Genomic DNA, 451,630 nt, shown 5'->3' on the forward strand with positions numbered 1-451,630 from the left:
AGGCCTGGCTGCCCGCTGCCGGACCGAACAGGTGGAAGCCGCGCTGGCGCAGCAGCTCGGCGTTGGCCTGGGTCGCGGTGTCGCGCCACATGGCCTGGTTCATCGCCGGTGCCAGGGCGATTTGCGCGTCGGTGGCCAGCACCAGGGTGGTCAGCAGGTCGTTGGCCACGCCCTGGACCAGGCGCGCCATGAGGTCGGCGGTAGCCGGTGCGATCAGCACCAGATCGGCCCAGCGGGCCAGTTCGATGTGGCCCATCGCGGCTTCCGCCGCCGGGTCCAGCAGATCGGTATGCACCGGATGGCCGGACAACGCCTGGAGGGTCAGGGGCGTGATGAACTCGCGGCCGCCCTGGGTCATCACCACTCGGACTTCAGCGCCCTGGTCGCGCAGGCGGCGGACCAGTTCGGCGCTCTTGTAGGCGGCAATGCCGCCGCCCACGCCGAGGACGATGCGTTTCCGATAGAGCCGCTGCATAGGCTTGCCTTAATAAGGAAATGGATGACATGCGCTTCGGCAAACGCGCCTCCCCAGGTCGTCTGCCGCGCAAAAAGGATGGGCTAAGATAGCACAGCGTCCGCACGGGAACAGCGGGCGGGCTCGATGGGGAAAGCGAATGAGCATCCGCGATTGGCCCGAAGCCGAACGGCCTCGGGAGAAGCTTCTGGAGCAGGGCGCGGCGGCCCTTTCCGATGCCGAGCTGTTGGCGATCTTCCTGCGCACGGGAGTGACCGGTTGTAGTGCGGTCGAGCTGTCGCGGCGGCTGTTGAGCGAGTTCGGCGGGCTGCGTGCCCTGCTCGAGGCGGACCTCGCCTCGTTCTGCGGCCATCTCGGGCTCGGCGTGGCCAAGTATGCACAATTGCAGGCCGTGCTGGAGATGGGCCGGCGCCACCTGGCCGAGCGCCTGCGTCGCGATTCGATACTGGAGAGCCCGCAGGCGGTGCGCGACTATCTCAAGGCGCGCCTGCGCCACGAGCAGCACGAGGTGTTCGCCTGCCTGTTCCTCGACACGAGGCACCGGGTCCTGGCGTTCGAGGTGCTGTTCCAGGGCAGCATCGATGGCGCCAGCGTCTACCCGCGCCAGGTGGTCAAGCGCACCCTGGCGCACAACGCGGCGGCGCTGATCCTGACCCATAACCACCCCTCCGGCGACGCCCGTCCGAGTCTCGCCGACCGCCAGCTCACTGCGCGCCTCAAGGAAGCCTTGGCGCTCATCGACGTGCGGGTGCTCGACCACTTCATCATCGGCGACGGCGAGCCGCTGTCGCTGGCCGAATACGGTTGGCTGTGAGCGTTCGACGAAGGGCTCAGCCCAGGCGCCGCTCGATGCCCGCCAGCAGGCGCCGGCGGATCAGCCCGCTGACCGGGCGGATCGCCAACCAGTAGGGGGTGAAGCGCAGGCGGCTGGCGCGATCGGGGCAGAACACCCGGGTTTCCGTGTGCAGCAGGGTACCGCTGGCGCTGGGCGTGCAACGGAAACACAGCACGAGCTTGGCCACTCCGGGCTGGTCGTAGCAGCGGAAATGCTCGCCGTCCGCGATGCGTTCCAGGGCGAAGTCGGCGCGCCAGAAGCGGCCGACCAGGCCGTAGGCGATGGCCTGGTCGGCGCGGCGCTCCAGGCGGGTGAACTCATGCAGGCCGAAGCGTGGGCGGCCGGCCAGGTCGTTGCGCCGGCCCAGCAGGCCGGCCAGCCTTCCCGGCGCTTCGCGCAGGACGAGGAAGGCGCGCACCAGCGGGTCGTCGAAGCGCAGCAGGTCTTCCACCGCGTCGAGTACCGCTGCGGCCGGCGCGTCGATCAGCCGCTGGTGGTGTTCGCTGAACTGCCAATGCGGCAGGTAGAGACGGTCGAGATCCATCGCTGGGTTCTCCCGGGCGTGGCCTTCAGCGTTTCACGGCGACCCGAGAGAAATCCTGGCGACCGAACGGATTGACCTGGTAGCCCTGCACCTCCTGGCGGGTCAGGGCGAAGGCGGTCGGGTGGGCCAGGGGCAGCCAGAGCGCCTGTTCGTGGATCAGTTTCTGCGCCTGGTGGTACAGGCCGGTGCGTTGTTCCTGGCTGCTGGCGGCCTTGCCGTCGGCAATCAGCTTGTCCAGGCCGGGGTCGCAATAGCGCGCGAAGTTGAGCCCCGACTTGACGCTGGCGCAGCTGAATTGCGGAGTGAGGAAGTTGTCCGGATCGCCGTTGTCGCCTGCCCAACCCATGAACAGCAGGTCGTGTTCGCCGTTCTTGGCGCGACGGATCAACTCGCCCCATTCGATGACGCGGATGTTGGCCTTGATCCCGGCCTCCGCCAGGTCGGCCTGGAGCAGTTGGGCGCCGAGGCTCGGGTTGGGGTTGAGCAGGCTGCCGGACGGGCGGGTCCAGATGTTCAGCTCGGGAAGCTGCTTGCCGGCCAGCAGCTTGCGCGCCTGTTCGGGAGCGTGCGGGTAGGCGGGAATATCCCTGGCATAGCTCCAGGTGTTCGGCGGATAGATGCCGGTGGCGGCACTGGCGCTGCCTTCGAATACCGCCTGCAGGTAGCTGGTGCGGTCGAAGGCCAGGTTGATCGCCTGGCGCACCTTGGGATCGTCCAGCGGCGGATGCTGGGTATTGAGAGCGACGAAGGCGGTCATGAAGGCCGGCGTCTGCTCGACCTTCAGGCTGGCGTCCTTGCGCGCGCTCTCCACGTCCAGCGGCTTCGGCGACAGGGCGATCTGGCATTCGCCGCGGCGCAACTTCTGCAGGCGCACGTTGGCGTCCGGGGTGATGGCGAAGATCAGCGCGTCGACCGCCGGCTTGCCGGCGAAGTACTCGGGGTTGGCGGCGTAGCGCACCACCGCGTCCTTCTGGAAGCGCTTGAACACGAACGGGCCGCTGCCGATCGGCTCGGCGTTGAGCTTTTCCGGGGTTCCGGCCTTCATCAACTGGTCGGCGTATTCCGCCGAATAGATGGAGGCGAAGCCCATGCTCAGCATCGGCAGGAAGGTCGCGTCGGGGTGGTCGAGAACGAACAGCACCTGGTGGTCGCCGTTTTTCTCCACCCGCTTGATCAGCTCCGGCAGTTGCATCGACTGGGCGTGCGGGAAGCCGTTCTGCGCCACCTTGTGCCAGGGATTGGCCGGATCGAGCATGCGCTGGAAGCTGAACACCACGTCGTCGGCGTCGAGCGTACGGCTCGGCTTGAAGTAGGCGGTGCTGTGGAAGTGCACACCCTGGCGCAGGTCGAAGCGATAGCTCAGGCCGTCGTCGGACACCGACCAGCGCTCGGCCAGCGAGGGCACCACCGTCCCCTTGCCGGCGTCGAACTCGACCAGGCGATTCATCAGCACATCGGCCGAGGCGTTGGTGGTGGTCAGCGAGTTGTACTGGACCACGTCGAAGCCCTCGGGGCTGGCTTCGGTGCACACGCTCAAGGCGGCAGCGGCGGCGGGCTGGGCGAGCAGCAGGGGGGCGAGGAACAGGGAGAAAGCGGCGAGGCGCATGACGGGCTCCATTCGAACGGTTAACATGCCCATCCGCAGCGGTTGGGCGCAGTCATGCAAGGCCGTTGGCGACCTTGAATCGCTACCCTAGACCATGCGGCGGGCAGCGACAACGAGGCAAGGCGACGAACGGCCGCGGTGCGAAGCCCGCAGTGAGGCGGGCCGCGGCTGCGCCATGGTCTTCACCCTTGCGGCGCGGGGCGCCTTTCTGATATAAAGCTGCGCTCTTTTCTGGGGCCACGCTCTCCTTCGTCGGGATGCAGCGGGTAAGACCCCGGTGAAACTGAGTATCGAACTTGAGTTAAAGCAGCCAACCCATGCCGGGTTGGGCATGAGGTTATAGAGGGCTGAGGCATGTCTAGAGTCTGTCAAGTAACCGGTAAGGGTCCGGTTACCGGGAATAACATTTCCCACGCACACAACAAAACCCGCCGCCGTTTCCTGCCGAACCTGCAGCACCACCGTTTCTGGGTCGAGTCCGAGAAGCGCTTCGTACGTCTGCGCGTTTCCGCCAAGGGCATGCGTATCATCGACAAGCGTGGCATCGAGGCCGTCCTGGCTGACCTGCGTGCCCGCGGCGAAAAATTCTAAGGAGCTGAATCATGCGTGAATTGATTCGTCTGGTGTCCAGCGCCGGTACCGGCCACTTCTACACCACCGACAAGAACAAGCGTACCAAGCCTGAGAAGATCGAGATCAAGAAGTACGATCCGGTTGTTCGTCAGCACGTGATCTACAAGGAAGCCAAGATCAAGTAATTGATCCGGCACCTTGCGAAAAGCCCGCCCCTGGCGGGCTTTTTCATTTCCGGCGTACGAACCCCGGGCCGCGCACAAAAAAGCCCGCCAGGTGGCGGGCAAGGGTAACAAGCATTCTGGATGCAGCCGGGGCTCAGGCCTTGGCTTCGAAGATCACATACACCTTGCGACAGGCTTCGAGCACTTCCCAGGTGCCCTGGAAGCCGGCAGGGATCACGAAGCGGTCGCCGGCGCGCACGGTCTTGGCGTTGCCGTGCCGGTCGCGCAGCACCGAGACGCCCTGGATGATCTCGCAGTACTCGTGTTCGGTGTAGTTCACCGTCCACTGGCCCACGGCGCCTTCCCAGATACCGGCGTTGAACTGCCCGCAGGGGCTGCCATAGTGGTTGCGCACGCTCTGTTTCGGGTCGCCCTTGAGGATTTTCTCCGGCGCCGGGCTGTAGTGCTCCGGGGCGCTGTTGGCCTGGGCGAAGTCGACGATCTGTTCGATGTTCATGCTGACTCTCGGTTCTTGTGGTTCTGGCCAGTTGGGGGCAGGGCGGCGCCAGCCGCCCGCCTGGATCAGACGCTGGCGCGGATGGCCTGGGCCAAGCGCTCGACGATCTGGTCGATGTGGGGCTTGTCGATGATCAGCGGCGGCGACATGGCGATGATGTCGCCGGTCACCCGGACCATCAGGTCGTGCTCCCAGAAGCAGCGCTCGAAGACGTCGTAGCCGCGCTTGCCGGGGCCGTCCGCGTGCGGCGCCAGTTGCACGCCGCCAACCAGGCCGATGGCGCGGATGTCGACCACGTTGGGCAGGTCGCGCAGGCTGAACAGCGCGTCCTGCCAGTAGCCTTCCAGTTCGACGGCCCGCTGGAACAGGTCGTCGCGACGGTAGATGTCCAGGGTCGCCAGGGCGGCGGCGCAGGCTACCGGATGGCCGGAATAGGTATAGCCGTGGAAGAACTCGATGGCGCCCTGCGGGCCTTGCATGAAGGCAGCGTGGATCTTCTCGTCGACGAATACGGCGCCCATCGGGATGCTGCCGTTGGTCAGCCCCTTGGCGCAGGTCAGCAGGTCCGGGACGACGCCCCAGCGCTGCGCGGCGAAGGCTTCGCCGACGCGGCCGAAACCGGTGATCACTTCGTCGAAGATCAGCAGGATGCCATGCTTGCGGGTTATCTCGCGCAGCCGCTGAAGGTAGCCCTTGGGCGGCAGCACCACGCCGGCCGAGCCGGACATCGGCTCGACGATCACCGCGGCGATATTCTCGGCGCCGTGCAGGGTCACCAGGCGTTCCAGCTCCTCGGCCTTTTCCACGCCATGCTCGGGCAGGCCGACGGTGAAGGCGTTGCGGGCGACGTCCAGGGTGTGCGGCAGGTGGTCGATCCCCGGCAGCAGGTTGGCGGAGAAGGCCTTGCGGTTGTTGACCATACCGCCTACCGACAGGCCGCCGAAGCCGACCCCGTGGTAGCCCAGTTCGCGGCCGATCAGGCGGGTGCGGGTGCCCTGGCCGATGGCGCGCTGGTAGGCAAGGGCGATCTTCAGCGCGGTGTCCGCCGATTCCGAGCCGGAGTTGGTGAAGAATACTTTGTTCAGGCCCGGCGGGGCGATTTCCGCCAGCCGCGCGGCGAGTTCGAACGGCAGCGGGTGACCCATCTGGAACGGCGGGGCGTAGTCGAGGGTGGCGATCTGCCGGGCCACCGCTTCGCTGATCTCGCGCCGGCCGTGGCCGGCATTGCAGCACCAGAGGCCGGCGGTGCCGTCGAGGATGCGGCGCCCGCCCTGGGCGATATAGTGGATGCCTTCGGCGCTTTCCAGCAGGCGCGGCCGCGCCTTGAACTGGCGGTTGGCGGTGAAGGGCATCCAGAAGTTGTCGAGGCTGCTCGACTGCGGCTCGTTATTCATTGTCATAGGGCCACCCAGGTTGCACGCGAGGGATGAAGACGCTAGTCCGGGCGAGTCTATGTTTAAAATAATGAACGTGACAAGGGAGTTAGAGGGGTTCCTGTCAAATATATTGAAAACAGACGCTGCTCTGGTTTAGGGTGGCGGACACCACGGGCTGCGCGCCCGCCTTGCAGAATCTGACAGCGCGCCTGTCTCCCAGGCGCCCAGAACACCAATAAGAGGACACGTTGTCATGACCACCCTGACCCGCGCCGACTGGGAAGCCCGCGCCAAAGACCTGAAGATCGAAGGCCGTGCCTTCGTCAACGGCGAATACAGCAACGCCGCCTCCGGCGAGACCTTCGATTGCCTGAGCCCGGTGGATGGCCGCTTCCTGGCCAAGGTCGCCAGTTGCGACCTGGCCGATGCCGAGCAGGCGGTCAAGGTCGCCCGCAATGCCTTCGATTCCGGCGCCTGGTCGCGCCTGGCGCCGGCCAAGCGCAAGCAGACGATGATCCGCTTCGCCGATCTGCTGCTGGAGAACGCCGAGGAGCTGGCCCTGCTGGAAACCCTGGACATGGGCAAGCCGATCAGCGACTCGCTGCACATCGACGTCGCCAGCGCCGCCAACAGCCTGCGCTGGAGCGCCGAGGCGATCGACAAGATCTATGACGAAGTCGCCGCCACTCCCCATGCCGAGCTGGGCCTGGTGACCCGTGAGCCGGTCGGCGTGGTCGCCGCCATCGTGCCGTGGAACTTCCCGCTGCTGATGTCCTGCTGGAAACTCGGTCCGGCCCTGGCCACCGGCAACTCGGTGATCCTCAAGCCCTCCGAGAAGTCGCCGCTGACCGCCATCCGCATCGCCCAGCTGGCCGTCGAGGCCGGCATTCCGAAAGGCGTGTTCAACGTGCTGCCGGGCTATGGCCACACGGTAGGCAAGGCGCTGGCATTGCACATGGATGTCGACACCCTGGTGTTCACCGGTTCGACCAAGATCGCCAAGCAACTGATGGTCTATGCCGGCGAGTCGAACATGAAGCGCGTCTGGCTGGAGGCCGGCGGCAAGAGCCCGAACATCGTCTTCGCCGACGCCCCGGACCTGAAGGCCGCCGCCGAAGCCGCTGCCGGCGCCATCGCCTTCAACCAGGGCGAAGTCTGCACCGCCGGTTCGCGCCTGCTGGTGGAGCGCTCCATCAAGGACAAGTTCCTGCCCCTGGTGATCGAGGCCCTCAAGGGCTGGAAACCGGGCAACCCGCTGGATCCGGAAACCAACGTCGGCGCGCTGGTGGACACCCAGCAGATGAACACCGTGCTGTCCTACATCGAGGCCGGTCACAACGACGGCGCCAAGCTGGTCGCCGGCGGCAAGCGGACCCTGGAAGAAACCGGTGGCACCTACGTCGAGCCGACCATCTTCGACGGCGTGACCAATGCGATGAAGATCGCCCGCGAGGAAATCTTCGGCCCGGTGCTCTCGGTGATCGAGTTCGAGGATGCCGAGGAAGCCGTGCGCATCGCCAACGACACGCCCTATGGGCTGGCGGCGGCGGTCTGGACCAGCAACCTGTCCAAGGCGCACCTGACTGCCAAGGCCCTGCGCGCCGGCAGCGTCTGGGTCAACCAGTACGACGGCGGCGACATGACCGCTCCGTTCGGCGGCTTCAAGCAGTCGGGCAACGGTCGCGACAAGTCGCTGCACGCCTTCGACAAGTACACCGAGCTGAAGGCGACCTGGATCAAGCTCTGATCGCCTAGGTCGGCCCTTCCGGGCCGGCTCTCTCGAGCCACACCCGCGGCCGGGTTTCCTTCTGGAAGCCCGGCCGCTGTGCTTCGTGCGCCGGATATATCCGCTCGCCCCGGCAAGGCTTCCGGGGTGCCAACGGGAGAATCGCAATGCGTTGGGGAAGCTATTTCGCCGTCTGTTCCGCAGTCATCAGCATCGGCCTCGCCCTTGGCCTGACCATGCCGCTGGTCTCGTTGCGCCTGGAGAGCTGGGGCTACGGCAGTTTCGCCATCGGCGTGATGGCCAGCACGCCGGCAGTGGGCGTGCTGCTCGGCGCGATGATCGCCGGGCGCCTCGCCGCGCGCGTCGGCACGCCGCGGCTGATGCAGTTGTGCCTGCTCACCGGGGCAGCCTCCGTCGGCCTGCTGGCGCTGCTGCAGAGCTACCCGGTATGGCTGTTGCTGCGCCTGCTGATCGGCGTGCAGCTCACCGTGGTGTTCATCCTCGGGGAAAGCTGGATCAACCAGTTGGCGGTGGAGAAGTGGCGTGGCCGGCTGGTCGCGCTGTATGGCACCGGCTACGCCCTCAGCCAACTGTCCGGGCCGGTACTGCTGACCTTCATCGGTACCGCCGACGACCGTGGCTTCTGGTTCGGCGTCTGCCTGCTGATTGCTGGCTCGTTGCTGCTGCTGGGCCGCGGCGGTGCGCCCAGGGTCGATCCGCACAGTGCCTCCGGGCGCGGTTTGTGGGCCTTCTGCCGGGGCCTGCCGGCGATCGCCTGGGCGGTGGTGTTGTTCGCTGCCTTCGAGGCGATGATCCTCACCCTGCTGCCGGTATACGGGTTGCGCCAGGGCTTTCCGCAAGCGGTGGCGCTGGCCATGGTCAGTACCGTGGTGGTGGGCGATGCATTGTTGCAGCTGCCGATCGGCTGGCTCGCCGACCGGGTCTCGCGCAGCGGCCTGTTCGGCGGCTGCGGCCTGGTGCTGCTGCTGAGCAGCCTGGCGATTCCCCTGCTGCTGCAGACGTCGTTGATCTGGCCGCTGCTGGTGCTGTTCGGGGCCAGCGCCGGCGGGTTGTTCACCCTGGCGCTGATCCTGATCGGCGAGCGCTACCGAGACGATGCCCTGGTCCGGGCCAATGCCCATGTCGCGCAGCTATGGGGCATCGGCTGCCTGCTCGGCCCGCTGGCCACCGGCGCCGCCAGCCAGTGGATCAGCGGTCACGCCCTGCCGTTGATGATGGCGCTCGGCGCGGCGGGCTTCGTGGTGCTGGTGCGGCTGCGCGGGGCGATTCCGGCGGACGACGAGGCGACCGGCCTGGAAGCCTCCGAGTGACCCTCAGAGCATCTTTTCCAGTCCGATCATTCCCGCGACCCAGGCGTTCAGGCGTCGCCACAGGCTACCCGGCTCGTGGCGCAGGACCTGGGTCCGGCCGTCGCGTTCGTCGATCCAGACCAGCTTCGGCCGGCTACCGCTGCGGTCGATGCGCACCTGGTAGCTGACGCTCGGCGCCATGCCCTCCAGCGCCAGTTGGCGGACCTGCTCGGCCAGCAGCGGACTGTCGACGATGACCCCGACTTCGGTGTTCCACAGGATCGAGCGCGGATCGAAGTTGAACGAACCGATGAATACCTTGCGCCGGTCGAAGACCATCGCCTTGCTGTGCAGGCTGGCGCTGCTCGATCCGTGCAGGCGCCAGGGCGCGCCGCTCAGCGGCTGGTCGGGATTGGCGCGCAGCTCGTAGAGCTTAACGCCATGCTCAAGCAGCGCCATCCGATAGGGCGCGTAGCCGGCATGCACGGCGGGCACGTCGGTGGCTTCCAGGGAGTTGGTCAGCAGGCGCACGCGGACGCCGCTGTCGGCCTTGCCGGTGAGGTAGTTGAGACCGTCCTTGGCCGGAACGAAATACGCCGAGACCAGGATCAGTTCCTTCTGCACGCCCTTGAACAGGCCCGCCAGGTGCGGACTGAGCAATAGGTGCGGGTCGGGCTCGCCGCGGCTCAATACCTTCAGCGGCGCATCCCAGATCGCCTCGGCGCGGGCCCAGGTGAGATTCTCCAGCCAGTTGCCCAGGCGTGGCTGGTCGCCGCGGTCGAACAGGTGGCGGATGTAGCCGGACTCCTTCACCGACTCCTTGCGCAGGTAGCGCTGCAACTTGCGTCGGGCCGACTCCAGTTCGCCGGGATAGGGCGCGCGCCAGAGGAAATCCTCGATCGGCCGGCTGATGGCGCTGTTCCAGTACTGGTCGAAGCTGTGCGAGAGCTGGTTGGCGATGGGGCCGACGCCGAGCAGGTCGAGGTCGGTGAAGTTCATCTCCGGCTTGGCGTTGAAATACTCGTCGCCGAGGTTGCGTCCGCCGACGATGGCCGCCGTGCCGTCGGCCAGCCACAGCTTGTTGTGCATGCGCCGGTGCTGCTGGGACAGGTTGAACAGACGGCCGACGCCTCGCGTGATGCCGGTGGCGCGGCCCAGGTGCAACGGGTTGAACAGGCGCACCTGGATGTTCGGATGGGCGGAGAGCACACCGATCTCGTAGTCCCAGCCATCGCTGGTGGTGTCGTCGATGAGGATGCGTACCCGCACGCCACGGTCGGCTGCCTTGAGCAACTCGTAGGCGAGGGCGCGCGTGGTCAGTCCGTCGTGGACGATGTAGTACTGGATGTCGAGGCTGCGCTGGGCTGCGCGAATCAGCGCCGCGCGGGCGACGAAGGCATCCTCGCTGGCGCCCAGCAGGTGGAAGCCGGACTGGCCGGGGTGGTCGCGTCCCTGGATTTCGGCCTGCCTGGCCAGCCAGGTACCCTCGGCGGGCAGTGCCGACGACGGTTGCGGCGGAGGAGTGCTGGCGCAGCCGGAGAGGGCCAGGAGGGCCAGCAGGAGGAATCGGCGAAGCAAGGATATCTCCCGTGGAAACTCGAACGACCGGCTCATCCCGGTCGTGCGAATTCTAGGAGTTTTCCTCGGAAGAGCGATGCCCCGCCTGATTTTTTCAGAATCCACCGAGCCTCGGATGGGCTCAGCTACCGAGTTTTTCCTTCAGCCGGTACCAGGCCATGCCCAGCGCCAGCAGTGGCGAGCGCAGCAGCTTGCCGCCGGGGAAGGTGATGTGCGGCACCTTGGCGAACAGGTCGAAGCCGTCGCTCTGCTGGCCGCCGATGGCTTCGGCGAGCAACTGCCCGGCGAGGTGCGTGGCGTTCACCCCGTGTCCGGAATAGGCCTGGGCGAAGTACACGTTGGGCTGCCCCGGCAGGCGGCCGATCTGTGGCAGGCGATTGGCGCCGATGCCGATCATGCCGCCCCATTGGTAGTCGATGCGGACGTTCGCCAGTTGCGGGAATACCTCCAGCATCTTCGGCCGCATGTAGGCGGCGATGTCGCTGGGGTCGCGGCCGGAATAATGGCAGGCGCCACCGAACAGCAGGCGGTTGTCGGCGGAGAGCCGGTAGTAGTCGAGGGCCACGCGCTGGTCGCACACCGCCATGTTCTGCGGCAGCAGTTGGCGGGCCAGTTTCTCGTCCAGCGGTTCGGTGGCGATCACGTAGCTGCCGGCCGGCAGTACCTTGCCGCCGAGCAGCGGGTTGAGGTCGTTCATGTAGGCGTTGCAGCCCAGCACCAGGGTCTTCGCCCGCACTTTGCCGGTGGCGGTATGCACCTGGACTTCCGTGCCGTAGTCGATCCGCGTCACCGGCGAGCGCTCGAACAGGCGGACGCCCAGCGACTGGGCAGCGGCGGCTTCGCCGAGGACCAGGTTGAGCGGGTGCAGGTGGCCAGAGCCCATGTCCACCAGGCCGCCGACGTAGCGATCGGAGCCGACCACGCTGCGCATCTCCGCGGCCGGCACCAGGCGCATCTCGTGGCGATAGCCGAGGGCCTGGAGTTCCTCCATGTCCTCGCGGAAGCCCTGGTAGTCGCCGGGCTTGTTCGCCAGGTCGCAGTAGCCCCAGCGCAGATCGCAGTCGATGGCGTACTGCTCGACCCGGCGACGGACGATCTCCACCGCCTCCAGGCCCATCAGCTTGAGTGCCTTCACGCCGTCGGCGCCGATCACCGGGAGGAACTGCTCGACGTCATGGCCGACGCCGCGGATCAACTGGCCGCCATTGCGTCCACTGGCGCCCCAGCCGATCCGGTGCGCTTCCAGCAGGACCACGGAGAAGCCGCGCTGGGCCAGTTCCAACGCCGTGTTCACTCCCGAGAAGCCGCCGCCGACGACGCACACGTCGGCCTGTTCTTCGCCGGCCAGGGGAGGGCACTCGATGCGTCGGTTGAGCGTGGCGGCGTAGTAGGAGGGGGCGTGTTGGGCGGTATGCACCGGCTGGTGAACGCGGGCGTTCATGTGTGAAATCCTGATTATTATGTGTGGAAAATTTGACGGAGCATAAACGTCAGTCGAGGCGCTCGCCAAGGGCGAAAAAGGAAAAAACTGCGAGGTGTTGCGGGGATCGTGTACAGAAAAGACGGTGTTTCCCGTCTATGCCGGGAGTCCTGGCGGACTCCCGGAGCGCGTCATGGGTCAATCCGGAACCGGTAGGTCGAGCGACTCCTTGACCTCTTCCATGACGATATAGCTCTTCGACTCGCGTACGTGCGGCAGTTTCAGCAGGATGTCGCCGAGCAGCTTGCGGTAGGACGCCATTTCCGAGATGCGAGCCTTCACCAGGTAGTCGAAGTGGCCGGACACCAGGTGGCATTCCAGCACATGGGGCAGCTTGAGCACCGCCCGGCGAAACTCTTCGAAGGTATCGCCGGACTTGTAGTCCAGGCTGATCTCGACGAACACCAGCAGGCTGGCCTTCAGATGCTGCGGATTGAGCCGGGCGTGATAGCCCATGATCAGGCCTTCGCGCTCCAGGCGGCGCACGCGTTCGGTGCAGGGTGTGGTCGAGAGGCCGACGCGTTCGCCCAGCTCGGTGAAGGAAATGCGACCTTCCTCCTGCAGGATGCGGAGGATGTTGCGGTCGATCTTGTCCAGCTCGCGCTTGCTCTGATGCTGGGTACGCATGGATGGAGGCTCCCCGTCTGGCTCGGAAAATCCGGAAATTTTCCGCCAATATAACGTCGAAAGCAGGGAAAAACACTGGCCAGGGAAAACGCCTTGATCTTGCACGAGGGCCCCGCCACCCTTGGCCGGGTCGGCAACGGACAGAGGTAGGACATGCGTTTGCGCAGAAGGACGACGTTGCTGCTGGTATTTGCAGTGCTGTTGCTGCTGGCGTTCGGCTACGGCTGGCATGCCTGGCGCAGCCTGTTGCGCGAGCAGGGTGTCGAGCGCCTGGAGTGGCAAGGCCTGGGCCTGTCCGCCGAAGGCATCGGGCTGCGACGGCTGGCGCTGGAGCGGCGCGGCGCGGATGGCGCCAGCCTGCGACTGGACGTGGAACACGCGCTGCTGCGCTGGCCCGGGCTGTCGGGTTGGCGTCCGCGTCTACCCGGCCTGCGCGTGGAGCAAGTGGCGCTCGCCTGGCAACCGGCTGCCGCGAGTTCCGACGACGACTCCGCTGCGCTGGACTGGACGTCCCTGCGCGAGACCCTCGCCTGGCTGCCGGAACAGATCCACCTCGAACGCTTCCATCTCGACCTGCCTTGTCCCGCCGGCCGCTGCGAGCAGGACGGCGGACTGGACATCGGCCGCCCGTCGGGAGCGCTGTTTCCGCTGGCTGCGCAACTGCGCCTGCAACAGGAGGCGCAGCAGGCCCAGCTCGACGCCCAGCTCTTCGAGGAGCCTACCGGTTGGCGCCTGCGGACGCGCGCGCAACTCGACCGGCAGGCGCTACTGACGCTGGACAGCCAGCTCGCGCCGTCCGATGGCGACGGCCTCTGGCAGGGGCGCCTGGAGGCGCCCGGCCTGCCGGACACCCGTGGCCTGGTGGTCTGGCTCAATCGCTGGTTGCCGGAAGCCCAGCGCCTGCCCGACGCACCGCAAGCCCTGCGTCTGCAAGCGGACTGGACGATCCGCCTGGCGCCTGGCAGCGACTGGCTGGAGCCGCGCCGGGTGCTCGACGGCGGTGGCTCGGCGGCGCTGCTGGTGCAGGCTCCGCAAGCCTGGCCGCTGCCCGGTCTGGGTAATGTACAGGGCGAACTGCAAGTCCAACTGGATGGAGACGAGGGCGCCTGGTTGCCACGCCAGCTGCGCAGCGACTTGCGCCTGAGCCAGTTGCACGGCGAGTGGTTGCAGGCGCTGCCGGCCGAGTTGCGGCCGAGCGCGCTGGGCTTGCACAGCGAGCCGCTGGAGCGCGATGCCGATAGCGTCACCGCGTTGCGCCTGGCGTTCACCAGCGAGGGCGCGAGTACGCTGAAGCTGGAGACGCGGCTCGACCTGCTGGGCATCTCGCCGTGGGCCGCCAGGCTGGTGGAGGGTCGCTTGCAGGTGGACGCGCCGCGCCTGCAATACCTGGGCTGGAAAGCCGAGCGACTGGTCGCGGAGATTCCCCTGGAGGGCCGGCTGGACGGGCAGCGCGCCAACCTCTCCTTCGGCAGGGGCGCGCGGTTGCAGGCGGCGTCCCTGGCCGAGCCGTCGACGCTGCACCTTGGCCAGCCCCGCCTCGACCTCGCCGGGGCCGCTCTCGAACTGGCCTACCAGCCGCTGGCGCTGCATTTCGCCGGGCCGCTGCAGGCGCAGGTCGGACAACTCCGCCAGGCCAACCTCAAACCGTTGGCCTGGACCTTCGAGGGGCCGCTCGACACCACCCTCGAGCGCACCAGCCTGAAGGGACGGCTGAGCAACGGCGCGGGGTTGGCGGCGGACATCCAGCTGCAGCGCGACGCGAAGACGCCCCTGGCGCTCTCCGCCAGGCTGGCCGAGGTGTTCTTCCGTACCGGCAATCCGCTGGCCGCGACCCTCACCGACTGGCCGGGGCTGCTCGAACTGGGCAATGGGCGAGCGACCGCCGCGGCCGGCTGGAAGCTCGATGCGGCGGGCGCCTCGTCCCTCGACCTGGACCTGACCCTGAAAGGCCTCGACGGTATCTACGACCGCAGCGAGCTGAAGGGGCTGGGCGGCAGCCTGGCCTTGCGCCTGCGTGGCGGTCAGTTGAGCCTGGACAGCCCCGGCCTGAGCCTGGCCGAGGCCAATCCCGGCCTGCCGCTGGGGCCGGTGAGTTTCCGCGGGCGCTATGAGGCCCCGCTTTCCGCGCCGGGCAGCGGCCGTTTGAGCTGGCAGACGTTGCAGAGCGGCCTGTTCGGCGGGCAGGCCTCGGTCCCCGCGGGGAGCATCCGCCTGGGTCAGGCTGAGCAGAAGTTCGCCTTGCGTATCCAGGGCATACAACTCGGCGAGATTTTCCGGGTCTATCCGGCGGAGGGCCTGGCCGGCGAAGGCGCCCTGGACGGCGAGCTGCCGCTGATGCTGAACCGCTGGAAGCCCAGCGTCTCCGGCGGCCAGGTCAAGGCCCGCGAGCCCGGCTACCTGCGCTTCCGCTCGGCGAAGATCGAGGCGCTGGGGCGCAGCAACCCGGGGATGAAGCTGGTCGCCGATGCCCTCGACGATTTCCACTACGACGTCCTGCAAAGCAGCGTCGATTATCATGAGAACGGCAAGCTGTTGCTCGGCCTGCGCTTGCAGGGCAGCAACCCGGACCTGGAGAAGGGGCGCCCGGTCAACCTCAACGTCAATCTGGAGGAGGATATCCCGGCACTGCTGACCAGCCTGCAACTGAGCGACCGGGTCAGCGAAACCATTCGCCAACGTGTGCAGGAGCGCATGCAGAAACGCAAGGCTTCGGCGCCATGAGCCATACAGGAGAACCCCCGATGCGCCTCTGCGCTCTATTCGCTGTCCTGCTGCTGGGCAGCCTGACGATGGCCTGCACGCCCACCGTGCAGCTGGCGGCTCCCAGCGAGCCGATCAACATCAATCTCAACGTGAAAATCGAGCACGAGATCTACATCAAGGTCGACAAGGCTCTGGACGGCATCATCAACGAGAACAGCGGCCTGTTCTAAAGGAGCGGATCCATGACAACCCGTAGCAAACTCGGTATCGCCCTGCTGGCCCTCGGCATCAGCCTTTCCGCCATGGCGATGGACCTCGGCCAGGCCATGTCGGCCCTTGGCGGCGCCAAGGCCCAGGGCCTGGTCGGCGAGCAGGCGGACGGTTACCTTGGCGTGGTCAGCAACAGCGGCCAGGCGGCGGACATCGCCGCGCAGATCAATGCCGCGCGGCGCGCCGAATACCAGAAGGTGGCCAACAGCAGCGGCGCTTCGCTGGCCGACGTGGAGGCCATGGCCGGCAAGAAGGCGATGGAGAAAACCCCTGCCGGGCAGTACGTCCAGGTTGGCGGCAAGTGGGTGAAGAAATAGCGCGAAGGCTCTGCGAGCGCTCTGGGACGCTGCTCCGGTCGCAAGGGGCGGGCAGCGTCCGCGGGATTTTTCCTGTCGCGAGCGCTTCCCCCAGGGACTCCTGTCGTTTTCCATGGATTCTGCGACAGGCTTTCCCGAAAAAGCGGCTCCCGGCCTGAGTTCGATCATTTAAATATGCGGTATTTTTCCAGTTTTATGGTGGATGCGCCTCGGTAAAACCCCTCCTTGTCCGGTTTTTTACCTGAGTAGTTGCCTAAAATTGGTGATTATTTCTGCCTGCCTCTTCCTATACTGCGCGCATCTACACGCTCAAAATAACAAACGTCCGCGGTTCCTCCGCGACGTGGGAGGCGACAATGCGAGTTCTGGTCCTTGGCAGCGGTGTCATCGGTACCGCCAGTGCGTATTACCTGGCCCGAGCCGGGTTCGAGGTGGTGGTGGTCGACCGTCAGGACGGTCCCGCGCTGGAAACCAGCTTCGCCAACGCCGGCCAGGTGTCTCCCGGCTACGCTTCGCCCTGGGCAGCCCCGGGTATTCCTCTGAAGGCCATGAAGTGGCTGCTGGAAAAGCACGCGCCGCTGGCCATCAAGCTCACCTCCGATCCCAGCCAGTACGCCTGGATGCTGCAGATGCTGCGCAACTGCACCGCCGAGCGCTACGCGGTGAACAAGGAGCGCATGGTCCGCCTGTCCGAGTACAGCCGCGATTGCCTCGACGAACTGCGCGCCGAGACCGGCATCGCCTACGAGGGCCGCACCCTCGGCACCACCCAACTGTTCCGCACCCAGGCGCAGCTGGACGCCGCCGGCAAGGACATCGCCGTGCTCGAGCGCTCCGGCGTGCCCTACGAGGTTCTCGACCGCGACGGCATCGCCCGCGTCGAGCCGGCCCTGGCCAAGGTCGCCGACAAGCTGGTCGGCGCCCTGCGCCTGCCCAACGACCAGACTGGCGACTGCCAGCTGTTCACCACCCGCCTGGCGGAAATGGCCAAGGGCCTGGGCGTGGAGTTCCGCTTCGGCCAGAACATCGAACGCCTGGACTTCGCCGGCGACCGCATCAACGGCGTGCTGGTCAACGGCGAATTGCTCACCGCCGACCACTACGTGCTGGCCCTGGGCAGCTACTCGCCGCAACTGCTCAAGCCGCTGGGTATCAAGGCTCCGGTCTATCCGCTGAAGGGTTATTCGCTGACCGTGCCGATCACCAACCCGGAGATGGCGCCGACCTCGACCATCCTCGACGAGACCTACAAGGTGGCGATCACCCGCTTCGACCAGCGCATCCGCGTCGGCGGCATGGCGGAAATCGCCGGCTTCGACCTGTCGCTGAACCCGCGCCGCCGCGAGACCCTGGAAATGATCACCACCGACCTCTATCCCGAGGGCGGCGATATCAGCCAGGCGACCTTCTGGACCGGCCTGCGCCCGGCGACCCCGGATGGCACCCCGATCGTCGGCGCCACCCGCTACCGCAACCTGTTCCTCAATACCGGCCACGGCACCCTGGGTTGGACCATGGCCTGCGGGTCGGGTCGCTACCTGGCCGACCTGATGGCGAAGAAGCGCCCGCAGATCAGTACCGAAGGCCTGGATATTTCCCGCTACAGCAATTCCCCGGAGAACGCCAAGAATGCCCATCCAGCGCCAGCACACTAACGAGCGTATGAGCCAGATCGTCGTCCACAACGGCACCGTCTACCTGGCGGGCCAGGTGGGCGAGGACATGTCCGCGGGCGTCGAGCAGCAGACCCGCGAGACCCTGGCGGCCATCGAGCGTCTGCTGGAAGAGGCCGGCACCGACAAGACTCGGATCCTCTCGGTGACCATCTACCTGAAGGACATCGACGCCGACTTCGAAGGCATGAACCGCGTCTGGGACCAGTGGCTGCCGCGCGGCGTCGCGCCGGCGCGCGCCACCGTCGAAGCCAAGCTCTGCGAGCCGGAGATCCTGGTAGAGATGTCGGTGGTCGCTGCGCTGCCCTGAGTTTTGTCTGGCCCGGCCGGAGAGCCGGGCTTTTTTTCGCCTGATGAAAGGTGCGCGATGCCGCACCTCGCTGAAGAGAGACCCGTCGCCATGCGCCCCGCCCGTGCCCTGATCGACCTGCAAGCCCTTCGTCACAACTATCGGCTGGCCCGCGAGGCCACCGGCGCCCGTGCGCTCGCGGTGATCAAGGCGGACGCATACGGCCACGGCGCGGTGCGCTGTGCCGAAGCGCTGGCGGCCGAGGCCGATGGCTTCGCCGTGGCCTGCATCGAGGAGGGCCTGGAGCTGCGCGAGGCCGGTATCCGCCAGCCGATCCTGCTGCTGGAGGGCTTCTTCGAGGCGTCCGAGCTGGAGCTGATCGTCGCCCACGACTTCTGGTGCGTGGTGCATTGCGCCTGGCAATTGGAGGCGATCGAACGCGCCAGCCTGGCCCGCCCGCTGAACGTCTGGCTGAAGATGGATTCGGGCATGCACCGCGTCGGCTTCTTCCCCGAGGACTTCCGCGCCGCCCACGAGCGCCTGCGGGCCAGCGGCAAGGTGGCGAAGATCGTGATGATGAGTCACTTCTCCCGCGCCGACGAACTGGATTGCCCGCGCACCGAGGAACAGCTCGCCGCCTTCGCGGCCGCTAGCCAGGGCCTGGAAGGCGAGATCAGCCTGCGCAATTCGCCAGCCGTGCTCGGCTGGCCGAAGGTGCCCAGCGATTGGGTACGTCCGGGCATCCTGCTCTACGGAGCCACGCCGTTCGAGCGCGCACATCCGCTGGCCGACCGCTTGCGCCCGGTGATGACCCTGGAATCGAAGGTGATCAGCGTCCGCGACCTGCCGGCCGGCGAACCGGTCGGCTACGGCGCGCGCTACAGCACCGAGCGTAGCCAGCGCATCGGCGTGGTCGCCATGGGCTACGCCGATGGCTATCCGCGCCACGCCGCCGACGGCACCCTTGTGTTCATCGACGGCAAGCCGGGGCGCCTGGTTGGCCGGGTATCGATGGACATGCTCACCGTCGACCTTACCGACCATCCCCAGGCCGGGCTGGGCAGCCGGGTCGAACTATGGGGCCCGAACGTGCCGGTCGGCGCCCTGGCGGCGCAGTTCGGCAGCATTCCCTACCAGCTGCTGTGCAACCTGAAAAGGGTGCCGCGCGTCTATTCCGGGGCTTGAGAAAAACTTTCCGAATTCTTTGCGCAGGCATGTCGACCGATCTGTTGTAAATACTGAACAGTGTTGCCATGATACGGCCGACTTGGGGTCGCCAGCCGTGTGCGGCCTCGTTTTGCCTTGCCTGCCAGAAGAATAAGGAGGACTCCACCCTTGGACGTCGGTGCTCGTCTGCAAACCATCCGAAAGCTCAAAGGTCTTTCCCAGCGCGAACTCGCCAAACGGGCGGGTGTCACCAACAGCACTATCTCGATGATCGAGAAAAACAGCGTGAGCCCTTCCATCAGTTCGCTGAAGAAGGTGCTGGGCGGTATCCCCATGTCCCTGGTGGAGTTCTTCTCCCTGGACCTGGAGCAGGACAGCCATACCCAGGTTGTCTACAAGGCAGACGAACTGATCGACATTTCCAGCGGCGCGGTGTCCATGCGCCTGGTGGGCAAGGCGCACCCGAGCCGGGCGATCGCCTTCCTCGACGAAACCTACCCGCCGGGCTCCGACACCGGCGAGGAAATGCTCAACCACGAAGGCGAGGAGGCCGGCGTGCTGGTCGACGGGCGCCTGGAACTGACCGTCGGCAGCGAGACCTATGTGCTCGAGCGCGGCGACAGCTACTATTTCGAGAGCAACAAGCCGCACCGTTTTCGCAATCCCTACGATGTGCCGGCACGCTTGATCAGTGCCACCACGCCCGCAAATTTCTGACCTGAAGCACAAGACCCCGCCGGGCCCGAAGGGCGCCGGCCGACAAGGGGCATGCGGGGCTGCGACCTAATGCCGCAAGGCTTTGCGAGGGTGTGCAATTGTTTCTGCCGGGCTTTCTTTGCCGTTATACTTGCGCCCGCCCGCGCGGCCCGCAGTGATCGGTATCGTGCCCGGGTGTGATAAGCCACGATGAGGGTGTAAGGGTGAACCTGATTAAAAAAATGCTGGCGGCCCAAGCTGCCGTGTTGGCCCTGTGGGCTGTAAGCGCTCAGGCTACGACCACTGACGATGCGATCGCCAAGCGCCTCGAGCCGGTAGGCAAGGTCTGCGTACAAGGCAAGGAATGCGAAGGCGTCGGCGCCGTCGCGGCAGCCGCCGGTGGCGGCGGTGCGCGTTCCGGCGAAGACATCGTCGGCAAGACCTGCAACACCTGCCACGGCACCGGCCTGCTGGGCGCGCCGAAGGTTGGCGACAAGGCCGAGTGGGGCAAGCGCGCCAAGGAGCAGGGCGGCCTCGATGGCCTGCTGGCCAAGGCGATTTCCGGTATCAACGCCATGCCGCCGAAAGGCACCTGCGCCGATTGCTCGGACGACGAGCTGAAAGCCGCGATCAAGCATATGTCCGGTCTGTAACAACGCCGGAACCGTGTCGCGAAAAGCCGCCTCCTGGCGGCTTTTTCGTATCCGCGGTGCGGGTTTTTCCCGCTGGCGGATCGTCCCGCCGGCAAACAGGGTCCAAACTTCCGGCTACCCATTCGCCGGAGGGCATCGTCTTGAGCCGAATCTGTTCCATCGACGCCGCAGTCGATCACTTGCTGCAGACCATCGAGGGCCCGATTCGCATGGGCCTGCCCCTCGGGCTGGGCAAGCCCAACCGACTGGTCAATGCGTTGTACCAGCGCCTGCGGACCCTGCCGGAGCGCCAACTGACGCTGTATACCGCGCTTTCCCTGGGGCGTCCCGCCGCTGGCGGCGACCTGCAACGGCGTTTCCTCGAGCCTTTCGCCGAACGGGTCTTCGCTGACTACCCGGAGCTGGATTACCTGCACGCCCTGCGCCGCGACGAACTGCCGGCGAACATCCGCGTCGAGGAGTTCTACCTGCAGCCCGGCAGCCTGCTGGACAGCGCGCCGGCGCAGCAGCACTACATCAGTTGCAACTACAGCCACGTCGCCCGCGACATCAATGCCAAGGGCGTCAACGCGGTGGCCCAGCTGGTGGCGCGGCATCCCGAGCGGCCGGGCAAGCTGAGCCTGGCCTGCAACCCGGATATCACCCTGGACCTCCTGCCGATGCTGGAGAAGCGTCGCGCCGCTGGCGAGACCATCGTCGCCATCGGCGTGGTCCACGATGACCTGCCCTACCTGCCGGGCGACGCCGAGGTCGAGGAGTCGGTATTCGACCTGCTGATCGACGCGCCGGCGGAAAGCAGCCGGCTGTTCTCCACGCCGAACATGCCGGTCAACCTGCAGGACCACTGCATCGGCCTCCACGCCAGCGCGCTGGTGCGCGACGGCGGGACCCTGCAGATCGGCATCGGCTCGATGGGCGACGCGCTGACCGCCGCCTTGCTGCTGCGCCAGCGCGACAACGCCACCTACCGGGCGTTGATCGACGAGCTGGGGGTGCGTGCGCGCTGGGCCGAGACGGTCGAGCGCGACGGCGGTCTGGAGCCGTTCCGCCGGGGGCTCTACGGTTGCAGCGAGATGTTCGTGCCGGGTCTGCTGGCGCTGGCCGAGGCCGGCGTGCTGAGCCGCCGGGTCTACCCCGACGAAGCGCGGCAGCGTGCCGCCGAGCGCGGCGAGGCGCCGGAGGAGGGCGGGGTGTGGCTGCACGGCGGCTTTTTCCTCGGTCCGTTGGCGTTCTACCGGCGCCTGCGCGAGATGTCGCTGGAAGAGCGCGCCGGGATCGGCATGACCGGCATCGGCTTCGTCAACAACCTGTACCGCCAGGAAGAGCTGAAGCGTCTGCAGCGGCGCGACGCGCGCTTCATCAACAGCGCCTTCACCGTGACCCTGCTCGGCGCCGGGGTCGCCGACCAGCTGGAGGACGGCCGGGTGCTCAGTGGCGTCGGCGGGCAGTACAACTTCGTCGCCCAGGCTCACGAGCTGGAGGGCGCACGTTCGATCCTGATGCTGCGTAGCTGGCGCGAATCCGGCGGGGAAGTCAGTTCGAACATCGTCTGGCAGTACGCCCACACCACCATTCCCCGGCACTTGCGTGACATGGTGGTGACCGAGTACGGGATCGCCGACCTGCGCGGCAAGAATGACGCGGAAGTGATCGCCGCGCTGCTGGCCATCGCCGACTCGCGCTTCCAGCAGGCGCTGGCCGAGCAGGCCCAGTCGGCCGGCAAGCTGCCGAAGGATTTCGTCCTGCCCGAACGCTATCGCAACAATACCCCGGAGCGCCTGCAGGCCTTGCACCAGGCCCACGCAGCGGCGCTGCCGGAGTTTCCCCTGGGCAGCGATTTCGACGAGGTCGAGCAGGACCTGCTGCGGGCGCTGGGTTGGCTCAAGCGCAAGCTGAAGCTGAGCGAGATCCTCGAACTGGGCAAGGCGACCCTGGATGCGCCGGAGCCAGAAGCCTACCCGGCGCATCTGCGGCGCATGGACCTGGACGATCCGCAGGGGCTTCGCGAGGAACTCTACCAGCGCTTGCTGCTGGCCGGCCTGCGAGCCAGCCAGGAAGAGCGGGGCTGAGTGGCGCTCAGTCGAGGAACTCGACCTGACCGCCGGCCAGCGATTTCACCCGGGCCAGGGACTCGACCCGGTAGCCTTCGCTTTCCAGCAGGGCGCGGCCATCCTGGAAGGATTTCTCGATGACGATGCCGAGCCCGGCGATGCTCGCGCCGGCCTGGCCGATCAGGTCGATCAGCGCCTTGGCGGCATGGCCGTTGGCGAGGAAGTCGTCGATCACCAGCACGTGGTCGTGGGCGTTCAGGTGCTTGGCCGAGATGGCGATGGTGCTCTCGGTCTGCTTGGTGAAGGAGAACACCTTGGAGATGTACAGGTTGTCCTTCAGGGTCAGCGACTGGTACTTGCGGGCGAAGATCACCGGGACGCCCAGCTCCAGGCCGGCCATGACCGCCGGGGCGATGCCGGAAGCCTCGATGGTGACGATCTTGGTGATGCCCTGGTCGCGGAAGCGCGTGGCGAACGCGTGACCGACCTGCTGCATCAGCTGCGGGTCGATCTGGTGGTTGAGAAAGGCGTCGACCTTGAGTACGTGCTCGGAAAGGACGATGCCTTCCGAGCGGATTTTGTCTTTGAGAATGTCCACGGGTGGCTTCCTGCGAAGCGGCTGTCGCTGATGAAGCGCGGCATTGTACCGCCAGCCGGCGCCGCGCGCGACGTTCTCTCGGACGAGCGAACATGATCGAGCGGTCAGGAATCCGCGCCTGCCCGGCGCGACCCCGTGGCAGGCGGGCCGCGCCGCTGCCGGCTCATTTCAGCAGGTTGTTCACCAGTAGCGTCTCGACGTCCTTGAAGCGCCCGCTGAGCACGGCCTTGGCGGCGTAGAGCGCGGTGTCGGCGACCTGGCCGAACTCGATCTTCGGCGGCATCACCAGCTCCGCAGGGTTGGTATGCACGTCCAGCAGCGCCGGACCGGGCTGGGCGAGGAACTCCTGCACCGCCGCCTCGAGCTCCTCGGAGCGCGTCACCTTGCGTCCGTGGAAGCCGATCACTTCGGCGAGACGGGCGAAGTCCGGGTTGAGCAGGTCGGTGTAGTTGTCCAGCAGGCCCTCGACCTTCTGTTCCAGCTCGACGAAGTTCAGCGAGGCATTGTTCAGCACCACTACCTTGATCGGCAGTTTTTCCTGGATGGCCGTCAGCAGGTCGCCGAGCAGCATGGCCAGGCCGCCGTCGCCGGAGATCGAGATCACCTGGCGCTCGGGGTAGGCCTTCTTCAGTCCCAGCGCCTGGGGCATGGCGTTGGCCATGGTGCCGTGGACCAGGCTGGTGAGGGTGCGGCGCTTGCCGTTGCTGTGGATGTGACGCAACAGCCAGACCATCGCCGAGCCGCCGTCGGCGGTGAACAGGGCGTCCTCGCTGGCGTGCTGGTCGAGCAGGCTGACCAGGTGCTGCGGATGGATCAGCTCGCCCTTGCCGGCTTGCTCCTCTTTTTCCAGCGTCCGCAGCGAGCGCTCGCGGTGCTCCAGGCATTCGTCGAGGAAGCTGCGCTCCTCGCGGGCTTCGAGCAACGGCAAGAGCGCCTCGAGGGTGGGGATCACGTCGCCGACCACGCCGAGATCGATGGGGTGGCGGCGGCCCAGGTGGCTGCCATCGCGGTCGACCTGGATCAGGGTGGCCTTCTGCGGATAGAACTGCGCCCAGGCGAAGTCGGCGCCGAGCAGCAGGAGGGTGTCGCACTCGGTCATCATGTGGAAGCCGGACTCGATCCCGAGCATACCGGTCATGCCCATGTTGAAGGGGTTGTCGTACTCGACGAAGTCCTTGGCCCGCGACGTGTGCGCGATGGGCGCCTTGAGGCGGTCGGCGAGGGCCACCAGCAGGTCGTGGGCGCCCTGGCAGCCGGAGCCGGCGTAGATGCCGATCTTCTTGCCGTGGGCCAGCAGGCGGGCGACGTCCTGCAGTTCGGCGTCGCTGGGGCGCAGCACCGGTTGCGGGAAATGCACCGAGAACGGCAGGTCGTCCTTCACCGTGGCCTGGCTGATGTCGGCCGGCAGGATCACCACCGCCACGCCGCGCCGGTTGAGCGCCGCCTGGCAGGCCAGGGCCACCACCCGGCGCGCCTGTTCCGGGCTGTGCACCTGCTCGCAGAACACCGAGCAGCTGGCGTAGACCGCCTTGAAGTCGACCTCCTGGGGAAACTCCATGCCCAGTTGCGGGGTAACGATCTGGCTGGCGATCAGGACCATCGGCGCGCGGTTGCGCTGGGCCTCGTAGACGCCGTTGATGAAGTGCAGGCTGCCCGGTCCGCAGGAGCCGGCGCAGGCGGTCAGGCGTCCGCTGATGTAGGACTCGGCGCCCGCGGCGAAGGCCGCCGCTTCTTCGTGGCGCACGTGGACCCACTGGATCTGGCTGCGATGGATGGCGTCGGTGACATGGTTGAGGGTGTCGCCGACGATGCCATAGCAATGGCGGACGCCGGCGGCTTCCAGGGTTTCCACGACGATCTCGGCGACTTTCTTGCTCGACATGAAGCTGTCCTCGAATGGAATTCGTTAGCTAGCTAATTTTGGTCGCGCGTGGAGCGGCAAAAGTTCCTCGCCCGAGGCTAGGCATCGGGCAAGACACTTTTGTGAAAATCGAGACAGTCGAGGCGCGGCGGGCTCAGCGCTTGAGCATGGCGCGGATGTCGGCGAGGGCGGCGTTGCCCTTGGCCGCCTTGACCTCTTGCGGGGCGTCTTCCATGCCTTCCCATTCGAGGTCTTCGGGGGGCAGTTCGTCGAGGAAGCGGCTCGGCGAGCAGTCGATGATCTCGCCGTATTGCTTGCGCTTGGCGGCGAATGTCATCGCCAGGTTCTGCCGCGCGCGGGTGATGCCGACGTAGGCCAGGCGGCGCTCCTCTTCCACCGTGTCGGCCTCGATGCTGGAACGGTGGGGCAGGATCTCTTCCTCCATGCCCATGATGAACACGTAGGGGAACTCCAGCCCCTTCGACGCGTGCAGGGTCATCATCTGCACGCCTTCGGCGCCTTCCTCTTCTTCCTGCTGGCGCTCCAGCATGTCGCGCAGGACCAGCTTGGCGATGGCCTGCTCGATGGTCATGTCGCCTTCCTCGTCGCGCTCGAGGGTGTTCTTCAGTGCCTCGATGAGGAACCAGACGTTGCTCATGCGGAATTCGGCGACCTTGTCGCTGGAGGCGTTCTGCCGCAGCCAGTTCTCGTAGTCGATGTCCATCACCATGCTGCGCAGCACGGCGATCGGCTCGTTCTCCGCGCACTGTCGGCGGATACCGTCCATCCAGCGCTTGAAGCGTTGCAGGCGTTCGTGGAAACGGCTGTCGAGGTGCTCGGCCAGGCCCATCTCGTCGCAGGCGGCGTACATCGAGATCTTGCGCTGGGTGGCGTAGTTGCCGAGCTTCTCCAGGGTCGCCGAACCGATTTCCCGGCGCGGCACGTTGATCACCCTGAGGAAGGCGTTGTCGTCGTCGGGGTTCACCAGCAGGCGGAAGTAGGACATCAGGTCCTTCACTTCCTGGCGCCCGAAGAAGCTGGTGCCGCCAGAGAGCCGATAGGGAATCTGGTGGTGCTGGAGCTTCAGCTCCATCAGCTTGGCCTGGTGGTTGCCACGGTAGAGGATGGCGAACTCGCTGTACGGCCGCTCGGTGCGCAGGTGCAGGGTGAGGATCTCCATGGCGATGCGCTCGGCTTCGGCGTCCTCGTTGCGGCAGCGGATCACCCGGATCGGATCGCCGTGGCCCATCTCGCTCCACAACTGCTTCTCGAATACGTGCGGGTTGTTGGCGATGAGGACGTTCGCGCACTTGAGGATGCGGCTGGTGGAGCGGTAGTTCTGCTCCAGCATCACCACCTTCAGCGAAGGGAAGTCTTCCTTCAGCTGCATGAGGTTTTCCGGGCGCGCGCCGCGCCAGGCGTAGATCGACTGGTCGTCGTCGCCGACCACGGTGAACTGGGCGCGGTCCTTCACCAGCAGCTTGACCAGCAGGTACTGGCTGGCGTTGGTGTCCTGGTACTCGTCCACCAGCATGTAGCGCACCTTGTTCTGCCACTTCTGGAGGACGTCCGGATGTTCCTGGAACAGCTTCACCGGTTGCAGGATCAGGTCGTCGAAGTCCACCGCGTTGTAGGCGCGCAGGGTGCGCTGGTAATGCAGGTAGACGATCGCGGCGGTCTGCTCCTTGGGATTGCGGGCCTTTTCCAGCGCCTCCTCCGGAAGGATCAGGTCGTTCTTCCAGGCACCGATGTAGTTCTTGATCTCGTCGACGCCGTCGTCCCCGGAATACTCCTTCTGCATGATGTCGGTCAGCAGCGCCTTGATGTCCGACTCGTCGAAGATCGAGAAACCGGGCTTGTAGCCGAGCCGTTCGTGTTCCTTGCGGATGATGTTCAGGCCGAGGTTGTGGAAGGTCGAGACGGTCAGGCCCTTGCCCTCGCCGCCGCGCAGCAGGGTGCCGACGCGCTCCTTCATCTCCCGCGCGGCCTTGTTGGTGAAGGTCACGGCGACGATGTACTGGGCGCGGATACCGCACTGCTGGACGAGATAGGCGATCTTGCGGGTGATCACGCTGGTCTTGCCGGAGCCGGCGCCAGCCAGGACCAGCAGGGGACCGCCGACGTAGTTCACGGCTTCTTGCTGCCGGGGATTGAGTCGGGACATAGGAACAGGCCGGAAGAGAGGGTTGAAGCGGGGGCGTATTCTAACAGGCTGGCTGGCATCCGCGAGAATTAGCGTGCAAGCTGTGACCGATCCCGAGATCGTTCACGCCATTTTGCTGTAGATTCCCTACCGCATTAGGATGATGCCGTTCGTTCTTTACGAAGATTCTTAAAACTTTGGAGGTTGCTTGTCAGCGCCCGCAGAACCCTTGCGCCTGCTCCTTCTGGCGGATACGCCGGACTGGGCGCCACTGCTAGGTGAACGCCTGAGAGCGTTGGGGCCTGCCTTTTCGCTGAGCATCGTCACCACCTGGGAGGGCGCGGCCACCCTGTTCGCCGCCGAGCCCCGCGGGCTGCTCCTGGCCACGCCGGCCTGCCTGCCGCTGGGGACTCCCTGCCCCTGGCCGGTGATCCTGCTGTTGCAGCAGGAGCCGGCGCAGGCGCCGGTCGGGGTGGTCGACTGGCTGGCCGCCGAACAGCTTTCCGAGGACAGCCTGCGCCGCTGCCTGCGCTACGCGCGCGAGCGCCTGGGCTTGCAGGCGACCCTGCAACTGCTCGCCGAGCAGGATCCGCTGACCGGCATCGCCAACCGCCAGGGCTTCCAGACCCTGCTCGCGGCGCGCCTCAGCGAATTCGACGGGCGTGGCCTGGTGCTCGGCCACCTCGACCTGGACAACTTCCGTCACGTCAACGATTCCCTCGGCCACCAGGGCGGCGACCGCCTGATCCTGCAGGTGGTCAACCGCCTGCGCGGCTTCATGGAGAACGGTGACAGCCTGGCGCGCCTGGGCAGCGACGAGTTCGCCCTGCTGCTGGACACCCGTCGCGATCCGCAACGCGCCGAGCGGGTCGCCGAACGCATCGTCGAATGCCTCGGCGAGCCCTACTGGATCGATGGCGAGAGCCTGTTGCTGGGTTGCAGCCTGGGCCTCGCCCACGCCCGTGCCGACGAAGGCGCCGACCCGCTGATGTGGCATGCGCACATCGCCATGCAGCAGGCCAAGAGCCGCCAGGGTTGCACCTTCCATGTCTTCGACGAACGCATCAACCGTGGCGTGCGCAGCCTCGCCGACCTCGAAGCCGAACTGCGCCGGGCGCTGCGTCGCGACGAGCTGGAGCTGCACTACCAGCCGCGACTGTGCCTGGACAGCGGGCGCATCGTCGGCCTGGAGGCGCTGGTGCGCTGGCGCCACGGCGAGCGGGGCCTGCTCACGCCCAGCGAGTTCGTCCCGCTGGCCGAGGAAAGCGGGCTGATCGTGCCGCTCGGCTACTGGGTCATCGCCCGCGCCCTGCGCGACATGCAGTGGCTCAACGGGCGCGGCCTGGAGCCGTTGCACATGGCGGTGAACCTGTCGTTCCGCCAGTTCCAGGACAGCCAGTTGCTGCCGACCCTGCAACGGTTGATCGAAGAGCACGGCGTCGACGCGCGCTGGCTCGAGTTCGAACTGACCGAGACCGCCGTGATGCGGCGTAGCGACCAGGTGCTGCAGACCATGCAGGCGCTCGGCCAACTGGGCGTGCGCTTTTCGCTGGACGACTTCGGCACCGGTTTCTCGTCCTTCGTCCACCTCAATAGCCTGCCGATCACCCTGTTGAAGATCGACCGCAGCTTCGTCGGCGGCATGGACCAGCGGGCGGAAAACTTCCAACTGGTGCGGGCGATGATCAACCTGGCGCACAACCTCAACCTGGAAGTGGTTGCCGAAGGCGTGGAGACCCTGCGCCAGCAGGAGCAGTTGCGCGATTTCGGTTGCGACCAGGTGCAGGGCTACTGGATCAGTCCGCCGCTGCCGCTGGCGGAACTGGCGCGTTTCCTGGGCATCGGCGAGCGCTCGGCGCACCGCGGCCAGCCGCTCGGCAATTGAGCGCCGACGTCTCGCTGGCCGTGGCTTTCGGCAGCAACCGCGCGGTCTTCCACTCGAAGGCCAGGGTCAGGCCGATGGCTGCGCAGGCCAGGCCGCCGGCCAGCCCCCACCAGACGCCCGCGGCGCCCCAGCCGGCCGCGAACGCCAGCAGGCAGGCCAGCGGCACGCCGACCAGCCAGTAGCAGGCCAGGCCGACCAGGAAGGTGGTGCGGGCGTCCTTGAGACCGCGGATCGCGCCCATGGCGACGTTCTGGGTGCCGTCGAACAGCTCGAACCAGGCGGCGATCGCCAGCAGCGAGACGGCCATCGCGGCCACCTCCCGGTTGGCCGGGGCGTCGCGGTCGAGGAACAGGCCGATGATGGCCTCCGGCATCCACCAGAAGAGCCCGGCGAAGAGCAGCATGCACAGCGCGCCGAAGCCGATGCCGACACGCCCGGCGCGGCGTGCTTCGAGCAGGCGGCCGGCGCCGAAATGCTGGCCGATGCGGTAGGTGGTGGCGTACGACAACCCCACCGGCACCATGAACGCCACGTATACCGCCTGGATGGCGATCTGGTGCGCGGCCAGGGCGTGATCGCCGATGATGCCCATGCACAGGGTGGCGACCGTGAACATCCCCGACTCCACCGCGTAGGTGCCACCGATGGGCAGCCCCAGGCGCAGTATCTCCTCGACCATCGCCCGCTGCGGCCGTCCCAGTCCGCGCAGCAGCGAGTACTCGGCATAGGCCGGCTGCAGGCGGATATACAGGGCCAGCAGCAGCGGCATGCAGTTCATGACGAGGGCGGTGACCAGGCCGATACCGGCCAGGCCCAGGCGCGGCAGGCCGAACAGGCCTTCTATGAAGGAATAGTTGAGAGCCAGGTTGGCCAGCGCGCCGAGCACGCTGATCGCCATCACCGGGCCGGCGCGGTCGATGGCGCTGGTGAAGCCGCGCAGGACCATGAAGGCCATGTAGCCGGGCAGGGCGAATGTCAGGCTGTGGAGGAACTGCATGGCGCCGTCCACCGTCTGCGGCGCCTGGCCGAAGACCAGGAGCAGCGGCCGCAGGTTCCATAGCAGCAGGCCGGCGGCCAGGGCCAGCGCGGCGCCGACCCAGAGTCCGGAGCGAGCGGCCGCGGCGGCGCCAGCGGCGTCGTCGCAGCCGTGACGGATCGCCACCAGGTTGCCGACCGCTGCCACCACGCCGACACAGAACGTCGAGACGAAGGCGTAGCTGACCGCGCCCAGGCCGCCGGCGGCCAGCGCGTCGGGGCCGAGCTTGCCCATCATCACGGTGTCGGTGAAGACCATGGCGACATAGGCCAGCTGGGCGGCGATCAACGGGCCCGCCAGGCGCAGGATGGCTTTGAGTTCGACGAGGGATGGCGAGGACATGGATGAGTAAGGCTCAGGAGGAGATGGTTGCCGCGATGGCCTGTCGGCGTTGAGAATGCGGCTATTCTCGGTGCGACTGGCATGGCTCCACAAAAGGAAAAACAAGATGCCAGGCATGAGTAAAAGTCATGAAAGAGGTAATTCCCCAATGACCCGTCGCCTGCCCCCGCTGTATGCCCTGCGCGCCTTCGAGGCTGCCGCCCGGCACGCCTCTTTCACCCGCGCCGGCGAGGAACTGGCGATAACCCAGAGCGCGGTGAGCCGGCACATCCGTACCCTGGAAGAGCACTTCGGTTGTCGTCTGTTCGAGCGCCATGGCCGCCAGTTGCAGCTGACCGAGCCGGCACGCCTGCTGCTGCCCGGGCTGCGCGACGGCTTCGATGCGCTGGAACGGGCCTGCACCGCCCTGCGTGTGGACGACGCCACCCTGCGCCTGAAGGCGCCTTCCACCCTTACCCTGCGCTGGCTGCTACCGCGCCTGAGCCGCTTCCGCCACCTGAACCCGGATATCGAGGTGCAGCTCACCAGTGCCTGGATGGATGTGGACTCGGTGGACTTCCAGCGCGAGCCTTTCGACTGCGCGGTGTTGCTGGGCAGCGGCCAGTTCAGCCCGGAATGGGAAACGGCAGCGCTGTTCGCCGAATGGCTGGTGCCGGTCTGCGATCCCGACGAGGCCGTGGAGCCCTGGACCCTCCAACGCCTGCGTGACAGCGAGTTGCTGCACCCCACGCCGGATCGTCGCGACTGGCGACGCTGGCTGCAACGGACCGGGCTGGGGGAGGAGGTGTCGCTCAAGGGCGGCCAGGTGTTCGACACGCTGGAACTGGGCATCGTCGCCGCCGCGCGAGGCTATGGCGTGTCCATCGGCGACCTGGTGATGGTCGCCGAGGATGTCGCCCAGGGCCGCATCGGCCTGCCCTGGCCGGTGGCGGTGGCCAGCGGCGAAAGCTATCACCTGGTCTGGCCTCGCGCCCGCAGGGGACAGGAACGCTTCCAGCGATTGCGCGACTTCCTCCTCGCGGAGGTGGCGGCGATGCGTCTGCCCGTCGTCGAGCGGCTGGCGTGACGCCGCCGGACAACTCCTGGCGCTGACGCGACGTTACAGGTCGCTGCCGTCGCTGGGCCGGGCGCAGGGTTTGCGCTAGGGTCGTTGGTCGTTGCCTGTCGGGAGCGGCAGGGGACGGAGCTTCCTTCCAACCGCCCAAAGGAACCCGCCATGACCTTCGCCAAAGGAATACTCGCCGCGCTGGCGCTCGCCGCCGCAGTCGGCCAGGCCAGCGCCACCGAACTCGAGCACTGGCCGGCCCCCGCCGCCAGGCAACTGAATGCACTGATCGAGGCCAACGCGAACAAGGGCGCCTATGCCGTGTTCGACATGGACAACACCAGCTATCGCTACGACCTGGAAGAATCGCTGCTGCCCTATCTGGAAATGAAGGGCGTGCTGACCCGCGACAGGCTCGACCCTTCGCTGAAACTGATCCCGTTCAAGGACCAGGCCGGGCACAAGGAGAGCCTGTTCAGCTACTACTACCGGCTTTGCGAGATCGACGACATGGTCTGCTATCCCTGGGTCGCCCAGGTGTTCTCAGGCTTCACCCTCAGGGAACTGAAGGGCTATGTCGACGAACTGATGGCCTACGGCAAGCCGATCCCCGCCACCTATTACGACGGCGACAAGCTCGCCACGCTCGACGTCGAGCCGCCGCGCGTGTTCAGCGGCCAGCGCGAGCTTTACAACAAGCTGATGGAAAACGGCATCGAGGTCTACGTGATCAGCGCGGCCCATGAGGAACTGGTGCGGATGGTCGCGGCGGACCCCAGGTATGGCTACAACGCCAAGCCGGAGAACGTCATCGGCGTCACCACCCTGCTGAAGAACCGCAAGACCGGCGAGCTGACCACTGCGCGCAAGCAGATCGCCGAGGGCAAGTACGATCCCAAGGTCAACCTCGACCTGGAGGTGACCCCCTACCTGTGGACCCCGGCGACCTGGATGGCCGGCAAGCAGGCTGCGATCCTCACCTACATCGACCGCTGGAAGCGGCCGATCCTGGTCGCCGGCGATACCCCGGACAGCGACGGTTACATGCTGTTCAACGGCACCGCGGAAAACGGCGTGCACCTGTGGGTCAACCGCAAGGCCAAGTACATGGAGCAGATCAACGGCATGATCAAGCAGCATTCCGCCGCCCAGGCCAAGGCCGGCCTGCCGGTGACGGCGGACAGGAACTGGGTGATCGTCACTCCGGAGCAGATCCAGTAGGCGAAACGGCGAGGGGCCGGCATTGGCCGGCCCCCGCATCCCTCAGCGCACCACGTGCAGGAAGTGCATGTGCCGCTCGTACTGGTCGAGGATGTCGCCGATCACGCCGTCGCGGCTCCAGCCCATGATGTCGTAGTCCTGGCCGCCTTCCTGGAGATGGACCTCGGCGCGGAAATACTTGCGCGACTCGCTGCTGTCCTCGGTGTCGCGCATCACGAAGCTCGGCGTGGTGAAGGCGCGCGGACGCACCTCGTAGATGAAATCGACCTCGCCGCCGTGGCTGACTTCCAGCCGAACCCGGCCGTCCTCGCCGTCCTGCACCTGGACTTCGTAGCCCTGCTTGCGCAGTTCGGCGGCGACGTCCTCGCAGGCCGGTCGCGCCACATCGGTGATGAAGCGGTTGACGTGGCTGCGCCTTGGGAACATGGCGATGTTGCGCAGGCGGCGCTGCCAACCGTCGCCCTCGCTTGCGCCGCTGCGCGTGGTGGGGCGGGAGAAGGTCAGCGCCTGGTAGCGGATGCCGCGCTTGGTGGCATCCAGGTGCAGCGCCTTGAACAGGCCCCAGATCGACGCCAGGAGCACGATGGAGAATGGCAGCGCGCTGGCGATGGTCGCGGTTTGCAGCGCCTTGAGGCCATCGGCGAGGAGCAGGGCGATGGCCACCACGCCCATCAGCACCGACCAGAATATCCGCTGCCAGAGCGGCGAGTGGTCCTTGCCGCTGGAGGCCAGCATGTCCACCACCAGCGCGCCGGAGTCGGCCGAGGTGACGAAGAACACCACCACCATCAGCACCGCTACCAGCGAGATCACGCTGCCCAGCGGGAAGTGCTCGAGGAAGGCGAACAGCGCCACCGAACTGTCCTGGTTGACCACTTCGGCCAACTGGGTGAAGCCCTCCTGCAGGACCATGTGGATGGCGGTATCGCCGAACACCGTCATCCACAGCAGGGTGAAGCCGGCCGGGACGAACAGCACGCCGCAGACGAATTCGCGGATGGTGCGGCCGCGCGAGATACGGGCGATGAACAGGCCGACGAAGGGCGACCAGGACAGCCACCAGCCCCAGTACAGCAGGGTCCAGCCGCCGATCCAGTCGGTGGGCTCGTAGGCGTACAGGTTGAAGGTCTTGTTGACGATGTCGGACAGGTAGGCCCCGGTGTTCTGCACGTAGGTCTGCAGGAGAAACACGGTCGGCCCGAGGACCAGCACGAAGAGCAGCAGGATCACCGCCAGGCTCAGGTTCAGTTCGGACAGGATGCGGATGCCGCGGTCCAGTCCGCTGGCCACCGATAGCGTGGCGAGGCCGCAGGTGGCGGCGATCAGGGCGATCTGCACGGTCTGGTTCACCGGCCAGCCGAACAGGTGGTGCAGGCCGCTGTTGATCTGCAGCACGCCGTAGCCGAGCGAAGTCGCCACGCCGAACACGGTGCCGATGATCGCGAAGATATCCACCGCGTGGCCGATGGGGCCGTAGATACGTTCGCCGATCAGCGGATACAGCGCCGAGCGCAGGGTCAGCGGCAGGCCGTGGCGATAGCTGAAGAAGGCCAGGATCAGCGCGACGATGGCGTAGATCGCCCAGGCATGCAGGCCCCAGTGGAAGAAGGTCAGCTTCATCGCTTCCTTCGCCGCCTGCACGGTGTTCGGCTCGCCCACCGGCGGGGTGGTGAAGTGCATCACCGGTTCGGCAACGCCGAAGAACATCAGGCCGATGCCCATGCCGGCGGAGAACAGCATGGCGAACCAGGTGGTGTTGCGGTAGTCGGGACGACTGTGGTCGGGGCCGAGCTTGATGTCGCCGTAGCGGCTGACGGCGAGGAACACCACGCTGATCAGGATCAGCGCCACGGCCAGTACGTAGAACCAGCTGGCGTTGGTGATGATCCATTGCTGGACGTGGTTGAACAGCGATTGCGCTTCTTCCTGGAGGAGCACGGTGAACAGCACCAGGGCCAGGATCAGGGCGGCGGAGGTATAGAAGACCGGAGGATTCAGGGTGCTCCGGGGGGTAGTGGGTGTCTCCATGTAAGCTAGCTCTCCTTGTGATCGGATTGCCCGCCGAAGGCGGAAGACGAAACAGCCTAACACATCGTGATAGCTAATTTGATTCGGAAAGCCTTAATCGATAGCTTTGCTGAATTATTACGCTTCACGTGGAGGTCGTTGCCCGATACTGCAGGGCTTCCGCCAGGTGCCGGCGTTCGATGGCATCGATGCGCTCCAGGTCGGCCAGCGTCCGGGCCACCTTGAGTATGCGATGCAAGGCGCGCAAGGAAAGTTCCAGGCGCTCTCCGGCAGCCTCCAGCCAGCGGCGGTCCGCTTCGGCGAGTGCACAATTGCGGTGCATCGCCTGGAGGTCGAGATGGGCATTGGCGCAGCCCTGGCGGGCCAGTTGCCGTTGCCGTGCGGCGCCAACCCGTTCGCTGATCTCGGCGGTAGCGGTTTCGCCGTGTCCTGGCTGCAGGCTGGTGCTTTCGCGGAGCACGCTGACGTGCAGGTCGATGCGATCGAGCAGCGGTCCGGACAGCTTGCCCCGGTAGCGCTGGACCTGTTCCGGGGTGCAGCGGCAGCGGCCACTGGGATCGCCGAGGTAGCCACAGGGACAGGGATTCATCGCCGCCACCAGTTGGAAGCGCGCCGGGAAACGTACCCGGCCGTTGGCCCGGGCAATGACGATCTCGCCGCTTTCCAGCGGCTCGCGCAGGACCTCCAGGACCTTGCGCTCGAACTCCGGCAGTTCGTCGAGGAACAGCACGCCCTGGTGCGCCAGGGTGATCTCGCCCGGCTGCGGGCGGCTGCCGCCGCCGACCAGGGCCGGCGCGGAGGCGGAGTGGTGCGGCTGGCGGAACGGTCGCTGCGGCCAGTGCCTGAGGGGGACGTGGCTGGCCACCGAATGGATCGCCGCGACCTCCAGGGCTTCGTCCTCGTCGAGCGCCGGCAGCAGGCCGGGCAGGCGGCTGGCCAGGAGGGTCTTGCCGGTGCCCGGCGGGCCGCTGAGCAACAGGTTGTGCGCGCCGGCGGCGGCTACCAGCAGGGCGCGCTTGGCGGCGGCCTGGCCCTGGACCTCGGCCAGGTCTGGATAAGGGAAGGGCGCGCGGAGCAGGCCGCGGGCCTGGTAGGGCGGCAGCGGGGCCTGGCCGGAGAGGTGTCCGGCGATCTCCAGCAGGTGGTCCACGGCGAACACCGTCAGCCCGCTGGCCAGGCTGGCCTCTTCGGCATTTTCCTTCGGTACCACCAGAACGCGCCTTGCGTCGCGCGCCGCCAGCGCGGCCGGCAATACGCCTCGCACTGGCCGGATCGCCCCGGACAGGGCCAGTTCGCCGAGGCACTCCAGGCCGTCGAGGGCGGTGCCGGGCAACTGGCCGCTGGCGGCGAGGATGCCGAGTGCGATGGCCAGGTCGAAGCGACCGCCGTCCTTGGGTAGGTCGGCGGGGGCGAGGTTGAGGGTGATGCGCCGCGCGGGGAAGTCGAAACCGGCATTGAGCAGGGCGCTGCGCACGCGGTCCTTGCTCTCGCGCACCGCGGTTTCCGGCAGGCCGACCAGGGTCAGCGAAGGCAGGCCGTTGGCCAGGTGCGCCTCGACGCTGACGCAGGGGGCTTCGACGCCGACCTGGGCTCGGCTGTGGACAATCGCCAGGGACATGGATCGCTCCTTGATCTCACGCCGCTCGCAGGGGGGAGGATCAGTCGGCGGGCGGCGTCAGCTTGCTTTCGAGTTCCGCCACCTTGGCCTCCAGGGCTTCCAGCCGTGCGCGAGTGCGGGCGAGGACCAGCATCTGGCTGTCGAACTCCTCGCGGCTGACCAGGTCGAGCTTGCTGAAGGCGCTCTGCATCAGGGCGCGGAACTGCGACTCCAGCTCGGCCTTGGGCAACGGCGATTCGCCGGCGAACAGGCGGCTGGCTTGTTGGCTGAGGGCTTCGAAGACGGCTTTGGGCGGCAGCATGGCGAGGGTTCCGGTAACGAGTGGGCGGCAGTCTAGCACGATGTCGGCGGCGCTCGCGGGAGGGCCATTGCACACTTTTTGCGCAACTGTCGGAGCGCGTCTGCGCCTATTTGGTGCGCCGCCCGGAGCCCGGCGTTCCGCACTATCCCCGGGTTGGCGGCTAAGAGCTTGAAATCCGGCGGATTTGCCGGAGCTGGCAAGCTTTCTGCTTTGGCCGGGGTGAGGCGTGCACTGAAGCAGTACCGGTGCGGCAGATGAGGCGGTTGCGGGAGGCCGGCAGGTTGCGGCATCGAACGGCCGCAGCAGGGCCAGGTCGGGGCGGAGGGTCCCGATCATGCTTCCCAGAGGGACCGGCGCGTTACAAAGCCAGACACTGCGCTTAGACTGTCCTCGGGTTCGTTTTCCTGGGGCGAGTCCACCAAACACGGGAGAGAGTTTCATGAAGCTAGTCACTGCCATCATCAAGCCGTTCAAGTTGGACGACGTCCGCGAGTCGTTGTCCGAGATCGGTGTGCAGGGCATCACGGTGACCGAGGTCAAGGGTTTCGGCCGGCAAAAGGGCCACACCGAGCTGTATCGCGGCGCCGAGTACGTCGTCGACTTCCTGCCCAAGGTGAAGATCGACGTGGCGATCGCCGACGACCAGCTGGACCGCGTCATCGAGGCGATCACCAAGGCGGCCAATACCGGCAAGATCGGTGACGGCAAGATCTTCGTGGTGAACCTGGAACAGGCCATCCGCATCCGTACCGGCGAAACCGATACCGACGCGATCTAAGCCCAACCGAACCCCCAAAAGCCCCAGGAGAATACCAACATGACTCTGCGTAAGATCGCAGGGCTAGGAGCCCTATTGTCCCTCGCTTTGCCGGGCGTCGCCCTGGCCGCCGAGGAGCCCGTCCTGAACAGCGGCGACACCGCCTGGATGCTGATCTCCACTGCGCTCGTCCTGCTCATGACCATCCCCGGCCTGGCGCTGTTCTACGGCGGCATGGTGCGAGCGAAGAACGTGCTGTCGATCATGATGCAGTGCTTCGCCATCACCGGCCTGATCACCATTCTCTGGGTGGTCTATGGCTACAGCCTGGCGTTCGATACCACCGGGATGGAGAAGGGCGTCCTCAACTTCAATTCCTTCGTCGGCGGACTGGACAAGGCCTTCCTCAGCGGTCTCACCGCCGACGGGCTGACTTCCGCCACCGCGCTGTTCCCGGAAAGCGTGTTCATCACCTTCCAGATGACCTTCGCGATCATCACTCCGGCGCTGATCGTCGGCGCCTTCGCCGAGCGCATGAAGTTCTCGGCGATGCTGATCTTCATGGCGGTCTGGTTCACCGTGGTCTACGCGCCGATCGCGCACATGGTCTGGAGCGGTGACGGCGCCCTGATGTGGGACTGGGGCGTGCTGGACTTCGCCGGCGGCACCGTGGTGCACATCAACGCCGGTATCGCCGGCCTGGTCGCCTGCCTGGTGCTGGGCAAGCGCAAGGGCTACCCGACCACGCCGATGGCGCCGCACAACCTCGGCTACACCTTGGTCGGGGCGGCCATGCTGTGGATCGGCTGGTTCGGTTTCAACGCCGGTTCCGCCGCCGCCGCCAACGGCACCGCCGGGATGGCCATGCTGGTGACCCAGATCGCCACCGCCGCCGCGGCCCTGGCCTGGATGTTCGCCGAGTGGATCACCCACGGCAAGCCGAGCGCCCTGGGCATCGCGTCCGGCGTGGTCGCCGGTCTGGTGGCCATCACCCCGGCCGCCGGCACCGCCGGTCCGATGGGCGCGCTGGTGATCGGCCTGGCCTCCGGGGTGATCTGTTTCTTCGCCGCCACCAGTCTCAAGCGCGCGCTGAAATACGACGATTCCCTCGACGCCTTCGGCGTACATGCGGTCGGCGGTATCGTCGGCGCGCTGCTCACCGGGATCTTCGCGGCGCCGTCGCTGGGCGGCTTCGGCAGCGTGGAGGACATCGGCGCGCAGTTCTTCGTGCAGTTCAAGGGCGTGGCCTTCACCGTGGTCTACACCGCCGTGGTGACCTTCGTGATCCTCAAGGTGCTGGACCTGGTCATGGGCCTGCGGGTCACCGAGGAAGAGGAAGCGGTCGGCCTCGACCTGGCGCTGCACAACGAGCGCGGCTACAACCTGTAATACCTGCCGGCGCCCGGCTTTCCGCCGGGCGTCGGTTTGCCTCCCGCGCTCGCCTTCGCCGAACGCCATGCCCTTGTGCGTCGAAAGTCCTGGGCGCTCCCGCGACTGCCACCACCTTTCCGCAACCGGTCTTTCAGTGACTGCCAGCGGACTGCGCCACCATCAGCTTTCACAGGTCTGCCTCTTACGCTCTTTGCTTTTTCAAATGCCGCGCTAGAATGCGCGGCGCGACGGATCGGAGCCGATTTGGAACAGCAGCATGTGGCAGCAGACCCTGATCACCTTGCGCCCGCGTCCGCGGGGCTTTCACCTCGTCACCGAGGAGATACTCGACGCCTTGCCGGAGCTTCGGCGGTGCCGGGTCGGCCTGCTGCACCTGCTTTTGCAACATACGTCGGCTTCACTGACCCTGAATGAAAATGCCGATCCTGCCGTACGCCGGGATTTCGAGCGTTTTTTCGAGCGGCTGGCGCCACACGGCGAAGTCGGCTATGAACACAACGACGAAGGTCCGGACGACCTTCCGGCGCATTTCAAGGCCAGCCTGCTGGGCTGCCAACTGACCCTGCCGATACAGTCGGGAGGGTTGGCACTGGGCACCTGGCAGGGGATCTATCTCGGTGAACACCGGGACAGGGGCGGGGCACGGCGCGTGCTCGCCACCTGGCAGGGCGAGTCAGTATGAATTTTTTCCGGCGGCGCTCATCAAAACGCGCGGCTGGGCTATAACTAACCTGCTTTTGCAGCACCGAGAGGTTGACCATGAGCGAAGAAGAACTGGAACAGGACGAGCTGGACGGCGCTGACGAGGACGACGGCGAAGAGCTGGCCGCGGCCGACGACGGCGAAGCGGACAGCGGCGACGGCGACGAGGCCCCCGCCCCCGGGAAGAAGGCGAAAGCCGCCGTGGTGGAAGAGGAGCTGCCCTCGGTCGAAGCCAAGCAGAAAGAGCGTGACGCCCTCGCCAAGGCGATGGAGGAGTTCCTTTCCCGCGGTGGAAAGGTGCAGGAGATCGAACCCAACGTGGTGGCCGATCCGCCGAAGAAGCCGGACAGCAAGTACGGCAGCCGCCCCATCTGATTTCGCGCCATCCCAAGGCCCGCCTCCCGCAAGGGATGGCGGGCCTTGTGCTATGGCGCCGGTCACTTTGACAGGCCGCCGCATCCCGGTTGGCGAGCCGATCTTTCGCCTGTTCAGGCACGGCTGGCGACGGGCCAAGGCCTTTTCCTTTCCGGTGGCAGCGCTACCGTTCCACATCGTCAACCGAAGCTGCTTGCCATCCAGGCGCTCCAAGCGGCGTCCGGGGTTGCCGGAGAGCGAGCTGTAGAGCTTGCTTAAGAATTTTCCTAGCGATTCTTAGGCGGATTCGCGGAGCCGTGTAGGTCCTGTCTTATGGCTCCTTTCCAGGTGTTCTGAAAAGATTATCCACCCATCAAGTTCACTCCGGTTCCGGCGGATTTTCCCGGACATGCCGGACACATCGGTTGTCATCCCATGGAGTTCAAGACGTTCCGTCGAACCCTGCTGCTTGCGGCAGTCCTGTTCGTTCCCGCCGGCACCAGCATGGCTGCCAATCTGTACGCTTTCGGCGGCCGCGATATCGCCGTGCCCTCGATCCTTCCCGAGGGAAGTGTCATGTCGCGCTACACGTTCACTCCCATGCAACTGTGCGGCAAGCCCAGCTGCGATCTCATCGGCGTCTCTCTGTACAACAAGGGAAGTGTCTGGGACCCGATCGATGGTCCGGACCTGAATACCAACGTGCCGGGCCTCTCGGTGCGCCTGCTGCTGGATGGCATACCGGCGAGCAGCCGTTTCAAGGGCACTTTTTCGCAAATCGCGGAGATCCAGTTGTTCCGCAACTCGACGCCGCTCTCCGACGGCCAGTTCGCGAGCGGAGCCTTCAACTCGTACTTCCTCATTACCTACAAGGACGGGCTTATTGCGTCTGGCACCTCCTCCATCAGGTTGACCGGGAGCGTCACCACGATCAATGCGACCTGCCAGGTCGCCGACCAGACCGTGAAGCTGCAGTCGATCGCTGCCGCCCGGCTGAACGGCGTCGGCACCTACGCGGCCGTTACCCCGTTCAATCTCGTAGTGGCCGGCTGTCCTCGCGGGTACAACCGCGTCGGCTACAGCCTTCAAGCGGTGGGGGGCGCGGTGGCCGAAGGCTCGGGTGTGCTGCCGCGCCTGGCGGGCAGCACCGCGACCGGCGTATCGATCCGGGTCACCGACGAGGCCGGCGTGCCGCTACGGATGGGACTCTCGTTGCCGGTGACCGCGTATGACAAGAACACCGGCGGGGCGTACTGGATCCCGATGAAAGCGTCCTATGTGCAGACCGCCGAGAAAATCACGCCCGGCTCGGTCCTGGCCGCGATGGTGATCCTGCTCGACTACCAGTGAGGCAGGGGAGGGCAAGAGCGCGCCTCACCCGAACGCCTCGAAGAACGCCAGGGCCCGCGGGTCGCTGGCATAGGCGATGTTGATACGCAGCCAGTCGCTCTCCTCGCCTTCCGGGCTGAAGCCGCTGCCCGGCGACAGCAGCACGTCCAGGCGTGTCGCCACGGCCTGCAATTCGGCGAACGGGTAGTCGCCGATACGGGCCCAGACGAACATCCCGCCGACCGGTTCGGCGAACACCTCCCAGCCGTTGTCCCCAAGCACCCGCAGGGTCGCCGCCATCTGCCGGGTCAGGCGCTGGCGCAGGCGTTGCACCAGCTTGCGGTAACTGCCGTTGGCGAGCATGGTCGAGACCACGCATTCGGCGAAGCGCTGGCTGCCGATGCTGGTGTACATCTTCACATCCGCCAGGCGCCGGATCAGCTCGGGGCCGGCGATCAGGTAGCCGACCCGTAGCGAGCAACTGAGGGTCTTCGAAAAGCTCGCCAGGTAGATCACCCGGCGCAGCGAATCGAGGGTTGCCAGGCGGGTGCTGGGGCCGTTCTGGAAGTCGGCGTAGATGTCATCCTCGACGATGTGGAAATCATGCTGCTCGGCCAGTTGCAGCACGCGGTGGGCCACTGAGGGGCTGAGGCTGGTGCCGGTGGGGTTGTGGTACATGCTGTTGGTGAAAAGGAACTTCGGCTTGTGCGCGCGGAGGATCGTCTCCAGCGCGGCGGTGTCCGGGCCGTGGCGGGTGCGCGGCACGCCGAGCATCTTCACCCCGTGGAACTTCAGCAGGTTGAACAGGTTGTAGTAGCCGGGGTTCTCCACCACCACCACGTCGCCCGGCTTGAGCAGCGTGCGTACCAACAGGTCGAGGGCATGGCTGGCGCCGGTGGTGGTGAGGATCTGCTCCGGGTCGACATGGATATCGATCAGCCGCAGGCGTTTCTGGATGTGCTGGCGCAGCGCCGGCAGGCCCAGCGGAGTGCTGTAGTCGAACAGCCCGGCGAGTTCGCTGCGGGCGACCTGGCGGATCGCGTAGCTGAGTTCCTCGACTTCCCGCCAACTGTCCGGAATCCAGCCGCAGCCGAGCTTGAGTTTCGTCGAGCTGCCGCTGAACTGGCCCCATGCGTTTTCCGCGCCTTCGTGCCATTCGCTGTCGAGGTCGGTAGTGGCGGCGGGCGCCTCGGCGACGAAGAACCCCGAGCCGTGCCGCGATTCCAGCATCCCCAGGGCGACCAGGCGGTCGTAGGCCTCGATCACGCTGGACTGGCTGAGCTGGTTTTCCCTGGCCAACTGGCGTATCGACGGAATCCGCGTGCCGGCGCGGACGCGATTGCCGCGGATCCAGCCGCTGACCCCTGCGACGATCTGCTGCACCAGCGGCTCGCTGGCATTGCGGTCGATCCGGAGGTGCATGTCTGACTCACTGTTCGGTTTTTTCAGGCGAACAGTTAAGCACAAATCCGAACAGCTGTTACTTGTTCCGTAGCGCCGCCGCGCCGGATAGTCGACGCCTCTTCTCGCGGGCTAGCCAATGCCCACCGCTCTGCCGCGGCAGGCCCTTGAACGGAGAAACGCATGAGCAATACCCGTCGCCACGCCGCATGCCTGGCCTTCGGCCTGTGCCTGATCACCTTGGCGGTGAACCTCCAGGCGCCGCTGTACACCGCCTACGCGGAGCTTTCCGGCTACGGCGCGGCAGCTACCGCCAGCGCTTTCTCCGGCTATGTGCTCGGCGTACTGCCGGTGCTGCTGGTACTCGGCGGGTTGTCCGATCGGATCGGGCGCAAGCCGCCGATCGTCGTCGCGCTGCTGCTGTCGATGGTGGCCACCCTGGTGATGGCGCTCTGGCCGCGCCTGGAGGCGCTCGGCGTGGCGCGCCTGTTGCTCGGCGTCGGCACGGCCCTGGCATCGGCCACAGGGACGGCCTACATGAGCGAACTGATCGCGGGCGGGGATTCCCGCACCTCGGCCAACTGGGTGACCGCCAGCACCTCGCTCGGCTTCGGCCTCGGCGCGGCACTGACCAGTCTGTTCCTGCTGTTCCGGGAGAGCCTGGTGCCCGGCAGCTTCTGGGTCCAGTTGGGACTGGCCTGCGTGGCCCTGGCGGCGGTGGCGGGCCTGCCGGACGAGGCGCCGCGCGGGCGCGATACGCTGATGCTGCGGCTGCCGTTCTTTCCCGCCGGCAGCCTGCCGTACGGTCTCTCGATCCTGCTGGCATGGGCCACTGTGGGTCTGGTCATCGCGGTCCTGCCTTCGCTGCTGGCGGCCCACGGGCTGGCGCGCTGGTCGGGCTTCTCGACCTTCACCGTGATCAGCTGCGGCCTGCTGTTCCAGCCGCTGGCGCGGCGGATGGCGCCGGCCTCGGCGACCTGCCTGGGGCTGGTGATCCTGCCGCCGAGCTATGCCCTGCTGGCCTGGGGCGCGATCCACGGCTCATTGGCTGCGGTGCTGTTCGGTGCGCTGGGCGCGAGCAGTTCCTGCTACGGCTTCACCTACCTGGGCGGGCTGTCGGCGGTGAATGTCCTGGCCGGTGCGGAAAAGCCGCGGGCCAGCGCGGGCTACTTCCTGTTGGCCTACCTCGGCTTCAGCCTGCCGGTGATCTTCACCGGGTTGATCGCGGATCGCTTCGGTGCGTCGACGGCGTTGCTGCTTTTCGGCGTGTCGCTGACGTTGGCTGCCGTTGCGGTGGCGTTTTCCATCTTGCGCGGGGTCGGGCGCTTAAAGGCCAGCGCTTCGCGTGCCTAGGCGCTACCCGCGACCGGGGGCCCGGTCCGTCATTGCAGGCGGGCGAGCAGGGCCGGCAGCTCGGCGAGGCTGCGGATCTCCGCGCTCGGCTCTTCCTCCCCGGCCCAGGGCTTGCCGTTTGGGTTGAACCAGATGGCACGCATGCCGGCGCGGCGCGCTCCGGCGATGTCGTCGCTGGGGTGGTCGCCGATGTGTACCGCTGCCGAGGCCTCGACGCCGGCGCGCTTCAGGGCTTCGCGGAATGGCGTCGGGTCGGGCTTGCCGACGCCCAGTTCCTCGGCGCAGAGGGCGAACCGGAAGTAGTCGGCCAGGCCCAGGCGGCGCACGTCGGCGTTGCCGTTGGTGAGCACGCCGAGGGTGAAGCGGTCGGCGAGGATCTCCAGGGTCGGGTGGACCTCGGGAAACAGAGTGACCCGGTGGCGCGCTTCGAGGAATACCTGGAAACCGGCCTCAGCCAGGCTTTCCGCCTCCGCCTGTGGATAACCGGCGTCGAGCAGGGCATGGAACAGGATGCGCCGGCGCAGCTCGCTGAGACGGTGGCGCAGCATCGGCTCGCGATCCAGCAGGCGGGTGCGGATCGCCCACAGGTGCTCGATGGGTACCGGACCCAGGCGCGCCGCGTTGCTCGCCAGCCATTCGCGGAGCAGGGCCTCGGCGTTGTTCATCACCGGGGCGACGTCCCACAGGGTGTCGTCGAGGTCGAAGGTGATCAGTCGCAGGCTGCTCATGGGTCGTTGCCTCCATCGGCGTTGCCCTTGCGCTTGGCGCGGGGATGGGCGCGGTCGTAGACCGAGGCCAGGTGCTGGAAGTCCAGGTGGGTATAGATCTGGGTCGTGGCGATGTCGGCGTGGCCGAGCAGTTCCTGCACGGCGCGCAGGTCGCCGGACGACTCCAGCAGATGGCTGGCGAAGGAGTGCCGCAGCATGTGCGGGTGCAGGTGCTGGCCCAGCTCGCGGACGCCGGCCTGGCGCACCCGCAGCTGGATCGCCCGTGGCGTCAGGCGCTTGCCGCTGCGGCCGATGAACACCGCACCGTCTTCCGGAGCGGCCTGGGTGCGCAGCGGCAGCCAGGCTTCGAGCGCCTGGCGCGCGGCCTTGCCGACCGGCAGCTCGCGGACCTTGTTGCCCTTGCCGCGCACTCGCACCAGGCCTTCCTTGAGGTCCAGCCATTCGAGATCGAGGCCGACCAGTTCCGAGAGGCGCAGCCCGGAGGAATAGAACAGCTCCAGCAGGGCCTGGTCGCGGCGGGCGATGAAGTCATCCTCCACGGCACCGTCGAGCAATTGCAGGGCGCGGTCGGCGTCGAGGGTCCTGGGCAGCTTGCGCGGACTCTTCGGCGCGCTCAGGCCGTTGGCAGGGTCGTGCCGGCAGCGCCCTTCGCGTAGCAGGTACTGGTAGAGGCCGCGCGTCGCCGAGAGCAGCCGTGCCAGGCTGCGGCTGGACTGGCCCTGCTGGTGCAGGCGGGCGACGAAGGTGCGCAGGCTGCGGGTGTCGAGGGCGTTCCAGTCGGAGAGCCCGGCCTTTTCGGCGAGGGCGAGGATCTTCAGCAGGTCGCGGCGGTAGCCGTCGAGGGTGTGCGCGGAGACCTGGCGCTCGCTGCGCAGATGTTCGAGGAAGGCATCCAGGTCGGCGTGCATCTCGGACCGCCCGCCGCGCTCAGCGGACCGAGCGCAGCGGCGAGGAGAAACGCGGCAGCACGCGGGCCAGGACCTCGGCGACGTAGCCGAGGAACAGGGTGCCGAGGGAACTCTTGTAATGCTGCGGATCGGGACTGCCGATGGCGAGCACGCCGTGCAGGCCCTGGAAACTCAGGGAGACCACCGCTGCGGAGCCGATCTCGTCGCGGTCGCTCTCGCCGAAGAGAAACGCCAGTTCGTGCGGACGCAGCACGCCGCAGACGGTCTTGCCGCCGGAGAGCAGGCCGCCGATGGCCTGGTGCGCCTCCGCGCTGCTCACCGAGCGGCCCACCGAGACGCTACTGTCGCTGAACAGGATCAGGCTCACGTAGGGCACCTGGAACTCGTGGCGCAGGCTGTCCTCGACGGTACTGACCACGTCTTCCAGGCTGGTGGCGTCGAGCAGGTCGAGGACCAGGCGGCGGGTCTTGTCGAACAGGCGGTCGTTCTCGCGGGCCACGTCCATCAGTTGCGAGAGCCGGTGGCGCATCTCGATGTTGCGCTCGCGCAGCAGGCGTACCTGGCGCTCCACCAGCGACACTGCGTCGCCGGGCTGGTGTGGGATGCGCAACTCGGGGATCAGCTCGTCATGCTCGACGAAGAACTCCGGGTGCTGGCTCAGATAAGCGGCCACCTGCTCGGCGTCCAGCGCTGCTGTCGGTTCCTGGCTTTTCTCGGTCATAAGCGTCTCGGTTCTCGCGGGCGACGGCCCTTACAGGCGGACCTGGCCTTCATACACGCGGACGGCAGGCCCGGTCATCATAACGGGCTGGCCGGGACCTGCCCACTCGATGTGCAGGCGGCCGCCGGGGAGGTCGATCTGCACCGGCGATTGCAGCCAGCCCTGGCGAATCCCGGCAACCGCCGCGGCGCAGGCGCCGGTGCCGCAGGCTTGGGTCTCGCCGACGCCGCGCTCCCAGACGCGCAGGCGCGCATGGTGCGGATCGAGCACCTGGAGGAAGCCGATGTTGGCCTTCTTCGGGAAGCGCGGATGGACTTCCAGTTGCGGACCGAGGCTGTGTACCGGTGCGCTGTCGACGTTCTCGACGCGCAGCACGCCATGGGGATTGCCCATGGATACCGCGGCCAGTTCGACGCGCTGGCCATTCACCTCTATCTCATAGGACAAGGCTTCGCGCTCGGCCTGGAACGGTATCTCGGCCGGGGCCAGGCGCGGCGGACCCATGTCCACCGTGACCTGGCCGTCCGGGCGGATATTCAGCTCGATGATGCCGCCCTTGGTTTCTACGCGGATGCTCTTCTTCACCGTCAGGCGCTTGTCCTGAACGAAGCGGGCGAAGCAGCGAGCGCCGTTGCCGCACTGCTCGACCTCGGAGCCGTCGGCGTTGAAGATCCGGTAGCGGAAGTCGACGTCGGGGCTGCTCGGGGCTTCGACGATCAGCAACTGGTCGAAGCCGATTCCGGTGTTGCGGTCGCCCCAGAGCTTGACGTGCTTGGGCTGCACATGGGCGTGCTGGCTGACCAGGTCGAGGACCATGAAGTCGTTGCCCAGGCCATGCATCTTGGTGAAGCGCAAAAGCATGGTCTGGGCCTCACTGCGGCAGCAGGCTTTCGCCGGCGTAGAGCTCTTGGACGGTCTCGCGGCGACGGACCTCGTGGGTCTGCTCGCCATCCACCAGCACCTCGGCGGCGCGGCCGCGGGTGTTGTAGTTCGAGCTCATGACGAAGCCGTAGGCGCCGGCCGAGCGCACCGCCAGGAGGTCGCCTTCGGCGAGCGCCAGGTCGCGATCCTTGGCGAGGAAGTCACCGGTCTCGCAGATCGGCCCGACCAGGTCGTAGCGGCGCGGCGCGGCGTCGCGCGGGCGTACCGCCTGCACGTCCATCCAGGCCTGGTAGAGAGCCGGGCGGATCAGGTCGTTCATCGCCGCGTCGACGATGGCGAAATCCTTGTGCTCGGTGTGCTTGAGGTACTCGACACGGGTCAGCAGCACGCCGGCGTTGGCGACGATGGACCGGCCCGGCTCGAACACCAGGGTCAGGTCGCGGCCGTGCAGGCGCTCGCGGATGGCGCGGATGTAGTCGCCGGCCAGCGGCGGCTGTTCGTCGCGGTAGCGCACCCCGAGGCCACCACCGAGGTCCAGGTGGCGAATGCCGATGCCTTTGCCGGCCAGGCGGTCGACCAGCCCGAGCAGGCGCTCGAGGGCGTCGAGGAAGGGCTCCAGCTGGGTCAACTGCGAACCGATGTGGCAGTCGACGCCGATCACCTCCAGGTGATCAAGCTCGGCGGCGCGGGCGTAGACCGCCTCGGCCTCGTCGATGGCGATGCCGAACTTGTTCTCTTTCAGGCCGGTGGAGATATAGGGGTGGGTCTGGGCATCCACGTCCGGGTTGACCCGCAGCGACACCGGCGCTTTCACGCCGAGTTCCGCAGCTACCCGTTGCAGGCGCTCCAGCTCTTCGCCGGACTCGACGTTGAAGCAGTGCACACCGACTTCCAGGGCGCGGCGCATGTCGTCGCGGGTCTTGCCGACGCCGGAGAACACCACCTTGGCCGGATCGCCGCCGGCGGCCAGGACACGCTCCAGCTCACCGCGGGAAACGATGTCGAAACCGGCGCCGAGGCGCGCCAGCACATTCAGCACCCCGAGGTTGGAGTTGGCCTTGACCGCGAAGCAGACCAGATGCGGCATGCCGGCGAGGGCATCGGCATAGGCGCGGTACTGGGCCTCGATGTGTGCGCGGGAATAGACGTAGGTGGGCGTGCCGAAACGCTCGGCGATGCGGGAAAGCGCCACCCCTTCCGCGAACAGCTCACCGTCGCGGTAACTGAATGTGTCCATGGGCGCTCTCTCAGAAACCGTAGCGGTCTTTGCTGTGTTCTTTCTTGGCTTTTTCGTCGTCCGGCAGGTACAGCGGGCCTTTCTGGCCGCAGGCGGCGATGGAGCCGGCGAGGAGGGCGAGCGCGACGAAGGACAGGAACAGCCGCTTCATGACGGAATCCTTGTAGAAAACGTGAATTGTTCCGGAGTATACCGACCCCCCGGCGCCTTGCCTATGCGAGCCGGATCAGGTGTGCCGGGGCTTGCAGGGGAATGGCCTGAGGCAGAGGGGGCGCCGGCGTTTTCCGCGAGCGTCGCGGCAAAACAGCGCGGACTACGGCAATACCAGCGTAGAATTGTCGGAATAGGGCAAGACGAAGGTAGTCGCCCGCCTTTTTTCCCGTTAGCGAATGCCGAGGCAATGCATGAGTACGATGAATGAAGCGCGTTTCCACGACCTGGTCGATGCGCTCCAGCAGCAGGTGGAAGACGCCTTCGATGACAGCGACCTGGATCTCGACCTGGAGAACGCCGGCGGCGTGCTCACCGTACGCTTCGAGAACGGCTCGCAGCTGATCCTCAGCCGCCAGGCGCCGTTGCGCCAGCTGTGGGTGGCGGCGAAGTCGGGCGGCTTCCACTTCGATTACGACGAGGCCAGCGGTCTCTGGCGCCACGATGGCAGCCAGGAACCGCTGGGCGCGCTGCTCAACCGGGCGACCCTGGAGCAGGGGGGCGAGGATGTCGAGTTCCCCGGCCTCTGAGGCTTCGCCGCCGGCGGTGGCCTCGCCTTGCCGGCGCCTGTGCTGCCTCGACGATGCGGACGTTTGCGTCGGCTGCGGACGTTCCCTGGCGGAAATCCGCGAGTGGGGCAAGGCCGACGATTCCCGCCGCTTGCAGATCAGGTCACAGGCCGCTCGACGCCAGTCGCTGGCGGGCCGTCTCTCCTGATAGGGGGGGATGTTGCTAATTCCTGCGACTGTGTTAGTGTCCGGGAAAACCCCGCCTTCGGGCGGGGTTTTTGCTTTTTTGCGATTCCTGCTTTTCATCGATCAACCGAACCGGACCAAGGAGCACGCCTGCGATCATGAGCACGCCGCCGATCACCATCACTCGTCTGGACCTGCAGCGCCTGGAGCGCCTGCTGGATGGCCTGGACGAATTCGGACCCGCCGCCGAGGCGCTGGAGGCCGAACTGTCGCGCGCCCAGGTGGTGGGGCATGACGAGATTCCGCCGGGCGTCGTGACCATGAACTCCACCGTGCGCTGCCGCGAGGAAAGCAGCGGCAAGGAGTACACCCTGACCCTGGTCTATCCCGAAGACGTCGCCGGCGAAGGCAAGGTCTCGATCCTCGCGCCGGTGGGCACCGCGCTGCTGGGCCTGACCATCGGCCAGACCATCGACTGGCCGGCGCCGAGCGGCAAGACGCTGAAGCTGACCCTGCTGGAAATCGAATACCAGCCGGAAGCCGCCGGCGACTACGCGCGCTGATCGGTTTTCGCCCGTCGCCATTCGGCGACGGGCTTCGCGACCCTCAGTCGCCCCCACCGCCCCCGCATCCTCCACCCCCGCAACCGCTGCCGCCGTCTCCGCCGCTATCGCCGCCGCAGCCGTGGCGCGAATCCTGTCCGTCCGAACCGAAGGTACTGCCGCTATCGCTGGCGCAGCCGCTGCTGCAACCGATATGGCTGGCGCAATACACCGCTGCGCCGCCGTCTTGCCGCTGCGCGCAGTTCAGGGCGTAGCGGAAGCCGTCGGCGATCGCCAGTTCCGTGTCGAGGGCGAACAGCAGCGGTAGGCGCGTGGGATTCAGTGGGTCGATGCCCTCGCGGCGGCAGGCCAGCTTCCAGGCGCGCTGGATGCCCTCCTGGGCCTGTCGGGGGCTGCGCATCGCCTGGGCCGGCGTATGGTGGAGGAAGCGTCCGAGTCCCTTGCGGCAGACGTGCTGGTAGAGCCGGGTATGCAGGATCAGTTCGTGCCAGGCGACATCCACCACCTGGGACGGCATCGCGACCATCCGCTTGCCGGCTGCGCGGCATAGCAGCAGGTATTCGCGTAGGCCGCCGAGCACCCGTTGGACCTGTTCCTCGCTGAGCTGCGGATAGCGCTCGCGGACCGCCTGGGCGACCCGCGGCGGCAGGCGGAATTGCTGGATGAAGCGGTAGCGCCGGCGATCCAGGCCGCGGCGGTAGAGATAGCCGCCCACGAATGCGGCGCCAGCGAGCAGGGTAATACCGAGGAGTGCCATCCGTACGTCCTTGTCGAGCCCCGCGCGGTGCGGCGCTGGGTCATTGTTCCAGCAGCGCCTGGTTCAGCGCCGTTTCCAGGACGCTTTTATAACGCAGATAGTGCAGCGTTTGCGGCTGTTCGTCGGCGAACAGCCGCGACAGGTCGAGGTCGGTCAGGTAGCAGGGGTAGGGTTCGCTTTCCGCGCGATGCGCCAGGATATGCCGGGCGACCGCCTTGAACAGGCCGGCGCCGTACTCCAGTTCGGAAAACTCCTGGTGGTCGCAGTACAGGGTGACCTGCACGCGCTTGCGTTCGCCGCGCTCGAGTAGCGCCTGTAGCTCGTACAGCGCGGGCCCGGCCAGGGCCTCCGGCGCCTCGCGAGGCTCGACATGCACTCTGCCGTCGTTGGAGAGCAACTCGTAGTAGCGGATATCCAGCGCGGCCGGCACCTGTTCCGCCAGCGACAGGGCGTTGTGCCGGTACAGCAGCGATTGCAGGAAGCGCTGCAGCGGTGCGAGCAGGCTGCGTTCGTCACGCAATGCCTGGCGCTGGCGCCAGAGGGCGTTGCGTTCGTCGAGCAGGCTGATCTCGGCGCTGTCGAAGTCGCGCCGGTAGAACACCTGGATGCAGTCCGGCCGCCCCATGGACAGGATCGGCCCGAGGTCCTCGCCCTCCAGGGCGTGACGATCCAGCTTCAGGGCGCTGTAGCCATCTCGCTCGCGGCCCAGGTGCTGGAGCAGGCTCGGCAGGTCGGGCAGGCTCTCGTGGCTGACCGCTTCCGGCGACATTTCCAGCAGGTGGTACTGCTGGCGGATCTGCAGCAGGTAGCGGCTTGGCTGGCCGCCAAGCAGTTGCCCGTAGGTCTCGCGGAACAGCTCTTCGACCCGCACGGCGATGGCGGCGGCCCGGTTGCGACAGAAGCAGCGCACCATCAGTTCGGGCGGCTGCGGCGGGCTTCCGGGCTTTTCGCGGACGGCGTCGAGGAACTCGGCAAGGCACTCGGGCAGCGCCTGGGGGCCTGCGTAATGGCGCACCGTCAGTTCGTTCCAGCTGTTGAGGCTGAGCTGGTCGAGGGTCAGCACCAGGTTGTCGCGCACCCCGGCATAACCAAGCACGTCGGTACGCCCGGTAGCCATGTGCAGGTTCATCTGGCTGTGGTGGCGCAGTGGGTCGACACCGACGTTTACCAGCAGCAGGACGCTCTTGAGCCGACGCGGTTGCAGCAGGTCGGCGTCGTCCACGGTCGCCAGGGGGACAGGCAGAAACTGCCGCAGGCTGCCCAGGAGATTGTCCAGTTCGGCATCGCCGAGGTCGCTCTGGCCGGGATGCAGGGACAGCCGGGTGGCGCTGTCGATGACGCCGTTGCGATGGCACCAGGCGAGCAGCTCGACCAGCCTGAGGCTGCGTTTCAGAGGCGCGTAGTCAGGCCACTGGTGAGCGCCCAGGGCACCGGGGAAGATCGCCCACTGCGCCTGCTCGCGGTCGTCGTTGGCGGGCAGCTGGACCAGGGTCAGGACGTCTTCGCCGAGATCCGGGGCGATCCCCGGGTTGATGTTCTCCACCTTGCCTGCCTTGCGCTCGAAGGCGGCATACAGGCGGCGGCCGAGCAGGCCCAGGTCACGGCTGTCGATGCCGCTGTCAGCGCCTTGCTGGCGGGCGATCTGGAACAGCAGGCGGTAGCTGTAGGTCAGTTCGTTGACCACCGTGCGACGCTCTTCCATCACCTGGCGCATCTTCCACTGGCTGCGGCTGTCGAGCAGGGCCAAGCGGCGAGGCTCCCATTGCCATTCCGCGACGAGCCGCTCCATCGACAGGTGCTGCCAGCCCTTCTGCGCCTGGCGCTGGCGACCGCCGAGCTTGCGCCCGACCTTGAGGTACAGGCAGCGCCGCACGAGTTCCAGGCGTTCCGGCGCCTGCTGTTCCCGCAGGTAGCGTTCGAGATGGCGATAGACCAGGACGTAGGGGTCCAGTTCGTCGAGATCGAGCTGGCCGGCGAATACCTGCTCCTTGAAGCGCAGGGCGACGCAGCGGACCCGCGGGTGCTCGCTGGCGTAGGCTTCGGTGAGCAGCAGCTTGAGCAGCGACTTGTAGGGCGAATCGATGGCCTTGGACAACTGCCAGAGGCCGGCGCCGATGAACTCCCGGGCGGGGATGTGCGCCAGGTGGCCGAGGTCGAGCACCTCTTCGGCGCGGATGAAGCGTTTGCCGAGCAGGGTCCGGCAGTATTCGTCGTAGCGCCGTTCATGGGCCGGCGGCACCAGCCACCATAGAGGGGTGCGTCCGCCGAGCCAGATCGCGCTACGGTAGAACTCGTCGAGCAGCAGGAAGTGCTGGGTATTGCCGTCGCCGCCGGACTCTTTCCAGTCTTTGCGTTCGTCCTGGCCGAAACGGGCGACGTCGATCAGGAAACAGTGCACCTCGCTGCCCTGGCTGCGCGCCCAGTCCTCGATCAACGCGCACTTGCGGCGCAGCTCCTGGCGCGCGCCGGGCTCCAGTTCTGGGGCATGGCAGACCCAGAGGTCGAGATCGCTCTGTTCCTCCTGGGCCAGGCTCCCCAGGCTGCCCATCAGGAACAGGCCGTGGATCGGCTGCTGTGCGGGTTCTTGCCTGCGTGGCTTGTAGACAAACGAGCGGGCCAGGCGCTGGGCTTCGGCGAGTACTTCGTCGTCCGCCTCGAAACCGCTCAGGCCCGCTGGCGTGCTGGCCGACAGGTAGCCCGGCAGCAGCGGATGGTTGATGTGGAACAGCAGCGGTAGCAGGCGCAGGACCCGCTCCTGGCGGCTGGACAACGCCTGCCGGGCGCGTTGCAGGCGACCGGCATTGACCGCCAGGAAGCGTTGGCGCAACTGGCCGAGGACCTTGCGGTCGATGCCATCGTCGAGATCGAGGCTGAGTGCGGGGTGTCGGTTCATGGGCGTCCGGGCACAGGCAAGGCCAGGCGCCGTGCCTGGCTCCGGTCATGCCATTGTATCGCCCGGAAGCGCGGCGGCTTGAGCGCCGCACCGCGAACCGGGGCAACCGTCGCGGCCTGTCGGGAGCAGGTCGCGATGGCCGCTTCCGTCAACCCTTGAGGATGGTCAGCAGGCCCTGTGCCTGCTCCGCGGCGTCCAGCCCCAGACTGGTCAGGTAGCCGCCGTCGGGCTGGTCGATCAGCCCCTTGTCGTGCAGGCGTCGGGCGGCGGCGACGGCCTTGCCGTCGGCGGTGTGATGGACCTTGAGTCCTTCCTGGGTGTTGTTCAGGTTGAAGAGCGCCAGCAGTTCCAGTTCGTCGATCAGCTCGGGAGTGAAGGCCATGTCGGCTCCTTGCGGTGTTGAGCACCGGTGAGTGTAGTTGGACTAGGGCGTAGCGTCGGCGGCCTGGCTCCAGCCGTCGAGGATCTTCTGGTACTCGCCGCTGGCGAGGATGCGCTGCATGCCGAGGTCGAAGCGTTCGAGCAGATGCTCGGCCTGCGGGTGGCGGCGCGAGAACGACAGGTACAGCTCCGGGCGGTGGACCGTGGCCACCGGCTGGAACTGGCCTTCCAGTTCGGGATGTTCGCTGAACAACTGGCGAGCCGTATTGCGGTAGGCCAGGGCGTAGTCGACGCGGCCGCGCTGGAGCATGAGGAAACCGTAGTAGTCCTTGCGCACCGGGATGCGCACCAGGTCGTGGCGGCGATCGAAGCCGTCGCCGTATTCATAGCCGAGGGTCACCGCGACTTTCCGTCCGCTCAGCGCCTGCTCCGCATTCACCGGCCGCGCTTCGTCGCGTCGCGCCCAGAGCTGGATCTCCGCGCGGAACAACGGATGCCGGGGCAGACGGTAGTCGGCGAGGATGTGCGGGTTCGGCGAGGTATTGAAGCAGCCGGCGATCAAGCCTTTCAGGGCCAGCTTCATGCAGCGGGAGTAGGGGTAGGGATTGAGCTGGACCGGCGTGTCCGCAGCCCTGAAGGCGGCCCGCACGATGTCCGCGCTCATGCCCTGGATGCGGCCGTCCTTGTAGGCGGTATAGGGATACCAGTCGTCTTCGGCGCCGAGCACCAGGGGTTCTGTCGGGACGGCCGCTGCCGGGCCGGAAAGGGCCAGCAGCAGGCAGATGGGCAGGAAGTGGAACCAGGATCGCATCCGGTATCGCTCCGCGAAAGCAGGTGGCACGGAGAGTGGGCGCCACCTTTCTACCAGAGCGGCAGGCGTTTGGCGAAACAAAACCGCATGGATACGAGGGGCATTCGCCGGCACCAGTCGGCCCGGCTCCGCTCATTCGTCGTCCGGCAACGTCGGCAGGGCACGCAGCGCATGCTCGTAGCCGGCGCTGTCGAAAGCGCGGTCGGCGGCGAGCATGGCGTTGATCTCGTGGGCCAGCACGTAGGCCATCATGCCCAGCGCCTCGTCGCGCTCGTAGCCGACCAGGGTCAGCTTGTTGAACACGGCGCGCGCCGCCGGCGGATTCTCGCTTTCGATCTGGTTCTCGATGGCCTGGATCAGTTTTTCCTCGGCGAAGCCGTCTTCCTGGTTGTCGTCCTGTTCGCTCATCGGGCGTTCCTCGTTCTGGCGCAAAGTACCGCTTGTGCGGCGGCGGGAAGTTGTCCACCCTGCTTGGCCAACGGATGGCCGCGAAGGTAGCGATACCCGACATGATCACCTATTACATCCTTTCCGGCGACCGCCTGGAGCGACGCCAGCACGACGATGCCCAGCGGGGGTTGCCGCCGGGCACCCTGTGGATCGACCTGCATCACCCGACCCCCGAAGAGGAGCGCCTGCTCGAATCCCACCTGCAGGTGAACATCCCGACCCGCGAGGAGATGGCCGAGATCGAGGATTCGTCGCGCTTCTACGAGGACGGCAACGTCCTCTACATGACCACTTCGGTGGTCGGCGGGATCACCGAGCACCGGCCGAGCACAGAGGAAGTGACCTTCGTTCTCAGCGAGAAATGGCTGATTACCGTGCGCTACGCCGACCTGCGTTCGTTCCGCGAGTTCGAGAACCGTTGCATCCGCCAGCTCGACGCCAACCGCAGCAGCACCCAGTTGTTCGCCCTGATGATGGACAGCCTGGTGGACCGCATCGCCGACGTGTTGGAGGCCGTACAGGGGCAACTGAGCAGCATGTCGCGGGAGATCTTCGCCGAGTCCACCGCCCAGACCCGCAAGCCGAAGACCGACCTGCAGCAGATCATCAAGCACCTCGGGCGCAGCAGCTCGCTGCTGTCCAAGCTCAACGACAGCCTGCTCAGCATCAATCGGATGAACAGCTATTTCCGCCAGGGTTGCAACGGCTGGCTTTCCGAGCCGGCGAAGGTGCTGGCGAAGACCGTGGAGCGCGACGTGCGCTCGCTGGACGAGTACCTGGCGAAGATGTCCACCGAGATCAACTTCCTCCTCGACGCGACCCTTGGCCTGATCAACATCGAGCAGAACAGCATCATCAAGGTGTTCTCCATCGCCGCCGTACTGTTCCTGCCGCCGACCCTGGTGGGCACCGTCTACGGCATGAACTTCAAGGACATGCCCGAGCTGGACTGGTCCATCGGCTATCCGATGGCGCTGGGGATGATGGTGGTATCGGCGATCCTTCCGTACCTCTGGTTCAAGTTCAAGAACTGGCTCTGAGGCACTCGGCAGGTGTGCAACTTTTTGCTGGATAACTTCGGGAAAAGCTGTGGATACCACGCTGGGGCCAAGGCCTGACGGGGTCTTCGATGAAGTGAGCAAGTTCTTGCATAGCACTGTGCAACAACTTGCTCACTTTTTCGGGGTAAACCCAGGGGAAAGTGTTCGTGCGGGCCGGGAGATTCTTCAAGAATTTGATTTAAAAGGTAAATATTTTATTGGCACGAAGCTTGTTGGGTAGCTGCCGCACCAGGACATGTCGTCCCGGCTACCACTGACAAGGAATGCATCCATGGCAACCCCCGCCTATATGTCCATCACCGGCACCAAGCAGGGCCTGATCACCGCCGGCGCCTTCACCGAGGATTCGGTCGGCAACACCTACCAGGAAGGCCACGAGGACCAGGTGATGGTCCAGGGCTTCAACCACGAAGTGATCATCCCGCGCGACCCGCAGTCCGGCCAGCCGACCGGCCAGCGCGTGCACAAGCCGGTGGTCATCACCAAGGTCTTCGACAAGGCCTCGCCCCTGCTGCTGGCCGCCCTGACCTCCGGCGAGCGCCTGACCAAGGTGGAGATCCAGTGGTACCGCACCTCCGCCGCCGGCACCCAGGAGCACTACTACACCACCGTCCTGGAAGACGCGATCATCGTCGACATCAAGGACTACATGCACAACTGCCAGGACCCGGGCAACGCCCACTTCACCCACCTGGAAGACGTGCACTTCACCTACCGCAAGATCACCTGGACCCACGAAGTCTCCGGCACCTCCGGCTCCGACGACTGGCGCTCCCCGGTCGCCGGCTGAGCCGCGACCGCCGCACGCGGCCAGCCTCGCTGGCCGTCGTGCCCTCGATGACCCACAGCGCCGTGGCCAGGAAAGCCCGCGCCGGGTCGATGCCGCTTTGTTTGTTGTAGGCAGCTTCCGATCGAGCCTGCGCGCCCTTGTCTCGCCCGCGCCAGGCAGGACAATCGAATCGGTCGCCTGCGCCAGTGAGGGACAACGGATGTTCGCAGCAGCCAACCAGACCCATTTCAGCCTCGCCATCGACGGCCTCGCCCTCGACCTGCAGGTGCTCTCCTTCAGCGGCCGCGAAGCCATCAGCCAGCCGTTCGCCTTCGACCTGGAGCTGGTCGGCGAACGCCCCGTGCCGGACCTCGAAAGCCTGCTGCACAAACCCGCCTTCCTTACCCTCGGGCCCGCCGGCAACGGTATCCACGGCCTGGTGCGCAGCGCCGGACAGGGCGACTCGGGCAAGCGCCTGACCCGCTACCGCATCACCCTCGTCCCGCAACTGGCCTACCTCGCCCAATGCACCAACCAGCGCATCTTCCAGCACCTCACGGTGCCGCAGATCGTCGGCCGGGTGCTGGAGGAACACGGCATCCTCGCCGACGCCTACCGCTTCCAGCTCGGCACCCGCTACCCCGAGCGCGAATACTGCGTGCAGTACGACGAGAGCGACCTGCAGTTCGTCCAGCGCCTGTGCTGCGAGGAGGGCATCCACTTTCATTTCCAGCACAGCGCCACGGCGCACCTGCTGGTGTTCGGCGACGACCAGACGGTGTTCCCGCGGCTCGCGCCGGTGGCCTACCAGCAGGACTCCGGCCTGGTCGCCGACCGGCCGGCGGTCAAGCGCTTCGGCGTACGCCTGGAAACCCGCACCAGCCGCGTCACCCGCCGCGACTACGACTTCGAGAAACCGCGCCTGACGCTGGAAAGCGCCGCCCGCGGCGAAGCCCGGCCGGACCTCGAGGACTACGACTATCCCGGTCGCTTCGTCGACCGCGAGCGCGGAAAGCACCTGGCCAGGCGCGCCCTCGAACGGCAGCGCAGCGACTACCGCCTGGCCGAGGGCCGCAGCGACCAACCGTTGCTGCTCAGCGGCCACTTCCTGCCGCTGGCCGCCCATCCCCAGGCGGGCTGGAACGACCTCTGGCTGCTCACCGAGGTGATTCACGAGGGGCGGCAGCCTCAGGTGCTGGAGGAAAGCATCGTCTCCGATGCCTCGGCGAGCCCGGACGACTTCCGGCAGGGTTACCGCAACCGCTTCCAGGCCACGCCCTGGGAGGCGTTCTTCCGTCCCCCACCGACGCCGCCGAAGCCGCGCATCCTCGGCACGCAGAGCGCGGTGGTGACCGGTCCGAAGGGCGAGGAAATCCACTGCGACCGCTACGGTCGGGTGAAGGTGCAATTCCACTGGGATCGCGAGGGCCAGGCCGACGACAGCAGCAGTTGCTGGTTACGCGTTGCCTCCGGCTGGGCGGGAAGGAACTACGGCGCCATCGCCATCCCGCGGGTCGGCATGGAGGTGCTGGTGACCTTCCTCGAAGGCGACCCCGACCAGCCGCTGGTCACCGGCTGCCTGTTCCACAGGGAACATCCGGTGCCCTACGAACTGCCGGCGCACAAGACCCGCAGCGTCTTCAAGAGCCTCAGCAGCCCTGGCGGCGGTGGCTACAACGAGCTGCGCATCGAGGACCGCAAGGGCCAGGAGCAGATCTTCGTCCATGCCCAGCGCGACTGGGACGAAAACATCGAGCACGACCAGAAGATCCGCGTCGGTCACCAACGCCACGACACCGTGGAGGCGAACAGCTACAGCGAGTTCAAGGCCGAGGAACACCGCACCACCCACGCCGAGCGCAAGGTGGAGGTCCGCGCCAGCGACCACCTCACCGTAGCCAACGACCAGCACCTGAAGATCGCCAGCGGCCAGTTCGTCGAGGCCGGGCAGGAGATCCACCTGAGCAGCGGCCTGAAGGTGGTGCTGGAGGCCGGCGCCGAACTGACCCTCAAGGGCGGCGGCAGCTTCCTCAAGCTCGACGCCAGCGGCGTGACCCTCTCCGGGGCCAACGTCCGGGTCAACTCCGGCGGCAGCCCGGGCAGCGGCAGCGGCGCGGCGCCGCTGTTGCCGGGGCCGCCGCTCGACGCGGATGCGGCGACAGTGGGCCAGGTACTGGACAACCCGGCGCGTAGCCGTTCCGAGCGGAAGGGGCCGGAACAACTGGTCGTCGATGTCTGGGGAGACCCGGCGCAAGGAAGCCAGGTCGTACTGTTGCCACCGGAGAGCGAGGCATGAGCGGATTCCAGGACCAGAGTATCGACGAAGGCGTGCGCAAGCGCACCGCCTACCAGAACGATCGGCGTGCACGACTGGCATTGAACGTCGAGCGACAGGACGGCGGTATCCTGCAGATTCCGGTGGCCAGCGATATGCTCGGCCATGAGGAGCACGAGCGTATCCAGCAGAACACCTTCCTGGCCGTGATGCCGCTGGTCCGCCTGCCAACGCTGGGCAAGGCCGGTTATGGCGACCAGCTGCCCGCCGGCGCGCTACCGCGGGCGGGACGGATCTACCTGTTCCAGGACGGCAAGCTGTGGCGCGAACTGGAGTGTGATGGCAAGGGCAACCTGTTTGAAGTCGACCTCCTGCAGGGGCGCAGCCAGCGTGCGGACAAGCGTCCGGCCGTAGGCAAGACACAAGCGCTGATCCTGGTGCCGGTGCTGGTCAAGGGGCAGTTCGTGATCCCACGCTACACCATGGCCTATAGCGAAACTCCCTGGCCTTGGTCGTACATCGACTGGCTGGAGGAGGACCCGCAGCGGGTCAACCGGCGCTGCCAGCAGATGGCGTCCGCTTGGAACGCCTCGGTGGCCAACCAGCACTGGAAAGCCTCCATCCATCATCCCGCGCTGGTCATTGATCATCACGCCCAGGGTTTGCGACCTCGCGACTTCAATGTCGAGAGCGCGCTGGAAGACCCGGCGGAATTCACACCTGCGTTCGCCGCCTTTCGCGAAGAGTCGCTGGTGTGCCAGTTGCAGCGACGCCAGCAGGAATTGGCGCCCCTGCTGAAGCAGGCTCCGCCCTCTGCGCTACCTACTCTGGAGGCCGGAGAGGACGTACTGGAAACCCTCAAGCTGCGTGGCCATCCCAACCTCATCGGGCTGATGCTCGACGACTCGCTGTTCGCCTTGCGCCACGCTGCGGCGCAGGCGCGCCACTGCGCTGCCTACTTGCGCAGCCTCAATGCACTGCTGCCGCACCGTCCCAACGGACGCTATGCACAGGTGCTGAGCAACATGCTCGACGGCCCGCTCGCCAAGCTCAGGGGCGAGGTCGATCAGGCCGAACTGGACGAGGCGATCTTCGCCGAGGAGCGACAGTCTTGCCGAATCCACCTGACGCAGCAGGTCGAGCATCTGGTTGCCCTGCTGGAAGGCCCCTTGCACCCGGTGTTGCAGGACTGGACCCACCAGTGCGACGAAGCCCTGCTGGAGCCCTACAGCCTGATGAGCGAGGCACTGGCTGCGCTGAACCAGCTTCCCGACCGCTGCGACGCACTGTACAGCGGTACCGCCTACCGGGCGCTGGCGGCACATGTCGAGCGGGTGGTCAGCACGGTTCTGCAGGCAAGCCACCCGCTTGGCGCCATGCTCCTGGCCAAGGACGAAGGACAACTTCCCGAGCCGGTTCGGCGCCTGCAGGCGCTGCGCGATAGCCCGCGGACGCCGGACCCCGATGCAATGGGCCTCAGCACGCTGATGCTGGGAGCCAGTCTGCTGGGCGAGGTCGACCAGCCCAGCGCCGGCAAGAGCCTCGCCTACTTCCTCGGCGACCTGCTGGACGTGTTCGGCGCCAGCGTAGTCGAGCAACTCGGCCGGCTGTCCCAGGGCGCCACCCAGATCCAGCTCGACCGCTTGTTCGCACCGACCTTCAATACTCTGAGCGCCCTCTCGGTGAAGATGAAAGGTATCCGCCTGCTGCCCGACAGTCAGGTGCCGCTCGACATGGTTGTCGTCGGCGTGCGCGGAGCCGGCCTGCGCAACGGTCTGACCGAGGTCGAGCGCCAGGAGCTGAGGCGCAAGAGCTATCGGCGCGCCATCGTTCAGGACGGTGCCGGCAATCCCCTGGCCGGCACCAGTCCCCGCGACACCGGCATGAGTCGCGCCAACCTGCGCAACGTCATGGTGGTGGCGGTACCCAAGGATCACCCGGACCTGCTTGCCTACACGAAATTCCGTACGCAGTTAGGCACGTTGACCCAGGTGATGGAGAACACTCGCATCGTGCCGACGATGATGCTGGGGTTTGCGATTTATAACTTGAATGTGCAGGTGCAGGCATACAGTGGCTTTGTAGACAGTGGAGAAAAGCACAGAGGGACGATCGGGGCTGTCGGTGCAGTAATCGATTTAACAGCCGCTGGAGGAAGCCATGCAAAGCTGCTTTTCGGACCATCTACTGCAAAGTATCTAGAAACCCCACGTATATCGGTAGCCCAAATATCCCCTCGATGGGCCAGGAATCTAGAAGTTCAAACAGGCAGCCCTAAGTTAGGGTTGCTACGTGGGCTTGGTGGCGCAGCCACACTATTCGGTGCAGGCATCAGTGTATGGGATGGCTACCGAGCTTTGAGGCAGGGAGATAGCGATGCGGCTGCGGCCTACGGTGTGGCCGCAGTGGGTGGGGGCCTTTGGGGTGCCTACGTCCTAGGATGGATAGTAAACCCTTATGCTTTGCTGGCTGGTGCGGTTTTGGCGATCGGAGGCACTGTGGTCGCTAATCTACTGACTGACAGCGATGCGGAAACCATCGTCAAGAAAGGCCCCTTCGGCCGGCAATTCGCCGAGGCTGGCCTGCTCGATTCGCTGATGGGCCAGGACCAGCGCTTCGCCCATCTGAAAGACCCGCAAACGGCCTATCGCCAATTGCTGGGAGTCCTCGGCCATCCGCGGGTCTTTGTCCATCGCCTGGAAGACTGGCGCAAATTGGCGCCGGCGGCGCATCGATCTGTCTTGCAGGAAGCGGAACGGGGTCGCCAAGCGGTCAGCCGCACTGCGCTATCCTGCATCGACCCCAAGTTGCAGGCGCTGGAGGCAAACGATTGGGCCGTGGTGCTGAGTTCCCCGCTCCTGGCCATGTTCGAGAATGGCCAGAAGGCGTTCCGCCTGGTGGCCCAGGAGTTTCTCAGCAGCTTGCCGATCGATCCGGGCACCCTGTTCGGCGTCAAGCGCTACCATCGGGTCCCCGCGGGCCCCGCCAAGCTCGAAGCCTTGCCGTTGGATGCTGCCAGCGTGCTCTATGTGCTGCCGGCCAGCCTGCCGATTCCGCAGTTGTCTCCTCGGGCCCGCTATAGCATGCGCATGACCCAGGGTTTGAAGATCAGCGCACAGTTCGAACTCAATGCCGACCAGCCTGAGCAGCGGCTTGTCCTGCCTCAACCCAGCCCGAAGAGTTGGAGTGCATTCACATCCGCCAATCGGTACCTTCCCCCGGACGACTTGGGCCCCCATGCTGCGCCACCTTATTGGTTGATAGAGAACAGTGAGTTCAACGTATGACTGTACACATGGATGCCACGTACTCAGCCAGTGCTTATCGCAGTGAAGTCAACGACTCTTTACCGCCGCCAAGGTGGAAGGAGGAGTCTAACCGTAATGGTATTTTTGACACCCATCTTGCCTTTGGGAACTATGCCAATCTAGATCCGGAAATGGAGATTGTAGGGCAGCTTTCGATCGGGGCTGAGGATAAGTCAGAGGTTGGAGGTGCTGAGGCATATTGCAACTCTATGCGTTGGCAGTTCCAGAACTCTAGCAGAATTCCTTATATAATATTCACGCTTAGGATGCTGTGCTATTTTTTTGTATGGATTGCTTTGGGAATTGGCATAATGGGAGAAGCCACCGGAGAGTGGAGGAGGGACATACAGCAACTCTACACCTTGGTTTGCTCATTCTTTGTGGTGGCTGTTTCAGTAATATCCATGGTGGCCTTTCTTTCGAATAAAAAATATCTTCACGTTATTCAGATGTCGGGTTTTTTATTTTCAATCCCATTGGCTTTGTACCAGTATGGAACAATATTTGGAACCAATGGTTTGCAAATAGCAATTTGGATAGGCGTAGCTACTTATTTTATGGGTGCAGTCGGCTTCAGCGCCATCCTTTGGCTCTACAGCAAAGTCTTCAAGCAAGATGGCAGTGAATTCAATCGCCTGGACGGCATGCTCCGCTTCAAGCGTCGCTTCCGCCGCCTGTTCGTCGCTCCCTTCGACGAGTTCGATCCGGTGCTGCAATTGCTGCCCAGTGGCTACGGCAGCCACGACTATGCGCTCTGGTTGCATCACCGCTATACCGACAACAAGGTCTGTCTGGCCACCCGCGTCCACTCCCTCGGTCTCGACAAGGTCAATGCCCTGGCCTTCTGGGACTGCCTGCAACGCTACATGGACGTGACCCAGCCGTTGCCCGACCTGCCGGTCCTGGAGCCGAGCCGCCCCTTGGATCCGGTCACCGCCGAGCATGATCGGCATACCGGACGCGATCCCCATTACTGGCGCCAGCGCACCTACCAGGGCTGGCCAGCCAAGGAGCGCAAGGAGCTGGACCGACGCCTGCATGAGTATCCCTGGCAACAGCAGCCCTGCATCGTCAGGGCGCGCATCGATCCCGGGCTAAGCATCGAAGCCTATTACCGGCGCCAGGAAGCCAAGGGCATTTTTGCCACGCCGAGGGCCGATGATTTCAATGATGAGCACTGATGCTGAGTTATTCCGCCATTGCGACCGGTTAGCGAAGAAGGACTTTCACTAGAGTGGCTGTCGATCTACAAGGGCGTTCCTGTCCCGCCGTGTGATCAAGTCTCGGGTAGGACAGGGAGATCTGCCGGGCACTGGGCGCGACTTCAGCGCTGTGCCAGCAGTTTTCTGCCGCGGGCGACGGCGGCACGGACCTGGTTCGGCGCGGTGCCGCCGATATGGTCGCGGGCGTTGACCGAGCCTTCCAGGGTCAGCACGTCGAAGACGTCGGCGTCGATCTGCTCGCTGAAGCGGCGCAGTTCGTCGAGGCTCATCTCGGCGAGGTCCTTGCCGCTGTCTACGCCGTACTTCACTGCGTGGCCGACGATCTCGTGGCAGTCGCGGAACGGCAGGCCCTTGCGCACCAGGTAGTCCGCCAGGTCGGTGGCGGTGGAGAAACCGCGGCGTGCCGCCTCGCGCATGATCTCGCGCCGGGGCCGGATCGCCGGGACCATGTCGGCGAAGGCGCGCAGGCTGTCGTGCAGGGTGTCGGCGGCGTCGAACAGCGGTTCCTTGTCTTCCTGGTTGTCCTTGTTGTAGGCCAGCGGTTGGCCCTTCATCAGGGTCAGCAAGCCGGTGAGGGCGCCGAACACCCGGCCGGACTTGCCGCGTACCAGCTCCGGCACGTCGGGGTTCTTCTTCTGCGGCATGATCGAGGAGCCGGTGCAGAAGCGGTCGGGCAGGTCGATGAACTGGAACTGCGCGCTGGTCCACAGCACCAGCTCTTCCGAGAAGCGCGACAGGTGCATCATCGCCAGGCTGGCGGTGGCGCAGAATTCGATGGCGAAGTCGCGGTCGGAGACGCCGTCCAGGGAGTTACCGCCAACCGCGTCGAAGCCCAGCAACTGGCAGGTGATCTCGCGCTGGATCGGGTAGGTGGTGCCGGCCAGGGCCGCCGAGCCGAGCGGCATGCGGTTGACCCGCTTGCGGCAGTCGACCAGGCGCTCGTAGTCGCGGCTGAGCATCTCGAACCAGGCCAGCAGGTGGTGGCCGAAGGTCACCGGCTGGGCGGTCTGCAGGTGGGTGAAACCGGGCATGATGGTGTCGGCTTCCGCTTCGGCCAGGCCCAGCAGGCCCTCCTGCAGGCGGGTGATCTCGGCGAGGATGGTGTCGATCTCGTCGCGTAGCCAGAGGCGGATGTCGGTGGCCACCTGGTCGTTGCGCGAGCGGCCGGTGTGGAGCTTCTTGCCGGTGACGCCGATGCGGTCGGTCAGGCGCGCCTCGATGTTCATGTGCACGTCTTCCAGGTCGACGCGCCAGTCGAAGCTGCCGGCTTCGATTTCCGCCTGGATCTGTTGCAGGCCGTCGACGATCGCATCGCGCTCGGCGTCGCTCAGCACGCCGACCTTGGCCAGCATCGTGGCGTGGGCGATGGAACCCATGATGTCGTGGCGGTAGAGACGCTTGTCGAAGTCGACGGAGGCGGTGAAACGGGCGACGAAGGCGTCGACGGGCTCGCTGAAGCGGCCGCCCCAGGACTGGTTGGTCTTCTCTACGCTCATGGTATCTCTCGCTGCAACAAGAAACGGACAGGCCGCGCGGCCTGCGTGACGGGCAAAGTGCGACGATGATAGCAGGCCGGGAGGAAAAACCGGCGGCTCGTCGACGAAGCCGGAACGAGCGCTGTTTCGCGGTTTTTTGCGGCAGATGGCATTTCGGTGCTTTATTTCGCCCGTACGCCCGCGGCTGTCTTGCGGGCGCCCCGGGCCTTGCGGAAACTCTGTCGATGCCTATCCGATTCAAGCCCGGCCGCTCGACCCGGCCGGCCGTCCAAGACGACTTCTTCATTCCCGAGCTCTGCGAAGCCGAAGCCCTGTTCACCCTGGTGCTGCTGGCGGAGCTGCTGGTGCTGGTGCTGGTGCTGGCGGAACCGATGACGCCGAGCTTCAACTGGGTGCGCCTGGCCCTGGCGTCGCTGTTCGTGCAGTGGATCGTACTGCTCTCGGCGGCGCTGTTCTGCCGCCTGCGGCCATTGCTCGCGCGCCTGCCGGTGGCGCTGGCGGGGAGTGCCTGCTGCCTGTTGGTGGTGGCCCTCACCCTGGGCTGCACGGCGGTCGCCGAGCACTATCAGCTGGGCGGAGAACTGACGCGTGCCGGCGAGGTCAATCTGTATCTGCGGCACGCGCTGATCGCGCTGATCATGTCCGCCCTGGTGCTGCGCTACTTTTACCTGCAGAGCCAGTGGCGCCGGCAGCAGCAGGCCGAGTTGCAGGCGCGCCTGGAATCGCTGCAGGCGCGGATTCGCCCGCACTTCCTGTTCAACAGCCTGAACAGCATCGCCAGCCTGATCGAGCTGGACCCGCTGAAGGCCGAGCATGCGGTGCTGGACCTGTCCGACCTGTTCCGGGCCAGCCTGGCGAAGCCCGGCACTTTAGTTTCCTGGGAGGAGGAACTGGCGCTGGCAAGGCGCTATCTTTCCATTGAGCAGTATCGTCTTGGCGATCGCCTGCAACTGGACTGGCAGGTGCACGGGGTGCCGGCCAACCTGCCGATCCCCCAACTGACCTTGCAGCCGCTGCTGGAAAATGCGCTTATCTATGGCATCCAGCCGCGGGTCGAAGGTGGCCTGGTGCAGGTCGAGGCGGTTTATCGTGAAGGAGTGTTCCAGCTATGTGTGAGCAACCCCTACGACGAGGCGCTCGAGTCGCCCCCGTCGAAAGGCACGCGACAGGCGTTACACAATATCGATGCACGACTTGGGGCACTTTTCGGGCCTAAAGCGAGTCTCAGCGTCGAGCGCCGTGACGGACGGCACTACACCTGTCTACGCTATCCATGTGCGCGACTCATGCAGGAAGCCTGAGCTTATGAATGTCCTGATTGTCGATGACGAACCTCTGGCGCGAGAGCGCCTGGCCCGATTGGTAGGGCAACTGGACGGCTATCGCGTCCTCGAGCCCTCGGCCAGCAATGGCGAAGAAGCGCTGACGCTGATCGACAGCCTCAAGCCCGATATCGTCCTGCTGGATATCCGCATGCCCGGTCTGGACGGCCTCCAGGTCGCGGCCAGACTCTGCGAGCGGGAAGCGCCGCCGGCTGTGATCTTCTGCACGGCCCATGACGAATTCGCCCTGGAAGCCTTCCAGGTCAGCGCCGTGGGCTACCTGGTCAAGCCGGTGCGCAGCGAAGACCTGGCCGAGGCGTTGAAGAAAGCCTCGCGACCGAACCGCGTGCAACTGGCCGCGCTGACCAAGCCCCCGGCCTCCGGCGGCAGCGGTCCGCGCAGCCACATCAGTGCGCGGACCCGCAAGGGGATCGAGCTGATCCCGCTGGAAGAGGTGATCTTCTTCATTGCCGACCACAAGTACGTGACCTTGCGTCATGCGCAGGGCGAGGTGCTGCTGGACGAGCCGTTGAAGGCGCTGGAAGACGAGTTCGGCGAGCGCTTCGTGCGCATCCACCGCAACGCGCTGGTCGCCCGCGAACGGATCGAACGCCTGCAGCGTACGCCGCTGGGGCATTTCCAGCTCTACCTGAAAGGCCTCGACGGCGATGCGCTGACCGTCAGCCGGCGGCACGTGGCCGGGGTCAGGCGTCTGATGCATCAGCTCTGACGGCGGTCGGCGGTTCGCCAGCGACCCGGGTGCGGCTATCGGGCCCAGCGTCCGCGCACTCGGGTTCGAACTGTTATCATGGGCGCATCCCTGTGCACGGAATATCCCATGTCGTCCCGCGAAATCCGCATCGCCACTCGCCAGAGCGCCCTCGCCTTGTGGCAGGCCGAATACGTCAAGGCGCGCCTGGAACAGGCGCATCCCGGCTTGACCGTCACCCTGCTGCCGATGACCAGTCGCGGCGACAAGCTGCTCGACGCACCGCTGGCGAAGATCGGCGGCAAGGGCCTGTTCGTCAAGGAACTGGAAACCGCCCTGCTCGAAGGCGCCGCCGACATCGCGGTGCATTCGATGAAGGACGTGCCGATGGACTTTCCCGAGGGGCTCGGCCTCTACACCATCTGCGAGCGCGAAGACCCGCGTGACGCTTTCGTCTCGAACACCTACGCCAGCCTCGAGCAACTGCCAGCCGGGAGCGTGGTCGGCACCTCCAGCCTGCGCCGCCAGGCGCAGCTGCTGGCGCGCCGGCCGGACCTGCAGATCCGTTTCCTGCGGGGCAACGTCAATACCCGCCTGGCCAAGCTGGATGCCGGCGAATACGACGCGATCATCCTCGCCGCCGCCGGCCTGATCCGCCTCGGCTTCGAGTCGCGCATCCGCTCCTCGATCAGTGTCGACGACAGCCTGCCCGCCGGCGGACAAGGCGCCGTCGGCATCGAATGCCGTACGGCCGACAGCGACCTGCATGCCTTGCTGGAACCCTTGCACCATACCGACACGGCTCTGCGGGTCACTGCCGAGCGCGCGCTGAACAAGCGGCTCAACGGCGGTTGCCAGGTGCCGATCGCCTGCTACGCCATCCGCGAGGGCGACCAACTGTGGCTGCGCGGCCTGGTCGGCCAGCCTGATGGCACCCAGTTGCTGCGCGCCGAGGGGCGGGCGCCACTGGCGGAAGCCGAGGCGCTGGGCGTGCGGGTGGCCGAGGACCTGCTGGAGCAGGGCGCCGAAGCGATTCTCGAAGCCGTCTACGGCGAGGCCGGACATCCGTGAGCGGCTGGCGGCTCCTGCTGACGCGCCCCGACGAGGAGTGCGCGGCCCTGGCCGCCAGCCTCGGCGAGGCGGGCGTCCATAGCAGCAGCCTGCCGCTGTTGGCGATCGATCCGCTGGAAGAAACCCCGGAGCAGCGTACGCTGATGCTCGACCTGGACCGCTACTGCGCGGTGGTGGTGGTCAGCAAGCCGGCGGCGCGCCTGGGGCTGGAGCGGCTCGACCGCTACTGGCCGCAGCCGCCGCAGCAGACCTGGTGCAGCGTCGGCGCGGCGACCGCGGCGATCCTCGAGGCCTACGGCCTCGACGTAACCTACCCTGAACAGGGCGACGACAGCGAAGCGTTGCTGGCGCTGCCGGCGTTCCAGGATTCCCTGCGCGTGCACGATCCGAAAGTGCTGATCATGCGCGGCGAAGGTGGCCGAGAATTCCTCGCCGAGCGCCTGCGCGGCCAAGGCGTGCAGGTGGACTACCTGCCACTCTACCGGCGCCGGGCTCCGGACTATCCGGCCGGAGAGCTGCTGGCAAGGGTGCGGGCGGAACGCCTGAACGGCCTGGTGGTCAGCAGTGGACAGGGTTTGCAAAATCTGTATCAGTTGGCGGCAGCCGATTGGCCCGAGATAGGCCGGTTGCCGCTGTTCGTACCCAGCCCGCGGGTCGCCGAGATGGCGCGCGAACTGGGTGCGCAACGGGTGATTGATTGCCGGGGCGCGAGCGCGCCGGCCTTGCTGGCGGCCCTGACGAGCGCCGCCTAGAACTTTCTTGACCAAAGGATGGACCTGTGAGCGAAGCAGTCACTCCCCAAGACGACGCAAGAACTTCCACTTCCACCCCTTCTCCCGTTGCACCCGATGCATCCAGGCGTTCCGGTACCGCCACCGGCCTGGCGTTGCTCGCCCTGCTGGTTGGCGTGGCGGGACTCGGCGCGGGTGGCTGGAGCTTCTGGCAGGTCCAGCAGTTGCAGGGCACCGAGCGCGACCAACTGGCGCAGCTGGAAGATGCCCGTGGCAAGACCGAATCCCTGGCCCAGCGTAACCAGCAACTGGCTGCCCGCCTGGACGCTTTGCCTACCGCGGACGAACTGGAGGCCCGGCGACGCCTTGTGGTGGAGCTGCAGGGCGACCAGCAGCATCTCAGCGAGCAACTGAAGAAGGTCCTCGGCCAGAGCCGCCAGCAATGGCGACTGGCCGAGGCCGAACACCTGCTGCGCCTGGCCAGCCTGCGCCTGTCCGCCTTGCAGGACGTGGGCAGCGCCACCGAACTGGTGCAGGGCGCCGATGACATCCTGCGCGCGCAGAACGATCCCGGCGCCTATGCCGCCCGCGCCAAGCTGGCGGCCAGCCTCGAGGCCCTGCGTGCGTTGCCGGAGCCGGACCGTACCGGGCTGTTCGTGCAACTGGCGGCGTTGCGCGAGCAGGTCAACCAGTTGCAACCGCTCACGCCGACCTTCAAGGAAGGCGAAAGCGGTGCCAGCAATGTCGCCTGGGGCGACGGCAACAGCACCTGGGAGCTGTGGTGGGAGAAGATCTCGCGCTACATCCGCATCGACTTCAATGCCGGCCAGGACATTCGTCCGCTGCTGGCCGGCGAGCAATTGGCGCAGGTGCGTCTGACCATCGGCCTGGCCCTGGAGCAAGCCCAGTGGGCGGCGCTGAATGGCAAGCAGGAAGTCTACGAGCAGGCGCTGAAGCAGGCCCAGGACGTGCTGGACGGCTATTTCAACGTAGAGCTGGCCGACAGCCGCGCGTTGAAGTTGCGTATCGATGAGTTGGTGAAGCAGCCGGTCACCGTGCAGGTCCCTGACCTCGCACCGGCCCTGAGCGCCTTGCAGTCCTACGTGTCGCGCCGCGAGGCCGCCGGCAACCTGGTGCCCGAGGCGCAGGCGGCTCCGGCCACGGAGGGCCGTCCATGAGACGCATCTACCTCCTGGTCCTGGCGGTGGTGCTGGTCGCCACGCTGGTTGGGCTGGCGATCTCCGAGCAGGCCGGCTATGTGCTGATCGCCTACAAGAGCTTCCGTTACGAATCCAGCCTGTGGTCGTTCCTCGCCCTGCTGGCGGTGGTCTGGCTGCTGGTGGTGCTGGTGCGCCTGGTCCTGCGCCTGCTCGGCAGCTCGGGGCGGGTGGTCAACCCCTGGTCGCGCTACAACCGCCGGCGTCGCGTGCAGATGGCCGAGCACAGCGGCCTGCGCGATCTCGGCGAAGGCAACTGGCCGCAGGCGCTGCGTCATTTGCGGCGGGCTGCGGAGATGGGCGAGCGGCCGCTGATGCATTACCTCGGCGCGGCGCGGGCCGCCAACGAACTCGAGCGCTACGACGAGGCCGACGACCTGCTGAACCGGGCTCGCGAGCGCGAGCCGGATGCCCAATTGCTGGTCGGCCTGACCCGTGCGCAACTGCTGATCAATCGCGGCGACTACCCGCAGGCACGCAATACCCTCGAAGAGCTGCACGGGCTCCAGCCGCAGCACCGCACGGTATTGCGGCTGATGCAGCAGCTGTACGTCACCCAGCACGACTGGCAGGCCCTTTGCGTCCTGCTGCCGGAGCTGCGCAAGGAGCGTGTGCTGAAGGATTCCGAACTGCGCGACCTCGAACGCCGTGCCTGGGTGGCTTCCTTGCAGGAAGCCGGCGAGCGTGGACTGAACGAGGGCGAGACGGCGTTGCAGCCGCTGACCCAGCGCTGGCAGAACGTGCCTTCGGCGCTGCGTGCAGACCCGGCGATCGTCGCGGGCTATGCCGCCCAACTGCTTCGCCTGGGCGCCGAGGAAGAGGCCGAAGAAGTCCTCCGCCATGCGCTCAAGCAAGGCTTCGACGCGACCCTGGTGCAACTCTACGGGCAAGTGCGCGGGCGCGATCCGGGCAAGCAATTGCAGGCCGCGGAAGGTTGGCTCAAGGAACACCCGAACGATCCCGGCCTGCTGCTGACCCTGGGGCGCCTGTGCCTGATCAACAAGCTCTGGGGCAAGGCCCGGGAATACCTGGAGGCCAGCCTGAGCTTCCAGCGCAGTGCCGAGACCTGCGCCGAGCTGGGACGCCTGCTGGCGCAGCTCGGCGAGGTCGAGCGCAGCAACCAGTTGTTCCAGGAGGGCCTGGTCCTGCTCGATCGGCGTACTCCGGGGCTGCCCGTGGTGGTGGCGGGCATTTGAGCATGGGGAACGCCGGGTGGCGTTCCCCGTTCGGCTCCATCGGCAGGACTGTGGCGGCTTGTCGCGGGTGCCCGGCATGATTCGGGATGCCTTGCCGCAGAGCTGCCTTGCGGCTTGAAACTGCCGGAGGCTTTCCACTACCGTAGGCGGCCTTTCCCCTGTGTACCTGTGGATCCGCCATGCCCCTGGCCAGCCCCCGTCAGCTTTTCCTTCTCGCGTTCCTGGCCTGCGTCGCCATCATGGGCGGGGCGCTGTACCTGGAACATGTGGTTGGCCTGGAGGCCTGCCCGCTGTGCGTCGTGCAGCGGATCTTCTTCATCCTGATCGGCCTGACCTGCCTTGCTGGCGCGATCCAGGGGCCCGGCCTGCGTGGGCGGCGTATCTACTCCGTGCTGGTGTTCCTGCTCGCTCTCGGCGGCGGGGCCACGGCCGCCCGCCAGGTATGGTTGCAGACCGTTCCGCTGGACCAACTGCCGGCCTGCCTGCCCAGCCTCGACTACATGATGCAGGCGCTTCCCTTCCAGGAAGTGATCCGCCTGGTCCTGCATGGCACCGCGGATTGTGCCCAGGTGAGCTGGACGCTATTCACCCTGAGCATTCCGGAATGGAGCCTGCTGGCGTTCGTTGCCTATCTCGGCTTCTCCATCGTGCAGTTCCTCCGACGCGCCTGATGCGGGCTGTCTCGTGGTCTTTCGTCAGCTCTCGAGCGTCGGCCGTATCGATTTGGCGAAAACCAGAGCGGATGCGGGATACCGATCAAACATCCGTATGAATTTTTCTGTACGGGCGTCTTGATGGGGTCATCCGGGGGGCATAATCTGGCTTTCCGTAGCGCCGGAGTCCGCCCCTTGCACAGGCGTTCTCCCACAGAGCGCAGAGAGTGCGTCAGCAATGCGTCTCGGAGCGGACGATGATTCTCCGGGACGTCCGAAGAGGGAAGCGAGGACAACATGCTCGAAAGCTGCCGTAATGCCCAAGAGCGGTGGGGGGGCGTGCACCAACTGATCGATCGCTGGCTGCATGAGCGCCAGCAACTGGTGCAGGCCTTCGATGCCCTGAGCGGTATTCAGGCACCGGCGCCCAACGCCGAAGAACTCCAGCATTTCTGCCAATTGCTGCTGGACTACGTATCTGCCGGACACTTCGAGGTCTACGAGCAACTGACGGCGGAAGGCAAGGCCTTCGGCGATCAGCGCGGCCTGGAGCTGGCCAAGCAGATCTTCCCCCGGCTGGAAGCCATCACCGAATCCGCGCTGAACTTCAACGACCGCTGCGACAACGGCGATTGCCGTGAAGGAGCCTGCCTCATCGCGGAGCTGAAGGTCCTGCGGCAACAGTTGCACGAACGCTTCGAGCTGGAGGACTGCCTCATCGAAGTCCTGCACAACGCCCACAGCCAGAGCGGCGCAGAGGGTTCGGCAGTACCGGTCTGATTCACCGGCGAGTCGTTACGAAACGGCGCGTCTCCATGCGGGAGAGCGCCGTTTTTGCATTTCAGCGGAAGCCCAGCAGGTCGATCTCGAAGACCAGCGGAGCGTCGGGCGGGATCAGGTCGCCAGCGCCTTCGTGGCCATAGGCTTGCGCCGAAGGAATCACCACTCGCCAGCGCGCGCCGACAGGCATCGCTCGCAACGCTGTGCGCCATCCCTCTATCACACTGTCCAGGGCGAACCACTCGGCGCTTTCGCTCTGGTCGAACACTTGACCGTCGGCAAGCAGGCCGCGGTAACGGACGTGTACCTGGGTTGCCGCGCCGATGCCGTTACCTTGGCCACGACGTAATTCGCTGACGAGGACGCCGCCGGTCAATTCGCGGACGCCGAAGCGGGCTTTTTCGTTGGCCAGGAAGCGGGCCTCGGCGGGTGTGGTCCGCGGTGTTTCCGTCGTGGCGTTCTCGTGTTGCAGCAGAAGTTGTTCGATGCGTTCGGGGGGGATTTCAAGTGCCTCGCCGCGATAGGCCTGGCGCAGTCCGAGAAGTAGCTCGGATAGCTCTAGGCCGGGCATTTCCTGCTGTAGGCGCATACCCAGGCGGGCGCCTACGGCATAGGCCAGTTCGTCCTTGGGAGGCGCGGCGAAAAGCGGCAGCGGCAGTAGAAAAAGACCGATGAAAAGGCGGCGCGGCATGCGGTTTCTCCAAACGAATCGGCGGGCAATCCTGGCGCACGTCGCTTGTAGCACATCGAACCCGTTGGCGAGAGGGGGTGTGCGGGTCTAGTATGGGCGCAACCACGTCCGCCTGGAGGCACGTCATGTCGGCCAACAAGAAGCCCGTCACCACCCCCTTGCACCTGTTGCAGCAACTTTCCCACAGCCTTGTCGAGCACCTGGAAGGTGCGTGCAAACAAGCGCTGGTCGATTCGGAAAAGCTCCTGGCCAAACTTGAAAAGCAACGTGGCAAAGCCCAGGAAAAGCTGCACAAGGCTCGCACCAAGCTGCAGGATGCTGCCAAGGCCGGCAAGACCAAGGCACAGGCCAAGGCGCGCGAGACCATCAGCGACCTGGAAGAGGCGTTGGATACCCTGAAGGCCCGGCAGGCGGACACCCGTACCTACATCGTCGGCCTCAAGCGTGACGTACAGGAAAGCCTCAAGCTGGCGCAGGGTGTCGGCAAGGTGAAGGAAGCTGCTGGCAAGGCTCTGGAGAGCCGCAAGGCGAAACCCGCGACCAAACCTGCTGCGAAGGCGGCAGCCAAGCCTGCGGTGAAAACCGTAGCGGCGAAGCCTGCGGCCAAGCCGGCTGCGAAGCCTGCTGCGAAACCGGCGGCCAAGCCTGCGGCGAAAACCGCGGCAGCGAAGCCCGCAGCCAAGCCGACGGCGAAGCCTGCTGCGAAACCGGCGGCCAAGCCCGCGGCGAAAACCGCAGCCGCGAAGCCCGCAGCCAAGCCGGCGGCGAAGCCTGTGGCGAAACCGGCGGCCAAGCCTGCGGCGAAAACCGCAGCCGCGAAGCCCGCCGCCAAGCCGGCAGCGAAGCCTGTCGCGAAACCGACGGCCAAGCCCGCGGCGAAAACCGCAGCCGCGAAGCCCGCAGCCAAGCCAGCTGCGAAGCCTGCGGCGAAACCGGCGGCCAAGCCTGTGGCGAAATCCGCGGCCGCGAAGCCTGCAGCCAAGCCGGCTGCGAAGCCTGCGGCGAAACCGGCGGCCAAGCCTGCGGCGAAACCCGTAGCCGCGAAACCTGCCGCAACCAAGCCCGCCACCGCTCCTGCTGCGAAGCCTGCGGCGACTCCCAGCGCCCCGGCAGCCGCCTCCAGCGCTGCTTCGGCAACGCCTGCCGCGGGCAGCAACGGCGCCGCCCCGACCAGCGCCTCCTAAGGCGCTGTCTGCAAAGCCGCCGAGCCAAGCACCAGCAAAGCCCGGCGCTCTGCTTCCGTGCAGATGTCCCGGCTGCAGGCTTGCAGCCAGGCATCCGCACTGCGATTCGCTTCCTGGCCCTCCAGCCAGGCTGTGGCCAGGTCGGCCAGGCGTTGCAGGTGTTCCCGTTCCGCTCGTAGTTCCTGGGCCTTCATTTCCTCGCGGAGTTCGGCCAGGCAGGCGTCGTGGGTTGCCGCTTCGCGCCAGGCGCAACGCAATCTGCGCAGGGGTTCGATGACCGTTTCGCGCCAGGGACGCGCGGCGTTCTCCAGGATCTGGGCGCGTTCTTTCGAGCAGCTCACACCGCGCCTGCCAAGCCAGGCGGCGACCAGCAACAGGCAGACGTCCGCACCTTGCTCCTGAAGCGCGAGGCAAGCCGTTTCCACGCCCGGCCGGGCATAGACGTCCACCGCGAATTTCCAGACATTTCCAGTCATACAGCCTCACGCTCCGCAAGGGCGAAACTGATAAACTCCGCCGCCATGATCCGACTCCTCAATCTTACGCTACAGCGCGGGCCGCAGCGCCTCCTGGAAGCTGCTGAACTGACCCTGCACGCCGGCCAGAAAGCCGGTCTCATCGGGGCCAATGGCGCTGGCAAGTCCAGCTTGTTCGCGCTGTTGCGCGGCCAGCTCGGGCAGGATGCCGGCGACTGCCTGTTGCCCGCCGACTGGCGCATCGCGCACATGCGCCAGGAGGTCGATACCCTGGATCGCCTGGCGGTGGATTACGTGCTCGACGGCGACAGTCGCCTGCGCGAGATCCAGGCGGCGCTGGCCGTCGCCGAAGCGGCGCACGACGGTTCTGCCCTGGCGCGCCTGCATACCGAGCTGGACAACGCCGACGGTTATACCGCCGATGCACGGGCGCGCAAGCTGCTGGCCGGGCTCGGCTTCAGCAGCGAGCAGATGGAGCGCCGGGTCGGTGATTTCTCCGGTGGTTGGAGGATGCGCCTGAACCTGGCGCAGGCGCTGATGTGCCCGTCCGACCTGCTGTTGCTCGACGAACCGACCAACCACCTCGACCTGGACGCCATCCTCTGGCTGGAAGAGTGGCTCAAGGGTTATCCCGGCACTCTGGTGCTGATCTCCCACGACCGCGACTTCCTCGATGCGGTGGTGGACCACGTGGTGCATCTGGAAAACCGCAAGCTGACCCTCTACCGCGGCGGCTATTCCGCTTTCGAGCGGACCCGCGCCGAGCGGCTGGCTCAGCAACAGCAGGCCTACGAGAAACAGCAGGCGCAGCGTGCGCACATGGAAAGCTTCATCGCCCGCTTCAAGGCCAAGGCCACCAAGGCGCGCCAGGCGCAGAGCCGGATCAAGGCGCTGGAGCGTCTAGAGGAACTGGCGCCGGCACATGTCGATTCGCCGTTCAATTTCAGTTTCCGCGAGTCGGACAAGATCTCCCGGCCGTTGCTGGATCTCGGCGAAGGCCGTCTCGGCTATGGCGACAAGGCGGTGCTGGAGAAGGTCAAGCTGCAACTGGTGCCCGGTGCGCGGATCGGCCTGCTCGGTCCCAACGGCGCCGGCAAGTCGACGCTGATCAAGACCCTGGCCGGGGACCTGCCCGAGCTGGGCGGCCGCCTGCTGCGCGGCGAGAACCTGGCCATCGGGTACTTCGCCCAGCACCAGCTCGATTCGCTGGATCCACAGGCCAGCCCGTTGCTACATCTGCAGCGTATCGCCCCCGGCGAGCGCGAACAGACCCTCAAGGACTTCCTCGGCGGCTTCGACTTCCGCGGCGTTCGGGTGGACGAGCCGGTATTGAACTTCTCCGGTGGCGAGAAAGCGCGCCTGGCCCTGGCGCTGATCGCCTGGCAGAAGCCCAACCTGCTGCTGCTCGACGAGCCGACCAACCACCTCGACCTGGAAATGCGCCTGGCCTTGACCATGGCTCTACAGGAGTTTTCCGGGGCGGTCCTGGTGGTTTCCCACGACCGGCACCTGCTCAAAAGCACCACCGATGAATTCCTCCTGGTCGCCGATGGGCGCGTGGTGCCGTTCGATGGCGATCTCGACGATTACGCCCGTTGGCTGGTCGACTATCGCGCGCGCAAGGCGCCGCAGGCCGAGACCGCGCCGGGTGCGCCGACCGAACGCACCGACAAGCGCGCCCAGCGCCAGGCAGCGGCCGCGCTGCGCCAGCAGCTGGCGCCGCACAAGCGCGAGGCCGACAAGCTGGAGCGCGAACTCGGCGGCCTGCACGAAAAGCTAGCCGCTATCGAGGCGCGGCTGGGCGACAGCGCCCTGTACGACGTATCGCGAAAGGACGAATTGCGCGAGTTGCTGTCCGAACAATCGAGCCTGAAGGTTCGCGAAGGCGAGCTGGAGGAACGTTGGCTGGAGGCCCTGGAAACCCTCGAAGCCCTGCAGAAAGAACTAGAGGCCAGTGAGTGATGGAAGACTTGCAGGTGTTGACGCAGACCTGGAGCGGGCCGCTGGTGGTGGCGATGCAGATCCTGCTCATCCTGCTGGTCGCCTGGCTGCTACAGCGCCTGGTCCGACGCACGGTGACCCGTATCGGCGAGCGTTATCCGGTGCCGCCGGAGCTGCTCCTGCCGCTGCGTGGGGGCCTGCGCTGGCTGATCATGGTCAGCGCACTGATCATGGTGCTGGAGCGCCTGGGCGTGTCCGCCGAAGTGCTGTGGACCGCGCTGACCGGTTTCGCCGCGGTGGCGGCGGTAGCCTTCTTCGCCATCTGGAGCGTGCTCTCCAACCTGTTCTGTGCGTTGCTGATCTTCACCGTCGGGCCGTTCCGCATCGGCGACCGCGTGGAGCTGATCGATAGCGCCGACAAACCGGGCGTCACCGGACGCGTGGTTGCCATCAATCTCTTGTATACGACACTGGAAGAAACCCTCGAGGATGGCTCGCCGGGCCCGCTGCTGCAGATTCCCAACAGCCTGTTCTTCCAGAAAGCCGTGCGTCGCTGGCGTGGGCCAGGTTTTTCAACTCCAACAAAAAACGGGAAATAACCATCTATGGAATGGCTCGCCAGTCCTGAAATCTGGGTCGCGTTCCTGACCCTGACCGCCCTGGAAATCGTCCTCGGCATCGACAACATCATCTTCATCTCGATCCTGGTCGGGCGCCTGCCGCCGGCCCAGCAACCGAAGGCGCGCTTCTTCGGCCTGGCCCTGGCCATGGGCACGCGGATCCTGCTGTTGCTCTCGATCACCTGGGTCATGCGCCTGACCACCGACCTGTTCCACCTGTTCGGCCAGGGCATCTCCGGGCGTGACCTGATCCTCTTCTTCGGCGGCCTGTTCCTGCTGTTCAAGAGCACCATGGAGATCTACCACAGCCTGGAAGGCGCGGAAGAAGAGCAGAAGAGCGGCGGCAAGGTCCACGGCTTCATGGGCATCATCGTCCAGATCGCGATCATCGACATCATCTTCTCCCTGGACTCGGTGATCACCGCCGTCGGTCTGGTGCAGAACGTGCCGGTGATGGTCGCGGCGATCGTCATCTCGGTCGGCGTGATGATGCTGGCGGCAGGCACCATCAGCGACTTCATCGAGAAACACCCCTCGCTGAAGATGCTCGCCCTGTCGTTCCTCATCGTGGTCGGCACCGTGCTGGTGGCCGAGTCCTTCGAAGTGCACGTGCCGAAAGGCTACGTCTACTTCGCCATGGCCTTCTCCCTGGCGGTGGAGGCGCTGAACATCCGCTTGCGCGGAGCCCTGGCGCGCAAGCGCGGCGAAGAGCCGGTGAAGCTGCGCAAGGGTTCGCCGGACTGAGAGCGTTCGGGGCCAGGGCGAATAGCCGCATCGCGGTGGTCTGCCCAACATGGCTGAGCACGTATCCTCGGGAAAGCCCGGCATCTGCCGGGTTTTTTCTGTCCGCCAGGTTGCGCCCGCAAAGGTTGGGCGAGGCGCGTGGTCGGAAAACCTGTGCGGCTGCTCCGCCTTGGTGCACACTGGCTTTTTCGTTCCCGCCGCCAGCCGCGTTCGCTTTCCGAGGTGTGCAATGCTCGTCAGTACCTGGTTCGCCTTCTTCCTCGCCTGCTGGGCCATCAGCCTGTCGCCGGGCGCCGGAGCCATCGCCTCGATGTCCTGCGGGTTGCAGTACGGCTTTGCGCGAGGCTACTGGAACGCGCTGGGCCTGCAGATCGGCCTGGCCCTGCAGATCGCCATTGTCGCCGCCGGCGTCGGTGCGTTGCTGGCGACCTCGGCACTGGCTTTCAGCCTGATCAAGTGGTTCGGCGTGGCCTACCTGGTGTACCTGGCGGTGCGCCAGTGGCAGGCGCCGCCACAGGCCTTGAGCACCGATGGCGAACGGCCTCTGGGGCGACCGTTGACCCTGGTGCTGCGTGGTTTCCTGGTCAACGCCAGCAATCCCAAGGCGGTGATCTTCATGCTCGCGGTGCTGCCGCAGTTCATCGACCCGCACCAGCCGCTGCTGGCGCAATACCTGATCATGGGCGGCACCATGATCGTCGTCGACCTGATCGTCATGGCCGGCTACACCGGGCTGGCTGCGCGCGTGCTACGCGTACTGCGTTCGCCGCGCCAGCAGAAGCTGGTGAACCGTACCTTCGCCAGCCTGTTCGTCGGTGCCGCGGGGCTGCTGGCGACGGTACGCCGAGCGCCGCTCTGAGCCGCCCGACACGCTGATGGGCGTGATTGTTACAGAGTATTTCTTGCATGGGCGGGAAGGCGAAGGGACAATTTAATCTCTTCCATTCTCACTTCGTCTTCGCCATGCACCCTCCGAAAATCCTGCTGTGGCTGCTGCCGCTGGTCTGCGCGTTCAGCCTTGGAGCTCTTGCCGACACGGCCGTCGACCCCTCCCAAGCCTTGCATCTGTTGAGTTACCTGGCGGCCGACTATCCGCCGACCGTGGCTGACGGCAAGATCGTCGACCCCAGCGAATACCAGGAACAGGTGGAGTTCGTCGGCAACCTGCAGGCATTGGTCCTGACCCTGCCGATGCGCCCCGAGCGCGCCGAGCTGGAGAGGGGCGTCGCCAGCCTGCGCCAGGCCATCGAGCAGCGCTTGCCGGGAAGGGACGTGGCCCTCCAGGCGCGCAACCTCGAGGCACGGGTGGCGGATATCTACCAGGTGGTGCAGACCCCCGCGATCACCCCCGACCCGAGCCGCGCGGCGCCGATCTATGCCCAGCAGTGCGCGATCTGCCATGGCGATGCGGGCAAGGGCGACGGCCCCGCCGGCATCGGCCTGGAACCGCCGCCAGCGAACCTCACCGATCGCCAGCGCCTCGACCACCTGAGCCTCTACGACCTGCGTAACGTCATCGGCCTGGGCGTGGCCGGCACCGACATGCCGGCGTTCGCCGACCAGCTCGACGAACGCCAGCGCTGGGACCTGGCCAGCTATGTGGCCGGCCTGAGCGCCGGCAGTGCGCAGCCGGACAAGGCCCATGCCTACCCGCTGGCGACCCTGGCCACGCAGACTCCGGCCGAAGTCGCCGAGCACGACGGCGAGGCCGCTGCGGAGAGCTTCCGCGCCCTGCGTGCGCATCCGCCGCTGGAGCAGCGCGGTCCTGGGCAGTTGATCGACTATACCGCCGCCACCCTGGACAAGAGCTTCGCGGTCTATCGCGAAGGCGACCGCGACCAGGCCTACGACCTGTCGGTGGCGGCCTACCTGGAGGGCTTCGAGCTGGTGGAAAGCTCGCTGGACAACGTCGACGCCGATTTGCGCCGCTCCACCGAGAAGCAGCTGATGGCCTACCGCCAGGCGTTGCGCGATGGCCTCCCGGAAACCCAGGTGGCGCAACAGCTGGAGCTGGCCAAGGGCAAGCTGGCAGAGGCCGCCAAGCAGCTTGGCGGCGACTCGCTGAGTTTCTCCATCAGTTTCGTTTCCGCCTTGTTGATCCTGTTGCGCGAAGGGGTAGAGGCAATCCTGGTGCTTGCCGCCATCCTCGCCTTCCTGCGCAATACCGGGCAGGAAAGTGCCGTGCGTGGCGTGCACGTCGGCTGGGGGCTGGCCTTCGTCGCCGGTTTCGCCACCTGGGCGTTGGCCGCCTATGTGATCGATATCGGCGGTGCCCAGCGCGAGCTGATGGAGGGCTTCACCTCTCTGTTCGCCTGCGTGATGGTGCTCTGGCTCGGCGTCTGGATGCACGACCGCCGCCACGCGGCAGCCTGGCAGGACTACATCCGCAGCAGCCTGGTGGGCGGTGGCGGACGCTTCGGCTTCGCAGTGCTGGCGTTCTTCTCGGTCTACCGCGAGTTGTTCGAGGTCATCCTGTTCTACGAAACCCTCTGGTTGCAGGCCGGACCGGCCGGGCACAATGCCGTGATCGGCGGCGCGGCGACCGCCGTGGTCCTGCTGATCGGCCTGGCCTGGGTGATCCTGCGTGGTTCGGCGAAACTGCCGCTGGGGTTGTTCTTCAGCATCAACGCGGCGTTGCTCTGTGCGCTCTCGGTGGTGTTCGCCGGACATGGCGTCATCGCCTTGCAGGAAGCCGGGGTGATCGGCACCCGTCCGGTGCCGTTCTTCGACTTCGACTGGCTGGGGATCAAGGCCGACGCCTATTCGCTGTCGGCCCAGGCCATGGCGCTGGTGGCCATCGCGCTGCTCTACGGACGTAGCCGGATCGTCGAGCGCCGGCGTGCGGCGGCCAACGCGGCCGACTGAGCGGGTTCGCGCAACCACGACGGCCAGTGCGATACTGGCCGTCGTCATTTCTACGGAAGTCCGTTCATGCGTATCTGGATCGATGCCGACGCCTGCCCCAAGGCGGCCAAGGAACTGGTCTGCAAGTTCGCCCTCAAGCGCAAGCTGGAAGTCTGGATGGTCGCCGGCCAGCCGCAGGTCAAGCCGCCGTTCGCCTGCGTGCGTCTGGTGGTGGTGGAAAGCGGGATGGATGCGGCTGACGATTACCTGGTGGAGCAGGCCGAGCCGGGCGACCTGGCGATCTGCAGCGACGTACCGCTGGCCGATCGGCTGATCAAGAAACAGGTTGCCGCCCTCGATCCTCGCGGCCGCGAGTTCGACGCGCGGAACATGGGCGATAAGCTGGCCATGCGCAACCTGATGGCCGACCTGCGTGACCAGGGGCAGATGGGCGGCGGCCAGGCGCCCTACGGTGAGCGTGACCGCCAGGCGTTCGCCAACGCCCTGGACCGCCTGCTCACCCGCCTGCAGCGGGAAGCCGATCTACGCGCGAGTCAGCCGCACAGATAGGTACCGGTACCGACGGCGACCAGCGTGCCGTCGTCGCTATGCAGTTCCGAGCGCACCACTGCGACCTTGTTGCCCGAGCGAAGCGGCACCGCATGGGCGGTGAACGTCCGGCCGCGTCCCGGGCGCAGGTAGTCGACGCGCAAGTCGATGGTGCCGAGTTTCGACAGCCGCGCCATGCGCTCGTGGCCTGGCAGTTCGCGATGCCGTTCGAGGGCGCCGATCAGGGCCATCGCTCCGCCGGTGACGTCGAGCAGGCTGGAGATCACCCCGCCGTGGAGAATGCCCTGGACGAAGTTGCCGATCAGTTCGTCCTTCATCGGCAGGTCGAGGACTACCCGCTCGCGGCCGAGGCTCGCCACGCGGATCCCGAGCATGCGGTTGAAGGGGATGCGCTGGAAGAAATCCGCCACCAGTTGGTGGACGTCGTCAGGCAGGGCGGGGGAGGGCGTTTCGCTCATCGCGGCGTCTCGATTCGATGGTTTCGAGACGCACGCTGGCGTAGCGGCACGGATTTGAAAAGGGCGGCGGCGCGACCGCCCTCGTGCTTGGCCGATCAGGCCTTGTCCTGGTCCACCAGTTCGAGCACCCGGTCGACCAGCTTGTTGATCCCGGAAGCGGCTTCGGCGATCGACTGGGCGAGCATGTAGGCCGGGGTGGTCACCAGCTTGCGCGCGCTGTCTTCGACGATCTCGTCCACCGGCGCGTCGATGTGCTCGGCACCCATCTGCTTCAGCGCGTCGGCGGTGTCGGCGTCGTTGCCGATGGTGCATTGGACGCCGGCGCCGTAGATCTTCGCCGCCATCGCCGGAGCGATGCAGATCAGCCCGACTGGCTTGCCGGCTTCGGCGAAAGCCTTGGCCAGCGCCAGCACGTCCGGCTGCACCTGGCATTGCGCGCCGTTGATGGCAAAGTCGCTGAGGTTCTTCGCAGCGCCGAAGCCACCGGGCACGATCAGCGCGTCGTAGTCCTCGGCGCGGGCTTCGCGCAGGTCCTTGACTTCGCCGCGGGCGATACGCGCGGACTCGACCAGGACATTGCGGCTTTCCGGCATTTCCTCGCCGGTCAGGTGGTTGACCACATGGTGCTGGGCGATGTTCGGCGCGAAGCATTGTGCCTCGGCGCCACGCTGGCTGAGGCGGAGCAGGGTGATCACGCTTTCGTGGATTTCCGCGCCATCGTAGACGCCACAACCGGAGAGGATGACGGCAACTTTCTTGTGCATGAGGTTTACTCCTTGGGAACGCAGGATCCGGACCGGACGGGCCTGGCCGGGGTCGGTATCGCGCAAGCATAGCGAGCCGCCGCCCCCGGCGGCCAGCCGGAGCGGAGGGTACAAGGAGTTGGAGTGTACGAAGGGGCCGGCTGTTCAGTCGCGCCGGCGCGGGTTCACTCGGATTTGTCGGCGTTGCCGCCCGCGCCGTTGCCGCGCGGTGTCTTGAAACGCCGCCATAGCCAGAGCAGCAGGCCCAGCACGATCAGGCCGCCGAGGACCATGAGTTCGTATTTCTTGATGTTGCCGAGCATGCCTTCCAGTACGCTGCCGAAATAGTAGGCGGCGGAGCCCAGCGCGGCGGCCCAGACGATGGCGCCGATGCCGTTGAGAAGAAGATAGCGGGCCGGTGGATAGCCGGACAGGCCGATGGCCACCGGCATCACCGTACGCAGGCCATAGACGAAGCGGAAACTCAGCACCCACAGGTCGGGATGGCGGCGCACATGGTCCAGCGCCTTGTCGCCGAGCTTCTGCCAGCGCGGCTTGCGCGCCAGCAACCGGCGGCCGTGGCGGCGGCCGAGGAAGTACCAGAGTTGGTCACCGGCGTAGCTGCCGAGGAAGGCGGTGAGAATCACGGTATCCAGCTGCATGTAGCCGCGGAAGGCAAGGAACCCGGCCAGCACGAGAATGGTTTCGCCCTCGAAGAAAGTACCGAGAAAAAGGGCGAAATAGCCGAAGTCCTGCAGGAATTGTTGGAGCATCATCGGGGCAGCGAAGCGAAATGAACGCGCAGCCTAACTCGGTTGAGGGCGTGGGGAAAGCGCGATCGTCACGGCCCAGGTCATTGATTGTGCAATGAATGGCCTTTGCCGCTGGCTTTTTGCGATGATTGGCGGTGCGGCAGGATGCCGCGACCTTGAGTCACTGTCGTCGCTTGTTGCCAATCCGTCATAATCAGGGACTATAACTGTCACACTGTGCCCGTTATCTGGGCCCTGGAGTAAACCGTGAGCTTCACTCCCGCCAATCGCGCCTATCCCTACACCCGCCTGCGGCGCAATCGCCGCGATGACTTCTCCCGCCGCCTGGTCCGCGAGAATGTCCTCACCGTCGACGACCTGATCCTGCCGGTGTTCGTCCTCGATGGGGTCAACCAGCGTGAAAGCATTCCGTCGATGCCCGGCGTCGAGCGCCTGTCCATCGACCAGTTGCTGATCGAGGCGGAAGAGTGGGTGGCCCTGGGCATTCCGGCGCTGGCGCTGTTCCCTGTGACCCCGGTGGAGAAGAAGTCCCTGGACGCCGCCGAGGCATACAACCCGGAAGGCATCGCTCAGCGCGCCACCCGTGCCCTGCGCGAGCGCTTTCCGGAGCTGGGCATCATCACCGACGTGGCGCTCGACCCGTTCACCACCCATGGCCAGGACGGCATCCTGGATGACGATGGCTACGTCCTCAACGACGTCAGCATCGACGTGCTGGTACGGCAGGCGCTGTCCCACGCCGAGGCCGGCGCCCAGGTGGTAGCGCCCTCGGACATGATGGACGGTCGCATCGGTGCGATCCGCGAGGCCCTGGAGTCTGCCGGCCACACCAATGTGCGGATCATGGCCTACTCGGCCAAGTACGCCAGCGCCTACTACGGTCCGTTCCGCGATGCGGTCGGCTCGGCTTCGAACCTCGGCAAGGGCAACAAGGCCACCTACCAGATGGATCCGGCGAACAGCGACGAGGCACTTCACGAAGTGGCCGCCGACCTGGCCGAAGGCGCCGACATGGTGATGGTCAAGCCGGGCATGCCCTACCTCGACATCGTGCGTCGGGTGAAGGATGAATTCCGCGCCCCGACCTTTGTCTACCAGGTCAGCGGCGAGTATGCGATGCACATGGGCGCCATCCAGAACGGCTGGCTGGCCGAATCGGTGATCCTCGAATCCCTTACCGCCTTCAAACGTGCCGGCGCCGATGGCATTCTGACCTACTTCGCCAAGCAGGCCGCAGAACAATTAAGACGGGGGCGTTGACCCCCTCGGGAAGATGAATGAATACGCAGCAAGGACTTGATGAGATCGAACGTATCGCCGCCGACGAAACCGTAGTGGCGAACGTGGAAAGCGAAGCAGAAGTGAAGATGGCCGAAACGATCCCGGTGGAAACGCCACCTGCGGTGGTTCCCAGCGTGGATGACAGCAGCCTGTACATTCATCGCGAGCTCTCCCAGTTGCAGTTCAACATCCGCGTGCTCGAACAGGCGCTGGACGAGTCCTACCCGCTCCTGGAGCGGCTGAAGTTCCTCCTCATCTTCTCGAGCAACCTCGACGAATTCTTCGAGATCCGCATCGCCGGCCTGAAGAAGCAGATCACCTTCGCCCGCGAGCAGGCCGGCGCCGACGGCCTGCTGCCGCACCAGGCCCTGGCGCGGATCAGCGAGCTGGTCCACGAGCAGGTATCGCGGCAGTACCGGATCCTCAACGAGACCCTGTTGCCGGAGCTGGCCAAGCACCAGATCCGCTTCATCCGCCGGCGTCACTGGACGCTGAAGATCAAGACCTGGGTGCGGCGCTTCTTCCGCGACGAGATCGCGCCGATCATCACCCCGATCGGCCTCGACCCGACCCATCCGTTCCCGCTGCTGGTGAACAAGAGCCTCAACTTCATCGTCGAGCTGGAGGGGATGGATGCCTTCGGCCGCGACTCCGGCCTGGCGATCATCCCGGCGCCGCGCCTGCTGCCACGGATCATCAGGCTGCCGGAAGACGTTGGCGGCGAGGGTGACAACTACGTGTTCCTGTCGTCGATGATCCACGCCCACGCCGACGACCTGTTCCCCGGCATGAAGGTGAAGGGCTGCTACCAGTTCCGCCTGACCCGCAACGCCGACCTGTCGGTGGACACCGAGGATGTCGAGGACCTGGCCCGCGCGCTGCGCGGCGAGCTGTTCTCGCGTCGCTACGGGGATGCGGTACGCCTGGAGGTGGTGGATACCTGCCCGCAGAACCTGACCAACTACCTGCTCAAGCAGTTCGGCCTGTCCGAAAGCGAGTTGTACAAGGTCAGCGGCCCGGTCAACCTGACCCGCCTGTTCAGCGTCACCGGCCTGGAAAGCCATCCGGAGCTGCAGTACCCGCCCTTCACCCCGGCGATCCCGCGTCTTTTGCAGAAGAAGGAAAACCTCTTCAACGTCCTCAGCAAGCTCGACGTGTTGCTGATGCACCCGTTCGAATCCTTCACCCCGGTGATCGACCTGCTGCGCCAGGCCGCCAAGGATCCGAACGTGCTGGCGATCAAGCAGACCCTGTACCGCAGCGGCGCCAACTCTGAGATCGTCGACGCCCTGGTCGAGGCGGCACGCAACGGCAAGGAGGTCACCGCGGTGATCGAGCTGCGCGCCCGCTTCGACGAAGAGTCCAACCTGCAACTGGCCAGCCGCCTGCAACAGGCCGGCGCGGTGGTGATCTACGGCGTGGTCGGCTTCAAGACCCACGCCAAGATGATGCTGATCCTCCGTCGCGAGGACGGCGAACTGCGCCGCTACGCGCACCTGGGCACCGGCAACTACCATGCCGGCAACGCTCGCCTGTACACCGACTACAGCCTGCTGACCGCCGACGTGGCGCTCTGCGAGGACCTGCACAAGCTGTTCAACCAACTGATCGGGATGGGCAAGACGCTGCGCATGAAGAAGCTGTTGCATGCGCCGTTCACCCTGAAGAAGAACCTGCTGGAAATGATCAACCGCGAGGCGGCCCAGGCGGCGCTCGGCCAGCCTGCGCACATCATGGCCAAGGTCAACTCGCTGACCGATCCGAAGGTCATCCGCGCCCTGTACAAGGCCAGCCAGGCCGGGGTCAGGATCGACCTGGTGGTGCGTGGCATGTGCTGCCTGCGGCCGGGCATCCCGGGGGTCTCGCACAATATCCACGTGCGCTCGATCATCGGGCGCTTCCTCGAGCACAGCCGCATCTACTACTTCCTCAACGGCGGCGACGAGAAGCTCTATCTCTCCAGCGCCGACTGGATGGAGCGCAACCTCGACATGCGCGTCGAGACCTGCTTCCCGGTGGAAGGCAAGAAGCTGGTGCAGCGGGTCAAGAAGGAACTGGAAACGTACCTGACCGACAACACCCAGGCCTGGGTGTTGCAGGCCGACGGTAGCTACCAGCGGCTCAGTCCCACCGGTAACCAGAACCCCCGCAATACCCAGGCGACCCTGCTGGAGAAGCTGGCCGCGCCGGTGCTTACCGCACGTTGAGGCTGTAGCCGACCCGCTTGAGCCATTCGGCTTCCTGGGCGAAGTCGGCTTGGGTCAGCGGGTTGGCTTCCAGCCAGCCCTCGGGGAAGGTCACCGAAAGGCTCTTGGGCTCTGCCTTCAGACGCACCGAGGGCATTTCCTGGGTGCCGCGAATGTGGTGGAAGAGGATCGCGAAGCGCAGCACGATGCACAGGCGTACCAGCTTGTCGCCTTCCTCGGCGAACTCCGCCAGCTTGTCCGCCGGAATGTTGCGGCGGTGGCCGCGTACCAGTAGCGACAGCATCTGCTGGTCCTGGCGCGAGAAGCCAGCCAGGTCGGAGTGCTCGATCAGGTAGGCGCCGTGCTTGTGGTAGTGGTAATGAGCGATGTCCAGGCCGATCTCGTGGACCCGTGCGCCCCAGCTCAGCAGGTCGCGGTGCAGTTCGCCGTTCAGCTCCCAGGCGTCGCCGACTTCGGCAAGCACCTTGAGGGCCTTGGCCTCCACCCGCGAAGCCTGCTCCGGATCGACGTGGTAGCGCTGCATCAGCGAGCTGATGGTGCGTTCGCGCACGTCCTCGTGCTGGTGACGGCCGACCAGGTCGTAGAGAACGCCTTCGCGCAGGGCGCCCTCGGAGTGAACCATCTGTTCCAGTTCCAGCGCGTCGAAGATCGCTTCGAGAATGGCCAGTCCGGCCGGGAAGATGGTCCGGCGGTCCGGCTTGATCCCTTCCAGATCGAGCTTCTCCACGTCGCCGAGCTTGAGCACCTTGCGCTTCAGCCAGGCCAGTCCGTCCGGGCTGATCTCGCCGTTGCCGTGGCCGCCGGCCTTGATCGCCAGCGCCACTGCGCGGATGGTGCCGGAGGCGCCGACCGCCTGTTGCCAGCCGAGGCGCCGCAGGCTGTTCTCGATGCCCATCAGTTCCAGGCGTGCAGCAGTGTACGCCTGGGCGTAGCGGGCCGGGGTGATCTTGCCGTCGCGGAAGTAGCGTTGGGTGTAGCTGACGCAACCCATCTGCAGGCTTTCCCGCAGCTCGGACTCGAAACCCTGGCCGATGATGAACTCGGTGCTGCCGCCGCCGATGTCGCTGACCAGCCGGCGACCGCCGCTGTCGGGCATGCTGTTGGCGACGCCGAGGTAGATCAGGCGGGCTTCCTCGCGGCCGGAGATGACTTCCACGGGATGGCCGAGAACCTCTTCCGCACGACGGATGAAATCGCTGCGGTTGCGCGCCTCGCGCAAGGCGTTGGTCGCGACCACGCGTACGGAACCCTGGGGCATGCCGCTGATGAACTGGGCGAAGCGGCGCAGGCAGTCGAGGCCGCGCTGGGTGGCCTCTTCGCTGAGATTGCGCTCCTCGTCGAGGCCGGCGGCCAGTTGGACCTTCTCGCCCAGCCGTTCGAGGATGCGGACTTCGCCGTGGATATTGGCCTTGGCCAGACAGAGGTGGAAACTGTTGGAGCCTAGGTCCAGGGCGGCAATCAGCGGGAATGCCTCGGCAGGTTTTTGCGGCATGCTTTGCAAGTCCATTGGAAAACTGCGCCATCCTGCCACGATAGGGCGAGGGTCGCCAATGCGGCAGCCGATCAATCGGGAATCAGCCGACCAACGATAGAGACTCTCAATCGGCTGCGCCTTCCGGCGAGGGTCAAGGCGGGATATGATGGTCGGCACTTTCGCGTTTCAATTCGCGTCCGACTACGGAGAGATTTCATGAGCGAACATATCGTCAACGTTACTGATGCCAGCTTCGAGCAGGACGTGCTGAAGGCCGACGGCCCTGTGCTGGTGGACTACTGGGCCGAGTGGTGCGGTCCGTGCAAGATGATCGCGCCGGTGCTGGACGAAGTCGCCAGGGACTATCAGGGCAAGCTGAAGGTCTGCAAGCTGAACATCGACGAGAACCAGGATACCCCGCCGAAATACGGCGTGCGTGGCATCCCTACCCTGATGCTGTTCAAGGACGGCAATGTCGAGGCGACCAAGGTCGGCGCACTGTCCAAGTCGCAGCTGGCGGCCTTCCTCGACGCCAATATCTGAGCCGGGCCCAGGCCTCGCTGGAAAGCCCCGCGATTCGCGGGGCTTTTTTTGCGTTTCTATAGACGCCACGCGGCCACGGTGTTAAATTCGGGTTCGCGACGTTTTTTCCGTCGCCTTCTGCATGCCGTCCCGGACGCACTTCCTACTCGAACTTTCTAGCGCTCCTGTCGCCCCCTTGCGACACGGCTTTCCCAAGCTCGACGCTTTCTCCAATTCCTCTTTCTGCGTACCTATCTCTTTCCTATGAATCTGACCGAACTCAAGCAAAAGCCGATTGCCGAACTGCTGGAAATGTCCGATGCCATGGGCCTGGAAAACATGGCCCGTTCGCGCAAGCAGGACATCATCTTCGCCCTGCTGAAGAAGCACGCGAAAAGTGGTGAAGAGATCTCCGGCGATGGCGTGCTGGAGATTCTTCAGGACGGCTTCGGCTTCCTGCGCTCCGCCGACTCTTCCTACCTGGCCGGCCCCGACGACATCTATGTCTCGCCGAGCCAGATCCGGCGCTTCAACCTGCGCACGGGCGACACCATCATCGGCAAGATCCGGCCGCCGAAAGAGGGCGAGCGTTACTTCGCCCTGCTCAAGGTCGACTCGATCAACTTCGATCGTCCGGAGAATGCGAAGAACAAGATTCTCTTCGAGAACCTGACGCCGCTGTTCCCCAACGAGCGGATGAAGATGGAAGCCGGCAACGGCTCCACCGAAGACCTGACCGGCCGCGTCATCGATCTCTGCGCGCCGATCGGCAAGGGCCAGCGCGGCCTGATCGTGGCGCCGCCGAAGGCGGGCAAGACCATCATGCTGCAGAACATCGCCAGCAACATCACCCGCAACAACCCCGAATGCCACCTGATCGTCCTGCTGATCGACGAGCGCCCTGAGGAAGTGACCGAAATGCAGCGCACCGTGCGCGGCGAAGTGGTCGCCTCGACCTTTGACGAACCGCCGACCCGTCACGTACAGGTCGCCGAGATGGTGATCGAGAAGGCCAAGCGCCTGGTCGAGCACAAGAAGGACGTGGTCATCCTGCTCGACTCCATCACCCGTCTGGCGCGGGCCTACAACACCGTGATCCCCAGCTCCGGCAAGGTGCTCACCGGCGGTGTCGACGCCCATGCCCTGGAGAAGCCGAAGCGCTTCTTCGGCGCCGCGCGGAACATCGAAGAGGGCGGTTCTCTTACGATTCTCGCCACGGCGTTGGTGGAAACCGGCTCGAAGATGGACGAGGTGATCTACGAGGAATTCAAGGGTACCGGCAACATGGAACTCCCATTGGATCGCAAGATCGCCGAGAAGCGCGTGTTCCCGGCCATCAACATCAACCGTTCGGGTACCCGCCGCGAAGAGCTGCTGACCAGCGAGGACGAGCTCCAGCGCATGTGGATCCTGCGCAAGATCCTGCACCCGATGGACGAGATCTCCGCGATCGAATTCCTCATCGACAAGCTCAAGCAGACCAAGACCAACGATGAGTTCTTCGATTCGATGAAACGGAAGTAGTCTTCCAGGGAATTGAAGAAGGCGCTCCGGTTTGACCGGAGCGCCTTTTTTCATGCCTGGAGAAAAATAGATGTCGAGCCTGCCTTATCGAAGAGATATCGATGGATTGCGCGCACTGGCCATCTTGCCGGTGGTGTTCTATCACTTGGGCTTGGGCGGTTTCACCGGCGGGTATGTCGGCGTCGATGTCTTTCTGGTGATTTCCGGCTACCTGATCACTTCGATCATCCGGCGCGATCGGCAGGCCGGGCGTTTCAGCTTCGTCGATTTCTGGGCTCGCCGGGCGCGACGCATCCTCCCCGCTTTGTTCGTTATGATGGCCGTCAGCCTGGCGGCCGGCTGGTTCCTGATGGAGCCGCGGGACTACGAGCAACTGGGTCGTGCGGTGCGTTACCAGACGATGTTCGCCTCGAACATCCTGTTCTGGAAGCAGGATGGCTATTTCGACGCCGCGTCCGAATTCAAGCCGCTATTGCATACCTGGTCGTTGTCGGTGGAAGAGCAGTTCTATATTCTCTTCCCGCTACTGCTGGCCGCGATCTCCGGGCGCCTGCTGCGCTGGCGGCTCGCCATCCTCCTCGCGGTCCTGGCGCTATCGCTGGCGGCCAGCGTCTGGGCGGTGAGCCAGCGACCTGGCAGTGCATTCTTCCTCCTGCCGATGCGCGCCTGGGAACTCCTGGCGGGTGCCGCGCTGGCGTTGCTGCCGGGCGCTAGCCGCGGTCATTCGCAATGGTCCCTGCAACTGGCGGCCACCCTCGGCATAGCGGCGATTCTCCTGCCGGTGTTCTTCTACGACAGCGACACTCCTTTCCCCGGCCTCGCGGCGCTGCCGGCGGTGCTTGGCACCGCCCTGCTGATCTGGGCCAACGGCGCCGGCGACACCTGGGCTCGCCGCCTGCTGGGCTGGCAACCGCTGGTCTGGTTCGGTCTGATCTCCTATTCGCTGTACCTCTGGCACTGGCCGCTGTACGTCTTCGTCCAGTACCACGCACTGGAAACCCTGGGCCTGCCGGCACGCCTGGGGTTGCTGGCGGCGAGCATCGGCCTGGCGGCACTGTCGCTGTACTGCGTCGAGGCACCGTTCCGCGAGCGCAAGCTGTTCGCCGGGCGCCGGCAGATGCTTGGCGCGGCGCTGTGCAGCTTGCTGCTGCTGGGAGTCATCGGCCAGTTGGTGCGGCATTACGACGGCGTGCCGTCGCGTCTTTCCGAGGAAGCCTTGCGTTATGCCAAGGCGTCCAAATGGCGCGATGGGCAGACCGACTGCATGTTCGACAAGAAGGCGCTCAGTCAGGAAAGCATCTGCCGCTTCCCGGCGGAACTGGCTGCCGAACGACCGCTGCTGGTCAGTTGGGGCGACAGCCATTCCGCGGCGTTGAGCCCGCTGCTGCGCGAACTGGCTACCAGTCGCCGACTGCCGATCTGGCAGGCTTCGCTGGCGGGCTGTCCGCCGTTGCTGGGGATGCTGGAAAAGGACACTTGCCTGCGTTTCAACCAGCAGATGCTCGAGTTCGTCGAACAGCAGCGGCCGGGCGGGGTGATCCTCGCCGGGCGCTGGGACATGTATATATACGGCGACTCGCAGGACGGTACCCGCAACATTCTCCGCGAGCCGGACGACACGCCGGACAGCTCGATCGCCGAGGCGCTGCTGCGGCAACGCCTGAGCGGGATGATCGAAAGGCTGAACGCGGCCGACGTACATGTCTGGCTGGTCAAGGACGTACCGCTGCTGCCATTCAAGGCACCGGCGCGGCTGGTGCGGCTGAGTCTGAGCGGGGAGGATGTCGGGCGCGCACGTTTTCCCTTCGCTGAGCACGCTGCGCGCGTCGCCTACGTGAATGCGCTGTTCGATGCGTTGGCCGAAGGCAACCCGCGGGTGAGCGTGCTCGACCCCTCCAGCGTGCTCTGCGATGGCCTGGATTGTTTCGCCGAACGTGATGGCTGGTCACTGTACATGGATAACAACCACCTTTCGACCCAGGGGGCCCATGAACTCGGGCCTTTGTTCGAGCCGATGCTACAGAGCCTCGACGACTCGAGGATCGCCAGCCAGCAGTGACCGAATGCCGCGTTTGCCTGCTGCCGGATGGGCCGGGAGCAGGTAGGATGTGGGGTCTTGCAGTGAATGGTTAGGCCAATGACGTTCAAGGATCTCCGCGATTTCATCGCCCAGCTGGAGCAGCGCGGTGCGTTGAAGCGCATCCAGGTGCCGATTTCCCCCGTGCTCGAGATGACCGAGGTGTGCGACCGCACGTTGCGCGCCAAGGGCCCGGCATTGCTGTTCGAAAAGCCGACCGGCTTCGACATGCCGGTGCTCGGCAACCTGTTCGGTACGCCGGAGCGCGTGGCGCTGGGCATGGGCGCCGAGGACGTCGGCGCACTGCGCGAGATCGGCAAGCTGCTGGCGCAACTCAAGGAGCCCGAGCCGCCGAAGGGCCTCAAGGACGCCTGGGCCAAGCTGCCGATGTACAGGAAGGTCCTGTCCATGGCGCCGAAGGTGCTCAAGGACGCCCCCTGCCAGGAAGTGGTCGAGGAGGGCGAGGACGTCGACCTCGGCCGGCTGCCGGTCCAGACCTGCTGGCCGGGCGATGTCGGGCCGCTGATCACCTGGGGCCTGACCGTTACCCGCGGGCCGAACAAGGAACGGCAGAACCTGGGCATCTACCGCCAGCAGGTGATCGGCCGCAACAAGGTGATCATGCGCTGGCTCAGCCATCGCGGCGGCGCACTGGACTACCGCGAGTGGTGCCAGAAGCATCCGGGCCAGCCCTATCCGGTAGCCGTGGCGCTGGGCGCCGATCCGGCGACCATCCTCGGTGCGGTGACGCCGGTGCCGGACACCCTTTCCGAATACGCTTTCGCCGGCCTGTTGCGCGGGCATCGTACCGAGCTGGTCAAGTGTCGCGGGAGCGACTTGCAGGTGCCGGCCAGCGCCGAGATCGTCCTCGAAGGGGTGATCCACCCCGGCGAGATGGCCGACGAAGGCCCCTATGGCGATCACACCGGCTACTACAACGAGGTCGATCGCTTCCCGGTGTTCACCGTCGAGCGCGTCACCCGCCGGCAGAAACCGATCTACCACAGCACCTACACCGGGCGTCCGCCGGACGAGCCGGCGATCCTCGGGGTGGCGCTGAACGAAGTGTTCGTGCCGATCCTGCAGAAGCAGTTCCCGGAAATCGTCGATTTCTACCTGCCGCCGGAAGGTTGTTCCTACCGGATGGCGGTGGTGACCATGAAGAAGCAGTACCCAGGGCACGCCAAGCGCGTGATGCTCGGGGTCTGGTCGTTCCTGCGGCAGTTCATGTACACCAAGTTCGTCATCGTCACCGACGATGACATCAATGCGCGCGACTGGAACGATGTGATCTGGGCCATCACCACGCGGATGGACCCCAAGCGCGACACGGTGATGATCGACAACACGCCCATCGACTACCTCGACTTCGCCTCGCCGGTTTCCGGCCTCGGCTCGAAGATGGGGCTTGATGCCACCCACAAGTGGCCGGGCGAGACCAGCCGCGAATGGGGGCGCGCCATCGTCAAGGACGAAGCGGTGACACGGCGCATCGACGCGCTCTGGTCGAGCCTCGGGATCGACTGATGCGTATCGTCCTGCAACCGTCCGGCGCCTGCCTCGAGCTGCTGCCGGGGGAACGCATCCTCGATGGCGCCCGGCGGCTTGGCTACGACTGTCCGCAGAGCTGCCGCAACGGCAACTGCCATATCTGCGCGGCGCTGCTGGTGGAGGGGCGGGTACGCCAGAACGGCGAGGTACGCGATCATGGCGAACTCTTCACCTGCCTCGCTGAGCCGCTGGAAGACTGCGTGCTGCATTGGGACGGGGTGCTGGCGCCGGGTGAACTGCCTCTGCGCAAGCTGACCTGCCAGTTGAGCTTCTGCGAAGAGGTCGGCGGCGACGTCTACCGGGTCGGCCTGCGCGCGCCGGCCGGCAAGCCGCCACGCTATCACGCCGGGCAGTACCTGTTGCTGGAGCGTGACGGCGGCGACAGCGCGGCGTTTTCCCTGGCCTCCGCGCCGCATGCGGGACGCGACCTTGAGTTGCACATCCTGGCCAAGGAAGACAGTGCCGTCGCGCTGATCGCGCAATTGCAGCGCGAGCGCCTGGCACGGATCCAGCTGCCGTTCGGCGACGCGCATCTGGCGGAACTGCCCGACGGTCCGCTGGTGCTGATCGCTGCGGGAACCGGCATGTCGCAGATGCACAGCCTGATCGAGCACTGCCGCGCCGCCGGCTTCGCCCATCCTGTACATCTCTACTGGGGCGTTCGGCGTCCGGAGGATTTCTACCGACTGCCGCACTGGACGGAGTGGGAAGGCCTGCCGAACCTGTTCCTGCACCGGGTGGTCAGCGACCTCTGTGGCTGGGAGGGGCGCTGCGGCTTGCTGCACGAGGCGGTGCGCGAGGATTTCGCCGACCTGTCGAGCCTGCATGTGTATGCCAGCGGCTCGCCGGCGATGGTCTACGCGACCCTGGATGCCCTGGTCGAAGCAGGGATGGACGCGCACCAGATGCGCGCCGACGTGTTCGCCTACGCGCCGCGGGACTGAACGCGGCTCCGGCCTGGCGCCGGAGCCGCCGCGTCATCAGCCGGCTTGCTGCGGCGCGGCCTGGACCGCGGGTTTGCGCAGGGTCAGGCAGAGGAACAGGATGGCCAGCAGGCAGGCGCCGATCAGCAGCTTGAAGCCACCGTCCCAGCCGAAGTGATCCACCGTGTAGCCGACCAGGGCGTTGGCCGCCACCGAGCCGCCGAGGTAGCCGAACAGACCGGTGAAGCCGGCGGCGGTGCCGGCCGCTTTCTTCGGCGCCAGCTCCAGGGCCTGCAAGCCGATCAGCATCACCGGGCCGTAGATCAGGAAGCCGATCATGATCAGCGCGGCCATGTCGATCGCCGGGTTGCCGGCCGGGTTCAGCCAGTAGATCAGGGTGCCGACGGTCACCAGGATCATGAACACCACGCCGGTGGCGCCGCGATTGCCCTTGAACAGCTTGTCCGACAGCCAGCCGCAGAGCAGGGTGCCGGGAATCCCCGCCCATTCGTAGAAGAAGTACGCCCAGGACGACTTGTCGACGTTGAAGTGCTTGGCCTCCTTGAGGTAGGTCGGCGCCCAGTCGAGCACACCGTAGCGCAGCAGGTAGACGAACACGTTGGCCAGGGCGATGTACCAGAGCAGCTTGTTGCGCAGCACGTAGGTGACGAAGATCTCCTTGGTCGACAGCTCGCGCTCGTGGTGTTCGTCGTAGCCTTCGGGGTAGTCGTCCTTATGCTTCTCGATCGGCGGCAGGCCGCAGGATTGCGGGGTGTCGCGCATGGCGAAATAGGCGAACACGGCTACGCCCACGGCGACGATGGCCGGCACGTAGAAGGCCGAGCGCCAGTCGCCGAACAGCGCCAGGCCGAGCAGGAACAGCGGGCCGATCAGGCCGCCGCCGACATTGTGGGCGACGTTCCACACTGAGACCACGCTGCCGCGCTCCTTCTGCGACCACCAGTGGACCATGGTCCGTCCGCTCGGCGGCCAGCCCATGCCCTGGGCCCAGCCGTTGATGAAGAGCAGGACGAACATGATGGTGACGCTGGAGGTAGCCCAGTGCGCGAATCCGAAAATGAACATCACCGCCGCCGACACCAACAGGCCGAACGGCAGGAAGACCCGTGGGTTGGAACGGTCCGAGACCAGGCCCATGATGAATTTCGACAGGCCGTAGGCGATGGCGATGGCCGACATCGCGACGCCCAGTTGACCGCGGCTGTAGCCGTCCTCGATGAGGTAGGGCATGGCCAGGGAGAAGTTCTTGCGCAGCAGGTAGTAACCCGCGTAGCCGATGAAGATACCGGCGAAGATCTGCCAGCGCAGGCGCCGGTAGGTGCTGTCCACCTCGGCATCGGGCAGTGGCGCCTGGTGTGGCGCGGGACGAAAGATTCCGAACATCGCGAGCTCCGCTTGTTGTTGTGTCGCGCCTTTTTACGCGGTTGCGAACACTACATTTTTCGTAAATGAAAAAATAGCGGAAATGTTACAGGTTGAGTGCATTGGTCGGAAATAAGAAAGCCCCGGTCGGAAACCGGGGCCTTCATAGGGGAAAAACATCTGACAGCGTGGGCCTCGGCCGGTGTATCGCTCCGGCCCGCCATGCCTTTCTCCGCACGGGCGGGAGGCAATACTCGCCGCCTTCGTGGCTCAGCGAACCTCCACCACCACCTTGCCGACCGCCCTGCGCTGGCCGAGGGCGTCGATAGCGTCGCCGGCCCGTTCCAGCGGGAAGCGCTGCGACACCAGCGGCTTCAGTTTGCCTTCGGCGTGCCAGGCGAACAGCTGGCGGAAGTTGTCAGCGTTGTCCTGCGGCTGGCGTTGGGCGAACGATCCCCAGAACACGCCGACCAGCGAGGCGCCCTTGAGCAGGGTCAGGTTGGCCGGCAGCGAAGGGATGCTGCCGCTGGCGAAGCCGACCACCAGCATCCGTCCGTTCCAGGCGATGCTGCGGAAGGCCTCCTCGAACAGTTCGCCGCCCACCGGATCGTAGATCACATCGACGCCCTGGCCGCCGGTCAAGGCCTTGAGCTGCTCGCGCAGGCTACCTTCGCTGTAGTTGATCAGTTCGTCGGCGCCGGCGGCCTTGGCCACGGCGAGCTTGTCGGGGGTACTGGCGGCAGCGATCACCCGGGCGCCCATGGCCTTGCCGATCTCCACGGCAGCCAGCCCGACCCCGCCGGAAGCGCCGAGCACCAGCAGGGTCTCGCCGGGTTGCAGGTTGGCGCGCTGTTTCAGGGCGTGCATCGAGGTGCCGTAGGTCATGCCGAAGGCGGCGGCGCTGGCGAAGTCCATGCCTTCGGGAATCGGCATCACGTTATAGCCGGGCACCTTGACCTGCTCGGCGAAGCTGCCCCAGCCGGTCAGGGCCATGACCCGGTCGCCGGGCCTGACGTGGGCGACCTTTTCACCGACCGCGGCGACCACCCCGGCCGCCTCGCCGCCCGGGGAGAAGGGGAAGGGTGGCTTGAACTGGTACTTGCCCTCGATGATCAGGGTGTCTGGGAAGTTGACCCCGGCGGCGTGCACATCGAGGAGGATTTCGTTCTTCGCCGGGCTCGGGCTGGCGATTTCTTCCAGGACCAGGCTGCTGGCCGGGCCGAAGGCTTTGCAGAGGACGGCTTTCATCGGGGACGCTCCAGTTTGCGGTCCGGCCAGTGTAGGAGGGAGACGCCGGGGGTCAATCAGCATCGCCGCAACTGATGGTTGTCCATAAACCCCGGGCTTGGGCCCGGCCGAGAGTCTGGCTATGCTTGCCGGCATTCGTCGAGGAGATGCGCCCGTGAGAACCCCCATTGCCCTGTCGCTGGCCCTGTGCCTGAGTCTGTTCCCGTCGTTCGCCTCGGCCGAGGAGGCCGCGCCGGAAGGCGAGGGCGCGAACAAGCCGGTCTACGTCGACCTGACCCCGGCGCTGGTCGGCAACTACGGCAGCGGGCCGCGCCTGCAGTACTACAAGGCCGACATCGCCCTGCAGGTGGCCGACAAGGACGCGGCGACCAAGGTCGAGCATCACGAGCCCTTGATCCGCAACCAGTTGATCATGCTGTTCGCCCAGCAGACCGACCAGAGCCTGGGTACGGTCGAGGCCAAGGAAAGCCTGCGCCAGGAGGCGCTGAAGCAGGTCCAGCAGACCCTCGAGCAGGAAGAGGGCAAGCCGCTGGTGACCGACCTGCTGTTCAACAACCTCATCGTCCAGCCCTGAGGTCAACTATCCGTTCTGTCCCGCGCTCCCGGATGCGAGGCACCGGCGATTCTGCTTTCCTGTGAGATTCGGTCGGGCGCGTCTGACGTGCATCAACACCCGCGCGCCGCCCTGGAGGGACAATCGAGCCAGTGAAGTCCGCGGCGGCCGCGCTTTCCAGCGTGAGCGCCATCGCCGCGGCCTGGCCGGACGTGCGAGGAGAAGGGATGAAACAGGAAAGCAAACGGTGGCTGAGCCGTGCCTTGATCGTGGCGGCGCTGCTCGGCGTAGGCGTGCTGGTCTGGCAGGTATCGCGACCGACCGGCCTGGGCGAGGGATTCGCCAGCGGCAACGGACGCATCGAGGCCACCGAGGTGGACGTGGCGGCCAAGCTTCCCGGGCGGGTCGCCGAGATCAAGGTCGACGAGGGCGACTTCGTCAAGGCCGGCGAAATCGTCGCGCGGATGGATACCCAGGTGCTCGAGGCGCAGTTGGCCCAGGCCCAGGCCCAGGTGCGCCAGGCGGAGAACGCCAAGCTCACCGCGACCTCGCTGGTGGCCCAGCGCGAGAGCGAGAAGAGCACCGCCCAGGCCGTGGTGGCGCAGCGCCAGGCAGAGCTGACAGCGGCGCAGAAGCGCTTCACCCGTACCGAGGCGCTGGTCAAGCGCAATGCCCTGCCGCAACAGCAACTCGACGACGATCGGGCGACCCTGCAGAGCGCCCAGGCGGCGTTGTCCGCGGCACGCTCGCAAGTGATTTCGGCGCAGGCGGCGATCGAGGCCGGGCGTTCCCAGGTAATCGAGGCGCAGTCGGCCATCGAGGCGGCCAAGGCCAGCGTCGCCCGGCTCCAGGCGGATATCGACGACAGCCTGCTCAAGGCGCCGCGCAACGGCCGCGTGCAGTACCGCGTGGCACAGCCGGGGGAAGTGCTGCCGGCCGGTGGCAAGCTCCTCAACATGGTCGACCTGGCCGACGTCTACATGACTTTCTTCCTGCCATCCATGCAGGCCGGCAGGGTCGGACTGGGCCAGGAAGTGCGCTTGGTGATCGACGCGGTGCCGGACTACGTGATCCCGGCCAAGGTTTCCTATGTCGCCAGTGTCGCCCAGTTCACCCCGAAAACGGTGGAAACCGCCAACGAGCGGGAGAAGCTGATGTTCCGGGTCAAGGCGCGGCTCGATCCGGCGCTGCTGGAAAAATACATCACCTACGTCAAGACCGGCGTGCCCGGAATGGCCTACCTGCGACTGGACCCTGAGGTCGAGTGGCCGGCCAACCTGCAGATCAAGGTTCCGCAATGACCGCTGGCGGGAGCGGCGTGGCGAGCCTCCGGGGCGTTTCGCTGCGCTACGGCGAGACGCGTGCGGTTGACGACGTCAGCCTGGAGATCCCGGCCAACCGCATGGTCGGCCTGATCGGTCCGGACGGGGTCGGCAAGTCCAGCCTGCTGGCGCTGCTGGCCGGCGCACGGAAGATGCAGGATGGCGAGATCCGCGTACTCGATGGCGACATGCGCGACCGCCGCCACCGCCGGGCGGTCTGCCCGCGCATCGCCTACATGCCCCAGGGGCTGGGCAAGAACCTCTACCCGACGCTCTCGGTGTTCGAGAACGTCGACTTCTTCGGTCGGCTGTTCGGCCACGACAAGGCCGAGCGCGAGCGGCGCATCGCCGATCTGCTGCAAAGTACCGGATTGGCGCCGTTCGCCGAGCGTCCTGCGGGCAAGCTGTCCGGCGGCATGAAGCAGAAGCTCGGGCTGTGCTGCGCGCTGATCCACGATCCCGACCTGCTGATCCTCGACGAGCCGACCACCGGCGTCGACCCGCTGTCGCGCAACCAGTTCTGGGAGCTGATCGGCCGTATCCGCGCGGGCCGCGAAGGCATGAGCGTGCTGGTCGCCACCGCCTACATGGAGGAAGCCGAGCGCTTCGACTGGCTGGTGGCGATGGACGACGGAAAGGTCCTGGCCACCGGTACGCCGCAGGAGTTGCGCGAGCGTACCGGGACGCAGAGCCTCGAGTCGGCGTTCATCGCCCTGCTGCCGGAAAGCAAGCGCGCCGGCCACCATCGATTGGTGATCCCGCCGCGACCGCAGAGCGAAGGCGCGCCGCGGATCGCCATCGAGGCCGAGGGCCTGACCTGTCGTTTCGGCGACTTCGTCGCGGTCGATCACGTCAGCTTCCGTATCGAGCGTGGGGAAATCTTCGGCTTCCTCGGCTCCAACGGCTGCGGCAAGTCCACCACCATGAAGATGCTCACCGGCCTGCTGCCGGCCAGCGAAGGCACGTGCGCGCTGTTCGGCCAGGCGGTGGACGCCAGCGACATGGCGACCCGTCGCCGGGTCGGCTACATGTCCCAGGCCTTTTCCCTGTATGCCGAGCTGAGCGTGCGGCAGAACCTGGTGTTGCACGCCCGGCTGTTCCACCTGCCGGCGGATGGCATCCCGGCACGGGTCGGCGAAATGCTCCGGCGCTTCGACCTGGAGAAGGTGGCCGACGAGCTGCCCAACGACCTGCCGCTGGGCATTCGCCAGCGTCTGTCGTTGGCGGTGGCGGTGATCCACAAGCCGGAAATCCTGATCCTCGACGAGCCCACTTCGGGGGTCGACCCGGTGGCTCGCGACGGCTTCTGGGAGCTAATGGTCGAGCTGTCGCGCCGCGACGGGGTGACCATCTTCATTTCCACCCACTTCATGAACGAGGCCCAGCGCTGCGATCGCATCTCGCTGATGCATGCCGGCAAGGTACTGGCCAGCGATACTCCCGATGAGCTGGTGCGCCAGCGCGGCCTGCCGACCCTGGAGGCGACCTTCATCGCGTACCTGGAAGAAGCCGCCGGCGCCGCCGCGCCAGCGCAACCGGCCGAGGCGCCGGCCGTCGCGGAGCAGCCCGGCGATGGCCAGGAGCGCCAGGCGCAACGCGAACGCTTCAGCCCCCTGCGGCTGTTCAGCTATGCGCGCCGCGAAGCCATGGAGCTGCGCCGCGACCCGATCCGCCTGACCCTGGCCCTGCTCGGCACCGCGCTGCTGATGTTCATCATCGGCTATGGCATCAACATGGACGTCGAGGACCTCTCCTGGGCGGTCCTCGACCGTGACCAGACCACCACCAGCCAGGCCTACGCGCTGAACATCGCCGGCTCGCGCTATTTCGTCGAACATGCGCCGATCACCGACCCGGACGACCTCGACCGGCGCCTGCGCAGCGGCGAGCTGAGCCTGGCGGTGGAGATTCCGCCGAACTTCGGGCGCGATCTCAAGCGTGGCTCCGATCCGGCCATCGGCGTGTGGATCGACGGAGCGATGCCGACCCGTGCCAACACCGTGCTCGGCTACGTGCAGGGTCTGCACACCAGCTACCTGGCGGACCTCTCGCGGCAGGCGGGTGGGGCCGAGGCCAGCGCGGCGGCCAGCACCGAGGTGCGCTATCGCTACAACCCCGACGTGGAAAGCCTGAAGGCGATGGTGCCGGCGGTGATCCCGCTGCTGCTGATCATGATCCCGGCCATGCTCACCGCCCTCGGCGTGGTGCGCGAAAAGGAACTGGGTTCGATCACCAACCTCTATGTCACCCCGGTGACGCGCCTGGAGTTCCTGGTCGGCAAGCAGCTGCCCTACGTCGCCATGGGCATGATCAACTTCCTGCTGATGCTGGTCCTGGCCATCGTGGTATTTCGCGTGCCGCTCAAGGGCAGCTTCCTGGCGTTGACCATCGGCGCTTTCCTCTATGTGGTCACCAGCACTGGCCTCGGGCTGTTCCTCTCGACGTTCATGCGCAGCCAGATCGCCGCTGTATTCGGCGTGGCGATCGCCACCATGATCCCGGCGATCCAGTTCTCCGGGCTGATCCACCCGGTGTCCTCGCTGGAGGGTGCGGCGGCCTGGATCGGCAAGCTCTATCCGACCTCGCATTTCCTGGTGGTCAGCCGCGGCGCCTTTTCCAAATCGCTGGGCCTGTCCGATCTCTGGGCCTACTACCTGCCGCTTGCCGCTTCCATCGTGGTGCTGACCCTGCTCAGCGTGGCCTGCCTGAAGAAGCAGGAGGACTGAGCGATGCGCAGCCTGGCCAACATCTTCAACCTGGGCATCAAGGAGTTCCGCAGTCTCGGCCGCGACTACGCGATGCTGGCACTGATCGTCTGGGCCTTCACCCTGGGCGTCTACAGTTCCGCCACCGGTATTCCGGAAACCTTGCATCACGCGCCGATCGCGGTGGTCGACGAGGACCGCTCGCAGCTCTCGTCGCGTATCGTCAATGCCTTCCAGCCCCCATACTTCCGGCCGCCGGAAATGATCGGACATGCCGAGATGGATCGCGGCATGGACGTCGGCCTGTATACCTTCACCCTCGATATCCCGCCGGACTTCCAGCGCGACGTGCTCGCCGGGCGCAAGCCCTCGATCCAGGTCAACGTCGACGCGACCCAGACCGGGCAGGCCTTCTCTGGCGCGGGCTACATCCAGAACATCGTCGCCACCGAGGTGCGCGAATTCGTCAGCCGCTACCGCGCGGAGCCGAGCATGCCGGCGCAGATCGAGGTGCGCATGGAATTCAACCCGAACCTGACCCAGGCCTGGTTCGGTGGGGTGATGGAAGTGATCAACCAGATCACCATGCTGTCGATCATCCTCACCGGCGCCGCGCTGATCCGCGAGCGCGAGCACGGCACCGTCGAGCACCTGCTGGTGATGCCGCTGTCGGCCTTCGAGATCATGATGGCCAAGGTCTGGTCGATGGGGCTGGTGGTGCTGGTGGCGGCGGGGCTCTCGTTGCAGTGGGTGGTGCGTGGCTGGCTGGACGTGCCGATCAGCGGCTCGGTGGGACTGTTCCTGCTCGGCGCCGGATTGCATCTGTTCGCCACCACCTCCATGGGCATATTCCTCGGCACGGTGGCGCGTTCGATGCCGCAGCTCGGACTGTTGACCATCCTCGTGCTGCTGCCGCTGAACATCCTTTCGGGCGGCACCACGCCACGGGAAAGCATGCCGGAACTGGTGCAGAACATCATGCTGGCGGCGCCGACCACGCATTTCGTCAGCCTGGCCCAGGCGATCCTGTTCCGCGGCGCCGGTTTCGACATCGTCTGGCCGCAGTTCGCCGGTATCGTGGTGATCGGTTCGGCGTTCTTCTTCGGCGCGCTCTGGCGTTTCCGCCGGACCATCTCGCAGATGGCCTGAGCGATGGCTTCAGCGTTTCGCCAGCGGCAGGATCGCCTGCCATTCCTCGGCGCTGACCGGCATTACCGAGAGGCGGCTGCCCTTCTGCACCAGGGCGAGGTTGGCCAGGGCGTCCTGGGCCTTCAGCCGGGCCAGTGGAACGACCTCGGCGAAGGCTTCGACGAAGCTGACGTCGCGGGCGCTCCAGGGGTTCTTCCCGGCGCTGGCCTTGGGGTCGTGGTAGGGGCTGGCGGGATCCAGGGCCGTGGGATCGGGGTAGGCTTCGCCTTCGATGCGGGCGATGCCGGCGATGCCGGGCTGCGGGCAACTGGAGTGGTAGAAGAAGAACAGGTCGCCGGAGTTCATGCTGCGGATGAAGTTGCGCGCCTGATAGTTGCGCACGCCATCCCAGCGGGCGGTTCCGAGGCGTTGCAGGTCGCGGATCGAGAGTTCGTCCGGCTCGGATTTCATCAGCCAGTAGGCAGGCATGAACTTTGCTCCTCTTTCGTAGATATACGTAGGAAACGTCTGCGCGTGACCACCGGTCGCCGGTGTAATTGCGTATGACTTCAGCTTATCGGAAAATGCCGTTTTTCAGCGGGGCAGGGTGCTCAGGCGATAAGATAATCGCAAGGACCGGCCTCGAAAATTGCCTGGAAGGGGGAGGCAATCGATGAAGCGCAAGCCAGACTTGCTGTGGGTTTTGGTCATCATCTTCGGACTTGGGGTCGTCACCACCGGTTATACCCAGAGCCTCTGGGAACGACAGGCCAGCACGCCCGCCCAGGTGACGCAACAGCCGTAAGACTCGCCGGGTATCGCATGGAACGCGGTACCCAGGGTTCTCCCTCCTTCCTAGCGTTTCCCTGCCACGTACCAGCCCGCATCGGTCACCGTTCCCGCCAGGGGAATGTCCCAGCTGGCCAGCGCCAGTCGATCCACCTTCTGACATTCATGGGCCAGGCCGATCAGCGTCGGTTTGTGACCATTTTTGCGCCTCGCCAGGTAGGCCAGGCTGCGGTCGTAGAAGCCGCCGCCCATGCCCAGGCGCCCGCCCTGTTCGTCGAACCCCACCAGCGGCAGCAGTACCAGGTCCAGCGCCCAGGCCTTGCGCTGGCGGCCGGCGTCGGCCAGCGGTTCGCTGATGCGGAAGCGGTTGCGGGTCCAGCGTTCGCCGCTGCCGACCCGCTGGAATACCATGCGCGTCCGCGGCCAGGGCGCCAGCACCGGCAGGTAGGTGGCCTTGCCGCGCTTCTGCGCCGCACGCAGCAGCGGACGCGGGTCGATCTCACCGTCGTTGGGCAGGTACAGGGCGATATGGCGGGCACGGCGGAAAAGGGGATGCTGCGCCAGTTGTCGATAGAGGGCGCGGGCGGCGAGGCGTTGCTGCAGGGGGGAGAGCGCGCGGCGCGCCTGGCGGAGCTTGCGGCGCAGGGCCGGGCGGCTGAGGTCTTGCGATTCGATCATGTGGAAAGGTAGCTCCCCGGTCGTGCCGCTGTCGGGTTAGCCCTTGAACCCGAAAGTTCAAGGTGGCGGTTGCAGTAGACCTTAAGGCTTTCCGTCGTGCGGACATGCACACCGGTCCAACTGGCAACCTCCGTTGTTGCAGTTATCGGCTCAGGGACATCACCGACTGGCCAACACACCAGGGAGCGGAGGCCAGTATACCCGAATTGGCCGCGCCCGGGTCAGGCTTCGCCGGCATCGGCCGGATTCGCCAGGGCGCGGTCGACGCGATCGAGCAGTTCGCGCACGCGCTCGCGGGTCGAGCTGCTTTCCTGGTCCAGGCGCTCCTTGCGGTGCAGCAGGTCGTGGGTGATGTTGAGGGCGGCCATCACGGCAACCCGGTCGGCACCGATGACTTTGCCGCTGGAGCGGATCTCGCGCATCTTGCCGTCCAGGTAACGGGCGGCGCTTTCCAGGTTGGCGCGCTCGTCGTCCGGGCAATTGATGCAGTATTCCTTGTCGAGAATCTGCACGGTGAGGGTATTCGACTGGCTCATGTGTCCTGCTCCAAGGCTTTCAGACGCAAAATCATCGCTTCGACCTTGTGTCTCGCCATTTCGTTCTTTTCGATCAGATGAGCGCGCTCTTCGCGCCAGGACTTTTCGTTCGCCCGCAGCAGCCGGTTCTCCGCCTTGAGCTGTTCCAGCTTCTGGAGCAGCTGGTCGAACTTGGCCGTCAACAATTGCAGATCGGCGTCTTCCATGGGCTCTCGCTTGGGAATTGGGGTGATTGGACAACTATATAGGATCGTCCCCGGTCGGGGCCAATGCCCCGGCCGGGCCGGCGCGCCGGCAACCGGTCGCATGGTCTTGCCGGGGCGGGCGGTGCTAGGATAACCACCTTCATTTCACGTGTAGCGCCCCAATGGCGCCCAGCCGTCAGGGTCCCGAGATGTCCACTCAGAATTCCGCCTACAGCGCCTTTTCCTCCCTTCTCGCCGAGGCGGCCATGCCGGTCTCGCCGGCCGAACTGCACGGCCATCTGCTGGGTCGGGTCTGCGCCGGCGCCGGCTTCGACGAGGCCGCCTGGCAACACGCTGCCGCCGAACTGCTCGGCGGCGCGCCGGGCGAACGACTCAAGGCCGCGTTGTCCGGCCTGCTCGGCATGGTCCGGCAGGACTTTTCCGCCGGCGAGGTCGCCGTCGTCATGCTCCTGCCCGACGACGAAACCCCGCTCGCCCAGCGCACCGAGGCGCTCGGCCAATGGTGCCAGGGTTTCCTCGCCGGTTTCGGCCTCACCGCCCGCGAAGGCAGCCTGACCGGCGAAGCCGAGGAAGTGCTGCAGGACATGGCCGCCATCGCCCAGGTCCAGGGCCAGCTGGAAGACAGCGAGGACGGCGAGACGGACTATATGGAAGTCATGGAATACCTGCGGGTCGCTCCGCTGCTGCTGTTCGCCGAGTGCGGCAAGCCGCTGGAGCCCGCTCCCAAGCCTTCACTGCACTGAGGTTTCTGCATGATCCGTATCCCCAAGTCGGAGTACGCCCGTCGGCGCAAGGCGCTGATGGCGCAGATGGAACCCAACAGCATCGCCATCCTGCCGGCGGCGCCGATGTACATCCGCAATCGCGACGTCGAGCATGTCTACCGCCAGGACAGCGACTTCCAGTACCTCACCGGCTTCCCCGAGCCGGAGGCGGTGATGGCGCTGATTCCCGGCCGTGCCCACGGCGAATACGTGCTGTTCTGCCGCGAGCGGGATCCGGAGCGTGAACTGTGGGACGGCCTGCGCGCCGGCCAGGACGGTGCGATCGGCCAGTACGGCGCCGACGACGCCTTTCCCATCGGCGATATCGACGACATCCTGCCCGGCCTGATCGAAGGCCGCGACCGGGTCTACTACGCCCTTGGCGCCAATCCCGACTTCGACCGCCGGCTGATGGACTGGATCAACGTGATCCGCTCCAAGGCCCGCCAGGGCGCGCAGCCGCCGAACGAGTTCGTTGCCCTCGACCACCTGCTGCACGACCAGCGGCTGTACAAGAGCGCCAACGAAGTGAAGGTCATGCGCTACGCCGCCGAGGTCTCCGCCCGGGCGCACATCCGGGCGATGGAGGTGTGCCGGCCGGGGCTGTTCGAGTACCACCTGGAAGCCGAACTGGAATACGAGTTCCGCAAGGGCGGGGCGAAGATGCCGGCCTACGGCTCGATCGTCGCCGCCGGACGCAACGCCTGCATCCTGCACTACCGCGAGAACGATGCGGCGATCAAGGACGGCGACCTGATCCTGATCGATGCCGGCTGCGAGATCGACTGCTACGCCAGCGACATCACCCGTACCTTCCCCGCCAATGGCCGCTTCAGTCCCGAGCAGAAGGCGATCTACGAACTGGTGCTGGAAGCCAACATGGCGGCGTTCGACTACATCGCCCCCGGTCGCCACTGGAACGAGGCCCATGAGGCCACCGTACGGGTCATCACCGCCGGGCTGGTGCGCCTGGGCCTGCTGGAGGGCGACGTCGACGAGCTGATCGCCCACGAGGCCTACAAGGCTTTCTACATGCACCGCGCCGGCCACTGGCTGGGGATGGACGTGCACGACGTCGGCGAGTACCGCGTCGGCGGCGAATGGCGGGTGCTCGAACCGGGCATGGCGATGACCGTCGAGCCGGGCATCTACATCGCCCCGGACAATACCACGGTGGCGAAGAAGTGGCGCGGTATCGGCGTACGCATCGAGGACGACGTGGTGGTCACCCGCAATGGCTGCGAAGTGCTGACCAACGGCGTGCCGAAGACCGTCGCCGAGATCGAGGCGCTGATGGCCGCGGCCAAGAGCGAGGCAGCCTGAGGTGACGATGAGCAAGGTCAACCTGGCGATCATCGGCGGGGGCCTGGTCGGCGCCTCGCTGGCGCTGGCCCTGCAGGCCGGCGCTCGGGAGCGCGGCTGGTCGATCGTGCTGATCGAACCCTTCGCCCCCGGCAACGCCTACCAGCCCAGCTACGACGCCCGCTCTTCGGCGCTGTCCTACGGCAGCCGGCAGATCTACGAGCGACTCGGCCTGTGGCCGGCGATCGCCGAGCGCGCCGAGCCGATCCTGCATATCCATGTTTCCGACCGCGGCCGCTTCGGCGCCACCCGCCTGACCGCCATCGAGGAAGGCGTGCCGGCGCTGGGCTACGTGGTGGAGAACGCCTGGCTCGGCCAGTGCCTGTGGAAGGCGCTCGACCCCGAGGTGGTGCGCTGGCACTGCCCGGCCGAAGTGAAGACCCTGGAAGCCCGGGAGGGCGGTTACCGGCTTACCCTCGACGACGAGACGCAACTCGATTGCGAGCTGGCGATCCTCGCCGATGGCGGTCGTTCCGGGCTGCGCGAACAACTTGGCATCGCCGTGGAGCAGACGCCGTACCGGCAGACTGCGCTGATCGCCAACGTATCGCCCTCCGAGGCGCACCTCGGGCAGGCCTTCGAGCGCTTCACCCCCAGCGGTCCGATGGCCCTCCTGCCGTTGCCGGATAACCGTTGCGCGCTGATCTGGACCCGCCCAGGCAAGGACGCCGAACGCCTGCGTGGCCTCGATGACGCGGCCTTCCTCGGCGAGCTGCAGGCTGCCTTCGGCTACCGCCTCGGCGCCTTCCGCCAGGTCGGCGCACGGCACTGCTACCCCTTGCACCTGGTCGAGGCCCGCGAGCAGGTGCGTCCGCACCTGGTGGTGCTGGGCAACGCTGCGCACAGTCTGCACCCCATCGCCGGCCAGGGCTTCAACCTGTCGTTGCGCGACACCCTGGCGCTGGTCGACGCCCTGCTCCACGACGACGCGCCGCTGGGCGAGTTCGCCGTGCTGCAGCGCTACCTCGATGGGCAGCGCCTGGACCAGCAGATGACCGTCGGCTTCTCCGACCGGGTGACCCGGCTGTTCTCCAACGACCGCGCGCTGCTCGGCGCCGGGCGCAACCTCGGCCTGCTCGGGCTCGACCTGCTGCCGCCGGCCAAGCGCTGGTTCGCCCGCCAGGCCATGGGCCTCGGCGCGCGGCCGCTGTAGCGCCATGCCGGTCTGGTCGAGGGCGTGCAAGGCCCGCCTGCTGCGCTTCGCCATGAATCTCTACCCGCCCTTCCTGGGGGCGGGCATCCGTGTGCGGCACATCGCTGGCGATTTCCGCGAGGTTCGGGTGCGCATGGGCCTGAACCGGCTCAATCGCAACTATGTAGGCACCCAGTTCGGCGGCAGCCTCTACGCGATGACCGACCCGTTCTTCATGCTGATGCTGATGGAGAACCTGGGCCGCGACTACGTGGTCTGGGACAAGGCGGCCAACATCGAGTTCGTCAGCCCGGGCAAGGGCCCGGTGCATGCGCATTTCAGCATCGACCAGAAGCTGCTCGACGAGGTCCGCGAGCGGACCGCCGGCGGCGAGAAGTACCTGCCCCGGCTGCACGCCGAAGTGCGCGACGACGCCGGCACCCTGGTGGCGCGGGTTCAGAAAACCCTGTACGTGCGGCTCAAGCCGCGCCTGCGGAACGCGGCCTGAAGAGGGCCCACGAGTGGAGAACGAGGATATGCACGCGGATCTGGTCATCGTCGGCGCCGGCATGGTCGGTAGCGCCCTGGCCCTGGCCCTGGAGGGCAGCGGCCTGGAGGTGCTGCTGGTGGACGGCGGCTCGCTCGACGTGGCGCCGTTCAAGCCGGAGGCGCCCTACGAGCCGCGGGTCAGCGCGCTGTCCGAAGCCAGCCGGCGGATTCTCCAGCGCCTGCATGCCTGGGACGACATCGTCGCGCGCCGCGCCGAGCCCTATCGCGAGATGCAGGTGTGGGATGGCTCCGGCACCGGGCGGATCGGCTTCAGCGCCGCCAGCGTGCACGCCGAGGTACTCGGCCATATCGTCGAGAACCGGGTGGTGCAGGACGCCCTGCTGGAACGCCTGCACGATTCCACCACCGGCCTGCTGGCCAATGCGCGCCTGGAACAGATGCGCCACTCCGGCGACGACTGGCTGCTGACCCTGGCCGACGGTCGCCAGCTGCGTGCGCCGCTGGTGGTCGCCGCCGACGGCGCCAACTCGGCGGTACGCCGCCTGGCCGGCTGCGCCACCCGCGAATGGGATTACCTGCACCACGCCATCGTCACCAGCGTGCGCTGCGAGAACGCGCACCGCGCAACCGCCTGGCAGCGCTTCACCGACGACGGTCCGCTGGCCTTCCTGCCCCTGCCGGACCGCGGCGACGAGCACTGGTGCTCGATCGTCTGGTCGACCACCCCGGAACAGGCAGAACGCCTGATGGCGTTGGACGAGGATGGCTTCCGCGCCGCCCTCGGCGAAGCCTTCGAACAGCGCCTGGGCGCCATCCTGCATGCCGACCGGCGCCTGTGCATCCCGCTGCGCCAGCGGCACGCCAAGCGTTACGTCGAGCCGGGCCTGGCGCTGGTCGGCGACGCTGCGCACACCATCCACCCGCTGGCCGGACAGGGCGTGAACCTGGGCTTCCTCGATGCGGCGGTGCTGTCCGAGGTCCTGTTGCACGCCCTGGAGCGCGGCGAACGGCTTGCCGACGAACGCGTGCTGAGTCGCTTCGAGCGGCGGCGGATGCCGCACAACCTGGGCATGATGACGGCGATGGAAGGCTTCGAGCGCCTGTTCCAGGCCGACCGGTTGCCGCTGCGCTGGCTGCGCAACGCCGGCCTGCGCCTGGTCGACGGCCATCACGAGGCGAAGGCGCTGTTCGTCCGCCAGGCGCTTGGCCTCAGCGGCGACCTGCCGTCGCTGGCACGAGTCTGAGCGGGGCGGCCCCCCTGACGGGAGGGCCGCCAGTCCTCAGAACAGCGCCGCGCAGTCACGCATGACCTGCGCCTTGTTGCGCAGGTAGAGCCCGAACAGGTTGCGCGCGGCTTCTTCGTTCACCTCGATTTCCATCGCCTCGACGAAGGCGTTCACCGCCGCCGTGGCGTGGGCGAAGTGATTGCTCTCGGTGCCGCCGGTGTGCACCGTTACCCAGGCCACGGTGGCGCGGGCGCGTTCGGCGGGTACGCCCATGTCGCGGCTGAACCATTCCTTGTACAGCGGGTGGATGTACTCCACCTCGCCGTGGGTATAGACCTCGTGTACCAGCGTGGTCAGCAGTCCCTGCATCAGGTCGCGCTCACGCAGGCGCTGGCGGTCGGTCCAGTCCTTGAACGCCTGCGCCGAAGGCAGGCAGTTCTCGCGCAGCAGCCAGCGGTCGTCGCCGCAAAGGGTGGTGGCCATGGTGTAGAAAAGATCGGCATGCACGGTGTTGCCGAGGGCGCCGAGGTCTTCGTCGGTGATCCGTTGCAGGCTGCCGCAGGCTCGATAGAGCTGGTCTGCCGCTGCCGAACCCTGTTCCGAACGGGCCAGCAGGGTCAGGCGATTGGCCAGTCCGGAAACGCTGGCCGCCGAGTTGTTGGTCTTCGACCAGCTGGCGAAGAACTTGCGCAGCGGCTCGACCGCCTGGCGCCGGGCGGTGACCCGGGCGAAGGCGTCCTCGATGTCCAGCAACGACGCCGTCTCGTCCCAGAAGGCCCGGAACAGTGCGTGGCGCAGGGTTCCGGCGGGCATGTCGTTGAGGACCGGCTCGATGACGCCGAGCAGCTTGCTGTGGGGGGTGATGACATGGTTCATGGCTAACCTCCTGTCGGTTCTTGTTGTTCTTGCGATGGTTACGGTCTTCCTTGCGACGCGCGCAGGGCCGCGCGTTCGGCCTGTGGTGCGGACCAGCCGTAGCGGGTCAGAAGCAACGGCAGCAACTGGGCCAGGAGGATCAGGCCCAGGCAGCCCGGCCAGCCCCAGCGCTCCCAGAATGGCGCCGGCAGTACCGCGCCGAGGCTGCCGCCGGCGTAGTAGCAGGTCAGGTAGAGGCCGACGGCACCGGCCTTGTCGGTCCCGGCATTGCTGGCGGTGAAGGCGTTGACCGTGGACTGTGCGAGGAACACGCCGGTGGCGCTGAGGGCCAGGCCGACGAGAATCGTCGGCAGGCCCGGCGCCAGGGTCAGCAGCGAGCCGCACACGCCCAGCAGCGATGCGCCCAGCAGCAACTGGCGGTGCGGGCGGGTGCGGGCCAGGCGGCCGCTGGCGGGAATCACCAGCAGGGCGAGGAGGAACACCGCGTAGATCGAGCCGAGCTGAGCGGTGTCCAGGCTGTACGGCGGACGGCTGAGATGGATGCCGATATAGGTGAACATGGCGACCTGGGAAAAGAGGACACAGAACCCCACCGAGTAGGACGACAGCAGCGGAGCCCGGAACAGTTCACGGGATACTAAGGGGCGTTTCCCCGGTGCGGGCGCGTGCCTGCCAGAATTGGCAGGGAGCAGCGCACGGATGGCGACAGCGATGAGCAGGGTCAGTCCGGCGAGGATCCGGAAGGCGACGCGCCAATCCCACTCCTCGGTCAGCAGGCCGGTGAGGAAGCGTCCGGCGAAGCCGCCGAGGATGGTCCCGGCGACATAGAGGCTGGTCAGCTCGATGACCGCGCCGCCGCTCCAGCGCTCGCCGATGTAGGCCACGCTGCTGGCGAACAGCAGGGGAATCAGCATCCCTTCGGCGAAGCGCCAGAGCAGGAAGGCGGCGAAGCTGCCGGCATGGGCGGCCAGCAGCATGGGCACGCAGAGCAGGCTGGCGGCGAAGGCGATCACCCGGCTGCGCTCGCGGCCGCCGCTGAGTCGGCCGACGAAGGGCGCGGCGAGAGCCACCGCCAGGGTGGTGGCGGTGATGCTCCAGTTCGATTGATGGGCGCTGATGTGGAAGCTCGCCGCCAGTTCGTCGAAGATGCCCTGGGTGGTATAGAGATTGAGGAACGCAGCGCAACCGCAGAGAAACAGCGCGAGGCGGGGGAAACCCTGGGAAGAATTCATGGAACGCTCTGCCTGGACGAGAAACCCCCTGTTATAGGGGCGCTCCCGACGGGCTGGCCAATACCGATTCAGGACCGATCGATACCGAGGAACCGCATGCTCGACCTACGCCGCCTGCGCTGCTTCGCAGCCGTTGCCGAAACCCTGCATTTCGGCCGCGCCGCCCAGCGCCTGCACATGGCGCAGCCGCCCTTGACCCGGCAGATATCCGCGCTGGAGGAAGAGCTGGGCTTTCGCCTGTTCGACCGCTCCAGCCGGGCGGTGACCCTCACCGCCGAGGGCAGCCTGTTCCTGCCTTACGCACGCGCCCTGCTGGACCAACTGGAGCGCACCGCCGGCTTCGCCCGCAAGCTGGCGCAGGGGCTGGCCGGCCACCTGACCCTCGGCTACGCCAGCTCCATCGCCCTGTCGGACCTGTTCACCGAGGCGATCCGACTGTTCCGCGAGCGCCATCCGGAGGTGCAACTGGAGCTGCTCGAAGGCGCTTCGGCGGCGCAATGGGCGCAGATCGCCGAAGGCGGCATCGATGTGGGGCTGGGGCGCCTGCCGCCGCCGGAAGGCCAGGTCGGCATCGAGGTGCTGGCCCTGGGCGGCGAGCCGCTGGTGGTGGCCGTGCCCAACGGCGATCCGCTGGCGCGGCAAGAGCGGATCGACCTGTACGATCTGCGTGATCGGCCGCTGATCCTGTTTCCACTGGACTACGGCTCCGGCCTCAACGAACTGATCGAGCGCCTCTACCGGAAGGCCGGGCTGGCGCTGACGAGGGGACCGGCCGGACGCCAGATCACCTCGATCATCGCCCTGGTCGCGGCCGGCCAGGGCGTTGCCCTGGTGCCGCGTTGCAGCACCGCGCTGGCCCGGGCCGGAGTCGTCTATCGCCCGCTGGCCGAGCCCGAGGCGCTGGCCGATTTCCTCGTCTTCACCCGCCGCCATGGCCGCAGCGCCGCGGTGGAGGCGTTCCTCGCCATCCTCGGTGGCTTGGACGCAGGCGAAACACCCCGACACATTTAGTCGCGCGGGTTCGCAAGCGAGATTTCTTATCATTCGTGCCTACGTTCCGCTGACGAGGCTGTTCTTCATGCAGGCAAGCAAAGCTCTACTCGCCGCCCTGGCCCTGGGCATCACCGGCCTGGCCCAGGCCGCCGACGAAGTGGTGGTGTATTCCTCGCGCATCGACGAGCTGATCAAGCCGGTGTTCGATGCCTACACCAGCAAGACCGGCGTGAAGGTCAAGTTCATCACCGACAAGGAAGCGCCGCTGATGGCGCGGATCAAGGCCGAAGGCGCTAACACCCCGGCCGACCTGCTGCTCACCGTGGACGCCGGCAACCTCTGGCAGGCCGAGCAGATGGGCCTGCTGCAACCGTTCAAGTCGGCCACCATCGAACGGAACATTCCCTCGCAGTATCGTTCCAGCACCGATAGCTGGACCGGACTGTCGCTGCGCGCGCGGACCATCGTCTACTCCACCGAGCGGGTCAAGCCGGAAGAGCTGAGCACCTACGAAGCCCTGGCCGACAAGCAATGGGAAGGCCGCCTGTGCCTGCGCACGGCGAAGAAGGTCTACAACCAGTCGCTGACCGGGACCCTGATCGAGACCCACGGGGCGCAGAAGACCGAGGAAATCCTCCAGGGCTGGGTGAACAACCTGGCCACCGACGTATTCGCCGACGACAACGCGGTGATCCAGGCGGTGGACGCCGGCCAGTGCGACGTCGGCATCGTCAATACCTACTACTACGGGCGCCTGCACAAGCAGAACCCGAACCTGCGGGTCAAGCTGTTCTGGCCGAACCAGGCCGACCGCGGCGTCCACGTCAACCTGTCGGGCATCGGCCTGACTCGCCACGCGCCGCATCCCGAGGCAGCCAAGGCGCTGGTGGAATGGATGACCGGGCCCGACGCCCAGGCGCTGTTCGCCGGGATCAACCAGGAATTCCCGGCCAACCCGCAGGTCGCGCCGTCAGCCGAAGTCGCCAGCTGGGGCAGCTTCAAGGCCGACAGCATCCCGGTGGAAGTTGCCGGCAAGCGCCAGGCCGAGGCGATTCGCCTGATGGACCGCGCCGGCTGGAACTGACCGCCGGTTATACTCGACGCCCCGGCTCGTCCGAGCGGGGCGTCGTTCGTTCCGCACCGAGGATTTCGTGGCCCATCCCGCTCCCCGCCGCTGGTACCCCATCACCTTCACCGTTGCCGCGCTGGTGCTGCTGCCGCTCAGCGTGCTGCTGCTGAGCTGGCTGGAGATCGACCGGGAAATCTGGAGCCACCTGTGGGATACCCAGTTGCCGCGCCTGCTCGGCAACACCCTGACCCTGGTGCTCGGCGTCGGCATCGGCGTGACTCTGCTCGGGGTCAGCCTGGCCTGGCTCACCAGCCTCTGCGAATTCCCCGGGCGGCGCTGGCTGGACTGGGCGCTGATGTTGCCGTTCGCGATCCCGGCCTACGTCCTGGCGTTCGTCTTCGTCGGCCTGCTGGATTTCGCCGGACCGGTGCAGAGCCTGCTGCGCGAGTGGTTCGGCAGCGGCCTGCGGTTGCCGCGCGTACGCTCCACCGGCGGGGTGATCCTGGTCCTGGTGCTGGTGTTCTATCCCTATGTCTACCTGCTCGCGCGCAGCGCCTTCATCGCCCAGGGCAAGGGCCTGATGGAAGCCGCGCGGGTTCTCGGCCTGTCGCCCTGGCAGGCGTTCCTGCGGGTCGCCCTGCCGATGGCGCGGCCGGCGATCGGCGCCGGCCTGGCGCTGGCGGTGATGGAAACTCTGGCCGACTTCGGCGCGGTATCGGTGTTCAACTTCGACACCTTCACCACCGCCATCTACAAGACCTGGTACGGCTTCTACAGCCTCTCCAGCGCCGCCCAGCTGGCCAGCCTATTGTTGCTCGGGGTATGCCTGGTGCTGCTCGGCGAGCGCCACACGCGAGGCCGAGCCAAGGCCGCCAGCGAGCGTCCGCGCGGCGCGCCGCTGTACCGCCTGCGCGGCGCCAGGGCGCTGGCGGCGAGCGCCTGGTGCGGGCTGGTGTTCCTCTGCGCCTTCGTGATTCCCGTGGCGCAACTGGTTGTCTGGTTCTGGCGCCAGGGCCGTTTCGACCTCGACGAGCGCTACTGGGACCTGATCGGCCATACCCTGACGCTGGGCGGCATCGCCGCGCTGGCGACGGTCGCCGTGGCCCTGCTGCTGGCCTTCGCCGTGCGCCTGGCGCCGACCCGCGCTATCCGCGGCGCGGTGGGCCTGGGCAACCTCGGTTATGCGCTGCCGGGCTCGGTCCTGGCGGTTTCGATCATGCTGGCCTTCAGCTGGCTGGACAATCACTGGGTGATCCCGCTTTCCAGCGCCCTCGGCGGCGCCGGCAAGCCGCTGCTGCTGGGCAGTCTGTTCGCCCTGCTGCTGGCCTACCTGATCCGTTTCATGGCGGTGGCCTACGGGCCGCTGGAAAGCGGGCTGGCGCGGATCCGCCCGTCGCTGCCGGAAGCTTCGCGCAGCCTCGGCGTGGGCGGCCCGCTGCTGTTCCTGCGGGTCTACCTGCCGCTGTTGCTGCCGGCCTCGCTGAGCGCCGCGCTGCTGGTCTTCGTCGACGTGCTCAAGGAGATGCCGGCGACCCTGCTGATGCGTCCCTTCGGTTGGGACACCCTGGCCGTACGGATCTTCGAGATGACCAGCGAGGGCGAATGGGCGCGCGCCTCGCTGCCGGCCCTGACCCTGGTGCTGGTCGGCCTGCTACCGGTGGTCGGGTTGATTCGTCGTTCTGCCCATCATTCAGATCGCTGAGCCCAGTATCCATGCAGGTCGTAGGGTCTATGCACGGATCGCGGCACGCTTCCATGGTGTCCTGCTCCGGGGCTTGCGGCTACAATGCGCGCGATTTCGTGCCGGCGGTCCCTGCCGACGGCACCCGCTACGCCCGGAAGGAGAATACCCATGGGATTGCGCACCCCGCTTTACGAGCTGCACGTCGCGCTCGGCGCCAAGATGGTCGATTTCGGCGGTTGGGACATGCCGCTGCACTACGGTTCGCAGGTCGAGGAGCACCATCAGGTCCGGCGTGACTGCGGCGTCTTCGACGTGTCCCACATGACCGTGGTCGACGTCGCCGGCGAGCAGGCCACGGCCTATCTGCAGCATCTCCTGGCGAACGACGTGGCGCGTCTCGGCGAAACCGGCAAGGCGCTCTACAGCGCGATGCTCAACGAAGAGGGCGGGGTGGTCGACGACCTGATCGTCTACCTGACCGAGCACGGCTACCGGGTGGTGGTCAATGCTTCCACCCGCGACAAGGACATCGCCTGGATGCAGGCGCAGGCCGCCGGCTTCAAGGTCGACCTGCAGGAACGCGGCGACCTGGCGATGCTCGCCATCCAGGGCCCCAACGCCCGCGTGCACAGCTCCGAACTGGTATCCCCGGCACGCGCCGCGCTGATACGCGAACTCAAGCCGTTCCAGGGCCGTGCCGAGGGCGATTGGTTCATCGCTCGCACTGGCTACACCGGCGAGGACGGCCTGGAAATCATGCTGCCGGCCGCCGAGGCGCCGGGTTTCCTCAACGAGCTGGTTGGCGCCGGGATCTCCCCGGCGGGCCTGGGTGCGCGCGATACGCTGCGCCTGGAGGCCGGGCTCAATCTCTACGGGCAGGACATGGACGAAAGCGTTTCCCCGCTTGCCGCCAACATGGGCTGGACCGTAGCCTGGGAGCCGGTTGCGCGGGACTTCGTCGGCCGCCGCGCGCTGGAAGCGCAGAAGGCCGCCGGCGACCAGCCGAAGCTGGTCGGCCTGGTACTGGAGGAGCGCGGCGTGCTGCGCGCCCACCAGGTGGTGCGGGTAGCTGGCATTGGTGAGGGGGAGATCACCAGCGGCAGCTTTTCGCCTACCCTGAACAAGTCCATCGCGCTGGCCCGCGTGCCGGCCGCCACCGGCGACCGCGCCGAGGTGGAAATCCGCGGCAAGTGGTACCCGGTACGGGTGGTCCAGCCCAGTTTCGTGCGTCACGGCAAGCCCCTGATCTAACCTGGCAATGGCGACCGCCGTCGCCCCCGACTTCGAGGAAAACAAGATGAGCAATATTCCCGCCGAACTGCGTTACGCCCAGAGCCACGAATGGGCTCGCCTGGAAGCCGACGGCAGCGTTACCGTGGGCATTTCCGACCATGCCCAGGAAGCCCTTGGCGATGTGGTCTTCATCGAGCTGCCGGAGCTGGGCAAGACCCTCGCCGCCGGGCAGGAAGCGGGCGTGGTCGAGTCGGTGAAGGCCGCCTCCGACATCTATTCGCCGATCGGCGGCGAAGTCATCGCCATCAACGAAGCCCTGGCCGACACCCCGGAAGACGTCAACAACGACCCGTACGCGTCCTGGTTCTTCAAGCTCAAGCCGAGCAATCCGGCCGAGCTGGACAAGCTGCTCGATGCCGCTGGCTACCAGGCCGCCGTCGACGCGGAAGGCTGAGCCGCCGCGTAGTCGCGACAAAACCCGCTATCCTTGGACAAGGCCTCGATCATTCGAGGCTTTGTTCTTTTTGCAGCGGCGAAATGCGTTTTCGCCGTCGTTGCTTTCTCATTCGATATCCGTTCGGCGACGATCGCTGGCAGGGCGATGCCGCCCCCAACGAGACCGAAGCCATGTCGCAGACGCCGTCCCTCGCCCAGCTCCAGCCCGCCGATGCCTTCCTGCGCCGCCACCTCGGCCCCGATCCTGCGGAACAGCAGGCCATGCTGGACTTCCTCGGAGTTTCCACTCGCGCCGAACTGATCGTGCAGACGGTGCCGCCGGCGATCCGCCTCAACCGGCCGCTGGAACTGCCCGCCGCGCTCGACGAACAGGCCGCCCTGGCGCGCCTGCGCGGCTACGCCGGGCTCAACCAGCGCTGGACCAGCCTGATCGGCATGGGCTACTACGGCACCGTGACGCCGTCGGTGATCCTCCGCAACGTGCTGGAGAATCCCGGCTGGTACACCGCCTATACGCCCTACCAGCCGGAAATCGCCCAGGGCCGCCTGGAAGCGCTGCTGAATTTCCAGCAACTGACCATCGACCTCACCGGACTCGACCTGGCCAGCGCCTCGCTGCTCGACGAAGCCACCGCCGCCGCCGAGGCCATGGCCCTGGCCAGGCGGGTGGCAAAGGCCAGGAGCAACCGGTTCTTCGTCGATGCGCATTGCCATCCGCAGACCGTTTCGGTGTTGCGTACCCGCGCCGAGGCGTTCGGTTTCGAGCTGGTCGTCGACGAGCCGGACAATCTTGCCGCCCACGCGGTGTTCGGCGCCTTGCTGCAATACCCGGACAGTCGCGGCGAGATCCGCGACCTGCGCCCGCTTATCGAGGCGTTGCACGGCCAACAGGCGCTGGCTTGCGTCGCCAGCGACCTGCTCGCCCTGTTGTTGCTGACCCCGCCGGGGGAACTCGGTGCCGACGTGGTGCTCGGCAGCGCCCAGCGCTTTGGCGTACCGATGGGCTACGGCGGGCCGCACGCGGCGTTCTTCGCCACCCGCGAAGGGTACAAGCGGGCAATGCCGGGGCGGATCATCGGCGTTTCCCGCGACGCCCGCGGCAACCCGGCGTTGCGCATGGCCCTGCAAACCCGCGAGCAGCACATCCGTCGGGAAAAGGCCAACTCGAACATCTGCACCGCCCAGGTGCTGCTGGCCAACATTGCTTCGCTGTATGCCGTCTACCATGGGCCACAGGAGCTGAAACGCATCGCCCAACGCGTCCAGCGCCTGACCGCGCTGCTGGCGGCGGGCCTGAAAAGCAAGGGACTGCGGCGGCTCAACCGGCACTTCTTCGACACCCTGACCTACGAGGTCGGCGAGCGTCAGGCGGCGATCCTCGAACGGGCGCGGGCGGCACGGGTCAACCTGCGCGTGGTCGACGACCGGCGGCTGGCCCTGAGCCTCGACGAAACCTGTGACGCGGCGACCCTGGCGACCCTGTTCGAGATCTTCCTCGGCGCCGGCCACGGGCTGGATGTCGCGCACCTGGATGGCGGGGCGGTGGCCGACGGCATCCCGGCGGTCCTGCAACGCACTTCGGCCTACCTGCAGCATCCGGTGTTCAACGCCCACCACAGCGAGACCGAGATGCTTCGCTACCTGCGCCAGCTGGAAGGCAAGGACCTGGCGCTGAACCAGGCGATGATCCCGCTCGGCTCCTGCACCATGAAGCTCAACGCCAGCAGCGAAATGATCCCCATCACCTGGCCGGAATTCGCCGAACTGCATCCGTTCGTGCCGCGCGAGCAGGCCGAGGGCTATCGCCGGATGATCGACGAACTGGAAGCCTGGCTGCGGGCGATCACCGGCTTCGACGCCATCTGCATGCAGCCGAACTCGGGAGCACAGGGCGAATATGCCGGGTTGCTGGCGATCCGCCGCTACCACCAGAGCCGCGGCGATAGCCAGCGCGACATCTGCCTGATCCCCGCATCGGCGCATGGCACCAACCCGGCCTCGGCGATCATGGCCAGCATGCGGGTGGTGATCGTCGAGTGCGATCCCCGCGGCAACGTCGACCTCGACGACCTGCGCCTCAAGGCGGCCGAGGCGGGCGACCGGCTGTCCTGCCTGATGATCACCTATCCCTCGACCCACGGCGTCTACGAAGAGGGGATAGGCGAGATCTGCGAAGTGGTCCACCGCCACGGCGGCCAGGTCTACATGGACGGCGCCAACCTCAACGCCCAGGTCGGCCTGGCGCGACCGGCGGATATCGGCGCGGACGTCTCGCACATGAACCTGCACAAGACCTTCTGCATCCCCCATGGTGGTGGCGGGCCGGGCATGGGGCCGATCGGGGTCAAGCGGCACCTGGCGCCGTTCGTCGCCAACCATCCGGTGATCCGCGTCGAAGGGCCGAACCCGCTGAACGACGCGGTCAGCGCGGCGCCCTGGGGCAGCGCCAGCATCCTGCCGATCAGTTGGATGTACATCGCCATGATGGGCCCGCAGCTGGCCGACGCCAGCGAGGTGGCGATCCTCTCCGCCAACTACCTGGCGAACCGCCTGGACGGGGCGTTCCCGGTGCTCTACCGCGGGCGCAACGAGCGCGTCGCCCACGAATGCATCCTCGACCTGCGACCGCTCAAGGCGCAGACCGGGATAACCGAGGAAGACGTGGCCAAGCGCCTGATGGACTACGGCTTCCACGCCCCGACCATGTCCTTCCCGGTGCCGGGCACGCTGATGGTGGAGCCGACCGAGAGCGAGTCGAAGGCGGAGCTGGATCGCTTCGTCGAGGCGATGCTGAGCATCAGGGCCGAGATCGGCAAGGTGGAGAGCGGCGCCTGGCCGGCGGAGGACAACCCGCTGAAACGGGCGCCGCATACCCTGGCCGACGTCACCGGGATCTGGCAGAGACCCTACGAGATCGCCGAGGCAGTGACCCCGAGCGAACATGCGCGGGCGTTCAAGTACTGGCCGGCGGTTAACCGGGTGGACAACGTCTACGGCGACCGCAACCTGTTCTGCGCCTGCGTGCCGCTGGACGACTACCGCGAGTGACCTCGCCTCCGGGCGGAGGCGAGGTCGCCGGGGCCTACTGCTGGACGGCGGACTGCTCGCCGCCGGCGAGGATCGCGCTGGCCAGTTCCATGTCGCTGGCCTGCAGGTCCGGGTTGTCGTTGCGCAGCTTCTGCAGGGCGGCTTCCAGGTACGGCCCGCGGATCGCGCCGTCGCTGGCGATGTAGCTGCCGGCGTCGTCCTGCGCGGCGACGATCAGCTTGTGGTCGTGGCGGAAGGTCAGGTAGGTGGAGGCCGTGGTGGCACCCGAGGAAATGATGTTGCGCCAGAAGGTATCGGCCATGGCCGAGCCCAGCGGCAGGGCGGCGATGACCAGGGTGGCGGCGGCGAGTTTGACGGAACGCATGGGGGAACTCCTGATAGGGGGCTGCGTGTTACATCAGATCGCGTTTGCCGTCCCGGAGTTCCAGCGGGGATGACCGTCCGGTCGCTTTTTCCGCTGCCGTACAGCCCCCGCCGGCCGGGAGCTACAGCGATTCAGGGCGTGGCAGGCTCGACGTGCAGCAGGGCGCCGTCCTGGCCGGTGACCCGGACCAGGGCGCCGCGCGGCAGGTCGGGACCGCTGACCAGCCACGACGCGTCCTCGACGCGCAGCTCGCCGAGCCCGCCGACGATCGCCCGGTGCAAGGGAAAGGTGCGGCCGAACAGGTCGTCGCCGCGTCGCTGCAACCCTGGCGTTTCCTCGACGCTACCGGCCTTGCGGCGACGGCGTCGATGCAAGGCGGCGACCAGCCCGGAGAGCAGGACGAACAGCCCTACCTGCCAAGGCCAGGCCAGTCCCGGCAGGAGCGCGCCGAGCGCACCGACACAAGCGGCGGTGAGGCCGACCCGCAGCAGATAGCCGCCGGCACCGAAGATTTCCAGGAGCAGGAGGGCGGTACCGAAGGCCAGCCAGTCCCAGAAGTCCAGGCGTAGCAGCAGGATTTCCATCGGCCGGCCCTCAGCGCCGGCTCGGCGGCCGGCCGAGCCATATCGGGCCAGGGACGCCGCTCGCGGCTCGCCGCAGGTGCGGTGCGCCACGGCTGGGGAGCGTCGGCGCGGGGACGGCGGGGGGAACGCTCGTCATCGTCTACATCCTTGTCTGTGGGCCTGGCAGGCCCGTCCGGCGTTGTGCCGTGCAACCGTCGGAACTCCGCCGACGGGATGTGCCGCTACTTCTGTTCGCTCTGCGGGGTCACCCGCAGTACTTCCTCCAGCGTACTGATACCTGCGGCGACCTTCTGCGCGCCGGACAGGCGCAGGCTGCGGGTGCCTTCCTTGTACGCCTGGCGGCGCAAGGCGACCAGGTCGGTGTCGGCGGTGATCAGTTCTTTCAGGCTATCGCTGAGCAGCATGATTTCATAGACGCCGGCGCGCCCGCGATAGCCGGTGTCGCGGCACTCCAGGCAACCCACGGCCTGGTGCGCGCCGCTGGGCGGCGGGGCGCTCCAGGGGCGGGTCAGTTCGTGCCAGTCGCTGTCCGCCAGTTGCATCGGCGCCTTGCAGTGCGGGCAGAGCGTGCGCACCAGGCGCTGGGCCATGACCCCTAGCACCGTGGCGCGGATCAGGTAGTAGGGCACGCCCAGTTCGAGCAGGCGGGTGATCGCCGTGGGGGAGTCGTTGGTGTGCAGGGTGGAGAGCACCAGGTGCCCGGTGAGCGCCGCCTGGATCGCCATCTCGGCGGTCTCCAGGTCGCGGATCTCGCCGACCATGATGATGTCCGGGTCCTGCCGCAGCAGGGCGCGTACGCCGCTGGCGAAGGTCAGGTCGATGTTGTGCTGGACCTGCATCTGGTTGAACGAGGGCTCGATCATCTCGATCGGGTCCTCGATGGTGCAGACGTTCACCTCATCGGTGGCCAGTTGCTTGAGCGTGGTGTAGAGCGTGGTGGTCTTGCCCGAGCCGGTGGGGCCGGTGACCAGGATGATGCCGTTGGGCTGGCTGGTCATGCTCTGCCAGCGGCGCAGGTCGTCGGCGGAGAAGCCGAGCTGGTCGAAGCTCTTGAGCAGCACCTCGGGGTCGAAGATGCGCATCACCATCTTCTCGCCGAAGGCGGTGGGCAGGGTCGACAGGCGCAGCTCCACCTCGGCGCCGTCCGGGGTCTTGGTCTTGACCCGGCCGTCCTGCGGCTTGCGTTTCTCCGCCACGTTCATCCGTCCCAGCGACTTCAGGCGGCTGACCACCGCCATGGTCACCTGCGGCGGGAACTGGTAGACGTTGTGCAGCACGCCGTCGATACGGAAGCGCACGGTGCCCTGCTCGCGGCGCGGCTCGATGTGGATGTCGCTGGCGCGCTGCTGGAAGGCGTACTGGAACAGCCAGTCGACGATGGTGACGATGTGCGCGTCGTTGGCGTCCGGCTCCTGGTCGGCGGCGCCGAGGTTGAGCAACTGCTCGAAGTTGCCGACGCCGCTGATCTTCTGGTCCGGCGAGGTGGCGCCGCTGACCGAGCGGGCCAGGCGGAAGAACTCGACGGTGTAGCGCTGGATGTCCGCCGGGTTCGCCACCACCCGCTTGATCGGTCGCTTGAGCACATGCACCAGGTTGCTTTCCCAGCCCTGTACGAAGGGCTGGGCGCTGGCGATGGTGACTTCCTCCGGACTCAGCGCGACGGCGAGGATGCCATGGCGCTGGGCGAAGGCGTAGGACATCAGCGGAGTCACCGCGGCGACGTCGATCTTCAGCGGGTCGATGCGCAGGTAGGGCTGGCCGGCGTACTCGGCCAGCCACTGGGTGAGGGTCTCCAGGTCGAGCTTGCGTCCGGGGCGCTTGAGATCCTCGACCTGCTGCGCGGCGAGGAACTCCAGCGGATGCTGCTGGTTGCGCACTGCGCTGCGGCGGATCGCCAGGCACTGTTCGGCCTGCTCCTGCCCGACCCGGCCCTGGGCGACCAGCTCGCGGAGCAGGTCGCCGAGGTCCAGCAGGCGGTCCTGGGCGGCGGTGGCGAACACGGACATGCAGACTCCCTTCGGATGATGGCGGTAGCGGCGAAGCTTATTTCATCAGCGCCTTCCAGGGTTTGAGCGTCAGCACAGTATGGGCCTGCGTGGCGCGGGCAGCCAGGCGCTCGGCATCGACAGGTTGCCGCAGCAGCTCCAGCAACTTGGCCAGTTCGCCGTAGAGGCGGTCGGCTTCCGGCAGGTCGAGCACGCCGCGCGCCAGGCGCAACCAGGTAAGCATGCGCTGCAGGCGCGGCGCTTGGTCGGGGAGCAGCTCGGGATGCTGGTGGGCGCGCGCCAGCGGCGTGGCCTGGGCTTCTTCGGCAAGGCTGCGCAGCAGCCACTTGCCCAGCGCGGCAGAGCCCTGGCGGTTGCCGCGCTCGTTGCGCGACTCGGTCCAGGCCTTGGCCAGCAGCCAGCGCGAGGCATTCAGGGAGAACAGGCCCCAGCGGGTCTCGTCGAGTTCGCCGCGGAACAGTTGCGGCGCCTGCTGGCGTAGCGTCTCGTCGTCACGGCCGCGCTCGATGCGCGGCGCCCAGTCGGCGAGGAGAGCGTCCAGCGCTTCGCGCAGCTCGCGACTGCTGGCGCGTGGCACCGCCTGGCCGAGGCTGCCGAGCAGGGTACGCAGGTCCTGCAGGTGTTGCAGCCAGTCCTCCAGCAGGCGCCAGTGGCCGTTGAAGCGATACTGTTCGGCCAGTCGCTGGCTGCTGCCGAGCAGGTACCAGGCGATGGCGGCGAAGGCACCGTCCAGCGGGGTTTCCGCCAGCAGTTTCTGGGCCGGGGGATCGACCTCGTAGCTGTTCGGGTCGAACAGGCGGTAGCCGCGCTCGGCCTTGCTGATGTCGCAGGGCATCAGCGGCAGGTCGGCGGCCAGTTCCGCGGCCAGCTCGAGCAGCGCGGCGGCATCGCCCTGGCGCAGTTCCAGCTCCAGTTCGCAGATTTCCTCCTGGTTGTCGCCGGCGACCACCTTGCCCAGGTCGAGCGCCGCCTCCACGACTACCCTGGCCTTGCCGCGGCCCCAGGCGATCTCGGCGCGCTGGCGGACGAAGTCGGTGCTGAAGATCGGCTTGAGCTGCTTCTTGTCGAGATCCTTGAGGGCCGCCGGCCAGCACTTGTCGTCGAGTTTCTTCAGGTCGAGCTTGTTCTTTTCCAGGTACCAGTCCCACTCGTTGCGTTCGGACAACCCGGCCACGCTCTGCCCGCGGCTTTTCAGCGTCTGGATGTACTGCTCGCCGTCGCGGCGCATGCGCAGCGCGACCTTGGCCCGGGCCAGCTCGCGGCCGGGGGTGTCGTAGTACTGGTTGTACAGTTCGCGGCGCTCCCAGCCCGATTTGTTGCGCTTCTTCAGCAACGGGTGCTCCTGCAAGGCTTCCAGGGTGGCGCGGCTGACGCGGAGTTTGATTTCGGTTTCTTTCTGCATGGGGCGATGTCCGGCTCGGGACGCCAGGCGTCCGCGGGTGAAGGTGTTCCAGATCAAAGGCGCGCGGGGTGGGTGGCCTATACTTTTCGGCATTTCCACCAGGGAGGCGTTCCATGCCGACCAATCCGTTCATCAGCCTGTTCGGCCGTTCGCCGATCGGGCCGATGCAGCAGCACATCGCCAAGGCCCACGAATGCGCGGCCGGCCTGTTGCCGTTCTTCCGCGCGGTGATCGCCGAGGACTGGGCGCAGGTCGAACAGGTTCAGCAGGACATGGTGCGACTGGAGCAGGAAGCCGATCGGCTGAAGAAGAACGTCCGGATGCACCTGCCCAAGAGCCTGTTCCTTCCGGTGCCGCGCTCCGATCTGTTGGAGCTGCTCAGTGTACAGGACAAAGTCGCCAATCGCGCCAAGGACATCGTCGGGCTGATGCTGGGCCGGCGCATGCGCATCCCGTTGCCGCTACAGGGCCAGATGCTCGCCTATGTGCAGCGCTCGGTGGACGCCAGCGCCCAGGCGTTGCGGGTGGTCAACGAACTCAACGAACTGCTCGAGACCGGCTTCGGCGGGCGCGAGACCAGTCTGGTGGAGAGCATGGTGGAGGAACTCGAGGCGATCGAGAACGATACCGACCGCATCCAGGTCGAGGTACGCCGCGAGCTGTTCCGTCTGGAAAGCGAGCTGCCGCCGGTGGACGTGATGTTCCTCTACCAGATCATCGAATGGATCGGCGATGTCGCCGACCGCGCCCAGCGGGTCGGCAACCGCCTGGAGCAATTGCTGGCGCGGTGAGCGCCAGTCTTCTTTCCGACCCTGCCTGCACACGGATACCGCCCATGTCCCTGATCGCCGACCACGGCTTCGCCTTCCTCGTACTCGCCTGCCTGTTCGGTTTCTTCATGGCCTGGGGCGTCGGCGCCAACGACGTCGCCAACGCCATGGGCACTTCGGTGGGGTCGCGCGCTCTGACCATCCGCCAGGCGATCCTGGTGGCGATGGTCTTCGAGTTCTGCGGTGCCTACTTCGCCGGCGGCGAGGTCACCGAAACGATCAGGAGCGGCATCGTCGACCCGCAGTACATGACCCCCGACCTGCTGGTCTTCGGCATGCTCTCGGCCTTGCTGGCCGCCGGGGTCTGGCTGTTGCTGGCGACGATCAAGGGCTGGCCGGTGTCGACCACCCACTCCATCGTCGGCGCGATCATCGGCTTCGCCTCGGTCGGTGTCTCGGTGCACGCGGTGCACTGGGGCGCGATCGGCCCGATCGTCGCCAGTTGGGTGGTGACGCCGGTGCTGTCCGGGCTGCTCGCCTTCGCCCTGTTCAGGAGCGTGCAGTGGCTGGTACTGCATGCCGAGGACCCGTTCCGCAGCGCGCGCCGCTACGTGCCGCTGTACATGTTCCTGGCGGGCTTCATGGTCGCGCTGATGACCGTCGGCAAGGGCCTGAAGCATGTCGGCCTGGAGCTTTCCGGCATCCAGACGCTGGGCCTGGCGTTGCTCGCCGGTGGCCTGGTGATGGGCCTGGGCATCGTCCTGCTGTTGCGCATCCGACCCACTGGCGGAGCCGATCCGCGTGGCGGCTTCGCCAGCGTCGAGCGGGTCTTCGCGGTGCTGATGATCTTCACCGCCTGCTCCATGGCTTTCGCCCATGGTGCCAACGACGTGGCCAACGCCATCGGCCCGGTGGCGGCGGTCGTCGCGGTGGTCCAGGCCGGCGGCGACCTGGATCTGGTGAGCCGTTCGCCGGTGCCGTCCTGGGTACTGCTGCTGGGCGCGGTGGGCATCGTCATCGGCCTGGCTACCTATGGCTACCGGGTGATCGCCACCATCGGCCGGGAGATCACCGAGCTGACCCCCAGCCGCGGCTTCGCCGCCGAGCTGGCGACCGCCTCCACGGTGGTTGGCGCCTCGGCCATCGGCCTGCCGGTATCCACCACCCATACCCTGGTCGGCGCGGTGCTCGGCATCGGCATGGCGCGCGGCATCGGCGCGCTCAACCTGCGGGTGATCGGCTCGATCTTCCTGTCCTGGGTAGTGACCCTGCCGGCCGGCGCGGTGCTGGCGATCCTGTTCTTCCTGGTCCTGCGCGCGCTGTTCGGCGCCTGAGCGCGATCTTCGTCGGCTGGCGCAGGCGGAACCGGAACGGACGGTTTTATCCACTGCCGCGATAGGCCATGATGGGGCTCGATCCGTGTGGAGAGTCCCATGCCGTTGCCGTCTCTGAAAGACCAGTTCGGCGCGCTGATCGCCGCGTCTTCCGTCAGTTGCACCCAGCCCGAGCTGGACCAGACCAACCGCCCGGTGGTCGACCTGCTGGCCTCCTGGCTGGGCGATCTAGGCTTCCGCTGCGAGATCCGGGAAGTCTCGCCGGGCAAGTTCAACCTGCTGGCCAGCTACGGCAGCGGTCCCGGCGGGCTGGTGCTGGCCGGCCACACCGATACCGTGCCCTACGACGAAGCGCTGTGGAGCAGCGATCCGCTGCGCCTGGACGAGCGCGACGGCCGCTGGTACGGCCTCGGCAGTTGCGACATGAAGGGCTTCTTCCCGCTGGCCATCGAGGCCTTGCTGCCGCTGCTCGACCAGCCGTTCCGCCAGCCGCTGATGATCCTCGCCACCTGCGACGAGGAAAGCTCGATGGCCGGCGCCCGTGCCCTCGCCGAAAGCGGGCGACCGCTGGGTCGCGCCACGGTGATCGGCGAGCCGACCAACCTGCGGCCGATCCGCCTGCACAAGGGGGTGATGATGGAGCGCATCGAGATTCTCGGGCAGAGCGGCCATTCGTCCGATCCGAACCTCGGCCGTAGCGCCCTGGAGGCCATGCACGCGACCATCGGCGAGCTGATGGCGCTGCGCGGGGAATGGCAGCGGGCCTGGAACAACCCGCAGTTCAGCGTGCCCCAGCCGACCCTGAACTTCGGTTGCATCCACGGTGGCGACAATCCCAACCGCATCTGCGGCCAGTGTTCGCTGGAATTCGACCTGCGCCCGCTACCCGGCATGCAGCCTGAGCAGTTGCGCGAGGCGATCCGCCAGCGCCTGCGGCCGCTGGCCGAACGGCACCAGGTGAGCATCGACTACCAGCCGCTGTTCCCTGCCGTGCCGCCGTTCGAACAGGCGCAGGACAGCGAACTGGTACGCGTCGCCGAACGCCTGACCGGGCATCGCGCCGAGGCCGTGGCGTTCGGTACCGAGGCGCCGTACTTCCAGCGCCTGGGCAGCGAGACCCTGGTCCTCGGTGCCGGCGACATCGCCTGTGCCCACCAGCCCGACGAGCACCTCGAACTGGCGCGTATCGAACCGATGGTCGGCGTGCTGCGCCGGCTGATCCAGCATTACTGCCTGACGCCCGCCGCCGACTGAAGCGCGGCGTGGCCGGCGACCAGCTCGAAGCCGCCGTTGATGACGAACTGCACGCCCATCGCCACCAGCAGGAAGCCGACCACTCGCGAGATGGCGTCGATCCCGGATTCGCCGAGGAACTTCATGATGCGCCCGGAGCTTTGCAGGGCGATCCAGAAGATCAGCGCGGTGAGCAGGGTGACGGTGATCGCCGCGAGGTGGATGAACAGCGGAATGCTTCCGTAGGTGGATTGCAGCGTCGACGCCGAGCTGACCACCAGGGCGATGGTCCCCGGCCCCGCGGTACCCGGCAGGGCCAGCGGAACGAAGGACAGGTCGCGGAAGTGCGGGGTGATCTTTTCCTCGTCCGACAGCAGGTCGTGCTGGACTTCGGTCTCGTCCGGCGTGGTGGCGGGGAACAGCATGGTGAAGCCGATATAGGCGACGATCAGCCCGCCGGCGATGCGCAGGCCCGGAATGGAGATGCCGAACACCTGCATCACCAGGCTGCCGCCGTAGAAGCTGACCAGCATGATCAGCGCCACGTAGAGGCTGGCCTTGAATATCTGCCGGTTGCGCTCCGCCGGCGGCAGGCTGCCGCCGAGGCCGAGCAGTAGCGAGACGCTGGTCAGCGGGTTGGCCACCGGAAGCACGGCGAGCAGTCCGATCAGGACGTGATGGAAGTATTCGCTCATGGATTTTCCTCGTTCGCGTGGTTGCGCGCCGGACGGCACGGCGAACGAGGCAGCCTAGCGAAAAAGCGCTGTGCGAGTTAACCGGGGTTTTCGGATAGTTTTTTTCAAAAATAGTGGTAAAACGGTTCGTTCCGGCCCCAGGCCCCGTACCATGGTCGAATCCCGCGGCCGGGGGGCCGCCGAGGGTTTAAACTCGCGCGTGATCCATCCGTCTCGTTAACCAGAAAGTGAGGAGAAGCCTGTCGATGTTGCTGCGACGACGATAACGGCGCCCTTCGGGCCGTCCCGGCCGCTCACGCTTTGCTCTCGCTCACGAAACGACAGGCTTTCCCCACCATGCCCGACTACGTCAACTGGTTACGTCACGCTTCGCCCTATATCAACTCGCACCGGGACCGCACCTTCGTGGTCATGCTCCCCGGCGAAGGGGTGGAGCATCCCAATTTCGGCAATATCGTCCACGACCTGGTCCTTCTCCACAGCCTCGGCGCGCGCCTGGTGCTGGTGCACGGTTCGCGTCCGCAGATCGAGGCGCGCCTGGCCGCGCGCGGCCTGGCTCCGCGCTATCACCGCGACCTGCGAGTGACCGATGCACCGACCCTGGAGTGCGTCATCGACGCCGTGGGTAGCCTGCGCATCGCCATCGAGGCGCGGCTGTCGATGGACATGGCCGCCTCGCCGATGCAGGGCGCGCGCCTGCGGGTCGCTGGCGGCAACCTGGTCACCGCGCGGCCGATCGGCGTGGTCGAGGGTGTCGACTATCACCATACCGGCGAGGTCCGTCGCATCGACCGCAAGGGTATTGGCCGCCTTCTCGACGAGCGCAGCATCGTCCTGCTCTCGCCGCTGGGCTACTCGCCGACCGGGGAAATCTTCAACCTGGCCTGTGAAGACGTGGCCATGCGCGCCGCCATCGACCTGGAAGCGGAAAAGCTGATTCTCTACGGCGCCGAACAGGGCTTGCTGGACGCATCCGGCAAACTGGTCCGCGAACTGCGCCCGCAGCAGGTGCCCGCGCACCTGCAACGGCTGGGCAACAGCTACCAGGCCGAGCTGCTGGACGCCGCGGCGCAGGCCTGCCGGGCCGGGGTCAAGCGCAGCCATATCGTCAGCTACACCGAGGACGGCGCGCTGCTCAGCGAGCTATTCACCCGCACCGGCAACGGCACCCTGGTCGCCCAGGAGCAGTTCGAGCAGTTGCGCGAGGCGGGCATCGAGGACGTTGGCGGGCTGATCGAGCTGATCCGCCCGCTGGAAGAGCAGGGCATCCTGGTACGCCGTTCCCGCGAGGTGCTGGAACGCGAGATCGAACAGTTCAGCATCGTCGAGCGCGAAGGGCTGATCATCGCCTGCGCCGCGCTCTACCCGATCGCCGATTCCGAGGCGGGCGAGCTGGCCTGTCTGGCGGTCAACCCGGAGTACCGCCACGGCGGGCGTGGCGACGAACTGCTGGAGCGGATCGAGGAGCGCGCGCGCGGACTCGGCCTGAAGACCCTGTTCGTGCTCACCACGCGGACCGCGCACTGGTTCCGCGAGCGCGGCTTCCAGCCCAGCAGCGTCGAACGGCTACCGGCGGCGCGGGCCTCGCTGTACAACTTCCAGCGCAATTCGCAGGTATTCGAGAAGAGCCTGTGATCCGCCGGCGCGTCCCTGGGCGCAGGGGCGCGCCGGCTTGGCTCAGTTGCTGATCAGGCCGAGGATGCTCGCCTGGTAGGCGGCGACGAAGGTATCGAAGTCGCCATCCTGGTCGCGTTCCAGCTCCGTCTGTTCGGCCAGGGAGTCGCTGGCCATCTTCTCGAAGCGCGCCTGCTCTTCGGCGGCCAGCGGATGCTGGCGGAAATACTCCGCGTGTTCGCGGCTCTGGCGCAGGGAGAACGCTTCGAAGCTCTCGCCGCGCTCGCGCATGACCTTCAGCACCTGCGCCGAAGGCGTCAGTTCCGCATCGGCCACCTTCGCCCGCTGCGCTGCCAGCGCCGCCGCGTGGGCTTCGCCGCCGCGCGCGCGGTCGAGCAGCGCCGCGGTGTCGGCGATTCGTTCGAGCAGCTCGTTCGCCCAGACCTGCAATTCCACCGGCTGGCCGCGACGTTGCAATTGCAGGCCCGGCCGCCTGCCTTCCTTGACCACGGCGAGGAAGTTGTCGGTGGCGTCGCTGCACTCGCCGTTCAGCAGCGGGCTGTCGCTGAACGCGCAGAACAGCAGGAAGGCGTCGAGGAAGCGCGCCTCGTCCAGGTCGATGCCCAGCGGCAGGAACGGGTTGATGTCCAGGCAGCGCACTTCCACGTACTGCACGCCGCGAGCGGCCAGGGCCTGCACCGGACGCTCGCCGGTGTAGGTGACGCGCTTTGGCCGGATGCTCGAGTAGTACTCGTTCTCGATCTGCAGGATGTTGGTGTTCAGCTGCACCCATTCGCCATCCTGCTTGGTGCCGACCTTCTCGTAGGGCGGGTAGGGCGTGCTGACCGCCTGGCGCAGGCTGTCGATGTAGCTCTGCAGGTCGTTGTAGCAGGGCGTCAGGCCGGCCTGGGCGTTGTTCTGGTAGCCCAGGTCGCTCATCCGCAGGCTGGTGGCGTAGGGCAGGTAAAGCGTGTGTTCGTCGAGGCGCTCCAACTGGCTCGGGCGGCCACGCAGGAAGCCGGCGTCGAGGGCCGGCGAGGCGCCGAACAGGTACATCAGCAGCCAGCTGTAGCGGCGGAAATTGCGAATCAGGGCGATGTAGGCGGCGGACTGGTAGTCGCGTTCCGACAGCTCGCTGCCTTCGGCCTGGCGCAGCAGCGGCCAGAGCCTCTCCGGCAGGGAGAAGTTGTAGTGGATGCCGGCGATGCACTGCATGGTCTTGCCGTAGCGCAGCGCCAGGCCCTTGCGGTAGACGTACTTCAGGCGGCCGATCATCGAGCTGCCGTAGCGGGCGATCGGGATGCTCTCCTCGTCCGGCAGCTCGCAGGGCATCGATGGGCTCCACAGGTATTCGCCGTCCAGTTTCGAACTGGCGAAGCGGTGGATGCGCTCGAGATCGCCCAGAGTGTCGGCGACGTCGGTTTCCGTGGGCGTGATGAACTCCAGCAAGGCCTCGGAGTAGTCGGTAGTGATCTGCGGATGGGTCAGGGTCGAACCCAGGGCCCGGGGGTGGGGGGTGAGCGCCAGCTTGCCGTCGCTATCGACTCGCAGGCATTCGCGCTCGATGCCATGCAGGCACTCGGTCAGCAGGGGCAGGTTGGCTGCGGCGCCGAGCAGAGCCAGGCGGCGGGAGAGAAGATCGCTCAAGTCGGGATTCCTTGTGATCGCGTCCCAGATCGGTCGCCCCAATATGAGGGTGGACCGAGCGGTCTACAAGAGGGAGGACGTAAATGCGTTTTCGCTTCGTCCTGGGGCCGGTCGCCGCGACTTCGGCGGGAGCCGTCGAGGCGGGCGCCCGGCACGGATCGGGATCGCCGTTGCGCGCCATTCTGCCGCATGGCGGCCGCGCCGGTTTACAACTGGGCGAAGGTACCTTGTCCTTTCGCGACCAGTTTGTCGCCTTGCCGCACCTCGGCTTCCACCACCAGGCTGCGGCGCCCGGCATGGAGGACGCGGGCGACGCAGCGCACCTCGCCGTCGGCGACGGCGCGGATGTAGTTGATCTTGCATTCCAGGGTGACGCTCTGGCGGTCGAAACCATGGGAACTGGAGCAGGCCAGCCCCATGGTCACGTCCATCAGCGAGAACAGCGCGCCGCCGTGCATGACCCCGCCGCGGTTGCGCAGGTGCGCGGCCATCGGCAGGCGTACCTCGGCGACGCCGTCGCCGAGGCTGACCGGGTCCAGGCCGACCAGTTCGCTGTAGGCGCTGATCATCTGCTCGCGGGCGGGCATCTCGCTCATGGACGGCTCCGTCACTTCTTCTTCAGTTGCTTGGCGTTGGCGAACAGCGCGGCCATGGCGTTGTTCGCCGGCGGCGCGCTCTGTCCGCGCGGGGCGCCACGCTCCTGGCGCGGCTGGCCGCTGCCGGTGGGACGCCCGCCGCGCTGGCCTTCGACCTTCTCGCCGGGGGTGTCGCTCATGCGCATGGACAGGCCGACACGGTTGCGCGGGATGTCCACTTCCATGACCTTGACCTTGACGATGTCGCCGGCCTTGACCACTTCGTACGGATCCTTGACGAACTTCTCGGACAGCGCCGAGATGTGCACCAGGCCGTCCTGGTGGACGCCGATGTCGACGAACGCGCCGAAGTTGGTGACGTTGGTCACCACGCCCTCCAGGACCATGCCCGGCTTGAGGTCCTTGAGGCTCTCGACGCCTTCCTGGAATTCTGCGGTCTTGAACTCCGGACGCGGGTCGCGGCCGGGCTTGTCGAGTTCCTTGAGGATGTCGGTGACGGTCGGCAGGCCGAAGGTCTCGTCGGTGAACTTCTTCGGGTCGAGGCGCTTGAGGAACGCCGAGTCGCCGATCAGCGAGCGGATGTCGCGCTCGGTGTCGGCGGCGATGCGCTGCACCAGCGGATAGGTCTCCGGGTGCACCGCCGAGGCGTCCAGCGGGTTGTCGCCGTTCATCACGCGGAGGAAGCCGGCGGCTTGCTCGAAGGTCTTTTCGCCCAGGCGGCTGACTTTCTTCAGCTCGTCGCGGGTGCGGAACGCTCCGTTGGCGTCGCGGTGCGCGACGATGTTCTGCGCCAGCGTCGAGTTGAGGCCGGAGATGCGTGCCAGCAGGGCGGCGGAGGCGGTGTTGACGTCGACGCCGACGGCGTTCACGCAATCCTCGACCACCGCGTCCAGGCTACGCGCCAGCTTCAGCTGGGACACGTCGTGCTGGTACTGGCCGACGCCGATCGACTTGGGCTCGATCTTCACCAGCTCCGCCAGCGGGTCCTGCAGGCGACGGGCGATGGATACGGCGCCGCGCAGGGACACGTCCAGCTCGGGGAACTCCTTCGCCGCCAGTTCGGAGGCGGAATACACCGATGCGCCGGCTTCGCTGACCATGATCTTGGTCAGCTTCATGCCCGGATACTTCTTGATCAGTTCGCCGGCCAGCTTGTCGGTCTCGCGGCTGGCGGTGCCGTTGCCGATGGCGATCAGCTCGACCTGGTGCTTGGCGCACAGCGCGGCGAGCACGGCGAGGGTCTGGTCCCACTGGTTCTTCGGCGCATGTGGGTAGACGGTGGCGGTGTCCAGCAGCTTGCCGGTGGCGTCGACCACCGCGACCTTGACCCCGGTGCGCAGGCCCGGGTCGAGGCCGAGGGTGGCGCGCGGGCCGGCCGGGGCGGCCAGCAGCAGGTCGTGCAGGTTGCGCGCGAACACGCTGATCGCCTCGTCCTCGGCGCCGTCGCGGAGCTCGCCGAACAGGTCGGTTTCCAGGTGGGTATAGAGCTTGACCTTCCAGGTCCAGCGCACCACCTCGGCCAGCCACTTGTCGGCGGCGCGGCCCTGGTTGGACAGGCCGAAGCGCTCGGAGATCATGACCTCGCATGGGTGCAGGGTGCCCGGCGCTTCCTCGCCGACCTTCAGCGAGGCGCTGAGGACGCCTTCGTTGCGTCCGCGGAAGATCGCCAGGGCGCGGTGCGACGGAGCGCTTTTCAGCGGCTCATCGTGTTCGAAGTAGTCGCTGAACTTGGCGCCTTCCTGTTCCTTGCCGGGGACCACGCGGGCGGTCAGGGTCGCTTCGTTCTTCATGAACACGCGCAGCTTGTCGAGCAGCGTGGCGTCTTCGGCGAAGCGCTCCATGAGGATGTACTTGGCGCCTTCCAGCACCGCCTTGACGTCGGCGAAGCCTTTCTCGGCGTCGACGAAACGCGCGGCCTCGCTTTCCGGGACCAGGGTCGGGTCGTCGAACAGTGCGTCGGCCAGCGCGCCGAGGCCGGCTTCCAGGGCGATCTGGCCCTTGGTGCGGCGCTTCTGCTTATAAGGCAGGTAGAGGTCTTCGAGACGGGTCTTGGTGTCGGCGAGCTTGATGTCGCGGGCCAGTTCGGGGGTCAGCTTGCCCTGTTCCTCGATGCTGGCGAGGATCGCGCCGCGGCGTTCTTCCAGTTCGCGCAGGTAGCGCAGGCGCTCTTCCAGCATGCGCAACTGGGTATCGTCGAGGCTGCCGGTGACCTCTTTGCGGTAACGGGCGATGAAGGGAACGGTGGAGCCTTCGTCGAGCAGGGCGACGGCAGCGGCGACTTGCTGCGGTTGAACGCGGCCGGAGGGCAGTGCGGAGAGCTCTTCGGCGATACGGGTGTTGATGCTGTCCATTGATCCACCTGGTAAAACGAACGAAAACGGGCCGTGTAGACAACGCCCCGCCGCAAAAGCGCCGCATTATACCTGCCAAGTTTCGCCTTGGAGGGCGGCTGGTCGGGGAAAAATCTGCTAACAATGGACAGTCCGGCCCAGCCGCTACCTGGGCGATAATGCCCGCCTGACTCATTCTGGGAGTTTCTATGTCGAACCCTGCCGCCCTGGCCGAAGGTGAAAAGATCCTCGTCGTCGACGACGACGCCCGCCTGCGCCGCCTGCTCGAACGTTTCCTCGACGAGCAGGGCTACCGCGTCCGCGCGGTGGAGAACACCGAGCAGATGGATCGCCTTCTATCCCGCGAACTGTTCCAGCTGGTTGTGCTCGACCTGATGCTTCCCGGCGAGGACGGCCTCACTGCCTGCCGCCGCCTGCGCGAACAGAACAACCAGGTGCCGATCATCATGCTCACCGCCAAGGGCGACGAGGGCAGCCGCATCCAGGGCCTGGAACTGGGCGCCGACGACTACCTGGCCAAGCCGTTCAACCCGCGCGAACTGCTGGCGCGGATCAAGGCCGTGCTGCGCCGCCAGGCGCCGCTGGTGCCCGGCGCGCCTGCCGGTGCCGACGAGGTGGTGACCTTCGGCGACTACCAGCTGTTCCTCGCCACCCGCGAACTGAAGAAGGGCGACGAGGTACACATGCTGACCACCGGCGAGTTCGCCGTGCTCAAGGCCCTGGTGCAGCACGCCCGCGAACCGCTGACCCGGGACAAGCTGATGAACCTCGCCCGTGGCCGCGAGTGGGATGCCCTGGAGCGTTCCATCGACGTGCAGATCTCGCGCCTGCGCCGGCTGATCGAGCCGGATCCGTCCAAGCCGCGCTATATCCAGACGGTCTGGGGCGTCGGCTACGTGTTCGTGCCGGACGGCAACGCGCGCAAGGCCTGAGTCTCCGCGCGGCCGGTGCAGCGATGCACCGGCCGCGTCGTCTTACCCGCAACAGGCGTCGGCCCCGTCCGCCGGCGCGCAACCGGTCCGATCGATGAAAACGCCGCTCTGGTTCCCGCAAAGCTTCTTCGCCCGCACCCTCTGGCTGGTGCTGATCGTCGTGCTGTTCTCCAAGGCGCTGACCCTGGTCTACCTGCTGATGAACGAGGACGTGATCGTCGACCGCCAGTACAGCCACGGCGCGGCGCTGACCATCCGCGCGTTCTGGGCTGCCGACGAGGAGTCGCGCGCGGCCATCGCCAAGGCTTCCGGCCTGCGCTGGGTGCCGAGCAGCGCCGACCAGCCCGGCGAGCAGCACTGGCCGTACACGGAAATCTTCCAGCGGCAGATGCAGATGGAGCTGGGGCCGGACACCGAGACCCGCCTGCGTATCCACCAGCCGTCGCAGCTCTGGGTGCGCGCACCGAGCCTCGGCGAAGGCTGGCTGGCGGTGCCGCTGTATCCGCATCCCTTGCGTGGCCAACGGATCTGGAGCGTGCTCGGCTGGTTCCTCGGCATCGGCCTGCTCTCCACCGCCGCCGCCTGGATCTTCGTCCGCCAGCTCAGCCAGCCGCTCAAGCGCCTGGTGGTCGCCGCCCGCCAGTTCGGCCAGGGGCGCAGCGTGCGCCTGCCGCTGGGACCGGAGACGCCGAGTGAAATGGCCGAGGTGTATCGCGCCTTCAACCAGATGGCCGAGGACATCGAGCAGGGCGGGCGCGAACGCGAATTGATGTTGGCCGGTGTCTCCCACGACCTGCGCACCCCGCTGACGCGCCTGCGCCTGTCGCTGGAGTTGCTGCCGGAGAGCGAACGGGAGATGGTCGAGGACATGATCCGCGACATCGAGGACATGGACGCGATCCTCGACCAGTTCCTCGCCTTCATCCGCGACGGCCGCGACGAGCCGGTGGAGGAGGGCGACCTGACCGACCTGGTGCGCGAGGTCGTGGCGCCGTTCAACCAGACTCGCGAGCAGGTGCGCATGGCCTTGCAACCGGTACCGGCGATGCCGTTGCGGCGTGTGTCGATGAAGCGTCTGCTGGGCAACCTGATCGACAATGCCCTGAACCACGGCGGCGGTTCGGTGGAGGTGGCCAGCTACGTGGCCGGCGAAAGCGCGGCGCCCTACGTGGTGCTGAGCGTGCTCGATCGCGGCCAGGGCATCGATCCCGCGGAAGTGGACAGCATCTTCAATCCCTTCATCCGTGGCGACAAGGCGCGTGGCGGCAAGGGCACCGGCCTCGGCCTGGCGATCGTCAAGCGCATCGCCGCCCAGCACGGCGGCAGCGTCGAACTGCGCAACCGCGATGGCGGCGGCCTGGAAGCGCGGGTCTGCCTGCCGCTGGGGTTGCTGCTGCCGCGCGGCGCGGCCTGATACCCGACGGGTTTGTGCCGTTCCAGCGGCACTTCCCGCCCCCTCTCGCGCTTACGGAGAAGGGCGCGCCCCGTCCCTACCAGCGCAACCGGTTTCCCTCGAGCACCGCGGTCTTCCCGTAAGGCCAGGCTCGGTTCTGCGCACCATGCCCGCTGGGCAGGTGGTGGTAGAGCGGCACCTCGATGGCGGCGGCGTATTCGCCGAAGATCCGCTCCAGGCTGTGGGCGACTTCCTTGCGCGGGCAATCGGTGAACGAGCCCAGGCAGATCGCGCCGAGCTGGCGCGCGTCGATGCTTTCGAGCAATTGCCAGAGGCTGCGCTCCAGGCGGTAGTAGGGTTCGCCGACGTCCTCCAGGACCAGGATCGACCCCGCCGGGGCGTGCAGGCCGCCGAGTGTGCCGGCCATGCAGGCCAGGGCGGTGAGGTTGCCGCCGATCAGCGCGCCTTCGACGCGTTGCTTGTGTCCGCCGAGGTGCTGCACCGGGAGTTCATGGTCGATTCCGGCCAGCAAGCGGCTGACCGAGGCCAGAGAGGCTAGCCGCTCCTGCTGCTCGCGGGGGGCGCTCAGCGGCGACAGACCGAGTCCGGTGGCCACCGGGCCGTGGATCGCAGGCAGGCCGTGGCGGTGGAAAGCGCTGAGCAACACCGAGATGTCGGAGAAACCGATCAGTGGCCGCGGAGAGGCCGCCTGCAGGCGCCCCCAGTCCAGGCCCGGCAGCAACTGGCCGCAGCCGTAGCCGCCGCGCAGGCACCAGACCGCGGTGATGTCCGGCATGTCGAAGGCGTTGTGCAGGTCTTCCAGGCGCTGCTCGACCGTCCCGGCGAGGTAGCGGTAGCGGGCTTCGACGTGGCGGCCGAGATGGTAGTCCACGCCGTGCACTTCCAGTTGCCGCAGGGTCGCCTCCAGCACGTCGGTGGCGATGGCCGAGGCTGGCGCGATCAGCGCCACCCGGCCGTCGATGGGCTGCCAAGTCTGGTCGGAGGAGGGACGAGAGGTCATGCGGCGATTCCGTGAAGCGTCAGGAAAGGATTCGAGTGCCGGAATAGCCCAGGGTTCGGCGGGGTTTCCGGCATCGGTTGCGGCGATGCTTCATTCAAGCGTGGCATGGACCTTCTGTCGAGGCCGGGATCGCCAGCGTAATGCGGTGCGTCCGATGGGCCGGGACAACGCATGCGTTGTCTGGTCCGGCTCACCCCTTTCCCTTCGTCCTGGCCAGGTGGGGGCCGCCGTTCTTTTCCAGGTACTGGATGATGATCCCGGCGATGTCCTTGCCGGTGGTGGATTCGATACCTTCCAGGCCCGGCGAGGAGTTCACCTCCATTACCAGCGGACCATGGTTGGAGCGCAGGATGTCCACCCCGGCGACGTTCAGGCCCATCACGCGGGCGGCGCGGATGGCGGTCATGCGTTCTTCCGGGGTGATCTTGATCAGGCTGGCGCTGCCGCCTCGGTGCAGGTTGGAGCGGAACTCGCCGGGCGCTGCCTGGCGCTTCATCGAGGCGATCACCTTGTCGCCGACCACGAAGCAGCGGATGTCGGCGCCGCCGGCTTCCTTTATGTACTCCTGGACCATGATGTTGTGCTTGAGCCCCATGAAAGCCTCGAGCACCGATTCGGCGGCCTTCTCGGTTTCGCAGAGGACCACGCCGATGCCCTGGGTGCCCTCCAGCAGCTTGATCACCAGCGGTGCGCCTCCGACCATCTCGATCAGGTCCGGGACATCATCCGGGGAATGAGCGAAGCCGGTCACCGGCAGGCCGATGCCCTTGCGCGAGAGCAGTTGCAGCGAGCGCAGCTTGTCCCGCGAGCGAGCGATGGCGACCGACTCGTTGAGCGGGAACACGCCCATCATCTCGAACTGGCGCAATACCGCGCAGCCGTAGAAGGTCACCGAGGCGCCGATGCGCGGGATCACCGCGTCGAAGCCCTCCAGCGGTTGTCCCCGGTAGTGGATCTGCGGCTTGTGGCTGGCGATGTTCATGTAGGCGCGCAGCGTATCGATGACCACCATTTCATGGCCGCGCTCCCGCCCGGCCTCCACCAGGCGACGGGTCGAGTAGAGCCGGGGATTGCGCGACAGCACGGCGATTTTCATTCAGCACCTGTGGATGGGTTGGACCGGCTGGCGGGCAGCGGCGGCGAAGCTGTGGGTTGTCGTCGCGGCAGGCATCGGACCGGCCGTTTCGGGAATGGATGGAGGTTGGACAGGTGCTGCCGGCGAATGGCTCAAACCGGGCTCCCGTCGAGCAGGTCGATGCTCGTCGCCGCGGGCAGGGCGGCCGGCGACTCGGGACGATCCTGGACGTAGGCCAGGGCCGGGTTGACCACCAGTTGCCCGGCGATCAGCGCCTTGGAGCCGAGCAGCACGCGATAGCGCATGGACTTGCGGCAGGCCAGGGTGAACTCTACCGGCCACATGCGATCGCCCAGCGCCAGGGTGGTGCGGATCACGTAGCGGGTCTGGGCCTGGCCGTTGGAGCTGCGAATGCTCTTGCGCGCGACCATCGGCGCTTCGCAACGGTGCCGGCGCTGCACCAGCGTGCCGAGGTGGGCGGTGAAGCGCACCCACTTCTCGCCGTCGCGCTCGAAGGGAACGATGTCCGAGGCATGCAGGCTGGAGGTGCTGGCGCCGGTGTCGATCTTCGCGCGCAGCCCGACCATGCCCAGTTCGGGAAAGGCGATCCACTCGCGCAGACCGATGACGGAAAGCTGGTCGAATGTCTTCACGGGTAGGCATTCCAGGCGTTTTGCCGGCATTCTAGCAGGGCTATGGGCGGCCGCCAGGCGGCTGCCCGAGGATGCCGAAGACGAACCTAGCGGCTGTCGATGACAGTCGCGAGACAGCGGCGGAACGAATACGGGAAATGCCAGTGAGCGAGAAAGACGACGACAAGGTGCGCCTGGACAAGTGGCTCTGGGCGGCGCGCTTCTTCAAGACCCGGGCGCTGGCCAAGGCCGCGATAGAGGGCGGCAAGGTGCATTGCCGGGGCGAGCGGTGCAAGCCGAGCAAGGAACCCAGGGTAGGGGAGGAGTTGACCATTCGTACGGGCTTCGACGAGCGAACCGTGACCATTCGCGCGCTTTCCGTAGTCCGGCGTGGCGCGCCGGAGGCCCAGGCTCTCTACGAGGAAACCGCGGACAGCGTGGCAAGCCGCGAGCGCGCGGCGGCCATGCGCAAGGCCGGGGCGCTGGGCGTACAGACAGAGGGGCGGCCGAGCAAGAAGCAGCGGCGGCAGATCCACCAGTTGCGCGGCGGCCAGGACTGAGAAGCGCCGGTCTCCCGCAGGGGAGACCGGGATGGCCTCAGGCCGAGTCGCGGACCACGCCGAGGCGGCCGATCAGCGGCAATTTCGCCAGCAGGCGGAACAGCGGTTCGGTCACCTGCACCAGCCAGCCGCTGGCCTTCGCCGCCAGCGGTGTGTAGCAGCCCCAGGCGAGGGCCAGCAGGGCCATCTGCAGGCCGCCGATGTAGTCGTCCTGGCCCCAGTGCGCGCCGGCTACCAGGCGCGGCATCATGAACAGCACGGCCAGGGTCCAGATCAGCAGGAACTGCCCGGCGCGGCGAGCGAACAGCGACATGAACAGCGCCCAGACCAGCAGCACCGAGGCGTGGTCGCCGGGGAAGCTGCGCTTGGAGCGGTCCTTGATTTCCCACACGCGTTCCCAGTCCGGGAAGTGGTCGCTGAGGTGGATGGCCTTGTCCATCAGCATCGACAGGCTGGCGTGCTGCCAGTGCAGATGGTGGGCGATCTTCGCGTAGAGCACGCGGATCACCACCAGGATCAGCAGGGTCACGATGAAGCCGAAGGTCAGCCGCCGTACCTGGTTCGCCGGCAGCAGCCAGTCGCCGCGAATCAGCAGGCAGAGCAGGATCACCCCGACCACCGCGTCGAACGGTCGGGTACTGAGCAGGCCCCAGAGTTTCAGCCAGGTTTCGTTGAGGGCGAGGGAGCCGTTGAGCTTGTCGAAGAGCCAGAAGTCGAAGCCGTTCATCAGCTCGCGGGTGGGGCCCCAGAGCCACAGGATCAGCAGCAGGAGCGCCAGAAGATGACAGGTGGCGAACTTGCGCCATTGCCAGGCCGCTTGGAACGGAGAGGCATTATCCATAAAATCGTTTCCCCCTATCGGCGCCGGGTCGGCGTACGACTGTCACGAAGCGCGCTTTTATAGGCCTTTGTCACTCACTTGTCATTCCCTCATTCGTAGCGTTGTGTCCCGCATGTCCCATTCAGATCAGAGCCAGCGTTTCCTTTTCGACGATACCGACGTGCGCGGCGAGATGGTCGATCTCGAGCGCAGCTACAGCGAAGTGCTGGCCAAACATCCCTATCCGGAACCGGTCGCGCAGTTGCTCGGGGAGATGCTCGCGGCGGCCTCGCTGCTCTGCGGCACGCTCAAGTTCGACGGCCTGCTGGTATTGCAGGCGCGCTCCAGCGGCGCGGTTCCGCTGTTGATGGTGGAGTGTTCCAGCGACCGCCAGGTGCGTGGCCTGGCCCGCTATTCGGCGGAGTCCATCGGCGCCGACGCCGGCATGCAGGAACTGATGCCCGAAGGCGTGCTGACCCTCACCGTGGACCCGGTCAAGGGCCAGCGCTACCAGGGGATCGTCGCCCTGGAGGGGGTGAACCTGGCGGAATGCCTGTCCAACTACTTCGCCAGCTCGGAACAGCTGCCGACCCGTTTCTGGCTCAACGCCAACGGCCGCCGCGCCCGCGGCCTGCTGCTGCAGCAGCTTCCCGCCGACCGCCTGAAGGACCCCGAGGCCCGCGAGGCCAGTTGGCAGCACCTGGCCACCCTGGCCGACACGCTGACCGCCGAAGAGCTGCTGGCGCTGGACAACGAGACCGTCCTGCACCGCCTCTACCACGAGGAAACCGTGCGCCTGTTCGAGCCGCAACCGCTGGTCTTCCATTGCAGTTGCTCGCGGGAACGTTCGGCCAACGCCCTGGTCAGTCTCGGGCAGGCCGACTGCGAGCGGCTGCTCGAGGAGGAAGAAGGCTCGATCAGCATCGACTGCCAGTTCTGCAACCAGCGCTACCTGTTCGACGCCTCCGACGTCGCCCAGTTGTTCGCTGGCGCTGGCAGCCAGGGGCCTTCCGAGACCCGCCACTGACGATTTTTCATCCAGCGGGCTTTTCTGGCATAATCCCGCCACTTTTTTCCTGTAGTGAGTTTTTTGAAGCGCTACGAAGTTTGGAGGACTCGGCCTCTGGCCGACGGGGAACCACATGACGCAAGCCAACAACGCCGTGTACACCGATATCAGCGCCGCCCAACTGGTAGAAGAAGCCATTCGCCGCGGTGAGGGCGAACTGGCCGCCAACGGCTCGCTGGTCGTACGTACCGGCCATCGCACCGGCCGTTCGCCGGTCGACCGTTTCATCGTCGAAGAGCCGAGCACCAAGGACGCGATCGCCTGGGGCAACATCAACCGTCCGTTCCCGGCCGACAAGTTCGATGCGCTGTGGGCCCGCGTGGAAGCGTTCAACAACGCCCAGGACCATTTCGTTTCCCATGTTCATGTAGGTTCCGCCGAGGCTTACTACCTGCCGGTGAAGATGACCACCGCTACCGCCTGGCAGAATCTGTTCGGCCGTTGCCTGTTCATCGAGCCGGAGCAGTACAACCCGGCCGGCAAGGACGAGTGGCAGGTCCTCAATGTCGCCAACTTCGAATGCGTGCCCGAGCGCGACGGCACCAACTCCGACGGTTGCGTGATCCTCAATTTCGCCCAGAAGAAAGTGCTGATCGCAGGCATGCGCTATGCCGGCGAGATGAAGAAAGCCATGTTCTCCGTGCAGAACTTCCTGCTGCCCGAGCGCGACGTGCTGCCGATGCACTGCGCTGCCAACATCGGCGAAGCGGGCGATGTGACCCTGTTCTTCGGCCTGTCCGGCACCGGCAAGACCACCCTGTCCGCCGATGAAAGCCGTTACCTGATCGGTGACGACGAGCACGGCTGGGGCGAGGGCGTGGTGTTCAACGTCGAAGGCGGTTGCTATGCCAAGTGCATCGACCTGTCCGAGAAGAACGAGCCGGTCATCTGGAAAGCCATCAAGTTCGGCGCCGTGCTGGAGAACGTGGTTCTCGACGAAGAGCGCGTGCCCAACTACGCCGATGACAGCCTGACCCAGAACAGCCGCGCCGCCTACCCGCTGGAGCACGTCGAGAAGCGTTCGGAGAAGAACCTCGGCGGCGAGCCCAACGCGGTGATCTTCCTGACCTGCGACCTGACCGGCGTACTGCCGCCGGTATCGATCCTGAACAATGAGCAGGCGGCCTACCACTTCCTGTCCGGCTACACCGCGCTGGTCGGCTCCACCGAGATGGGTTCCGGCGGCGGTATCAAGTCGACCTTCTCCACCTGCTTCGGTGCTCCTTTCTTCCCGCGTCCGGCCGGCGTCTATGCCGAGCTGCTGATCAAGCGCATCAAGGCCTTCGGCTCCAAGGTCTACCTGGTCAACACTGGCTGGACCGGCGGTGGCTACGGCGTGGGCAAGCGCTTCAACATCCCGACCACCCGTGGCGTGATCGCGGCGATCCAGAGCGGCGCGCTGATCGGCGCGGAAACCGAGCACCTGGACATCATCAACCTGGACGTGCCGAAGGCCGTTCCGGGCGTCGAGACCAATCTGCTCAACCCGCGCAACACCTGGGCTGACAAGGCTGCCTACGACGAGGCGGCGAAGGGCCTGGCCAAGCAGTTCATCGAAAACTTCAAGAAATTCGAGGTTTCCGATGCGATCAAGGCCGCCGGCCCGCAGCTGTAAGCCACGTTTCGGCACCATGAAAAAACCGCCTTCGGGCGGTTTTTTCATGGGCGAACGTCAGGGGTAGGTGACGGTGATCAGGTAGTTGCCGGAGCGGCGATCGCTTCCGGCCAGCTCATAGCGCGCCGAGAAATCCCGTTCACCGATGACCGTATCGCTGGGTTGCAAGTGGCGCACCTCGCCGGTCTTCATCGAACGGATGCTGACATCCGCGGTGCGCGCCTGCATGGGACAGCCACTGAGGTGGAAACTGCCCTTGCTTTCGTCTTGGCGGGGAGCGCTCATCGAGCATGGTGGCTCGACAATGGCGCCGGTGAAGCGGATGACGCCGCTGATGCTGCCGGGGGCGGCGAACAGGTTGCTGGAAGTTCCTACAAGAAGACCGAACAAAGCCAGTTGGCCCATCCTGTTCATGAGCTTACTCCTACGTGAGTTCATCCTTATTTTTCTGCGTTCGTGCGTCCCGGGAGGGGCCCTCTCCCAGGCGCTGGCATTGGAGTGGAATATAGGACAATTCCTTAGGAAAATTCCTTCCTAGGAATAGTCCTAGTCCTAATTCTGTAAGTAGCTGCTGTGGGGCTGCGTCGGATTTATTGAAGTCTGGTTTATCTTCTCGCCAATGCCCTAGAGTGGGCGCCCCTTTGTTCCCTCGCAGTGGATTTCCCCCATGCATATCGAAGACGCCGTTCGTAGTCGCCGTGCCATCAAGGGCTACGACTCATCCTTCAGCCTGACTCGCGAAGAGAAGGACCATCTCCTGGACCTGGCGCTGCATGCGCCTTCCGCCTTCAACCTGCAACACGTGCGGCTGGTCGAGGTCAGCGATCCGCAATTGCGCGTGCAGTTGCGTGAAGTGGCCTGGGACCAGGCGCAGGTCACCGACGCGGCGATGCTGGTGGTGGTGTGCGCCCAGCTCGACAGTTGGGAGCGCAACGCGCAGCGGGTCTGGGACGGTGCTCCCGAGGCGGTACAGGCGTTCATGGCAGGCGCCATCGACACCTACTACCGCGGCAAGCCCCAGGTACAGCGCGACGAAGCCATGCGCAGCTGCGGCCTGCTGGCGCAGACCCTGATGCTGGTCGCCCGCGGCCAGGGCCTGGATTCGTGTCCGATGGATGGTTTCGACTTCGATGCCGTGGCCCGGCTGATCAACCTGCCGGACAACCATGTGATCGGCCTGATGGTCGCGGTCGGGAAAAAGGCCGTTGAACCCTGGCCGCGCAGCGGCAAGCTGCCGCGGGAAGAACTGGTCATTCGCGACCGCTTCTGACTGCCCGGATTCCCCTAGTCCGGTCCGGCGGCCCCGACCTGGCGGATCTGTTCGACCAGCCATTGCAGGGCGATGTCGCGTTCGCGCTGGGCCAGAAACACCAGTTCCAGGTGGAACGGGCCGAGGTCGAACGGCAGGTCGAACGATTGCAGGGGCAGCAATCGTTCGAAGTAGTGCGCCAGTTGTCGCGGCAGGACGCCGACCAGGTCGCTGTACGCGGCGATGTGCGCTGCCTGCAGGTAGTTCGGCGTGGTGTAGGCCACTTGCCGCTTGAGCCCCTGGCTGCCCAGCCACTGGTCGACCATCCCCTTGGTCTGCCCGCCGTGCACCCACAGGTGCTGCAGCTCCAGGAAGGTGGCCAGGTCGGGAGCCTGCGCCAGCAGCGGGTGCTGACGCCGGGCGACCAGTTGCAGGGTCTCGCTGGCCCAATGGCGGCGCTGGAAGCGCGCCGGGACGTTTTCGAAGCGGCCTAGCACCAGGTCCAGTTCGCCTTTGTCCAGCGCCTCGGCCGGCAAGGTCGGGGTCAGGTGCTGGATGGCGATGGAGATTCCCGGCGCCCGCTCACTCAGGCGGCGCATCAGGGCGGGCATGCAGATCAGTTCGACGTAGTCGGTCACCGCTACGGTGAAGCGCTGCCGGCTGCGCCCCGGATCGAAGCCCTCGCCGTCGCCCAGGCTCTGTTCGATCTGCCGCAGCGCCGCGCGGATCGGCGCTTCCAGCGCCAGCGCCCGGGGCGTCGGCTGCATCGCACGACCGGCGCGGACCAGCAGCGGGTCGTCGAGCAGCTCGCGCAGGCGGTTCAGCGCATTGCTCACTGCCGGCTGGCTCAGCGCCAGGCGCTCCGCCGCGCGCGAGACGTTGCGTTCGCGCAGCAGCGCGTCAAGGACGCGTAGCAGGTTGAGGTCGAAGGTTTGGATATTCACTGCCTGAATTCCAGCTATCACAAGACTAAATTTCAAAAATAGTACGACCTTCCCCTAAGGTAGTGGTCGCTTTTTGTGCGGTCGGACTGCCCCAGGTTTCGTCCACCGTTCCTCCTGCGCTCGCTACAACGAGGACAAGACCATGAGCCAGAACTTTTCCTTCCGCCAGGCCGCGGTGATCGGCGCCGGCACCATGGGTCGCGGTATCGTCATGTGCCTGGCCAACGCCGGTCTCGACGTGCAGTGGCTGGACAGCAACCCGCAGATGCTCAACCAGGCGCTCGGCGCCGTGGCCGACACCTACGCGCACAACGTGCGCCAGGGGCGCATCGGCGAAGAGGAAGCGGCCGCGCGCCGCGCCCGCATCACGCCGGTCCAGCACCTCGCCGCGATGCGCGAGGCGGACCTGGTGATCGAGGCGGTCTACGAGAACCTGGAACTCAAGCAATCGATCTTCCGCGAGCTGGACGCGGCGCTGAAGCCCTCCGCGGTGCTGGCCAGCAATACCTCCTACCTGGACATCGACGCCATCGCCGCGGTCACCGCGCGTCCGGGTCAGGTGCTCGGCCTGCACTTCTTCAGCCCGGCGCACATCATGCGGCTGCTGGAGATCGTGCGCGGCGCGCAGACCGCGCCGGCGGTGCTGGAGGCGGCCCTGGCGCTGGGCGAGCGGATGGGCAAGGTCAGCGTGGTGGCCGGCAACTGCCACGGCTTCATCGGCAACCGCATGCTCGAACCCTACGCCACCGAGGCCCGCCTGATGCTGCTGGAAGGCGCCCTGCCGTACCAGGTGGACCGGGCTCTCCAGGCGTTCGGTTTCGCCATGGGGCCGTTCCGCATGTACGACGTGGTCGGTATCGACCTTGAGTGGCGCGCCCGCGAGTTGGCCGGGGTCGGCCAGGACCAGCCGGCCGTGCAGGTGGACAACCGCCTTTGCGAGATGGGCCGCTTCGGCCAGAAGAGCGGTGCCGGCTACTACCGCTACGCGCCGGGCAGCCGCCAGGCGGAGCACGATACCGAGGTGGATGCCCTGGTGCTCCGGGTTGCCGAGACGCTGGGCTACCCGCGGCGCGATTTCGCCGACGAGGAAATCCTCGAGCGTTGCCTGCTGGCGCTGGTCAACGAGGGCGCGAAGATCCTCGACGAGGGTATCGCCGCCCGTAGCGCCGACATCGACACTGTCTACCTGAACGGCTACGGCTTCCCCGCCGCGGAGGGCGGTCCCATGGCCTGGGCCGATCGTCTCGGCGCGGCCGAGCTGCTGCAACGCCTGCGTTTCCTCGAACAGCGCCACGGCGCGCGCTGGAAGCCGGCGTCCCTGGTCGAGCGCCTGGCCGCCGAGGGCGGAGCCTTCGCCGACCTGCAGGAGGCGCGCTGAGATGGATTACCAGGCCCCCTTGCGCGACATGCGCTTCGTTCTCCATGAACTGTTCGATGTCGGCGCGCATTGCGAACTGCTGGGCAACGGCATCGATCGCGAACTGATCGACGGCGTGCTCGAGGAAGGCGCGCGCTACACCGGCCAGGTGGTGGCGCCGCTCAATCGCAACAGCGACGAGGAAGGCGCGAAGCTGAAGGATGGCGTGGTGACCACCCCCACCGGCTTTCGCGAAGCCTACCGGCAGTACAGCGAGAACGGCTGGGCGAGCATGACCGGACCCACCGAGTACGGCGGCCAGGGCTTCCCGCAGATGGTCTCCGCGTGCTTCCACGAGATGCTGATGGCCGCCAGCCTGTCCTTCCGCGTCTATTCGGGGCTGACCGAGGGCGCCGTGCTGGCCCTGTACAAGCATGGCGACGAGGCGTTGCGGCGCGACTACCTGGCCAAGCTGGTGAGCGGCGAATGGGCCGGCACCATGTGCCTGACCGAACCCCAGGCCGGCACCGACCTCGCCCTCCTGCGCACCCGCGCCGAGGCGCAGGCCGACGGCAGCTACGCGATCAGCGGCAGCAAGATCTTCATCAGCGGTGGCGAGCAGGACCTCACCGAGAACATCGTCCACCTGGTGCTGGCGCGCCTGGCGGACGCGCCGGCCGGGGTGAAGGGCATCAGTCTGTTCCTGGTGCCGAAGTTCGTCGCCAATCCCGATGGCTCCCTGGGCGAGCGCAACAGCCTGGGGTGCGGCGCCATCGAGCACAAGATGGGGATCAAGGGCGCTTCCACCTGCGTGATGAACTTCGACGGCGCCAGGGGCTGGCTGCTGGGCCAGGCGAACCAGGGCCTGGCCTGCATGTTCACGATGATGAACGACGCGCGCTTCCAGGTCGGCCTGCAGGGCCTGGGTATCGCCGAACGGGCCTTCCAGGGCGCCCTCGGCTACGCCCGCGAACGCCTGCAGTCGCGCGCCCTGGTCGGCCCGCAGGCACCGGACAAGGTCGCCGACCCGATCATCGTGCACCCCGACGTGCGGCGCATGCTGCTGACCCAGAAGACCCTGGTCGAAGGCTGCCGCATGCTGGCGTCCTGCTGCGCACGCCAGCTCGACCTGGAACACGGCCATCCGGATGCTGACGGCCGGCGCGCGGCGACGCGCCGTGCAGCGCTGCTGATCCCCATCGTCAAGGCCTTCCTTACCGATGTCGGCCAGGAAGTCGCCAGCCTCGGCGTACAGGTCTATGGCGGTCACGGTTTCATCCGCGAATGGGGCATGGAGCAATTGATGCGCGACAGTCGCATCACCCAGATATACGAAGGCACCAATGGCATCCAGGCGCTCGATCTGGTCCGCCGCAAGCTGCTCGGCGACCAGGGCGGCGAACTGCTGGCGCTGCAAGGCGAACTGGCGGTGGCCAGCGAGGCGCTGCAAGGGCGTGCTGCGCTGGCGCCACTGGCTGAGCCGGTGCTGCAACGCCTGGAGGAGTGGCGGCAGCTCACCGGCCAGGTACTCGAGGCCTGCGCCCGCGATCCCCAGGAGATCGGCGCCACTTCGGTGGACTTCCTCCAGTACAGCGCCTACGTATTGCTCGCGGCCCTCTGGTTGCAAGCCGCGGCGCGAGCCCAGGAAGCGCTGGACGGCGGCTCCGGCGAGGGCGATTTCTATCGGGCCAAGCTGCGCAGCGCCGATTTCTACCTGCGGCGCATCCTGCCGCGGGCGAGCATGCACCGCGAAGCCTTGCTCGGTGGCGCCGACTGCCTGATGGCCCTGCCCGAGGAGCATTTCTCGTTCTGACGGGCGTCTCGCCCAAGGAGACCGATATGCAAGCTTTCAGTTTCGCCACTACCGCGCAGATCCTCTGCGAGGCCGGCTCCGCCATCCGCCTGGCGGAACTCTGCCGCGAGCGAAGGGCGCGCCGCGTGTTGATCGTGACCGACCCGGGGATCACCCGGCTCGGCTTGCTGGATGCGATCCTGCCCGGCTTCCCGCGCCTGGGCCTGGCCGTCGAGGTGTACGACCAGGTGCTCGCCGATCCGCCCGAGGCGGTGGTCGAGGCCGCGCTCGGGCGGGCGCGGGGCATGGCTGCCGAGCTGGTGGTCGGTTTCGGCGGTGGCAGTTCCATGGACGTGGCCAAGCTGGTCGCGCTGCTCGCCCATCCAGAGGCAGGGCAGGGGCTCGGCGAGGTCTTCGGGGTCGGCAACGCACGCGGGCCGCGCCTGCCGCTGATCCAGGTGCCGACCACCGCCGGGACCGGCTCCGAGGTGACGCCGATCGCCATCGTCACCACCGGCGAGACCACCAAGATGGGCGTGGTCTCGCCCCACTTGCTGCCCGACCTGGCGCTGCTCGACGCCGACCTGACCCTCGGCTTGCCGCCGGCGGTCACCGCGGCGACCGGTATCGACGCGATGGTGCATGCGATCGAGAGCTATACCAGCAAACTGAAGAAGAACCCGCTGTCCGACCTGCTGGCGCGGGAGGCGTTGCGCCTGCTGGCGGCCAACCTGGAACGCGCGGTAGGCGACGGCGGCGACCGCGAGGCGCGCCAGGCCATGCTGCTGGGCGCCTGCCTGGCCGGGCAGGCCTTCGCCAATGCGCCGGTGGCGGCGGTGCATGCCCTGGCCTATCCGCTGGGAGGGCATTTCCACATTCCCCACGGCCTGAGCAATGCGCTGGTGCTACCGGAGGTGATCCGTTTCAACGCTCCCGCTGCCGCTGGACTCTATGCCGAGCTGGCGCCGCTGCTGCTGGGCGACCGCTTGCGTCCGGGCGATCGCGACGCGCTTACCGTGCAGCTGATCGACGAACTGGCCCAGCTCAGTCCGCGCAACGGCCTGCCGAGCCGCTTGCGCGACGCCGGGGTGGACGAGGCGATGCTGCCGCGCCTGGCCGCCGACGCGATGCTCCAGCAGCGTCTGCTGGTCAACAACCCGCGCGAGGTCGGCGAGGCGGATGCCCTGGCGATCTATCGCGCGGCATACTGAATCCCTTCTACGAGGACCGGGCATGGCGACCGCCCTGCGACCGCTGCGCGAGCAGTACCTTCATTTCCAGCCGATCACCACGCGCTGGCACGACAACGACATCTACGGACACGTGAACAACGTGACCTACTATGCGTTCTTCGACACGGCGGTGAATACCTACCTGATCGAGCGCGGCGGCCTGGATATCCAGGGCGGCGAAGTGATCGGCCTGGTGGTCAGTTCCAGCTGCGACTATTTCGCGCCGGTGGCCTTCCCCCAGCGGATCGAGATGGGCCTGCGGGTGGCGCGCCTGGGCAGCAGCTCGGTGCAGTACGAACTGGCCTTGTTCCTCGAAGGGCAGCGGGAGGCCTGCGCGGCCGGGCGTTTCGTGCATGTCTTCGTGGAGCGCCGAAGCAGCCGCCCGGTGGCCATTCCGCAGGAACTACGCGATGCGCTGGCCGCGCTTCAGAGCGCGGCCCAGTGACAGAGATCGCCCGCCGCCCGTGACAGGGCGATGGCGTGCAGCTCGTCCAGGCGATCGTCGCGTACCTGCCGTTGCAGCGCCTGGTTGAGCCTCGGCCGGCAGTCGTCGAGGCGCAGTTCGGCGAGCGCCGGGGCGTAGCCGCGCAGCAGCTCCAGGTTGAGCTGATTGAGGCGGCTGCGGATGCGCTCCAGGTCGACCGCCTGGCCAGCGTCCGGTAGCGGCCGGCTGAGCAGGCGGTACTGGACCAGCTTGTTCGCCTCGATCTGCGCGGCGAACAGCAGGCGCACCTGCTCGGCGCCGACCCCGTGGCTCCCGGCTTGTCCGGCGAGCATCTGCAACTGTTGTTCTTCCCGCGGGCTGTCCTGTACCGCCTTGCCCGACTGGGCCTTGCTCTGGGCTACCTGATCGGCTAGTTGCAAACGCTGGCTGCTCAGGCTCAACAGTTGCTGGAGAGCCGGTGACAGCGGCTGGGCCTGGAGCAACGGGCCTTGCAGGAGCAGGAGGGCAAGCAGGCCCCAACTGGCGAACGACGGGCGCATCTGGAAATCTCGGATGGAATTGATGTCCGGCACGCTAGCAAAGCGAGCCCGGTGCGACAATCCATGACATGGCGTGAGGCGAACAGGAAGCGCTGGATGGGACATTTCTGATTGAACGTTTGCAGTCTCGACGCTGGAGCAATGTTCTGTGACCATCCCTCCACACCATTTCATTCACCAAAGGGGCCGGTTTGCCCCTGCTATGACTGGCAAGGACGCGGAACATGGGTTTCCTGATACTCTCCCGCCGAGAAGGCGAAGGCATCACCCTGTCCCTCAAGGCCGACTACCCGGCGGAGGAACTGATTCGGCAATTGCGCGAAGGCGGCATCCGGATCCTGGTCACCGATATCATCGGCAACCAGGCCCGGGTCGGGATCGAGGCGCCGCGTGGCGTCCTGATCGTTCGCGACGAGTTGAAAACGGCACCGAAAGGCTGACGAACGGTAGAAAGTAAAAGCCCCGCGTTCGCGGGGCTTTTACACATCAGCTTCGGCAAGCATGCCGATCAACGATGCTTGTGCTTGCGGTGTTTCTTGCCGCGGTGACCGCTGTCGTTGTCCTTGCCCAGGTTGTTACCGACCGCGCCACCCGCTGCGCCGCCGAGGCCTGCACCTATGGTCGCGCCGGTGCTGCCGCCCAGCTTGTTGCCGATCACCGAACCGCCGGCCGCGCCTAGCCCGCCACCCAGGGCGGCTTCGGTCTTGCGCCCGTCCTTGGCGGTCATCGCGCCGCCGGCCGCGCCACCCAGGCCGGCGCCTATGGCGGCACCGGTGCTACCGCCGATGGCGCCGCCCACGACGTTGCCCAGGGCACCGCCTACGCCGCCGCCCACCGCGGTCTTGGTGGAGTCGCCGGCGAGCGCGGCTTGTGCGCTCAGCAGGCCGAACGCGATTACCAGGAGAGATTTACGCATCGTGCGTGCCTCATCGTTTCAATCGGGAGGGAAATACGGTCGTTCGCACAAAGGCCGGACCATCCGGCCCGGCCTTTGCGTCGTAGGGAGCGGCGGGTTCAGTCGTCGTAGTAGCGACGATGATGCTTGTGGCGCTTCCACTTCTTGTACTGGCCATAGTGATGGCCGTTGTCATGCCGGTAATAGCCATCGCGATAGCCGGCGCGGCGGTAGTAGCGACGGTCGCGGTAGTCGTCATCGTCGTCGTAGCGGCGGTTGCCGTCGCCATAATGGTTGCCCAGCGCGCCGCCGCCGGCGCCGCCGAGGGCCGCGCCGATCAGGCCACCGGTGCTGCCACCGATCTGCCGGCCGATGACGTTGCCGCCTGCGGCACCGAGGCCGCCGCCGATCGCCGCTTCGGTCTTGTTGCCGCGTCCGGCGCCGACTGCACCGCCCGCAGCGCCACCGATGCCACTACCGATCGCGGCGCCAGTGCTGCCGCCGACCGCATCGCCGACGACCGAACCCAACACCCCGCCCAAGGCGCCGCCGATGGCCGCGCGGGTGTCGTCGCCTGCGAAAGCGGTACTACCGACCAGACTCAGGGACAACAGGAGTATCGAGGAATACTTCATAGAGAGTTTCTCTCTGTGGGGATGACGGCTGCGATGCTGGGGTTGGCCCAAACCGCTGACAAGCGCCAGCCGACGATTGGTAGAGCAAATTCGAAATATTCCAAGTACTTGTTTTGTATGGGGAACTTTCTTAAGTAGAGGCGGTCGTAGACCGAATGTGAAGCGCGATTTCAGGGTCGAAATCGGTATTTTTGCTGGCGGGATGCTGGCCATTCTAACGCCGACGAGCGGCCTGCCTTCAAGGCCTTTCATCGACTTTTTCCTTAAGACGCCGCCTCCTGTTGCAGGAGGCGGCGTTTTTCATGGGCTTCAGATAATGCGCCCGTCGCCCGTGGCCTTTTCCAGGCGTACCGCGATGAACTTCGAAGTCGGCGTATGGCTGCCGACGCCGACGCTCTCCAGCGGCACCAGGGGATTGGTTTCCGGGTAGTAGGCGGCTGCCTGGCCGGCCGGGATGTCGAAGGCGAGCAGGGTGAAGCGGCGTACCCGGCGTTCGATGCCATCGCTCCACAGCGAGACCAGGTCGACCTTGTCGCCCGGCTGGTAGCCCAGGCGGCGGATATCCGCCTCGTTGGCGAATACCACTTCGCGCTGGCCCTTCACTCCGCGATAGCGATCGTCCAGGCCGTAGATGGTGGTGTTGTACTGGTCATGGGAGCGCAGGGTCTGCAGGATCAGGTCGGGTTCGAGGCCGCTGTCGCGCACCTGTGCCGGCAACAGGTCGCGGGGCAGCGGGTTGGCGACGAAGTTGGCCTTGCCGCTGGCGGTGTTCCAGCGTCGTTCGCCGGCGGAGTTGCCGAGGTAGAAGCCACCGGGATGGCGGACGCGGCGGTTGAAGTCGGCGAAACCGGGGATGGTGTCGGCGATCAGCTCGCGGATGCGCTCGTAGTTGGCGATCAGCGCGTCCCAGTCCACCGGATGGTTGCCCAGGGTTGCCTTGGCGATGCCGGCGATGATCGCCGGCTCCGAACGCATCTGCTGCGAGAGCGGCTCCAGTTGCCCGTAGGATGCGTGGATCATGCTGAACGAGTCTTCCACCGTGACCGCCTGCGGGCCTTCGGCCTGGCGGTCGATGTCGGTGCGCCCCAGGCAGGGCAGGATCAGTGCGTCGCGGCCGGTGGTCAGGTGGCTGCGGTTGAGCTTGGTGCTGATGTGCACGGTCAGGTCGCATGACGCCAGGGCGGCGTGGGTGCGCGGACTGTCCGGGGTGGCCTGGGCGAAATTGCCGCCCAGGCCGATGAAGACCTTCGACTTGCCGGCGAGCATCGCGGCGATCGCCTCGACGGCGTTGTGCCCGTTGTGGCGTGGCACTTCGAAGCCGAAGCGCCGTTCCAGTGCGTCGAGCAGCGCCGCCGGCGGCCGCTCGTTGATGCCCATGGTGCGGTCACCCTGAACGTTGCTGTGGCCGCGGACCGGGCAGAGACCGGCGCCCGGGCGGCCCAGGTTGCCGCGCAGGAGTTGCAGGTTGACGATTTCCTGGATGATCGCCACCGAATGGTGGTGCTGGGTGATGCCCATCGCCCAGCAGACGATGACCCTGTTCGCCCGCCGGTACATCCGCGCAGCCTGCTCGATTTCCGCCAGGCCCAGCCCGGACTGGCGCTCCAGGTGTTCCCAGGGGGTGGCATCCAGTTCGGCCAGGTAGGCCTCGAGGCCGTCGGTGTGCTCGGCGATGAAGGCGTGGTCGAATACCGGCTCGCTACCCTCGGCCTGGGCTTCGCGCTCCCAGGCGAGGAGGAACTTGGCGATCCCGCGGATCGCCGCCATGTCGCCGCCCAGTGCCGGACGGAAGAACGCGGTGTTCAGCGGCGAGGACCCGTTGGTCAGCATTTCCAGCGCGTTCTGCGGATGCTGGAAGCGCTCCAGGCCGCGCTCCTTGAGAGGGTTGAAGCAGACCACCTGGGCACCGCGCTTCACTGCCTCGCGCAGCGGCTCGAGCATGCGCGGGTGGTTGGTGCCGGGGTTCTGCCCAAGGATGAAGATCGCGTCGGCGTGTTCGAAGTCGTCGAAGGTCACGCTGCCCTTGCCGACCCCGACGCTGCGACCCAGTGCCACGCCGCTGGCTTCGTGGCACATGTTCGAGCAGTCGGGGAAGTTGTTTGTGCCGAACGCGCGGACGAACAACTGGTAGAGGTAGGCCGCCTCGTTGCTGGCCCGCCCGGAGGTATAGAACTCCGCCTGGTCGGGGCTATCCAGGCGTCGCAGGTGCTCGGCGACCAGGGCGAAGGCGGCGTCCCAGGTGATCGGCTGGTAGTGGTCGCTGAGCGGGTCGTAGCGCATCGGTCCGGTGAGGCGGCCCTGGTATTCCAGCCAGTAGTCGCTCTGTTCGCGCAGGGCGCTGACGCTGTAGCGGGCGAAGAACGCCGCGTCGACGCGGCGCTTGGTGGCTTCCCAGTTGACTGCCTTGGCACCGTTCTCGCAGAACTTCACCCGGCCGTCTTCCGGCGAGTCGCCCCAGGCGCAGCCGGGGCAGTCGAAACCGCCGTTCTGGTTGGTCTTGAGCAGGGCGCGGAGGTTCTTGAACGGCTGTTTGCTGTCCAGCCAGAAGTGCGCCACGCTGCGCAGCGCGCCCCAGCCGGCGGCGGCGCCGGCATAGGGCTTGTAGCGGGGTTGGAGAGGTTGCAGGCTCATGGCGGACTCACTCGGTTGCGGCCGGCGCCGGGCTGTAGACCCGCGGGGCGTTGTGATGGGGCTGGTGGATCAGGTTCAGTTGGTGGCGGCGCGCCCATTGCACGGTCAGGGCGGTGGGGGCGGAGAGGCTGACCAGGGTGCCGATCCCGGCACGTACGGCCTTGTGGATAAGCTCCAGGCTGCAGCGGCTGGTGACCACGGCGAAACCGCGCGCGGCGTCGAGGCCTTGGCGGTGCAGGGCGCCGATCAGCTTGTCGAGGGCGTTGTGGCGGCCGATGTCCTCGCGACACAGGCGCAGCTCGCCATGCCCGTCGAAATACAGCGCGGCATGCAGGGCGCCGCTATGGCGCGCCAGTCGCTGGGCCTGCTCGATACGCTGGCGCAGGGCGCCGAGATGGGCGGCGGGAGGCAGCGCCTGCGGCGACCGTTCCGGCAGTTGCGGCAGGGCCTGCTCCAGGGCTTCGACGCCGCACAGGCCGCAGCCGGAAGTGCCGGCCAGTTGCCGGCGTTGGCGCTTGAGGTTCCAGAACGCGCGGCTGCTGATTTCGACCTCGGCGTGGAGGGATTCGCCCTGGCCGCTGACGCGGATTTCATAGATGTCGTCGATGGACTCCACGAAGCCGCTGCTGAGGCTGAAACCGCGGACGAAATCCTCGATGTCCTCGGGCGAGGCCATCATCACCGCCTGGTTCAGTCCGTTGTAGCTGATCGCCACGGCACACTCGGCGGCAAGGGAGGCCTGGCCGACCTGCTGCGGCAGGTGCAGGTCGGCGTAGCGGTAATCGTCGGGAACGGCGGAAGGCGCCCAGGTATCCGCGGATACCGGGCATGCAGGCTGGCAAGGCATGGGCTGGGCCCTATCGTTCTAGGTGTGGCACCAGCCTAGGCCTGACGCGGGGCAGCGTCTAATCGGTTGTGCCGATGCGCTGATCGACATGATCTATCAAGACTGCGGCGCCAACCAGTTCCGGGCTTCCTCGAAACAGGCTTCGGCCAGCGCCGAGCGCGGCTGTCCGCTGCGGATGATCAGACCGAGCGCTGCCAGGGTATGGGCGTCCTCGATGGGGATCAGGCGCAACTCGCCGTCGACTTCGCTGCCCAGCGGCATGATCGCGCAGCACAAGCCGCGCTGCACCGCCTGCAGCAGTTGCTGTACCGAGTCGGTTTCCAGGCGCGCGATGGGGCTCAACCCGCGGCTGCGGAAGTTGTGGTCGATGGATTGGCGGAAGTGCATGCCCGCCGAGAGCAGGCCTAGCGGCAGGCCAGCCAGCGCTTCCCAGTTCAGCAGCGCGGCGTCGAGCGGGAAATGGCTGGGGTGATGGAGCAGGCCCATGCGGGTCTCCGCCAGTTCGATGCCCTCGAAATGGCTGCGGTCCAGACGGTCCAGATAAGAGACGCCGAGATCGAACTGGTTGCGCGCCAGGCCTTCGAGTACCTGTTCCGAACTCAGGGAATAGAGCTGGAAACGCAACTCCGGGTGGCGCCCGGCCATGTGCTGGACCAGGCGCATCGGGTCGAAGCTGGCCAGCGGCACCACGCCCAGGCGCAGGGTCCCGACCAGTTGCCCGCGGCAGGCGGCGGCTTCCGCGTACAGCCCTTCCTGGGCCGCCAGCAGGCTGCGTGCCCAGGCCAGTACGCGCTCGCCGGCCTCGGTGAAGCCTTCGAAGCGCTGGCTGCGTCGCACCAGTTCCAGGCCGAGTTCTTCCTCCAGGCTGCGCAGGCGCATGGACAGGGTCGGCTGGGTGACGTGGCAGCGCGCGGCGGCCTGGCCGAAGTGGCGGGTTTCGTCGAGGGCGCAGAGGAATTTCAGTTGCTTGATGTCCATCGGCGCTTCCGTGGCGGGGGTGTCGCCGAATCTTAACGCGAATGGGCGCAGTGTTATGGGGTGACGAAGGAGCCTGGGGATATTTCGCCGGTTTTTGCAGTCTAGACTTGGCTAGTCGCGGATCGGGATTGCGCCGGCCGCTTGCAACCGTAACCGTAAAGGGAGAACCAAAGATGGGTATTTTCGCGTTCGTGAAGGAAGCCGGTGAAAAGCTGTGGGATACGCTGACGGGGCATGAGGCACAGGCGGCCGAGTCGCTGAAGGAGCACGTCGCCAAGGTCGGCCTGGGCAACCCGAACATCCAGGTTTCGGTGGAAGGCGACAAGGTCATCGCCTCGGGCGAGGTGGCCAGCCAGGAGGAGAAAGAGAAGATCCTGCTGGCGCTGGGCAACGTCGCCGGCGTCTCCTCGGTGGAAGACAAGATCACCGTGGCCCAGGCCGCTCCGGAGGCGCGCTTCGTCACCGTGAAGAAAGGCGACACCCTGAGCGCCATCGCCAAGGCCGAATACGGCAATGCCAACGCCTACATGAAGATCTTCGAGGCCAACAAGCCGATGCTCAGCCATCCGGACAAGATCTACCCCGGCCAGGTCCTGCGCATTCCCGAGTGATCCCGGCGTTTCGCCAACCCCGCCCGCGTGGCGGGGTTTTCGTTTCCGCGGCTACGGCAGTCCTTCGAGCAGCCGCCGGTAGTCCTCCTGGGCGGCGAACTCCTCGGTGTCCCGGACCTGGCCACGGCTGTCTGGGTGGCGTACCGCCAACAGGTGGGCGACACCATAGGCGCGGGCGCTGCGCAGGATCGGCAGGCTGTCGTCGATGAACAGGCTGCGCTGCGGGTCGAAGCCGAAATCGGCTTGCAGGGCGCTCCAGAAGCGCGCGTCCTCCTTCGGGTAGCCGTAGTCGTGGGAGCTGATCAGTCGGTCGAAATAGGGCGCCAGTTCGATCCGTTCCAGCTTCAGCGACAGCGAGTCGCGGTGCGCGTTGGTGATCAGCGCCACGCGCTTGCCGGCCCGGCGCAGAGCGGCGAGGAAGGTATCGGCGTGCGGACGCAGCGAGATCAGGTGCGCCACCTCGTGCTTGAGTTCGCGGATCGACAGGTCCAGTTCCCGGCTCCAGAAATCCAGGCAGTACCAGTTGAGCTGGCCGGCGTGTTCGCGGAACAGCGGCTCGAGCACGGCGTCGGCTTCGGTGCGACTCAGGCCGTTGCGTTCGGCATAGCGCTGGGGCAGGTGTTCCAGCCAGAAGTGGTTGTCGAAGTGCAGGTCGAGCAGGGTGCCGTCCATGTCGAGCAGCACGGTGTCGATGGCGGACCAGGGCAGGGTGGGCATGGCGGCTCTTGTCGCGGTTCGTCGCGATCGATGCGGAAATCTGTCGCTTCCCATCAATCTCCGACAGGGATAATCGGAAAAGCCGGGGTATGATAACCCGCCGGCTTCGCCAAGGAGTTATCCACATGCGTCAGAAACCCACCGTACTCGCCAGCGAGATCGTCGCGAAGAGCCGACTGTTCGCTGTCGAGGAGTTGCAACTGCGCTTCAGCAATGGCGTCGAGCGCACCTACGAGCGTCTGGTCGGCAAGGGCCAGGGCTACGGTGCGGTGATGGTGGTGGCCATGCTCGATGCCGAGCACGCGGTGCTGGTGGAGGAATATTGCGCCGGGGTCGACGAATACCAGTTGTCGTTGCCCAAGGGCCTGGTCGAGCCGGGCGAGGACATCCTCGCGGCGGCCAACCGCGAACTCAAGGAGGAAGCGGGCTACGGTGCCCGGCAACTGGAGCACATCACCGAACTGTCGCTGTCGCCGGGCTACATGAGCCAGCGCATCCAGGTGGTGCTGGCGCGCGACCTCTACGAGGAGCGCCTGCCGGGCGACGAGCCGGAGCCGATGGGCGTCGATCGCATCAGCCTGCGCGAACTGTCGAGCCTGGCCCAGCACGCCCAGTTCAGCGAGGGCCGCGCCCTGGCCGCGCTGTACCTGGTGCGCGACCTGCTCACCCAGCGCGGCGAGTACCAGGCATGAGGCCGGTGCCCTGGGGCGAATTGGTGGCGCTGGTGGGGCGCGCCGGCGAGGCGATCCTGCCGCACTGGCGCGCCGACGTGGCGGTGCGCTCGAAGGCCGACGAATCGCCGGTTACCGCCGCCGACCTTGCCGCGCACCATATATTGGAGGCGGGGTTGCGGGCGCTGGCGCCAGACATTCCGGTGCTTTCCGAAGAGGATTGCGAGATACCGCTGAGCGAGCGCGGCCACTGGCGGCGCTGGTGGCTGGTGGACCCGCTGGACGGCACCAAGGAGTTCATCTCCGGTAGCGAGGAGTTCACCGTCAACGTGGCCCTGGTCGAGGATGGCCGGGTGCTGTTCGGCCTAGTCGGCGTGCCGGTGAGCGGCCGCTGCTACTACGGTGGCGCCGGTCTCGGTGCCTGGCGCGAGGAGGCCGATGGCCGCGCGCAACCGATCAGTGTGCGCCTGGAGCCCGAGGAGGCCTTCACCGTGGTGGCCAGCAAGCGCCACGGCAGCCCGGCCCAGGAGCGCCTGCTGGATGGCTTGAGCGAGCGCTTCGGCGACCTGCGGCGAGCCAGCATCGGCAGTTCGCTGAAGTTCTGCCTGCTGGCCGAGGGCGCTGCCGACTGCTATCCGCGCCTGACGCCAACCTCGCAATGGGACACGGCCGCCGCCCAGGGTGTGCTGGAAGGCGCCGGCGGCGAGGTGCTCGACCTGCATGGCGCGCCATTCACCTACGAGCCGCGCGAGGACTACCTCAACGGCTCCTTCCTGGCCCTGCCGCGCGCCGCCGAGTGGCGCAGCGAGCTGATCCAACTGGCGCGCGCGCTGCACTGAAACGAAAGAGCTGGTCGAACCCTAATGCTGTTTACTTAAGAAAAACGCCGCGCCCCAATTGGGGCGCGGCGTTTTTCTGATCTGTTTTCTGGTCTCTATGGGAGATTACGATGTTTTGCCCGCTCGGGCTGACAGAAAACATGCAAATAGCCCGCAGCAGATGACTGACAGCGGGATTCGGTAGTGGCTCATCAAATATTCACTTTGGTGAACGGCATGACCGTATGAGCGGGGCTTTTCGTTGAGCTGTCGGCCGGTGCCGATAGGGGTGGCGCCTGAGTAAGTTCATGTGTGATTTTTTCCGAAGCCTGGGGAGGATCATGGGCTCCATGAAAACTCCATCGTAATCGCACACGGGGAGAGCATATAGAGCGTAGAGTTCTCGCGTTTGCGGGAGGGCACTATGCCAACATATCCATCGATCTATCGTTTTCGTGTTTTAGCTGCGGCTGTGATGGCGAGCGTATCGATTTATCTATTCTCAGCTTCGCTGGGTATGGATGTTTTGAAAAGCTCTGAGGTGTTGGCAGATATCTATCCTGAGAATATGAATGACTATGCTTCAAGACTGACCGCTGAAGAGAAATTTCAAGACGAGTTGTTCCGGCAGCTTACCGATAAGATCTATCTGGAGCGGTATTCGATTTGTGCGCTTATTTTGGCGCTCGCTATATTCTTTCTGCCATCTCCGGTAGTCGTGAGGAGAAGTCGTGTGCTTTTGGTTTTTCTCTATTTGGCGACTCCAGTTTCCATTGTGCTTTCAGAAGTTTTAGCAACCTCTTTAAGTCTGGATAGAATGCTGTATCCAACGTGGAGGGACAATATAGTAGTTGCCTGGTTTGTCTCTTGCGCGGTCGCTTTTGCCGTCTGTTTTATGCTCCTGCCGTTGCTGATTATAGGTTGGCGTAGTACCTCTGGAGGACTGATATTTCGCAGTAAGACCACACAGGTGTTGAGTGGAATTCTTCTTGCGGTTTGGCTGGTAGGGTTTGCCTGCTCTTTTTTCAGTGGGGATTATGAGGCAATGCTTCCCCTATGGCTGGGGTTCGTATTTTTTTACTATGTGCTTTCCTCCAGCGATGAGAAAACACCTGTCAATAAATAGGTGTTTCGAGGGGCTATCAGAACGGATATCCAGTGCCTGATAACTCAATGGGAGCTTCACCGTGGAGCTTGATGTCAAAATTGGCCGATCGGTGCTTTTTCAGTTCCGCCAGGAACCTCGTCGCTGTTTGTTCATCCATGAGACGCTGGAAGTCCAGATCGGCATCGTACCCGTGAACTTCCAGCGGCTGTCGGTGAAACGCTGGAACTGGCCATCACCTGATCCAGCGCATCCAGATAGGCTCGCCGAGTGGCGCAGCGAGCTGATCCAACTGGCGCGCGCGCTGCACTGAAACGAAAAGGCCCGGTCTAGCCGGGCCTTTTCCGTTGTGGCGGCGCTCAGTCGAGCATGTCGCTGAAACGCGCGTCCTTCTTGTATACCAGCGGCTGGCTGAAGCCGGGCACCGTCACCTGTTCGGCGCTGACCTCGATGGCGTGTTCGTCGATCAGGTCCTGGCCGAAGTTGTAGATGATCTCCAGGTCGCCCTGCAGCGCGCGCTGGTCGTAGGCGCGGGCGGCGGCGCGGGTCTGCTCGCGCTTCTCGACGTAGGCGGCGAAGGCCGCTTGGCCATGGCGCTTGCGCAGCATCTTCTCGGCGATTCGCGGCGACAGCACCACGCCGCTGGCGTTGTTGCCGCCGAAGCCCTTGGAGTTGATGAAGCACACCTCCAGCGGCTTGTCCTGGCGCATGTCGCGATTGGAGATGCTCAGGCGCTGCTGGCGGACGTCGTCGGCGACCTTGTCGATGGTCTTGATCCCAGGGAGGATGCCGTACTTGAAGGTGCCCAGGGCGGAAATCAGTTGATCGGCGCTGGCGGTGGCCAGGGAGTGGCCGACGTAGGCCTTCACCGCGGTGACCGGCCAGCCGTCGATGCCGAAGGCGCTGGCCACGCGGTCGAGGATTTCCGATTCGGTGACCCGGTTGGCCGGCGTGCTGGAGCCGTGGGCGTGGACGAAGCTGGCGTGGCGCACGGTGTCCAGGCCGACGATCTGCACCGCGCTGGCCACCGCCTTGGCTACCGTCAGGTAGTTGCCCGGGCCGGGGGCGGAGATGGACTTCTTGAAACCGTCGGCGTTGATGAACACGTCGGTTACCGCGCCGTGGATATCCGCGCCCAGGCGCAGGGCCAGTTCGTCGTCCATCAGCACTACGTATTGGCTGGACTCGGCCAGGGTGAAGCCGCAGTTCTCGCCGAAAGGCCGGCTGGCGCGGCGGAAGTCCACGTCGTCGCGGCCTTCGATCAGGCGCAGGCCTTCTTCGGTGGCCAGTGCGCCCATGGCACTGTAGCCCTCGATGCACTCCGTCAGGATCGGCGCCTCGCTGTTGCCGACGATGACCACCCGGGCCTGGCCGCTGGTGATGACGTCGATACCCTTCTGCAGGTTGTAGAGGAAGGTGGCGCAGGCGCCTGTGATGCTGCCGGTCATGCCGACGCTGCCGAGCACGTAGGCATTGATGAAATCGGTGGGCATGCTGTTGAAGCCCAGCGGCAGTTGCTTGGCCGAGACCCGGTGGCCCTTCAGGCGGGATTGCATCAGGCCGCCGAAACCGTTGTCGTCGAGCTGGCTCATGATGCTGCCGGAGAATACCGCGATCTCGTCGGGCTGGACGTTGTCGACGATGGTCTTCCAGTCGATGCCGGTGGAGCGGATCGCGTCGGTCGCGGCGACCACCGACATCTGCAGGCCGCGCGGGTGGAAGCGCGAGTTGTACAGCTCGCCCGGTTCGAAACCGGTGGGCAACTGGCCGGCGGACTTCACCGTCAGCGCACGGTAGCTGTCCACCTTGAACTCGCAGCGCTCGTGGATGCTCACCAGCACCTCGCCGTCCTCCGCGGGAGCGATCGACCAGTTGGCCGGCAGCGGCTCGGGCAGTTGCTTGGGCGAGGCCTTGAAGGTCAGCGCCTGGCCTTCGGCAGGGGACAGCTCGAGGACCTTGTGCCAGTGGACTGCATCCGGGTCGAGGTACTGCGGTTCGATGCGTCGCACCAGGGTAGAGGCGAAGATGCGTTCGGCGTAGCGCCGCTCGATGTCCTCCGGGGACAGCGGCGTGCCGTCTTCGGCCAGGTAGCGGCCGCCTTCGGCCTTGACCAGTTTCATCATGACCGCCAGGCCGGCTAGGGTTTCCTGGCGCGCCTGCGGGTCCATCGATTCGATGACCATGCGGCGGAAGCCGTGGTGGAAGGAACTACGGCCTGCTGCGTTGTAGCCACCGAAACCAACAATGACCGGTAGTCGAGACATCACTCAGAAACTCCTTCGAATAGTCGTTCGCGTGCCGGGCTGCTGCCTGGTCCGGAGCGGGAAGCGCGTGGCGGCGATGGCGGCCTTTCCCGTCGGCGAGGCGAGCTTCACGGACCCGGGCACGAGCCAGTGGCCGTTGAAATGATCAGGGTGACTATGCTGACGTGAATCATGACTATCGAGTCACGTATTTTCCTACTGAATACCGCGTTGCGTGGGCTTTCCACAAGTGCTGGCGGTCTGCCGTGGGGGGATTGACGCCCATGGCCGGGCTGTTGGCAGAGGTGGGGCGTGGGCGAGTGTTGCGGGACTTGCTTGAAAGTCCGCGCGCAGAGGCGTGGCGCTATCCACCTTTCGCCCGATGCCGGCAGAGGAGAATGAAGAAGGGCCGCGAAGCGGCCCTGGGGGTGGTGTATCAGCGGTACTCGATGCCCGCCTTGCGCGTGCTGACCCGTGTTCCCGCCTTGCCCTCGGTGATTGCGACGATGTCCGCGAGCGAACCGATCACCGCGTCCTTGCCGGTGGCGCGGGCGAACTCGATGGCGGCCTGGACCTTCGGACCCATGGAGCCGGCGGCGAAGCCGAGGCGCTCCAGTTCGTCCGGGTGGGCCTGGGCGATGGCCTTCTGGGTCGGCTTGCCCCAGTCGACGTAGGCCGCGTCGACGTCGGTGGCGATGATCAGGATGTCGGCCACCAGCTCCTGGGCCAGCAGCGAGGAGCAGAGGTCCTTGTCGATCACCGCCTCGACGCCGCTGAGCTTCTTCCCGGCCTCGTCGTACATGGTCGGGATACCGCCGCCGCCAGCGCAGATGACGATGGTGCCTTTCTCCAGCAGCCACTTCACCGGGCGGATCTCGAAGATCCGCTTCGGCCGCGGGCTGGGCACCACGCGGCGGAACTTGTCGCCGTCCGGGGCGATGCTCCAGCCCTTCTCGGCGGCCAGGCGCTCGGCTTCTTCCCTGGAGTAGACCGGGCCGATCGGCTTGGTCGGGTTCTGGAACGCCGGATCCTTACCGTCCACCTCGACCTGGGTGAGGATGGTGGCGAACGGCACTTCGAACGGCAGCAGGTTGCCCATTTCCTGTTCGATCATGTAGCCGATCATGCCCTCGGTTTCCGCGCCGAGGACGTCCAGCGGGTAGGGCGAGACCTTGTCGTAGGCGGCACCCTGGAGGGCCAGCAGGCCGACCTGGGGGCCGTTGCCGTGGGCGATCACCAGCTCGTTGCCGGGCGCCACCTTGGCGATCTGTTCGGCGGCGATCCGCACGTTTTCCCGCTGGTTGTCCGCGGTCATGGGTTCGCCACGGCGTAGCAGGGCATTACCGCCCAATGCGACGACGATACGCATATCGGTTACCTCCGGAAGGCGGCTGCGCCCGGCCGCGTGGGCCGGGGCGCAGGAGCGCGGTCAGATGTCGGCGAGGGTCGAGACGAGGATCGCCTTGATGGTATGCATGCGGTTCTCGGCCTGCTCGAAGGCGATGTTGTAGGGCGACTCGAAGACGTCCTCGGTCACCTCGATGCCGTTGGCCAGGTTCGGATACTGCTCGGCGATCTGCTTGCCGACCTTGGTCTCGCTGTTGTGGAACGCCGGCAGGCAGTGCATGAACTTGGCCCGCGGGTTGCCGGTGGCCTTCATGATCTCCATGTTGACCTGGTAGGGCAGCAGTTCCTTGATCCGCTCGCCCCAGGCTTCCACCGGCTCGCCCATCGACACCCAGACGTCGGTGTGGACGAAGTCCACGCCCTTCACGGCTTCCTTCGGATCCTCGGTGAGGGTCAGCTTGGCGCCGCTTTCCTCGGCGAACTTCTTGCACTGGGCGACGAACTCGTCGTGCGGCCAGAGCGCCTTCGGTGCGGCGATGCGTACGTCCATGCCGAGCTTGGCGCCGATCAGCAGCAGGGAGTTGCCCATGTTGTTGCGCGCGTCGCCCAGGTAGGCGTAGCTGATGTCGTGCAGCGGCTTGTCGCTGTGCTCGCGCATGGTCAGCACGTCGGCGAGCATCTGGGTCGGGTGGTATTCGTCGGTCAGGCCGTTGAACACCGGAACGCCGGCGAACTTCGCGAGTTCCTCGACGATTTCCTGCTTGAAGCCGCGGTACTCGATGGCGTCGTACATCCGGCCGAGAACCCGCGCGGTGTCCTTCATGCTCTCCTTGTGGCCGATCTGCGAGGAGTTCGGGTCGATGTAGGTGACGTTGGCGCCCTGGTCGTAGGCGGCCACCTCGAAGGCGCAGCGGGTGCGAGTGGAGGTTTTCTCGAAGATCAGGGCAATGTTCTTGCGCTTCAGGTGCTGCTGCTCGGTGCCGGTGTACTTGGCGCGCTTGAGGTCGCGGGACAGGTCGAGCAGGTAACGCAGCTCGCGGGTGCTGTGGTGCATCAGGCTGAGCAGGTTACGGTTGTGCATGTTGAAAGCCATGATTGATCTCCTTGTGGGAAGTCGGTGGGCGGCGCCCCTCCTGGGGACGCCGCCGTTCAGCTCGAGAGCGGGTTGTCTGTCAGTAGTCGATCGGGTCGCGGACGATCGGGCAGGTCATGCAGTGGCCGCCGCCGCGACCGCGACCCAGTTCGCTGGCGCTGATGGTGATGACCTCGACGCCGGCCTTGCGCAGCAGGGTGTTGGTGTAGGTGTTGCGGTCGTAGCCGACCACCACGCCCGGCTCCAGGCAGACCACGTTGTTACCGTCGTCCCATTGCTCGCGCTCGGCGGCGAAGCTGTTGCCGCCGGTCTCGACCACGCGCAGTTTCTTCAGGCCGAGGGATTCGGCGACCACTTCGAGGAAGGTTTTCTCCTCGCGGCGGATGTTCATGCCGTAGGGGCTGCTCGGATCGGGGCGCAGGCTGAAGGGCACGATTTCCTTGACCACTTCCGGGAAGACCGTGACCAGGTCGCGGTCGCAGAAGCTGAACACGGTGTCCAGGTGCATCGCGGCGCGGGACTTCGGCAGGCCGGCGACGATCACCCGCTCGGCGGCGCCCTTGGCGAACAGCGACTGGGCGACCTGACCGATGGCCTGGCGCGAGGAGCGCTCGCCCATGCCGATCAGGACCACGCCGTTGCCGATCGGCATCACGTCGCCGCCTTCCAGGGTCGAGGAGCCGTGGTCCTTGTCCGGGTCGCCGTACCAGATCTCGAACTCGGCGTTGGCGAACTCGGGGTGGAACTTGTAGATGGCGGTGGTCAGCAGGGTTTCCTGTCGTCGCGCCGGCCAGTACATCGGGTTCAGGGTCACGCCGCCGTAGATCCAGCAAGTGGTGTCGCGGGTGAACTGGGTGTTCGGCAACGGCGGCAGCAGGAAGCTGGAATGGCCCAGGTACTCGCGGTACATCTTGAGGATGTTGGCGCCTTCGCTGGCGGGCAGGTCGTCAGCGGCGACGCCGCCGATCAGGTACTCGGCCAGCTTGCGCGGCTCCAGGCTCTCCAGCCAGGAGCGCAGCTCGCTGGTCAGGCCCAGGCCGACGCTGTCGGCGGTGATCTTGCGATCGAGGATCCACTTCAGCGCTTCCGGGTTCTGGATGGTCTCGGTCAGCAGATTGTGCATCTCGAGGACGTCGATGCCGCGCTCGCGCATCTTGGTGACGAAGTCGAAGTGGTCGCGCTTGGCCTGGTTCACCCAGATCACGTCGTCGAACAGCAACTCGTCGCAGTTGCTCGGGGTCAGGCGCTGGTGGGCGAGTCCGGGCGAGCAGACCATCACTTTGCGCAGTTTGCCGGCTTCGGAGTGGACGCCAAGTTTGGTTTTTTCCGTGCTCATTTCACGTCTCCAGTGGAGTAATCAGAGGGTGAGGAAACCGTCGTAGAGGCCGTAGGCAGCCACCAGGGCGCCAATGACGACTGCGGCGAAGATCAGTTTTTCGATTCCGGTGAAGATCGGCTGGCCGACCTCGTGCTTGGCCTTGGCGAAAAGGATCGCGCCGGGCGCATACAGCAGGGCGGACAGCAGCAGGTACTTCAGGCCCCCCGCGTAGAGCAGCCAGACCGCGTAGGCCACGGCGATGCCGGCGATGACCAGGTCCTTGCTGCGTTCGCGGGCATCGTTCTCGTAGGTCTCGCCCTTCAGGGTCAGCAGCAGGCCATAGGCGGCGGACCAGAAGTACGGGATCAGGATCATCGAGGTGGCCAGGAGCAGCATCTTGGTGTACGGGTCCATGCCGTCCGGGTCGCCCGAGGTGAAGAACACCACCACCAGGAACACCTGTACGCAGATGTTGGTCAGCCACAGGGCGTTGGCCGGCACCTGGTTGGCGTTCTCGCGGCGCAGGAACTCCGGCATGGTGTGGTCCTTGGCGGCGGCGAACATGATCTCGGCGCACAGCAGCACCCAGGAGAGCAGCGCGCCCAGCAGCGAGATCAGCAGGCCGACGCTGATCAGCACGGCGCCCCAGTGGCCGACCACATGCTCGAGTACCAGCGCCATCGACGGGTTCTGCAGCTTGGCCAGTTCCGGCTGGGTCATCACGCCCATGGACAGCACGTTGACCAGCACCAGCAGGAGCAGGACGGTGATGAAGCCGATCACGGTGGCCTTGCCGACGTCGGAACGTTTTTCCGCGCGGGAGGAGAAGATGCTCGCGCCCTCGATGCCGATGAACACCCAGACGGTGACCAGCATCATGTTGCGCACCTGGTTCATCACGCTGCCCAGGTCCGGGTTGCTCTTGCCCCAGATGTCGGCGGTGAAGATGTCCAGCTTGAAGGCGAACAGGCAGATCAGGATGAACAGGAACAGCGGCACGACCTTGGCCACGGTGGTGACGGTGTTGATGAACGCCGCCTCCTTGATCCCGCGCAGCACCAGGAAGTGCAGGGCCCAGAGCAGGACCGAGGCGCAGACGATCGCCGCGACGGTGTCGCCCTTGCCGAAGATCGGGAAGAAGTAGCCGAGGGTGCTGAACAACAGGACGAAGTAGCCGACGTTGCCCAGCCAGGCGCTGATCCAGTAGCCCCAGGCCGAGGAGAAACCCATGTAGTCGCCGAAGCCGGCCTTGGCGTAGGCGTACACGCCGCCGTCGAGTTCGGGCTTGCGGTTGGCGAGGGTCTGGAAGACGAAAGCGAGGGTGAGCATGCCGACGGCGGTGATCGCCCATCCGATCAGGACGGCGCCGACATCGGCGCTGGCTGCCATGTTTTGCGGGAGGGAGAAGATGCCCCCTCCGATCATCGAGCCGACAACCAGAGCCGTTAGCGCTCCTAGTCGGAGTTTTTGGCTGGATTCTTGGGACATTTTCGGAATCTCCCTATAGGAATTGAGAGTGAAGACATTAGGCGGCAGCGGCTATTGTTGAATGCTGATCCACGTCAATAGCTTCCTACTCAAAGTAATTAGATGACGCATTCCTGTAAGTCGCGAGTGCCAAAGATAGAAGAGGAATCTAAGACCTGCCCGGAATAGGGCGGTTTTTTCATGTGTTAGGGGAAGACTTGCCATCCGCTACGGGGAAAGCTTGAAATTGCTCGAGATCGGGCTATAAGCCGCGGATCAGGCCGGATCGTTGATGCCGATCAATGAATTTCGCGAGACGGTATTCTGACTTTCAGGTGGGTGGTCGCCGGCTTGTTGACGGTCCGTCGAAAAACCGCCGCGACTTTCCAGGGAAGTGTTGCAGTATTTCGAGAGGAGTATTTTTTATTTATAAGTAAAAATAATTTTCCGCTCTTATCAAAGAACGAAAAAGCACAAGGAAAGAAATGAAGAAGCCCGGCGTTCGCCGGGCTCTTCATTTGGGCTTCAGGGTGTGAAGACCGCTGGGGGGACGGGATCGCCGCCCACCCGCCGCGCGTGCTGGCGCACGTCGGCACAGGGGAAGGGGCCGCCATCCGGTTCGTGGCCGAAGGGCGCGGTTCGCTGGGCGAACCGAAAGCCGGTGCCAGGGGCACTGCGAGCGATTGAGCAAGCGGCGTGCCAGCCATCGACAGGTGGCCCGGCCCGTCAACTGCGGGGCACGGGCCTGCGGCATGAGCGGATTTTTGCCGAAGGCCCGAGCGCAGGGCGGGGTTTTCCGCCGTCGTTACCGTTCCGTCAGCTCATCCCCAGCCAGTTCGGCAATGCCAGGGATACCGCCGGGATGTAGGTCACGATGATCAGGAACACCAGCAGGATCATGAGCCACGGCAGCGCTGCGCGGATGGTCGCGCCCAGCGGCATGCCGGTGACCGCCGAGGTGACGAACAGGTTGAGCCCGACCGGCGGCGTGATCAGGCCGATCTCCATGTTCACCACCATGATGATGCCGAGGTGGATCGGATCGATGCCCAGCTCCATGGCGATGGGGAAGAAGATCGGCGCCAGGATCAGGATGATCGCCGAAGGCTCCATGAAGTTGCCGGCGATCAGCAGCACGATGTTCACCACCAGCAGGAACATCCATGGCGAAAGTCCCAGTTCCGTGACCCAACTGGCGATGCTCTGCGGTATCTGCTCGGTGGTCAGCACGTGGGCGAAGAGCATGGCGTTGGCGATGATGAACATCAGCATGATGGTCAGCTTGCCGGACTCCAGCAGCACCTTCGGGCATTCGCTCAGGCGCATGTCGCGGTAGACGAACAGTGCGACGAAGGCCGAGTACACCGCGGCGACGGCGGCGGCCTCGGTGGGGGTGAAGGCGCCGGAATAGATGCCGCCGAGGATGATCACCATCAGCAGCAGCCCCCACAGCGCCTTGCGCGCGCTGGCCAGCCATTCGCGCAGACTGACCCTTGGCATGGCGGGCAGCTTCTTGACCCGGGCGACGATGTAGATCACCACCATCAGGATCAGTCCCAGCAGCAGCCCCGGAACCACGCCGGCGATGAACAGCTTGCCCACCGAGGTCTCGGTGGCGGCGGCGTAGACCACCATCACGATCGATGGCGGGATGAGGATGCCGAGGGTGCCGGCGTTGCAGACGATCCCGGCGCCGAACGCCTGTGGATAACCCGAGCGGACCATGCCGGCGATGGCGATCGAACCCACTGCCGCCACCGTTGCCGGAGACGAGCCGGATAGCGCGGCGAAGAGCATGCAGGCGAGCACCGCGGCGATCGCCAGGCCGCCACGGATGTGTCCGACGCAGGCGTTGGCGAAGTCGATCAGGCGCCGCGCCACGCCACCGGTGGTCATGAACGCGCCGGAGAGCAGGAAGAACGGGATCGCCAGCAGGGTGTAGTGCTCGGAGGTCTCGAACAGCTTGATCGCCAGCGAGCGTACCGAGTCCGGGCTGAACAGGAGGATCGTCAGTGCGCCGGAGAGACCCAGGGAGACGGCGATCGGCACGCCGATGAACATCAGCAGGAAGAGCAGCAGGAAGAGGAACAGAATGGTCATGCCTTGGGCTCCTCGTGCTCGGTCAGCTTCAGCGCGTCGGCAGCCTCGTCGGCCAGTCCCAGTCCGGTCTGGCGGTTGCGCAGGATGCGCACGAGGATCTCGGCGAAACGGATGAACACCAGGGCGAAGCCGACCGGCACGATCAGGCCGATGTGCCATTGGCGGATGCCGAAGTGGTCGAGGTCCTCGGCGCCGATGCCGGCGATGAACAGGGTCTTCACCCAGTCATAGCTGGCCACGCAGAGCAGGCCGGCGTAGCCGAGGCAGGCCAGGCAGGCGATCACGCCGAGCACGCGCTGTACCGGTCGCGAGGCCAGCTTCACCAGCACGTCCACGCCGAGGTGCCCGGCGGTGCGTACGCCGTAGGCGATGCCGAGGAAGATCAGCCAGGCGAACAGGGCCTTGGTCAGGGCGTTGCTCCAGGTCATCTCCTGGGCCAGGGTGAGGACCCCATCGCCGATGGCGAGCAGCGTCTCGTTGCCGCCCTCCCAGAGATCGGCGAGATCGTAGAGCAGCGTATAGAGGTTATTGAGGACTACATAAACGAAGGTAACCAGCGTCATGGCGGCGAGGAGGAAGGCGATCAGGCCTTCCTCCAGGCGCGCCCAGACGCGCGCGAGCGCGTGCATGGGCTTTCCCTCTTCTTATTGGGCCTGGTTGGCGGCTTCGGCGGCCTTGATCAGGTCGGCGCCGATCTCGCCTTCGAACTTCTTCCACACCGGCTGCATGGCCTTGCGCCATTCGGCCCGCTGTTCGGGAGTGAGTTCGATGATCTCGCTGGTCTTGGCCTCGACGATGCGCTGCTTGTCGCCCTGGTTGAGCGCCTCGGCCTGCTTGTTCACCTCCACGGTGACCTCGTCCATGGTCTTGGCCAGCACGCCGCGCACGTCTTCCGGCAGGCCGTTCCAGAACTTGGTGTTGGTGATCACCATGTAGTCCAGCACGCCGTGGTCGGACTCGGTGATGTACTTCTGCACTTCGTGCATCTTCTGCGAGTAGATGTTCGACCAGGGGTTCTCGGTACCGTTGACCACGCCGGTCTGCAGGCCCTGATAGACCTCGGCGAAGCTCATCTTGCGCGGGTTGGCGCGCACCGCCTTGAACTGTTCCTCGAGCACCTTGGAGGCCTGCACGCGGAACTTCAGGCCGCGGGCGTCCTTCGGCTCGCGCAGGGGCTTGTTGGCGGACAACTGCTTCATCCCGTTGTGCCAGTAGCCGAGGCCAGTGATGCCCTTGTCCTGCATCGAGGTCAGCAGCTCCTTGCCCTGCGGGCTCTGCTGGAAGCGGTCGACCGCCTGGATGTTGTCGAACAGGAACGGCAGGTCGAAGATCTGCAATTTCTTGGTGTACTGCTCGAACTTGGCCAGCGACGGCGCGATGATCTGCACGTCGCCCAGCAGCAGGGCTTCCATCTCCTTGCCGTCGCCGAACAGCGACGAGTTCGGGTAGACCTCCACCTTGACCTTGCCCGGCAGGCGTTCCTCCACCAGTTTCTTGAACAGCAGCGCGCCCTGGCCCTTGGGCGTGTGCTCGGCGACGACGTGGGAGAACTTGATGACGATCGGGTCGGCTGCCTGGACGATTCCGGCGACGGTCAGGGAAAGTGCGCAGACGAGCGCCTTCGCGGTGTGCTTGAGCATGAGACTTCCTCTTTGTTCTTGTCTGTCTTTTATGAAGAGGACGGGTGTCCTCTCGGCGTGGCCGAACAAGGGAAGTCTAGGCAGCGCAGCGGCAGATGCTGCGTGAATCGGAAAAGCGCCTGGTCTTCTGCTTGTTGGAACGCTCGGGAAGCCGTGAGCAAGCCCTGTGCCAGTCGGGCAAGGGTACGCAGGGGAGATGCTGCGGGCGCGGATGGCGAACGGTTGGCGGTAATCCGCCATTCATTCGCCATCATCTGGCGGATTTTCGCCAGGTGTGTTGAACGGCAGGCCGTGCTTGCGCAGCTTGTCGTGCAGGGTCTTGCGCGGGATACCGAGGGCCTCGGCGACGCTGCGCAGCGAATTGTGCGGGCGTTCCAGTTCGGCAGCGATCAGCGAGCGCTCGAAGGCCTCGACCTTGGCGCTGAGGTTGTGCGGCTCGTCGGCGGCGTCGGGCAGGACTCCGTCGTCCAGGCTCAGGCCGAGACCCAGGGCGAAGCGCTCGGCGGCGTTCTGCAATTCGCGCACGTTGCCCGGCCAGTCGTAGGCCAGCAGCCGCGCCGACTGGCCGGCGTCCAGTTCGCGTGGCGTCAGGCCATGACGCATGGCGCCGGCTTCGGCGAAATGGCGGAACAGCAGCGGGATGTCTTCGCCGCGCTCGCGCAGCGGTGGAATGCGCAGGCTGGCGACGTTGAGGCGGTAATAGAGGTCGGCGCGGAAGCGGCCCTGGTCGGCGGCCTGGCGCAGGTCTTCCTTGGTTGCCGCGATGATGCGGATATCCAGCGGGATCAACTGGTTGGAGCCGAGCCGCTCGACTACCCGTTCCTGCAGCAGGCGCAACAGCTTGACCTGCACGTCCAGGCTCATGCTCTCGATCTCGTCGAGGAACAGGGTGCCGCCATTGGCGTACTCGAACTTGCCGATGCGGCGCTTCTGCGCGCCGGTGAAGGCGCCGGCCTCGTGACCGAACAGTTCGCTTTCCACCACCGATTCGGCGAGGGCGCCGGCGTTGATCGCGACGAACGGTCCGTCGCGTCTGCTCGACAGGTCATGCAGGGCCCGCGCGACCACCTCCTTGCCGGCGCCGGTTTCGCCAAGGACCAGCACGTCGGCCTGGATCGCCGCCAGCGAGCCGACCTGCTCGCGCAGGCGCTGCATGCCGGCCGAGCGTCCGATCAGGCGCCCATGCAGCTCGTGGCGTTCGGCCAGGGCCAGGCGCAGGGTGCGGTTCTCCAGGACCAGCCGGCGCACCTCCAGGGCGCGGCGCACGCTGTCGAGCAGGGCGTCGCTGGGGAAGGGCTTTTCCAGGAAGTCATAGGCGCCGCCGCGCATGGCCTGGACCGCCAGCGGCACGTCGCCGTGGCCGGTGATCAGGATCACCGGCAGGTCGGCGTCCTGTTCGTGCAATTGGCGGAGCAGTTCCATGCCATCGATGCCGGGCATGCGGATGTCGCTGACCACCACCCCGGGCCAGTCCTTGCACTGCGCGGTATCCAACTGGCGCGCGTCGTCCAGGGTCGCGACCTTGAGCCCGGCGAGGTCGAGCGTCTGGCGCAGGGCCTGGCGCAGGTGCGGATCGTCGTCGATCAGCAGGACCTGGGTCTGGGCATCGAATGGCGCGAAGGGACTCATGCGCGGGTTTCCTCCTGGGGCATGGCGGCGACGCCGGGAACTCCCGGCAGCAAGTGCAGGCGCACCACGGCGCCGCCTTCGAGATGGTTGCCCATTTCCAGGCGGCCGCCGAGGGCGCGCAATAGGTTATCGCAGATGGCCAGGCCGAGGCCGAGCCCTTTGGCGGTGGTCTTGGTGGTGAAGAAGGGTTCGTGGGCGTGGGCCAGGGCGTCCTCGGAAAACCCCGGGCCGTTGTCGCGCAGAGTCAGGGTCACGCCGTGCTGGTCCTGGCTGGCGATTACCCACAGGCGCCGCGGCGGAGCTTTCTCGGCGAGCGCGTCGAGGGCATTGGTGAGCAGGTTGCCGAGGATCTGCCGCAAGCGGGTCTCGCCGGCCTGGACCCACAGCGGGGCGTCCGGCACGTCGCGCAGCAGTTCGACGTTCATCGCCCGCCGCCGGCTGGCCACCATCGACAGGGCGTCCTCGATCGCCGGCTGCAACTGCACGTTCTCCGGCGCCCGGCGCGCACCGCGGGCATAGGCCTTGAGGTGGGCGATGATCGAGGCCATGCGGGTGGTGAGGTCGCTGATCTGCTCGAGATTGCCGCGGGCGTCCTCGGTGCGCTGGTGGTCGAGCAGCACCCGGGCGTTGTCGGCGTAGCTGCGGATCGCCGCCAGCGGCTGGTTGAGTTCGTGGCTGATGCTCGCCGACATGGTGCCGAGGGCCGTGAGCTTGCCGGCCTGGACCACTTCGTCCTGGGCGCGCATCAGCTCGCGCTGGGCCTGCTCGCGTTCGTGGACTTCCTGCTGCAACTGCGCGTTGGCGTTCTCCAGCTCGCGGGTGCGTTCCAGTACGCGCTCTTCCAACTGGCGCTTGGCCTCGGCCTCGAGAGCGATGCGGTCCAGGTAGTGACGGCGGCTGAGGGTCAGCAGGGTAAGCAGCAGGAGCAGGGCGAGCAGGGTCGCGCCGCCGATCAGCAGGACGCTGCGCACCGGCCGTTCGATGAGGGTGCGGGGGGCGTAGATGCTCACCGTCCAGCCGGTTTCCGGTAGCGTCCGGCTCTGGCTGAGCCAGGCGCTCTGCTGCAGGCGCAGGGGCTTCGGGTCCTGCACCGGGTAGGGGATGTTGGCGTGGATCTCGTCGCGCTCCGCCGCGCTCAGCGGCCGACTGGCATGGAAGCGCCAATCCTCGCGGGAGGAGAGGATCACCACGCCGTAGTTGTCTATCACCAGCAGTTGCTCCGGGGAATTGCCCCAGAGCCGTTCGATGTGTTCGAGATCGACCTTCACCACCAGCACGCCGATGATCCGCGAGCCTTCCTTCACCGCGCTGGCGAAGTAGTAGCCGCGCTTGATCGAGGTGGTGCCCAGGCCGAAGAAGCGCGCCAGGCGGCCCTGCATGGCCTCGCGATAATAGGGGCGGAAGGCGAAGTTGCGGTGGACGAAACTGTCCGCCTGGGCCCAGTTGGAGGCGACCTGGGTGGTGCCGTCCGGTTGCAGCAGGTAGATCACGTCGGCGCCGGTGCGTCGGCGGATGTCGGCCAGCGCCTCGTTGGCGATCTTCTGCAGCAGCGGGTCGCCAGGTTGTTGCAGGGCCTGGCGCAGCACCGGCAGGCCGCCGAGGATCTGCGGCAGTTCTTCGTAGCGGCGCAGCGTGCCGAGCAGGTTGGCGACGTAGAGGTCGAGCGTCTGGCGGTTCTGCTCGGCCAACTGCTCGCTGTAGTAGCGCTCGGCGAAATATTGCAGGGGCCAGAGCAGCGGCGCGAGAAGCAGGGCGAGGATGACCAGCGAGCGCCAGCGATGGAAATAGGCTTTCAAGACGAACGAACCTGCCGTGGCTGCGAGTATCCGGGGCATCCCGGACGGGATGCCCTAAATTATCACGCCTTGCGCCGAGTCCGGTCGCTCCCTGCCGTTCAGGGGAAGCAGTCGGCGTCGGCGAATGCCTTGCCCTGGCGGTCCTTCTCCGAAAGCAGGGGGGCATCCTGCAGCGGCCAGTCGATCTTCAGCTCGGGATCGTTCCAGACGATGCAGCGTTCGTGTTCCGGCGCCCAGAAGTCGGTGGTCTTGTAGAGGAACTCGGCGTATTCGCTGAGCACCACGAAGCCGTGCGCGAAGCCGGCCGGAATCCACATCTGGCGCTTGTTCTCCGCGCTCAGGCGTTCGCCTACCCACTGGCCGAAGGTCGGCGAGCCGCGACGCAGGTCGACGGCCACGTCGAATACCTCGCCGAGAGTGGCGCGCACCAGTTTTCCCTGGGCTTGCCGGATCTGGTAGTGCAGGCCGCGGAGGACGCCACGGGCGGAACGCGAATGGTTGTCCTGGACGAAGCTGACCGGATGACCGCAGGCTTCCTCGAAGGCGCGCTGGTTGTAGCTTTCGAAGAAGAATCCGCGATCGTCGCCGAACACCCGGGGTTCGAAGAGGATGACGTCGGGAATTGCCAGGCGGGTCGCTTTCATCAGTACACGGTTCCAGTCAGCAGGCGCTTGAGGTATTGGCCGTAGCCGTTCTTGGCCAGCGGCGCGGCGAGTTTTTCCAGTTGCGCGGCGTCGATCCACTTCTGCCGGTAGGCGATCTCTTCCGGGCAGGCCACCTTGAGACCCTGGCGGTTCTCCAGGGTGGCGATGAACTGGCCGGCCTCGAGCAGCGAATCGTGGGTGCCGGTATCCAGCCAGGCGTAGCCGCGGCCCATGATCTCCACGCTGAGCTGGCCGTGCTCCAGATAGGCGCGGTTGACGTCGGTGATCTCCAGCTCGCCGCGCGGCGAAGGCTTCAGGTCCCTGGCGATGTCCACCACCTGCTGGTCGTAGAAATACAGGCCGGTGACCGCGTAGTTCGACTTCGGCTCCAGTGGCTTCTCTTCCAGGCTGATGGCCTTGCCGCCCTGGTCGAACTCGACCACGCCGTAGCGCTCCGGGTCCAGCACGTGGTAGGCGAAGACGCTGGCGCCGGTCTGGCGCTGCGAAGCGCTGCCGAGCAACTCGTGGAAGTCGTGGCCGTAATAGAGGTTGTCGCCCAGGACCAGCGCGCTGAGGTCGTTGCCGATGAACGACTCGCCGATCAGGAAGGCCTGGGCCAGGCCGTCCGGCGACGGTTGCACGGCATATTGCAGGTCCAGGCCCCAGTTCGAACCGTCGCCCAGCAACTGCTGGAAGCGTGGGGTGTCCTGTGGGGTCGAGATGATCAGTATCTCGCGGATGCCCGCCAGCATCAGGGTACTGAGCGGGTAGTAGATCATCGGCTTGTCGTACACCGGCAGCAACTGCTTGGAGATGGCCAGCGTTGCCGGGTGCAGGCGGGTGCCCGAGCCTCCGGCGAGGATGATGCCCTTGCGTTTCATAGTGGTCCCTGCTCGCTCAGTTCCTGGATCATGCGTCCGGCATGGTAGCGCCAGTCGGGCAGTACCAGGCCGAAGACCTGTTGCAGCTTGTGGTTGTCGAGGCGCGAATTGGCCGGACGCTTCGCCGGCACCGGGTAGTCCTCGGTGGCGATCGGCAGGACCCGCTGCGGCGTCGCCTGCAACTCCCAGCCCCGCTCCAGCGCCTGTTCGATGACGAAGCGCGCATAGAGGTGCCAGGACGTCTCGCCGCTGGCGACCAGGTGGTAGGTGCCGCTGGCCCGTGCTGCCAGCTCGACATCCCAGCGCAGGCGCTGCAGGACCTGGGCGGTGACGTCGGCGATCAGCTCGGCGCTGGTGGGCGCGCCGAACTGGTCGGCCACGACCTTGAGTTCGTCGCGTTGCCCGGCCAGGCGCAGCATGGTCTTGGCGAAGTTTCCGCCGCGCGCGGCGTAGACCCAGCTGGTGCGGAAGATCAGGTGGCGGCAGCCGCTGGCGCGGATGGCCTGCTCGCCTTCCAGCTTGGTCTGCCCGTAGACGCTCAGCGGGCCGGTCGGCGCGTCCTCGGCGAAAGGCACGCTGCCCGCGCCGTCGAACACGTAGTCGGTGGAGTAATGCACCAGCCAGGCGCCGCAGGCCGCGGCCTCCTCGGCCAGTACCGCGACGGCGCGGGCATTGATCAGGCGGGCGTTGTCGGCATCGCTCTCGGCCTTGTCCACCGCGGTGTAGGCACCGGCGTTGACGATGAACTGCGGCCGCTCGGCGCGAACCAGTCGCGCCAGGCCTTCGGGGTCGGCGAGATCGGCGCGCCGGCGGTCACAGACCAGCAGTTCGCCCAGCGGCGCCAGGGCGCGCTGCAGCTCCCAGCCGACCTGGCCGTTGGCGCCGAGGAGAAGGATCCGGTTCATGCGTACTGCTTACCCACCCACTCGCGGTAGGCACCGCTGGTTACGTTGGCCACCCAGTCCTGGTTGTCCAGGTACCAGCGCACGGTCTTGCGGATGCCGGTCTCGAAGGTTTCCGCCGGCTTCCAGCCCAGCTCGCGCTCCAGGCGCGTGGCATCGATGGCGTAGCGGCGATCATGGCCCGGACGATCCTTGACGAAGGTGATCTGCTCGCGATAGCTGCGGCCGTCGGCGCGCGGCTGCTCCTGGTCGAGGATGGCGCAGAGGGTCTCGACCACGTCGAGGTTGGCCTTTTCGTTCCAGCCGCCGACATTGTAGGTCTCGCCCAGTTGCCCGGCTTCGAGGACCCGGCGGATGGCGCTGCAATGGTCCTTGACGTAGAGCCAGTCGCGGATCTGCTGGCCGTCGCCGTAGATCGGCAGCGGCTTGCCGGCCAGGGCGTTGTGGATCACCAGTGGGATGAGCTTTTCCGGGAAGTGGTAGGGGCCGTAGTTGTTCGAGCAGTTGGTGGTCAGCACCGGCAGCCCGTAGGTGTGGTGATAGGCCCGCACCAGGTGGTCGGAGGCCGCCTTGGACGCCGAGTAGGGACTGTTCGGCTCGTAGCGGTTGTTCTCGGTGAAGGCCGGATCGCTCGGTGCCAGCGAGCCATAGACTTCGTCGGTGGAGACGTGGAGGAAGCGGAATGCCGCCTTCGCTTCCGGCTCCAGCGCGCCCCAGTAGGCGCGCACTTCTTCCAGCAGGCGGAAGGTGCCGACGATGTTGGTCTGGATGAAGTCCTCGGGGCCGTGGATCGAGCGGTCCACATGGGATTCCGCGGCGAAGTTGAGGATCGCCCGCGGCTGGTGCTCGGCGAGCAGGCGGGCTACCAGTTGGCTATCGCCGATATCGCCGGCAACGAAGGTGTGCCGGGCGTCGCCGTCGAGGCTGGCGAGGTTCTGCCGGTTGCCGGCGTAGGTGAGCTTGTCGAGGCTGACCACCGGCTCGTCATGCAGGGCCAGCCAGTCGAGCACGAAATTGGCGCCGATGAAGCCGGCGCTGCCGGTCACGAGAATCGTCATGAGTCATACCTTGTTCAAGCAGTGGTTGTCCGTAGGGCTGCTTCGACACGTCCCGCCAAGGTGTACCAATCGATCGTGAAGACGACGATTAGTACGGGAAAAATGGCGATCCTGCCAACCCCAGATCTGGTAGGTGCATCTGACCCGGCATTCTATGCGAAGTGCCATCATCGGGCGGCAGGTAGGAGGATAAAACAAAAAAGCCCCGCGCGAGGCGGGGCTTTTCGGGGATTCGTGGTGCCGGCACCAGGAGTCGAACCCGGGACCTACTGATTACAAGTCAGTTGCTCTACCAGCTGAGCTATACCGGCGAAGAGGGCGACATTATAGCCAGCCGCCGCCAGGAGTAAACCACTGATTTTCCTGCCCGAATGCCGTTCGTCCTCAGTGCCCGGAGGCGGCCGCGCCGGGCTTGGCGCCGAACGGCGGGCGGGCCAGCCAGATGATCACCAGCAGGGCGAGGAACAGCCAGCCGAGCATGGTGAAGTAGTCGATGGTGGACATCATGTAGGCCTGGCTCTGCACCATCCGGTCGAGCAGCGCCGCGTTCGCCTGGGTGTTGCCGCCGAGCTGGGCGAGGGTTTCGTGGGTGGCCGGGTCGTAGAGGCTGATGTTTTCGCTGAGGTAGGCGTGGTGTTGGGTGGCGCGGCGGTTCCAGATCCAGGTGGTCAGCGAGGCGGCGAAGCTGCCGCCGAGGGTGCGCAGGAAGGTGGCCAGGCCGGAGCCGTCGGCGATCTGGTCGGGGGGCAGGTCGGAGAGCAGGATGCTCAGGATCGGCATGAAGAAGAACGCCACGCCGAGCCCCATGATCAACTGCACGATGGCGATGTGCTGGTAGTCGACCTCGGTGGTGAAGTTGGCGCGCATGAAGCAGGTGATGGCCATCGCCAGGAACGACAGGCCGGCGAGCATGCGCAGGTCGAAATGGTTGGCGTAGCGGCCGACCAGCGGCGAGAGGAACACCGGGAGGATGCCGATTGGCGCGGCGGCCAGCCCGGCCCAGGTGGCGGTGTAGCCCATCTGGGTCTGTAGCCATTGCGGGAGCAGCAGGTTGATGCCGAAGAACGCGGCATAGCCCAGCACCAGCGCCAGGGTGCCGGCGGCGAAGTTGCGGTGGGCGAACAGGCGCAGGTTGACGATCGGATGGCGGTCGGTGAATTCCCAGATGATGAAGAAGGCCAGGGCGATCGCCGCGATCAGCGCGCCGCCGACGATGAAGTTCGACTCGAACCAGTCCAGGTCGTTGCCCTTGTCGAGGACGATCTGCAGGGCCCCGACGCCGATCACCAGGGCGATCAGGCCGACGTAGTCCATCGGCGCCTTCTTGATCACCACCGGGCGTGCCTTCAGTTGCTGGTAGACGACGAAAGCGGCGAACAGGCCGACCGGCACGTTGATGAAGAAAATCCACGGCCAGCTGTAGTCGTCGGTGATCCAGCCGCCGAGGATCGGCCCGGCGATCGGCGCCACCACCGTGACCATCGCCAGCAGGGCCAGGGCCATGCCGCGCTTCGCCGGTGGGTAGATGGAGATCAGCAGGGTCTGGGTGATCGGATACAGCGGCCCGGCGACGAAGCCCTGCAAGGCGCGGAAGCCGACCAGAGAAGGCATCGACTGGGCGATGCCGCAGAGGAACGAGGCGAGTACGAACAGCAGCGCGGCGGCGATGAACAGGCGCACCTCGCCGACCCGCCGGGCCAGCCAGCCGGTCAGCGGCAGGGCGATGGCGTTGCTCACGGCGAACGAGGTGATCACCCAGGTGCCCTGTTCCGAACTCACCCCGAGGTTACCGGAGATGGTCGGCAGGGCGACGTTGGCGATGGTGGTGTCGAGCACCTGCATGAAAGTCGCCAGGGACAGGCCGATGGTCGCCATCACCAGGCTGGGCGGGGAGAAGCTGCTGCTTTCGCTCATGCTGGCGGGCTCAACGCTGGGCGGTCTTGCCGTGGTCTTCGGCGAGGTTGGCTTCGATCAGGCGTTCGATCAGCTTGTCGGCCGAGGCCAGTTGCTGCTGGTAGACATCGGTGGAGAACAGCGCTTCGCGCGGTGGCTGCTGGGCCAGGGCCGGGCCGCTCTGGTCGTGCAGGTCGACCTTGACGTCCATCGACAGGCCGATGCGCAGCGGATGCTTCTGCAATTCTTGCGGATCGATATGGATGCGCACCGGCACCCGCTGGACGATCTTGATCCAGTTGCCGGTGGCGTTCTGCGCCGGCAGCAGGGAGAACGCGCTGCCCGTGCCCACGCCGAGGCTGTCGACGGTGCCGCTGTAGCGCACGTCGCTGCCGTAGAGGTCGGAGCGGATCTCCACCGGCTGGCCGATACGCATGTGCTTGAGCTGGGTTTCCTTGAAGTTGGCGTCGATCCAGATCTGGTCCAGCGGGACCACGGCCATCAGCGCATTGCCCGGTTGCACGCGCTGGCCGACCTGTACGCTGCGCTTGGCGACGTAGCCGGTGACCGGCGCGACGATGGTCGAGCGGGCGTCGTCCAGGTAGGCCTGGCGCAGTTGCGCGGCGGCGGCCTTGACGTCCGGATGGGAGGTGATCTGGGTGTCGTCGACCAGCGCGCGATTGGTGTTCAACTGCTGTTCCGAGCTGGTCAGCGAGGCTTTCGCGCTGTCCAGGGCGTCGCGGGCGTGGGCCAGTTCCTCCTGGGAAATGGCGCCGTCGTCGGCGAGGTTCTTGCGCCGCTTGTAGTCGGCCTCGGCCTTGGCCAGCGCGACCTTGCGGGTGGCGACCTCGGCGCGATAGCCGTCGACGTTGCTGAACAGCCCGCGCACCTGGCGCACGGTGTGGGCCAGGTTGGCCTCGGCGCGCTGGAGGGCGATGTCGGCGTCGCTGGGATCGAACCTGACCAGTTCCTGGCCCTTGCGCACCAGGTCGCCGTCGTCGGCGCCGATGCTGACCACGGTGCCGACGATCTGCGGGGTGATCTGTACCACGTTGCCGTTGATGTAGGCGTCGTCGGTGTCCTCGTGCCAGCGGCCGTAGAAGAACTCCCAGGCCACGCTGGCCAGGGTGGCGAGAACGATCACGGCGAGCAGGATCAGCAACCAGCGCTTGCGCTTCGGGTTGCCGGCGGGGGTTTCGCTGTTGGCGGTAGTCATGGTGGGTGCCTCGTTCATTCTGCCGGCGCTTTCGCGGTAGCGAGCGCAGCGGAGCGGGAATCGGGTTGGAAACCGCCGCCCAGGGCCTGGACCAGCTGGACGGAAAGATCGATCTGCTGGCTCTCCAGGCTGGCCAGCTGGCGTTCGGCGACCAGCAGTTGCTGTTGCACGCTGAGGGCGTCGAGGTAGCTGCCGACGCCTTCGCCGTAGCGACGCATGGCCAGGTCGAAGTTGGACCTGGCGATATCGCGGGCCTGGCGCTGGTCGATCACCTGCTGCTCCAGGGAGCGCAACTTGCCGAGGTCGTCGCTGACCTCGCCGAGGGCCTGGACCAGCGTCTTGTTGTACTGGCCGACGGCCAGGTCGTAGTCGGCGTCGCGTTCGGCCAGGTTGGCGCGGCGGCGGCCACCGTCGAAGATCGGCAGGGAGATCGCCGGCGCCACCTGGAAGAAGCGGCTCGGCGCCTGCAACACGTCGCTGGTGTGCAGGGCGGCGAGGCCGGCCATCGCGCCGAGATTGAGGTTGGGATAGAACTCGGTCTTCGCCGAGTCGATGTTGCGGCGCGCCGCCTCGACCCGCCAGCGCGCGGCAACGATGTCGGCGCGGCGGCCGAGCAGTTCCGCCGGGAGCACCGAGGGCAGGCTCAGGCTGGCCGGGTTCAGCGGTTGCGGGCGCTGCAGTTCGAGACCGCGATCGGGCCCCTTGCCCAGCAGCACGGCGAGGGCGATGCGGGCGCTGGCGATGTCCTGCTCGGCGGCGCTGAGCTGCTGGCGGGCGGTGGCCAGCTGGGTCTGCGTCTGTTGCAGCTGGACCTTGCTGTCGAGCCCGGCGCTCATGCGCTTCTGGCTCAGCTCGGTCATGCGCTGCGAGCGCTTCAGTTCTTCCTCGGCGAGATCGCGCACGGTAAAGGCGTGGGCGAGGTCGCTGTAGGCGCGGGCGATGCTCGCCGAGAGGCCGATGCGCGCGGCCTGGCTGTCGATCCGGGCGGCATTGGCCTGGCCGAGGGCGGCTTCCCAGGCGGCGCGCTCGCCGCCCCAGAGGTCGAAGTCGTAGTTGAAGCCGAGCGACAGGTACTTGATCGCCGAATAGCGGCCGCCGAGCGGTGCCGGGGCCACGCTGGTCGGCGCGCGGATGCCGGAGTAGCTGGCCTTGGCGTCCAGCGTCGGCTGGCGCGCGGCATCTTGCGCCTGGGCCGTTGCCGCCGCCTGGCGCGCACGCGCCTCGGCGATCTGCAGGTCGGGGGTGCCTTGCAGGGCTTCGCCGATCAGTTGGTCGAGCTGCCGGTCGCCGAGCCCGGTCCACCAGTCCTGGCGCGGCCAGGCCGCTGGCGAAAGGGCTACGCCGTCCAGGCTCCTGCCCGCCTGGAGGGCGCCTGCCGGTTGCAGTTGGGCGTTCGGTTCCAGGCCTTCGGAAGTGACGCAGCCGGCGGCCAGCAGTATCGCCGAGGCCAGCGCCAATCGCTGCGGCCAGGGATGGAGAAGAGGGAACGGCATGGATCAGGACTCCTGCAGGCTGGCCCTAGGGCAGCCGGCGTGTAGCAGAACCTTGGTCAGCAGATGGGTCAGCGTCTGCAATTCTTCCGTGCTCAGGCAGGCGACCAGCTCGTTCATCGCCGCCGAGGCGATCAGCGGAAGCTGCTCCTGGACCTTCCGTCCCGCTTCGCTGAGATCCAGGCGCAGGCAACGGCGGTCTTCGGGACAGCGGCCGCGCAGCAGCAGCCCTTTTTTCTCCAGGCGCGCCAGCATGCGCGTCATCGAGCCGCTGTCCACCGACAGCTCGCGACACAGTTCGACCGGACTGTTGGCGCGGTTGAGACCGACGAAGATCAGCACCTTGAACTGGGCGGCGGTTATGTCCAGCGCGGCGAGGTGCTTCTCGAGGATGCGGTCCTTGGTCGCGGCACTGACGCCGATGAGCTGGCCAATGGAGCCCTTGAAGGGAAAGTCGGAAGCGCTGTAGTGACCCATGGGGGATCGCTGTCTAGGCAGGGAAAGTGTTTCAAAATAATACTGCCTAGGCAGCGATTAACAAGAGGTCAACCGTTGCAATAGAAGAACAATCCGTTCCTTCGAACGTCATACGATGCCGTTTTGCAACTATTGTCGGTGCTGAAGTCCACTTTCGGATTAACCGGAAAGCCAGGCTTATGCACAAGTGGGCAAGGGATAGGAAGGAAACGCTCTAAGAGTCGCTGTGGTTATTTCGGTTGTTATCAAGATATTGTTTTATATGGATTTTATTTTTTCTGTTCATTTTTTGAACAGCATTGGCTGCCCCTGGATACGGGCCCCTCGGCAGATGTTTCCCAGAACTTGTCACCAGACTTATCCACAGGTTGTGTGGGCAACCATCCGGAACACCCGTATCAGCTGCGCTCCGCAAGGATCAGCAGGTTTCGCGGAGACAGGGAGGTCGGACAGAACTCGCCCAGGCGGACGCTATAGCCCTGTTCGACCAGATACAGGCAGCGGTCCAGCAGCAGCCAGAGTTCCAGCGGGCGGCGGAACAGGGCGCGCACCAGTTCCAGGTTGCGAACCATCGCCAGGCGCTTCCAGCCGGCCGCTTCCAGCGCCTGCCAGTCGCGCGCGGCCGGTTCGGGAAGTCCCTTGAGGGCGGCGAGTTCGCGACAGTAGTCGGCGTATGGACGTTCCAGCCAGGCCACCGGAAGGGAAGGCACGCTGAGGTACTGGTCGATTCCGCGTAGCTCGCGCTGCAGCAGGTCGAAACCCAGGCGCCGGGCCATCGACTGGTCGCGCTGGCGACGGACCCGTTGGCTGGCGGTGACTGTCTCGCTCAGGGGCAGGCGCAGGTCGTCAAGCGATAGCGCGAGCAGCGATCGGCCTGCTGCTTGCGAGAGTGGCTGGTAGAAAGGCCCCGGAATGCGGTTGTAGCAGCATGGCGCCACCGCCAGTTGGCGACAGCCGGCCTGGCTGGCCAGGCGCAGCAGGCGCAGGTGTAGTTCGCCGCAAGCGTGCAGGGCCACTGGCGTATGCCCGGGAAGCAGGCGCTCGGCGCAGTCCGCGGCCAGCACATCCTGGCGGAGGTGGTGGGCGGAGAGCCCCAGGCGGTCGCTCAGGCGCTGTCCGTCGGCGACCAGCGCGGGATCGTGTTCGAGGCAGGTCAGCGGTTGCCCCGCATGGGCCAGCAGGCGGCCCAGATGGCCCTTGCCGGAGCACCAGTCGAGCCAGTGGACGACCGGCCGGGCGAACTGCAGGCGCCCGGCGAACAGGCCGATCTGCTGCCACTTGCGTCCCGGTACGTCGACGTTGAAGCGGTTCGGTGCCTGCGGGCGTTCCGCCAATGGCAGTTCGCCGACCGCGCCCAGCGCCGCGGCTTGGGCGGCGAGCTGCGGATAAGGCGCGGGCGCGGCCAGGCGGGTGGGCTGGTTGTGCTCCGCGTCGGCCTGTTCGAGGCTGCGCCCGCGCAGCCAGGACGCCAGCTCGGCGTGTTCGGCTTCCCACGCCATGGTCGGTTCGCTGAACGGGCGGGGTCGCCAGAGCCGCTGGTGTTCGAGGAGGAACGCGTCCAGCGCGAGGAAGCGCTGCGACAGGGCGTCGCCAGTGAGGAGCGGGAAGGTTTCGGACACGATGCGAGCGGCAGCGGGAAAACGGGGCGGCGATTATAGCCGCCCCGCAGGCATCGGAAAGCGCCCGCTCAGCGGCCCTGGGTGGCGTCGACCCGCAACCAGCGTTCGATCAGGCGGAAGATCCGCGTCAGCACGATGGTGATCACCAGGTACAGCGCGCCGGCCAGGCAGAAGAACAGCATCGATTCGTAGGTGCGGGCGATGATGGTCCGGGCCATGCCCATGATGTCGAACAGGGTCACGGTGTAGACCACCGCGCTGGCCTTGAGCATCAGGATCACTTCGTTGCTGTAGGCCGGCAGGCCGATGCGCACCGCGCGCGGCAGGATGATGTGCCAGAGCGCCTGGCGCCGCGACATGCCGAGGGCGCGGGCGGCCTCCACCTCGCCGACCGGCACCGAGTGGATCGCGCCGCGGAGGATCTCGGCGATATAGGCGGCGGTGTGCAGGGTCATGGTCAGCAGCGCGCACCAGTACGGATCGCGCAGGTAGGGCCAGAAGGCGCTCTTGCGCACTTCCTCGAACTGCGCCAGGCCGTAGTAGACGATGAACAGTTGCAGCAGCAGCGGCGTGCCGCGGAAGAAGAAGATGTAGGCGTACGGCACCGCGCGCACGTACCAGTGCCGCGAGGCGCGGGCGATGCCCAGCGGCAGGGCCAGGGCGAGCCCGGCGACCACCGCGATCGCCAGCAGCTCCAGGGTCAGCGCCGCGCCCTGGAGCATCTTCGGCATCCACTTGAGGATCAGCTCCCACTCGCTCATAGCTCGTTCCTCACGAAACCACGGCCGGCGCGACGTTCGAGGAAGTGCAGGGCGACCATGATGACGACCGTGAGGCTCAGGTAGATGGCGGCCGCGGTCATGTAGAAGGTGAAGGGTTCCTTGGTCGCGTTGGAGGCGACCTGCGCCTTGCGCATGATCTCGTCGAGGGTGATCAGCGACACCAGCGCGGTGTCCTTCAGCAGGATCAGGTACAAGTTGCCGAGGCCGGGCAGGGCGACCCGCCAGATCTGCGGCAGGACGATGCGCCAGAATATCCGACCGGGCGACAGGCCGAGCGCCTGGCCGGCCTCGCGATGGCCGCGCGGAATGGACAACAGCGCGCCGCGGAACACCTCGGTGGCGTAGGCGCCGAAGCACAGGCCGAGGGCCAGGGTGCCGGCGGCGAACGGCGAGAGCGCCAGGTCCGGCTTGCCGAAAAGGTCGCCGAGGGCGTTCAGGCCGCTCACCGTGCCGAAATAGATCATCAGTACCCAGAGCGTTTCCGGCACGCCACGGACGATGGTGGTGTAGGTGCCGCCGAGGAAACGCAGGGCCGCGTACTTCGAAGTCTTCGCGATGGCGCCGAGGAGGCCGAGCAACAGCCCCACGCAGACCGCCGCCAGCGACAGCTTGAGGGTCATCCAGGTACCGGCGAGCAGTTGCTCGCCGAACCCATGCAGGTCGAGAATCATGAGAAGTCAGGCCTGAAGGCGGCCACCGCCGGGACGCACCCGGTGGTGGCCTGGCTTGGCATCAATAGATGCTGAAGGGGAAGTACTTGTCGTTGATCTTCTTGTAGGTACCGTCGGCGACGATTTCCTTCAGCGCGGCGTTGAGCTTCTCGCGCAGCGGGTCGCCCTTGCGCACGGCGATACCGATCTTGTCGTTGTCGAACACCGGTTCGCCCTTGAACTCGAACTCCTTGCCGGCGTCGCTCTTCAGCCAGTCGTACTGCACGAACTTGTCGGCCAGCACGCCGTCCAGGCGCCCCGAGGAGAGGTCGAGGTAGGCGTTCTCCTGGGTGTCGTAGAGCTTGATGGTGACCACGTCGGCCATGTTGTCTTCCAGCCAGGTGCCGGCGATGGTGGCGCGCTGGGCGCCGATCACCTTGCCCTTCAGGGAGTCCTTGTCGGTCTTGAAGTCGACGCTCTTCGGCGCGACGAACTGCAGCTTGTTGGTGTAGTAGGGATCGGTGAAGTCGACTGCCTGCTTGCGCTCGTCGGTGATCGACATGGACGCGACGATGAAGTCGAACTTCTTGGCGTTCAACGCCGGGATGATGCCGTCCCAGTCGGAGGTCACCACCTCGCACTCGGTCTTCATCTTGGCGCACAGCGCCTTGCCGATGTCGAGGTCGAAGCCGACCGCCTGGCCGCTGGCATCGATGCCGTTGAAGGGCGGGTAGGCGCCTTCGGTGCCGATGCGCAGCTTGTCGGCGGCGCTGGCGTCGAGGGCGAAGGCCAGGGTTGCAGCGGCGGCCAGCAGGATCTTCTTATAGTTCTTCATGCGGTGTTGCTCCGTTAGCGGTGGCTGGACATGAACTGTTTGCAGCGCGCCGACTGGGGGTTTTCGAAAACCTGTTGCGGCGTTCCCTGCTCTTCTACCAGGCCCTGGTGGAGGAATACCACCTCGCTGGAAACCTGGCGGGCGAAGCTCATTTCGTGGGTGACCAGCAGCATGGTCCGGCCCTCTTCGGCGAGCGCACGGATCACGTTAAGCACTTCCTGTACCATTTCCGGGTCGAGCGCCGAGGTGGGCTCGTCGAACAGGATCACCTTGGGTTGCATGGCCAGGGTCCGGGCGATGGCCGCGCGTTGCTGCTGGCCGCCGGAAAGTTGCGCGGGATAGCTGTGGCGCTTGTCGGCGATGCCGACCTTGGCCAGTAGGCCCTCGGCGATCTCGATCGCTTCGGCCTTGCTTTTGCCCAGTACGCGACGTGGCGCCTCGATCACGTTGTCGAGGATGCTCATGTGCGGCCACAGGTTGAAATTCTGGAAGACGAAACCGAGTTCGCTGCGCAGCCGGTTGATCTGCTGGCTGTCGGCGGCGACCAGGTCGCCGTTCTTGCTCTTCTTCAGGCGCAGCTCTTCGCCGGAGACCAGGATCTGGCCCTGGTGCGGGTTCTCCAGCAGGTTGATGCAGCGCAGGAAGGTGGATTTGCCCGAGCCGGACGATCCGAGGATGGAGATCACGTCGCCGTCGCGGGCGGTGAGGGAGATGCCCTTGAGCACTTCGAGGTCGCCGTAGCGCTTGTGCAGGTTACGGATTTCCAGTGCGGGGGTGGCCTCGGCCATGGATTTTCCTCTTGTTATTCGGATTGGAAGGGCCTTCCTGGCGAAGGCAAGCTAGCACAGCGCTTCAACCGGAGCCAAGCAGGCGGCGTGCCTCTGGAGCGGGGTTGGCGGCATCTTGTCGCATCGCTGCAGTGCGCTGTCGCGTAGGAACAAAACTGTCGGCTTTCGAAGAAAACTCCTGGCGAACCCTGACCTGAAGCAGAGCCTGGAGGTCGGCGCGCGCCCCGTTCCCGAGCATGCGGGACCGCCTATGGAGCCGCCGGCGGCTGCTCCGCGCGCGGCTCCGCCAGCACCTTGGCGGCGGCCAGCGGCGGCGGTGGGGTGATGCCCATCGACACATAGATGCTGGTGAAGGTGTCCATGCCGATCTGTGCCGGTTTCACCCATTCCACCGGAACGTAGAGCAGGCCGCCGCCCACCGGGATCGGCGCGGTCGGCACCAGGATCGCGTAGTGCGCGCGGCCGTCCAGTTCCACCGCTTCGGGGTTGGGCATCAGCGCCAGCACGGCGGCGCCGTCGCCGCCGAAGAAACACCACACCGGACTCATCGCGGCGATGTCGGCGTCCTGCTTCTTGTCCAGCAGGCCGACGAAACGGTCGGCCAGGTTGTACAGGTTGCCGATCAGCGGGGTGCGCCGCAGGGTCAGGTCGAACAGGTTGGCCAGCGGCCGCTTCAGGCCTAGCTGTACGCCGAGGCCAAGCAGGTAGATGGCTACCAGCAGTAGCGCGGTACCGAGCAGGTAGGCCAGTGGCGAATCGCCGGCGAGCGGCTGGCCGATGGCGGCGAAGCCGCGACCGATCAGGCTGGATGGCCCGACGAAGCGGTTCAGCAAGCTGACCACCCAGGCCAGCAAGGCTAGGGTGAGTACCAGCGGCAGCATCACCAGCAGGCCGGCGAGCCAGGTGGTGAGCAGGGAGTTGAAGCTTTTCTTCAGCATCGATCGGGGGTCCGGACAAGGTCCGCCTAGTCTATCGGCACTGCCTGGCTCACGCTCGGCCGTTCGCCGGGATGGGCGAAAGATCCGCCGCGGCGATTCGTCATTCCTTGTAGGCTGTGCGAGTCGCGTTCATTCCAGCAGGCCTTCACGGAGGGCGTATGGCGGAGAGAAAGACCCTGTTGCTGACCGGGGCGAGCCGCGGTATCGGGCATGCCACGGTGAAGTACTTCAATGCCGCGGGTTGGCGGGTGTTCACCGCGTCGCGGCAGAGCTGGGCCAGCGAATGTCCCTGGGCGGACGGCGAGGAAAACCACATCCATCTGGACCTGGAGGACATTCCCGGCGTCGAGGCCAGCCTGGAACTGATCCGCGAGAAGCTCGGCGACGGTCGGCTCCACGCACTGGTGGACAATGCCGGCATCTCGCCCAAGGGCGAAGACGGCGCGCGCCTCGGTGTGCTGGAAACCGACTACGCCACCTGGCTGCGGGTGTTCAACGTCAACCTGTTCTCCACCGCGCTGCTGGCGCGCGGCCTGTTCGCCGAGCTGAAGGCGGCGCAGGGAACGGTGATAAACGTGACCTCCATCGCCGGCTCGAAGGTGCATCCGTTCGCCGGGGTGGCCTACGCCACTTCCAAGGCGGCGTTGTCCGCGCTGACCCGCGAGATGGCCCACGACTTCGGCCCGCATGGGGTGCGGGTGAACGCCATCGCGCCGGGGGAGATCGACACCTCGATCCTGTCGCCGGGCACCGAGGAGATCGTCGAGCGCAGCATCCCGCTGCACCGCCTCGGCCGGCCGGAGGAGATCGCTTCGCTGATCTACTTCCTCTGCACCAGCGGCGCATCCTACGTGAATGGCGCGGAAATCCACGTCAACGGCGGGCAGCACGTCTAGGCGAACGGCGGAAAGCAAAAAGGCCCACCCGGAGGTGAGCCTTTTCGTCGTATTCATGGTGCCCAGGGACGGAATCGAACCGCCGACACGGGGATTTTCAATCCCCTGCTCTACCAACTGAGCTACCTGGGCAACGGGGCGCAATTAAACGGGTTTAGCGCGGCAGTGTCAACACCGGCGAAGAAATTTTTTTTGTTTTTTAACGCCTTACGATCCCCTCGCGGTTTCCGCCGGACTGCCGGGCCTCAGTTCCAGGCCTGGCGTTCCTCGTCGCGCAGCTCCACCGGCAGGCTCCGGCCTTCCTCGGCGGAGCGTCGTGCCAACTCCAGCAGGGCCATCAGCGCGCAGGCCTGTTGCGCCGACACCGGGTTGCGCGACTGGCCGCGGATGGCGGCGGCCAGCGCCTGGTAGTAGCGGCTCTGGTCGCCCGCCGGGGTGACCAGCGACTGGCGCAGGCCCTGGCCATCGATGTGCTGCAGCAGGTCGGGATCGCGGCCCCAGCCGGCGGAACCGGGGTGCAGTCCCTGGAGCAGTTGCGCTTCCTGGATGTCGGCGCCGGCCTTTAGCAGGCTGCCGTGGTCGCCGTGCACATTGAAGCGTGGCGCCGGATTGGCGGCGAGCATGCTGGCGCGCAGCGCTACCTGGCAGTGCGGATAATCGAGCAGGACCTCGAACCAGTCGTCGGTCTGCGCACCCTCGCGCAGCCGGCGCAGGTGTCCGTGCACACGCTGCGGTACGCCGAACAGGCACAGTGCCTGGTCGAGCAGGTGCGGGCCGAGGTCGAACCACAGCCCGGAGCCGGGCAGGTCGTGTTCGCGCCAGCGGTCGCGGACCTGCGGACGGAAGCGCTCGATGGCCGACTCGAAGTAGCGCACCGGGCCGATGCTGCCGGCCTGCAGGGCGGCCTCCACGGCGAGGAAGTCGCTGTCGAAGCGCCGGTTCTGGAACACCGAGAGGACCTGCCCAGGCCGTTCACGGGCGAGGTCGGCGAGGCGCCGGGCTTCGGCCAGGGTGACGGTGAACGGCTTGTCCACCACCACGTGCTTGCCGGCGCGCAAGGCCCGTTCGGCGAGGCTGGCGTGGGTGGCATTGGGCGAGGCGATGACCACCAGGTCGATGTCGGCGGCCTCGATGGCCTCATCCGGATCGGCGCTGACCCGGGCTTCGGGCAGGTCGGCGTGCACCCGCCCAGGGTCGCGGGAGACCACGTGCTCCAGGCACAACGCCGGTACCGCGCGGATCAGCGGGGCGTGGAAGGTCTTGCCGGCGAAGCCGTAGCCGATCAGCGCGGTGCGGATCGGAGGCAGGCCAGAGAGGGATGGGGTCATGGCGGCCTCCGTCGGGCGGGGTGGGGGTCAGGCGGATGGCGGCACGTAGCCGTCGGCCTTGGCGTAGTCCTCGCCGGAGAGGAACTTGTCCATCTCCTGCTGGAGGAACTTGCGGTCCTCGGCGTTCATCATGTTCAGGCGACGCTCGTTGATCAGCATGGTCTGGTGCTTCTGCCACTCGTCCCAGGCCTTGCGCGACACGTTGTTGTAGATGTCCTCGCCCTTCGCGCCAGGATACGGCGGGCGGTCGAGGCCGGGCAGCTCTTCGTGGTACTTGCGGCACATCACGGTGCGGCTCATGGTCGTTCTCCTGCAGTTGCCGCCGGGCCCGCGGGCCCGGCATTCACGCGGTCGTGCCGCGTCCGAGTTCCTGTTCTGCGCGCTTGAGCAGCTTCTTCACCGGAGCGGCGAGGCCCAGGCGCGGCGGGGTGGCGAGGTTATACCAGAGCCAGTCGCCCTCGGCCACGGCGCGCGGAGCGCCTTCCACCGCCACCAGCCAGGGCTCGATGGCGAGCTGGAAATGACTGAAGGTATGGGTCAGGCCGCTCAGTTCGCGGCGCTCGCCGAGGGCCAGGGAATGGCGCGCGGCGAGCGGTTCGAGGCCGTCGAGGTCGTCCAGTTCGGGGAGGCTCCAGAGCCCGCCCCAGAGTCCGCTGGAAGGCCGCCGGTAGAGCAGTATGGCGCCGTCGCGGTTGGCCAGGATCGGCATCAGCGTGCGCTTCTGCGGCAACGCCTTGCGCGGCTTGGGCTGCGGATAATCGGCTTCGCGGCCGAGCAGGTGCGCGCGGCAGCCCGAGACCAGCGGGCAAAGCAGGCAACTGGGCTTGCTGCGCGTGCAGAGGGTGGCGCCGAGGTCCATCATCGCCTGGGTGTAGTGGTTGACCCGTGCGTGCGGGGTGAAGCGTTCGGCGGCTTCCCACAGCGCCCTGGCCACCTTCGGTTCGCCGGGATAGCCGTCCTGCGCCAGGTAGCGCGCCAGTACGCGCTTGACGTTGCCGTCGAGGATCGGTGCGCGCAGGCCCATCGACAGGCTGGCGATGGCTCCAGCGGTGGAGCGGCCGATGCCGGGCAGTTCGGCGAGTTGCTCGACGTCGCGGGGGAACTCCCCCGCATGCCGCTCGACCACGATCTGCGCGGTCTTGTGCAGGTTGCGCGCACGGCTGTAGTAGCCGAGCCCGGTCCACAGGTGCAGGACTTCGTCCTCGGCCGCCGCGGCCAGTGCCTCGACGTCGGGCAACGCTGCCATGAAACGGTCGAAGTAACCGAGCACGGTGCTGACCTGGGTCTGCTGCAGCATGATTTCCGAGACCCACACCCGGTAGGGGGTGATGCCCTGCTGCCAGGGCAGATCCTTGCGACCGTGACGGTCGTACCAGTCGAGGACCGCGCCGTTGAAGCCTTCAGGTGTCATTTGCGGTTGAACAGCCCTTTGAGTGCGTCTTTCAGCTCCGGACTGACCTTGTCGCCGAGCTTCTCTTCGAGTTTTTCGTTGAGGCGATTGCCGGCCAGTTTCGCGGCGACCTTGCCCAGGCCTTCCTTGTCCAGGCGGCAGGCCTTGGCGCCGAGTTCCAGCGGGCCGCGGCAGAGCAGCGGCCATTCGATGCCGGCGTAGCGCTGGTTGACCTGGCAGGCCGGGTCCGGCATGTCGCTCTTGTCGCCCTGGATCTCCACGCCGATGCGATAGTCCATGCCCAGCACGCGCAGGTCGATATCGCCGTGGCCGCTGACCGCCAGGCCGGGAATGGCCACTTTCAGGTCAGGGTTGCTGGCCACGCCGTTGGTGAAGTTCAGGCTGCCCTTGAGCTCGCGGAAAGGCGTGTCCTTGCCGCCGTGAGTACCGGCAAGGGCCTTGCGGTTGAGGGTAGCGATGCCCTGGCAGAGCTGTTGCTCCAGGTTGGCGTCGGGCAGCACGCCGTTGATCAGGCTGAAGCGTGCGTTGCCGTTGAGATGGTCGATCCAGGATTTCTCGCTGTTGCCGCTGGTGCGGATGTCGGCGTCGAGGTCGAGCAACCCCTTCACCGGCGGTTTCTTGCCCTGGGCTTCGAGCAGGCGCTCCACCGGCACGTTGGCGATGTGCTTGGTGGCGGTCAGCACGGCGCTGTCCTGGCGTACATCGAGGTTGGCCTTGGCGTTGAAGCGGCCGTTGTACAGCCCGCCGCGCATGTCGTCGAGGCTGATCACGCCGCCCTGGCCGCGCAGCTTCAGGCTGGCGTCGTCGATCGGCAGCTTCTCGACGGTCAGCCGGCCGAAGTTCAGCGCCACGTCCAGGTCGAGCTTGCGCAGGGTCGCGATGGGCAGCAGCGGCGCGTCGCTCCAGGCCTGCCTGGTCGGTTTTTCCGGTAGCGGCGTGTTGCCCTGGGCGGCACTGGCCACGGTGGCGTCGACTTCCGCCTTGCGCGTGGCGCTGGCGGCATCCTGGGCTTGCTTGGCCTTGGCCGGCAGGTAGCGGTCGAGGTCGAGCTTGTCGCCCTTGAGCTGGGCGCGCAGCGATTGCCTGGCGAAATCGGCGATGCCGAAGCGGCCGCTGAAGGCGGTGTCGTCCAGACCCAGCTTGAGGTCTTCGAGATTCAGGCTGTTGCGGCTGCCGGCCAGGCGGGTGTTCAGCTCGAACTTGCCGAGGGTGTTGGCATCGGCCATGGCCGGCAGGGTCACACCGATGCCGGCGAGGAACTCGCGCAGGTTCATCGGCGCGATCGACAGGCCGCCGCTGAACTTGGTGTCCTTGTCCAGCTCGCGGGCCTTCAGTTCGCCGAGGGCGCGCAACTGGTTGACGCTCAGCTTCAGGCCGTTCCACTCGGCGATCTGCGCCGACTGGTCGAGCAGCAACTGGCCCTGGGCGGAGAAGGTGGCGGTCTTGCCTTGCAGCGGCTCGCCCGAGGCTTCGCCGGAGAGCCTGGCGTCTTCCAGTTGGTAGCGCCTGAGCGCGGTGTCGAAGCGCAGGTTGCCGGTCAGCTCGGTCTTGACCCGTACCACCGGCTGGTTGGTGCCGAGGTAGGCGTTGAGCTTCAGCGGAATGCTGCTGCCTTCGCGAATGGCGCCGGTGCTCAGCTCGATGCCCTCGACGTTGTACTGCTTGCCGCTGGCTTCGTCGGTGTAGGTGACGCGGGCGTTGTTGACATTGAGGCTGTCGATGTCGAGCTTGATCGGGGTGCGCGGGCTGTCGTTCTGCGGCGCCTGCTCCGGTGCCTGCGCCTGGGCGCCCTTGCCGTCCGCTGCCGGCGGGGTCTCGGAAGGAGCGGCCGGGGCCTGGGGCTGGGCCGGCTTGCCGATGTTTTCCCAGTTGCCCTTGCCCTGCTTGTCGCGGACCAGGTCCAGGCTCAGGCCTTCGACGCGGATCGCGCTCATCTGCACGTCCTTGCGCAGCAGCGGCAGGACCCGCACCGACAGGCCGAGCATCTGCAAGTCGGCGAACGGCTTGGTCGGCGTGGCGGCGCTGGCGATGCTGGTGTCGTGCAGCTCCAGGCCCAGCCAGGGGAACAGGCTCCAGCCGATGTCGCCCTTCAGGTCCAGCTCCAGGTTGGCCTTGTCGCGGGCGATCTGGCGGATTTCGTCCTTGTAGTCATTGGGATCGAACAGGTGGGTCAGGGCGAAGCCCAGGGCCACGACGAGCAGTAAGAGTCCCAGGAAGAACAGCCCCAGGACCTTGCCGAATGCTTTCATGGACGAATCCTTTGTACTGGCAGCGGTGAATGTGCGGGCGAGTATAACAACGCCGTTTTGCCAGGCCGACCCTGCGCGCGGCGAAACCTCGTCTCAGAGTGCGCGAGCGACCCGTTCGGCGAGCGCCAGGCTGGCGGTGAGGCCGGGCGACTCGATGCCGAACAGGTTGACCAGGCCGGGCAGGCCGTGTTCGGCAGGGGTTTGGATGATGAAGTCGGCGGCGGGTTCCCCCGGCCCGCCGAGCTTGGGCCGGATGCCGGCGTAGCCGGCGGCCAGGCGCCGAGGATCGATGCCGGGGAAGTAGCGCGAGATGACCTGGGCGAAGGCGGGGCGGAGGGATTCGTCGACGCGGTAGTCGAGGTTGTCCACGTAATTCACGTCGGGACCGAAGCGCAACTGGCCGCCGAGGTCGAGGGTGGCGTGGATGCCGAGCCCGGCGGTGCGCGCCTCGGGCATCGGGTAGACCAGGTGGCGGAACGGCGAGCGGCCGCTGTAGGAGAAATAGCGCCCCTGGCACAGGTGCAGCGCCGGCACCAGGCGCGGATCGAGGCCTTCGGTGCGTTGCGCCAGCGCCTGGGCGAACAGGCCGCCGGCATTGACCACCCAGCCCGCGCGCAACCGGAACGCTTCGCCGACGCTCTGTCCTTCGGCGCGCCAGCCGCCGGCGTGGCGCTCCAGGCGGTCGACCCGGGTGTCCAGCGCCAGTTGTGCGCCGTGGCGTTCGGCGACGGCCTGCAGCGATTGCAGGTAGGCGTGGCTGTCGATGATTCCCGTGCTCGGCGAGAGCAGGGCGGCGACCCCGCGGACCTGGGGCTCCAGCGCGCGCAGCGTGGTGCCGTCCAGCGGCATCAGGTCGTCGACCCCGCAGGCGCGTGCGTTGGCCGCCAGGGCCTGGAGCCTCTCGCGCTCGTTTTCCTCCACCGCCACCAGCAGCTTGCCGATGCGCCGGTGGCCGACGCCGTGGCGGGCGCACCAGGCGTACAGGCGTTCGCGGCCTTCCAGGCAGAGATCGGCCTTGAGCGAGCCGGGCGGGTAGTAGAGGCCGGCGTGGATCACTTCGGAATTGCGACTGGAGGTGTGGCTACCGACCAGCCGTTCGCGCTCCGCCACCAGTACGCCGTGGCCGGCTTCGGCCAGGCGCGCGGCGCAGGCCAGGCCGAGGGCGCCGGCGCCGACTACCAGTACGTCGACGTCGTTCATGCGTCGCTGGCTGCGCGCTGCAGCACGGCGACGATCGCTGCCCGCGCCTGCGGGCTGTTCTTCCAGCAACTGGAGCCGGTCAGGGCCGCGCCCTGGGCGAGGATACTCGCGGCGTCGCAGTCGCGCAGCCGGACGAAGCTGTCCAGGCCCATCTGCTCCAGGCGTTGCAGCACGGTCGGGCCGACCCCCTTGAGGGCAAGCAGGGCGGCGCGTTCGGCGGAGGAAAAGGACATGGCGAAGCTCCGTGGCGGGGACCGCCACCGAGCATATCAGAGGCTGTCCAGCGGCAGCCCGTGGCGTGCCGCGAGGGCACGGGCCTCCAGGTGCCCGTCCGGGGCGACCAGGCGCAGCGGCTTGCCGGCTTCGGCAGCCAGGCGCCGGGCCTCGTCGAGGAGGCGTCGGCCGACCCCGCGGCCGCGGGTGATGCCGCGCACGCAAAGGTGCGACAGCTGCCAGGCGTCGTCGCCGCGCCGCAGCAGGGCGGCACCCAGCAGGCGGTCGTTGAAGCGCCCGGCGATCAGCTCGCCGGCGGCCAGCCCGGCCGCGACCAGCGCCGCGCCGTCGGCATGCGGGGCGAACAGCCAGTCCGGCGCGTCGGCGTAGATCTTCGCCAGGTCCAGGCGATCCTGGGCGCTGGGTTGGGCGAGGGTTTCGACGATCACGGGCATGCGGCTCTCCGCGGCGGGAAGAAAGGAGCGCAGTGTAAGGCCTGGCCCGCCGCCCGTGGGGCGATTCGCGCCGACGGTCGCGGCTGGCAGCGCCAGCCCGGGCCTGCCTATAATGCTGGCCCTCTTATAATTACGTGCAGTGTTAGCTGTGGAGCTGGTGATGGCCGAACGCAAGGCATCCGTCGCGCGCGACACCCTGGAGACCCAGATCAAGGTCTCCATCGACCTGGATGGGACCGGCAAGGCCCGGTTCGATACCGGGGTTCCCTTCCTTGACCACATGATGGACCAGATCGCCCGCCACGGCCTGATCGACCTGGACATCGAGTGCAAGGGCGACCTGCATATCGACGATCACCACACCGTCGAGGACATCGGCATCACCCTCGGCCAGGCCTTCGCCAAGGCCATCGGCGACAAGAAGGGCATCCGCCGCTACGGCCACGCCTACGTGCCCCTCGACGAGGCGCTGTCGCGGGTGGTCATCGACTTCTCCGGGCGGCCCGGCCTGCAGATGCACGTTCCCTTTACCCGTGCCAGCGTCGGCGGCTTCGACGTCGACCTGTTCATGGAATTCTTCCAGGGCTTCGTCAACCACGCCCAGGTGACCCTGCACATCGACAACCTGCGCGGGCACAACACCCACCACCAGATCGAGACCGTGTTCAAGGCCTTCGGCCGCGCGCTGCGCATGGCCATCGAGCTGGACGAGCGGATGGCCGGGCAGATGCCGTCGACCAAAGGGTGCCTGTGATGCAGACGGTAGCCGTGATCGACTACGGCATGGGCAACCTGCACTCGGTGGCCAAGGCCCTTGAGCACGTCGGTGCCGGCCGGGTGCTGGTTAGCAGCGACGCGGCGGTGATCCGCGAGGCCGACCGGGTGGTGTTCCCCGGGGTTGGCGCGATCCGCGACTGCATGGCCGAGATCCGCCGCCTGGGCTTCGACGCCCTGGTCCGCGAGGTCAGCCAGGACCGCCCGTTCCTCGGCATCTGCGTCGGCATGCAGGCATTGCTGGAGCGCAGCGAGGAGAACGACGGGGTCGACTGCATCGGTCTGTTCCCCGGCCAGGTGCGCTTCTTCGGCAAGGACCTGCACGAAGCCGGCGAGCACCTGAAGGTGCCGCACATGGGCTGGAACCAGGTGAGCCAGGCGGTGGAGCACCCGTTGTGGCACGAGATTCCCGACCAGGCGCGCTTCTACTTCGTGCACAGCTATTACATCGAGGCCGGTAACCCGCGCCAGGTGGTGGGGCACGGGCACTACGGCGTCGATTTCGCCGCCGCGCTGGCCGAAGGCTCGCGTTTCGCCGTGCAGTTCCACCCGGAAAAGAGCCATACCCACGGCCTGCAACTGCTGCAGAACTTCGTGGCCTGGGACGGGCGCTGGTAGGTCATGGCCAGGGCGAAGAGCAATACGCCGATCCTCCAGCTGGACGCCGCGCAGACTCAGGACGCGGTACTGGCGATCAAGCGCTTCATGGAGGACCGCTTCGAACTGGAGCTGGGTTCCTTCGAAGCCGAGGAACTGCTCGATTTCTTCGCCCGCGAGTTCGCCCCGTACTTCTACAACAAGGCCATCCTCGACGTGCAGTCGTACCTGAAGGAACGGTTCGAAAGCATCGAGAGCGATGTCTGGGCGCTGGAAAAGAGTTGAGTTTCCGCGCGCCTGTCCACCGAATACAGACTTGAACAGGGTTCACCGATGCTGATCATTCCCGCGATCGACTTGAAAGACGGCGCCTGCGTGCGTCTGCGCCAGGGCCTGATGGAAGACGCCACGGTCTTCTCCGACGATCCGGTGGCGATGGCCGCCAAATGGGTCGATGGCGGTTGCCGCCGCCTGCACCTGGTGGACCTGAACGGCGCTTTCGAAGGCAAGCCGGTCAACGGCGAGGTGGTCACCGCCATCGCCCGTCGCTACCCGGACCTGCCGATCCAGATCGGCGGCGGCATCCGCTCGCTGGAAACCATCGAGCATTACGTTCGCGCCGGCGTCAGCTACGTCATCATCGGCACCAAGGCGGTCAAGCAGCCTGAGTTCGTCGGCGAGGCCTGCCGCGCCTTCCCGGGCAAGGTCATCGTCGGCCTGGATGCCAAGGACGGTTTCGTCGCCACCGACGGCTGGGCCGAGGTCAGCGAAGTCCAGGTGATCGACCTGGCTCGTCGCTTCGAGGCCGACGGGGTGTCCGCCATCGTCTACACGGATATTTCCAAGGACGGCATGATGCAGGGCTGCAACGTCGAGGCTACCGCCGCGCTGGCCAATGCCACGCGGATCCCGGTGATCGCCTCCGGCGGCATCCACAATCTCGGCGACATCCAGAAGCTGCTGGACGCCCGCACCCCGGGGATCATCGGCGCCATCACCGGCCGGGCGATCTACGAAGGCACCCTGGACGTGGCCGAAGCCCAGGCGCTGTGCGACAACTTCAAGGCCTGAGGCGAACCGCATGGCACTGGCAAAACGCATCATCCCCTGCCTCGACGTGGACAACGGCCGAGTGGTCAAGGGCGTCAAGTTCGAGAACATCCGCGACGCCGGCGACCCGGTCGAGATCGCTCGCCGCTACGACGAGCAGGGTGCCGACGAGATCACCTTCCTCGATATCACCGCCAGCGTCGACGGGCGCGACACCACCCTGCATACCGTCGAGCGCATGGCTAGCCAGGTGTTCATTCCGCTGACCGTGGGCGGCGGCGTACGCAGCGTGCAGGACATCCGCAACCTGTTGAATGCCGGCGCGGACAAGGTCTCGATCAACACCGCCGCGGTGTTCAACCCCGAGTTCGTCGGTGAGGCCGCCGACCGCTTCGGCTCGCAGTGCATCGTGGTCGCCATCGACGCGAAGAAGGTTTCCGCCCCGGGCGAGGCGCCGCGCTGGGAAATCTTCACCCATGGCGGGCGCAAGCCCACCGGGCTGGATGCCGTGCTCTGGGCGAAGAAGATGGAAGACCTGGGCGCTGGCGAGATTCTCCTGACCAGCATGGACCAGGACGGCGTGAAGAGCGGTTACGACCTGGGCGTGACCCGCGCCATCAGCGAGGCGGTGAACGTGCCGGTGATCGCTTCCGGCGGCGTCGGCAACCTGGAGCACCTGGCCGCCGGCATCCTCGAGGGCAAGGCCGACGCGGTGCTCGCGGCGAGCATCTTCCACTTCGGCGAGTACACCGTGCCGGAAGCCAAGGCCTACCTGGCCAGCCGCGGTATCGTGGTGCGCTGAGGCGCGTTGCGCCGCAGCGCACAGGGCCGGTGATCGGCTAGCCATTCCTGAGCGCGAGTCGACACTCGCGCGGCTTTCTTTCAGGTACAGTCACGCCCCCCGCATCAGGTGCCGCTAGAGCGCCGATGCCCTGCCATAACGACAAACATTGCGACCGACAGGGAGTCCTCCATGTCCATCTTCCGTCTGGCTCTCGGCTGCGTCGGCAGCCTGGCCCTGCTATGCGCTAGCGCCCTGGCGCGCGCCGAAACCCTGGTCCTGCTGACCGAGAACCTGGTGCCGTTCAACATGGCGGTGAACGGCGGCAACTACGCCAAGGACGATGGCATCAGCGGCATCAGCACCGATACCGTGCGCGCCGCCTGCGAGCGCGCGCAGATCGAGTGCCAGCTGATCCTGCGCTTCCCCTGGGACCGGGTCTACCAGCAGGCGCTGAGCGAGCCCGGCTATGGCGTGTTTTCCACCGCCCGTACGCCGGAGCGCGAGGACAAGTTCAAGTGGGTCGGCCCGCTGGCGGTCAACGACTGGGTACTGATGGCCCGCGGCGACAGCAGCATCCACCTGAACAGCCTGGAAGACGCCGCGCGCTACCGGATCGGCGGCTACAAGAACGACGCCATCAGTCAGCACCTGGTCGACCGCGGCCTGCAGGTGCAACTGGCGCTGCGCGACAACGAGAACGTCGACAAGCTGGCCAGTGGGCAGATCGATCTCTGGGTCACCGCCGATCCGAGCGGGCGCTACGTCGCCCAGCGCGAGGGCCTCAAGGAGGTGAAGGTGGTCCAGCGTTTCCATACCGCCGAGCTGTTCCTGGCGCTGAACAAGGACACCCCGGACGAGCTGGTGCAGAAGTTGCAAGCGGCGGTCGACGCGCTGCGCAGCGAAGGCTTGTTGAAGCAGATCCGCGAGCGCTACTGACGCCTCGCCGGCGATGCTGGCAAAAGGCTGGCCTGGCGGCGCGGCGCTGGTTATTCTGCCTCGCTCCAGGCCCCTGACAGGATGACAACAATGCAAAGAAGCCTGCTCTTCGCGCTGCTCGCAACCCTGCTGCTGGTCGGCGGCGCGCGCGCCGAAACCGATCCCGACTACAGCATGGTCCTGCTCACGGAGAACTTCCCGCCGTACAACATGGCGATCAACGGCAAGAACTTCGCCCAGGAAGACAACATCGACGGCATCGCCGTGGATATCGTCCGCGAGATGTTCAAGCGCGCCGGCATCAAGTACAGCCTGACCCTGCGTTTCCCCTGGGACCGCATCTACAAGCTGGCGCTGGAGAAGCCCGGCTACGGGGTGTTCGTCACCGCCCGCCTGGCCGAGCGCGAGGACAAGTTCAAGTGGGTCGGTCCGATCGGCCCGGACGACTGGGTGCTGCTGGCCAAGGGCGACAGCCCGATCACCCTGGGCAGCCTGGACGAGGCGAAGAAATACCGGATCGGCGCCTACAAGGGCGATGCCATCGCCGAGTTCCTCGGCAAGAACGGTTTCGAGGCCGACCTGGCGCTACGCGACCAGGAAAACGCGCAGAAGCTGGTCAAGGGCCAGATCGACCTCTGGGCCAGCGGCGATCCCGCCGGGCGCTACCTGGCCAAGCAGGAAGGCGTGACCGGCCTGAAGACGGTGCTGCGCTTCAACAGCGACCAGCTGTACCTGGCGCTCAACCGCGAGACTCCCGACGAAGTGGTGCAGAAGCTCCAGGCAGCCCTGGACGGCATGCGCAAGGAAGGCTTCGTCGAGGACATCCTCAACAGCTATCTCTGATTCGCTCCGTCCGGCCAACAGGGGGCCGGGCGGGGAAACGCCTTTGCCGGCCCCGCCGGCAATGCCATGGAAGGCCGACGAGCCAGGTATTTCGTCCTGACGCAGGGATGCCGCTAGCCAATAACGATAACCAAGCGAGCGGTGTGACCATGCTGAAAGTCCTGATCCAGACCCTGATCCTGGGGGTGTTGCTGGGGGCCTCCGCGGCCCGTGCCGAATTGCCCGCCGACTACAAGGTGGTGCTGCTGACCGAGAACTTCCCGCCCTTCAACATGGCGGTGGACGACAAGAACTTCGCCCGCGACGATGGCATCGACGGCATCAGTGCCGACATCGTCCGGGAGATGTTCAGGCGCGCCGGCATCGGCTATTCCCTGAGCCTGCGCTTCCCCTGGGACCGCCTGTACCGGTTGACCCTGGACAAGCCCGGCTACGGGCTGTTCTCCATGACCTACACCCCCGAGCGGGTGCCGCAGTTCAAATGGGTCGGCCCGCTGGCCGACACCAGTTGGGTGTTGCTGGCGCCGGCCGGCAGCAAGATCGCCGTGAAGAATCTCAAGGACGCCGCCCGCTACAAGCTCGGCGCCTACAAGAACGACGCGGTCAGCCAGCACCTGGAGGCCCAGGGCATCCCGGTGATCAACGCCCTGCGCGACCAGGAAAACGTGAAGAAGCTTACCGGCGGGCAGATCGACCTGTGGGCCACCACCGATCCGGTCGGCCGCTACCTGGCCAAGCAGGAAGGCGTGTCCGGCCTGCAGACGGTGCTGCGTTTCAACGAGGCCAAGCTCTACCTGGCGTTGAACAAGGACACTCCGGACGAGGTGGTGGAGCGCCTGCAAAAGGCCCTGGAGCAGATGCGCCAGGAAGGCTTCGTCGACGAAGCCGTCGCCAACTACCTCTGACTGGCGGGCGCCCCTCCGCCGGCGCGGCGAGGGGGCTCAGTTCAGGTCGTAGGCCTGGACGCCGAGGTCGCGGCTGTCGTACCAGTTGCCGCGGGCCCAGAACACCCGGTCGTGCGCCTCGTCGAAGCCGAGCACGCCGAGGTAGCCGGCGATGTCCAGGCGGCGCCAGGATGAACCCCAGTCGTCCGAGTAGTACACCGCGTTGGCAGAGACGCTCGCCGGCTCCTCGTCGGGATACAGCCACAGCGGCACTTCGTAGTGGCTCATGGTGTTGGCCAGCAGCACATTCCTGCCCATGTAGAACTCGCGCAGCCCGGAACTGGACGGCAGGGGCCAGAACGGGCTGGGCAGCTTGCCGGTGATCTTCCATTCGAGCGCGTCGCGATCGAGCTCGGCGATCAGCGAGCGCGATTCGTCCGGGTGGTCGAGCACTGCGATCACCCGACCGTCCATGTTCTGTTCCAGGCGCTCGACGGCCACGCCGTCGGTGCGCCGGATCGCGCCCATCTGCCAGCGTCCGCCCTCGCGGCGCAGTTCGGCCTGGGTGGTGACCAATATCGAGCTGGTCAGGTAGCGCCCCTCGGGTGGGCCATAGCGGAAGGTCTGGCTTACCCAGATCGCGGCGCGCTCCGCGTCCAGTTGGGCGACGTGTGCCTTGATCTGCCCGTGCTTGCCGTTGTAGTCGCCCCAGTTGACGCCGTTCGGCGCCAACTCGCGGGCGTAGGCGAGGTCGACCAGCAGCGGCGCGGAGGTGGCGATCGACTCGACACTGGCGCCGCGGTCGGGCGAATAGAACAGCCCGCTCGGCTGGCCGGGTTCCCGGCCGCCATCGGCACCGCCGTATTCGAAATCACCCCAGACCCAGACTTCATCCTTGCCGTGGAAGCGCGGTGCGAGAGCCCAGCCCAGTCGATTCGCCTCGGCCATGAAGCCTTCCTCGAGCCGCCGCCAGCTCTTGCCCTGGTCGTCGCTGCGCAGCACCACTGTCTGCTCGCGCTGACCGTTGTCCTTGCCCGGGCGCCGCAGGCCGGTGAGCAGGAAGACGCTGGAACCGTCCGGCGTGACTTCCAGGCAGGCGGTCTCGCCGAGCCGCGCCACTTCGTGGAACACGCCGTCCGCGCCCAGGCGCGAGACATAGGTGGTTTCCGGATCGCCGCCGGATAGCAGCATGCCGTTGAGGAAGTTGAAGAGGTGGGGTTCGGACTCTTCTTCCCTGGGCTGGGCGGCCGCCACCAGGTCCAGGTCGATGACGCCCTCGGGCAGAGCCTGCTCGTCGCGGCCGACCTCGCGCCGGCCTACCAGCCAGGTGCCGGCGGGCGTCGCCCGCACGCCGGTGCAGAATTGCTCCATGGCGCGCTGGTCGATGTTCTCGACCTTGCCGACGGTGCTCTCGCCGGGGCTGGCGCCGCCTATCTCGAACTTGGCGCTGGTGAGGATCCAGATGAAACCGAGGGGAATCGCGCCTGCGACCAGCAGGGCGGCGGCGAGCAGGGGCATGGGAGGGGAAGGGCGGGCCATCGGTGCGTCCGTGCAGGAATGACGAGGACGTCACCTTAACCGCTGCCGCGACGCCGGTAAACCCGGCTTCAGTGCGGCGCCTGGCGTGGGTTGACGTTGCGGTTGCCGCGCTCGCCGATGAGCATCTGCGGCGGTACCAGCTCGATGCCCTGGGCGCGCAGCTTCGGCAGCTCCCGCGCCAGCACGTCGAGGGTGGCCTTGTGCGGGTGGCCGATGAGCAACGCCGAACCCTGCTTGCGGGCCAGGGCGACGCCGGCCTGCAGTTGTGCGGAGACCGCTTCCGGTGTGGCTTCGTTGTCGAGGAACACATCGCGCGAGACGCTCGCCAGGCCGATCCGCTGCGCCTCGCTGGCGGCCACGGTGGCGGCGCTGGTGCGGCTGTCGACCAGGTACAGGCCGCGACGCTGGAGTTCCTCGGCGAGCCAGGCCATCGCCGGGCGCACCGCGGTCATGCGGCTGCCCTCGTGGTTGTTCAGGCCTTGCACGAACGGCACCTTGGCCAGCGCCGCGTCCAGCCGCCGCGCACGCTCTTCCTGGGTCAGCTCCGGCCGCCAGGCGTAGGGACCGCCGGCCGGGTCCATCGGCATGTGCAGGATCACCGTGCGCCCGCGCTGGTGCGCCTCGCGGGCCAGTTCGGCGGCATGCGGGGTTTCCGGGATGATCGCCAGGGTTACGCCGGGGGGCAGGTCGAGGACCCGGCGGTCGCGCGCCAGGTTCTGCCCGAGGTCATCGATGACCACGGTCAGCAGCGGCGGGCGCTGGTAGGGGGCGGGGTCCTGGCGGGCCTGGGCCTGGTTGAACAGCAGGCACAGGCCCAGCAGGGCAACGCGAAACGCCGACATCAGTTGCCGCGGGTGACGCTCAGGCCTTTCAGCAGGCTAAGGGCCTGGCTGAGCTGGTAGTCGGAATCCTGCGGGCGCTCGCTCGGCGCGGCACGCTTGCCGGTGGGGCGGTCGGCACCGCCGTTGCCGTTGGCCAGGTGGCCCTGCAGGTCGGCTTCCTTGAAGCCCTCGAAGCTGCTCCGCTCCTGGGTCACCTTGGCGCGTCCGACTTCGATGTCCGGAACGATCCCCTGGGCCTGGATGGAGCGCCCGTTGGGGGTGTAGTAGAGCGCGGTGGTGAGCTTCAGGGCGCGGTCGTTGTTCAGCGGCAGCACGGTCTGCACCGAGCCCTTGCCGAAGCTGTCGGTGCCCATCAGGATCGCGCGCTTCTGGTCCTGCAGGGCACCGGCGACGATTTCCGCCGCCGAGGCGCTGCCACCGTTGATCAGCACCACCAGCGGAACCTTGTCGCTGGGATCGGCCGGGTCGGCGCTGAAGCGCAGCTCGGAGTTGGCGATGCGGCCCTTGGTGTAGACGATCAGGCCCTTGGTGAGGAAGGCGTCGGCTACCTCGACGGCGGACTGCAGCACGCCGCCGGGGTTGTTGCGCAGGTCCAGGACCAGGCCCTTGAGACGGCCCTTGTTGTCCTTGCGCAGCTGGTTCAGCGCCTTGACCACTTCCTCGCCGGTGTTGACCTGGAACTGGGTGATGCGCAGGTAGGCGTAGCCGGGTTCGAGGACCTGGCTCTTGACACTCTTGACCTTGATGATGGCGCGCTTGAGTTCGACGTCGAACGGTCTGCCGCCATCGCGGACGATGGTCAGGGTGATCGGGGAGCCGGCCTTGCCGCGCATGCTGTCGACCGCTTCGGTCATCGACTGGCCCTTGGTCGGCTTGCCGTCGATCTGCACGATCAGGTCGCCGGGCTGGATGCCGGCGCGGGCCGCGGGGGTGTCGTCGATCGGCGAGACCACCTTGATGAAGCCGTCTTCGCTGCCGACCTCGATGCCCAGGCCGCCGAACTCGCCGCTGGTGCTTTCCTGCAGCTCGGCGAAGTCCTCCGGGCCGAGGTAGGCGGAGTGCGGGTCGAGGTTGCTGAGCATGCCCTTGATGGCGTTCTCCAGCAGGGTCTTGTCGTCCACTGGCTCGACATAGGCGGCCTTCACCCGGTCGAGAACCTCGGCGAAGGTACGCAGCTCGTCGAGGGGCAGCGGGGCACTGCTACCGTTGGCCAGTGGCGCGGCGTCGGCCGGGGCGTCGGCAGCCTGGGCCGCGCCCGCGCCGAGCAGCAGGGCCAGCGCCAGGGTGGTGGGACGGAAGCAATGCAGCATGTTCAGCTCCTAATCACGAGTTCGGCGCCTATCCCTGTGCGCGGCACCAGGTAGTAGGGTCCGCCGGGCGGCCCTGATGGCGAATGGCGAAGTACACGGCCGGGCTACTCTGGCCGCCGCTGGTTCCAACGGTGGCGATCGGGTCTCCGGCCTTCACGGTGTCGCCGGCGTCTTTCAGCAGGCTTTGATTATGGCCATAAAGGCTGAGGTAGCCGCCACCGTGGTCGAGGATGACCAACAGGCCGGCTCCGCGCAACCAGTCGGCGAATACCACGCGTCCGCCGTGCACCGCGCGGACGGTGCTGCCGGCGCTCGCCGAAATCAGTACGCCGTCCCATTTCGCCCGCGGATCGTCGCCGCGCTGGCTGCCGAAGCGCGCCACGACGCGGCCATTCACCGGCCACGGCAGCTTGCCGCGGGCCGAGCCGAACGCGCCGCCGTAGACCGCGCCAGTGCTTGAGACCAGCGGGCCCGGCGCAGGTTCGCGCGGCGGGCTGGTGACTCGTCCGGGGGCGGCCTGCTGCTGGCGCGCACGCTCGCGTTCGGCGGCCAGCGCGCGCTGGCGCTCGCGCTCCGCCGCGGCGGCGGCTTCGCGGGCCTGGCGGGCCAGGGTTTCCTCGATGGTCCGCAGTACCTTGGCCAGCTCGGCCTGGTCCTGTTGGCGGGACTTGAGCTTCTGGTCGCGTTCGCGGTAGTCGCTGTTCAGCTTGGCCAGGGCTTGCTGGCGCTCCTTGCGGGTCGCTGCCAGCGCCTCGCGGCGGCTGTCCAGCTCGCCTTGCTTGCTCAGTTGTTCGGCTTTCTGCGCAGAGATGTCCTGCTCGACGTTGGCCAGCTGGCGGAGGGTTTCGTTGAAGCTGGCGAGCTGTTCGAGACGGGCTTTGTTGATGTAGTCGTAGTAGGTGAGGGTGCGGCTGAATTTTTCCGGGTGTTCCTGGTTCAGCAGCAGCTTCAGGTATTCCTCGCGTCCACTCTGGTAGGCCGCGCGGGCCTGGATGGCGAGGAGGCGCTGCTGCTCAATGCGCGCGTCCTGGAGTTTTTTTTTCTCCCCATCCAGCCGTTTCAGCTCGGCTTCGCTCTTGTCCAGCTCGTCCTGCAGGGCCTTGATCTGTTTTTCCAGGTCGCCCATCTCGGTCTCGGTGGACTTCAGCTGCTTCTGCACGCCGCTCTTTTCCTGCTGGATGCCGTCCAGCAGCTTCTTCAGCTCGCCGATGTCCTTCTGCGTCTGTTCCAGCTGGCGTTGGGTGTCGGCGCGCTCGTCGGCGAAGGCCGGAGCGAGACAGGCGAGGGATAGCAGGAGAGGAAGGAGGCGGAGCATGGGGTGGCGGGCACCTGGGAATTGGACCGGCCTAGTATGCCCGTGGCCGCCGTTAAAAAAAACGCCCCGCACCGCGCGCTGTGGGGCGCTTCCACGTATTTCAGCCGGATGGCAGCGGCGGATGTCGTCGACGACGAAGGCCACGGGCATCAGGCGGGTCTGTAGAGCGGGTAGGTGAACAGCAGCAGATGCGTCAGGTTCAGCCCGAAGTGGAACAGCGTCGCCACCCACAGGCGGCCGCTCCACAGCCAGGCCAACCCGTAGATCAGCCCGGCGAGGCCGGCGAACAGCATCAGCAGCGGGCCGCCGGCGAAGTGCGCCAGGCCGAACAGCGCCGAGGCCAGTGCCAGGGCGGGCCAGGGGCCCAGCCATTGGCCCAGGCGTTGCTGCAGGTAGCCGCGGAACAGCGCTTCCTCGGCAAGGGAAACGAAGAACAGGTTGGCCAGGACGAACTGCCAGAGCCAGGCCGGCGCGTGGAGTTCCGGCCGCAGCAGGCCGACGCCGACAGCCAGCAGAAGCAGCGCCGGCACCGCCGCCGCGAGCAGCAGCCAGTACCAGGGGCGGCCGGGAGCGCGGGCTTCGTCGCGGAACAGGCTCGGCAGGCAGGCCAGTAGCAGGAACGGCACCAGTGCCTTGTCGAAGTTGAAGTACATGGTGAACGGCAGGCTCTGCGGGCCGACCACCGCCTTGTCCAGGACCCTGGGGTTGGCGAAGCCGGGTAGCAGGTGCAGGAACAGGCCCACCGCGCCGGCGACCAGCAGCAGCTCCAGGCCCAGGGCCCAGGCGCGGCGTGCCGCCAGGCGCCGGCGCAACAGGGCGAGGACGCCCAGTGCAGCCAGGGCGGCGACCGCAGGCGGAGCGAGAACCCCGTCGTAGAAGGCGAGGCAGCAGGTCGCGAGCAGCAAGACGAGGGCCAGCAGGCGCTGGAAGGACAGGGCGAGGAGCGAGGTGGCGAGGAGGAACCACATCGGCGGAAATCCTTGTAGGGCAGATGGAAAAGACAGCGCGGGCAAGGCTAGCACGGGCCTCGGCGACGTAGCGGGAGGCAGGGGGGGAGACGCGGAAAATGAAAACCGCGGCACACGTCTCGACGCCGCGTGGCCAGGCCTGTCGGCCGATCGGCAGCGTTAAAGCGGGGAAGGTGGCGTCGTGGAAACAGGGCGCGGCGCCCGGCCCGCTACGGCGGATAACGTCGCAGGCGTTATCCGTCGATGGCCTGCAGAAGCGGCGGATAACCGCGACGCGGTTATCCGCCCTGCGCGGGAGTTCGTCGTTCGCGGATCAGCCGAGGGTGACGATGCTGCGACCGGTCATTTCCGCCGGCTGCTCCAGCCCCATGAGGGTCAGCATGGTCGGCGCCACGTCGGCCAGCACGCCGCCTTCGCGGATGCTCAGCTTGCGCTTGCCGACGTAGACGAAGGGCACCGGTTCGCAGGTGTGCGCGGTGTGCGCCTGGCCGGTGGACTCGTCTTCCATCTGCTCGACATTGCCGTGGTCGGCGGTGATCAGGGCTTCGCCGCCGACCTTGTCCAGCGCCTCGACGATACGGCCCATGCAGGTGTCCAGGCACTCCACCGCCTTGACCGCGGCCTCGAACACGCCGGTGTGGCCGACCATGTCGCCGTTGGCGTAGTTGACCACGATCACGTCGTAGCGCTGTTGCTCGATGGCCTCGACGATACGGTCGGTGACTTCCGGCGCGCTCATCTCGGGTTGCAGGTCGTAGGTGGCGACCTTCGGCGAGGGGATCAGGATGCGCTCCTCGCCCTCGTAGGGTTCCTCGCGGCCGCCGGAGAAGAAGAAGGTCACATGGGCGTACTTCTCGGTCTCGGCGATGCGCAGCTGGGTCTTGCCATGCTTGGCCAGGTATTCGCCGAGGACGTTGGTCAGCGGCTCCGGCGGGAAGGCGCAGGGCGCCGGGATGCTCGCCGCGTACTGGGTCAGCATGACGAAACCTGCCAGCTGCGGGGCTCGTTCGCGGGGGAACTCATTGAATGCCGGCTCGACGAAGGCGCGGCTCAGCTCGCGGGCGCGGTCGGCGCGGAAGTTCATGAAGATCACCGCGTCGCCATCCTCGACCCGCACCGCTTCGGCGCCGGCCGGGACCACCGCGGTGGCCTTGACGAATTCGTCGCTCTCGCCGCGGGCGTAGGCGGCCTCGAGGGCTGCCACCGAGGAGTCGGCGGTGAACTCGGCCTTGCCGTCGACAATCAGTTCATAGGCGGCCTGGACGCGGTCCCAGCGGTTGTCGCGGTCCATCGCGAAATAGCGGCCGATGATCGAGGCGATGCGGCCCTTGCCGAGCCCGGCGAAGGTGGCGTCGAGACGCTCCAGCGACGGCTGCGCGCTTTTCGGCGGGGTATCGCGGCCATCCAGGAAGGCATGCAGGTAGATCTTGCCGGCGCCGCGCCTGGCGGCCATCTGCGCCATTGCCACCAGGTGGTCTTCATGGCTGTGTACGCCGCCCGGGGAGAGCAGGCCGAGGATGTGCACCGCCTTGTCGGCGGCGACGGCCTTGTCGACCGCCGCGGCGATCACCGGGTTTTCGAAGAATTCGCCGTCGCGGATGGCCTTGGTGACGCGGGTGAAGTCCTGGTACACCACGCGGCCTGCGCCGAGGTTCATGTGGCCGACCTCGGAATTGCCCATCTGGCCGTCGGGCAGGCCGACGTCCATGCCGGAGCCGGAGATCAGGCCGTGCGGCTGGGTTGCCAGGAGGCGATCCCAGACCGGCTTCTTCGCGGCGTAGATGGCGTTGTAGTCAGGGCTTTCGCTGTGGCCGAAGCCGTCCAGGATGATCAGGACCAGGGGTTTGGGCGTGGCAGTCATATGTCCGGCTCTATTTCCGCGGGGTTCAGAAACTGACCAAATTTAGTGGGAACATTGTCGTTCAAGACGTAGGAAGAGGCTGATTGATTAAACCGATGACGCCGATCCGCAACCGAATGCCGCTATCCTCGCTCCCTCTGTCCCGCCCGAACCGTGCCCGGGCCGGAACTGGCCAGCTTCACAGAAAAGGACCGGCATTCTAACCGTGAAGTTTCCCGCGACGCCATTTCCTGGAGCCGAGCGGGGCGCCGCCCGGCGGGTTCCCCCCTGGCCGGCGCGGTCTGTATACTGGCCGGCATTTTTACGCCCTGGATATCCGTCACCATGCAATTCGTTTCCCGTCTGATCGAGTTCGCCACCAACCACTACCTGCTGGTCGCGGCGCTGCTGGTCCTGCTGGTCCTGCTGTTGCTGCACGAGCTGCGCAAGGGCGGCAAGAGCCTGTCGACCCGCGAGCTGACCGCGCTGGTCAATGCCGACCAGGCGGTGGTCCTGGATATCCGTCCGGCCAAGGAGTTCGCCAGCGGGCACATCGTCGACGCGCTGAACATCCCGGCCGACAAGCTGAACAGCCGCATGACCGAACTGGAAAAGTACAAGGGCAAGACCATCATCCTGGTCGACGCCATGGGCCAGCACTCCGGTACCTGGGGCGGCGTCCTGAAGAAGGCCGGCTTCAACGCCGCCAAGCTGTCCGGCGGGATCGGCAGCTGGCGCGGCGACAACCTGCCGCTGGTGAAGTGACATGCCGCCCGTCGTGATCTACACCACCGCCTGGTGTCCGTACTGCATCCGCGCCAAGCAGTTGCTGCAACGCAAGGGCGTGGACTTCCAGGAGATCGCCTGCGACGGCAAGCCCGAACTGCGCGCCGAGCTGGCACGCAAGGCGGGATCGACCACCGTGCCGCAGATCTGGATCGGCGAGACCCATGTCGGCGGCTGCGACGACCTTCATGCACTGGAGCGCGCCGGCAAGCTGGACGCGCTGCTGTCTGCCTGAAACCATTCATGAATTGACCCAAGGGAAGGCCCGAAAATGACCGAGCAAGCTACCAACGGCGCTGCCGACGAGCAGCAACCCCAGTTCTCCCTGCAGCGCATCTACCTGCGCGACCTGTCGTTCGAGTCGCCGAAGTCACCGGAAATCTTCCGCCAGGAATGGAACCCGTCCATCAGCCTGGACCTGAACACTCGCCAGAAGCAGCTGGACGGCGACTTCTACGAAGTGGTCCTGACCGTATCGGTGACCGTGAAGAACGGCGAGGACACCACTGCCTTCATCGCCGAAGTGCAGCAGGCCGGCATCTTCCTGATCAAGAACCTCGATCCGTCGAGCATGAGCCATACCCTTGGCGCGTTCTGCCCGAACATCCTCTTCCCGTACGCTCGCGAAGCCCTGGACAACCTGGTGGTACGCGGTTCGTTCCCGGCGCTGATGCTGTCGCCGGTGAACTTCGACGCCCTCTACGCCCAGGAAATCGCCCGCATGCAGGCCTCCGGCGAGATCCCGACGCCGTCGGTCCAGTAAGCCCAGCGCTTGCGAAGAAGCCCGCCTTGCGCGGGCTTTTTCATGCCTGTCAGCCGGCTCAGTCCATGGCGAAGCCGAGCTGGCGCCAGGCTTCGTAGACGGTCACCGCCACCGTGTTGGACAGGTTCAGACTACGGCAGCCTTCGCGCATCGGCAGGCGCAGGCGCCGATCGGTTGGCAGGGCGTTGCGCACGTTCTCCGGCAGTCCGCGGCTTTCCGGGCCGAAGAGGAAGGCATCGTCGCGCTGGTAGGCCACTTCGTGGAAGGCCCGCGACCCCTTGGTGGTGAAGGCGAACAGGCGTGGCTGGCCGAGGGCCTCGAGGCAGCTCTGCAGATCCGGGTAGCGGCGTACGCTGGCGTATTCGTGGTAGTCGAGGCCGGCACGGCGCAAGCGCTTGTCGTCCAGTTCGAAACCGAGCGGCTCGATCAGGTGCAGACTGCATCCGGCGTTGGCGCAGAGCCTGATAATGTTGCCGGTATTCGGAGGTATCTCCGGTTGAAACAGGATGACGTGGAACATGCAGGGCTCCGGAGCAGATAACGGGCGGCATTCTACCTCCGCCATCGACGATCTGCGGCGCCAGCGCTGGAAAGTCTGGGGTGCGCTGGTGCTTGCCGGGTTGTTGTTCGGGCTGATGCTCGGCAGGTTGTTCGGTCCCGCTTCGCTGCCGACGTCTGCGCCGCAACTGCTGGCGGTCGGGGAGAGCGAGCAGGGCCTGGTCCTGCGCTTCGATCGCCAGGCTGCGGTTACGGCGGCACGGGTGGAGGGTGCCCTGACGTTGCGCATCGTCGCCCGGGGCGCGGCGCAGCAGGGAGACGGGCGATGGCTGGGCCAGCCGTTGCGCTGGCGCCTCCGCGAGGAGGGAAAGGCGCTGCTGTTGAGCCTGGTCTCGACCCGCCCCTTGCAGGGGCGCTGGCAGTGGTCGGAGGATGGCGAGGGCTGGCGCCTCGTCGTCGAACTGCAGGAGCGCGACGGCCGGGAATAAAAGGGGGAATTCTCAGCCTGCCTGTACCGAGGTCCCCAAACGGGAGGGCGGAGGCGCGGATCGCTGCGCTACCGCCGGGCATAAAAGAGGGGAGTTCTCAGCCTGCCTGTACCGAGGTCCCCGAAACGGGTGTGGCGGTTGCGCGCGGATGCTGCGTCTGCCGCCGGGTGTAAAAGAGGGGATTCCCCAGCCTGCCTGTACCGAGGCCCCCGAAATCTTCGTTATCTGCTCCTATGCAGGGGCTGTGCCAATTCTCATGAGCGCGCTGGCGGCGCGCTCGCTTTCCTGAAGGATTGTGGATAAGTCTGTGGGCGAGCTGGTGATGAATGCCTCTGGAAGCCCGTGGATCAAGGGCTTGGCGGCATCCCAGGGGTTTGTGGGAAGTCGATTGCGGAAAAATGACGGAGCGGGCTTTTCCGCCAGCGATTGATGCCGATTTGTCGCCTGCTGGTGCACGCTGCCCAAAATCCGGGCAAGGGCCGCTGCCCTGCACAGCCGGCGGATAACCGCGATGCGGTTATTCGCCCTACGCCATGGTTTGACCGGTGGTGCCGGGCGGGCGCCCTGCCGAGGCTGGGGCTGTGCTGCGGACGGTAGGGCGAATAACGCCATAGGCGTTATCCGCCGCGGCCCTGCACAATCGGCGGATAACCGCGATGCGGTTATTCGCCCTACGCTACGATTTGACCGGTGGTTCCGGGCGGGCGCCCTGCCGAGGCTGGGGCGGCGTCTCGCTTGGTACGGGCGCGCGACGGACCATGAAAAACGGGGCCCGAAGGCCCCGTTGGGTCGCTCATGGGAGCAGTGGCGCTTCAGTCGTCGCCTTCGTCGTCGGCTCCATCGACGTTCATCCCCAGCTCCTTGATCTTGCGGGTCAGGGTATTGCGGCCCCAGCCGAGCAGCACGGCGGCATCGCGGCGGCGGCCGGCGGTGTGCTTGAGGGCGGTTTCTATCATGATCCGTTCGAAGGCCGGCACGGCGCTGTCCAGCAGGTTCGACTGGCCGCGGCCCAGCGCCTGGTCGGCCCACTGGCGAAGGGCCTGTTCCCAGTTCGCCGCCGGCGCGCTGTCCTGCGGCTGGGTCAGCAGCTCCGGCGGCAGGTCGTCGATGTGCACCTCGCGGCCGGAGGCCATCACGGTGATCCAGCGACAGGTGTTCTCCAGTTGGCGGACGTTGCCCGGCCAGCCGAGGTTCTTCAGGTACTCCTCGGTTTCCGCCTTCAGCAGCTTGGGTTCCACCGCCAGCTCCTGGGCGGCGCGGCTGAGGAAGTGCCGGGCCAGCGCCGGGATGTCCTCGCGGCGGTCGGCCAGCCGCGGGATGTGGATGCGGATCACGTTCAGGCGATGGAACAGGTCCTCGCGGAACTTGCCGTCGCGCACCAGGCTTTCCAGGTTCTGGTGGGTGGCGGCGATGATCCGCACGTCGACCTTCACCGGCGTGTGCCCGCCGACCCGGTAGAACTCGCCGTCGGCCAGGACGCGCAGCAGGCGGGTCTGGGTGTCGGCCGGCATGTCGCCGATCTCGTCGAGGAACAGGGTGCCGCCATCGGCCTGCTCGAAGCGTCCGCGGCGCTGGGCGGCGGCCCCGGTGAAGGCGCCCTTCTCATGGCCGAACAGCTCGGATTCCATCAGGTCCTTGGGGATCGCCGCCATGTTCAGCGCGATGAATGGCGAGGCTGCGCGCGGGCTGTGGCGATGCAGGGCATGGGCGACCAGCTCCTTGCCGGTACCCGATTCGCCGTTGATCAGCACGGTGATGTTGGAATGGCTGAGGCGGCCGATGGCGCGGAATACCTCCTGCATCGCCGGCGCCTCGCCGATGATCTCCGGCGTGCGCGCCTGGTTCGCCGGCAGCTCCAGGCCCTGCTGCTCCTGGGCGTGCTGGTTGGCGCGCTTGACCAGGGAGACCGCCTCGTCGACGTCGAACGGCTTGGGCAGGTATTCGAAGGCGCCGCCCTGGTAGGAGGCCACCGCGCTGTCGAGGTCGGAATGCGCGGTCATGATGATCACCGGCAGGCGCGGATGCAGTTCGCGGATCTGCGCCAGCAGGTCGAGGCCGCTGGCGCCGGGCATGCGGATATCGGAGATGATCACGTCCGGCTGCTGCCGGCCGAGGCGGCCGATCACGCTGTCGGCGCTGTCGAAGCTCACCGTGGTCATGCCTTCCTGTTGCAGGGCCTTTTCCAGTACCCAGCGGATGGAGCGGTCGTCGTCGACGATCCAGACGGTCTCTGATCGGCTCATGGTCAATGCACTCCTTGTTCCAGGGGCAGGAACAGACTGAACACGGTATGGCCGGGGTGGCTCTCGCATTCAATCAGCCCCTGGTGCTGGCTGATGATGTTCTGGGCGATGGCCAGGCCGAGTCCGGTACCGTCCGGACGGCCGCTGACCATGGGGTAGAAGATGGTTTCCTGGAGCTCGGCCGGAATGCCCGGGCCGTTGTCGATGATCTCCACCTTGCACACCAGGCGGTGACGCGTGTGGCCGATGGTGAACTGGCGCAGGGTACGGCTGCGCAGGGTGATGCGACCGAGGCGCAGGTCGTTCTGCCCGGCGATCGCCTGCATGGCGTTGCGTACCATGTTGAGCACGGCCTGGATCATTTGCTCGCGGTCGAGCAGCAGGTCGGGGATGCTCGGGTCGTAGTCGCGGACCAGGGTGATGCTGCCCTGGCTCTCCGCTTCCACCAGGCTGCTGACCCGCTCCAGCACTTCATGGATGTTGGTCGGCGCCAGGTTCGGCAGTTTGTTCGAGCCGAGCATGCGGTCCACCAGGTTCCGCAACCGGTCGGCTTCTTCGATGATGACGTTGGTGTAGTCCTTCAGCGACTCTTCCGGCAGCTCGCGGGATAGCAGTTGCGCCGCTCCGCGGATGCCGCCGAGCGGGTTCTTGATCTCGTGGGCGAGCCCGCGCACCAGCAGCTTGGTGGTCTCCTGCTTGGACAACTGCGCTTCTTCGCGGGTGATCCGCATCAGCCGGTCGCGCGGATGGACCTCGAGCAGCAGCAGCGTCTCGTTGCGGTTGAGGATGGGCGTCACCGCATAGTCGACCGTGATGCTGACGCCGGTGATCGAGGTCAGGGTCGCTTCGCGCTTGGTGAACGGATGTGCCTGTTCCACCGCCTGGCGCAGCGAGTTCAAGGCTTCCGGCGATTCGGTGAACAGCTCGCTGATGAATTGCCCGTGGCTGCGCTGGCCGCTCACGGCCAGGAGCATCTCCGCCGCCGGGTTCATGTACTCCAGGCGCAGTTCGCCGTTGAGCAGGATCACCGCGGTGGTCAGGTTGTCGAGCAACAGTCGGTGCAGGGTATCGGTCGGCATGGCGGGCAGCTGTTCCAAGGTTGGGCAGGAAAATGCAAAAAGCAAACCAGGCGCCGAAAAGGCGCGTTTTTTCTGCCGAGGCGCTGGCTAGAGGTGCGCCGGGAAGGTTTTCGGCGACGAGCGGTGACCCGAAATGGGGACAGTATAGAAAGTGGTGCGGGTAATCGCACCAATCTGGTGCGTTGGCGTGGCCGGCGGCGTTTTCGCCAGGAGAGTCGGGAAAAAAACCGGAAAATCCCGCCCACCGTGGAGTGGGCAGGGAAAGTTCGGCTAGCGCTCGCTTGGCTCTATCGCGCTGACCAGCGGCGTATCGACCTCCGGCAGGGGTTGCCCGGCGATGCTCACTCGATGCAGGTGGAAGGGCTGGCTCGGGGTGCTTTCGACGGTCATGCCGTCGCCATCGATGATTTCCACTGCGACCTGGTGGGTGCCGCGATCGAGGTTCTTCAACGGGAACACCGGGCTGCGTCCCGGCACTCCGGCAGGCTTGCCGTCGAGCAGCAGGCGATAGCGATGGCCGGGCAGCAGCGCCGGCTCGCTGGTGACGGTGACGATGACGTCGCCGCTGTTGGCGCGCAGGGTTGCGTCCGGTTCGGGGAAGAGGATGCGCAGTAGCTGGTAGGCCGGCGGCTTCACCTCCAGCGGCGCGGCGGGCGGACGATAGCGTATGCCCGGCGGCGCCACGCTGTTGCCCGGCGCCAGTTCGACGCGTTGGGCCTTGCGCCCGCTGGGCGGCTGGTCGGTGTAGACGCGGTTGCCCTCGGCGTCGATGTAGGTGTAGACCCCCGCTTGCGCGGCGCAGGCCAGGCACAGCAGGAGGGCGCCGAGAATGCGCGGGATCATCGCTTCTTCCCGAGGTGCACGCGCTGCACGGTGAAGGTCACCGGCGGGCTGGATTGCAGCACCCGTTCGCCGTTGAGTACCTGTACCGCGAGGCTGTGGTCGCCGCGGTCGATCTCGTGCAGGGTGAAGCGGGTGCCGCTGCTGGGCGTGCCGTAGGGTTTGCCGTCCAGCACCAGTTGCAACTGGTGGCCGCTGTGCAGGGCCGGGCGGATGCTGACGCTGACGTTGAAGGTGCCGTTGTTGGCGCGCAGCGCCTCTTCCGTGGGGAGGTCGCTGAGGGCAAGGATCTCGTAGGCGGCGGCCTCGCTATCGGCGGCCGGGGCATTGCCCGCGGAGGACTTTTCCGGCGTGTCGATTCCTACGGTATTGGTCGGCTGCAGTTCGACGGTCTGCGCCTGCACCCCGTCTGGCGGCTGGTTGGTGAATACCTTGTTGCCGTTGGCGTCGGTGTATTGGTAGATCTGCGCCATGGCCGGCAGGGCGGCGGCCAGGAGCAGGCAGCTGGTGATCAGGCGCATGGACGGTCTCCGGGTGAACCTGCCAAGCGTTGCACCGCATCGGCGCGCTGGCAAGCCGTGCATTGTGCGGCATGCGGGTATTCGAAGGTGTGCGCTGGGGCACGTTGGCGGTCGCTGTGCCCCGCCGCGCGGCTGCGTTCGTCTCAGCCGGCACTGGCGGGGCGAACCCTCGTTGCGCCAGAGTGTCTGTGCTTGCGCCGCCGGCCGGCGGCCCCGTTCGAAACGGCGGGTGTCCGGCTTGTATGATGCGGCTGTTTCGGTTTCTCACCTTGGGGACTGCCTTTCTCGTGCCGATCATCGCCCGCTTCACCCTTCGCTCCCGCGTCCTGGCGGCCCTGCTGCTGTGCCTCTGCGCCGCCCTGTTCTACTCGCCGCCGGGCGCCGCGGCGCTGCCGAACCCGTTGGCGGGGAGTTCCTCCGGTGGCGAGAAGGTCAGCGATGCGCAGTTGGAACAATCGCTGAACCAGGTCATCCAGACCCTGGAGAACGACAGGCAGCGCGCCGACCTGCTGAAAAAGCTGAAACAGCTGCGCGACGTGACCAAGAAAGGCAAGGAAAGCGAGGGTGGGGTGCTGGGGCTGATCGGCGATACCCTGACCAGCCTGGAAAAGCAGTTCCAGGGCGCGAACAGCCCGGTCGCGTTATGGGGCAACCAGTTCCAGCTGGCGCGTGCCGAACTCGAGGAGCGCTTTCCCAGCTGGCGCGACCTGCCGGCGATGGTCTTCGATTTTTCGGTGGTGATCCTCCTCTGGGCCTGCCTGGCTAGCGCGCTGCTCTGGCTCAGCCGGCGCATGCGCGAGCGCTTCGGCCTGTCGGCGGAGTTGCCGCAGCATCCGAAGACCCGCGACCTGCTGCTGTTTTCCCTGCGCAAGCTGGGCCCCTGGCTGGTGGCCTTCCTCATCACCCTGTACCTGTCGGTGGTGCTGCCGGACTCCCTGAGCAAGACCCTGGCGATGGTCATGGCCTATGTGCTGGTCTGCGGCACGCTGTTCTCCGCGCTGTGCGTGATTTCCCTCTCGCTGCTCAGCGGCCCGCACCGCCAGCGCGCCCTGGATATCCTGCGGCGCCAGGCGTTCCGCCCGTTGTGGCTGATCGGCAGCCTCGCCGCGCTGGGCGAGGTCGCCCACGATCCGCGGCTGATCGCCGGCCTCGGCGAGCACACCTCGATCTGCCTGAGTACCCTGGCCAACGCCAGCGCCGCGCTGTTCACCGCGCTGTTCGTGATGCGTTTCCGCCGGCCGATCGCCCACCTGATCCGCAACCAGCCGCTGGAGCGCCGCCTCAAGCGCCGTAGCCTGCACGACCTGGTGCAACTGGTCGGCTCGCTGTGGTTCGTGCCGGTGCTGGTGCTGGTGGGGATTTCCCTATTCGCCACCTTCGTTTCCGCCGGCGACAGCAGTTCGGCGTTGCGCCGGGCGCTGGTCTGCGCGGTGCTGGCGGTGGTGGCGATGACCGTGATCGGGCTGATCCGCCGCCGTTCCAGTCGGGTCGGCGCCGGCCCGCGCCGCAGCGCGCCGTACATCGAGCAGTTGCAAAGCTTCGGCTACACCCTGCTGCACATCTTCGTGGTGCTGTTCTTCATCGAGGTCGCCTTGCGCGTCTGGGGCATGTCGCTGATTCGCTATGCGGAAGGCGAGGGCGAGCAGATCAGCATGAAGGTAGTCAGCTTCGGCACCACCCTGCTGGTCGCCTGGCTGATCTGGATCCTCACCGATACCGCGATCCAGCACAGCCTCGGCCTGGGCGGCAAGAGCCGGCCGAACACCCGCGCGCTGACCATGCTGCCGCTGATCCGCAACGTACTGTTCGCCACCATCGCGGTGATCGCCCTGATCGTCGCCCTGGCCAACATGGGCATGAACGTCACCCCGCTGCTGGCCGGTGCCGGCGTGATCGGCCTGGCCATCGGCTTCGGCGCGCAGTCGCTGGTGGCGGACCTGATCACCGGCCTGTTCATCATCATCGAGGACTCGCTGTCGATCGACGACTACGTCGACGTCGGCGGCCACCTTGGCACGGTCGAGGGCCTGACCATCCGTACCGTGCGCCTGCGCGACCTGGACGGCGTGGTGCATACCATCCCGTTCAGCGAGATCAAGAGCATCAAGAACTACTCGCGCCAGTTCGGCTACGCGATGTTCCGCTGGCCGGTGCCGGCGAGCATGCCGATCGACGACGCGGTGGCGCTGGTGCGCGAGGTCGCGATGGAGCTGCGCAGCGACCCGGCGGTCTACCGCAACCTGTGGTCGCCGATGGAATTGCAGGGCGTGGAGAGTTTCGACAACGGCCAGGCGATCCTGCGCTTCCGCTTCAAGACCGCGCCGATCAAGCAGTGGGAGGTCCAGCGGGCGTTCAACCTGCGCCTGCGTCGGCGCCTCGACCAGGCCGGCCTCGAACTGTCCATGCCGCGTCTCAACGTACAGTTGAGCCGGGCGCCCAAGGCGAAATCCGCGGAACCGGACGAGCAGGGCACGCCGGCGGACGGCGGCATCTAGCGCGACAGGATGACCCGGCAGATGCGGCGCATGTCGCGGTCGTCGATGCCGTCGCACTGCCACGGCGCACGCGATACCACGGCCCGGCACTGGCGGCGCATGTCGCGGCTGTCGATGTCGTCGCAGCGCTTGCGGTCGCCGCGGACGATGGCGCGGCACTGGCGGCGCGTGTCGCCGTCGCGGATGTCGTCGCAGTCGTAGCGCTGTCCCGGCGCCAGCAGCGCGCCGCAGTAACGCCGCAGGTCGCGGCTGTCGATGTCGCCGCAATCCCCGCTGTCGCCGCGTTCCAGTGCGTTGCACATGCGCCGCAGGTCGCGGTCGTGGATATCGCGGCATTCGGTGCCGGCCTGGGCGGGCAGGCTGAGGATGGCGGCAAGCAGGAGCCAGAGAGAGTGACGCATGGACGGTCCTTATCCTTGGGGCGGGGAGCGCGGCAAGTCTAACCGAACGGCGCGGCGAACTTTGCGTTTCTCCATGGGCTGGCCCATAAAAAAGGCCTCCCGAAGGAGGCCTCAAGAGGGTGACTCGTTGTTATAGGAAAGGGTGGATCAGACGCTGTAGTACAGGTCGTATTCCAGCGGGTGCACGAAGGTGCGCACCTTGATCTCTTCTTCGCTCTTCAGCTCGATGTAGGCATCGATGAACTCGTCGGTGAACACGCCGCCCTTGGTCAGGAACGCGCGGCCCTTGTCGAGTTCTTCCAGCGCCTCTTTCAGGCTGCCGCAAACCTGCGGGATTTCCTTCGCCTCTTCCGGCGGCAGGTCGTACAGGTTCTTGTCGGCGGCATCGCCGGGGTGGATCTTGTTCTGGATGCCGTCCAGGCCGGCCATCAGCAGCGCGGCGAAGGCCAGGTAGGGGTTGGCTGCCGGGTCCGGGAAGCGCGCTTCGATACGGCGGGCCTTCGGGCTGGATACGTAGGGGATACGGATCGAGGCGGAACGGTTGCGCGCCGAGTAGGCCAGCATCACCGGAGCTTCGAAGCCCGGGACCAGGCGCTTGTAGGAGTTGGTCGAGGGGTTGGTGAAGCCGTTCAGGGCTTTGCCGTGCTTGATGATGCCGCCGATGAAGTACAGGGCGGTCTCGGACAGGCCGGCATAGCCTTCGCCGGCGAAGGTGTTCTTGCCGTCCTTGGAGATCGACATGTGCACGTGCATGCCCGAACCGTTGTCGCCGTACAGCGGCTTCGGCATGAAGGTCACGGTCTTGCCGTAGGCGTCGGCGACGTTGTGCACGCAGTACTTCAGGGTCTGCACTTCGTCGGCCTTGGCGACCAGGGTGTTGAACTTCACGCCGATCTCGTTCTGGCCGGCGGTTGCCACTTCGTGGTGGTGGACTTCGACCACCAGGCCCATTTCTTCCAGGGCGTTGCACATGGCGGTGCGGATTTCATGGTCGTGGTCGACCGGCGGTACCGGGAAGTAGCCGCCCTTCACGCCCGGGCGATGGCCCTTGTTGCCGGACTCGATGTCGGCGTCGGTGTTCCAGGAAGCCTGCTCGGAGAAGATCTTGAACATCGAGCCGGAGATGTCGGACTTGAACTTCACTTCGTCGAAGATGAAGAACTCCGGCTCCGGGCCGACGAACACGGTGTCGCCGATGCCGGTGGACTTCAGGTACTCCTCGGCGCGCTTGGCGATGTTGCGCGGGTCGCGCTCGTAGCCTTGCATGGTGCTCGGCTCGATGATGTCGCAGACCAGGATCAGGGTCGGCTCTTCGGTGAACGGATCGAGGACGGCGGTGCTGTCGTCCGGCATCAGGATCATGTCGGAGGCTTCGATGCCTTTCCAGCCGGCGATGGAGGAGCCGTCGAACATCTTGCCGGCTTCGAAGAACTCATCGTCCAGCGCGTCGCGAGCCGGCATGGTGACGTGTTGCTGCTTGCCCTTGGTATCGGTGAAGCGCAGGTCTACCCACTTCACGTCATGGTCTTTGATCAGTTGGTGCGACTTGTACGACATGCTGTCCTCCAGGAGGGATTAGAGCTGGGAGCTTTTTCTGTGCCCCAGTATCGGGTGATGCCGGCCGGAATACTCCGCCAGGGCAACCTGCCTCACAAGTGAGCAAGTTGCGTGCCAGTGCCCGGAATCGGGCAGGGCCCCATGTTTGGCGGGGCCAGGTCTTCTTCAGGGTAGCTGGGCGGCCTTCGGGTGCACCGTTATGGTGCTCCATGTTGGTGCATCATTCCATTTTGGTGCAGCAAAAATAACTGTGCATATTTCTGCTCAATACGTGAGCAATTTCAGATATAATTCCGCCCCTTTTTTTCCGTCGCCCCGCGCGTTCGCGTCCCTCGCATGAAACTCATCGTCAAGACCTTCCAGGAAATCACCATCAAGAGCCGGCCGGTGCGCAAGCGCTTCATCCGGCAGTTGGCGAAGAACATCCGCGCGGTGCTGCGCGACCTGGACCCGGAGCTGAAGGTCGAGGGCGAGTGGGACAACCTGGAGGTGGAGACCGCCGTGGTCGACGCCAAGGCCAGGCGCGAGATGATCGAGCGCCTGACCTGCACCCCGGGCATCGGTCATTTCCTCGAGGTCCACGAGTATCCGCTGGGCGATTTCGACGACATCCTCGCCAAGTGCAAGGCGCATTTCGGCGACCAGTTGGCCGGCAAGACCTTCGCCGTGCGCTGCAAGCGCGCCGGCAAGCACGCGTTCACCTCGATGGAGGTGGAGCGTTACGTCGGCAGCGGCCTGCGCCGCGAATGCGGGGCTGCCGGGATCGACCTGAAGCAGCCGGAAGTCGAGGTGCGGATGGAAATCCGCCTCGACCGCCTGTTCGTCATCCATCGCCAGCATCCGGGCCTGGGCGGCTATCCGCTGGGCGCGCTGGAACAGGTGCTGGTGCTGATGTCCGGCGGCTTCGACTCGACCGTGGCGGCCTACCAGATGATGCGCCGCGGGATGATCAGCCACTTCGTGTTCTTCAACCTCGGCGGGCGCGCCCACGAACTGGGGGTGATGGAAGTCGCCCACTACCTGTGGGAGAAGTACGGCCGCTCGCAGCGCGTGCTGTTCGTCAGCGTGCCGTTCGAGGAAGTGGTCGGCGAGATCCTCACCAAGGTCGACGACAGCTATATGGGCGTGACCCTCAAGCGCATGATGCTGCGCGCCGCCAGCCGCGTGGCCGAGCGCCTGGAGCTGGACGCGCTGGTGACCGGCGAGGCGATCTCCCAGGTGTCCAGCCAGACCCTGCCGAACCTCTCGGTGATCGACCGGGTTACCGACACCCTGGTGCTGCGCCCGCTGATCGTCAGCCACAAGCAGGACATCATCGACACCGCCCGGCAGATCGGCACCGCCGAGTTCGCCCGGCACATGCCGGAATACTGCGGGGTGATCTCGGTGAACCCGACCACCCAGGCCAAGCCCTACCGCGTCGAGCACGAAGAGTCGAAATTCGACATGGCGGTGCTCGAGCGCGCCCTGGAGCGAGCCACCCAGCGCACCGTCGACCGGGTGATCGACGAACTCGGCCAGGACCTGCAGGTGGAAGAGGTCGGCGAGGTGCTGCCCGGTCAGATTGTCATCGATATCCGCCATCCTGATGCCCAGGAAGACGAACCCCTGGCCCTGGAAGGCGTCGAAGTCCAGGCGCTGCCGTTCTACGCGATCAACAGCCGCTTCAAGGAACTGGACGCCAACCGCCAGTACCTCCTGTATTGCGACAAAGGGGTGATGAGCCGCCTGCATGCCCATCACCTGCTCAACGAGGGGCACACCAATGTGCGTGTTTATCGTCCGGCTTAAGCAGCCGGGCTTGTTCGGCGGCAGCATCCGCCACCGTCCTCCCGACACGTCCGCCGCCTAGGCCGATGCCCGCCCTTCGGCGTGCCGGCCGGACCGGGGCAGCGTCCGCCTGCTGCCCGCCCCTTAATTGAAGAAGCCTGTCGTGTCGGGCGCCGCCCTGTCCGACCCCACCACCGCCGCGAAGCCGCGCTTCGGGCGTTAAACGAGACAAGACTTGTGATCGAAAATCTGCGCAACATCGCCATCATCGCCCACGTCGACCATGGCAAGACCACCCTGGTGGACAAGCTGCTGAAGCTGTCCGGCACCCTCGACCGCAAAGAAGCGGAAAGCGAGCGGGTGATGGACTCCAACGACCAGGAAAAAGAGCGTGGCATCACCATCCTGGCGAAGAACACCGCGATCAAGTGGAACGGCTACAACATCAACATCGTCGACACCCCCGGTCACGCCGACTTCGGCGGCGAGGTGGAGCGCGTGATGTCGATGGTCGACTCCGTGCTGCTGGTGGTCGACGCCCAGGACGGCCCCATGCCGCAGACCCGCTTCGTGACCCAGAAGGCCTTCAAGGCCGGCCTGCGTCCGATCGTGGTGGTGAACAAGATCGACCGCCCGGGCGCGCGTCCGGACTGGGTCATCGACCAGATCTTCGACCTGTTCGACAACCTCGGCGCCACCGACGAGCAACTCGACTTCCCGATCGTCTACGCCAGCGCCCTGAACGGCATCGCCGGCCTCGACCACGAGAAGATGGACGACAACATGGACGCGCTGTTCCAGGCGATCATCGACCACGTCCCGGCCCCGGTGGTGGACACCGAGGGTCCGTTCCAGATGCAGATCTCGCAGCTGGACTACAACAGCTTCCTCGGCGTGATCGGTATCGGCCGCATCACCCGCGGCAAGGTCAAGTCCAACACCCCGGTGGTGGCCATCAGCGACGACGGCAGCAAGCGCAACGGCCGCATCCTGAAGATCATGGGCCACCACGGCCTGCAGCGCGTCGAGGTGGCCGAGGCGGAAGCCGGCGACATCGTCTGCGTCAGCGGCATGGAGGAGCTGTTCATCTCCGATACCCTGTGCGACCCGCAGAACGTCGAGGCGCTGCCGCCGCTGACCGTCGACCAGCCGACCGTGAGCATGACCTTCCAGGTCAACGATTCGCCGTTCGCCGGCCGCGAAGGCAAGTTCGTCACCAGCCGCAACATCAAGGAGCGCCTGGAGAAGGAACTGCTGCATAACGTGGCGCTGCGCGTCGAGCCGGGCGACAGCCCGGAGAAGTTCAAGGTTTCCGGCCGTGGCGAACTGCACCTGTCGGTACTGATCGAGACCATGCGCCGCGAAGGCTTCGAGCTGGCCGTGGGCCGCCCGGAAGTGGTGATCATCGAGAAGGACGGCGAGAAGCAGGAGCCCTACGAGAACGTCACCATCGACATCGAGGAGCAGCACCAGGGCTCGGTGATGGAGCAGATGGGCCTGCGCAAGGGCGACCTGAGCAACATGATTCCCGACGGCAAGGGCCGCGTGCGCCTGGAGTACACCATTCCGGCGCGCGGCCTGATCGGCTTCCGCAACAACTTCCTGACCCTGACCTCGGGCACCGGCATCCTGACCTCGACCTTCAGCCACTACGGTCCGATCAAGGCCGGCGAAGTCAGCAACCGCCAGAACGGCGTACTGGTCTCCATGGCCACCGGCACCGCGCTGACCTACTCGCTGGAGACCCTGCAGAGCCGCGGCAAGCTGTTCCTCGGCCCGGGCGACGAAATCTACGAAGGCCAGTTGGCCGGCATCAACAGCCGTGACAACGATCTGGTGATCAACCCGACCAAGGGCAAGAAGCTCGACAACATGCGCGCTTCCGGCAAGGACGAAGTCATCGCCCTGGTTCCGCCGATCCGCTTCACCCTCGAGCAGGCGCTGGAGTTCATCGCCGACGACGAGCTGGTGGAAGTGACGCCGAAGTCGATCCGCCTGCGCAAGAAGATGCTCAACGAGAACGACCGCAAGCGCTACGAGCGCAGCAAGGTCTAAACCGTTGCCGTACCGGCGCGCCGCAACGGCGTGCCTCGCGGCCGGCAGGCAGGGCAGGGGTGCCCGGCCTGCCGGCCGTTTTGCTATGCGCCGGGCGCTTTCCGGCGTGGCTTGATGGCCCCCGCGGCAGCGGCCCGCAGCAAGCGGCGGAACGTCGGGCAGTCCATGTGCTCGCGCGCCGGACAGGCCGCGGCATGCCGCAGGCCGTCGCGCATGGCGGCGAGGCGGCGGATCGTCCGGTCCAGTTCGTCGGCCTTGGCCGCCAGCGCCGCGCGGTCGATCCGCAGCGCGCCGTCGGCTGCGCCCATGCCGGCAATCTCGTCCAGCGACAACCCGGCGGCGCGGCCCAGCCCGATCAGCGCCAGCCGCTCCAGCACGCCTGCATCGAACAGCCGGCGCAGGCCGTGCCGGCCGCTGGAGGCGATCAGTCCCTTTTCCTCGTAGTAGCGCAGGGTCGAGGCCGGTACCCCGGATCGTCGCGCGACCTCGCCTATGTCCAGTTGCCGCATGCCCTTGACCTCAAGTCGACTTGAAGTGGAAGACTAGCGTTTCGGCACCTGGGCCGTGACGAAATACAGACGAGGTGAACCTCATGTGGGACGAACGCTATGCCGCCGAAGAGTATGTCTACGGAACCGAACCCAACGCTTTCCTGAAGGAGCATGCGCAGCGGCTGGCCGGGCCGGTGCTGAGCGTCGCCGAGGGCGAGGGGCGCAACGCGGTGTTCCTCGCTTCGCTGGGGCTGGAGGTGCTTGGCGTGGACGGCTCCACCGTCGGCCTGGCCAAGGCGCGCCGGCTGGCCGAGGCGAAAGGCGTGTCGATCGACACCCTGGTGGTCGACCTGGCGGACTACGAACCGCCGGCAGCGGCGTTCGGCGCGGTGGTGTCGATCTTCGCGCACCTGCCCAGTCGCGTGCGCGGCAGACTCAACCGCCTGCTGGAGCGTTCGCTGCGACCGGGCGGTCTCTTCCTGCTGGAGGCCTATCGGCCGGAACAGCTCGGCCGCGGCACCGGCGGCCCGGCGGACGTCGACATGCTGGTGAGCCGCGCGGCGCTGGAGGCTGAGCTGCCGGAGTGCGAAGTGCTGCTGGCGCGGGAAATCGAGCGCGAGGTGGTCGAGGGCCGTTTCCACACCGGCGCGGCCTGCGTGGTCCAGTTCATCGCCAGGAAGAGGTAGCTCGCCACGGGGCGGGCGTCGGAATGCGTCGAATCTCTGGAATGCGGGCTGTATACTCCCGGCGCGGGTTCCGCTCTGGCAGGATGGCCAGGGCAGGTATCAGTGGATCGTGGTACCTCTTGATCAAGGATTCGACGCATGCAATGGATTTTCATGCTGGTGGGCCTGATCCTCGGCGGCTTCGCCGGGGAATCGCTGGTCGGCGCCCTCCTCGGCGGCCTTTCCGGCCTGGCCCTGGGACAGGCCGTCTCGCTGCAGAACCTGGCGCAACAGAACGAGCGCCTGCGCAAGCAGATGAGCGAATTCGCCGAACGCTTCGAGCGCGGCACCGAGGTCATCCACCAGCGCTTGCTGCGCGTGGAGCGCCAGGCGCAGGACCTTCCCGAAAGCGTTCCCGAGCCGGCCGCCGGCATCGACCAGCCGCTCGCAGACACGCCTCCCGCTCCTCCCGCCGAGGTTGCCCCGCCGCTGGACTGGGACATCGAGCTACCGGCCGTCGAGGCTGCGCCGCCTCCGCCTCGTCCCCCCGAACCCGTCCAGCCCATCGAGCGTCAGCCGGCGTTCCAGCCTGACGCCCAGCCAGCGCCGCGCCGTGCCGCCCCTCCAGCGCCTCCACGCGAACCCTCGCTGGTCGAGCGTGGCTTCGCCGCGGCCAAGGGCTGGCTGTTCGGCGGCAACACGGTATTGCGCATCGGCGTGGTGCTGCTGTTCATCGGCCTGGCCTTCCTCCTGCGCTATGCCTCGGAACGGGTGGCGGTGCCGGTGGAGTACCGCTACGCCGGGGTGGCGCTGGCAGCGATGGCGCTGCTCGGCGTCGGCTGGTGGCTGCGCGAGCGGCGCGCCGCCTACGGCCTGATCCTGCAAGGCACCGGTATCGCGGTGCTGTACCTGACCATCTTCGCCGCCATGCGCCTGCATCCGCTGATCTCTCCCGGCGCGGCGCTGGCCCTGCTGGTGGTGGTGACGATCTGCTCGGCGATCCTCGCCGTGCTGCAGAACGCCATGGGCCTGGCGGTGGTGGCGGCGCTCGGCGGCTTCGCCGCGCCGATCCTGACCTCCACCGGCAGCGGCAACCATGTAGCGCTGTTCAGCTACTTCGCCCTGCTCAACGCCGGCATCTTCGCCATCGCCTGGTTCCGCGCCTGGCGGCCGCTCAACCTGGTCGGCTTCGTCGGCACCTTCGGCATCGGCTTCGCCTGGGGACTGCGCTCCTATACACCGGAGCTGTTCGCCAGCACCGAGCCGTTCCTGGCCCTGTTCTTCCTGATGTACGTCGGGATCGGCCTGCTCTTCGCCCGCCGCAAGCTGCTGGAGGCCGCGCAGGCGCCTGCCGAGCGCGGCGAACTGCTGCGCTGGTCGGCGCGACAGGCCGACTACATCGACGCCACCGTGCTGTTCGGCCCGCCACTGGTGGGGTTCGGCCTGCAATGCGCGGTGATCGGCCACATCGACTTCGGCATGGCCTTCAGCGCCCTGGCCCTGGGCCTCTTCTACATGGTCCTGGCGCGGGTGCTGCGCGGCCATGCTTCGGCCGGACGCACCAGCCTGCTGGTGGAAATCTGCCTGGCGCTGGGGGTGGTCTTCGGCACCCTGGCCATTCCGCTCGGCCTGGACGCGCGCTGGACCTCGGCCGCCTGGGCCGTCGAGGGCGCCGGCATCTACTGGCTCGGCCTGCACCAGCAACGCCGCCTGGCGCGGCTCTTCGCCCTGCTGTTGCAGGGCGGTGCGGCGTTGGCCTACCTGAATGGCGTGCGCCCGGGTGAGACGACGTTGCTGGAGGGTTCGCCACTGGGCGCGCTGATGCTCGGTGCAGCGGCGCTGTTCAGCTTCTGGCAGCTGCGTCGCGCGCCGGCGAAAGCGCTGGCCGACTGGGAGCCGGCCTGCCGGCCGTTGCTGGCGGCCGCCGGCCTGGCCTTCCTCTACCTGGTCGCACCGCTCTGCCTGGCCGTCGACGGCACCGCCATCGCCTGGGCCGTGGCCGGCCTGGCGAGCTTGTTCGCCGGCTTGCGCCTGGGCTCGCGTACCTTCCTGTTCTGCGCCTTCGCCGTGCAACTGCTGGGCGGTGCGCTGTTCCTCCTGCATTTGCAGGGCGGCGATGGCCAGGGTGGGGTATTCGACTCGGGCTGGCGTGGCTTGATGACCGCCTCGCTGATTGGCCTGGCGCTGATCGGCGGCATGCTGCTGGCGGCGCGCGACCCGCTGGTGAAGGACGACAGTCGGCTGCTCATGGGCTTGAGCCTGGTGCTGCTGGCCGGTCTGGCGTTCGTCAACCTGGCAGTGCTGTTCGTCCTGCCTTGGCGCAGCGCCAGCGCGGTATGGGCCGGTAGCGGGCTGCTGATCATCTGGCTGAGCCTGGTGCTGCGCCAGCGCCTGAGCTTCTACTTCGGCCTCGCCTTGCAGGTAGTGGGCGGCCTGGCGTTCCTCCTCGCCGGGCCGTCGCTGTTCGGCTCGCTGAGCGGCGAAGGCCTGCGGCCCCTGGCCCATTCCGGGTTCTGGACGCCGGCAGTGCTGGCCCTGGCGGCGCTGGTCGGCGCCTGGCGGCTGCGCCGCGCCGGCGAGCGCGAGCGGGCGCTGGGTATCGGTACCCTCGGCCTGGCCGAGCTGTCGCACCTGCTGCTGCTCTGGGGAGCCGGCTGGTGGGCGCTGACCGCGCTGTGCGAAACCGTCCGCTTCGTGCCTTATGGCCTGCGCGAGCATGCGTTGCTGCTGGTGGCCGCGGCGACAGTGGCGTCGTGGATGCTGCTGGCGCTGCGCGAGCGCTGGCGCGAACTGGCCCTGCTGTGCCTGGCGCTGGTCCCGGTGGCGCTGTTGGCCCTGGCCAGTGCCTGGCGTTTCGATTACCAGCCGTTCGGCGAATTCGGCTGGCTGGCCTGGCCGCTGCTGTTCGCCACGCACCTGCTGTCGCTGCGACGCCTTGCCCCGTTGCTGCCGGCGAAGGCCCTGAGCGTTGCCCATGTGCTCGGTTGCTGGCTGTTGCTAGGGGTGCTGGCGCTGGAGCTGCGCTACCTGTTCGCCCTGCTCGCCGAACAGTACAACGCCTGGCGTTGGCTGGGCTGGGCGTTGGTCCCGAGCGCCTACCTGCTGCTGGTGGCTGGCGGGCGGAGCCTGCCCTGGCCGCTGCGCGACTTCCCGCGGGAGTATCGGCTGCTCGCCGCTGCGCCGGTGGCGCTGTTGCTGCTCGGCTGGTTCTGGAGCGCCAACCTGCTCAGCGACGGCGCTGCCGAGCCGCTGCCTTACCTGCCGCTGGCCAACCCGCTGGAACTGGGGCTGCTGATCGTGCTGTTCGCCCTCTACCGCTGGAGCGACGCCAGCCTGGCCTCGCTCGTCGATGGCAATGCCAGCGCGCGCCTGGGGCGCCAGGCGTTGGCCGGCGCCTCGCTGTTCGCCCTGCTGACCCTGGCGGTGTGCCGCGCCGCGCACCACCTGGCCGGCGTACCGTTCCAGGCCGAGGCGCTGACCGCGTCGATGCTGGTGCAGGCGGGGCTGTCGCTGGTCTGGACGCTCTGTGCGCTGGGCCTGACCATCGCCGGTACCCGTCTCGGCCGGCGCGACCTGTGGATGGTCGGCGCGGCGCTGGTCGGCGTCGTGGTGGTCAAGCTGTTCTTCGTCGAGCTGGGCAACAGTGGCAGCCTGGAGCGAATCATCTCCTTCATCGGGGTCGGCGTCCTGTTGCTGGTCGTCGGCTACTTCTCACCCTTGCCTCCGCGTCGCGCCGAGGTCGCATCGGAGGCCGAGCAGCCATGACGCGCTCCTTTTCGTTCAGAACCGCCGGCCTGCTCCTGCTGGGCGCCTGCCTGTCCCTGCCGCTGTCGGCGAAGGAGTCTGCCGAAGGTTTCAGCCGCCAGGTGGCGCTGTCGCTGCAGGGCGAAGGTCCCTGGTATCGCCTGAGCATCCCGATGAGCGTGCAGTTGTCGGCTGCCCATGCCGACCTGCGCGACCTGCGGGTCTTCGATGCCGAAGGCGAGGCCTTGCCCTACGCCCTGGTGGCCGGCAGCGAGCGCCAGGCCAGCACGCCGCATGAGGCCGAGGTGCGGCTGTTCCCGTTGCGAGGCACGTCCGCCGCCGACGCGACGCAACCGAACCTGCGGGTGCAGCGCAACACCAGCGGCACCATAGTCGAGGTGCTGCCGGAAAACGCCGGGCCGGCTGCCGAGACTTTGCGCGGCTGGCTGATCGACGCGAGCGCGGTGACGTTTCCCCTGGAGCGCCTGCGGCTGGACTGGAGCAGCCCGGAGGAGGGCTTCCAGCGCTTCTCCGTGGAAGCCAGCGACGACCTCGAGCATTGGCAGGCCTGGGGGGACGGACAGATCGCCCGCTTGACCTTCAACGGCGAACGCATCGACGTCAGCGAGGTCAAGCTTCCCGGCCGCCAGGCCCGCTACCTGCGTCTGGCCTGGCCGGCCGGGGCAACCGCGGCAGACCTCCATGGCGCCCGCCTGCAAGGCAGCACGCGGAGCACCGAGCCGGCGCCGATGATCTGGTCCGAGCCGCTGGCCGGGCGCCAGGCGGGGGACGGCGAGTACCGCTGGCAGTTGCCGCTGGCGTTGCCGTTGCAGCGGGTGCGGGTGTCCCTGGAGCAGGCGCTGACCCACACCATCGTCCCGGTGGAACTGTCCGGCCGTGATCGTACGGAGAACGCTTCGCCGCGCCGGGAGGCCGCCTGGAGCAGCCTGGCACGCGGGGTCCTCTACCGGCTGCCGATCGACGGCCGCAACGTACAGCAGAACGAGCTGGAACTGCCGGGCTGGGCGGTGCGCGAGCTGCGTCTGCAGGTGGACCAACGAGGTACCGGCCTGGGCCCGGAGGTCCCGTCCCTGAGTGTCGGCCTGCCGGCCAGCGAACTGGTGTTCCTGGTGCGCGGCAGCCCGCCGTACCGGCTGGCGTTCGGCAAGCCCGGCGCGCAGTCGGCGGCGCTGCCGCTCGGCGTACTGATTCCCGGCTATACCGAGAGCAAGCGCGCCACCCTGGGTAGCGCCAGCCTGGGCGAACCGCTGGAGGTGGCCATGGCGGTCGCGGCGCCGGCACCGGGTAGCGACTGGAAGAAGATCGGCCTGTGGGCGGTACTTCTGCTGGGGGTCGCTCTGCTGGTAATAATGGCAATGAGCCTGCTGCGTTCCTCGCCGAACAAGCCATGAGCCGGTTCCGCGCTATGCTGTTCGGCTGAGGAGGCTTTACGACGGGCCCCGGGGCGCATGCCGACGACGCGGCGGCCCGACAATAAAAACAAATCATGGAGTAAGAGAATGATCAGAATGGCGCTCAAGCCACTGGTAGCGGCCTGCCTGCTGGCTTCGCTGTCCACCGCCCCGCAGGCTGCTCCTTCGCCCTATTCGACGCTGGTGGTGTTCGGCGACAGCCTCAGCGATGCCGGGCAGTTCCCCGATCCTGCCGGCCCCGCCGGAAGCACCTCGCGTTTCACCAACCGGGTCGGCCCGACCTACCAGAACGGCAGCGGCGAGATCTTCGGACCGACCGCGCCCATGCTGCTCGGCAATCAGCTCGGCATCGCCCCGGGTGACCTGGCTGCCTCGACCTCGCCGGTCAACGCCCAGCAGGGCATCGCCGACGGCAACAACTGGGCGGTGGGCGGCTACCGGACCGATCAGATCTACGACTCGATCACCGCGGCCAACGGCTCGCTGATCGAGCGCGACAATACCCTCCTGCGCAGCCGCGATGGCTACCTGGTGGACCGTGCCCGCCAGGGCCTGGGTGCCGACCCGAACGCGTTGTACTACATCACCGGCGGCGGCAACGACTTTCTCCAGGGGCGCATCCTCAACGACGTCCAGGCCCAACAGGCCGCCGGTCGCCTGGTGGATAGCGTGCAGGCCCTGCAGCAGGCCGGCGCGCGCTACATCGTGGTCTGGCTGTTGCCCGACCTGGGCCTGACCCCGGCTACCTTCGGTGGTCCCTTGCAGCCTTTCGCCAGCCAACTCAGCGGCACGTTCAACGCCGAGCTGACCGCCCAGTTGAGCCAGGCCGGCGCCAACGTCATTCCGTTGAACATCCCGCTGCTGCTCAAGGAAGGCATGGCCAACCCGGCTTCCTTCGGCCTGGCCGCCGACCAGAACCTGATCGGCACCTGTTTCAGCGGCAACGGCTGCACCATGAACCCGACCTACGGGATCAACGGCAGCACGCCCGACCCGAGCAAATTGCTGTTCAACGACAGCGTGCACCCGACCATCACCGGCCAGCGCCTGATCGCCGACTACACCTATTCGCTGCTGTCGGCGCCCTGGGAGCTGACCCTGCTGCCGGAAATGGCCCACGGCACCCTGCGTGCCTACCAGGACGAACTGCGCAGCCAGTGGCAGGCGGACTGGGAGAACTGGCAGAACGTCGGCCAGTGGCGCGGCTTCGTCGGCGGCGGTGGCCAGCGCCTGGACTTCGACTCCCAGGACAGCGCCGCCAGCGGCGACGGCAACGGCTACAACCTGACCCTTGGTGGCAGCTACCGCATCGACGAGGCCTGGCGCGCCGGGGTCGCCGCCGGTTTCTACCGGCAGAAGCTGGAAGCCGGCGCCAAGGATTCCGACTACCGGATGAACAGCTACATGGCCAGCGCCTTCGTGCAGTACCAGGAAAACCGCTGGTGGGCCGACGCGGCGTTGACCGGCGGCTACCTCGACTACGACGACCTGAAGCGCAAGTTCGCCCTGGGCGGCGGCGAGCGCAGCGAGAAAGGCGACACCAACGGCCACCTGTGGGCGTTCAGCGCGCGCCTGGGCTACGACATCGCCCAGCAGGCCGACAGTCCCTGGCACCTGTCGCCGTTCGTCAGCGCCGACTATGCACGGGTCGAGGTCGACGGCTATTCCGAGAAGGGCGCCAGCGCCACCGCGCTCGACTACGACGACCAGAAGCGCAGCTCGAAGCGCCTGGGCGCCGGCCTGCAAGGCAAGTACGCGTTCGGCAGCGATACCCAGCTGTTCGCCGAGTACGCCCACGAACGTGAGTACGAGGACGACACCCAGGACCTGACCATGTCCCTCAACAGCCTGCCGGGCAATCGCTTCACCCTCGAAGGCTACACCCCGCAGGACCATCTCAACCGCGTCTCACTCGGCTTCAGCCAGAAGCTGGCGCCGGAGCTGTCGCTGCGCGGCGGCTACAACTGGCGCAAGGGCGAGGACGATACCCAGCAGAGCGTCAGCCTGGCGCTGAGCCTGGACTTCTGAAACGGCGGCCGGCGCCCGGTCGGCGCCGGTCGCGTTTCCCGTCGACGGAACGATCGGCGCGCGCCGGCATCAAGAGAGTAGTACCCCGCTGTTACTCGCCGCCCGGTCGACCGCCATACACTGCCGATCCGTTTCGTTCGAGGGAATCGCCCGATGAGTTTCAACACCGAAGTACAGCCCGGCATCTGCATGGAGCCGGACGCCATCACCCAGGAATACGTGTTCAACCACACCATGTTGCGGGTCAAGGATCCGAAGCGCTCGCTCGACTTCTACTCGCGGGTGCTCGGCATGCGCCTGCTGCGTCGCCTGGATTTCGAGGAAGGCCGCTTCTCCCTGTATTTCCTCGCCATGACCCGTGGCGAAGAAGTGCCTGATGCGGTTGACGAGCGCCAGCGATATACCTTCGGACGCCAGTCGGTCCTCGAGCTGACCCACAACTGGGGCAGCGAGAGCGACGACAGCCAGTACCACAACGGCAACCAGGACCCGCGCGGGTTCGGCCACATCTGCTTCTCGGTGCCCGACCTGGTGGCGGCCTGCGAGCGTTTCGAGACGCTCGGGGTGAACTTCGTCAAGCCGCTGGACCGAGGCATGAAGAACGTGGCCTTCATCAGCGATCCCGACGGCTACTGGGTGGAAATCGTCCAGGCCAGCCTGAACGGCGAGATGGGACGCGGCTGACGACCGTCGATCGGCTGCGCGCCGCGGAAATGAACCGCGCCACCGCCGCCGATCTCCAACCGGCGGTTGCGCGGAGTCAAGCGTGACCGCCAATTCCGCGTTAAACTGCGCGGGTTTTTTCCTCTCTCCGGAGCCATCCATGTCCCGCGTTACCCTGAGCCGCTATCTGATCGAGCAGACCCGCAGCCACAACACCCCGGCCGACCTGCGCTTCCTCATCGAGGTCGTGGCGCGTGCCTGCAAGGAAATCAGCCATGCGGTGTCCAAGGGCGCGCTGGGCGGCGTGCTCGGCAGCATGGGCACCGAGAACGTGCAGGGCGAGGTGCAGAAGAAGCTGGACGTGATGTCCAACGAGATCCTGCTGGAAGCCAACGAATGGGCCGGCAACCTGGCCGGCATGGCCTCCGAGGAGATGGACCACCCCTACCAGATTCCGGGGCGCTATCCGAAAGGCGCCTACCTGTTGGTCTTCGACCCGCTGGACGGCTCCAGCAACATCGACGTCAACGTCTCGGTCGGCACCATCTTCTCGGTGCTGCGCTGCCCCAACGAGTACCTGAACCAGAACGATACCCTGCGCGAGGAAGCCTTCCTCCAGCCGGGCACCACCCAGGTCGCCGCCGGCTACGCCATCTACGGCCCGCAGACCATGCTGATGCTGACCCTCGGCAATGGCGTCAAGGGCTTCACCCTGGATCGCGAGCTGGGCAGCTTCGTCCTCACCCACGACAACATCAGCGTGCCGGAAAGCACCGCCGAGTTCGCCATCAACATGTCCAACCAGCGCCACTGGGAAGCGCCGGTGAAACGCTACGTGGAAGAACTGCTGGCCGGCAAGGAAGGCCCGCTGGGCAAGAACTACAACATGCGCTGGATCGCCTCGATGGTCGCCGACGTCCACCGCATCCTGACCCGTGGCGGCGTCTTCATGTACCCGCGCGACGCCCGCGAGCCGGAGAAGCCCGGCAAGCTGCGCCTGATGTACGAAGCCAACCCGATGTCGTTCATCATCGAGCAGGCCGGCGGCGCCGCCACCAACGGCACCCAGCGCATCCTCGACATCAAGCCGGAGAACCTGCACCAGCGTGTCGCGGTGTTCCTCGGCTCGAAGCAGGAAGTCGAGCGCATCACCGGCTACCACGCGGAGTAGGCCGATGAGCGCGCCCTGGGAGACCTTGCTCGACTGGTGGTTCGGCACCTCCAGCGATGCCGCCGAGGTGGTTGCCCAGCGCAACGGCCTGTGGTTCGGCAAGAACGTCTGCCAGGACGCCGATGCCGGCGGCCGTTTCGGCGACCTGGTGAACCAGGCGCTGGACGGCGGCTTGCAGGAGTGGACGGCCGAGGCCGATGGCTGGCTGGCGCTGATCCTGTTGCTCGACCAGTTGCCGCGGATGATCTACCGCGACACGCCGCGCGCCTACGCCGGCGACGCCCGGGCGCAACGGGTGGTGCGCGAGGGCCTGGAAAAAGGCTTCGACCGCCAGTTGCCGCCGGTGCGCCGGGTGTTCGCCTACCTGGTCCTGGAGCACGCCGAGGACCTGCCCAGCCAGGAGCGGGCGGTAGCCTGCTTCCGCGACCTGCGCGATCAGGTCGGTGGCAGCGTGCGCAAGCCCTTCGACGATTTCTACGACTATGCCGAGCGGCATCATGCGGTAGTCGCCCGCTTCGGTCGCTTTCCCCATCGCAACGCCATTCTCGGCCGCCCCTCCAGCGAGGAGGAGACGGCGTTCCTCAGGGAACCCGGTTCGCGTTTCTGACTCCAAGGCTCCGGATTTCCCCCGCGTGTGCCAAGCTGTAGGGCAGCGCTTCCCCCGAACAAGGAGTTCCTCATGGCGTCGTTCCGTACCCTGGCCGTGGTCGCTTTCTGCGTCGTCCTGGCCGCCTGCAGCAAGATCAACCAGGAAAACTATTCCAAGCTCAAGGCCGGCATGAGCAAGGCCGAGGTCGAGGCGATCCTCGGCAAGCCCACCGAGTGCTCCGGCGCGCTGGGCATGTCCAGTTGCACCTGGGGCGACGAGAAGGCTTTCATCAGCGTGCAGTACGCGGCCGACAAGGCGCTGCTCTTCTCCGGCCAGGGGCTCAAGTGATCGGTCTGCCGATCCGGGTGCTCTGCACCCTGTGGCTGGGCTTGCTGCTGGTCGGTTGCGCGGGCTCGCCGAAGAATCCGCCGGCCACCGAGCAGGTCGACCTCCAGCGCTACCAGGGCACCTGGTACGAACTGGCGCGCTTGCCGATGTTCTTCCAGCGCAACTGCGCGCAATCGGAGGCGCATTACCGCTTGCAGGAAGACCAGAGCATCCAGGTGATCAATCGCTGCCTGACCCTGGATGGCGACTGGGAGCAGGTGGCGGGGCGGGCGGTCGCCCAGCAGCCGGGTCGCACCGACAAGTTGTGGGTGCGCTTCGACAACTGGTTCGCCAATCTCTTCCCCAACGTGGCGCGCGGCGACTATTGGGTGCTGGCGGTGGACGACGACTACCGTACCGCGCTGGTGGGCAATCCGAACCGTGAATACCTGTGGCTGCTGTCGCGTACCCCGCAGGTTTCGCAGCAGACCCGCGAACGTCTGCTGGAAGAAGCGCGCAGCCGCGGTTACGCGGTGGACGAGCTGATCTGGCGGGTACCCGACGGCCAGTTGAAGCGGAGCCAGTGAAGGAACGCCCCGCCGGGGCGTTTTTTCTTTCCAGCGCCGTTCACGCCTGGCGGCTGGCGTGGGAAGTATCGGCGTTTAGCGCCCGACGGCTCGAACGAGTGGGGCGGATAAGCAAGCGCAACGCGGTTATCCGCCGCTGTGCAGGGTCAGTCGAGCAGTTCCCCCAGCACCTGGACGAATGCCCGTGCGCTGCGTTCTTCCCCTGCATGCCGGCCGTCGCGCACCACCCATCTGCCGGCCACCATCACGTCGCGCACCTGGCGGTCGCCGCCGGCGAACAGCCAGCGGTTGAGCAGGGCGTCGCCCTCGGCGCTGGCCAGGTAGGGGTCGTTGCCGTCGAGCACCAGCAGGTCGGCGCGACGGCCCACGGCGAGACTACCGATCGGCTGCCCAAGGGCCTGGGCGCCGCCAGCCAGAGCAGCGTCGTAGAGCGTGCGGCCGATCATCGGCTGGTCGTCGCGGTACAGCCGGTTGCGTTTCCGGTCACGCAGGCGCTGGCCGTATTCCAGCCAGCGGAGTTCCTCGACCACGCTGAGCGAGACGTGGCTGTCCGAGCCGATGCCCAGGCGCCCGCCCTGGGCGAGGAAGTCCGTCGCCGGGAAGATGCCGTCGCCGAGGTTGGCCTCGGTGCTCAGGCACAGGCCGGCCACCGCGCCGCTACGCGCCATCGCCGCCACCTCGGCGGGGTCGGCGTGGGTCGCATGGACCAGGCACCAGCGCTGGTCGACCGCGACGTTCTCGTACAGCCATTGCAACGGCCGGCGTCCGCTCCAGGCCTGGCAGTCGTCGACTTCCTTCTGCTGTTCGGCGATATGGATGTGGACCGGCAGGTCGTCGTGGCCGGCGGCGAGGACCGTGGCGATCTGCTGCGGAGTCACCGCGCGCAGGGAGTGGAAGCACAGGCCCAGGGAGTGGCCTGCCGCCTCCAGCGGCGCGCGCAGGCGCTGGAGCAGTTCCAGGTAGGCCTCGCTGCCATTGATGAAGCGCCGCTGGCCCTCGCTGGCCGGCTGGCCGCCGAAGCCTGCGTGACTGTAAAGCACGGGCAGCAGGGTCAGGCCGATACCTGCGGCGCTGGCGGCGCGGGAGATGCGCAGGGAAAGTTCGGCGGGGTCGGCGTAGGAGCGGCCGTCGAGGTCGTGATGGACGTAGTGGAATTCCGCCACCGCGGTGTAGCCGGCCTTGAGCATCTCGATGTAGAGCTGGCAGGCGATGACCTCGATCTGTTCCGGCGACAGTCGAGCGACCATCCGGTACATCAGCTCGCGCCAGGTCCAGAAACTGTCGTTGGGATTGCCGGCGACTTCGGCGAGCCCGGCCATGGCGCGCTGGAACGCGTGCGAATGGAGGTTGGGCATCCCCGGCAGCACGGCGCCGCCGAGGCGTTCGGCGCCGTCGGCGTTGGCGTCGGGACGAATCTCGGCGAGGACTCCGTCCGCGGAAATCTCGAAACGGACATTTCGCGCCCAGCCTTCCGGCAGCAACGCACGTTCAGCGAAAATTGCGGACATAATCAGCTCACACGCAGTCTGTTTTATTTGTATATACATATACAGACGATTAAGCGGTGCGTAAACTCACTTCATCGACGCCTCGACAAGGAGTCTCTCCGTGACGTCCTCTTCCTCCGATCGTTCCCCGCTGGCCTCGCAACTCGGCGAGGTACCGGCGCCGCTCTACGCGCGGGTCAAGCAGATGATCGTCAGCCAGATCCAGTCGGGCGCCTGGCCGCCGCACCACCGGGTGCCGTCCGAGAGCGAACTGGTCAGCCAGCTCGGCTTCAGTCGCATGACCATCAATCGCGCCCTGCGCGAACTGACCAGCGACGGCCTGCTGGTGCGCATGCAGGGGGTAGGAACCTTCGTCGCCGAGCCCAAGGGCCAGTCGGCGCTGTTCGAGGTGCACAACATCGCCGACGAGATCGCGGCCCGCGGGCATCGCCATCGTTGCCAGGTGATCACCCTCGGCGAGGAGGTCGCCGGCCCCGAGCGCGCCCTGGCACTGGATGTGCGCGAAGGCCAGCGGGTGTTCCACTCGCTGATCGTGCACTACGAGAACGATATCCCGGTGCAGATCGAGGACCGCTACGTGAACGCCGCGGTGGCGCCGGACTACCTCAAGCAGGATTTCACCCGGCAAACGCCCTATGCCTACCTGACCCAGGTGGCGCCGCTCACCGAGGGCGAGCATGTGGTCGAGGCGATCCTCGCCGAGCCGGCCGAGTGCAAGCTGTTGCAGATCGAACGCGGCGAGCCGTGCCTGCTGATCCGCCGCCGCACCTGGTCCGGGCGTGTCGCGGTGACCGCCGCGCGGCTGCTGCACCCGGGTTCCCGCCACCGTCTGGAAGGACGTTTCAGCTCATGAGCGAACTCCGCATCCTGCGCGCCGTCGACTACCCGAGAATGCCGTGGAAGAACGGCGCCGGCTCCACCGAGGAGATCGCCCGCGACGGCGGCGACGGCCTGGACGGCTTCGGCTGGCGCCTGTCGATCGCCGATGTCGGCGAGTCCGGCGGCTTCTCCCGCTTCGCCGGTTACCAGCGGATCATCAGCGTGCTGGAGGGCGGCGGCATGCGCCTGCGGGTGGATGGCGCGGAATCCGCGCCGCTACGCGCCCGGCAGGCCTTCGCCTTTTCCGGCGACAGCGAGGTGCACTGCACCCTGCTCGATGGAGCTATCCGCGACTTCAACCTGATCTATGCGCCCCGGCGCCATCGCGCGCGCCTGCAATGGCTGCGGGTCGAGGGCGAGCTGGACTGGCACGGCACGGCGAGCACGCTGCTGCTGTTCGCCCAGCAGGACGGGGTAGCGATTTCCTTGCAAGGGCAACCTCGCGGGCAACTGGCTGCCCACGACTGCCTGTGCGCCGAGGGGCTGCAGGGCTTGCAGCATTGGCGCCTGACGGCCCACGAGCCGGCGTGGGTCTGTGCGGTGGAACTCGATTCGCTGTGATTCGCCGGCGCCGCCAGGAAAAAGCGTCTACACCGAAAGGGTAGGCGCTTTTGTCTATCCAAAGAATCAAACGTTATTAATCCAATATTTTTAATGCCTATATAGTTCCGCATGCCGTCCGACTCCAACCGGGAGACCCGCATGCCCCCGCTTCGCCAGATCCTCGCCGTCCTCGCCCTGGGCGCCAGCCTCGCCAGCCAGACCGCCGTCGCGGCGGAATGCCCGTACCCGGGCAAAGTGGTGTTCGCCGGGCTGAACTGGGAAAGCGGCATGTTCACCACCGACCTGTTGCGCTACGTACTGGAAAAAGGCTACGGCTGCGAGACCGACGCGCTGCCGGGCAATACCGTGACCATGGAAAACGCCCTGCGCCAGAACGATATCCAGGTCACCGGGGAGCAATGGGCCGGGCGTAGCCCGGTGTGGCGCGCGGCGGAGGAGGCGGGCGAGGTGTTCTCCGTCGGCGAGACGGTGAAGGGCGCCACCGAGGGCTGGTGGGTGCCGGAGTACCTGGTCAAGGGCGACCCGCAACGAGGCATCGAGGCGAAGGCGCCGGAGTTGAGGTCGGTCGCCGACCTGCCGCGCTACAAGGCGCTGTTCCGCGATCCCGAGGAGCCCGCCAAGGGGCGTTTCTACAACTGCCCGACCGGCTGGACCTGCGAGATCGTCAACAGCCAGAAGCTCAAGGCCTACAGGTTGCAGGACAGCTACACGAACTTCCGCACCGGCACCGGCCCGGCGCTGGATGCGGCGATCAGTGCGGCCTTCCGGCGCGGTGAGCCGGTGCTTTTCTACTATTGGTCGCCGACTCCGTTGATGGGCCGTTTCAAGCTGGTGCAACTGGAAGAGCCGCCGTTCAGCGAGAAGGCCTGGGCCACCCTGTCCGATCCGAAGAACCCCGACCCCATCGGTTCCCGCTCGTTGCCGGCGAAGATCACCATTGGCGTTTCCCGCGATTTCCATGACAAGGCGCCGGCGTTGGTCGAGCTGTTCCGCAAGGTCGAGATCCCCTTGCCGCTATTCAACGAGCTGCTCGCCGACATGGCGCAGAATCATCGCGAGGTCGGCGAGGTGCGTGCGCAGTTTCTTCGCCAGCATCGCGAAATCTGGAGCCACTGGGTGCCGGCCGAAGTCGCCGCGCGCCTCGATACCTCCCTGAAGTAAGCCTCGCCAGCCTTCATGGCGCACTACCTGAGCGGGCGTCAGCGCACCCTGGTGCGGCGGCTCCAGGATACCTTCCAGGCGCGCAGCGAATGGCCGACCTGGCTGCTGATCGCCTGCCTGTACGGCGGTTGGGCACTGCTCGCCAGCCAGTATGAGCGCTGGGGTTGGCCGGTGCTGGCGGGACTGGTGCCGTTCGCCTCCCTCTACATGTCGTTGCAGCATGAGCTGATCCATGGCCACCCGACCCGCTGGCCGAGGTTCAACGCCATGCTCGGCTACCTGCCACTGGCCGTCTGGTATCCCTATCCGCTGTACCGTGACAGCCACTTGCGGCACCACCTCGACGAGCAACTGACCTACCCGGGGCTGGACCCCGAGAGTCGCTACGTCAGTCTGTCCGAATGGCCGCGCCTGGGCTCCTGGCGGCGGCGCTGGCTCTGCCTGGACAAGACCCTGCTCGGTCGCGCCACCCTCGGCCCGCTGCTGGCCCTGGCGGCGATGGCGCGCCTGGAGGGTTCGCGGTTGCGCCGGGGAGAGGGCGCCGCCTGGCGCCTGTGGGGCCTGCATGCCGTGCTGCTGGGCGGGTTGCTGGCCGGGCTTTGGCGCTGGGCGGGCATCCCGCCCTGGCTGTATGTGCCGGCGGTGGCCTATCCGGCCCTCGGCCTGAGCATGCTGCGCTCTTTCTACGAGCACCGTCCGGCCCGCGAGCCGGCGCAGCGCAGCGTGCTGGTCGAGGCGGGGTGGCCGTGGCGGCTGCTGTTCCTCAACAACAACTTGCATCTGGTCCACCACGATCTGCCGGGCCTGCCCTGGTACCTGCTGCCGCGCGTGTATAGCGCAAGCCGCCGTGCCTACCGGCGACGCAGTGGCGATTTCCACCTGCCCGGCTATGGTCGTCTATGGCGGCGCCACGGTTGGCGGCCAGTGGATGCGCCGGTGCATCCCGAGCATTGAAGGCAGGCGGACGAGAGCATGATCGATACCCCGGTGGTGGCGGCGCTGGACATGTATGTCGAGCCGGACTGCGTCAGGCAGGCCGGCGCAACCTTCATCGGCGAGGTCTGCCGGCGCCTGGGCGTGCGCCGTTATGCGTCGGCCGCCACCGATCTGGCGGTGCAGTGGCGACAGCCTAACCTGTTGTTCGCGCAGACCTGCGGCTATCCGCTGATGACCCAGTTGCGCGGCCAGGTGGCGGTGCTCGCGGTGCCCAGCTACGACTTGCCCGATTGTGCTCCCGGCGAGCATTGCAGCCTGTTCGTCGCCGCCGAAGGACAGGCGCGCCAGCGCCTCGGCGACTTCCGCAATACCCGCCTGGCGCTCAACGACCACGACTCCAACAGCGGCATGAACCTGCTGCGCCATGCGCTGGCACCGCTGGGGCGAGACTCGGCGTTCTTCGCCGAGGTGCACATCAGCGGCGGCCACCTGCGCAGCCTGGCGATGGTGGCCGCGGGTGAGGTCGAGCTGACCTCGGTGGATGCAGTGACCTTCGGCTACCTGCAACGCCACGCACCGGAGCGCCTGGACGGCCTGCGCGTGCTCGGGCGCAGCGCGCCGAGCCCGGCCTTGCCGCTGATCACCTCGCTGCACTGGAGTGCGGCGCAACGCCGCGAGCTGTTCGAAGCGCTGAACCTGACGCTGATCGAGTGCCCGCACCTGGCCGCGACACTGGCGCTGAAAAGCTTCCTCCCGGCCGGCGAGGAGCATTACCGGATTCTCCTCGACTACGAGCGTCAGGCGCAGGGCTGGGGTTACCCGCAATTGCGCTGAACGGTGTTACCGAAGGCCCCAAACCGGTGCGCGCACGCTTCGATCACGTGCACCCAGGGCCGTTCCGGCAGGCTCCTTCTCCCGGGGGAGAGGCTACCTTCGCTAATTCTTAACTACAGAAAAATCAACGGGTTGAATGAAATTCACGGGAATGTGGAGATATCGCCGGAGGGCGTGGCGGCAGAATTGGCCCTTCCTTTGCTTATACTTGTATGTACAAGCATAGATGTGTTCGGTAGACCCAGCCCGACCTCTGCTTCGTCCCCGAATTCAGGCGCACCCTCGCCGGTCGCCGCCCGTTGAACGCCACGCCCAGGAGCCTGCCGTGACCACCCCGAGCAAATTCCGCGATATTGAAATCCGCGCCCCGCGCGGCACTACGCTGACCGCCAAGAGCTGGCTGACCGAAGCGCCGCTGCGCATGCTGATGAACAACCTCGACCCGGAGGTCGCGGAGAACCCCAGGGAACTGGTGGTTTACGGCGGCATCGGCCGTGCCGCGCGCAACTGGGAGTGCTACGACAGGATCGTCGAGACCCTCAAGCAACTGAACGACGACGAGACCCTGCTGGTACAGTCCGGCAAGCCGGTCGGCGTGTTCAAGACCCACGCCAACGCGCCGCGGGTGCTGATCGCCAACTCCAACCTGGTGCCGCACTGGGCGACCTGGGAACACTTCAACGAACTGGACGCCAAGGGCCTGGCGATGTACGGCCAGATGACCGCCGGTTCGTGGATCTACATCGGCAGCCAGGGCATCGTCCAGGGCACCTACGAAACCTTCGTCGAGGCTGGCCGCCAGCATTACGACGGCAATCTCAAGGGCCGCTGGGTGCTTACCGCCGGCCTTGGCGGCATGGGCGGCGCCCAGCCGCTGGCGGCGACCCTGGCCGGCGCCTGTTCGCTGAACATCGAGTGCCAGCAGAGCCGCATCGACTTCCGCCTGCGCAGTCGCTACGTCGACGAGCAGGCCAAGGACCTGGACGACGCCCTGGCGCGGATCCAGCGCTACACCGCCGAAGGCAAGGCCATCTCCATCGCCCTGCTGGGCAATGCCGCCGAGATCCTTCCGGAACTGGTTCGCCGCGGCGTACGCCCGGACATGGTCACCGACCAGACCAGCGCCCACGATCCACTCAACGGCTACCTGCCGGCCGGCTGGAGCTGGGAAGAGTATCGCGACCGCGCGCAGACCGACCCGGCCGTCGTGGTCAAGGCCGCCAAGCAGTCCATGGCGGTACACGTGCGGGCCATGCTGGCGTTCCAGCAGCAGGGCGTGCCGACCTTCGACTATGGCAACAACATCCGCCAGATGGCCAAGGAAGAGGGGGTGGCCAATGCCTTCGATTTCCCCGGCTTCGTCCCGGCCTACATCCGCCCGCTGTTCTGTCGCGGCATCGGTCCGTTCCGCTGGGCCGCGCTGTCGGGCGACCCGCAGGACATCTACAAGACCGACGCCAAGGTCAAGCAACTGATCCCCGACGATGCCCACCTGCACCGTTGGCTGGACATGGCCCGCGAGCGCATCAGCTTCCAGGGCCTGCCGGCGCGCATCTGCTGGGTTGGCCTGGGGCTGCGCGCCAAGCTCGGCCTGGCCTTCAACGAGATGGTGCGCAGCGGCGAGCTGTCCGCGCCGATCGTCATCGGCCGCGACCACCTCGACTCCGGCTCGGTGGCCAGCCCCAACCGCGAGACCGAGGCCATGCAGGACGGCTCCGACGCGGTGTCCGACTGGCCGCTGCTGAATGCCCTGCTGAATACCGCCAGCGGCGCCACCTGGGTCTCGCTGCACCACGGCGGCGGCGTAGGCATGGGCTTCTCCCAGCACTCCGGGATGGTGATCGTCTGCGACGGTAGCGACGAGGCCGCCGAACGCATCGCCCGCGTGCTGACCAACGACCCGGGTACCGGGGTGATGCGGCACGCCGACGCCGGCTACCAGGTCGCCATCGATTGCGCGAAGGAGCAGGGCCTGAACCTGCCGATGATCACCGCCCAGCGCTGACCTCGAAAACCGCCTCCACGCCGGCGGGGCGTGGGGGCGGCCGCCCACTGTCCCGACCAGGCCACAACAAGAATGGCGGCGCGCGAGCCGCAGCGGAGTACAGCAGCATGACCCAGGGCAGCGACAGCAAGCCACTGATCGAACGGCGCTCTATCGACTACATCCCGGCGAACGAGCGCCACGGCCGCCTCTACAGCCAGTTCACCCTCTGGCTGGGGGCCAACCTGCAGATCACCGCCATCGTCACCGGCGCCCTCGCCGTGGTCCTCGGCGGCGACGTGTTCTGGTCGCTGGTCGGCCTGCTCATCGGCCAGCTCCTCGGCGGCGCGGTGATGGCCCTGCACGCCGCGCAGGGGCCGCGCCTGGGGCTGCCGCAGATGATTTCCAGCCGGGTGCAGTTCGGCGTCTACGGCGCCTGCATCCCGATCGCCCTGGTGTGCCTGATGTACCTGGGCTTCACCGCCACCGGCACGGTGCTTTCCGGCCAGGCCATCGGCCAGCTCACCGGGCTCAGCGACAGCGCCGGGATCTTCATCTTCGCCGCCTTCATCGTCCTGGTGACGGTGCTCGGCTATCGCGTCATCCACATCATCGGGCGGATCGCCAGCGTCCTCGGCATCATCGCCTTCGTCTACCTGTTCAGCCGCCTGATGCTGCTCAGCGACATCGGCGATCTGCTCGCCATCCGCCACTTCAGCTGGGCCTCGTTCCTCCTCGCGGTGTCCCTGGCGGCGTCCTGGCAGATCGCCTTCGGCCCCTACGTGGCCGACTATTCACGCTACCTGCCGGCGTCCACCTCGTCGTGGAAGACCTTCCTCGCCGTCGGCCTCGGCTCGGTGCTCGGCGCCCAGGCCTCGATGGTCCTCGGGGTGTTCTCCGCAGCCCTGGCCAACGGTCAGTTCGCCGGCCGCGAGGTGGCCTACATCGTCGGCCTGGGCAGCAGCGGGACCGTCGCCGCGCTGCTCTACTTCAGCATCGCCTTCGGCAAGGTGACCATTTCCACGCTGAACTCCTACGGCAGCTTCATGTGCATCGCGACCATCATCAGCAGCGTACGCGGTCAACTGGAGATCACCCGCGTGCAACGCCTGTTCTTCGTCCTCGCGATCGTCGGCGCCTCGACGCTCATCGCGCTGCTCGGCCAGCACTCGTTCCTCGCTGCGTTCAAGTCCTTCATCCTGTTCCTGCTGACCTTCTTCACCCCGTGGAGCGCGGTGAACCTGGTCGACTACTACTTCATCACCCGCGAGCGCTATGACGTGCCCGCGCTGGCCGACCCCGACGGCCGCTACGGTCGCTGGAACCTGCCGGGAATCGCCGTCTATACCCTCGGCGTGCTGGTGCAGATGCCGTTCCTGGCGACCACGCTGTACACCGGACCGATGGTCGAGCACCTCGGCGGCGTGGATATCTCCTGGATCATCGGCTTGCTGGTGCCGGCGGTCCTCTACTACCTGGTGGCGCGGCGCAAGGCCACGCGCCAGGCCCCGGCGCGAATGATCCTGCCGGCCGATCCCGGCGCCTTCGAACGTCCCGCGCACGGGGCCTGAGACGAATTTCCAGGGCGGCGCGGCCGCCTTCAATCCCATGAAACGCCGCCGGCGGACGGCGCTGCCGAGCCCGCCGAACCGAACAAGGAGCCTTCGATGAGCCTGCATCTGAAACCCGGCCAGCTGACCCTGGCCGACCTGCGCCAAGCCTACCTGGCCCCCGTGCGCCTGAGCCTGGATCCCAGCGCCGACGCGCCGATCGCCGCCAGCGTCGCCTGTGTCGAGAACATCATCGCCGAGGGTCGCACCGCCTACGGCATCAACACCGGCTTCGGCCTGCTGGCCTCGACGCGGATCTCCCCGGCCGACCTGGAGAAGCTCCAGCGCTCCATCGTCCTGTCCCATGCCGCCGGCGTCGGCGAGGCGCTGGACGACGCCATGGTGCGGCTGGTCATGCTGCTCAAGGTGAACAGCCTGGCGCGCGGGTTCTCCGGCATCCGCCGCAAGGTGATCGACGCGCTGATCGCGCTGATCAACGCCGAGGTCTATCCGCACATCCCGCTGAAAGGCTCGGTGGGTGCGTCCGGCGACCTGGCGCCGCTGGCGCACATGTCGCTGGTGCTGATCGGCGAAAGCCGGGCGCGCCATCGCGGTGAGTGGCTGCCGGCCGCCGAAGCGCTGGCGGTGGCCGGGCTGGAGCCGCTGACCCTGGCGGCGAAGGAAGGCCTGGCCCTGCTCAATGGCACCCAGGTGTCCACCGCCTACGCGCTGCGCGGGTTGTTCGAGGCCGAGGACCTGTTCGCCGCCGCCACCGTCTGCGGCGGGCTCAGCGTCGAGGCCATGCTCGGTTCGCGGGCGCCGTTCGATGCGCGCATCCATGCCGCGCGCGGCCAGCGTGGGCAGATCGACGTGGCCGCGGCCTATCGCGACCTGCTCACCGCCAGCAGCGAGGTGGCGCGCTCCCATGAGAAGTGCGACAAGGTCCAGGACCCCTATTCGCTGCGTTGCCAGCCGCAGGTGATGGGCGCCTGCCTGACCCAGATGCGCCAGGCCGCCGAGGTGCTGGAGATCGAAGCCAACGCGGTGTCCGACAACCCGCTGGTATTCGCCGCCGAGGGCGACGTGATCTCCGGCGGCAACTTCCACGCCGAACCGGTGGCGATGGCCGCCGACAACCTGGCCCTGGCGTTGGCCGAGATCGGTTCGCTGTCGGAACGGCGCATCTCGCTGATGATGGACATGCACATGTCGCAGTTGCCGCCGTTCCTGGTGGCCAACGGCGGGGTCAACTCCGGCTTCATGATCGCCCAGGTCACCGCCGCCGCGCTGGCCAGCGACAACAAGGCCCTGGCCCACCCGGCCAGCGTCGACAGCCTGCCGACCTCGGCCAACCAGGAAGACCATGTGTCGATGGCGCCGAACGCCGGCAAACGGCTCTGGGCGATGGCCGAGAACGTCCGCGGGATTCTCGCCGTGGAGTGGCTGGGCGCCTGCCAGGGCCTGGACTTCCGCGAGGGCCTGAAGAGTTCGCCGAAGCTGGAGCAGGCTCGCCGCCTGCTGCGCGACAAGGTGCCGTACTACCAGGAGGATCGCTTCTTCGCCCCTGATATCGAGGCCGCCAGCCAGTTGCTCGCCAGCGGTTGCCTGAACGCGCTGCTGCCGGCCCGGCTGTTGCCGAGTCTTTGATACCCGCCCCCGGCCGCTCGGCCGGGGCGCTCCAGCAAGAACAACAACAGGAGAGCCGAGGGATGACGCACGACACGGGGCTTCGGCGCGGACTGAACGCCCGTCATATTCGTTTCATGGCACTGGGGTCGGCGATCGGCACCGGCCTGTTCTACGGTTCCGCATCGGCCATCCAGATGGCCGGGCCGGCGGTGCTGCTGGCCTACCTGGTCGCCGGCGCGGCGGTGTACATGGTGATGCGCGCGCTCGGCGAGATGGCGGTGCACGAGCCGGTGTCCGGCTCGTTCGGCCATTACGCCAGCAGCTATCTCGGCCCCCTGGCCGGGTTCGTCACCGGCTGGACCTACGCTTTCGAGATGATCATCGTCTGCCTCGCCGATGTCACCGCGTTCGGTATCTACATGGGGTTCTGGTTTCCCGACGTGCCGCGCTGGATCTGGGTACTGTCCATCGTGCTGTTCATCGGCGGGCTGAACCTCTGTCATGTCAAGGTCTTCGGCGAGCTGGAGTTCTGGCTGTCGCTGGTCAAGGTCGGCGCCATCGTCGCGATGATTCTCGCCGGGCTCGGCATCATGTTCTTCGGCTTCAGCCTGGGCGGCGCGGCGACGTCCGCCACCGGCGTGCACAACCTGTGGCAGCACGGCGGCTTCCTGCCCAACGGCTGGGCCGGGCTGGTCGCCTCGCTGTCGGTGGTGGTATTCGCCTTCGGCGGCATCGAGATCATCGGCATCACCGCCGGCGAGGCGCAGGACCCGCAGCGGGTGATCCCGCGGGCGATCAATGCGGTGCCGCTGCGCATCCTGCTGTTCTACGTGCTGACCCTGTTCGTGCTGATGGCGATCTTCCCCTGGCAGCAGATCGGCAGCAACGGCAGTCCCTTCGTGCAGATCTTCGACGGCCTGGGGATCGAGTCGGCCGCGGCGATCCTCAATGTCGTGGTGATCACCGCGGCGATTTCGGCGATCAACAGCGACATCTTCGGCGCCGGTCGCATGCTCTACGGCATGGCCCGCCAGGGCCAGGCGCCGGTCGGCTTCTCGCGGGTGTCGCGGCACGGCGTGCCGTGGATGACCGTGCTGCTGATGGCGGTGGCCCTGCTGCTCGGCGTGGCGCTGAACTACCTGATCCCGCAGAGCGTATTCCTGTTGATCGCTTCCATCGCCACCTTCGCCACCGTGTGGGTCTGGCTGATGATCCTCCTGGCCCAGGTCGGCATGCGCCGGCGCATGGGGCCGCGCCAGGTCGCCGCGCTGAAGTTCCCGGTGCCGCTGTGGCCATTCGCGCCGGCGGCGGCGATCGTCTTCATGCTGTTCATCTTCGTGGTGCTCGGCTATTTCCCGGACACCCGCCCGGCCCTGTGGGTCGGGGCTATCTGGATCGCCTTGCTGGTGATCGCCTACCGGCGCTGGGTCAGGCCGAAGGGCGATGCCGCGCATGGCGTGCTTCAGGCCCAGGGAGGGCTGTGACGGAACCGACGGCGGCCTGAGCCGCCGGCCAATAACAATGATCGAGGCCGTTCCCCCGGGCGCGGCCCGCAGGTTTTCCAACTGCCTTTCCCAATCGTGCATCTGGAGCGTCGAACCATGCGATACAAGAAGTCGATGTTGAGTGTTCTCTGTGCCCTCGGCCTGCTCGCCGCCGCGGCGGGCGCCCAGGCGGAAGGCTGGTGCGAGTCCGGCAAGGCGGTGAAGTTCGCCGGGCTGAACTGGGAGAGCGGGACCCTGCTCACCGAGCTGATGCAGTTCGTCCTGGCCAAGGGCTACGGCTGTACCACCGACAGCCTGCCGGGCAACTCGATCACCATGGAGCAGGCGCTGAGCACCAATGACATCCAGGTCTTCGCCGAGGAGTGGATCGGCCGCAGCGACGCCTGGAACAAGGCTGCCGCGGCCGGCAAGGTGGTCGGCGTCGGCGAACCCATCGTCGGCGCGGTGGAGGGCTGGTACGTGCCGCGCTACGTGATCGAGGGCGACCCGCAGCGCAAGCTCGAGGCGAAGGCGCCGAAGCTGCGCTCTATCGCCGACCTGGCGCAGTACGCCGAGGTCTTCCGCGACCCGGAAGAGCCGGGCAAGGGGCGCTTCTACAATTGCCCGGCCGGCTGGACCTGCGAGCTGGAGAACAGCGAGATGCTGAAAAGCTACGGCCTGGAAGAGACGTTCACCAATTTCCGTCCGGGCACCGGCCCGGCACTGGACGCGGCGGTGCTGTCGAGCTATCGGCGCGGCGAGCCTATCCTGTTCTACTACTGGTCGCCGACGCCGCTGATGGGCCGCGCCGACCTGGTGCGCCTGGAGGAAAGGCCCGGCGTCGCCAAGCGCATCAGGATCCAGGTCGGCCTGTCGCGGACCTTCCACGACCAGGCGCCGGAGCTGGTGGCGGTGCTGGAGAAGGTCAACCTGCCGGCGGAGCTGCTGAACAGCGACCTGGCGCGGATGGCCAAGGACCGGATCGATGCGGCGCGCCTGGCGCGCGAGTTCCTCAAGGAGCACCCCGAGGTCTGGCACGCCTGGGTCGACGAGGACGCGGCGAAGAAGATCGAAGCGGCACTCTGAACCCACGACCGACGAGAGCAGACCATGTTTCCCGAACGCCTGACATTTTCCATCGCCGACTGGGTCAACGCTTGGGTCGACGCCCTGGTGACCAACTACGGCGACCTGTTCCGCAAGATCTCCGACACCCTGCTGTGGGCCATCGTCAACCTCGAAGGGCTGCTCCGCGCCACGCCCTGGTGGCTGTTGCTGGCGATCGTCGCGGCGATCGCCTGGCACGCTACCCGGCGCCTGCTGCCGACCCTGGTGATTACCGGCCTGCTGTTCCTGGTCGGCGCCGTCGGCCTCTGGGACAAGCTGATGCAGACCCTCGCGCTGATGCTGGTGGCGACCTTCATCTCGGTGCTGATCGGCATCCCCCTGGGCATCCTCGCCGCGCGCAGCAACCGCCTGCGCGCGGTGCTGATGCCGCTGCTGGACATCATGCAGACCATGCCCAGCTTCGTGTACCTGATCCCGGTGCTGATGTTGTTCGGCCTGGGCAAGGTGCCGGCGATCTTCGCCACCGTGATCTATGCCGCGCCGCCGCTGATCCGCCTCACCGACCTGGGCATCCGCCAGGTCGACAGCGAGGTGATGGAGGCGGTCAACGCCTTCGGCGCCAACCGCTGGCAGCAGCTGTTCGGCGTGCAGTTGCCGCTGGCCCTGCCGAGCATCATGGCGGGGATCAACCAGACCACCATGATGGCCCTGTCGATGGTGGTGATCGCTTCGATGATCGGCGCCCGCGGCCTCGGCGAAGACGTACTGGTGGGCATCCAGACGCTGAACGTGGGCAAGGGCCTGGAAGCCGGCCTGGCGATCGTCATCCTCGCGGTGGTGATCGACCGCATCACCCAGGCCTATGGCCGTTCCCGGCACGAGACGAGCAAATGAGCGGTGCGCAGATGAACAAGATCGAAGTGAAGAACGTGTTCAAGATCTTCGGCCCGCGCGCCGATGCCGCGCTGGCCCTTATCCGCCAGGGACGCAGCAAGGGCGAAGTGCTGGCGCAGACCGGCTGCGTGGTCGGCGTCAACGACCTGTCGCTGACCATCGGTGCTGGCGAGATCTTCGTGATCATGGGCCTGTCGGGTTCCGGCAAGTCGACCCTGGTGCGCCATTTCAACCGCCTGATCGACCCCACCAGCGGCGAGATCCTGGTGGATGGCGAGGACATCCTGCGCTACGACATGGAAGCCCTCCGGCAATTCCGCCGGCGCAAGATCAGCATGGTGTTCCAGAGTTTCGGCCTGCTGCCGCACAAGAGCGTGCTCGACAATGTCGCCTACGGCCTGAAGGTTCGCGGCGAAAGCCGGGCGCAGTGCCACGAGCGGGCCCTGCACTGGATCGCCACGGTGGGCCTGAAGGGCTACGAGAAGTCCTATCCGCACCAGCTTTCCGGCGGCATGCGCCAGCGTGTCGGCCTGGCCCGCGCGCTGGCCGCCGACACCGAGATCATTCTCATGGACGAGGCCTTCAGCGCCCTCGACCCGTTGATCCGCGCGGACATGCAGGACCAGTTGCTGGAACTGCAGAAAACCCTGCACAAGACCATCGTCTTCATCACCCACGACCTCGACGAGGCGGTACGCATCGGCAACCGCATCGCGATCCTCAAGGACGGCCAACTGATCCAGGTCGGCACGCCACGGGAAATCCTCCACCAGCCGGCCGACGACTACGTCGACCGCTTCGTCCAGCGGCGGGTGGCGAACCTATGAGCGACCTACCGAGCGTCGTGTTCGGCGACGGCCCGCTGCGTTGGCAGGAACTGGTCGCGGTGGCCCGGCACGGTGCGCGCCTGGAACTGTCGGCGGCGGCCTGGGCACGGATCGACAACGCCCGCGCCATCGTCTGCCGTATCGTCGCCAACGGCGAGCGTGCCTACGGCATCAGTACCGGCCTCGGCGCGCTGTGCGACGTCCTGCTGGAAGGCGAGCAGCTCGCCGAGCTGTCGCGCAACACCTTGCTCAGCCATGCCTGCGGGGTCGGCGAGCCGCTGCGCGACGAACAGACCCGGGCGATCATCTGTGCCGCCGTCGCCAACTACAGCCAGGGCAAGTCCGGGCTCGACCGTTCGCTGGTGGAAGGGCTGCTGGCGCTGCTCAACCACGGGATTACCCCGCAGGTGCCGGCCCAGGGCTCGGTGGGCTACCTGACCCACATGGCGCACGTCGGCATCGCCCTGCTCGGCATCGGCGAGGTCAGCTACCGCGGCAGCGTCGTGCCGGCCGCCGCCGCGTTGGCGGCGGAAGGCCTGGCGACGGTGCGCCTGGGAGCCAAGGACGGGCTCTGCCTGGTCAACGGCACGCCGTGCATGACCGGCCTCGCCTGCCTGGCCCTGGACGACGCGCAGCGCCTGGCGCAGTGGGCCGACGTGATCGGGGCGATGAGCTTCGAGGCCCTGCGCGGCCAACTGGCGGCGTTCGACGCCGAGATCGTTGCGCTCAAGCCGCATCCCGGGATGCAGCGGGTCGCCGCCAATCTGCGGGCCTTGCTGGCTGGCAGCCAGGTGCTGGAGAACGCCCGCGGCATCCGCACCCAGGATGCCCTGAGCATCCGCTCGATACCGCAGATCCATGGCGCCTGCCGTGACCAGTTGGCCCACGCGGCGCGGCAGATAGAGACCGAACTCAACTCGGCCACCGACAACCCGCTGCTGCTGGGTACGCCGGAGGCCTACCGGGTGGTATCCCAGGCCAATCCCCACGGCGAATCGGTGGCGATGGCCGCCGACCTGCTGGCGATCGCCGTGGCCGAGCTGGGCGGGGTCGCCGAGCGGCGCCTGGATCGCCTGGTCAACCCGCTGGTCAGCGGCCTGCCGGCGTTCCTGGTGGGCAAGCCGGGAGTCAACTCGGGGATGATGATCACCCAGTACGTCGCCGCCTCCCTGGCCGGCGAGAACCGCCAGCTGGCGCAGCCGGCGGTGGTCGACAACTTCGTCACCTCGGCGCTCCAGGAGGACCACCTGAGCCTCGGCACCAGTGCCGCGCTCAAGCTTGGCAGGGCCCTGGAGAACCTCCGGCGGATCCTCGCCATCGAGTACCTGCTGGCCGCCCAGGCCTTCGAATTCCTCGCCCCGCAACGCTTCGGCCAGGGCACCGCGGCGGCCTGGGGCATCCTGCGCGAGCGCGTGCCCGCGTACGACACCGACCGCTGGCTGGCTCCCGACATCGCCAGCGCGGCGGCCATCCTCGGCGAGCGGAAGAGTCTCGCCCGGCTGGCCGCGAGCATAGGAGACCTGCAATGAAACGACTCTGGCAGCATTGCCATGCCGCCACCCTCAAGGGCGGCAAGTACTCGATCGTCGAGGACGCCGCCCTGGTCACCGACGGTCCGCTGATCCACTGGATCGGCCCGCGCGCCGAACTGCCGCCCGGCGACTACGCCGAACGCATCGACCTCGGTGGCGCCTGGCTGACCCCGGGGTTGATCGACTGCCACACCCACGCGGTGTTCGGCGGCAACCGCAGCGGCGAATTCGAGCAGCGCCTGGAGGGCGTCAGCTACGCCGAGATCGCCGCCGCCGGCGGCGGCATCGCCAGCACCGTACGCGCCACCCGCGAGGCCAGCGAGGAAGAATTGCTGGCCAGCGCGCGCAAGCGCCTGGAGCCCTTGCTGCGCGACGGCGTGACGGCGCTGGAGATCAAGTCCGGCTACGGCCTCGACCTGGCCAGCGAGCGCAAGATGCTACGAGTCATCCGCCGCCTCGGCGAACGCCTGCCGGCGACCGTGCGCAGCACCTGCCTGGCCGCCCATGCGCTACCGCCGGAATACGCCGGGCGCGCCGACGACTACATCGAGCATATCTGCTCGACGATGCTCCCCGCGCTGGCCGGGGAGGGACTGGTGGACGCGGTGGACGCCTTCTGCGAGCACCTGGCGTTTTCCCCGGCGCAGGTCGAGCGGGTATTCATCGCCGCCCGCGAGCTGGGCCTGCCGGTGAAGCTGCACGCCGAGCAGCTATCCTCGCTGCACGGTTCCAGCCTGGCGGCGCGCTACCGGGCTTTGTCGGCCGACCACCTGGAGTACATGACCGAGGACGACGCCCGCGCCATGGGCGAGGCGGGCACCGTCGCGGTGCTGCTGCCGGGCGCCTTCTACCTGCTGCGCGAGACCCAGCTGCCGCCGATCGATGCCCTGCGCCGGCACGGCGTGGCCATGGCCATTGCCAGCGATCTCAATCCCGGCACCTCGCCGGCGCTGTCGTTGCGCCTGATGCTGAACATGGCCTGTACCCTGTTCCGCCTGACCCCGGAGGAGACGCTGGCCGGTGTCACCCTGCACGCCGCCCGGGCGCTGGGGCTGGAAGCCAGCCACGGCAGCCTGGAGGTCGGCAAGCTGGCCGACTTCGTCGCCTGGGACATCGAGCGTCCGGCGGAGCTGGCCTACTGGCTGGGCGGCGATCTGCCGAAACGCGTCATTCGCCACGCCGAGGAGGTATACCGTGGATGAAGTCCTGAGTTTCAAGCGCGGCCGTGTGCCGCTACTGATCAGCATGCCGCACCCCGGCACGCGCCTGACCCCGGCGGTGGACGCCGGCCTGGTGGAGGAGGCGCGGGCGCTGACCGATACCGACTGGCACATTCCCCGGCTCTACGATTTCGCCGAGGAACTGGGCGCCAGCACCCTGGCTGCCCACTATTCGCGCTATGTGGTCGATCTCAACCGCCCTTCCGACGACAAGCCGCTGTACAGCACCGCCACTACCGGCCTGTATCCGGACACCCTGTTCGACGGCCGGCCGCTCTACCGCGAAGGCATGGCGCCGTCCGCCGAGGAACGCATGCGCTACCTGGCCGAAGTGTGGACGCCCTACCACCGGACCATCGCCGAGGAACTGGCGCGGCTGAAGGCCGAGTTCGGCTACGCGCTGCTCTGGGACGCCCACTCGATCCGTTCCCACGTGCCGCACCTGTTCGACGGCCGACTGCCCGACTTCAATCTCGGCACCAACGCCGGCGCCAGTTGCGATCCAGCGCTGGCGGCCCGCCTGGAGGCGGTCTGCGCTGCCGCCGAAGGCTACAGCCATGTGCTCAACGGGCGCTTCAAGGGCGGCCACATCACCCGCCACTACGGCCAGCCGGAGCAGCACGTCCATGCCGTCCAGCTGGAGCTGGCGCAGTGCACCTACATGGACGAGCAGGCCCCGTTCGCTTACCGCGCGGACCTCGCCGAAGCGACCCGCGCAGTCATCCGCGAACTGCTGGAAAGCCTCCTCGCCTGGGGTCGCGAGCGCTACGCCTGAGGTGCTCGGAGGCGGCGGACGCCTGGCCCGTCCTGGCGGACGTGAAGGCCGCGGATGGGGTGGGGCGTCCGCGTCGGCATTCTGGAAATTTTCTGTTACAAATTTATTGAGGTCAGCGTTGATGCGGCCGGGAGGCCGAGTGCGCAAAGAGTTGCACAACTGTTCTCCTCTATCCTCTCGGCCAGCATTTCCATCGCGCGGGCGCACGCGCGTCGCGCCCGGAACCGAATACGCCAGGAACGCACGGCTGCGTTTCCAAGAGGACAGTGAATGTTCGCCCCCGCCAACCAGACGCACTTCAGCCTTCGCATCGAAAACCTCCGGCACGACTTCCAGGTACTCGCCTTCCGCGGTCGCGAAGCCATCAGCCAGCCCTTTCGCTTCGACCTGGAACTGGTCAGCGAGCGATCCGACCTGGACCTCGACGCGCTGCTGCACCAGCCGGCCTTCCTGATCCTCTCGCCGAGCGGGCAAGGGGTCCACGGACAGCTCACCAGCATCGCCCAGGGGGACTCCGGCAAGCGCCTGACCGGCTATCGCGCGACCCTGGAGCCGCGCCTGGCCTACCTGGGGCTGTGCAGCGACCAACGCATCTTCCAGCGCCTCAGCGTGCCGGAAATCATCGGTCGGGTGCTGGAGGGCCACGGCATTCTCGCCGACGCCTACCGCTTCCAGCTGGGTCCGACGCCGTACCCGGCCCGCGAATACTGCACGCAGTACGACGAAACCGACCTGGCGTTCCTCAGCAGGCTCTGCGAGGAGGAGGGCATCCATTACCACCATGAGTTTTCTGCCCAGGGCCATGTGCTGGTCTTCGGCGACGACCAGACCTCCTTTCCGCGGCTGCAACGCCCCGTCGCCTACGTGCAGGACGCCGGGCTGGTCGCCGACCAGCCGGTGGTCAAGCGCTTCGGCGTGCGCTTCGACACCCGTGCCAGCCGGGTTACCCGGCGCGACTACGACTTCGAGCAACCCGCGTTGCAGATGCAGGCCGCCCATGGCCCGCAGCCCGGGGCGCAGCAACCGGACCTGGAGGACTACGACTATCCCGGCCGCTTCACCCACCGCGAGCGCGGCAAGCACCTGAGCCATCGCGCGCTGGAACGGCATCGCGCCGACTACCTACAGGCCAGGGGCGAAAGCGACGAACCGGCGCTGCTCAGCGGACACTTCCTGACGCTGTCCGCGCATCCCCGCGGCGAATGGAACGATCTCTGGCTGCTTACCGAGGTTCTCCACGAAGGGCGGCAGCCGCAGGTACTGGAAGAGTCGATCGACAGCGACGTCGCGCAGGGCCAGGGCGATTTCCGCCAGGGCTATCGCAACCATTTCGTCGCCACTCCCTGGAGCGCGCATTTCCGCCCCCCGCTGGAGCATCCCAGGCCACGCGTGCTGGGCTGCCAGACAGCGGTCGTGACCGGCCCCGCCGGCGAGACCATCCACTGCGACCAATACGGCCGGGTCAAGGTGCAGTTCTTCTGGGATCGCCTCGGCCAGGCCGACGACAACACCAGTTGCTGGTTGCGCGTCGCCTCCAACTGGGGGGGCAAGCGCTATGGCGGCGTCGCCATCCCGCGGGTGGGCATGGAAGTCCTGGTGGGTTTCCTGGAGGGCGATCCGGATCAGCCGCTGGTCACCGGCTGCCTCTACCACAGCGAAAACCGGGTGCCCTACGAGCTGCCGCAGAACAAGACCCGCAGCGTTTTCAAGACCGACAGCTACCCCGGCGGCGGCGGTTTCAACGAACTGCGCATCGAGGACCGCAAGGGCCAGGAACAGATCTTCGTCCACGCCCAGCGCGACTGGGACGAGAACATCGAGCACGACCAGAAGATCCGCGTCGGCCACGAGCGCCACGACACGGTCGAGGGCGATAGCTACAGCGAGTTCAGGGCCGAGGAACAGCGCACGGTCCATGCCGACCGCAAGGTCGAACTGAAGGCGGCCGACCACCTCAGCGTCGCCGACGCGTTGCACCTGAGGATCGGCACCGGCCAGTTCGTCGAGGCGGGCGACGAGATCCATTTCAAGGCCGGCGACAAGGTAGTGATCGAGGCAGGCATGGAGCTGACCCTAAAGGGCGGTGGCAGCTTCGCCAGGCTCGACCCGGGCGGTGTCACCCTCGACGGCGCCCAGGTGATGATCAACAGCGGCGGCAGCCCCGGCATCGGTAGCGGCGTTCGCGCGCTGTCGCCGCTGCAACCGCTCGCGGCCGACGCCGCGGCGGCGGGAGGCGCCTTGTTGGGAGCCATCGCCCAGAAGATCGGCGAAGCGCCGCAGAAACTCCTACGTTTCGAACTCAGTCCGTTGCCCGGCGTGGCATCGGCGGCCAGGCAACCGTATCGGCTCTACGCCAACGGTGCCTTCAAGGAGGAGGGCATCGCCGACGAAGGCGGCGCAATCAGCTTCGAACCGCTTCCGGGCGAACGCACCTATCGCATCGAGACCGCCAATGGCCACGCCTACGAGGTGGAGATGGTCGACCAGCCGGACGCACTGCAGGCCGACGATCGGCTCGCCCAGCAGGGGTTCCGTGACTACCGGGCGGAAATGCCCCAGCACAAGCCGCGTTCCGCCCCGGACGCCTACCGGCGCGACGCCTCGCGGCCCGGCGCCGCCGACAAGGATGAGCCCACGCCATGAGCGACCTGTACAAACCGCAAACCCTCAAGCTGTACGCGCAACAGGCCGGCAGCGTCCGGCTGACCCTCGACTGGTTCGCCAACAAGGCCTTCTACCCACCGCGCGCGGGTGTGCACATCAAGCCGCTGATCAATGGCCAGGCGGCCTTCGACGCGGTGCATGCGGCGATGGAAGCGGCCCGGCACAGCATCGACATCATCACCTGGGGCTTCGACCCGGCCATGCGCTTCAAGCGCCCCGACGGACCGCGAATCGGCGAATTGCTGCAGACGAAGGGCCGCGAAGGAGTGCAGGCGCGGGTGCTGGTCTGGAGCAACCAGCTCGCCAGGCTCAAGGAAAACACCATCCCCGGGGCCGGCGTCGGCGGTTCCGGCGGCACCTGGGTGGGCTCGGGCGTCGCCAGCGGCAGTGCGGTGGACAACGAGGTGCTGCGGCTGGAGCAGCGGCGCCAGCATAACCTCAACCTCATCGCGCGGCAGCAGGAAGCCCTGGAGCGCTCGGAACGGCTGCACCGCGAAGGCAGGCTGCCGAGCTTCGACCCGCGGGGCGCCGCCCACGCGCGGACGCGCATCGCCGAGCTGGAGGCGGAGAACGCCGAGATCCAGCGCACTCTCGACAGCAGCGGGGCCCAGGGCTACGGCGGCAAGCGCGGTTCCGGCGGCACCCGCCAGGATCCCTGGGGGCAGATATTCACCCGCGACTGGTTCAAGGCGGTACGCGGCGGTGGGTTGCAGAACGTCGAGTTCCGTACCCGCGACTTCGAGCAGACGGCCAGGCCGGTGATGAACGGCGAGCAGGTGCGCCTCGTCAACGGGCGGCTGCAAAGCCTGATCCACCTGCTGCGCGCCGATGGCATCGACGACCTGGGCATCGGCCAGTTGCTGGTACTCACCCAGTTCGCCAGCCATCACCAGAAGATGGTCCTGGTCGACTATGGCAGCCCGCAGGCCATCGGCTTCGTCATGGGTCACAACATGCACCGCAACTACTGGGACACCAGCGCCCACCTGTTCGACGACCGCGCCGCCGGTCGCGATCCCGGGTTCGGGCCCTGGCAGGATATCTCCATGCAGGTCCAGGGCCCGGTGCTGGCCGACCTCAGCCGCAACTTCAGCGAGGCCTGGGATCTCGAGACGCCGTGGTACAAGCGCTGGTTCTCGACGCCATCGCTGACCGCCGAGCGCGACGCCTTGCCGCTGCCGAAGATCGCCACGCCCGCCAGCAACAGCGTCGCGCAGATTTGCCGAACCCAGCCGCAGGACGACGAGCGCTCGATCCTGGAGCACTATCTCAAGGCCCTGGGCAATGCCACCGACTACGTCTACATGGAAAACCAGTACTTCCGTTATGCCGGCTTCGCCGAGCGCCTGCGGAAGACTGCGCAGGTGCGCAAGGCCCGGGGCGTGCCCGGCGACCTGTACCTGTTCGTCGTGACCAACACCCCCGACTCCAGCGACGCCTCGAAGACCACCTACGACATGATGAAAGGCCTGGGCCAGGAGCAACTGATGCCGCAGGTACAGCGCGACCTGGCGCATGACTTGCGGGAAAAGCGGGAGCAGTTGAAGCAGGTCAGGGAAAACCTACATCCCGATCCCTATGTCCGGCGCGGCCAGGAAAACAACATCGAACGGCTGGAGCGCAAGATCGAGGCGCTCGAAGAGAAAGGCGTGACGCCGGAAGTCGAGCAACGCCTCGGCGATCTCGGCGCGCAGGAGATTCCCGGACTGGCGAAGAACACCGGCGAGGACGACAAGCCCTATCAACTCGTCGAAGTACCCGGCCTCAAGGTGGTCGTCGCCACCCTGGCCACCAGCGACCCTGCCCCCGGCAGCCCGCCGCCAGCGCGCCTGTCCGCCGAAGCCGAGGCCGCCCTCGGGGCGCCGCCGCTGAAGGCGCGCTACAAGCACATCTACGTGCACTCCAAGCTGCTGCTGGTGGATGACCTCTATACCCTGCTCAGCTCGGCCAATATCAATGTCCGCAGCATGCATGGCGACAGCGAGTTGGGGGTTGCCCAGCCCAATCCGGATTTGGCGAGGGCGATGCGGGAGGAGTTGTGGGAGCTACATGCCCAGAAAGTGGCTACGACAACCGAAAAAAACTTCAAACTCTGGAATCAGAAAATGGATGCGAATTGGAGACAGCAACGTAAAGACGAGCCTTTGGTAGCTAACTTGCTTCGCTTCTGGGATGTCGTGACACCTTATAGCCCCGGTCTCACGGTGGACTGAATGATGCGTCCATTATGTTTTTTTCTCTTGATTTTTTTGTTGTCGGGAAATCCTGTCATGGCGGCTGAACTACGACCTTTTATATGCGTTAACGAAAAAGACCACTTGCCATCTCTAGATCCTCAGGCTGATGCATGGTATCGGGAGGCAGTAGCTCTCGCCAAGCCCGATACCCTGCGTCCCTGGGATCGTATCGTCGATCTATACAGTAAGGCAGTTGAGCGTGGTCACTGGAAGGCTATGCATAACTTGGCGAGCCTCTATCGTACCGGTTGGCCAGGCGGTGTGGAGAAGGATACTCAGAAAGCTCTAGATCTCTACCAGAAGATGATCGATTTGAAGGTTCCTCAAGGTTTCTACGATATGGCGGCAATGATCGGAAATCGTGCTGGCGTCAAGAATCCTGCGACTGATGGACTTACCTTTCTCGATAAGGCTGCAAGCTTGGGTAATCCACCAGCATTAACTGAGTTAGGAAGGCTATATATATATGTTGCTGGTCAGGATGAGTTGGGGCTGAAATATACGAACTGTGCTGCAGGCCAGGGCTATGCTCCTGCCAATTACGAGTTGGCGATGTACTATCGTTTGGTGGCACATAACTACCCAAAGGCGGCAGGCTATTACCTTCTTGCTGCAAGCCAAGGAAATGATGATGCTGCCTTCTTCATGTCCGGAGTTTTTGATAAGACTAGTCCCGATGTTGACAGAATGTGGTACGCCCCCGATGAGAAGCTGCACAAACTATATGATGGTATTTACGATCAACTTGCCGCTGATCCTGATTTGCGTTTTCCCAACTTGATAAAGGACCATCCTCTGCCTCCTCACCCGACCCAGGGCTACGACGCAGATCGGCCCGACTGGAAACCGGGGCAGTGATGCGGCTGATGGCTATTGGACTTTGGGCCGTGCTCTGTCTTGCAGGCGTCCCCGTGATGGCCAACAGCAAACCATTTGTCTGCGCTAATGAAAAAGACCATCTGCCGCCGTTGGATCCGCAAGCCGATGCTTGGTACCGCGAAGCAGCAGCCTTGGCCAAGCCCGATACTCTGCGGCCCTGGGGCCGTATCGTCGAGATTTACAGCAAGGCAGTGGAGCGCGGTCATTGGAAGGCCATGCATAATTTGGCGAATCTTTATCGTACAGGGTGGCCCGGAGGAGTAGAAAAAGATCCGCAGAAGGCATTGGATCTCTATCAAAAGATGATAGATCTGGATGTGCCTCAGGGGTTCTATGATATGGGGGCAATGATTGGTAATCGTGCCGGTGTTAAGAACCCTGCTACCGATGGTCTGACCTTCTTGGATAAAGCCGCTAGTTTGGGGAACCCGCCAGCACTGACCGAGTTGGGTAAACTCTATATTTATGTGGCCAAGGAAAAGGAATTGGGGCTGGCGTATGCCAGTTGTGCTTCCAGTCAAGGTTATGCTCCGGCGAGCTATGAGCTTGGAAGCTACTATGAGTTGGTTGAAAATAATTATCCAAAGGCACTTAGCTACTATCAAGTCTCCGTCTCTCAAGGCGGCAGGAGTGCAGCCTTTTTTCTCTCGCGCGTCTTCGGAAAGAGGACGCCTCCTTCAAGTGCAATGTGGTATACGCCGGATGAAAAGCTTGAGAAATTCTACTACTCCCTCTATCTGCAAATTGATGCCGACCCCGATCTTCGTTTTCCCAATTTGGTAAAATATAACCCCTTGCCACCCCACCCCGTCCAGGGCTACGACGCAGCTCGACCCGACTGGAAGCCGGGTCAGTGATTCGGCTAATGGCTATTGGAATATGGGCTGTACTTTGTCTCGCAGCAGTTCCCGCTATGGCTGACAGCAAGCCTTTTGTCTGCGTTAACGAAAAGGACCATCTACCCCCTCTGGACCCGCAGGCCGATGCTTGGTATCGCGAAGCGGCGACCCTGGCCAAGCCCGATACCTTGCGTCCGTGGCCTCGTATCGTCGGGTTGTACAGCAAGGCGGCCGAGCGCGGCCACTGGAAGGCCATGCACAACTTGGCGAATCTTTATCGTACAGGGTGGCCCGGAGGAGTAGAAAAAGATACGCAGAAGGCATTGGATCTCTATCAAAAGATGATAGATCTGGATGTGCCTCAGGGGTTCTATGATATGGGAGCAATGATTGGAAATCGCGCCGGGGTTAAAAACCCTGCAACTGACGGACTTACTTTCCTTGATAAGGCTGCTAGCCTAGGAAATCCGCCGGCACTAACTGAGCTAGGTAAGTTTTATATATATGTGGCCAAAAAAAAGGATTTGGGGTTGGCGTATACTCACTGTGCTGCTAGTCAGGGTTATGCGCCGGCTAGTTATGAGCTGGGGGCGTATTACAAGATAGTAGAGCACAATTTCCCAAAGGCACTGGTTTATTATCAGGTGTCAGTCTCTCAGGGGGGCAAGAGTGCGGCTTTTTTCCTATCACGAGTCTTCGGAAGTGAGACTCCCCCTGCAAGTGCAATGTGGTACGCCCCCGACGAAAAGTTGCGAGAAGCGTATTATTCAATCTACAAAAAGCTTGAAGCTGACCCCGACTTACGTTTCCCCAATCTGATAGAGGACTATCCTCTGCCTCCTCATCCCACCCAGGGCTACGACGCGGACCGCCCAGACTGGAAGCCGGAGCGGTAAGTACGCGAGGCGTGGGCCAGAACGACGTCCAAGGTTTCCAGCGGCAGGCCAGGCGGCAAATGCTACATCTGCACGGCCCGCAAACGCTCCTCGGCCTGGCGGGCGAGCATCCGCAGCAGCGGAGCGAGGGTGTGCGGCGGGGTTTCGTCGGCGCGGGTGATGGCGTAGAGGGTGACCGGGAAGGCCGGGCTCAATGGGCGGATTGCGGTGCTGTGCGGGTCGGCGCCGAGGGCGGTGAAGGGATCGACCAGCGCCAGGCCGGCCCCAGCCTCCACCAGGGCGCGGGCGAGGGCGTAGGTCTGCACGGCGATCTTCACCTGCGGCGGTGGCTCCACGGCGCTGAGGTAATCCTCCAGGCGGGCGAACAGCGGGTCGGCGGTGGACAGCCCGATCAGCGCTTCGCCGGCCAGCCCGGCCAGGCTCAGCGGCTGCCGGCGTTCCGCTTCGGGCCAGTGTTCGCGCGGCGCCAGGGCCACCAATACGCCGCTGGCGATGGCTTCGCCGCGCAGGCCGGGGTGTTCCGGCTGCTTCAGGCTCAGGGCCAGGTCCAGTTCGCGCATCAGCAGGCCCTGCACCAGCTCGCGCGAATGCAAGGTGGCCAGTTCGCAGCCGCTCTGCGGATAGCGCGCGCTCCATTCGCCGATCGCCCGCGGCAGCAGCGACAGCGCCAGGGCCGGGGTGGCGCCGATGCGCAGGCTGTGGCCCGGCTGGCGCCGCAGGTTCTGCGCCAGGCGCCGCACGGCCTGCAGGCTATCGCTGAGCTTGGCCACTTCGCGCTCCAGTTCCAGCGCTTCCGGAGTCGCCAGCAGCTTGCCGCGCACTCGCAAGAACAGCGGGAAGCCCAGTTGCTGCTCGGCGTGCTGCAGGACCTTGCTCACCGCCGGTTGGGACACGTGCAGCAACTGTGCGGCGCCGCTGACCGAGCCAGCCTGGCGGATCGCCTGGAACACTTCGATATGGCGGAGCTTCATCGGCGCGAGCCCATAACCTGGATTTATACCCTGGCCATCTTTATTCATTGTCCTACCGCTGTCATCCGCGCCTATCGTCGAAGCCCTGGAAAACACCTGGATAACGATTGTCATGGCTCAGCGGGTTTGCATCATCGGCGCCGGCGTGGTCGGCCTGGCCACGGCCTACGCCCTGGTTCGCGAAGGATTCGACGTGACCCTGGTGGAAGCGCGCGAGCGGGGCGGGCTGGAAACCAGCTACGCCAATGGCGGGCAGTTGTCCTATCGCTACGTGGCGCCATTGGCAGACAGCGGCGTGCCGGCCCAGGCGCTCGGCTGGCTGCTGCGCAACGATGCGCCGTTGCGCCTGCGGCCGCGTCTTGATCCGGCGCAGTGGCGCTGGCTGCTGGGCTTCCTCGCGGCCTGCCGCGGCTCGCTGAACCGCCGCAATGCCGCGCACCTGCTGCGCCTGGCATTGCTCAGCCAGCGCACCCTGCAGGACTGGCGCGAGGAGGATGGCCTCGATGGCTTCGACTGGCGGCGCAACGGCAAGCTGGTGGCGTTTCGCCAACCGGCCAGCTTTGCGCGGGCCCGCCAGGGCCTGGCCGATCCTTCGGCGCAATTCGTCCTGACCGCCGCCGAGTGCCTCGCGCTGGAGCCGGCCCTGTCCGCCGCGCCCTTTGTCGGCGGCATCCACACGCCGGACGAGGAGGTCGCCGACTGCCATGCCTTCTGCGTGCAACTTGCCGAGCGCCTGCAGGCTTCCGGACATTGCCGGCAACTGCATGGCCGCAGGGTGACGAAGATCGTCGAGGGCGGTGCGGCGGTGCGTGGCGTCGAGGTCGGCGGCGATCTCATCGAGGCCGATCATGTGGTGCTGGCCGCCGGCTACCGCAGCGCCGAATTGATGCTGCCGGGCCTGCGCCTGCCGCTATACCCGCTCAAGGGCTATAGCCTGACCCTGCCGGTCGGCGCGCAGCACCGCGCGCCGGATACCAGCATCACCGATTACGACCGCAAGATCGTCTACGCGCGGATCGGCGAGCGGCTGCGGATCGCCGCGATGGTCGACATCGTCGGCTTCGACCCCGGCCTCGAGCCCGCGCGCCTGGCACTGCTGCGCCAGCAGGCGCGGGACACGTTCCCGCAGGGCGGCGATTTCGACGCTGCCGTCGAATGGGCCGGCATGCGCCCGGCCACGCCCACCGGGGTACCGCTGGTGGGCAACGGCGGCTACCGCAACCTCTGGCTCAACCTCGGCCACGGCGCGCTCGGCTTCACCCTGGCCTGCGGCAGCGGGCGCCTGCTGGCCGAGCAGATCGGCCGCCGCCCGCCGAGCATCGATACCACTGGCCTGCTGCCGCGCGGCGCGCTGGCTGGCTGATCCCCCCTCGACTGGAGCACTCCCATGGAACCGACCCGTATCGCCACCAACGACCGCCTGTCCGCCGCGGTCTGCTTCGACGCCCTGGTATTTCTTTCCGGCCAGGTGCCGGGCCAGGCCGAGGATATCCATGGCCAGACCCGCGAGGTGCTGGCGAAGATCGACGCGCTGCTGGCCGAGGCCGGGTCGCGCAAGGAGCGTATCCTCAGCGCGACCATCTACCTGAAGGACATCGCCCGCGATTTCGCCGCCCTGAACGAGGTCTGGACCCAGTGGTTGCCGACCGGCCAGGCACCCAGCCGGACCACCGTCCAGGCGGAGCTGGCGCGTCCGTCGGTGCTGGTGGAGATCACCGTGGTGGCGGCCAGGGGCTGACTTACTTTCCATAGCCATAAGAAAAAAGAGGCAGAACCTCCGATGAAAACCCTTGTATCCAGCACTTTCGCACTCTCCCTGTCGCTCGCCATCGGCGCCGCGCAGGCCGAGGAACTCAGCGGCACCCTGAAGAAGGTTGCCGACAACGGCACGATAACCCTGGGTTATCGCGATGCCTCGGTGCCTTTCTCCTACCTTGGCGATAACAGCGGCCAGCCCATGGGCTATTCGGTGGAACTGGCCGGCAAGGTGGTGGAGCGGCTCAAAAGCACCCTCGGCAAGCCGGAACTCAAGGTGAAGTACAACCTGGTCACTTCGCAGACTCGCATCCCGCTGGTGCAGAACGGCACCGTCGACCTGGAGTGCGGCTCCACCGGGGTCACCGCCGAGCGGCAGAAACAGGTGGCGTTCTCCTACGGCTTCATCTACGTCAAGGGCCAGTTGCTGACCCGCAAGGACAGCGGCATCGCCCACTTCGACGACCTCAAGGGCAAGAACGTGGTGACCACCGCCGGCACCACCAACGAGCGCTACCTGAAGAACTACAACGCCGAACACAAGCTGGGGATGAACGTGGTCAGCGCCAAGGACCACGGCGAAGCCTTCCAGATGCTGCAATCGGGTCGCGCGGTGGCTTTCTACATGGACGATGCGCTGCTCTACGGCGAACGCGCCAAGGCGCGCCAGCCGCACGACTGGGTGGTGGTCGGCGAGCCGCAATCGCGGGAGATCTACAGCTGCATGGTGCGCAAGGACGACCCGCAGTTCCTTGCCCTGGTCAACGAGACCCTGGCCGGGCTGTATCGCTCGGGCGAGATACAGGGCATCTACCAGCGCTGGTTCCAGCAGCCGATCCCGCCCAAGGGGCTGAACCTGGAGTTCCCCATGACCGCGGAGCTGAAGGCGATCCTCGAGAACCCCACCAGCGATCCGGTGCAGTGAGCGTCTAGCGCTGCAGGCCAAGGTGGCGGATCGACGGCGTCGGCGCGTCCAGGCGCGACCAGACGTCGTCGGCCAGTTCGGCCGGATAGAAAGACGGCAGGCCAGGCAGTTCGTCGCGGGCGATCCAGCCGACCTCGCGGATATCGAACTCGTCGCCGCCCAGGCCCTTCAGGTTGGCCAGGGTCGGCTCGCCACGCCAGGCGTCGATGCGGTAGAACAGCTCCATGTGGAAGCGCCCGGCGGCGGGTTCGGCGAATTCGCGCACGTAGACCAGCGGGCCGACGTCCACCCGCAGGCCGGTCTCCTCGAAAAACTCGCGCCGGACGGTATCCTTCGTCGATTCGTCGCATTCCGACTCGAAGCCGCCGCCGGGCGGAATCCAGTAGATGTCGCCGCCGACCTCGTGGCGGACCAGCAGAATGCGTTGCTCCACCACCAGCAGGCCGGCGGCGCGGATACGGTGTCGCAAGGCCTCGGCCATGCTCGTTCTCCCGGCGCCAGGCGCCGTTGCTTGGATTGATGGTTTTCCGTCTACCGGGGCGGACATGAAAGCCGCTCGGTTTTTTTCCCGGCGCCGAAGTATCATGCGCGGCAGAGCAAAGGACGGGCCCCGCTGTCGACGTTTGCGCCGGGGGCCGAACACATCGCCTCGGGAGCGCATCATGCTAGTTCTGTATCCGGAAATTAAACCCTACGCTCGCCACGAGCTGGCCGTCGACGAACCGCATGTGCTGTATGCCGACGAAAGCGGTTCGCCGGACGGACTGCCGGTCGTCTTCGTCCACGGCGGCCCCGGCTCCGGTTGCGATGCCCTGTCGCGTCGCTTCTTCGATCCCAACCTCTACCGTATCGTCACCTTCGACCAGCGCGGTTGCGGCCGTTCCACGCCCCACGCCAGCCTGGAGAAGAACAGCACCTGGGAGCTGGTGGCGGACATGGAGCGCCTGCGCGAGCACCTGGGTATCGAGAAGTGGGTGCTGTTCGGCGGTTCCTGGGGCTCGACCCTGTCGCTGGCCTACGCGCAGACCCATCCCGAGCGGGTCCATGCGCTGATCCTGCGCGGCATCTTCCTCTGCCGTCCGCAGGACATCCACTGGTTCTACCAGGAAGGCGCCAGCCGCCTGTTCCCCGACTATTGGGAAGACTATGTCGCGCCGATCCCGCCGGAAGAGCGCGGCGACCTGCTGGCGGCCTTCCACAAGCGCCTGACCGGTAGCGACCAGATCGCCCAGATGCACGCCGCCAAGGCCTGGTCGACCTGGGAGGGCCGCACCGCCACGCTGCGCCCCAACCCCATGGTGGTGGACCGCTTCACCGAGCCGGGCAGGGCGCTGTCGATCTCGCGCATCGAGAACCACTTCTTCGTCAACCAGGGCTTCCTCAGGCCCAACCAGTTGCTCGAGGACATGCACCGCATCGCCCATCTGCCTGGCGTGATCGTGCATGGCCGCTACGACGCCATCTGTCCGCTGGACAATGCCTGGGCCCTGCACCAGGCCTGGCCGAACAGCGAACTGCAGATCATCCGCGACGCCGGGCATACCGCCAGCGAGCCGGGGATAGTCGATGCGCTGGTGCGCGCCACCAACGAGATCGGCCGGCGACTGCTCGACCTGCCGCCGGAGGCCGAATGAAGGCATTGCTGCAGCGCGTCGGCGCGGCGCGGGTGGAGGTTGGCGGCGAAATCGTCGGCTCCATCGATCGCGGCCTGCTGGTGCTGGTCGGGGTCGAGCCCGAGGATGGCGAGCGTTGCGCGGCGAAGATGCTGCACAAGCTGCTCAACTACAGGGTGTTCGGCGACGACGAGGGCAAGATGAACCGGTCCTTGCTGGACGTGCAGGGCGGCTTGCTGCTGGTCTCGCAATTCACCCTGGCGGCGAACACCCGCAGCGGACTGCGTCCGAGCTTCTCCAGCGCGGCGCCGCCGGCGCAAGGAGAGGCGGTGTTCGAGCACCTGGTGAAACTGGCGCGGGAGGCCTATCCGCAGGTGGCGACCGGGCGTTTCGGCGCCGACATGCAGGTGCACCTGGTCAACGACGGGCCGGTGACCTTCCTGCTGGAGAGTTGATCGGCGTCGAGGGGATTTTCCCCAAGGTGCTTCAGGGAGGGATGGCGGGGCCGGAACGGTGAATTTTTGTGACAGATACATGGCCTTTTGTCACAACCTCGGTGCATCATCCGCACGCCGATTTCATGCTGTACAGGACAGGCCGGCCGGCATCCCGATGCCGGGCGGGGCGTCCTGCAACCCAATGGACGGGAATCATTCCGCCCGGGCAGGGTCGGAACCTCTGGGGTCGCTAGCCGACGAGCGGCATGCCCCCTGGTCTTCCAGGCCCGGTGCACGTAACGCGAATGACTGGAAACAGGCATTCTTTTTGTCAGATCGCGCCAAATCTGGCTATCTATCGGGTTTGGCAGCGAATGTGGCGAAACCATGTTCGACCGGCACTCCGGTGCCGTCGGAGACCCCTGAACGGTCAGGGCGTCTTCAGTAATTCATGTTCACGGACGAGGGGGCCTCGTGATTTTCCGTTCCGTTTCAAACACCGATTTCCGCGCCCGCGTGCGCACCCTGCTGCTTGCCGGCTCGACCGCGCTGGCATTCGTCGCCGCCCCGGTATGGGCGTTCAGCATCGACGACGTGGCGAGCAAGGCCAAGGACCTGGCCGGCGACAAGTATTCCGCGCCGACCAGCAACCTGCCATCGGAATTCAGCGAAATGAAATTCGCCGATTACCAGCAGATCCGTTTCATCAACGAGCGCGCCTACTGGGGCAAGCTGAAGACGCCGTTCAAGCTGAGCTTCTATCACCAGGGCATGCACTTCGACACGCCGGTGAAGATCAACGAGGTGACCGCTACCACGGTCAAGCCGATCAAGTACGATCGCACCAAGTTCGATTTCGGATCCCTGAAGTTCGACGAGAATGCCACCAAGGATCTCGGCTATGCCGGTTTCCGCGTGCTCTATCCGATCAACAAGGCCGACAAGCAGGACGAGATCGCCACCTTCCTTGGCGCGAGCTACTTCCGCGTGGTCGGCAAGGGCCAGGTCTACGGTCTGTCGGCGCGCGGCCTGGCGATCGATACCGCGCTGCCTTCGGGCGAAGAGTTCCCGCGCTTCCGCGAATTCTGGATCGAGCGGCCGAAGGCGCAGGACAAGCAACTGGTGATCTACGCCCTGCTCGACTCGCCGCGGGCCACCGGCGCCTACCGCTTCGTGCTGCGTCCGGGCAAGGATGCGGTGATGGATGTCCAGGCCCGCGTGTTCCTCCGCGACAAGGTCAGCAAGCTGGGCCTGGCGCCGCTGACCAGCATGTACCTGTTCGGCTCCAACCAGCCGTCCGAGCAGCACAACTTCCGGCCCGAGCTGCATGACTCCAGCGGCCTGCAGATCCATGCCGGCAACGGCGAGTGGCTGTGGCGTCCGCTGAACAATCCGAAGCACCTGTCGGTGAGCACCTTCAGCGTGGAGAACCCGAAAGGCTTCGGCCTGCTCCAGCGCGGCCGCGAGTTCTCCCGCTACGAAGACCTGGATGACCGCTACGACCTGCGTCCGAGTGCCTGGATCGAGCCGAAGGGCGACTGGGGCAAGGGCACCGTGGAACTGGTGGAAATCCCGACCCCGGACGAAACCAACGACAATATCGTCGCGTTCTGGAACCCCGAGACCCAGCCTGAGGTCGGAAAGCCGCTGGACTTCGCCTACCGCCTGCACTGGACCATGGATGAAGACGAGCTGCACGACCCGAAATCCTCCTGGGTCAAGCAGACCATGCGCTCGGTCGGCGACGTGAAGCAGAAGAACCTGATCCGCCAGCAGGACGGCAGCACCGCCCTGGTCGTCGACTTCGAAGGGCCGGCCCTGAAGGACCTGGCGCCGGACGCGCCGGTGACCACCCAGGTCAGCACCGACAGCAACGCCGAGGTGGTGGAGAACAGCCTGCGTTACAACCCGGTCCTGAAAGGCTGGCGCCTGACGCTGCGGATCAAGGTCAAGGATCCGAAGAAGCCGGTGGAAATGCGCGCGGCGCTGGTCGACGAGGCGCAGAAGCCACTGAGCGAAACCTGGAGCTATCAGCTGCCTGCCGATGAATAACCCATCCACTACGAAAGCACCGCTGGCCGACTACCTCGCTCATCTTCCCCTGGCGGAAGAGGAGCGGGAGCGGCTTGGCGAGTCCGCTTCCTTCTCCGAGCTGCACGCTCGCCTGGCGGGAGCGGAAGGCGCCGCTGCCGATGCCGGGGGCGATCCCGCCCTGGCCTCGGTACGCGCCCGCCTGCAGCTGGGCACCCCTGAGCTGGACGACGCCGAGATGTTCGGCGTCGACGCCCAGGGTCGCACCTTCCTCAAGATTTCCCCGCCGATCCGCCGTACCAAGGTGATTCCCGAGCCCTGGCGCACCAACATCCTGGTGCGCGGCTGGCGTCGGCTGACCGGACGCAGCAACCCGCCCAAGCCCAAGCGTGCCCTGCCGCGGGCCCGCTGGCAGCGGGTCGGCTCGCTGCGCCGGTTCATCCTGCTGTTGTTGATGCTGGCGCAGACCTCGGTCGCCACCTACTACATGAAAGGCATCCTGCCCTACCAGGGCTGGGCCTTCGTCGACCTGGAGGAGCTGGCCCAGCAGAGCCTGCTGGATACCGTCCAGCAGGTGCTGCCCTATGTCATCCAGTTCGGCATCCTGGCGCTCTTCGCGATCCTCTTCTGCTGGGTCTCGGCCGGCTTCTGGACCGCGCTGATGGGCTTCTGGGAGCTGCTCACCGGGCGTGACCGCTACCGGATCTCCGGCAGCAGCGCCGGCAGCGAGCCGATCGCCGCCGACGCCCGCACGGCGATCGTCATGCCGATCTGCAACGAAGACGTGCCGCGGGTATTCGCCGGCCTGCGGGCGACCGTCGAGTCGATGGCCGCCACCGGCGAGATGGAGCGCTTCGACTTCTTCGTCCTCAGCGACACCAACGACCCGGATATCGCCGTCGCCGAGCAGCAGGCCTGGCTCGAGCTGTGCCGCGAGACCAAGGGCTTCGGCAAGATCTTCTACCGTCGCCGCCGGCGCCGGGTGAAGCGCAAGAGCGGCAACATCGACGACTTCTGCCGGCGCTGGGGCGGCGACTACCGCTACATGGTGGTGATGGACGCCGACAGCGTGATGAGCGGCGACTGCCTGGCCAAGCTGGTACGCCTGATGGAGGCCAATCCTGAGGCGGGGATCATCCAGACCGCGCCGAAGGCGTCCGGCATGGACACCCTGTATGCGCGCATGCAGCAGTTCGCCACCCGCGTCTACGGCCCGCTGTTCACCGCCGGCCTGCACTTCTGGCAACTCGGCGAGTCGCACTACTGGGGCCACAACGCGATCATCCGCATGCAGCCCTTCATCGACCACTGCGCCCTGGCGCCGTTGCCGGGCAAGGGCTCGTTCGCCGGCGCGATCCTGTCCCACGACTTCGTCGAGGCTGCGTTGATGCGCCGTGCCGGCTGGGGCGTGTGGATCGCCTACGACCTCGACGGCAGCTACGAAGAACTGCCGCCGAACCTGCTCGACGAACTCAAGCGCGACCGCCGCTGGTGCCACGGCAACCTGATGAACTTCCGCCTGTTCCTGGTCAAGGGCATGCACCCGGTGCACCGCGCGGTGTTCCTCACCGGGGTCATGTCCTACCTGTCGGCGCCGTTGTGGTTCTTCTTCCTGGTGCTTTCCACCGCGCTGCTGGCGGTGCACCAACTGATGGAGCCGCAGTACTTCCTGGAACCGCGGCAGCTGTTCCCGATCTGGCCGCAGTGGCATCCGGAGAAGGCCATCGCGTTGTTCTCCACCACCCTGACCCTGTTGTTCCTGCCCAAGCTGCTCAGCGTAATGCTGATCTGGGCCAAGGGCGCCAAGGGTTTCGGCGGGGTGATCCGGGTGACCCTGAGCATGCTCCTGGAGATGTTCTTCTCGGTGCTGCTGGCGCCGGTGCGCATGCTCTTCCACACCCGCTTCGTGCTGGCCGCCTTCCTCGGCTGGTCGGTGCAGTGGAACTCGCCGCAGCGCGACGACGACGCCACGCCCTGGAGCGAGGCGATCCGCCGGCACGGCATGCAGACCCTGCTGGGTATCGCCTGGACCCTGCTGGTGGCCTGGCTCAACCCGCGCTTCCTGTGGTGGCTGTCGCCGATCGTCGGTTCGCTGATCCTGTCGATCCCGGTATCGGTGATCTCCAGCCGGGTGAAGCTGGGCCTGCGCGCCCGCGACGAAAAGCTGTTCCTGATCCCGGAGGAGTACGACACGCCGCGCGAGCTGCGCGCCACCGACGAGTACACCTACGAGAACCGCTGGCATGCGCTCAAGGATGGCTTCCTCAAGGCCGCCGTCGATCCGTTGCTCAACGCCCTGGCCTGCGCCATGGGCACGGCTCGCCACAACCGTGCGCAGGCCATCGAGACGGTGCGTGGCGAGCGTATCGGCAAGGCCATCGATAAGGGCCCGGAACAGCTCGACGGCGCCACGCGCCTGGCTCTGTTGAGTGACCCGGTAGCACTTTCGCGCCTGCATACGCGGGTCTGGGAAGAGGACCGCGACGACTGGCTCGGCCGCTGGCGCAAGGCCGAGGCGGACGACCCCCACGCCGCCAGCGTACCGCTGGCCCAGGTAGTGCCCGGCGACGCCGGCCTGCTGCCCGCCGCCCAGTCCTGATCCCATGCCCCCGGCGGAACGCCGCCGGGGGCATGGTCTGTTTCTTGCCTGTTTTCCCCGTGCGGCGCTGCTGTTACCCTGCGCCGGCAATCCAGAAAGTCTCGTATCGTTCGCCAGCTGAGGTACTATCGGCCGCCTTTTGCGCAGCCGGTCATGGCCTGCTGCCCGCCCGGGACGGCGACACGACGAGAGCATCCGTTCGACGACTGTGTTTCTAAGACTGCTGGGGATTGGGGAATGAAAAAGTATCTTGCTTCATTGGTTCTGGGCGTCTGCGCCCTGGTGGGCGTGGCTTCGGTCCAGGCGGCCGGCGCGGTGGAGGACGCGGTCAAGCGCGGCACCCTGCGGGTCGGCATGGACCCGACCTACATGCCGTTCGAGATGACCAACAAGCGTGGCCAGATCATCGGCTTCGAAGTCGACCTGCTCAAGGCCATGGCCAAGTCCATGGGCGTCAAGCTGGAGCTGGTCTCCACCAGCTACGACGGCATCATCCCGGCGCTGCTGACCGACAAGTTCGACATGATCGGCTCGGGCATGACCCTGACCCAGGAGCGCAACCTGCGCCTGAACTTCTCCGAGCCCTTCATCGTGGTCGGCCAGACCCTGCTGGTGCGCAAGGAACTGGAAGGCAAGATCAAGTCCTACAAGGACCTGAACGATCCGCAGTACAGCATCACCTCGAAGATCGGCACCACCGGTGAGATCGTTGCCCGCAAGCTGATCAGCAAGGCCAAGTACCACGGCTTCGACAACGAGCCGGAAGCGGTGATGGACGTGGTCAACGGCAAGGCCGACGCCTTCATCTACGACTCGCCCTACAACGTGGTGGCGGTGAGCAAGTTCGGCGCCGGCAAGCTGGTCTACCTCGACCAGCCGTTCACCTACGAGCCGCTGGCGTTCGGCCTGAAGAAAGGCGACTACGACAGCATCAATTTCATCAACAACTTCCTCCATCAGATCCGCGAAGACGGCACCTATCAGCGCATCCACGACAAGTGGTTCAAGAACACCGAGTGGCTGAAGGAAATGGAATGAACCGCTGACGGCCCCCGCGAAGGGGGCCGTCGTACCTGCGCATTCCATCGTTCGAGAGAGTTTCCGTGACCAAGAAGAAACGTTCCGTCTGGCCCTGGCACCTGCTGACCGGGCTGATCCTGCTGGTCCTGGCCTGGGCGCTGTGGTTCTCCACCTCGCTGATTTCCTATGAATGGCGCTGGAACCGCGTTCCGCAGTACTTCGCCTACCAGGCCGAGGAGCCGTTACGGGCCAACGAGATCGGCCGGGTCGAGGCTATCGAGGAACAGGGCAGGGACGCGCGCGTCACGCTGCTTGGCGAGAGCGGCGAGAAGCAGGTCGTGACCGTTGCCCAGGACAGCCTGCAATTCTCCGAAGGCGACGACGTGGCCGAGGGCGACGCGGTCGGGGTGACCCGCCACTGGGCCGCCGGCCCACTGCTCTGGGGCCTGTGGACCACCCTCTGGCTATCGCTGGTGTCCGGTGCCATCGGTCTGGCTATCGGCCTGGTCGCCGGCCTCTGCCGGCTGTCGAAGAACCCGACCCTGCACGACCTGTCGACGATCTACGTCGAGCTGGTGCGCGGCACGCCGTTGCTGGTGCAGATCTTCATCTTCTACTTCTTCATCGGCACCGTGCTCAACCTGTCCCGCGAGTTCGCCGGGGTTGCGGCGCTGGCGCTGTTCACCGGCGCCTACGTGGCCGAGATCATCCGGGCCGGCGTGCAGTCCATCGCCCGCGGACAGAACGAGGCCGCCCGCTCCCTGGGCCTGAACGCCGGCCAGTCGATGCGCTACGTGATCCTGCCGCAGGCCTTCAAGCGCGTGCTGCCGCCGCTGGCCGGGCAGTTCATCAGCCTGGTCAAGGACACCTCGCTGGTCTCGGTGATCGCCATCACCGAACTGACCAAGAGCGGCCGCGAGGCGATCACCACCTCGTTCTCCACCTTCGAGATCTGGTTCTGCGTCGCCGCGTTGTACCTGCTGTTGAACCTGCCCCTTTCGCACATGGCATCCCGACTGGAGCGGAGGCTCGGACAAAGTGATTGAAGTACGCAACCTGCTGAAGGTCTTCGATACCCGCGGCCAGGTAGTGCGCGCGGTGGACGACGTGAGTACCCGCGTGGCCAGAGGCGAGGTACTGGTGGTGATCGGTCCGTCCGGTTCCGGCAAGTCGACCTTCCTGCGCTGCCTGAACGGCCTGGAGGAGTTCGACGAAGGCTCGGTGAGCATCGACGGCGTCGACCTGGCCGACCCGAGGACCGACATCAATGCCTACCGCCGCGAAGTCGGCATGGTGTTCCAGCATTTCAACCTGTTCCCGCACATGACCGTGCTCGAGAACCTCTGCCTGGCCCAGCGCGTGGTGCGCAAGCGCGGCAAGGCCGAGCGCGAGGCCAAGGCGCGGGCGCTGCTGGCCAAGGTCGGTATCGGGCAGAAGGCCGACGAATATCCCTCGCGCCTGTCCGGCGGCCAGCAGCAGCGCGTGGCGATCGCTCGGGCGTTGTGCATGGACCCCAAGGTGATGCTGTTCGACGAACCGACCTCGGCGCTCGATCCGGAGATGGTCGGCGAAGTCCTCGACGTCATGAAGACCCTGGCCGTGGAAGGCATGACCATGGTCTGCGTGACCCACGAGATGGGCTTTGCCCGCGAAGTGGCCGACCGCGTGCTGTTCTTCGACCACGGCAAGCTGCTGGAGGACGCGCCGCCGGCGCAGTTCTTCGACAATCCGCAGGACCCGCGGGCCCAGGCCTTCCTCCGCCAGGTCCTCTAGTACCGCGCTAGGCGAACGGCTTGCCCGGCGGCGGCAGGAGCGACGTCGGACTCTGCCGCGCGGCCGGCTGGATATCGTTGTCCTCCAGCCAGTCCAGCGCCCATTCGCGCAGGCGCTCGTTCTGGTAGCGGTACCAGTCCTGCAACAGTTCCGGGTACTCCATCAGAGAGTGCTTGAAGGCCTTGAACGGCTTGCGGCTCTGCAGCGCGTTGGCGAGCGTCGCATAGGCGTGCGGCTCTTCCACCTCGCGGAGGAAATCCTGCATCAGTCCCAGCGACTGGGTGGTGCTCAGCGGGTCGATCAGCAGCAGGCGTTCCGGCTCGTTTTCCAGCAATGCGTCCAGTTCGGGATCGGGCGCCTCGGCGGAGATCAGCAGCACCTTGCCGCTGTACAGGTCGAGGTAGTGGTCGATTCCCGGGGTATCCAGGGCGAAGGCCAGTTCGTCGATATCGATGGTCATCGGGCGCATGGCGTCATCTCCCAAAAGGCGAAAGCCTGATCCTACGCAAAGGTGCCCCTCCTGTCCGCTTTCGATGGACGGGAGGGGCTGCCGATGCAAGGAGGATCCTCTCGGGATGTTACAGGCGGAAGCGTCCCACCTGTGCCTGCAACTGCGTGCCCAGGCGCGCCAGCTCGCCGCTGGAGGCGGCGGTCTGCTCGCTGGCGGCGGCCGACTGCTCGGCGACGTCGCGTACGCTGAGGACGCTGCGGTTGATCTCCTCGGCCACCGTGCTCTGTTGCTCCGCGGCAGTGGCGATCTGCAGGTTCATGTTCTGGATGTCGGAGACGGTGCGGGTGATGCTGTCCAGCGCGGCGCCGGCGCGGCGCGCCAGTTCCACCGTGCTGGCGGTCAGCGAGCGGCTGTTCTCCAGGCGTTCGGCGGCTTCGCCGGCGCCCTGCTGGAGACGCTGGATCAGGCCCTCGATCTCGGCGGTGGACTGCTGGGTGCGCTGGGCCAGGCCGCGGACCTCGTCGGCGACCACCGCGAAGCCGCGTCCGGCGTCGCCGGCGCGTGCCGCTTCGATGGCTGCGTTGAGCGCCAGCAGGTTGGTTTGCTCGGCCACCGACTTGATCACGTCGAGGACGCTGCCGATCTGCTCGCTCTCGTTCTTCAGGCGCGCCATGGCTTCGCTGGAAACGTCCATTTCGCTAGCCAGGCGCTCGATGCGGGTCACCGCCTGGTCGACCACCGCGTCGCCCTGGCGCGCCTCTTCGTCGGCCTGGCGAGCGGCCTGGGAAGCCAGTTCGGCGTTGCGCGCGACGTCCTGCACGGTGGCGGCCATCTCGTGCATGGCGGTGGCGACCTGGTCGGTCTCCACTTTCTGGCTGTTGACCCCGGCGCGGGTCTGCTCGGTGACCGCCGAGAGTTCCTCGGCGGAGCTGGCCAACTGGCTGACGCCGTCGCCGATCCGCCCGACCAGCTCGCGCAGGCTGTCGCCCATGCGCTGCATGACTCGCTGCAACTGGCCCAGTTCGTCGCGGCGCTGGAGGGTCAGGGGATTCTGCGGACGCTTGCCGAGGTCGCCGGCGGCGATGGCCTCGGCCTGCGCGAGGGCTTCGTCCAGCGGCCGGACGATCTGCCGGTTGATCGCCCAGCCGGCGACGCAGCCGAAGGCCAGGGCCAGCGCGGCGATCAGCCAGAGGCTGGCGCGGTCGCGGCTGGCGGTGCTCTCGCGCAATTGGCGACCGGCTTCGGTGAGGGTCCGGCCGGCCCGGGCCATATCCTGGGTGCTGCTTTGCATCGCTTGCTGCGCCTGGCGCGTGCGGATGACGCCGGCACGGAACTGCTCGATCCCGCCACGATAGCCCTGGAGGCTGCCCATGGCCTGTTCCAGCGCCGCATCGGCCTCGCCGGGCAACTGGCCACGCAGCGTCGTGGCGGCCTGGAGGAGGGCGTCGAACGCGGCGAACGCGGCCTGCTCGGCCTTGTCGCTGCGTTCGAAGACGTAGCCGCGCACCTGGTAACGCACCATGAGCAACTGTTGGTGCAGGTCGGCCACCGCACGGCTACGTTGCAGCGCCTGCGGGTCGCCGGCCTGCTGCGCGAGGCTGGCGTCCATCAGTTCCTCGAGGCGGGCGAAGCTGTCCAGCGCCTGCTGTGCAGTGCCCACCAGCACACCACGGGCGGCGCTGCGTTGCTGATCGGCTGCGGCGAGGTCGTCGAAAGCCTTGCGGTAGGCTTCGATGGCTTCGGTCTGGTGGGCCAGGGCGGCCGGGTCGAGCTCGCTGTCGCGCAGCGCCTGTAGGCGCTGGAGCATCCCGGCCAGGGTCTGGCGGACCTGCTCGGCCTGGCGCGGGTCGCTGCCGGCTTCGAATGCCAGGCGGCCTTGTTCGGCTTGCTGGGTCTGTTCCATCAGGCTGGCGACTTCGGCGAGCTGCTCGCTGAGGGCGGTCTGGTGCGTGAGGGTGCGGTTGCTGCTGATCACCACCAGCAGAAGCAGCGCGAGGAGGACACCGAAACCGACCATCAGCTTGCGGCTGACGCTCAGCTTGGCCAGTTGGAGAACCCACCAATCGTACATCGTCATTACTCCAGGCAGTGCGACACCCTGGGTTGGCAGCCCCATGGCGTGGCGGAACAGGTAATGGCTCAGCGTCGTCGCGTCCGGCGTGCGGGCGCGGAGGGCCGGTACGTGGCCGGCGGGCGAGGTCTTATGGTTGTCGTGCGGAGCCCTGCGCGACAGAGGATGTCGGCCGGGCGGGGAAAACCTTCAGTCTTTTACCGGAGTTTTTTCAGAACAACCGCGCAAGCAGGGCGCTGACCGCGGTTTCCACGCGCAGGATGCGTTCGCCGAGCTGCACCGGATGCAGTCCGGCTTCGCGCAGCTTGTCGACCTCGTAGGGAATCCAGCCGCCTTCCGGGCCGATCGCCAGGGTCACCGGCTTCTCCACCGCGCGCGGACAGGCCGGCCAGGGACCGGGATGGCCGACCAGGCCGAGGCTGCCGGCGGCCAGGGCCGGCAGGCGGTCTTCGACGAAGGGTTTGAAGCGCTTCTCGACGATGATTTCCGGCAGCACCGTATCGCGGGCCTGCTCCAGGCCGAGGACCAGGTTCTCGCGGATCGCCGCCGGGTCGAGGAACGGGGTCTGCCAGAAGCTCTTTTCCACGCGGTAGCTGTTCAGCAGCACCAGCTTCGGTACGCCCATCGCGGCGATGGTCTGCAACACCCGGCGGAGCATCTTCGGTCGCGGCAAGGCCAGCAGCAGGGTGATCGGCAGCTTGGCCGGCGGCGGCTGGTCGAAGCGTACTTCCAGGGTCGCCTCGCTGGCGTCGAGCTTCAGCAGGCGACCTTCGCCCATCCAGCCGCCGAGGCGGCCGACCCGCAGGGTGTCGCCGTTCTCGGCGCGGTGCACTTCGTGCAGGTGCTTGAGGCGGCGATCGTGCAGGACCGCACGATCCGCCGACACGAAGTCGGCGTCGTCGAGGAGCAGCAGGTTCACTGGCGGGTGGCCGGAGGCTGGTCGCCGTCGCTGGCCGGTTGGTCGTCCGGATGCTCGCCGCGCTTGCGTACCAGGCGGCCGAACAGCAGGCCGATCTCGAACAGCAGCCACATCGGCACCGCGAGCATGGTCTGGGAGAAGATGTCCGGCGGGGTCAGGACCATGCCGACCACGAAACAGCCGATGATCACGTACGGGCGGATCTTCTTCAGGTACTCGACGTCGACCACTCCGATCCAGATCAGCAGCACCGTGGCCACCGGGATCTCGAAGGCGACGCCGAAGGCGAAGAACAGAGTCAGGACGAAGTCCAGGTAGCTGTTGATGTCCGTCATCATCGCCACGCCCTCGGGCGTCACGCTGGCGAAGAAGTGGAAGATCATCGGGAACACCAGGAAGTAGGCGAAGGCCATCCCGGCGTAGAACAGGATGATGCTGGACACCAGCAGCGGCAGCGCCACGCGCTTCTCGTGCTTGTACAGGCCGGGCGCGATGAAGCCCCAGACCTGCGCGAGGATCACCGGCATGGCGAGGAACAGCGCCACCACCATGGTCAGCTTGAACGGCGCGAGGAACGGCGAGGCGACGTCGGTGGCGATCATGCTGGTGCCTTCCGGAAGGAAGCGGCGCAACGGCTCGGAGACCAGGGTGTAGATCTTCTGCGAGAAGTAGAACAGGCCGGCGAAGATCAGGAAGATCGCCGCCACGCTGCGCAGCAGGCGCGTACGCAGTTCGGTCAGGTGCGAGACCAGGGGCATTTCCTGGTCGTGCTCAGGCTGCTCGGGTTTATCGGCGCTCATGGATTACGCGGCGTCTCGGACGGTGGCGAAGGGGGAGTGGAGGCAGCGACTGCCGGCGGTGCCGCGGCGTCCGCGGGCGGAACCGCAGGCGTGCTGGTCGGCGGCGGCGTGGGTACGCTCGGCGCCGGGCTCTCGGCCGCCGGCGGCGGGGTTTCCTGCGGGGGATTCTGGCCGGTCAGCGGGGCCAGCAGCTTCTGCGCTTCGCGCTCCATCGAGAGGATGTGCTCGTTGTGCAGTTGCCGGCGAATCTCGTCCGCGCCGATTTCCCGTTCCACTTCCTGCTTGATGGTATTGAAACTGCGCTTCAGGCGGCCGATCCACAGGCCGGCGGTACGTGCGGCGCCCGGCAGGCGCTCGGGGCCGAGCACCAGCAGGGCGACCAGCCCGACCAGCAATAGTTCGCTGAAGCTGATTCCGAACATCGATGGCTACCCGTCAGTCCTTGCGCGCCGGCTCTTCGACCTTCTGCGCCTGGGCGTCGATGGTGTGCGGCTGGTTCAGCGGTTGGGCCGGCTGGGCGGCGGGCTGGTCCTTCTTGTCGTCTTCCTCGGTGTTCACCGCCTTGCGGAAGCCCTTGATCGCTTCGCCGACGTCGGAACCGAGGTTCTTCAGGCGCTTGGTGCCGAACACCAGTACCACGACGATCAGGATGACGATCCAGTGTTTCCAGTCAAAAATGCCCATGTCGTATTCCTCGCAATGTGTAGGTTCAGGCCGATGGTTGGCGGGCGGCTTTCTCGGCGTGGCCGGAAAGGCCGAAGCGGCGCTCCAGTTCGTCCAGCACGGCTTGCGGATGCTGGCCGAGGGCCGAGAGCATCACCAGCGAGTGGAACCAGAGGTCGGCGGTTTCGTAGATCAGGTCCTGGCAGTCGCCGCTGGCCGCGGCATCCTTGGCGGCGATGATGGTTTCCACCGACTCCTCGCCGACCTTCTCCAGGATCTTGTTCAGGCCCTTGTGGTACAGACTGGCCACGTAGGAGCTGTCGGGCGCGGCGTTCTTGCGCTCCTCGAGCACCGCCGCCAGGCGGGTCAGGGTGTCACTCATGGTGGTGTCCTGCGTGTTCGTAGATAGCGTCCGGGTCCTTCAGCACCGGATCGACGGTCTTCCAGGCGCCATTCTCGAAGACACGGTAGAAACAGCTTTCCCGGCCGGTATGGCAGGCGATCCCGCCGACCTGCTCGACCATCAGGATGACCACGTCGGCGTCGCAGTCCAGACGCAGTTCGTGCAGCTTCTGCACGTGCCCGGACTCCTCGCCCTTGCGCCACAGCTTGCCACGCGAACGCGACCAATAGATTGCACGGTTCTCGCTGGCGGTCAGGGCCAGCGCCTCGCGGTTCATCCAGGCCATCATCAGCACGCGCCCGGTCTCGTGATCCTGGGCGATCGCCGGGACCAGGCCGTCGGCGTTCCAGTGAATCTCATCCAGCCAGTCTTTCATGGTCTTTCCACGTTCGTTGCCGGTACGTTGCGCGCGTTTCCGGCGGAAATGGGAGTAGTGTGCCAGCCGGGAGCGCGACTGGCTATCGGCGCGGGCCTAGTGGCCGTGCGCGGCGCTAGCGGCGCAGGATCAGGAACACCCCGCCGGCCAGCATCACCCACGCCGGCCAGGCTTCCAGCTGCTGGCCCAGGCCGACCTCGGCGGCGCCGACCAGCAGCACCGCGCCCACCAGGCGCCCGAGCCAGTCGTGGCGGGAACCTTTCCACTCCGGCGGCGGCGCATTGTGGGCGTGCGGTTGTGACAGGCGTTCGAGGGTGTCGCGGGCCATTTGCGACAGGTGCGGCACCTGCTCGACCTGTTGCTGGAAATTGCGCAGCAACTGCTTCGGGCTGACCCGTTCGCGCATCCAGCGCTCCAGGAACGGCTGGGCGGTGGCCCACAGGTCGAGTTCCGGGTAGAGCTGGCGGCCGAGGCCTTCGATGTTCAGCAGGGTCTTCTGCAGCAGCACCAGTTGCGGCTGGATCTCCATGTTGAAACGACGCGCGGTCTGGAACAGGCGCAGCAGGACCTGGCCGAAGGAGATGTCCTTCAGCGGCTTCTCGAAGATCGGTTCGCAGACGGTGCGGATCGCCGCCTCGAAGTCGTTGACCTTGGTTTCCGCCGGTACCCAGCCGGAGTCGATATGCAGTTGGGCGACCTTGCGGTAGTCGCGCTTGAAGAAGGCGATCAGGTTGCGCGCCAGGTAGTCCTGGTCCTCGTCGGTCAGGCTGCCGACGATGCCGCAGTCCACCGCGATGTATTGCGGGCTCCAGGGCGCGCGGGTGCTGACGAAGATGTTGCCGGGGTGCATGTCGGCATGGAAAAAGCTGTCGCGGAACACCTGGGTGAAGAAGATCTCCACGCCGCGCTCGGCCAGTGCCTTGAAGTCGGTGCGCTGGTCGCGCAGGGTTTCCAGGTCGGTCACCGGGATGCCGTAGATGCGCTCCATCACCAGCACCTTGGGCCGGCACCAGTCCCAGTAGACCTGTGGCACGTAGAGCAGTGGCGAGCCTTCGAAGTTGCGTCGCAGCTGCGAGGCGTTGGCCGCCTCGCGGAGCAGGTCGAGTTCGTCGACGATGGTCTTCTCGTAGTCGCTGACCACTTCCACCGGGTGCAGGCGCCGCGCCTCGCTGGAGACCCGCTCGGCGAGGCGGGCGAGGATGAACAGCCAGGCGATGTCGGAGCGGATCACCGGTTCCAGGTTCGGCCGGATCACCTTCACCACCACTTCCTCGCCGCTCTTCAGGCGCGCGGCGTGGACCTGGGCCACCGAGGCGGAGGCCAGCGGTTCGCGTTCGAAGCGGGCGAAGACCTGTTCGATCTTCGCGCCCAGCTGTTCCTCGATGCGCTTGACCGCCAGCTCCGGCGGGAAGGGCGGCACCTTGTCCTGCAGCCAGGCCAGTTCGTTGGCGATGTCGTCGGGCAGCAGGTCGCGGCGGGTGGAGAGAATCTGGCCGAACTTGATGAAGATCGGTCCGAGGTCCTGCAGTGCCAGGCGCAGGCGCGCGCCGCGGGTCAGTTCCAGCTTGCGCCGCGGCAGCCAGCGCCAGGGCAGGGTGGCACCGAGCAGGCGCAGCCACCAGGGCAGCATCGGCAGTTCGAGGATCAGGTCGTCCAGGCGGTAGCGGATGACGACGCGCTGGATGCGCAGGAGGCGGCGGACAGCGAGGAGCTTCATGCGTCGGGCTTGGTCTTTTGGCTGAGGCGTCCGACGCGCGCGTCGAGACGATCGAGGGCCAGCTTCAGCTGGTCCAGTTCGGCGAAGCGGGCTTCGGCTTCGTGCTGGCCGACCAGCGTACGGCTTTCCTCGGCAAGGTAGTCGGCCAGGTTCAGGCGCAGGCTGTGCAGGCTCTGCGCGCTCCAGCGCGAAGCGTCGCGCAGGCTGCTGCCGAGCACCTGGGTGGCGAGCGGGCCGAGCCAGCGCGACAGTTCGTACTCCCAGTCCAGCTCCAGGCTCTGCAGGATGCCGGCCAGTTCCAGCAGGGCCGCGCTGTCGCCGTCCATGCTGACTTCCGGGCTGTGCAGGATGCGGGTCTTGTCGCGCGCCAGGGCCAGGTGCAGGAGGTTGCCGGCCGGCGCACGCAGGGTGCAGTCGACCTCCGCCTCATGCTGCGCGGCGAAGTGCAGGCCGTCGCCGGCGGGCAGGATGAAGACCCGCAGCGGCGGGCTCAGGCAGTCGACCTCGATGACCTTGGCGGAAAGCCTGCGCAGGCGCGGCAGCGCTGTCCCGTCGAGGCGCAGGACGCGATTGATGCCGGTTTCGGCGGCGGCCAGCACGGCCTGGATCAGCAGCGAGCTCATCGGCGCGCCCTCGGTTAAGGCTTGATACCGCGGTGCAGGGCGACGATGCCGCCGGTCATGTTGTGGTAGGTCACGCGGTCGAAGCCGGCTTCCACCATCATCGCCTTCAGGGTTTCCTGGTCGGGGTGCATGCGGATCGACTCGGCCAGGTAGCGATAGCTCTCGGAGTCGTTGGTGACCAGCTTGCCCATCAGCGGCAGCAGGCTGAACGAATAGGCGTCGTAGGCCTTGGACAGCAGGTTGCTGCTCGGCTTGGAGAACTCCAGCACCAGCAGGCGGCCACCGGGCTTGAGCACGCGCAGCATGGAGCGGATCGCTTCGTCCTTGTGGGTGACGTTGCGCAGGCCGAAGGCGATGGTCACGCAGTCGAAGTGGTTGTCCGGGAAGGGCAGCTTCTCGGCGTCCGCCTGGACGAAGCTGACGTTGCCGGAGACGCCCTTGTCGAGCAGCTTGTCGCGGCCGACCTTGAGCATCGAGGCGTTGATGTCGGCCAGCACCACCTCGCCGGTCGGGCCGACCAGGCGCGAGAACTGCCGGGTCAGGTCGCCGGTGCCGCCGGCGATGTCGAGCACGCGGTTCCCGCTGCGCACGCCGGACAGCTCGATGGTGAAGCGCTTCCACAGGCGATGGATGCCACCGGACATCAGGTCGTTCATCAGGTCGTACTTGGCTGCCACCGAGTGAAATACCTCGGCGACCTTCTTCGCCTTCTGGCTTTCCGGAACGTTCTGGTAGCCGAAGTGGGTGGTGGGTTCGGCGTCGGCGCCTTTGCGGGGATCGTTCATGACGTTCTCACCTGGAAAGAATGCCGGGCATTCTAACAGGATGTGGGGAAAGTGCTGTGCCGCCGTCCGACGGCGCGGGTGCGGTGTTTTGTCTGGCCGCGTATAGTTTTCCGATCTGCAATCAGGAGTCGATCCATGTCGCGTATCCACATCGAACGTCCGCACAGCCTGGGGCTGGACGCCGCACGGGCCAAGGCGGAGAAACTGGCCGAACGTCTGGCGAAGGAGCACGGCGTGCAGTGCGAATGGCAGGGCGACGAGCTGACCTTCAAACGCAGTGGCGTCGACGGCAGGATCGCGGTGGGGGCGGACAAGGTCGCGGTGGACGTCAAGCTCGGCCTGATGCTGTCGGCCATGAGCGGCCTGCTCAAGGGCGAGATCGAGAAGGCGCTGGACAAGGCGCTGGCCTGATCCCGCCGGGCGTTCGCCGTCCTGGCGGCGCCCATCTTCCGCTTAGTATGCGGTTTCTAATTTTCCCCGATACCTTGCTCTCACGCTGCCAGCGTTCCGGCGGCGCCTGCGGTTTCTTCAACCCAACGAGCGTGAGGTGCCCCATGGCCAAGATTGCCCTGAAGAAAAAGACCGTTTCCGAATCCACTTCCCTGGTCTCCGAGATCCGCCACTATGCCCGCCAGATCTGGCTTGCCGGCCTGGGTGCGTATTCCCGCCTGGGCACCGAAGGCAGCGACTACTTCAAGGAATTGGTGAAAGCTGGCGAAGCCCTGGAGAAAAAAGGCAAATCGCTGGTCACAAGTCAGGTCGATTCGGCCAATGACAGTGTCAAGACCGGCCTCTCTTCGGTGAAGGGAAAAGTCGAAGACCAGCTCGACAGGATCGAGCAGGCATTCGACAGCCGTGTCGCTAGCACGTTGAACCGGATAGGCATACCTTCCCGGAACGATGTCGAAGCACTCTCTGCTAAGCTGGATGAGCTGAGCGCAGTGCTCGAGCGTGTCGCGAGAACCCAATAAGGAGAGCAGGATGGCTGGCAAGAAGAAGAGCGAAAAAGAGTCCAGTTGGATCGGCGAGATCGAGAAATACTCGCGGCAGATCTGGCTGGCTGGTCTGGGGGCCTACTCGAAGGTCAGCAAGGACGGCAGCAAGCTGTTCGAGACCTTGGTGAAAGACGGCGAGAAGGCTGAAAAAGAAGCGAAGTCCGATGTGGACGCGCAGGTCGGTGCGGCGAAGGCTTCCGCCCGCTCTGCGAAGAGCAAGGTCGACGAGGTTCGGGACCGTGCGCTCGGCAAGTGGAGCGAGCTCGAGGAAGCTTTCGACAAGCGCCTGAACAGCGCCATCTCGCGTCTCGGCGTGCCGAGCCGCAACGAGGTGAAGGAGCTGCACAGCAAGGTCGATACGCTGACCAAGCAGATCGAGAAACTCACCGGCGTCAGCGTCAAGCCGGCGGCGAAGGCAGCGGCCAAGCCTGCGGCGAAACCGGCTGCCAAGCCCGCGGCGAAAACCGCAGCGGCCAAGCCGGCAGCTAAACCGGCAGCCAAGGCCGCCGCCAAGCCTGCGGCGAAACCCGCGGCGAAAAAAACCGCGGCGAAAACCGCGGCCGCCAAGCCGGCAGCCAAGCCCGCCGCCAAACCGACTGCGAAGGCCGCAGCGAAACCGGCGACCAAGCCGGCAGCCAAGGCCGCGGCGAAGCCTGCTGCGAAACCTGCCGCAGCCAAGCCTGCCGCGAAGCCGGCAGCCAAGCCGGCCGCTGCGACCGCCGCCAAGCCCGCGGCGAAACCTGCCGCCAAGCCGGCTGCGAAAAAGCCTGCGGCGAAGAAGCCGGCAGCCAAGCCCGCCGCGGCGAAACCGGCCGCTCCCGCCGCGTCTTCGAGCGCGCCCGCTGCCCCCGCCGCCACACCGGCTGCCAGCGCTCCGGCAGCGAACGCTCCGGCGACGCCGAGCAGCCAGGGCTGAGTCCTGGCGGCAAGGCACACGCCCGGCACTCGCCGGGCGTTTTTCATTCCGGTCCCAGGTAGCGCTGCGCCAGGCTTTCCGCCGAGCGTTGGGCCTCGCTGCGCAGATGCGGGGCGACCAGCATCATGATCTGGTAGACCACCGTGCGCACCTCGCCCTTGCTGCCCAGTACCCGCTGGTAATCCAGGGAGAACAGCAGGGTCAGGGTGATCTGTTCGACCAGTTGCCCGAGTGCCGGCGCGTCGCTGCGCAACTGCCGGTCGGCCTTGAGGCGGGCCAGCAGGGTGGCCAGGGTCCGCTTCAGCGCGCCGAGCCAGGTACGGATGCCGCGAGCCAGCCGTGGCAGGCGCCCGGTCAGGTTGGACAGGTCCTGGAACAGGAAGCGGTAGTGGGCGAGGCGCTCGACGATCAGGTGCAGGAACAGCCAGTAGTCCTCCGCGCCCAGGCGCACCTCCTCGGGCGGATCGAGCAGCGGCGCCAACTCGGCCTGGAACCGCTCGAACAGCGCCATCACCAGCGGTTCCTTGCCATGGAAGTGGTAGTAGAGATTGCCCGGGCTGATGCCCAGTTCGTTGGCGATCTCCAGTGTCGAGACGTTGGGCTCGCCCTGTTCGTTGAACAGCAACAGCGAGCATTCGAGGATTCGGTCGCGTGTCTTCATCCGGACTTCTTCTGGGGATGGAGGTGCCCGGCTCCAGGCGCCCGGGCCGGATCTTTCAGCGTATATGCACGTAGGTGCCCGGGGCCGCTTCGAGGGGCGGATGCGCGGCGCTGCCAAGGTTGAAGTCAGGGTTGCCCAGCTCGCCCGAGCGCTCCTGCAGCCAGCCCAGCCAGACCGGCCACCAGCTGCCCTCTTCGCGCTTGGCGTCGTAGTACCAGGCGCGTGGATCGCTGCTCAGCTTGTCGTTCTCGAAGTAGCAGGCCTTGGGGTTTCCGGGAGGGTTGAGGATGCTCTGGATGTGCCCGCTGTTGGACAGGATGAAGCGGCGCTGGCCGCCCAGCAGGAGGGCCGAGCGATACACCGCGTCCCAGGGCGTGATGTGGTCGGTGATGCCGGCGACGTGGAAGCTGTCGATCGCCACCTTGCCCAGGTCCACCGCGGTCCCGCTGACCTCCAGCGCGCCCGGGCGGGTCAGCGGGTTGTGCTTGAACAGGTCGAGCAGTTCGCCGTGGAACGCCGCGGGCAGCCGCGTGTTGTCGTTGTTCCAGTAGAGGATGTCGAACGCCGGCGGCTGCCTGCCGAGCAGGTAGTTGTTGACCCAGTAGTTCCAGATCAGGTCGTTGGGGCGCATCCAGGCGAACACCTTGGCCATGTCGCGCCCGTCCAGCACGCCATGCTGGTAGGAGCGGCGCTTGCTGCTCTCCAGGGTCTGCTCGTCGGCGAAGAGCATCGCCGGGCTTTCCATCTGGCTGTCGAGCAGGCTGACCAGGTAGGTGACGCTACTGACCTTGCGCAGTTGCCGGCGCACCTGCAGGTGGCCGAGCAAGGCGGCTACGGTGAGCCCGCCGGCGCAGGCGCCGGCCAGGTTCACGCTGCGGCTGCCGGTGATCTCGCGGCTGACCTCGATGGCCTGGTCGAGGGCCTCGACATAGGTGCTCAGGCCCCATTCGCGGTGCTGGGCGTCGGGGTTGCGCCAACTGATGACGAAGACCTGCAGGTTGTTCTTCAGGGCGTACTGGACGAAGCTCTTTTCCGGCGACAGGTCGAAGATGTAGTACTTGTTGATCTGCGGCGGCACGATCAGCAGGGGCTTGGCGTACTGGCGCTCGCCCAGCGGCTTGTACTGGATCAGCTCCAGCACCTCGTTGCGGAACACCACCGCGCCTTGCGTGGTGGCGAGGTTGCGACCGATCTCGAAGGCGGTCTTGTTCACCTGGCTGGGCATGCCGCCGTTGTGCACCAGGTCTTCGAGCAGGTGGCGGACGCCATTGAGCAGGCTGATCCCGCCGGTATTGAACAGTTCCTTTAACGCCAGTGGATTGATCAGGCTGTTGCTGGGTGCCACGGCGTCGGAGAGCAAGGCGACGAGGAAGCGGGCGCGGGCGCGATCGTCGCAGTCCAGGTTGCTTTCGTCGATCCAGGCGAGCAGTTGTTTCTGCCACGCCAGGTAGGCCTGCAGGGTGCGCCGGTAGAAGGGATTGAGGCGCCAGGATGGATCCTGGAAGCGGGCGTCCTGTGGGTTCGGCTGGTGCAGGGTGTCGCCCAGCAGCACCTTGCCCAACTGGCCTCCGAAGGCGACCAGGTGCCGCGCACTGTGCAGCGGCTGGCGCAGGCCGTGGACAGCCAGGCTGCGGACCGTCGTCAGCAGGTCCTTGCCGCGCAGGCCGACGATGGCGCTCTGTGCACTCATGAACTCGGCGGGCACCGGCACGCTACCCGATTCCTGCTTTTCTCGCATGGACCACACTCCGTCGTAGGACCACAGTCTGGATGCCACGGGCGATCGTCCCCTGGCTCGGAATACTCAGTTATAGCCTGTGAATTCCGTTTCACCCGGGGCAGAACCGCACACCTGCCTGAACAGGGAGGTTGCCGCCCGACAGTGGGGCAGCAAGCGCTGTACCACAACGCCGGGAGGGGCGTCGCAGAGCTTGCGCTGTCGCGGCGAAGCCAGGCGCCATGCGCCGTTGCGGAACATTGACTATGCACCTGCACCATGACGAAGCAGTGTCTGCTGCCCTGGTGTTGCCCGTGCAGCAGTTCAGCCGGTCTTGGGCAGGAACGGACGAGGGTGCATGACGGCGCGACGGCGCTCCTCGGCGAGGAACTTCATGATGATCGGCGCCACCGATTCGGCGCGGGTCACCAGGAACAGGTGGCCGTCGTCGATCACGTGCAGTTCGGCGTTGGGAATGCGCCAGGCCAGCACACGCATGTTGATCAGCGGGATGATCGGGTCGTCGTCGCCGGCCAGCACCAGGGTCGGCTGGCGGATCCTATGCAGCCAGTGGATGCTGGTCCAGCCGAGCCCGGCGAACAGTTGCCAGTAGTAGCCCAGCTTGCCCGACGAACGCACCTTGCTGGCATGCGCCATGGCCAGCTTGGGGTCGCGGCGGAAGGCCCCGCCGTAGATGTCCGGGGCGATGTGTACGCCATAGGAGGGCTGGATGTAGCGCCGCGGGCTGGCCATGCGCATCAGTACCTTCGGCTTGCCTGGCACCATCACCGCGCCAGCCGAAGTGGCGGCGAGGATCAGCTTCTTGCAGCGTTCCGGATAGTCGTGGGCGAACTGCTGGGCCAGCGCGCCGCCCCAGGACACGCCGATCGCGTTGACCTGGCCGTAGTCCAGGTAGTCGAGCATCCGCGCCGCCAGCTTGGCCAGGCCGGGAAAGCGGTAGGGCACGCTGGGCGTCGAGGAACCGCCGACGCCGGGAACGTCGAAGGCGATCACCTCCAGTTCCGGGTCGAGCGCCTGGACGAAGGGGAACACCAGTTCCAGGTTGGCGCCTATGCCGTTGAAGATCAGCAGCGGAGTGCTTCCTTCCTTGCCCGGCCGCACTGCGGTGCGGATGGTCTGGCCGTCGAGGTCGATGGTCCGGAAGACGAAGGGCTGGGGCATGCTCGGGGTCCTCGGCGGCGCAGCCGCGGGCTCGGCGATACGGGGCCTGGCCGGCTTCCGCGCGGCACGGGGCCGCGCCGGAGGCGCTGGCGGGGTTTCGTCGGCGGAGGCCGCGGATCGCTCCTGCGGCTGTTCTTCAGGCTGGTCGCTTTTCATCGTTCATGCACGTAGGTTCCGGGCGCGGCTTCGCCGGCCGGATAGGTCTTGTTGCCCAGGTTGGCGGGCGCCTTGCGGGTCTTGCCGGAGCGTTCGGCCAACCATTGCTGCCAGTGCAACCACCACGAGTCGGCGTGCTTGCCGGCCTGTTCCAGCCAGGCCTTGGGCTCGGCGGGCAGTTCCGGATTGGTCATGAAGCGTGCCTTGGGGTTGCCCGGTGGGTTGAGGATGCTCTGGATGTGACCGCTGTTGGAGAGGATGAACTCGCACTTGCCACCCAGCAGCCTGGCCGACTTGTAGCACGACTCCCAGGGGGTGATGTGGTCGTTCAGACCGGCGACACAGTAGAAGTCGCAAGTCACCTGCTTCAGGTCGATGGGCGTGCCGGAGACCTCCAGGGCGCCGGGGCGGTTCAGCGGGTTGCTCTTGAACAGTTCGACGAACTCGCCGTGCAGCGCGGCGGGCAGGCGCGTGGTGTCGTTGTTCCAGTAGAGGATGTCGAACGCCGGCGGCTGGTTGCCGAGCAGGTAGTTGTTGACCCAGTAGTTCCAGATCAGGTCGTTGGGGCGCATCCAGGCGAACACCTTGGCCATGTCCTTGCCCTCCAGCACGCCGGACTGGTAGGAGCGACGCTTGGCGGCCTCCAGGGTCTTCTCGTCGGCGAACAGCGCGACCTGGGTATTCAGTTCGAAGTCGAGCACGCTGACCAGTTGGGTGAAGGCGTTGACCTTCTTCTCGCCGCTGGCCACGTAGTGGCCGACCAGGGTCGCGGTGGTGATCCCGCCGGAGCAGGCGCCGAGGAGGTTGAGGTCCTTGCTGCCGGTGATCGACAGGACTACCTCGATGGCCTCCTTGAGCGCCTCGATATAGGTGGTCAGGCCCCATTCGCGCTGCGACTTGGTCGGGTTGCGCCAGCTGACGATGAAGGTCTGCACGCCGTTGCGCAGGCAGAAGCGCGCCAGGCTCTTGTCCGGCGACAGGTCGAAGACGTAAAACTTGTTGATCTGCGGCGGCACCACCAGCAGCGGGCGTTCGTGCACCGACTCGGTGATCGGCCGGTACTGGATCAGTTCCAGCACGTCGTTGCGGAACACCACGGCGCCCTCGGTGGTGGCCAGGTTCTTGCCCACCTCGAAGGCGTCCATGTCCACCTGGCTCGGCATCCCGCCGTTGTTCACCAGGTCCTTGGCCAGGTGGCCGAGGCCGTCCAGCAGGCTCTTGCCGCCGGTCTCGAAGAAGCGCTTGACCGCCGCCGGGTTGCTCAGGCTGTTGGTCGGCGACATCGCCTCGGTCAGCAGGTTGATGACGAACTGGCCACGACTGATGTCCTGCGGCGACAGGTCGCTGTGGCTGATCCAGCTGTGCAGCTCCTTGCGCCAGGCCAGGTAGGTCTGCATGTAGCGCTTGTACAGCGGATTCTGGCTCCAGGCCGGATCGGAAAAGCGTCGGTCGTCATCGCCTGGGCGTAGCTCCGACTGGCCGAGCAGGACGTTCTTCAGCTCCAGGCTGAAATGCGCCACGTGCCTGGTGCTGTGCAGCGGCTGGCGCACCGCCTGGAGCAGGACCATGCGCGCGGAGGTGAGCAGGTCCTTGCCCCGGATGCCGATCACCGGATTCAGGTTCAGCGTGTTTTCCGCGGCTTGCTTGGGAAGCTCGTTATTGTTCTTCTGACTCATCGGCAACGCTCCATTGTTCGAGGCGAAACAGGGGACCGCAACGAAACCGGGGACCAGGTGTCCGGCCGGCTACTGCTCGACTACCAGCCCACCCGCACGTTTCAGGGCGGGGCGGACGCACGTCAGGGAAGGGAACCCGGACAAGGGGCTGCACCGTCTTGGTTACGCGAGTTTCCGCTGGCGTGCAAGCTGGCAGAAGCATCGGTGGCCGGCGTGGCTGGCCCGGCGAGCGGCCGACCTGCGGACTAGAGCGTTGCTGCCGTGCAGGGTAGGACATTCGCCGTGGCGACCGCGCCGACCGGATGTCTGGTCTGGCAGTCTGCGGGGCGAATGTTGCAAATGACGTGCCCTCGTTCGGGGCAGCGGAGAAAAATCGCCTGGATGCCGTGTGCCGCGAAGGGGCACTCGGCCCGGCGCTTCAGAGCATCAGCTTGACGACCGACTCGTCGGGGTCGCGCGACTTGCCGGCGCTGGCCAGCTCCGCCAGGTAGTCGGCCCATAGCTGGTCCTTGCGGGTCGCCAGCTCGTACAGGTAGTCCCAGGTGAACAGGCCGCTGTCGTGGCCGTCGTCGAAGCTCAGCTTCAGTGCGTACTGGCCGGCGGGTTCGACGCCGACCAGGCCGACGTTCAGCTTGCCGTACTGCAATACCGGGTTGCCGTGGCCCTGGACCTCGGCCGAGGGCGAATGCACGCGGAGGAACTCGGCAGGCAGGTCGTAGCTATCCTCGCCGTAGCGCAGGGTCAGGGTCTTCGAGGCTTTGTGCAGCTGGATGGCGGAAGGGATACGCATCGCATCGGACTCGCGGAAGGGCGGAGTACAAGGATACCCCGGTTCGGGACCGCGCGGCCCGCCGCCACGGTGTTGGCCGTGGCGGCGGCGGTGGTCAAAGGATGTAGCGGGACAGGTCCTCGTCCTCGGCCAGCTCGCCGAGGTGGCTGTTGACGTAGCCGGCATCGATCAGGATCGGCTTGTCGCTATGCTCGCTGGCCAGGTCGGCGGCGCTGAACGAGACCTCTTCCAGCAGCCGCTCGAGCAGCGTATGCAGGCGGCGGGCACCGATGTTCTCGGTCTTCTCGTTGACCTGCCAGGCGATCTCGGCAAGGCGCTTGATGCCGTCCTCGGCGAACTCGATGGCCAGCCCCTCGGTCTTCAGCAGCTCGCGGTACTGCTCGGTGAGCGAGGCATGCGGCTCGGTGAGGATGCGCTCGAAATCGTTCGGACTGAGGGCCTTGAGCTCCACGCGGATCGGCAGGCGGCCCTGCAGCTCGGGAACCAGGTCGCTCGGCTTGCTCAGGTGGAAGGCGCCGGAGGCGATGAACAGGATGTGGTCGGTCTTGACCATGCCCAGCTTGGTGTTCACCGTGCAGCCCTCGATCAGCGGCAGCAGGTCGCGCTGTACGCCCTCGCGGGAGACGTCGGCGCCGCCGGCGTTGGCGCGCTTGGCGATCTTGTCGATCTCGTCGATGAAGACGATGCCGTGCTGCTCGACCGCCTCCAGGGCGCGTGCCTTGAGCTCTTCCTCGTTGACCAGGCGCACCGCCTCTTCGTCGCGGATCAGCTTCAGGGCCTCGGCGACCTTCAGCTTGCGGGTCTTCTTCTTGCCCTTGCTCATGCCGGAGAACAGGTTCTGCAACTGGTTGGTCATCTCCTCCATGCCGGGCGGGGCCATGATCTCCACGCCGGCCGGGTTGTCGGCCACCTCGATGTCGATTTCCTTGTCGTCCAGCTGGCCTTCGCGCAGGCGCTTGCGGAACAGCTGGCGGGTGTTGCTGTCCTCGCGTGCCGGCTCGTCGCCGAAGCCCATGGCGGGACGCGCGGCCGGCAGCAGGGCATCGAGGATGCGCTCTTCGGCGGCGTCCTCGGCGCGATACTTGACCTTCTGGATCTCCTGTTCGCGGAGCATCTTCACCGCGGCGTCGGCGAGATCGCGGATGATCGATTCGACGTCGCGTCCGACATAGCCGACCTCGGTGAACTTGGTCGCCTCGACCTTGATGAACGGCGCGTTCGCCAGGCGCGCCAGGCGGCGGGCGATCTCGGTCTTGCCGACGCCGGTGGGGCCGATCATGAGGATGTTCTTCGGTGTTACCTCGGCGCGCAGCTCGGCCGGCAGTTGCATGCGTCGCCAGCGGTTGCGCAGGGCGATGGCGACGGCGCGCTTGGCGTCGTCCTGGCCGATGATGTGGCGGTTGAGTTCGTGGACGATCTCGCGGGGCGTCATGGACATTCGTTTACTCCAGCGGGGGACGAGCGCTTCAGACGGCGCTGTCCAGCTCCTCGATGGTCAGGTTCTGGTTGGTGAAGACGCAGATCGAGCCGGCGATGTTCAGCGCGGTCTCGGCGACTTCCCGAGCGCTCAGCTCGGCGTTGTGCTGCAGCAGGGCCAGGGCCGCGGCCTGGGCGAAGCCGCCGCCGGAGCCCATGGCGATCAGGCCGTGTTCGGGTTCGACCACGTCGCCGTTGCCGGTGATGATCAGCGAGGCATCCTTGTTGGCGACCGCGAGCATGGCTTCGAGGCGGCTCAGGGAGCGGTCGGTGCGCCAGTCCTTGGCCAGTTCGACGGCGGCGCGGACCAGGTGCCCCTGGTGTTTCTCCAGTTGCTGCTCGAAGCGCTCGAACAGGGTGAAGGCATCGGCGGTGGCGCCGGCGAAACCGGCCAGTACCTGACCGTGATACAGGCGCCGGACCTTCTTGGCGTTGCCTTTCATCACGGTGTTGCCCAGGGAAACCTGGCCGTCGCCGCCCATGACGACTTTGCCGTTGCGGCGGACAGATACGATGGTGGTCAAGGGGGAAATCTCCACACTGCGGGGCCGAATGCCCGGAATGCTGGGAGATATAGGGGCGATCCGCGGCTTTTCAACCGCACGCACCGCCGTGCGTCGGAACGCACGGCGTGGCCCGCGTTCAGCGGGCCTTGCGTTGCTGTAACAGCAGGTTGCTGAAGCCGTTGGAGGACAGTGTCTTCTGCGCCTGGGACAACTGGTCGCGGCTGTTGAACGGGCCGACCATCACCCGGTACCAGGTCTCGTCGCGGACGTTGCCGGCCTCGACGTTCACCGACTGCCCGAGCAGGATGATCTGCGCGCGCACGCGGTCGGCGTCGGACTGCTTGCGGAACGAGCCGGCCTGCAGGAAGAACTGCGTGCTGGCGGCGACCACCGCTTTCGGCAGCGGCGGTGGCACCTGCCCGGCGAGTGCGGCCTTGGCCCGCGCTTCGTCGGCCTTGGCCAGCTCGGCGGGGGTGGGCGGCGGCGGGGCCTTCTCCGGTACCGCTTCCGGCGGCACCACGACCTCGGACTCCGGCAGCAGGGTGTAGAACTCGTACTTCGGCTTGGCCTGGGCCGGCGTCTGCGTTTGCGCGGGCTGCTGGGCCTGGCCGTTCTGCTGCGGCTGCTTGCCCTGCACGGCGGCCGGGCGCTGGGCGTCCGGGCGTTCGCGCTGGACGTCCTTGCGCCCGGGTTCGAGCTTCATCAGGAACATGATGAAGCCGCCGATGGCCAGGCCGGCGACCAGCCAGACCCAGCCGGGAACGCCGTTCTTCGCGGCGGGCGCCTGGTAGCGGCTGGCGCCGCGCTTGGGGGCGGGTTTCTTCTTTGCCATGGGGGTTCCCGGACTCCTGTTCGGGCGGGTTCGATTACATGCGTTCCAGAGTCTTCAGACCGAGCAGCTCCAGGCCCTGTTCCAGGGTACGGCCGGTCAGCGCGGCGAGACGCAGGCGGCTGTCCTTCTGCGCCGGGTCCTCGGCGGTGAGGATCGGGCAATGCTCGTAGAAGCTGGAGAACAGCCCGGCCAACTCGTACAGGTAGGCGCAGAGCAGGTGCGGCACGCCCTTGAGCGCGACGTTGTTGATCAGGTCGCCGAACTGCGCCAGCTGTGCGGCCAGGGCCAGCTCCTGGGGCTGCTCGAGGACGATCTTCCCGCCCAGTTGCTCGCGGCCCTGGCCGAGCTTGCGGAAGACGCTGGCCACGCGGGTGCAGGCGTAGAGCAGGTAGGGTGCGGTGTTGCCTTCGAAGCTCAGCATCAGTTCGAAGTTGAAGCTGTAGTCGCTGGTGCGGTGCTTGGACAGGTCGGCGTACTTCACCGAGTCGATCCCCACCACCCGGCCGATCTCGCGCAGCTGGACCTCGTCGAACGGCTCCTCGCCACGCTCGGCGCGCTGCTCGTTGCGTTCCTTGACCAGCGCATAGGCGCGGCTCTCGGCCTCTTCCAGCAGGTCGATCAGCTTCACCGTACCGCCGTCGCGGGTCTTGAACGGACGGCCGTCGGCGCCGTTCATGGTGCCGAAGCCCATGTGCTCCAGCTCCATGCCGGCCGGAACGAAACCGGCGCGCCGCGCCACTTCGAAGACCTGCTGGAAGTGCAGGGCCTGGCGCTGGTCGACGAAGTACAGCACGCGGTCGGCGTGCAGCACGTTGTGCCGATAACGCATGGCGGCGAGGTCGGTGGTGGCGTAGAGGTAGCCGCCGCCGGCCTTCTGCACGATCACCGGGAGCGGATTGCCCTCGGCGTTCTTGAACTCTTCGAGGAAGACGCACAACGCGCCGTTGTCTTCGGTGAGCAGGCCCTTGGCGGTCAGGTCGGCGACCACCTGGGCGAGGTCGTCGTTGTAGGCGCTCTCGCCCATGACGTCGGCCATGCTCAGCTTCACGCCGAGACGGTCGTAGACCTTCTGGCAGTGCGACAGGGAAATCTCGTTGAAGCGGGTCCACAGGCGCAGGCAGTCGGGGTCGCCGGCCTGCAGCTTGACTACCAGTTCGCGGGCGCGGTCGGCGAATTCGGGAGACTCGTCGAAGCGTTTCTTCGCCGCGCGGTAGAAGACCTCCAGGTCGTGCAGCTCGGCCTCGGCGTCGACCGGTTGCTCTTCCAGGTAGGCGAGCAGCATGCCGAACTGGGTGCCCCAGTCGCCGACATGGTTCTGCCGGATCACCGTGTCGCCGAGGAACTCGAGGACGCGCGCGACGGCGTCGCCGATGATGGTCGAGCGCAGGTGGCCGACGTGCATTTCCTTGGCCAGGTTCGGCGAGGACAGGTCGATCACCACGCGCTGCGCCGGGCCTGCCTTGCGCACGCCGAGACGTTCGTCGGCGAGGGCGCGGTCGAGGCTGGCGGCGAGCCAGACGTGATCCTGGAAGAAGTTGAGGAAGCCGGGGCCGGCGATCTCCACCTTGGCCAGTTGCTCGTGAGCGGGGATTGCCTCGACCAGCCTGGCGGCCAGGTCGCGCGGCTTCATCCCGGCCGGCTTGGCCAGCATCATGGCGATGTTGCTGGCGAAATCGCCGTGGCTACGGTCCTTGGTGTTCTCCACCTGGATGTCTGGGGTCAGGCCGGCGGGCAGGGTGCCGTCCGCGGTCAGTTGGTCGAGGGCTTGCTGGATCAGCTGGCGAATCGTGTCTTTCATCGTTTTTCTCCGTGCTCGCGGGCAGAGGGGCGGCGCGCGACGGTCGGGCAGGGGAAGGGCCGGCGGATGCGGCGCTCCGAAGTTCACTCCCCGCGATGTGCGCGGGGTGGCCGGTCGAGGCTCAGAACCGCGCATTATCCGTGGGCGGACAGGCGTTGCCAACCGTTGCGGCGATTAGCCGACAGTTTGCGCCGGACATCGCGGATTCCGGCTGACCCCAGTCAAGCGGGGCGTCTTCCTGGAAGGCGCTCAGAACAGGTCGATCGGATCGATATCGAGCGACCAGCGCACCTGGCGCCCGCCGGGCAACTGTTCGAGGCTCTGCAGCCAGGGCGTCAGCAGGCGATGCAGCGGCGCCCGGCTCATGCACTGCAGCAGCAGTTGCGCGCGGTGCTTGCCGGCACGCCGCTCCATGGGCGCGGGCACCGGCCCGAGCAGTTCCACCTCCGGTCCGCCCATCTGCTCGAGCAATTGCTCGGCGGCACTGCAGGCGCTGTCGAGGAAGGCTTCCGCCTGGCCCGGCTTGTGCGCTTCGGCGCGCAGCAGGGCGAGGTGGGCGAAGGGCGGCAGGCCGGCGGCGCGGCGTTCGCTGAGGGCCTGTTCGGCAAAGGCGAAGTAGCCGTCCTCGGTGAGCTGGACCAGCAGCGGGTGATCGGCCAGGTGGGTCTGGATCAGTACCCGCCCGGGCTCCTCGGCGCGTCCTGCGCGGCCGGCGACCTGGACGATCTGCTGGGCCATGCGTTCGCTGGCGCGGAAGTCGGCGGAAAACAGGCCGCCATCGGCATCGAGGATCGCCACCAGGGTGACCCGTGGGAAGTGGTGCCCCTTGGCGAGCATCTGGGTGCCGACCAGGATGCATGGCTCACCGCTGTTGATGGTGGCGAAGAGGTCGCGCATGGCGTGCTTGCGCGAGGTGCTGTCGCGGTCGATGCGCAGCACCGGATGGTTCGGGAAGAGAATCCGCAGGCGTTCCTCGGCGCGCTCGGTGCCGGCGCCTACCGGGCGCAGGTCGAGCTTGCCGCATTGCGGGCAGTTCATCGGCGGTCGCTGGCGGTGGTCGCAGTGGTGGCAGCGCAACTCGCCGCTGCCCTGGTGCACGGTCATCCGCGCGTCGCAGCGCGGGCATTGGCTGATCCAGCCGCAGTCGTGGCAAAGCAGGGTCGGAGCGAAGCCGCGGCGGTTGAGGAACACCAGTACCTGCTGGCCGGCCGCCAGGGTATCGCCGATGGCCTGTTGCAGCGGACGGGAAAGGCCGGCGTCGAGCGGCATGCTCTTCACGTCGAGGCGGATGAACTTCGGCGGGTGCGCGCCACCGGCGCGCTGGGTCAGGCGCAGCAGGCCGTAGCGGCCGGCCTGGGCGTTGTGCAGGCTTTCCAGGGCGGGCGTGGCCGAACCGAGCAGGATCGGCACGTTCTCCAGGCGTGCGCGTACCAGTGCCAGGTCGCGGGCGTGGTAGCGCAGGCCGTCCTGCTGTTTATAGGAGGCGTCGTGTTCCTCGTCGACGATGATCAGTCCCGGCCGCTTCAATGGAGTGAACAGTGCCGAACGGGTGCCGATGACGATGTCGGCCTCGCCATCCCGGGCGGCGAGCCAGGCGTCGAGGCGCTCGCGGTCGGTCAGGGCCGAATGCAGCAGGGCGATGCGCGCGTTGAAGCGGCGTTCGAAACGCGCCAGGGTCTGCGGCCCCAGGTTGATCTCGGGAATCAGCACCAGGGCCTGGCGGCCTGCGGCCAGGGTTTCGCGGATCAGTTGCAGGTAGACCTCGGTCTTGCCGCTGCCGGTGACCCCGGCCAGCAGGAAGCAATGGAAACCGCCGTGGCTGGCGCGAACCGCCTCGAAGGCGGCGCGCTGCTCGGGGTTCAGCGGCAACTCCGCCTGGGCCAGCCAGCCGCCTTCGCGCGGCGGGGTGCTGTGGCGCCGCACCTCCAGTTCGACCAAGCCTTTTTCCTTGAGCAGGTCGAGGCTGTCCTTGTTTATCTGCAACTGGTTCAGCAACTCATGGGACACCCCGTGCGGATGCTGCTTGAGAATCGCCAGGGCCTGGCGCTGGCGCGGCGCCCGGGCCAGGCGCGGATCGTCGAGGCTGGATTGCGCGGTGGCATGCCAGAAGCGCTGCTGGCGCGCCTCGGCCGGCTCGCCCTGGCGCAACAGGTTGGGCAGCGCCCAGGACAGGGTGTCGCCGAGGCTGTGCTGGTAGTACTGGGCGGTCCAGCGACAGAGTTCGAGCAGGTGCGCCGGCATCGGCGGCTTGGCGTCGAGTACCCTGAGGGCAGGCTTGAGCTTGTCTTCGGGTACTTCGGAACGGTCCGTCACCTCTATCAGAACGCCAACCAGCTCCCGGCGCCCGAACGGCAGCAGCAGGCGAATCCCCGGCTGTAGGGCGCTGCGCGGAATGCCGCGGGGCGCGCGGTAGTCGAACAGGCGGCGGAGTGGCGAAGGCAGGGCTAGGCGTAGGATCAGGTCTGACACTCAGCGGCTTCCGGGGATGAAGGAAACGAGGACTGGGCCGGCGATGTTAGCAGACGACCGGCGGGCGGGGTCGCTTGCATAGATGAATCGGTCTGGTATGATCCACGCCCTTAATTACGTGCGGTGCCTGGTAAACGCGCTGGGTGGCGGCACACAACGCCTCGAGGATTGAATCATGAAAGCGGACATCCATCCGACTTACGAAGCTATCGAAGCTACCTGCAGCTGCGGTAACGTCATCAAGACCCGTTCCACCCTGTGCAAGCCGATCCACCTGGACGTGTGCTCCGAATGCCACCCGTTCTACACCGGCAAGCAGAAGGTGCTGGACACCGGCGGCCGTATCGACCGCTTCAAGCAGCGTTTCGGCGTATTCGGCGCCACCAAGTAAGCCGCTTGCCGCGAACGCGCGCAATGCTACTTGTCGCTGTACCGAGAAAGGCGTCCCTGGTGGGCGCCTTTTTCATGTCCGTGGTTTCCGCCTTCGCCGGTGCGGCGGAGGCCTGCCGGCCTACCGGCGCCTTGCAGAACGTCGAGGTGGCGCGGGTGGTGGACGGCGATACCGTGCGCCTGCGCGATGGCCGCAGCGTGCGGCTGATCGGTATCAACGCGCCTGAGCTGGCGCACAACGGTCGCACCACCGAGCCCTTCGCCGAAGCCGCGAAGCAGCGACTGCAGGCGCTGGTATCGGCCAGCGACGGGCGTCTCGCCCTGCAGCCGGGCCGCCAGGCCCGCGATCACTACGGGCGGACCCTGGCGCACCTGTTCGATGCCAGCGGCGCCAACCTCGAGGCGCGCCTGCTCGGCGAGGGCCTGGGCTACCTGGTGGCGGTCGCGCCGAACACCGAGCTGACGGCCTGTCAGCAAGCGGCGGAACGTGCAGCGCGTTCGGCTAATCTGGGTGTATGGAAGCGTTCGCCGGTGCTTTCGCTCGATCGACTGGCGCAGAGCGGCTTCGCCGTGGTCCGCGGGCGGGTGCTCGAGGTCGAACGCAACCGGGGCGGTATCTGGCTGGAGATGGACGGTCCGCTGGTCCTGCGGATCGAGCCGAAGGTGCTCAAGGCATTCGATGCGAAACGGGTGATGCAGATGGCGGGACGTTCGCTGGAAGTGCGTGGCTGGGTGGTCGATCGTTCCCGCCGTGGCGCTGTGCCGGCCGGCAAGGCGCGCTGGCAGATGTCGGTGACCGATCCGGCGATGCTGGAATGGTTGCCATGAAGACCGCCTGGCTCCTGCTGCTGTTGCTGGGAGTCGGCGCGCTGGGCGGCTGCGCGGTGAACCCGGCCACCGGCAAGAGCGATTTCGTGATGATGAGCGAGCAGCAGGAACTCGGCATGGGCGCTCGCTACAACCAGGAAATCCTCAAGCAGTTCCCCCGCTACAACGATGAAAAGCTCCAGGCCTACGTGCAACGGGTAGGCGAGCGGGTCGCCCGCAGCAGCCACCGCAGCAATCTGCAATATCATTTCACCGTCATCGATTCGCCGGACATCAACGCCTTCGCCCTGCCGGGCGGCTACATCTATATCCATCGCGGACTGATCGCCTACCTTGGCTCCGAGGCCGAACTGGCCGCGGTGCTCGGTCATGAGGTCGGCCACGTCACGGCGCGCCACAGCGTGCGCCAGCAGAGCCAGGCCAGCGCCTGGAACATCCTTGGCCAGGCGGTGGCGATCGGCACCGGGGTCGGTGCCGCCGGCGACCTGGCCAACGTGCTCGGCACGGCCTTCGTCCGCGGCTACGGGCGTGACATGGAACTGGAAGCCGATGGTCTCGGCGCTCAGTACCTGGCCCGCGCCGGCTACGATCCGACGGCGATGATCCAGGTGGTGCGGGTGCTGAAGAACCAGGAGGACTTCGCTCGCGAAGAGGCTGCGCGCAATGGCCAGGCGGTACAGGCCGGCGGCTACCACGGGTTGTTCGATACCCATCCGGACAACGACCGGCGTCTGCAGGAAGTGGTCGGCCCGGCCCGGCAACTGGCCAACGGACAGCAGGAAGTGGGGCGCGAGGTCTTTCTTCGCCATCTGGAAGGCATGCCGTTCGGCGACTCGGCATCGGCCGGGGTGCGTCGCGGGCAGAACTTCTACCATGCCGAGCTGGACTTCACCCTGAGCTATCCGGCGGGCTGGAAGATCCTCAACCAGCCCAGTGCCCTGCTTGGCTATCCGGCGGACGAGCAGTCGTTCATCGGCATGAAGCTGGTGCCCCATGATTCCCGCCTGACGCCCGCGGAGTTCCTGCGCAAGAACGCCGGGCAACGGCTGGCCCAGGAAGAGTCGCTGAAGCAGGCAGGACTGAACGGCTACACGGCGGTGGTGCCAGGCAACCCGGCGCGACGGGTTGCTGTGATCTACCAGGGCGACCGCGCCTACCTGTTCGTCGGCGTGGTCAAGGTCGGTTCCCTGGAGACCCAGGACGACCGCTTCCTCAGCGTGATCCGCAGCTTCCGTCCGCTGCGCGACAAGGAGCGGGCCCTGGCGCAGCCGCGACGCCTGCACCTGGTGCAGGTCAAGGCGGGGCAGACGCTGGAGCAATTGGAGGCTGGCGGCGAGGGGTCATTGAGTGACTCCGTGGCTCGTCTGCGTCTGCTGAATGACCTTTATCCGAGCGGTGAACCCCGTCCGGGCGATTGGCTTAAAGTCGTACGCTAGAGGTCTTGACAGCCGGGTCCTGACGATCTTGTGGGGCGTCGTCTTCTTGCGTATGCTCGGTCGCCCCGTCTGTCCAACAAGCAATAAAGCGGAAGTGCCCAAATGTCCGATCTTAAAACCGCTGCCCTCGAATATCACGCACAACCCCGTCCGGGAAAACTGAGTGTCGAGCTGACCAAACCCACCGCTACCGCCCGGGACCTGTCCCTGGCCTACAGCCCGGGTGTCGCCGAGCCGGTGCGTGAAATCGCCCGCGATGCCGAGCTGGCCTACCAGTACACCGGCAAGGGCAACCTGGTGGCAGTGATTTCCGACGGCACCGCGATTCTCGGCCTGGGTAACCTCGGCCCGCTGGCCTCCAAGCCGGTGATGGAAGGCAAGGGTGTGCTGTTCAAGCGCTTCGCCGGCATCGACGTGTTCGACATCGAGGTCGACGCCGAGAGCCCGCAGGCTTTCATCGATACCGTCAAGCGTATTTCCATCACCTTCGGCGGTATCAACCTCGAGGACATCAAGGCTCCCGAGTGTTTCGAGATCGAGCGCGCGCTGATCGAACAGTGCGACATCCCGGTGTTCCACGATGACCAGCACGGCACCGCCATCGTGACCGCGGCGGGCATGCTCAACGCGCTGGAACTGGCCGGCAAGAAGCTGGAAGAAGCGAAGATCGTCTGCCTCGGCGCCGGCGCTGCCGCCATCTCCTGCATGAAGCTGCTGGTGAGCATGGGCGCCAAGGTCGAGAACATCTACATGATCGACCGCAAGGGCGTGATCCACGCCGGTCGCGACGACCTGAACCAGTACAAGTCGGTGTTCGCCACCGAGACCGACAAGCGCACCCTGGCCGACGCCCTGGAGGGCGCCGACGTGTTCGTCGGCCTGTCCGGCGCCAACCTGCTGGAGCCGGAAGACCTCAAGCGCATGGCGCCGAACCCGATCGTGTTCGCCTGCTCGAACCCGGACCCGGAGATCAAGCCGGAACTGGCCCATGCCACCCGTAACGACGTGATCATGGCTACCGGTCGTTCCGACTATCCGAACCAGGTCAACAACGTGCTCGGTTTCCCCTTCATCTTCCGTGGTGCCCTGGACGTACGTGCCACGCGCATCAACGAAGAGATGAAGATCGCCGCCGCCCTGGCCCTGCGCGACCTGGCCAAGCAGCCGGTCCCGGAAGACGTCTGCGCCGCCTATGGCGTGGACAAGCTGGAATTCGGCCGCGAGTACATCATTCCGAAGCCGATGGACAAGCGCCTGATCACCGTGGTCTCCGATGCCGTGGCCAAGGCTGCCATCGAGACCGGCGTGGCTACCCTGCCGTATCCGAAGAACTATCCGCTGAAATCGGTGGACGACGTCTTCAACGGCTGATCGATCGATCCGCCGGATAAAAAGAAACCCCGCCTTGGCGGGGTTTCTTTTTGCCTGCGCCTCGCGCTCCCGTCGTCGCCAACGAAGCGCAGGCGCCGGCCGGTTCAGAACAGGTCGATCGGCGCGCCTTCGTCATCCGGCAGCGGGCTGCCAGGGAAGCTGCCTGGCGGCAGTTCATTGACCGAGGGCGGGGTATCCTCGTTCTTGAACATCTCGAAATAGGCGCCGGGAGTGCCCGGCGCGGCCGAACGGCCGGTCACCGGGTCGATGCGCAGGCTGACGATGCCTGGCGGCTCGGCCATGGTGTGCATCGGCTTGTCCTTGAGGGCGAAGCCCATGTACCTGATCCAGATCGGCAGCGCGACGGTACCGCCGTACTCGCGGCGACCCAGGGTCTCCGGCTGGTCGAAGCCGACCCAGACGCTGGTCACGTAGTCGGAGTTGTAGCCGGAGAACCAGCCATCCTTGGAATCGTTGGTGGTGCCGGTCTTGCCGGCCAGGTCGGTGCGCTTCAGCGCCAGGGCGCGACGCCCGGTACCGCGCTTGATCACGTCCTGCAGCATGCTGGTCATGATATAGGCGGTACGGGCATCGATGATCCGCTCGGCCGGGGTCGGCTCGAAGGTGGTCTGGGCCTTGGCGGCGACTTGCTGGGCTTCGATCGAACCTTCGCCTTCGGCGCTCTCCGGATGCTCGGGGTCACCAGGATTCCCGGCGTCTTCCGCATCCGGCGCAGCGACCTGTTCTTCCACCGGCACGCGGGGCGGATTGGCCTGGTACAGCACCTGTCCGTCGCGGCTCTCGATGCGTTCGATGACGTACGGATTGACCTTGTAGCCGCCGTTGGCGAATACGCTCCAGGCGCCGGCGATTTCCATCGGTGTGACTGTCGCGGTACCCAGGGCCAGGGAGAAGTTGCGCGGCAGTTCGTCGCGCTGGAAGCCGAACTTGGTGATGTAGCTGATCGCCCGCTCGATGCCCAGGCCCTGCAGGACGCGGATCGAGACCATGTTGCGGGACTTGTACAGGGCTTCGCGCAGCGGGATCGGGCCGAGGAAGGTATTGGTGTCGTTCTTCGGTCGCCAGACCTTGTCCAGGTACTCGTCGACGAACACGATCGGCGCATCGTTGACCAGGCTGGCGGCGGTGAAGCCGTTGTCCAGGGCCGCGCTGTAGATGAACGGCTTGAAACTGGAGCCCGGCTGGCGCTTGGCCTGGATCGCGCGGTTGTAGTTGCTCTGCTCGAAGGAGAAGCCGCCGACCAGCGAGCGGATCGCCCCGTCCTTCGGGTCGAGGGAGATCAGCGCGCTCTGTGCGGCGGGAATCTGTACGAAGCGCAGGGTGCCGTCTTCCTGGCGCTGCACGCGGATCTGGTCGCCGGCCTGGGCCACGTCGGCGGGCTGGCGCGGCATCGGGCCCATGCTGTTGTTGCTGAGGAAGGGGCGTGCCCATTTCATGCTGTCCCAGGTCACGGCTTCTTCCTTGCCGTCGCGGGTCATCACCATGATCCCGCTCTTTTCCACCTGGGTGACGATCGCCGGCTCCAGGCCGCCGATGCTGCGCTGCTGGCCCAGGTGCTTGAGCCAGGCGTCGCGGGTCTGGCCCGGCAGGCGGGTCTCCGGGCCGCGGTAGCCGTGGCGCTGGTCATAGTCGATGAGGCCGTCGCGGACCGATTGGCTGGCGGCGTTCTGCAGGTCGCTGCGGACCGTGGTGATGACCTTGTAGCCCTCGGTATAGGCCTCGCTGCCGTAGCGGCCGACCATCTCGGCACGGGCCATCTCGGCGATGTAGGGCGCATTCAGTTCGGGGGTCTGCACGTGGTAGGAGGCGTTGATCGGCTCCTCGACGGCGGCCTGGTAGCGTTGCTGGTCGATGAAGCCGAGCTTGAGCATGCGCTCGAGGATCCAGTTGCGCCGCTCCGTACTGCGGGTCGGGTTGACCAGCGGGTTGTAGCGCGAGGGCGCTTTCGGCAGGCCGGCGATCATCGCCATCTCGGCCAGGCTCAAGTCTTTGATCGGCTTGCCGTAATAGACCTGTGCGGCAGCCTCGATGCCATAGGCACGGTTGCCCAGGTAGATCTTGTTGACGTAGAGCTCGAGGATCTCGTCCTTGGTCAGCTGTCGCTCGATCTGCAGGGCCAGGAGGATTTCATTGATCTTTCGCGAGAAGCTTCTTTCATTGGTAAGGAAGTAGTTCTTCGCTACCTGCATGGTGATGGTGCTGCCGCCAGTCTGGATGTGACCGCTTTTCAATAATTGCGCGGCGGCGCGCATTAGGCTTTTCACATCGACGCCATAATGGTTGGCGAAATTGTCGTCCTCGGCGGACAGCAGGGCATGGATGAAGTCCTGCGGGATGTCGGCGAAGCGGATCGGCGTCCGGCGCATCTCGCCGAACTCGGAGATCAGCTTGCCGTCCTCGCTGTAGACCTTGAGGGGGATCTGCAGCTGGACGTTACGCAGAGCTTCCACCGAGGGCAGGCTGGGACTCAGATAGAGATAGGCGCCGCTGAAACTGAGCAGCACTCCACAAATCAGGGTGACGCAAGTCCACCACAGGAACTTCAGCAGGCGCATGGGTAGATTCGGATTTCCAGGAAAAAGAAAGAGTTAAGCGAATAGGACAGGAAAAAGGCAAAAGCTGTTCACATTATAAGCAATTTTTCTGTGACCTAGCCATTTGCCTGGCCTTCGGCTCTGGTATCTAATGTGAAAAAAGAAGAATCGTTCGTAAGTATTGAACGCTAATAGGGAATTGGTCGTGCTAGGGCTCATAAAGAAGAAAGCGAACACCTTGCTGGGGATCGACATCAGCTCGACCTCGGTAAAGCTCCTTGAGTTGAGCCGCTCCGGAGGCCGCTACAAAGTGGAGGCCTATGCCGTCGAGCCGCTTCCGCCGAATGCAGTCGTGGAAAAGAACATCGTCGAGCTGGAAGGGGTCGGCCAGGCGTTGTCACGGGTGCTGGTCAAGGCGAAAACCAACCTGAAGTCGGCCGTGGTCGCCGTCGCCGGTTCGGCGGTGATCACCAAGACCATCGAGATGGAGGCCGGGCTTTCCGAGGATGAACTGGAAAACCAGCTGAAGATCGAGGCCGACCAGTACATCCCCTATCCGCTGGAGGAAGTCGCCATCGACTTCGAGGTCCAGGGGCTCTCCGCGCGCAATCCCGAGCGCGTGGACGTACTCCTGGCCGCCTGTCGGAAAGAAAACGTCGAGGTTCGCGAAGCGGCCCTGGCGCTGGCCGGCCTGACCGCCAAGGTGGTCGACGTCGAGGCCTACGCGCTGGAGCGCTCCTATGCGCTGCTGAGCAGCCAGCTGGGTGCCGACACCGACCAGTTGACCGTGGCGGTAGTGGACATCGGCGCGACCATGACCACCCTGAGCGTCCTGCACAACGGACGCACCATCTATACCCGCGAACAGCTGTTCGGCGGTCGCCAGCTCACCGAGGAGATCCAGCGGCGTTACGGACTCTCGGTGGAGGAAGCCGGTCTCGCCAAGAAGCAGGGCGGTCTTCCGGATGACTACGACAGCGAAGTTCTGCGTCCGTTCAAGGACGCCGTGGTGCAGCAGGTTTCCCGCTCGCTGCAGTTCTTCTTCGCCGCCGGACAGTTCAACGACGTCGACTACATCGTCCTGGCGGGCGGTACGGCGTCTATCCAGGATCTCGATCGGTTGATCCAGCAGAAGATCGGCACCCCGACCCTGGTCGCCAACCCGTTCGCCGACATGGCGCTGAACGGCAAGGTGAATGCCGGCGCCCTGGCCAGCGACGCTCCGGCGTTGATGATCGCCTGTGGCCTGGCGTTGAGGAGTTTCGACTGATGGCACGGATCAACCTTCTACCCTGGCGCGAAGAGCTGCGCGAGCAGCGCAAGCAGCAGTTCCTGGTGATTCTTGGCGGCGTCCTGGTGGCATCGGCTGCGCTGGTATTCCTTGGCGACCAGTACTTCACCGCGGCCATCGAGAACCAGAACGCCCGCAACGACTTCCTGCGCAAGGAAATCGTCGTACTCGACGCCCGGATCAAGGAAATCAGCGAACTGAAGTCGCGGCGCCAGCAATTGCTCGAGCGGATGAAGATCATCCAGGACCTGCAGGGCAACCGTCCCATCATCGGACGGGTGTTCGACCAGCTCGTGCGGACCTTGCCCGACGGCGTGTATTTCACCGACCTGAAGATGACCGGCAAGAACATCGCCATCGCCGGCGCGGCCGAGTCCAACAACCGCGTTTCCAATCTCATGCGCAACATGGACGCGTCCGAGTGGCTGACCGCCCCGACCCTGAACGAGGTCAAGGCGGTGACCCAGGGCGCGGTGGACCAGGCCAACGTGTTCCAACTGACCGTGCAGCAGACGCAGCCCGGCGAGGAAGACGCCAAGGCGAAGCATGGGGTTGCGCAAGGAGCCAAGAAATGAGTCTGGCCAGTTCCCTGGAAAGTCTGCGCAAGATCGATATCAACGATCTCGACCTGAACAACATCGGTTCCTGGCCGGCGGCGGTCAAGGTCATCGTCTGCGTGCTGCTGACCGCGGCGGTCCTGGCGCTGGGCTACAACTTCCATCTGAGCGACATGCAGGCTCAGCTCGAACAGCAGGCCGCGGAAGAGGAGACGCTCAAGCAGCAGTTCTCCACCAAGGCCTTCCAGGCCGCGAACCTGGAAGCCTACAAGGCACAGATGAAGGAGATGGAAGAGTCCTTTGGCGCCTTGCTGCGGCAGTTGCCCAGCGACACCGAGGTACCCGGGCTGCTCGAGGACATCACTCGTACCGGCCTGGGCAGCGGCCTGGAGTTCGAGGAAATCAAGCTGCTTCCCGAGGTTGCCTACCAGTTCTACATCGAGCTGCCGATCCAGATCAGCGTGGTCGGCGGCTACCACGACCTGGCGACCTTCGTCAGCGGCGTGTCCAGCCTGCCGCGGATCGTCACCCTGCATGACTTCGAGATCAAGCCGGTCGCGCCCGGCAGCACGTCCAAGCTGCGCATGAGCATCCTGGCCAAGACCTATCGCTACAACGACAAGGGGCTGAAGAAATGAGAGCCCGCCTGATTCTGAGCAGCCTGCTGCTCGCCAGCCTGGCCGGATGCGGCGGCGGTTCCGATTTCGCCGATCTGCAGTCCTACATGGACGAGGTTCGCGCCCGGCCCAAGGGCACCATCGAGCCGTTGCCGAAGTTCCAGCCGTACGAGGCCTTCACCTATAGCGCCGCGTCGCTACGCAGCCCGTTCCAGCCGCCGGTGAAGATCGACCTGACCGTGCGGCAGAAGGGCAACAAGGTGATCAAGCCCGACGAGACGCGGGTCAAGCAGTTCCTGGAAGGCTTCAACATCGAGACCTTCGAGATGGTCGGCACCCTGTCCAACGCCCAGGGCACCTTCGCCCTGGTGAAGGGCGCGGGTGGCGTGCACCGGGTGAGGGTCGGGGACTACCTGGGGCGCAACGACGGCAAGGTCGTCGGCATCAGCGAAGGAAAAATAGACGTGATCGAAATCGTTCCTGACGGAGAGGGGAACTGGCTGGAGCGTCCGCGCAGCCTGACTCTCAAGGAACGCTCCTGAGGGCGGGGAAAAACATGCATAACCAACAGCAGTCTGTACAACGGAGTCGGACGATGAACAGTGGCCTCTCGCGCCTCGGGATCGCTTTGCTGGCCGCCATGTTCGCGCCGGCATTGCTCGCCGCGGACCTGGAGAAACTCGACGTGGCGGCACTGCCTGGCGACCGGGTCGAGCTAAAGCTGCAGTTCGACGAGCCCGTCGCCGCACCGCGTGGCTATACCATCGAGCAGCCGGCGCGAATCGCCCTCGATCTGCCGGGGGTGCAGAACAAGCTCGGCACCAAGAATCGCGAGCTGAGCGTGGGCAATACGCGCAGCGTCACGGTGGTCGAGGCGAAGGATCGCACACGGTTGATCATCAACCTGACCGCGCTGTCGTCCTACACCACCCGGGTGGAAGGCAACAACCTCTTCGTGGTGGTCGGCAATTCGCCGGCCGGCGCCAGCGTCGCTTCCGCCGCTCCGGTCAAGGCAAGCCCGGCTCCGGCCAGCTATGCCCAGCCGATCAAGCCCAAGCCGTACGTGCCGGCGGGTCGTGCCATCCGCAACATCGATTTCCAGCGTGGCGAAAAGGGCGAGGGCAACGTGGTCATCGACCTGTCCGACCCGACCTTGAGCCCGGATATCCAGGAGCAGGGCGGCAAGATCCGCCTGGACTTCGCCAAGACCCAGCTGCCGGATGCGCTGCGGGTTCGCCTGGACGTCAAGGACTTCGCCACGCCGGTGCAGTTCGTCAACGCCAGCGCGCAATCCGACCGTACCAGCATCACCATCGAGCCGAGCGGGCTCTACGACTACCTGGTCTACCAGACCGACAATCGCCTGACCGTCAGCATCAAGCCGATGACCACGGAAGATGCCGAGCGGCGCAAGAAGGACAATTTCGCCTATACCGGCGAGAAACTGTCGCTGAACTTCCAGGACATCGACGTGCGTTCGGTACTGCAACTGATCGCCGACTTCACCGACCTGAATCTGGTGGCCTCGGATACCGTGCAGGGCAATATCACCCTGCGCCTGCAGAACGTGCCGTGGGACCAGGCGCTGGACCTGGTACTGAAGACCAAGGGCCTGGACAAGCGCAAGCTCGGCAACGTACTGCTGGTGGCCCCGGCCGACGAGATCGCCGCCCGTGAGCGCCAGGAGCTGGAAGCGCAGAAGCAGATCGCCGAGTTGGCGCCACTGCGCCGGGAACTGATCCAGGTGAACTACGCCAAGGCCGCGGACATCGCCAAGCTGTTCCAGTCGGTGACCAGCGATGGTGGCCAGGAAGGCAAGGAAGGCGGGCGCGGCTCGATCACCGTCGACGACCGCACCAACAGCATCATCGCCTATCAGCCCCAGGAGCGACTGGACGAACTGCGGCGGATCGTTTCGCAGCTGGATATTCCGGTGCGCCAGGTGATGATCGAGGCACGCATCGTCGAGGCCAACGTCGGTTACGACAAGAGTCTCGGTGTGCGCTGGGGCGGCGCTTATCACAAGGGCAACTGGAGCGGCTACGGCAAGGACGGCAATATCGGGATCAAGGACGAGGACGGCATGAACTGCGGCCCGATCGCCGGTAGCTGTACCTTCCCGACCACGGGTACCAGCAAGTCGCCGTCGCCGTTCGTCGACCTCGGTGCCAAGGATGCTACCTCCGGGATCGGCATCGGCTTCATCACCGACAACATCATCCTCGACCTGCAACTGTCGGCGATGGAAAAGACCGGCAACGGCGAGATCGTCTCCCAACCCAAGGTCGTGACCTCGGACAAGGAAACCGCGAAGATCCTCAAGGGCTCGGAAGTCCCCTACCAGGAGGCCAGTTCCAGCGGCGCTACCAGCACCTCGTTCAAGGAAGCCGCGCTGTCCCTCGAGGTGACCCCGCAGATCACCCCGGACAACCGGATCATCGTCGAAGTCAAGGTGACCAAGGACGCGCCGGATTACCAGAATATGTTGAACGGCGTACCTCCTATCAACAAGAACGAGGTCAACGCCAAGATCCTGGTCAACGACGGCGAGACCATCGTCATCGGCGGCGTGTTCAGTAACGAGCAGAGCAAGTCGGTGGAGAAGGTGCCGTTCCTCGGCGAACTGCCTTACCTGGGGCGGCTGTTCCGGCGTGATACCGTCACCGACCGGAAAAACGAACTTCTGGTTTTCCTGACACCGCGGATCATGAATAATCAGGCCATCGCAATCGGTCGCTGATATCGAACAACGTGGTCAACCTGATCCTCGTCGGCCCGATGGGTGCTGGAAAGAGCACCATCGGGCGCCTGCTCGCCAAGGAGCTGCATCTCGCGTTCAAGGACTCCGACAAGGAGATCGAACAGCGGTGCGGCGCGAATATCCCATGGATCTTCGATGTCGAGGGCGAGGTCGGTTTCCGCGAGCGTGAGCAGGCCATGCTCACCGAACTCTGCGCCGCCGACGGCATGGTGATCGCCACCGGCGGCGGGGCGGTGATGCGCGACGGTAACCGCCAGGTGCTGCGCGCCGGTGGCCGGGTTGTGTACCTGCATGCCTCGGTCGAGCACCAGATCGCGCGCACGGCGCGGGACCGCAACCGCCCCTTGTTGCAGAAGCCCAACCCAGGACAGATCCTCCGCGACCTGATGGCGCTGCGCGACCCGCTCTACCGCGAAATCGCCGATGTGGTGGTGGAGACCGACGAAAGGCCGCCGCGCCTGGTCGTCCAGGAAATTCTCGAACGCCTGCGCAAGTTGCCGCCCCGCTGAGGCGCGGCGAATTGCGTTATCCTATTGCCCTTTCCTGTCTGGGGGCCTCATGCGCACACTTCACGTCGATCTAGGCGAGCGTAGCTATCCCATTTACATCGGTGAAAACCTGCTGGGCGACGCCCGCTGGTTCGCGCCGCATATCGTCGGTCGCCGGGTCGCGGTGATCAGCAACGAAACGGTCGCTCCTCTCTATCTGGAAACCCTGCTCAAGGCACTGCAAGGCCACGAGGTCACCCCTGTGGTGCTGCCCGACGGCGAGGCCTACAAGCAGTGGGAAACCCTGCAACTGATCTTCGATGTCCTGCTGAAGGAGCGGCATGACCGCAAGACTACCCTGATCGCCCTGGGCGGCGGCGTCATCGGTGACATGGCCGGTTTCGCCGCGGCCTGCTACCAGCGTGGGGTCAACTTCATCCAGGTGCCGACCACCCTGTTGTCCCAGGTCGACTCCTCGGTGGGCGGCAAGACCGGGATCAACCATCCGTTGGGCAAGAACATGATCGGTGCGTTCTACCAGCCCCAGGCGGTGGTCATCGACACCGCGTCGCTGAAGACGCTGCCGTCCCGCGAGCTGTCCGCCGGGCTGGCGGAGGTGATCAAGTACGGTTTCATTTGCGACGAACCGTTCATCACCTGGCTGGAAGCGCACATGGATGCCTTGCTGGCACTGGAGCCGACCGTTGTCACCGAGGCCATCGAGCGCTCTTGCGCGGCGAAGGCCCGCGTGGTGGGCGCCGACGAGCGCGAGTCGGGCGTGCGTGCCACGCTGAACCTCGGCCATACCTTCGGTCACGCGATCGAGACCCAGCAAGGTTACGGCGTCTGGTTGCACGGCGAAGCGGTAGGGGCGGGAACCGTGATGGCACTCGAGATGTCGCATCGGTTGGGTTGGCTGAGCGCCGCCGAGCGCGATCGCGGTATCCGTCTGCTGCGCCGGGCTGGCCTGCCCGTGGTACCGCCGGCCGAGATGACGGCGGAAGATTTTATGGAACACATGGCCGTCGACAAGAAAGTGCTCGATGGCCGCCTGCGTCTGGTTTTGCTGCAAGGACTGGGGAATGCCGTGGTCACCGGCGATTTTCCCCGTGAGATCTTGGACGCGACCCTGCGCACCGACTATCGGGCCTTGGCCGACCAGCTTGGAGATGAATGAGGTCCCATGACCAGCTTGCATGCCGATGAGGCCTTCCTGGGCCACTACCAATTCAGTCACGACCCGTTCGCGCCGCGCGTTCCGGGTTTCAAGTTCTTCCCGGCGCAGCGCAAGCCGGTGCTCGGCCAGTTGCACCATCTGGCCCGCTACAGCCAGCTCCTGCTGCTGGTCACCGGGCCCCTGGGCAGCGGCAAGACCCTGTTGCGCCAGGCGCTGGTGGCCAGCACCAACAAGGATGCGGTCCTCAGCGTGGTGATCTCGGCGCGCACCGCCGCCGACGAGACTTCGTTGCTGCGCCAGGTGGCGCAGGGCCTGAGCATCAACCAGGCGAGCCTGGAGGCGATCCTGACCAAGGTGGCGCAGCTGGCGATCACCGGGCAGGACGTCTACCTGATGGTGGACGATGCCGAGCAGCTCCAGGACAGCGCGCTGGAAGTGCTGTTGCTGCTGGCTTCCGGCACCAACGAGGGACGCCTGCATGTATTCCTGTTCGGTGAGCCGTCGTTGCTGCCGCGCCTGGAGGTGTTTTCCGAGGGTGAGGAGCGCTTCCATGCCATCGAGTTGCAGCCATACAGCGAAGAGGAAACCCGCGACTACCTGGCCCAGCGTCTCGAGGGCGCCGGGCAGGGCATCGAGCTGATTTCCAACGACCTGCTGGTGGACATCCACGAGCAGTCGGAAGGCTGGCCGGGAGCGATCAACCAGGTCGCCCGCGATGCCCTGATCGAAGCGATGCTGGCCAATCGTGGCGCAGCGCGCAAGGCAACCGGAGGGTCTTTCAACTTGCCCAAGAAGCATCTGGTGATTCTTGCGGTCGTGGCCATCGGCGTGATCGCCGCCTGGTTCATGCAAGGCAAGAGCAAGCCGGAGGCGCCGCAGACCGCCTCTACCGAATTGTCCATGAATGGCGCTACGCCGGCCCAGGCCCAGCAGCCGGGCAGCGGCCCGGCCGTGGAGTTCAACGGCTCCAGCCAGCCGTTGCCGCTACCGTTGGTCGGCGAGTCGCAGCCGGTCATTCGCGAGCCGCTGGCCCAGGCCGCCGGGCAAGGTGGCGACGACGAAGGCGGCCTGCCGTCCGCCGCGGTGCCGCCTACCGTTTCCAGCTCGGCTCCTCCGGTGACGCCGCTGGCCAACAACGGCGTCACGCCGATGCATCCGGTGCCGCCGGCGCCGACCGAACCGACCGCGCCTGCGGCGACCCCGACTCCGACGCAGACCCCGGCACCGGCCGCGCCGGTCGCCAGCGCCCCGGCCAGCAAGCCGGCCCCGGCCCCCGCTCCGGCCAAGCCTGCGGCGAGCAAGCCGGCCACCACCGCCGCGGCGAAGCCGGCCCCGGCTCCGGCCGCCAAGCCGGCCAGCGGTGGCGGTGCGGGAAGCCAGTGGTATCGCAACCAGTCTGGTGGTAACTTCGCCCTGCAGATCCTCGGTACCGGCTCCGAAGCCAATGCCCAGGCGTTCATTCGCCAGCAGGGCGGCGGCGATTTCCGCTACTTCAAGAAAACCCTGCAAGGCAAGCCGTTCTACGTCGTCACCTATGGCAGCTTCCCGAACCGTGCCGCCGCCCTGGCCGCAGTGAAAAAACTGCCGTCCAAGGTGCAGGCCGGCAAGCCGTGGCCGCGTACCTTCGCCAGCATCCAGCAGGAGATCGGCCAGGCGCATTGATCCGACCTGCCGTCGCCTCTTGACGAAACTCGCTAGTCGTTAGCATGACCGGCGGGTTTCGTCTTTCATTTTGGCGACATTGAATTTCATTTTCTCGCCGCAAAATTTGTGAGGCCTTGTGCACCTATGTACAATGGCCTCCCTTTGCCTGTCGAAAACTCGCCGCATGAGCGGGTGACAGGCGAAGTAGATGACTAAAAAAGTTTTGCCGGTGAGAGTTCCTTATGAAAGCAGGTCTGTACCATCCTGAAACGTTCAAGGATAACTGCGGATTTGGCCTGATCGCCCATATGCAGGGCGAGCCGAGCCATCAACTTCTGCAAACCGCAATCGAAGCACTGACCTGCATGACCCACCGCGGTGGGATCAATGCCGATGGCAAGACCGGGGACGGCTGCGGGCTGCTGATCCAGAAGCCCGACCTGTTCCTGCGTGCCGTCGCCAGGGAAGCCTTTTCTGTCGACCTGCCCGAGCAATACGCGGTGGGCATGGTGTTCTTCAACCAGGACCCGGTGAAAGCCGAGGCGGCACGCGAGAACATGAATCGCGAGATCGTCGCCGCCGGACTGGAGCTGGTCGGCTGGCGCAAGGTGCCGATCGATACCAGCGTTCTCGGCCGCCTGGCGCTGGAGCGCCTGCCGCAGATCGAACAGGTGTTCATCGGCGGCGCCGGCCTGAGCGACCAGGACTTCGCCATCAAGCTGTTCAGCGCACGGCGCCGCTCGTCGGTGGCCAACGCCGCCGACAGCGACCACTACATCTGCAGCTTTTCGCACAAGACCATCATCTACAAGGGCCTGATGATGCCGGCCGACCTGGCCGCCTTCTATCCGGACCTTGGCGACGAGCGCCTGCAGACCGCGATCTGCGTATTCCACCAGCGCTTCTCCACCAACACCCTGCCGAAATGGCCGCTGGCGCAGCCGTTCCGCTTCCTCGCCCACAACGGCGAGATCAACACCATCACCGGCAACCGCAACTGGGCCCAGGCGCGGCGGACCAAGTTCACCAACGAACTGATCCCCGACCTGGAAGAGCTCGGCCCGCTGGTGAACCGCGTCGGCTCCGACTCGTCGAGCATGGACAACATGCTCGAACTGATGGTCACCGGCGGCATGGACCTGTTCCGCGGCCTGCGCATGATCATCCCGCCGGCCTGGCAGAACGTCGAAACCATGGACGCCGACCTGCGCGCGTTCTACGAGTACAACTCGCTGCACATGGAGCCCTGGGATGGCCCCGCCGGCGTCGTGCTGACCGACGGTCGCTATGCCGTCTGCCTGCTCGACCGCAATGGCCTGCGCCCGTCGCGCTGGGTCACCACGAAGAACGGCTACATCACCCTGGCTTCGGAAATCGGCGTCTGGGACTACAAGCCCGAGGACGTCATCGCCAAGGGTCGCGTCGGCCCGGGGCAGATCCTCGCGGTGGACACCGAGACCGGCCAGGTCCTGCACAGCGACGACATCGACAACCGCCTGAAGTCGCGCCATCCCTACAAGCAGTGGCTGCGGCAGAATGCCCTGCGCATCCAGGCGACCCTGGACGACGACCATGGCGTGGCCAGCTACGACGCCGACCAGCTCAAGCAATTCATGAAGATGTTCCAGGTCACCTTCGAGGAGCGTGACCAGGTGCTGCGTCCGCTCGGCGAGCAGGGCCAGGAAGCGGTGGGCTCCATGGGCGACGATACGCCGATGGCGATCCTCTCCCGGCGCATCCGCTCTCCGTACGATTACTTCCGCCAGCAATTCGCCCAGGTCACCAACCCGCCGATCGACCCGCTGCGCGAAGCCATCGTGATGTCCCTGGAAACCTGCCTGGGCGTCGAGCAGAACATCTTCGAGGAAGCCCCGCACCATGCCAACCAGGCGATCCTCACCACTCCGGTGATCTCGCCGGCGAAGTGGCGGACCATCATGACCCTGGACCGCCCGGGCTTCGACCGCCACTTCATCGACCTCAACTACGACGAGTCGGTGGGCCTGGAGGCCGCGGTGCGCAACATCGCCGACCAGGCCGAGGAAGCCGTGCGCGGCGGCAAGGTGCTGCTGATCCTCAGCGACCGCCATATCGCTCCCGGCAAACTGCCGGTGCATGCTGCCCTGGCCGTCGGTGCGGTGCATCACCGCCTGGTGCAGACCGGGCTGCGCTGCGACTCCAACATCCTGGTGGAGACCGCCACCGCCCGCGATCCGCACCATTTCGCGGTGCTGATCGGCTTCGGCGCCTCGGCGGTCTATCCGTTCCTCGCCTACGAGGTGCTGGCCGACCTGATCCGCACCGGTGAAGTGCTGGGCGACCTCTACGAGGTGTTCAAGTACTACCGCAAGGGGATCTCCAAGGGCCTGATGAAGATTCTCTCGAAGATGGGCATCTCCACCGTCGCGTCCTACCGTGGCGCGCAGCTGTTCGAGGCGGTGGGCCTGTCCGACGAGGTCACCGACCTGTGCTTCACCGGAGTCGCCAGCCGCATCCAGGGCGCGCGCTTCGTCGATATCGAGAACGAGCAGAAGCTCCTGGCCGCCGAGGCCTGGAGCAACCGCAAGCCGATCCAGCAGGGCGGCTTGCTGAAGTTCGTCTATGGCGGCGAATACCACGCCTACAACCCGGATGTGGTGAATACCCTGCAGGCTGCCGTGCAGCAGGGCGACTACGAGAAGTTCAAGGAATACACCGCGCTGGTGGACCAGCGCCCAGTGTCGATGATCCGCGACCTGTTGCAGGTGAAGACCGCCGCGCAGCCGCTGGCGCTCGACGAGGTGGAGCCGCTGGAAGCCATCTTCAAGCGCTTCGATGCCGCCGGGATTTCCCTCGGCGCGCTGTCGCCGGAGGCCCACGAGGCGCTGGCCGAGGCGATGAACACCCTGGGCGGTCGCTCCAACTCCGGCGAGGGCGGCGAGGACCCGGCGCGCTACGGCACGCTGAAGAGTTCGAAGATCAAGCAGGTGGCTACCGGCCGCTTCGGCGTGACCCCGGAATACCTGGTCAACGCCGAGGTCCTGCAGATCAAGGTGGCCCAGGGCGCCAAGCCCGGCGAGGGCGGCCAGTTGCCGGGCGGCAAGGTCAACGGCCTGATCGCCCGCCTGCGCTATGCGGTGCCCGGCGTGACCCTGATCTCGCCGCCGCCGCACCACGACATCTACTCCATCGAAGACCTGGCACAGCTGATCTTCGACCTCAAGCAGGTCAACCCGCAGGCGCTGGTATCGGTGAAGCTGGTATCCGAGCCGGGCGTCGGCACCATCGCCGCCGGCGTGGCCAAGGCCTATGCGGACCTGATCACCATCTCCGGCTACGACGGCGGTACCGGTGCCTCGCCGATCACCTCGATCAAGTACGCCGGCTCGCCCTGGGAACTGGGCCTGGCGGAAACCCACCAGACCCTGCGCGGCAACGACCTGCGCGGCAAGGTCCGGGTGCAGACCGATGGCGGCCTGAAGACCGGCCTGGACGTGATCAAGGCGGCCATTCTCGGCGCCGAGAGCTTCGGCTTCGGCACCGCGCCGATGATCGCCCTGGGCTGCAAGTACCTGCGCATCTGCCACCTGAACAACTGCGCCACCGGCGTGGCGACGCAGAACGACAAGTTGCGCAAGGACCACTTCATCGGCACCACCGCGATGGTGATCAACTTCTTCACCTTCATCGCCACGGAAACCCGCGAGTGGCTGGCGCGCCTCGGCGTGCGCAGCCTGGGCGAGCTGATCGGCCGCACCGACCTGCTGGAGATCCTCCCCGGCGAGACCGCCAAGCAGCAGAATCTGGATCTCGCTCCGTTGCTGGGCAGTGAGCTGATCCCGGCCGACAAGCCGCAGTTCTGCGAGGTGGAGAAAAACCCGCCGTTCGACCAGGGCCTGCTGGCCGAGAAGATGGTCGAGCTGTCGAAGGCCGCCATCGAAGGCCTGAGCGGCGGCGAGTACGAGCTGGACATCTGCAACTGCGACCGATCCATCGGCGCGCGGGTATCCGGCGAGATCGCCCGCCTGCACGGCAACCAGGGCATGGCCAAGGCACCGCTGGTGTTCCGTTTCAAGGGCACCGCGGGACAGAGCTTCGGCGTGTGGAACGCCGGTGGCCTGCACCTGTACCTGGAAGGCGACGCCAACGACTACGTAGGCAAGGGCATGACCGGCGGCAAGCTGGTGATCACCCCGCCCAAGGGCAGTCCGTTCAAGACCCAGGAATCGGCCATCGTCGGCAACACCTGCCTGTACGGCGCCACCGGCGGCAAGCTGTTCGCCGCCGGAACCGCCGGCGAGCGCTTCGCCGTGCGCAACTCCGGTTCCCATGCGGTGGTGGAAGGTACCGGCGACCACTGCTGCGAATACATGACCGGCGGTTTCGTCTGCGTGCTGGGCAAGACCGGCTACAACTTCGGCTCCGGCATGACCGGGGGCTTCGCCTACGTCCTCGACATGGACAACACTTTCGTCGACCGCGTGAACCACGAGCTGGTGGAAATCCAGCGGATCAGCGGCGAGGCGATGGAGGCCTATCGCAGCCACCTGCGCAAGGTCCTGGTCGAGTACGTGAACGAAACGGCAAGCGAGTGGGGCGCGAACATCCTGGAAAACCTGGATGACTACCTGCGTCGGTTCTGGCTGGTGAAACCGAAGGCGGCCAGCCTCGGTTCGCTGCTGACCAGCACCCGTGCCAACCCGCAATAAGCGCCCGAAGTTGTGATGAGGTTTCGATATGTCTGAACGTCTGAATTCCGACCGCCTGAACAACGACTTCCAGTTCATCGAAGTCGGGCGCAAGGACCCGAAGAAGAAGCTGCTGCGCCAGCGCAAGCGCGAGTTCGTGGAGATCCACGACCTGTTCAAGCCGCAGCAGGCCGCCGACCAGGCCCACCGCTGCCTGGGCTGCGGCAACCCGTACTGCGAGTGGAAATGCCCGGTGCACAACTTCATCCCTAACTGGCTGAAGCTGGTTTCCGAAGGCAACATCCTGGCCGCCGCTGAACTGTCGCACCAGACCAACACCCTGCCGGAAGTCTGCGGCCGGGTCTGCCCGCAGGATCGCCTCTGCGAGGGCGCCTGCACCCTCAACGACGGTTTTGGCGCGGTGACCATCGGCTCGGTGGAGAAGTACATCACCGATACGGCCTTCGCCATGGGCTGGCGTCCGGACCTGTCCAAGGTCAAGCCGACCGGCAGGCGCGTCGCGGTGATCGGCGCCGGCCCGGCCGGCCTCGGCTGCGCCGACGTGCTGGTGCGCAACGGCGTGACCCCGGTGGTGTTCGACCGCAACCCGGAGATCGGCGGCCTGCTGACCTTCGGCATTCCCGAGTTCAAGCTGGAGAAGCACGTCCTCAGCCGTCGCCGCGAGGTGTTCACCGGCATGGGCATCGAGTTTCGCCTGAACACCGAGATCGGCAAGGACGTGACCATGGAGCAGTTGCTCGATGAGTACGATGCCGTGTTCATGGGGATGGGCACCTACACCTACATGAAGGGCGGTTTCCCCGGCGAGGACCTGCCGGGCGTACACGACGCCCTGGACTTCCTGATCGCCAACGTGAACCGCAACCTCGGCTTCGAGAAGTCGGCCGAGGACTTCGTCGACATGAAGGGCAAGCGCGTGGTGGTCCTGGGCGGCGGCGACACCGCGATGGACTGCAACCGCACTTCGATCCGCCAGGGCGCCAAGTCGGTGACCTGTGCCTATCGCCGTGACGAAGAAAACATGCCGGGCTCGCGCAAGGAAGTGAAGAACGCCAAGGAAGAGGGCGTGAAGTTCCTCTTCAACCGCCAGCCCATCGCCATCGTCGGCGAGGACCGGGTGGAAGGCGTGAAGGTGGTCGAGACCCGTCTCGGCGAGCCGGACGCCCGCGGCCGCCGCAGCCCCGAACCGATCCCCGGTTCCGAGGAGATCATCCCGGCGGAAGCCGTGCTGATCGCCTTCGGCTTCCGGCCGAGTCCGGCGCCGTGGTTCGAGCGCTTCGAGATCGCCACCGACAGCCAGGGCCGCGTGGTGGCTCCGGCGCAGGCGCAGTTCAAGCACCAGACCAGCAACCCGAAGATCTTCGCCGGTGGCGACATGGTCCGTGGTTCCGACCTGGTGGTGACGGCGATCTTCGAAGGACGTACCGCGGCCGAAGGCATCCTCGACTACCTTGGCGTCTGATCCGCGGCGCCACCGGCGCTGCGACAAATCACCGCGATAGACAAAAGGCACGGCCCCCGCCGTGCCTTTTGTTTTGTGCTTTGCGACAATAGCGGCCCTTTTCGCCCGCCGGCCTGTGGATAACCCCCTTCCGCACGCGCCCGCGTGAAGCCAGCAGCCTTTGATCGGATGCCGTTATGACTGCCCTGAAGAACGACCGCTTCCTCCGCGCCCTGCTCAAGCAGCCCGTCGATGTCACCCCCGTCTGGATGATGCGCCAGGCCGGTCGTTACCTGCCGGAATACCGTGCCACCCGTGCCAAGGCCGGCGATTTCATGAGCCTGTGCATGAACCCGGAGCTGGCCTGCGAAGTGACCCTGCAGCCGCTGGACCGTTACCCGCAGCTGGACGCCGCGATCCTCTTCTCCGATATCCTGACCATTCCCGATGCCATGGGCCAGGGCCTGTACTTCGAGACCGGCGAAGGCCCGCGCTTCCGCAAGGTGGTCTCGTCGCTGGCCGACATCGAGGCGCTGCCGGTTCCCGATCCGGAACAGGACCTGGGCTATGTGATGGACGCCGTGCGCACCATCCGCCGCGAGCTGAACGGCCGCGTACCGCTGATCGGCTTCTCCGGCAGCCCCTGGACCCTCGCCACCTACATGGTCGAGGGCGGCTCGAGCAAGGACTTCCGCAAGTCCAAGGCGATGCTCTACGACAACCCCAAGGCCATGCACGCTCTGCTGGACAAGCTGGCGCAATCGGTGACCAGCTACCTCAACGGGCAGATCCGCGCCGGCGCCCAGGCGGTGCAGATCTTCGACTCATGGGGCGGCAGCCTGTCGGCGGCGGCCTACCAGGAGTTCTCCCTGACCTACATGCGCAAGATCGTCGATGGATTGATCCGCGAGCACGACGGACGCCGGGTGCCGGTGATCCTCTTCACCAAGGGAGGCGGCCTGTGGCTGGAGTCGATGGCCGAGGTCGGCGCCGAGGCGCTGGGCCTGGACTGGACCTGCGACATCGGCAGCGCCCGGGCCCGTGTCGGTGAGCGCGTAGCCCTGCAAGGCAACATGGATCCCTCGGTGCTCTACGCCAATCCGGCGGCGATCCGCGCCGAAGTCGCGCGGATCCTGGCGGCCTACGGCAAGGGTACGGGGCATGTGTTCAATCTTGGCCACGGCATCACCCCGGAAGTCGACCCGGCCCATGCCGGCGCCTTCTTCGAGGCGGTGCACGAGCTGTCGGCGCAGTACCACGGCTGAGCCGGAACGAAAGAAGGGGAGCCGAGGCTCCCCTTTTTTCATGCGCGGGCCGACGGCCCTCCGGCGCGTTGGCTGGCGGGGTCGCGCCGGTGGTGTACCCGCCCTACGCAACCCGCCCGGCTCAACTGCTTACCTTGCCGGTGCGGTCGTTGATCACGAACAGCTTGCCGTTGGCGTCGCGCACGAGGATTTCCGCGCCCGGCTGGCCATCCATGTCGGCCACCGAATCGATGCTGTAGTTGACGTCGCCGATGCGGTAGTCGCTGCTGGCGCCGCTGGCGTGGTGGATGACCCGCACCTTGCCCTGCATCACCACGATCAGCTCGTTGCCCGGCTTGCCGTCGGTGTCCGCGGTGCCGCCATAGAGTGCCCAGGCGCTGGCGCCGATGTTGTATTCCTTGCGGGAACTGGCGTTGCTGATCACGTAGATGCCGGTGCTGGTGCGGCCGATGATCTCCGCGCCGGGCTGGCCGTCGAGGTCGGCGATCTGTGCGAGCGCGTGGTAGCCGCTGAAGGTGAAGTCCTTGGCGTCACTGGTGCGCGGGTCGATGACCTTGACGCCGTTGCCCATGTTCAGCACCAGTTCCTTGCCCGGCGCGCCGTCCACGTCGGCGACGTCGAACAGGCCCCAGGTGCCGTTGTAGCTGAAGGTGGCGTCGCGTTGCGTACGGGTGCGATCGAATACGGTGCGCACGCCGTTGCCGATGCTGAGGATGACTTCGTCGCCGGCGACGTTGTCGACGTCGGTGGCGCGCATGATCGCCCAGGAGACGTTGCCTACCGGGTACTTGCGCTGGGTGGTGCTGGCGTGGGAAACGATCACCAGGTCGGGACCGGCCTTGACCAGGATTTCCGCGCCGGGCTGGCCGTCGGTATCGGTGGCGCCGAAGACCGACCAGACCACGTTGCCGAAGCTGTAGTTGCGGGTGCTGCCGCCTTCCACCACCTGCAGGTTGGCGCCGTCGCGGTAGACCGCGGCGAGCTGGCCGTTGCCCCGCAGGTCCCAGGTTCCTACCAGAACGCCGGCCGCCTGGGCTGCGCTGGCGCAGAGGGAGAACAGTGCCGTGCCGAGCAGGCAGGCGCGCTTGATCGCTGGTTTCATAAAGTCCCTTTCATATCGCTGTCGAGGCCGGCCGGATGCCGGCCGCAGCAGCATAGAACAGCGCTTGCTGCGCTCAAGGGAAACGCGAGGGATTTGTCGAGCGCTTGGCATTTGTTCGTGAAACTGGTTGCCCGCCCAGCAGGCGGGCGCGGGTGTCGCTCGGCGGCTCGCCGGTCCAGCGCTTGAAGGCGCGGGTGAAGTTGGTTGGATCGCTGTAACCCAGGTACAGGGCGATACGCTGCAACGACACCTCGGGACGCCGCAGCAATCGCAAGGCCTGGCGCTGGCGAGCCTGACCGAGCAACTGGCGAAAGCTGGTGCCGGCGTCATGCAGATGCCGCTTGAGGCTGCGGCTGGACAGGTGCAGGCGCGCGGCTACTTCCTCCAGGTTGGGGAAGCGCTGTTCCTGGCGTTCCAGCTCCAGCCGCACGCGGGCGCAGATGTCCCGGCGGCCGGCATCGAGCAGCGCCAGTTCGCGCTCGCAGTGTTCGCGGGCGCGGCGCAACGCAGCCGGATCGGCCATCGGTAGCGAGCGGGCGAGCAGGATGGCGGGGAACACCAACTGGACGTGGGCCTGGTCGTAGCGGCACTGCGGCAGCGGCACAGGCACGGCAGGTTCGGGGTAGTCGAAGTCGAGCCTGCCGACCAGGGCCGGTTCGCCGAGCAGCCAGGCGCCGGAGCGATACAGGCCGATCAGCAGGGCTTCGCTGAAGTACCGGTGCAGCGCCGGCGGGAGCGCAGGGCCTGGCAGCAGGCGCAGGATCACCTGCTCGTCCTCGCGCAGCAGGCTGATTTCGACGTTGCCCTGCAGCAGCGGCATGTAGCGCAGCGCCAGGCACAAGGCATCGCCGAGCGTCGCCGAGGCCATCATCGCGTAGCCCAGGCTGCCATGGGCGGTGGGAGGCGTGCGCAAGGCGAGCTGTGCGCCGAGGCCGGGGTCGCCGCTCAGCGCGAGCGCCGTGGCGGCGATCGCCTGGTACTGCTGCGATGTGACGCGTGCTTCCGGCTCTTCCAGTCGCAGCGTCGACAGACCGATTTCCCGCAGCAGCGCACGTCCGTCCAGGCCGCGTTCCTCCAGCAGGCCGAGCAGCAGGCGCGGATAGGCAGCGGTGATGGTCGGTGCGTCGGAGTCCGTGCGGCGGCTCATGCTGGCGTGTCCTGGCCCGAAATGATCGGCAGTCTGGCGCGAGCGCGTCTGCCGCTGCATTGGCTGGTGCCGCAATACTGCCCGGCAACGCAGTCAAGCGGAGAACGAGCGATGCATCCCTGGACACGACGCAACATTCCACAACTGGCCGGGCGCCTGGCGCTGGTCACCGGCGCCAACAGCGGCCTGGGTTGGCAGGCGGCGCGCACGCTGGCCGGCAAAGGGGCGACCGTGGTGATGGCCTGCCGCAATCGCGAACAGGCGGAGCGGGCGCGGCGGGCGATCCTCGACGAGTATCCCCAGGCACGCCTGGAGCTGGCCGATCTCGACCTGGCCGACCTCGCCTCGATCCGCGCCTGCGCCGCCGGTTTCCGTCAGCGCCACGCACGCCTCGATCTCTTGTTCAACAACGCCGGAGTGATGTTCCTGCCCCTGCGGCGTACCCGCGACGGTTTCGAGATGCAGATGGGCACCAATCACCTTGGCCACTTCGCGCTTACGGGACTGCTGCTGGACTCGTTGCTGGCCGCTCCACGGCCCAGGGTGGTGGGTATGACCAGCGGTTTCAACCAGTTCGGCCGGCTGCCGCTCGACGACCTCAACGCCGAGCGCGGCTACAACCGCTATCTCGCCTATTGCCACAGCAAGCAGGCCAATCTGCTGTTCAGCCTGGAGTTGCAGCGCCGCGCCGGCCAGCGGGGCGTGCTTCTGCAGAGCCTGGCGGCGCATCCGGGCTACGCGGCGACCAACCTGCAGTACGCGGCACCGGCGATGTCCGGTTCGCGCCTGGGACGCTGGGCGATGAAGGTGGCCAACGGAGCGTTCGCGCAATCGGCGGAGATGGGGGCGTTGCCGGCACTTTCCGCGCTGACCGAACAGCGCTGGTATGGCGGCGCCTATGTCGGCCCGGATCGCTGGCTGGAAACCCGCGGTTATCCGGCAGCGGCGCGGATTCCGCGGAATGCGCGCGACCTGGGGCTGGCCGCGCGGCTGTGGGCGCTATCGGAAGAACTGACCGGAGTACGCTTCTGGTCGGAGTGAAGGCGCCGGGAGACCGGCGCCTCGAACTCAGTGGGCGGGCTGCGCCAGGGTGTTGCCAGGCAGGGCCGGCAGGCGCGCCAGGTGCAGCGAGACCAATACCGCGACCACCAGCAGCGAGCCGATGAACAGCCCGATGCCGTTCCAGCCGTAGTAATGCCAGAACACCCCGCCGAGGGTGCCGGCCAGGCTCGAGCCGACGTAGTAGCTGAACAGATAGAGCGACGAGGCCTGGCCCTTGGCGCGCAGGGCGCGGCGCCCGATCCAGCTGCTCGCCACCGAGTGCGCGCCGAAGAAGCCGAAGGTGAACAGCAGCAGGCCGGCGAGCATCAGCGGGATCGGCTCGAACAGGGTCAGCAGCAGGCCGCCGAGCATCAGCAGGATGACCGCCCAGAGCACCTTGCGTCGCCCCAGCTTGTCGGCCAGCGAACCGACCCAGGCCGAGCTGTAGATGCCCGAGAGGTAAACCACCGAGAGCACGCCGACCACCGCCTGGCTCATGTGGTAGGGCTCGGCCAGCAGGCGGTAGCCGATGTAGTTGAACAGGGTGACGAAGCTGCCCATCAGCAGGAAGCCGATCAGGAACAGCCAGGGCAGTCCGGCGTCGCGGAAGTGCAAGCGGTAGCCGTTGAGCAGGGTCGCCGGCTTCAGCGGTGCCGGCCGGAAGTGTTTCGACTCGGGCAGCACGCGCCAGAACACCAGCGCGGCGACCAGGGCCAGGCCGCCGAGGACCGCCAGTGCGGCATGCCAGGAGATGAAATCGACCAGGACGCCGCTGATCAGGCGTCCGCTCATCCCGCCGATGGCGTTGCCGCCGATGTACAGGCCCATCGACAAGCCGATGTGCTGCGGATGGATCTCTTCGCTGAGATAGGTCATCGCCACCGCGGCCAGGCCGCTCAAGGACAGCCCGACCAGCGCGCGCATCAGCAGCACGCCATGCCAGGTGGGCATCACCGCGCTGCCGAGGGTGAACAGCGCGGCGGCCAGCAGCGAGACGACCATCACCGGCTTGCGGCCGATCGCGTCGGAGATCGGGCCGGTGACCAGCAGGCCAAGGGCGAGCATGGCGGTGGCGACGGACAATGCCAGGCTGCTTTCCGCGGCGCTGATGGAAAACGCCTTGGACAGCACCGGCATCATCGGCTGGATGCAGTAGAGCAGGGCAAAGGTGGCGAAACCGCCGGAGAACAGCGCCAGGGAGGTGCGCATGAACTGCGGGGTGCCTTTTTCGATATAGCGTTCGACTTCGGTGGCGGCTTCCAGCACCTCGTTGGCTGCTTCGCGGGCCGCCTCGATTAACGCGGGTTCTTCTTCGGCCTGTGGCCGGACTTGCGGATTGCTCACGGGGCACCTCTGGGGACGGTGGCGAGCAGGCACAACGAGGCCGCGCCACCTGGATTTCAGGGACAAGGGGTCGTTGTTGGAGGTTATGTGGCAAAGGATATAGATAGGTTTATATGATTTCCAATATATTGATCGACACGATTGATATGTAAAAAGACCTAATTGGAGGGGCCGTGTGGAACTCAGGCACCTGCGCTATTTCATCGCCGTCGCCGAGGAGCTGCACTTCGGCCGCGCCGCCGAGCGCCTGGGGATCTCCCAGCCGCCGTTGAGCCAGCAGATCCAGGCGCTGGAGGAGGAAATCGGTGCGCGCCTGTTCGAGCGCACCAACCGCCGCGTCGAACTCACCGACGCCGGCCGGCTGTTCCTCGACGAGTCCCGCCAGGTGCTGGCCCAGGTAGACAAGGCGGTGCTGCTGGCGCGTCGCGCCCACCTGGGGGAACTGGGCGAGCTGAAGATCGGTTTCACTTCCTCGGCACCCTTCACCTCGACCATACCCAGCAGCATCCATGCCTTCCGCAAGGCCTATCCGGACGTACACCTCGACCTGCAGGAAATGAGCAGCCGCCAGGTACTCAAGGCGCTGCTCGAGGAAAGCCTGCAGGTGGGCGTGATCCGCCCGCTGGCGCTGCCGGATGCGGTGCATTGGGTGGAGTTGTTCCGCGAACCGCTGGTGGCGGTGCTGCGGGCCGACCATCCGCTGGCGGCCGGCAGCGAGGATGGCCTGGCCATCGCCGCCCTGGCCGAGGAGCCCTTCGTGTTCTTCCCGCGCAGCTACGGCACCGGGCTCTACGACCAGGTCATCGCCCTGACCCGACAGGCCGGCTTCAGCCCGCGCATCGCCCAGGAGGCCAGCGAGGCGATGACCATCATCGGCCTGGTCTCGGCCGGACTGGGGGTGTCGATCCTGCCGGCGTCGTTCCGCCGCACCCGGGTCGACGGCGTGGTCTACCGCACCCTGAGCGATCCCGAGGCGACGACTGCGGTATGGCTGGTCCGCCGGCAGAACGAGGGCTCGCCGCTGGCGCTGTCCTTCATCGACCTGGTGACCCGCGAGGCGGCCAGCCTGCGCCGGCGCTGAACCGCTCTATGTCAGGACCGAGACGGCGCTCGCGCTTGCCCGCGGCTTTGCCTATCATCCGGGATCAGGCTCGGCTCACGGAGATTTCCCATGCGGCGCGTGGTGTTCAATCAGAAAGGCGGGGTAGGCAAGTCCAGCATCGCCTGCAACCTGGCGGCGGTCAGCGCGGCGGAGGGCTATCGCACCCTGCTGGTGGACCTGGACGCCCAGGCCAACTCCACGCACTACCTGACCGGACTGACCGGCGAGGACCTGCCGGTGGGGATCGCCGACTTCTTCAAGCAGACCTTGTCTTCCGGGCCCTTCAGCAAGAAGGGCAGGGTCGAGATCTACGAGACGCCGTTCGACAACCTGCACATCGTCACCTCCAGCCCCGAACTGGCCGACCTGCAGCCGAAGCTGGAGTCGAAGCACAAGATCAACAAGCTGCGCAAATTGCTGGACGAACTGGACGAAGACTACGACCGGATCTACCTGGATACCCCGCCGGCACTGAATTTCTACACGGTATCTGCGCTGATCGCTGCCGATCGCTGCCTGATTCCCTTCGATTGCGACAGCTTCTCCCGCCAGGCGCTGTATGGCCTTCTCCAGGAGATCGAGGAACTGCGTGACGACCACAACGAAGACCTGCAGGTCGAGGGCATCGTGGTCAACCAGTTCCAGCCGCGCGCCAGCCTGCCGCAGCAACTGCTCGACGAGCTGGTGGCGGAGGAACTGCCGGTGCTGCCGGTGTACCTGATGAGTTCGGTGAAGATGCGCGAGTCGCACCAGGCTTGTACCCCGCTGATCTTCCTCGAACCGCGGCACAAGTTGACCCAGCAGTTCGTCGAGTTGCACGGGCTGCTCGAAAGCTGAGCAGCCTCTGCGGCAGCGCTTCTACGAGGTAACCAGGACGTCGCAGCTCGGCTGGCGCAGGTAACGTTGCGCCAGGTTGCCGAGCAGCGCCTGCATCAGCGCGTTGCGGCTGTGCCGGCCGAGGGCGAGCAGCTCCGGCTGGCGCTGCTTCAACGCGGCGTCCAGGCTGTACGGCAGCACGCCGGGAACCACTTCGTGGCTCAGCTGCGGCCCGACGCCCGGCAGGCGCTCCTGCTCGTCGCTCAGCAATTGTTCGATCAGCCCGGCCTGGGTGGCCAGCTGCGCGGCATTCTGCCTGGGCAGGCCGAGCACGCCGTCGTCGGGGGACTCGAACACGTGCAGGGCGTGCAGGTCGGCTTCCACCGGCAGCAGGCGGTAGGCCTGGCGCAGCGCGGTACAGGCGCACTGGGAAAAGTCCAGGGCGCTGAGCGCCTGGCGGTAGGGTTCGTCCGCCTCGCGCACGGCGAGCAGCACCGGCACCCGGCTGCGCCGCACCACCTGGTCGAGGGTGGTGTTGCCGAAGCGTTCGAAGGTCTTCTGGTGGTGCGCGCCCATCAGCAGCAGGTCCGGTTCGAGCGCCCGGGTCTGCTGCAGGATGCCGTCGACCGGCTGGCCCCTGAACAGGTGGATGGCGCTGTCCTCGTCGAGGCCGGCCTCCTTGCGCTTGAGCTGCAGCATGGCGCTGACGGTCTTCACCGCCGACGCCGATAGCCCCGGGTCGTACACGTGCAGCAGGCTGACCCGCGCATCGTGCTGGCGGGCCAACTGGGCGGCGCGGGCGAGGGCGACGTCGGCTTCCGGGGTGAGGTCGTGGGCGACCAGGAGGTGGCGGATCATGGCGGACTCCGTGGGATGGCTACGCTGGCTTCCCCACTGTCGCGCCGCAGCTCGCTACGGACCTTGATCCATGGCAGAAAAAACCTTCGCCGGGCCCTGCGAAATCTGCCAGTCAGGGCCGCGCGTGGCTGCGTAGCTGGTACAGCGCGGTGCTTTCCGCCACCACCTCCCCCTGCTCGTCGGTGAGTTGCAGTTCGAGGCTGTATTCGGCCTTGCCGCGCTCTCCAGCCTCGGTTTCCAGTTGGCGGATGCGCTCGGCATCCAGGCGTGCCTCGACGCGTATGTCGCCCTTGGCCGGGCGGCGGAAGCGCAAGGTCATCTCCTTGACGATGGGATAGAAGCGGGCGCTGTCGAAGCTGGTCAGGAACAGCGCGCCACCGGGAATTTCGGCGAGGGTGAAGAGCGCCCCGGCGTACATGCTGCCGATGTGGTTCTCGTTGCCGGCGCCCGGCATGCGCAGGCGCACGTAGCCGGGTTCGAGGACTTCCGCCCTGAGTCCGCTGCGCTGGACGAAGGCGATCTTTTCTTCGGTCAGGTGCCTGGCGAGTTCGGTGGGCAGTGGCATGGCGCTCTCCATGTCGGGGATCCCAGCCAGACTAGCCGGCCGGCCAGGCCGGGCAAGGACCGAAACGCTCGCCCGGACTGACCGATCCGCTCAGCGTGCGGCGGCGGCCAGGGCCTGGTCGAGGTCGGCGAGGATGTCGTCGATGTGCTCGATGCCGATCGACAGCCGCACCATGTCGTCGGAGACTCCGGCGCGGGCCAGTTCCTCCGCGTTCAACTGGCGGTGGGTGGTGCTCGCCGGGTGGCAGGCCAGGGACTTGGCGTCGCCGATGTTGACCAGCCGCACCACCAGCTTCAAGGCGTCGATGAAGCGCGCGCCGGCGGCGCTGCCGCCCTGGATGCCGAAGGACAGGATCGCCGCCGGGCGGCCCCCCAGGTAGCGCCGGGCCAGGGCGTGCTCGGGGTTGTCGGCGAGGCCGGCGTATTTCACCCAGGCCACCTGCGGATGTTGTTGCAGGTAGCGGGCTACGGCGAGGGCGTTGTCGCAGTGGCGCTCCATGCGCAGCGCCAGGGTCTCCAGGCCTTGGAGGATGAGGAAGGCGTTGAACGGCGAGAGCGCCGCGCCCATGTTGCGCAGCGGTACCACCCGGCAGCGGCCGATGAAGGCGGCGGGTCCGAAGGCCTCGGTGTAGGTGACGCCGTGGTAGGACGGATCGGGCGTGTTCAGCAACGGGAAGCGCGACTTGTTCGCCGCCCAGTCGAATTTGCCGGAGTCGACCACGATCCCGCCGATGCTGGTGCCGTGGCCGCCCATGTACTTGGTCAGCGAGTGCACGATGATGTCGGCACCGTGCTCGAACGGCCGGCAGAGCACCGGGGTGGCTACCGTGTTGTCGACGATCAGCGGTACGCCGTGGCGGTGAGCGGCGTCGGCCAGTGCCTGCAGGTCGATGATGTTGCCCGCCGGGTTGCCGATGGTTTCGCAGAACACGGCCTTGGTCCGCTCGTCGATCAGCGCTTCCAGGGCGGCGATGTCGTCGTGGGCGGCGAAGCGCGCCTGGATGCCGATGCGTGGCAGGGTGTGGGCCAGCAGGTTGTAGGTGCCGCCGTAGAGCTTGGCCACCGAGACGATGTTGTCGCCGGCTTCGGCGACGGTCTGGATCGCGTAGGTGATGGCCGCCATCCCCGAGGCCACCGCCAGCGCCCCGACCCCGCCTTCCAGCGCCGCGACGCGCTGTTCCAGTACATCGTTGGTGGGGTTCATGATCCGTGTGTAGATGTTGCCCGGTACCTTCAGGTCGAACAGGTCGGCGCCATGCTGGGTGTCGTCGAAAGCGTAGGAGGTGGTCTGGTAGATCGGCACCGCCACCGCGCGGGTGGTCGGGTCAGGGCTGTAGCCGGCGTGGACGGCCAGGGTTTCCAGTTTCATGCAGCGTTCCTTCGGGCAGATTGGAAGGACGCAGCATGGGAAAGCGCGCCGGGCGGGTCAATGCGCCCGGGCAAGGAAAAGCGTGCCTGGTTAGATCGTTGTGTTCGCCGCTTATGCCTGTCAGCGCAGGCCGATGTAGATGTTGTAGGCGCTGATCAGGGTGATCAGGGTGCCGACGATGACCAGCAGGGTGCGCGGCGAAAGCTTCTTGCACAGCAGGGCGGCGAACGGCGCGGCGAACAGGCCGCCGAAGACCAGTCCGGCGACCATCTTCCAGGTGTCCGGCTGGCCGGCGAGGAGGATGAAGGAGGTGGCGCTGGCGATGGTCAGGAAGAACTCGGCGAAGTTCACCGAGCCGATGGTGGTGCGCGGGTCGCTACCCGAGCCGATCAGGCTGCTGGTGACCACCGGGCCCCAGCCGCCGCCGCCGGCGGCATCGACGAAGCCGCCGAAGAGTGCCAGCTTGGCCACGTGGCGCGGTGCCCGGCGCTTGATCACGTGGCGGTAGGCCTTGCTCAGGATGTACAGGCCCATCAGCAGCAGGTAGGCGGAGATGAAGGGCTTGAGCTGGTGGCCGTCGAAGCGGGTGATCAGCACGGCGCCGAGCACCGCGCCGATCATTCCCGGCAGCAGCAGGCGGAGGAAGAGTGACTTGTTGACGTTGCCGAGCTTGACGTGGGAAATCCCGGAAAAGCCGGTGGTGAACACTTCGGCGATGTGCACGCTGGCGCTGGCGGCGGCCGGCGTGGCGCCAGCGCTGAGCAGGAAGGTGGTGGCAGTAATGCCGTAGGCCATGCCCAGCGCACCGTCGATCACCTGGGCGAAGAAGCCCACCGCCACCGCGCTCCAGAAACCTCGGCTGGTCAGGGCCTGCTCGATGATCTCGAAGCCGCTGCTGCCGCCGTTGTCGAAGAACAGGCGCCAGGCCAGGAAGGCGAGCAGGCCGACCAGGATCAGCACCGCCGCCCACATGGCGGCGCGCAGTACCGGGTGGTCGTCCGGATGGGTGACGAAATCTTCGACAGGAGGCAGACCTAGCGCCTGGTGTTCGGTGTTGATCGAACTCTGGCTGAGATCGAGGTCGCGTATCTTCATGCGGCAAGGCGCCTGACAGGAGGTGGTAGAACAGGCTGGAATAAGTGTGGCGGCGAAGATAATCGGCTTTTCTTAGTGCGTCTAAGAAGTTTTCCGAAGGTATTTATTCCACTGCGGCATTAACGGCCGCCGTTCTGTCAGGGTATCCCGTCAGGAGGAGCAACTGATTTCCAGGTGCCGCCCCCAGTCCGGAGGGCGCCGGGTGAAGCGCTCCATGCCCGGCTGTTCCTCGAACGGGCGACTCAGCACCTGGTGCAGCAAGCGGACTTCCGTGTAGTCGCCCTGCTCGGCCGCTTCGATGGCCTGCTGTGCCAGGTAGTTGCGCAGCACATAGAGCGGATTGACCGCGTGCATGCGCCGGCGCCGCGACTCCTGGTCTCCGCCTTCTTCCTCGACGCGCCGGCGGTAGGCCTCGGCCCAGCGGTCGAAGGCCTCGCGGTCGACGAAGTCGTCGCGCAGGCTGGCCAGCGCCCGCTCCGGAGTTTCTTCGCCGAGTCGGCGGAAGAACAGCGAGTAATCCACCGCGCTGCCCTGCATGCGCTGCAACAGTTCCTGGACCAGGGCATGGTCGTTCTCCGCGGCGACGCCCAGGCCCAGGCGCCGGCGCATCAGGTCGAGGTAGTGGGCCTGGTAGAGGGGCAGGAACAGGTCGAGGCTGGCGCGCAGTTCGTCCACTTCCACCAGTGGCGTCAGCGCCTGGGCCAGGGCGGCCAGGTTCCAATGGGCGATCGGTACCTGGTTGCTGAAGGAGTAGCGGCCGGCGTCGTCGGAGTGATTGCAGATGTGATTGGCGTCGAAATCGTCGAGGAAGGCGTAGGGCCCGTAGTCGAAGGTAATGCCGAGGATCGACATGTTGTCGGTGTTCATCACCCCGTGGCAGAAGCCATAGGCCTGCCAGCGGGCGATGAGTTCGGCGTTGCGCTCGACGACCTGGCGGAACATCGCCGCGTATGGCCGCTCGGCTGCGTTGCAGTCGGCGAAGTGGTGTTCCAGAACGAACGCCGCCAACTGTTTCAACTGGTCGTGCTGGCGGGTGTAGTAGAAGTATTCGAAGTGACCGAAGCGCACGTGGCTGGGCGCCAGGCGCAGCAGCGTCGCCGCGCTTTCCTTCTTCTCGCGCCAGACCGGCGTGCTCGAACCGATCACGCAGAGCGCCCGGCTGCTGGGAATGCCCAGTGCCGGAAGGGCTTCGGAGGCGAGGAACTCGCGGATCGACGAGCGCAGCACGGCGCGCCCGTCGCCCATCCGCGAGTAGGGGGTCTGGCCGGCGCCCTTGAGGTGCAGGTCCCAGTGCTCGCCGGCCTGGTTGATCACCTCGCCGAGCAGCAGGCCGCGGCCGTCGCCCAGGCGCGGGTTATAGGAGCCGAACTGGTGGCCGGAATACACCATCGCCCGCGGCTCGGCCTCCGACCACAGCTTGTGCCCGCCGAACAGTTCGGCGAACAGCGCTTCGTCGCTGGTTTCCGCTGGCAGGTCGAGCAGCGCCAGGGCGGCGGGGCTGGCTACCACCAGGCGCGGCTCGGCGATGGGGTCGGGCAGGACTTCGGTGGAGAAGGCGTCGCCCAGGCGGGCGAAGCGGTTGTCGAAGTCGAGGTCGTCGAGTGATTTCAAGAGAGGCCTCCGGCAATTCCCGAGCATTGTGCTGGGAATTGCCGGAGGGCGTCCAGGCCCGGAGGTTCAGCGGGTCGGTTCGGCGGGACCGTCCTGGCCCTTGAGCGCGGGCGGATTGCCGACGCCGCTGTGCTGCGGCTCGCCGACGAACAGCTGGACCTGCTGGCCCTGGAGGTTCTTGACGAACACATCGACCTGGTTGAAAGCCATGTCGATCTTGTGTTCGCGGAAGCTGGTGGCGATCTTCGTCAGGATCTCGTCGGTAGAGGGGTTGCGGTCGCCCAGTTCGCGGACGTGGAAGCGCAGCTCGTAGTCGAAGGTACTGGCGCTGATGGTCAGGAAGTACAGCAGCGGCTCCGGGTCGCGCAGTACCCGCGGGTTTTCCTTGACCGCCTGCATCATCAGCTTGCGCGCCAGCGGCAGGTCGGTCTCGTAGGCCAGGCCGATCTTGATGGTGACCCGGGTCACGGTATCGCTCAGCGACCAGTTCACCAGTTGCCCGGTGATGAAGGTCTGGTTCGGGACGATGATCTCCTTGCGGTCGAAATCGGTGATGGTGGTGGCGCGGATGCGGATCCGGCTGACCGTGCCGGACAGGTTGCCGATGGTCACCACGTCGCCGATTCGTACCGGACGCTCGAAGAGGATGATCAGGCCGGAGACGAAGTTGGAGAAGATCGCCTGCAGGCCGAAACCGAGGCCTACCGAGAGCGCCGCCACCAGCCATTGCAGCTTGTCCCAGCTGACCCCGAGGGTGGACAGGGCGCTGACGATGCCGATGCCGCTGATGGCGTAGGAAAGCAGGGTGGTGGTGGCGTAGGCGCTGCCCTGGGCCAGGGTCAGGCGCTGCAGTACCAGGACTTCCAGCAGGCCGGGCAGGTTGCGCGCCAGGGCCACGGTGACCACCGCGATGGCCAGCGCCGCGAGGAAGTCGCGCAGGCTGATCGGCACGCTGGTGGCCGCTTCGCCGGTGCCGGCGGTGTACTGGTACAGGGTGACGTTGTCGAGGTAGGAGATCACGCTGATCAGGTCGGCCCAGACCCAGTACAGGCAGACGATGAAGCCGATCAGCAGAGCCAGGCGGATCAGCCGCAGCGATTGCTGGTTGATCTGCTCGATGCCGAGGGTCGGCTCCTCGACGTTGGTCTCGCCGTCGACGCCTTCCTTCGCCGCGTTCTGCCGTTTCGCCAGGGCCCGGGCGTAGGCCAGGCGCCGGGCCGCCACGCCCAGGCCGCGGACGAAGGCGGCTTCGATGACGAACCAGAGCAGCAGCAGGTAAAGGGTATCGATGAGACGGTCGGTGAGCTTCAGCGAGGTGTAGTAGTAGCCGAAGCAGACCGCGACGAAGAGCACCAGCGGCAGCGCGGTGAAGAGGATGCCGACGATCATCTTGATCAGCGACGGACGTTCGTCGCCGGGGCTGCTGAACAGCAGGCGGCTGAGCAGCCAGGCCATGGCCGCGTAGCCGAGCAGGACCACGGCGATGCCGATCACGTCGTCGGCCAGACTCGCCGGCTGGTGCTCGGCCACCGTCACCACGCCGACCAGCGCCAGGACCACAACGCCGAGGCGGACCAGGTGCCGGTCGAGGAAGCCGACCTGTTCGCGGCTCCAGTGGAAATGCCGCTCGGCGATGCCGCCCGGGGTGAGGATGCGATGGGCGGTGTAGAACAGCAGCCAGACCTGGGCCATTTCCAGCAGGGCGCTGCCGAGGGTGGCGTTCTGGCCGCGGGCGTCCAGCAGCAGGGCCAGCCCGGCGACGGCGAAGGTCAGGGTGCCGGGCAGGGCGAGGAGGATGGTGATCAGGATCGCCAGCGGGGTATGCAACTGGCTGTCGCGCTTGAAGTGGCCGATGTCGTCGTTCAGCTCCGCCAGCTTGTCGTACAGGTAGCGGCGTTTCCACAGCAGCGCGGCGATCAGCAGGAACAGCGGCAGGAACAGCAGCGGCCGATCGACCAGGCCTTCGCCCAGTTCACGCACCCCGGAGCCCCAGGGGATCTCGGTGAGCTGGTTCTTCAGCAGGGTCGGGGTCATCTTGAACCAGGACAGGTCGAGCGGCTGGTTGCTGGGAATCCAGAACATCTGCTCGTCGAGGGTGGTGCGCAGGCTCTCGCTGGTGGAAAGCAACTGTTTCTGGTTCAACTGCAAGGTGATCGCTTCGTTGAGCAGCGCGTTGAGTTCGTGGTTGAGCCGTTCGAGCAACTCGGAACGGGTTGCCAACAGGGTGTCGAGATCCTTGCGCAGTTCCGGCGTGACCTGCTCGCTGGGCTGCTGGGCGAGCAGGTCGTCCAGGTATTGCTGCGGGGTCGCCAGCTTGTCGCGTTCCTGGTTCAGTTCGAACTGACCGAGGCGCAGGTCGGCGATCTCGTCGGCCAGGCTCTGGTCGGCCTTGATCTTGGGCAGCGCCTGTTTCTGCTTGTAGAGGATGCGCGACAGCAGCAGGCTGCCGCGCAGGACGTTGATCTGTTCCTCGAGGGCCTGGTTGGACTGGGTCAGGTTGTCCAGTTGCTGCTTGGTCTCGAGGTTGCGCCGGGTGAGCACGTTGAGGCGGTCGGTGGCACGCAGGAGGTAGTCGGAGAGACGCAGGTTCTTGGCGTTCTCCTGGCTCAGCAGGCTGTCGGTGCCGGCCCCCTGGGCGCCTTCCTTGGACAGCTCGGCGACGGTCTTTTCCGACTGCTCGCGGCGCTTCTCGCTGATCAGCGCCTGCAGGTCGAGGGTTTCCTTTTCCAGGCGCGAGATCTTCTCGGTGAGCAGATCGTGCTGGCTCTTGCCGAGGTCCTGCAGCAGGTTGTTGCCGGCCAGCTCCTGGCGCAACAGCTGGCTCTGCACGGTCAATGCGGCCTGCTCGGCGAGCAGCTCGCCGCGACGGTCGGCGTTGATCGTCTTGCCGCTTTCCTTGCCGGCCTTGAGCAGCGAGCCGATTTCCAGGATCCGTGCCTGCATGCTGCTGATGCCGGCCTGGGCTCGTTCCGGACGGGTCTCGGCGGTGATCGACAGGCTGTTGGCCTCGCCCAGGGCTTTCTGCCACTCGGCCTGCTGGGTGGTGCGATCGTTGAGCAGCATCTCCAGGCGGGCCGCGCTCTCGCCGCTGTAGCGTTCGCTGACCGGACGTTCTTTGGTCTTCTTCAGGCGCTCCAGTTCGCGCTGGTTTTCCTCGATCTGCCGGGGCGCGTCGCTCAGGCGCTTTTTCAGGTCCTCCAGGCTCTGCAGCGCTTCGTCGCGCGCGGCGAGGAACTTGAGGGTCTGTTCGAGGCTGGCCTTGGCGACCTTCTGGTCGGCTTCGGCGAGCTTGCGCTCGGCCAGCTTGTCGAGGCTTTGCTGGACGGTCTCGGCCGAGGGCGGCTCGGACTGGGCGAGGAGCGGCGGACTGGCAAGGCAGAGGCCGAGGAAAAGAATAGCGATCAGGGAGCGAAGGGCAGGCATGGTCGAGAAGAGACTCGAAGAAGGGTGAATGCAGGTTAGTGGTGGCTCCGAGGCGCCGCAAGGCGCCTCGGAACGGGAATTCGACAGGAAATCAGAGGAAAAGTCCGGGCCCTGGGCGGCCTTCCGGAAACTTCACGCCGACCTTGCGGATACGGTTGCCTTCCAGGGCGGCCACGGTCCAGGTCAGGCCGTTCCACTCCACCTGGTCGCCGATCACCGCTTCGCCGCCGATCTCGTGGGCGATGAAGCGGCCCAGCGCTTGCTCGCCGTCGATGCCGTCGAGCTTCAGGCCGTAGAGCGAGGCCACCGCCGACAGCTGGGCATCGCCTTCCAGCACGAAGTCGCCGAAGAAGCGCGCGCCGAGGCCCCGGTCGGGCGCCTGGCTGAACAGCTTGCCGAGGGCCGGCAGGTCGTGTTCGTGGCCGATCACGCAGAGAATGTCGTCGGCCTCGAGGATGGTGCTGCCCGACGGGTGGAGCAGTTCGGTGCCGCGGAACAGCGCGGCGATCCGGGTCCCACCGGGCATCTTCAGCTCGCGCAGGGCGGCGCCGATGCACCACTTTTCCTTGTTCAGGTGGTAGACGAACAGCTCCCACTCGCTGGTCGGGTGGATCTCCAGGCCGGCGCGGGATATCGGTGCCGGATCCGGCGGCACCACCACCCGCAGCAGCCTGGCCGCCCAGGGCAGGCTGGTGCCCTGCACCAGCAGCGAGACCAGGACGATGAAGAAGGCCACGTTGAAGAACAGCTGGGCGTTCTGCAGGCCGGCCATCAGCGGGAACACCGCGAGGATGATCGGCACCGCGCCGCGCAGGCCGACCCAGGCGATGAAGGCTTTCTCGCGGTCGTGGAAGGCGCGGAACGGGATCAGTCCGATCAGTACCGACAGCGGTCGTGCCACCAGGATCATCCACAGCGCCAGGGCCAGTGCCGGCAGGGCGATCGGCCACAGGTCGTGGGGGGTGACCAGCAGGCCGAGGACCAGGAACATGCCGATCTGCGCCAGCCAGGCCATGCCGTCGAGCATGTGCAGGATGCCGTGGCGGCTGCGGATCGGGCGGTTGCCGAGGAGCAGGCCGCACAGGTAGATGGCGAGGATGCCGCTGCCGCCGACGGCGTTGGCCAGGGCGAACACCAGCAGGCCGCCGCTGATCACCAGCAACGGGTAGAGGCCGCCGGCCAGGTGCATGCGGTTGATCAGTTGCAGCAGCAACCAGCCGCCGCCAAGACCGAGCAGGGCGCCGAGACCGAACTGCTGCACCAGGTGCAGGGCGAAGCCCCAGCTGAGGCCGGTCTGGCCGCTGGCGAGCATCTCGATCAGGGTCACGGTGAGGAACACCGCCATTGGGTCGTTGCTGCCCGATTCGATTTCCAGGGTCGCGGTGACCCGCTCGTTGAGACCTTTGCCGCCGAGCAGGGAGAACACCGCGGCGGCGTCGGTGGAGCCGACGATGGCGCCGATCAGCAGGCCTTCCATCCAGTGCAGGTCGAACAGCCAGGCTGCCGCGATGCCGGTCAGGCCGGTGGTCACCAGCACGCCCAGGGTGGCCAGCGACAATGCCGGCCAGAGCGCCACGCGGAAGCTGGAGACGCGGGTGCGCAGGCCGCCGTCGAGGAGGATCACGGCGAGCGCCAGGTTGCCCACCAGGTAGGCCATCGGATAGTTGTCGAAGACGATGCCGCCGACCCCGTCGTTGCCGGCGATCATGCCGACGGCGAGGAAGATCACCAGGATCGGGATGCCCAGGCGGGAGGACAGCGAGCTGACGAGGATGCTCATGCCGACCAGCACCGCCCCGATCAGGAAGAAATTATTGACGGTGACGGCGTCCAAGGTCGGCCTCCTCGCGGCGGGACAGGGGGAAGGCGACGCTACGGGTCGGTTTTACGTAGGGGAATTACGTAGACAGGATGCAGGCCGCATGCCAAGTGATTCTAACCTGCGGATTTGGCGGACTGTAAAGGGGCGGCTGCGGTTTTTTTCGAAGGAATTCCAAGGCTTTCGCGTTGTCCGGGCGAGTGCGCGCGGACTCGCCGGCGTGGCCGCCAGGCAACGGCAACCCGGCGTCCATGCCCGGACATAAAAAAGCCCCGGACGTGACCGGGGCGGGAAAGGGCAGGCAGGATCAGAACCATTCTTCCTGCATGCTCGAACACACGTCGTCGCGGGCCTCCAGCAGCGCCAGTTCGTGGTGGCAGCCAGGCACTTCCCAGGTCAGGAAGTAGCGTGCGGCCTGCAACTTGCCGCGATAGAAGTCGGCGTCGGCGCAGTCGCCGCGAGCCAGCCCTTCCTCGGCGCGGATCGCCTGCTCCAGCCAGCGCCAGCCGATCACCGCATGGCCGAACACTTTCAGGTACAGCGCCGAGTTGGCCAGGCCCTGGTTGACCTGGCCCTGCATCAGGTCGCCGAGCAGTGCCAGGGTCACCTCGGACAGCCGCGCCACCAGCCGTTCCAGCGGCTGGCGCAGGGCGACCAGGGATGGGTGGGCTTCGGCGCGCCGGCAGGCGTCCTGGATCAGGCGGGTCAGCTGGCGCAGGCCGGCGCCATTGTTCTGCCCGACCTTGCGTCCCAGCAGGTCGAGGGACTGAATGCCGTGGGTGCCTTCGTGGATCGGGTTCAGGCGATTGTCGCGGTAGTACTGTTCCACCGGGTATTCGCGGGTGTAGCCGTGGCCGCCGAGGATCTGGATCGCCAGCTCGTTGGCCTTCAGGCAGAACTCCGAGGGCCAGGACTTGACGATCGGGGTCAGCAGGTCGAGCAGTTCGTGGGCCTGGCGCCGTTGTTCCTCGTCCTCCAGGGTCTGGCTGTCGTCGAACAGGCGCGCGGCGTACAGGCCCAGGTCGAAGGCGCCTTCGACATAGGCCTTCTGGGTCAGCAGCATGCGCCGCACGTCGGCGTGGCGGATGATCGCCACCTGTGGCGCGCTCGGGTCCTTGCCGTCCGGCAGGCGGCCCTGCGGGCGTTCGCGGGCGTATTCCAGCGAATAGAGGTAACCGGCATAGCCAAGCATCACCGCGCCCATGCCGACGCCGATGCGCGCCTCGTTCATCATCTGGAACATGTAGGCCAGGCCGTGGTGCGGCTTGCCCACCAGGTAGCCGACGCAGGCGCCGTTTTCGCCGAAGTTCAGCGCGGTGGAGGTGGTGCCGCGATAACCCATCTTGTGGAACAGGCCGGCGAGGATCACGTCGTTGCGCGGCCCTAGGCTGCCGTCGGCGTTGACCAGGAACTTCGGCACGATGAACAGCGAGATGCCTTTCACCCCCGGCGGTGCATCCGGCAGCTTGGCCAGGACCATATGCACGATGTTCTCGGAGAGCGGGTGGTCGCCGCCGGAGATGAAGATCTTGTTGCCCTTGATCCGATAGCTGCCGTCGGCAGCCGGTTCGGCGCGGGTGCGGATGTCGGAGAGGGAGGAGCCGGCGTGCGGTTCGGTGAGGGCCATGGTGCCGAAGAAGCGGCCCTCGATCATCGGTTGCAGGAAGCGCTGCTTCTGCTCCTCGCTGCCGAAGCTCTCGATCAGGTTGGCGGCACCCATGGTCAGGAACGGATAGGCCGAGCTACCGACGTTGGCCGCCTGGAAGTGGGCGAAGCAGGCCTGCGACAGCAGGGTCGGCAACTGCATGCCGCCTTGCTCGAAGCTGCGGGTGGCGTTGAGGAAGCCGGCGTCGAGGAAGGCATCCACTGCCGGCTTCACTTCCGGAATCAGCGTGGCTGAGCCATTCTCATAGAGCGGCTCGTGTTCGTCGCCCTTGCGGTTGTGCGGGGCGAACAGCTTTTCCGCCAGGCTCCGCGCGGTGCCGAGGGCGGCATCGAAGGTTTCGCGGCTATGTTCGGCGAAGCGTGGGCGCTGGGTCAGGGCTTCGGCATCGAGGACTTCGTACAGCTCGAACGCCAGGTTGCGGGAACTGAGCAGGGTTTCGGACATGACGACCTCGGCGAAAGGGGATCGTGGGGCGGCGCGGCGAAGGCATCGACCGTCGCAGGCGGTGCCAGGGTGCCAGCGAGTCTAGGCTGGTGAATGAAGGTCGCCAACCAACATCGATATGCGTGATACAAGGGCCAAACCTGCGACGGCGAGACCGCTGCCGAAGCCTCGGGAGGCTGGTAGAATCCGCGCCCCTCGCCCATGGGCGAGGGCCTGTGCCGACGCGGGGTCGGCGCGAATCCGCCGGGGCCGGGCGGTCCGGCTAGCAGCGCTGCCTGGCGCTGTCCAAGGAGCAGTCATCATGAACTATCGTCACGCTTACCACGCCGGCAACCATGCCGATGTCTTCAAGCATCTGGTGCTGGCGCGGATCTTCGCCCTGCTGGGGCGCAAGGACACGCCGTACGCCTACCTGGACAGCCATTCCGGGGTCGGCCTCTACGACCTGCAGGGTGACGAGGCCAGCCGCACCGGCGAGTGGGAGCAGGGCATCGCCCGCCTGTGGGAGCGCGAAGGCCTGCCCGAGCAACTGGACGATTACCTGGACGTGATCCGTCACCTGAATCCGGACGGCTCCCTGCGCTACTACCCGGGCTCGCCGGAACTGGCGCGGCGCCTGACCCGCGCCCAGGACCGCGTGCTGCTCAACGAATTGCATCCCGAGGACGGCCGCCTGCTCAAGGCCAACATGGCTGGCGAACGGCGGGTCGCCGTGCACCAGGGCGACGGTTGGCTGCTGCCGCGGGCGTTCCTGCCGGCGCCGGAAAAGCGCGCGGTGCTGCTGATCGATCCGCCGTTCGAGCAGGCCGACGAATTGCAGCGTTGTGTCGCTGCGCTCGACGAGGCGATCGGGCGGATGCGCCAGACGGTGGTGGTGATCTGGTATCCGATCAAGGACGAGCGCCAGCTCAAGCGTTTCTACCAGGCCCTGGAACGTAGCGTCGCGCCGAAGCTGCTGCGTGCCGAGCTGCACGTGCATCCGATCGACGACGCCGAGCGTTTCAACGGCTCCGGGCTGGCCATCGTCAATCCGCCGTGGCCGCTGGAGGACGAACTGCGCGACCTGCTGCCCTGGCTGGCCGAGGTCATGGCCCAGAGCCAGGGCGGCTGGCGTCTCGACTGGCTGGTGGCGGAATAGTCGTCAGGCCGGCAGGCACACCCCGGTGCCGCCCAGGCCGCAGTAGCCGTTGGGGTTCTTCGCCAGGTACTGCTGGTGGTAGGCCTCGGCGTAGTAGAAGGGCGGGACGTCGGCGATCTCGGTGGTGATGCGGTCGTAGCCGGCTTTCGCCAGTTCGGCTTGGAAGCTCTCCCGGCTGGCCAAGGCCGCGGCCTTCTGGGCCGCGTCGAAGGTGTAGATCACCGAGCGGTACTGGGTGCCGATGTCGCCGCCCTGGCGCATGCCCTGGGTCGGGTCGTGGGCTTCCCAGAATACCTTGAGCAGCTGTTCGAAGCTGGTCTCCTGCGGGTTGTAGACCACCAGCACGACCTCGCTGTGGCCGGTCAGGCCGGAGCAGACTTCGTCGTAGGTCGGGTTCGGCGTGTAGCCGCCGGCATAACCCACCGCGGTCACCCAGACACCCGGTTGCTGCCAGAGGCGACGCTCGGCGCCCCAGAAGCAGCCCATGCCGAACAGCACCTGTTGCAGGCCGGCGGGGAACGGCGCGGTCAGCGGGCGGCCGTTGACGAAGTGCGCTTCGGGCACCGGCATGGCGCTTTCGCGACCTGGCAGGGCCTGGTCCGGCGTGGGCAGCTCGCTTTTCTTGGTGAGGATTTCAGAACGCAGAACCATGGCTCTCGTCTCCTGCTCAGGGGGTAGGCGAATGACTCGCGGATGAGCACAGAGAGTACAGCCTTTCCGCGCCGGCGGGGGAGGCCTGGGCGATCAGTGCAGGGTGCGGCAGGGATAGCGCAGCAGACTGGTATTGAGCAGGTCGCTGGGGATCGGCCGGTCGAACAGGTAGCCCTGGCCGATGTCGCAGCGGTTGCGCCGGAGGAAGGCCAGTTGCTCGGCGCTCTCCACGCCTTCGGCGACTACCTTGAGCTTGAGGTTGTGGGCCATGGCGATCACCGCCGAGGTGATTTCCATGTCGTCCTGGCTGTCCGGGATGTCCTTGATGAAGCTGCGGTCGATCTTGATCACGTCGATGGGGAATTTCTTCAGGTAGCTCAGTGACGAGTAGCCGGTGCCGAAGTCGTCCATCGCCAGGGTCAGGCCGAGGCTCTTCAGGCGTTCGAGTTGCTGGCGGGTATCGTCGGTGGCGTCCAGCAGCAGGCTTTCGGTGAGCTCCAGTTCCAGCTGGCTGGCCGGGATGTTCTCTTCGTGGAGGATCGCCGCGATCGAGCCGACCAGGTCCGGGTCGGTGAACTGCTTGGGCGACAGGTTGATGGCGATCTGCAGCTCGCCCAGCCCGGCCTCGGCCAGCTCGCGGGCCTGGCGACAGGCTTCGCGGATCACCCACTTGCCGATCGGCACGATCAGCCCGGTTTCCTCGGCCACGCTGATGAAGCGGTCCGGGCGGATCATGCCTTTTTCCGGATGCTGCCAGCGCAGCAGGGCTTCCAGGCCGAGCAACTGGCCGCTGCGCAGGCACAGCTTGGGCTGGTAGTGCACCGCCAGTTCGTTCTGCGCCAGGGCGCGGCGCAGGTTGCTCTCGACGAACAGCTTGTAGCTGGCCTCGGCGGTCAGCGCCTCGGTGAACACCTGGACCTGGTGCTTGCCGTTGGCCTTGGCCTTGTGCAGCGCCAGGCCGGCGTACTTCATCAGGGTCTGCGGGTCGCAGCCGTGCTGCGGGGCGCTGGCCAGGCCGATGGAGCCGGTGATGTTGATCAACTGGTTGTCGACGAACAGCGGCTTGTCGAGCATGTGCAGGACCTGCGCGGCAATGCTTTCGCCCTTTTCCACCGCGGTGTCGTCGAGCAGCACGGCGAACTCGTTGCTGGCGAAGCGCGCCAGGGTGGCGCCGTCGCCGAGGCAACTGCGCAAGCGCCGGGCCAGGCTGACCAGCAGCTTGTCGCCGGTCTGGTGGCCGAGGCTGTCATTGATCCGCTTGAAGTTGTCGATGTCCACCAGCAGCAGGCTGAGCGGGCGGTCGCCGCTGCTTTCCAGGCGTTCCTCGAGGGCGCCGATGAAATAGTGCCGGTTGGCCAGGCCGGTGAGGTTGTCGCGGTAGGCGAGTTTCTCGATGTGCTGCTGGGCCAGCTTGTTCTGCGTGATGTCTTCGTAGATGCCGATGTAGTGGGTCAGCTCGCCGAGATCGTCGTAGACCTTCGACAGCGACAACTGGCCCCAGTAAGGCTCGTGGTTCTTGCGGCGGCTGCGGAACTCGCCCTGCCAGCTGTTCTGCTGAGTCAGCGCGGAACGCGCGTCGAACAGCAGCTCGCTGAGGTTCTCCAGCGCCGGTAGCTCGGACAGGCGTCGGTTACGCACTTCGTCGGCGCTGTACTGGGTGATCGAGGTGAAGCTCGGATTGACGTATTCCACCACGCCGTCGCGGTCGATCAGCAGGAAGGCGCTGGCGCTCTGTTCCACCGCGCGCTGGAACAGGTGCAGGGCGCTGGAGACATTGCGTCGCTCGTGGTTCATCAGGACCTGCGCGTACTGGTCGGCGAGTTCCCCGGCGAAGGCGATCTCGTCGCTCTGCCACATGCGGTTCTCGCCGGCGTGTTCCAGGCACAGCACGCCGACCACCTCGCCGCCGATGCGGATGGTGGCGTCGAGCAGGGCGTTGACGCCCAGCGGCTTCAGGTAGTCCTTGTAGAGTTCCTGGGTGCGTGGGTCGCGCTGGGCGTTGTGGGCGTCGATGGCGCGCCCGCTGTGTACCGCCTCGAGGTAGGCGGGGTAGCGGCTGGCGTCGATGCTCTGGGGCTTCTCGTACTGGTCGAGGTCGCGGCGGTAGACGGTCACCGCTTCCAGGCGCTGGTCGTCGAGCAGCCGCCAGATGCCGGCTCGCGCGGTGCCGTAGGCTTCGCAGGCGGCCTGGGTGATCAGTTGCGCAGCCTCCAGCAGCGGGTCGCTGGACAGGTAGCGATGGCGGGCCAGGCGGACGATCAGGTTCTGCTGGGTGCGCGAGCGCAGCAGGTGTTGCAGGTGGTCGTCCTGGGAGCGCTGGTAGAGGTCCAGGGACGCCTTCAGGCGCAGGTTCTGCGATTCCAGGTCGAGCAACTGTTCGCTGCGCTCGGCGCTCTCCGCTCGCTCCTCGACCATCAGGTAGCCGTGCAGCAACTGGCGGCCATGCTGCTGGAAGGCTTCGCCGAACTCCAGCATGGTCAGCACGCCGTTGGGTGTGTGCAGCTTGTAGCTCACCTGGTAGTGCGGGCGCTTCACCAGTTGCTGCTGGATCTGCTCGTGCAGGCGGTGGCGGGCCTCGGGTTCCATCAGGCTGGCGTAAGGCGCATCGAGCAGTGCGCAGAGGGTAGTCGCCGGCAGCCCGAGCTGGCGCTCGCAGGCAGGATCGAGGAACAGCAGTGCCCAGCTCGGCTCGTTCAGCCGCTCGAAACGCAGCAGCCCGAGCCGCGACGGCACGGGTAGCTGCGTGACAACCTCGGCCGCCGAACGGCTGGCGGCATCGGGATGACTTTTCATGCGAGGCTGATTCCAGGTACTGAGCGAGGGGGAGGCCTCGACCCGTTTCGATGGGGTGCAGGCAAAGGGTGCATTATGCCGATTGGTCTGACAAGTAACTCTGTATCGGCCCGGCAGGGCCCAAGTTAAGCGTATCCGGGAAAAAACCGCTGGACGGTCGGAGGTCTGCGGTGCCGCTGGAAAAGCCCTGTTTTTCGTAGGGTTGGCTTCGCCGGGAGGGTTGGCGTCGAGCGCCTGTCATCGTGCGCGCCGAACTCGCGCCTGCGGGTCCTGTGGCATTCGCTGGCGGTACGACGGGACGCAGTTTCGCCGAGCCGTCAGGCGGGCAAAAAAAGCCCCACCATCCGGTGGGGCCGAGAGACGAGCGTGGCATGCTCGCGAGAGGGGCTGGCCGCTCCGTGGGGAGCGGCGCAGGTATTACAGGAGCAGGGTGCGGATGTCCGCCAGCAGCTCGCCCAGGCGCTTGGTGAAGCGCGCCGCGGCGGCACCGTTGATCACGCGATGGTCGTAGGACAGCGACAGCGGCAGCATCAGGCGCGGCTGGAAGGCCTTGCCGTCCCATACCGGCTGCATGGTCGCCTTGGACACACCGAGGATCGCCACTTCCGGCGCGTTGACGATCGGCGTGAAGCCGGTGCCGCCGATGTGGCCGAGACTGGAGATGGTGAAGCAGGCGCCCTGCATGGCATCGGCCGAGAGCTTCTTGTTGCGGGCCTTGTCGGCCAGCTCGGCGGCCTCGGCGGCCAGTTGCAGGAGGCTCTTCCGGTCGACATCGCGGATCACCGGGACCAGCAGGCCGTCCGGAGTGTCCACGGCGAAGCCGATGTGTACGTACTTCTTGCGGATCAGCGCCTTGCCGCTGGGGGCCAGCGAACTGTTGAAGTCCGGCAGTTCCTTGAGCAGGTGGGCGCAGGCCTTGAGCAGGATCGGCAGTACGGTCAGCTTGACCCCGGCCTTCTCCGCCGCGGCCTTCTGGGCAACGCGGAAGGCTTCCATGTCGGTGATGTCCGACTGGTCGAACTGGGTCACGTGCGGCACGTTCAGCCAGCTGCGATGCAGGTTGGCGGCGCCGACCTGCATCAGGCGGGTCATCGCCACTTCTTCCACTTCGCCGAACTTGCTGAAGTCGACTTCCGGGATCGGCGGGATGCCGGCTCCGCCGGTGGCGCCGGCACCGCCGGACTTGGCGCGCTGCAGTTGCTCCTTGACGAAGACCTGGACGTCTTCCTTGAGGATGCGACCCTTGGGACCGCTGGCTTTCACTTCGCTCAGCTCGACGCCGAACTCGCGCGCCAGCATGCGCACCGCCGGGCCGGCATGGACCTTGGCGCCGTCGCGGCTGGGTGCGCCGACCGGAGCCGGGGTATCGGCCTTGGCTGGCGCAGGGGCCGCCGCGGCGGGCTTCTGCTCGGCGGCGGGCGCCGCGGCCTGGGCCGGAGCGGCTGCCGGTTGCTCTTCGGCTGCCGGAGCGGCGCCTTCCACCTTCAGCTTGAGGATCAGGTCGCCGGTGCCGACTTCGTCACCGACCTTGATCGAGACGCTTTCCACCACCCCGGAGGCCGGCGAGGGAATCTCCATGCTGGCCTTGTCGGATTCCAGGGTGATCAGCGACTGGTCGGCCTCGACCGTGTCGCCGGCCTTGACCATCACTTCGATGACGTTGGCCTTGCCGGCCGAGCCGATGTCCGGGACCTTGATGTCCTGGACGCTGGCCGCGGCGGGGGCGGCCGGCTTGCTCTCGCTCGGGGCGGGAGCAGGCGCTTCGGCTTTCGGCGCTTCCGGTTGGGCGGGCGCTGCCTCGGCCTTGGCTTCGGCAGGCTGTTCGCCGCCTTCCACTTCCAGCTCGAGGATTTCGTCACCTTCTTTCAAGGTGTCGCCGACCTTCGCCTTGATGCTTTTCACTACCCCGGCCTTGGGACTGGGGATTTCCATGCTGGCCTTGTCGGATTCCAGGGTCAGCAGGCTCTGATCGGCCTCGACCTTGTCGCCGGGCTTGACCAGCAGCTCGATGACTTCACCCTCACCGTTGCCGATGTCGGGTACGCGAATGAGTTCGCTCACATTCCTCTCCTTTTACGTGCCACCACCGCTGTGCGGCGCGCAAAACAAAGACTTTTGGTCCTTGGTTCGTTGTGAGCCGGCGCCGCCCGTTGGCGGCGCCGGCGTGCTCGAAACCCCTCGCTGCCGAGGGGAGTATGGAGCGAATTAGCAATCCAGCGGGTTGCGCTTCTCCGGATCGATACCGTACTTGGCGATGGCCTCGGCCACCACTTTCGGCTCGATATCGCCGCGATCGGCCAGCGCTTCGAGCGCGGCCAGCACCACCCAGTGACGATCCACTTCGAAGAAGTTGCGCAGCTTCTTGCGGCTGTCGCTGCGGCCGAAGCCGTCGGTGCCGAGCACCTTGTACTCCTTGGAGGGAACCCACTGGCGGATCTGCTCGGCGTAGAGCTTCATGTAGTCGGTGGAGGCGATCACCGGGCCGCGACGGCCGCCCAGGCACTCCTCGACGTAGCTCTGCTTCGGCTTCTGGCCCGGATGCAGGCGGTTCCAGCGCTCGACGGCAAGGCCGTCGCGACGCAGCTCGTTGAAGCTCGGCACGCTCCAGACGTCGGCGCCGATGCCGAAGTCGTTGCGCAGCAGCTTGGCCGCTTCCTCGACTTCGCGCAGGATGGTGCCGGAGCCCAGCAGTTGCACGTGGTGAGCGGCTTCCTTCTTGTCCTCCTCGAGGAGGTACATGCCCTTGATGATGCCTTCCTCTGCGCCCTTCGGCATGGCCGGCTGGACGTAGTTCTCGTTCATCACGGTGATGTAGTAGAAGATGTCCTGCTGCTCTTCGATCATCTGCCGCGAGCCTTCGCGGATGATCACCGCCAGTTCGTAGGCGTAGGTCGGATCGTAGGTGCGGCAGTTCGGGATGGTCGAGGCCAGCAGGTGGCTGTGGCCGTCCTCGTGCTGCAGGCCTTCGCCGTTCAGCGTGGTGCGACCGGCGGTGCCGCCGATCAGGAAGCCGTGCGCGCGGCTGTCGCCGGCGGCCCAGGCCAGGTCGCCGATGCGCTGGAAGCCGAACATCGAATAGAAGATGTAGAACGGCAGCATCGGCTGGTTGTGGGTGCTGTAGGAGGTACCGGCGGCAATCCAGCTGGACATGGCGCCGGCCTCGTTGATGCCTTCCTCGAGGATCTGGCCCTTCTTGTCCTCGCGGTAGAACATCACCTGGTCCTTGTCCACCGGCTCGTAGAGCTGGCCGACCGAGGAGTAGATGCCGAGCTGGCGGAACATGCCTTCCATGCCGAAGGTACGGGCCTCGTCCGGGACGATCGGGACGATGCGCGGGCCGAGTTCCTTGTCCTTGACCAGCTGCGAGATGATCCGCACGAAGGCCATGGTGGTGGAGATCTCGCGATCGCCGGAGCCGTCGAGCATGGCCTTCAGGGTTTCCAGCGGCGGAACCGGCACGCTCATGCTCTTCTGCCGGCGCACCGGCATGAAGCCGCCCAGCGCGGCGCGGCGCTCGGCCAGGTACTTGGCCTCGGCGCTGCCTTCTTCAGGCTTGTAGAACGGCAGCTTCTCCAGGTCGGCGTCCTTGACCGGGATGTCGAACTTGTCGCGGAACGCGCGCAGGCTGTCGACGTCGACCTTCTTCACGTTGTGCGCGATGTTCTTCGCTTCGCCGCTGCCGGTGCCGTAGCCCTTGATGGTCTTGGCCAGGATGACGGTCGGCTGGCCCTTGTGGTTGACCGCCTGGTGGTAGGCCGCATAGACCTTGTAGGGGTCGTGGCCGCCGCGGTTGAGCTTCCAGATTTCCTCGTCGGAAAGGTCCTTGACCATTTCCAGCAGTTCCGGACGCGCGCCGAAGAAGTGCTCGCGCACGTAGGCGCCGTCTTTCGCCTTGTAGTTCTGGTATTCGCCGTCGATGACCTCGTCCATGCGCTGCTGCAGCAGGCCGGCGGTGTCCTTGGCGAACAGCGGGTCCCAGAAGCGACCCCAGATGACCTTGTTGACGTTCCACTCGGCGCCGCGGAACACGCCTTCCAGTTCCTGGATGATCTTGGCGTTGCCGCGGACCGGGCCGTCGAGGCGCTGCAGGTTGCAGTTGATGACGAAGATCAGGTTGTCGAGTTTCTCGCGGCCGGCCAGGGAGATCGCGCCGAGGGATTCCGGCTCGTCGCACTCGCCGTCGCCCATGAAGCACCAGACCTTCTGCTTGCCGGCGGGGATGAAGCCGCGGCTTTCCAGGTACTTCATGAAGCGTGCCTGGTAGATCGCCTGGATCGGGCCAAGGCCCATGGATACGGTGGGGAACTGCCAGAAGTCTGGCATCAGCCAGGGGTGCGGATAGGAGGACAGGCCGTTGCCGTCCACTTCCTGGCGGAAGTTCTCCAGTTGTTCCTCGCTGATGCGGCCTTCGAGGAAGGCCCGGGCGTAGACGCCGGGGGACGCGTGGCCCTGGAAGAACACCAGGTCGCCGCCGTGTTCGTCGGTGGGAGCCTGGAAGAAATAGTTGAAGCCGATGTCGTAGAGGGTCGCCGAGGAGGCGAAGGTGGAGATGTGGCCGCCCAGGTCCGGGTCGTGCTTGTTCGCCCGCATCACCATCGCCAGGGCGTTCCAGCGCACCAGGGAGCGGATCCGGCGTTCCATGAACAGGTCGCCGGGCATGCGTGCTTCGTGGGTTACCGGAATGGTGTTGCGATAGGGCGTGGTGATCGCGTAGGGCAGTTGGGTGCCGCTACGGCTGGCCAGCTCGCCCATGCGGGTCATCAGGTAATGAGCGCGGTCTTCACCTTCGCGGTCGAGTACGGACTCCAGGGCGTCCAGCCATTCCTGGGTTTCGACGGGATCGAGGTCTTGCATGGCTTGCTCCAGGGCGGAAAGGCTTCCAGAATCGGATGCCATAGGTGAGCGGCCGGCCTCGTGGGCGACCGCAGCTAATTCTTGGATGTTCTCCGGGGGTGTACCCGGCGACTTGTAGTTTTACTACAGATCAGTCTGAGAAACAGCCCTCTGGATACAATTTTTAGTAGTAAAACTACATTTCGATTGTCGCTGTCAGGCTATAAGGCCCGATGTAGAGCCTTTTCGACGTTGTGCGTCGAGCCTGTGGTCTTCGGTCGGAAGCCCAAACAGGATAGACCATGAGCCTGCCTTCGCTGGCGAATCTGCCGGCCACCCTGCTGCCCGCCGCCGAACGCGCCGGGACTGCCCTCCGCTCCGCTGTCGCCGCCCTCGATGCCGCCGCCCTGGCCCGCCTGGAGGCCTGGCCCGAGGAGCGCCTGGAGGATTTCCGACGGGTCGCCGCGGCCAGCGATTTCGTCGCCGAGCAGGCAGTGCGCGACTCGGCGATGCTGCTGGAACTGGCCGAACGCGGCGAGCTGGAGAACCCCCACGCGCCCGGCGAACTGCGCAGTCAGTTGCAGGCGCGGCTGGAGGATTGCGCCGACGAGGACGAACTCGGTCGGCGCCTGCGACGTTTCCGCACACGCCAGCAACTGCGCATCATCTGGCGCGACCTGACCCGCCGCGCCGCGCTGGCGGAAACCTGTCGCGACCTGTCGGCCCTGGCCGACGCCTGCATCGACCTGGCTTGCGAGTGGCTCCATCGGCGCCAGTGCGAGCAGTTCGGCACGCCGATCGGCCGGCGCTCCGGCGAACCGCAGCGGATGGTGGTCCTCGGCATGGGCAAGCTGGGCGCGGTGGAACTCAACCTGTCGTCGGACATCGACCTGATCTTCGGTTACCCGGAGGGCGGCGAGACCGAGGGGGCGAAGCGTTCGCTGGACAACCAGGAGTTCTTCACCCGCTTGGGGCAGAAGCTGATCAAGGCGCTGGATGCGATCACCGTCGACGGCTTCGTCTTCCGCGTCGACATGCGCCTGCGTCCCTACGGCTCCAGCGGACCGCTGGTCTACAGCTTCGCCGCGCTGGAGCAGTACTACCAGGACCAGGGGCGCGACTGGGAGCGCTACGCGATGATCAAGGCGCGGGTGGTCGGCGGCGACCAGCAGGCAGGCGAGCAACTGCTCGGCATGCTGCGGCCGTTCGTCTATCGGCGCTACCTGGACTTTTCCGCCATCGAGGCGCTGCGCACCATGAAGCAGCTGATCCAGCAGGAGGTCCGGCGCAAGGGGATGTCGGAAAACATCAAGCTGGGCGAAGGCGGTATCCGCGAGGTGGAGTTCATCGCCCAGGCCTTCCAGTTGATCCATGGCGGGCGCGACCTGAGCTTGCAGCAACGGCCGCTGCTGAAGGTGCTGGCGACCCTGGAGGGGCAGGGCTACCTGCCGCCGGCGGTGGTCGAGGAGCTGCGCGGCGGCTACGAGTTCCTGCGCTACGCCGAGCATGCCATCCAGGCGCTGGCCGACCGGCAGACGCAAATGCTGCCCAGCGACGAATACGACCGCATCCGCGTGGCCTTCATCATGGGCTTCGCCAGTTGGGCCGCATTCCACGAGCGCCTGAGCCACTGGCGGGCGCGCATCGACTGGCACTTCCGCCAGGTGATCGCCGACCCGGACGAGGACGAAAGCGGCGAGGCGGCCTGCGGCAGCGTCGGCGCCGAGTGGATCCCGCTGTGGGAGGAGGCGCTGGACGAGGAGTCGGCCAGCCGGCAACTGGCCGACGCCGGCTTCGTCGATGCCGAGGCGGCCTGGAAGCGTCTCAGCGATCTGCGCCACGGCCCCCAGGTACGAGCGATGCAGCGTCTCGGCCGGGAGCGCCTGGATGCCTTCGTTCCGCGCCTGCTGGCGATGACCGTGGAAAACCCCCAGCCGGACCTGGTGCTGGAGCGGGTCCTGCCGCTGGTGGAAGCGGTGGCGCGGCGTTCCGCCTACCTGGTGTTGCTGACCGAGAACCCCGGCGCGCTGGAGCGCCTGCTGACCCTCTGCGCGGCCAGCCCGATGGTTGCCGAGCAGATCGCGCGGTTCCCGATTCTGCTCGACGAGCTGCTCAACGAGGGGCGCCTGTTCCGTCCTCCACAGGCCGCCGAGCTGGCCGCCGAGCTGCGCGAACGGCTGATGCGGATTCCCGAGGACGACCTCGAGCAGCAGATGGAGACCCTTCGTCACTTCAAGCTGGCCCACGGGCTGCGGGTGGCGGCCTCGGAGATCGCCGGCACGCTGCCGTTGATGAAGGTCAGCGACTACCTGACCTGGCTGGCCGAGGCGATCCTCGTCGAGGTCCTCGAACTGGCCTGGCGGCAGTTGGTGCAGCGTCACGGCCGGCCGTTGCGCGCCGACGGCACGCCGTGCGATCCGGACTTCGTCATCGTCGGCTACGGCAAGGTCGGCGGGCTGGAGTTCGGCCATGGCTCGGACCTCGACCTGGTGTTCATCCATGACGGCGACCCCCAGTGCGAGACCGATGGCGGCAAATCCATCGATGGCGCGCAGTTCTTTACCCGCCTGGGGCAGAAGATCATCCATTTCCTCACCGCGCAGACGCCATCCGGCACCCTCTACGAGGTCGACATGCGCCTGCGTCCGAGCGGCGCGGCCGGCCTGCTGGTGAGTTCGCTGGGCGCCTTCCAGCGCTACCAGGAGCAGGAGGCCTGGACCTGGGAGCACCAGGCGTTGGTCCGCGCCCGGGTGCTGGCCGGTTGCCGGCGGGTGCAGGCGAGCTTCGAGGCGGTACGTGCCGAGGTGCTGGCGAGGCCGCGCGATCTCGACGCGTTGCGCACCGAAGTCAGCGAAATGCGCGCCAAGATGCGCGACAACCTGGGAACCCGCGCGACCGCCGCCGGTACCGCCTCGAATGCCTTCGAGGCCACGGCAGCCTTCGATCTCAAGCACGATGCCGGTGGTATCGTCGATATCGAATTTATGGTGCAATATGCGGTTCTAGCTTGGTCCGGAGAACACCCGGCGCTGCTCGAATTCACCGATAACATCCGCATTCTGGAAGGACTGGAACGGGCTGGCCTGATCGCCAGCGAGGACGTCCGTCTCCTGCAGGAGGCCTACAAGGCCTATCGCGCAGCCGCACACCGCCTGGCACTACAGAAGGAGGCCGGGGTCGTGAGCGGCGAGCACTTCCAGACGGAGCGGCGAGAAGTGATCAGGATCTGGCGCGAGCTGCGGCTCGGCTGATCCACTCAGGCACGTAACGCAAGTACGTAACGAATATCTGAAGGAGCTGGCAACTATGTCGATGGCCGATCGTGATGGCGTGATCTGGTATGACGGTGAACTGGTGCAGTGGCGCGACGCGACCACGCACGTGCTGACCCATACCCTGCACTATGGAATGGGCGTGTTCGAGGGCGTGCGCGCCTACGACACCCCGCAGGGCACGGCGATCTTCCGCCTGCAGGCGCATACCGACCGGCTGTTCGACTCCGCGCACATCATGAACATGCAGATCCCGTACAGCCGCGACGAGATCAACGAGGCGACCCGCGCCGCCGTGCGCGAGAACAACCTGGAAAGCGCCTATATCCGCCCGATGGTGTTCTACGGAAGCGAAGGCATGGGCCTGCGCGCCAGCGGCCTGAAGGTCCATGTGATCATCGCCGCCTGGAGCTGGGGCGCCTACATGGGCGAGGAAGCCCTGCAGCAAGGCATCAAGGTGCGCACCAGTTCCTTCACCCGCCACCACGTCAACATCTCGATGACCCGCGCCAAGTCCAACGGCGCCTACATCAACTCGATGCTGGCCCTCCAGGAAGCGATCTCCGGCGGCGCCGACGAGGCCATGATGCTCGATCCGGAAGGCTACGTGGCCGAAGGCTCCGGCGAGAACATCTTCATCATCAAGGATGGCGTGATCTACACCCCGGAAGTCACCGCCTGCCTGAACGGCATCACTCGTAACACTATCCTGACCCTGGCCGCCGAACACGGTTTTAAACTGGTCGAGAAGCGCATCACCCGCGACGAGGTGTACATCGCCGACGAGGCCTTCTTCACTGGCACTGCCGCGGAAGTCACGCCGATCCGCGAAGTGGACGGTCGCAAGATCGGCGCCGGCCGCCGTGGCCCGGTCACCGAAAAGCTGCAGAAAGCCTATTTCGACCTGGTCAGCGGCAAGACCGAGGCCCACGCCGAGTGGCGTACCCTGGTCAAGTAAGCACCGAAGAAGGGTGTGACAGGGAGGCGAAAGCCTCCCTGATCATTTCCGGAGCCTGAATGAGAATTCTGATCGTAGGTCCCTCCTGGGTGGGGGACATGGTGATGGCGCAGACCCTGTTCCAGTGTCTGCGCCAGCGGCATCCCGAGTGCGTGATCGACGTGCTGGCGCCCGAGTGGAGCCGACCGATCCTCGAGCGCATGCCCGAGGTGCGCCAGGCCCTGAGCTTCCCGCTCGGCCACGGGGTGATGGACGTCGCCACACGGCGCCGGATCGGACGCGGCCTGCGCGGTCAGTACGAGCAGGCGATCCTGCTGCCCAACTCGCTGAAGTCGGCGCTGGTGCCCTGGTTCGCCGGAATACCGAAGCGTACCGGCTGGCGCGGCGAGATGCGCTACGGGCTGCTCAATGACATCCGCAAGCTCGACAAGCAGCGCTATCCGCTGATGATCGAACGCTTCATGGCCCTGGCCTTCGAGCCGGGCGTGGAGTTGCCGAAGCCCTATCCGCAGCCGCGCCTGCGGATCGACGACGGCAGCCGCCAGGCGGCGCTCGACAAGTTCGCCCTGAGCCTGGACCGCCCGGTGCTGGCGCTCTGTCCCGGCGCCGAGTTCGGCGAGGCCAAGCGCTGGCCGGCGGAACACTACGCCGCGGTCGCCGAGGCGAAGATCCGTGCCGGCTGGCAGGTCTGGCTGTTCGGCTCGAAGAACGACCATCCCGGTGGAGAGGAGATTCGCCAGCGCCTGATTCCGGGGTTGCGCGAGGAGTCCTTCAATCTTGCCGGGGAGACTTCGCTGGCCGAGGCCATCGACCTGATGTCCTGCGCTGGCGCGGTGGTGTCCAACGATTCCGGCCTGATGCACGTGGCGGCCGCGCTGGATCGCCCGCTGGTGGGCGTCTATGGCTCCACCTCGCCGCAGTTCACCCCGCCGCTGGCGGACCGGGTGGAGATCGTCCGCCTCGGTCTCGAGTGCAGCCCGTGCTTCGAGCGCACCTGTCGCTTCGGCCACTACAATTGCCTCCGCGAGCTGCCGCCTGGCCTGGTATTGCAAGCCCTGGAGCGGCTGGTCGGCGACCCTGCCGAGGTCGCCGGATGAGGGTGCTGCTGGTCAAGACCTCGTCCCTCGGCGACGTGATCCACACCCTGCCGGCGCTTACCGACGCCGCCCGGGCGATTCCCGGCATCCAGTTCGACTGGGTGGTGGAGGAAGGTTTCGCCGAGATTCCCGCCTGGCATCCGGCGGTGGCGCGGGTGATCCCGGTGGCGATCCGGCGCTGGCGCAAGAACCTCTGGCAGACCCTGCGCAACGGCGAATGGCGGCGCTTCAAGCAGCGCCTGAAGGAAGTCGACTATGACCTGGTGATCGACGCCCAGGGGCTGCTGAAGAGTGCCTGGCTGACCCGCTACGTGGGCAAGACGCCGGTCGCCGGTCTCGATCGCGACTCGGCGCGCGAGCCGCTCGCCAGCCGCTTCTATCGCCGTGCCTATCCGGTCGCCTGGGGACAGCATGCGGTGGAGCGCACGCGCCAGTTGTTCGCCCAGGCGCTGGACTACCCGTTGCCCGAGTCGGTCGGTGACTATGGCCTGGACCGCGAGCAGTTGGCCGACGCCGACCCTGGCGCGCCGTACCTGGTGTTCCTGCACGGTACTACCTGGGTCACCAAGCATTGGCCGGAAGCCTACTGGCGCGAACTGGCCGAGCGCATGTGCGAGCGCGGCTGGTCGGTGCGCCTGCCCTGGGGCAGCGCCGCCGAGCGGGAGCGGGCCGGGCGCCTGGCGGCGGGGTTGGAAAATGCCGCGGTACTCCCCAGATTATCCCTGGCCGGCATGGCCAAGGTGCTTGCCGGCGCGCGCGCCTGCGTGGCGGTGGATACCGGCCTCGGTCACCTGGCGGCGGCGCTGGACGTGCCGACGCTGTCGCTGTTCGGCCCGACCAATCCTGGCTTCACCGGCGCCTACGGGCGTTCCCAGGTCCACCTGGGCAGCGACTTCCCCTGTGCGCCGTGCCTGAAGAAGACTTGTACCTACCAGCCGACCGAAGAGGATCGCAAACTGTTCGATCTCAAGCGTGAGCAGCCGCTGTGCTTCACCCGGCTGAATCCCCAGCGCGTGGCCACCCAGCTGGAGGCCATGCTGCTGGCCCCGGAGACCCTCCGATGACCCTGGCGTTCATCCTCTACAAATACTTCCCCTTCGGCGGCCTGCAGCGTGACTTCATGCGCATCGCCCTGGAATGCCAGCGGCGCGGGCACGACATCCGCGTCTATACCCTGATCTGGGAGGGCGACGTGCCGGACGGCTTCGAAGTGCTGGTGGCCCCGGTGCGCTCGATCTTCAACCACCGGCGCAACGAGAAGTTCACCGCGTGGGTCCGCGCCGACCTGGACAGGCGCCCGGTGCAGCGGGTGATCGGCTTCAACAAGATGCCCGGACTGGATGTCTACTACGCCGCCGACGCCTGTTTCGAGGAAAAGGCCCAGACCTTGCGCAACCCGCTGTACCGCCAGTGGGGCCGCTACCGCCACTTCGCCGGCTACGAACGGGCAGTGTTCGACCCGGCCTCGAAGACCGAGATCCTGATGATCTCCGAGGTGCAGCAGCCGCTCTTCGTCAAGCACTACGGCACCCAGGCCGAGCGTTTCCATCTGCTGCCGCCGGGGATCAGCCAGGATCGCCGGGCGCCGGCCAACGCCGCGGACGTGCGTGCGGAATTCCGCCGCGAGTTCGGCCTGGAGGAGGACGACCTGCTGCTGGTGCAGATCGGTTCCGGCTTCAAGACCAAGGGCCTGGATCGCAGCCTGAAGGCGCTGTCCGCGCTGCCCAAGGCGTTGCGCAGGCGTACCCGGCTGATCGCCATCGGCCAGGACGATCCCAAGCCGTTCCTGCTACAGATCGCCGCCCTCGGTCTCAACGACCAGGTACAGATCCTCAAGGGGCGCAGCGATATCCCGCGCTTCCTGCTCGGCGCCGACCTGCTGATCCACCCGGCCTACAACGAGAACACCGGTACGGTGCTGCTGGAGGCGCTGGTCTCCGGCCTGCCGGTGTTGGTGACCGATGTCTGCGGCTATGCCCACTACATCGCCGAGGCCGACGCCGGGCGGGTGCTGCCGAGTCCCTTCGAGCAGGACAGTCTCAACCGCCTGCTCGCGGAAATGCTGGAGGACGCTCCGGCGCGCGCCGCCTGGTCGCGCAATGGCCTGGCCTACGCCGATCACGCCGACCTCTACAGCATGCCGCAGCGCGCCGCCGACCTGATCCTCGGGGAGGCCTCATGAGGCTGGTGCTGGAAGAGCCGTTCAAGCGCCTGTGGAACGGGCGCGACCCGTTCGAGGCGGTGGAGGCGCTGCAAGGCAAGGTCTACCGCGAACTGGAAGGGCGCCGCACCCTGCGCACCGAGGTCGACGGGCGTGGCTACTTCGTCAAGATCCACCGTGGCATCGGCTGGGGCGAGATCGCCAAGAACCTGCTCACCGCCAAGCTCCCGGTGCTCGGCGCGCGCCAGGAGTGGCAGGCCATCCGGCGCCTGCACGAGGCCGGCGTAGCGACCATGACCGCGGTCGCCTACGGCGAGCGCGGCAGCGATCCGGCGCGGCAGCATTCCTTCATCGTCACCGAGGAACTGGCGCCGACCGTGGACCTCGAGGTGTTCTCCCAGGACTGGCGCGAACGTCCTCCACCGCCGCGGCTCAAGCGCGCGCTGGTCGAGGCGGTGGCGCGGATGGTCGGCGACATGCACCGTGCCGGAGTCAACCATCGCGACTGCTACATCTGTCATTTCCTGTTGCACACCGACAAGCCGGTGAGCGCGGACGATTTCCGCCTCTCGGTGATCGATCTGCACCGTGCCCAGACCCGCGACGCCACGCCGAAACGCTGGCGTAACAAGGATCTGGCGGCATTGTATTTCTCTGCGCTGGACATCGGACTGACGCGTCGCGACAAGCTACGCTTCCTGCGCACCTATTTCCGCCGGCCGTTGCGCGAGATACTGCGCGACGAGGCCGGCCTGCTGGCCTGGATGGAACGCAAGGCGGAAAAACTCTACGAACGCAAGCAGCGTTACGGAGACCTGCTCTGATGGCGGGGTGGACCCTCGAACCCGATTACCGTCACCTGGCCGCCGACTTCGGTAGCCTCGATAGCGTGTTCGCCCTGGAGGGCGAGCGCCTGACCCGCGACCCGTTGTCCGAAGTCATCCGCATCGAGCGCGACGGCGTGCGTTACTACGTCAAGCGCTACCGCAGCGCCGGCAAGGGCCTGCGCCGCTACCTGGCGCGACCGCGGATCAAGGCCGAGTGGCAGAACCTCAAGCGCTTCGAGAAGTGGGGCATTCCCACCGCCGAAGTGGTCGCCTGGGGGCTGGAGCGCAAGGCCGGCGCCTTCCAGCGCGGCGCCATGATCACCCGCGAGCTGCCGGGCACCGAGGACTTGTCGGTGCTCGCCTGCAACCGGGATCCGCGCCTGAAGGACCCGCGCTGGGTGGACGGCGTCAGCCGGCAGATCGCCAAGGCTACGCGCCTGATGCACGACCAGCATTTCACCCATAACGACCTGAAGTGGCGCAACCTGCTGGTGGACGACCAGCCGCTGGTGTATTTCATCGACTGCCCGAACGGCGCGTTCTGGTGGAGCTTCATGCTGCGCTATCGGATCACCAAGGACCTGGCCTGCCTGGACAAGGTGGCCAAGTACCACCTGTCGCGCACCCAGCGCCTGCGCTTCTACCTGCAATATCGCCGTCGCCGGCACCTGAACGAATCCGACAAGAAGCGTATTCGCCAGGTGGTGGCTTTCTTCGAGGGGCGCGAATGAGCGTTTTCATCGCCGCGCAGGACCACGACCTGCTCCAGCGCAACCGTCTGGACAGCTTCGACGCCCTGTGGGCCTTGCAGCTGGACGCCGTGGACGAACCGAATACCGAGCGGGGTGGCTGGAGCAGCGTCTACCGCCTCGACCTGGGCGACTCCGCCTACTACCTGAAGCGCCAGAGCAACCACCTGACCCGCAGCCTGCGCCATCCGCTGGGCGAGCCGACCTTCGCCCGCGAGTTCCGCAACATCGAGCGCTACCGGGCGCTGGGCATTCCCGCCCTGCAGGCGGCGTTCTTCGCCCAGCAGGCGGTCGGCGGAGAGCGCCAGGCGATCCTCCTGACCCGCGCCCTGGACGATTGGCAGGACCTGGACACCTGGCTGGCGTCCTGGCACGACCTGGCCGAAGAGCGGCGCCGGGCGATTCTCCGGGCGGTTGGCAGGCTGGCGCGCCAGCTGCACGCGGCCGGACAGATGCATGGTTGCTTCTATCCCAAGCATGTATTCCTCCGCGAGGGGGCCGATGGTGTCTTCGAGGCCTGCCTGATCGACCTGGAGAAGACCCGCCCGATCTGGTTCGGCCGCCGCGACCAGGTCAAGGACCTGGAGCCGATGCTGCGCCGTGCCCCGGACTGGAGCGAAGCGGATGTGCACGAATTCATCTCCGCCTATGTCGACGAACCCCTCGACTCGGCCGAGGTCGAGCAGTGGTATCGCCTTCTCGACCAGCGCCGTCGGCGCAAGGAGTCGCGCCGATGAGACTGGCCGAACTGCAAGCCGCCGGGCGCCAGCCGCAACTGCCATTGCGGGTGACCCTGGCGGATGGCGCCGGCGCTGCCGAACTGCGCCTGGACAGTCTGCTGCGGGTGCTGCCCGGGCAGCGCTACGTCGGTGCCGGCGAATGGCGTGGGCGCAAGGTGCTGGCCAAGCTGCTGGTGGGCGGCAAGGCCGCACGGCATTTCCAGCGCGAACTGGAAGGGGCGCGTCTGCTCGCGGCCCAGGGGCTGACCACCCCGGCGCTGCTGGCCGACGGGCTGCAGCAGGGCGAGGGCGGCTGGTTGCTGTTCGACTACCTCGACGCGGCGCAGAGCCTCGGTGACGCCTGGCGTGCGGTGGAGGCCCAGGCGCCGCTGGGCGATGCCCAGCAAGCGGTGCTCGGCGAAGCCCTGGCAGCCATTGGCGAGCTGCATGCAAAGGGCCTCTGGCAGGACGACCTGCACCTGGACAACCTGTTGCGCCACGCCGGCCGCCTGTATCTCATCGACGGTGGCGGCGTGCGTGCGGAAACTCCCGGCCAGCCGCTGTCGCGACAGAAAGTGCTGGAAAACCTCGGGGTGTTCTTCGCCCAGTTGCCGGCGCTCCTCGATCCTTTCCTGGAGGAGTTGCTGGTGCATTACCTGCTGGCCAACGGCGAGCATGCGCTGCCGCTGGAAGCCTTGCAGAAGGAAATCGCCAAGGTTCGCCGCTGGCGGGTGCGCGACCTGCTGAGAAAGGTCGGTCGCGACTGTAGCCTGTTCAGCGTCGTGCGCGGTCCGTTCCGCCTGTTCGCCGCCCGCCGCAGCGAGGCCGAGACGATGGCGCCCCTGCTGGCGGACGCGGACCGCCTGATCGCCGCCGGCCACGTCTACAAGGACGGCGGCGCGGCCACCGTCGCCCGGGTCGAAGCGAACGGCCGCACGCTGATCATCAAGCGCTACAACATCAAGGGCTGGGTCCATTGGCTGAAGCGCTTCTGGCGGCCGAGCCGGGCCTGGGCCTCCTGGCGCGAAGGCAACCGCCTGGAATTCCTCGGCATCGCCACCGCCCGTCCGCTGGCGATGCTGGAGCGGCGCTGGTGCTGGCTGCGCGGGCGCGCCTACCTGATTACCGATTATCTCGGCGGTCAGGATATAATCGCTCGTTTTAAGCCTTGCCTGGTCATGCCCGATGGCGCCGTTTCGCCACCGGAAGCCGAGTTGGCGGCACTGGATCGGCTGTTTTCGACGTTGATCCGCGAACGCATCAGCCACGGCGACCTGAAGGGACACAACCTGTTCTGGCAGGCCCATGAACAAGGCGGCGAATGGGCGCTGATCGACCTGGACGCGATGCGCAAGCATCACAGCCAGGCGTCCTTTGCCCGCGCCTACGCCCGCGACCGCGCGCGCTTCCTGCGCAACTGGCCGCAGGACAGCGGCCTCTACCGGCTGCTGGAGCAACGGATTCCCCGCCTCGGCGACGCCGCCGGGGCTTGAACGACAAGCGACGACCACCGCCTGCGGCGGTCGACGAGTTAAACGAAAGCCGCGGTTGTCGGTCCCACTCCGCAACCGCGAGCTGCTTTGAAGAGGTTCTACCGTGGCATTGACCGTCCTAGGCCTGTCTGGCGCCGTAAGCCATGACCCGTCCGCCGCCCTGTACATCGACGGCAAGCTGGTCGCGGCCGTCGAGGAAGAGCGCTTCGTGCGCGACAAGCACGCGAAGAACCGCATGCCCTACGAATCGGCGAAGTTCTGCCTGGAGCAGGCAGGGATCGAGCCGGCCGATGTCGACGTGGTGGCGATTCCCTTCGCTCCCATCAGCATCATGGAAAAGGCCCGCTGGCACTACGCCAAGCGCTACGCCTACGCGCCGGATCGCGCGCTGGATGCGATCCTGCTCGGCAACCGCCGCTACAAGCGTTACTACAAGCGCATCGAGTGGTGCCTGCAGCAACTCGGCTTCGACCTGAAGAAAATCAAGATCCAGCCGGTCGAGCACCACCTTGCCCACGCCTCCAGTGCCTACCATTGCTCGGGGTTCAAGGAAAAGACCGCGATCCTCGGCATCGACGGCAAGGGCGAGTACGCCACCACTTTCTTCGGCTGGGGCGAGAACGGTCGGATCCACAAGATCAAGGAGTTCTACGATCCGGATTCGCTGGGCGGCCTGTACGGCGCGATCACCGAGTACCTCGGCTTCGACATGCTCGACGGCGAGTTCAAGGTCATGGGCATGGCGCCCTACGGTGACGCCAGCAAGTACGATTTCTCCCGTCTCGCCAAGTTCGAGAACGGCGAACTGGTGATCAACACCGATTATGCCAACGTCATCGGCTTCCGCCGCTACAAGGAGAAAGGCAAGGGCTACTACTTCTCGCCCAAGCTGATCGAGTGGCTGGGGCCCAAGCGCGAAGGCGACATCGCCGACGATCCCTACATCCATTACGCCGCGAGCATCCAGGCGCTGTTCGAGAAGCTCGCGCTGGAGATGATGGACTACTACCTCGGCGATATCATCCGCGAGACCGGCAAGGTCGCTTTCGCCGGCGGCTGCGCGCTGAACGTCAAGCTCAACCAGAAGATCATCTCGCGCCCCGAAGTGAAGGAGCTGTTCGTCCAGCCGGCGGCCAGCGACGCCGGCACCGCGGTCGGCGCGGCGGCCTACGTGTCGCACCAGCGCGGCGTGCCGGTGGAGAAGATGGAGCACGTCTACCTCGGCCCGGAGTATTCCAACGAGGACGTCATCGCCGCCTGCGCCCGTCACGAGGCCAGGCCGCAGTGGCAGAAGATCGACAACCGCAGCCGGCGTATCGGCAGGATCCTTGCCGACGGCAACCCGGTGGCCTGGTTCCAGGGACGCATGGAGTTCGGTCCGCGTGCCCTCGGTGGCCGCTCCATTCTCGGCTGCCCGAGCGTGCCGGGCGTGGCCGACCGGATCAATGCGCAGATCAAGTTCCGCGAGCGTTGGCGGCCCTTCTGCCCGTCGATGCTGGATACCGTCGGCCCGCAGATGTTCAAGATCGACCACCCGGCCCCGTTCATGACCTTCACCTTCGAAGTCAACGAAGAGTGGAAGGAGCGAGTGCCGGAAGTGGTGCACGAAGACGGCACCTCCCGCGCCCAGGTGCTGAAGCGCGAGTACAACCCGCGCTACTACGACCTGATGAAGGAACTGGAGAACCTCACCGGCAACGGCGTGGCCCTGAACACTTCGCTCAATCGCCGTGGCGAACCGATGATCTGCTCGCCGACCGACGCCCTGAACATGTTCTTCGGCTCCGATCTGCAGTACCTGATCATGGAGGACATCCTGGTCGTGAAGGAGGGCGTGGACTGGTATGACTCGGTCGGCTGAACCTCGCGTCCTGCAGTTCTGTCACGGCTACGACGGGCCTTTCCTCGACTGTGCCCGTCAGTACGCCAGCCTGTTCGCCGGAACCCCGTACAAGGTCACTACGGTGTTCCTCACCGGGCGTTCCGATCCTGAGGTGGCGGCGCGTTGCGCCTCCGACGAGGTACTGTTCCTCGAGTACGGCTCCAGGGACATCCGTGGCCTCAAGCTGAAGGCGATCCGCGACTTGCGCGAGATCGCCCGTTCGCGCGACTTCCGCTTCTGCATCGCGCACCGCTTCAAGCCGATCTGGATCGCCAGCCTGGCCACTCGTCTGCCGATCGTTGGCGTGCACCACGCCTTCGGCGATTACCAGCGGTTGTCGCGCAAGGTCTTCGCCGGCCTGATGAGCAAGCGCCTGAGCCTGCTGGCGGTGTCCGACGCGGTGCGCGACGATATCCGCCGTTGCCTGCCGAAGTGGCCGGCGGAGCGGATCGAGACGCTCTACAACCGCATCGACGTCGCTGCGCTGCAGGCCGAGCAGGTCGAGCGCCTGAGTGCGCGCCGGCAACTGCGCCTGCCCGACGAGACCTGGGTGGTCGGCAACGTCGGCCGCCTGCATCCGGACAAGGACCAGGCTACCCTGCTGCGCGGCTTTGCCGCCGCGCTGCCGCGCCTGCCGCAGAACAGCCTGCTGGCGATCCTCGGCAGCGGCCGCCTGGAAGAGCAGCTCAAGGACCTGGCCTGCGAACTGGGTATCGGCGAGCGCGTGCTGTTCCTCGGCCAGGTCGAAGAGGCACGGCGCTACTTCAAGGCGTTCGACGCCTTCGCCCTGAGTTCCGACCACGAGCCGTTCGGCATGGTCCTGCTGGAGGCCATGGTCGCCGGTGTACCGCTGATCGCCACCGCCTGTGGCGGCGCCCGCGAAGTGGTGGAAGGGGTCGGCATCCTCTTCCCGCTGGGCGACGAGACGGCCCTGGCCGAGGGCCTGACCCACCTGGCGGCGCTTGACCGCCGCCAGCGCGAGGCCTGTGCGCGGCTCATGCTCGAGCGCCTGGAGACACGCTTCTCCGACGCTGCGGTGCGCCGCGAATTCTGGCGCCTGCCGACGATTGCCGGCTTCGCTTCGGAGTCTGCATGCTGAACAGGTTGCGCGCCTTCCGCGAACGCGGTTGGCGCGAAGTGGACGCGCCGACCTACGCCCAGGCCTGGCAGCGTTTCGGCGGCAGCGTCGCGACCCACCCGCTGGTGGTCGAGCAGCTCGCCGAAATGGCTGGAATCCCGGTGCGTTACCTGGGTTGGGAGAGCGCTGGCGAACTGGTTGCGGCGATCCCGACCTGGGGCCGCCACCTGGCGTTGTCCAAGGACGTGCTCAAGCGGCGCGGCAAGAAGGGCCTGTACGACCTGGGCAACGCCGAACTGATCCTGCCGGTGGCCGACGATGCCCGCATCGCCCTCCGCCATGCGGGACGCTACCTGTCGGCGCTGCATGAGCGGAACATCGTCACGCTGCGCCCTCAGACCGAGCAACTGGCTTTCGCTCGCGCCCCCGAGGATTTCTCCAAGAAGTTCCGCTATAACCAGCGGCGCGAAGTGCGCCTGGTGGAGGAGGCTGGTGGCCAGGTGCGCCAGGCAGACAGCTTCGCCCCGGCCGAGTTCGCCGCCATCTATCTTGAACTGTTCCAGCGTCGCTGGGGTTTCCCGGCCACCGGCGCGGAGCGCATGGCCGAGGTCTTCGAGCGGCTGCGCGAATTGCTGCGCGGCTCGGTCCTGCTGCTCAACGACCAGCCCATCGCGGTCCAGGTACTGTATCGCGCCGAAGCGCCGGGCTGGCTCAGCGTCGAGTACATCAACGGCGGCGTCGATCCGCAGACCCGCGAGTTCAGCCCTGGCAGCGTGCTCAGTTACCTGAACACCCAGGCCGCCTGGGAGGATGCGCGAGCGCTGGGCAAACCCCTGCGCTATTCGTTCGGTCGCGCCGACCGCGAATACAAGGATCGCTGGTGCCATCCTTCTCCGGTCTTCCAGGTCTGAAGCATGAGCGCACGCAAGCAGCAGTTGCTCAAGCGTCATCGACGCAACAAGCGGATCGGCCTACTGGTTGCGCTGCTGGCATTGCTGGCCGTCGGTCTGCTGGTCAGCCCCTGGTTGTTGCCGATCCTCCTCGTGGCCCTGTGGGTCGCCCACGAAGCCTGGTTCGCCGATCACCTGTTCTATTCGTCGGGCGAGGACTACCGCTACCGTTTCGCGGAAGGGGTCGAGTCGCTGCCGGTACGCCTGGCGGATGGCCGTCTGCGAGTCGACGGCGAGTTGCGCGAAGGCGATACGCTGGTGCTTGGCATCGGCGTGCGCGCTGGCTGGCTGGGGCGCTTCCTCGAACCCTCGGTGCTGCTGGAAGGTGGCGCGGAGGCCGATGCCCAGGCTTTCGAACGTGGGGTGAACGGCTTGCGCTACCTGAACCTGACGGGACTGGCCGGGCCGCTGGGCGAGGGCCGGATTCGCCTGCGCGGCCGGCATTGCCGGCTGGTCGGCGAACCGACCCTGTGGCGTGCGCGCCATCCCGACTACCGTGATCGGCGGGTGATGGTCATCGCTCCGCATGCCGACGACGCCGAGCTGGCCGCCTTCGGCCTCTACAGCCAGGCTCGCGAGGCCTGGATCGTGACCCTGACCGCCGGCGAGATCGAAACCGAGCATTACCGCCGCATGGGCCTCGACGGAATAGCTGCGGCGCGCCTGAAGGGCCGCCTGCGCGCCTGGGATAGCCAGGCCGTGCCGACGTGGGGTGGGGTGCCGGCCGAGCGCTGCGTGCAACTGGGTTATTTCTGCCTGCAATTGCCTGCCATGCAGGCGAACCCGGGCGAGGTGGTGCCGTCCCGTGAGGCCGATCTCGCCGATATCCGTCCGTTCCGCCAGTTCAACCGCCTGCGCCTGGCCAGCGATGCCGACGGCCTGTCGACCTGGAACAATCTGCTGGCCGATCTCCGCGAGCTGATCCTGCTGGCACGTCCCGAGGTCATCGTCCTGCCTCATCCGCATTTCGATCCGCACCCGGACCATGTCCGCGCCCAGGAGGCTGTGCGCGAGGCGCTCCAGGGCCTGGACTGGCAGCCGCAGGCATTGTTGCACTATGCCAATCACCTGCACGACAACGATCGCTGGCCGATGGGCGATGCGCACATGGGGGTCAGCCTGCCACCGCTGACCGAAGAATGCTCGCCGGTGCTGCCATGGACGCTGGCGCTGGAGCGCACGCGCCAGGTGGACAAGGCCATGGCCTTGGGCATGATGCACGACCTGCAACCCAGGCCGCCGTTCAAGCGCCGTCTGCGCCGCCGTCTGCAGGGCTGGCTCGCCGGGCGTCGCTGGCCGGCTTACGGCGAGGACGAGTTCATGCGCAAGGCGGTGCGTCGGCACGAGTTGTTCTGGGTGGAGTCGCTGGATGGGGAGGCGTGATGCTTGGGTCGAGCGTTCGGCAAGGTTCGAGCCGCCATGCTGCTTCGGAGCAGCCGCGAGGATGAAGGTCTGATGAAAGTTCTGTTTCTGGTCCAGAAAGAGCAGCGCGCGATCCTGGATCGCCTGTACGACGGCATCGCCGCCCATTGCGAGTGCGATACCCGCTGGCTGAGCAGCGAGGAGCAGGCCGACCTGCGCGGCTACTTCCGCAAGCACGTGGATGTCTCGCGCTACGACCGCATCCTGTTCTTCCTCCGTTTCAAGAAGGAAATGCGCCAGGTCCGCTTCATCCGCAGCGTGCCCAACCTGGTGATCCTCGAGCACGATGCCTACCAGAACTACATTCCCTGCAAGTACACCGGCAAGTTCAGCGCCCATTACCGGCGCCTGCCCTGGGCACGGGTGATCAGTTCGGGCCATACGGTCAGCGAACGCCTGCGCCAGGAGGGATTCGACGCGGTATTCGTGCCCAAGGGCTACGACCAGACCCTGTTGCATGACCTGGGCCTGGCGCGCGATATCGAGCTGGGCTTCGTCGACAGTACCGGCAGCGTGGCCTACAGTGGACGCAAGGCGCTGCTCGACGAGTTGGGCGGAGTGGAGAACCTGCTGGTGACCAAGACCAAGTCCGGCGAGGAGTACCTGCGCACGCTCAACCGCATCCGTTTCTTCGTCAGCGCGGATGTCGGCATGGGCGAATACATGATCAAGAATTTCGAGGCGATGGCCTGCGGTTGCGTACTGCTGGCCTACGACCAGGGCGAGCGGGAAAACGAGGCCTTGGGTTTCCGGGACATGGAGAATATCGTGCTGTATCGCTCGGTGGCGGACATCCAGGAAAAGCTCGCGATCCTGCGCCTCGATACGGCCCTCGCCGAGCGGATCGCGCGAAGCGGCCAGGCGCTGGCCATCGAACGATTCAGCTTCGCCGCTGTCGGTCAGAGTATCGTCGAGGCCATGCGGCCCGCGTTGCGCGAGCCGGAGCGTCCCGGATGGCTGGAGAAGACCTGGCGACGTATTTTTACCTGAGAGTAGCAGCCGAAAAGAGCTGGGGCTTCAGGCGTGTTTGCTATTGTTCAGCTTGTTTTTCCGGGCTGGGGGGAGGTGTAGGACCGATGAAGATCGCAGGATCGCTCATGCATGTCTGGCGCTTTGAATGGGGACGTGAAGGACAGGTAAGGTTGTAGTTATGGCGCTCGTCGATGATGGTTCGCAGCCATTGGTTTCCGTGATCATCGCTTCCTATAACCACGAAAAGTACATAGAAGCGAGCATTGCCAGCGTGGCTGCGCAGACATACCGCAACGTGGAACTGCTGGTGGTGGACGATGGTTCCAGCGATGGCAGCGTCGAGCTTTTGCGCGGGCTCCAGGCGAAGTACGGCTTCGACCTCAGGGTCCAGCAGAACCAGGGACTGTCGAGAACGCTCAACGAGGCGATCGCCAGGGCCCGGGGAAATCTCATCGTGCCTTTCGGTTCGGACGACATCATGTTGCCGCAACGCCTGGAGAAACAGGTGGCACACATGTGGGACAAGCCCGAGGTAGGTATCTGCGCGGGCAATATCGAGATCATCGACTCCAATGGCCGGGTCATGCCGGGAAAGGAGCAGCGCAAACGCGACCTGCCTTTCCGCCGTCTCGACTTCGATGACCTGTTCCTGGACCGCAAGCCGGGCCCGATGGCGCCCACCTTGATGTTCCGGCGGGAAGCCCTGGAGAAGGTCGGCGGTTTCGATCCGGACATACGCCTGGAAGATGTCTATATCGAACTGGCGGTGACCAAGGCTGGCTACGTCATCGACATTCTTGGCGAGGTCCTCGCCCAGTACCGCAAGCATCCCACCAATACGTACAAGAACGCCCGTTTCATGGTGGACAACGTATTCAAGACGTACAGCCAGTTCAGCGATCACCCCGATTACGAGCAGGTGATCATGCGCTTCCGCAATTCGATGTTCCTCAAGTGCTCGAACCGGGACAAGGTACTGGCCCGGGAGCTGCTCTCCGGCTTGCCGCTGAAGTACTGGAACGAGAAGACCTTCCGCGGCATTGCGCGGCTGTTTTTCTCCTGATCGCTGATATCGCCGCACTCAAGGCGCGGCGATATCCTCACCGCGCCTGCTGGCGGCGAACCTTTGCTGGATCCACAGCGCATACAGCAGCGCCATGGGAATCCAGATCAGGAACCAGTGTTCCTTGGGACGGGGCAGGAAGGCGTTGCCCTCCGTGAGTCCGGCTGCCAGGCCGAACACCAGCCAGGTCGAGGCTAGCAGAACCGCTGGAGACTTCCGGTTTTTCCAGGAGAAGCCGAAGGCCAGTGCGTAGATCGCCACCCACAGCAGGAGCCCGATGATCCCTCCAGCGAAAAGCACACCCAGTTCGATGTTGTGCGGGTCGGCGAGCAGCATGCCGTTGCTCAGGACGATTCGCATCGGATGATCGTAGCCGTGTCCGAGCCATGGATGCTCGCTGATCTGGCGTAGGGCGTCGGCCCAGATTTCCGGGCGGAACGATGCCCCTCTCTGGGTGATCACTTCCGGGTACAGGATGTAGCCCAGTAGCGCTCCAGCCAGGGCGAGTGCCAGGGCGATGAGGGCTTTTTTCCTGTCTCCGGCCAGGACCAGCCACATAAGGGCCGCTGTGAGCCCTACCAGGGGAGTACGTGAACCGGTCGCGATAAGAAGGCCACCGAGCAGCGCCAGAGATATCAGTGGCAAGGGGGCCAGGATGGGGCGGGATTGCATCCAATAGGCCAGCCAGAGTGCCGTGAAGGCGCCATAGACATGGGCGCTCAGTAATGGGTTATAGAGAGCGCCATAACCGGTAAGGCGCAGCGGGTTGGCGTCCCAGTAGTATTGCAGCAAGGTGGCTGCCGCGGAGATCACCGCGCCAAGGGCTGCCAGCCAGGTCGCGGTCTTGAGGCGGAGGGGAGCTTCGAGCGCCAGGATGGCGGCGCAGAAGAACAGGAGGGCGATGTACAGGGGGCGCTTGAGCAGCGAGCCGGTGGAGTTCTCGGGGGCCGACCAGGACAGGCTCAGCATCATGTAGCTGCTGAAGGCGAGGAAGGCGATGAACAGCGGCGAGCCCGTTAGCGGGCGAAGCAGACGCGGTTGCAGTATCACGTACAGCAGCGTCGGGGCTGCAAGCAGGATGTAGAAGAGGCGATGGTAGTCGGAGCGGTCGCCGACCCAGAACATTCCGGTGAGCAGGGCCAGCCAGCCCAGCGGCAGGATCCAGTGGCTGAGGATGCGGCTGGTATCGTGGCGAAGACGGGTCAGTCGGGTAGCTGCGAACATTCCTTGCTCAATCCAGTTGCAGTTGCTTGAGGAGCTGCTCGAGTGTCCAGTGGACCTGGCTGCTGCGGAGATAGGCCTTGAGCACCAGGTGCTCGCTGTCGTCGAGGAACCAGGTTCGATCCTGTTCGTAGCGCAGCAGGTGCTTGAAATTGCGAATGCGTTGGGCGGCGCTGAGCGCCGAGCGCTGGACCCGCAGGTCGGCGATGTCGATCAGGCCCATCCGGCCTTCCGGCGTGCGCACCACGTTGCCCAGGTGCAGCGAGCGGAAGTACACCCCCTTGGCGTGCAGCGCGGCGATCAGCTCGCCCAGTTGCGTCCGGACTGTATCGCCGCACTCCGGGTCGTTGCGGTCGAGTTGGCGGAGGGTCTGCCCCGGTAGCGGCTCGTAGTGCACCGCGTCGCGCTGGATATGTGGGATCCGCAGTACGTCCAGCACCTTCGGGCAGACGATGCCGCGCCGCGCCAGTTCGCTGGCATTGCGGGCGAAGCGCTCCGCATAGGGGAACAGGGCTGCGGAGGAAATCAGGCGCTTGCGGCGAAACAGCTTGAGGAAGGACCCGTCGCGCAGACGCAGTACCTTGTCCCCATGACCATCGGCTTCCAGCACTTCTGCGTTGTCACGCAACTGCAAGTAGGAGGGGTAGTCTATGACTCGCATGCGAGCTCCTGAACGAACGGCCCGCCATCTTACCCCAACACGCCTTCCAGGCAGAGTGATGGAGGTCCTGTGCTACACTCCGGGACCTTTTCAGCATGTAAGAAACCATGAGCGATAGTCCTCAGAATCCCGGACCTTCCAGTCTCAAGATCTATTTCCGCCTGTTGGGCTACGTGAAGCCCTACATCGGAATGTTCCTACTCAGCATCGTCGGTTTCCTGATCTTCGCCTCGACCCAGCCGATGCTGGCGGGCATCCTCAAGTATTTCGTCGACGGCCTCTCCAATCCTGACGCGGCATTGTTTCCGAATGTGCAGTGGCCCTGGTTGCGCGACTTGCACCTGGTCTACGCGGTGCCGTTGCTGATCATCCTGATCGCTGCCTGGCAGGGGCTGGGCTCGTTCCTCGGCAACTTCTTCCTCGCCAAGGTTTCCCTGGGGCTGGTGCATGACCTGCGGGTCGCCCTGTTCAACAAGCTGCTGGTGCTGCCGAACCGCTATTTCGACACGCACAGCTCCGGCCACCTGATCTCGCGCATCACCTTCAACGTGACCATGGTCACCGGAGCGGCCACGGATGCCATCAAGGTGGTGATCCGTGAGGGCCTGACCGTGGTCTTCCTGTTCCTCTACCTGCTGTGGATGAACTGGAAGCTGACCCTGGTGATGCTGGCGATCCTGCCGGTCATCGCGGTGATGGTGACTACCGCCAGCCGCAAGTTCCGCAAGCAGAGCAAGAAGATCCAGGTGGCCATGGGCGACGTCACCCACGTCGCCTCGGAAACCATCCAGGGCTACCGGGTAGTGCGCAGCTTCGGCGGCGAAGCCTATGAAGAGAAGCGCTTCCTCGACGCCAGCCAGAGCAATACCGACAAGCAGTTGCGGATGACCAAGACCGGCGCGGTCTACACGCCGATGCTGCAATTGGTGATCTACGTCGCCATGGCGATACTGATGTTCCTCGTGCTGTGGCTGCGCGGGGACGCCTCGGCCGGCGACCTGGTGGCCTATATCACCGCGGCGGGCCTGTTGCCCAAGCCGATCCGCCAGCTTTCCGAGGTCAGTTCCACGGTCCAGCGCGGCGTCGCCGGCGCCGAGAGCATCTTCGAGCAGCTCGACGAAGCGGCGGAGGAAGACCAGGGTACCGTCGAGAAGGAGCGGGTCAGCGGGCGCCTGGAAGTGCGCAACCTGAGCTTCCGTTATCCCGGAACCGACAAGCAGGTGCTGGATGACATCAGTTTCATCGCCGAGCCCGGGCAGATGATCGCCCTGGTCGGCCGTTCCGGTAGCGGCAAATCGACCCTGGTCAACCTAGTTCCGCGCTTTTACCAGCACAATGACGGCAAGATCCTCCTTGATGGCGTTGAAGTCGAGGATTATCGCCTGCGCGACCTGCGCCGCCACATCGCCCTGGTGACCCAGCAGGTCACGCTGTTCAACGACAGCGTGGCCAACAACATCGCCTACGGCGACCTGGCTGGCGCGCCGCGCGAGGAAATCGAGCGGGCGGCGAAGGCTGCCAACGCCAAGGAGTTCATCGACAACCTGCCGCAAGGCTTCGACACCGAGGTCGGCGAGAATGGCGTGCTGCTTTCCGGCGGCCAGCGCCAGCGTCTGGCGATCGCCCGGGCGCTGCTCAAGGACGCGCCCCTGCTGATCCTCGACGAGGCGACCTCGGCGCTGGACACCGAGTCGGAGCGGCATATCCAGGCGGCGCTGGACGAAGTGATGAAGGGGCGCACCACCCTGGTGATCGCCCACCGCCTGTCGACCATCGAGAAGGCCGACCTGATCCTGGTGATGGACCAGGGGCAGATCGTCGAGCGCGGCAGCCACGCCGAGCTGCTGGCGCAGAACGGCCATTATGCGCGGCTGCACGCGATGGGACTGGATGAGCAGGCGCCGGCGCCTGTCGGCTGATAAACTGGGCGTCTGCCCCGAGAGGTTGTTTGGAGTTCCCATGAAGTTGTCCATGCCCCGTTTCGACCAGGCCCCGGTGTTGGTGGTCGGTGATGTGATGCTCGACCGCTACTGGCATGGCGCGACTTCGCGCATTTCGCCGGAGGCCCCGGTGCCGGTGGTCCGCGTCGAACAGCACGAGGACCGCCCCGGCGGCGCCGCCAACGTCGCGCTGAACATCGCCGCGCTGGGCGCGCAGGCCTTGCTGGTCGGCGTCACCGGCCGCGACGAGGCCGCCGACAGCCTGGCCAACAGCCTCAAGGCCGCTGGAGTGGACGCGCGCTTCCAGCGCATCGATAGCCAGCCGACCATCGTCAAGCTGCGGGTCATGAGTCGCCACCAGCAACTGCTGCGGGTCGACTTCGAGGAACCGTTCCGCACCGACGCGGCGGCCCTGGCCGTGGACGTCGAGTCGCTGCTGGCCAAGGTCAAGGTGCTGGTGCTGTCCGACTACGGCAAGGGCGCGCTACAGAACCACCAGGTGCTGATCCAGGCGGCGCGGGCGCGCAACATTCCGGTACTGGCCGATCCCAAGGGCAAGGACTTCGCCATCTATCGCGGCGCCAGCCTGATCACCCCGAACCTGTCCGAATTCGAGACCATCGTCGGCCGTTGCGCCGACGAAGCCGAACTGGTCGCCAAGGGCCAGGCGCTGATGAGCGAACTCGACCTCGGTGCCTTGCTGGTGACCCGCGGCGAGCATGGCATGACCCTGCTCCGCCATGGCCAGCCGGCCCTGCACCTGCCGGCGCGGGCGCGGGAAGTGTTCGACGTCACCGGTGCCGGCGATACGGTCATCTCCACCCTGGCCGCGGCGCTTGCCGCCGGCGAGGAGCTGCCGTCCGCGGTGGGCCTGGCCAACCTGGCCGCCGGCATCGTGGTCGGCAAGCTGGGTACCGCGGCGATCAGCGCGCCCGAACTGCGTCGCGCGGTGCAGCGCGAGCAGGGTTCCGAGCGTGGCGTGCTGGGCCTGGAGCAATTGCTGCTGGCAATCGAAGACGCCCGCGCCCACGGCGAGAAGATCGTCTTCACCAATGGCTGCTTCGACATCCTTCACGCCGGCCACGTGACCTACCTCGAACAGGCGCGCGCCCAGGGCGACCGCCTGATCGTCGGGGTCAACGACGACGCCTCGGTCACTCGCCTGAAGGGCGTTGGCCGGCCGATCAACTCGGTGGACCGGCGCATGGCGGTACTCGCCGGGCTCGGCGCGGTGGACTGGGTGGTGAGCTTCGCCGAAGACACTCCCGAGCGCCTGCTCGAGCAGGTGCGTCCGGACGTGCTGGTCAAGGGCGGCGATTACGGCGTCGAGCAGGTGGTCGGCGCGCAGATCGTCAAGGCCTACGGCGGCGAGGTACGGGTGCTCGGCCTGGTGGAGAACAGCTCCACCACCGCCATCGTCGAGAAGATCCGCCAGAAAGGCTGAGCCTTTCCCCGGTCGGTCGCCCCTGGCGGATGACTGGCTGGCCTGACAACTCCCTTCGGCGAGACGGTCATAGGCGCTGCCCATGCGGCGGCGCATGATCCGGGCATCCCATCCTGCGTGGAGCAAGATGCCCATGAGCACCGATGTACAGGGCCGTGCCCTGGCTGTACTGAACCGTGTCGCCCAGGCCGACTGGCCGGATCGCTTCAATCTTCGCAAACCCTTCGAAAAACTGCTCTACAGCGGCAGCCGTACCGGCTTCCGCCTGGCCAGCGAGCGTTCGGCGAAGCAGGCGAAGGGACCGCGCAAGGCCGATCCGGACGGGTTGTTCGACCTGTCGTTCTCCGACGACCAGCAGATGCTGGTGGACATGCTCGAAGGCTTCGCCCTGGAGGTGTTGCGTCCGCTGGCTCATGACGCGGATGCCGAGGCCAGCCTGCCGGCGGAACTGCTCAACCAGGCGCTGGAGCTGGGCCTGACCCACTATGGGGTCGGCGAGGTGCACGGCGGCATGGCCGGTGAGCGCACCACGGTGACCACTGCCCTTATCGCCGAGGCCCTGGCCAAGGGCGACCTGACGCTGGCGGCGGCCCTGCTGGTGCCGTTGTCGGCGGCCAACTGCATCCGCCGCTGGGGCAGCCCCTCGCAGCAGGCGCAGTGGCTGCCGGCGTTCGTCAGCGAAGAGGGGGCGCCGCTCACCGCCATCGCGGTCAACGAGCCGAGTCTGCTGTTCGACCCGCAGAAACTGGCGACCCGCGCCCGGCGCAAGGGCAGTCACTACCTGCTTTCCGGAGAGAAATGCCTGGTCCTGCGCGGCCTGGAGGCCAGCCGCCTGATCGTCGCGGCGAAGACCGACGAGGGGCCTGCGCTGTTCCTGGTGGAAGCCTCCGCCAAGGGCGTCGAGCGACGTGCCGAGCCGGCGATGGGACTGAAGGCCGGCGGCACCGCCCGGTTGCGCCTGAAGAGCGTCAAGGTGCCGGCGGACAACCGCCTGGCCGCCGAGCATTTCGACTACCGGGCCTTCCTCGATCACGCGTCCCTGGCCTGGTGTGCCCTGGCGCTGGGCACCGGACAGGCGGCGCTGGACTACGTGATCGCCTACTGCAACGAGCGTGAGGCCTTCGGCGAGCCGATCAGCCATCGCCAGGGGGTCGCCTTCATGGTCGCCGACATCGCCATCGAACTGGACGCCATGCGCCTGATGGTCTGGCGCGCCTGCGCCCTGGCCGAGCGCGGCCAGCCGTTCCAGCGCGAGGCTTACCTGGCGCGGCTGCTGTGCGCCGAGAAGGCGATGAAGATCGGCACCGACGCGGTGCAGCTGCTCGGTGGCCACGGCTTCACCAAGGAGCATCCAGCCGAGCGCTGGTACCGCGACCTGCGCGCGGTAGCGCTGATGGCCGGCGGCCTGCACCTGTGAACCCGAGCGAGTGCGCGGTCCGCCGCGACGAGTGAACGAGGAATCGACATGTACCTGGAAACCCCGAAGAAATTCCGCAGCCTGGCCAACCAGGCGCATCAGGTCGCGGAAAACTATTTCCGGCCGATCTCGCGCAAGTACGACAAGGCCGAACACGCCTATCCGAAGGAGCTGGACCTGCTCGCGGCCTTGCTGGACGGCATGAACAGCGGCTCGCCCGAGGCTGTCGGTGCGACCTCGGCGAGCAAACGCGCCGGCAAGCAGGTAGAGGAGGGTATCAAGAACGGCGGCAACCTGTCGGCGTTGCTCGGCGTGATGGAACTGTGCTGGGGCGACGTCGGCCTGCTCCTGGCCATGCCGCGCCAGGGGCTGGGCAATGCGGCGATCGCCGCGGTGGCCAACGAGGAGCAGTTGCAGCGCTTCGGCGGCACCTGGGCGGCAATGGCGATCACCGAGCCGGGCTGCGGCTCGGACTCGGCGGCGATCCGCACCACCGCGACCCAGGATGGCGACCACTATGTACTGAACGGCGAGAAGATTTTCGTCACTTCCGGCGAGCGGGCCGATGCCGTGGTGGTCTGGGCCACCCTGAACCGCAACCTGGGGCGGGCGGCGATCAAGTCCTTCGTGGTCGAGAAGGGCACGCCGGGGATGACCGTGACGCGCCTGGAGAAGAAGCTCGGGATCAAGGCTTCGGATACCGCTTCGATCAGTTTCAATGATTGCCGGGTGCCGGCCGCGAACCTGCTGGGCAACGCCGAGGTCGACGTGCAGAAGGGTTTCGCCGGGGTCATGGAGACCTTCGACAATACCCGCCCGCTGGTGGCCGGCATGGCTGTCGGGGTGGCCAAGGCGGCGCTGGACCGGACCCGCGAATTGCTGAAGAAGGCTGGCTGCAAGTTCGACTACAGGAAGCCGCTGCTGACCGTCAGCCACGCCGAGGCCACTCTCTATCGCCTGGAGGCGGAGTGGGAGGCAGCGCGCCTGTTGACCCTGAAGGCGGCATGGATGGCCGACAACAAGCTGCCCAACTCGAAGGAAGCGTCCATCGCCAAGGCCAAGGCTGGACGGGTGGCCAACGAGATCACCCTGAAGTGCGTGGAGCTGGCCGGCGCCCTCGGCTACGCCGAGGATGAGCTGTTGGAGAAGTGGGCGCGGGACTCGAAGATCCTCGACATCTTCGAGGGCACCCAGCAGATCCAGCTGCTCATCGTCGCTCGCCGCCTGCTCGGCAAGTCTTCCAGCCAGTTGAAGTAGAAAGGGCGGCAAAGCCCGCCCGGTTCAGGCGCTGGCGCGGTCGCGCCCACCGCCGGCCTGGTCGCCGTTGCTGGATGGCCACAGTGCCAGCCAGTCGCGGAAACGGATGCGTTCCTCATGCACCAGCCAGCCGTCCTGTACGGCAAAGCTCTCGGCCAACCACAGGCCGCGGGTGGCCGCAGGGCGCAACTGGCCCTTGCGCAGGGTGAACAGGTCGCCGGTGGGGCGCCCCTGGTCCAGCGGCAGCAGGTAGAGATCGGGGCGCCGACGGTCCAGACGCGCCACCAGCGGACCGCTCTCGAGCCGCTCGTCGACATGGTAGAGGCTCGGCTCGCGCGCATCGCGCGGCAGCTCCAGGCGCATGTCGTAGACCAGTTGCAGCGAGGCCGTGGGCAGGTGTACGTAGGCGCGTGGGCGCTCCAGCAAGCGCAGGCTGCCGGCTTGCACCGGACGGGCGGCGCCGGACAGCGGGGTGAGGACGAAGTGGCTGTTCTCCCGGTAGCGCAGCGAACCCTGGTAGGGCGTCGGCAGCCAGGTGTCGCCGAAGCGCCCGCCGAGCCAGCCGCCGGCGGTCTCCACCAGGCATTCCTCGGCGACTTCCTGGATCGCCGTGAGCAGCGGCAGGTTCAGTTCGTGGGCCGGTACGTAGCCGGAGATCAGCTTGAGCACGGTATCGCCGCGGTCCAGCCGGCGCTGACGGACCAGCACCCAGTAGTCGCGGCCCTGCCAGTTCAGGGTCAAGCGCACCGAGACCCCCAGGTTGGCCAGCTCGGCGACGAAGCGCTGCGGGTCGGCTACCTCCATGCGGCGGCGGCGTACGAGCATCTGCTGGAAGTTCAGCGGCAGGCCGAGGGCCTGGTAGACCAGCCCGTCCGGGGAGGCCTCCACCAGCAGCGGCAGGGTCTTGAAGGCGGACGGATCCTTGCGGGCGAGCATACGGGGCATACGGGGCTCCTTGTCGGGTCATCGCGCCGGGGCGGGACGGAGGCTCACGTTCGATGCACCGGCCACCGGAGGCGAGGGCGGCAGGCAGGATACGGCTCGTTCGGGAGGAACATGGCAGCGGAATGCACCGCGGGTGTCAACCCGCGGATGTTGCAGCCGATGTATGGTTCAGGCCTTTTTCAGGGCTTGCGCGGCCATCGCGACATTATGGGCCAGGTGCAGCGGATTGATGGTGCCGACGATGGCGGCGGCGACGCCCGGCTGGTCGAAGACCAGTTCGAAGCTGGCGCGCACCGGGTCCTGTCCGGCGCCCAGGCAGGCATGCCCGCTGGCCAGCGCCTTCTTCACCAGGATGCCCTTGGCATGGGCCGCGGCGTACTCGATGACCGGGCGTTCGGCGCGCTCGTTCAGGTTGTAGGTGACCATCGCGCAATCGCCCTCGCGCAGGGCGCGCAGGCCACCTTCGACGGTCTTGCCGGAGAGTCCGTAGGCGCCGATCAGGCCCTCGCGCTTGAGCGCGGCGAGAGTCGGGTAGACCTCGCTGTTCTCGAGGATATCCAGGTCGTTGCCATCGGAATGCACCAGCACCAGCTCGATCCGGTCGGTCTCCAGGCGCTTCAGGCTGCGCTCGACGGAGCGCCGGGTATGCGCGGCGGAGAAGTCGAAGACTGACTGGCCGTCGACGAACTCTTCGCCGACCTTGCTGACGATCACCCAATGTTCGCGCTGGCCGCGCAGCAGCGGGCCGAGGCGTTCCTCGCTGCGGCCGTAGGCCGGGGCGGTGTCGATCAGGTTGATGCCGAGGTCGCGGGCCAGGGCCAGCAGGTCGGCGGCTTCGCGGTCGTCGGGGATGGTGAAGCCGGAAGGGTACTTCACTCCCTGGTCGCGGCCGAACTTGACGGTGCCCAGGCCCAGCGGCGAAACGGCCAGGCCGGTGTCGCCCAGCGGGCGGTGCAGGTCGTGGAGGGTATCCCTGATCATGCGAAGGCTACCTCCCAGGCCGGTTCGGCGAGCGGCGGACGCGGCAGTTGCGGCAGCGCGGCATGTTCGCTGGGGCGGATGCCGTCTTCTTCCAGGCGGGCGCAGACCCGGTCGGCGAAGTCAGGGGCCAGCGCCAGCTTGGTCGGCCAGCCGACCAGCAGGCGTCCCTGTTCGGCGAGGAAGGCGTTGTCCGGGCGCAACAGGTTGGACTGTGCCGGCTCGGCGCGATCCACCCGCAAGGTGGCCCACTGCGCCTGGCCGAGGTCGATCCAGGGCAGCAGCTTTGCCAGTTCGCGGCGTGCTTCGGCGATCTGCGCGGCTTCGTCGCGGGCCACGCCATCGGCTTCGGCGATGTCGCCGCCGAGGTACCAGACCGACTGGCCGTCGCGGGTCGGATGGGTGGTCACGGTGATCCGTGGCTTCGGCCCGGCCCCCAGGCAGTGGGCGTACAGCGGTTTCAGGGTCGCCGCCTTGACCATCACCATGTGCAGCGGCCGCCGCTGCATGGCCGGTTGTTCCAGGCCCAGTTCGCGGAGCAGCGCCTCGTTGCCGGCACCGGCGCTGAGCACCACGCGCTGGGCACGGATCTCCCGGCCGTCGACGCACAGGCCGGCCAGTTCCCGGCCTTCGCGCAGCGGTTCGATGCGTTCGCCGGCGAGCAGGCTGTCGCCGGCCAGTTCCGCCAGGCGGCGAATCAGGTCGGGGACGTCGAAGACGATTTCCGTGAGGCGGTAGGCCTTGCCCTTGAACCCCTTGTCGCGCAGCGCCGGAGGCAAATCCTCGCCCTTGGCCTGCTCGACCCGGCTGCGCACAGCCTTGCTGGCGAAGAAGCTGGTAAGGCTGCCGGCCAGGCCGCCCGGCGACCACAGGTAGTGCGCCTCGGAAAGCAGGCGCACGCCCCGCAGGTCGAGTTCGCCGTCGCTGCCGAGACAGGCGCGCCAGCGCCGCGGCATGTCGGCGATGGCTTCGGAGGCGCCGGTCAGGGCACCATGCAGGGCGTACTTGGCGCCGCCGTGGATGATCCCCTGCGACTTCACGCTCTGTCCGCCGCCGAGGCTGGCGCTTTCCACCAGCACGGTGGCGTAGCCGGCCCGGCGCAAGCGGGCGTTCAGCCAGAGGCCGGCGATACCGCCGCCAACGATGAGGATGTCGGTGGAAAGGGCTTGGGGCATGGGGCTGCCTTATCGGGAACGGAAAGGGCGCAGTATACAACCTGCGCCCGCGACGGTCGTTCAGTGCCCCGAAGCGCGGGAGAACAACTGGATCACCAGCACGCCGGCGATGATCAGGCCGATGCCGAGGAGGGCGGCGGGGTCCAGGCGCTGGCCGTAGACGAACATCGCCACCAGGCTGACCAGGACGATGCCGAGCCCGGACCAGATGGCGTAGACCACGCCGACCGGCAGGGTGCGCATGACCAGCACGAGCATGCTGAAGGCGAGCACGTAGCCGCCCACCACCAGCAGCAGCGGCAGTGGCTTGCTGAATCCGGCGACGGCTTTCAGCGAGGTGGTGGCGACCACTTCGGCGGCGATGGCGATGGCGAGGTAGAGATAGTTGGTCATGGCGGGGTCCTCCGGAAACTGCGGCCATTCTAGGGAGCCGGCGGATGGGATAAAGTCGTTACCTATCTTTATTGGAGATAGGTTATGCAGTGGAACCTGGAGCAGATCCGCCTGTTCGTCAGCGTCGCCGAGCGCCAGTCGTTCTCTGCCGCCGCCCGCGAACTGAAGCGGGTGCAATCGGCGGTGAGCAACGGCATCGCGCTGCTGGAGGCGGACCTCGGCGTCACCCTGTTCGAACGCAGCAGCGGACGCCAGCCGCGCCTGACCGACGAGGGCCGGGTGCTGCTGGCGGAGGCGCGCGAGGTGCTGCGCCAGTGCGAGCGCCTGCAGGGGCGCGCGCTGGGGCTGGCGCGCGGCGAGGAGCCGCGGCTGCGCCTGGCCCAGGACGAGGCGATGCCCTACCAGCCGGTGCTGGACAGCCTGGAAGCGCTGGCGCAGCGCTTTCCCAGTCTGGAGGTGCAGGTGTCCAGCGGCGGCCAGGGTGACGTCACCCGTCGTTTGCTCGAGGAGCAGGCTGACCTCGGCCTGCTGTTCCACCATGAGCGCATGCCTGAGTCGCTGGAGCGGCGGCGCCTCGGCAGCGTCGAGATGGTCACGGTGTGCGGTGCCGGCCACCCGCTGGCCGGGCTGCAACGGGTCAGTCGCCGCGAGCTGGCACAGCACCGGCAACTTTTGATCGTGCCCCAGCAGAGCGGCTATCCGGGCGGCGAGCAGATCAGCCCGCAGGTCTGGCGGCTGGACAGCTTCTATTCCATGGCCGAGCTGCTGATGCGCAACCTCGGCTGGGCCTGGCTACCGCGGCACGTGGTGCAGTACCCCACCTACGACCGGCTGATGGTGGAGCTGACCAGCGACTGGACGCCGCCGGCGCTGGTGGTCGAACTGGTCTGGCGGCGCAACGAGGTGCTCGGCCCGGCGGCGGCCTGGCTCGGCGAAACCTTCACCCGCCACCTGCGCGCCATCGGCTGAGCCGGTCGGCGGGAGTTTTGCTAAGCTGCGCGCCCATGAACCGTACCCTCTATACCCTGCTGTTCCACCTCGGCTTGCCGCTGGTGGCGTTGCGCCTGTGGTGGCGCGCGCGCCAGGCGCCGGCCTATGCCAAGCGCATCGGCGAGCGTTTTTCCCTGTCCTTGCCCGAGGTGCCGCCCGGCGGCATCTGGGTGCACGCTGTCTCGGTGGGCGAGAGCATCGCCGCCGCGCCGATGGTGCGGGCGCTGCTGGAGCGCCATCCGCAGTTGCCGGTCACCGTCACCTGCATGACCCCGACCGGCTCGGAGCGCATCCGCGCATTGTTCGGCGAGCAGGTCCGGCACTGCTACCTGCCCTACGACCTGCCCTGGGCGGCGGCGCGCTTCCTCGACCGGGTGCGGCCGCGCCTGGCGGTGATCATGGAAACCGAGCTGTGGCCCAACCATATCCATGCCTGCGCCGTGCGCGGGATCCCGGTGGCGCTGGCCAATGCGCGCCTGTCCGAGCGCTCGGCGCGTGGCTACGCGCGCTTCGCCGGGCTGACCCGGCCGATGCTCGCCGAGCTGTCCTGGGTCGCCGTGCAGACCGAGGCCGAGGCCGAGCGCTTCCGTCGTCTCGGCGCGCGTCCTGAGTGCGTCAGCGTGACCGGCTCGATCAAGTTCGACCTGCGCATCGACCCGCAGCTGCCGCTGGCCGCTGCTGCCCTGCGCGAGGAATGGGACGCGACGGCGCGACCGCTGTGGATCGCCGCCAGCACCCATGCCGGCGAGGACGAGATCGTCCTGGCAGCCCACCGGCGCCTGCTGGAAACGCGTCCCGACGCGTTGCTGATCCTGGTGCCGCGCCATCCGGAACGCTTCGCCGGCGTCCACGAGCTATGCCGCCGCGAAGGCTTCGCCACGGTCCGGCGCTCCGGCGGCGAGCCGGTGGCACGCGCGACCCAGGTGCTGCTCGGCGATACCATGGGCGAGCTGCTGTTCCTCTATGCCCTGGCCGACATCGCTTTCGTCGGCGGCAGCCTGGTGCCCAACGGCGGGCACAACCTGCTGGAGCCGGCGGCCCTGGGCAAGCCGGTGTTCGCCGGTCCGCACCTGTTCAACTTCCTCGACATCGCCGCGCAATTGCGCGACGCCGGGGCGCTGCTCGAGGTGACGGATGCCGGCGAGCTGTGCGACGGCCTCGCGCGCCTGTGGGCGCAGCCGGAGGTCGCGACGGCCATGGCCACTGCCGGAGAGAAGGTGCTGCGCAACAACCAGGGCGCCCTGGAGCGGCTGCTGGCGGGGTTGGCGCGGTTGCTCGGGCGCGGCGGGTAGCGCTCGCCCCGTCGGCCCTCCCCTGGCCCTGCATCGCGACAGGCCGTTTCAGAACGTCGGCGGGGTGATCACCCAGAGCACCAGGGTATCGCTGTCGCCCGGGTTGCCGTAGCGATGCGGTTCCTGGCTGGAGTAGCTGAAGCTGTCGCCCTCGCGGAGCTGGAAATGGCGGTCGCCGACCCAGAGTTCGAAGATTCCGCTGAGGATGTAGCCGGCTTCCTCGCCCTCATGGCTGTAGCTCTGCTGGCTGTAGGTGCCCGGCGGGAAACGCGAGTGGAGGATCTCCAACTGGCGGCTGGGCTGCGGGGTGAGCAGTTCGTCGATGATGCCGTCTTCGTAATGCACGCTCATGCGCGTGTTGCGCCGCACCACGTAGCCGGCGTCCGCCGGGTCCACCGCGGCCTCGCTGGCGAAGAACCACTGGATGGTCACGCCGAGGCTGCGGGCGATGTTGAACAGCGCCGGAATCGACGGATACGCCAGGTTGCGTTCCAACTGGCTGATGTAGCCGGCGGTGAGTTCGCTCTGTGCGGCCAGCTCGGCCAGGGTCAGGCCGCGGCGCTTGCGCAGGCCGCGGATGCGGGTGCCGAGGAAGTGCGTTTCGCTGCGCGGCGTGTCGGTGGCGTCCGGCGGTGACGGGCGGGGCATGCGGCGGGGTCCTGGCTGCGTTTGCGGCATTCTAGGGGCTGGGCCGGGACCCGTCGAGGGAGCCGCGGCCGCGCCGCTCAGATGCTCCAGGCGGCCTTGAGCCCTTCGTAGATCGCCTCCTCGGCGGTGCGGGGGGCCAGGCAGTCGCCGATCCGCAACACCTCCGCCAGGCCGTGCAGGCTGTCGGCCAGGCGGTCCACCGGCTGGTGGCCCTGGCATAGCACCAGGGTATCGACCTCCTCGAACAGCATCGCTTCGCCGCTGGCGCTGTGCTGCATGTACACCGTGGTATCGTCGCAGCCGTACAGGCGGGCGTAGGGCGTGACCGGGATACCCAGGCGGTGCAGCTCGCCGGCCAACTGGTCGCGCACATACAGCGGCAGGCTCTCGCCGCAGTGGGTGCCGTTCACCGCCAGGCGCACCTGGTGGCCCTCGCGTACAAGCTTTTCCGCGATACCGGGGCCGATCCAGTCGCCCCGCCAGTCGGTGACCAGCACCGAACGACCGACCCGCACCTCGCCGCGCAGCACCTGCCAGGCATCCACCACCTGCAGCTCGCCGCCGCGCTCGAAAGGCGGCCAATAGGGTTCGGCGCCGGTAGCGACGATCACCAGGTCCGGCCGTTCGCGCTCCACCAGCGCGCGGTCGACCGGCGTGTTGCGGCATACCTCGACGCCGGCCAGTTGCATCTCCCGTTGCAGGTTGGTGGAGGCGCCGCCGAATTCCGCGCGGCGCGGCAGCAGTTGCGCCAGGTTGACCTGGCCGCCGAGCTGGGCGCCGGCCTCGCAGAGCACTACCTCGTGGCCGCGCTGTGCCGCCACCGCCGCCGCCTTCATCCCCGCCGGGCCGCCGCCGGCGACCAGCACGCGCTTGCGCCGCGAGGCCGGATTGGGCGTTGCGTAGGTCAGCTCGCGGCCGGTTTCCGGGTGCTGGATGCAGGAGATCGGATAGCCTCGGTGGAAATGTCCGATGCAGGCCTGGTTGCAGGCGATGCAGGCGCGCACGTCGTCGCTGCGCCCGGCCTCGGCCTTGTTCGGCATCTGCGGGTCGCAGATCAGCGCGCGGGTCATGCCGCAGACGTCGGCCTGGCCTCGGGCGAGGATGGCCTCGGCCTCCTGGGGCTGGTTGATGCGCCCGGTGACGAACAGCGGGATCGCCAGGCGCGCCTTGAAGGTACCGGCTTCGCGGGCCAGGTAGGCCGGCTCGATGGCCATCGGCGGGACGATATGGATGGCGCCGCCGAGGGAGGCCGAAGTGCCGGCGACGATGTGCAGGTAGTCCAGCTCGCCCTGGACCGCCTCGGCCGCCTGCAGCGACTCGCTTTCGCTGAGACCCTCGGGGTCGCGCTCGTCGGCGGACAGGCGCAGGCCGACGATGAAGTCCTCGGAGGTGGCCGCGCGCACCGCCGCCAGCACTTCGCGGAGGAAACGCAGGCGGGCATCGAGGTCGCCGTTGTAGCCATCCTTGCGGCGGTTCACCCGCGGGTTGAGGAATTGCGCCGGCAGGTAGCCGTGGCTGGCGACCACCTCCACCCCGTCCAGTCCTGCCTCGTGCAGGCGGCGCGCGGCGGCGGCGTAGCCGGCGACGATCTCGTCGATCAGCGGCTGGTCGAGTTCGCGCGGCATCACCCGGAACCGTTCGTTGGGCGAGGCCGAGGCGGAATAGGCCACCGCCAGCAGGCCGTCGGCGGACTCCATGATCTCGCGCCCGGGATGGAAGATCTGCGACAGCACCACACAGCCTTCGGCGTGGCAGGCCTCGGCGACCCGCCGGTAGCCGGGGATGCAGGCATCGTCGGTGGCCATCAGCACGTGCGAGGTGTAGCGCGCGCTGTCGTGGACCCCCGCCACCTGCATGACGATCAGTCCGGCGCCGCCGCGGGCCCGGGCGCGGTGATAGGCGACGAGTGGCTCGTTGACCAGGTTGTCGGTAGGCATCGACGTGTCGTGGCCGCTCGACATGATGCGGTTTTTCAGGCGTTTGCCCCGGATTTCCAGGGGGCTGAACAGGTGCGGGAAATTCACGGTTGGCGTCCTTCTTGTTGTTCTCGCGGCGCGCTTCAGAAACAGGATATGAATTTACCATCAGTAAAAAATCAACTTGTTTTTTTAAAATCGACTGGATAGTTTCTGTCCCGTGGCCGCTTCCCGGCGGCTCGCTGCGATCCACTCCACAACAAGAACAAGAGGAGACGCACATGAACCGTTCCTTTCCGTTGCGCCGCGCGGCCAGCGCCCGTCCGCACCCGGTTTTTCCTTGCCGCGTCCTGCTCGGCGCCGTCCTGCTGGCGTTCGGCGGCCTCGCGCCGGTCCAGGCCGATGATGGCCTGGTGGTGGTCGGCTACGGCGGCGCCGGACAGAAGGCCCAGGAGGTGGCGTTCTTCCAGCCCTTCACGCAGCAGACCGGGATTCCCGTGGTGCAGAGCGAGTACAACGGCGAGATGGCCCGGATCAAGGTGATGGCCGACACCGGTCACGCCGACTGGGACCTGGTCCAGGTCGAGGGGCCGGACCTGGCGCGCGGTTGCGACGACGGCCTGTTCGAGCGTCTGGACTGGCAGGCCATCGGCGGCAAGCAGCAGTTGATCGCCAATGCCGCCCAGGAATGCGGTTCCGCCGCGCTGGTCTGGGGCGTGGCGATCGGCTACGACGCCGACCGGCTGCAACAGCCGCCGGCGTCCTGGGCCGACTTCTGGGACGTCCAGCGCTTCCCCGGCAAGCGCGGCCTGCGCAAGCGGGCGATCTACAACCTGGAGTTCGCCCTGCTCGCCGACGGCGTGCCACGCGAGCAGGTCTATCCGCTGCTGGCGACCCGCGCCGGTGCCGACCGTGCCTTCGCCAAGCTGGGCCAGCTCAAGCCCTACATCCAGTGGTGGGAGGCGGGAGCGCAGCCGGCGCAGTGGCTGGCCGCCGGCGACGTGGTGATGACGTCCACCTACACCGGGCGCATCGCCGACGCCCACCGCGCGGGGCGCAACCTGGCCCTGGTATGGCAGGGCAGCCTGTACGGCATGGACTACTGGGCGGTGGTCAAGGGTTCGAAGCGCGGCGCCGAGGCGCGTCGCTTCATCGCCTTCGCCAATGCCCCGGATGCCCAGGTGCGCTACGTCGAGAACATTCCCTACGGGCCGACCAACCGCCAGGCCGCCCAGCGCCTGCCCGCGCAACTGGCGAGCTGGGTGCCGACCGCGCCGGCGAACCTGGAGCAGGGCCTGGCGATGGACGACGAATTCTGGGTCGAGCACGGCGAGGAGCTGGAGGAGCGCTTCAACGCCTGGGCCAGCCAGTGAGACGGGCGCCACGTAACCTGCGATCATCGGGGCTGCCCGCCGGTGGTCGCGGGCGACGAGCAGGAGCCGCGAAAGGATGAACCAGGAAGTGCGCTTTTCCCGTCTGGAGCCAGAGCAGCGCAAGGCGCTGCTGATCGAGGCGACCCTGGCCTGCCTGAAGCGGCATGGCTTCCAGGGCGCCTCGGTGCGCAAGATCTGCGCCGAGGCCGGGGTATCGGTGGGCCTGATCAATCACCACTACGATGGCAAGGACGCGCTGGTGGCCGAGGCCTACCTGGCGGTCACCGGACGCGTCATGCGCCTGCTCCGCGGTGCCATCGACACCGCGCCGGGCGGCGCCCGCCCGCGGCTCTCGGCGTTCTTCGAGGCATCCTTCTCCGCCGAGCTGCTCGATCCGCAATTGCTCGACGCCTGGCTGGCGTTCTGGGGTGCGGTGGGCAGCATCGAAGCGATCGGGCGGGTCCACGACCATTCCTATGGCGAGTACCGGGCGCTGCTGGTCGGCGTGCTGCGGCAACTGGCGGAGGAGGGCGGCTGGGCGGACTTCGATGCGGAACTGGCGGCCATCAGCCTCAGCGCCCTGCTCGACGGGCTGTGGCTGGAGTCTGGGCTGAATCCCGCGACCTTCACGCCGCGGCAGGGCGTGCAGATTTGCGAGGCCTGGGTGGATGGCCTGGAGGCGGGCGCCCATCGCCGCTTCCGGCGTGCGATGGAAGCTTGTTGATCGTCCGTTCAGTAGTGGATAGGCTGCTGCTGGCAGCGGAAGGCGCCCCGGCCCCTTCCGCCCACCGTCCGACAACCCAGAACAAGAAACGCCCCGGCCCGCCGGAGGCGCAAGGTGATGGCGATGGTTCCGCGCGTATTGGTGGTCGACGACGACCCGGTGATTCGTGAGCTTCTCCAGGCCTATCTCGGCGAGGAGGGCTATGACGTCCTCTGCGCCGGCAACGCCGAGCAGGCGGAAGCCTGCCTTGCCGAGTGCGCCCATCTCGGCCAGCCGGTCGAGCTGGTGCTGCTGGACATCCGCCTGCCCGGCAAGGACGGCCTGACCCTGACCCGCGAGCTGCGGGTGCGCTCCGAGGTGGGGATCATCCTGATCACCGGGCGCAACGACGAGATCGATCGCATCGTCGGCCTGGAGTGCGGCGCCGACGATTACGTGATCAAGCCGCTGAACCCGCGCGAACTGGTGTCGCGGGCGAAGAACCTGATCCGCCGGGTGCGCCATGCCCAGGCCAGCGCCGGCCCCGCCCGGCAGGCCCTCAGGCAGTTCGGCGACTGGCTGCTGGACGCCGACCGGCGCCGCCTGATCGACCACGCGGGCAACGAAACCCTGCTCACCCATGGCGAATTCCAATTGCTCGGCGCTTTCCTGCGCAACAGCGGGCATACCCTGAGCCGCGACCAGTTGATGGACCAGATCCGCAACCGCGAGTGGCTGCCCAGCGATCGCTCCATCGACGTGCTGGTCGGCCGCCTGCGTCGCAAGCTGCGCGACGACCCGGCCGAACCGCAACTGATCATCACCATCCACGGCGCCGGCTACCTGTTCACCGCCGCGGCCAGCGACGCCTGAGCCATGCAGGCCTGCTGGCTGGCGCTCTGCGGATGGCTGCTGGGCGGCCTGGCACAGGCTGCGGAGACCATCCGCTATTGCGACTATCCGGTATACCCGCCGATCTCCTGGAGCGACGGCCAGCAGGTCCGGGGGCTGGCGCCGGAGCTGGTGAAGCGGCTGTTCGGCGCGCTGGGCTACCGGGTCGAGGTGGTGGTGCTGGGCAACTGGCGGCGCTGCCTGCTCGACGCCGCCGCCGGACGGGTCGACCTGATACTGGCCTACCGCACGCCCGCGCGCGATCGCGACCTGGCGTTTTCCGCCGAGCCGGTGCTGCGCGAGGACGTGGCGATCTTCTACAACCGCCAGCGGCCGGTGCGCATCCAATCCCTCGGCGACCTCGCCGGCTATCGCGGCGGGCTGTTGTTCGGCGAAAGCTACGGGGCGGACTTCGACCGCTTCGTCGGCCGCCACGGCAACGTCGAATGGGTTTCCGACAGCCGACAGAACTTCGGCAAGCTGGTGCGCCAGCGCATCGACTACATCGCCCACGAACGCCGCACCGGCACGCTGTTCGCCGAGCGCCTGGCCGGCGGCGAGAACATCCGTGCGCTGCCCGAACCGCTGACGGTGGACTACCTGCGGGTGGCGGTCTCGCGGCACTCGCCGCTGGCGGCGAAGATGGACGAGATCGACCGGGCCCTGCGTGGCTATCGCGACGACGGCAGCATCCAGCGTTGGCTGGACGACAGCGTGCGCGACTATCGGCGCCTCGCCGGCAACCGCGCGGACGCCTGGTGAGCGGCCACGGCGGAGTGTTGGCGCGGCGCCTGCTGTGGCGGGTGCTGCTGTTCAGCCTGTGTTTCACCGTCCTCGCCGGCGCCGTGCAGCTGTTCTTCGAATACCGCCGCGAAATGCGCGAGATCGAGGCGCGCCTGGAACTGATCCGCAGCGGCTACCTGGCCAGCTTCGAGCGCAGCCTTTGGGATCTCAACCAGGAGCAGTTGAACGTGCAGTTGCGCGGCCTCGGGGATTTCCCCGACATCGCCCGTGTCAGCCTGCAAAGCGCCGACTTCAACCTGTTGCAGGGCGACCAGCGTCCACGCGGCATGCTGCGGGTCGAGCGCTTTCCCTTGAGCTACCAGCCGCCGGGGGGCGAGCGTCGGCAACTGGGCGAGCTGGAGATCGCCATCGACCTGGCGGCGGTCTATCGCCGGCTGGTTTCCGGCGGCCTGGCCAGCCTCTTGTGGATGGGCAGTTTCCTTTGCGGCCTGGCGGTGGCCCTCAGTTGGCTGTTCCACAGCCTGGTCACTCGCCATCTGTGGCGCATGTCCGAGTTCGCCGGGCATATCGCCGAAGGCGACCTGCAACAGCCGCTGCGACTGGACAAGGTGGACCGCGAGCGCGATGAGATCGACGCCGTCGCCGCCGCCCTGGAAGACATGCGCCAGGCCCTGCGCACCGACCGCCGCCGGCGCGATGCCGATCGCGACGAGTTGCGCCGACAGGTCGAGCGACGCACCGCCAGCCTGCGTCGGGCGAAGGACCAGGCGGAAGCCGCCGACCGGGCGAAGAGCCGTTTCCTCGCGACCATGAGCCATGAGATCCGTACCCCGCTGAACGGCATCCTGGGCATGGCCGAGCTGCTGCGCGAGGCATCGCTCGGCGAGCGTGACCGCCAGCGCCTGCGGGCACTGGCGACAGCGGGGGAGGGACTGCTGGCGATCCTCAACGAGGTCCTCCACTTCGCCCGGCTGGAGGAAGCGGCGGATGTGCCGGAAGCGGTGGACTTTTCCTTGCGGAGCCTGCTCGAGGACGTCCTCACCCTGCTCGAACCGCGGGCGCGGGAGAACGCCACGCGGCTGGACCTGTGGCTGGACCCGCAGGTTCATGACGGCCATCGCGGCGCCGAGCAGTTCCTGCGCCAGGTGTTGACCAACCTGCTGGGCAACGCGGTGAAGTTCACCGAGGCCGGCGAGGTGCGCGTTCGCGTCGAGCGGCTGGTGCGCAGCGCAGGAAGCGAGCGACTGCGGCTGAGCGTCGCGGACGATGGAATCGGCATTCCCGAGGAAATGCGCGAACGCATCTTCGAACGCTTCACCCAGGGCGGCGACGCCGTGACCCGCCGTTACGGCGGAACCGGCCTGGGCCTGGCGATCAGCAAGCGGCTGGTGGAAGCGCTGGGCGGGCGGATCGGCGTGGAAAGCCGGGTCGGCCAGGGCAGCACGTTCTGGTTCGAGATCGAGCTGGCGCTGGCGAGCTTGTCCGGCGCGACGCCGCCGGCGGCATCGGTGTCTGCGCTGGAGGTGCTGCTGGTGGAGGACGTGGCGCTCAACCGCGAGGTGGCCCAGGGCCTGCTCGAGCGGGACGGCCACCGGGTGATGCTGGCCGAGGACGCGGGGCCGGCCCTGGCGTTGTGCCGGCAGCGGCGCTTCGACCTGATCCTGCTGGACATGCACCTGCCGGGGATGGCTGGCCTCGAGCTTTGCGCCGGGATTCGCCGGCAGCTCGACGGCCTGAACCGCGCCACGCCGATCTTCGCCTTCACCGCCAGCATCCAGCCGGACATGGTGCGTCGGTACTTCGCCGCGGGCATGCAGGGCGTGCTCGGCAAGCCCCTGCGGATGGACGAGCTGCGCCGCGCGCTGGGCGAGGTCGGCACCAGCGTGCCTGCGCTTGCGGTGGACGCCGCGCTGGACCGGCAAATGCTCGAGACCCACCGCCGCCTGCTGGGGCGGCACAAGCTCGCCGGACTGCTGGGCAACCTGCTGGGAAGCCTGGACGAGCAGTTGCCGCTGCTGGCCGAAGCCCTGGACCAGGCGGACCTGGCCGAGGCGGCGAACATCGCCCATCGCCTGTCCGGAAGCTGCCACTCCATGGGCCTGGTGGCGCTCGGCGCCGGCCTGGGCGAGCTGGAGCGCGAGGCCCTGGGCGCGGCCGGGGTCGACCCGCGAGCCTGGGGCGCACGCCTGGGTAGCCTGCGCCGCGACGGCGCCGAAGCCCTGCGCCGCGCCGGCTTCCTCGGCGAAGCCGACTCAGCGGCCGGTTGAGCGGCGCGGCGAACAACTTCCTTACAGCTTTTTACATCTTCGATCCGCGCGTTCAACGGCGTCTTACATCCGCCGCCAATAATCCGCTCATCCGTGCGCAAGACACGGCCTCTGACAGAGTGGAGACAAGAATAATGAGCCATCTCGAAGACCCCTGTGCGTACCCTCATCCGGAGGTGCGCCATGGCTGACGGCAAGGAAAGGCTGCAACTCACCCGGGCCCTGGCGAGCCGCCACATCTTCATGCTGTCCCTCGGCGGGGTGATCGGCACCGGGCTGTTCATGGGCTCCGGCGTGACCATCAACCAGGGCGGCCCGGCCGGCGCGGTGCTGGCCTACCTGGTGGCCGGGGTGCTGATGTACCTGGTGATGGTCTGCCTCGGCGAGCTGTCGGTGCAGATGCCGGTCTCCGGTTCGTTCCAGGCCCACGCGACGCGTTTCATCGGCCCGGCGACTGGCTTCATGATCGGCTGGGTCTACTGGATGAGCTGGGCCTCCACGGTAGGCCTGGAATTCACCGCGGCCGGGATGCTCATGACCCGCTGGTTCCCGGAGGTGCCCGTGTGGCTATGGTCGGGTTTCTTCGTGGTCGTGCTGTTCTCCCTCAATGCCCTGGCGACCCGCGCCTTCGGCGAGGCCGAGTACTGGTTCGCCGGGATCAAGGTGGCGGCGATCCTGGTGTTCATCGTGGTCGGGGGGCTGGTGATCTTCGGCGGTATCGAACTGAAGAGCGGTGCGCCGGCGCCGATGTTCTCCAACCTGGTCGGCGAGCGGCTGTTCCCCAACGGCCTGTCGGCGGTGTTCGCGGTGATGATGACGGTGGTCTATGCCTTCCAGGGTTGCGAGATCATGGGCGTCGCCGCCGGCGAGACCGAGCGACCGGAGAAGAGCATCCCGCGGGCGGTGCGCAACGTGGTGTTCCGCGTACTGATCTTCTACGTGCTGGCCATCGTCGTGCTTTCCGCCATCATTCCCTGGCAACAGGCCGGGCTGATGGAAAGCCCGTTCGTGCAGGTGTTCGACATGGTCGGGATTCCCTACGCGGCGGACCTGATGAACTTCGTCATCCTCACCGCCATCCTCTCGGTAGGCAACTCGGGCCTGTACGCCTCGACGCGGATCCTCTGGGCGATGTCCAGGACCGGCATGGCCCCGCGCGGCCTGTCGAAGCTCAGCGCGCGCGGCGTGCCGCTCTACGCGTTGCTGATCACCCTGTGCTTCGCCCTGCTCTCGTTGCTGACCAGCGTGGTCGCCGCCGACACCCTGTTCATGGTGCTGATGGCGGTGAGCGGGATGTCCGGCACCGTCACCTGGATCGTCATCGCCTACGCCCAATACCGCTTCCGCCGCGAGCACATGGCCAGCGGCGGCACGGTCGCCGAACTGAAATATGCCGCGCCGCTGTTCCCGCTGGTGCCGCTGGCCTGCATCGCCGTGTGCTGCTCGCTGTTCGTCTTCCTCGCCCTCGATCCCACCCAGCGGCCGTCCTTGTACTGGGGCTTCGGCTTCATCGCCGCCTGCTACCTGGCCTATTACGTGGTTCGTCGCCGGCAGCCGCAGGGACTGGGCGACCCCGCCCTGGGACGGGCCGGCTGAACGGCCATTCGCAGGACCCGACGCCCGCCGCATCCGGCGGGCGTTTTCGTTATCGCCTGGTTGGTTTGTTCGAAGTTGTAACAGCCGGCTCGCGCGGGCCTTCGCCGCTTTTCGGCGGATCGCATGGCGTGTGGCTTTGCGCCTGCCGCAGGGCCGTTACATACACCCGAATGGGTGGATTGTGGTCTTGTTGAACGAATGTTTAGTATTGCCTGAAAGCCGCGATCGCCATCAACCAACAATAAGAACGAGGGCCGCATGACTGACCTTTCCCCATTGCAGACGCGGGTCGAAGCCGGGATCGCCTGGCTCGTCCTGAATCGTCCGCAACAGCGCAATGCACTGGATATCCCCACCCTGGAGGCCCTGCACGTCCGACTCGATGCCTGCGAGCGCGACCCGGCAGTGCGCGCCGTGGTCCTCGGCGGCAGCGGACGCAGCTTCTGCGCCGGGGCCGATCTCGCCGAATGGGCGGCGGCTGAAGCCCGTGGCGAGCTGGAAAGCTATGGCTGGACCGAGGCCGCCCACGCCCTGATGGGGCGCCTGCACGCCCTCGACAAACCCACAGTCGCCGCCGTCAACGGCAGCGCCGTGGGCGCTGGCATGGACCTGGCGCTGTGCTGCGATTTCCGCATCGCCGCCGCCTCGGCGCGCTTCAAGGCCGGCTACACCGGCATGGCCTACTGCCCGGACGCCGGCGCCAGTTGGCATCTGCCACGGCTGCTTGGCAGCGAGGCGGCCAAGCGCCTGCTGTTCCTCGACGAAGCCTGGAGCGCGGAGCGCGCTCTGGGCGCCGGACTGGTCGGCGAGGTGGTCGCCGACGAGCGCCTGGTTGAGACGGTCGGCGCCTTCGCTGCGCGTCTCGCCAGCGGCCCGACCTTCGCCTTCGCCCAGACCAAGCGCCTGCTGCGCGACGGCGCCGGGCGCTCGCTGGCCGAGCAGTTGCGTGCCGAGCAGGCCGCCGGGCTGCTCTGCGGGCGCAGCGAGGATGCCGCCGAGGCGCTGCGCGCCGTGGCCGAGAAACGTTCCCCTCAATTCAGCGGGCGCTAGGCGCCGAGCAGGTGATTCCCATGGATTTCAGGCTGACCCAGGAACAGGACATGCTGGTCGAGGCGGTGCGCAGCTTCGTCGAGAAGGAACTGCTGCCCCACGAGGACGATGTCGACCGCGCCGACGCGGTGTCGCCGGAGCTGGCCGCACAGATTCGCGGCAAGGCCCTCGCCGCCGGTTTCTATGCCTTCAACATGCCCGAGGAAGTGGGTGGCGGCGGCCTCGACTACCTGTCCCAGGCGCTGGTCGAACGCGAGCTGTCGAAGGTCTCCTGGGCCCTCCACGTATTCGTCGCGCGGCCCTCGAAGATCCTCATGGCCTGCACCGGAGAACAGCTCGGCGACTACCTGTTGCCCTGCGTGCAGGGCGAAAAGACCGATTGCTTCGCCCTCACCGAGCCGGGCGCCGGCTCCGACGCCAATTCGATCAAGACCCGCGCGGTGCGCGACGGCGACGCCTTCGTGATCAACGGTAGCAAGCACTTCATCAGCCACGCCGGGCACGCCGACTTCGCCATCGTCTTCGCCGTCACCGACAGCTACGAGCACAACGGCCGCAAGCGCAACGCGGTGACCGCCTTCCTGGTGGACAAGGGCACGCCCGGGATGACCGTGCGCCGCGGGCCGAAATGCGTGAGCAACCGTGGCTACCACACCTACGAGATCTTCTTCGACGATTGCCGGGTGCCGGCCTCCAAGGTGCTCGGCGAGGTCGGCAAGGGCTGGGAAGTGGCCAACGCCTGGCTCACCGCCGGACGGGTGATGGTCGCCGCCAACTGCGTCGGCCAGGCCCAGCGCGCCCTCGACCTGTCGCTGCGCTGGGCGGCCGATCGCAAGCAGTTCGGCCAGCCGATCGGCAGCTACCAGGGCGTTTCCTTCAAGCTCGCCGACATGGCCACGCAGATCCGTGCCGCCGAGCTGATGACCCTGCACACCGCCTGGAAGATGGACCAGGGCACCATGACCGACGGCGAGGCCGGCATGGCCAAGCTGTTCGCCAGCGAGACCCTCGGCAAGGTCGCCGACGAAGCGGTGCAGATCTTCGGCGGCATGGGCCTGATGGATGAAGGACCGGTCGAGCGCATCTGGCGCAACGCGCGGATCGAACGGATCTGGGAGGGCACTTCGGAAATCCAGCGGCACATCGTTTCCCGCGAACTGCTGCGGCCGTTGCTGCGTTGAAGTCCTGGCTCCCCTCTTCCTCCAGGGGAGAGGGGAAGGCTGCCATGTTCCGAATCGAGAACCGACATGAATCGTGAAAACCTCAAGCGCCTGCTGGCACCCAGGCATCTCGCCTTCATTGGCGGCCGTGGCATGGCGCGTGCCCTGAAACGCTGTGCCGAAGGCGGTTTCGCCGGCCAGTTGTGGCTGGTCAATCCGCAGCACGCCGAACTCGAAGGCGTACCCTGCGTGGCCAGCGTCGCCGACCTGCCGTGCGGCCCGGACGCGGCGTTCGTCGCCACCAACCGCGAACTGACCCTCGACGCGGTCGCCGCGCTCGCCGCCAAAGGCGCCGGCGGGGCGATCTGCTATGCCTCCGGCTTCGCCGAAACCGGCGAACAGGGCCTGGCCGTGCAACGCCGGCTGCTGGCCGCCGCCGGCGAAATGGCGCTGCTCGGCCCGAACTGCTACGGCTTGCTCGACTACCTGCACGGCGCCGCGCTATGGCCGGTGGCACATGGCGGTCGGCAGGTGGAGCGGGGCGTCGCGGTGCTGACGCAGAGCGGCAACTTCGCCTACAACCTGTCGATGAGCGACCGTTCTCTGCCGGTGGCCTATATGGCATCGGTGGGCAACCAGGCGCAGCTGGGCATCGCCGAGCTGATGGACGTGCTGCTCGACGAGCCGCGGGTGACTGCCATCGGCCTGCATCTGGAAGGGCTGAAGAACGTCCCGGGGTTCGCCCGTGCGGCCTACAAGGCGTTGCAGAAAGGCGTGCCGGTGATCGCCCTGAAGACCGGGGTGTCGAAGATCGGCGCGGCCCTCGCGCTCAGCCACACCAGTTCCCTGGCCGGTTCCGACGCGCTCTACGACAGCCTGTTCGAGCGCCTCGGGGTGATCCGCGTGAGCGGCCCGGTGAGCTTCGTCGAAACCCTCAAGGCCGCCGCCTGCGGCCACCTGCCTGGCGGGCCGAGCCTGGTCGCGCTGGCCTGTTCCGGCGGCGACGCCGGGTTGATCGCCGATTACGCCGAGCGCAACGGCCTGGGGTTGCCGTCTTTCGACGCCGGACAGCGCGACGAACTGGCCGGGGTGCTGCCCGACTACGCCAACATCGCCAACCCGCTGGACTTCACCACCGCCATCTGGGGCGATGCCGCGGCCCTGGAGGAAATGCTCGACAGCGCTTTGCGCAGCCCTGCCGACGCCGCCCTGCTGGTGCTCGACTATCCGGGCGAGGAAACCGGCGAGCGGCCGCAGTGCGACCTGCTTCTGCAACGCTACTGCGCCGCGCTGAAGCGCCACGGCAAAGTCGGCTTCATCGCCTCGGCGTTCCCGGAACTGCTGCCGGCCCGGGCCCGCGAGCTGTTGCACGGCGAGGGCGTCGCCGCGCTGCAAGGCGTCGAGGATGGTCTCGCCGCCTGGGGACGGATCGCCCGCTACCGCCAGCGCCGCGCGGCGCTGCTGGAGCGCGGTGAGGCGGCGTTGGTGCCGATCTGCCCAGGGCCGCTGGTGGGCGACGGCTACCTGCTCGACGAGTGGCAATCCAAGCAGGCGCTGAAACCCTTCGGCCTGCCACTGCCCCAGGGGGTGCTGAGCACCCCCGGCCAGGCCCGCGAAGCGGCCCTCGACCTCGGCTTCCCGCTGGTGCTCAAGGCGGTCAGCGCCGCGCTGCCGCACAAGACCGAGGCCGGCGGCGTGGCGCTCGGCCTGCGCAACGAGGCGGCGCTGGAGGCGGCATTGTTCGACATGCGCGAAAGCCTGGCCCGGCACGCGCCGCAACTGGTCTTCGAGCGTGTGTTGCTGGAGCGCATGGCAGGCGCGCCGCTGGCCGAGCTGATCGTCGGGGTCAAGCGCGAGGAGGGCTTCGGCCTGGCATTGGTGATCGGTGCCGGCGGGATACTCGTGGAGCTGCTGCGCGACAGTCGCAGCCTGCTCCTGCCGACCACCGACGCGGCGATCCGCGATGCCCTGCTGAGCCTGCGCAGCGCGCCGTTGCTCAGCGGCTTCCGCGGTCGCCCGGCGGTATCCATGGAGGCCCTGGTGGCGGCGATCCGCGCGGTCGCCGAATTCGCCTGCGAACATGCCGAGCGCTTGCTGGAGCTGGACGTCAACCCATTGCTGGCGGATGCCGAGGGAGCGCTGGCGGTGGATGCGTTGATCCGGCTGGCCAATGGCTGAAGGCCCGGGCGGACACGACGGCTCCCCCTCCCGCTTGTGGGAATGGGAGCAAGAGCGCTGCGGCGCGAGCGGCGACTCCGATGGTCGCCGAACTGGACGAGGATATTGCCCATGCAACCACAGAAGACCCTCACCGCCGGCCAGGCCCTGGTCCGCTTGCTGGCCAACTACGGCGTGGATACCGTTTTCGGTATCCCCGGCGTGCACACCCTCGAGCTGTACCGCGGACTTCCGGGCAGCGGCATCCGCCACGTGCTGACCCGCCACGAGCAGGGCGCCGGCTTCATGGCCGACGGTTATGCGCGGGTCAGCGGCAAGCCGGGAGTGTGCTTCGTCATCACTGGGCCGGGTGTGACCAACGTCGCCACCGCCATCGGCCAGGCCTACGCCGACTCGGTGCCGCTGCTGGTGATCTCCAGCGTCAACCACAGCGCCAGCCTGGGCAAGGGCTGGGGCTGCCTGCACGAGACCCAGGACCAGCGTGCCATGACCGCGCCGATCACTGCCTTCTCCGCCTTGGCCTTGAGCCCGGAACAGCTGCCCGAACTGATCGCCCGGGCCTACGCGGTGTTCGACAGCGAGCGTCCGCGCCCGGTGCATATCTCGATCCCGCTCGACGTGCTCGCCGCGCCGGTGGCCCATGACTGGAGCGCTGCCGTGGCGCGCCGCCCTGGTCGTGGTGTGCCGTGCACCGAGGCATTGCGGGCGGCGGCGGAGCGCCTGGCTGCGGCCCGGCGACCAATGCTCATCGCCGGCGGCGGCGCGCTGGCGGCCGGCGATGCGCTTGCCGCGCTGAGCGAGCGCCTGGCCGCGCCGCTGTTCACCAGCGTCGCCGGCAAGGGCCTGCTGCCGCCGGACGCGCCGCTCAACGCCGGGGCCAGCCTGTGCGTAGCGCCGGGCTGGGAGATGATCGCCGAGGCCGATCTGGTGCTGGCGGTGGGCACCGAGATGGCCGACACCGACTTCTGGCGCGAACGCCTGCCGCTGTCCGGCGAACTGATCCGCGTCGATATCGACCCGCGCAAGTTCAACGACTTCTATCCCTCTGCCGTAGCGCTCAGGGGCGATGCCCGGCAGACCCTTGAGGCGCTGCTGGCGCGCCTGCCGCAGGAGGCCCGCGACGCCGCGCCGGCCGCCGCGAGGGTGGCGCGCCTGCGCGCGGAGATCCGCGCGGCACACGCGCCGCTGCAGGCGCTGCACCAGGCGATCCTCGACCGGATCGCCGCCGCGCTGCCGGCCGATGCTTTCGTCAGCACCGACATGACCCAACTGGCCTATACCGGCAACTACGCGTTCGCCAGCCGAGCGCCGCGCAGCTGGCTGCATCCCACCGGCTACGGCACCCTCGGCTACGGCCTGCCGGCCGGCATCGGCGCCAAGCTCGGCGCCCCGCAGCGCCCGGGCCTGGTGCTGGTCGGCGATGGCGGCTTCCTCTACACCGCGCAGGAACTGGCCACCGCCAGCGAGGAACTGGACAGTCCGCTGGTGGTGCTACTGTGGAACAACGACGCGCTCGGCCAGATCCGCGACGACATGCTCGGCCTGGACATCGAGCCGGTCGGCGTGCTGCCGCGCAACCCCGACTTCGCCCTGCTGGGCCGCGCCTACGGTTGCGCGGTGCGCCAGCCGCAGGACCTGGACGAACTGGAGCGCGACCTGCGCGCCGGCTTCGGGCAGCCCGGCGTGACCCTGATCGAACTGCGGCACGCCTGCGCGCGCTGACCGCCGGACAAGGAGAGCATCCATGCGCTATTCCGACTTCACCCAACGTATCGCCGGCGACGGCGCCGCTGCCTGGGACATCCACTATCGCGCGCTGGCACGGGTCGAGCAGGGCGAGGAAATCCTCCTGCTGTCGGTCGGCGACCCCGACTTCGATACCCCGGCGCCCATCGTCCAGTCGGCCATCGACAGCCTGCTGGCCGGCAACACCCACTACGCCGACGTGCGCGGCAAGCGCGCCCTGCGCCAGCGCATCGCCGAACGCCACCGGCAGCGCAGCGGCCAGGCGGTGGACGCGGAGCAGGTGGTGGTGCTGGCCGGCGCCCAGTGCGCGCTGTACGCGGTGGTGCAGTGCCTGCTGAATCCGGGCGACGAGGTGATAGTCGCCGAGCCGATGTACGTCACCTACGAAGCGGTGTTCGGCGCCTGTGGCGCGCGGGTGGTGCCGGTGCCGGTGCGCTCCGAGAATGGCTTCCGCGTGCAGGCCGAGGAGGTCGCCGCACTGATCACCCCGCGCACGCGCGCGATGGCGCTGAACAGCCCGCACAACCCGTCCGGCGCCAGCCTGCCGCGGGCCACCTGGGAAGCCCTGGCCGAGCTGTGCATGGCCCATGACCTGTGGATGATCTCCGACGAGGTCTACAGCGAACTGCTGTTCGACGGCGAGCATGTCAGCCCGGCCAGCCTGCCGGGGATGGCCGACCGTACCGCGACCCTCAACAGCCTGTCGAAATCCCACGCCATGACCGGCTGGCGGGTCGGCTGGGTGGTCGGTCCCGCAGCACTCTGCGCGCACCTGGAGAACCTCGCCCTGTGCATGCTCTATGGCTCGCCGGAATTCATCCAGGATGCCGCCTGTACCGCGCTGGAAGCGCCGCTGCCGGAGTTGGAGGCGATGCGCGAGGCCTACCGCCGCCGCCGCGACCTGGTAATCGAGTGCCTGGCCGACAGCCCCGGCCTGCGTCCACTGCGCCCGGACGGCGGCATGTTCGTGATGGTCGACATCCGTCCCACCGGACTTTCCGCCCAGGCCTTCGCCGACCGCCTGCTGGACCGCCATGGCGTATCGGTGCTCGCCGGCGAAGCCTTCGGCCCGAGCGCCGCCGGTCACATCCGCCTCGGCCTGGTGTTGGGCGCCGAACCGCTGCGCGAAGCCTGTCGGCGCATTGCGCTGTGCGCCGCCGAGTTGCTCGGCCAGGCCTGAACCCCTCGGCCGCGAGCGATGCGGCCGGTCACCACGATTCGGAAACCACGATGAACGTACTGATCGTCCACGCCCACAACGAACCGCAATCCTTCACCCGCGCGCTCTGTGACCAGGCATGCGAGACCCTGGCAGGCCAGGGCCACGCGGTGCAGGTCTCGGATCTCTACGCGATGAACTGGAATCCGGTGGCCAGTGCCGCCGACTTCGCCGAGCGCGCCGATCCCGACTACCTGGTGTACGCCCTGGAGCAGCGCGAGAGCGTCAAGCGCCAGAGCCTGGCCGCCGACATCCAGGCCGAGCTGGACAAGCTGCTGTGGGCCGACCTGCTGATCCTCAACTTTCCGATCTACTGGTTCTCGGTGCCGGCGATCCTCAAGGGGTGGTTCGACCGGGTACTGGTGTCCGGGGTCTGCTATGGCGGCAAGCGCTTCTACGACCAGGGTGGCCTGGCCGGCAAGAAGGCGCTGGTCAGCCTGACCCTGGGCGGGCGCCAGCACATGTTCGGCGAGGGTGCCATCCACGGACCGCTGGAGGACATGCTGCGGCCGATCCTGCGGGGCACCCTGGCCTATGTCGGCATGCAGGTGCTGGAGCCCTTCGTCGCCTGGCACGTGCCATACATCAGCGAGGAAGCGCGCGGCAACTTCCTGCGCGCCTACCGGGCGCGGCTGGAAAATCTCGAGCAGGATGTACCCCTGCGGTTCCCGCGGCTGGAGCAGTTCGACGCGCTGCTCCAGCCGCTGGCGCGCTGACCCGGGCGACGCGCGCCAGGCCAGTCAAGCGAAGACGCCCCCGACCGGGGGCGTCTTGGCTCGTGCTAGTACTGCTGGCGCGGCTTGCTCTGTAACTGCTCGGCGGCGGCCTTGGCCAGGTCCGGCGGGAGGAAGTCCTTGTCCGGATCGTAGTCCTGCTTCAGGTAGGCGCTGAGCGCCTCCAGGTCGGCCGGGCTGAGGGTGCCGGCCGCCTGCTTCAGGCGCAGGGTATCGAGGATGTAGTCGTAGCGGCTGTTGTTGTAGTCGCGCACGGCGGCGTACAGCTGGCGCTGGGCGTTGAGCACGTCGACGATGTTGCGGGTGCCGACCTGGTAGCCGATCTCGGTGGCTTCCAGCGAACTCTGGTTGGAGATGATCGCCTGGCGCCGCGCCTGGACCTGCTCGACGTCGGTATTCACCGCGCGGTGCAGGTTGCGGGTGTCCTGCACCACCTGGCGGCGCTGGCCTTCGCGGGATTGCTCGCTCTGGTTGAGGCGCTGGTAGGACTCGCGGACCTGGGAGGAGGTCAGGCCGCCGCTGTAGATCGGGATGTTCAGTTCCAGGCCAATCGTGCGTTCCTCGACATCCTTGCCGTAGTGCACCAGCGGATTGGCGGCGCTGTTGGCGAAGCCGAGGGCGTCGTTGTCGCCCTTCTGGTACTGGGCCACGGCATCGAGGGTCGGCAGGTGCCCGGCCTTGCGCTGGCGGAGGGTTTCCTCGGCGGCGTTGACCGCGTAGTTGCTGGCCAGCAGGCGCAGGTTCTGCTGCACCGCGGTGTCGACCCAGGCCTTGGCGTCGTTCGGCGCCGGCGGCACCACCGGCAGGGTATGGCGCATGCCCTCGATGGCGCTGTAGTCGCGGTTGGTCAGGGTCACCAGGGCCTGGAAGGCATCGTCCACGCGCTGTTCGGCGATCAACCGGTTGGCGCGGGCGGTGTCGTAGCTGGCCTGGGCCTCGAGCACGTCGGTCTTGTCGGAAAGGCCCACGTCGAAGCGCTCGTTGGCCTGGTCCAATTGACGCTTGAAGGCGGCTTCCTCGGCCTTGCTGGTGGCCAGGTTGTCCTGGGCGCGGAGCACCGTGAAGTAGGTCTCGGCGCTGCGCAGGATCAGGTCCTGCTGGGTCGCGGAGAATTCCAGCTTGGCCTGGTCGCTGGTTTCCTTGGCGGCCTGCCACTGGAACCAGCGGTCGGCGCGGAACAGCGGCTGGCTGAGGCTGGCCTGGACCACATGACTGCTGCGTTTGACCGTGGCGGCCGGTTCGTCGAGAGCGATCCGTGAGTCGCCGATACGGCCGCCGGCGCCGAGTTGCGGCAGCAGGCCGGCGCGGGCCTGGGGCACCACTTCCTTGCGCGCCAGGTAGTCGGCCTGGGCGGCGGCGAGGTCGGCGTTGTTGTCGACGGCTTCCTTGTAGACGCTGATCAGGTCGGTCTTGGTCGGCAGCGGGGTCGGCTGGGCGGCCCAGGCGACACCGGTAGCAGCGGCCACGGCGGCCGCCAGGGAGAGTCTGCGCAGCATTCGTTCGTCCTGGAAAAGATGCGAGGTGGGGCAAGGCTAAGGTCGCTACCGGTGGCGGTCAAGGCACCTGCGCGGCAACTGATCGAAGAGCCAGTCCGGATCGATGTGCCGGCGAACGTGCGGGGATCTGCGTCTTCCCTGGCGAGAGGGCGCCGGACTGGACCATGACTGCCGGTCGGGCGGGGCGTTTTCCCGTTGGCGTATCCCGCCGGTGTTGATTAGACTGCCGGGGTTCTTGTCGGGGTGCCCTATACGAGGGGCTGAGATCGGATAGTTCCGGATCCCGTTGAACCTGATCGGGCTAGCGTCCGGTTCCGCCTCGCGCGGACCGCAGCAACCCGCGTAGGGAACAAGATGTCCGCGCCATGCCTGCCTTGCCGGCGCGTCCTTCTCGCCACCAGTCCCGGTGGCCCCGCGTGCCAGGTTCTCCCGACAATCACCCAGGAGAGCCATCGATGAGCGCAACGCAGAAGAACAACATCACCCGCCTTGAGCAGCTCGACCGCCAGTCGACGCAGCCTTTCCCGAACTCGCGCAAGGTCTACCTGACCGGCTCGCGCCCGGACATCCGCGTCCCGGTGCGGGAAATCTCCCTCGCCGACACCCCCACCGCCTTCGGCGGCGAAAAAAACCCGCCGGTGTTCGTCTACGACACCTCCGGCCCGTATACCGACCCTGAGGTCCGCATCGACCTGCGCAAGGGCCTGCCTGACGTGCGTTCGCGCTGGATCGACGAGCGCGGCGACACCGAGATCCTCCCCGGCCTGACCTCCGAGTTCGGCCAGGCCCGCCTGGCCGACGCCAGCCTCGACGCCCTGCGCTTCGCCCACGTGCGCACGCCGCGCCGGGCCAAGGCGGGCGCCAACGTCTCGCAGATGCACTACGCGAAGAAAGGCATCATCACCCCGGAGATGGAATACATCGCCATCCGCGAGAACATGAAGCTGCAGGAAGCCCGGGCCGCCGGCCTGCTCGACCAGCAGCACCCGGGGCACAGCTTCGGCGCCAACATCCCGAAGGAAATCACCCCCGAGTTCGTCCGCGAGGAAGTCGCCCGCGGCCGCGCGATCATTCCGGCGAACATCAACCACACCGAGCTTGAGCCGATGATCATCGGCCGCAACTTCCTGGTGAAGATCAACGGCAACATCGGCAACAGCGCGCTGGGCTCGTCGATCGAGGAAGAGGTGGAGAAGCTCACCTGGGGCATCCGCTGGGGCGCCGACACGGTGATGGACCTGTCCACCGGCAAGCACATCCATGAAACCCGCGAGTGGATCCTGCGCAACAGCCCGGTACCGATCGGCACCGTACCGATCTACCAGGCGCTGGAGAAGGTCAACGGCGTCGCCGAGGACCTGACCTGGGAAATCTTCCGCGACACCCTGATCGAACAGGCCGAGCAGGGCGTCGACTACTTCACCATCCACGCCGGCGTGCTGCTGCGCTATGTGCCGCTGACCGCCAAGCGGGTCACCGGCATCGTTTCCCGCGGCGGCTCGATCATGGCCAAGTGGTGCCTGGCGCACCACCAGGAGAACTTCCTCTACACGCATTTCGAAGAGATCTGCGAAATCATGAAGGCCTACGACGTCAGCTTCTCGCTGGGCGATGGCCTGCGTCCGGGCTCGGTGGCCGACGCCAACGACGCCGCCCAGTTCGGCGAGCTGGAAACCCTCGGCGAGCTGACCAAGATCGCCTGGAAGCACGACGTGCAGGTGATGATCGAAGGTCCCGGCCACGTGCCGATGCAATTGATCAAGGAAAACATGGACAAGCAGCTGGAGTGCTGTGACGAGGCGCCGTTCTACACCCTCGGCCCGCTGACCACCGACATCGCCCCCGGCTACGACCACATCACCTCCGGCATCGGCGCGGCGATGATCGGCTGGTTCGGCTGCGCCATGCTCTGCTACGTCACGCCCAAGGAGCACCTGGGTCTGCCGAACAAGGATGATGTGAAGACCGGGATCATCACCTACAAGATCGCCGCCCATGCCGCCGACCTCGCCAAGGGCCACCCGGGCGCGCAGATCCGCGACAACGCGCTGTCCAAGGCGCGCTTCGAGTTCCGTTGGGAGGACCAGTTCAACCTTGGCCTGGACCCGGACACCGCGCGGGCGTTCCATGACGAGACCCTGCCGAAGGACTCGGCCAAGGTCGCGCACTTCTGCTCCATGTGCGGACCGAAGTTCTGCTCGATGAAGATCACCCAGGAAGTCCGCGACTACGCCAAGGAGAACGGCCTGTCCGACGAGAGCAAAGCCATCGAGGCTGGCTTCCAGGAGCAGGCGGCGCGCTTCAAGGACGAAGGATCGGTGATCTACAGGCAGGTGTAGGCCGCGCCACGGGGCCCCTCGCCGTGACGAGGGGCTGCGGAGCGTCGGAAGCGTCAGCCGCGGCCGGGGAACAGGTTCGGCTTGACGATGCCGTTCAGGCGCGGATACGGGATCTTCAGTTCGGGGTGGGCATAGGAATACGGCGCGATGGAGTAGGCGTCGTACTTCAGCGTCACCGCGCCGAAGGTCAATGCCACGTGCGGGGTGCGCTGGAACGGCCAGGTCTTCTGGAAATCGGCGTCCTGGTCGAGCTTGTTGGCCAGCAGCCAGGCCTTGTGCGCCAGCTCGGCCTGTTTCCAGAAGGCTTCTTCCTGGCCGGGAACCAGCATGTCCTGCAGGCTCAGCACCTTGTGCTGCCTGCGGTCGTAGTTGATGAAGCCGCGACCGGGCATGCCGTGGGCGCCGCCGGTGAACAGGTAGCTGGAAAGCTCGATGATCACCAGACCGTCATGTTGTTCGCGCACCTTGGCTTGCAGGTAGCTGCTCCAGCCCGGCTCGGCGCTGTCCAGGAACTGCCGCTCGTAGGCCGCCAGCGATGCCGGCAGGGGCGTTTCGTTGTTTTCCCGGGTCATTTCCAGCAGGGCGCGCTCGACGATCGGGTCCAACTGCGGTTCGTCGGGGAACTTCAAGGTGTCGATGTTTACCAAGGGACACTGTTCGCCCTGACAGCCGGGCTTCAGGTGCTCGCTGGCGAGGCGCTCGGTGGGCAGCGGGTCGTCGAGGCCGGGCTTGAAGAGGCTCTGGCAGGCGCTCAGCAGAACGACCAGGCTGCCGAGGGCGGCGAATTTCAGAAGGCGCATGGGATTCCTTTTGCGACGGTGGATGGGCGGGCTCGAAGCGTCGACCAGTCCGTTTCGACCCTGGCGTCGCGCTTGAGTTCGGCCCGCGCAAACCCCAAGTATGGCCTAGCCGTGGCCGGGAAACACGCCCGTGCGGCGAGCGCCACGAAGTTTTCCCGAGCTGTCCTGAAAGTGGCTGCGCCCTGCGCCGGGCCGCGATAGGATGGCGCGAAACCCACATACCCGAGTGAAGTGAGTCGAGGATGTCCGAAACCTTCAAACCCGCCCCCGGTGACGTCGAGCTCGTGCAGCGCGAGGAATGCTTCCGCGGCTTCTATCGTCTCGATCGCCTGCGCCTGCGGCATCGCCAGTTCGACGGCAGCATGGGCCGGGAAATCAGTCGGGAACTGTTCGTCCGCCATGACGCGGTCTGCGTGCTGCCCTACGACCCGCAGCGCGATTGCGTGGTGCTCATCGAGCAATTCCGCGTCGGGGCGATGCAGAAGCTCGCCAACCCCTGGTTGCTGGAGCTGGTCGCCGGCCTGATCGACAAGGACGAGCAACCGGAGGAAGTGGCCCATCGCGAGGCGATGGAGGAGGCCGGGCTTACTCTCGGTGCGCTCTGGCCGATAACCCAGTACCTGCCGTCGCCGGGCGGCACCGACGAAGTGGTGCACCTGTTCGTCGGCCGTTGCGACAGCGAAGGCGTCGGCGGCGTGCATGGCTTGCCGGAGGAGGGCGAGGACATCCGCGTCCACGTCTGGCCGTTGGAAGATGCGCTGCAGGCCGTGCGCGACGGGCGGATCAACAACGCGGCGAGCATCATCGCCCTGCAGTGGCTGGCCCTGAACCGGGCCGAGGTGCGTGGGCTATGGGCCTGAACCTGCTGCGCGAGCGCTACCGGGTCGACCTGGCCAGCCTGCAGGCGACCTGCGAAGCGAACTACGCGCGGCTCATGCGCCTGCTCCCGGACATGCGCGAGGCGCAGGCCTCGCGCCGGGTCGCGCTGAGCGAAGGGGAGCGGCTGCTCGGCGTACTTGCGCTGGAAGTGACCGAGGCCTGCCCCTACACCACCACCCTTCAGGTGCGCCAGGAACTGGGCCTGCCCTGGTTGCCGGCGCCGCGGCTGGAAGTGCGGGTCTACCACGATGCGCGGATGGCCGAGGTGATCGGCGCCGAACAGGCGCGGCGGCTGATGGCGATCTATCCCTACCCGAACCAGGCGATGCACCAGCCCGACGAGAAGAACCAGCTCAACCTGTTCCTCGGCGAGTGGCTCGCCCATTGCCTGGCCTGCGGCCACGAAATGGAGCCGGTGGCCCAGCGCTGAGCGGTTGCAGGCAAAAGGCCAGTTGAATGACATCAAGCCAAAAGTAGTCCTCGCAACTGTGATCTGTTCCGCTTTCCGGGTTTGCCGCCACTTTCGTCGGTCACCATAATCATCCCTTTCACCGCGGACGCCTCGCCTTCAGGAGACGGCCCCTTGTCACGCCATTCGAACACTCCCGCCACCGACGCCTCCGTACTGCTGGTGCAGCTTTCGGACAGCCACCTGTTCGCCGAGGATGGCGCGCGCCTGCTTGGCATGGATACCGCCCATAGCCTGGAGAAGGTGGTCGAGCGGGTCGCCCGGGAGCAGCCGCGGATCGACCTGATTCTCGCCACCGGCGACGTCTCCCAGGACGGCAGCCTCGATTCCTACACACGCTTCCGCAGGTTGAGCGCCCCCCTGGACGCGCCGTTGCGCTGGTTCGCCGGTAACCACGACGAACGCGAGCCGATGCAAAGGGCGACCGAGGGCAGCGACCTGCTGGAGCAGGTCGTCGACGTCGGCAACTGGCGCGTGGTGTTGCTCGACTCGAGCATTCCCGGCGCGGTGCCGGGCTATCTCGAGGAGGATCAGCTGGAGCTGCTGCGGCGCGCCATCGACAGCGCCGGCGAACGCTTCCTGCTGGTTTCCTTCCATCACCACCCGGTGCCGATCGGCAGCGACTGGATGGATCCCATCGGCCTGCGCAACCCGCAGGCGCTGTTCGACCTGCTGGCGCCCTATCCGCAGGTACGCTGCCTGCTGTGGGGGCACATTCACCAGGAGTTCGACCGCCAGCGCGGCCCGCTGCGCCTGCTGGCTTCGCCGTCCACCTGCGTACAGTTCGCCCCCGGCAGCAGCGACTTCACCCTCGACCGCCTGGCGCCGGGCTACCGCTGGTTGCGCCTGCACGACGACGGGCGCCTGGAAACGGGGATCTCGCGGGTCGACGACGTCGTCTTCGAAGTGGACTACGACACCGCCGGATACTGACATGCCCCCGGTCGCGGGATACCGCGGCCACGTGCGTCGTTGCCGATCGGCGCGCAGGCTGGAAGATGAAGCCTGGAAGCTGTTACCGTTCGGCTTTCCCTACCGAGTTGAAGCCCATTAGCCCGTTCCCGATGACCGCGACCAGCCCATCCCTGCTGTATATCCACGGCTTCAACAGTTCGCCCGAATCGCACAAGGCGCGTCAGCTGCAGGCGGCCTTCGGCCACTTGGGCCTGGCCGAAGGCCTGCGCGTCCCGGCCCTGCACCATCACCCACGGCAGGCTATCGCCCAGTTGGAGCGGGCCATTGCCGAGCTCGGGCGACCGGTGCTGGTCGGCAGCTCCCTGGGTGGCTACTATGCGACCCATTTGGCGGAGCGCCATGGCCTGGCGGCGATCCTGGTCAATCCGGCGGTCGCCCCGCATCGCTCCTTCGACGGCTACCTGGGCGCGCAGACCAACCACTACAGCGGCGAGACCTGGGAACTCACCGAGGACCACGTGGCGGCGTTGGCCGAACTGGAAGTCACGCACCTGCAACGTCCCGAACGCTACCAGGTATGGCTGCAGACCGCCGACGAAACCCTCGATTATCGCGTCGCGCAGGCCTTCTACCGAGCCTGCGTGCTACGTATCCAGGCCGGCGGCGACCACGGTTTCCAGGGCTTCGCCCGGCACCTGCCGGCGCTGCTGGCGTTCGCCGGCTACCCGTCGGCGCTGTGGCGCGACACCGACTTTTCGACTTTTGACTGAATAGAGACCCCATGGCTACTTACAACGCAGACGCCATCGAAGTCCTTTCCGGCCTCGACCCGGTGCGCAAGCGCCCGGGGATGTACACCGACACCACCCGCCCCAACCACCTGGCCCAGGAAGTCATCGACAACAGCGTCGACGAAGCCCTGGCCGGCCACGCGAAGAGCGTGCAGGTGATCCTGCACCAGGACAACTCGCTGGAAGTCATCGACGATGGCCGCGGCATGCCGGTGGACATCCACCCGGAAGAGGGCGTGCCGGGCGTCGAGCTGATCCTTACCAAGCTGCATGCCGGCGGCAAGTTCTCGAACAAGAACTACCAGTTCTCCGGCGGCTTGCACGGGGTCGGCATCTCGGTGGTGAACGCGCTCTCGACCCGGGTCGAGGTACGCGTCAAGCGCGACGCCAACGAGTACCGGATGACCTTCGCCGACGGCTTCAAGGACAGCGATCTGGAAGTCATCGGCACGGTCGGCAAGCGCAATACCGGTACCAGCGTGCATTTCTGGCCGGATCCGAAGTATTTCGATTCGGCGAAGTTCTCGGTCAGCCGCCTCAAGCATGTGCTCAAGGCCAAGGCGGTGCTGTGCCCGGGCCTGAGCGTGGTGTTCGAGGACAAGAACACCGGCGAGCGCGTCGAGTGGCACTTCGAGGACGGCCTGCGCTCCTACCTGACCGACGCGGTCGCCGAGCTGCCTCGCCTGCCGGACGAACCCTTCTGCGGCAACCTCGAAGGTTCCAAGGAAGCGGTGAGCTGGGCCCTGCTGTGGCTGCCCGAGGGCGGTGAGTCGGTGCAGGAAAGCTACGTCAACCTGATTCCCACGGCCCAGGGCGGCACCCATGTGAACGGCCTGCGCCAGGGCCTGCTCGACGCCATGCGCGAATTCTGCGAGTTCCGCAACCTGTTGCCGCGCGGCGTCAAGCTGGCGCCCGAGGACGTCTGGGAACGGATCGCCTTCGTCCTCTCGATGAAGATGCAGGAACCGCAGTTCTCCGGGCAGACCAAGGAGCGCCTGTCGTCCCGCGAGGCGGCGGCGTTCGTCTCGGGCGTGGTGAAGGACGCCTTCAGCCTGTGGCTCAACGAGCACGCCGAAATCGGCCTGCAACTGGCGGAACTGGCGATCAGCAACGCCGGGCGTCGCCTCAAGGCGGGCAAGAAGGTCGAGCGCAAGAAGATCACCCAGGGGCCGGCGCTGCCCGGCAAACTGGCCGACTGCGCCGGACAGGAACCGATGCGCGCGGAACTGTTCCTGGTCGAGGGCGACTCCGCCGGCGGCTCGGCGAAGCAGGCGCGGGACAAGGAATTCCAGGCGATCATGCCGCTGCGCGGAAAGATCCTGAACACCTGGGAAGTGGACGGCGGCGAGGTGCTCGCCAGCCAGGAGGTCCACGACATCGCGGTGGCCATCGGCGTCGATCCGGGTGCCAGTGACCTGGCCCAGCTGCGCTACGGCAAGATCTGTATCCTCGCGGATGCCGACTCCGACGGGCTGCACATCGCCACGCTGCTCTGCGCGCTGTTCGTCCGCCATTTCCGCCCGCTGGTGGAAGCCGGCCACGTCTACGTGGCGATGCCGCCGCTGTACCGCATCGACCTCGGCAAGGACATCTACTACGCCCTCGACGAAGCCGAGCGCGACGGCATCCTCGAGCGCCTGGCCGCTGAGAAGAAGCGCGGCAAGCCGCAGGTCACCCGCTTCAAGGGCCTTGGCGAAATGAATCCGTTGCAACTGCGCGAGACCACCATGGATCCGAATACCCGGCGGCTGGTCCAGCTCACCCTGGAGGACGCCACCGGAACCCTGGAGATCATGGACATGCTGCTGGCCAAGAAGCGCGCCGGTGACCGCAAGTCCTGGCTGGAAAGCAAGGGCAACCTGGCCGAGGTGCTGGTCTGATGCGCCGCCTGCTGGCCATCCTCGGCCTGTTCGGGGGCCTGGTCCAGGCGGCCGAGGCGCCGCCAGAGCCACCGGTTCCGGCAGCCTTGAGCTTCATCTCGGAACATGCGGTGGAGGGCATGCGCGGCGGCAACCTCTCCGGGCTGGCCTGGTGTGGCGGCGCGCTGTGGACGGTTTCCGACCGCGACGACGACCGCCTGTATCGCCTGCAACCCTCGGCCGAAGGCTCCGACCAGCCCTGGCAGGCCGAGGCCGAGAGTTTCATCGCTCCGACCCCGCCGGACAGCGGGTTGCCCTGGGGCATGAGCACGCGGGTCTGGCTCAGTGGCCTGGTGCGCGGCGGCAACCTCGACTTCGAAGGCATCGCCTGCGATGCCGCCGGCAATCGCTACCTGGTCAGCGAGGCGCACGCGGCGGTCCTGCAACTGCCGGTGAGCGGCGCGCCGAACTGGCTGCGCCTGCCGCCCGGGCTGCTGCCGCAAGCGCGGGCCAGCGGCATGCTGATGAATTTCAACGCGCTGTTCGAAGGGATCGCCGTCGACCCCGAGGGCAAGCGCCTCTGGCTGGCTGCCGAGCGCGAGCGCCGCGGCCTGCTGGTGGCCCACCGCGACAACAGTGCCTGGCGCTGCGAGGGCAGCTGCGTACTGCTCGCCGAGGGCGGCAAGATCGAGCCGCCGCCGGAACTGGGCAGCGCGCGCAAGCTGCCGAAGGATTTCTCCGACCTCGCCTTCTACCGCGGCAAGCTGTTCACCCTGGAGCGCCTGGCGCATCAGATCTGTCGCCGCGACCTGGCCCAGGCCAAGGTCGAGCGCTGCTGGTCGTTCGCCTCGGCGGTCCTGGCGCCGGAGCGTCGCTACGAGCTGCCTTATGGCGTCGCGGAAGCCCTGTCGCTGGACGACAAGGGCGCCTGGCTGGGCATCGACAATGGCGACCATGCGCGCGCCGATGGCGATGTGCGGCCCTTCGTCCTGCGCTTCGCCGCGCCCGCCGGCGGCTGGTTGGGGGACAAGTGACGCAACAGGCGCCCGGTCAGCGGCTGGGACGGATCATGCTGGTGCTGGCCTGGGTCGCCGGGCTGGCGCTGGCGACGCGCTATTTCGGCGTCTGGGAAGATCGACAGCGCAACCCGAACCAGGCGCCGCAATCGATCCATGGCGACGGCTACGTCGAGTTGCGCCTGGCCAGCAGCCGCCAGGGCCATTACCTGCTGAACGGGCAGATCAACGGCCAGGGCGTGACCTTCCTGCTCGATACCGGGGCGACCCAGGTGGCGGTGCCGGAGGCCCTGGCGGCAAGACTCGCGCTGGAGCGCGGCGCGCCGATCACCCTGAGCACGGCCAACGGCCGCGCCACGGGCTGGCGCACGCGGCTGGACCAGCTGCAACTCGGCGATATCCGCCTGTCCGGGGTCGCGGCGCTGATTGCGCCGGGCATGGACGGCGATGAGGTGCTACTCGGCATGAGCGCCCTGAAACAACTCGAATTCACCCAGCGCGACGGCACCCTGGTGCTGCGCCAAAACACTTCTCCGTGAGGTACGCATGAGCGAATCCCTCGATCTGAGCCTGGAAGGGGTCGAACGCCGGTCGTTGGCCGAGTTCACCGAGCAGGCCTATCTGAACTATTCCATGTACGTGATCATGGACCGCGCCCTGCCGCATATCGGCGACGGCCTGAAACCGGTGCAGCGACGCATCGTCTACGCCATGAGCGAACTGGGGCTGGATGCCGATTCCAAGCACAAGAAGTCGGCGCGCACCGTCGGCGACGTGCTCGGCAAGTTCCACCCGCACGGCGACTCGGCCTGCTACGAGGCCATGGTGCTGATGGCGCAGCCGTTCTCCTATCGCTATCCGCTGGTGGACGGCCAGGGCAACTGGGGGGCGCCGGACGATCCCAAGTCCTTCGCCGCCATGCGTTATACCGAGGCGCGCCTGTCGCGCTATTCCGAGGTGCTGCTCAGCGAACTGGGCCAGGGTACCGTGGACTGGGTACCGAACTTCGACGGCACCCTCGACGAGCCGGCCGTGCTGCCGGCCCGCCTGCCCAACCTGCTGCTCAACGGCACCACCGGCATTGCGGTGGGCATGGCCACCGACGTGCCGCCGCACAACCTGCGGGAAGTCGCGTCGGCCTGCGTGCGCCTGCTCGACCAGCCGGGCGCGACGGTCGCCGAATTGTGCGAACACGTGCCGGGCCCGGACTTCCCCACCGAAGCCGAGATCATCACCCCGCGCGCCGACCTGCAGAAGGTCTACGAGACTGGCCGCGGTTCGGTGCGCATGCGCGCGGTGTACCGCGTCGAGGACGGCGACATCGTCATCCACGCCCTGCCGCACCAGGTGTCCGGTTCCAAGGTGCTGGAACAGATCGCCGGGCAGATGCAGGCCAAGAAGCTGCCGATGGTGGCCGACCTGCGCGACGAGTCGGACCACGAGAACCCGACCCGCATCGTCATCATCCCGCGTTCGAACCGGGTCGATGTCGAAGAGCTGATGACCCATCTGTTCGCCACCACCGACCTGGAAACCAGCTACCGGGTCAACCTGAACATCATCGGCCTCGACGGCAAGCCGCAGGTCAAGGACCTGCGCCAGTTGCTCTCGGAGTGGCTGCAGTTCCGCATCGGCACCGTGCGTCGACGCCTGCAGTTCCGCCTGGACAAGGTCGAGCGCCGCCTGCATCTGCTGGATGGCTTGCTGATCGCCTTCCTCAACCTCGACGAGGTGATCCACATCATCCGCACCGAGGATCAGCCCAAAGCGGTGCTGATGGAGCGCTTCGAACTCAGCGAGGTGCAGGCCGACTACATCCTCGACACCCGCCTGCGCCAGTTGGCACGCCTGGAAGAGATGAAGATCCGCGGCGAGCAGGAAGAGTTGCTGAAGGAGCAGAAGCGCCTGCAGACCCTGCTCGGCAGCGAGGCCAAGCTGAAGAAGCTGGTGCGCGAGGAGCTGATCAAGGACGCCGAGACCTACGGCGACGACCGCCGTTCGCCGATCGTCGCCCGCGCCGAGGCCCGTGCGCTGTCGGAAACCGAGCTGATGCCCACCGAACCGGTGACCGTGGTGCTCTCGGAAAAAGGCTGGGTGCGTTGCGCCAAGGGCCACGACATCGACGCCGCCGGCCTCTCCTACAAGGCCGGCGACGGCTTCAAGGCCGCCGCGCCGGGACGCTCGAACCAGTATGCGGTGTTCATCGACTCCACCGGGCGCAGCTACTCGCTGCCGGCCCACAGCCTGCCGTCCGCGCGAGGCCAGGGCGAGCCACTCAGCGGCCGGCTGACGCCTCCGCCGGGGGCCAGCTTCGAATGCGTGCTGCTGCCGGACGACGATGCGCTGTTCGTGATCGCTTCCGACGCCGGCTATGGTTTCGTGGTCAAGGGCGAGGACCTGCAAGCCAAGAACAAGGCCGGCAAGGCCCTGCTCAGCCTGCCCAACGGCTCCGCCGTGGTGGCGCCGCGCCCGGTGCGCGATGTGGAGCAGGATTGGCTGGCGGCCGTGACGACCGAGGGCCGTCTGCTATTGTTCAAGGTCTCCGACCTGCCGCAGCTCGGCAAGGGCAAGGGCAACAAGATCATCGGCATCCCCGGCGAACGCGTGGCCAGCCGCGAGGAGTACCTCACCGACCTGGCTGTTCTGCCAGCCGGGGCGACGTTGGTCCTGCAGGCTGGAAAGCGTACCCTGTCGCTCAAGGGCGACGACCTGGAACACTACAAGGGGGAGCGGGGCCGGCGAGGCAACAAGCTGCCGCGCGGTTTCCAGCGCGTCGACAGCCTGCTGGTGGATATTCCGCCACAGGATTGAAATGAGCCGTTACCGGTCTCCGATCTCTCGCATATCCGCAAGAGAATGGCGAAAGCGGCCTCTTCCGAGGCCGGCTTTCCGGGGGAATGTCGTCTCCCTGGCGGGTTCCGCCGGGTTTTCCCCTGACGCAGGTGGTCCGAAACCGGTTTCGGAATACGCTCTGCCTCTGGAGCTATGGCGCTGGTTAGGGGATGATACGCCCCTTCGGCCGCCGTTTCCGATGGCGGGTGGCCAGTAGAATTCAAGTCTTGCATCAGTAGTGCCGATCTTCGGCGAAATACGGTGGTTCTCGATGAGCGCGTGGCGCGTCTTCGCATGTCTTTCCCTCGTCAGCCTGCTCGGGCTGACGGGTTGTGCGGTCCATCCGCCGGCCCAGCTCTACCAGTTGGACGTCGGTGCTGCCGCAGTACCGAAAAAGGATGGCGGTGCGGCCGTCCTGCTCGGCCCGGTACAACTGGCCGACTATCTCAAGCGCGATGTGATGGTGCAGCGGCAGGCCGACGGTATTCTCAGCCTGTCCACCGACGCACGCTGGGCCGGCAACCTGGAGACCAATGTCAGCCAGCAACTGCTGCGGCAGATGTCCAGCGAGCTGGGCAGCAGCCGCCTGGCGCTGTTCCCGGAAAAACCTGGTTTCACCCCCCAGGTCCAGGTGATGCTGACCATCAGTCGCCTCGACTCCGGCCCCAAGCAGCCGGCGGTGATCGAGGCGCGCTGGCGCCTGCTGGACCAGAAGGGCGACCTGAAGGATAGCCGGGTGTTCCACGAGGAAGAACGGCACCAGGGCAGCATCGGCGACCAGATCCGTGCCCAGAGCGACCTGCTCAAGCGCCTGGCGGCGCAGTTGGCCAAGGACGTCAAGCCGATCGCCGTGGCGGCCGAGGCGCCGCCGCCGGCGACCGCGCGCAAGCCGGTGGCCAAGCCGAAGGCCAAGGAAGAGGAAGGTCCGAAAATGCCGCTGGTGGTGCCGATTCGCACCGATGCCGAGGTCTATCGGTTCTGATTGTCGAGAGCCGACCAGGAACAAGCCCCGCCGAAGCGGGGCTTTTTCGTTTCGGCGTCAGCGTGAGCGGCGCAACAGGAAGCGCAGGGCCATGCCGGCGAGCGCCAGCAGCAGGCAGGGCAGCCAGACCCAGCGCGCCTCCGATTGCAGCACCAGCAATCCGCGTTCGCTGAGGAAGCGCGACAGACCGATCGGCGACACGGCGATCGGATGGAAGGGCATGAAGTAGCGGGCGTCGCTCCAGGGCCAGAACCAGGCGACGCCCAGCCCGCCATTGGTCATCGCGTCCAGCAGGCTGTGCGAGGCGGTGGCCAGCGCCACCCACAGCCCGGCTTTCAGCGGTCCGCTATGCAGCGGCCGGCAGGCGAGGGCGGCGAGCGCGCCGAGGATCGCGGCGAACAATAGCGAATGGCTGAAGCCGCGATGGCCGAAGGCATCGTGATAGGCGATGCCGAGCTTGAAGGCGACTACGTCGAAGTCCGGCAGGCAGGCGGCGAGCATGCCTGCCAGCAGCAGGCGTGGCGGGATCACCCGGCTGCCAAGGACCAGTCCCACCGCCAGGACCGGCAGCGGGTGGGTGATCAGGGTGGTCACGGGCGGGCGCGGTCGTGCATGCGCGCCAGTTGGCGCTCGAGCATCGACGGATACGGCTCCAGCAGACGCTCGACGCAGCAGGCTCCTTCCGGACTGGCGATGGCGCGGATACGGGCGCGCTCGCGGACCACCGCGTCGTCGGCGATGCTGCGTTCGACCAGCAGCAGGTTGCGGCTGTGCTGGTTGAGGGCGAGGGCGTTCTGCACGGTTTCGTTGAGCAGCAGGTCGGCCTGGGTCTGTTCGCTGAGGTCTTCGCCGAGGCTCAGGCCCAGTTGCAACTGCAAGGTGATGCCGCTGTCGGCGACCTCGATCTGCAGGGCATGGCCGAGCGCGCGCATCAGTTCACCGCAGCAGAGCGCGTTGGTCAGGTAGTCGGCGCGGTTGTCGCGGCTGTGGAAGAGAATCAGGCTGCCGCCGTCGCTGAGCGTGTGCAGGCTGCCCTTGTACTGGCGGGCGGCCTGTTCCAGGCAGTCGCGATAGCGTTGCAGGAGGTCCACCAGGCGGCTGCGCGGCAACCGGCGCAACTGTTCCTGGGCGCCGAGCTGGATCGCCAGCACCGCACTGTGTTGCGGTTCGCGCGCAGCGGCGGGCGCCGCGGGCTGGTCCCCGGCTTCGGCTCCGTTCTCGTCGAAGGCGTCCTGGTCCAGCGGGTCTTCGTCGATGGAGGTGAATTCCACCGGCTTGGTCTCGTCCAGCAGGGCGTCGCCCAGCGGAATGTCGTCTTCCTCGAAGGCCGAGGCCTCGACCTTGCGGCTGCGCAGGTCGGCTTCGTCGTCTTCCAGCAGGATGTCGTCGAAGTTCTGCGGCAGCGGTGCTTCTTCCGGCTCCGGCGCCGGCGGCTTCTCCGGCACCAGGCGCTCTTCCAGGTCGCGCGCCAGGTCGCCCAGCTCGTTCTGCAGTTCGGCGCCGGGGGCCGGATTGTCCGGATCGCGCAACCAGACACGCAATTGCAACAAGGGTGTGGAAATCTGCCGCCCCAGGCGCAGGCTGAAATACAGGGCGAGGATCAGCAGGATCAGGCTGATCAGGCCCATGCTCTGCAGGCTGATCATCATCGGCTGCTGGAACTGCTGCATGTCCAGGCTGATGCGCAGGTGCCCGGCGATCACTTCCTGGAAGGTGATCGGCGTCGAGTACAGGCCTTCGGTGGCGCCGAGCAGGCTCTGCTTCGGACGGCTGCCGGCCTCGGCGAGGATGCGCTGGTCGACGCTGTAGATCGCCGCATGGGCCACCAGCGGGTTCTTCACCAGGTTGTTCAGCAGCACGTTGAGGCTAAGGATGTCGTTGGACACCAGCAACTCGGTGGCGGACGCGGCGGTCTGGGTGATCAGGCTCTGGCCCAGGGCATCGGCCTGCTGCTGCATGGCCTGGCGAAACTGCATGCCCATGACCCAGGCGTAGATCAGCAGGGCCAGGGCCACCAGGATCAGGCTATGGCTGGCGAGCCGCAGGGCGATCGGGACGCGGCGCTGGCGCAAGGCACGAAACAGCAGGAGGAAGAAATTGTCGGGCTTGACGGACGTGGGCCGGGTCACAGGGGGCTCGGTCTTCTGAAATAGAGGTATCGCGCAGTATAACCAGCGCCCCCCGAGGGGCAAAGGGCCGTTGACGCGCTTTCCAGGCCGCCGCGCGGCGGTTTCGCGGGTTTTCCCGGTCGGTTCCGACCGGTGGTGATGGCAAATGCCCGGCTCTGCGTCTCTCGGGTGTGCGGGAAAGCGGGTAGAATGGCGTCTTTTACCTGGCGGAGCTTACGCCTTGCGCGAAATTGTCCTGATCAACATCACCGGGGAAGACCGCCCCGGTCTCACCGCTGCCATCACCGGCGTACTGGCCCAGGGCGGGGTGAACATCCTCGACATCGGCCAGGCGGTGATCCACGACACCCTGTCGTTCGGCATCCTGGTGGAAATCCCGGATACCGAGGCCGGTTCCTCGGTCCTCAAGGACGTGCTGTTCACCGCCTACAAGCTGGACCAGCAGGTGCGCTTCACCCCGGTCTCGGAAGAGGACTACCGGCAATGGGTCGACGGCCAGGGCAAGGCGCGGCACATCGTGACCCTGCTCACCCGCCGGGTGACTGCCGAGCAACTGCAGAGGGTCAGCTCGATCACCGCCAAGTACGCGCTGAACATCGACCACATCGACCGTCTCTCCGGGCGTATGCCGCTGGACATGCCCGCCGACCAGGGCAAGGGCTGCATCGAGTTCTCGGTACGCGGCGAACCGGCCGATCCGGCGGCGTTGCGTGCGGAATTCCTCAGCGTCGCCCAGGAATTGAACGTCGACATCGCTTTCCAGCAGGACAGCGTGTTCCGCCGCAACCGCCGGCTGGCGGTGTTCGACATGGATTCGACGCTGATCGAGGCGGAAGTCATCGACGAACTGGCCAAGGCCGCCGGCGTCGGCGAGAAGGTCGCCGCGATCACCGAACGGGCGATGCGCGGTGAACTGGACTTCCGCGCCAGCTTCAAGGAGCGCCTGGCGCTGCTGCAGGGACTGTCGGAAGACGTACTGGAGGAGATCGGCGCCTCGCTGCGTCTGACCGAGGGTGCGGAAACCCTGTTCGCCGAACTCAAGCGCCTGGGTTACAAGACCGCCATCCTGTCCGGCGGCTTCACCTATTTCGCCCGTCAATTGCAGGCGAAGCTGGGGATCGACTACGTGTTCGCCAACGAGTTGCAGATCGTCGACGGCAAGGTCACCGGGGTGGCGGTCGAGCCGATCGTCGATGCCCAGCGCAAGGCCGACCTGCTGCGCGAACTGGCGGCGAAGGAAGGCCTGAGCCTGGAGCAGACCATCGCCGTCGGCGACGGCGCCAACGACCTGCCGATGCTCGGCCTGGCCGGCCTGGGCGTGGCGTTCCGCGCCAAGCCGCTGGTCAAGCAGTCGGCCAAGCAGGCGATCTCGACCCTGGGCCTGGACGGCATCCTCTACCTGCTCGGCTACCGCGACCGCGAAGGACGAGCCTGAGGCCGGCGGGCGTCTCTTGCCGGTCCGGCAGCCACGAACCAGGTCGGTAGAGCGGAAAAGCAACGGGCGCCCAGGGCGCCCGTTCTTCATTCGTCTCCCGAGGAGAAGTCGTAGTCCATCGCCTGGCTCGGCCCCTGCAGGTAGTAGCCCTGGATGTAGGTGGCGCCGGCTTGCCACAGGGTGGCGAGGACGCTGGCGCTCTCGACGAAGGGGACGATGCTGAGCTTCTGCTGTTCGTGCAGTTCGGCGATCAGGCCCTTGAGGATCTCCTGGTTTTCCACCTGGTTGAGGTCCTGGACGAAGGAACCATCGATCTTGATGAATTGCACGGTCAGGTGCTTCAGCGCGTTGAACGGGTTCAGCGAGCAGCCGAACTGGCTGATCGCCGCCTGGCAATGCAGGGTGGCCAGGCCCTGGGTCAGTTGCTTGGCCTGCTTCAGATAGCTGGTGGCGTCGGCTTCGCTGATCTGGAACACCAGCGACTCCGGCGGCAGGCGCGCGGCCTTCAGCGCCACCCCGAGCCAGGGCAGCAGGCCGGGGTCTTGCAGGCTCGCGCTGGACAGGTGGACGAACAGCTTGGTCTGGTGCCCCTTGGCGCGATGCTCGGCGAGCAGCTTGATCGAATTGAGGATCACCCAGCGGTCGATCTTCTCCGCCAGCCCGGCTTCCTTGGCGGCATGCAGGAACTCCGCCGGCGGCACTTCCTGGCCCTGCGGATTGAGCAGGCGCAGGAGCACCTCGTAGTTCTCGTGGCTGTCGCCGCGCAGGCTGATGACTGGCTGGAACAGCAGGCGGAAGCTGTTGGTCTCCAGCGCCTGCTGGAGGATCGCGATGACGTCGCCGCGCTGGGCGGCGGCGGCAAGCTCTTCCGCCGGGTTGTACTGCTTGATCTGCGACCCGCCCTTGCGTGCCGCGTCATCGGCGCAGCGATGCGCACGGTTCATCACGTCCTGGGCCTTGGCGGTCTTCTCGTCGAGACCGGCGACGCCGATGCTGAGGGTGGCCTGGGCGCTGCGGCCGTTCAGCTCGAAAAGGTGGTTCTCGACTTTCTTCAGCAGTCGTTGCAGCGCCGCTTGCGCCTGCTCGGGAGTCTTGCCCTTGAACAGGGCGGCGAAGATCGAATCGCCGAAACGCGCCAGGTCGGCTTCCTCGCCGAACTGTTCACGCATCAGTCCGGCCAACTGGCCGAGCAGCAGGTCGATCCCGGAAAGCCCGTGGTCGGCCTGGAGCGAGGGGTAGCCGTTGAGATGGATATAGGCCAGGGTCGACGGCTTGCGGGCGGTCACCGCCTGCTGCACGGCGGCATCCATCAGGTCGAGGAAGTGGCTGCGGTTGTAGAGACCGGTGACCGGGTCCTGGCTGCTGACTTCGCGGAGCTTTTCTTCCAGCTCGGCGTTGTCGACCTCGCCGCGGATCACCACCTGGATGCAGGGTTCGCCGTCGTACGTGGCGGCGGAGAGGCTGATGCGCGCCTTGAATTCCTGGCCGTCGAGCTTGACCCCGGTGCAAACCAGTTCGGTCTGGCGCTGGTCGTTCTGGTAGCCCTTGAGGAAATCCTTGAAGGCGCCCTGGTCGCAGGAGGCGATCAGGTCGATGACCGGCAGGCCTTCCAGTTCCTCGGCGTCCTCGTAGCCGAACAGCGCCATGTAGGAGCGGTTGGCGTAGATGTGCATGCCGTCGTGGACGTAGGTGATGGCGTCGACCGAGCTGTCGAGCAGCAACTGGCAGCGTTTTTCCGCCTCGCGCAGGGCGAGTTCGGCGGCGCGGCGCGCGCGGCGTTCGGCGAGGCCGGCCAGCTCGCGGTTGGCGACCAGCACCAGGCGCTCGTCCTCGCCTTGCGGCAGGGCGTCCTGGGCGCCGAGCATCAAGGCGTCGGTGATGGCGTCGGAGCTGTTGTCGGCCACCAGCTGGATGAACGGGATGTCGCGCGACTGGCGGCGCAAGGTGGCGAGCGCCTCGCCGGGCTCGAGACACTCGCTGGTCGGCGCGGCGATCAGCAGGTCCCAGCTTTGCTGGAGGGTTTCGGCGAGGTCCTCGGGAGAGGTCAGTCGATGTACGCGGGTCGCGTGGCCGGCATTGCGGAACAGACTGACCAGGCGTTCGGCTTCGTTCTGCGAGTCTTCCAGAATCAGCAGGCGGATGGTTTTCTTTTCGATGGCCATGGAAAGGGCTCAGTCCGCGTCCGGGCGGGCGCGAAAAGACGGCGAATGGAGGTGTCGGGGCAATCTACAGAGACTTCCAGAGCGAGTCAAAATCTTCCTCCCCCGCAGGCGGCCGGGCCACTGGCGCTGTGACCGGCTTATCGCTCGGGGTGTTCACCGGTTCCGCCGAGCGGTATTCGAACTGGCTGAAGCTGCCGGTCGAGGCCTGCCGGCGATTCAGCACCGCGCGCCGCTCCTCGCCGTGCAGGTTGATCTGCACCCGGCTGCCCTCCTGGAACGGCAGGCGCGGGGTGATCACCGTCGCCGGCCGCGAGATCGCGGCGATCGCCGGCAGCAGCAGGGCGCGCAGGTAGTGGCTGCTCTGCTCGGTCTTGCGCAGCAGTTGCAGGCCGCAGGGCTGTGCCGCCGGGGCGATCATCTCGATGCCCATCTGCGTGCCGCCATTGCGTACCTGGCGGATCCAGCGCACCACCGCGATGCTCCACGCCTGGCCTGGAAGGTCCTGCAGGCCGACCAGTTCGCCCGCCTGCAGTTGGGCGGGCACCTCCTTCGGCCAGCTCAGGCAATAGCCGCCGGGGCTGTGGTTGACGATGGGCAGGGCGTAGGTCGGGTAGTCCTCGGTGGCGTCAGCCTGTGCGTGGGCCTGCGGGTGCCCGGGTTGCACACTGCGGGGCGACTGGTGCGGGCGGTACTCGATTTCCTCCAGCGGCATGCCGGGCTGCCAGTCGGTGACCTTCTGTGCATCGAAGGCGCCGGCCCAGGCGTCCTGGACGTCGGCCTTGAAGCGAGGCGCCTCGGGCGCTTCCTGGATCTGCAGGACCTCGTTGAACGGGCGGCGCCCGGCGAGGAAGTAGTGCAGGGCGCTCATGCCGATGCACAGGGTCAACTGGCCCTGGCCCTGGGTGCGCTGGAAGGTACGTTCGGCGATGTCACCCCAGGCCGAGGAGAGATGTTGCAGCAGGTCCAGGGTCACCCCTTCGATCAGCGGCAGGCGTGCTTTCGCGCGTTCGGCCTCGGGCTGCAGCAGGTATTCGCGGATCAGCTCGACCAGCGGCTGGGTGTCGATGCCCAGGGCACTGGCCAGTTGGGTCTCCGGGTACAGCGAACGGTAGCGCGGCGGGCCGTCGATCTGCGGCACGGCGATGAACAGCGAGCCGGGCAGCGTCGCGCTCTGTATCGACAGCAGCTGGCTCCAGGGTTCGAGCACCTCGGCGAGCCGTGCAATGTTGTTCTGGCGCATCTGGTTGCAGCGCGCGCAGCCGAGCAGCAGCGGAATCAGGTAGGCCTGCTCGACGCTCAGGCCGGGGGTGTGCTTGGCCAGTTCGTCGCGCACCGCGAGACGATGCACGCCGCGCTGGCTGGCCAACTGGTAGAGCTGGTGGAGTTCCAGCCAAAGCCCCTCGGGGACCGGGCAGTACAACTGGCTGGCGCGGATCAGCGGCCCGCACAGGCTGCGGATCGCCCGCTGGATGCCGACCGCGAGCAGCTGCGCGCGGTCGCGGCTGTTGCGCGGCGCTTCCTGGACCACGATCAGCTTGTAGCCGATGGCCAGGTGGTTCTGCAGGGCCTGGCAGAGGTTGGCGATCTTGCGCGGCCGTTCGTCGAGGACGATGGCCTGGTTGAGGAAGTGCCGTTCCAGGTGGGCGCAGACGAAATGCACCTCTGGACGGAACAGTTCGAGCAGTTGCAGGCGGGCCTCGACGGGCAGCACCAACTGGTTGAGTTCGATCAGGCCCTGGTAGAGCTGGCGCGCGGTTTCCCCGAGGTTGGCCTTGGGCAGGTGCGCCAGCCAGTACTTGATGTCCTTCGGGGTGGCGTCGCAGAAGCTCAGGTTCTGCTGCGTCGGAGTGGGGACGCGCAACGAGAGGTGGGGGCTCTGGTATTCCATGGGGGGTTAGACGGCTCCGCTACTGAAAAGGCTCTACGGGGGGATGAAGCCCCGGAGAGGTGCCGGACTTCCGATCGCCGCGGCTGCGCCTCCTCTTTCTTAACACGGGAGGCGGGTTCATCGTCGTGGCCAGGTCAGGAACTGTGCGGCAGTCCGCTTTCCTGACCGAGGGGTCGGCACAGGCTCGATAGGACCTTTCCGAACTCTAGCAGCATCGAAATGGACCCGCAGCCTTCGGACGCCACGATCCCGCCGGGAGGTCCCGGCGGCGGGGAGAGACGGGACGGAGGCGCTCGGGGCGCTCCGTCCCGGCGAGGTCAGGACTGTTTCGGCAGTGCCAGGCATTCGCCCATGCGCACCGGGCTCGCTGCCCCGAGGCCGTCGTTGAACGCGACCTGCTGCGGGCCGAACAGGACGATGGCGGTGGAGCCCAGCTTGAAGCGACCGAGCTCGGCGCCTTTTTCCAGGCGGATCGGCGCACGGGCGGCTTCGTCGTAGCGGAAGGTCTTCAGTTCGCGCTTCGGCGGCGTAACCAGGCCGGCCCAGACGGTTTCGATGGAGGCTACGATCATCGCGCCTACCAGCACCACGGCCATCGGACCGCGCTCGGTGTCGAACAGGCAGACCACCCGCTCGTTGCGGGCGAACAGCTCGGGAACGTTTTCCGCGGTGGTCTGGTTCACCGAGAACAGCCGGCCGGGAACGTAGACCATCTCGCGCAGGGTGCCGGCCAGCGGCATGTGCACGCGGTGGTAGTCCCGGGGGGACAGGTAGACGGTGGCGAAGTCGCCGCCCATGAAGGGCGCGGCCAGTTCGGCGTCGCCGCCGAGCAGTTCGGCCAGGCTGTAGCTGTGGCCTTTGGCCTGGAATATCCGTCCGTGCTCGATCGGGCCGAGCTGGCTGATCGCGCCATCGGCCGGGCAGAGCACCGCGCCGGGCTCCTGGGCCAGCGGGCGGGCGCCATCCTTCAGGGCGCGGGTGAAGAAGGCATTGAAATGTTCATAGGCCTGCAGGTCCTCGACCTGCGCTTCGCGCATGTCGACCTGGTAGCGCCGGGCGAACCAGGCGATCAGGCGGTCCTTGAACCAGGTCGCCCGGCAGTCGGCGGCGAAGCCGATCAGCCGGGACAGCAGGTGGTGCGGCAGCAGGTACTGGCTGCAGATGAACAGACGATCTTTGAACGACATTCCTCAAACCTCTACAGGGGTATCGGGGTGGTTGCCCCATTCCGACCAGGAGCCGGCGTAGCCTTTGACCCGCGGGTAGCCCAGCGCCTTGGCCACCAGGTAGGTGAAGCCGGAGCGATGGTGGGTCTGGCAGTGGGTGATCACTTCCTTGTCCGGCGTGATGCCGAGGTCCTCCAGGACTTCGGCGATATCCGCGCGGATGCGCAGGGCGCGAGCCGGGTCCATGCCGGCGGTCCATTCGAAATTGATTGCGCCGGGCACATGCCCGGCCTTCGCGGCGAGCACCTTGGTACCGGCGTATTCGCTGGGGTTGCGCGCATCCCATACCGCCAGGTCGGCGGCGCCGAGGCGGCTTTGCAGGTATTCGCGGGTCGCGCTGGGCTCGTCGTGCAACGTCAGCGGCAGCGGGCCGCCGACAGGCGCCGGGACCTCGCGGTCGAGCGCCTGGGCGTCGGCGATCCAGGCCGGCAGGCCGCCGTTGAGATAGTGGTAGCGGTGGTGGCCGATCACGTCCAGCAGCCAGATGAAGCGGCCCGCCCAGCCGCCGCCTTCGTCGTCGTAGACCACGTAGGTCGCCTCCGGGCGGTGGCCCAGCTCGCCGAACAGGGCTTCCAGGTCGGCCTTCGCCGGTAGCAGGCCGGGTGCCGGGGGTTGTCCCCACTGGGTGCGTTTGGGGTCGACGAAACGCGCGCCGGGGATATGCCCTTCGGCGTAGCGGGCGGCACTGGTCAGGTCGACCAGGATCAGCTCGGGCGCGCCCAGGCGCGGCGCGAGGTCGCTGGGCTCGATCACCAATGGCAGGTCGGAGAAAACGGACATGCGAGTACCCCCGGGTTGAAGAAGGGCAGCAGTTTAACGGAAAGCGCGCCCGACCAGTGTGCCGGGCATGTCCCTCATTCCGTGCGGCGCTGGCGGCCGAACTGCTGGATCGCGCGCTCGGTGCACTGGGCGGTCTTGGCGAAGGCCTGGGCATGCAGGTCGCTGAACGGCTGGCCGCCGAGGTCGGCCAGGACCAGCATCACCACCCGCGAGCCGTTGCCCAGCGAGCGCAGCAGCAGGTGAGGCCCGGGGAACAGTTGGCGCAAGGGTTCGCCGAGGGCCGGCAGCAACTGGTCCTGGTTGTTCGGGCCGATGCGCAGCAGGGCGGGTTGCTGGAACAGTTTCTTCAGCAGCGGGCTGCTGGCAATCTCCAGTTGCAATTTCTCCTGGCCCGGTTCGAGTCCGGCGCTCTGCTGCGCCAGTACGTGTACCTGGGTGCGATCGGCCACCAGCAGCAGCATCCTTTGCAGGCCGCAGGCGCGCAGCGCATCGCGGGCACAGGCGGTGAGCTGCACCACGTTGCTGAACGGGCTGGGCTCCCGGAGCAACTCGGCGCAATGCTGCCGCCACTCGGCCAGGGCTTCCGCCGAGGGCGGCGGCGGGGGTGCCGCTTCGGCACGCCAGCGGCTGGCCTGCCAGGGCCAGATCAAGGCCACCGCTGGATGCCACAGCGGCGGCCGGGCGTGCAGGCGCGCGCTTTGCGCGGCGAGCATGTGCACCTGCTGCTGGACTTCGGTCAGCGGCTGGCCCAGGTACAGGCCGGTCAGGCGCTGCCAGCGCAGCATGTGCGGCCCGTCCCAGCTCTGGTGCGCGGCGATGGCCAGGCCATTGGCGAGGAGAGTGCAGTTGGCCGGCTGGGTCAGCCAGCGGGCGAGATCGGGCTGGGCATCGAGTTGCTGTTGCTGGAGCAGGGGCGACTGATGGTCGCGGGCGATACGCAGGGCTCGAACCAGCAAGCGACGGTCGCAGGCGAGCAGGCGATAGCCCTGGATGACCCACTGCGGTAGCCGCCAGCGTTCGGCCAGCGCCAGGCAGATCGGCAGCAGGCGCATGCCCAGCAGTTCGCGCTCCACTCGCAGGGTCGGTTCGCCCTGTACCAGCACGCGTTGCTGCCATTGCTCCAGTAGCTGCGGGCGGGCGTTGGCCAGCGCCCAGACCGGAGCCATGGTCAGCAGGCTGCCCCAGTGGATTTCCTGCCAGAGCCTGGCCAGGCGCGCGCCGAACAGGCCGCTGGCCTGCTGCATGGCGTGCTGGCTGATCAGCAACATCTGCCCGAGGACCCTGGGCATCTCCGCATCCTGGATGCTCGGCAGGGTCTTCAGAAGTTGGCTCGCGCGCGCCAGGCCGAGGCGGCTGAGGGCCACCTCCAGGCTTTCCGCGGGGTTGTCGCGGGCGCTCTCGGCGCGATTGGCCTCGCGCAGGATGGACAACGCCAGCGTCGGGCTGCCCTGCAACTGGTCGGCGATCTCGCGCAGCGAGCGGCGGCTGTCGCTCAGCGCGGCGTGCAGGCCGGCATAGTGGCTGGCGGGGATCGGCAGGGGTTGCCGGTCGAGCTCTTCGAGCCAGGCGGCGAGGCGGTCTGTCATGGGTGTCGGGCTCGGTGTCGGCGAGGCGGCGAACTGGCTTTTCGAGTATTCGGACTATAGTCTTGCGGCTAGCAACCGATAACAAGAGGGAGCCTAGCAGTCCCCCTCCTTATCCTGTTCATTTCGCACGTCCGGTCCTCATGTCAAAAATCATCGGCATCATCGTCGTTTTCGCCAGTGTCCTCGGGGGCTTCCTGCTCTCCGGCGGCAAGATCGGCGCCATCATCCAGCCCTTCGAGGTCCTGATCATCGGTGGCGCGGCACTGGGGGCGTTCCTCCAGTCCAACCCGGGCAGCACGTTCATGGTGGTGCTGAAGAAAGCGCCGAAGATGTTCAGCAACCGCTTTACCCAGACCTACTACCTCGAGGTGCTGGGCATGCTCTACGAGATCCTCAACAAGAGCCGGCGCGAAGGGATGATGGCGATCGAGGCGGACATCGAGGACCCCGCGGCCAGTCCCATCTTCAGCAAGTACCCCGGCGTGCTGAAGGACGAGCGGATGACCGCCTATGTCTGTGACTACCTGCGCATCATGTCCTCCGGCAACATGGCGCCGCACGAGCTGGAAGGCCTGTTCGACATGGAGCTGTCCAGTCTCAAGGAGGACCTGGAGCATCCGTCCCACGCGGTGACCAAGGTCGCCGACGCCCTGCCGGGCTTCGGTATCGTCGCCGCGGTACTCGGCATCGTCATCACCATGGCGTTGCTTGGCGAAGGCAGCCAGGCGGAGATCGGCCACCACGTCGCCGCCGCCCTGGTGGGTACCTTCCTCGGGATTCTCGCCGCCTACGGCTTCGTCGGCCCGCTGGCGGGCGCCCTGGAGCACGATGCCAAGGAAGAGTTGAACATGTTCGAGGCGATCAAGGCCTGCCTGGTCGCTTCCGCTTCCGGCATGCCGCCTTCGCTGGCCGTCGAGTTCGGCCGCAAGGTGCTGCTGCCCGCCCATCGGCCGACCTTCGCCGAGCTCGAGCAGGCCGTGCGTGGCCGCTGAGTGGAGGCACTGTCGATAGATGGACAATAACCAGCCGATCATCGTCAAGCGCGTCAAGCGCTATGCCGCCGGCCACCACGGCGGCTCGTGGAAGATCGCCTTCGCCGACTTCGCCACGGCGATGATGGCGTTCTTCCTGGTGCTCTGGCTGCTGTCTTCGGCCACCCCGGAGCAGAAGAAGGCGATTTCCGGATACTTCCAGGACCCCATCGGTTTCAGCGAAAGCGCCAGCCCCTACGTCATCGACCTCGGCGGCACGCCGACGCCGGCGCCGGACAAGACCCTCAATCCGCAGGTCCAGGCCCAGCCGGACTCCAACGAAAGCCGGATCAGCCCCGAGCAGGACCACCAGGTCAACGCCGACCAGGCCGAGAACCTCGCCGAGCAGGTTGAGCGAGAGCGCCTGGCGCTGCTGCTGCAGGAGTTGCAGAACAAGGTCGACGAAAATCCGATGCTCAAGGACTTCAAGGACCAGATCCACTTCGAGATCACCCGCGACGGCCTGCGCATCCAGATCGTCGACGCCGCCAACCGGCCGATGTTCGACCTCGGCAGCGCGCGCCTGCAGCCGTATTTCGAGGACATCCTGCTGGCCATGGCCGAGACCATCCGCCAGGTGCCGAACAAGATCAGCATCAGCGGCCACACCGACGCCAAGCCCTATGCCGGCAACGGCGACTTCGGCAACTGGGAGCTATCGGCCAATCGCGCCAACGCCGCGCGCCGTGCGCTGGTCGCCGGCGGCTATCCGGAAGGGCAGATCGCCCAGGTTGTCGGCTATGCCTCGGCACGCCTGTTCGACGACAAGGACCCGCTGAACCCGGTGAACCGGCGGATCGACATCGTGGTCCTGACCCGCAAGGCGCAGAAGGCCATCGAAGGCGAGACCGGCGCTCCCGAAGCCAGCGCCCCTGCGGCTGCCCCGGGCGAGCAGCCGAAGCCGGCTGCCGAGGCACCGGCGGCGGGCGCGCAACCTTCGCTACCGGCGGACGAGGTGCAGAAGAAGCTCAACCTGTTCGACGACGGCGGCAGCCTGAAGCTGGAGCAGATCAAGGGCGACTGAGGTTCAGTAGTCCGTTTCCGGCATGCTTGCCAGAATGTGCCGGTAGCTGGCCATGCGTTGCGGCATGATGCGCCCGTCCTCCAGGGCCTGGAGCAGGGCGCAACCTGGTTCACGGTCGTGCTTGCAGTCGCGGAAGCGGCAATGCCCGAGCAGGTCGCGGAACTCGATGAAACCGGCCTCGACATCGTCTCGCGACACGTGCCCCAGGCCGAACTCACGGATGCCGGGCGAGTCGATCAGGTCGCCGCCGCCGGGAAAATGGAACAGTCGCGCGGTGGTGGTGGTATGGGTGCCCTTGCCGGTCACCGTGGAGAGGTCGCCGACACGTGTGTCGACACCTGGCAACAAGGCATTCACCAGCGACGACTTGCCCACCCCGGACTGCCCGACGAAGACGCTCACGTGACCGTCCAGCGCGCCGCGCAGTTCGTCCATCGCCAGGCCATTGAAGGCCGACACCTCGATCAGCGGGTAACCCAGGGTGCGGTAGACATTCAGCAGCGCATCGATGCCTTCGGCATTGCTCTCGTCGACCAGATCGGCCTTGTTCAGCAGCAGCAGCGGCTGGATGCCGGCATGTTCGGCGGCGATCAGGTAGCGGTCGATCAGGTTGGCGTGCGGTTCGGGACGCGGGGCGAAGACGATGACGATGCGGTCGACGTTGGCCGCCACCGGCTTGAGCAGCCCGCGCATGTCCGGGCGGCACAGCTCGGAGCGGCGCGGCAATTGCGCGACGATCACGCCGATGCCCTGGTTGCCGGCGCGCCAGACCACCTGGTCGCCAGTCACCAGTGCCGGCAGGTTGGCGCGCAGGTGACAGCGGGAAACCTGGCCGTCGGCGGACTCGACCTCTACCTGAACCCCGAAATGAGCGATCACCTGGCCGGTCTGCTCCGGTCCCAGGTCGCCGCCCTCCAGCTCTTCCACGGCACGCGACTCGCGACGGGCCGCCCGGGCCGCGCGTTCTTCCTGGATCTTTTCGATACGCCAGCTCTGCCGGCGGGTCAAGTGGCGTTTGGCCATGATGCGTCCGCATGAAAAATCGGCGGCGAGTTTAACATGGGCGCGCCGCCATCATTCGCGCGGCGGCGTTCCACGCTAGAATGCACGGCATAGCGACTGGAGCGACTCCCCATGCAGAACCCGCAGAACCTTATCTGGATCGACCTGGAGATGACCGGCCTCGATCCGGACCGGGACGTCATCATCGAGATGGCCACCATCGTCACCGACAGTGACCTCAACACCCTGGCCGAAGGACCGGTGATCGCCATCCACCAGCCAGAGGAAATCCTCGCCGGCATGGACGAGTGGAATACCCGCCAGCACGGCCAGTCCGGCCTGACCCAAAGGGTTCGGGAAAGTACCGTGAGCATGGCCGAGGCCGAGGCGCAGACCCTGGCCTTCCTCGAGCAGTGGGTGCCCAAGCGCAGCTCGCCGATCTGCGGCAACAGCATCTGCCAGGACCGCCGCTTCCTCTATAGGCACATGCCCAGGCTGGAAGGCTACTTCCACTACCGCAACCTCGACGTCTCCACCCTCAAGGAGCTGGCCGCGCGCTGGGCGCCGCAGGTCCGCGAGAGCTTCAAGAAGGGCAACACCCACCTGGCGCTGGACGATATCCGCGAGTCGATCGCCGAGCTGCGCCACTACCGCGACCACTTCATCAAGCTCTGATCCGTCCGGACCGGACGGCAGGCGCCGGCCGGGCTAGGTTTCCCCGTGGCGCCGCAGGGCCCATTCCACGTGCTCGCGGACCAGCTCCGAAGGGAACCCGCGGCGCGCCTTCAGCGCCTCCAGCACCGGGATGGTCGAGGGCGCGTTGCCCAGCCCCACCGCCAGGTTGCGCAACCAGCGCTCGTAGCCGGCGCGGCGCAGCGGCGAACCCTCGGTGCGGCCGAGGAACTCCTCCTCGCTCCAGAGGAACAGTTCGGCGAGTTCGGCGTTGTCCAGGCTGTGGCGCGGCTGGAAGTCGCCCTGCCCGGTGGGGCGGGCGAAGCGATTCCATGGGCAGACGATCTGGCAGTCGTCGCAGCCGAATACCCGGTTGCCGATCAGTGGTCGCAGCTCCAGCGGAATCGCGCCCTTGTACTCGATGGTCAGGTAGGAGATGCAGCGTCGCGCGTCCAGCCGGTAGGGGCCGACGAAGGCCGCGGTCGGGCAGATGTCCAGGCAGGCCGAGCAGCGTCCGCAATGCTCGCTGTCCATCGCCGGGTCGACGGGTAGCGGCATGTCGACGAACAGCTCGCCGAGGAAGAAGTAGCTGCCGGCCTTGCGGTTGAGCACCAGCGTGTTCTTGCCGATCCAGCCGAGGCCGGCCTGTTCGGCGATGGCCTTTTCCAGCACCGGCGCGCTGTCAACGAAGGCGCGGAAACCGAACGGGCCGACTTCGGCCTGGATGCGCTCGGCCAGTTGTTGCAGACGCTTGCGGATCAGCTTGTGGTAGTCGCGGCCGAGGGCGTAGCGCGAGACGTAGGCTTTTTCCGGCGTCGCGAGGACCTGCGCCATGCGCGTGTCGCCGGGCAGGTAATCCATGCGCAGGGAGATCACCCGCAGCGTGCCGGGAACCAGCTCGGCAGGTCGCGAGCGCTTGCTGCCGTGCGCCGCCATGTAGTCCATCTCGCCGTGGTAGCCGGCCTCCAGCCAGCGCTGCAGGTGCGCTTCGTGCTCGCCCAGCTCGACGTCGCTGATACCGACCTGCTGGAACCCCAGCTCGCGGCCCCAGTCCTTGATGGACTGGGCGAGGCGGGCGGGGTCCGGCGGGGAAAGGTTGTCGGCCAGAGGTTGGGGAGTCATGGGAGGCAACGAAGACGAGGGAAAGCGAAATGGGATAGGTATAATTCTGCCAGACTGCGCGCCTCACGCCGAATCGATCCGATGACCATGACCTTCCAGCACGACGACCTGCCACTCGCCCTCTATTCCGCCGCCCAGGTGCGCGACCTGGATGCGCGCCTGATCGCCGCCGGCACGCCGGGCTTCGAACTCATGCAGCGCGCCGCCCACGCCGCCTGGCGTGCCTTGCGCCGCCGTTGGCCGGAGGCCGCGGCGCTGACGGTGCTCGCCGGGCACGGCAACAATGCCGGCGACGGCTACCTGATCGCGGCGCTGGCGCAACGTGCGGGTTGGCGAGTGCGGGTGCTGGCGGTCGCGGCGCCGCAGCGGCTTGCCGGCGACGCGGCGCAGGCGCATGCCGCCGCGCTGGCGACCGGGGTCGTGGTGGAGCCCTGGAGCGAGTGCGCCGTGCTCGAGGGCGTAGTAGTGGATGCATTGCTCGGCACCGGCCTGGCAGGTGCCGTGCGCGAGCCCTTTGCGCAGGCCATCCGCCTGGCCAACGCCGCCGACCTGCCGGTGCTGGCGGTGGATATTCCTTCCGGCTTGAGCGCCGACACCGGTGCGGTATTGGGGGAAGCGATCAGGGCGGATCTGACAGTGACTTTCATCGGCCTGAAGATCGGGCTGTTCACTGGCGAGGCGCCGGCACGGGTCGGCGAGCTGGTGTTCGACGAACTCGGCAGCGACGCCGTCGTGTTGCAAGGGCTCCAGCCCCGGGCCCACCGTTTGGCACGAAATGCCCTGCCGAGTCTGGCAGCGCGGCCGCGGACCGCGCACAAGGGGCTGTTCGGCCACCTGCTGGTGGTCGGCGGCGACACCGGCATGGGCGGGGCCGTGCTACTGGCCGCGGAAAGCGCCCTGCGCTGCGGCGCCGGGCTGGTCTCGGCGGCGACCCGCGTCGAACATGTGCCGGCGTTGCTGAACCGTTGTCCCGAGGTCATGGCCCATGGCGTGGCGTCGGCGAACCAACTGCTGGCCCTTGCCGAACGCGCCAGCGTGCTGATGCTCGGTCCCGGTCTTGGCCAGCGCGCCTGGGGGCGTAGCCTGCTGAGCGCTGTCCGGTCGCGACCGTTGCCGCAGGTCTGGGATGCCGACGCGTTGAACCTGCTGGCCCTGGAACCGGTCGGAGCAGGGCCGCGGACATGGATTCTGACGCCGCATCCCGGCGAGGCCGCGCGCCTGTTGGGTCGCTCGACCGCCGAGGTGCAGGCGGACCGCCCGGCGGCGGCGCTGGAACTGGCGCGTCGCTACCAGGCGGTGGTGGTGCTGAAGGGCGCCGGCAGCCTGGTCGCCGCGCCCGACGGACGACTTGCCGTCTGTTCCCAGGGGCATCCGGCGATGGCTGGTGCCGGCCTGGGTGACGTGCTGTCGGGCATCACCGGTGCCTTGCTGGCCCAGCGCGTGGAGGCGTTCGAGGCGGCCTGCCTGGCGGTCTGGCTGCATGCCGCCGCCGGTGAGCGGCTCGGCGCCCAGGGTCGTGGGCTGGCGGCGACCGATCTCATACCTACCGTTCGTCAGTTGCTCGAGGAGTGCAGTCCGTGTCTGAAGTGATCCTGTCCGCCGAAGGGGAAGACGCGATGCTCGAACTGGGCGGGCGCATCGCCCGGGCCAGCGGGGGGCAGGGGGTGATCTACCTGCATGGCGACCTCGGCGCCGGCAAGACCACCCTCTCGCGCGGCATCCTGCGCGGCCTCGGCCATGCCGGCTCGGTGAAAAGCCCGACCTTTACCCTGGTCGAGCCTTACGAAATCGGCGAGCTGCGCGCCTACCATTTCGACCTGTACCGGCTCGCCGATGCGGAGGAATTGGAGTTCTTCGGCATCCGCGACTATTTCGACGGCAGCGCACTCTGTCTGATCGAGTGGCCCGAGCGCGGTGCGGGCGTTTTGCCAACCGCCGATCTGGACATTACCATTACTGCCCAAGCGGGTGGACGGACACTGCGCCTGGTACCGCACGGTGCGCGGGGCGAAGCCTGGTGTGCCACCCTGACCATGGGAGCATGAGAAAAACGATGGGTTGGGGCTTGCGTCTGCGGACGTTGTTGACTGGGGTGATGATTCTGCTGGCCTGCCAGGTCGGCGAGGTTCTGGCCGCCGCGCAAATCAAGAGCGTGCGGATCTGGCGCGCTCCGGACAACACCCGTCTGGTCTTCGATCTCTCCGGTCCGGTGCAGCACAGCCTGTTCACCCTGGCCGCTCCCAACCGTATCGTCATCGACGTCAGCGGCGCCCAACTGGCGACCCAGCTCAACGGTCTCAAGCTCGGCAACACCCCGATCACCGCGGTGCGCTCCGCCCAGCGCACGCCCAACGACCTGCGCATGGTCCTCGACCTGTCGGCGCAGGTCACCCCGAAAAGCTTCGTCCTGCCGCCCAACCAGCAATACGGCAACCGCCTGGTGGTCGATCTCTACGACCAGGGCGCCGACCTGACCCCGGACGTGCCCGCGACGCCGACCCCGAGCGTGCCGGTCACCCCGGTGACGCCGACCCAGCCGGTGGCCAAGCTGCCGCTGCCAACCAAGGGCGGCACCCGCGATATCGTCATCGCCATCGACGCCGGCCACGGCGGTGAAGACCCTGGCGCCCTTGGCCCGGGCGGGTTGCACGAGAAGAACATCACCCTGTCGATCGCTCGCGAGCTGCAACGCCAGATCAACCAGGTGCGCGGTTACCGGGCCGAGCTGACCCGTACCGGCGACTATTTCATCCCGCTGCGCAAGCGCACCGAGATCGCCCGCAAGAAGGGCGCCGACCTGTTCGTCTCGATCCATGCCGACGCCGCGCCGAGCCGCAGTGCCTTCGGTGCCTCGGTGTTCGCCCTGTCCGACCGCGGCGCCACTTCGGAAACCGCGCGCTGGCTGGCCGACAGCGAGAACCGTTCCGACCTGATCGGCGGCGATGGCAGCGTCAGCCTCGGCGACAAGGACCAGATGCTCGCCGGCGTGCTGCTCGACCTGTCGATGACCGCCACCCTCTCGTCGAGCCTGGATGTCGGCCACAAGGTACTGACCAATGTCGGCCGCATCACTTCGCTGCACAAGCGTCGTGTCGAGCAGGCCGGGTTCATGGTGCTGAAGTCGCCGGACATCCCATCGATCCTGGTGGAAACCGGCTTCATCTCGAACGTCAACGAGTCGCGCAAGCTGGCTAGCGCCAGCCATCAGCAGGCTTTGGCGCGTTCGATCACCAGCGGCATCCGCCAGTATTTCCAGCAGAGCCCGCCGCCCGGCACCTACATCGCCTCTTTGCGCGCCCAGGGCAAGCTCTCCATGGGGCCGCGCGAGCACGTGGTGCGGCCCGGAGAGACCCTGGCGATGATCGCCCAGCGCTATGAAGTGAGCATGGCCGCGCTGCGTAGCAGCAACAGCCTGTCCAGCGACAACCTGAAAGTCGGCCAGGCCCTGTCCATCCCGAGCACCGCCCTGGCGGCCCAGTGATGAGTGAAGCACCGCGTATCCAGCTGCTGAGTCCGCGGCTGGCGAACCAGATCGCCGCCGGTGAGGTGGTCGAGCGTCCCGCCTCGGTGGCCAAGGAACTCCTGGAAAACAGCCTTGACGCCGGTTCCCGGCGCATTGATGTGGAGGTCGAGCAGGGCGGCATCAAGTTGCTGCGAGTGCGCGACGACGGTCGCGGCATCCCCGCCGACGACCTGCCGCTGGCCCTGGCTCGCCACGCCACCAGCAAGATCCGCGAGCTGGAAGACCTGGAGCGGGTGATGAGCCTCGGCTTCCGTGGCGAGGCGCTGGCCTCGATCAGCTCGGTAGCGCGCCTGACCATGACCTCGCGTACCGCCGACGCCGGCGAAGCCTGGCAGGTGGAAACCGAGGGCCGCGACATGCAGCCGCGGGTACAGCCGGCGGCGCACCCGGTGGGGACCAGCGTCGAGGTTCGCGACCTGTTCTTCAACACCCCGGCGCGGCGCAAGTTCCTGCGTGCCGAGAAGACCGAGTTCGACCATCTGCAGGAGGTCATCAAGCGCCTGGCGCTGGCCCGCTTCGACGTGGCTTTCCACCTGCGCCACAACGGCAAGACCATCTTCGCCCTGCACGAGGCGCGAGACGAGCTGGCCCGCGCGCGCCGGGTCGGCGCGGTGTGCGGCCAGGCATTCCTCGAGCAGGCGCTGCCGATCGAGGTCGAGCGCAACGGCCTGCACCTGTGGGGCTGGGTCGGCTTGCCGACCTTCTCCCGCAGCCAGCCGGACCTGCAGTACTTCTATGTGAACGGGCGCATGGTGCGCGACAAGCTGGTCGCCCACGCGGTGCGCCAGGCTTATCGCGACGTGCTGTACAACGGCCGGCATCCGACCTTCGTGCTGTTCTTCGAAGTCGATCCGGCGGTGGTGGACGTCAACGTGCACCCGACCAAGCACGAAGTTCGCTTCCGTGACAGCCGGATGGTCCATGACTTCCTCTATGGCACCCTGCATCGTGCGCTGGGCGAGGTCCGTCCCGACGACCAGCTCGCGCCGCCCGGGGCGACCAGCCTGACCGAGCCGCGTCCGACCGGCGCTGCCGCCGGCGAGTTCGGCCCGCAGGGCGAGATGCGCCTGGCCGAGAGCGTGCTGGAGAGTCCGGCGGCACGGGTGGGCTGGAGTGGCGGCTCATCGGCCTCCGGCGGCTCCTCCGGCTATTCCGCCTATACCCGGCCGGAGGCACCGCCCTCTCTGGCCGAGGCCGGTGGCGCCTACAAGGCCTACTTCGCGCCGTTACCCGCGGGCGAGGCGCCAGCCGCGTTGCCCGAGAGTGCCCAGGACATCCCGCCGCTGGGTTACGCCCTGGCGCAGCTCAAGGGCATCTACATTCTCGCCGAGAACGCCCACGGCCTGGTGCTGGTGGACATGCACGCGGCCCACGAGCGGATCACCTACGAGCGCCTCAAGGTGGCGATGGCCAGCGAAGGCTTGCGGGGGCAGCCGTTGCTGGTGCCGGAGTCGATCGCGGTCAGCGAGCGCGAGGCGGATTGCGCGGAAGAGCATTCCAGCTGGTTCCAGCGCCTGGGCTTCGAGCTGCAGCGCCTGGGGCCGGAAAGCCTGGCGATCCGGCAGATCCCTGCGCTGCTCAAGCAGGCGGAGGCGACCCAGTTGGTGCGCGATGTCATCGCCGACCTGCTGGAATACGGCACCAGTGACCGTATCCAGGCGCACCTGAACGAGCTGCTCGGCACCATGGCCTGCCATGGCGCGGTGCGCGCCAACCGGCGCCTGACCCTGCCGGAAATGAACGCCCTGTTGCGCGACATGGAAATCACCGAACGCAGCGGCCAGTGCAACCATGGGCGTCCGACCTGGACCCAGTTGGGCCTGGACGAGCTGGACAAGCTCTTCCTGCGCGGACGCTGAGCCTTGCAGCTTCGGGCGCAAAGCCCGAAGCTATGCGCTTTGTCCAAGAGCGTTCCGATGTCTTCCCTGCCTCCCGCCATCTTTCTCATGGGGCCGACCGCCGCCGGCAAGACCGACCTGGCGATGGCGCTGGCCGATGCGCTGCCCTGCGAGCTGATCAGCGTCGACTCGGCGCTGATCTACCGCGGTATGGATATCGGTACGGCCAAGCCTTCCCGGGAGCTGCTGGCGCGCTATCCGCACCGCCTGATCGATATCCGCGACCCGGCGGAGAGCTATTCGGCCGCGGAATTTCGCGCCGACGCCCTGGCGGCGATGGCCGAGGCCACCGCGCGCGGCAGGATTCCCCTGCTGGTGGGGGGCACCATGCTCTATTACAAGGCGTTGCTCGAGGGCCTGGCCGACATGCCCGGCGCCGATCCCGAGGTGCGCGCGGCGATCGAGGCCGAGGCCCAGGCCGAAGGTTGGGAGGCGCTGCACCGGCAACTCGCCGAGGTCGACCCGGAATCGGCTGCGCGTATCCACCCCAACGACCCGCAGCGACTGATGCGGGCGCTCGAGGTGTATCGCCTCGGCGGGGTGTCGATGAGCGACCTGCGTCGCCGGCAAAGCGCTGAAAAGGCGGATTTTGACGCGTCAGGCAGGAATCAATTGCCGTATACTGTCGCTCAGCTGGCGATTGCTCCCGAGCAGCGCCAGGTGTTGCACGCGCGGATTGCGCAGCGTTTTCGCCAGATGCTGGAACAGGGTTTCATCGCCGAGGTCGAAGCACTGCATGCCAGAAGTGACTTGCATGCAGGATTACCGTCTATTAGAGCCGTGGGTTACCGTCAGGTGTGGGATTACCTGGATGGCAAGCTGTCCTACGCTGAAATGACCGAGCGCGGCATCATCGCTACCCGCCAGTTGGCCAAGCGCCAGTTCACCTGGCTGCGAAGCTGGAGCCATCTACACTGGATGGACAGCCTAGCAGGTGACAATCTGCCGCGTGCCTTGAAATACCTGAAAACGGTCTCCATATTGGCCTGAGACCTTAATTTGTCCGTCTGTTTCCGGAACGACTCCGGAGTTTGGACGGCGCCAAGTCACCCTATTCGACTACTTCAAACTACGATCCTTAAAGGAGTGCGGCACATGTCAAAAGGGCATTCGCTACAAGACCCTTACCTCAATACCCTGCGGAAAGAACGCGTCCCGGTTTCCATCTATCTGGTCAACGGCATCAAGCTGCAAGGCCAGATCGAGTCTTTCGACCAGTTTGTCATCCTGCTGAAGAACACCGTCAGCCAGATGGTTTACAAGCACGCGATCTCCACCGTGGTACCGAGCCGTCCGGTGCGTCTGCCGAGCGGTGACCAGCCGGCCGAGCCGGGCAACGCTTGACGGGAGTCCGCTTTGTTCTTTGAGCGCCCAGGTGGTGGGGAACAGGCTGTTCTGGTGCATCTGGAAGGGCAGAACCCCGAGGCGCGTGAAGACCCGCAGGAGTTCCAGGAGCTGGTGCGTTCGGCCGGCGCGGAAACGGTGGCATTCGTCAGCGTCTCCCGCCACCAGCCGAGCGCCAAATATCTTATCGGCAGTGGCAAGGTCGAGGAGTTGCACGACCTGGTCAAGGCCGAAAACGTCGAGCTGGTGATTTTCAACCACACCTTGACGCCCAGCCAGGAGCGCAACCTCGAGCGTGCGTTCGAGTGCCGCGTACTCGACCGGACCGGGCTGATCCTCGACATCTTCGCCCAGCGCGCACGTACCCACGAAGGCAAGTTGCAGGTGGAACTGGCGCAACTGGAGCACATGAGCACGCGGCTGGTACGCGGCTGGACCCACCTCGAACGGCAGAAAGGCGGTATCGGTCTGCGCGGTCCGGGCGAGACCCAGCTGGAAACCGACCGACGCCTGCTGCGCGTGCGCATCCGCCAGATCAAGCAGCGCCTGGAGAAGGTCCGCAGCCAGCGCGAGCAGGCTCGACGCGGGCGCAAGCGCGCGGATATCCCGGCGGTCTCCCTGGTCGGCTATACCAACGCCGGCAAATCGACCCTGTTCAATTCGCTCACCGCCTCCGAGGTGTATGCCGCCAACCAGTTGTTCGCCACCCTCGACCCCACCCTGCGTCGCCTGCAACTGGACGATCTCGGGCCGGTGGTGCTGGCCGACACGGTGGGCTTCATCCGCCACCTGCCGCACAAGCTGGTGGAGGCCTTCCGCGCTACGCTGGAAGAGTCGAGCAACGCCGACCTCCTGCTGCACGTGATCGACGCCTACGAGCCCGAACGGGATGCGCAGGTCGAGCAGGTGCTGGCGGTGCTCGGCGAGATCGGCGCCAACGAATTGCCGATGCTCGAGGTCTATAACAAGGTTGACCTGCTACCCTCGGTCGAGCCGCATATCCAGCGCGACGACTCCGGCAAGCCGGTGCGCGTCTGGCTGTCGGCGCAGACCGGCGAAGGCCTCGACCTGTTGCGCCAGGCCATCGCCGAGCTGCTTGGCGAGGACCTGTTCGTCGGAACCTTGCGCCTGCCCCAGCGGCTCGGGCGCCTGCGCGCCCAGTTGTTCGAACTGGGCGCGGTGCAGTCCGAGGCGCACGATGAGGAGGGTTGTACCCTGCTGCAGGTGCGCCTGCCGCGGGCCGAGTTGAACCGCCTGGCGAGCCGCGCTGGCTGGCAGCCGGCGGAGTTCGTTGCGCAACACACTTTGCAATAAAGCCCGTATCGCTGCTTTTGGCAGCGGGCAGGGCATTCGGTAGCATGGGTGGCCGCGCCGCAGGCGCGTTTCGCGTTACTAGATGGAGAGCGCTATGGCTTGGAACGAGCCGGGTGACAACTCGAACAACAACGATCGAGACCCGTGGGGAGGCCGCCGCGGTGGTGGTGGCGGCGGTGGTGACCGCAAGGGGCCGCCCGACCTGGATGAGGCTTTCCGCAAGCTTCAGGACAGCCTGAACGGGCTGTTCGGTGGAAAAAAACGCAGTGGCAACGGTTCCGGCTCCGGTTCCGGCGGCAAGGGCGGTGGCCTGGGCCTGTTCGGCATCGGCCTGGCGATCCTCGCCGTGCTCTGGCTGTACAACGCCATCTATGTGGTGGACGAGCAGGAGCAGGCGGTCATCCTGCGCTTCGGCAAGTATTACGAGACGGTCGGTCCCGGCCTGAACTTCTACTTCCCGCCGATCGACAAGCGCTTCCAGGAGAACGTCACCCGCGAGCGTGCGTACAGCAAGCAGGGGCAGATGCTCACCGAGGACGAGAACATCGTCGAAGTGCCGCTGACCGTGCAGTACAAGATCAGCAACCTGCAGGACTTCGTGCTCAACGTCGACCAGCCCGAGGTCAGCCTGCAGCAGGCGACCGAGAGCGCGCTGCGGCATGTCGCCGGCTCCACCACCATGGACCGGATCCTCACCGAAGGCCGCGAGCAGATGGCGACCGAGGTGCGCGAGCGCCTGCAACGCTTCCTGGATACCTACAGGACCGGTATCACCGTGACCCAGGTGAACATCCAGAGCGCCCAGGCACCGCGTGAGGTGCAGGAAGCGTTCGACGATGTGATCCGGGCCCGCGAGGACGAGCAGCGCGAGAAGAACCAGGCCGAAGCCTATGCCAACGGCGTGGTGCCGGAGGCACGTGGCCAGGCCCAGCGCATCATCGAAGAAGCCAACGGTTACCGCGACGAGGTGATTTCGCGCGCCCAGGGCGAGGCGGATCGCTTCTCCAAGCTGCTGGTGGAATATCGCAAGGCTCCGGAAGTGACGCGCGAGCGTCTGTACCTGGACACCATGCAGGAAGTCTTCAGCCAGACCAGCAAGGTGCTGGTGACCGGTCAGCAGGGGCAGAACAACCTGCTCTACCTGCCGCTGGACAAGATGATCGATGGTCGTAACGCCGCGCCCGCTACGGGGGCCGGTGCTTCCGCCGGTGGTGGCAGCGCCAGCGCTTCCGACCTGGGGTCGCGGATCGTCAACGATCTGCGCCAGCAAGACGCGCGTACGAGGGAGAGCCGCTGATGGGCAACAAGTCTTTGATCGCTCTGATCGTCGGTGTCGTCGCCGCCATCGTCCTGTGGAACAGCGTCTACGTAGTCCAGCAGACCGAGCGCGCGGTCATGTTGCGCTTCGGCCGGGTGGTCGAGTCCGACGTCAAGCCGGGCCTGCACTTCAAGATCCCGTACGTCAACCAGGTGCGCAAGTTCGACGCTCGCCTGCTGACCCTGGATGCCCCGACCCAGCGCTTCCTGACCCTGGAAAAGAAAGCGGTGATGGTGGATGCCTATGCCAAGTGGCGGGTGGCGGATGCCGAGCGCTTCTACACCGCTACCTCGGGCCTCAAGCAGATCGCCGACGAACGCCTGTCGCGGCGTCTCGAAGCGGGTCTGCGCGACCAGTTCGGCAAGCGTACCCTGCATGAAGTGGTATCGGGCGAGCGCGACGCGCTGATGGGCGACATCACCGCTTCGCTGAACCGCATGGCGCAGAAGGAACTGGGTATCGAGGTGATCGACGTGCGGGTCAAGGCCATCGACCTGCCGAAGGAAGTCAACCGCAGCGTCTTCGAGCGGATGAGCACCGAGCGTGAGCGCGAGGCCCGCGAGCACCGCGCCAAGGGTCGCGAACTGGCCGAAGGCATTCGTGCCGACGCCGATCGCCAGCGCCGGGTAATCGTTGCCGAAGCCTACCGCGAGTCGGAAGAGACCCGCGGTGACGGCGACTCCAAGGCTGCCGCGATCTATGCCAAGGCCTACAACCAGGATCCGGAGTTCTATTCCTTCTACCGTAGCCTGAAGGCGTATCGCGAAAGCTTCGCCGAGAAGCGCGACGTACTGGTGCTCGATCCGAGCAGCGAGTTCTTCCGCTATCTGAACAAGGCCAACAAGTAATACTCGGTTCTCCGGCGGGCGGCAGCGCCCGCCGGAGAAATCGTGTTATGATGAGCCAGCCGGGAAATCCCGGCTTTTTTGCGTCCGCGAGAATCATGTGGCAGGAATTCGGCATCGCTTTTTGTCTCGTGCTGGTGCTGGAAGGCATCCTGCCGTTCCTGTGTCCGCGACAATGGCGCGAGGCGGTCACCGGCATCGGCCGGCTGAGCGACCGTCACCTGCGTCTCGTGGGGCTGGGTAGCATGCTGCTCGGCACCCTGCTTCTTTACTGGATTCACTGATGATGTGCCGCCCGGCTGAAAGGGGAGAGGCGAAATGGCAACGGTAGACCGCTGGCTGCTGCCAGATGGGATCGAAGAGGTGCTGCCCCCGGAGGCGGCGCGCATCGAAGCAGCCCGCCGTCAGGTGCTGGATCTGTTCCACCGCTGGGGTTACGAGTTCGTCGTGACCCCGCATATCGAATACCTGGAGTCGCTGCTCACCGGCGCGGGACAGGATCTTGACCTGCGCACCTTCAAGGTGACCGACCCGGCGTCCGGCCGGCTCATGGGTTTCCGTGCCGACATTACGCCGCAAGTGGCGCGGATGGATGCGCACAGCCTGCGCCGCGAGGGACCGAGCCGCCTGTGCTATGCCGGCAGTGTGCTGCATGCGCAGCCGCGCGCGCTGTCCACTTCGCGTAGTCCGATCCAGCTGGGCGCCGAGCTGTACGGCGATCCGAGCCCTGCCAGCGATGTCGAGGTGATCAGCCTGATGCTGGAAATGCTCGAGATGGCGGAAGTGCCGGACGTGCACATGGACCTCGGCCATGTCGGTATCTACCGCGGCCTAGCGCGCGCGGCAGGGCTGTCCGGCGAAGTCGAGCAGCAGTTGTTCGATGCCTTGCAGCGCAAGGCGGTGGACGAGGTCGAGGCGCTGACTGCAGACCTGCCTGCCGAGCTGCGCGGCATGTTGCGTGCGCTGGCCGAGCTATGCGGCGGCCGCGATGCGCTGGAGCAGGGCCGTGCCCGTCTGGCGGCGGCGCCGGCCGATGTCCAGGTGGCGCTGAACGAGCTGATCGAGATCGCCGATTCGCTGGCCGGGCGCTTCCCCGGCTTGCCGCTGTATTTCGACCTCGGCGAGCTGCGTGGCTATCACTATCACACCGGCGTGGTGTTTGCGGCCTTCGTGCCCGGCGTTGGCCAGTCCATCGCCCAGGGCGGTCGCTATGATGATATCGGTGCCGATTTCGGGCGCGCCCGCCCGGCCACCGGTTTCTCCACCGATCTGAAAAGCCTGGTCACTCTCGGCCAGGCCCGGTTGGACCAGGCTGTATCGGGTATCTGGGCGCCGGCCGAAGGGGCCGGGCTCTGGCAGGCGGTGCAACGACTGCGCCGCGACGGGCAGCGTGTCGTCCAGGCTCTGCCCGGGCAGGATGCGGCTTCTGCGCGCGAGGCGGGCTGCGACCGGCAGCTGGCGCTGCGCGATGGCAATTGGCAGGTGGCGCCGCTGGCGTCCTGAGATTCCGCCGGCCGCGGCCGGCATCGAACTTCCACGATGGGGACAAGTGTTATGGGTAAGAATGTCGTAGTCCTGGGCACCCAATGGGGTGATGAGGGCAAGGGCAAGATCGTCGACCTGCTCACCGAGCAGGCGGCTGCCGTAGTTCGCTACCAGGGTGGTCACAACGCTGGCCACACCCTGGTGATCGATGGCGAGAAAACCGTCCTGCACCTGATTCCATCGGGCATCCTGCGCGAAGGCGTGCAGTGCCTGATCGGCAATGGCGTGGTGCTGGCGCCGGATGCGCTGCTGCGCGAAATCACCAAGCTGGAAGAGAAGGGCGTGCCGGTGCGCGAGCGCCTGCGCATCAGTCCTTCCTGTCCGCTGATCCTGTCCTATCACGTCGCCCTCGACCAGGCGCGCGAGAAGGCCCGCGGCGAAGCCAAGATCGGCACCACCGGTCGCGGTATCGGCCCGGCATACGAGGACAAGGTGGCACGTCGCGGCCTGCGCGTCGGCGACCTGTTCCACCGCGAGCGCTTCGCCGCCAAGCTGGGCGAGCTGCTGGACTACCATAACTTCGTCCTGCAGCACTACTACAAGGAGCCGGCCATCGACTTCCAGAAGACCCTGGACGAGGCGATGGAGTATGCCGAGCTGCTCAAGCCGATGATGGCCGATGTCGCTGCGACCCTGCACGACCTGCGCAAGCACGGCAAGGACATCATGTTCGAAGGCGCCCAGGGATCGCTGCTGGACATCGACCATGGCACCTATCCCTACGTGACCAGTTCCAACACCACCGCTGGCGGTACCGCCACCGGTTCCGGCTTCGGCCCGCTGTACCTGGACTACGTACTGGGTATCACCAAGGCCTATACCACTCGCGTCGGCTCCGGTCCGTTCCCGACCGAGCTGTTCGACGACGTCGGCGCCTACCTGGCCAAGCGCGGCCACGAGTTCGGCGCCACCACCGGTCGCGCTCGTCGCTGCGGCTGGTTCGATGCCGTGATCCTGCGCCGCGCTATCGAGATCAACAGCATCTCCGGCCTGTGCCTGACCAAGCTCGACGTGCTCGATGGCCTGGATGTGGTGCGCCTGTGCGTCGGCTACAAGAATGCCGATGGCGATGTGCTGGAAGCGCCGACCGATGCCGACAGCTACATCGGCCTGCAGCCGGTCTACGAGGAAATGCCCGGCTGGAGCGAGTCGACCGTGGGTGCGAAGACCCTGGAAGAGTTGCCGGCCAACGCCCGCGCCTACATCAAGCGCGTGGAAGAGCTGGTGGGTGCGCCGATCGATATCATCTCCACCGGTCCGGACCGCAACGAGACCATCATCCTGCGCCATCCATTCGCCTGAGGCGGATAGCGGGGCGATGACGGAACGGGCTGCGCATGCGGCCCGTTTTCATTTCCGGGGTCGGCGCCGCGGTGAGCGGGGGAGGGTGGCGTGGCTCGAAGGGAAAATCGCGGACAACAAAAAGCCGAGCGATGCTCGGCTGTTTGTCTTGAAGATGGTGCCCAGGAGAAGACTCGAACTTCCACGGTGTTGCCACCGCTAGGACCTGAACCTAGTGCGTCTACCAATTCCGCCACCTGGGCATGCTTTTCAGCATTGTGCGATGATCGCTCATCGACTTGGGTGTTGCAAACCTTGTCGCAGTTTCAATGCCTGGTAGTGGCTGAACTGCTGAAACAAAAACGGTCTAATGACCGGCTTTGTCTGAAATATGGTGCCCAGGAGAAGACTCGAACTTCCACGGTGTTGCCACCGCTAGGACCTGAACCTAGTGCGTCTACCAATTCCGCCACCTGGGCACTGGAGTCGATGATCGCTCATCGTTTCCGTGTTACAACGTCTCAGCAACGTTGTGGGCGCGAACTATACGAGTACGTATTCTGCTTGTAAACCCCTGATGCGATAAAAATTATTCTGTTGCCGAAGCTGACCGACGAAGCGTTTTCGCGCTTCAATAGAGCAATGGCAGCAAACGCTAAAGAAGAAAAGGTGACCTACCTCTAATGGCCGATTGGCAAAACCTCGATCCCGAGGCCGCTCGCGAAGCGGAAAAGTACGAAAACCCCATCCCCAGCCGGGAACTGATCCTGGCTCACCTATCCGAGCGGGGCGCTCCGGCGACTCGCTCCCAGTTGCTCGACGAGTTCGGGCTCGCCGGCGAGGAGCCGGAAGAGGCCTTGCGTCGTCGCCTGCGCGCCATGGAGCGCGACGGGCAGCTTATCTATACGCGTCGTGGCGCCTATGCGCCGGTGGACAAGCTGGACCTGATCCGCGGCCGCATCAGCGGGCACCGCGACGGCTTCGGCTTCCTGATCCCCGACGATGGCAGCGACGACCTGTTCCTCAGTCCCACCCAGATGCGGCTGGTGTTCGACGGCGACCGCGCCCTGGCCCGGGTGTCCGGCCATGACCGGCGCGGACGCCGCGAAGGCCAGCTGGTCGAGGTGATTGAGCGGGCCCACGAGATCGTGGTCGGCCGCTACTTCGAGGAAAGCGGCATCGGCGTGGTGGTCGCGGACAACCCGAAGATCCAGCAGGAAGTCCTGATCCCGCCGGGCAAGGCCGGCAAGGCCAGGCACAACCAGTTCGTCCAGGTGCGCATCGAGCAATGGCCGAGCATCCACCGCCAGGCCCAGGGCGAGATCGTCGAGGTGCTCGGTGACTACATGGCGCCGGGGATGGAGATCGAAGTCGCCCTGCGCAGCTACGATATCCCCCACGTCTGGCCGGCCGCGGTGGAGAAGGAAGCGGCCAAGCTCAAGCCGGAAGTGGCGGAGAAGGACAAGGAAAAGCGTATCGACCTGCGCCAGGTGCCCTTCGTCACCATCGACGGCGAGGATGCCCGCGACTTCGACGACGCGGTGTACGCCGAGGCCAAGCGCGGCGGCGGCTGGCGCCTGTTCGTGGCGATCGCCGATGTCTCGCACTACGTGAAGGTCGGTTCGGCGCTGGACGAAGAGGCGGCCAGGCGCGGCAACTCGGTGTATTTCCCCGAGCGGGTGATCCCGATGCTGCCGGAGGTGCTGTCCAATGGTCTCTGCTCGCTGAATCCGCTGGTCGACCGGCTGGCCATGGTCTGCGAGATGACCCTGTCCAAGGCTGGCAAGCTGACCGGCTACCAGTTCTACGAAGCGGTGATCCACTCCCATGCCCGCCTGACCTACACCAAGGTCAGCCAGTTGCTCGAGCACCCCGACAGCGTCGAGGCCGAGAACCTGCGCCAGCAGTTGCCCGGCGTGGTGCCGCACCTGCAGCAGCTGTATGCGTTGTATAAAGCGCTGCTGGCCGGCCGCCATGTCCGCGGCGCGATCGATTTCGAGACCCAGGAAACCCGCATCGTCTTCGGCGCCGACCGGAAGATCTCGGAAATCCGCCCGACCCAGCGCAACGATGCGCACCGCCTGATCGAAGAGTGCATGCTCTGCGCCAACGTGGCGACCGCACGCTTCCTGCAGAAGCACGCCATCCCGGCGTTGTACCGGGTGCATGACGGCCCGCCGCAGGAGAAACTCAACAACCTGCGCCAGTTCCTCGGCGAGCTGGGGTTGAGCCTCGGCCGCGGCAAGGCCGCGCCGACCCCGGGCGACTACCAGGAGTTGCTGGAGAAGATCCACGACCGCGCCGACTTCCGCCTGATCCAGACGGTCATGCTGCGTTCGCTCAGCCAGGCGGTGTACAGCCCG

Annotated in this window: 394 protein-coding genes, 4 tRNA genes, 1 other RNA gene and 1 riboswitch (2 of these 400 cut by a window edge); of the genes, 227 read left to right on the forward strand and 172 right to left on the reverse strand. The window is 66.5% G+C overall.

The window, feature by feature from the left end:
• Window positions 1-475, reverse strand: the 5' end (the start) of a protein-coding gene (gene coaBC / locus HMPREF1224_RS28695) for a bifunctional phosphopantothenoylcysteine decarboxylase/phosphopantothenate--cysteine ligase CoaBC (RefSeq protein ID WP_003098292.1). It extends 734 nt beyond the left edge of the window; 475 of the gene's 1,209 nt are visible here — the first part of the coding sequence; the start codon lies at window positions 473-475; its stop codon lies beyond the left edge, outside the window.
• A gap of 139 nt (window positions 476-614) precedes the next feature.
• Here coaBC and radC point away from each other — a divergent pair, with 139 nt between their 5' ends.
• Window positions 615-1,289 carry a RadC family protein gene (radC, locus tag HMPREF1224_RS28700; RefSeq protein WP_003096559.1) on the forward strand — a complete coding sequence of 225 codons (675 nt, stop codon included), beginning with the start codon at window positions 615-617 and terminating at the stop codon, window positions 1,287-1,289.
• A gap of 16 nt (window positions 1,290-1,305) precedes the next feature.
• On the opposite strand, the gene HMPREF1224_RS28705 is transcribed toward radC, so the two are convergent.
• Window positions 1,306-1,854, reverse strand: coding sequence for a hypothetical protein (locus tag HMPREF1224_RS28705; RefSeq protein WP_003098290.1), 549 nt, complete (start codon window positions 1,852-1,854; stop codon window positions 1,306-1,308).
• Window positions 1,855-1,879: 25 nt separating this feature from the next.
• Entirely contained in the window at window positions 1,880-3,460 is a 1,581-nt protein-coding gene (locus HMPREF1224_RS28710; RefSeq protein ID WP_010793642.1) for an ABC transporter substrate-binding protein, read from the reverse strand.
• Between the two features lie 354 nt (window positions 3,461-3,814).
• Here HMPREF1224_RS28710 and rpmB point away from each other — a divergent pair, with 354 nt between their 5' ends.
• Together rpmB and rpmG are read left to right on the forward strand one after the other, a co-directional pair.
• Entirely contained in the window at window positions 3,815-4,051 is a 237-nt protein-coding gene (gene rpmB, locus HMPREF1224_RS28715; protein WP_003096556.1) for a 50S ribosomal protein L28, read from the forward strand.
• A gap of 11 nt (window positions 4,052-4,062) precedes the next feature.
• Window positions 4,063-4,218, forward strand: a complete 156-nt coding sequence (gene rpmG / locus HMPREF1224_RS28720) for a 50S ribosomal protein L33 (protein WP_003096555.1) — start codon at window positions 4,063-4,065, stop codon at window positions 4,216-4,218.
• A 133-nt stretch (window positions 4,219-4,351) separates the two neighbouring features.
• Here the strand turns inward: rpmG and HMPREF1224_RS28725 are convergent, their stop codons facing one another.
• Window positions 4,352-4,714, reverse strand: coding sequence for a cupin domain-containing protein (locus HMPREF1224_RS28725; protein ID WP_003096551.1), 363 nt, complete (start codon window positions 4,712-4,714; stop codon window positions 4,352-4,354).
• 65 nt (window positions 4,715-4,779) lie between these two features.
• On the reverse strand, window positions 4,780-6,114 hold the full coding sequence (locus tag HMPREF1224_RS28730) for an omega-aminotransferase AptA (protein WP_010793643.1): 1,335 nt from the start codon (window positions 6,112-6,114) through the stop codon (window positions 4,780-4,782).
• 229 nt (window positions 6,115-6,343) lie between these two features.
• Between HMPREF1224_RS28730 and HMPREF1224_RS28735 the strand changes: the two genes are divergently transcribed.
• Together HMPREF1224_RS28735 and HMPREF1224_RS28740 are read left to right on the forward strand one after the other, a co-directional pair.
• Window positions 6,344-7,837 carry an aldehyde dehydrogenase gene (locus HMPREF1224_RS28735; RefSeq protein ID WP_003098285.1) on the forward strand — a complete coding sequence of 498 codons (1,494 nt, stop codon included), beginning with the start codon at window positions 6,344-6,346 and terminating at the stop codon, window positions 7,835-7,837.
• Between the two features lie 146 nt (window positions 7,838-7,983).
• A complete protein-coding gene (locus HMPREF1224_RS28740) occupies window positions 7,984-9,147 on the forward strand; it encodes an MFS transporter (protein WP_010793644.1) in 1,164 nt (387 codons plus the stop codon).
• Window positions 9,148-9,150: 3 nt separating this feature from the next.
• Here HMPREF1224_RS28740 and HMPREF1224_RS28745 read toward each other — a convergent pair whose 3' ends face one another.
• From HMPREF1224_RS28745 to dadR, 3 genes are all read right to left on the reverse strand, one after another.
• Window positions 9,151-10,740 carry a phospholipase D family protein gene (locus tag HMPREF1224_RS28745; RefSeq protein WP_044262343.1) on the reverse strand — a complete coding sequence of 530 codons (1,590 nt, stop codon included), beginning with the start codon at window positions 10,738-10,740 and terminating at the stop codon, window positions 9,151-9,153.
• 85 nt (window positions 10,741-10,825) lie between these two features.
• Window positions 10,826-12,145, reverse strand: a complete 1,320-nt coding sequence (locus tag HMPREF1224_RS28750; protein ID WP_003098280.1) for an NAD(P)/FAD-dependent oxidoreductase — start codon at window positions 12,143-12,145, stop codon at window positions 10,826-10,828.
• Between the two features lie 177 nt (window positions 12,146-12,322).
• Window positions 12,323-12,811 carry a transcriptional regulator DadR gene (gene dadR, locus HMPREF1224_RS28755; protein WP_003096535.1) on the reverse strand — a complete coding sequence of 163 codons (489 nt, stop codon included), beginning with the start codon at window positions 12,809-12,811 and terminating at the stop codon, window positions 12,323-12,325.
• Between the two features lie 153 nt (window positions 12,812-12,964).
• Between dadR and HMPREF1224_RS28760 the strand changes: the two genes are divergently transcribed.
• From HMPREF1224_RS28760 to HMPREF1224_RS28800, 9 genes are all read left to right on the forward strand, one after another.
• On the forward strand, window positions 12,965-15,532 hold the full coding sequence (locus HMPREF1224_RS28760) for an intermembrane phospholipid transport YdbH family protein (RefSeq protein WP_010793646.1): 2,568 nt from the start codon (window positions 12,965-12,967) through the stop codon (window positions 15,530-15,532).
• A gap of 20 nt (window positions 15,533-15,552) precedes the next feature.
• Window positions 15,553-15,744 carry a YnbE family lipoprotein gene (locus HMPREF1224_RS28765; protein ID WP_003096523.1) on the forward strand — a complete coding sequence of 64 codons (192 nt, stop codon included), beginning with the start codon at window positions 15,553-15,555 and terminating at the stop codon, window positions 15,742-15,744.
• A gap of 12 nt (window positions 15,745-15,756) precedes the next feature.
• Window positions 15,757-16,101: a YdbL family probable chaperone protein gene (locus tag HMPREF1224_RS28770; protein ID WP_003096521.1), complete on the forward strand. Its 345-nt coding sequence runs from the start codon at window positions 15,757-15,759 to the stop codon at window positions 16,099-16,101.
• A 356-nt stretch (window positions 16,102-16,457) separates the two neighbouring features.
• Window positions 16,458-17,756, forward strand: a complete 1,299-nt coding sequence (gene dadA, locus HMPREF1224_RS28775; RefSeq protein ID WP_003098274.1) for a D-amino acid dehydrogenase — start codon at window positions 16,458-16,460, stop codon at window positions 17,754-17,756.
• Window positions 17,731-18,084, forward strand: a complete 354-nt coding sequence (locus tag HMPREF1224_RS28780; protein ID WP_003098273.1) for a RidA family protein — start codon at window positions 17,731-17,733, stop codon at window positions 18,082-18,084. Before dadA ends, HMPREF1224_RS28780 begins: the two co-directional genes overlap by 26 nt.
• 90 nt (window positions 18,085-18,174) lie before the next feature.
• A complete protein-coding gene (alr, locus tag HMPREF1224_RS28785; RefSeq protein WP_003096515.1) occupies window positions 18,175-19,248 on the forward strand; it encodes an alanine racemase in 1,074 nt (357 codons plus the stop codon).
• A gap of 150 nt (window positions 19,249-19,398) precedes the next feature.
• Entirely contained in the window at window positions 19,399-19,947 is a 549-nt protein-coding gene (locus tag HMPREF1224_RS28790; RefSeq protein ID WP_003096513.1) for a cupin domain-containing protein, read from the forward strand.
• 203 nt (window positions 19,948-20,150) lie between these two features.
• Window positions 20,151-20,579 (forward strand): c-type cytochrome, encoded by a 429-nt coding sequence (locus tag HMPREF1224_RS28795; protein WP_003096511.1) that lies wholly within the window; start codon window positions 20,151-20,153, stop codon window positions 20,577-20,579.
• Window positions 20,580-20,788: 209 nt separating this feature from the next.
• Window positions 20,789-22,648 (forward strand): acetyl-CoA hydrolase/transferase C-terminal domain-containing protein, encoded by a 1,860-nt coding sequence (locus HMPREF1224_RS28800; RefSeq protein WP_003141992.1) that lies wholly within the window; start codon window positions 20,789-20,791, stop codon window positions 22,646-22,648.
• A gap of 7 nt (window positions 22,649-22,655) precedes the next feature.
• Here HMPREF1224_RS28800 and HMPREF1224_RS28805 read toward each other — a convergent pair whose 3' ends face one another.
• The 3 genes from HMPREF1224_RS28805 to rep all read right to left on the reverse strand — a co-directional run bounded on the left by HMPREF1224_RS28805 (window position 22,656) and on the right by rep (window position 27,253).
• The gene (locus HMPREF1224_RS28805) at window positions 22,656-23,228 is read right to left on the reverse strand and encodes a xanthine phosphoribosyltransferase (protein ID WP_003110452.1); all 573 of its coding nucleotides are present in this window, start codon (window positions 23,226-23,228) and stop codon (window positions 22,656-22,658) included.
• Window positions 23,229-23,391: 163 nt separating this feature from the next.
• Window positions 23,392-25,110: a thiamine pyrophosphate-dependent enzyme gene (locus HMPREF1224_RS28810; RefSeq protein WP_003098265.1), complete on the reverse strand. Its 1,719-nt coding sequence runs from the start codon at window positions 25,108-25,110 to the stop codon at window positions 23,392-23,394.
• A 133-nt stretch (window positions 25,111-25,243) separates the two neighbouring features.
• Complete coding sequence (rep, locus tag HMPREF1224_RS28815) at window positions 25,244-27,253, reverse strand: DNA helicase Rep (RefSeq protein ID WP_003110454.1); 2,010 nt, start codon at window positions 27,251-27,253, stop codon at window positions 25,244-25,246.
• Window positions 27,254-27,440: 187 nt separating this feature from the next.
• Between rep and HMPREF1224_RS28820 the strand changes: the two genes are divergently transcribed.
• The gene (locus HMPREF1224_RS28820) at window positions 27,441-29,117 is read left to right on the forward strand and encodes a putative bifunctional diguanylate cyclase/phosphodiesterase (protein ID WP_003121292.1); all 1,677 of its coding nucleotides are present in this window, start codon (window positions 27,441-27,443) and stop codon (window positions 29,115-29,117) included.
• Here HMPREF1224_RS28820 and HMPREF1224_RS28825 read toward each other — a convergent pair.
• Window positions 29,029-30,495 carry a NorM family multidrug efflux MATE transporter gene (locus HMPREF1224_RS28825; protein WP_003457845.1) on the reverse strand — a complete coding sequence of 489 codons (1,467 nt, stop codon included), beginning with the start codon at window positions 30,493-30,495 and terminating at the stop codon, window positions 29,029-29,031. The two genes, HMPREF1224_RS28820 and HMPREF1224_RS28825, sit on opposite strands and share 89 nt — an antisense overlap.
• Before the next feature lie 148 nt (window positions 30,496-30,643).
• On the opposite strand from HMPREF1224_RS28825, the gene HMPREF1224_RS28830 reads away from it, so the two are divergent.
• Both HMPREF1224_RS28830 and pchP read left to right on the forward strand, forming a co-directional pair.
• Window positions 30,644-31,561, forward strand: a complete 918-nt coding sequence (locus HMPREF1224_RS28830; protein WP_003098255.1) for a LysR substrate-binding domain-containing protein — start codon at window positions 30,644-30,646, stop codon at window positions 31,559-31,561.
• Window positions 31,562-31,711: 150 nt separating this feature from the next.
• Complete coding sequence (gene pchP / locus HMPREF1224_RS28835) at window positions 31,712-32,761, forward strand: phosphorylcholine phosphatase (protein WP_003146606.1); 1,050 nt, start codon at window positions 31,712-31,714, stop codon at window positions 32,759-32,761.
• 42 nt (window positions 32,762-32,803) lie between these two features.
• On the opposite strand, the gene betT is transcribed toward pchP, so the two are convergent.
• The 3 genes from betT to HMPREF1224_RS28850 all read right to left on the reverse strand — a co-directional run bounded on the left by betT (window position 32,804) and on the right by HMPREF1224_RS28850 (window position 36,708).
• Entirely contained in the window at window positions 32,804-34,789 is a 1,986-nt protein-coding gene (gene betT / locus HMPREF1224_RS28840) for a choline BCCT transporter BetT (protein ID WP_003096496.1), read from the reverse strand.
• A gap of 124 nt (window positions 34,790-34,913) precedes the next feature.
• Window positions 34,914-36,407 (reverse strand): YifB family Mg chelatase-like AAA ATPase, encoded by a 1,494-nt coding sequence (locus HMPREF1224_RS28845; RefSeq protein WP_009878288.1) that lies wholly within the window; start codon window positions 36,405-36,407, stop codon window positions 34,914-34,916.
• Between the two features lie 40 nt (window positions 36,408-36,447).
• Window positions 36,448-36,708, reverse strand: coding sequence for an accessory factor UbiK family protein (locus HMPREF1224_RS28850; RefSeq protein WP_003096478.1), 261 nt, complete (start codon window positions 36,706-36,708; stop codon window positions 36,448-36,450).
• 439 nt (window positions 36,709-37,147) lie between these two features.
• Between HMPREF1224_RS28850 and glnK the strand changes: the two genes are divergently transcribed.
• The 5 genes from glnK to HMPREF1224_RS28875 all read left to right on the forward strand — a co-directional run bounded on the left by glnK (window position 37,148) and on the right by HMPREF1224_RS28875 (window position 41,263).
• A complete protein-coding gene (gene glnK, locus HMPREF1224_RS28855) occupies window positions 37,148-37,486 on the forward strand; it encodes a P-II family nitrogen regulator (RefSeq protein ID WP_003096476.1) in 339 nt (112 codons plus the stop codon).
• Window positions 37,487-37,525: 39 nt separating this feature from the next.
• Entirely contained in the window at window positions 37,526-38,854 is a 1,329-nt protein-coding gene (locus tag HMPREF1224_RS28860) for an ammonium transporter (protein WP_003098243.1), read from the forward strand.
• A gap of 259 nt (window positions 38,855-39,113) precedes the next feature.
• Window positions 39,114-39,539: a secondary thiamine-phosphate synthase enzyme YjbQ gene (locus tag HMPREF1224_RS28865; protein WP_010793648.1), complete on the forward strand. Its 426-nt coding sequence runs from the start codon at window positions 39,114-39,116 to the stop codon at window positions 39,537-39,539.
• Window positions 39,540-39,616: 77 nt separating this feature from the next.
• Window positions 39,617-39,934 (forward strand): transcriptional regulator SutA, encoded by a 318-nt coding sequence (sutA, locus tag HMPREF1224_RS28870; RefSeq protein ID WP_003098240.1) that lies wholly within the window; start codon window positions 39,617-39,619, stop codon window positions 39,932-39,934.
• 414 nt (window positions 39,935-40,348) lie between these two features.
• Window positions 40,349-41,263, forward strand: coding sequence for a fimbrial protein (locus HMPREF1224_RS28875; RefSeq protein ID WP_003118059.1), 915 nt, complete (start codon window positions 40,349-40,351; stop codon window positions 41,261-41,263).
• Between the two features lie 24 nt (window positions 41,264-41,287).
• Here HMPREF1224_RS28875 and HMPREF1224_RS28880 read toward each other — a convergent pair whose 3' ends face one another.
• Entirely contained in the window at window positions 41,288-42,664 is a 1,377-nt protein-coding gene (locus HMPREF1224_RS28880) for an aminotransferase-like domain-containing protein (RefSeq protein WP_003098233.1), read from the reverse strand.
• Between the two features lie 162 nt (window positions 42,665-42,826).
• Here HMPREF1224_RS28880 and HMPREF1224_RS28885 point away from each other — a divergent pair, with 162 nt between their 5' ends.
• Window positions 42,827-43,996 (forward strand): MFS transporter, encoded by a 1,170-nt coding sequence (locus HMPREF1224_RS28885; protein ID WP_010793649.1) that lies wholly within the window; start codon window positions 42,827-42,829, stop codon window positions 43,994-43,996.
• Between the two features lie 29 nt (window positions 43,997-44,025).
• On the opposite strand, the gene HMPREF1224_RS28890 is transcribed toward HMPREF1224_RS28885, so the two are convergent.
• Genes HMPREF1224_RS28890 through HMPREF1224_RS28915 form a run of 6 tightly spaced genes read right to left on the reverse strand, consistent with a single transcriptional unit; the run spans window position 44,026 to window position 48,623 of the window.
• A complete protein-coding gene (locus tag HMPREF1224_RS28890) occupies window positions 44,026-44,724 on the reverse strand; it encodes an HAD family hydrolase (RefSeq protein ID WP_003123715.1) in 699 nt (232 codons plus the stop codon).
• Entirely contained in the window at window positions 44,721-45,632 is a 912-nt protein-coding gene (gene xerC, locus HMPREF1224_RS28895) for a tyrosine recombinase XerC (protein ID WP_010793650.1), read from the reverse strand. The genes HMPREF1224_RS28890 and xerC overlap by 4 nt, the downstream gene beginning before the upstream one ends.
• Window positions 45,633-45,651: 19 nt before the next feature.
• Complete coding sequence (locus tag HMPREF1224_RS28900; protein ID WP_003096433.1) at window positions 45,652-46,353, reverse strand: DUF484 family protein; 702 nt, start codon at window positions 46,351-46,353, stop codon at window positions 45,652-45,654.
• 30 nt (window positions 46,354-46,383) lie between these two features.
• On the reverse strand, window positions 46,384-47,214 hold the full coding sequence (dapF, locus tag HMPREF1224_RS28905) for a diaminopimelate epimerase (protein WP_003114344.1): 831 nt from the start codon (window positions 47,212-47,214) through the stop codon (window positions 46,384-46,386).
• Between the two features lie 10 nt (window positions 47,215-47,224).
• Entirely contained in the window at window positions 47,225-48,472 is a 1,248-nt protein-coding gene (gene lysA / locus HMPREF1224_RS28910) for a diaminopimelate decarboxylase (protein WP_003118055.1), read from the reverse strand.
• A gap of 10 nt (window positions 48,473-48,482) precedes the next feature.
• Window positions 48,483-48,623 (reverse strand): LPS translocon maturation chaperone LptM, encoded by a 141-nt coding sequence (locus HMPREF1224_RS28915; protein WP_003096430.1) that lies wholly within the window; start codon window positions 48,621-48,623, stop codon window positions 48,483-48,485.
• Window positions 48,624-48,876: 253 nt separating this feature from the next.
• Between HMPREF1224_RS28915 and cyaY the strand changes: the two genes are divergently transcribed.
• The 3 genes from cyaY to rnk all read left to right on the forward strand — a co-directional run bounded on the left by cyaY (window position 48,877) and on the right by rnk (window position 49,940).
• Entirely contained in the window at window positions 48,877-49,212 is a 336-nt protein-coding gene (gene cyaY / locus HMPREF1224_RS28920) for an iron donor protein CyaY (protein WP_003121284.1), read from the forward strand.
• Window positions 49,190-49,399, forward strand: a complete 210-nt coding sequence (locus HMPREF1224_RS44500; protein WP_003161172.1) for a DUF1289 domain-containing protein — start codon at window positions 49,190-49,192, stop codon at window positions 49,397-49,399. The genes cyaY and HMPREF1224_RS44500 overlap by 23 nt, the downstream gene beginning before the upstream one ends.
• A 136-nt stretch (window positions 49,400-49,535) precedes the next feature.
• Entirely contained in the window at window positions 49,536-49,940 is a 405-nt protein-coding gene (gene rnk, locus HMPREF1224_RS28925) for a nucleoside diphosphate kinase regulator (RefSeq protein WP_003096424.1), read from the forward strand.
• A gap of 43 nt (window positions 49,941-49,983) precedes the next feature.
• On the opposite strand, the gene HMPREF1224_RS28930 is transcribed toward rnk, so the two are convergent.
• From HMPREF1224_RS28930 to HMPREF1224_RS28950, 5 genes are all read right to left on the reverse strand, one after another.
• On the reverse strand, window positions 49,984-50,697 hold the full coding sequence (locus HMPREF1224_RS28930) for a glycine-rich domain-containing protein (RefSeq protein WP_003118053.1): 714 nt from the start codon (window positions 50,695-50,697) through the stop codon (window positions 49,984-49,986).
• Window positions 50,698-50,737: 40 nt separating this feature from the next.
• Window positions 50,738-53,590, reverse strand: coding sequence for a class I adenylate cyclase (locus HMPREF1224_RS28935; RefSeq protein WP_010793651.1), 2,853 nt, complete (start codon window positions 53,588-53,590; stop codon window positions 50,738-50,740).
• A 148-nt stretch (window positions 53,591-53,738) separates the two neighbouring features.
• Window positions 53,739-53,972: a TIGR02647 family protein gene (locus HMPREF1224_RS28940; RefSeq protein WP_003096418.1), complete on the reverse strand. Its 234-nt coding sequence runs from the start codon at window positions 53,970-53,972 to the stop codon at window positions 53,739-53,741.
• A gap of 42 nt (window positions 53,973-54,014) precedes the next feature.
• Window positions 54,015-54,782 carry a substrate-binding periplasmic protein gene (locus HMPREF1224_RS28945; RefSeq protein ID WP_003096415.1) on the reverse strand — a complete coding sequence of 256 codons (768 nt, stop codon included), beginning with the start codon at window positions 54,780-54,782 and terminating at the stop codon, window positions 54,015-54,017.
• A gap of 132 nt (window positions 54,783-54,914) precedes the next feature.
• On the reverse strand, window positions 54,915-55,190 hold the full coding sequence (locus HMPREF1224_RS28950; protein WP_003114340.1) for a hypothetical protein: 276 nt from the start codon (window positions 55,188-55,190) through the stop codon (window positions 54,915-54,917).
• A gap of 101 nt (window positions 55,191-55,291) precedes the next feature.
• On the opposite strand from HMPREF1224_RS28950, the gene HMPREF1224_RS28955 reads away from it, so the two are divergent.
• The 6 genes from HMPREF1224_RS28955 to HMPREF1224_RS45660 all read left to right on the forward strand — a co-directional run bounded on the left by HMPREF1224_RS28955 (window position 55,292) and on the right by HMPREF1224_RS45660 (window position 63,826).
• On the forward strand, window positions 55,292-56,272 hold the full coding sequence (locus tag HMPREF1224_RS28955; RefSeq protein ID WP_003096411.1) for a magnesium transporter CorA family protein: 981 nt from the start codon (window positions 55,292-55,294) through the stop codon (window positions 56,270-56,272).
• A 49-nt stretch (window positions 56,273-56,321) separates the two neighbouring features.
• The gene (locus HMPREF1224_RS45410) at window positions 56,322-56,513 is read left to right on the forward strand and encodes a hypothetical protein (protein ID WP_123788632.1); all 192 of its coding nucleotides are present in this window, start codon (window positions 56,322-56,324) and stop codon (window positions 56,511-56,513) included.
• Between the two features lie 51 nt (window positions 56,514-56,564).
• Entirely contained in the window at window positions 56,565-57,083 is a 519-nt protein-coding gene (locus tag HMPREF1224_RS28960; RefSeq protein ID WP_003083317.1) for an Hcp family type VI secretion system effector, read from the forward strand.
• A gap of 199 nt (window positions 57,084-57,282) precedes the next feature.
• Entirely contained in the window at window positions 57,283-59,358 is a 2,076-nt protein-coding gene (locus HMPREF1224_RS28965) for a type VI secretion system Vgr family protein (protein WP_010793652.1), read from the forward strand.
• Window positions 59,355-62,624, forward strand: a complete 3,270-nt coding sequence (locus tag HMPREF1224_RS28970; protein ID WP_010793653.1) for a hypothetical protein — start codon at window positions 59,355-59,357, stop codon at window positions 62,622-62,624. The genes HMPREF1224_RS28965 and HMPREF1224_RS28970 overlap by 4 nt, the downstream gene beginning before the upstream one ends.
• Before the next feature lie 578 nt (window positions 62,625-63,202).
• On the forward strand, window positions 63,203-63,826 hold the full coding sequence (locus HMPREF1224_RS45660) for a hypothetical protein (protein WP_003099240.1): 624 nt from the start codon (window positions 63,203-63,205) through the stop codon (window positions 63,824-63,826).
• A gap of 143 nt (window positions 63,827-63,969) precedes the next feature.
• Here the strand turns inward: HMPREF1224_RS45660 and argH are convergent, their stop codons facing one another.
• Window positions 63,970-65,364: an argininosuccinate lyase gene (gene argH, locus HMPREF1224_RS28980; RefSeq protein ID WP_010793654.1), complete on the reverse strand. Its 1,395-nt coding sequence runs from the start codon at window positions 65,362-65,364 to the stop codon at window positions 63,970-63,972.
• A gap of 224 nt (window positions 65,365-65,588) precedes the next feature.
• Here argH and algZ point away from each other — a divergent pair, with 224 nt between their 5' ends.
• From algZ to rsd, 8 genes are all read left to right on the forward strand, one after another.
• Window positions 65,589-66,665 carry an alginate biosynthesis two-component system sensor histidine kinase AlgZ gene (gene algZ / locus HMPREF1224_RS28985; RefSeq protein WP_003096404.1) on the forward strand — a complete coding sequence of 359 codons (1,077 nt, stop codon included), beginning with the start codon at window positions 65,589-65,591 and terminating at the stop codon, window positions 66,663-66,665.
• 4 nt (window positions 66,666-66,669) lie between these two features.
• On the forward strand, window positions 66,670-67,416 hold the full coding sequence (gene algR, locus HMPREF1224_RS28990; RefSeq protein ID WP_003096397.1) for an alginate biosynthesis regulator AlgR: 747 nt from the start codon (window positions 66,670-66,672) through the stop codon (window positions 67,414-67,416).
• A 108-nt stretch (window positions 67,417-67,524) separates the two neighbouring features.
• Window positions 67,525-68,466, forward strand: coding sequence for a hydroxymethylbilane synthase (gene hemC / locus HMPREF1224_RS28995; protein ID WP_003114031.1), 942 nt, complete (start codon window positions 67,525-67,527; stop codon window positions 68,464-68,466).
• Window positions 68,463-69,218 (forward strand): uroporphyrinogen-III synthase, encoded by a 756-nt coding sequence (locus tag HMPREF1224_RS29000; RefSeq protein WP_003114032.1) that lies wholly within the window; start codon window positions 68,463-68,465, stop codon window positions 69,216-69,218. Before hemC ends, HMPREF1224_RS29000 begins: the two co-directional genes overlap by 4 nt.
• A 26-nt stretch (window positions 69,219-69,244) precedes the next feature.
• Window positions 69,245-70,375: a uroporphyrinogen-III C-methyltransferase gene (locus tag HMPREF1224_RS29005; protein WP_010793655.1), complete on the forward strand. Its 1,131-nt coding sequence runs from the start codon at window positions 69,245-69,247 to the stop codon at window positions 70,373-70,375.
• A complete protein-coding gene (locus HMPREF1224_RS29010; protein ID WP_003096390.1) occupies window positions 70,372-71,610 on the forward strand; it encodes a heme biosynthesis protein HemY in 1,239 nt (412 codons plus the stop codon). The genes HMPREF1224_RS29005 and HMPREF1224_RS29010 overlap by 4 nt, the downstream gene beginning before the upstream one ends.
• Before the next feature lie 179 nt (window positions 71,611-71,789).
• Complete coding sequence (locus HMPREF1224_RS29015) at window positions 71,790-72,281, forward strand: disulfide bond formation protein B (RefSeq protein ID WP_003099230.1); 492 nt, start codon at window positions 71,790-71,792, stop codon at window positions 72,279-72,281.
• A gap of 279 nt (window positions 72,282-72,560) precedes the next feature.
• Window positions 72,561-73,043 carry a sigma D regulator gene (rsd, locus tag HMPREF1224_RS29020; protein ID WP_003120370.1) on the forward strand — a complete coding sequence of 161 codons (483 nt, stop codon included), beginning with the start codon at window positions 72,561-72,563 and terminating at the stop codon, window positions 73,041-73,043.
• 61 nt (window positions 73,044-73,104) lie between these two features.
• Here rsd and HMPREF1224_RS29025 read toward each other — a convergent pair whose 3' ends face one another.
• Window positions 73,105-73,734 (reverse strand): FKBP-type peptidyl-prolyl cis-trans isomerase, encoded by a 630-nt coding sequence (locus tag HMPREF1224_RS29025; protein ID WP_003099229.1) that lies wholly within the window; start codon window positions 73,732-73,734, stop codon window positions 73,105-73,107.
• Between the two features lie 125 nt (window positions 73,735-73,859).
• On the opposite strand from HMPREF1224_RS29025, the gene algP reads away from it, so the two are divergent.
• Window positions 73,860-74,918 carry an alginate regulator AlgP gene (gene algP / locus HMPREF1224_RS29030; protein ID WP_003115263.1) on the forward strand — a complete coding sequence of 353 codons (1,059 nt, stop codon included), beginning with the start codon at window positions 73,860-73,862 and terminating at the stop codon, window positions 74,916-74,918.
• On the opposite strand, the gene HMPREF1224_RS29035 is transcribed toward algP, so the two are convergent.
• The gene (locus HMPREF1224_RS29035) at window positions 74,915-75,394 is read right to left on the reverse strand and encodes a TIGR02444 family protein (RefSeq protein WP_003099227.1); all 480 of its coding nucleotides are present in this window, start codon (window positions 75,392-75,394) and stop codon (window positions 74,915-74,917) included. The two genes, algP and HMPREF1224_RS29035, sit on opposite strands and share 4 nt — an antisense overlap.
• Window positions 75,395-75,439: 45 nt before the next feature.
• Between HMPREF1224_RS29035 and HMPREF1224_RS29040 the strand changes: the two genes are divergently transcribed.
• The 6 genes from HMPREF1224_RS29040 (at window position 75,440) to HMPREF1224_RS29065 (ending at window position 82,113) form a co-directional block, all read left to right on the forward strand.
• Window positions 75,440-77,356, forward strand: a complete 1,917-nt coding sequence (locus HMPREF1224_RS29040) for an ATP-binding cassette domain-containing protein (protein ID WP_003114037.1) — start codon at window positions 75,440-75,442, stop codon at window positions 77,354-77,356.
• A complete protein-coding gene (locus HMPREF1224_RS29045) occupies window positions 77,356-77,934 on the forward strand; it encodes a mechanosensitive ion channel family protein (protein WP_003114038.1) in 579 nt (192 codons plus the stop codon). The genes HMPREF1224_RS29040 and HMPREF1224_RS29045 overlap by 1 nt, the downstream gene beginning before the upstream one ends.
• A gap of 6 nt (window positions 77,935-77,940) precedes the next feature.
• Window positions 77,941-78,699, forward strand: coding sequence for a TerC family protein (locus HMPREF1224_RS29050; RefSeq protein ID WP_003099222.1), 759 nt, complete (start codon window positions 77,941-77,943; stop codon window positions 78,697-78,699).
• 229 nt (window positions 78,700-78,928) lie between these two features.
• Window positions 78,929-79,558, forward strand: coding sequence for a LysE family transporter (locus tag HMPREF1224_RS29055; protein WP_003096365.1), 630 nt, complete (start codon window positions 78,929-78,931; stop codon window positions 79,556-79,558).
• 104 nt (window positions 79,559-79,662) lie between these two features.
• Complete coding sequence (locus tag HMPREF1224_RS29060; protein WP_003115264.1) at window positions 79,663-81,564, forward strand: cytochrome c/FTR1 family iron permease; 1,902 nt, start codon at window positions 79,663-79,665, stop codon at window positions 81,562-81,564.
• A gap of 66 nt (window positions 81,565-81,630) precedes the next feature.
• Window positions 81,631-82,113, forward strand: coding sequence for a YaiI/YqxD family protein (locus HMPREF1224_RS29065; RefSeq protein ID WP_003099218.1), 483 nt, complete (start codon window positions 81,631-81,633; stop codon window positions 82,111-82,113).
• On the opposite strand, the gene HMPREF1224_RS29070 is transcribed toward HMPREF1224_RS29065, so the two are convergent.
• The 3 genes from HMPREF1224_RS29070 to HMPREF1224_RS29080 all read right to left on the reverse strand — a co-directional run bounded on the left by HMPREF1224_RS29070 (window position 82,098) and on the right by HMPREF1224_RS29080 (window position 84,090).
• Window positions 82,098-82,571: a thioesterase family protein gene (locus HMPREF1224_RS29070; RefSeq protein WP_003096359.1), complete on the reverse strand. Its 474-nt coding sequence runs from the start codon at window positions 82,569-82,571 to the stop codon at window positions 82,098-82,100. The genes HMPREF1224_RS29065 and HMPREF1224_RS29070 overlap by 16 nt on opposite strands.
• A 95-nt stretch (window positions 82,572-82,666) precedes the next feature.
• Window positions 82,667-83,335, reverse strand: a complete 669-nt coding sequence (elbB, locus tag HMPREF1224_RS29075) for an isoprenoid biosynthesis glyoxalase ElbB (RefSeq protein ID WP_003099212.1) — start codon at window positions 83,333-83,335, stop codon at window positions 82,667-82,669.
• Window positions 83,336-83,499: 164 nt separating this feature from the next.
• Window positions 83,500-84,090, reverse strand: a complete 591-nt coding sequence (locus HMPREF1224_RS29080; RefSeq protein WP_003096354.1) for a DedA family protein — start codon at window positions 84,088-84,090, stop codon at window positions 83,500-83,502.
• Between the two features lie 243 nt (window positions 84,091-84,333).
• Here HMPREF1224_RS29080 and hemB point away from each other — a divergent pair, with 243 nt between their 5' ends.
• Both hemB and ppk1 read left to right on the forward strand, forming a co-directional pair.
• Window positions 84,334-85,347, forward strand: coding sequence for a porphobilinogen synthase (gene hemB, locus HMPREF1224_RS29085; protein WP_003096352.1), 1,014 nt, complete (start codon window positions 84,334-84,336; stop codon window positions 85,345-85,347).
• A 17-nt stretch (window positions 85,348-85,364) separates the two neighbouring features.
• Complete coding sequence (gene ppk1 / locus HMPREF1224_RS29090) at window positions 85,365-87,575, forward strand: polyphosphate kinase 1 (protein WP_003099209.1); 2,211 nt, start codon at window positions 85,365-85,367, stop codon at window positions 87,573-87,575.
• Here the strand turns inward: ppk1 and ppx are convergent.
• Window positions 87,562-89,067, reverse strand: a complete 1,506-nt coding sequence (ppx, locus tag HMPREF1224_RS29095) for an exopolyphosphatase (protein ID WP_003114040.1) — start codon at window positions 89,065-89,067, stop codon at window positions 87,562-87,564. The two genes, ppk1 and ppx, sit on opposite strands and share 14 nt — an antisense overlap.
• A gap of 198 nt (window positions 89,068-89,265) precedes the next feature.
• Here ppx and trxA point away from each other — a divergent pair, with 198 nt between their 5' ends.
• The 5 genes from trxA (at window position 89,266) to HMPREF1224_RS29120 (ending at window position 95,667) form a co-directional block, all read left to right on the forward strand.
• Window positions 89,266-89,592 (forward strand): thioredoxin TrxA, encoded by a 327-nt coding sequence (gene trxA / locus HMPREF1224_RS29100; protein ID WP_003096336.1) that lies wholly within the window; start codon window positions 89,266-89,268, stop codon window positions 89,590-89,592.
• A gap of 243 nt (window positions 89,593-89,835) precedes the next feature.
• Window positions 89,836-91,095, forward strand: coding sequence for a transcription termination factor Rho (gene rho, locus HMPREF1224_RS29105; protein WP_003096334.1), 1,260 nt, complete (start codon window positions 89,836-89,838; stop codon window positions 91,093-91,095).
• 70 nt (window positions 91,096-91,165) lie between these two features.
• Window positions 91,166-93,154, forward strand: coding sequence for an acyltransferase family protein (locus HMPREF1224_RS29110; protein ID WP_010793656.1), 1,989 nt, complete (start codon window positions 91,166-91,168; stop codon window positions 93,152-93,154).
• A 78-nt stretch (window positions 93,155-93,232) separates the two neighbouring features.
• Window positions 93,233-94,699 (forward strand): 4-hydroxy-3-polyprenylbenzoate decarboxylase, encoded by a 1,467-nt coding sequence (gene ubiD / locus HMPREF1224_RS29115; protein WP_010793657.1) that lies wholly within the window; start codon window positions 93,233-93,235, stop codon window positions 94,697-94,699.
• Window positions 94,699-95,667: a CDP-6-deoxy-delta-3,4-glucoseen reductase gene (locus tag HMPREF1224_RS29120; RefSeq protein ID WP_003096331.1), complete on the forward strand. Its 969-nt coding sequence runs from the start codon at window positions 94,699-94,701 to the stop codon at window positions 95,665-95,667. Before ubiD ends, HMPREF1224_RS29120 begins: the two co-directional genes overlap by 1 nt.
• A 36-nt stretch (window positions 95,668-95,703) precedes the next feature.
• Here HMPREF1224_RS29120 and glpT read toward each other — a convergent pair whose 3' ends face one another.
• Complete coding sequence (gene glpT, locus HMPREF1224_RS29125; protein WP_010793658.1) at window positions 95,704-97,050, reverse strand: glycerol-3-phosphate transporter; 1,347 nt, start codon at window positions 97,048-97,050, stop codon at window positions 95,704-95,706.
• A gap of 249 nt (window positions 97,051-97,299) precedes the next feature.
• Window positions 97,300-98,277 carry an NADPH:quinone oxidoreductase family protein gene (locus tag HMPREF1224_RS29130; RefSeq protein WP_003114042.1) on the reverse strand — a complete coding sequence of 326 codons (978 nt, stop codon included), beginning with the start codon at window positions 98,275-98,277 and terminating at the stop codon, window positions 97,300-97,302.
• Between the two features lie 154 nt (window positions 98,278-98,431).
• Here HMPREF1224_RS29130 and HMPREF1224_RS29135 point away from each other — a divergent pair, with 154 nt between their 5' ends.
• The 4 genes from HMPREF1224_RS29135 (at window position 98,432) to HMPREF1224_RS29150 (ending at window position 104,006) form a co-directional block, all read left to right on the forward strand.
• Complete coding sequence (locus HMPREF1224_RS29135) at window positions 98,432-98,851, forward strand: flagellar basal body-associated protein FliL (protein WP_003096328.1); 420 nt, start codon at window positions 98,432-98,434, stop codon at window positions 98,849-98,851.
• A gap of 206 nt (window positions 98,852-99,057) precedes the next feature.
• Window positions 99,058-100,131: an HlyD family secretion protein gene (locus tag HMPREF1224_RS29140; protein ID WP_003099200.1), complete on the forward strand. Its 1,074-nt coding sequence runs from the start codon at window positions 99,058-99,060 to the stop codon at window positions 100,129-100,131.
• Window positions 100,128-102,878 (forward strand): ribosome-associated ATPase/putative transporter RbbA, encoded by a 2,751-nt coding sequence (rbbA, locus tag HMPREF1224_RS29145; protein WP_010793659.1) that lies wholly within the window; start codon window positions 100,128-100,130, stop codon window positions 102,876-102,878. Before HMPREF1224_RS29140 ends, rbbA begins: the two co-directional genes overlap by 4 nt.
• Window positions 102,879-102,881: 3 nt before the next feature.
• The gene (locus tag HMPREF1224_RS29150; RefSeq protein ID WP_003099197.1) at window positions 102,882-104,006 is read left to right on the forward strand and encodes an ABC transporter permease; all 1,125 of its coding nucleotides are present in this window, start codon (window positions 102,882-102,884) and stop codon (window positions 104,004-104,006) included.
• Window positions 104,007-104,015: 9 nt separating this feature from the next.
• On the opposite strand, the gene HMPREF1224_RS29155 is transcribed toward HMPREF1224_RS29150, so the two are convergent.
• Window positions 104,016-104,474 carry an EVE domain-containing protein gene (locus tag HMPREF1224_RS29155; protein WP_003099195.1) on the reverse strand — a complete coding sequence of 153 codons (459 nt, stop codon included), beginning with the start codon at window positions 104,472-104,474 and terminating at the stop codon, window positions 104,016-104,018.
• 184 nt (window positions 104,475-104,658) lie between these two features.
• On the opposite strand from HMPREF1224_RS29155, the gene HMPREF1224_RS45950 reads away from it, so the two are divergent.
• Window positions 104,659-104,790, forward strand: a complete 132-nt coding sequence (locus tag HMPREF1224_RS45950) for a hypothetical protein (protein ID WP_003096323.1) — start codon at window positions 104,659-104,661, stop codon at window positions 104,788-104,790.
• A 50-nt stretch (window positions 104,791-104,840) separates the two neighbouring features.
• Here HMPREF1224_RS45950 and HMPREF1224_RS29160 read toward each other — a convergent pair whose 3' ends face one another.
• The 4 genes from HMPREF1224_RS29160 to HMPREF1224_RS29170 all read right to left on the reverse strand — a co-directional run bounded on the left by HMPREF1224_RS29160 (window position 104,841) and on the right by HMPREF1224_RS29170 (window position 106,194).
• Entirely contained in the window at window positions 104,841-105,452 is a 612-nt protein-coding gene (locus HMPREF1224_RS29160; RefSeq protein ID WP_003096321.1) for a 5-formyltetrahydrofolate cyclo-ligase, read from the reverse strand.
• Window positions 105,453-105,461: 9 nt separating this feature from the next.
• Window positions 105,462-105,640, reverse strand: a non-coding RNA gene (gene ssrS / locus HMPREF1224_RS44510) — 6S RNA.
• A gap of 33 nt (window positions 105,641-105,673) precedes the next feature.
• Window positions 105,674-105,988 carry a cell division protein ZapA gene (locus HMPREF1224_RS29165; RefSeq protein ID WP_003096316.1) on the reverse strand — a complete coding sequence of 105 codons (315 nt, stop codon included), beginning with the start codon at window positions 105,986-105,988 and terminating at the stop codon, window positions 105,674-105,676.
• Complete coding sequence (locus HMPREF1224_RS29170) at window positions 105,985-106,194, reverse strand: TIGR02449 family protein (RefSeq protein ID WP_003096314.1); 210 nt, start codon at window positions 106,192-106,194, stop codon at window positions 105,985-105,987. Before HMPREF1224_RS29170 ends, HMPREF1224_RS29165 begins: the two co-directional genes overlap by 4 nt.
• A gap of 188 nt (window positions 106,195-106,382) precedes the next feature.
• Between HMPREF1224_RS29170 and HMPREF1224_RS29175 the strand changes: the two genes are divergently transcribed.
• From HMPREF1224_RS29175 to HMPREF1224_RS29195, 5 genes are read left to right on the forward strand one after another with little or no spacing between them, the layout of a single operon-like run.
• Window positions 106,383-106,937, forward strand: coding sequence for a YecA/YgfB family protein (locus tag HMPREF1224_RS29175; RefSeq protein ID WP_003099193.1), 555 nt, complete (start codon window positions 106,383-106,385; stop codon window positions 106,935-106,937).
• A 9-nt stretch (window positions 106,938-106,946) separates the two neighbouring features.
• On the forward strand, window positions 106,947-108,281 hold the full coding sequence (gene pepP, locus HMPREF1224_RS29180) for a Xaa-Pro aminopeptidase (RefSeq protein ID WP_003114045.1): 1,335 nt from the start codon (window positions 106,947-106,949) through the stop codon (window positions 108,279-108,281).
• Between the two features lie 7 nt (window positions 108,282-108,288).
• Window positions 108,289-109,473: a 2-octaprenyl-6-methoxyphenyl hydroxylase gene (ubiH, locus tag HMPREF1224_RS29185; RefSeq protein WP_003099190.1), complete on the forward strand. Its 1,185-nt coding sequence runs from the start codon at window positions 108,289-108,291 to the stop codon at window positions 109,471-109,473.
• Window positions 109,474-109,477: 4 nt separating this feature from the next.
• Window positions 109,478-109,960, forward strand: coding sequence for a hotdog fold domain-containing protein (locus tag HMPREF1224_RS29190; protein WP_010793660.1), 483 nt, complete (start codon window positions 109,478-109,480; stop codon window positions 109,958-109,960).
• Window positions 109,961-109,988: 28 nt separating this feature from the next.
• Window positions 109,989-111,206 (forward strand): 2-octaprenyl-3-methyl-6-methoxy-1,4-benzoquinol hydroxylase, encoded by a 1,218-nt coding sequence (locus tag HMPREF1224_RS29195; protein ID WP_010793661.1) that lies wholly within the window; start codon window positions 109,989-109,991, stop codon window positions 111,204-111,206.
• Between the two features lie 36 nt (window positions 111,207-111,242).
• Here the strand turns inward: HMPREF1224_RS29195 and HMPREF1224_RS29200 are convergent, their stop codons facing one another.
• Entirely contained in the window at window positions 111,243-112,064 is an 822-nt protein-coding gene (locus tag HMPREF1224_RS29200; RefSeq protein ID WP_003118038.1) for a hypothetical protein, read from the reverse strand.
• A gap of 38 nt (window positions 112,065-112,102) precedes the next feature.
• Window positions 112,103-113,296, reverse strand: coding sequence for an MFS transporter (locus HMPREF1224_RS29205; protein ID WP_010793662.1), 1,194 nt, complete (start codon window positions 113,294-113,296; stop codon window positions 112,103-112,105).
• A gap of 96 nt (window positions 113,297-113,392) precedes the next feature.
• On the opposite strand from HMPREF1224_RS29205, the gene HMPREF1224_RS29210 reads away from it, so the two are divergent.
• The 6 genes from HMPREF1224_RS29210 to gcvP all read left to right on the forward strand — a co-directional run bounded on the left by HMPREF1224_RS29210 (window position 113,393) and on the right by gcvP (window position 121,779).
• Window positions 113,393-114,307, forward strand: a complete 915-nt coding sequence (locus HMPREF1224_RS29210) for a LysR family transcriptional regulator (protein WP_003099180.1) — start codon at window positions 113,393-113,395, stop codon at window positions 114,305-114,307.
• Window positions 114,308-114,374: 67 nt separating this feature from the next.
• Window positions 114,375-115,373: an extracellular solute-binding protein gene (locus tag HMPREF1224_RS29215; protein ID WP_003096289.1), complete on the forward strand. Its 999-nt coding sequence runs from the start codon at window positions 114,375-114,377 to the stop codon at window positions 115,371-115,373.
• A gap of 67 nt (window positions 115,374-115,440) precedes the next feature.
• The gene (locus HMPREF1224_RS29220; protein ID WP_003099178.1) at window positions 115,441-117,060 is read left to right on the forward strand and encodes an ABC transporter permease; all 1,620 of its coding nucleotides are present in this window, start codon (window positions 115,441-115,443) and stop codon (window positions 117,058-117,060) included.
• Between the two features lie 150 nt (window positions 117,061-117,210).
• Window positions 117,211-118,293: a glycine cleavage system aminomethyltransferase GcvT gene (gene gcvT, locus HMPREF1224_RS29225; protein ID WP_003114049.1), complete on the forward strand. Its 1,083-nt coding sequence runs from the start codon at window positions 117,211-117,213 to the stop codon at window positions 118,291-118,293.
• Window positions 118,294-118,339: 46 nt separating this feature from the next.
• A complete protein-coding gene (gene gcvH, locus HMPREF1224_RS29230) occupies window positions 118,340-118,729 on the forward strand; it encodes a glycine cleavage system protein GcvH (RefSeq protein ID WP_003107397.1) in 390 nt (129 codons plus the stop codon).
• Between the two features lie 173 nt (window positions 118,730-118,902).
• Entirely contained in the window at window positions 118,903-121,779 is a 2,877-nt protein-coding gene (gene gcvP, locus HMPREF1224_RS29235; protein ID WP_019395818.1) for an aminomethyl-transferring glycine dehydrogenase, read from the forward strand.
• Window positions 121,780-121,813: 34 nt separating this feature from the next.
• On the opposite strand, the gene HMPREF1224_RS29240 is transcribed toward gcvP, so the two are convergent.
• From HMPREF1224_RS29240 to HMPREF1224_RS29255, 4 genes are all read right to left on the reverse strand, one after another.
• Entirely contained in the window at window positions 121,814-122,143 is a 330-nt protein-coding gene (locus HMPREF1224_RS29240) for a DUF2388 domain-containing protein (protein ID WP_003096280.1), read from the reverse strand.
• Between the two features lie 131 nt (window positions 122,144-122,274).
• Window positions 122,275-122,727, reverse strand: coding sequence for an NfeD family protein (locus HMPREF1224_RS29245; protein WP_009877232.1), 453 nt, complete (start codon window positions 122,725-122,727; stop codon window positions 122,275-122,277).
• 221 nt (window positions 122,728-122,948) lie between these two features.
• A complete protein-coding gene (locus tag HMPREF1224_RS29250) occupies window positions 122,949-124,733 on the reverse strand; it encodes a type IV pilus assembly ATPase TfpB (RefSeq protein ID WP_003096276.1) in 1,785 nt (594 codons plus the stop codon).
• Between the two features lie 37 nt (window positions 124,734-124,770).
• Window positions 124,771-126,135 (reverse strand): CYTH domain-containing protein, encoded by a 1,365-nt coding sequence (locus HMPREF1224_RS29255; protein WP_003100082.1) that lies wholly within the window; start codon window positions 126,133-126,135, stop codon window positions 124,771-124,773.
• 113 nt (window positions 126,136-126,248) lie between these two features.
• Here HMPREF1224_RS29255 and HMPREF1224_RS29260 point away from each other — a divergent pair, with 113 nt between their 5' ends.
• The 3 genes from HMPREF1224_RS29260 to argE all read left to right on the forward strand — a co-directional run bounded on the left by HMPREF1224_RS29260 (window position 126,249) and on the right by argE (window position 129,493).
• On the forward strand, window positions 126,249-126,926 hold the full coding sequence (locus HMPREF1224_RS29260; RefSeq protein WP_003100081.1) for a TIGR00153 family protein: 678 nt from the start codon (window positions 126,249-126,251) through the stop codon (window positions 126,924-126,926).
• A gap of 44 nt (window positions 126,927-126,970) precedes the next feature.
• A complete protein-coding gene (locus tag HMPREF1224_RS29265) occupies window positions 126,971-128,239 on the forward strand; it encodes an inorganic phosphate transporter (RefSeq protein WP_010793664.1) in 1,269 nt (422 codons plus the stop codon).
• A 99-nt stretch (window positions 128,240-128,338) separates the two neighbouring features.
• Window positions 128,339-129,493, forward strand: coding sequence for an acetylornithine deacetylase (gene argE / locus HMPREF1224_RS29270; RefSeq protein WP_003100077.1), 1,155 nt, complete (start codon window positions 128,339-128,341; stop codon window positions 129,491-129,493).
• On the opposite strand, the gene HMPREF1224_RS29275 is transcribed toward argE, so the two are convergent.
• Entirely contained in the window at window positions 129,466-130,167 is a 702-nt protein-coding gene (locus HMPREF1224_RS29275; RefSeq protein ID WP_003114055.1) for a MarC family NAAT transporter, read from the reverse strand. The two genes, argE and HMPREF1224_RS29275, sit on opposite strands and share 28 nt — an antisense overlap.
• A 336-nt stretch (window positions 130,168-130,503) precedes the next feature.
• Here HMPREF1224_RS29275 and argA point away from each other — a divergent pair, with 336 nt between their 5' ends.
• Complete coding sequence (gene argA / locus HMPREF1224_RS29280) at window positions 130,504-131,802, forward strand: amino-acid N-acetyltransferase (protein WP_003096265.1); 1,299 nt, start codon at window positions 130,504-130,506, stop codon at window positions 131,800-131,802.
• A gap of 42 nt (window positions 131,803-131,844) precedes the next feature.
• On the opposite strand, the gene gshA is transcribed toward argA, so the two are convergent.
• The 3 genes from gshA to HMPREF1224_RS29295 form a co-directional block, all read right to left on the reverse strand.
• On the reverse strand, window positions 131,845-133,428 hold the full coding sequence (gene gshA / locus HMPREF1224_RS29285) for a glutamate--cysteine ligase (protein WP_003109990.1): 1,584 nt from the start codon (window positions 133,426-133,428) through the stop codon (window positions 131,845-131,847).
• Window positions 133,429-133,634: 206 nt separating this feature from the next.
• Window positions 133,635-133,997: a PaaI family thioesterase gene (locus tag HMPREF1224_RS29290; RefSeq protein WP_042115369.1), complete on the reverse strand. Its 363-nt coding sequence runs from the start codon at window positions 133,995-133,997 to the stop codon at window positions 133,635-133,637.
• A 38-nt stretch (window positions 133,998-134,035) separates the two neighbouring features.
• Window positions 134,036-136,375, reverse strand: a complete 2,340-nt coding sequence (locus HMPREF1224_RS29295) for a Tex family protein (RefSeq protein ID WP_010793665.1) — start codon at window positions 136,373-136,375, stop codon at window positions 134,036-134,038.
• A 188-nt stretch (window positions 136,376-136,563) separates the two neighbouring features.
• Between HMPREF1224_RS29295 and amgR the strand changes: the two genes are divergently transcribed.
• Both amgR and amgS read left to right on the forward strand, forming a co-directional pair.
• Window positions 136,564-137,307, forward strand: a complete 744-nt coding sequence (amgR, locus tag HMPREF1224_RS29300; RefSeq protein ID WP_003096259.1) for a two-component system response regulator AmgR — start codon at window positions 136,564-136,566, stop codon at window positions 137,305-137,307.
• A 94-nt stretch (window positions 137,308-137,401) separates the two neighbouring features.
• Entirely contained in the window at window positions 137,402-138,721 is a 1,320-nt protein-coding gene (gene amgS, locus HMPREF1224_RS29305; RefSeq protein WP_003096258.1) for a two-component system sensor histidine kinase AmgS, read from the forward strand.
• A 76-nt stretch (window positions 138,722-138,797) separates the two neighbouring features.
• Here amgS and HMPREF1224_RS29310 read toward each other — a convergent pair whose 3' ends face one another.
• From HMPREF1224_RS29310 to HMPREF1224_RS29320, 3 genes are all read right to left on the reverse strand, one after another.
• The gene (locus HMPREF1224_RS29310) at window positions 138,798-139,721 is read right to left on the reverse strand and encodes an LD-carboxypeptidase (protein WP_003100070.1); all 924 of its coding nucleotides are present in this window, start codon (window positions 139,719-139,721) and stop codon (window positions 138,798-138,800) included.
• Window positions 139,722-139,911: 190 nt separating this feature from the next.
• Window positions 139,912-140,817: a 30S ribosomal protein S6--L-glutamate ligase gene (rimK, locus tag HMPREF1224_RS29315; RefSeq protein ID WP_003096254.1), complete on the reverse strand. Its 906-nt coding sequence runs from the start codon at window positions 140,815-140,817 to the stop codon at window positions 139,912-139,914.
• Window positions 140,818-140,948: 131 nt separating this feature from the next.
• The gene (locus HMPREF1224_RS29320) at window positions 140,949-141,383 is read right to left on the reverse strand and encodes a retropepsin-like aspartic endopeptidase RimB (RefSeq protein ID WP_003146534.1); all 435 of its coding nucleotides are present in this window, start codon (window positions 141,381-141,383) and stop codon (window positions 140,949-140,951) included.
• Between the two features lie 209 nt (window positions 141,384-141,592).
• Here HMPREF1224_RS29320 and HMPREF1224_RS29325 point away from each other — a divergent pair, with 209 nt between their 5' ends.
• The gene (locus tag HMPREF1224_RS29325) at window positions 141,593-141,988 is read left to right on the forward strand and encodes an RNA-binding S4 domain-containing protein (RefSeq protein WP_003120401.1); all 396 of its coding nucleotides are present in this window, start codon (window positions 141,593-141,595) and stop codon (window positions 141,986-141,988) included.
• A 37-nt stretch (window positions 141,989-142,025) separates the two neighbouring features.
• Here the strand turns inward: HMPREF1224_RS29325 and HMPREF1224_RS29330 are convergent, their stop codons facing one another.
• Window positions 142,026-142,829 carry a phosphatase PAP2 family protein gene (locus tag HMPREF1224_RS29330; protein WP_003096247.1) on the reverse strand — a complete coding sequence of 268 codons (804 nt, stop codon included), beginning with the start codon at window positions 142,827-142,829 and terminating at the stop codon, window positions 142,026-142,028.
• A 112-nt stretch (window positions 142,830-142,941) separates the two neighbouring features.
• On the opposite strand from HMPREF1224_RS29330, the gene hslO reads away from it, so the two are divergent.
• Together hslO and HMPREF1224_RS29340 are read left to right on the forward strand one after the other, a co-directional pair.
• A complete protein-coding gene (hslO, locus tag HMPREF1224_RS29335) occupies window positions 142,942-143,835 on the forward strand; it encodes an Hsp33 family molecular chaperone HslO (RefSeq protein WP_010793666.1) in 894 nt (297 codons plus the stop codon).
• Window positions 143,836-143,950: 115 nt separating this feature from the next.
• A complete protein-coding gene (locus HMPREF1224_RS29340) occupies window positions 143,951-145,492 on the forward strand; it encodes a phosphoenolpyruvate carboxykinase (protein ID WP_003109982.1) in 1,542 nt (513 codons plus the stop codon).
• Between the two features lie 57 nt (window positions 145,493-145,549).
• On the opposite strand, the gene HMPREF1224_RS29345 is transcribed toward HMPREF1224_RS29340, so the two are convergent.
• Window positions 145,550-145,906, reverse strand: a complete 357-nt coding sequence (locus tag HMPREF1224_RS29345; RefSeq protein WP_010793667.1) for a fimbrial protein — start codon at window positions 145,904-145,906, stop codon at window positions 145,550-145,552.
• Window positions 145,907-146,159: 253 nt separating this feature from the next.
• On the opposite strand from HMPREF1224_RS29345, the gene HMPREF1224_RS29350 reads away from it, so the two are divergent.
• On the forward strand, window positions 146,160-146,762 hold the full coding sequence (locus HMPREF1224_RS29350) for a nitroreductase family protein (RefSeq protein WP_003100063.1): 603 nt from the start codon (window positions 146,160-146,162) through the stop codon (window positions 146,760-146,762).
• A gap of 14 nt (window positions 146,763-146,776) precedes the next feature.
• Here the strand turns inward: HMPREF1224_RS29350 and HMPREF1224_RS29355 are convergent, their stop codons facing one another.
• A complete protein-coding gene (locus HMPREF1224_RS29355; RefSeq protein ID WP_003096239.1) occupies window positions 146,777-147,685 on the reverse strand; it encodes a LysR family transcriptional regulator in 909 nt (302 codons plus the stop codon).
• A 142-nt stretch (window positions 147,686-147,827) separates the two neighbouring features.
• Here HMPREF1224_RS29355 and HMPREF1224_RS29360 point away from each other — a divergent pair, with 142 nt between their 5' ends.
• From HMPREF1224_RS29360 to HMPREF1224_RS29375, 4 genes are read left to right on the forward strand one after another with little or no spacing between them, the layout of a single operon-like run.
• Entirely contained in the window at window positions 147,828-149,063 is a 1,236-nt protein-coding gene (locus tag HMPREF1224_RS29360; RefSeq protein WP_003161199.1) for a 3-hydroxyacyl-CoA dehydrogenase, read from the forward strand.
• A gap of 1 nt (window position 149,064) precedes the next feature.
• Window positions 149,065-150,855: an acyl-CoA dehydrogenase C-terminal domain-containing protein gene (locus HMPREF1224_RS29365; RefSeq protein WP_010793668.1), complete on the forward strand. Its 1,791-nt coding sequence runs from the start codon at window positions 149,065-149,067 to the stop codon at window positions 150,853-150,855.
• 26 nt (window positions 150,856-150,881) lie between these two features.
• Window positions 150,882-152,045 carry an iron-containing alcohol dehydrogenase gene (locus HMPREF1224_RS29370; protein WP_003123674.1) on the forward strand — a complete coding sequence of 388 codons (1,164 nt, stop codon included), beginning with the start codon at window positions 150,882-150,884 and terminating at the stop codon, window positions 152,043-152,045.
• Window positions 152,046-152,067: 22 nt separating this feature from the next.
• Window positions 152,068-152,511: an acyl-CoA thioesterase gene (locus HMPREF1224_RS29375; RefSeq protein ID WP_003457751.1), complete on the forward strand. Its 444-nt coding sequence runs from the start codon at window positions 152,068-152,070 to the stop codon at window positions 152,509-152,511.
• Here HMPREF1224_RS29375 and HMPREF1224_RS29380 read toward each other — a convergent pair.
• Entirely contained in the window at window positions 152,493-153,050 is a 558-nt protein-coding gene (locus HMPREF1224_RS29380) for a chorismate mutase (protein ID WP_003100053.1), read from the reverse strand. The genes HMPREF1224_RS29375 and HMPREF1224_RS29380 overlap by 19 nt on opposite strands.
• A 224-nt stretch (window positions 153,051-153,274) precedes the next feature.
• Between HMPREF1224_RS29380 and HMPREF1224_RS29385 the strand changes: the two genes are divergently transcribed.
• Window positions 153,275-153,490: a carbon storage regulator gene (locus tag HMPREF1224_RS29385; protein WP_003096222.1), complete on the forward strand. Its 216-nt coding sequence runs from the start codon at window positions 153,275-153,277 to the stop codon at window positions 153,488-153,490.
• A 68-nt stretch (window positions 153,491-153,558) separates the two neighbouring features.
• Here HMPREF1224_RS29385 and HMPREF1224_RS29390 read toward each other — a convergent pair whose 3' ends face one another.
• The 5 genes from HMPREF1224_RS29390 to HMPREF1224_RS29410 all read right to left on the reverse strand — a co-directional run bounded on the left by HMPREF1224_RS29390 (window position 153,559) and on the right by HMPREF1224_RS29410 (window position 159,036).
• Window positions 153,559-153,966: a glycine zipper domain-containing protein gene (locus tag HMPREF1224_RS29390; protein WP_003100051.1), complete on the reverse strand. Its 408-nt coding sequence runs from the start codon at window positions 153,964-153,966 to the stop codon at window positions 153,559-153,561.
• 98 nt (window positions 153,967-154,064) lie between these two features.
• Window positions 154,065-154,580 carry a hypothetical protein gene (locus HMPREF1224_RS29395; protein ID WP_003100049.1) on the reverse strand — a complete coding sequence of 172 codons (516 nt, stop codon included), beginning with the start codon at window positions 154,578-154,580 and terminating at the stop codon, window positions 154,065-154,067.
• Window positions 154,581-154,889: 309 nt separating this feature from the next.
• Window positions 154,890-157,211 (reverse strand): FdhF/YdeP family oxidoreductase, encoded by a 2,322-nt coding sequence (locus HMPREF1224_RS29400; RefSeq protein WP_003118023.1) that lies wholly within the window; start codon window positions 157,209-157,211, stop codon window positions 154,890-154,892.
• A 7-nt stretch (window positions 157,212-157,218) separates the two neighbouring features.
• On the reverse strand, window positions 157,219-158,058 hold the full coding sequence (gene fdhD, locus HMPREF1224_RS29405; RefSeq protein ID WP_003100044.1) for a formate dehydrogenase accessory sulfurtransferase FdhD: 840 nt from the start codon (window positions 158,056-158,058) through the stop codon (window positions 157,219-157,221).
• 96 nt (window positions 158,059-158,154) lie between these two features.
• Window positions 158,155-159,036: a LysR family transcriptional regulator gene (locus HMPREF1224_RS29410; RefSeq protein ID WP_003100042.1), complete on the reverse strand. Its 882-nt coding sequence runs from the start codon at window positions 159,034-159,036 to the stop codon at window positions 158,155-158,157.
• A gap of 173 nt (window positions 159,037-159,209) precedes the next feature.
• Here HMPREF1224_RS29410 and lysM point away from each other — a divergent pair, with 173 nt between their 5' ends.
• Window positions 159,210-159,647 (forward strand): peptidoglycan-binding protein LysM, encoded by a 438-nt coding sequence (lysM, locus tag HMPREF1224_RS29415; protein WP_003096210.1) that lies wholly within the window; start codon window positions 159,210-159,212, stop codon window positions 159,645-159,647.
• Between the two features lie 51 nt (window positions 159,648-159,698).
• Here the strand turns inward: lysM and yrfG are convergent, their stop codons facing one another.
• A complete protein-coding gene (gene yrfG / locus HMPREF1224_RS29420; protein ID WP_003114065.1) occupies window positions 159,699-160,364 on the reverse strand; it encodes a GMP/IMP nucleotidase in 666 nt (221 codons plus the stop codon).
• Window positions 160,365-160,489: 125 nt separating this feature from the next.
• On the opposite strand from yrfG, the gene nudE reads away from it, so the two are divergent.
• The 4 genes from nudE to HMPREF1224_RS45415 all read left to right on the forward strand — a co-directional run bounded on the left by nudE (window position 160,490) and on the right by HMPREF1224_RS45415 (window position 163,271).
• Complete coding sequence (nudE, locus tag HMPREF1224_RS29425; RefSeq protein WP_003096206.1) at window positions 160,490-161,056, forward strand: ADP compounds hydrolase NudE; 567 nt, start codon at window positions 160,490-160,492, stop codon at window positions 161,054-161,056.
• On the forward strand, window positions 161,053-161,874 hold the full coding sequence (cysQ, locus tag HMPREF1224_RS29430; RefSeq protein ID WP_010793669.1) for a 3'(2'),5'-bisphosphate nucleotidase CysQ: 822 nt from the start codon (window positions 161,053-161,055) through the stop codon (window positions 161,872-161,874). Before nudE ends, cysQ begins: the two co-directional genes overlap by 4 nt.
• 403 nt (window positions 161,875-162,277) lie before the next feature.
• Complete coding sequence (locus tag HMPREF1224_RS44520) at window positions 162,278-162,979, forward strand: hypothetical protein (RefSeq protein WP_010793670.1); 702 nt, start codon at window positions 162,278-162,280, stop codon at window positions 162,977-162,979.
• A 61-nt stretch (window positions 162,980-163,040) separates the two neighbouring features.
• Window positions 163,041-163,271: a hypothetical protein gene (locus HMPREF1224_RS45415; RefSeq protein ID WP_123822970.1), complete on the forward strand. Its 231-nt coding sequence runs from the start codon at window positions 163,041-163,043 to the stop codon at window positions 163,269-163,271.
• A 46-nt stretch (window positions 163,272-163,317) separates the two neighbouring features.
• Here HMPREF1224_RS45415 and fabY read toward each other — a convergent pair whose 3' ends face one another.
• The 25 genes from fabY to HMPREF1224_RS29555 all read right to left on the reverse strand — a co-directional run bounded on the left by fabY (window position 163,318) and on the right by HMPREF1224_RS29555 (window position 191,764).
• Entirely contained in the window at window positions 163,318-165,222 is a 1,905-nt protein-coding gene (gene fabY, locus HMPREF1224_RS29435) for a beta-ketoacyl-ACP synthase FabY (RefSeq protein WP_010793671.1), read from the reverse strand.
• Between the two features lie 415 nt (window positions 165,223-165,637).
• Window positions 165,638-166,570, reverse strand: coding sequence for a carbamate kinase (gene arcC, locus HMPREF1224_RS29440; protein ID WP_003100033.1), 933 nt, complete (start codon window positions 166,568-166,570; stop codon window positions 165,638-165,640).
• Window positions 166,571-166,630: 60 nt separating this feature from the next.
• Window positions 166,631-167,641: an ornithine carbamoyltransferase gene (locus HMPREF1224_RS29445; protein WP_003100031.1), complete on the reverse strand. Its 1,011-nt coding sequence runs from the start codon at window positions 167,639-167,641 to the stop codon at window positions 166,631-166,633.
• A 79-nt stretch (window positions 167,642-167,720) separates the two neighbouring features.
• A complete protein-coding gene (gene arcA, locus HMPREF1224_RS29450; protein ID WP_003111744.1) occupies window positions 167,721-168,977 on the reverse strand; it encodes an arginine deiminase in 1,257 nt (418 codons plus the stop codon).
• Between the two features lie 21 nt (window positions 168,978-168,998).
• Window positions 168,999-170,447 carry an arginine-ornithine antiporter gene (gene arcD / locus HMPREF1224_RS29455; RefSeq protein WP_003123669.1) on the reverse strand — a complete coding sequence of 483 codons (1,449 nt, stop codon included), beginning with the start codon at window positions 170,445-170,447 and terminating at the stop codon, window positions 168,999-169,001.
• A gap of 795 nt (window positions 170,448-171,242) precedes the next feature.
• Window positions 171,243-172,526, reverse strand: coding sequence for a C4-dicarboxylate TRAP transporter large permease protein DctM (gene dctM / locus HMPREF1224_RS29460; RefSeq protein ID WP_003105529.1), 1,284 nt, complete (start codon window positions 172,524-172,526; stop codon window positions 171,243-171,245).
• Window positions 172,523-173,155, reverse strand: coding sequence for a C4-dicarboxylate TRAP transporter small permease protein DctQ (gene dctQ / locus HMPREF1224_RS29465; RefSeq protein ID WP_003105527.1), 633 nt, complete (start codon window positions 173,153-173,155; stop codon window positions 172,523-172,525). Before dctQ ends, dctM begins: the two co-directional genes overlap by 4 nt.
• A 15-nt stretch (window positions 173,156-173,170) precedes the next feature.
• Complete coding sequence (gene dctP, locus HMPREF1224_RS29470) at window positions 173,171-174,166, reverse strand: C4-dicarboxylate TRAP substrate-binding protein DctP (RefSeq protein WP_003105525.1); 996 nt, start codon at window positions 174,164-174,166, stop codon at window positions 173,171-173,173.
• A 240-nt stretch (window positions 174,167-174,406) separates the two neighbouring features.
• The gene (dctD, locus tag HMPREF1224_RS29475; protein WP_003096187.1) at window positions 174,407-175,795 is read right to left on the reverse strand and encodes a two-component system response regulator DctD; all 1,389 of its coding nucleotides are present in this window, start codon (window positions 175,793-175,795) and stop codon (window positions 174,407-174,409) included.
• Window positions 175,792-177,630, reverse strand: a complete 1,839-nt coding sequence (gene dctB / locus HMPREF1224_RS29480) for a two-component system sensor histidine kinase DctB (RefSeq protein ID WP_003123664.1) — start codon at window positions 177,628-177,630, stop codon at window positions 175,792-175,794. The genes dctD and dctB overlap by 4 nt, the downstream gene beginning before the upstream one ends.
• Before the next feature lie 59 nt (window positions 177,631-177,689).
• The gene (rfbC, locus tag HMPREF1224_RS29485) at window positions 177,690-178,235 is read right to left on the reverse strand and encodes a dTDP-4-dehydrorhamnose 3,5-epimerase (protein WP_003096184.1); all 546 of its coding nucleotides are present in this window, start codon (window positions 178,233-178,235) and stop codon (window positions 177,690-177,692) included.
• Window positions 178,235-179,116, reverse strand: coding sequence for a glucose-1-phosphate thymidylyltransferase RfbA (gene rfbA, locus HMPREF1224_RS29490; RefSeq protein WP_010793672.1), 882 nt, complete (start codon window positions 179,114-179,116; stop codon window positions 178,235-178,237). Before rfbA ends, rfbC begins: the two co-directional genes overlap by 1 nt.
• Window positions 179,113-180,021: a dTDP-4-dehydrorhamnose reductase gene (gene rfbD / locus HMPREF1224_RS29495; protein WP_010793673.1), complete on the reverse strand. Its 909-nt coding sequence runs from the start codon at window positions 180,019-180,021 to the stop codon at window positions 179,113-179,115. Before rfbD ends, rfbA begins: the two co-directional genes overlap by 4 nt.
• Entirely contained in the window at window positions 180,018-181,076 is a 1,059-nt protein-coding gene (rfbB, locus tag HMPREF1224_RS29500) for a dTDP-glucose 4,6-dehydratase (RefSeq protein WP_003096179.1), read from the reverse strand. Before rfbB ends, rfbD begins: the two co-directional genes overlap by 4 nt.
• A 235-nt stretch (window positions 181,077-181,311) precedes the next feature.
• A tRNA-Thr gene (locus HMPREF1224_RS29505) sits at window positions 181,312-181,387 on the reverse strand.
• Window positions 181,388-181,460: 73 nt separating this feature from the next.
• Window positions 181,461-182,990 carry a DHA2 family efflux MFS transporter permease subunit gene (locus tag HMPREF1224_RS29510; RefSeq protein WP_003096173.1) on the reverse strand — a complete coding sequence of 510 codons (1,530 nt, stop codon included), beginning with the start codon at window positions 182,988-182,990 and terminating at the stop codon, window positions 181,461-181,463.
• A gap of 10 nt (window positions 182,991-183,000) precedes the next feature.
• Window positions 183,001-184,185 (reverse strand): HlyD/EmrA/EmrK family protein, encoded by a 1,185-nt coding sequence (locus HMPREF1224_RS29515; protein WP_003110594.1) that lies wholly within the window; start codon window positions 184,183-184,185, stop codon window positions 183,001-183,003.
• Between the two features lie 14 nt (window positions 184,186-184,199).
• Window positions 184,200-185,678: an efflux transporter outer membrane subunit gene (locus HMPREF1224_RS29520; protein ID WP_010793674.1), complete on the reverse strand. Its 1,479-nt coding sequence runs from the start codon at window positions 185,676-185,678 to the stop codon at window positions 184,200-184,202.
• 3 nt (window positions 185,679-185,681) lie between these two features.
• Window positions 185,682-186,152, reverse strand: a complete 471-nt coding sequence (locus HMPREF1224_RS29525; protein ID WP_003110596.1) for a MarR family winged helix-turn-helix transcriptional regulator — start codon at window positions 186,150-186,152, stop codon at window positions 185,682-185,684.
• A 398-nt stretch (window positions 186,153-186,550) separates the two neighbouring features.
• Window positions 186,551-187,771 (reverse strand): methyltransferase, encoded by a 1,221-nt coding sequence (locus HMPREF1224_RS29530; protein WP_010793675.1) that lies wholly within the window; start codon window positions 187,769-187,771, stop codon window positions 186,551-186,553.
• 68 nt (window positions 187,772-187,839) lie between these two features.
• Complete coding sequence (locus tag HMPREF1224_RS29535; RefSeq protein WP_003096163.1) at window positions 187,840-188,532, reverse strand: ABC transporter permease; 693 nt, start codon at window positions 188,530-188,532, stop codon at window positions 187,840-187,842.
• Window positions 188,529-189,224: an ABC transporter permease gene (locus tag HMPREF1224_RS29540; protein ID WP_003105543.1), complete on the reverse strand. Its 696-nt coding sequence runs from the start codon at window positions 189,222-189,224 to the stop codon at window positions 188,529-188,531. Before HMPREF1224_RS29540 ends, HMPREF1224_RS29535 begins: the two co-directional genes overlap by 4 nt.
• A 61-nt stretch (window positions 189,225-189,285) precedes the next feature.
• Window positions 189,286-190,038, reverse strand: coding sequence for an ABC transporter substrate-binding protein (locus HMPREF1224_RS29545; RefSeq protein ID WP_003096156.1), 753 nt, complete (start codon window positions 190,036-190,038; stop codon window positions 189,286-189,288).
• Window positions 190,039-190,052: 14 nt separating this feature from the next.
• Complete coding sequence (locus tag HMPREF1224_RS29550) at window positions 190,053-190,826, reverse strand: ABC transporter ATP-binding protein (RefSeq protein ID WP_003096153.1); 774 nt, start codon at window positions 190,824-190,826, stop codon at window positions 190,053-190,055.
• Between the two features lie 248 nt (window positions 190,827-191,074).
• A complete protein-coding gene (locus tag HMPREF1224_RS29555) occupies window positions 191,075-191,764 on the reverse strand; it encodes a DUF502 domain-containing protein (RefSeq protein WP_003105540.1) in 690 nt (229 codons plus the stop codon).
• A gap of 158 nt (window positions 191,765-191,922) precedes the next feature.
• Here HMPREF1224_RS29555 and HMPREF1224_RS29560 point away from each other — a divergent pair, with 158 nt between their 5' ends.
• Window positions 191,923-192,660 (forward strand): SDR family NAD(P)-dependent oxidoreductase, encoded by a 738-nt coding sequence (locus HMPREF1224_RS29560; protein WP_010793676.1) that lies wholly within the window; start codon window positions 191,923-191,925, stop codon window positions 192,658-192,660.
• A gap of 56 nt (window positions 192,661-192,716) precedes the next feature.
• Here the strand turns inward: HMPREF1224_RS29560 and HMPREF1224_RS29565 are convergent.
• The 8 genes from HMPREF1224_RS29565 to HMPREF1224_RS29600 form a co-directional block, all read right to left on the reverse strand.
• Window positions 192,717-192,792 (reverse strand) — tRNA-Phe (locus HMPREF1224_RS29565).
• A gap of 113 nt (window positions 192,793-192,905) precedes the next feature.
• Complete coding sequence (locus tag HMPREF1224_RS29570) at window positions 192,906-193,988, reverse strand: oxidoreductase (protein ID WP_003123651.1); 1,083 nt, start codon at window positions 193,986-193,988, stop codon at window positions 192,906-192,908.
• 27 nt (window positions 193,989-194,015) lie between these two features.
• A complete protein-coding gene (locus HMPREF1224_RS29575; RefSeq protein ID WP_003096100.1) occupies window positions 194,016-194,288 on the reverse strand; it encodes an oxidative damage protection protein in 273 nt (90 codons plus the stop codon).
• A 43-nt stretch (window positions 194,289-194,331) separates the two neighbouring features.
• Window positions 194,332-195,399 (reverse strand): A/G-specific adenine glycosylase, encoded by a 1,068-nt coding sequence (gene mutY / locus HMPREF1224_RS29580; RefSeq protein ID WP_003096098.1) that lies wholly within the window; start codon window positions 195,397-195,399, stop codon window positions 194,332-194,334.
• A complete protein-coding gene (locus HMPREF1224_RS29585; protein ID WP_010793677.1) occupies window positions 195,396-197,648 on the reverse strand; it encodes an AsmA family protein in 2,253 nt (750 codons plus the stop codon). Before HMPREF1224_RS29585 ends, mutY begins: the two co-directional genes overlap by 4 nt.
• A 93-nt stretch (window positions 197,649-197,741) precedes the next feature.
• Window positions 197,742-198,848 (reverse strand): NAD(P)/FAD-dependent oxidoreductase, encoded by a 1,107-nt coding sequence (locus HMPREF1224_RS29590; RefSeq protein WP_003112621.1) that lies wholly within the window; start codon window positions 198,846-198,848, stop codon window positions 197,742-197,744.
• Window positions 198,845-199,081, reverse strand: coding sequence for a hypothetical protein (locus HMPREF1224_RS29595; protein WP_003112622.1), 237 nt, complete (start codon window positions 199,079-199,081; stop codon window positions 198,845-198,847). The genes HMPREF1224_RS29590 and HMPREF1224_RS29595 overlap by 4 nt, the downstream gene beginning before the upstream one ends.
• A 36-nt stretch (window positions 199,082-199,117) precedes the next feature.
• The gene (locus HMPREF1224_RS29600; RefSeq protein ID WP_003112623.1) at window positions 199,118-199,516 is read right to left on the reverse strand and encodes an acetyl-CoA sensor PanZ family protein; all 399 of its coding nucleotides are present in this window, start codon (window positions 199,514-199,516) and stop codon (window positions 199,118-199,120) included.
• Window positions 199,517-199,676: 160 nt separating this feature from the next.
• Here HMPREF1224_RS29600 and hisB point away from each other — a divergent pair, with 160 nt between their 5' ends.
• The 8 genes from hisB (at window position 199,677) to HMPREF1224_RS29640 (ending at window position 205,405) form a co-directional block, all read left to right on the forward strand.
• Window positions 199,677-200,270 (forward strand): imidazoleglycerol-phosphate dehydratase HisB, encoded by a 594-nt coding sequence (gene hisB, locus HMPREF1224_RS29605; protein WP_003096088.1) that lies wholly within the window; start codon window positions 199,677-199,679, stop codon window positions 200,268-200,270.
• Window positions 200,270-200,908: an imidazole glycerol phosphate synthase subunit HisH gene (hisH, locus tag HMPREF1224_RS29610; RefSeq protein ID WP_003096087.1), complete on the forward strand. Its 639-nt coding sequence runs from the start codon at window positions 200,270-200,272 to the stop codon at window positions 200,906-200,908. Before hisB ends, hisH begins: the two co-directional genes overlap by 1 nt.
• Before the next feature lie 3 nt (window positions 200,909-200,911).
• A complete protein-coding gene (locus HMPREF1224_RS29615) occupies window positions 200,912-201,172 on the forward strand; it encodes a DUF2164 domain-containing protein (RefSeq protein ID WP_003112624.1) in 261 nt (86 codons plus the stop codon).
• A 48-nt stretch (window positions 201,173-201,220) separates the two neighbouring features.
• Window positions 201,221-201,958 carry a 1-(5-phosphoribosyl)-5-[(5-phosphoribosylamino)methylideneamino]imidazole-4-carboxamide isomerase gene (hisA, locus tag HMPREF1224_RS29620; protein WP_003106336.1) on the forward strand — a complete coding sequence of 246 codons (738 nt, stop codon included), beginning with the start codon at window positions 201,221-201,223 and terminating at the stop codon, window positions 201,956-201,958.
• A 10-nt stretch (window positions 201,959-201,968) separates the two neighbouring features.
• Complete coding sequence (gene hisF, locus HMPREF1224_RS29625; RefSeq protein ID WP_003106334.1) at window positions 201,969-202,739, forward strand: imidazole glycerol phosphate synthase subunit HisF; 771 nt, start codon at window positions 201,969-201,971, stop codon at window positions 202,737-202,739.
• 171 nt (window positions 202,740-202,910) lie between these two features.
• Window positions 202,911-203,657, forward strand: coding sequence for a substrate-binding periplasmic protein (locus HMPREF1224_RS29630; RefSeq protein WP_003457672.1), 747 nt, complete (start codon window positions 202,911-202,913; stop codon window positions 203,655-203,657).
• A gap of 90 nt (window positions 203,658-203,747) precedes the next feature.
• Window positions 203,748-204,500 (forward strand): substrate-binding periplasmic protein, encoded by a 753-nt coding sequence (locus HMPREF1224_RS29635; RefSeq protein WP_003106330.1) that lies wholly within the window; start codon window positions 203,748-203,750, stop codon window positions 204,498-204,500.
• Between the two features lie 149 nt (window positions 204,501-204,649).
• Complete coding sequence (locus HMPREF1224_RS29640; protein ID WP_003096075.1) at window positions 204,650-205,405, forward strand: substrate-binding periplasmic protein; 756 nt, start codon at window positions 204,650-204,652, stop codon at window positions 205,403-205,405.
• A gap of 36 nt (window positions 205,406-205,441) precedes the next feature.
• On the opposite strand, the gene HMPREF1224_RS29645 is transcribed toward HMPREF1224_RS29640, so the two are convergent.
• The 6 genes from HMPREF1224_RS29645 to gpmM all read right to left on the reverse strand — a co-directional run bounded on the left by HMPREF1224_RS29645 (window position 205,442) and on the right by gpmM (window position 213,219).
• Window positions 205,442-206,923: a hypothetical protein gene (locus HMPREF1224_RS29645; protein WP_010793678.1), complete on the reverse strand. Its 1,482-nt coding sequence runs from the start codon at window positions 206,921-206,923 to the stop codon at window positions 205,442-205,444.
• Window positions 206,924-206,991: 68 nt separating this feature from the next.
• Window positions 206,992-207,765, reverse strand: a complete 774-nt coding sequence (locus tag HMPREF1224_RS29650) for a divergent polysaccharide deacetylase family protein (RefSeq protein ID WP_003118013.1) — start codon at window positions 207,763-207,765, stop codon at window positions 206,992-206,994.
• Window positions 207,765-209,075 carry a proteolytic complex protein CptA gene (gene cptA, locus HMPREF1224_RS29655; RefSeq protein WP_003096067.1) on the reverse strand — a complete coding sequence of 437 codons (1,311 nt, stop codon included), beginning with the start codon at window positions 209,073-209,075 and terminating at the stop codon, window positions 207,765-207,767. Before cptA ends, HMPREF1224_RS29650 begins: the two co-directional genes overlap by 1 nt.
• Before the next feature lie 28 nt (window positions 209,076-209,103).
• Window positions 209,104-210,390: a murein hydrolase activator EnvC family protein gene (locus HMPREF1224_RS29660; protein WP_003123645.1), complete on the reverse strand. Its 1,287-nt coding sequence runs from the start codon at window positions 210,388-210,390 to the stop codon at window positions 209,104-209,106.
• Between the two features lie 149 nt (window positions 210,391-210,539).
• Window positions 210,540-211,358, reverse strand: coding sequence for a CPBP family intramembrane glutamic endopeptidase (locus HMPREF1224_RS29665; protein WP_003457664.1), 819 nt, complete (start codon window positions 211,356-211,358; stop codon window positions 210,540-210,542).
• Window positions 211,359-211,671: 313 nt separating this feature from the next.
• Entirely contained in the window at window positions 211,672-213,219 is a 1,548-nt protein-coding gene (gene gpmM, locus HMPREF1224_RS29670) for a 2,3-bisphosphoglycerate-independent phosphoglycerate mutase (protein ID WP_010793679.1), read from the reverse strand.
• A gap of 324 nt (window positions 213,220-213,543) precedes the next feature.
• On the opposite strand from gpmM, the gene HMPREF1224_RS29675 reads away from it, so the two are divergent.
• From HMPREF1224_RS29675 to secB, 3 genes are read left to right on the forward strand one after another with little or no spacing between them, the layout of a single operon-like run.
• Window positions 213,544-213,963, forward strand: a complete 420-nt coding sequence (locus tag HMPREF1224_RS29675) for a rhodanese-like domain-containing protein (RefSeq protein WP_003096058.1) — start codon at window positions 213,544-213,546, stop codon at window positions 213,961-213,963.
• A gap of 1 nt (window position 213,964) precedes the next feature.
• On the forward strand, window positions 213,965-214,219 hold the full coding sequence (gene grxC, locus HMPREF1224_RS29680; RefSeq protein ID WP_003096057.1) for a glutaredoxin 3: 255 nt from the start codon (window positions 213,965-213,967) through the stop codon (window positions 214,217-214,219).
• 36 nt (window positions 214,220-214,255) lie between these two features.
• Window positions 214,256-214,747, forward strand: coding sequence for a protein-export chaperone SecB (secB, locus tag HMPREF1224_RS29685; RefSeq protein ID WP_003096050.1), 492 nt, complete (start codon window positions 214,256-214,258; stop codon window positions 214,745-214,747).
• 58 nt (window positions 214,748-214,805) lie between these two features.
• Here secB and trmL read toward each other — a convergent pair whose 3' ends face one another.
• The gene (trmL, locus tag HMPREF1224_RS29690; protein ID WP_003162967.1) at window positions 214,806-215,267 is read right to left on the reverse strand and encodes a tRNA (uridine(34)/cytosine(34)/5-carboxymethylaminomethyluridine(34)-2'-O)-methyltransferase TrmL; all 462 of its coding nucleotides are present in this window, start codon (window positions 215,265-215,267) and stop codon (window positions 214,806-214,808) included.
• Between trmL and HMPREF1224_RS0112280 the strand changes: the two genes are divergently transcribed.
• Window positions 215,266-215,733: a hypothetical protein gene (locus HMPREF1224_RS0112280; RefSeq protein ID WP_019396203.1), complete on the forward strand. Its 468-nt coding sequence runs from the start codon at window positions 215,266-215,268 to the stop codon at window positions 215,731-215,733. The genes trmL and HMPREF1224_RS0112280 overlap by 2 nt on opposite strands.
• An 812-nt stretch (window positions 215,734-216,545) precedes the next feature.
• Here HMPREF1224_RS0112280 and ntrC read toward each other — a convergent pair.
• The 4 genes from ntrC to HMPREF1224_RS29710 form a co-directional block, all read right to left on the reverse strand.
• Window positions 216,546-217,976, reverse strand: a complete 1,431-nt coding sequence (gene ntrC / locus HMPREF1224_RS29695; RefSeq protein WP_003104661.1) for a two-component system response regulator NtrC — start codon at window positions 217,974-217,976, stop codon at window positions 216,546-216,548.
• 2 nt (window positions 217,977-217,978) lie between these two features.
• Window positions 217,979-219,055, reverse strand: coding sequence for a two-component system sensor histidine kinase NtrB (gene ntrB / locus HMPREF1224_RS29700; RefSeq protein WP_003096033.1), 1,077 nt, complete (start codon window positions 219,053-219,055; stop codon window positions 217,979-217,981).
• 270 nt (window positions 219,056-219,325) lie between these two features.
• Window positions 219,326-219,898 (reverse strand): DUF4124 domain-containing protein, encoded by a 573-nt coding sequence (locus tag HMPREF1224_RS29705; protein ID WP_003114474.1) that lies wholly within the window; start codon window positions 219,896-219,898, stop codon window positions 219,326-219,328.
• Entirely contained in the window at window positions 219,895-220,416 is a 522-nt protein-coding gene (locus HMPREF1224_RS29710; RefSeq protein WP_003104660.1) for a DUF4124 domain-containing protein, read from the reverse strand. The genes HMPREF1224_RS29705 and HMPREF1224_RS29710 overlap by 4 nt, the downstream gene beginning before the upstream one ends.
• 287 nt (window positions 220,417-220,703) lie before the next feature.
• Here HMPREF1224_RS29710 and HMPREF1224_RS29715 point away from each other — a divergent pair, with 287 nt between their 5' ends.
• Complete coding sequence (locus HMPREF1224_RS29715) at window positions 220,704-222,911, forward strand: mechanosensitive ion channel family protein (RefSeq protein WP_003111156.1); 2,208 nt, start codon at window positions 220,704-220,706, stop codon at window positions 222,909-222,911.
• Here HMPREF1224_RS29715 and HMPREF1224_RS29720 read toward each other — a convergent pair.
• Window positions 222,908-223,312: a hypothetical protein gene (locus tag HMPREF1224_RS29720; protein WP_003104642.1), complete on the reverse strand. Its 405-nt coding sequence runs from the start codon at window positions 223,310-223,312 to the stop codon at window positions 222,908-222,910. The genes HMPREF1224_RS29715 and HMPREF1224_RS29720 overlap by 4 nt on opposite strands.
• Window positions 223,313-223,459: 147 nt before the next feature.
• Window positions 223,460-224,869, reverse strand: coding sequence for a glutamate--ammonia ligase (gene glnA / locus HMPREF1224_RS29725; protein ID WP_003096016.1), 1,410 nt, complete (start codon window positions 224,867-224,869; stop codon window positions 223,460-223,462).
• A 336-nt stretch (window positions 224,870-225,205) separates the two neighbouring features.
• On the opposite strand from glnA, the gene thiI reads away from it, so the two are divergent.
• Together thiI and typA are read left to right on the forward strand one after the other, a co-directional pair.
• A complete protein-coding gene (gene thiI, locus HMPREF1224_RS29730; RefSeq protein ID WP_003096011.1) occupies window positions 225,206-226,660 on the forward strand; it encodes a tRNA uracil 4-sulfurtransferase ThiI in 1,455 nt (484 codons plus the stop codon).
• A 216-nt stretch (window positions 226,661-226,876) separates the two neighbouring features.
• Complete coding sequence (typA, locus tag HMPREF1224_RS29735) at window positions 226,877-228,694, forward strand: translational GTPase TypA (RefSeq protein WP_003096009.1); 1,818 nt, start codon at window positions 226,877-226,879, stop codon at window positions 228,692-228,694.
• Between the two features lie 83 nt (window positions 228,695-228,777).
• Here typA and HMPREF1224_RS29740 read toward each other — a convergent pair whose 3' ends face one another.
• Window positions 228,778-229,203 (reverse strand): helix-turn-helix domain-containing protein, encoded by a 426-nt coding sequence (locus tag HMPREF1224_RS29740; protein WP_003114472.1) that lies wholly within the window; start codon window positions 229,201-229,203, stop codon window positions 228,778-228,780.
• Between the two features lie 83 nt (window positions 229,204-229,286).
• Here HMPREF1224_RS29740 and HMPREF1224_RS29745 point away from each other — a divergent pair, with 83 nt between their 5' ends.
• From HMPREF1224_RS29745 to HMPREF1224_RS29785, 9 genes are all read left to right on the forward strand, one after another.
• Entirely contained in the window at window positions 229,287-229,871 is a 585-nt protein-coding gene (locus HMPREF1224_RS29745; protein WP_003114471.1) for an SAM-dependent methyltransferase, read from the forward strand.
• A 138-nt stretch (window positions 229,872-230,009) separates the two neighbouring features.
• Window positions 230,010-233,615, forward strand: coding sequence for a DUF2339 domain-containing protein (locus tag HMPREF1224_RS29750; protein WP_003114470.1), 3,606 nt, complete (start codon window positions 230,010-230,012; stop codon window positions 233,613-233,615).
• Window positions 233,612-235,006 carry a DUF3999 domain-containing protein gene (locus HMPREF1224_RS29755; protein ID WP_003114469.1) on the forward strand — a complete coding sequence of 465 codons (1,395 nt, stop codon included), beginning with the start codon at window positions 233,612-233,614 and terminating at the stop codon, window positions 235,004-235,006. Before HMPREF1224_RS29750 ends, HMPREF1224_RS29755 begins: the two co-directional genes overlap by 4 nt.
• 108 nt (window positions 235,007-235,114) lie before the next feature.
• Window positions 235,115-237,055, forward strand: a complete 1,941-nt coding sequence (gene estA, locus HMPREF1224_RS29760; protein WP_003115524.1) for an esterase EstA — start codon at window positions 235,115-235,117, stop codon at window positions 237,053-237,055.
• A 153-nt stretch (window positions 237,056-237,208) separates the two neighbouring features.
• Window positions 237,209-237,739, forward strand: coding sequence for a lactoylglutathione lyase (gloA, locus tag HMPREF1224_RS29765; protein ID WP_003101793.1), 531 nt, complete (start codon window positions 237,209-237,211; stop codon window positions 237,737-237,739).
• Between the two features lie 139 nt (window positions 237,740-237,878).
• On the forward strand, window positions 237,879-238,889 hold the full coding sequence (locus HMPREF1224_RS29770; RefSeq protein ID WP_003095990.1) for a class 1 fructose-bisphosphatase: 1,011 nt from the start codon (window positions 237,879-237,881) through the stop codon (window positions 238,887-238,889).
• A gap of 4 nt (window positions 238,890-238,893) precedes the next feature.
• Entirely contained in the window at window positions 238,894-239,496 is a 603-nt protein-coding gene (locus HMPREF1224_RS29775) for a DUF924 family protein (RefSeq protein ID WP_003101790.1), read from the forward strand.
• A gap of 72 nt (window positions 239,497-239,568) precedes the next feature.
• Window positions 239,569-239,826, forward strand: coding sequence for an outer membrane protein assembly factor BamE domain-containing protein (gene bamE, locus HMPREF1224_RS29780; RefSeq protein WP_003095983.1), 258 nt, complete (start codon window positions 239,569-239,571; stop codon window positions 239,824-239,826).
• Window positions 239,823-240,392, forward strand: coding sequence for a lipocalin family protein (locus HMPREF1224_RS29785; RefSeq protein WP_003114468.1), 570 nt, complete (start codon window positions 239,823-239,825; stop codon window positions 240,390-240,392). Before bamE ends, HMPREF1224_RS29785 begins: the two co-directional genes overlap by 4 nt.
• A gap of 146 nt (window positions 240,393-240,538) precedes the next feature.
• Here the strand turns inward: HMPREF1224_RS29785 and HMPREF1224_RS29790 are convergent, their stop codons facing one another.
• On the reverse strand, window positions 240,539-241,900 hold the full coding sequence (locus HMPREF1224_RS29790; RefSeq protein ID WP_003114467.1) for a formimidoylglutamate deiminase: 1,362 nt from the start codon (window positions 241,898-241,900) through the stop codon (window positions 240,539-240,541).
• A 100-nt stretch (window positions 241,901-242,000) separates the two neighbouring features.
• Here HMPREF1224_RS29790 and hutC point away from each other — a divergent pair, with 100 nt between their 5' ends.
• From hutC to HMPREF1224_RS44535, 20 genes are all read left to right on the forward strand, one after another.
• On the forward strand, window positions 242,001-242,753 hold the full coding sequence (hutC, locus tag HMPREF1224_RS29795) for a histidine utilization repressor (protein ID WP_003095970.1): 753 nt from the start codon (window positions 242,001-242,003) through the stop codon (window positions 242,751-242,753).
• A complete protein-coding gene (locus HMPREF1224_RS29800) occupies window positions 242,750-243,340 on the forward strand; it encodes a HutD/Ves family protein (RefSeq protein ID WP_003118004.1) in 591 nt (196 codons plus the stop codon). Before hutC ends, HMPREF1224_RS29800 begins: the two co-directional genes overlap by 4 nt.
• Window positions 243,341-243,481: 141 nt before the next feature.
• Window positions 243,482-244,504: an ABC transporter substrate-binding protein gene (locus tag HMPREF1224_RS29805; RefSeq protein ID WP_003101766.1), complete on the forward strand. Its 1,023-nt coding sequence runs from the start codon at window positions 243,482-243,484 to the stop codon at window positions 244,502-244,504.
• Window positions 244,505-244,519: 15 nt separating this feature from the next.
• Window positions 244,520-245,458, forward strand: coding sequence for a fatty acid desaturase (locus HMPREF1224_RS29810; RefSeq protein WP_010793681.1), 939 nt, complete (start codon window positions 244,520-244,522; stop codon window positions 245,456-245,458).
• Between the two features lie 18 nt (window positions 245,459-245,476).
• On the forward strand, window positions 245,477-246,274 hold the full coding sequence (locus HMPREF1224_RS29815; protein WP_003114463.1) for a phosphate/phosphite/phosphonate ABC transporter substrate-binding protein: 798 nt from the start codon (window positions 245,477-245,479) through the stop codon (window positions 246,272-246,274).
• 325 nt (window positions 246,275-246,599) lie between these two features.
• Window positions 246,600-248,279, forward strand: a complete 1,680-nt coding sequence (gene hutU / locus HMPREF1224_RS29820) for a urocanate hydratase (RefSeq protein ID WP_010793682.1) — start codon at window positions 246,600-246,602, stop codon at window positions 248,277-248,279.
• A gap of 107 nt (window positions 248,280-248,386) precedes the next feature.
• Window positions 248,387-249,829, forward strand: a complete 1,443-nt coding sequence (locus HMPREF1224_RS29825) for a purine-cytosine permease family protein (protein ID WP_003095954.1) — start codon at window positions 248,387-248,389, stop codon at window positions 249,827-249,829.
• Between the two features lie 96 nt (window positions 249,830-249,925).
• Window positions 249,926-251,455 (forward strand): histidine ammonia-lyase, encoded by a 1,530-nt coding sequence (hutH, locus tag HMPREF1224_RS29830; RefSeq protein ID WP_003114461.1) that lies wholly within the window; start codon window positions 249,926-249,928, stop codon window positions 251,453-251,455.
• Between the two features lie 62 nt (window positions 251,456-251,517).
• A complete protein-coding gene (locus HMPREF1224_RS29835; RefSeq protein WP_003114460.1) occupies window positions 251,518-252,921 on the forward strand; it encodes an amino acid permease in 1,404 nt (467 codons plus the stop codon).
• Window positions 252,922-253,038: 117 nt separating this feature from the next.
• Window positions 253,039-254,007 (forward strand): ABC transporter substrate-binding protein, encoded by a 969-nt coding sequence (locus tag HMPREF1224_RS29840; RefSeq protein ID WP_010793683.1) that lies wholly within the window; start codon window positions 253,039-253,041, stop codon window positions 254,005-254,007.
• 24 nt (window positions 254,008-254,031) lie between these two features.
• Entirely contained in the window at window positions 254,032-254,883 is an 852-nt protein-coding gene (locus tag HMPREF1224_RS29845) for an ABC transporter permease (protein ID WP_003095946.1), read from the forward strand.
• Window positions 254,880-255,710, forward strand: a complete 831-nt coding sequence (locus HMPREF1224_RS29850; RefSeq protein ID WP_003101756.1) for a quaternary amine ABC transporter ATP-binding protein — start codon at window positions 254,880-254,882, stop codon at window positions 255,708-255,710. The genes HMPREF1224_RS29845 and HMPREF1224_RS29850 overlap by 4 nt, the downstream gene beginning before the upstream one ends.
• Complete coding sequence (hutH, locus tag HMPREF1224_RS29855) at window positions 255,707-257,239, forward strand: HAL/PAL/TAL family ammonia-lyase (RefSeq protein WP_003101754.1); 1,533 nt, start codon at window positions 255,707-255,709, stop codon at window positions 257,237-257,239. Before HMPREF1224_RS29850 ends, hutH (HMPREF1224_RS29855) begins: the two co-directional genes overlap by 4 nt.
• Window positions 257,236-258,444: an imidazolonepropionase gene (gene hutI / locus HMPREF1224_RS29860; protein ID WP_003114456.1), complete on the forward strand. Its 1,209-nt coding sequence runs from the start codon at window positions 257,236-257,238 to the stop codon at window positions 258,442-258,444. The genes hutH (HMPREF1224_RS29855) and hutI overlap by 4 nt, the downstream gene beginning before the upstream one ends.
• A complete protein-coding gene (hutG, locus tag HMPREF1224_RS29865; RefSeq protein ID WP_003095940.1) occupies window positions 258,437-259,237 on the forward strand; it encodes an N-formylglutamate deformylase in 801 nt (266 codons plus the stop codon). Before hutI ends, hutG begins: the two co-directional genes overlap by 8 nt.
• Before the next feature lie 270 nt (window positions 259,238-259,507).
• Entirely contained in the window at window positions 259,508-261,880 is a 2,373-nt protein-coding gene (locus tag HMPREF1224_RS29870; RefSeq protein WP_003114455.1) for a type VI secretion system Vgr family protein, read from the forward strand.
• Complete coding sequence (pldB, locus tag HMPREF1224_RS29875; protein ID WP_003114454.1) at window positions 261,877-264,114, forward strand: type VI secrection system-dependent phospholipase D effector PldB; 2,238 nt, start codon at window positions 261,877-261,879, stop codon at window positions 264,112-264,114. Before HMPREF1224_RS29870 ends, pldB begins: the two co-directional genes overlap by 4 nt.
• Window positions 264,115-264,996 carry a tetratricopeptide repeat protein gene (locus tag HMPREF1224_RS29880; RefSeq protein ID WP_003115526.1) on the forward strand — a complete coding sequence of 294 codons (882 nt, stop codon included), beginning with the start codon at window positions 264,115-264,117 and terminating at the stop codon, window positions 264,994-264,996.
• A gap of 8 nt (window positions 264,997-265,004) precedes the next feature.
• Complete coding sequence (locus HMPREF1224_RS29885) at window positions 265,005-265,874, forward strand: tetratricopeptide repeat protein (RefSeq protein WP_010895694.1); 870 nt, start codon at window positions 265,005-265,007, stop codon at window positions 265,872-265,874.
• Window positions 265,875-265,882: 8 nt separating this feature from the next.
• Entirely contained in the window at window positions 265,883-266,752 is an 870-nt protein-coding gene (locus HMPREF1224_RS44535; protein WP_031799223.1) for a tetratricopeptide repeat protein, read from the forward strand.
• Between the two features lie 62 nt (window positions 266,753-266,814).
• Here the strand turns inward: HMPREF1224_RS44535 and HMPREF1224_RS29890 are convergent, their stop codons facing one another.
• Complete coding sequence (locus HMPREF1224_RS29890; RefSeq protein WP_003095930.1) at window positions 266,815-267,771, reverse strand: LysR family transcriptional regulator; 957 nt, start codon at window positions 267,769-267,771, stop codon at window positions 266,815-266,817.
• Between the two features lie 64 nt (window positions 267,772-267,835).
• Between HMPREF1224_RS29890 and HMPREF1224_RS29895 the strand changes: the two genes are divergently transcribed.
• Genes HMPREF1224_RS29895 through HMPREF1224_RS29905 form a run of 3 tightly spaced genes read left to right on the forward strand, consistent with a single transcriptional unit; the run spans window position 267,836 to window position 270,403 of the window.
• The gene (locus HMPREF1224_RS29895; RefSeq protein ID WP_003095928.1) at window positions 267,836-269,086 is read left to right on the forward strand and encodes a D-amino acid dehydrogenase; all 1,251 of its coding nucleotides are present in this window, start codon (window positions 267,836-267,838) and stop codon (window positions 269,084-269,086) included.
• Between the two features lie 24 nt (window positions 269,087-269,110).
• Entirely contained in the window at window positions 269,111-269,461 is a 351-nt protein-coding gene (locus tag HMPREF1224_RS29900; RefSeq protein WP_003095925.1) for a RidA family protein, read from the forward strand.
• A gap of 42 nt (window positions 269,462-269,503) precedes the next feature.
• On the forward strand, window positions 269,504-270,403 hold the full coding sequence (locus tag HMPREF1224_RS29905) for a transporter substrate-binding domain-containing protein (RefSeq protein WP_003115039.1): 900 nt from the start codon (window positions 269,504-269,506) through the stop codon (window positions 270,401-270,403).
• A gap of 4 nt (window positions 270,404-270,407) precedes the next feature.
• Here HMPREF1224_RS29905 and HMPREF1224_RS29910 read toward each other — a convergent pair whose 3' ends face one another.
• Window positions 270,408-270,884, reverse strand: a complete 477-nt coding sequence (locus HMPREF1224_RS29910; protein WP_003095920.1) for an NUDIX domain-containing protein — start codon at window positions 270,882-270,884, stop codon at window positions 270,408-270,410.
• Window positions 270,885-271,065: 181 nt separating this feature from the next.
• Here HMPREF1224_RS29910 and pip point away from each other — a divergent pair, with 181 nt between their 5' ends.
• From pip to HMPREF1224_RS29945, 7 genes are all read left to right on the forward strand, one after another.
• The gene (gene pip, locus HMPREF1224_RS29915; RefSeq protein ID WP_003095918.1) at window positions 271,066-272,037 is read left to right on the forward strand and encodes a prolyl aminopeptidase; all 972 of its coding nucleotides are present in this window, start codon (window positions 271,066-271,068) and stop codon (window positions 272,035-272,037) included.
• Window positions 272,034-272,471 (forward strand): D-aminoacyl-tRNA deacylase, encoded by a 438-nt coding sequence (gene dtd, locus HMPREF1224_RS29920; protein ID WP_003103447.1) that lies wholly within the window; start codon window positions 272,034-272,036, stop codon window positions 272,469-272,471. The genes pip and dtd overlap by 4 nt, the downstream gene beginning before the upstream one ends.
• Before the next feature lie 456 nt (window positions 272,472-272,927).
• A complete protein-coding gene (locus HMPREF1224_RS29925) occupies window positions 272,928-274,505 on the forward strand; it encodes a glucan biosynthesis protein G (protein ID WP_003095915.1) in 1,578 nt (525 codons plus the stop codon).
• Entirely contained in the window at window positions 274,498-277,083 is a 2,586-nt protein-coding gene (mdoH, locus tag HMPREF1224_RS29930) for a glucans biosynthesis glucosyltransferase MdoH (RefSeq protein ID WP_003103448.1), read from the forward strand. The genes HMPREF1224_RS29925 and mdoH overlap by 8 nt, the downstream gene beginning before the upstream one ends.
• Window positions 277,084-277,320: 237 nt before the next feature.
• Window positions 277,321-278,121 carry a transporter substrate-binding domain-containing protein gene (locus HMPREF1224_RS29935; protein WP_003095910.1) on the forward strand — a complete coding sequence of 267 codons (801 nt, stop codon included), beginning with the start codon at window positions 277,321-277,323 and terminating at the stop codon, window positions 278,119-278,121.
• A 65-nt stretch (window positions 278,122-278,186) separates the two neighbouring features.
• On the forward strand, window positions 278,187-279,149 hold the full coding sequence (locus HMPREF1224_RS29940) for an amino acid ABC transporter permease (protein WP_003103450.1): 963 nt from the start codon (window positions 278,187-278,189) through the stop codon (window positions 279,147-279,149).
• The gene (locus HMPREF1224_RS29945; protein ID WP_003095906.1) at window positions 279,142-279,876 is read left to right on the forward strand and encodes an amino acid ABC transporter ATP-binding protein; all 735 of its coding nucleotides are present in this window, start codon (window positions 279,142-279,144) and stop codon (window positions 279,874-279,876) included. Before HMPREF1224_RS29940 ends, HMPREF1224_RS29945 begins: the two co-directional genes overlap by 8 nt.
• Window positions 279,877-279,883: 7 nt before the next feature.
• On the opposite strand, the gene HMPREF1224_RS29950 is transcribed toward HMPREF1224_RS29945, so the two are convergent.
• From HMPREF1224_RS29950 to ubiE, 11 genes are all read right to left on the reverse strand, one after another.
• Window positions 279,884-280,345 carry a UPF0158 family protein gene (locus HMPREF1224_RS29950; protein ID WP_003095904.1) on the reverse strand — a complete coding sequence of 154 codons (462 nt, stop codon included), beginning with the start codon at window positions 280,343-280,345 and terminating at the stop codon, window positions 279,884-279,886.
• Window positions 280,346-280,454: 109 nt separating this feature from the next.
• Window positions 280,455-282,398 (reverse strand): methyl-accepting chemotaxis protein McpK, encoded by a 1,944-nt coding sequence (locus tag HMPREF1224_RS29955; RefSeq protein WP_010793685.1) that lies wholly within the window; start codon window positions 282,396-282,398, stop codon window positions 280,455-280,457.
• A 211-nt stretch (window positions 282,399-282,609) separates the two neighbouring features.
• The gene (locus tag HMPREF1224_RS29960) at window positions 282,610-283,317 is read right to left on the reverse strand and encodes a 16S rRNA (uracil(1498)-N(3))-methyltransferase (RefSeq protein WP_003095898.1); all 708 of its coding nucleotides are present in this window, start codon (window positions 283,315-283,317) and stop codon (window positions 282,610-282,612) included.
• On the reverse strand, window positions 283,314-284,117 hold the full coding sequence (gene tatC / locus HMPREF1224_RS29965) for a twin-arginine translocase subunit TatC (protein ID WP_003095896.1): 804 nt from the start codon (window positions 284,115-284,117) through the stop codon (window positions 283,314-283,316). The genes HMPREF1224_RS29960 and tatC overlap by 4 nt, the downstream gene beginning before the upstream one ends.
• Entirely contained in the window at window positions 284,114-284,539 is a 426-nt protein-coding gene (gene tatB, locus HMPREF1224_RS29970; protein WP_003115042.1) for a Sec-independent protein translocase protein TatB, read from the reverse strand. Before tatB ends, tatC begins: the two co-directional genes overlap by 4 nt.
• Before the next feature lie 13 nt (window positions 284,540-284,552).
• Window positions 284,553-284,801: a twin-arginine translocase TatA/TatE family subunit gene (locus tag HMPREF1224_RS29975; protein WP_003095893.1), complete on the reverse strand. Its 249-nt coding sequence runs from the start codon at window positions 284,799-284,801 to the stop codon at window positions 284,553-284,555.
• Between the two features lie 25 nt (window positions 284,802-284,826).
• Window positions 284,827-285,162 carry a phosphoribosyl-ATP diphosphatase gene (locus HMPREF1224_RS29980; protein WP_003103458.1) on the reverse strand — a complete coding sequence of 112 codons (336 nt, stop codon included), beginning with the start codon at window positions 285,160-285,162 and terminating at the stop codon, window positions 284,827-284,829.
• Window positions 285,155-285,559 carry a phosphoribosyl-AMP cyclohydrolase gene (gene hisI / locus HMPREF1224_RS29985; protein ID WP_003095888.1) on the reverse strand — a complete coding sequence of 135 codons (405 nt, stop codon included), beginning with the start codon at window positions 285,557-285,559 and terminating at the stop codon, window positions 285,155-285,157. The genes HMPREF1224_RS29980 and hisI overlap by 8 nt, the downstream gene beginning before the upstream one ends.
• Before the next feature lie 115 nt (window positions 285,560-285,674).
• On the reverse strand, window positions 285,675-287,276 hold the full coding sequence (gene ubiB, locus HMPREF1224_RS29990; protein WP_003095885.1) for a ubiquinone biosynthesis regulatory protein kinase UbiB: 1,602 nt from the start codon (window positions 287,274-287,276) through the stop codon (window positions 285,675-285,677).
• The gene (locus tag HMPREF1224_RS29995; protein WP_003115043.1) at window positions 287,273-287,899 is read right to left on the reverse strand and encodes a ubiquinone biosynthesis accessory factor UbiJ; all 627 of its coding nucleotides are present in this window, start codon (window positions 287,897-287,899) and stop codon (window positions 287,273-287,275) included. The genes ubiB and HMPREF1224_RS29995 overlap by 4 nt, the downstream gene beginning before the upstream one ends.
• A gap of 14 nt (window positions 287,900-287,913) precedes the next feature.
• Window positions 287,914-288,684: a bifunctional demethylmenaquinone methyltransferase/2-methoxy-6-polyprenyl-1,4-benzoquinol methylase UbiE gene (gene ubiE, locus HMPREF1224_RS30000; protein WP_003103462.1), complete on the reverse strand. Its 771-nt coding sequence runs from the start codon at window positions 288,682-288,684 to the stop codon at window positions 287,914-287,916.
• A 135-nt stretch (window positions 288,685-288,819) separates the two neighbouring features.
• Here ubiE and HMPREF1224_RS30005 point away from each other — a divergent pair, with 135 nt between their 5' ends.
• From HMPREF1224_RS30005 to HMPREF1224_RS30015, 3 genes are all read left to right on the forward strand, one after another.
• The gene (locus tag HMPREF1224_RS30005; protein ID WP_003095874.1) at window positions 288,820-289,095 is read left to right on the forward strand and encodes a polyhydroxyalkanoic acid system family protein; all 276 of its coding nucleotides are present in this window, start codon (window positions 288,820-288,822) and stop codon (window positions 289,093-289,095) included.
• Between the two features lie 143 nt (window positions 289,096-289,238).
• Entirely contained in the window at window positions 289,239-289,655 is a 417-nt protein-coding gene (locus HMPREF1224_RS30010) for a phasin family protein (RefSeq protein WP_003103463.1), read from the forward strand.
• A gap of 10 nt (window positions 289,656-289,665) precedes the next feature.
• The gene (locus tag HMPREF1224_RS30015) at window positions 289,666-290,595 is read left to right on the forward strand and encodes a phasin family protein (protein ID WP_003146415.1); all 930 of its coding nucleotides are present in this window, start codon (window positions 289,666-289,668) and stop codon (window positions 290,593-290,595) included.
• Window positions 290,596-290,638: 43 nt separating this feature from the next.
• Here the strand turns inward: HMPREF1224_RS30015 and HMPREF1224_RS30020 are convergent, their stop codons facing one another.
• The 10 genes from HMPREF1224_RS30020 to HMPREF1224_RS30065 form a co-directional block, all read right to left on the reverse strand.
• Window positions 290,639-291,256: a TetR/AcrR family transcriptional regulator gene (locus HMPREF1224_RS30020; protein ID WP_003103292.1), complete on the reverse strand. Its 618-nt coding sequence runs from the start codon at window positions 291,254-291,256 to the stop codon at window positions 290,639-290,641.
• 55 nt (window positions 291,257-291,311) lie between these two features.
• The gene (gene phaC, locus HMPREF1224_RS30025; RefSeq protein ID WP_003115652.1) at window positions 291,312-292,994 is read right to left on the reverse strand and encodes a class II poly(R)-hydroxyalkanoic acid synthase; all 1,683 of its coding nucleotides are present in this window, start codon (window positions 292,992-292,994) and stop codon (window positions 291,312-291,314) included.
• A gap of 303 nt (window positions 292,995-293,297) precedes the next feature.
• Window positions 293,298-294,155, reverse strand: coding sequence for a poly(3-hydroxyalkanoate) depolymerase (gene phaZ, locus HMPREF1224_RS30030; protein WP_003095866.1), 858 nt, complete (start codon window positions 294,153-294,155; stop codon window positions 293,298-293,300).
• A 152-nt stretch (window positions 294,156-294,307) separates the two neighbouring features.
• Window positions 294,308-295,987, reverse strand: a complete 1,680-nt coding sequence (phaC, locus tag HMPREF1224_RS30035) for a class II poly(R)-hydroxyalkanoic acid synthase (protein ID WP_010793686.1) — start codon at window positions 295,985-295,987, stop codon at window positions 294,308-294,310.
• A gap of 418 nt (window positions 295,988-296,405) precedes the next feature.
• Entirely contained in the window at window positions 296,406-296,777 is a 372-nt protein-coding gene (locus tag HMPREF1224_RS30040) for a gamma-butyrobetaine hydroxylase family protein (RefSeq protein ID WP_003095857.1), read from the reverse strand.
• A gap of 94 nt (window positions 296,778-296,871) precedes the next feature.
• Window positions 296,872-298,215, reverse strand: coding sequence for an ATP-dependent protease ATPase subunit HslU (gene hslU / locus HMPREF1224_RS30045; protein WP_003095854.1), 1,344 nt, complete (start codon window positions 298,213-298,215; stop codon window positions 296,872-296,874).
• A gap of 28 nt (window positions 298,216-298,243) precedes the next feature.
• Window positions 298,244-298,777: an ATP-dependent protease subunit HslV gene (hslV, locus tag HMPREF1224_RS30050; protein ID WP_003095852.1), complete on the reverse strand. Its 534-nt coding sequence runs from the start codon at window positions 298,775-298,777 to the stop codon at window positions 298,244-298,246.
• A 118-nt stretch (window positions 298,778-298,895) separates the two neighbouring features.
• Window positions 298,896-299,591: an SPOR domain-containing protein gene (locus tag HMPREF1224_RS30055; RefSeq protein WP_003095850.1), complete on the reverse strand. Its 696-nt coding sequence runs from the start codon at window positions 299,589-299,591 to the stop codon at window positions 298,896-298,898.
• 34 nt (window positions 299,592-299,625) lie between these two features.
• Entirely contained in the window at window positions 299,626-301,389 is a 1,764-nt protein-coding gene (gene argS, locus HMPREF1224_RS30060; protein ID WP_003110892.1) for an arginine--tRNA ligase, read from the reverse strand.
• Between the two features lie 249 nt (window positions 301,390-301,638).
• Window positions 301,639-303,858 (reverse strand): primosomal protein N', encoded by a 2,220-nt coding sequence (locus HMPREF1224_RS30065; protein ID WP_003103282.1) that lies wholly within the window; start codon window positions 303,856-303,858, stop codon window positions 301,639-301,641.
• 175 nt (window positions 303,859-304,033) lie between these two features.
• On the opposite strand from HMPREF1224_RS30065, the gene rpmE reads away from it, so the two are divergent.
• The 4 genes from rpmE to HMPREF1224_RS30085 all read left to right on the forward strand — a co-directional run bounded on the left by rpmE (window position 304,034) and on the right by HMPREF1224_RS30085 (window position 307,883).
• Window positions 304,034-304,249, forward strand: coding sequence for a 50S ribosomal protein L31 (gene rpmE / locus HMPREF1224_RS30070; RefSeq protein ID WP_003095846.1), 216 nt, complete (start codon window positions 304,034-304,036; stop codon window positions 304,247-304,249).
• A gap of 59 nt (window positions 304,250-304,308) precedes the next feature.
• Entirely contained in the window at window positions 304,309-305,076 is a 768-nt protein-coding gene (locus tag HMPREF1224_RS30075; RefSeq protein WP_003103280.1) for a thermonuclease family protein, read from the forward strand.
• Window positions 305,073-306,512: a M48 family metalloprotease gene (locus HMPREF1224_RS30080; protein ID WP_010793687.1), complete on the forward strand. Its 1,440-nt coding sequence runs from the start codon at window positions 305,073-305,075 to the stop codon at window positions 306,510-306,512. Before HMPREF1224_RS30075 ends, HMPREF1224_RS30080 begins: the two co-directional genes overlap by 4 nt.
• A gap of 102 nt (window positions 306,513-306,614) precedes the next feature.
• Window positions 306,615-307,883: a malic enzyme gene (locus HMPREF1224_RS30085; protein WP_003103278.1), complete on the forward strand. Its 1,269-nt coding sequence runs from the start codon at window positions 306,615-306,617 to the stop codon at window positions 307,881-307,883.
• Window positions 307,884-307,987: 104 nt separating this feature from the next.
• On the opposite strand, the gene HMPREF1224_RS30090 is transcribed toward HMPREF1224_RS30085, so the two are convergent.
• Window positions 307,988-310,459 (reverse strand): penicillin-binding protein 1A, encoded by a 2,472-nt coding sequence (locus HMPREF1224_RS30090; protein ID WP_003095841.1) that lies wholly within the window; start codon window positions 310,457-310,459, stop codon window positions 307,988-307,990.
• 184 nt (window positions 310,460-310,643) lie between these two features.
• On the opposite strand from HMPREF1224_RS30090, the gene pilM reads away from it, so the two are divergent.
• The 11 genes from pilM (at window position 310,644) to hemE (ending at window position 326,367) form a co-directional block, all read left to right on the forward strand.
• Window positions 310,644-311,708: a type IV pilus assembly protein PilM gene (gene pilM, locus HMPREF1224_RS30095; RefSeq protein WP_003110888.1), complete on the forward strand. Its 1,065-nt coding sequence runs from the start codon at window positions 310,644-310,646 to the stop codon at window positions 311,706-311,708.
• A complete protein-coding gene (gene pilN, locus HMPREF1224_RS30100) occupies window positions 311,708-312,304 on the forward strand; it encodes a type 4a pilus biogenesis protein PilN (RefSeq protein WP_003095839.1) in 597 nt (198 codons plus the stop codon). Before pilM ends, pilN begins: the two co-directional genes overlap by 1 nt.
• Window positions 312,301-312,924, forward strand: coding sequence for a type 4a pilus biogenesis protein PilO (gene pilO / locus HMPREF1224_RS30105; protein WP_010793688.1), 624 nt, complete (start codon window positions 312,301-312,303; stop codon window positions 312,922-312,924). The genes pilN and pilO overlap by 4 nt, the downstream gene beginning before the upstream one ends.
• Window positions 312,921-313,445, forward strand: coding sequence for a type 4a pilus biogenesis lipoprotein PilP (gene pilP, locus HMPREF1224_RS30110; protein WP_003095836.1), 525 nt, complete (start codon window positions 312,921-312,923; stop codon window positions 313,443-313,445). Before pilO ends, pilP begins: the two co-directional genes overlap by 4 nt.
• Before the next feature lie 53 nt (window positions 313,446-313,498).
• Window positions 313,499-315,643, forward strand: a complete 2,145-nt coding sequence (gene pilQ / locus HMPREF1224_RS30115; protein ID WP_003114575.1) for a type 4a pilus secretin PilQ — start codon at window positions 313,499-313,501, stop codon at window positions 315,641-315,643.
• Between the two features lie 11 nt (window positions 315,644-315,654).
• The gene (gene aroK, locus HMPREF1224_RS30120; protein WP_003095833.1) at window positions 315,655-316,173 is read left to right on the forward strand and encodes a shikimate kinase AroK; all 519 of its coding nucleotides are present in this window, start codon (window positions 315,655-315,657) and stop codon (window positions 316,171-316,173) included.
• Between the two features lie 49 nt (window positions 316,174-316,222).
• A complete protein-coding gene (aroB, locus tag HMPREF1224_RS30125; protein ID WP_003114574.1) occupies window positions 316,223-317,329 on the forward strand; it encodes a 3-dehydroquinate synthase in 1,107 nt (368 codons plus the stop codon).
• 6 nt (window positions 317,330-317,335) lie between these two features.
• Entirely contained in the window at window positions 317,336-318,991 is a 1,656-nt protein-coding gene (locus HMPREF1224_RS30130) for an AAA family ATPase (RefSeq protein ID WP_003148292.1), read from the forward strand.
• 224 nt (window positions 318,992-319,215) lie between these two features.
• On the forward strand, window positions 319,216-323,661 hold the full coding sequence (gene gltB, locus HMPREF1224_RS30135; protein ID WP_010793689.1) for a glutamate synthase large subunit: 4,446 nt from the start codon (window positions 319,216-319,218) through the stop codon (window positions 323,659-323,661).
• Window positions 323,662-323,689: 28 nt separating this feature from the next.
• On the forward strand, window positions 323,690-325,123 hold the full coding sequence (locus HMPREF1224_RS30140) for an FAD-dependent oxidoreductase (protein ID WP_003095829.1): 1,434 nt from the start codon (window positions 323,690-323,692) through the stop codon (window positions 325,121-325,123).
• Window positions 325,124-325,299: 176 nt separating this feature from the next.
• Window positions 325,300-326,367, forward strand: coding sequence for a uroporphyrinogen decarboxylase (hemE, locus tag HMPREF1224_RS30145; RefSeq protein WP_010793690.1), 1,068 nt, complete (start codon window positions 325,300-325,302; stop codon window positions 326,365-326,367).
• Window positions 326,368-326,488: 121 nt separating this feature from the next.
• On the opposite strand, the gene HMPREF1224_RS30150 is transcribed toward hemE, so the two are convergent.
• Together HMPREF1224_RS30150 and HMPREF1224_RS30155 are read right to left on the reverse strand one after the other, a co-directional pair.
• On the reverse strand, window positions 326,489-327,469 hold the full coding sequence (locus tag HMPREF1224_RS30150; protein ID WP_010793691.1) for a PA5033 family protein: 981 nt from the start codon (window positions 327,467-327,469) through the stop codon (window positions 326,489-326,491).
• A 73-nt stretch (window positions 327,470-327,542) separates the two neighbouring features.
• Window positions 327,543-328,616, reverse strand: a complete 1,074-nt coding sequence (locus tag HMPREF1224_RS30155; protein WP_003103694.1) for an AraC family transcriptional regulator — start codon at window positions 328,614-328,616, stop codon at window positions 327,543-327,545.
• Window positions 328,617-328,727: 111 nt separating this feature from the next.
• On the opposite strand from HMPREF1224_RS30155, the gene HMPREF1224_RS30160 reads away from it, so the two are divergent.
• Complete coding sequence (locus tag HMPREF1224_RS30160; RefSeq protein WP_003114566.1) at window positions 328,728-329,657, forward strand: oxidoreductase; 930 nt, start codon at window positions 328,728-328,730, stop codon at window positions 329,655-329,657.
• 27 nt (window positions 329,658-329,684) lie between these two features.
• Here the strand turns inward: HMPREF1224_RS30160 and HMPREF1224_RS30165 are convergent, their stop codons facing one another.
• Window positions 329,685-331,001: an MFS transporter gene (locus tag HMPREF1224_RS30165; protein WP_003095819.1), complete on the reverse strand. Its 1,317-nt coding sequence runs from the start codon at window positions 330,999-331,001 to the stop codon at window positions 329,685-329,687.
• A gap of 175 nt (window positions 331,002-331,176) precedes the next feature.
• On the opposite strand from HMPREF1224_RS30165, the gene HMPREF1224_RS30170 reads away from it, so the two are divergent.
• Window positions 331,177-332,082, forward strand: a complete 906-nt coding sequence (locus HMPREF1224_RS30170; RefSeq protein ID WP_003095817.1) for a LysR family transcriptional regulator — start codon at window positions 331,177-331,179, stop codon at window positions 332,080-332,082.
• Between the two features lie 90 nt (window positions 332,083-332,172).
• Window positions 332,173-332,940, forward strand: a complete 768-nt coding sequence (locus tag HMPREF1224_RS30175; RefSeq protein ID WP_003103688.1) for a ParA family protein — start codon at window positions 332,173-332,175, stop codon at window positions 332,938-332,940.
• Between the two features lie 21 nt (window positions 332,941-332,961).
• On the opposite strand, the gene HMPREF1224_RS30180 is transcribed toward HMPREF1224_RS30175, so the two are convergent.
• From HMPREF1224_RS30180 to HMPREF1224_RS30215, 8 genes are all read right to left on the reverse strand, one after another.
• A complete protein-coding gene (locus tag HMPREF1224_RS30180) occupies window positions 332,962-333,777 on the reverse strand; it encodes a universal stress protein (RefSeq protein ID WP_010793692.1) in 816 nt (271 codons plus the stop codon).
• Window positions 333,778-333,889: 112 nt separating this feature from the next.
• The gene (locus HMPREF1224_RS30185) at window positions 333,890-334,342 is read right to left on the reverse strand and encodes a YiiD C-terminal domain-containing protein (RefSeq protein WP_003116142.1); all 453 of its coding nucleotides are present in this window, start codon (window positions 334,340-334,342) and stop codon (window positions 333,890-333,892) included.
• A 90-nt stretch (window positions 334,343-334,432) separates the two neighbouring features.
• Entirely contained in the window at window positions 334,433-335,710 is a 1,278-nt protein-coding gene (locus HMPREF1224_RS30190) for a bifunctional O-acetylhomoserine aminocarboxypropyltransferase/cysteine synthase (RefSeq protein WP_003116143.1), read from the reverse strand.
• 120 nt (window positions 335,711-335,830) lie between these two features.
• Complete coding sequence (locus HMPREF1224_RS30195; protein ID WP_003103681.1) at window positions 335,831-336,805, reverse strand: sulfite exporter TauE/SafE family protein; 975 nt, start codon at window positions 336,803-336,805, stop codon at window positions 335,831-335,833.
• 150 nt (window positions 336,806-336,955) lie between these two features.
• Window positions 336,956-338,416, reverse strand: coding sequence for a protein adenylyltransferase SelO (gene selO / locus HMPREF1224_RS30200; RefSeq protein ID WP_003123605.1), 1,461 nt, complete (start codon window positions 338,414-338,416; stop codon window positions 336,956-336,958).
• 66 nt (window positions 338,417-338,482) lie between these two features.
• Complete coding sequence (mscK, locus tag HMPREF1224_RS30205) at window positions 338,483-341,839, reverse strand: mechanosensitive channel MscK (protein WP_003161656.1); 3,357 nt, start codon at window positions 341,837-341,839, stop codon at window positions 338,483-338,485.
• 91 nt (window positions 341,840-341,930) lie between these two features.
• Window positions 341,931-343,673, reverse strand: a complete 1,743-nt coding sequence (locus tag HMPREF1224_RS30210) for a potassium/proton antiporter (protein ID WP_003106481.1) — start codon at window positions 343,671-343,673, stop codon at window positions 341,931-341,933.
• Between the two features lie 292 nt (window positions 343,674-343,965).
• Window positions 343,966-345,768, reverse strand: a complete 1,803-nt coding sequence (locus HMPREF1224_RS30215; RefSeq protein WP_003457516.1) for an acyl-CoA dehydrogenase — start codon at window positions 345,766-345,768, stop codon at window positions 343,966-343,968.
• 301 nt (window positions 345,769-346,069) lie between these two features.
• Here HMPREF1224_RS30215 and HMPREF1224_RS30220 point away from each other — a divergent pair, with 301 nt between their 5' ends.
• Complete coding sequence (locus HMPREF1224_RS30220) at window positions 346,070-346,906, forward strand: 23S rRNA (adenine(2030)-N(6))-methyltransferase RlmJ (RefSeq protein WP_003095790.1); 837 nt, start codon at window positions 346,070-346,072, stop codon at window positions 346,904-346,906.
• 3 nt (window positions 346,907-346,909) lie between these two features.
• On the opposite strand, the gene msrA is transcribed toward HMPREF1224_RS30220, so the two are convergent.
• The 4 genes from msrA to aceE form a co-directional block, all read right to left on the reverse strand.
• Complete coding sequence (gene msrA, locus HMPREF1224_RS30225; protein WP_003116145.1) at window positions 346,910-347,557, reverse strand: peptide-methionine (S)-S-oxide reductase MsrA; 648 nt, start codon at window positions 347,555-347,557, stop codon at window positions 346,910-346,912.
• A gap of 93 nt (window positions 347,558-347,650) precedes the next feature.
• On the reverse strand, window positions 347,651-350,350 hold the full coding sequence (gene dipA, locus HMPREF1224_RS30230; RefSeq protein WP_003106476.1) for a phosphodiesterase DipA: 2,700 nt from the start codon (window positions 350,348-350,350) through the stop codon (window positions 347,651-347,653).
• A 417-nt stretch (window positions 350,351-350,767) separates the two neighbouring features.
• On the reverse strand, window positions 350,768-352,411 hold the full coding sequence (aceF, locus tag HMPREF1224_RS30235) for a dihydrolipoyllysine-residue acetyltransferase (protein WP_003125595.1): 1,644 nt from the start codon (window positions 352,409-352,411) through the stop codon (window positions 350,768-350,770).
• A 144-nt stretch (window positions 352,412-352,555) separates the two neighbouring features.
• Window positions 352,556-355,204 (reverse strand): pyruvate dehydrogenase (acetyl-transferring), homodimeric type, encoded by a 2,649-nt coding sequence (gene aceE / locus HMPREF1224_RS30240; protein ID WP_003114556.1) that lies wholly within the window; start codon window positions 355,202-355,204, stop codon window positions 352,556-352,558.
• A 281-nt stretch (window positions 355,205-355,485) separates the two neighbouring features.
• Here aceE and glnE point away from each other — a divergent pair, with 281 nt between their 5' ends.
• The 15 genes from glnE (at window position 355,486) to wapR (ending at window position 373,826) form a co-directional block, all read left to right on the forward strand.
• A complete protein-coding gene (glnE, locus tag HMPREF1224_RS30245; RefSeq protein ID WP_003114555.1) occupies window positions 355,486-358,434 on the forward strand; it encodes a bifunctional [glutamate--ammonia ligase]-adenylyl-L-tyrosine phosphorylase/[glutamate--ammonia-ligase] adenylyltransferase in 2,949 nt (982 codons plus the stop codon).
• Between the two features lie 55 nt (window positions 358,435-358,489).
• On the forward strand, window positions 358,490-359,413 hold the full coding sequence (ilvE, locus tag HMPREF1224_RS30250; protein ID WP_003095783.1) for a branched-chain-amino-acid transaminase: 924 nt from the start codon (window positions 358,490-358,492) through the stop codon (window positions 359,411-359,413).
• A gap of 59 nt (window positions 359,414-359,472) precedes the next feature.
• Complete coding sequence (waaF, locus tag HMPREF1224_RS30255) at window positions 359,473-360,510, forward strand: lipopolysaccharide heptosyltransferase II (RefSeq protein ID WP_003109905.1); 1,038 nt, start codon at window positions 359,473-359,475, stop codon at window positions 360,508-360,510.
• A complete protein-coding gene (gene waaC, locus HMPREF1224_RS30260; RefSeq protein ID WP_003095779.1) occupies window positions 360,507-361,574 on the forward strand; it encodes a lipopolysaccharide heptosyltransferase I in 1,068 nt (355 codons plus the stop codon). Before waaF ends, waaC begins: the two co-directional genes overlap by 4 nt.
• On the forward strand, window positions 361,571-362,692 hold the full coding sequence (locus HMPREF1224_RS30265; protein WP_003114554.1) for a glycosyltransferase family 4 protein: 1,122 nt from the start codon (window positions 361,571-361,573) through the stop codon (window positions 362,690-362,692). The genes waaC and HMPREF1224_RS30265 overlap by 4 nt, the downstream gene beginning before the upstream one ends.
• Window positions 362,689-363,495 (forward strand): lipopolysaccharide core heptose(I) kinase RfaP, encoded by an 807-nt coding sequence (gene rfaP, locus HMPREF1224_RS30270; RefSeq protein ID WP_003114553.1) that lies wholly within the window; start codon window positions 362,689-362,691, stop codon window positions 363,493-363,495. The genes HMPREF1224_RS30265 and rfaP overlap by 4 nt, the downstream gene beginning before the upstream one ends.
• Entirely contained in the window at window positions 363,495-364,229 is a 735-nt protein-coding gene (locus HMPREF1224_RS30275) for a lipopolysaccharide kinase InaA family protein (protein ID WP_003095773.1), read from the forward strand. Before rfaP ends, HMPREF1224_RS30275 begins: the two co-directional genes overlap by 1 nt.
• Complete coding sequence (locus HMPREF1224_RS30280) at window positions 364,226-364,984, forward strand: lipopolysaccharide kinase InaA family protein (protein WP_010793693.1); 759 nt, start codon at window positions 364,226-364,228, stop codon at window positions 364,982-364,984. The genes HMPREF1224_RS30275 and HMPREF1224_RS30280 overlap by 4 nt, the downstream gene beginning before the upstream one ends.
• On the forward strand, window positions 364,981-366,459 hold the full coding sequence (locus tag HMPREF1224_RS30285) for a lipopolysaccharide kinase InaA family protein (RefSeq protein ID WP_010793694.1): 1,479 nt from the start codon (window positions 364,981-364,983) through the stop codon (window positions 366,457-366,459). The genes HMPREF1224_RS30280 and HMPREF1224_RS30285 overlap by 4 nt, the downstream gene beginning before the upstream one ends.
• A 103-nt stretch (window positions 366,460-366,562) precedes the next feature.
• Window positions 366,563-368,320 carry a carbamoyltransferase family protein gene (locus HMPREF1224_RS30290; protein WP_003095766.1) on the forward strand — a complete coding sequence of 586 codons (1,758 nt, stop codon included), beginning with the start codon at window positions 366,563-366,565 and terminating at the stop codon, window positions 368,318-368,320.
• Window positions 368,304-369,440 carry a glycosyltransferase gene (locus HMPREF1224_RS30295; protein ID WP_010793695.1) on the forward strand — a complete coding sequence of 379 codons (1,137 nt, stop codon included), beginning with the start codon at window positions 368,304-368,306 and terminating at the stop codon, window positions 369,438-369,440. Before HMPREF1224_RS30290 ends, HMPREF1224_RS30295 begins: the two co-directional genes overlap by 17 nt.
• Complete coding sequence (locus HMPREF1224_RS30300; RefSeq protein WP_003146348.1) at window positions 369,434-370,330, forward strand: antimicrobial resistance protein Mig-14; 897 nt, start codon at window positions 369,434-369,436, stop codon at window positions 370,328-370,330. The genes HMPREF1224_RS30295 and HMPREF1224_RS30300 overlap by 7 nt, the downstream gene beginning before the upstream one ends.
• Before the next feature lie 3 nt (window positions 370,331-370,333).
• Window positions 370,334-371,752 carry a PIG-L deacetylase family protein gene (locus HMPREF1224_RS30305; protein ID WP_010793696.1) on the forward strand — a complete coding sequence of 473 codons (1,419 nt, stop codon included), beginning with the start codon at window positions 370,334-370,336 and terminating at the stop codon, window positions 371,750-371,752.
• A 72-nt stretch (window positions 371,753-371,824) separates the two neighbouring features.
• Complete coding sequence (locus HMPREF1224_RS30310; RefSeq protein ID WP_010793697.1) at window positions 371,825-372,781, forward strand: glycosyltransferase; 957 nt, start codon at window positions 371,825-371,827, stop codon at window positions 372,779-372,781.
• A 160-nt stretch (window positions 372,782-372,941) separates the two neighbouring features.
• Window positions 372,942-373,826, forward strand: a complete 885-nt coding sequence (wapR, locus tag HMPREF1224_RS30315) for an alpha-1,3-rhamnosyltransferase (protein WP_003116152.1) — start codon at window positions 372,942-372,944, stop codon at window positions 373,824-373,826.
• 18 nt (window positions 373,827-373,844) lie between these two features.
• Here wapR and waaL read toward each other — a convergent pair whose 3' ends face one another.
• Window positions 373,845-375,050 (reverse strand): O-antigen ligase WaaL, encoded by a 1,206-nt coding sequence (gene waaL, locus HMPREF1224_RS30320; RefSeq protein WP_003457495.1) that lies wholly within the window; start codon window positions 375,048-375,050, stop codon window positions 373,845-373,847.
• 7 nt (window positions 375,051-375,057) lie between these two features.
• Window positions 375,058-375,708, reverse strand: coding sequence for a BUD32 family EKC/KEOPS complex subunit (locus HMPREF1224_RS30325; protein ID WP_003109893.1), 651 nt, complete (start codon window positions 375,706-375,708; stop codon window positions 375,058-375,060).
• A gap of 107 nt (window positions 375,709-375,815) precedes the next feature.
• Here HMPREF1224_RS30325 and msbA point away from each other — a divergent pair, with 107 nt between their 5' ends.
• The 4 genes from msbA to HMPREF1224_RS30345 all read left to right on the forward strand — a co-directional run bounded on the left by msbA (window position 375,816) and on the right by HMPREF1224_RS30345 (window position 381,766).
• Window positions 375,816-377,627: a lipid A export permease/ATP-binding protein MsbA gene (gene msbA, locus HMPREF1224_RS30330; protein ID WP_010793698.1), complete on the forward strand. Its 1,812-nt coding sequence runs from the start codon at window positions 375,816-375,818 to the stop codon at window positions 377,625-377,627.
• Window positions 377,628-377,667: 40 nt separating this feature from the next.
• The gene (gene hldE / locus HMPREF1224_RS30335) at window positions 377,668-379,092 is read left to right on the forward strand and encodes a bifunctional D-glycero-beta-D-manno-heptose-7-phosphate kinase/D-glycero-beta-D-manno-heptose 1-phosphate adenylyltransferase HldE (RefSeq protein WP_003095747.1); all 1,425 of its coding nucleotides are present in this window, start codon (window positions 377,668-377,670) and stop codon (window positions 379,090-379,092) included.
• A gap of 127 nt (window positions 379,093-379,219) precedes the next feature.
• The gene (locus HMPREF1224_RS30340; RefSeq protein WP_003123588.1) at window positions 379,220-380,509 is read left to right on the forward strand and encodes an acyl-CoA dehydrogenase family protein; all 1,290 of its coding nucleotides are present in this window, start codon (window positions 379,220-379,222) and stop codon (window positions 380,507-380,509) included.
• Window positions 380,510-380,557: 48 nt separating this feature from the next.
• A complete protein-coding gene (locus tag HMPREF1224_RS30345; protein WP_003095742.1) occupies window positions 380,558-381,766 on the forward strand; it encodes an acyl-CoA dehydrogenase family protein in 1,209 nt (402 codons plus the stop codon).
• Window positions 381,767-381,790: 24 nt separating this feature from the next.
• On the opposite strand, the gene HMPREF1224_RS30350 is transcribed toward HMPREF1224_RS30345, so the two are convergent.
• From HMPREF1224_RS30350 to HMPREF1224_RS30365, 4 genes are all read right to left on the reverse strand, one after another.
• A complete protein-coding gene (locus tag HMPREF1224_RS30350; protein ID WP_003114542.1) occupies window positions 381,791-382,711 on the reverse strand; it encodes a hypothetical protein in 921 nt (306 codons plus the stop codon).
• A gap of 168 nt (window positions 382,712-382,879) precedes the next feature.
• Window positions 382,880-383,692: an aldo/keto reductase gene (locus tag HMPREF1224_RS30355; protein WP_003114541.1), complete on the reverse strand. Its 813-nt coding sequence runs from the start codon at window positions 383,690-383,692 to the stop codon at window positions 382,880-382,882.
• A complete protein-coding gene (locus HMPREF1224_RS30360; RefSeq protein ID WP_003109889.1) occupies window positions 383,689-384,864 on the reverse strand; it encodes an NAD(P)/FAD-dependent oxidoreductase in 1,176 nt (391 codons plus the stop codon). Before HMPREF1224_RS30360 ends, HMPREF1224_RS30355 begins: the two co-directional genes overlap by 4 nt.
• Before the next feature lie 60 nt (window positions 384,865-384,924).
• Window positions 384,925-385,257 (reverse strand): DMT family transporter, encoded by a 333-nt coding sequence (locus HMPREF1224_RS30365; protein ID WP_003095735.1) that lies wholly within the window; start codon window positions 385,255-385,257, stop codon window positions 384,925-384,927.
• Between the two features lie 84 nt (window positions 385,258-385,341).
• Between HMPREF1224_RS30365 and HMPREF1224_RS30370 the strand changes: the two genes are divergently transcribed.
• Together HMPREF1224_RS30370 and waaA are read left to right on the forward strand one after the other, a co-directional pair.
• On the forward strand, window positions 385,342-386,226 hold the full coding sequence (locus HMPREF1224_RS30370; RefSeq protein WP_003114539.1) for a LysR family transcriptional regulator: 885 nt from the start codon (window positions 385,342-385,344) through the stop codon (window positions 386,224-386,226).
• 35 nt (window positions 386,227-386,261) lie between these two features.
• Window positions 386,262-387,539: a lipid IV(A) 3-deoxy-D-manno-octulosonic acid transferase gene (gene waaA, locus HMPREF1224_RS30375; RefSeq protein ID WP_010793699.1), complete on the forward strand. Its 1,278-nt coding sequence runs from the start codon at window positions 386,262-386,264 to the stop codon at window positions 387,537-387,539.
• Between the two features lie 48 nt (window positions 387,540-387,587).
• Here waaA and HMPREF1224_RS30380 read toward each other — a convergent pair whose 3' ends face one another.
• A complete protein-coding gene (locus tag HMPREF1224_RS30380; RefSeq protein WP_003095727.1) occupies window positions 387,588-388,187 on the reverse strand; it encodes a helix-turn-helix domain-containing protein in 600 nt (199 codons plus the stop codon).
• A 77-nt stretch (window positions 388,188-388,264) separates the two neighbouring features.
• Window positions 388,265-390,211 carry an oxidoreductase gene (locus HMPREF1224_RS30385; RefSeq protein WP_010793700.1) on the reverse strand — a complete coding sequence of 649 codons (1,947 nt, stop codon included), beginning with the start codon at window positions 390,209-390,211 and terminating at the stop codon, window positions 388,265-388,267.
• Between the two features lie 173 nt (window positions 390,212-390,384).
• Between HMPREF1224_RS30385 and HMPREF1224_RS30390 the strand changes: the two genes are divergently transcribed.
• From HMPREF1224_RS30390 to HMPREF1224_RS30445, 12 genes are all read left to right on the forward strand, one after another.
• Window positions 390,385-391,476 (forward strand): ABC transporter substrate-binding protein, encoded by a 1,092-nt coding sequence (locus HMPREF1224_RS30390; RefSeq protein WP_003114536.1) that lies wholly within the window; start codon window positions 390,385-390,387, stop codon window positions 391,474-391,476.
• 76 nt (window positions 391,477-391,552) lie between these two features.
• Window positions 391,553-392,200 carry a TetR family transcriptional regulator C-terminal domain-containing protein gene (locus HMPREF1224_RS30395; RefSeq protein ID WP_003114535.1) on the forward strand — a complete coding sequence of 216 codons (648 nt, stop codon included), beginning with the start codon at window positions 391,553-391,555 and terminating at the stop codon, window positions 392,198-392,200.
• 117 nt (window positions 392,201-392,317) lie between these two features.
• On the forward strand, window positions 392,318-393,052 hold the full coding sequence (gene aruR, locus HMPREF1224_RS30400; protein ID WP_003095718.1) for a two-component system response regulator AruR: 735 nt from the start codon (window positions 392,318-392,320) through the stop codon (window positions 393,050-393,052).
• A gap of 3 nt (window positions 393,053-393,055) precedes the next feature.
• Window positions 393,056-393,832 carry a substrate-binding periplasmic protein gene (locus tag HMPREF1224_RS30405; RefSeq protein ID WP_003116156.1) on the forward strand — a complete coding sequence of 259 codons (777 nt, stop codon included), beginning with the start codon at window positions 393,056-393,058 and terminating at the stop codon, window positions 393,830-393,832.
• Window positions 393,829-396,081 (forward strand): ATP-binding protein, encoded by a 2,253-nt coding sequence (locus tag HMPREF1224_RS30410; RefSeq protein ID WP_010793701.1) that lies wholly within the window; start codon window positions 393,829-393,831, stop codon window positions 396,079-396,081. Before HMPREF1224_RS30405 ends, HMPREF1224_RS30410 begins: the two co-directional genes overlap by 4 nt.
• A 183-nt stretch (window positions 396,082-396,264) precedes the next feature.
• Entirely contained in the window at window positions 396,265-397,677 is a 1,413-nt protein-coding gene (locus HMPREF1224_RS30415) for an amino acid permease (RefSeq protein WP_003095711.1), read from the forward strand.
• Between the two features lie 258 nt (window positions 397,678-397,935).
• Window positions 397,936-398,727: an enoyl-CoA hydratase/isomerase family protein gene (locus tag HMPREF1224_RS30420; protein WP_003116159.1), complete on the forward strand. Its 792-nt coding sequence runs from the start codon at window positions 397,936-397,938 to the stop codon at window positions 398,725-398,727.
• Between the two features lie 20 nt (window positions 398,728-398,747).
• Window positions 398,748-399,908 (forward strand): acyl-CoA dehydrogenase family protein, encoded by a 1,161-nt coding sequence (locus HMPREF1224_RS30425; protein ID WP_003095708.1) that lies wholly within the window; start codon window positions 398,748-398,750, stop codon window positions 399,906-399,908.
• Between the two features lie 66 nt (window positions 399,909-399,974).
• Window positions 399,975-402,065, forward strand: coding sequence for an acetate--CoA ligase family protein (locus tag HMPREF1224_RS30430; RefSeq protein ID WP_010793702.1), 2,091 nt, complete (start codon window positions 399,975-399,977; stop codon window positions 402,063-402,065).
• 42 nt (window positions 402,066-402,107) lie between these two features.
• On the forward strand, window positions 402,108-403,787 hold the full coding sequence (locus tag HMPREF1224_RS30435; protein WP_004347641.1) for a 5-guanidino-2-oxopentanoate decarboxylase: 1,680 nt from the start codon (window positions 402,108-402,110) through the stop codon (window positions 403,785-403,787).
• Between the two features lie 22 nt (window positions 403,788-403,809).
• Window positions 403,810-404,991, forward strand: a complete 1,182-nt coding sequence (gene aruH / locus HMPREF1224_RS30440; protein WP_010793703.1) for an arginine--pyruvate transaminase AruH — start codon at window positions 403,810-403,812, stop codon at window positions 404,989-404,991.
• A gap of 50 nt (window positions 404,992-405,041) precedes the next feature.
• Window positions 405,042-405,746, forward strand: coding sequence for an NAD(P)H-dependent oxidoreductase (locus HMPREF1224_RS30445; protein ID WP_003102071.1), 705 nt, complete (start codon window positions 405,042-405,044; stop codon window positions 405,744-405,746).
• A gap of 65 nt (window positions 405,747-405,811) precedes the next feature.
• Here HMPREF1224_RS30445 and opmH read toward each other — a convergent pair whose 3' ends face one another.
• Window positions 405,812-407,260, reverse strand: coding sequence for an efflux transporter outer membrane subunit OpmH (gene opmH, locus HMPREF1224_RS30450; RefSeq protein WP_003123581.1), 1,449 nt, complete (start codon window positions 407,258-407,260; stop codon window positions 405,812-405,814).
• Window positions 407,261-407,489: 229 nt separating this feature from the next.
• Window positions 407,490-407,626: riboswitch (TPP riboswitch) on the forward strand.
• An 89-nt stretch (window positions 407,627-407,715) separates the two neighbouring features.
• Here opmH and thiC point away from each other — a divergent pair.
• Window positions 407,716-409,599 carry a phosphomethylpyrimidine synthase ThiC gene (gene thiC / locus HMPREF1224_RS30455; RefSeq protein ID WP_003161275.1) on the forward strand — a complete coding sequence of 628 codons (1,884 nt, stop codon included), beginning with the start codon at window positions 407,716-407,718 and terminating at the stop codon, window positions 409,597-409,599.
• A 53-nt stretch (window positions 409,600-409,652) separates the two neighbouring features.
• Here the strand turns inward: thiC and HMPREF1224_RS30460 are convergent, their stop codons facing one another.
• A complete protein-coding gene (locus tag HMPREF1224_RS30460) occupies window positions 409,653-410,399 on the reverse strand; it encodes an RsiV family protein (RefSeq protein WP_003102069.1) in 747 nt (248 codons plus the stop codon).
• 242 nt (window positions 410,400-410,641) lie between these two features.
• Here HMPREF1224_RS30460 and HMPREF1224_RS30465 point away from each other — a divergent pair, with 242 nt between their 5' ends.
• The 9 genes from HMPREF1224_RS30465 (at window position 410,642) to HMPREF1224_RS30505 (ending at window position 420,142) form a co-directional block, all read left to right on the forward strand.
• Window positions 410,642-411,259, forward strand: a complete 618-nt coding sequence (locus tag HMPREF1224_RS30465; RefSeq protein WP_003095694.1) for an NUDIX domain-containing protein — start codon at window positions 410,642-410,644, stop codon at window positions 411,257-411,259.
• On the forward strand, window positions 411,250-411,708 hold the full coding sequence (locus HMPREF1224_RS30470) for a DUF1249 domain-containing protein (protein ID WP_003102067.1): 459 nt from the start codon (window positions 411,250-411,252) through the stop codon (window positions 411,706-411,708). Before HMPREF1224_RS30465 ends, HMPREF1224_RS30470 begins: the two co-directional genes overlap by 10 nt.
• Window positions 411,709-411,861: 153 nt before the next feature.
• Window positions 411,862-412,680, forward strand: coding sequence for a 3',5'-cyclic-AMP phosphodiesterase (cpdA, locus tag HMPREF1224_RS30475; protein WP_003102066.1), 819 nt, complete (start codon window positions 411,862-411,864; stop codon window positions 412,678-412,680).
• A gap of 131 nt (window positions 412,681-412,811) precedes the next feature.
• Complete coding sequence (locus tag HMPREF1224_RS30480) at window positions 412,812-413,432, forward strand: YqiA/YcfP family alpha/beta fold hydrolase (RefSeq protein ID WP_031628475.1); 621 nt, start codon at window positions 412,812-412,814, stop codon at window positions 413,430-413,432.
• Window positions 413,433-413,443: 11 nt separating this feature from the next.
• Window positions 413,444-415,333 (forward strand): DNA topoisomerase IV subunit B, encoded by a 1,890-nt coding sequence (gene parE, locus HMPREF1224_RS30485; protein ID WP_003102062.1) that lies wholly within the window; start codon window positions 413,444-413,446, stop codon window positions 415,331-415,333.
• Entirely contained in the window at window positions 415,333-416,346 is a 1,014-nt protein-coding gene (locus HMPREF1224_RS30490; protein ID WP_003095689.1) for an esterase-like activity of phytase family protein, read from the forward strand. The genes parE and HMPREF1224_RS30490 overlap by 1 nt, the downstream gene beginning before the upstream one ends.
• Window positions 416,343-416,867, forward strand: coding sequence for a retropepsin-like aspartic protease family protein (locus tag HMPREF1224_RS30495; protein ID WP_003116165.1), 525 nt, complete (start codon window positions 416,343-416,345; stop codon window positions 416,865-416,867). Before HMPREF1224_RS30490 ends, HMPREF1224_RS30495 begins: the two co-directional genes overlap by 4 nt.
• 7 nt (window positions 416,868-416,874) lie before the next feature.
• Window positions 416,875-419,139, forward strand: a complete 2,265-nt coding sequence (parC, locus tag HMPREF1224_RS30500) for a DNA topoisomerase IV subunit A (RefSeq protein ID WP_003095687.1) — start codon at window positions 416,875-416,877, stop codon at window positions 419,137-419,139.
• A gap of 292 nt (window positions 419,140-419,431) precedes the next feature.
• A complete protein-coding gene (locus tag HMPREF1224_RS30505; RefSeq protein ID WP_003110318.1) occupies window positions 419,432-420,142 on the forward strand; it encodes a PqiC family protein in 711 nt (236 codons plus the stop codon).
• Between the two features lie 57 nt (window positions 420,143-420,199).
• On the opposite strand, the gene HMPREF1224_RS30510 is transcribed toward HMPREF1224_RS30505, so the two are convergent.
• Together HMPREF1224_RS30510 and HMPREF1224_RS30515 are read right to left on the reverse strand one after the other, a co-directional pair.
• Window positions 420,200-420,736, reverse strand: coding sequence for a metal-dependent hydrolase (locus HMPREF1224_RS30510; RefSeq protein ID WP_010793705.1), 537 nt, complete (start codon window positions 420,734-420,736; stop codon window positions 420,200-420,202).
• On the reverse strand, window positions 420,733-422,271 hold the full coding sequence (locus HMPREF1224_RS30515) for a YtjB family periplasmic protein (protein ID WP_003095683.1): 1,539 nt from the start codon (window positions 422,269-422,271) through the stop codon (window positions 420,733-420,735). Before HMPREF1224_RS30515 ends, HMPREF1224_RS30510 begins: the two co-directional genes overlap by 4 nt.
• 220 nt (window positions 422,272-422,491) lie before the next feature.
• Here HMPREF1224_RS30515 and serB point away from each other — a divergent pair, with 220 nt between their 5' ends.
• Entirely contained in the window at window positions 422,492-423,706 is a 1,215-nt protein-coding gene (gene serB / locus HMPREF1224_RS30520) for a phosphoserine phosphatase SerB (RefSeq protein ID WP_003095681.1), read from the forward strand.
• 86 nt (window positions 423,707-423,792) lie between these two features.
• Here serB and fimX read toward each other — a convergent pair whose 3' ends face one another.
• The 5 genes from fimX to HMPREF1224_RS30545 form a co-directional block, all read right to left on the reverse strand.
• On the reverse strand, window positions 423,793-425,868 hold the full coding sequence (gene fimX, locus HMPREF1224_RS30525) for a cyclic di-GMP-binding protein FimX (RefSeq protein ID WP_003095680.1): 2,076 nt from the start codon (window positions 425,866-425,868) through the stop codon (window positions 423,793-423,795).
• Between the two features lie 64 nt (window positions 425,869-425,932).
• The gene (gene fimW / locus HMPREF1224_RS30530) at window positions 425,933-427,756 is read right to left on the reverse strand and encodes a cyclic-di-GMP receptor FimW (protein WP_010793706.1); all 1,824 of its coding nucleotides are present in this window, start codon (window positions 427,754-427,756) and stop codon (window positions 425,933-425,935) included.
• Between the two features lie 317 nt (window positions 427,757-428,073).
• Window positions 428,074-428,943: an archaetidylserine decarboxylase gene (gene asd / locus HMPREF1224_RS30535; RefSeq protein ID WP_003095677.1), complete on the reverse strand. Its 870-nt coding sequence runs from the start codon at window positions 428,941-428,943 to the stop codon at window positions 428,074-428,076.
• Window positions 428,944-428,946: 3 nt separating this feature from the next.
• Window positions 428,947-429,762: a thiosulfate sulfurtransferase gene (rhdA, locus tag HMPREF1224_RS30540; RefSeq protein WP_003102047.1), complete on the reverse strand. Its 816-nt coding sequence runs from the start codon at window positions 429,760-429,762 to the stop codon at window positions 428,947-428,949.
• A 74-nt stretch (window positions 429,763-429,836) separates the two neighbouring features.
• On the reverse strand, window positions 429,837-431,348 hold the full coding sequence (locus HMPREF1224_RS30545) for an HDOD domain-containing protein (protein WP_003102046.1): 1,512 nt from the start codon (window positions 431,346-431,348) through the stop codon (window positions 429,837-429,839).
• 140 nt (window positions 431,349-431,488) lie between these two features.
• On the opposite strand from HMPREF1224_RS30545, the gene motA reads away from it, so the two are divergent.
• A complete protein-coding gene (gene motA, locus HMPREF1224_RS30550; RefSeq protein ID WP_003123573.1) occupies window positions 431,489-432,340 on the forward strand; it encodes a flagellar motor stator protein MotA in 852 nt (283 codons plus the stop codon).
• Window positions 432,341-432,359: 19 nt separating this feature from the next.
• A complete protein-coding gene (gene motB, locus HMPREF1224_RS30555; protein ID WP_003095673.1) occupies window positions 432,360-433,403 on the forward strand; it encodes a flagellar motor protein MotB in 1,044 nt (347 codons plus the stop codon).
• A 3-nt stretch (window positions 433,404-433,406) separates the two neighbouring features.
• On the opposite strand, the gene rsgA is transcribed toward motB, so the two are convergent.
• Complete coding sequence (gene rsgA, locus HMPREF1224_RS30560) at window positions 433,407-434,426, reverse strand: small ribosomal subunit biogenesis GTPase RsgA (protein WP_003113927.1); 1,020 nt, start codon at window positions 434,424-434,426, stop codon at window positions 433,407-433,409.
• 111 nt (window positions 434,427-434,537) lie between these two features.
• Between rsgA and orn the strand changes: the two genes are divergently transcribed.
• Window positions 434,538-435,080, forward strand: coding sequence for an oligoribonuclease (orn, locus tag HMPREF1224_RS30565; protein ID WP_003095671.1), 543 nt, complete (start codon window positions 434,538-434,540; stop codon window positions 435,078-435,080).
• Window positions 435,081-435,113: 33 nt separating this feature from the next.
• Here the strand turns inward: orn and queG are convergent, their stop codons facing one another.
• Window positions 435,114-436,199, reverse strand: coding sequence for a tRNA epoxyqueuosine(34) reductase QueG (gene queG, locus HMPREF1224_RS30570; RefSeq protein WP_003110324.1), 1,086 nt, complete (start codon window positions 436,197-436,199; stop codon window positions 435,114-435,116).
• Between the two features lie 81 nt (window positions 436,200-436,280).
• Between queG and HMPREF1224_RS30575 the strand changes: the two genes are divergently transcribed.
• The 12 genes from HMPREF1224_RS30575 (at window position 436,281) to HMPREF1224_RS30625 (ending at window position 449,288) form a co-directional block, all read left to right on the forward strand.
• Window positions 436,281-437,789 (forward strand): bifunctional ADP-dependent NAD(P)H-hydrate dehydratase/NAD(P)H-hydrate epimerase, encoded by a 1,509-nt coding sequence (locus tag HMPREF1224_RS30575; RefSeq protein WP_003146294.1) that lies wholly within the window; start codon window positions 436,281-436,283, stop codon window positions 437,787-437,789.
• Window positions 437,777-438,244, forward strand: coding sequence for a tRNA (adenosine(37)-N6)-threonylcarbamoyltransferase complex ATPase subunit type 1 TsaE (gene tsaE, locus HMPREF1224_RS30580; RefSeq protein ID WP_003106408.1), 468 nt, complete (start codon window positions 437,777-437,779; stop codon window positions 438,242-438,244). Before HMPREF1224_RS30575 ends, tsaE begins: the two co-directional genes overlap by 13 nt.
• A gap of 8 nt (window positions 438,245-438,252) precedes the next feature.
• Window positions 438,253-439,680 carry an N-acetylmuramoyl-L-alanine amidase AmiB gene (amiB, locus tag HMPREF1224_RS30585; protein ID WP_003123571.1) on the forward strand — a complete coding sequence of 476 codons (1,428 nt, stop codon included), beginning with the start codon at window positions 438,253-438,255 and terminating at the stop codon, window positions 439,678-439,680.
• The gene (gene mutL, locus HMPREF1224_RS30590; RefSeq protein WP_003106411.1) at window positions 439,680-441,581 is read left to right on the forward strand and encodes a DNA mismatch repair endonuclease MutL; all 1,902 of its coding nucleotides are present in this window, start codon (window positions 439,680-439,682) and stop codon (window positions 441,579-441,581) included. Before amiB ends, mutL begins: the two co-directional genes overlap by 1 nt.
• Window positions 441,582-441,638: 57 nt before the next feature.
• A complete protein-coding gene (miaA, locus tag HMPREF1224_RS30595; protein WP_003106415.1) occupies window positions 441,639-442,610 on the forward strand; it encodes a tRNA (adenosine(37)-N6)-dimethylallyltransferase MiaA in 972 nt (323 codons plus the stop codon).
• A gap of 105 nt (window positions 442,611-442,715) precedes the next feature.
• The gene (gene hfq / locus HMPREF1224_RS30600) at window positions 442,716-442,964 is read left to right on the forward strand and encodes an RNA chaperone Hfq (RefSeq protein ID WP_003095657.1); all 249 of its coding nucleotides are present in this window, start codon (window positions 442,716-442,718) and stop codon (window positions 442,962-442,964) included.
• Window positions 442,965-442,976: 12 nt separating this feature from the next.
• Window positions 442,977-444,278 carry a ribosome rescue GTPase HflX gene (hflX, locus tag HMPREF1224_RS30605; RefSeq protein WP_003113930.1) on the forward strand — a complete coding sequence of 434 codons (1,302 nt, stop codon included), beginning with the start codon at window positions 442,977-442,979 and terminating at the stop codon, window positions 444,276-444,278.
• Window positions 444,279-444,372: 94 nt separating this feature from the next.
• A complete protein-coding gene (hflK, locus tag HMPREF1224_RS30610; RefSeq protein WP_003106427.1) occupies window positions 444,373-445,575 on the forward strand; it encodes an FtsH protease activity modulator HflK in 1,203 nt (400 codons plus the stop codon).
• Window positions 445,575-446,444, forward strand: coding sequence for a protease modulator HflC (hflC, locus tag HMPREF1224_RS30615; RefSeq protein ID WP_003106429.1), 870 nt, complete (start codon window positions 445,575-445,577; stop codon window positions 446,442-446,444). Before hflK ends, hflC begins: the two co-directional genes overlap by 1 nt.
• A 95-nt stretch (window positions 446,445-446,539) precedes the next feature.
• A complete protein-coding gene (locus HMPREF1224_RS0112285; protein WP_003095647.1) occupies window positions 446,540-446,725 on the forward strand; it encodes a DUF2065 domain-containing protein in 186 nt (61 codons plus the stop codon).
• 34 nt (window positions 446,726-446,759) lie between these two features.
• Complete coding sequence (locus tag HMPREF1224_RS30620; RefSeq protein ID WP_003095644.1) at window positions 446,760-447,944, forward strand: ATP phosphoribosyltransferase regulatory subunit; 1,185 nt, start codon at window positions 446,760-446,762, stop codon at window positions 447,942-447,944.
• 51 nt (window positions 447,945-447,995) lie between these two features.
• Window positions 447,996-449,288, forward strand: a complete 1,293-nt coding sequence (locus HMPREF1224_RS30625) for an adenylosuccinate synthase (RefSeq protein ID WP_003095642.1) — start codon at window positions 447,996-447,998, stop codon at window positions 449,286-449,288.
• Between the two features lie 155 nt (window positions 449,289-449,443).
• On the opposite strand, the gene HMPREF1224_RS30630 is transcribed toward HMPREF1224_RS30625, so the two are convergent.
• Both HMPREF1224_RS30630 and HMPREF1224_RS30635 read right to left on the reverse strand, forming a co-directional pair.
• Window positions 449,444-449,530, reverse strand: a tRNA-Leu gene (locus tag HMPREF1224_RS30630).
• A 129-nt stretch (window positions 449,531-449,659) separates the two neighbouring features.
• Window positions 449,660-449,746: transfer RNA gene (locus HMPREF1224_RS30635), tRNA-Leu, on the reverse strand.
• Window positions 449,747-449,950: 204 nt separating this feature from the next.
• On the opposite strand from HMPREF1224_RS30635, the gene rnr reads away from it, so the two are divergent.
• Window positions 449,951-451,630: the 5' portion of a ribonuclease R gene (gene rnr, locus HMPREF1224_RS30640; protein ID WP_010793707.1), read on the forward strand. It continues 1,035 nt past the right edge of the window; 1,680 of the gene's 2,715 nt are visible here — the first part of the coding sequence; the start codon lies at window positions 449,951-449,953; its stop codon lies off the right edge, out of view.

The organism is Pseudomonas sp. P179, from assembly GCF_000478485.2.
Lineage (GTDB): Bacteria > Pseudomonadota > Gammaproteobacteria > Pseudomonadales > Pseudomonadaceae > Pseudomonas > Pseudomonas aeruginosa.

What these genes read in the sequence shown, in the direction of transcription:
- radC (WP_003096559.1), top strand. Translation starts at nt 615, where the DNA reads ATGAGCATCCGCGATTGGCCCGAAGCCGAACGGCCTCGGGAGAAGCTT.
- HMPREF1224_RS28705 (WP_003098290.1), bottom strand. Translation starts at nt 1,854, where the DNA reads ATGGATCTCGACCGTCTCTACCTGCCGCATTGGCAGTTCAGCGAACAC.
- HMPREF1224_RS28710 (WP_010793642.1), bottom strand. Translation starts at nt 3,460, where the DNA reads ATGCGCCTCGCCGCTTTCTCCCTGTTCCTCGCCCCCCTGCTGCTCGCC.
- rpmB (WP_003096556.1), top strand. Translation starts at nt 3,815, where the DNA reads ATGTCTAGAGTCTGTCAAGTAACCGGTAAGGGTCCGGTTACCGGGAAT.
- rpmG (WP_003096555.1), top strand. Translation starts at nt 4,063, where the DNA reads ATGCGTGAATTGATTCGTCTGGTGTCCAGCGCCGGTACCGGCCACTTC.
- HMPREF1224_RS28725 (WP_003096551.1), bottom strand. Translation starts at nt 4,714, where the DNA reads ATGAACATCGAACAGATCGTCGACTTCGCCCAGGCCAACAGCGCCCCG.
- HMPREF1224_RS28730 (WP_010793643.1), bottom strand. Translation starts at nt 6,114, where the DNA reads ATGACAATGAATAACGAGCCGCAGTCGAGCAGCCTCGACAACTTCTGG.
- HMPREF1224_RS28735 (WP_003098285.1), top strand. Translation starts at nt 6,344, where the DNA reads ATGACCACCCTGACCCGCGCCGACTGGGAAGCCCGCGCCAAAGACCTG.
- HMPREF1224_RS28740 (WP_010793644.1), top strand. Translation starts at nt 7,984, where the DNA reads ATGCGTTGGGGAAGCTATTTCGCCGTCTGTTCCGCAGTCATCAGCATC.
- HMPREF1224_RS28745 (WP_044262343.1), bottom strand. Translation starts at nt 10,740, where the DNA reads ATGAGCCGGTCGTTCGAGTTTCCACGGGAGATATCCTTGCTTCGCCGA.
- HMPREF1224_RS28750 (WP_003098280.1), bottom strand. Translation starts at nt 12,145, where the DNA reads ATGAACGCCCGCGTTCACCAGCCGGTGCATACCGCCCAACACGCCCCC.
- dadR (WP_003096535.1), bottom strand. Translation starts at nt 12,811, where the DNA reads ATGCGTACCCAGCATCAGAGCAAGCGCGAGCTGGACAAGATCGACCGC.
- HMPREF1224_RS28760 (WP_010793646.1), top strand. Translation starts at nt 12,965, where the DNA reads ATGCGTTTGCGCAGAAGGACGACGTTGCTGCTGGTATTTGCAGTGCTG.
- HMPREF1224_RS28765 (WP_003096523.1), top strand. Translation starts at nt 15,553, where the DNA reads ATGCGCCTCTGCGCTCTATTCGCTGTCCTGCTGCTGGGCAGCCTGACG.
- HMPREF1224_RS28770 (WP_003096521.1), top strand. Translation starts at nt 15,757, where the DNA reads ATGACAACCCGTAGCAAACTCGGTATCGCCCTGCTGGCCCTCGGCATC.
- dadA (WP_003098274.1), top strand. Translation starts at nt 16,458, where the DNA reads ATGCGAGTTCTGGTCCTTGGCAGCGGTGTCATCGGTACCGCCAGTGCG.
- HMPREF1224_RS28780 (WP_003098273.1), top strand. Translation starts at nt 17,731, where the DNA reads ATGCCCATCCAGCGCCAGCACACTAACGAGCGTATGAGCCAGATCGTC.
- alr (WP_003096515.1), top strand. Translation starts at nt 18,175, where the DNA reads ATGCGCCCCGCCCGTGCCCTGATCGACCTGCAAGCCCTTCGTCACAAC.
- HMPREF1224_RS28800 (WP_003141992.1), top strand. Translation starts at nt 20,789, where the DNA reads ATGGGCCTGCCCCTCGGGCTGGGCAAGCCCAACCGACTGGTCAATGCG.
- HMPREF1224_RS28810 (WP_003098265.1), bottom strand. Translation starts at nt 25,110, where the DNA reads ATGTCGAGCAAGAAAGTCGCCGAGATCGTCGTGGAAACCCTGGAAGCC.
- rep (WP_003110454.1), bottom strand. Translation starts at nt 27,253, where the DNA reads ATGTCCCGACTCAATCCCCGGCAGCAAGAAGCCGTGAACTACGTCGGC.
- HMPREF1224_RS28825 (WP_003457845.1), bottom strand. Translation starts at nt 30,495, where the DNA reads ATGTCCTCGCCATCCCTCGTCGAACTCAAAGCCATCCTGCGCCTGGCG.
- HMPREF1224_RS28830 (WP_003098255.1), top strand. Translation starts at nt 30,644, where the DNA reads ATGACCCGTCGCCTGCCCCCGCTGTATGCCCTGCGCGCCTTCGAGGCT.
- pchP (WP_003146606.1), top strand. Translation starts at nt 31,712, where the DNA reads ATGACCTTCGCCAAAGGAATACTCGCCGCGCTGGCGCTCGCCGCCGCA.
- betT (WP_003096496.1), bottom strand. Translation starts at nt 34,789, where the DNA reads ATGGAGACACCCACTACCCCCCGGAGCACCCTGAATCCTCCGGTCTTC.
- HMPREF1224_RS28845 (WP_009878288.1), bottom strand. Translation starts at nt 36,407, where the DNA reads ATGTCCCTGGCGATTGTCCACAGCCGAGCCCAGGTCGGCGTCGAAGCC.
- HMPREF1224_RS28850 (WP_003096478.1), bottom strand. Translation starts at nt 36,708, where the DNA reads ATGCTGCCGCCCAAAGCCGTCTTCGAAGCCCTCAGCCAACAAGCCAGC.
- glnK (WP_003096476.1), top strand. Translation starts at nt 37,148, where the DNA reads ATGAAGCTAGTCACTGCCATCATCAAGCCGTTCAAGTTGGACGACGTC.
- HMPREF1224_RS28860 (WP_003098243.1), top strand. Translation starts at nt 37,526, where the DNA reads ATGACTCTGCGTAAGATCGCAGGGCTAGGAGCCCTATTGTCCCTCGCT.
- HMPREF1224_RS28865 (WP_010793648.1), top strand. Translation starts at nt 39,114, where the DNA reads ATGTGGCAGCAGACCCTGATCACCTTGCGCCCGCGTCCGCGGGGCTTT.
- sutA (WP_003098240.1), top strand. Translation starts at nt 39,617, where the DNA reads ATGAGCGAAGAAGAACTGGAACAGGACGAGCTGGACGGCGCTGACGAG.
- HMPREF1224_RS28875 (WP_003118059.1), top strand. Translation starts at nt 40,349, where the DNA reads ATGGAGTTCAAGACGTTCCGTCGAACCCTGCTGCTTGCGGCAGTCCTG.
- HMPREF1224_RS28880 (WP_003098233.1), bottom strand. Translation starts at nt 42,664, where the DNA reads ATGCACCTCCGGATCGACCGCAATGCCAGCGAGCCGCTGGTGCAGCAG.
- HMPREF1224_RS28885 (WP_010793649.1), top strand. Translation starts at nt 42,827, where the DNA reads ATGAGCAATACCCGTCGCCACGCCGCATGCCTGGCCTTCGGCCTGTGC.
- HMPREF1224_RS28890 (WP_003123715.1), bottom strand. Translation starts at nt 44,724, where the DNA reads ATGAGCAGCCTGCGACTGATCACCTTCGACCTCGACGACACCCTGTGG.
- xerC (WP_010793650.1), bottom strand. Translation starts at nt 45,632, where the DNA reads ATGCACGCCGACCTGGATGCCTTCCTCGAACATCTGCGCAGCGAGCGC.
- HMPREF1224_RS28900 (WP_003096433.1), bottom strand. Translation starts at nt 46,353, where the DNA reads ATGACCGAGAAAAGCCAGGAACCGACAGCAGCGCTGGACGCCGAGCAG.
- dapF (WP_003114344.1), bottom strand. Translation starts at nt 47,214, where the DNA reads ATGCTTTTGCGCTTCACCAAGATGCATGGCCTGGGCAACGACTTCATG.
- lysA (WP_003118055.1), bottom strand. Translation starts at nt 48,472, where the DNA reads ATGGACACATTCAGTTACCGCGACGGTGAGCTGTTCGCGGAAGGGGTG.
- HMPREF1224_RS28915 (WP_003096430.1), bottom strand. Translation starts at nt 48,623, where the DNA reads ATGAAGCGGCTGTTCCTGTCCTTCGTCGCGCTCGCCCTCCTCGCCGGC.
- cyaY (WP_003121284.1), top strand. Translation starts at nt 48,877, where the DNA reads ATGAGTACGATGAATGAAGCGCGTTTCCACGACCTGGTCGATGCGCTC.
- HMPREF1224_RS44500 (WP_003161172.1), top strand. Translation starts at nt 49,190, where the DNA reads ATGTCGAGTTCCCCGGCCTCTGAGGCTTCGCCGCCGGCGGTGGCCTCG.
- rnk (WP_003096424.1), top strand. Translation starts at nt 49,536, where the DNA reads ATGAGCACGCCGCCGATCACCATCACTCGTCTGGACCTGCAGCGCCTG.
- HMPREF1224_RS28930 (WP_003118053.1), bottom strand. Translation starts at nt 50,697, where the DNA reads ATGGCACTCCTCGGTATTACCCTGCTCGCTGGCGCCGCATTCGTGGGC.
- HMPREF1224_RS28935 (WP_010793651.1), bottom strand. Translation starts at nt 53,590, where the DNA reads ATGAACCGACACCCCGCACTCAGCCTCGATCTCGACGATGGCATCGAC.
- HMPREF1224_RS28940 (WP_003096418.1), bottom strand. Translation starts at nt 53,972, where the DNA reads ATGGCCTTCACTCCCGAGCTGATCGACGAACTGGAACTGCTGGCGCTC.
- HMPREF1224_RS28945 (WP_003096415.1), bottom strand. Translation starts at nt 54,782, where the DNA reads ATGCGATCCTGGTTCCACTTCCTGCCCATCTGCCTGCTGCTGGCCCTT.
- HMPREF1224_RS28950 (WP_003114340.1), bottom strand. Translation starts at nt 55,190, where the DNA reads ATGAGCGAACAGGACGACAACCAGGAAGACGGCTTCGCCGAGGAAAAA.
- HMPREF1224_RS28955 (WP_003096411.1), top strand. Translation starts at nt 55,292, where the DNA reads ATGATCACCTATTACATCCTTTCCGGCGACCGCCTGGAGCGACGCCAG.
- HMPREF1224_RS28960 (WP_003083317.1), top strand. Translation starts at nt 56,565, where the DNA reads ATGGCAACCCCCGCCTATATGTCCATCACCGGCACCAAGCAGGGCCTG.
- HMPREF1224_RS28965 (WP_010793652.1), top strand. Translation starts at nt 57,283, where the DNA reads ATGTTCGCAGCAGCCAACCAGACCCATTTCAGCCTCGCCATCGACGGC.
- HMPREF1224_RS28970 (WP_010793653.1), top strand. Translation starts at nt 59,355, where the DNA reads ATGAGCGGATTCCAGGACCAGAGTATCGACGAAGGCGTGCGCAAGCGC.
- HMPREF1224_RS45660 (WP_003099240.1), top strand. Translation starts at nt 63,203, where the DNA reads ATGGGTGCAGTCGGCTTCAGCGCCATCCTTTGGCTCTACAGCAAAGTC.
- argH (WP_010793654.1), bottom strand. Translation starts at nt 65,364, where the DNA reads ATGAGCGTAGAGAAGACCAACCAGTCCTGGGGCGGCCGCTTCAGCGAG.
- algZ (WP_003096404.1), top strand. Translation starts at nt 65,589, where the DNA reads ATGCCTATCCGATTCAAGCCCGGCCGCTCGACCCGGCCGGCCGTCCAA.
- algR (WP_003096397.1), top strand. Translation starts at nt 66,670, where the DNA reads ATGAATGTCCTGATTGTCGATGACGAACCTCTGGCGCGAGAGCGCCTG.
- hemC (WP_003114031.1), top strand. Translation starts at nt 67,525, where the DNA reads ATGTCGTCCCGCGAAATCCGCATCGCCACTCGCCAGAGCGCCCTCGCC.
- HMPREF1224_RS29010 (WP_003096390.1), top strand. Translation starts at nt 70,372, where the DNA reads ATGAGACGCATCTACCTCCTGGTCCTGGCGGTGGTGCTGGTCGCCACG.
- HMPREF1224_RS29015 (WP_003099230.1), top strand. Translation starts at nt 71,790, where the DNA reads ATGCCCCTGGCCAGCCCCCGTCAGCTTTTCCTTCTCGCGTTCCTGGCC.
- rsd (WP_003120370.1), top strand. Translation starts at nt 72,561, where the DNA reads ATGCTCGAAAGCTGCCGTAATGCCCAAGAGCGGTGGGGGGGCGTGCAC.
- HMPREF1224_RS29025 (WP_003099229.1), bottom strand. Translation starts at nt 73,734, where the DNA reads ATGCCGCGCCGCCTTTTCATCGGTCTTTTTCTACTGCCGCTGCCGCTT.
- algP (WP_003115263.1), top strand. Translation starts at nt 73,860, where the DNA reads ATGTCGGCCAACAAGAAGCCCGTCACCACCCCCTTGCACCTGTTGCAG.
- HMPREF1224_RS29035 (WP_003099227.1), bottom strand. Translation starts at nt 75,394, where the DNA reads ATGACTGGAAATGTCTGGAAATTCGCGGTGGACGTCTATGCCCGGCCG.
- HMPREF1224_RS29040 (WP_003114037.1), top strand. Translation starts at nt 75,440, where the DNA reads ATGATCCGACTCCTCAATCTTACGCTACAGCGCGGGCCGCAGCGCCTC.
- HMPREF1224_RS29045 (WP_003114038.1), top strand. Translation starts at nt 77,356, where the DNA reads ATGGAAGACTTGCAGGTGTTGACGCAGACCTGGAGCGGGCCGCTGGTG.
- HMPREF1224_RS29050 (WP_003099222.1), top strand. Translation starts at nt 77,941, where the DNA reads ATGGAATGGCTCGCCAGTCCTGAAATCTGGGTCGCGTTCCTGACCCTG.
- HMPREF1224_RS29055 (WP_003096365.1), top strand. Translation starts at nt 78,929, where the DNA reads ATGCTCGTCAGTACCTGGTTCGCCTTCTTCCTCGCCTGCTGGGCCATC.
- HMPREF1224_RS29060 (WP_003115264.1), top strand. Translation starts at nt 79,663, where the DNA reads ATGCACCCTCCGAAAATCCTGCTGTGGCTGCTGCCGCTGGTCTGCGCG.
- HMPREF1224_RS29065 (WP_003099218.1), top strand. Translation starts at nt 81,631, where the DNA reads ATGCGTATCTGGATCGATGCCGACGCCTGCCCCAAGGCGGCCAAGGAA.
- HMPREF1224_RS29070 (WP_003096359.1), bottom strand. Translation starts at nt 82,571, where the DNA reads ATGAGCGAAACGCCCTCCCCCGCCCTGCCTGACGACGTCCACCAACTG.
- elbB (WP_003099212.1), bottom strand. Translation starts at nt 83,335, where the DNA reads ATGCACAAGAAAGTTGCCGTCATCCTCTCCGGTTGTGGCGTCTACGAT.
- HMPREF1224_RS29080 (WP_003096354.1), bottom strand. Translation starts at nt 84,090, where the DNA reads ATGATGCTCCAACAATTCCTGCAGGACTTCGGCTATTTCGCCCTTTTT.
- ppk1 (WP_003099209.1), top strand. Translation starts at nt 85,365, where the DNA reads ATGAATACGCAGCAAGGACTTGATGAGATCGAACGTATCGCCGCCGAC.
- ppx (WP_003114040.1), bottom strand. Translation starts at nt 89,067, where the DNA reads ATGCCGCAAAAACCTGCCGAGGCATTCCCGCTGATTGCCGCCCTGGAC.
- trxA (WP_003096336.1), top strand. Translation starts at nt 89,266, where the DNA reads ATGAGCGAACATATCGTCAACGTTACTGATGCCAGCTTCGAGCAGGAC.
- rho (WP_003096334.1), top strand. Translation starts at nt 89,836, where the DNA reads ATGAATCTGACCGAACTCAAGCAAAAGCCGATTGCCGAACTGCTGGAA.
- HMPREF1224_RS29110 (WP_010793656.1), top strand. Translation starts at nt 91,166, where the DNA reads ATGTCGAGCCTGCCTTATCGAAGAGATATCGATGGATTGCGCGCACTG.
- ubiD (WP_010793657.1), top strand. Translation starts at nt 93,233, where the DNA reads ATGACGTTCAAGGATCTCCGCGATTTCATCGCCCAGCTGGAGCAGCGC.
- HMPREF1224_RS29120 (WP_003096331.1), top strand. Translation starts at nt 94,699, where the DNA reads ATGCGTATCGTCCTGCAACCGTCCGGCGCCTGCCTCGAGCTGCTGCCG.
- glpT (WP_010793658.1), bottom strand. Translation starts at nt 97,050, where the DNA reads ATGTTCGGAATCTTTCGTCCCGCGCCACACCAGGCGCCACTGCCCGAT.
- HMPREF1224_RS29130 (WP_003114042.1), bottom strand. Translation starts at nt 98,277, where the DNA reads ATGAAAGCCGTCCTCTGCAAAGCCTTCGGCCCGGCCAGCAGCCTGGTC.
- HMPREF1224_RS29140 (WP_003099200.1), top strand. Translation starts at nt 99,058, where the DNA reads ATGAAACAGGAAAGCAAACGGTGGCTGAGCCGTGCCTTGATCGTGGCG.
- rbbA (WP_010793659.1), top strand. Translation starts at nt 100,128, where the DNA reads ATGACCGCTGGCGGGAGCGGCGTGGCGAGCCTCCGGGGCGTTTCGCTG.
- HMPREF1224_RS29150 (WP_003099197.1), top strand. Translation starts at nt 102,882, where the DNA reads ATGCGCAGCCTGGCCAACATCTTCAACCTGGGCATCAAGGAGTTCCGC.
- HMPREF1224_RS29155 (WP_003099195.1), bottom strand. Translation starts at nt 104,474, where the DNA reads ATGCCTGCCTACTGGCTGATGAAATCCGAGCCGGACGAACTCTCGATC.
- HMPREF1224_RS45950 (WP_003096323.1), top strand. Translation starts at nt 104,659, where the DNA reads ATGAAGCGCAAGCCAGACTTGCTGTGGGTTTTGGTCATCATCTTCGGA.
- HMPREF1224_RS29160 (WP_003096321.1), bottom strand. Translation starts at nt 105,452, where the DNA reads ATGATCGAATCGCAAGACCTCAGCCGCCCGGCCCTGCGCCGCAAGCTC.
- HMPREF1224_RS29165 (WP_003096316.1), bottom strand. Translation starts at nt 105,988, where the DNA reads ATGAGCCAGTCGAATACCCTCACCGTGCAGATTCTCGACAAGGAATAC.
- HMPREF1224_RS29170 (WP_003096314.1), bottom strand. Translation starts at nt 106,194, where the DNA reads ATGGAAGACGCCGATCTGCAATTGTTGACGGCCAAGTTCGACCAGCTG.
- HMPREF1224_RS29175 (WP_003099193.1), top strand. Translation starts at nt 106,383, where the DNA reads ATGTCCACTCAGAATTCCGCCTACAGCGCCTTTTCCTCCCTTCTCGCC.
- pepP (WP_003114045.1), top strand. Translation starts at nt 106,947, where the DNA reads ATGATCCGTATCCCCAAGTCGGAGTACGCCCGTCGGCGCAAGGCGCTG.
- ubiH (WP_003099190.1), top strand. Translation starts at nt 108,289, where the DNA reads ATGAGCAAGGTCAACCTGGCGATCATCGGCGGGGGCCTGGTCGGCGCC.
- HMPREF1224_RS29190 (WP_010793660.1), top strand. Translation starts at nt 109,478, where the DNA reads ATGCCGGTCTGGTCGAGGGCGTGCAAGGCCCGCCTGCTGCGCTTCGCC.
- HMPREF1224_RS29195 (WP_010793661.1), top strand. Translation starts at nt 109,989, where the DNA reads ATGCACGCGGATCTGGTCATCGTCGGCGCCGGCATGGTCGGTAGCGCC.
- HMPREF1224_RS29200 (WP_003118038.1), bottom strand. Translation starts at nt 112,064, where the DNA reads ATGAACCATGTCATCACCCCCCACAGCAAGCTGCTCGGCGTCATCGAG.
- HMPREF1224_RS29205 (WP_010793662.1), bottom strand. Translation starts at nt 113,296, where the DNA reads ATGAATTCTTCCCAGGGTTTCCCCCGCCTCGCGCTGTTTCTCTGCGGT.
- HMPREF1224_RS29210 (WP_003099180.1), top strand. Translation starts at nt 113,393, where the DNA reads ATGCTCGACCTACGCCGCCTGCGCTGCTTCGCAGCCGTTGCCGAAACC.
- HMPREF1224_RS29215 (WP_003096289.1), top strand. Translation starts at nt 114,375, where the DNA reads ATGCAGGCAAGCAAAGCTCTACTCGCCGCCCTGGCCCTGGGCATCACC.
- gcvT (WP_003114049.1), top strand. Translation starts at nt 117,211, where the DNA reads ATGGGATTGCGCACCCCGCTTTACGAGCTGCACGTCGCGCTCGGCGCC.
- gcvH (WP_003107397.1), top strand. Translation starts at nt 118,340, where the DNA reads ATGAGCAATATTCCCGCCGAACTGCGTTACGCCCAGAGCCACGAATGG.
- gcvP (WP_019395818.1), top strand. Translation starts at nt 118,903, where the DNA reads ATGTCGCAGACGCCGTCCCTCGCCCAGCTCCAGCCCGCCGATGCCTTC.
- HMPREF1224_RS29240 (WP_003096280.1), bottom strand. Translation starts at nt 122,143, where the DNA reads ATGCGTTCCGTCAAACTCGCCGCCGCCACCCTGGTCATCGCCGCCCTG.
- HMPREF1224_RS29245 (WP_009877232.1), bottom strand. Translation starts at nt 122,727, where the DNA reads ATGGAAATCCTGCTGCTACGCCTGGACTTCTGGGACTGGCTGGCCTTC.
- HMPREF1224_RS29250 (WP_003096276.1), bottom strand. Translation starts at nt 124,733, where the DNA reads ATGTCCGTGTTCGCCACCGCCGCCCAGGACCGCCTGCTGGACCTCGGC.
- HMPREF1224_RS29255 (WP_003100082.1), bottom strand. Translation starts at nt 126,135, where the DNA reads ATGCAGAAAGAAACCGAAATCAAACTCCGCGTCAGCCGCGCCACCCTG.
- HMPREF1224_RS29260 (WP_003100081.1), top strand. Translation starts at nt 126,249, where the DNA reads ATGCCGACCAATCCGTTCATCAGCCTGTTCGGCCGTTCGCCGATCGGG.
- HMPREF1224_RS29265 (WP_010793664.1), top strand. Translation starts at nt 126,971, where the DNA reads ATGTCCCTGATCGCCGACCACGGCTTCGCCTTCCTCGTACTCGCCTGC.
- argE (WP_003100077.1), top strand. Translation starts at nt 128,339, where the DNA reads ATGCCGTTGCCGTCTCTGAAAGACCAGTTCGGCGCGCTGATCGCCGCG.
- HMPREF1224_RS29275 (WP_003114055.1), bottom strand. Translation starts at nt 130,167, where the DNA reads ATGAGCGAATACTTCCATCACGTCCTGATCGGACTGCTCGCCGTGCTT.
- argA (WP_003096265.1), top strand. Translation starts at nt 130,504, where the DNA reads ATGCCCGACTACGTCAACTGGTTACGTCACGCTTCGCCCTATATCAAC.
- HMPREF1224_RS29290 (WP_042115369.1), bottom strand. Translation starts at nt 133,997, where the DNA reads ATGATCAGCGCCTACAGCGAACTGGTCGGCCTGGACCCGGTCAGCCTC.
- HMPREF1224_RS29295 (WP_010793665.1), bottom strand. Translation starts at nt 136,375, where the DNA reads ATGGACAGCATCAACACCCGTATCGCCGAAGAGCTCTCCGCACTGCCC.
- amgR (WP_003096259.1), top strand. Translation starts at nt 136,564, where the DNA reads ATGTCGAACCCTGCCGCCCTGGCCGAAGGTGAAAAGATCCTCGTCGTC.
- amgS (WP_003096258.1), top strand. Translation starts at nt 137,402, where the DNA reads ATGAAAACGCCGCTCTGGTTCCCGCAAAGCTTCTTCGCCCGCACCCTC.
- HMPREF1224_RS29310 (WP_003100070.1), bottom strand. Translation starts at nt 139,721, where the DNA reads ATGACCTCTCGTCCCTCCTCCGACCAGACTTGGCAGCCCATCGACGGC.
- rimK (WP_003096254.1), bottom strand. Translation starts at nt 140,817, where the DNA reads ATGAAAATCGCCGTGCTGTCGCGCAATCCCCGGCTCTACTCGACCCGT.
- HMPREF1224_RS29320 (WP_003146534.1), bottom strand. Translation starts at nt 141,383, where the DNA reads ATGGTCGGGCTGCGCGCGAAGATCGACACCGGCGCCAGCACCTCCAGC.
- HMPREF1224_RS29330 (WP_003096247.1), bottom strand. Translation starts at nt 142,829, where the DNA reads ATGGATAATGCCTCTCCGTTCCAAGCGGCCTGGCAATGGCGCAAGTTC.
- hslO (WP_010793666.1), top strand. Translation starts at nt 142,942, where the DNA reads ATGTCCCATTCAGATCAGAGCCAGCGTTTCCTTTTCGACGATACCGAC.
- HMPREF1224_RS29340 (WP_003109982.1), top strand. Translation starts at nt 143,951, where the DNA reads ATGACGCAAGCCAACAACGCCGTGTACACCGATATCAGCGCCGCCCAA.
- HMPREF1224_RS29345 (WP_010793667.1), bottom strand. Translation starts at nt 145,906, where the DNA reads ATGAACAGGATGGGCCAACTGGCTTTGTTCGGTCTTCTTGTAGGAACT.
- HMPREF1224_RS29350 (WP_003100063.1), top strand. Translation starts at nt 146,160, where the DNA reads ATGCATATCGAAGACGCCGTTCGTAGTCGCCGTGCCATCAAGGGCTAC.
- HMPREF1224_RS29360 (WP_003161199.1), top strand. Translation starts at nt 147,828, where the DNA reads ATGAGCCAGAACTTTTCCTTCCGCCAGGCCGCGGTGATCGGCGCCGGC.
- HMPREF1224_RS29365 (WP_010793668.1), top strand. Translation starts at nt 149,065, where the DNA reads ATGGATTACCAGGCCCCCTTGCGCGACATGCGCTTCGTTCTCCATGAA.
- HMPREF1224_RS29370 (WP_003123674.1), top strand. Translation starts at nt 150,882, where the DNA reads ATGCAAGCTTTCAGTTTCGCCACTACCGCGCAGATCCTCTGCGAGGCC.
- HMPREF1224_RS29375 (WP_003457751.1), top strand. Translation starts at nt 152,068, where the DNA reads ATGGCGACCGCCCTGCGACCGCTGCGCGAGCAGTACCTTCATTTCCAG.
- HMPREF1224_RS29380 (WP_003100053.1), bottom strand. Translation starts at nt 153,050, where the DNA reads ATGCGCCCGTCGTTCGCCAGTTGGGGCCTGCTTGCCCTCCTGCTCCTG.
- HMPREF1224_RS29385 (WP_003096222.1), top strand. Translation starts at nt 153,275, where the DNA reads ATGGGTTTCCTGATACTCTCCCGCCGAGAAGGCGAAGGCATCACCCTG.
- HMPREF1224_RS29390 (WP_003100051.1), bottom strand. Translation starts at nt 153,966, where the DNA reads ATGCGTAAATCTCTCCTGGTAATCGCGTTCGGCCTGCTGAGCGCACAA.
- HMPREF1224_RS29395 (WP_003100049.1), bottom strand. Translation starts at nt 154,580, where the DNA reads ATGAAGTATTCCTCGATACTCCTGTTGTCCCTGAGTCTGGTCGGTAGT.
- HMPREF1224_RS29400 (WP_003118023.1), bottom strand. Translation starts at nt 157,211, where the DNA reads ATGAGCCTGCAACCTCTCCAACCCCGCTACAAGCCCTATGCCGGCGCC.
- fdhD (WP_003100044.1), bottom strand. Translation starts at nt 158,058, where the DNA reads ATGCCTTGCCAGCCTGCATGCCCGGTATCCGCGGATACCTGGGCGCCT.
- HMPREF1224_RS29410 (WP_003100042.1), bottom strand. Translation starts at nt 159,036, where the DNA reads ATGGACATCAAGCAACTGAAATTCCTCTGCGCCCTCGACGAAACCCGC.
- lysM (WP_003096210.1), top strand. Translation starts at nt 159,210, where the DNA reads ATGGGTATTTTCGCGTTCGTGAAGGAAGCCGGTGAAAAGCTGTGGGAT.
- yrfG (WP_003114065.1), bottom strand. Translation starts at nt 160,364, where the DNA reads ATGCCCACCCTGCCCTGGTCCGCCATCGACACCGTGCTGCTCGACATG.
- nudE (WP_003096206.1), top strand. Translation starts at nt 160,490, where the DNA reads ATGCGTCAGAAACCCACCGTACTCGCCAGCGAGATCGTCGCGAAGAGC.
- cysQ (WP_010793669.1), top strand. Translation starts at nt 161,053, where the DNA reads ATGAGGCCGGTGCCCTGGGGCGAATTGGTGGCGCTGGTGGGGCGCGCC.
- HMPREF1224_RS44520 (WP_010793670.1), top strand. Translation starts at nt 162,278, where the DNA reads ATGCCAACATATCCATCGATCTATCGTTTTCGTGTTTTAGCTGCGGCT.
- fabY (WP_010793671.1), bottom strand. Translation starts at nt 165,222, where the DNA reads ATGTCTCGACTACCGGTCATTGTTGGTTTCGGTGGCTACAACGCAGCA.
- arcC (WP_003100033.1), bottom strand. Translation starts at nt 166,570, where the DNA reads ATGCGTATCGTCGTCGCATTGGGCGGTAATGCCCTGCTACGCCGTGGC.
- HMPREF1224_RS29445 (WP_003100031.1), bottom strand. Translation starts at nt 167,641, where the DNA reads ATGGCTTTCAACATGCACAACCGTAACCTGCTCAGCCTGATGCACCAC.
- arcA (WP_003111744.1), bottom strand. Translation starts at nt 168,977, where the DNA reads ATGAGCACGGAAAAAACCAAACTTGGCGTCCACTCCGAAGCCGGCAAA.
- arcD (WP_003123669.1), bottom strand. Translation starts at nt 170,447, where the DNA reads ATGTCCCAAGAATCCAGCCAAAAACTCCGACTAGGAGCGCTAACGGCT.
- dctM (WP_003105529.1), bottom strand. Translation starts at nt 172,526, where the DNA reads ATGACCATTCTGTTCCTCTTCCTGCTGCTCTTCCTGCTGATGTTCATC.
- dctQ (WP_003105527.1), bottom strand. Translation starts at nt 173,155, where the DNA reads ATGCACGCGCTCGCGCGCGTCTGGGCGCGCCTGGAGGAAGGCCTGATC.
- dctP (WP_003105525.1), bottom strand. Translation starts at nt 174,166, where the DNA reads ATGCTCAAGCACACCGCGAAGGCGCTCGTCTGCGCACTTTCCCTGACC.
- dctD (WP_003096187.1), bottom strand. Translation starts at nt 175,795, where the DNA reads ATGAGTCCCTTCGCGCCATTCGATGCCCAGACCCAGGTCCTGCTGATC.
- dctB (WP_003123664.1), bottom strand. Translation starts at nt 177,630, where the DNA reads ATGCCCCGGATACTCGCAGCCACGGCAGGTTCGTTCGTCTTGAAAGCC.
- rfbC (WP_003096184.1), bottom strand. Translation starts at nt 178,235, where the DNA reads ATGAAAGCGACCCGCCTGGCAATTCCCGACGTCATCCTCTTCGAACCC.
- rfbA (WP_010793672.1), bottom strand. Translation starts at nt 179,116, where the DNA reads ATGAAACGCAAGGGCATCATCCTCGCCGGAGGCTCGGGCACCCGCCTG.
- rfbD (WP_010793673.1), bottom strand. Translation starts at nt 180,021, where the DNA reads ATGAACCGGATCCTTCTCCTCGGCGCCAACGGCCAGGTCGGCTGGGAG.
- rfbB (WP_003096179.1), bottom strand. Translation starts at nt 181,076, where the DNA reads ATGACGATTCTCGTGACCGGCAGCGCCGGCTTCATCGGCGCCAATTTC.
- HMPREF1224_RS29510 (WP_003096173.1), bottom strand. Translation starts at nt 182,990, where the DNA reads ATGAGCGAAAGCAGCAGCTTCTCCCCGCCCAGCCTGGTGATGGCGACC.
- HMPREF1224_RS29515 (WP_003110594.1), bottom strand. Translation starts at nt 184,185, where the DNA reads ATGACTACCGCCAACAGCGAAACCCCCGCCGGCAACCCGAAGCGCAAG.
- HMPREF1224_RS29520 (WP_010793674.1), bottom strand. Translation starts at nt 185,678, where the DNA reads ATGCCGTTCCCTCTTCTCCATCCCTGGCCGCAGCGATTGGCGCTGGCC.
- HMPREF1224_RS29525 (WP_003110596.1), bottom strand. Translation starts at nt 186,152, where the DNA reads ATGGGTCACTACAGCGCTTCCGACTTTCCCTTCAAGGGCTCCATTGGC.
- HMPREF1224_RS29535 (WP_003096163.1), bottom strand. Translation starts at nt 188,532, where the DNA reads ATGAGCGAGTGGGAGCTGATCCTCAAGTGGATGCCGAAGATGCTCCAG.
- HMPREF1224_RS29540 (WP_003105543.1), bottom strand. Translation starts at nt 189,224, where the DNA reads ATGATTCTCGACCTGCATGGGTTCGGCGAGCAACTGCTCGCCGGTACC.
- HMPREF1224_RS29545 (WP_003096156.1), bottom strand. Translation starts at nt 190,038, where the DNA reads ATGAAGAACTATAAGAAGATCCTGCTGGCCGCCGCTGCAACCCTGGCC.
- HMPREF1224_RS29550 (WP_003096153.1), bottom strand. Translation starts at nt 190,826, where the DNA reads ATGGCCGAGGCCACCCCCGCACTGGAAATCCGTAACCTGCACAAGCGC.
- HMPREF1224_RS29555 (WP_003105540.1), bottom strand. Translation starts at nt 191,764, where the DNA reads ATGCTGAAGAAAAGCTTCAACTCCCTGCTCACCACCTGGCTCGCCGGC.
- HMPREF1224_RS29560 (WP_010793676.1), top strand. Translation starts at nt 191,923, where the DNA reads ATGGCGGAGAGAAAGACCCTGTTGCTGACCGGGGCGAGCCGCGGTATC.
- HMPREF1224_RS29570 (WP_003123651.1), bottom strand. Translation starts at nt 193,988, where the DNA reads ATGACCCCATCCCTCTCTGGCCTGCCTCCGATCCGCACCGCGCTGATC.
- HMPREF1224_RS29575 (WP_003096100.1), bottom strand. Translation starts at nt 194,288, where the DNA reads ATGAGCCGCACCGTGATGTGCCGCAAGTACCACGAAGAGCTGCCCGGC.
- mutY (WP_003096098.1), bottom strand. Translation starts at nt 195,399, where the DNA reads ATGACACCTGAAGGCTTCAACGGCGCGGTCCTCGACTGGTACGACCGT.
- HMPREF1224_RS29585 (WP_010793677.1), bottom strand. Translation starts at nt 197,648, where the DNA reads ATGAAAGCATTCGGCAAGGTCCTGGGGCTGTTCTTCCTGGGACTCTTA.
- HMPREF1224_RS29590 (WP_003112621.1), bottom strand. Translation starts at nt 198,848, where the DNA reads ATGAACGACGTCGACGTACTGGTAGTCGGCGCCGGCGCCCTCGGCCTG.
- HMPREF1224_RS29595 (WP_003112622.1), bottom strand. Translation starts at nt 199,081, where the DNA reads ATGTCCTTTTCCTCCGCCGAACGCGCCGCCCTGCTTGCCCTCAAGGGG.
- HMPREF1224_RS29600 (WP_003112623.1), bottom strand. Translation starts at nt 199,516, where the DNA reads ATGCCCGTGATCGTCGAAACCCTCGCCCAACCCAGCGCCCAGGATCGC.
- hisB (WP_003096088.1), top strand. Translation starts at nt 199,677, where the DNA reads ATGGCCGAACGCAAGGCATCCGTCGCGCGCGACACCCTGGAGACCCAG.
- hisH (WP_003096087.1), top strand. Translation starts at nt 200,270, where the DNA reads ATGCAGACGGTAGCCGTGATCGACTACGGCATGGGCAACCTGCACTCG.
- HMPREF1224_RS29615 (WP_003112624.1), top strand. Translation starts at nt 200,912, where the DNA reads ATGGCCAGGGCGAAGAGCAATACGCCGATCCTCCAGCTGGACGCCGCG.
- hisA (WP_003106336.1), top strand. Translation starts at nt 201,221, where the DNA reads ATGCTGATCATTCCCGCGATCGACTTGAAAGACGGCGCCTGCGTGCGT.
- hisF (WP_003106334.1), top strand. Translation starts at nt 201,969, where the DNA reads ATGGCACTGGCAAAACGCATCATCCCCTGCCTCGACGTGGACAACGGC.
- HMPREF1224_RS29630 (WP_003457672.1), top strand. Translation starts at nt 202,911, where the DNA reads ATGTCCATCTTCCGTCTGGCTCTCGGCTGCGTCGGCAGCCTGGCCCTG.
- HMPREF1224_RS29635 (WP_003106330.1), top strand. Translation starts at nt 203,748, where the DNA reads ATGCAAAGAAGCCTGCTCTTCGCGCTGCTCGCAACCCTGCTGCTGGTC.
- HMPREF1224_RS29640 (WP_003096075.1), top strand. Translation starts at nt 204,650, where the DNA reads ATGCTGAAAGTCCTGATCCAGACCCTGATCCTGGGGGTGTTGCTGGGG.
- HMPREF1224_RS29645 (WP_010793678.1), bottom strand. Translation starts at nt 206,923, where the DNA reads ATGGCCCGCCCTTCCCCTCCCATGCCCCTGCTCGCCGCCGCCCTGCTG.
- HMPREF1224_RS29650 (WP_003118013.1), bottom strand. Translation starts at nt 207,765, where the DNA reads ATGTCGGCGTTTCGCGTTGCCCTGCTGGGCCTGTGCCTGCTGTTCAAC.
- cptA (WP_003096067.1), bottom strand. Translation starts at nt 209,075, where the DNA reads ATGCTGCATTGCTTCCGTCCCACCACCCTGGCGCTGGCCCTGCTGCTC.
- HMPREF1224_RS29660 (WP_003123645.1), bottom strand. Translation starts at nt 210,390, where the DNA reads ATGCTCCGCCTCCTTCCTCTCCTGCTATCCCTCGCCTGTCTCGCTCCG.
- HMPREF1224_RS29665 (WP_003457664.1), bottom strand. Translation starts at nt 211,358, where the DNA reads ATGTGGTTCCTCCTCGCCACCTCGCTCCTCGCCCTGTCCTTCCAGCGC.
- gpmM (WP_010793679.1), bottom strand. Translation starts at nt 213,219, where the DNA reads ATGACTGCCACGCCCAAACCCCTGGTCCTGATCATCCTGGACGGCTTC.
- HMPREF1224_RS29675 (WP_003096058.1), top strand. Translation starts at nt 213,544, where the DNA reads ATGCAATTCGTTTCCCGTCTGATCGAGTTCGCCACCAACCACTACCTG.
- grxC (WP_003096057.1), top strand. Translation starts at nt 213,965, where the DNA reads ATGCCGCCCGTCGTGATCTACACCACCGCCTGGTGTCCGTACTGCATC.
- secB (WP_003096050.1), top strand. Translation starts at nt 214,256, where the DNA reads ATGACCGAGCAAGCTACCAACGGCGCTGCCGACGAGCAGCAACCCCAG.
- HMPREF1224_RS0112280 (WP_019396203.1), top strand. Translation starts at nt 215,266, where the DNA reads ATGCAGGGCTCCGGAGCAGATAACGGGCGGCATTCTACCTCCGCCATC.
- trmL (WP_003162967.1), bottom strand. Translation starts at nt 215,267, where the DNA reads ATGTTCCACGTCATCCTGTTTCAACCGGAGATACCTCCGAATACCGGC.
- ntrC (WP_003104661.1), bottom strand. Translation starts at nt 217,976, where the DNA reads ATGAGCCGATCAGAGACCGTCTGGATCGTCGACGACGACCGCTCCATC.
- ntrB (WP_003096033.1), bottom strand. Translation starts at nt 219,055, where the DNA reads ATGCCGACCGATACCCTGCACCGACTGTTGCTCGACAACCTGACCACC.
- HMPREF1224_RS29705 (WP_003114474.1), bottom strand. Translation starts at nt 219,898, where the DNA reads ATGATCCCGCGCATTCTCGGCGCCCTCCTGCTGTGCCTGGCCTGCGCC.
- HMPREF1224_RS29710 (WP_003104660.1), bottom strand. Translation starts at nt 220,416, where the DNA reads ATGCGCCTGATCACCAGCTGCCTGCTCCTGGCCGCCGCCCTGCCGGCC.
- HMPREF1224_RS29720 (WP_003104642.1), bottom strand. Translation starts at nt 223,312, where the DNA reads ATGCGTCACTCTCTCTGGCTCCTGCTTGCCGCCATCCTCAGCCTGCCC.
- glnA (WP_003096016.1), bottom strand. Translation starts at nt 224,869, where the DNA reads ATGTCGTACAAGTCGCACCAACTGATCAAAGACCATGACGTGAAGTGG.
- thiI (WP_003096011.1), top strand. Translation starts at nt 225,206, where the DNA reads ATGAAACTCATCGTCAAGACCTTCCAGGAAATCACCATCAAGAGCCGG.
- HMPREF1224_RS29740 (WP_003114472.1), bottom strand. Translation starts at nt 229,203, where the DNA reads ATGCGGCAACTGGACATAGGCGAGGTCGCGCGACGATCCGGGGTACCG.
- HMPREF1224_RS29745 (WP_003114471.1), top strand. Translation starts at nt 229,287, where the DNA reads ATGTGGGACGAACGCTATGCCGCCGAAGAGTATGTCTACGGAACCGAA.
- HMPREF1224_RS29750 (WP_003114470.1), top strand. Translation starts at nt 230,010, where the DNA reads ATGCAATGGATTTTCATGCTGGTGGGCCTGATCCTCGGCGGCTTCGCC.
- HMPREF1224_RS29755 (WP_003114469.1), top strand. Translation starts at nt 233,612, where the DNA reads ATGACGCGCTCCTTTTCGTTCAGAACCGCCGGCCTGCTCCTGCTGGGC.
- estA (WP_003115524.1), top strand. Translation starts at nt 235,115, where the DNA reads ATGATCAGAATGGCGCTCAAGCCACTGGTAGCGGCCTGCCTGCTGGCT.
- gloA (WP_003101793.1), top strand. Translation starts at nt 237,209, where the DNA reads ATGAGTTTCAACACCGAAGTACAGCCCGGCATCTGCATGGAGCCGGAC.
- HMPREF1224_RS29770 (WP_003095990.1), top strand. Translation starts at nt 237,879, where the DNA reads ATGTCCCGCGTTACCCTGAGCCGCTATCTGATCGAGCAGACCCGCAGC.
- HMPREF1224_RS29775 (WP_003101790.1), top strand. Translation starts at nt 238,894, where the DNA reads ATGAGCGCGCCCTGGGAGACCTTGCTCGACTGGTGGTTCGGCACCTCC.
- bamE (WP_003095983.1), top strand. Translation starts at nt 239,569, where the DNA reads ATGGCGTCGTTCCGTACCCTGGCCGTGGTCGCTTTCTGCGTCGTCCTG.
- HMPREF1224_RS29790 (WP_003114467.1), bottom strand. Translation starts at nt 241,900, where the DNA reads ATGTCCGCAATTTTCGCTGAACGTGCGTTGCTGCCGGAAGGCTGGGCG.
- HMPREF1224_RS29800 (WP_003118004.1), top strand. Translation starts at nt 242,750, where the DNA reads ATGAGCGAACTCCGCATCCTGCGCGCCGTCGACTACCCGAGAATGCCG.
- HMPREF1224_RS29805 (WP_003101766.1), top strand. Translation starts at nt 243,482, where the DNA reads ATGCCCCCGCTTCGCCAGATCCTCGCCGTCCTCGCCCTGGGCGCCAGC.
- HMPREF1224_RS29810 (WP_010793681.1), top strand. Translation starts at nt 244,520, where the DNA reads ATGGCGCACTACCTGAGCGGGCGTCAGCGCACCCTGGTGCGGCGGCTC.
- HMPREF1224_RS29815 (WP_003114463.1), top strand. Translation starts at nt 245,477, where the DNA reads ATGATCGATACCCCGGTGGTGGCGGCGCTGGACATGTATGTCGAGCCG.
- HMPREF1224_RS29825 (WP_003095954.1), top strand. Translation starts at nt 248,387, where the DNA reads ATGACCCAGGGCAGCGACAGCAAGCCACTGATCGAACGGCGCTCTATC.
- hutH (WP_003114461.1), top strand. Translation starts at nt 249,926, where the DNA reads ATGAGCCTGCATCTGAAACCCGGCCAGCTGACCCTGGCCGACCTGCGC.
- HMPREF1224_RS29835 (WP_003114460.1), top strand. Translation starts at nt 251,518, where the DNA reads ATGACGCACGACACGGGGCTTCGGCGCGGACTGAACGCCCGTCATATT.
- HMPREF1224_RS29840 (WP_010793683.1), top strand. Translation starts at nt 253,039, where the DNA reads ATGCGATACAAGAAGTCGATGTTGAGTGTTCTCTGTGCCCTCGGCCTG.
- HMPREF1224_RS29845 (WP_003095946.1), top strand. Translation starts at nt 254,032, where the DNA reads ATGTTTCCCGAACGCCTGACATTTTCCATCGCCGACTGGGTCAACGCT.
- HMPREF1224_RS29850 (WP_003101756.1), top strand. Translation starts at nt 254,880, where the DNA reads ATGAGCGGTGCGCAGATGAACAAGATCGAAGTGAAGAACGTGTTCAAG.
- hutH (WP_003101754.1), top strand. Translation starts at nt 255,707, where the DNA reads ATGAGCGACCTACCGAGCGTCGTGTTCGGCGACGGCCCGCTGCGTTGG.
- hutI (WP_003114456.1), top strand. Translation starts at nt 257,236, where the DNA reads ATGAAACGACTCTGGCAGCATTGCCATGCCGCCACCCTCAAGGGCGGC.
- HMPREF1224_RS29870 (WP_003114455.1), top strand. Translation starts at nt 259,508, where the DNA reads ATGTTCGCCCCCGCCAACCAGACGCACTTCAGCCTTCGCATCGAAAAC.
- pldB (WP_003114454.1), top strand. Translation starts at nt 261,877, where the DNA reads ATGAGCGACCTGTACAAACCGCAAACCCTCAAGCTGTACGCGCAACAG.
- HMPREF1224_RS29880 (WP_003115526.1), top strand. Translation starts at nt 264,115, where the DNA reads ATGATGCGTCCATTATGTTTTTTTCTCTTGATTTTTTTGTTGTCGGGA.
- HMPREF1224_RS29885 (WP_010895694.1), top strand. Translation starts at nt 265,005, where the DNA reads ATGGCTATTGGACTTTGGGCCGTGCTCTGTCTTGCAGGCGTCCCCGTG.
- HMPREF1224_RS44535 (WP_031799223.1), top strand. Translation starts at nt 265,883, where the DNA reads ATGGCTATTGGAATATGGGCTGTACTTTGTCTCGCAGCAGTTCCCGCT.
- HMPREF1224_RS29890 (WP_003095930.1), bottom strand. Translation starts at nt 267,771, where the DNA reads ATGAATAAAGATGGCCAGGGTATAAATCCAGGTTATGGGCTCGCGCCG.
- HMPREF1224_RS29895 (WP_003095928.1), top strand. Translation starts at nt 267,836, where the DNA reads ATGGCTCAGCGGGTTTGCATCATCGGCGCCGGCGTGGTCGGCCTGGCC.
- HMPREF1224_RS29900 (WP_003095925.1), top strand. Translation starts at nt 269,111, where the DNA reads ATGGAACCGACCCGTATCGCCACCAACGACCGCCTGTCCGCCGCGGTC.
- HMPREF1224_RS29905 (WP_003115039.1), top strand. Translation starts at nt 269,504, where the DNA reads ATGAAAACCCTTGTATCCAGCACTTTCGCACTCTCCCTGTCGCTCGCC.
- HMPREF1224_RS29910 (WP_003095920.1), bottom strand. Translation starts at nt 270,884, where the DNA reads ATGGCCGAGGCCTTGCGACACCGTATCCGCGCCGCCGGCCTGCTGGTG.
- pip (WP_003095918.1), top strand. Translation starts at nt 271,066, where the DNA reads ATGCTAGTTCTGTATCCGGAAATTAAACCCTACGCTCGCCACGAGCTG.
- dtd (WP_003103447.1), top strand. Translation starts at nt 272,034, where the DNA reads ATGAAGGCATTGCTGCAGCGCGTCGGCGCGGCGCGGGTGGAGGTTGGC.
- mdoH (WP_003103448.1), top strand. Translation starts at nt 274,498, where the DNA reads ATGAATAACCCATCCACTACGAAAGCACCGCTGGCCGACTACCTCGCT.
- HMPREF1224_RS29935 (WP_003095910.1), top strand. Translation starts at nt 277,321, where the DNA reads ATGAAAAAGTATCTTGCTTCATTGGTTCTGGGCGTCTGCGCCCTGGTG.
- HMPREF1224_RS29950 (WP_003095904.1), bottom strand. Translation starts at nt 280,345, where the DNA reads ATGCGCCCGATGACCATCGATATCGACGAACTGGCCTTCGCCCTGGAT.
- HMPREF1224_RS29955 (WP_010793685.1), bottom strand. Translation starts at nt 282,398, where the DNA reads ATGTACGATTGGTGGGTTCTCCAACTGGCCAAGCTGAGCGTCAGCCGC.
- tatC (WP_003095896.1), bottom strand. Translation starts at nt 284,117, where the DNA reads ATGAGCGCCGATAAACCCGAGCAGCCTGAGCACGACCAGGAAATGCCC.
- tatB (WP_003115042.1), bottom strand. Translation starts at nt 284,539, where the DNA reads ATGTTCGGAATCAGCTTCAGCGAACTATTGCTGGTCGGGCTGGTCGCC.
- HMPREF1224_RS29975 (WP_003095893.1), bottom strand. Translation starts at nt 284,801, where the DNA reads ATGGGCATTTTTGACTGGAAACACTGGATCGTCATCCTGATCGTCGTG.
- HMPREF1224_RS29980 (WP_003103458.1), bottom strand. Translation starts at nt 285,162, where the DNA reads ATGAGTGACACCCTGACCCGCCTGGCGGCGGTGCTCGAGGAGCGCAAG.
- hisI (WP_003095888.1), bottom strand. Translation starts at nt 285,559, where the DNA reads ATGAAAGACTGGCTGGATGAGATTCACTGGAACGCCGACGGCCTGGTC.
- ubiB (WP_003095885.1), bottom strand. Translation starts at nt 287,276, where the DNA reads ATGAAGCTCCTCGCTGTCCGCCGCCTCCTGCGCATCCAGCGCGTCGTC.
- HMPREF1224_RS29995 (WP_003115043.1), bottom strand. Translation starts at nt 287,899, where the DNA reads ATGAGCTCGCTGCTGATCCAGGCCGTGCTGGCCGCCGCCGAAACCGGC.
- ubiE (WP_003103462.1), bottom strand. Translation starts at nt 288,684, where the DNA reads ATGAACGATCCCCGCAAAGGCGCCGACGCCGAACCCACCACCCACTTC.
- HMPREF1224_RS30005 (WP_003095874.1), top strand. Translation starts at nt 288,820, where the DNA reads ATGTCGCGTATCCACATCGAACGTCCGCACAGCCTGGGGCTGGACGCC.
- HMPREF1224_RS30010 (WP_003103463.1), top strand. Translation starts at nt 289,239, where the DNA reads ATGGCCAAGATTGCCCTGAAGAAAAAGACCGTTTCCGAATCCACTTCC.
- HMPREF1224_RS30015 (WP_003146415.1), top strand. Translation starts at nt 289,666, where the DNA reads ATGGCTGGCAAGAAGAAGAGCGAAAAAGAGTCCAGTTGGATCGGCGAG.
- HMPREF1224_RS30020 (WP_003103292.1), bottom strand. Translation starts at nt 291,256, where the DNA reads ATGAAGACACGCGACCGAATCCTCGAATGCTCGCTGTTGCTGTTCAAC.
- phaC (WP_003115652.1), bottom strand. Translation starts at nt 292,994, where the DNA reads ATGCGAGAAAAGCAGGAATCGGGTAGCGTGCCGGTGCCCGCCGAGTTC.
- phaZ (WP_003095866.1), bottom strand. Translation starts at nt 294,155, where the DNA reads ATGCCCCAGCCCTTCGTCTTCCGGACCATCGACCTCGACGGCCAGACC.
- phaC (WP_010793686.1), bottom strand. Translation starts at nt 295,987, where the DNA reads ATGAGTCAGAAGAACAATAACGAGCTTCCCAAGCAAGCCGCGGAAAAC.
- HMPREF1224_RS30040 (WP_003095857.1), bottom strand. Translation starts at nt 296,777, where the DNA reads ATGCGTATCCCTTCCGCCATCCAGCTGCACAAAGCCTCGAAGACCCTG.
- hslU (WP_003095854.1), bottom strand. Translation starts at nt 298,215, where the DNA reads ATGTCCATGACGCCCCGCGAGATCGTCCACGAACTCAACCGCCACATC.
- HMPREF1224_RS30055 (WP_003095850.1), bottom strand. Translation starts at nt 299,591, where the DNA reads ATGGCAAAGAAGAAACCCGCCCCCAAGCGCGGCGCCAGCCGCTACCAG.
- argS (WP_003110892.1), bottom strand. Translation starts at nt 301,389, where the DNA reads ATGAAAGACACGATTCGCCAGCTGATCCAGCAAGCCCTCGACCAACTG.
- rpmE (WP_003095846.1), top strand. Translation starts at nt 304,034, where the DNA reads ATGAAAGCGGACATCCATCCGACTTACGAAGCTATCGAAGCTACCTGC.
- HMPREF1224_RS30080 (WP_010793687.1), top strand. Translation starts at nt 305,073, where the DNA reads ATGAAGACCGCCTGGCTCCTGCTGCTGTTGCTGGGAGTCGGCGCGCTG.
- HMPREF1224_RS30085 (WP_003103278.1), top strand. Translation starts at nt 306,615, where the DNA reads ATGTCCGATCTTAAAACCGCTGCCCTCGAATATCACGCACAACCCCGT.
- HMPREF1224_RS30090 (WP_003095841.1), bottom strand. Translation starts at nt 310,459, where the DNA reads ATGCGCCTGCTGAAGTTCCTGTGGTGGACTTGCGTCACCCTGATTTGT.
- pilN (WP_003095839.1), top strand. Translation starts at nt 311,708, where the DNA reads ATGGCACGGATCAACCTTCTACCCTGGCGCGAAGAGCTGCGCGAGCAG.
- pilO (WP_010793688.1), top strand. Translation starts at nt 312,301, where the DNA reads ATGAGTCTGGCCAGTTCCCTGGAAAGTCTGCGCAAGATCGATATCAAC.
- pilP (WP_003095836.1), top strand. Translation starts at nt 312,921, where the DNA reads ATGAGAGCCCGCCTGATTCTGAGCAGCCTGCTGCTCGCCAGCCTGGCC.
- pilQ (WP_003114575.1), top strand. Translation starts at nt 313,499, where the DNA reads ATGAACAGTGGCCTCTCGCGCCTCGGGATCGCTTTGCTGGCCGCCATG.
- aroB (WP_003114574.1), top strand. Translation starts at nt 316,223, where the DNA reads ATGCGCACACTTCACGTCGATCTAGGCGAGCGTAGCTATCCCATTTAC.
- HMPREF1224_RS30130 (WP_003148292.1), top strand. Translation starts at nt 317,336, where the DNA reads ATGACCAGCTTGCATGCCGATGAGGCCTTCCTGGGCCACTACCAATTC.
- gltB (WP_010793689.1), top strand. Translation starts at nt 319,216, where the DNA reads ATGAAAGCAGGTCTGTACCATCCTGAAACGTTCAAGGATAACTGCGGA.
- HMPREF1224_RS30140 (WP_003095829.1), top strand. Translation starts at nt 323,690, where the DNA reads ATGTCTGAACGTCTGAATTCCGACCGCCTGAACAACGACTTCCAGTTC.
- hemE (WP_010793690.1), top strand. Translation starts at nt 325,300, where the DNA reads ATGACTGCCCTGAAGAACGACCGCTTCCTCCGCGCCCTGCTCAAGCAG.
- HMPREF1224_RS30150 (WP_010793691.1), bottom strand. Translation starts at nt 327,469, where the DNA reads ATGAAACCAGCGATCAAGCGCGCCTGCCTGCTCGGCACGGCACTGTTC.
- HMPREF1224_RS30155 (WP_003103694.1), bottom strand. Translation starts at nt 328,616, where the DNA reads ATGAGCCGCCGCACGGACTCCGACGCACCGACCATCACCGCTGCCTAT.
- HMPREF1224_RS30160 (WP_003114566.1), top strand. Translation starts at nt 328,728, where the DNA reads ATGCATCCCTGGACACGACGCAACATTCCACAACTGGCCGGGCGCCTG.
- HMPREF1224_RS30175 (WP_003103688.1), top strand. Translation starts at nt 332,173, where the DNA reads ATGCGGCGCGTGGTGTTCAATCAGAAAGGCGGGGTAGGCAAGTCCAGC.
- HMPREF1224_RS30180 (WP_010793692.1), bottom strand. Translation starts at nt 333,777, where the DNA reads ATGATCCGCCACCTCCTGGTCGCCCACGACCTCACCCCGGAAGCCGAC.
- HMPREF1224_RS30185 (WP_003116142.1), bottom strand. Translation starts at nt 334,342, where the DNA reads ATGCCACTGCCCACCGAACTCGCCAGGCACCTGACCGAAGAAAAGATC.
- HMPREF1224_RS30190 (WP_003116143.1), bottom strand. Translation starts at nt 335,710, where the DNA reads ATGAAACTGGAAACCCTGGCCGTCCACGCCGGCTACAGCCCTGACCCG.
- HMPREF1224_RS30195 (WP_003103681.1), bottom strand. Translation starts at nt 336,805, where the DNA reads ATGAAGATACGCGACCTCGATCTCAGCCAGAGTTCGATCAACACCGAA.
- mscK (WP_003161656.1), bottom strand. Translation starts at nt 341,839, where the DNA reads ATGCCTGCCCTTCGCTCCCTGATCGCTATTCTTTTCCTCGGCCTCTGC.
- HMPREF1224_RS30215 (WP_003457516.1), bottom strand. Translation starts at nt 345,768, where the DNA reads ATGTCCGAAACCCTGCTCAGTTCCCGCAACCTGGCGTTCGAGCTGTAC.
- HMPREF1224_RS30220 (WP_003095790.1), top strand. Translation starts at nt 346,070, where the DNA reads ATGAACTATCGTCACGCTTACCACGCCGGCAACCATGCCGATGTCTTC.
- msrA (WP_003116145.1), bottom strand. Translation starts at nt 347,557, where the DNA reads ATGGTTCTGCGTTCTGAAATCCTCACCAAGAAAAGCGAGCTGCCCACG.
- dipA (WP_003106476.1), bottom strand. Translation starts at nt 350,350, where the DNA reads ATGAAAAGTCATCCCGATGCCGCCAGCCGTTCGGCGGCCGAGGTTGTC.
- aceE (WP_003114556.1), bottom strand. Translation starts at nt 355,204, where the DNA reads ATGCAAGACCTCGATCCCGTCGAAACCCAGGAATGGCTGGACGCCCTG.
- glnE (WP_003114555.1), top strand. Translation starts at nt 355,486, where the DNA reads ATGAGCCTGCCTTCGCTGGCGAATCTGCCGGCCACCCTGCTGCCCGCC.
- ilvE (WP_003095783.1), top strand. Translation starts at nt 358,490, where the DNA reads ATGTCGATGGCCGATCGTGATGGCGTGATCTGGTATGACGGTGAACTG.
- waaF (WP_003109905.1), top strand. Translation starts at nt 359,473, where the DNA reads ATGAGAATTCTGATCGTAGGTCCCTCCTGGGTGGGGGACATGGTGATG.
- waaC (WP_003095779.1), top strand. Translation starts at nt 360,507, where the DNA reads ATGAGGGTGCTGCTGGTCAAGACCTCGTCCCTCGGCGACGTGATCCAC.
- HMPREF1224_RS30265 (WP_003114554.1), top strand. Translation starts at nt 361,571, where the DNA reads ATGACCCTGGCGTTCATCCTCTACAAATACTTCCCCTTCGGCGGCCTG.
- rfaP (WP_003114553.1), top strand. Translation starts at nt 362,689, where the DNA reads ATGAGGCTGGTGCTGGAAGAGCCGTTCAAGCGCCTGTGGAACGGGCGC.
- HMPREF1224_RS30275 (WP_003095773.1), top strand. Translation starts at nt 363,495, where the DNA reads ATGGCGGGGTGGACCCTCGAACCCGATTACCGTCACCTGGCCGCCGAC.
- HMPREF1224_RS30280 (WP_010793693.1), top strand. Translation starts at nt 364,226, where the DNA reads ATGAGCGTTTTCATCGCCGCGCAGGACCACGACCTGCTCCAGCGCAAC.
- HMPREF1224_RS30285 (WP_010793694.1), top strand. Translation starts at nt 364,981, where the DNA reads ATGAGACTGGCCGAACTGCAAGCCGCCGGGCGCCAGCCGCAACTGCCA.
- HMPREF1224_RS30295 (WP_010793695.1), top strand. Translation starts at nt 368,304, where the DNA reads ATGACTCGGTCGGCTGAACCTCGCGTCCTGCAGTTCTGTCACGGCTAC.
- HMPREF1224_RS30300 (WP_003146348.1), top strand. Translation starts at nt 369,434, where the DNA reads ATGCTGAACAGGTTGCGCGCCTTCCGCGAACGCGGTTGGCGCGAAGTG.
- HMPREF1224_RS30305 (WP_010793696.1), top strand. Translation starts at nt 370,334, where the DNA reads ATGAGCGCACGCAAGCAGCAGTTGCTCAAGCGTCATCGACGCAACAAG.
- HMPREF1224_RS30310 (WP_010793697.1), top strand. Translation starts at nt 371,825, where the DNA reads ATGAAAGTTCTGTTTCTGGTCCAGAAAGAGCAGCGCGCGATCCTGGAT.
- wapR (WP_003116152.1), top strand. Translation starts at nt 372,942, where the DNA reads ATGGCGCTCGTCGATGATGGTTCGCAGCCATTGGTTTCCGTGATCATC.
- waaL (WP_003457495.1), bottom strand. Translation starts at nt 375,050, where the DNA reads ATGTTCGCAGCTACCCGACTGACCCGTCTTCGCCACGATACCAGCCGC.
- HMPREF1224_RS30325 (WP_003109893.1), bottom strand. Translation starts at nt 375,708, where the DNA reads ATGCGAGTCATAGACTACCCCTCCTACTTGCAGTTGCGTGACAACGCA.
- msbA (WP_010793698.1), top strand. Translation starts at nt 375,816, where the DNA reads ATGAGCGATAGTCCTCAGAATCCCGGACCTTCCAGTCTCAAGATCTAT.
- hldE (WP_003095747.1), top strand. Translation starts at nt 377,668, where the DNA reads ATGAAGTTGTCCATGCCCCGTTTCGACCAGGCCCCGGTGTTGGTGGTC.
- HMPREF1224_RS30340 (WP_003123588.1), top strand. Translation starts at nt 379,220, where the DNA reads ATGCCCATGAGCACCGATGTACAGGGCCGTGCCCTGGCTGTACTGAAC.
- HMPREF1224_RS30345 (WP_003095742.1), top strand. Translation starts at nt 380,558, where the DNA reads ATGTACCTGGAAACCCCGAAGAAATTCCGCAGCCTGGCCAACCAGGCG.
- HMPREF1224_RS30350 (WP_003114542.1), bottom strand. Translation starts at nt 382,711, where the DNA reads ATGCCCCGTATGCTCGCCCGCAAGGATCCGTCCGCCTTCAAGACCCTG.
- HMPREF1224_RS30355 (WP_003114541.1), bottom strand. Translation starts at nt 383,692, where the DNA reads ATGATCAGGGATACCCTCCACGACCTGCACCGCCCGCTGGGCGACACC.
- HMPREF1224_RS30360 (WP_003109889.1), bottom strand. Translation starts at nt 384,864, where the DNA reads ATGCCCCAAGCCCTTTCCACCGACATCCTCATCGTTGGCGGCGGTATC.
- HMPREF1224_RS30365 (WP_003095735.1), bottom strand. Translation starts at nt 385,257, where the DNA reads ATGACCAACTATCTCTACCTCGCCATCGCCATCGCCGCCGAAGTGGTC.
- HMPREF1224_RS30370 (WP_003114539.1), top strand. Translation starts at nt 385,342, where the DNA reads ATGCAGTGGAACCTGGAGCAGATCCGCCTGTTCGTCAGCGTCGCCGAG.
- waaA (WP_010793699.1), top strand. Translation starts at nt 386,262, where the DNA reads ATGAACCGTACCCTCTATACCCTGCTGTTCCACCTCGGCTTGCCGCTG.
- HMPREF1224_RS30380 (WP_003095727.1), bottom strand. Translation starts at nt 388,187, where the DNA reads ATGCCCCGCCCGTCACCGCCGGACGCCACCGACACGCCGCGCAGCGAA.
- HMPREF1224_RS30390 (WP_003114536.1), top strand. Translation starts at nt 390,385, where the DNA reads ATGAACCGTTCCTTTCCGTTGCGCCGCGCGGCCAGCGCCCGTCCGCAC.
- HMPREF1224_RS30395 (WP_003114535.1), top strand. Translation starts at nt 391,553, where the DNA reads ATGAACCAGGAAGTGCGCTTTTCCCGTCTGGAGCCAGAGCAGCGCAAG.
- aruR (WP_003095718.1), top strand. Translation starts at nt 392,318, where the DNA reads ATGGCGATGGTTCCGCGCGTATTGGTGGTCGACGACGACCCGGTGATT.
- HMPREF1224_RS30405 (WP_003116156.1), top strand. Translation starts at nt 393,056, where the DNA reads ATGCAGGCCTGCTGGCTGGCGCTCTGCGGATGGCTGCTGGGCGGCCTG.
- HMPREF1224_RS30415 (WP_003095711.1), top strand. Translation starts at nt 396,265, where the DNA reads ATGGCTGACGGCAAGGAAAGGCTGCAACTCACCCGGGCCCTGGCGAGC.
- HMPREF1224_RS30420 (WP_003116159.1), top strand. Translation starts at nt 397,936, where the DNA reads ATGACTGACCTTTCCCCATTGCAGACGCGGGTCGAAGCCGGGATCGCC.
- HMPREF1224_RS30425 (WP_003095708.1), top strand. Translation starts at nt 398,748, where the DNA reads ATGGATTTCAGGCTGACCCAGGAACAGGACATGCTGGTCGAGGCGGTG.
- HMPREF1224_RS30430 (WP_010793702.1), top strand. Translation starts at nt 399,975, where the DNA reads ATGAATCGTGAAAACCTCAAGCGCCTGCTGGCACCCAGGCATCTCGCC.
- HMPREF1224_RS30435 (WP_004347641.1), top strand. Translation starts at nt 402,108, where the DNA reads ATGGGAGCAAGAGCGCTGCGGCGCGAGCGGCGACTCCGATGGTCGCCG.
- aruH (WP_010793703.1), top strand. Translation starts at nt 403,810, where the DNA reads ATGCGCTATTCCGACTTCACCCAACGTATCGCCGGCGACGGCGCCGCT.
- HMPREF1224_RS30445 (WP_003102071.1), top strand. Translation starts at nt 405,042, where the DNA reads ATGAACGTACTGATCGTCCACGCCCACAACGAACCGCAATCCTTCACC.
- opmH (WP_003123581.1), bottom strand. Translation starts at nt 407,260, where the DNA reads ATGCTGCGCAGACTCTCCCTGGCGGCCGCCGTGGCCGCTGCTACCGGT.
- thiC (WP_003161275.1), top strand. Translation starts at nt 407,716, where the DNA reads ATGAGCGCAACGCAGAAGAACAACATCACCCGCCTTGAGCAGCTCGAC.
- HMPREF1224_RS30460 (WP_003102069.1), bottom strand. Translation starts at nt 410,399, where the DNA reads ATGCGCCTTCTGAAATTCGCCGCCCTCGGCAGCCTGGTCGTTCTGCTG.
- HMPREF1224_RS30465 (WP_003095694.1), top strand. Translation starts at nt 410,642, where the DNA reads ATGTCCGAAACCTTCAAACCCGCCCCCGGTGACGTCGAGCTCGTGCAG.
- HMPREF1224_RS30470 (WP_003102067.1), top strand. Translation starts at nt 411,250, where the DNA reads ATGGGCCTGAACCTGCTGCGCGAGCGCTACCGGGTCGACCTGGCCAGC.
- HMPREF1224_RS30480 (WP_031628475.1), top strand. Translation starts at nt 412,812, where the DNA reads ATGACCGCGACCAGCCCATCCCTGCTGTATATCCACGGCTTCAACAGT.
- parE (WP_003102062.1), top strand. Translation starts at nt 413,444, where the DNA reads ATGGCTACTTACAACGCAGACGCCATCGAAGTCCTTTCCGGCCTCGAC.
- HMPREF1224_RS30490 (WP_003095689.1), top strand. Translation starts at nt 415,333, where the DNA reads ATGCGCCGCCTGCTGGCCATCCTCGGCCTGTTCGGGGGCCTGGTCCAG.
- parC (WP_003095687.1), top strand. Translation starts at nt 416,875, where the DNA reads ATGAGCGAATCCCTCGATCTGAGCCTGGAAGGGGTCGAACGCCGGTCG.
- HMPREF1224_RS30505 (WP_003110318.1), top strand. Translation starts at nt 419,432, where the DNA reads ATGAGCGCGTGGCGCGTCTTCGCATGTCTTTCCCTCGTCAGCCTGCTC.
- fimX (WP_003095680.1), bottom strand. Translation starts at nt 425,868, where the DNA reads ATGGCCATCGAAAAGAAAACCATCCGCCTGCTGATTCTGGAAGACTCG.
- fimW (WP_010793706.1), bottom strand. Translation starts at nt 427,756, where the DNA reads ATGGAATACCAGAGCCCCCACCTCTCGTTGCGCGTCCCCACTCCGACG.
- asd (WP_003095677.1), bottom strand. Translation starts at nt 428,943, where the DNA reads ATGTCGTTCAAAGATCGTCTGTTCATCTGCAGCCAGTACCTGCTGCCG.
- rhdA (WP_003102047.1), bottom strand. Translation starts at nt 429,762, where the DNA reads ATGTCCGTTTTCTCCGACCTGCCATTGGTGATCGAGCCCAGCGACCTC.
- HMPREF1224_RS30545 (WP_003102046.1), bottom strand. Translation starts at nt 431,348, where the DNA reads ATGACAGACCGCCTCGCCGCCTGGCTCGAAGAGCTCGACCGGCAACCC.
- motA (WP_003123573.1), top strand. Translation starts at nt 431,489, where the DNA reads ATGTCAAAAATCATCGGCATCATCGTCGTTTTCGCCAGTGTCCTCGGG.
- motB (WP_003095673.1), top strand. Translation starts at nt 432,360, where the DNA reads ATGGACAATAACCAGCCGATCATCGTCAAGCGCGTCAAGCGCTATGCC.
- rsgA (WP_003113927.1), bottom strand. Translation starts at nt 434,426, where the DNA reads ATGGCCAAACGCCACTTGACCCGCCGGCAGAGCTGGCGTATCGAAAAG.
- orn (WP_003095671.1), top strand. Translation starts at nt 434,538, where the DNA reads ATGCAGAACCCGCAGAACCTTATCTGGATCGACCTGGAGATGACCGGC.
- queG (WP_003110324.1), bottom strand. Translation starts at nt 436,199, where the DNA reads ATGACTCCCCAACCTCTGGCCGACAACCTTTCCCCGCCGGACCCCGCC.
- HMPREF1224_RS30575 (WP_003146294.1), top strand. Translation starts at nt 436,281, where the DNA reads ATGACCATGACCTTCCAGCACGACGACCTGCCACTCGCCCTCTATTCC.
- amiB (WP_003123571.1), top strand. Translation starts at nt 438,253, where the DNA reads ATGGGTTGGGGCTTGCGTCTGCGGACGTTGTTGACTGGGGTGATGATT.
- mutL (WP_003106411.1), top strand. Translation starts at nt 439,680, where the DNA reads ATGAGTGAAGCACCGCGTATCCAGCTGCTGAGTCCGCGGCTGGCGAAC.
- miaA (WP_003106415.1), top strand. Translation starts at nt 441,639, where the DNA reads ATGTCTTCCCTGCCTCCCGCCATCTTTCTCATGGGGCCGACCGCCGCC.
- hfq (WP_003095657.1), top strand. Translation starts at nt 442,716, where the DNA reads ATGTCAAAAGGGCATTCGCTACAAGACCCTTACCTCAATACCCTGCGG.
- hflK (WP_003106427.1), top strand. Translation starts at nt 444,373, where the DNA reads ATGGCTTGGAACGAGCCGGGTGACAACTCGAACAACAACGATCGAGAC.
- hflC (WP_003106429.1), top strand. Translation starts at nt 445,575, where the DNA reads ATGGGCAACAAGTCTTTGATCGCTCTGATCGTCGGTGTCGTCGCCGCC.
- HMPREF1224_RS0112285 (WP_003095647.1), top strand. Translation starts at nt 446,540, where the DNA reads ATGTGGCAGGAATTCGGCATCGCTTTTTGTCTCGTGCTGGTGCTGGAA.
- HMPREF1224_RS30620 (WP_003095644.1), top strand. Translation starts at nt 446,760, where the DNA reads ATGGCAACGGTAGACCGCTGGCTGCTGCCAGATGGGATCGAAGAGGTG.
- HMPREF1224_RS30625 (WP_003095642.1), top strand. Translation starts at nt 447,996, where the DNA reads ATGGGTAAGAATGTCGTAGTCCTGGGCACCCAATGGGGTGATGAGGGC.